Source organism: Stenotrophomonas sp. 28608_Sma, assembly GCF_056486185.1.
Genome location: NZ_CM151308.1, coordinates 582149 through 1040874, shown reverse-complemented (window position 1 = coordinate 1040874; position 458726 = coordinate 582149). Strand labels below are relative to the sequence as shown.

The following is a 458726-nucleotide window of genomic DNA, read 5'->3' as shown; positions in this document are numbered from 1 at the left end:
TGGAGCTATCTACTCCCTGATAGTGACACTGGAGGACTGGATTCTCTTTAGCCATAAGTCGGTGGATGCACTCACCAGCCTCGTGGAGAAAGAGCTGGAGGCACGAGGGATGGATACTGACCTCCAGGAGCGTTATCCCTTCTCCATCGTCAGCTACGCTGCACTGCCAGAAGTGGTTGACTCCATCAGTGAGCATGGCCTGCGCATCTTTACCGAAAAGTCCAGCCATCGATTCAAGGGCTACCTCTTTCCTCAGTTCTTAAAGGATGCCGATCTCGGTAAAGAGGGCACGGCAGCCTCCATGTTTGACCGTGAATGGGAGGATTTGATGGGACGACTCAGCTCTAGGCTCCCAACGGCTACCATCACGTAACTATGTCAAGGCTTCGCTTTGTGGCGAGCATGACCCGTGGCCGCACTCTTGGAGACCATCGGCCTGGCGCTTTGTTTAGCAATCGAAGCCGCACGATAGGCTGACCCTTCTGCTAGCCGCTCTTCGCCCAGCAACAACAAATGGATGGGCGGGTTCGGCTTCTGCCGCTGAACCGTCAGTCGGCCCAAGAGGTGCGCGATCCCGTCGTTGTCATCGAACTCTCCCCTCAAGAGCCTGCGCCATGCAGACGCCAATAGGTCCGCCACTTGAACGCCAGGAACATCATGCGAGCGCACAAACTTCGAATCCCGCAGGACTGCGCCCAAGTTGACCGCTGACTTGATGGTGTGGCCAACCGCTTCTTGAAGGTAGGTTGGAATGTCCTCAGGTGCGGTTCTAAATCGCTTCTCGAAGTGAGAGTAATCGAAACCCTCCACAAAGATCCCAGGGTCGCGCAGCGACTTGGCCTGGATAAGTCCAGGGGCCATATGGGTCAGCGTTTGCTCAAACAGCGGACGGGCTGAGTTCTTCTCATCCATGCGCCACTTGAAGCTGCTCAATGTAGCCGGTAGCCGTTGGACGTAGTAGAGCGTAGTCATCCGATAGACCTGGTCCAACAGGTCTATCTGCGCCACCATTTGGGTGTATAGCTGTGGAGACAGACGCTCCAACCTGCCCGACAGATCATCTATGGAAGCACGCCCCTCTTCGTAGAGCATTTTGGGCCGGTTGGCTCGAACACTCTCGACCTGCTTCTTTTGATGGGCCAAAACTACTTTTGGGTCTTGATGGCCAAGGTCAATCGCAGAGATGAAGAGCGTTGCTTGAAACTTGCCAAGCTCGCCTAGAAAACGCTTTAGCTGCGCTTCCGACAAGTCTTTCAGTTTGACCTCATCCTGAAATCCGCGCTCCAAGCCCCGTTTGAGCAGGCCTAGGGACTGCTCTACGCGCTTCCTGGCAACCTCTGGCACGACATACCCCGCAACGACGCACCAACTGTCGCTTTTCGCAGCAGGAACGAAGCTGCCGGACTCATCTACGTAGATGAACATGTCCCCTCCCGGCCAAATAAAGTAGTTATGGTTTTTACCCACGACTTTGGCTGGCTGCGCTGAGTCGCTGGAAGCACGCAACCTCTGGCCACTGCCCCCTTGTCAGAAGGGGACAGTGTTTGGCTTTAGCACCGGAGTGACCGAGCCACCGCTCTCAGGTGCGCCGCCTCCGAACTCCCCCGTCAGTCGATAGACGAAGCTTGGATGACCATTTCGGTTGCTCTCTGTGGGACGATGCCTAACCAGCCCCCACTCGACCAGCTGTGAGATCCCAGCACTGACATGTTCGGGTCGCACGCGTGAGTAGCGCTGGAGCGTCTCATGCATGGCCAGCGCATCACCTGTTTTGCCATCACGCAAGAAAAGCAGGACGGGCAGAAGCTTCCAAGCCGCCAAGACAGTCACTCCTCTGTTGAACTTGAACTTCAGTGCCTGACTAGTCACAAACCTTGGAACCTGCCTAAAGGCATTCGGCGCGTGCAGAAGCTGCGTATAGCGGTTCCGATAGCCGTCACGTTCTACCTGCAACACGCCAGCCTGCTCCAAGGCCGACAAGGCTCTGCCCAACATCGGCCTAGCAAGAGCGGTGCGATCCTGCAGGAATGACATCCCCATCTCGACCTGGCGAGTATGGAAGTTCACCTCTAGCGCGAGCGCCAAATAGACCTTATGGGCGGCGATGTGCGTGCCCACCTCCCCATTCGCCCCGGTGAGGGAAGCCAACTTTCCAGAGTCCACAGCCGCTTTCGGGAAGCTTCCCCACTTTGTGCTCATTCTTTCCGCTTCCTGATTGCGGCCAAGACTACGTAAAGGGACATTCCCACCAGAGAAAGAGCCATTACGACGAGGAGCAATGCCGCAGCAAAGACCGGATCCGTCTGGGATGCCATGCGTTCAAAGAAGTCGAGGATGGACTGGAGAAGTGCCATAACTTGCCGCTCGGAGTTCGATGCTGGAAGTTTTTCTTATCCTCAACGGCAGTATCTAGATAGAGCTACACCCTATCAAAGCTAAAATTTCGCCACAAGCTGTTGATATTAAAGGATGCAGAGTCGCGCCATTGCCCATTCATCATGGTTCATGAGAAGGCGCGTATTGATCGCTCCCGTGAACCATGTTGGCCGCGGCCAGGCAGCTTGTTGCGCCTCCAGGTCAGTCCTAGCTTGACGGATCGGGCGCTTCAATCAGTGCTCGCAGGGCACGCACTCGCTCCTTACGGCTCATCCGGGACAGAGCCAAAATGGCATCCGCAATGACCTCATCTTCGGCAACCAAATAAGCCATCGGCAAGCCCAGCACTTCGGCCAGCTTCCCCAGTCCATCCAGGTCAATACCACTGACCTCGGTCTCGTATCTGTTAACCCGGCTACTGGCCAGCTTCTTATCAAGCCCCATCAGCACCCCCAACGCTCGCTGGCTGGCAATGCCGCGCAGTTCCCTGGCCTGCTTGAGGCGGGCAGCGAACAAAGAGCGGGGAGATGGCTTGGGCACGTGAACGAATATTGAAAAGCTGGGCCGACAGCATGACTTGCTCCTCCTCTGCATGGCAGACTCTTCATGAAATGTAGCACCCTCCCGACCAACCACAGGGGTTTTCATGAAGAAGAACCAGACAAGGATGGCCTCCACCTTGGCGGCCGCGCTGCTGTTGAGTGCACATGTCGTTTCCGCCCAGGAAGCCAGCCAGTCCAACCCGGAGTCAGGAAAGCCGGGCTTTTTCCGCCAGCTTGGGACCAGCCTGAAGAACGCCGGTCAGGAAATGATTGGAGTGAAGCCCACTGGAACTACCCGGAGGCAGGCCTCCGGCCCCCAGCCCATCTATACCCCGATCAGCGGTGCCGGAAAGATCCAGGGGCTGTTTCAATCCGACAACCACCAGCTCGCCCAACAAGGCCGACTGGACTGGCCGAGGGTGGCGTTGACGTTCCAAGAGTGGAGCACAACGCTGCCGTGTTGGACGGTCGAGGCTCGGATTTGGACCAGCCCCTCCGCGTCCACCACGGAGACCTTCCGGACCTGCGCAGATGCACCGGTGACGGTGACCGACGATCTCGGCGACACGGCGGAGTTCAACACCGCAGCTCTCTGGAAGGGGCGCGACACTCTCAATGGCATCCGTGTGGCGTCGAACAAGGCCAACACGGGGGCCAGCCGCTCTACCGGCCCTAATCCGCCGGCACAGCCCTTCGTCGTCAATGTGTCCCGTCCCGGCGTATCCGACCGCGCCGTCGATGTCGCCCTGCGCGTCGCCTGGGTCTCTGGGTTCATCCAGACTTCGGACCTCCATCCCGGGCCAAGCGGCCTGCTGACGCCTTTCAAAGATCCGCGACTGTGGATCGCGGGGTTCAAGCCCGACGGCAACCGCGACCGCTAACCCTACTCCTTCTCTACACGTCCGGGGCGGCCTCCGGCCGCCCCCTCATCACCCTCAAGGATTGACCCATGAACGCAAGGTTTCCCCTGGCCGGCTTGGCCATTGCACTGACCCTCTCTGCTTGCGGTGGCCCTCCTTCCAACGCTGATGCCCAGAAGGCACTGGCTACCCTGTTGGAGCAAAGCGGGGCCGGGCAGATCTCCGATGTCGCCGAGTTCGAGCTCAACGGATGCGTTGAAGCGAAAGACATGGCCGGATACCGCTGCGACACCAGCGGCAAGGTGGCTATCGACATTGGCGGCCGCCGGGTTCCGGTTCCTATCGGCAAGAACCTGCGCTACGTCAAAGAGGATGGGACTTGGAGGGCATACGCCAAATGAGCGTGCCGCCTCCCCCTCTGCTTGACCAGTCGGGGCCCGCCCGGCGCAAGTTGATCACACCCCGCGACAGGTTTTTCTGGTGGTATGCGCTTTCCCTGCTCTTCTTGGGACCTTTTGGGTTCATTGTCGGGCCGCTTATGGCCCGGCGAGGAACACGGAAGGTAGGACGCCTCTACCCGGCAGAAGCCCGGGTGGCCCAGGCGAGGGATTCGGGTTTCTCATGGTGGCAGTGGTGGGTCATGACCGTCCTGACCCTGATGGGCGCTGTCGGGGCCTTCGCTGTCCTGAGCGGGCTGCCGATGTTCCTGTTTGTAATCTGGGCACAACTGACTCAAATCTAAGCATCATCTCCAAAGAAGGCTTCCTCATGGGAGCCTTCTCGTTTCTGACGCTCAAACCGCTAGGGCTAGGCAGCGTCCTGTCTGCTACAACACTAGACTGAGAGTGCAAGGCGACGCTTCCACAGTCCCCGAGCCCTATAACAATCAGAACTCCACTGCCCCACCCCACTAACACCACCCCTAAGCGTGAAGCGCACTCTTTGATGTTCAGAATGGTGGTGTCCCCGGCGATGCTGCCTTGGTTTTCTCACCAATCCGCGTGACCAAAACCCAGACCTCGACGCCTTCCGCAAAGTCCTCACCGCTCACTACACCTACCGGATTCAATCAGGCCGAGAGTGAAGCCTTCTCGCAGAAACGAAAATGCCAGGCATCTACGCTTGACAAGCCCAGGTTGAGAGCTAGGGTGACTCTTGATTGGGCGAGCTAGTAAAAAATGGACGCGACAAAATATAAAACCCGCAGAGAGTCATTGCTTGCATGGATGGAACATCGCTCAGAGGCAGACATCTTGAGCGTAGTCGGAAGCATCGCTATGATGGCATTGCTTTTTCGTCCAGGCACTTTACTGGGCGCGATTGCCTGCTCTGCCGGAGGACTCATACTGGGCCTTCACCTACGCGGACTGAGATTACGGAGAATCTTCAGACATGCTAAAAGCGATACTAGAAAAGGAAGGCCCCGCATTGGCGGCTAGCGTGGCATTTGCTGTGCTTGTAACTATAATATACGCGCTTTGGATGCAGAGGAAGCAGCGCAATTTTATGGCAAATGGTGCGGCAGCAAACGTTCTCATGCACGCATTTGTGTTAATTGGCTCGTCAATACTCGGGATTCGAGTCATGTTAAAGCTGTCAAATAGTGAAACGATAACGCTAGGCTATTCCGACGTTTTGTTTTTGATTGTTGGCATTGTCGTGGCAGCATGGGGATCTCTTAGATCCATCATTATGCACTTCCTTAGCGCCACGAAGAAAAAACCTCCCGGCTGGGAGCCGAATACGGGAAATGCTACGGACTATTGAAGCCGTCCAAGGAATATCTTCCGCAGCAGAAGTAAAACATCACATTTCACTCCCAGCTTCTGTGCGGATGCGGCTATAATCAGGGTCACAACACAGGACACATGTCCGGTTTGCGATCTGTTGCATGGTCAAGGGGTTAGGGTCGGGTCGATCCGATCCCCCTCTCTCCGCCAGACAAACGCAAAAAGGCCGCCCACAGGGTGGCCCTTTTGCGTTTGTCTGGCGGATGGGATGGGTGGTGAGAAGCCACGCCGGGGTTCGACGGTTCTGCAGGAGCAGAACCGGACCGCCGCAGGCGGGTCCCGAGGTGCAACGCGCATCGGGATCGGGGCATGGATGCACCCGACAACCCCACTCTCTCCGCCAGATTACGCAAACCCCTGTTAACGCGGGGGTTTTGCCTTTCTGGAGGAGCGTCAGACGGGACACAAATCGGGACACAATCCAATGTGAATTTCCCATCACCTCTTCCGCTCTCCCACCGGCTATTGGCACTTCCGCCGGCGAGTCTCCTCCGATTTCCATGCCAAGCTGGACCAGATGGGCATCAAACGAAGTCTGTAAACCACGCATCTGTGCCAAGCCCATTTGCAGGCATCATCTTGGCATCGCGCTATGCTGAGATCTTGAACGCAGTTCGGGGCTGCCAATGAACGAGATCACCACTAAGGTAAGGATGTGGACGCGCTCATCGAACCTTTGGCCAAGGGAACAGGTCGGCACGACCTGACGCTTCATCGCACCCATGAACCGGATGGCACTCTCAGCGGACGTACTACCATCCAATACTAGAAGGAAAGCACTCCATGGACTGGATTAGTTTTTTGACCCGCGATGTTGCGATTGGGTCCATCCTAGGCATCTCGGCAGCGGCACTTATAATCTGCTGGCGTGTCGGCTCGTTCCATCCGGTCAACGTTCGCCTACTGCGATTCTTTATCGCAAAGGATGAGATCGAAGATCCCATCATCAAGAAGAGCATTGCAGATCAAACGGCGCTGGTCAGCTTTAGAATGACACACGGCGTGAAAGCAAGGACGATTCGCGACGCGCAAAACCTGTCGCAATTCTCTGACAGAACCAACATTCCGCTCGATCTGATAGGAAGATCTGGCTGGGCATTCAATTTAAAAACTCTCTCCCTAAATCCCAGCCGGGTGCCTCACGGAGCATGGCTCGCTCTTCCAGGGATACTCTTGTTTGTTCTGATACTCTCGACCGCTGGCTTCTCGGCAGTGGCAGCGAGCAGCAAGCTGCTCGTCTCGTTGAAAGCCACTGACACTTGGCTGTGGCTCTCCCAAGAGGACGCTCGCGCAGTTCGACCTTTCGGCGACAGAGCCGTAATCAACAAAGCCTCTTGCGATAAAGAGCAAGACGCTGCCGAGCCTCCAGTTGGCTTTCATAAAGATGACCGCAAAATTCTTTGCGAACTTTGGTCTGATCCAGCGCTTGAAAAGCACTTCTCCAAAGAACTACCTGAGCAACGAATCACATTTCTTGTAGCAGCAGCCATCTTTGCGTGGTACGCATTTATGAGCTTTTCACTTCTTCGTGAGTGGCTTGCCCAGAGAGAACTTCGAGACCTCTTGGAAGAAGTCAAAAAAGACACGATAGAGTCCGACCCAAAGCCTATTGAAAAGAACAAGTGATAAACAACTTCTGTTATGACCAGGCAATAGCACCAATCCCCGGCGCCATCACTGGATATTATTCAGGTCTACTCATGGCAAAAGTATCAAGTCGAAGGATGAGTTCACAGGGGAATGCTGTTGGACGTCGGAGGCAAAAGGCAAGCCAGTGAATCTGACCGGTATTTCGGCGTAAGGTATACACGCACGACATCGGGCCCATGAATCCACGTGTAGCGTGGATCTACTGACGATCGTCTATCGTGGGCCCATGAACCTCCGCCTCTACCGACCCGCAGATGCCAGCGCCTGCCTGTCGATTTTCGACAGCAACGTGCCCACCTACTTCGCGCCCGAAGAGCGCAGCGACTTTGAACGCTTCCTGCGTGAGCAGGCCATGGACTGCGCCTTCCAGGTGATCGAGCGCGACCACCGCATCGTGGCCTGTGGCGGCCTGTCGCGACGCGGCGATGGTAGTGCCGGTTTCTGCTGGGGCATGGTGCAGCGCGCGCTGCACCGGCATGGACTGGGCCGCGAACTGGCGCTGGCGCGCCTGCGCCAGGCCGAAGTGGATCCCTCGATCAATCGCGTCACGCTCAGTACCAGCCAACACACCCAAGGCTTCTATTCCGGTCTCGGCTTCCAGGTGACACGTGTGGTGCGCGATGGCCACGGTGCCGGGATCGACGCCGTGGAAATGGAGCGGGAGCTCTAGCGCTCCCGCCCCGGTCCCATCCACGCCCGCCGTGGTTCTACCGCTGGCCCGCTCCCCTCAGAAGCCCACTCGCAGGTTGATCTGCCCGCCGACGTCGCGGCGACCGTCGCCGTGCTGGCCCTGCACGAACATCGACAGCTGGCTGTTTCGGCCGAGCCCAACCGCCACGCCCAGCTGGCTGACCAGCGCGTTGCGTGCCATCACCGCGCTGTACACATCGAACGCATTGCCGCCGACCGCGAAGCGGTTGCGGCTGGCCACGTCGGTGTCACCCGAAGCATGCTGCCAGCCGAGGCCGACCGTCAGCTGTGCCGGGAAGCGCTCGCCGCTGCCCACGTCCCAGCGGCCCCGCACGCCCACGGTGCTGACATTGAGCGTGTCCTTGCCGCCTTCCAGCGCCAGCGCAGCAGTGCCGCCCTGCTCCACCGCGCGATCACTGTCGACCCAGTGCTTGGTGAACTGCACATACGGCTGCAGCTGGGTCCTGCCGTGGGTCCAGGTCCAGCTGCCTTCCACCTGGGCGATGGTCACATCCGAGTCCTGGCGGCTGTACAGGGTCTGGCCCAGCAGCGGCACCTCACGCGTGGTGCGCGTGCGGTAGTCGCCGCGCGACACGCTGCCACCGACCGCAAAGCCGTTGTTCCATTGACCCTGCGCATACAGGCCGAAGGTGTTGCCACGCAGGCGGGCGCGCGAGCTGCGATCGTACAGGCGCGTATCCAGCCGTTCGTTGCCGGCCGCTGCACCCAGCACCACGTGCTCGCCCAGCTGCCAGTCCACGCCGGCCATCAGCGCATTGCGGTTGGAGCGGATGTCGTCGCCGTTGCCATCACCATCCTGCCTGAACACCTTGCCGCTGCCGGCCAGCCAGGCCGAGGCACGCTCACCGCGCACGGTCGGCAGCTCACTGCCCAGACGCTGGCGGATACCCTCTTCCAGGTAATTGTCGTACAACAGCACCGCACGGCTGGCCGCATGCACTTCACCGGACAGCTGGTCGAAGGCCGCGCGCGCGGTACCCGCGTCATACATCAGCAGCGTGTTGTACAGGCCCAGCGCCGGACCACTCTGCGGCAGGCTGTCCAGCGCTGCGGCGGTGTTGTACTGGTTGCGCGTCTTCGCCGCCGTGGTGAAGGCTGCGGTCTGCGCCACATCGATCTGCAGATTGGCCGTGTTCGCCGTGTAGACCGGGGTGATGGTCAGGAAGGCCGACGGCGTCTTCGCCGAAGCGAACTGCCCGCTCACGCCACCGCCCGCATTGACCACGGTGTACTGCTGGCCCTGCTGGTAGCTGGTGCTCGGCGAGATGGTATTCACCTGCACGCTGCTGCCACCCACGTTGGCACTGCCACCCACCTGCACCGTGTCGCTGCCGGTGGCACCCAGATCGATGCCCAGCGTGCTGCCCGGCGACAAGGTCAGGTTGCCACCCACCGTGATCGTGCCGGTGCCATTGCCCGCACCGCTGCCATTGCCTGGGCCATTACCCGGCGACAGCACGCCGCCACTGGATACCGTCACGCCACCACCGGTACCCCCGATGGTGCCGGTGCCGGACAGCGTGGTACCGCTGCCGATGGTCCACTGGCCGCCGATGTTGCCGGTGACATTCAGGCCACCGCCGGTGACCTGGCCGGTGCCGCTGAAACCACCGCTGTTGCCGCCAAGGTTCAGGCCCCCCGGACCGGCCTGCACGATGCTGCCGTCACCGCTGATGCTGCCGCCCAGCGTGGTGCTGCCACCGGTGTTGATGATCAGCCCACCGTTGTTGGTGATGTTGCCGGTGATCGAGCCACTGGCGCCGCCATTGCCAACCTGCACCGTGCCACCGGCGTTGATGGTGGTGCCGCCGGTGTAGGTGTTGTTGCCGGTCAGGGTGATGGTGCCAGCGCCGGCCTGGGTCAGGCCACCGCTGCCGCTGATGGTGCCGCCAACGGTGGTATTGCCACCGACGTTGAACACCAGGCTGCCGTTGTTGCTGACGTTGCCGGCAATCGATCCGCTCGCGCCGCCGTTGCCGACCTGCAGCGTGCCGCCGGTGTTGATGGTGGTGCCGCCGGTGTAGGTGTTGTTGCCGCCCAGGATCAGCGTGCCGCTGCCGGCCTGGGTCAGGCCACCGCTGCCGCTGATGGCGCCGCCGACGGTGGTGTTGCCACCCACGTTGAAGATCAGGCTGCCGTTGTTGGTGACGCTGCCGCCAATCGCACCGGTCGCGCCGCCATTGCCCACCTGCAGGGTGCCACCGGCAGTGATGGTGGTCGGGCCGGTGTAGGTGTTGTTGCCGGTCACGGTCAGTGTGCCGCTGCCGGCCTGGGTCAGGCCACCGCTGCCGCTGATGGTGCCGCCCAGCGTGGTGTTGCCCGCGACGTTGGACACAAGCGTGCCGTTGTTGGTGATGTCGCCGACGATCGAGCCGGTCGCACCACCATTGCCCAGCTGCAGCGTGCCGCCGGCATTGATGGTGGTACCGCCGGTGTAGGTGTTGGTGCCGGTCAGCACCAGCGAGCCACTGCCCGCCTGGGTCAAGCCACCCGTACCACTGATGGTGCCGCCCAGCAGGGTGTTGCCCGCGACGTTGGAGATCAGCGAACCATTGTTGGTGATGTCGCCAGCGATCGAACCGGTCGCTCCACCATTGCCCACCTGCAGCGTGCCACCGGCAGTGATGATGGTGCCGCCGGTGTAGGTGTTGTTGCCGACCAGCGTCAGCACGCCGGCACCGGCCTGGGTCAGGCCACCACTGCCACTGATCGCGCCGCCGACCGTGGTGTTGCCCGCCACGTCGAACACCAGGCTGCCGTTGTTGGCGACGTTGCCGGTGATCGCACCGGTCGCACCGCCATTGCCGACCTGCAGCGTGCCACCGGCATTGATGGTGGTGCCGCCGGTATAGGTGTTGTTGCCGGTCAGAGTCAGCGTGCCAGCGCCGGCCTGGGTCAGGCCACCGCTGCCGCTGATGGTGCCGCCCAGCGTGGTGTTGCCCGCCACGTTGGACACCAGCGCGCCGTTGTTGGTGATGTCGCCGACGATCGCGCCAGTCGCACCACCGTTGCCCACCTGCAACGTGCCGCCGGCATTGATGGTGGTACCGCCGGTATAGGTGTTGTTGCCGGTCAGCACCAGCGTTCCGCTGCCAGCCTGGGTCAGGCCACCGCTACCGCTGACCACACCGCCCACGGTTGCGGTGCTGCCCAGGTTGTAGACCAGGCTGCCGTTGTTGGTGATGTCGCCCAGCACCGAACCGGAGCTGCCACCGTTGCCGAGCTGCAGCGTGCTGCCACCGTTGATGGTGGTGCCACCGGTATAGACGTTGTCGCCGCTCAGGGTCAGCGTGCCGGTGCCGCTCTGCACCAGGCCACCGGTGCCACTGAGCACACCGCCGAAGGTGGTGCTGCCGTTGTTGCCGCCGGTGGTCAGGGTCGCACCGCCCAGCACCACGCTGGATCCGGTTACGCCGGCCAGGCCTCCGATGCTCTGGTTGCCACCGGCACTGATGTCCAGCGTACCGGCACCGGCCAGGTTCACCGTGCTCGCACCCGACAGGCTGCCACCGGCCGCCACCGCCAGCGTGCCGCTGTTGATGGTGGTGTTACCGGTGTAGGTGCTGGCACCGCCCAGGGTGACCGTTGCTGCGCCATCCTTGAGCAGGCCGCCAGCGCCGCTGATCGGGCCGTTCAAGGTCAGCGCGTTGCTGCCGGCAAGGGTCAGCGTGCCACTGGCCAGCTGCACGGTATTGGCCAGCGTCAGCGCGCTGGTGCCGTCCAGGCTGGCATTGCCGCCCACGGTCAGCGTGCCGGTTCCCAGTGCATTGTTGTTACCCAAGGCAAGGCCACCGGCGTTGAGTGCCACGCCACCGCTGAAGGTATTGCTGCCGGTCAGGCCCTGGATGCCTGCACCATTCTTCACCAGGCCACCGGTACCGGTAATGTCACCAGCGAAGGTCGTGTTTCCTACGCCATTGAGGGTCAGCGTGCTGCCGCCGAGCGCAACCGTACTGCCGGTAACACCCGCCAGTGATCCGATGCTCTGCGCACCACCGGCAGAAATATCGAACGCTGTTCCGGCGTTGGCCAGTGTCACCGCGCCATTCGCTGCCAGACTTCCTCCGGCGCCAATCGCCAGCGTGCCCGCATTGATGGTGGTGCCACCAGTGAAGGTATTGGCACCGGTCAGGGTCTGGGTGCCGGTGCCTTCCTTGATCAGCCCACCGGTACCCCCCACCGAACCACTGAACGTGCCATTGACGGGACCACCAATGGTCAAGGTGTTGCCGCCCAGGTTCACCGTGCCGTTGCCGATCAGGGTACCGAACTGCTGCGTGCCGCTGCCCGCCGACAGATCGAAGGTCGCACCACTGGCCAGGTTGACGATGCCACTGGCATTCAAGCTCGCGCCGGCGCCCAATGCCAACGTACCGGCATTGATGAAGGTGCCACCGGTATAGGTATTGGCACCGTTCAAGGTCAGCGTTGCCGCGCCCTCCTTGGTCAGCGAGCCGGTGCCACTCAGGCTGCCGTTGAGGGTGAGGTTGTTGCTGCCGAGCACGGTCAGCCCGGCGTTGAGGACGAAGTTGTTGGCCAACGTCACCGCAGTGTTCGAATCGAGCGTACCGTTGCCACCCACCGTTACCGCCCCGGTGCCCAGCGCAGCATTGTTCCCGACCACCAGGCCACCGGCATTGAGCGTTACACCGCCACTGAAGGTGCTGGCGCCGTTGAGGGTCTGCACGCCTGCGCCGTTCTTGACGAGGCCACCATTGCCGGTGATCGCACCGTTGAACGTGCTGTCTACCGTGCCACCCAGGGTCAGCGCGCTGCCACCGAGTGCCACCGTGCTGCCGGCCACGCCGGCCAGCGAACCGATGCTCTGGTTGCCCGCAGAGATATCGAGGGTACCGGTACCTGCCAGGTTCACCGCGCCGGTCGACGCCAGGCTACCGCCGGCGCCGATCGCCAGCGTGCCGCTGTTGATGGTGGTGCCTCCGGTGTAGGTGTTCGCACCGGTCAGGGTCACGGTGGCCGCACCATTCTTGATCAGCCCACCGGTACCGGAAACCATGCCGCCCAGGGTCAGTGCATTGCTGCCCAGCAGGTTGAGGTTGGCACCTGATGCCAGCGTGATGTTGTTGGCCAGGTTGGCCGCGGTCGAAGCATCCAGCGTAGCGCTGGCCCCCACCGTCAGCGCACCGCTGCCGAGCGCGGCGCTGTTGCCGACCACCAGGCCACCGCCGTTGAGCGCCAGGCCGCCGTTGAACAGGTTGGCGCCGCCCAGCGTGAGGATGCCGGTGCCGTTCTTGACCAGGCCACCGGTGCCGGAAATCGCGCCGTCGAACACGCTGTTGCCGTTGCCGCCGAGGATCAGCGACTGCGCGCCCAGAGTGACCGTGGAGCCGGTCACCCCGGCCAACGAACCAATGGTCTGGCTGGCACCGGACGTCGAGATGTCGAAGCCGGTTCCCGCTGCGGTAAGTGTCACTGCACCGGTGGCCGCCAGGCTGCCGCCCGGACCGATCGCCAGTGTGCCGGCATTGATGAAGGTGCCGCCGGTGTAGGTGTTGGCACCGGTCAACGTCTCGATGCCCGCACCGACCTTGGTCAGGCTACCCGTACCTGCGATCGAGCCACTGAAGGTGCCATTGGTCGCCCCGCCGACTTCGATCGAATTGGCGCCCAGGTTGACCGTACCGTTGCCGACCAGGGTGCCGAACACCTGCGTGCCACTGCCGGCCGACAGATCCAGCGTCGCGCCGGTGGCGAGGTTCACGGTACCGCTCGCCGCCAGGCTGGCACCGGCACCCAGCGCCAGTGTGCCGGCGTTGATGTTGGTACCACCGGTATAGGAGTTGATACCGTTCAAGGTCAGCGTTGCGCCACCATCCTTGGTCAGGCTGCCGGTACCGGAAATCACCCCGTTGAGCGTCAGCGCATTGGTGCCCAGTACGGTCAGGCCTGCGTTAAGCGCGATGTTGTTGGTCAGTGCTGCCAGACCGGTGGTGTCCAGCGTGGCGGCCCCGCCGACGGTGAGCGCGCCAGAGCCCAGCGCCACGTCATTGCCGAGCACCAGCCCGCCTGCGTTGAGCGTCACGCCGCCGCCAAACGTGTTGGCACCGGACAACGTCTGCACGCCTGCACCCACTTTCACCAGGCCGCCGCCGCCACTGATCACGCCATCGAACGCAGCGTTCGTCGCTGTGCCGAAGGTCAGCGAGTTTCCGCCCAGGGCCAGTGTGCTTCCGCCCGCACCGTTGAGCGCGCCGATGGTCTGGCTGCTGCCGGCACCGGAGATATCGAAGCCAGCGCCTGCGCCCAGCATGACATCACCCGCCGCGGCAAGGCTGCCACCTGTTCCCAGTGCCAGCGTACCGGCGTTGATGGTGGTACCACCGGTATAGGTGTTGGCACCGGACAGCGTCAGCGTGGTGGCACCGTTCTTGATCAGGCTGCCGTTGCCATCGATCACACCCGACAGCGTCAGCGCATTGCTACCCGGCAATGTCAGTGCGACACCCGAGCCCAGCGTGACCGCATTGCCGAGCGTCGCTGCAGCACCCGCATCCAGCGTGGTGCTGGCATTCACCGCCAGCGTGCCGGAACCGAGTGCGCCGTTCGCGCCGACCACCAGGCCACCACCGTTCAAGGTCAGACCGCCACCGAAGGTGTTGGTGTTGTTGAGCGTCAGCAGGCCTGCACCGTTCTTGATCAGGCTGCCGCTGCCGGCCACCACGCCTGCAAGGGTGAGATCGCTGCTGCCGCCCAGCGTCAGCTGCGTACCCCCACCGAAGTTCACGGCGTTGGCCAGGTTCAGTGCCGTCGTTCCGTCCAGGCTGACGTTGCCGCCGATGCCCAGCGTGCCCGTGCCCAGCGCCCCCGAATTCCCGAGGATCAGGCCACCTGCATCAAGCGCGACACCGCCACTGAAGGTATTGGCACCGGACAGCGTCTGCACGCCAGCACCGACCTTGATCAGCCCACCGCTGCCATCGATGACACCGGCAAAGCTGCCATTGCTGGCGCCACCGAAAGTAAGGGTCTGCGTGCCCAATGCCACATTGCCGCCTGCCACGCCGTTCAACGCGCCAATGGTCTGCCCGGCACCCGCTGCGGAGATGTCCAGCGTCGCGCCGGCACCGGCAAGATTCACTGCCCCGCCCGCCGCAAGACTGCCACCGGCACCCAGCGCGAGGGTGCCGGCGTTGACCGTGGCTCCTCCCAGGAAAGTATTGGTACCGGACAGCGTCAACGTCGAGGCGCCGTCCTTGATCAGGCCACCGGTACCACTCACCACACCGCTCAGAGTGAGATTGCTGCTGCCCGGCAGGGTCAGCGTATTGGCGCCCAGGTTCACTGCATTGACCAGCGAAACCGGGGCACTCGCATCCAGAGAAACATTGCCGCCGATGTTCAGTGCACCGGTACCCAACGCACCGTTGGCGCCGACCGACAGACCGCCCGCGTTCAGCGCCAGACCACCACTGAAGGTGTTGCTGTTGTTCAACGACAGCACGCCAGTGCCGGTCTTGATCAGGCCACCGGTGCCAGTGATCAGTCCGCCCAGAGCAACATTCTCATTGCTGGTCAGGCTCAGCTGCGCACCGGCATTGAGATCGATGGCATTGCCCAGGTTCAATGCCACCGTACTGCCCAGGGTCGCGTTCGCGCCCACGGCAAGCAGCCCGGTTCCCAGCGCGCCAGCGTTGCCCAGCATCAGGCCACCGCCGTTGAGCGTCAGCCCACCGGCGAAGTTGTTGGCGCCGTTGAGCGTGAGCGTGCTGGCGCCGTTCTTGACCAGGCCACCGGCTCCGGAAACCACCCCGCCAAGCGTGATCGCCTGCGAACCCGGCAGCGACAACACGGCCCCACTGCCCAGAGTGACATTGTTGACCAGGTTCAACGCCGTGCTGCCATCGAGCGATGCATTGCCACCCACGCTCAATGCGCCCGTCCCGAGTGCACCGCTGTTGCCCAGCAGCAGGCTGCCGGCATTGAGGTTCAGGCCGCCGCTGAAGGCATTGGTGCCGTTCAAGGTCAGCAGCGAGGCACCGTTCTTGGTCAGGCTGCCGGTGCCGGTGATGTTGCCGCCCAGGGTGAGGCTCTGGCTACCCGGCAGCGTCAGCACCGCGCCAAGGTTGATGGCATTGCCCAGATTCAGTGCTGCGGTTGCGTCGAGCGAGCCATTGCCGCTGACCGTCAACGCGCCGGTACCGAGTGCACTGCCGTTGCCCAGCAACAGGCCACCGGCCGCCAGGTTCAGGCCACCACTGAAGGTATTGGCGCCGCTGAGCGTCTGCGTGCCCGTTCCCTGCTTGACCAGGCCACCGGTACCGCCGATCACGCCGCCGAATGCCTGGTTGGTGGCATCACCGAAGGTGAGCGTGCTGCCGCCCAGCGAGAGGATGCTGCCTGCCGCACCGGACAGCGCACCGATGGTCTGGTTGCCGCCGAGCGAGATGTCCAGTTCGGCGCCGGCCCCCGCCAGGCTCACCGCCCCGGTGGCCGCCAGACTGCCGCCACTGGCCAGTGCCACCTTTCCTGCGTTTACGTTCAGACCGCCGGTGAATGCGTTGGCCCCACCCAGCGTGAGCGTGGAGGCGCCGTTCTTGACCAGGCTGCCGGTACCACCGATCACGCCGCCCAGCGTCAGCGCGTTGGAGCCCAGCACGTTGAGCGAACCACCCACCCCCAGGTTGATGCCGTTGCCCACGGTCAGTGCCGAGCTGGCATCAAGCGTCACCGCGCCACCGACATTCAATGCGCCAGTTCCCAGCGCACCGCCGTTGCCGAGCACCAGTCCTCCAGCCGTGAGCGACAGCCCTCCACCAAACGTGTTGGCGTTGTTGAGGGTCAGGGTGGCCGCGCCGTTCTTGACCAGGCTGCCGGAGCCACCGATCACGCCATTGAAGGTCAATGCCTGGTTGCCGGACAGATTGAGAATGCTGCCCGCGCCCAGATTGACCGCGTTGGCGAGAGCGAGCGCCCCGGTGCCATCGAGAGACACGTTGCCGCCAACACTAAGTGTTCCAGTACCCAGCGCGCCTGCATTGCCCAGCAGCAGGCCACCGCCGTTGAGCGTGACGCCACCTGTGAAGGTATTGGCGCCCGACAGGGTCTGGGTACCCGTACCGACCTTGACCAGCGCGCCGCCGACACCGCCGATGACGCCGGAGAAGCTCGTGCTGGTGTTCAGGCCACCCAACGTGAGGCTGCGCGCGCCAAGGTTGAGCGCACCGGATCCGGCGAGTGAGCCGATGGTCTGGCTGGCCGCAACCGAGAGATCGAGGTTGGTACCTGCGCTCAGCGAGATCGCACTTGTCGGCGACAGGCTGCCACCGGCGCCCAATGCCAGCGCACCACCGGTGACCGCGAAGGAGCCCGTAAGCAGGTTGGCACCATTCAAGGTGAGGGTACCCGGACCCGCCTTGATCAGGTTGCCAGCGCCGGAGATCGAACCATTCAGGCCCAGCGCGTTGCTGCCCAGCAGGTTGAGCGTGCCGCCACCGTTGATGACGAGGTTGTTGCCCAGATTGAAGTTGGCCGAGGTATCCAGCGAAGCGTTGCCACCGACGGTCAGACTGCCGCTGCCGAGCGCACCGGCATTGCCGAGCACCAGGCCGCCAGCATTGAGGTTGACGCCACCGCTGAACAGGTTCGCACCGCCCAGGGTGACAATGCCGGTGTTGTTGACCGTCAGCCCACCGGTACCGGATAGCACGCCACTCAAACCGAAGCCTTGGGCACCGCCCAGGTTCAACCCGCCATTGAGGGTGAAATTGTTGCCCAGCGACAGGCCTGCACCACTGGCCGCGATCGAGCCGCCAGTGACGGTAAACAGGCCGGAACCGAATGCGGCGTTGTTGTTGAAGTTCACCACGCCACCACCGAGGGTGATCGCGCCCGTGCCCGACCACGGCCCCTGCAGGTTCCAGGTGCCACTGTTGACGGTGAGCTTCTGGAAGCCGATGTAGTTGGTCCAGCCGATGCTCGACGCAGGCCCGTTGTTACTGGCGTTGTCCTGCAGCACCAGGGTGTTGTTGGCGGCACCGGTGCCGATGCCTGCATCAACCGTGCCCGCCGCTGCGACCTTGACCCCGGTTACGCCGGCGAGCAGGCCTGCAGGTGCGCTACCGCCACCGGTAACCACGGTGGACCCTGCCACGGCAGTGAAGGTATTGCCGCCGGTGGAATCACCCAGATGCACACTGCCCGTGATCGTGCCCGCATTGGTGAACGTATTGCCTGTCGAAGCACCCAGGCCGACACGACCGGTGATGCTGCCACGGTTGGTCACGTTGGCCTGTGCTCCGCCATAGGTCACCACCGACGTCGCATCCGCAAGCTGCCCTATCCCCAGCAGCGACATTCCAATCGAACCATCATTGACCAGCGTGGTGGTCCCACCTGCGGCATTCTGCGCGGTGACCGCCTGGCCGCCGAAACCCAGCAAAGTGCCGATGTTGAAGATGCCCTTGATCTGGCCGCCAGTCTGGTTGTTGACCGTGATCGCGCTGCCACCGGCGGTGTTGTTGCCGACCACCAGGCCGGCCGCGGCCAGGCTGAGACCACCGGTCAGGAACGGATCGATCGTGCCGGCGTTGTTGACCGTGGTGTTGCTGCCGCTCAACGTCACCGCATTGCCGCCCAACAGCAGAGGCACGCTGAACACCGCGCCATTGGCGATGTTCAACGTCAGGCCGCTGGTCGGGTTGACGTAGTTGTTGATGTTGGTGGAGCTGTCGCAGTTGACGGTCGTGGTGCCAGTGCACGCTGCGAAGGCCGAACCACTGGCCAGCGTGGCAGCCAATGCCACCACCAACTGGTGCGCCCGCAATCGCGGCACCCGCCCTGCGCAGACCGCGCTTCCGCCGGGATTCTGGGTGACCTCCGAAGCAACCTGCATTACGCCGAGGGCGCGATTGAAAACCAGACGGTAAATGCGGTTCATCGGTAAATCTCCATGAAAAGACCGGATGGCACTGCAGGCAGGTTTTTTGAAGACAATGCGGCCCACCCCGGCTCCCGACACGGGAACAAGGCCTGGCGTCATTAACTTCTGAAAATCTTCACATCTTCACGCGACCGCACCTGGAAAAGGCAGGTCAACGTGTCCGTCAAGGCGAAAACTCCCCGATTTCGCATGACGAATGGCGGCACTGTGCGGCCGATGGCGCCAGCGGCATGTGAATCACGCTCGTTATTTTCATGACGCACGTCAAATAAAACGGGAGGACAAAATGGTTTTGCCGAAAATGCATATACCTGCAGCAGGCGGAGATTCCTTTCTCCGCCCAACTAAATGCATTCAGCTGCTCGAGAGTTTCATCAGCACCAGGCCGGAAACGATCAGCACCGCCGCACCGATCCGCATCGGGCTGACCTGCTCACCGAGGAAGACGATGCCGACCACGAACGCACCGACCGCGCCGATGCCGGTCCAGATCGTGTAGGCGGTGCCCAGCGGCAGGCTGCGCATGGCCACCGCCAGCAGCCAGAAGCTGGCGATCATGCCGATGATGGTGACCACGGTAGGGGTGAGCTTGGTGAAGCCTTCGGACTGCTTCATGGACACGGCCCAGACGATTTCCAGCAGGCCGGCGAACAACAGATAGATCCAGGCCATGACAGCCCTCCTCTTGGTAGGGCCAGGCCGTCCTGGTCATTGATTCCCGATGCGGGGGAGGTCGTTCCTCCTGGCCGGCATTCTAGCAACGCCGGTCGGCGCGGGGCGTTGCCGGCAGACGCGGGTTACAGCCGATTCAGTGCACGAAGCTGGCGTCGATGTACCTGCCTGCGCTATAGTTGCCGTCTGCCATCGGCCAGCCGATGTGCAGTCCGGCTGTGGTCTCCGGCGCATCGCGCGCTGCTTCCCCTGATCCGTGAACCGGCCGCCCACTGGGCGGCCAACGTCTCTATGGTGGCCCCGTCGGCCCCTCGCGACGCTAGGTCGAAAATCCCGCCAGGGCCGGAAGGCAGCAACGGTATCGATCGACGCGGGCGCCGAGGTCAGCCGGCGGGGCCATCGCCTTTTCGGGCGTGGCCCCACTTCTGGTAGCTGCCAATCTTGGTTGGCGCTTTTCGCCGGGCATGGCCCGGCGCTACCGCGCCTCAGGCGTGCCCTGGTGAAACACCACCCTCCATTCCTGCGCATGCCGTCGCCACAGCGAACTGCGCAACACCCAGCCCTGGGCCTGGCCATCAACGTGATAGCGGCTGCGGTAGCGCACCTGGGCCAGATCCTCGGCCAACAGCCACACCGCGTACTGTTCCGATTCGATCAGCACCTGAGCGCGCTCCAGCGGGATCTCCTGCAACGCCGCATCACGGCCGTAGCATCGCCCGGAACTGCCGATCTCGCTGAAATCCTCGTCCAGAAGTGCCGCCAGTTGCTCGCGATCGGCCCGCACCTGCGGCGCATGCAGCGCGCGTTCCAGCGCCTCCAGCTCGGCAGCCAGCGCCGTGTCGGCGGGCTGGCCAGCACCGCTCACGGCGGATCCTGCACCAGCACGTGCGCTGCAGTGGGGTTGGCCAGCGGCACGCACTGCCCCGGCTGCGCCACACGGTGCCCCCGCGCGGCCAGCGCCTGGCCGTCGGCCGCGCTCGCATAGTGGTAGAGCATCATCCGCGCCTGCAGTTCGGCGCTGTACTCGCGCTCCAGGTCGTCCACGCCGGTGTGCGACGGGTTGCCGTGCAGGCCGCAGTCGTGCGCGATCAGTTCATTGTCGTTGGCGAAGCGGGCCAGCATCTCCGGAATCGGCCGGGTATCGCCGCTCCAGGTCAGCGCGCCCTGCAGACGCAGGCCATAGGCCGTCTCCGGCCAGTGGTGGCGCACCGGGAACACTTCCAGGCGCACGCCCTCGTGCCAGAACGCCTCGCCCACCACGACCAGCTGGAACGCATCCCAGAAGTTGGCACCGCCCTCGGCCAGCACATTCGGATAATCACCGATGCGCTTGTGCAGCAGCGGCACCACCGTGGCGGGCACGTACAGGCGCACCTTGCCGCGCCGGTGCACGTTGAAGAAGGTATCGACGAACAGGCGCTCGAAGCCCGCTACGTGGTCCAGGTGCACATGGGTGACGAACAACGCCTGCGGCATGTGGCCGTAGTGCGCCTTGAACGCGGTCAGGCCTTCGCCGCCACAGTCGATGGTCAGCCACGGCCGACCGTCCCGTTCGATCACCGACATCGGCGACCCCAGCTCGACCGCCGACGCATTGCCGACGCCGAGGAAACGCAACGACCAGTCCATCAGGTGCCCCGGTTCCAGGCCATGTCGTAGGCGCGGCGCAGCCGCGCGTAATCCTTCTGCACGTCTTCCATGCTGCGCTCGCCGCGCAGCTTGATCAGCGAGCGCAGCAGGCGCTTGAGATTGCGTTCGCGCCAGGCGGTCGCCGGGATGCGGATCACCCCGCGGTCGAAGTCGATCAACCAGCCGTGGCCATTGCCGTCGAACAGGATGTTGTGCGCATTGAGGTCGGCATGGTCCAGGCCGGCACGATGGAAGCGGGCAATCAGCCGCCCGGTCTCCTCCCACGGTGCGCCCCGCCCCGCGACCAGCGCGCGGTCGGCCAGCGAACGGACACCCTCGATCCGCTCCATCAGGATCGCAGCCCGGTAGCGCAGGCCCTCGCGCATGTAGAACGCCGCCAGTGGCCGGGGCACCGGCAGCTTTTTCTCGCGCAGCGCGCGCATCAGCCGGAATTCGGCGAAGCTGCGCGTCCGGTCCGCGCCGCGCCAGAGGTACTGATCATGGCTGATCTTCGCCGCCAGGCCACCGCGCAGGTAGTGGCGCAGCACGCTGGCGCCGAACGGCGCATCGACGAACCAGGCGCTGCCACGACCGCCCTCGCCCACCGGCCGAGCCCTGCTGCCCCAGTGCTGGGGCGAGAACAGGCCGATCTCGGCTTGCCGCAGCCGCTCGCGGTCGAACAGAATGGCCCCGATGCCGCGACCCTCGCGGCATGGCGTCAGCGCTTCATTGGCGTCGAATGCGACCATTTCATTGAGTCTAACAACACATGGCATCAGCGTCCTCCTCCTTGTGCCTCCTGCGCCTGTCCGCACTTGGCGATGTCACCCACGTGGTGCCCCTGGTGCGCACCCTGCAGGCTGCGCGCCCGGATACGCCGATCCACTGGATCATCGACAAGGCCGGCCACAAGCTGCTCGACGGCCTGCCCGGTGTCACCTTCCATGCCTACGACAAGAAGAGCGGCATGGCCGGGGTCAAGGAACTGCGCAGGCAGCTGCCGCCGGGGCGCTTCGAAGCGCTGTTGCAGATGCAGGTGGCGTTCCGCGCCAACCTGCTGTCGGCCTTCATTCCCGCAGAGCGTCGCATCGGCTATGACCGCAGCCGCTCGAAGGACCTGCATGGTCTCTTCATCAACGAACGCATCCCCGACCGCCCCGGCATCCATGTGCTGGATGCCATCGGCAGTTTCTGTGAACCCCTTGGCCTGCGCCAGACCGAGGTCAGCTGGAACCTGGCGGTGCCACAGTCCGCGTATGAGTGGGCTGCCGCGCAATGGCAGGACGATGGCCGCCCGGTGTTGATGATCTCGCCCTGTTCCAGCCACGTGCGCCGCAACTGGTATGCAGACCGCTACGCCGCCGTGGCCAACCACGCCGCACAGCGCGGTTGGCAGGTGGTGCTGTGCGGAGGCCGCAGCGAACTGGAGCGCAGCATGGCCGATGCCATCCAGGCGCAGCTGCACACACCGGCGCTTGACCTGGTCGGCAAGGACACCTTGAAGCAGCTGCCGGCGCTGCTGGCCCGCGCCAATCTGGTGATGACCCCGGACTCGGGCCCGATGCACATCGCCAACGCGATGGGCGCCAAGGTACTGGGCCTGCACGCGGCCAGCAACCCGAACCGCAGCGGTCCCTATTCCGACCGCCGCTACTGCGTGGACCGCTACGACGATGCCGCGCGCAAGTACCTGGCCAAGCAGGCCTCGGATCTGAAGTGGGGCACCAAGATCGAGTTCGACGATGTGATGGAACTGATCACCGTGGAAGACGGTATCGCTGCGTTCGAACGCTACGTCGCCGACCACCTGGGGTGAGCAGCAGGCTGCCCCGGATTACGCGCGCTGCGCGTAATCCTGGTAGGACTTCTCTTCCACGTACGCCGAACCCAGCGCCAGGTTGATCGCCTTCTTGATGCGCGCGCGTTCGTCATTGCGCAGGTAGACGCTGCGCGCCAGGTCGATGAAACCCTGGTCGAACGCCTGCGCCTTCTCTTTCAGGCGGATGTCGTCCTCGATGTCCCACAGCTGCTCGTTGACCGCCTTCAGCTCGGCACGCAGCTTGGCGATGTCCTTCACCGCCGCCGGGTGTGCCATCCAGGTCTGCTCCAGCGCCGACAGTTCTTTGCGCACATTGGCCAGCTTGCCCTCGTCACTGATGCGCTCGGACTTGATCTGCAGGATCGAGATCTTGTCCAGCAGCTCGCCGAAAGAAACGGGGACGAGGATTTCAGCGGTCATGGGAAAAAGCTCCAACAGGTGAGGCAGGCAGTTTAACCCGCAGCTCGCGATGGAATGGGCAGATCCACGCCATGCGTGGATGAGCCTGCCAGCAGGAACAGCATCCACGCATGGCGTGGATCTACTGATGCACCTGCCCCGACAGGGGCGGGGAGAGGCCGGCAAAGGAAGGGGCCCACAGGTTGCGCAGCAACGTGTGGGGCGACGCGCAGAGCGCGGCGCGTCCCGCGCCAGATTAAAGAAAAAGGGCTGCCTTTCGGCAGCCCTTTTTCTTTAATCTGGCGGAGAGGGGGGGATTCGAACCCCCGAGGCGCTATAAACGCCTGCCTGATTTCGAGTCAGGTACATTCAACCACTCTGCCACCTCTCCGGGTGGTCCCCGGCGGACCGGGGACGCGCATCATACGAGGAAGTGAGGCCAACGACAAGTCATTCCGGCCAACGAAGTGAAAATTTCCTGAGCGCACGCCTTGCCGGATGCGCGCAGCCACCCGATGATGCCTGTCTCCCCAGCAACACCCCGCCCCAGCGCCCATGATCGAATTCGGACACCTCACCCACCCCGGCATGCGCCGCGAGCTCAACGAGGACACCTACTACGGTGACAGTGAGCTGGCCCTGTGGCTGGTGGCCGACGGCATGGGCGGGCACGCCTGCGGTGAAGTGGCCAGCGCGCTGGCGCGCGAGACCATCGTGCGCGAGATCCGCCGCGGCGCACCGCTGGCGCAGGCCATCCGCACCGCCGACGAAGAGATCATCCGCGCCTCGCGCCGGCGCAACGACACGTTGCCGATGGGCACTACCGTGGTCGCCGCACGGGTACAGGGCAACCGCTATGAAGTGGCGTGGGTCGGCGACAGCCGTGCCTACCTGTGGCGCGACGGACAGCTGGCCCAGCTCAGCCAGGACCACAGCGTGGTGCAGGAGCTGGTCGCGCAGGGCAACCTGACCGCCGAACAGGCGCGTGCGCATCCGCACCGCAACGTGGTCACCCAGGCGCTGGGCGTGACCGATCCGGCGCATCTGAACGTGGCCACCACCAGCGGCGAACTGCGTCCGGGCATGCAGCTGCTGCTGTGCAGTGACGGCCTGACCGAAGAAGTGGACGACCGCAGCATCGCGCGCACCCTCGCCTTCGAGGATGCCAGCGCACAGGAATGCGTGGACACGCTGGTCGCCGCCGCGCTCGATGGCGGCGGCCGCGACAACATCAGCGTGATCCTGGTGCGCTGCCACTAACCGGTAGATCCACGCCATGCGTGGATGCGACGCTGCCGGCCAGCGGCCGGCACTACTCCACTCCAGGCATTACGCGCTGGCGGGCTCTTCCACCTTCGGGCCATCCCACAGCGCGTGGCCAGCCTTCTTGCGCAGCCGCTCCAGTCGCGCCGCATGCGCTTCCAGCTCCGACGGCGTGGCCACCACGCGCGGGCGCGGCAGCAGCTTGCTGGTATCGAAGGCCTGCAGCGCCGCACCGGCAGCGCCGCCATCGTCATCGCCCAGACCGAAGCCGATTTCTTCCTGGCCCGAGGTCAGCGCGATATAGACGTCGCCCAGGATCTGCGCATCGAGCAGGCCGCCATGCAGCGCACGGTGCGAGTTGTCCACGCCCAGCCGCTTGCACAGCGCATCCAGCGAATTGCGCTGGCCCGGGAAGCGCTCGCGCGCCATCACCAGGGTATCGATCACGGTGCAGCGGTCGGTGATCTTCCCGTACTGTGGCCCCAGCAGCGACAGCTCGTTGTCGAGGAAGCCGAGGTCGAACGCCGCGTTGTGGATGATCAGCTCGGCGCCATCGATGAAGGCCAGGAACTCGTCGGCGATCTGCGCGAAGTCCGGCTTGTCATCGAGGAACTCCAGGGTCAGGCCGGTGACTTCCTGCGCGCCCTGTTCGAACTCGCAGTCCGGCTTGATGTACTGGTGATAGTTGTTGCCGGTCGGGCGGCGCTTGAACAGCTCCACGCAGCCGATTTCGACGATGCGGTTGCCCTTCTTCCACTCCAGGCCGGTGGTTTCGGTATCGAGGATGATCTGACGCATGGGCTCAGTTTACCGGGCTGGCGTCGCGGATCTGGATCGCCGCGTTGCGGGCCAGCGTATCCACCCGCTCATTGTCCGGGTCGCCGGAGTGACCCTTCACCCAGCGCCAATCGATCTGATGCCGCAGCGTGGCCGCCTGCAGGCGCTCCCACAGCTCGCGGTTCTTTACCGGATCGCCGCCAGCGGTCTTCCAGTTCTTGCGGATCCAGCCCGGCATCCACTGGGTCAGACCCTGCCGCACATACTGCGAATCGGTATAGAGCACGATGTTGCACGGCTCGGTCAGCGACTCCAGCCCGGAAATGGCCGCCATCAGCTCCATCCGGTTGTTGGTGGTGTGCGCCTCGCCACCGCTCAGTTCGCGCTCGTGGCCCTTGTAGCGCAGCAGCGCAGCCCAGCCGCCGGGGCCGGGATTGCCAAGGCAGGAACCGTCGGTGTGGATTTCGATGGTTTTCAATACAACTCCAGAATCAGGTAGCTACGGTGCCGTGCCAGCGCACCGGCAGCGGTTTCGGCCCAGGCAGGGCCAGCGTGCGTTTTTCCGCATGGAACAGGCAGGCCGCGCGCAGCGGTGCCCAACCTCCGGGACGACGGCTGCCCGCACCGCGCCAGAGCGGGCCCAGGTAACGCATATCGTTGCATTCCAGCCCATGACGGCCGAGCAGCAGGCGGATCCGCTGCGGCGTGCGCACCACCAGCCCATGCTGGCGCCAGCGCGTGCGATACGGACTGAACGGATTGAGGCTGCTCAGCCACAAATGGCCGCCCGGCATCAATACGCGCTCGCACTCGTCGAGCAGCAGGTCGGCATCGCCGGTGGTGACATGCTGCAGCACGATCGCATTGACGCTTTCATTGGCCAGCGGCAGCGGCAGCGCACAACGGGTGTCGCCGGCATAGCCCTGCCCCTGCCGGAACAGGCGCAGACCGCGTCCGCCCAACTGTGCATCGTCCAGCCAGGCCGCACTTGGTGCGATCCACAGCCAGGGCTGCGCCGGCAGCACCGACAGCTGCGGCAGCAGCAATTGCCGCTCCAGCACACGCAAGGCCTCCGCCGGTTCGCTGTCGAACCACGGGGTCTGGCTCGCTTGACGGGTGCTCTGCAGCGCGGGCATGGTCCAATTCTATGCGACTGACTGCCCTGCCCGCATTTGCGGATAACTACATCTGGACGCTGATCGACAACGAGGGCGCTGCCGTGGTCGTCGACCCCGGCGATGCCGCGCCAGTGCTCGCACTGGCCGATCAGGGCATGCGCGTGGACACGATCCTGCTCACCCATCACCACGACGACCACATCGGTGGCGTGCCGGCATTGCAGGCGCGTTTCCCCGGCGTACGGGTCATCGCGCCGGTCGAGGAACGCATTCCCACGGCCACCGAGCGGGTCGGCGAAGGTGAACGCGTTCAGGCACTGGGCCGGACGTTCCACGTACTATCCGTGCCCGGGCATACCCGCAGCCACATCGCGTTTCACACTGCTGAACATCTTTTCAGCGGAGATTCGTTGTTCAGCCTGGGCTGTGGACGCCTGTTCGAAGGTACGCCGTCCCAGCTGCTGGCGTCGATGCGCAAGCTGGGTGCCCTGCCCGCGCAACTGCTGCTTTGTTGCGCTCATGAGTACACCGTGTCAAATGCCGTCTTCGCGCGGCATGTCGACCCCGCCAACGCTGCCTTGTGGCAGCGCCAAGAGGAGGCTTTGGCCATGCGCCGCGATGACCGTTCCACCCTGCCGGTAACCCTGGCCAACGAATTCGACTGCAATCCCTTCCTGCGTGTGCACGCTGCACCGATCCGTGCGTCGGTGTCGGCACACCTGGGCCGTGACGTCGTGGACGACGTCGACGTGATGGCCGGTCTCCGGCATTGGAAAGACGGCTTCCGCGCATGATGCGCCGAAGTCTGCCGCTGGCCCTGGGCCTTGCCCTGGGGCTGGCCGGAACCGCGGGCGCACAGTCGCTGGGCGCCGGCATCAGCCAGAACCTGACCGCCGCTGCGGCGCTGCCGCTGGATCCGTCCGCGCTGCCTGCGCCCTCGGTGCGCAATGGCCAGGAGATCTTCACCAGCTTCCGCGACGGCCTGGCCGAGCCCAGCTGCGATGCCGAGGCTACCAGCCCGCGCTGGCAGAAGCAGTTCGCCCACGCCCCCTCGCGCCTGGCCAACCAGGATGACGATGCGCTGGTGCTGTTCGGCTATGTGGTCGAAGAGCTGCGCAAGGCGAACCTGCCCACCGAATTCGCGCTGATCCCATTCGTGGAAAGCGGCTATCGGCCCAATGCCCGCAACGGCAGCGGCCCGACCGGCCTGTGGCAGTTCATCGCCACCACGGCGCGCAACCACCGCGTACCCATGGCCAACGGCTACGACGGCCGCCTGTCGGCGGTTGATTCCACCCAGGCCGCGGTGCGCTACCTGAAAACCCTGCACGGCATGTTCGGCGGCGACTGGCGACTGGCCACCATGGCCTACAACGCCGGCGAGTACCGGGTGCTGCAGTCCATGCGCAAGGCCGGCATGAACGCGCAGAATGCCAAGCCGGCAGCCCTGCCGGGGCTGTCGCCGGTTACCCATGCCTATGTCGAGAAGCTGCATGCCCTGGCCTGCGTGCTGGAAGACGTGGAGGACCAGCCTCGCGTGATGGCCTCGCTGGACCGCACCGTGCCGGTGTTGAAGGACCACACCCTGCCGGCCGGCACCAGCGTCCAGCAGTGGGCCGCACAGCGCGCCCTGGACCCCGCCAGGATCGCCCGCCTCAACCCGGCCCTGGCCGCCGGCAACCGCGCCTCCGGAACCACTCGGGTCCTGGCCCCGGTCTCGGCCGCCAATGCGACGGTGACGGAAGCCGCGACCACGCTGGTGGCCAGCACCGCACCGGTTGCCACGACCACACCGACGCCGCAGATGGCCAAGACCGTGGCCGCGATCGCCGACCGCCCGCGCAGCCGCCGCCACACCGTGCGTGATGGCGAGTCGGCCTGGACCATCGCCCGCCGCTACGGCATGCCGGTAAAGGCCCTGCTGTCGCTGAACGGCCTGAGTGGCAGCAGCGTGCTGAAGCCCGGCGCAGTGCTGCGCGTCGAGGACTGACGCGCTCCAACCCCGCTGTATCTGCTCTTTGTAGAGTCGAGCGATGCTCGACTGCATCTGCACGACTCTACAAAAGGCGGTCGAGCAAGCTCGACCACTACCAAAGCTCAAGCGCGCCACAGACGACGCGAAGGTGACTCGTCCTGCCATAGGTTGACACCGATGGGTGGATGGTCCGGCCGCCGTCAGGCGGCCAAAGACGCCCGATGCATCGCATCGGGCGTCTGCATTTTAAGGGACAGGTGGGGGCGCTCAGCGTTGTAGATGTCTACGGCCTCAGCCACCATCTGGCGGGCTTGCCCCAGGTCCCGTGGGCGATGAAGCAGGAACTCGCACTTGAGGATCCCGTTGACTCGCTCTGCCAGAGCGTTCTGATAGCAGTCGTAGCCGTCGGTCATCGAGCAGGTCAGGCCGTGCCGCGCATGGATCTTCTGGTAGTAATCCGAGCAGTACTGGATTCCACGATCAGAGTGATGGATCAGCTTCTGCGGTGTCTTTCTCCCTTTCAGCGCCATCTCCAGCGCCTGAGCTACCTGCTCTGTCTGTAGCGTTTCATGCACGCTCCAGCCCACGATCTTGCGCGACCAGGCATCGGTGACCAGGCTCAGATACACGAACTTCCCCTGCGTCGGCAGATAGGTGATGTCCGCCACCCACACCTGCTCGCTACCGGTTGGTATTACGCATCCTTGGCCAGGTTTGAGCAGATTCGGATGCCTGCGAAAGCGATGATGGCTGTCGGTAGTCTTGTGATAAGCCCGACGTTTCGGTACCAGCAGGCGCGCTTCCCGAAGTACGTCAAACAACCGGTCACGCCCCATGGTGATTCCCGCCGCCTGCAGCTTCGGTCCGATCAAATGGTGCAACTTGCGCGTCCCGATCCGTGGCTGCCGCACGCGGCAATCGCTCACCAGCGCCAGTGCTTTGGTCTCGCTGGCGCGTCGTCGTTGATGCCGGCACCCCGCTTGATAGAACGCCTGTCGACTGATGCCGAAATGGCGGCAAGCCCTTGCCACGCTTACGCCTTTGAGGCGCCCTTGCGTGAGGACTTGCCTGAAGGCTTTTTTACGATGCGCACCCCGTAATCCTCTTTGAGGACATCCACGATGGCTTCGAAAAGCTGTGCTTTCTCGTTGGCCTCCCGCAACTGGACCTGCAGGGCCTTGATCTGTTGTTCCGGCGTCAGCGGCGTGGCCGGTCCACTTTTGGGAGAAGTCGTCATGGGGGCAGATGATGCACCACCTGACCAATCTTGCCGACCATGGCGGCGAAGCCACTTCAGAACCGTGCTGCTACCTTGGATACCGTATCGCTCCTGAGCCTTCTTATAGGTCAGTTCTCCACGCTCGACCTGATCGACCACGGACAACTTGAAGGCCAGCGAGTAATCCCGCTGACTGCGCCTGATTGTTGATTTCATTGAACATTCCTTTTCCAGAGGGAAAAGGTGTCAACCCAATTCAGGACGGGTCAAGGCATAAAAAAAGGCCCGGCATTGCCGGGCCTTCTTCGATCCTGCCCCGCCGCGAGGCTTACAGGTTCTCTTCGGTGGTCTGGATCACGAACTTCCTGCGCATCGCCTCGACGTAGGCCTTGGCTGCGGCCATGCCGTCGATCTGGCTCAGCTGATCCTTGAGCTGCTTCTGCTGCTCGGCGGTCACTTCCTTGATGTCGCCCGGGTTGACCTTGTTCACGGCGAACAGCAGCGCGTGGCCGTTGACGTCGACCTTGCCGTAGCTCGGCTTGCCTTCCGCCGGCACCGGCGCACTGAAGATCGCGCGGTTGATTTCCGGGGTCGGCACCGGCTGGCTGCGCGGCAGGCCCGGCATCGGGCTCAGCTGCAGCTTCTCGCTGGCGGCCAGCGACTGCAGGGTGGCGCCCGCCTTCAGCTTGGCCAGCACGGCGTCGGCGGCCTTGTCGCTGGCCTGGCGCTGGCGGTCGGCGCGGATCGCGGCGATCACCTGTTCACGCGCCTTGTCCAGCGGCGTTGCCTGTTCCGGGGTATGCGCGGCAACGCGGATGACCACGCTGTGGTTGGTGGCACCGCCCAGGGCGATCGGGTCGCTGGCAGTACCATCCTGCACCAGCACTTCGGAGAAGGCGGCGCGCAGCACGGCCGGATCAGTGGCAATACCGCTGGCGGTGGCACGGGTGATCGGGCCCAGGGTCTGCAGCGGCAGGTTCACTTCCTTGGCCGCAGCAGCCAGATCACTCGGGCTCTTGTTGATGGCATCGACCAGGTGGCCGGCCAGCTCGTTGAAGCCGCGCTCGCCGTCGGCCTTCAGCTGCTCGGCGGCCAGCGTGTCACGCACTTCCTCGAACGACTTGCCTTCGCCGCCACGCACCGCGGCGACCTTGATGACGTGGTAGCCGAAGTCGGTCTTGACCGGGCCGATCACGTCACCCGCCTTGGCGGCGAACAGGGCGTCTTCGAACGGCTTGACCATCGCGCCACGCTCGACCCAGCCCAGATCACCGCCCTGGTCCTTCGAACCCGGGTCTTCCGAATTGGCCTTGGCCAGTGCAGCGAAGTCGGCACCCGCCGCCTTGGCTTCGGTGGCGATCTTGTTCGCCTTGGCTTCGGCACCGTCACCGGTGATCAGGATGTGCGCGGCCTGGCGCTGTTCCGGCGAAGTGAACTTCGCCTTCTCGTCCTCAAAGCGCTTGCGCAGGGTCGCTTCGTCGGCCGCGGTCGGTGCCGGCAGGTTGGCGCCATTGATCTCGACGTATTCCAGCGACACGCTTTCGGCCTGGCGGAAATCCTTGCCGTGGCTGTCGTACCACTGCTTGATCTGCTCATCGGTGACCGGCGCGGTATCGGCCGGAACCTCCGGCAGCGCGGCCAGTTCGACGTCGCGGGTCTCACCCAGCAGCTTCAGCAGGCGCTCGGTCTCGGACTGGGTAACGAAGCCCGAGTTCTGCAGGCCCGACGGAATCACCGACTGCTGCAGGCTCTCACGCACCAGTTCCTGGAACTGGGTCGGCGTGCGCGGCGGATTGCCACCGGCCAGAGCCAGGCGGTAGTTGTTCTCGTTGAACTTGCCGTTCGAATCGAGGAAGGCCGGGATGGTGGCGATGTACTCGCGCACCGCGCCATCGCCGATCACGACACCGGCCTGCTCGCCGACCAGGCGCACGACCTGTTCGTCGATCAGCTGATCGAGCACGGCCAGCTTGTTTTCGGTGCTTTCAAACGCGCGCGGGTCGAAATTCTCGCCCTGCTGCTGGCGCTCACGCATGCGCTCCTGCTCGAAGCGGGTGCGGAAATCCTGCGCGCTGATCTCATGATGCTGCCACAGCATGCGCACCGGCCACCACGACGGTGCCGAACGCCACCAAGTCGGCGGCGCGGAAACCTTGGCCACGTTCTGTGCGCCAACGCCACCGAGGTAGCTGTTGTCGATCACGAACAGGAACGGAATCATCAGCAGCCCCAGGATCACGGTGACGATCCAGCCTGAGGTCTTGTCGCGGAGTTTCTGCAGCATGGTGAGGAATCACAAGGCCTGATTGGCGAGCCCGGCAGTGTAACCCGCTTCGTCGCAGGGACCAAAAGCAGCGCCGGCGCGGCCTGCGCCGATCTCCGCGGACCTGTGCCGTCAGCACCTCGGCAGGCCTGCTGCCGCAGGGCACAAAGAAAAAGCCCCCGGCTTGCGCCGAGGGCTTTTAAAGTTGGCGGAGCGGACGGGACTCGAACCCGCGACCTCCGGCGTGACAGGCCAGCATTCTAACCAGCTGAACTACCGCTCCGCGCTGAAACTTTGCAGGCGCCCAGTATATCCGAAGACTCCCTGGAAACCCAGCCCGATGAACACTTTTTTCAAAGTTTTTTCACAGGGACTTAAGAATTCTGCAATGGCGGAGCGGACGGGACTCGAACCCGCGACCTCCGGCGTGACAGGCCAGCATTCTAACCAGCTGAACTACCGCTCCGTTCTTGCAAAAACCTTTTCGCCTTCCTTCCGAACCTGTCGGTGAGAAGACAAGGCCCCCAGCTTTAGGCCGGGGGCCTCGATGTAGTGGCGGAGCGGACGGGACTCGAACCCGCGACCTCCGGCGTGACAGGCCAGCATTCTAACCAGCTGAACTACCGCTCCGCATTGTTGCTATTTCCTGTTTTCCCACCGGCCTGGACCGGGGAGAAAACAAAGCCTCCAGCTTTTGGCCGGAGGCCTCGTTGAATGGCGGAGCGGACGGGACTCGAACCCGCGACCTCCGGCGTGACAGGCCAGCATTCTAACCAGCTGAACTACCGCTCCACACTCAAACTTTTACCGCGGTGCTGTGGTGGGTGCTGAGGGTTTCGAACCCCCGACCCTCTCCGTGTAAAGGAGACGCTCTACCGCTGAGCTAAGCACCCCAGCGAGCCGCTTAGTTTACAGCATCCTTCAGGGCCTTGCCAGCCTTGAACGACGGATTCTTCGAAGCAGCGATCTTGATGGTGTCGCCGGTCTTCGGGTTGCGGCCGGTGCGCGCAGCACGGTCGCGGACCTGGAAGGTACCGAAGCCAACCAGGGTGACCGCATCGCCGTCCTTCAGCGCCTTGGTGACGGCAGCAACGACGGCATCGACAGCGCGGCTGGACTCGGCCTTGGTCAGGTCGGCAGCTTCAGCAACGGCATCGATCAATTCGGTCTTGTTCATTCTCTACAACTCCTTTGGCGGTGGGTTCCGCTTATTCGACAGGGAAGCAACCGCACGCCTTCTGCATGCGGCCGCCATGTGGAAACGGTTCGCCGATTCAGTCATCGCTGACAGCGATCACTCATTCGCGAGTGCTGCTTTTATACCAGTGGCCCTACCCCCACGCAAGCTGGAAAGCCAGCAACGACGCGGGTTTCGGGCCATCGGACAGCGCGCGTCAATGCTTGACGCGCGCGCTTCCACTCGGTTTGGCCTTGCTGCGCACCGTGACACGCTGCGCACTCTTGCGCGCCTTCTTCGGTGCCAGCGGGCGCTCCAGCGCCAGGTCCAGGACTTCTTCGATGTACTTCACCGGCACGATCTCCAGATCGCGGGTGACGTTGGCCGGAATATCTGCAAGGTCCTTGCGGTTCTCTTCCGGAATGATGACCGTGCGGATACCACCGCGCAGTGCGGCCAGCAGTTTCTCCTTCAAGCCACCGATGGCGGTGACACGACCACGCAGGGTGATCTCACCGGTCATCGCCACGTCGGCACGCACCGGCACCTTGGTCAGCATCGACACCAGCGAGGTGACCATTGCCGCACCGGCACTCGGTCCGTCCTTCGGCGTGGCACCATCGGGCACGTGCAGGTGCACGTCGTGCTTCTGCAGGAAGTCGCTGTCGATGCCAAAGCCCACGGCGCGCGAACGCACCACCGACAACGCCGCCGACGCCGATTCCTTCATCACGTTGCCGAGCTGGCCGGTCAGGATCAGCTGGCCCTTGCCCGGCACCAGCGTCGATTCGATCTGCAGCAGATCGCCACCGACTTCGGTCCACGCCAGGCCGGTGACCAGGCCGATCTCGTTCTCTTCCTCGGCGCGGCCGAAATCGAAGCGACGCACACCCAGGTACTTGTCCAGGTTCTTGCTGGACACGCTCACCAGCGCCTTGGACTTCTTCGCGCCCTTCTTCGCCTTCACCGGCTGCGGACCGGCCAGCGCGATCTCCTTCACCACCTTGCGGCAGATCTTGGCGATCTCGCGTTCCAGGTTGCGCACGCCCGATTCGCGCGTGTAGTAGCGCACGATGTCCTGGATCGCATCGCTGCCGATCTCCAGCTCTTCCGGCTGCAGGCCGTTGGCCTTGATCTGCTTCGGCACCAGGTAGCGGGTGGCGATGTTGAGCTTCTCGTCCTCGGTGTAGCCGGGGATGCGGATCACTTCCATGCGGTCCAGCAGCGGGCCGGGAATATTGAGCGAGTTCGAGGTGGCCACGAACATCACTTCGGACAGGTCCAGGTCCACTTCCAGGTAGTGGTCGTTGAACGCGTTGTTCTGCTCCGGGTCGAGCACTTCCAGCAGCGCCGACGACGGATCGCCACGGAAGTCCATCGACATCTTGTCGATCTCGTCGAGCACGAACAGCGGGTTCTTGCTGCCGACCTTGTTGAGGTTCTGCACGATGCGGCCCGGCATCGAACCAACGTAGGTACGACGGTGGCCACGGATCTCGGCTTCATCGCGAACGCCGCCCAGCGACATGCGCACGAACTTGCGGTTGGTAGCCTTGGCGATGGACTGGCCGAGCGAGGTCTTGCCCACGCCCGGCGGCCCGACCAGGCACAGGATCGGGCCCTTCATCTGCTTCACGCGCGACTGCACCGCCAGGTATTCAAGGATGCGCTCCTTGACCTTCTCCAGGCCGTAGTGGTCGGCGTCGAGGGTGTCCTGTGCGGCCTTCAGGTCCTTGCGCACCTTGCTGCGCTTCTTCCACGGCACGCCCAGCAACCACTCCAGGTAGTTGCGCACGACGGCCGCTTCAGCCGACATCGGCGACATCTGCTTGAGCTTGTTCAGTTCATTGCGTGCCTTGGCTTCAACCGCCTTCGGCATGCCGGCTTCGGCGATCTTGCGGGCCAGCTCTTCCAGCTCGCCCGGTGCATCGTCCAGGTCACCCAGTTCCTTCTGGATGGCCTTCATCTGCTCGTTGAGGTAGTACTCGCGCTGGCTCTTCTCCATCTGCGACTTCACGCGGCCGCGGATGCGCTTTTCCATCTGCTGCACGTCGATCTCGCCATCGACCAGGCCGACCAGCATCTCCAGGCGGTCACCGACGGCCAGCGTTTCCAGCAGGCGCTGCTTGTCGGCCAGGCGCACGCTGATGTGCGCAGCGATGGTGTCGGCCAGGCGGGCCGGCTCATCGATGCCCGACAACGTCTGCAGCAGCTCCGGCGGCAGCTTGCGATTGGTCTTCACGTACTGCTCGAACAGCGACATCAGCGAGCGGGCGATCGCCTCCACCTCGCGTGCTTCGCGCTCGTCGGTGGCGTCGATCTCCACGGCCTGGCCGTGCAGCGAACCGTTACGCTCGTCGACGTGGGTGACCTGCACGCGCGACAGGCCTTCGACCAGCACCTTGATGGTGCCGTCGGGCAGCTTCAGCAACTGCAGCACCTGCGCCAGCGTACCGACCTGATAGAGGTCGGCCGCATGCGGGTCGTCGGTCTCGGCCGACTTCTGCGCCAGCAGCAGGATGCGCTTGTCCGCCTCCATTGCCTGTTCGAGCGCGTGCATGGACTTGTCACGGCCGACGAACAGCGGGATGACCATGTGCGGGAACACCACTACGTCGCGCAGCGGCAGGACCGGCAGGTCGAGGGTTTCACTTGGGGAACGGGCCATGGGGGCTCCAGGGAAGGGGGAAAACCGCCTCCGGGAGGGCATCTTCCGGAGACAAAAAAAGCCGATGGCCCCGTTATGGGGCCATCGGCTTTCAGATGCAAGGCATTCCTTGAAAATCCTTTCCAATCAACAACCTGGAAGGATCACTCGGCGCCTGCGGCCTTCTGTTCAGGGGCCGCTGGGGACTGGTAGATCAGGTACGGCTCGGACTTGTGCTCGATCACCGACTCGTCCACCACCACCTTGCTGACGTTTTCCTGCGACGGCAGGTCGTACATGGTGTCCAGCAGGACCGATTCGACGATGGTACGCAGGCCGCGGGCACCGGTCTTGCGCTTGAGCGCCTTGCGGGCAATGGCCGACAACGCGTCCGGGCGGAACTCCAGCTCGACGTTCTCCATCTCGAACAGCTTCTTGAACTGCTTGGTGATGGCGTTCTTCGGCTCGGTCAGGATCTTGATCAGGGCCGGCTCATCCAGCTCCTCCAGGGTCGCCACCACCGGCAGGCGGCCGACGAACTCGGGAATCAGGCCGAACTTGATCAGGTCTTCCGGCTCGACTTCGGCCAGCACCTTGCCCACTTCCTGCTTGCGCTCGCTGCTCTTCACCTTGGCGCCGAAGCCGATGCTGCCGACGTCGGTGGAACGGGCCTGGATCACCTTGTCCAGCCCGGCGAACGCGCCGCCGCAGATGAACAGGATGTTCTTGGTGTCCACCTGCAGGAATTCCTGCTGCGGGTGCTTGCGGCCGCCCTGCGGCGGAACGCTGGCCACGGTGCCTTCGATCAGCTTCAGCAGGGCCTGCTGCACGCCTTCGCCGGACACATCGCGGGTGATCGACGGGTTCTCGCTCTTGCGCGAGATCTTGTCGATTTCATCGATGTAGACGATGCCCTGCTGCGCCTTCTCGACGTCGTAGTCGCACTTCTGCAGCAGCTTCTGGATGATGTTCTCCACGTCCTCGCCCACGTAACCGGCTTCGGTCAGCGTGGTGGCGTCGGCCATGGTGAACGGCACGTTGAGAAGGCGGGCCAGGGTCTCGGCCAGCAGGGTCTTGCCCGAACCGGTCGGGCCGACCAGCAGGATGTTCGACTTCGCCAGTTCGACGTCGTCGTTCTTCTGCCGGCTCTCGATGCGCTTGTAGTGGTTGTACACGGCCACGGCCAGCGTGCGCTTGGCGCGGTTCTGGCCGATCACGTACTGGTCGAGGACCTCGAGGATCTCGCGCGGCTTGGGCAGCGAACTGCGCGCCGACTGCGCCTTTTCCTCAAGTTCCTCACGGATGATGTCGTTGCACAGCTCCACGCACTCATCGCAGATGAATACGCTCGGACCCGCAATCAGCTTGCGCACTTCATGCTGGCTCTTGCCGCAGAAAGAGCAGTAGAGGATCTTGCCGGTGTCCGTGGAACGACCTTGGCGGTCTTCGCTCATGCTTCGCTTACCCAGTTACCCCACCCGCTGAACGGGGGTTCGATTCGAGAATAGCACAGGGCCGAGGGGACACCAGTCCCGCCCGACCCTGCAGGAACGGGGCCTCCCTGGCCCCGTGATGGCCGGTCAGCCGGCCTGGATCGACTCGTCCGGACGACGCTCCAGGACCTGGTCGACCAGACCATAGGCCTGCGCCTCGAAGGCGCTCTTGAAGTTGTCGCGCTCGGTGTCGCGGGCGATCGTCTCCAGCGACTGGCCGGTGTGCTTGGCCAGCACCTCGTTCAGGCGCGAACGCAGGGTCAGGATCTCACGCGCGTGGATGTCGATGTCGGTGGCCTGGCCCTGGTAGCCACCCAGCGGCTGGTGGATCATCACGCGCGAGTTCGGCAGCGCATAGCGCTTGCCAGCTTCGCCCGCGGCCAGCAGCAGGGCGCCCATCGAGGCGGCCTGGCCGATGCAGGTGGTGCTCACATTCGGCTTGATGTACTGCATGGTGTCGTAGATCGCCATGCCGGCGGTGACCACGCCACCCGGCGAGTTGATGTAGATGTTGATGTCCTTTTCCGGGTTCTCCGACTCCAGGAACAGCAACTGCGCCACCACCACGTTGGCCATGTGATCGTCGATCGGGCCCACGAGGAAGATCAGGCGCTCCTTCAACAGGCGCGAATAGATGTCGTAGGCACGCTCGCCGCGGCTGGTCTGCTCGACCACCATCGGAACCAGGTTCAGGGCTTTGGTTCGGTTGTCCATTACGTGAGGTACCTATCTTGGGGGGCAACAACCCCGCGCCGGCAAAGGCGCGGGGCATCCGGTGATCCGCCCGGGCTTACTGGCGGATCGCGTCCTGGAACGACAGCTTCTCTTCGGTGTGCTGGGCACGCTCGGCGATCCAGTCGATCACCTGCTCTTCCATCACACGGTTCTGCAGGCCAGACATCAGCTGGGGGTCGTTGCGGTACATCTCAATGACCTGTTCCGGCTCTTCGTAGGTCGAAGCGATCAGACGCATCGTTTCGTTCAGGCGCTTGGCTTCCAGGCGCAGGTCGTTGATGCGGGCCACTTCACCGACCAGCAGGCCGACCAGCACGCGCTTGGCGGCCGCTTCCTTGAAGCCTTCGTGGGCATCGGCCGGGATCTCGCCGACGTTCTGGCCGTTGCGGCGGATCTGCTCGACCTGCTGGGCCAGCATGGCGCGGGCTTCGTTCTCGACCAGGCGCGGCGGCATTTCCACCGACGAGTAGGCGGCGATCAGCTGCTCGCCCACTTCGCGGCGCAGGCGGTTCATCAGAGCGCCCTTCAGCTCGCGCTCCAGGTTGGCGCGGATGTCGCTGCGGAACTGCTCGACGTCGCCGCCCTTCACGCCGAAGCTCTTGATGAAGGCTTCGTCGACCGCCGGCACGACCGGCTCGGACACTTCGGCGACCTTGACGGTCACCTGCACGGTCTTGCCGGCCAGCACCGGCACGCGCCAGTCAGCCGGGAACTCGACGTCCAGGGTCTTTTCTTCGCCCTTGGCCAGGCCGACCAGGCCCTTTTCGATGGTGTCGAACATCATGCCCTGGCCGAGCACGATCGAACCCTTCTCGGTGCCCTCGGCCGGCAGGCGCTCTTCGCCGGCCTGCGACCAGGTTTCCACCGCGACCAGGTCACCGTCCTGCGCGCCACGGCTGACCGGGGCCCAGGTACGACGCTGGTTCTGCAGGTTCTCGATCATCTGATCGATGTCGGCGTCGGTGATCTCGGCGCTGTGGCGCACGACGGTCAGCTTGCTGACGTCGATGTCGCCGAAGTCCGGCACCACTTCCACGGTGGCCACGAAGGAGAATTCACCCTCGTCGCCCTTGTCGATGCGCGGGCTGCCGACGATGCGCAGGTCGTGCTCACGCACGGCGGCATCGAAGGTTTCGCGCAGCAGGCCGTCCAGCGCCTCGCCACGGACCTGCGCGCCGAAGCGCTGCTCGATCACCTTGGCCGGCACCTTGCCCGGACGGAAACCCTTGATGCGGGTGGTACGGGCGATTTCGCCCAGGCGGCCGACGATGTGGCTCTGCAGACGCTCTTCCGGCAGCGAGAAGCTCAGGCGGCGTTCCAGGTTGCCGGTGGATTCGATCGAAGCTTGCATGTTGACTCCTGCCACCGGTGGCCCACGCCCCCGGCTCGATGATTGGGATGAAACGGTTGTAAGGACACGACGTCTGGGACGCGCCTGCTTGCCGCAGCCCTTTAGTTTCGCCCAATTCGGCCTGCACTGCCAGCGCGTGCCGGTCAAGGGGGCGCAGATGGCCCGATCAGGGCGGGGACAGGCCGGCACTGGTGCGAAAGGGGGGACTCGAACCCCCACGCCTTGCGGCACTGGAACCTAAATCCAGGGCGTCTACCAATTCCGCCACTTTCGCGTGGCCGGCTCAGGCGTTCATTGTCGCAGGCGGGGGCTGGAAGCGGAAGGCCTGCACAAAACTGAATCTGCAGCGATGCGCGCGGCCCCTGCATCGCTGCCGTCCCGGCGGGCGCACCACCCGCCAGGACGACTGCGGCTTACTGCTGCGGTACAGCGCGGGCCGGTGCCATGCCTGCATGTTCGGCGGGCGCCTCCCCCTTGCGGATCTCCACGCCCCCGTCATCGGTACGGCGCAGAGCCACCGACTCCGGCATGGCCTTGCGCACATCCACCGAACCGTCCGCATTGCGCTGCACATCCACCGCGTCAGGCAGGACCTCCGCTTCCGCAGGCTGAGCTGGCTGCATCTGCATGGCGTCACCCACCGGGCGCGCCGGAGTGCTCTCCGTGCCCGCATCGCGTTCAACGGTCTTCGCGGGACCATTGGCTGGTGCGCAGGCCGCCAGCGCCATCAACGCGAAGGGAACCCACAGCGTGCGGTGCAATCGATTGATATCAGCCATCAACATCTTCCTTCGTGCATGCGCCATCGGCGCGGAAGATCCATTGGGTGCGATGCGGGACGCGATGCGGTGAGAAGCAGCGCACAGCATTGAAAACACTGATGACGCGTATGTCCCTGATTTCAGCATCGCTTCAGTAGATTCACGCCATGCGCCGTTTCAGTCGATGAAATGCCACCCGGCGCGCAGACAAGAAAAAAGCCACTTGGCGAACCAAGTGGCTTTCGTCTGGTGGGCTGTCAAGGATTCGAACCTTGGACCTATTGATTAAGAGTCAACTGCTCTACCAACTGAGCTAACAGCCCGAAATCGGGGCGCGAATTATGACCCGATCCGCTCGGTGGGTGCAAGCACTTTTTTCAACATCGTTGAAACCAGCACTGCGGTCCCGCTGCATTGCAGATCCACGGCCAAGCGGGGCTCTGCAACCCGTCATCCATCGAAACGATGGGAGTCACACTTATAAGAAAAAAGCCACCTGGGATACCAGGTGGCTTCTGTCTTGGTGGGCCGTCAAGGATTCGAACCTTGGACCTATTGATTAAGAGTCAACTGCTCTACCAACTGAGCTAACGGCCCGTAAAACTCAGACGCACATTGTAGCGTGCTTTCTGTTTATTGCAATACCGTTTCGGCTGCGCCGATGCGGTTGAATCAGTGGGGTGGCTGAGGGGATTCGAACCCCCGACCACCGGAATCACAATCCGGTACTCTAACCAACTGAGCTACAGCCACCACTGAAACTTTCGCTCCACCGCCGATGAGGCTGACGCTGGACCTTGATGCTTTGCTAGCGGGTGGAACCAGAAGTCCGTCCCCCGAAGCGAGTCCGGCATTTTCCGGGAGTCGCGAAGGAATTGCAAGCACTTCTTCACATTGATGTGCAGGGGCCGGAACAGGAGATCAGGGCTGCTCCGCCTGGATCACGCGCACGGTGTCCCCATGCTCATCCAGGAATGACAGCGTGGCCTCCCCCTTCGGCGTGACCTGCAACTGCAGGCGCGGCCGGCCCGCTCCGTCGAGCAACTGAAGCATCGCATTGCGCGACTGCGTCCTGCCAGGAAACACACGACGGGTAATCGCTTGCACACCCTGCGCGTGCAAGCACTCATCTTCGGCCGAGAACATCGGCCGCAGCTGTCCATCGGCGACATCGTTTCGATCACGTCGAACGACACACTGCGTTGGGCCGTCGCCCCCATCAGCAGGCCAATCAACGCCAGCCGGGTGACACCGCCGCAGTACAGGGTAGGTCGCCGTTGGTGCCTGCGCAGTTGATGCACTTCGGCCAGCACCTGCTCCACATCTCCCGCGTCTTTCGAAACCGCATTTCATGCCGAGCACCAGAAGGTGCGTGCCGCACGCACCGAAGGTCAGGCGCTGGCAAACAGCTCATCCGTCGTCGGACGCGCTGCCGAGATCGTGAACTTTAAGTGAATGGATCATGAATGGATCTGGAACGGCAATGGGGGAGATCCATTCATACAACGTTAGCTGCAGGACATGGAACGCAGGGCGCGCGTTTGCAACCATGCCGGTTCCTGCAATGAAGGTGAGATCAATAGATGAGCAAGCGGCTAATCGGATTCGTCGCGCTGGCAGCCGTGCTGGCAGTGGCAGCCGTTGCAATGTCCGGCTACCGGCAGCAGGCAACTGCGGATGCCACGGCAGAGGAATCCGGGAAGAGTGGCAGCCTCGATGAACGGCCTGACCAGGGAAGGCAGCTTCCGGCGTCAGGTGCGGCGGCCGCGCAAAGGCTTGAGCGGGACAACAAGATCCCGCCGGGCTCGTACAAGGCCGTGGGCCCCAAGGCCTACGAAATCGTAAGAGGCAATGAGTTCCGGCCTCCCGGTGACGCGCTTGCCCACGTCAAGCAACTGATGCTGCGCTCCGAATCCGGAGATGCCACGGCAACCTACGAAATCTATCGAACCATCGAGCAATGCCAGACCTTCATCTCGGATCGCGCTGACAAGCTGGCGGATTCGGCCACCACGGTCGGGGCCGGCAACTGGTTCCTGGAGCGGTCGGAACGAATCCTCAAAGAGTGTGAGTCGCTGGCTCTGGATCAGGACATCTATCACGCCGATTGGCTTTCGAAGGCCGCCGCCATGGGCTCGCAGGAAGCGATGCGCGCCTACTCGCGATCGCCGGAGAAAGTCATCGGTTCGCTTGATGACGCAATCCGTGATCCCGCGGCGCTCGAGGCGTGGAAGGACACCGCCACCGGATATCTGCGCGAACTGGAATCACAAGGGAACGTCAATGTCATCAGCGACATGGCGATGGCCTACACCTATGGCGGCATCGTTCCTGCGGATCCCGTTGCGGCCCTGGCGTACACCCGCGTCCTCAACCGGCTGGACCCACGTTTTGCCACCACCAATGACATTGCCAACCATGAGAAAAACCTGAGCAGCCAAGAGAAAGAGAAAGCCCGCATTTCATCGAACGAAATCTTCAAGAACTGTTGCATCCCACGATAAGGACCTATTGTGAAAGCTAGACTGATTGGGATTATCCCTTCGCTTGGTAGAAACTCCATTCCCGCCATTGCAGGCGTGCTGCTGTTCATGGCGGCCGGGAGCCTTCAAGCGAAAAAGCTTCCTGGCGTCATCAACTGCACCGCCGGATGCACGCTGACAACCCCGTATCCCGATCCGGTGACCAACCAGCAGCTTTCCCAAGAGGTCCAGAAGCTCAATGACGGCCGGACCACGGTCTGGACTGCCCAGACGCGCGTCCAGACCGGCGATGTCCTGACCGTCTGTAACGGTATTTCCTGCGTCAACTACACGTGGCGAGGTGCAGGTTTCGACTCCGGCGAAGTGATTTCGACCGTCCTCCCGCCCAACTCCCGCGGCGGTGGTGGTGGCGGCGGCGGTGGCGGCGGTGGTGGCGGCGGCAGCGGCCCGATCAGCGGCGGCTGCCACGGCAACTGCGGCGGTGGCGGCAAGGTGCGGGTGGGCGAACTGGAACAGATGTGATCCATCCGGGGTGCACTCGACCAGAGTGCACCCATCGCGACCATCGCGACATGGAAAAGGCCAGCGCATAGCGCTGGCCTTTTTTCGTTGCCGGGCGCATTGCCCCATCCCAGGCGGCGCTGCTCAAGCACCTGCGGAGTGAGCCGATCGTCGCCAGATGCCGGTCAACCGCAACCTGCATGACATCACGCCGTGCGACTGCACCCCATACAAAGGGTATCTTTCATCGAAAAATAGGAAGGTGGAATGCTCGCCACCCAGGATTGCGCAACCATCGAATGGGAACCGGTGTTCACGGGCGTGAGCGCATAAATCATTGATTCCAATGGCGCGCCCGACAGGAATCGAACCTGTAACCGCCGGCTTAGAAGGCCGGTGCTCTATCCAGTTGAGCTACGGGCGCCCGAACCGGAACGGTGTCCAATCCGACGTGATGTGGGATTGGTCGGGGTAGAGGGATTCGAACCCCCGACATCCTGCTCCCAAAGCAGGCGCGCTACCAGACTGCGCTATACCCCGGTCTTGCAATCCCCTCGGGCCATGCCCGGGGAGCTGGTCATTGTCGCCAAGCGCATTGGGAACTGTCAACGCAGGATGCGTAGATCCGGCACCTGCCACAACGCCGAAAGCAGTCATCGGCTATGCTCACGCCCATCGGCCGGATGGCCGTCCTGACCCTCATTCGCACGGAGAACGCGTATGCGCAGCGGCAACCCGGCTCTTTCCGAGTCCACCTTCCTCGACCTCGCCAGTGGCTCGGTGGTGACCAGCCCCGACCAGGCCATGACCCTCAACGGCACCGTCAACAAGACCGGTTTCCTGCTGCTGTTGACCGTACTGACGGCCGCTTTCGCCTGGAACCAGACCATCGATGACTACGGCCAGGTCATGGCTGGAGCCAAGCTGTATGCCATGGGCGGCGCCATCGGCGGCCTGGTGCTGGCGCTGATCACCGTGTTCAAGAAGGAGTGGTCGCCGGTCACCGCACCGATGTACGCGCTGGTGGAAGGCCTGTTCCTGGGCGCCATCTCGGCCGTGTTCAACGCCAAGTTCCCGGGCATCGTGTTCCAGGCGGTGCTGCTGACCTTTGGCACCCTGTTCGCGCTGCTGTTCGCGTACCGCAGCGGCCTGATCAAGGCCACCGAGAACTTCAAGATGGGCGTGGTCGCCGCCACTGGCGGCATCGCCCTGCTCTACCTCGCCTCGTTCGTGCTGGGCTTCTTCAACATCGACGTGCCGGTGATCCACGACTCCGGCTGGCTGGGCATTGCTTTCAGCCTGTTCGTGGTGGTCGTGGCCGCGCTGAACCTGGTGCTGGATTTCGACTTCATCGAAACCGGTGTCGCCCAGCGTGCACCGAAGTACATGGAGTGGTATGGCGCATTCGGCCTGATGGTGACCCTGGTCTGGCTGTATGTTGAATTCCTGCGCCTGCTGTCGAAGATCCAGCAGCGCTGAGCCGAAACATGCCGTAGACGACAAAGGGCGCCCTTCGTGGCGCCCTTTTTCGTTCTTCTGACCCGTCCTGAATTGGGTTGACACCTTTTCCCTCTGGAAAAGGAATGTTCAATGAAATCAACAATCAGGCGCAGTCAGCGGGATTACTCGCTGGCCTTCAAGTTGTCCGTGGTCGATCAGGTCGAGCGTGGAGAACTGACCTATAAGAAGGCTCAGGAGCGATACGGTATCCAAGGTAGCAGCACGGTTCTGAAGTGGCTTCGCCGCCATGGTCGGCAAGATTGGTCAGGTGGTGCATCATCTGCCCCCATGACGACTTCTCCCAAAAGTGGACCGGCCACGCCGCTGACGCCGGAACAACAGATCAAGGCCCTGCAGGTCCAGTTGCGGGAGGCCAACGAGAAAGCACAGCTTTTCGAAGCCATCGTGGATGTCCTCAAAGAGGATTACGGGGTGCGCATCGTAAAAAAGCCTTCAGGCAAGTCCTCACGCAAGGGCGCCTCAAAGGCGTAAGCGTGGCAAGGGCTTGCCGCCATTTCGGCATCAGTCGACAGGCGTTCTATCAAGCGGGGTGCCGGCATCAACGACGACGCGCCAGCGAGACCAAAGCACTGGCGCTGGTGAGCGATTGCCGCGTGCGGCAGCCACGGATCGGGACGCGCAAGTTGCACCATTTGATCGGACCGAAGCTGCAGGCGGCGGGAATCACCATGGGGCGTGACCGGTTGTTTGACGTACTTCGGGAAGCGCGCCTGCTGGTACCGAAACGTCGGGCTTATCACAAGACTACCGACAGCCATCATCGCTTTCGCAGGCATCCGAATCTGCTCAAACCTGGCCAAGGATGCGTAATACCAACCGGTAGCGAGCAGGTGTGGGTGGCGGACATCACCTATCTGCCGACGCAGGGGAAGTTCGTGTATCTGAGCCTGGTCACCGATGCCTGGTCGCGCAAGATCGTGGGCTGGAGCGTGCATGAAACGCTACAGACAGAGCAGGTAGCTCAGGCGCTGGAGATGGCGCTGAAAGGGAGAAAGACACCGCAGAAGCTGATCCATCACTCTGATCGTGGAATCCAGTACTGCTCGGATTACTACCAGAAGATCCATGCGCGGCACGGCCTGACCTGCTCGATGACCGACGGCTACGACTGCTATCAGAACGCTCTGGCAGAGCGAGTCAACGGGATCCTCAAGTGCGAGTTCCTGCTTCATCGCCCACGGGACCTGGGGCAAGCCCGCCAGATGGTGGCTGAGGCCGTAGACATCTACAACGCTGAGCGCCCCCACCTGTCCCTTAAAATGCAGACGCCCGATGCGATGCATCGGGCGTCTTTGGCCGCCTGACGGCGGCCGGACCATCCACCCATCGGTGTCAACCTATGGCAGGACGAGTCATTCCCTCAGCGCGCCAGCAGTACCGGCAGCGACGACGCCAGCAACGCGATGCCTGACGCGGTCAGCAGGCCCAGCACGACCTGCCGGAAGCGTGCCTCGCTGATGCCGATGTAGACCCGCGCGCCCAGCAGGGTCGGCACCAGCATGGCCGGTGCCACGATGGCGAAGTACGGCAACATCTGCCGGCTCACCAGGCCGCTGCCGACATAGGTGGCCATTGTCACCGCCAGCATCGCCAGGTTGAAGTTCTGGATGACCGCGCGCTGCTCGTCCTTGCCGAAGCCTCGCAGGGTGCTCCACAACGTCGGCACCGGCCCGGCAAAGCCGCCGATGCCACTGAGCACGCCACCGGCCATGCCAGCAATCGCATCACCGATACGGCCGCCGACTCGGACCGGAGGCAACGAGCGCGCCATCAGCATCACCGGGCACCACAGCGCCAGGAAGCCACCCAGCAGCGCCTTGAACCAGTCCATGTCCAGCCGTGGCAGCACCGTCACGCCCAGCGGAATGCCGGCCAGCCCACCCAGCACGAACGGCAGCAGCAGGCGCAGGTTGAAACCGCGGCGCACGGTGAACACTGCGACCAGCTGCCCGACCAGCGCACCAAACACCGAAAGCGTCGCCGCCAGCCGCGGCTCCAGTCCCCACGCCCAGAACGACATCGCCACCATGCCGAAGGCGAAGCCGGACAGACCCTGCACGAATCCGGCGACGATCGCGCCCAGCGCGACCAGCAGATACACCGACTCCATCACCACCTCGGTTGCTGCCGCGCGACTACCCCGCCGCGCCCACCTGTGCAGCGTAGTGCGCCGCAAGGTGCTCGACCAGCGCACGCACCTTCGGCGCCAGCGCCCGCGCGTGCGGATACAGCGCGAAGTAGCGCCGCTGTCCGGCGTGCCAGGCGGGCAGCACACGGATCAGGCGGCCGGCACGCAGGTCCTCCTGCACGGTCAGCGCAGTGAACAGGCTGATGCCCATGCCAGCCAACGCAGCGGCATACAACGCTGGCGTCGCATCCACCCGCAGGCGCTGCCCCGACTCGATGCTCGCGGCGGCACCGCGTGGTCCCTGCAGCTGCCAGGGCGACATCGCCGCTGTGGGACTGAAACCCAGCAGCGTGTGCTGTGCGAGGTCCGAAGCCTGCCGGGGCAGACCGTGCCGCGCCAGATAGGCCGGTGCGGCGACCAGGATGCGTGGGCAGCTGGCCAGCTCGCGCGCGACCAGCTGGCTGTCCGGCAAGGAAGGCGCGATGCGCAGCGCCAGGTCGAAGCCGCCCCCGACCACATCAACCAGCTGGTCGTCGGCGGAAAGATCCAGCGTGACCTGTGGATAGCGCTGCAGGAACGACGGCAACCAATGCGGCAGCTCCTGGCTGGCGACCACCTGCGGCACGCTGATCCGCACGGTGCCGCTGGGCTGTGCCTGCCCTGCGCGTGCGCGGTCATCCGCCTCCTGCAGGCGATCCAGCAGCGCTGCCGCCTCGCGGTAGTAGTCGCGACCGGCTTCGGTCAGTGACAGCCGGCGGCTGTTGCGATCGAGCAGTCGAACCTGCAGATGTTCTTCCAGCTGCCGCAGTTGCCGTGACATCGCCGAATGGGTGGTACCCAGTCGTTCGGCGGCGGCGGTGAAACTGCCTGCATCGACGATGGCGCGCAGCGCACGCAGGGCGGCGAAATGGTCCATCGGCGGGCGGCTCCAGGTGGCGGGGCCCGCGGCGTGCGGGCCCCGTCAGCTTATCAAGCGCCGTCGCCGGCCTTGCGCACCGGCAGTGCCAGGATCGCGTCAGTCGCCATGACATCGCCGAAGGTGTCCTCAATCTGCGCCAGCGAGGCGTCATGCAGCGCGCGATGACCGATGCGCTGGCCTCCGGCAAGATCCAGATCACGGCTGGCAGTTGCATCGGACGACACGATGACGCGGTAGCCACGCGGTGCCGCTGCGGCATCGCGGGCGGCACCTGCCACGCAGGCATGGGTCTGCAGGCCGGTGACGATCAGGGTGTCGATGCCGGCATCCTTCAGCACCTGGTCGAGCACTGCGGCCGAGTCACCGGCGAACACGCTGACGTTGTCCTTCTGCACCACGGTCTCGCCCTTGCGCGGCTGCAGGTCGCGATGGAAGGCGGCATTGACGCTGCCTTGCGCGAACAGCGGCGCACCCGCCGGCAACACGTGCTGTACATGGATCACGCGGATGCCGTGGGCATCGGCGAACTCGACCATCCGCTTCGCCTGCCGCAGTGCGGCCACGCCATCGGGGATGACCATTCGGCCACCGGCGAAGCCCGGCGCAGCGCTGCCGTCGAAGTATTCGTTCTGGAAGTCGATCACCAGCACGGCGGTCTTCGCCGCATCCAGCGAAGCCACAACGGGTGCGCCAGCCATGTGGCGGATGGTGGGATGGGCCGGTTCGGCAGCGGTGACGGGGGTAACGGTGGCCATGCCGATCAGGCTGGCCAGACCAAAGGCGGTGAGGTTCATGTTCAAGCTCCTGTGCGGTGAAAAGTGGGCACATGATGCGGAGCGGACGGCGCACGAACCAGCCATGTAAAAGCACATGATCTGTGCGAATTTCGCACAGACAATCCCCTGTAGAGCCGCCCCATGGGTGGCTGCGGACCAAAGCCCCGCCATCCACGCATGGCGTGGATCTACCGAGCCGACCCACAACGCAACGAGGCGCCCGAAGGCGCCCCGCTGCGGTTCCGTCAAGGAACGCCGGCCGCTTACAGGCGGCTGGCGATGGCCTGGGCAAAGCTCATGGTGGTGCCGGTGCCGCCCAGGTCGCCGGTCAGCGAATCCTTGGCTTCCATGGTCGCCACGATGGCCTTGCGCAGGCGCTCGGCATTTTCCGGCTGGCCGACATGGTCCAGCATCTGCGCCGCTGCCAGCAGCAGCGCGCACGGATTGGCCTTGCCCTGGCCAGCGATGTCCGGCGCAGTGCCGTGCACGGCTTCGAAGATCGCCGCGTCCTTGCCGATGTTGGCACCCGGGGCCAGGCCCAGGCCGCCGACGAGGCCGGCGCACAGGTCGGAGATGATGTCGCCGAACAGGTTGGTGGTGACGATCACGTCGAACTGTTCCGGACGCATCACCAGCTGCATGCAGCAGTTGTCGACGATCATTTCCTGGAATTCGATGTCCGGGTACTGCGCAGCCACTTCACGGGCGACATTCAGGAACAGGCCCGAGGTCGACTTGATGATGTTGGCCTTGTGTACGGCGGTGACCTTCTTGCGGCCGGTGCTCTTGGCCAGCTCGAAGGCGTAGCGCACGATGCGCTCGGAGCCCTTGCGGGTGATGCGGGTGCCGGAGAAGGCGGTCTCGCCGTCGGCCGACACTTCCTGGCCTTCGGCCAGGTAGGCGCCTTCGGTGTTCTCACGCACGGTGATCAGGTCGACGTTGTCGAAACGCGACTTGGTGTTCGGGAAGGTGTGGGCCGGACGCACATTGGCGTACAGGTCGAAGTGACGGCGCAGGCTGACGTTGATCGAGGTGAAGCCACCACCGACCGGGGTGGTCAGCGGGCTCTTCAGCGCGACCTTGTTGCGCGCGATCGATTCCAGGGTCACCGCCGGCATCAGGTCGCCGTGCTTTTCCAGGGCCACCAGGCCGGCGTCGGCGTCTTCGTACTCCAGGCCAGTCTTGAGCTGGTCGAGTACGAACAGGGTGGCGTCCATGATTTCCGGGCCAATGCCGTCGCCGCGGATGACCGTAATTTTCTGCGTCATTGATCGATGTTCCGAACAGGGGGAAAAACGCCGTCCGGACGTGCCCGGAAACGCCGGCGCAAAGGAAGTTTCACCGGCAATTATGCCTGAGCCGGGGCCGAGGTCCCAAATAGACCATGGTCCCAGTGCCCGGCTCAGGCAGAATTGCCCGCGCACCCCACCTTATCCCCGCGCCTGTCGGCGCGCCCCCTTGAACAACAAGGGGGCTGCTGGGCTGTGGGATCACGGGGAAGGCGCCCCGCACGTCCGGTAGTGCCGGCCGCTGGCCGGCAACCTCGGCCATGTGGGGTTCACGGGATGCCGGCCAGCGGCCGGCACTACCGGGAGGGCCACAGGGCCCGGTTCCCGGCGCCCGTCAGGTTCAGTGCGCGTGCGCTTCCGGGGCGGCGGCGCCGCCTTCGAGCTGGTCGAGGAAGTCGACCGCGCGGCGCAGGTGCGGGATCACGATGGAACCGCCCACCACCAGGCCGACCGAGAAGGTCTCGAAGAACTCTTCTCGGGTCACCCCGGCGTCCTTGCACTGGGCCACGTGATAGCTGATGCAGTCGTCGCAGCGCAGCACCATCGAGGCCACCAGGCCCAGCAGTTCCTTGGTCTTCACGTCCAGCGCGCCGGCCTGGTAGGTCTGCGTGTCCAGCGCGAAGAAGCGGCGCACCACCTGGTTCGGCTCGCCCAGGATCCGCTCGTTCATGCGCTTGCGGAAGTCGGTGAACTCGGCGATGCGGTCCTTGCTGCCGTCGTCGGCCGCGCTCATGCCTGGCCCTGCCCGGCCAGCAGCGGCTCGAGCTTGCCTTCACGGTGCAGGGCCATCATGTCGTCGTAGCCGCCTACGTGGACGTCGCCGACGAAGATCTGCGGCACGCTGGTACGGCGGGTCAGTGCCATCATCTTCTCGCGCTCGACCGGGTCCAGGTCGATGCGGACCTCGGTCCACTGCTGTCCCTTGCTCTTCAGGAAGTTCTTGGCGGCCACGCAGTACGGGCAGACGGCGGTGGAATAGATGGTGATGGCGGGGGCACCGCCGGCGGTCTGGGCTGTCACGGGAAACTCCACGATGGATCGACGGTCTACATATGGTACCGGTGCGCTGGAATTTCCACGCCACGGCCGCAACACTGTGGATTAACGAATGGTTGCCCCCCACCCTGCCACGCTTGGCGCGCCCTGCCCGAGGACCCACTGCTTGCGAGCCCTGCTACTGACTACCGCCGTCACCCTGGCCCTGGCCATGCCGCTCGCCCAGGCCCAGGAGAAGCTGCCCGACATCGGCTCCTCGGCCGGCGAGCTGCTGACCCCGGCCCGCCAGGCCGAGTACGGCGCGATGATGCTGCGCGAGCTGCGCAACTACGGCTACCTGCTGGATGACCCGCTGGTCAACGACTGGCTGCAGACCATGGGTACCCGGCTCGGCTCCAACAGCGACCAGCCTCGCCAGCCCTACACGTTCTTCGTGATGAAGGACCGCCAGATCAACGCCTTCGCCACGCTGGGCGGCTACATCGGGGTCAATGCTGGCCTGGTGCTGACCGCCGAGCGCGAGGACGAGGTCGCGGCGGTGCTGTCGCACGAAATCGCCCACGTCACCCAGCAGCACGTGCTGCGCGGGGTCGAGCGTGCCCAGCGCGACCAGATCCCGATCCTGCTCGGCATGCTGGCGGCGGTGGTGGCCGCACAGGCCAGCAACAGCACGTCGTCCGGCAACGCGACCATGGCCGCGATCAGCTCGGGCATGGGCCTGATGCAGCAGCGCCAGATCAACTACACCCGCTCCAACGAGTCCGAGGCCGATCGCCTCGGCATCCGCACCCTGTCGCGCAGCGGTTACGACGTGGACGCCATGGCCGGCTTCTTCGAGCGGATGGCATCGGCGATGCGCGGCAACGAGGGTGGCTACAGCGTGCCCGAGTTCCTGCGCACCCATCCGGTCAACATCACCCGCATCAGCGAGGCCAAGGCCCGCGCCGACCAGATGAAGAAGGACACGGTGCTGCTGACCACCAGCACCCCCAGCGGCGAGCGCAGGGAGCGCGTGGACCCGGCCGATCCCAGCCTGGCCGAACCCCTGTTGCGCGGAACCAACCCGCTGCTGCCCAGCAGCGTGCTGCGCATCCCGATGGGCCAGCTCAGCCGCGGCGCCAGTGGCGACTTCGACTGGGCCCGCGAGCGCCTGCGCGTGCTCAGCGCGGATTCCACCCCCGAGCTGGAACGCGAGTATGCCGATCTGGCCAAGCGTCAGAAGGACGGCCTCAACGATGCCCAGCGCTATGGCCAGGCGCTGGCGGTGATGCGCAGCGGTCGCGCCGGCGCCACCCAGGCCCGGCAGACCCTGGCAGGCCTGCTGCAGACCCGCCCGGACAACCTGTGGCTGGCTCTGGGGCTGGGCGAGGCCGAATCGCGTGCAGGCCAGACCGCCCAGGCCAACAGCCGCTTCGAGCAGTTGCTACGTCAGCACCCCAACAGCCGTCCGGTGGCGCTGACCTATGCCGAGATCCTGAACGAACAGGGCAGCCGCGAGGCGGGCCAACGCGCGCAGGCCATGCTGCGGCCCCTGCTGTCACAAAGCGGTAACGATCCGGTCTTCCAGCAGCGGTACGCCCGCGCCAGCGAGTTGGCCGGCGACAGCGTGCGTGCCAGCGAGGCCTACGCCGAGGCGGCCTTCCTCAGCGGCCGGCCGGAACAGTCGCTGATGCAGCTGCAGGCGCTCAAGCGCAATCCGGCGCTGGACTACGTAGGCCGGGCACGGGTGGATGCGCGCATCGAGGCGATCACCCCCACCGTGCTGGAGCTGCGCCGGCAGGGCGTGCAGGACCCGGACCTGGACCGCCGCTGAGCGCTGCATGACCGGCCGATGGCAATCCCGACCGGTTCCGGCCAGGTAGTCACAAACATGTCATCAAACCGTAGTCTACTGGCACCACTCCAGTAATCGAGCCCTACGGTGTCCTCGTGCAGAAACGCATCCTGATCGTCGATGACGAGCCCGCGATCCGTGAAATGGTCGCCTTCGCCCTGCGCAAGGGCGATTACGAACCGGTCCACGCCGGCGACGCCCGTGAGGCCCAGACCGCCATCGCCGACCGCGTCCCCGACCTGATCCTGCTGGACTGGATGCTGCCCGGCACCAGCGGCCTGGACCTGGCCCGCCGCTGGCGCAAGGAAACCCTGACCCGCGAAGTGCCGATCATCATGCTGACCGCCCGCGGCGAAGAAAACGACCGCGTGGGTGGCCTTGAAGCCGGCGTCGACGACTATGTGGTCAAACCGTTCTCGGCGCGCGAACTGCTGGCCCGCATCCGTGCGGTGATGCGCCGCGCCCGCGAGGACGACGAGGACGGCAGCGTGGCGGTCGGCCCGATCCGAATCGACGGCGCCGCCCATCGCGTGTTCGCCAACGACCAGCCGGTGCCGATCGGCCCGACCGAATACCGCCTGCTGCACTTCTTCATGACCCACCCGGAGCGCGTCTATACCCGCGCCCAGCTGCTGGACCATGTGTGGGGCGGCAGCGTCTACGTGGAGGAGCGCACCATCGACGTGCACATCCGCCGCCTGCGCAAGACGCTGGAACCGTTCAACGCCGAAAACATGGTGCAGACCGTGCGCGGCGCCGGCTACCGCTTCTCCACTGCTACCTGAGTCTCGTCGTGCCGGCGCCACGCACCTGCGGGTGCCGGCGCCGGCAACTCTGCTATAACCCTCGGTTCACCCCAGTGAACCGCCGCACCTCAACGACGAGATCGCAATGCCCCGCCACATCCGCTCTGCCTGGTTGAAGACCCTGGCCACCGTTGCCGCGGTACTGCTGTTCGCCGGACTGGTGGGGTGGTTCACGGGCCATCTGTGGTTGTGCATCGCGTTGGGCGCGCTGGCCACGCTGGCATGGCATTACTGGCGCCTGCGCAGCGTGCTGCGGCGCCTGACCGCGCGCCAGCGCTGGGATACCGCCGAAGAAGGCACCGGCGTCTGGAACGAGCTGGACCGCCTGCTGTACCGCAACCAGGTGGAAATGCGCGTGCGTAAGCGCCGCCTGCTGGACATGCTGCGCAGCTATCGCGCTGCGGCCGCCGCACTTCCCGATGCGGTGGTGGTGCTGGACCGCAACAGCCAGCGCGTGCAGTGGTTCAACGAAGCGGCCACCGCCCTGCTCGGCCTGCATCACCCCGGCGACCTCGGCGAAGCCCTGGTCGAACGCCTGCAGCCGATGCCGCTGGCGCACTGGCTGGCCGGCGGCCGCAATGCCGAGCCGATCCTCGACGTGCCTTCGCCGGTCGATCCGGCGATCCGCCTGAACCTGCGCCTGATTCCCTATTCGTCGGATTACTGGCTGCTGATCGCCCGCGACGTCAGCAAGCTGCTGCGCCTGGAACAGGTGCGCCGCGATTTCGTGGCCAACGTTTCACACGAACTGCGCACGCCGCTCACCGTGGTGCACGGCTATCTGGACATGATGGACCCGGAGGATTTCCCGGGAACCGGACCGATGCTGGAAGAAATGCGCAAGCAGAGCCAGCGCATGGCCCAGCTGGTGGAAGACCTGCTGACCCTGTCGCGCCTCGAATCGCAGGAACACAGCGAGGAAGAGACCGTGGCCATGCAGCCGATGCTGGCGACGCTGCGCCGCGAAGCCGAAGCGCACAGCCAGGGCCGCCACCAGATCAGCATCGACGACCTGGCCGGCGTCGACCTGCAGGGTTCCACCAAGGAGCTGCATAGCGCCTTCTCCAACCTGGTCACCAATGCGGTGCGCTATACGCCAGCCGGTGGCCGCATCGCCGTGGAGTTCCGCCGCGAAGGCGATGGTGCCGTGCTGGCGGTGCGCGATTCCGGCTATGGCATCCCGGCCTCCCACCTGCCGCGCCTGACCGAACGTTTCTACCGTGTCTCCAGCAGCCGCTCCCGCGAAAGCGGCGGTACCGGCCTGGGCCTGTCCATCGTCAAGCACATCCTCGGCCTGCACCACGCACGGCTGGAGATTGAAAGCGAGGTCGGCAAGGGCTCGGTGTTCTCCTGCCATTTCGATGCCGACCACGTGCGCCCGCGCGAGTCCGCCCCCCTGACCTCCATCGAAGAATGACTCCATGAGCAGCCTCGGATCCCTCCCCCTCCCCGTGAGCCCGGACAACGATCCGTTGCGCGACCCGGCGCTGTACATCAACCGCGAGCTGTCGCAGCTGGATTTCAACTTCCGCGTGCTGGCCCAGGCGATGGACCCGCAGGTGCCGCTGCTGGAGCGCCTGCGCTTCATGTGCATCTCCTGCACCAACCTCGACGAGTTCTTCGAGATCCGCGCCGCTGCCGTACGCCACGCACAGGAATTCGGCCTGCCGCCGGCGCCGGACGGGATGAGCCCGCAGGCCATCCTCAACGCCATCCATGACCGCGCCGCGGAACTGGTGGACCAGCAGTACCGCTGCTGGAACGAGACGCTGCGCCCGGCGCTGATGGAGGCCGGCATCGGCGTGCTCGGCCGCCATTCCTGGACCGATCGCCAGAAGCGCTGGCTGCGTGCGTACTTCCGCAACGAGATCATGCCGGTGCTGTCGCCGCTGGGCCTGGACCCGGTGCACCCGTTCCCGAAGATCCTCAACAAGTCGCTGAACATCGTGGTGGTGCTGAAGGGCACCGACGCGTTCGGCCGCGCCGGCCACCTGGCCATCGTGCGTGCGCCACGCTCGCTGCCGCGCATCATCCAGCTGCCGGAGAAGCTCGGCGGGTCGCAGAATTTCGTGTTCCTGTCCTCGGTGCTGTCCACCTTCGTCGATGAGCTGTTCCCGGGCATGGAAGTCCAGGGGGCCTACCAGTTCCGCGTCACCCGCAACTCCGAGCTGGTGGTGGACGAGGAGGAGGTGGAGAACCTGGCGCTGGCACTGCGCGACGAACTGGTCGATCGCGGCTACCGGCCGGCGGTGCGGCTGGAAATCGCGCAGGACATGCCGCGCGAGATCGTGCGCACCCTGCTGCAGAACTTCGGCCTGACCGAGAACGCGGTGTACCGCATCGACGGCCCGGTCAACCTCAACCGCATCATCCAGTTGTACGACCTGATCGCACAGCCGGACCTGAAGTACCCGCCAATGACCCCGCGCACGCTGCGCGACAGCGACGGCATCTTCGAGACCGCGGCGCGCCAGGACCTGCTGCTGCACCACCCGTTCGATGCTTTCACCGCGGTGCTGGACCTGATCCGGCAGGCGGCGATCGACCCCAACGTGCTGGCGATCAAGCAGACCCTGTACCGCACCGGCAAGGATTCGCTGATTGTCGATGCGCTGATCCAGGCTGCGCGCAACGGCAAGGACGTGACCGTGGTCGTTGAACTGCGCGCACGCTTCGACGAAGAGGCAAACCTGGGCCTGGCCGATCGCCTGCAGGAAGCCGGCGTGCAGGTGGTGTACGGCGTGGTCGGCTACAAGACCCACGCCAAGATGCTGCTGATCGTGCGCCGCGAGGGCCGCAAGCTGCGCCGCTATGTACACCTGGGCACAGGCAACTACCACAGCGGCACCGCCCGCGCGTACACCGACATCAGCCTGATCACCGCCGATGCGGACATCGGTAACGACGTGCACCTGCTGTTCCAGCAGCTGTCCGGGCTGGCCTCGAAGATGAAGCTCAAGCGCCTGCTGCAGTCGCCCTTCACCCTGCACACCGGCATCCTCGGCCGCATCGAGCGCGAAACGCGCATCGCCGCCGCCGGTCGCCCGGCGCGGATCATCGCCAAGATGAACGCCCTGAACGAACCGCAGGTGGTGCGCGCGCTGTACGCCGCCTCGCAGGCCGGCGTGCAGATCGACCTGATCATCCGCGGCGCCTGCACTCTGCGCCCGGGCGTGCCGGGCATCTCGGACAACATCCGCGTGCGCTCGATCGTCGGCCGCTTCCTGGAGCACAGCCGCGTCTACTGGTTCGGCAACGACGGCGCACCGGAGATGTACTGCGCCAGCGCCGACTGGCTGGAGCGCAACCTGCTGCGCCGGGTCGAGACCTGCTTCCCGATCCTCGATCCGGAGCTGGCCAAGCGGGTCTACCGCGAGGTCCTGCAGAACTACCTGGACGACAACCTCAACGCCTGGGAACTGGATGCCGACGGCATCTACCACAAGCGTGCGCCCGCCCACGACGAGGCACCGCATTCTGCGCAGATGGCACTGATGCAGGGTCTGTAACCCGGTGTGTCGACCAAGGTCGACACCTACCAGGAGCGGTAGGCACCGATTTTGGTCGGGATTGGATCAGTGCCGACCAACGGTCGGCACCCACCATCAGATCGCAGAAATCTGTCGAAGGCGGGGTGGGTCCGGTGGCAGGGGTGTGAGCCGCATGGATGCGGCGACCAAGCCCCATGGACGGGTTCACGGCGTCCCCTGCCATCGGACCCGCCCCGCCATCCCACGGATAGCCCGCTGTTGCTGTTGCTGTTGCTGTTGCTGTTGCTCTGGCCTCTGCGGGTGCAGGGCGCAGCCCTGCCGCACTCCCCTCTTCCAAAATGTGAAGGTCGCGCGGTGACGAGCACACCGCCCCTTCGGCTAACATTCGTCCATGCCGCACACCACCACGACTCCGCCCGCATTGCAGGATGGCGACCTGCTGGCCGCCATCGACCTTGGCTCCAATAGTTTCCACATGGTCATCGCGCGCTACACGCTCGGCCAGCTGCGGGTGATCGACCGCCTGCGCGAGACGGTGCGCATGGCCGATGGGCTGGATGGCAAGGGTGGGCTCTCCTCCGCTGCCCGGCAGCGCGCGCTGGAATGCCTGGCCCGCTTCGGCCAGCGCATCCGCAATGTACCGCCGCACCGGGTGCGCGCACTGGCCACCAACACCGTGCGCCAGCTGCGTTCACCGCAGTCGTTCCTGGTTCCCGCCGAAACCGCGCTCGGGCACGCCATCGAAGTGGTCAGCGGCCGCGAAGAAGCGCGCCTGATCTACCTGGGCGTGGCCCATGCACAACCGCCCAAGCCCGGCCAGCGCCGGCTGGTCATCGACATCGGCGGCGGCTCCACCGAGTTCATCATCGGCATGGGCATGCAGACCCTGGAGCGCGAAAGCCTGCAGGCCGGCTGCATTGCCAGCACCCGGCGTTTCTTCCCCGGCGGCAAGCTGAGCAAGAAGCGCTGGAAGGACGCGCTGGCCGAGATCGGTCGCGAGTTCCAGCCCTTCGCCAGCAAGTACCGCGCGCTGGGCTGGCAGGAAGCGCTGGGTTCTTCGGGCACGCACAAGGCGATCAGCGAGATCTGCGCGACGATGAAGCTGAGCAAGGGCGCGATTACCGCCGAGGCCCTGCCGCAACTGCGCGACGAACTGCTGAAGGCCAAGAAGATCGACGACATCCAGTTGCCGGGACTGTCCAGCGACCGCCGCCCGATCATTGCCGGCGGCATCCTGGTGCTGGAGGCCGCCTTCCAGGCACTGGGCCTGCAGAAGCTGCTGGTCAGCAAGGCCGCGATGCGCGAAGGCATCCTCTACGACATCGTCGGCCGCGCTGGCGAGAACGACCTGCGCGATGAATCGGTGTCCGCGCTCAGCCAGCGCTACGGCATCGATACCGTGCAGGCCGACCGTGTGCAGGACACCGCGCTGTCACTGCTGGAACAGGTGCAGGAACGCTGGCGGCTCGATGCCGACGACGCGCGCATGCTCGGCTGGGCCGCGCGCCTGCACGAGCTGGGTCTGATGATCGCGCACAGCGGCTACCACGTGCATGGCAGCTACGTGCTGGAACACTCGGATATCGCCGGCTTCTCGCGGCAGGAACAGCAGATGCTGGCCGCGCTGGTGCGCAGCCATCGCCGCAGCGTGACCAAGACCGCCTTCGACGCCCTGCCCGAGCGCCTGCTGCTGACCGCTCGCCGGCTGGCCGCCCTGCTGCGCCTGGCGGTGCTGCTCAATCGTGCCCATGAGGACGATCCACTGCCGGCGTTGGAACTGACCGCCGACGACAACCGCCTGTCGTTGATCGTGCCGCAGGCCTTCATTGATGCCCGGCCACTGCTGCGCGCCGATCTGATCGGCGAGACCGACGGCATCGCCGGGCTGGGCATCCAGTTCCGGCCCTTCGTAGCCTGAGGCTCACGCTTTCCCGCGAGGGGAAAAAGGTCACACACCGTTACGGTTCGCGCATGCGCCCCCGGTTGACCTGCTGCGACGCAGCAGATCAAGTCGGCGGAGCGCATTCAGCGTTACAGCTAAGCGACTGCTTTTGTTGAGCTTTCGTGAAATCTGACGATGAAGCCTGGTACAAATCGACACGACCTCTTTACAGAGCATTAACCAACGAGACTACTATCGGGTCATCGGTCCGCTTGTGGGCGGCCGATTTCTTCGACGCCCCTTTTGGCGTCCCTGCACGACCTGAGAGAGAGAGAGCTCGTCATGACTTCACGTACCACCCCCCTGGGGCAGGCCATCCGCTACGCCCTGGCAACCACTGCGACGCTGGCCGCCCTGCCTGCGTTCGCCCAGAGTGGCAGCACCGCCGCGCCGACCACCCTGGATCGCATCGAGATCACTGGCTCGCGCATCCGCCAGGTGGACGTGGAGACCGCTCAGCCGGTCCTGGCACTGAGCCGGTTGGACATCGAGCGCCAGGGCTTCAGCTCGGTGGCCGACATCCTGCAGAACGTGACCGCCATGGGCAGCCCGGCGATCAGCCGTGCAAACGCACTGAGCTCGGGCGAAAACACCGGCGGCACCTACATCGACATGCGCAACCTGGGCGCGCAGCGCACCCTGGTGCTGGTCAACGGCAAGCGCCTGGGCATCAGTACCTCTGGCCTGCAGGACGTGTCCTCGCTGCCGGTGTCGGCGGTGGAGCGCATCGAAGTGCTGAAGGATGGCGCGTCGGCCATCTACGGTTCCGATGCGATGGCCGGCGTGGTCAACATCATCACCCGTTCCAACGTCAACGGTGTGACCGCCAACGTCTACCACGGCCAGTACAGCGAAGGTGACGGCGCGCGCGATCGCTTCGACGTGGTGGGTGGCTGGAGCAATGACCGCGTGTCGCTGACCCTGGCACTGGAACACTCCGAAGAAAAGAGCGTCTGGGCCAAGGACCGCTGGTTCAGCAAGTACGGCGTGAGCGACCGCCACCCGAACGATGCCTCCAACTGGACCACGCTGAGCCAGTGGGGCCAGGTCACCGGCCTGAAGGGCGGCCCGGGCTGCACCAACACCAAGGACGGCTGCGGCTACTCGCTCAACCGTGGTGCTGACCCGACCAACCCGGCCAACTACCACCTGACCGATGCGACCCCGTTCACCGGCGACGTCAGCAACGCCAACGAACAGATGCACGTCATGTATCCGCTCAAGCGTGATTCGGTGTACTTCGACGGTCGCTTCAAGATCACCGACCAGGTCAACCTGCGCACCGAATTCGGCTACAACAAGCGTTCGGCCGAGCGCCAGATTGCAGGCTACCCCCTGCAGTCCAGCTCGGTGTCCATCTCGGGCGACCCGACCGCCACCGGCCTGATGTCCAAGGACAGCTACTTCAATCCGTTCGGCAACCAGCACGGCTATGCCAAGCCAACCGACGTGGCCTGGAACCGCCGCACCTGGGAAATCCCGCGTGTGAGCACCAGCGAACTGAAGACCTACCGTGCGGTAGTGTCGCTGGATGGCAGCTTCGAGATCGGCCAGCGCTACTTCGACTGGGACGTGGGCTACCAGTACAACCGCAACGAGCTGACCGCTACCGCCACCGGCAACCTGCACAAGAAGCGCGTGCGTGACGCCGTGGGTCCGTCGTTCCTGGATCCGGCCACCGGCAAGGTGATGTGTGGCCGTCCGGGCGCGGTGATCAGCGGCTGCACGCCGTGGAACCCGCTGGTGCCCTACGGCAAGAACGATCCGAACGGACTGACCGGCAATGAAGAACTGATGGCCTGGCTGTTCCCGGCGGAGCACACCACCGGCCGGACCACCACCAAGAACGCGTTCGCCAACCTGTCCGGCAGCATCATGACCCTGCCGGCCGGCGACCTCGGCTTCGCTTTCGGCGTGGAAAGCCGCAAGGAAGATGGCCGCTACACCCCCGATGCCCTGGCCCAGACCGGCGCTACCACCAACCTGGCCGCAGGCCCGACCGGTGGCAGCTACAACGTGAAGGAAGCCTACCTGGAGCTCAGCGTGCCGGTGCTGGCCGACCTGCCCGGTGCGCGTGAGCTGAGCTTCAGTGCCGCCACCCGCTACTCCAAGTACAACACCTTCGGCAACACGCTCAACAGCAAGTTCGGCTTCAAGTGGAAGCCGATCGACCAGCTGCTGGTCCGTGGTACCTGGGCCGAAGGATTCCGCGCACCGACCATCAACGATCTGTACGGTGGCGGTTCGGAAACCTTCGCGCAGTTCAGCGACCCGTGCGACACCGTATTCGGCTCGGCCAAGGGCAGTGCTGAAGTCCGCGCGCGCTGCGCACGTGACATCGCCGATGCTGCCAACTTCCGCCAGCTGAAGCAGGGCAACGCCCCGGTGACCACGGCACAGGATGCAACCCCGACGCCGTTCGTGTCCGGTTCGAACCCGCTGCTGGTTCCGGAAACCTCGACCAGCAAGACGCTGGGCCTGGTGTGGAGCCCGACCTTCCTCAGCAACCTCAACGTGGCGCTGGACTGGTGGAAGATCCGCATCGACAACACCATCGTCGGTGACAGCCCGAACCAGATCCTGAAGGACTGCTACGAGCAGGGCATCGAATCGCGCTGCAGCCGCTTCACCCGCGACCCGTCCAACGGCATCGTCACCGGCCTGAAGTTCGGCAACCGCAATGCCGGTTTCGCGGAGACCGAAGGTTATGACCTGGATGTCAGCTATCGCGTCGACACCAGCTACGGCAAGCTGAGCGCAGGCTGGACCAGCACCTATGTGAGCAAGAACGTCTACCGCTCCACCAACGATGTCCGTGATGCGATCACGCCGATCAACGGCGTTGCCAACACCATCGGCACCGCCACCAGCCTTGCGTTCCGCGTGCGCTCGAACCTGGTGCTGGGCTGGGATGTGGGTGACTTCGGCGTCAGCTGGACGGCACGCTACTACTCCGGTGTGAAGGAGCGCTGCCTCAACGCCTCGCGTTATGCGGACGAATGCTCCGATCCGACCTTCCTGGCTCCGTGGCTGAAGTCGCCGACCGCGTACAACGAGCGCGGTGCGGTGACCTTCCACGACGTGCAGTTCCGCTACAACCTGCCGTGGGATGCCACCGTTTCGGTGGGCGCGAACAATGTGTTCGGCAAGGAAGCGCCGGTGATGTACAGCAAGCCGAACTCGTCGTTCTCCTACTACGGTGGCTACGACATCGGTCGTTTCATGTACATGAAGTACCAGCAGCGCTTCTGATCCATCCGCGCTGTTGAAGCTCGACGACCACGGCCCTTCGGGGCCGTGGTTTTTTTCTGCCTCCGCGCAGACTGTCGCTTTCCACATTGACCGTGATGCGTTCAATCAGGGACACGGTCCTCTGCGCTGCGTCCGCCGCGATGCCACAGGTTGGAGCAATCGATTGATTTGCTTCCGCTTTGTGCAGAAGCGTCACGGCCGTCTGCAGCGCTTTCGTCGCTTGCCCATACGTCTCCCCATCCATCTTCACTAGGTTCGAACATCCACCGCCGCGGTGGAGTTGACGCAGCCCCGCTTGGCTGTGTTCCGAAGACTTCGAAGACTGAGAGAGAGACCCATGACCATCCGTATTCCCGAGCTCGGGTTGGCGATCCGTCGTGCACTGGCGATGACGGCCACCACCGCACTGGCCGCCCCCGCATTCGCCCAGCACGCACCGGAAGCCACCACGCTGGACCGTATCGAGATCACCGGTTCGCGCATCCGCCAGGTCGACCTGGAAACCGCGCAGCCGGTGCTGACCATCAGCCGCGCCGACATCGAGCGGCAGGGCTTCAATTCCGTTGCCGACATCCTGCAGAACCTGACCGCAACCGGCAGCCCGGCCTTGAGCCGTGCCAGCCCGCTCAGTGCGGGCGAGGCCGCAGGCGGCAGCTACGTGGACATGCGCGGCCTCGGCGCACAGCGCACCCTGGTGCTGGTCAACGGCAAGCGCCTGGGCATGACCACTTCGGGTTACCAGGATATATCCAGCATTCCCGCCGCTGCCGTGGAACGCATGGAAGTGCTGAAGGACGGCGCCTCGGCCATCTACGGTTCCGACGCGATGGCCGGCGTGGTCAACATCATCACCCGGCGCAACGTCCAGGGCGTGACCGCCAACGTCTACCACGGGCAGTTCAGCGAAGGCGATGGTGCCCGCACCCAGTACGACGTGGTTGCCGGCTGGTCGAATGACCGCGCTTCGATCAGTGTCGCCGCCGAGCATGTCGAAGAAAAGGGCGTTTGGGCGAAGGACCGCGGCTTCAGCGCCTACACCTATACCGATCGTCATCCGGACGATGGCTGGACCACGGTCGGGCAGTGGGGGCGCATCGTCGGCTTCAAGGGCCCGGGCTGCAGCAGCGCCCGTGGCTGCAGCTATTCGCTCGATCGCGGCAGCCAGCCGGGCGGGCCGGACAGCTTCCACCTCAGTGACAACACGCCGTTCACCGGTGATGTCAGCAACAGCAATGAACAGATGCACGTGCAGACGCCGATCAAGCGCGATTCGCTCTTCGTCGATGCACGCATGGATCTGAACGACCAGATCCGCTTCAACACCCAGCTGGCCTACAACCGACGCACCACCACGCGCCAGATTGCCGGCTATCCGTTCCAGTCCGGTGCGGCCGGCATCACGCCGATGTCCGCCGACAGCTGGTTCAATCCGTTCGGCAGCCACCACGGCTATGAACGCCCAAGCGACGTGCACTGGAACCGCCGAACCTGGGAGATTCCACGCGTCAGCACCAGTGAACTGACCACCTGGCAGGGTGTCGCAGCGTTTGAAGGCAGCTTCCAGTTCGCCGGTCGCGACTTCGATTGGGAAGCCGGCTACCAGTACAACCGCAGCGAGCTGGAGCAGCGTGCCACCGGCGACCTGCACAAGCAGCGCGTTGCCGATTCCACCGGTCCTTCGTTCTACAACCCGGCCACCGGCAAGGTGGAATGCGGTACACCGGATGCACCGATTGCCGGCTGCAAGCCCTGGAATCCACTGGTGCCCTATGGCCAGGATGACCCGTACGGCCTGACCGGCAATGGCGAACTGCAGGACTGGCTGTTCCCCGAGGAACTCACCCGTGGCCGCAACACCACCCGCAACCTGTTCGCCAGCCTCAGTGGCGGCCTTGCCACGCTGCCCGCCGGGGAACTGGGCTTCGCCCTGGGTGTGGAGAGCCGCCGCGAGGAGGGTCGCTTCATTCCCGATGCGCTGGCCCAGACCGGCGCCACCACCAATCTGGCGGCGGGCCCCACCGGCGGTGGCTACCGTGTCGACGAGGCCTATCTGGAGCTGAGCGTGCCGGTGCTGAGCGACCTCCCTGGTGCACGCCAGCTGACCCTGGACATGGCAACGCGCTACTCGGACTACACCACCTTCGGCGGAACCCTCAACAGCAAGTTCGGCATCTCGTGGAAGCCGATCGACCAGCTGCTGGTCCGTGGCACGTGGGCACAGGGTTTCCGTGCACCGACCATCTCGAATCTGTACGGTGGCGGCTCGCAGACCTTCACCACCGGCTTCCGTGACCCCTGCGATACGGTCTATGGCGCCGCCGCCAGCAGCCCGGAGGTACGTGCACGCTGCGCCGCCGACATCGCCAACGCGGACAGCTACCGCCAGCTCGGCCAGGGCAACGAGCCGATCACCGGCAGCAGTGGACAGACGCCCCTGCCCTTCACCAACGGCTCCAATCCCGACCTGAAGCCGGAAACCTCGACCAGCCGCACGCTGGGCCTGGTCTGGAGCCCGACGTTTGCCGAAGGACTGAACATTGCGTTGGACTGGTGGAAGATCCGCATCGACAACACCATCGTCGCCGACCATCCCAACGACATCCTCCGCGACTGCTACGAACTGGGCATCGCCGAGCGCTGCGGCAGTTTCACCCGCGACCCGGAACTGGGCATCGTCAACACGCTCAACTATGGCAGCCGCAACAGCGGGTTCCGCCAGGCCGAAGGCTATGACCTGGAGATCGGCCACAAGATCGAAACGTCCTGGGGCACGCTGAGCGCCGACTGGAAGACCACCTATGTGGTCGCCGCGGAAGAACGGACCACCAACGAGGCGGATGCCCCGCCCATTCCCAGCAATGGCATCGCCAGCAACGGCGGCATCGGCTTCCGTGTGCGCTCCAACGCATCGTTGGGCTGGGAGCGTGGCAACTTCGGCCTTAACTGGGGCCTGCGCTATTTCTCCGCGGTCAAGGAGCGTTGCCTGGATGCAGCCACGTATCCGGGTGAGTGCTCGCACCCGGGCCAGCGCGCGCCGTGGTTCAGTGGCAGCCGTGACTACAACCGTCGCGGATCGGTCACCTTCCACGACGTGCAGGCGCGCTACAACCTGCCATGGGATGCGACCGTCTCGATCGGTGCCAACAATGTGTTCGGCCGCCAGGGACCGGCCATGTACAGCCAGCCGAGCGCCAACTTCTCCTACTACGGTGGCTTCGACATCGGTCGTTTCATCTACATGAAATACCAGCAGCGCTTCTGATCCACCGCGCCCCCTGCACGACCGCCACGGCCCTTCGGGGCCGTGGCTTCGTACAGGGACCTGACCACCGTCATCCCGTGGTCGCAAAGCGGTCATATCGGCTACATCGCCAGGCCCGAGCATGCCGGAAACCCGGAGGCCCGCCATGCGCTATGCCATCGTCACCGAGACCTACCCACCGGAAGTGAACGGCGTTGCCCTCACCGTGCAGGGCCTGGAGCAGGGACTGCGCAATTCCGGCCATGACATCGACCTGATCCGACCACGCCAGACCAGCGAAGCACTGGACTCGGCACCGGGCACGCTGCTGGTGCCGGGCGCCGCACTGCCGCGCTACCCCGGCCTGCGCTTTGGCCTGCCTGCACCGATCAGGCTCAACCGCCACTGGCAGCAGCAGCGTCCCGATGCGGTCTACATCGCCACCGAAGGGCCGCTGGGCTGGTCGGCGCTGCGCACCGCGCGCCGCCTTGGCATTCCGGTCGCCAGTGGTTTCCATACCCGCTTCGACGAGTACCTGCCCGACTACGGCGTGGCGTGGCTGCAGGCTGCCGCGATGCGCTGGATGCGCCGGTTCCACAACCAGGCCGATGCAACCCTGGTGCCCACCCGCGAGCTGCAGCAGTTCCTCGGTGAACAGGGCTTCGAACGCGTGCGCCTGCTGGCACGCGCGGTCGACAGCCAGCAGTTCGATCCGGGCCGGCGCGACCCGGCGCTGCGCGAGGAATGGGGCGTGGACGGCAACGGCCTGGTCGCGATCCATGTCGGCCGCATCGCTGCGGAAAAAAACCTTGGCCTGGCGGTGAAAGCCTTCCGCCGCCTGCAGCAGGTCCGGCCCAAAGCCCGCTTCGTCTGGGTGGGTGATGGTCCGGCCCGCGAAAAACTGGCACATGAAAACCCCGATTTCATTTTCTGCGGCATCCAGCGCGGCGAAGCCCTGGCACGGCATTTCGCCAGCGGTGACCTGTTCCTGTTCCCCAGCCGCAGCGAGACCTTTGGCAACGTGACCCTGGAAAGCATGGCCAGCGGCCTGGCCACCGTCGCTTTCGACTACGGTGCGGCCCGCGAATACCTGCGTGATGGCGAGAACGGTGCGGCCGTGGAAAACGATGAGCAGTTCATCGAGGCAGCGGTGCAGCTGGCCGCCGATGATGCACGGCGCCGCGAATTCGGCAGCAGCGCCGCGCGTGCGATGAAGCGCCTGCATCCACAGCAGGTGGTTGCCGAATTCGATGCCCTGCTGGCCGAGCTGGCCCAGTCGCGGAGGAGCGGCCATGCGCACCACGCCGCTTGAGCTGCTGGCTGGCCGCGAGGCGCGGCTCTGCCGCCGGGCCAACCACTACTGCCGGCGTCGCCGCGTGCGTCGCCTGTTCTCGGTCATCAGCCGGCTCGGCGATGGCGTGTTCTGGTACGTGCTGATGGGCGCGCTGGTGGCGCTGGACGGCTTCGACGGACTGCGTGCATCGGTGCACATGGCCGCCACCGGCCTGGCCGCCCTGCTGCTCTACAAAGGCCTCAAGCGGTGGACCCGGCGTCCTCGCCCGTATGCGGCCGATCTGCGCATCCGCGCCTGGGTGGCGCCGCTGGACGAGTTCAGCTTCCCCTCCGGGCACACCCTGCACGCGGTGTCGTTCACCATCGTCGCGCTGGCCTACTACCCGTGGCTGGCGCCGCTACTGGTGCCGTTCACCTTCGGCGTCGCGCTGTCGCGGGTGGTGCTGGGCCTGCACTACCCGTCCGATGTACTGGCCGCCACCGGCATTGCCATCCTGCTGGCATCGGCCAGCCTGGCCTGGTTGCCGCTGCCGGTGTAGCCCCCGGGGCCAGATCCCTTCGGTAGCGCCGGGCCATGCCCGGCGGTGGATGCCCTAGAATGCCTGCATGACCACGTTGTTCATTTCCGACCTGCACCTGGACCCCAGCCGTCCGGAGATCACCGACCTGTTCCTGCGCTTCCTGCGCGAGCAGGCGCCCGGCGCCGATGCGCTGTACATCCTCGGCGACCTGTTCGAAGCCTGGATCGGCGACGACACGCCCTCGCCTGCTGCCGATGCGGTGGCCGACGCGCTGAAGGTACTTTCCGACAGCGGCGTACCGGTGTACTTCATCCGCGGCAACCGCGACTTCCTGCTCGGCGAAGACTATGCGCGCCGTGCCGGCCTGCGCATCCTGCCCGACCCGTGCGTGATCGAGCTGTACGGCCGCCCGGTGCTGCTGCAGCACGGCGACCTGCTGTGCACGGACGACATCCCCTACCAGCAGTTCCGTGCACAGACGCGCGACCCGGTCTTCCAGGCGCAGTTCCTGTCGCAGCCGCTGGCCGCACGCATCGCCTTCGCGCAGAAGGCACGCGACGCCAGCCAGGCCCGCCAGACGGAAATGAAGCAGGATGATCGTGCGCAGTTCGAGTCGGTAACCGACGTGTCACCCGCCGAAGTCGATGCCACCTTCGTGCGCCATGGCGTGGACACCATGATCCACGGCCACACCCATCGCCCGGCGGTGCACACGCTGCAGGCCGGTGGCCGCGCCTGCAACCGCATCGTGCTGGGTGACTGGTACGAACAGGGATCGGTGCTGCGCGTGGATGCCGGCGGCTGGTCGCTGGATACGCTCGCGCGCGAATGATGGATCGCGGGGTGCCAACCAAGGTTGGCATCTACCAGGGCAGGTGAACGCACCCGGGTAGACGCCGACCTCGGTCGGCGGTTGGCCTCAGCGGAAGGCCGCGATGGTGGCCTTGGTATTGACCAGCACGCGCTGGTTGTCGGCGGTGCTGGCATTGCCCATCGGGATGCCGTTGTAGTTGATGTTCGGGTTGGACCAGTAGTTCAGGCGCGGGCAGCCGGCCGAGCAGTCATAAGCCATGATCGTGCGCCAGCGCGAACCGGAGGACGGCTCGTAGCGATAACCGTGCCCATAGGCATAGGGCGACGTGCTGGGATCACTGGCGATATCGTGCCGCGCACTCTGCAGGTGGCCGATCTCATGCGCGAAGGAGTAATAGCCGGTCGCGCAATCCCAGTACACCGCCGCGAACGCCGTCGATGCCGTCGAACCGATGCCCGAGGCCAACCCGCAGTAGCTCGTGTTGTTGATCAGCAGCACGCCGACATCGGCCGCAGTGTTGTTGCGGCTGGTGTGGATGCTGTCCATGTAGCCGTCGCTGGTGTTGCGGAAGCGGGTCAGGTCGGTGGTGAAGTTGCCGGATTCGGTGTAGCTGGTGGTTTCATAGCCGGCCAGCTGCAGGGTGATGCCCACGTTGCTGTTGACGTAGCCCTGGTTGGATTCGGCTACCGCCAGCTGCACCAGCGACTGCATGTTGCCGCCATAGGCCGTTACCGCTGCATTGGTTGCCACCACCAGCACGCGGATGGTGGCCGGGGTACCGGACGAGGCCTGCGCGATGCCGATGCGGTCATTGTTGCCCATCGGGATTTTCGGCAGCTGGTTGTAGTCGGCCGGATGGTCGGCCGGCATCCGCGACTCATCCACTTCCACCAGTACATGGCGGTTGCCCAGTGGGCGCAGGCGATACAGCTTGCCGTCCTTGCGGATCGAACCGGTGAGGGTGTTGCCCGAACGCACCAGGATCACTGAATTACCAGGATCATCCTGGCCATTCGAAGTGGCGGCAGTCAGCCGATCGGACGGCGAGCGCAACTGGCCGTACCAGATGCTGCCGCCATCGGGCAGGGCTTCCACCTTGCTGCGCACCGCCTGCACACGCTGGCCAAGCAGTTCGAACTCCAGCTGCGGCTGCGCAGTGGCAGCAGCGTCGACACGCACTTCCTGTACCGTCGCGGTGGACGGGGTGGCCAGCAGCTTGCCCAGCGCGGGCTCACTGTTTGCCGATGCGCGGCTGATGACCGTCACCGGCTCGAACAACGGTGCCGCATGCGCGGCCGCTGCCACCGACAAACCCAACACCAGGCCACCTGCCGCTTTGCCAATCGATCTGGACAACATTGCGTCGCTCCTTGAATGATGTGAACAGCGTTGATGCAGCACGCCCGGGTCTACCGGGTCTGGCCATCTGGCCTGCGCGGGTCGTGTGAATTCAATAGAAGATGGGAATGAAAATCAGGAACTGTGATCGACCGCATCTGCGTTAAGTAAGGTCAAAAGCGTCACTACACTTCGCCAATACACCGCTTTCGCGCTACCGTGACGCAGCCACGACGGGGAATGCACATGGCACCATCGCAGGACACGGACGAAGATGTCGGCTTGCTGCGGATCGGCCTGTTCTTCGATGGCACCCGCAACAACGCACACAACCTGGCACGCGGTCGCCCACAGGTTCCGCAGCCACGCCCGGCGCAGCTGCGCGCGGATGATGATTCGACCTACCAGAGCCGGCTGACCAGCAGCTACGACAACGGCCTGACCAACATCGCGCGCCTGCAGCAGCTGTATCCGGACAGCCGCCGCGATGCGATGGCCGCGCCTTGGCTGTCGATCTATGTCGAGGGCGTGGGGACCCGCGATGAAGCCGATGACGACCTGATCGGACTGGCCTTCGGCATCGGTGCCAGTGGCGTTCGCGCGAAAGTGCAGCGCGCGCTGCAGGTGCTGCTGCCGGCGGCACTGGCCGAGCTGTCCGCGCGCTGGCAGCGACCGCTGCGTGGCGTGCAGCTGGATCTGTTCGGCTATTCGCGCGGTGCTGCCGCGGCACGTGATATCGCAAACCAGCTGCAGGCCTGGGACAGCGCGCGCTGGCGCCAGCTGCTGCAGGGCGCCGGCCTGCCCTGCACTGCGGACTTCGCCGCCGTCACGCCGGTGCTGCGCTTCATCGGACTGTTCGACACCGTGGTTGCAGTCAATGGTGGCCGCGCCGATGAACACCCGCAGCTCGCCCTGCGCAGTGGCATCGCGGCACACGTCGTGCAACTGGCCGCGCGTGACGAGCATCGCCAACACTATCCATTGACCAGCGTCGCGCCAACGTTCACCGAGATCGCCCTGCCCGGCGTGCACGCCAACATCGGCGGTGGCTACAACCAGTTGGAAGAAGGGCCCAAGCTGCTCAGCCGTCCACGCCGGCAGCAGCTGCGTCGCCCGCCGGTTTCCGACTACCAGGTCCCCCCACTGGCGTTGCTGCAGGCCACCACGGCCTACGCCGAAACGCAGGCCGACGCCGAACGCTGGCGGCAGCAGCTGGGCGTGGGTGAAAAGGAGATCTGGGTGGATGTCTGGCACCAGTGGCAGCAGCAGCGTCGCGCCGGCAGCCGCAGCGTGCTGTTGTCGCCGGTGCTGTATGTGACCGCCGCGGTGGTGCTGCGTCGGCGCATCGACTGGCGTTACCAGCTGATCGCACTGCAGGTGATGCAGCAGCAGGCCATCGATGCTGGCGTGCAATGGACCGCCAATGCCGCTGGAGTTCCCGGCTGGGAGCTGCCGTCCGCCCTGCAGCCGATCGCACGCCGACTGGTTGCCGGACAGCCGCTGACGCAGACACAGGAGGCGCTGCTGCGACGGCGTTACCTGATGCAGTCGGCGCACTGGAACTTCGATGCACTGGGCGACACCGCACTGACCTACGCCGCCGATGCCGGCGTCAGCGAACTGCCGTACCGGCCGGGTCCCGGCCTGTTCTACATCAACCGGCCAACGGTGGATGGCAAGCGCGTGGTGTTGCCAAACGCATGAAAAAAGGGACGGAGGGGATTAAGTCGTTTGTGCCACAAACGACTTAATCCCCTCCGTCCCCTTTTCTTCAACCGGCCTGTTCAATCAGGTTGGCCAACTCATCCGCATCGAACCCGGCCAGCAGGCGCGCTTCGATGTTGAATGGCCCATGCAGGTAGCCGCCGGCGTACTCCACCAGCAGTTCCTTGAAGCGCGCACGCGGCTCGACAGCGGCGCGGTCGCAGTACCAGCGATACCAGCGCGAACCGGCAGCGACGTGCGCCACTTCCTCGCGCAGGATCACTTCCAGCACATCGGCGGTTTCGCCATCGCCGACATTGCGCAGCTTCCCGATCATGCCGGGCGTTACGTCCAGGCCGCGCGCTTCCAGCACGCGCGGCACCAGCGCCATGCGTGCCAGGCCGTCATGGGCGGTCTTTTCGCACATTTCCCACAGGCCGTTGTGCGCTGGGAAATCGGCATAGTCGTGACCATGCACCTGCAGGCGTTCGCGCAGCAGCATGAAGTGCCGCGATTCGTCGTCGGCACAGCTGACCCAGTCGGCATGGAACGCCGGCGGCAGGCCACGGAAGCGGTATACCGCATCCCAGGCCAGGTCGATCGCGTTGAGTTCGATATGGGCGATGGCGTGGATGAAGGCGGCACGCCCTTCCACACCGCCCAGTCCACGCCGCGGCACTTCACGCGGATGCACCAGCACCAGCTGCGCCGGCCGGCCGGGCATGCGGATCGGCTCCGGCGGCGGTGCATCGGCCTCCACCTTCAGGCGGCCAGCACGGAACGCGGCGGCATAGGCCTGGGTCAGCGCCACCTTGCGCAGCGGGTCGGCTTCGGCCAGGCACTGCTGCGCAGCGCGCAGCAGGTCGCCACCAACGTCGGGTACATCGACCACGCCTGGACCTCAGGCGCGGCGCTTGTGCTTGGCGTCGTCCGAACGCAGCTGCTGGATGCGCTCGAAGTAGCCCGGCTCGATACCCGTCGGGTAGTGGCCGTTGAAGCAGGACGAATCGAAGTTGCGCAGCGCCGGGTTGCCCTCGCTCACCGCCGCTTCCATGTCTTCCAGGTCCTGGTAGATCAGCCAGTCGCAGCCCAGGTGGGCTTCGATCTCTTCCACGGTGCGGTTGTGCGCGACCAGCTCTTCGGCCGCCGGCATGTCGATGCCGTAGATGTTCGGGTAGCGCACCGGCGGTGCCGCGCTGGCCAGGTAGACCTTGCGCGCGCCCGCATCACGGGCCATCTGCACGATCTGCTGGCTGGTGGTGCCGCGCACGATCGAATCGTCCACCAGCAGCACCACGCGGTTGCGGAACTCCAGGTGGATCGGGTTGAGCTTGCGGCGCACCGACTTCACGCGTTCGCCCTGGCCCGGCATGATGAAGGTGCGGCCGATGTAGCGGTTCTTGATGAAGCCTTCGCGGTACTTCACCCCGAGCACGTTGGAGATCTCCAGCGCGGCATCGCGCGAGGTATCCGGGATCGGGATGATGGTGTCGATGTCGTGGTCCGGGCGCAGGCGCAGGATCTTCTCGCCCAGCTTGATGCCCATGCGCATGCGCGCCTTGTGTACCGAGACGTTGTCGATCATCGAATCCGGGCGCGCGAAGTACACGTATTCGAAGATGCACGGGGTGTGCTCGGCCGGCTCGGCGCAGATCTCCGAGAACAGCTCGCCACGCGCGGTGATCACCAGCGCTTCGCCCGGCTGCACGTCGCGCACGCGCTGGAAGCCCAGCACGTCCAGCGCGGCCGACTCGGAGGCGACGATGTACTCGTCACCTTCGGCGTGGCTGCGCTTGCCCAGTACCAGCGGCCGGATGCCATGCGGGTCGCGGAAGGCGACCAGGCCCAGGCCCAGCACCACGCTGACCACCGCATAGCCACCCTTGCAGCGGCGGTGCACGCCGGCCACCGCGCGGATGGCCGCTTCCGGGCTGAGCTGGCGCTGCTGCTCCAGTTCATAGGCGAACACGTTCAGCAGCACTTCGCTGTCCGAATCGGTGTTGACGTTGCGGCGGTCCTGCTCGAACACCTGCTGGCGCAGCGCTTCGGTGTTGATCAGGTTGCCGTTGTGGGCCAGCGCGATGCCGTACGGCGAATTGACGTAGAACGGCTGTGCCTCGTCCATGCCTTCCGAACCGGCGGTCGGGTAGCGCACATGGGCGATGCCGACGCTGCCTTCCAGGGTGGACATGGTGCGGGCATCGAACACATCGCGGACCAGGCCGGTGGCCTTCTGCACGCGCAGGCGGCTGCCGCTGGCGGTGGCGATGCCCGCCGCATCCTGGCCACGGTGCTGGAGAACGGTCAAGCCGTCATACAACTGCCCGGCGACGTTCTGGTTGCCGACGATTCCGACGATGCCACACATGGTGCGAGGTCTCCGCTGGGCTGTGCCCAGTTACAAGGAAGGTGGCCGTACCTGGCCGCGGTGGTCGCCGCGCGCGCGGTCGACGTTGGCCGGATCGCCCGGCTCGATACTGTCCGGCAGTGCAGGAGCGTCCGGGCGCACTTCGGCCGGATCGTAGGAATCGCCCTGTTCCGCTTTCGCAGGCCGCAGCCATCCGCTGCCTGCCACTACCTGGTTGAGGATGCCATTATCGCCTGCCGCGCCCGGCTTTCCCAACCCGGCGCCTGCGTTCTTGCCCAACTCCATCAATGCAGATGGGGACAGCGCGTCGGTCGGCAAGGCCTTGGGCAGCAGATCGCCCCCGGGAACCTCCCAGTGCGGCAGTTTGCGGTTCATCCAGGCCACGGTCGGGTTCAGCAACGGACGCACCGCCGAGCGCTGCCACGAGGGTTCGGCGGTCAGCGGGGTGAAGCTGCCCAGCAGCAGCAGGACCGCGGCGATCAGGCCGCCTCGCACCGCGCCCAGCACCCCGCCCAGCAGGCGGTCCAGGCTGGTCAGCATGCTGCGGTGGACCAGGGCCTTGATGACCATGCCGATCACCGCGACCACGATCATCACGCCGATGCCGACCCCCAGGTAGCCACCGACGAAGTGCTCGCCTCCGGGGGCCGCCGGCGCGGCCCACCAGTGGGCCGCGTCATTACCGAAGGCGAAGGCCGCCCACGCGGCCAGCAGCCACGACAGGGTGCCGATGACGATTCCGACGAAGCCGCGCAGCATCCCCAGCAGGGTCGAGGCGGCGATCACGATCAGCAGCACCACGTCGATCATGGCGCCCCTCTCCTTCGGCGGCGCTGGCAACGGGGCTGCGCGTGGGTCATGGGTGCGGTCGGACCATGCCGGCCACGCCGACCTTGGCGGCGACCTGCGCCTTCAGCTGCTCGGCGTCAGCGCGGTTGGCCACCGGCCCGACGCGGACGCGATGCAGGGTTCCCTTGTCCGTGCGCACCTGCTCGACGAAAGCGCTGAAACCAGCGGCACGAACCTTGTCGCGCAGGGCATTGGCATCGTTGGCCTGACCGAACGCGCCCAGCTGCACGGCAAAGCCGACGCCGCTGGCAGCCGGTGCTGCCGGTGTGGTCGGCACCGTCGCCGGCTTGCTGGCGGTGGCCTCCGGCTTCGGTTCGGGCTTCGGCGCCGGCTTCGGCGGTTCCGGCTTGGCGGCCGGCGGCGCGGTCGCCGTTGGCGTGCTCGGCGGCAGGCTTTCGCTGCGGACCGGGTTGCCGCTGGCCGAGGGCGCAACAGCTGCGGACGGGGTGCTGGCGCTCGGCGCAGCCGGTGCCGGGGTGGCCGCAACCGGGGCACTGCTGCCGGCCGCCGCGTCCAGGGTGATCACTTCGGCCTTCACATCCGCACGGATCTTCACCGCCTGCAGGCGGGCCGCTTCGGCCTGGGCACGGTCGGCGTAAGGTCCAACGCGCACGCGCCATGCCTGGCGGCCGTTGATGGTGGCCGCTTCAGCGAAGCCCGGCAGCTGCGAGCGCTTCAGGTAGGCGATCACCGCATCGGCGTCGGCCTTGCTGCCGTAGGCACCGAAGGTGACCGCATAGTTGCCGGCGGCGACTGCCGGCGAGGTGTCCACGGTCGGCGGCGTAGCCGGCGTGGCAGCCTCCTGCAGCGGCTTGGCCTGCCCGGTCTGCAGGCCGGTGGCACCACCGGCCGGGGCGACCAGAGGCAGCTCACGGGTTTCGAACTGGCCATCGGCCGGCGCATCCGGCGCGGCGATCGGCACATTGGCGACACCGCTGTCAGGTGCGGGTCCCTTGACCAGCATCGGCAGGAAAATCACGGCCAGTGCCACCAGCACGATGGCACCAATCAGACGCTGTTTCAGAGGCGTATCCACGTGAGGCAGGCAACTGTCCGGAGATTGCCGTCGATTATACGGGTGCCGGACCGGCCGGCGTCGGCGTTGGCTGAACGCGGATCAGGCGTCGCCCTGCAGCCACTGCAGGGCCGCAGCGGCGGTATGGAAGGAGCCGAACACCAGCACCCGGTCACCCCGCTCAGCCTGGGCCAGCACCTGCGCCAGGGCCTGTTCGACGCTATCGGCCAGCGGTGCCTTGGCCGCCACCGTACCGCTCAGGCGTGCCTGCAGCTGAGCGGCGCTCTGTCCACGCGGACCGTCCAGCCCGGCCAGGGTCCACTCGCCCACCACGTCCTGCAGGGCCTGCACCACACCCGCCGCGTCCTTGTCCTGCAACGCGGCGTACACCGCCAGGGTGCGGCCGGCTGACACTTCGGCCTTCAGCGCACGCGCCAGCTGGCCCGCCGCCTGTGGGTTGTGGCCCACGTCCACGCGGATCTGCACGCCGTCGCGCTCGAATGCCTGCATGCGGCCGGAGATACGCGCTGCTGCGATGCCCGCGGTCCACGCAGCACGCGGCACCGGCTTGTCCAGCGCGCGCAGGGCGGCGATGGCAGCACCGGCATTGGCCAGCTGGATCGGGCCGGCCAGCGCCGGGGTCGGCAGCTCCATGCGCAGGCCGACGTCGCGCCAGCGCCAGCGCTGGGCGTCGATCGGCTCGTAGAAGTAATCGCTGCCGCCGCGGATCGCGTTGGCACCGACCAGATAGGCACGCGCCAGCACGCTGGACGGCGGATCGGTCTCGCCCAGGATCACCGGCTTCCAGCCACGGATGATGCCGGCCTTCTCGGCGCCGATCGCTTCGCGGTCCTCGCCCAGCCACTCGGCATGGTCGATGTCCACGGTGGTGATCACCGATACATCGGCGTCGACGATGTTGACCGCATCCAGGCGGCCGCCCAAGCCCACTTCCAGCACCGCCAGGTCCAGCCCGGCGTCGGCGAACAGCTGCAAAGCAGCGAGCGTGCCGTACTCGAAATAGGTCAGCGTGGTGTCGCCGCGTGCCGCTTCGACGGCATTGAACGCAGCAACCAGCGCCGCATCGTCCACGTCCTGCCCGTCGATGCGCACGCGCTCGTTGTAGCGCAGCAGGTGCGGCGAGGTGTAGGCACCCACCTTCCAACCGGCAGCACGGCCGATGGCCTCGATGAAGGCCACGGTGGAGCCTTTGCCGTTGGTGCCACCGACCACGATGGTGCGCCCGGCCGGCGCGCCAAGACCCATCGCCGTGGCCACAGCGCGCACGCGTTCCAGGCCCATGTCGATGGTCGCCGGGTGCTGGCGTTCAATGTAATCCAGCCAATCGGCCAGGGTGGTCGGGGTGTTCGTCACGGCAGTGCTTCCAGCAGGTACAGGTGGTTCGGTGTGGCGGGTCAGAGTGCGCGGTGCTTGGCTTCGCCGAAGAACGGCGTGTGGTGGGCGCAGTCGTTCAGGCGCACCACTTCCAGGCTGTCCAGGTCGGCGCCTTCGAGCAGGTTGAGCGTGGTCGGTGCCTGGCGGAAGGTCCACAGGCGGGAAATCGGCAGGCCCAGCACCTTGCACAGGATCACGCGGTTGACCGCATCGTGCGCAACCACCAGCAGGGTGTCGTGCTCGCCGAGGCCTTCGGTGGCACGGGCCAGACCACGCCAGCTGCGTTCCAGCACCAGCCGCAGCGATTCGCCACCGGGCATCAGCACGGTATCGGGCTCCTCGCGCCAGGCCTGCAGGCGCGACGGATCCTTTTCGTTGATCTCGCTGGCGAGCAGGCCTTCCCACTCACCGTGGGCGATTTCCTGCAGCTCCGGCTCGGTCAGCAGCATGTCGGCACGCGCGGCGCCAAGCGCCAGCTGCGCGGTGCGCTGCGCGCGCGACAGCGGCGAGGCGACGGCACGGGTGATGTCCACCGAGGCCAGGCGGGCACCCAGTGCCTGGGCCTGGGCTTCACCGATCGGCGAAAGCGGAATATCGATCTGGCCCTGGTAGCGGCCTTCGGCGTTCCATGGCGTTTCGCCGTGGCGGGCAAGCAGGATGCGCATGCGTGCAAGGGGTCCTGGGGGGAGGAGGTTTCCGCGTTTCGTTCACATCCTGTGAAGTACGCGGAACAGGGATGATACCTGTTCGGCGCACCGGGCCGGGCCGGGCATGAAAAAACCCCGCGACCTGCGTCGCGGGGTTTCGGAAACTCCGGCTATCTGGTCGAGGTTGCCGGCCAGCGGCCGGCACTACCCTCGGTACAGGCAGTAGATCCACGCCATGCGTGGATGGACCGCCCGGAACCGCGAACCTTACTTGACCAGGTTCAGTTCCTTCAGCAGCTGCGGCGCCGGCGCCACTTCCTGCATGATCCACTGCATGTAGCGGCTGTCGACGGCGATCATGCGGGTCATCACCGGGTCGAACACCCAGTTGGAGCTGACCGATTCCCAGTTGCCATCGAAGGCCAGGCCGACCAGCTTGCCGTTGGCGTCCAGCACCGGCGAACCCGAGTTGCCACCGGTGATGTCCAGGTTGGACAGGAAGTTCACCGGCACCGAACCAATGCGCTTGTCTTCCAGGCCGCCGTAACGCTTGGCCTTGACTGCATCAAGCAGCGCCTTCGGCGAATCGAACGGATCCTCACCGGTTTCCTTCGCCGCCACGCCTTCCAGGGTGGTGAACGGGGTGTACTTTACGCCGTCCTTGCCATAGCCCATGACGTTGCCGAAGGTGATGCGCAGCGACAGGTTGGCGTCCGGGTAGACGAACTCACCCTGGCTCTTCTTGTAGTCGGCCACGGCCTGCAGGTACAGCGGGCGCGCGGTCAGCGATTCGCCTTCGCGGATCTTCTTCTGCTCTTCCTGCTTCAGCAGCGCCGGCATGACGGCCACGGCGTACTGGATGGCCGGATCGTTGCTGGCCTCAAACGCGGCGCGGTCGGCCTTGAACCATTTCAGGCGTGCGTCCAGGCTGCCCAGCTCGGTGCCCGACAGCTTGCCCACCAGCGACTTCACCGCAGCGGCATCGCTGCCGGCCAGCCACTTGTTCAGCACTTCGTTGTCGCGCTGTGCGGCCGGCAGGGCCACGTACTGGTCCAGCCAGTAGGCCTGCAGCTGCTGATCCATCTTCGCCACGTAGCGGCGGTCCATCTGCTTCAGGCCACCTTCGATGGTGGTCAGGTCGCGTTCCTGGTAACCGGCTTCGCGTTCGGCATCCGGTTTGCTGCGCTCGATCGACAGGCGGTACAGGGTGATCGCCGCGCCAACGGCCGAGGTGTTGTTGAACTGACCGACGAACAGGTCGCGTTCGCGGGTCGACTTGCTGGTATCCAGATGCTTGAGCAGCTGCGCGTGGGCGGCCAGGGCCGGCTTGCCGGCAGCACCCTGCTTCTTCAGCCAGGCCAGCACGGCGGCTTCTTCAGCCTGCTTCTGGCCGGCGGCGTCGATGCGCTTGAAGCCTTCCAGCTGGCCCAGGTAGTTCTTGGCCACGTTGTTCATGCTGGCGGCGGTCGCTGCGTACTTCACCTTGACGTCGGCGTCGGCCTTGCCGGCATCGGCGATCATCTTCAGCACCGCGTTGTAGTGCTTGGCGATGGACGGGTAGGTGAAGCTGGCGGTTTCGTTGAACTCACCGGCCAGTGCATAGCGGTTGGTGCGGCCGGGGTAGCCGGCCACCATCACGAAGTCGTCGGCGCCCAGCGGCTGGTCGGCGAACTTCAGGAAGTGCTTGGGCTGGTACGGCACGTTGTCGGCGGCGAAGGCGGCCGGCTTGCCGTCCTTGCCCACATAGGCGCGGTAGAACGAGAAGTCGCCGGTGTGGCGCGGCCACATCCAGTTGTCGACGTCGCCGCCGAACTTGCCGACGCTGCCCGGGGGCGCGTAGACCAGGCGCACGTCCTTGATTTCCATGTTGCGGAACAGGCGGTAGGTGTTGCCGCCGGAGAAGCTGTACAGGCGGCAGCGGAAGCCGGCATCGGCTTCACAGGCGGCGACCTGGGCCTTGTCGAAGGCGTCCAGCGCGCGGCTGCGGGCCAGCGGATCGTTGCCGGCGCCAGCAATGGCGGCCTTGGCCTGGGCGGTGACGTCGGTGATCTGGTCGAGCACGAACACGCGGGCGTTCGGGCCGGCGCTCAGTTCGTCCTTCAGGGTCGGCGCGTTGAAGCCGTCCTTGATCAGGTTCTTCTGCGCGGTCGAATTCAGCTGGATGGCGCCATAAGCGCAGTGGTGGTTGGTGACTACCAGGCCCTGCGGCGAGACGAAGCTGGCGGTGCAGCCGCCGAGGGCGACGACGGCGCCCATCGGGTCGCCGGTCAGGTTGGCCAGCTGTTCCGGGGACAGCTTGAGGCCGGCCTTCTGCAGCGGGCCGGCGATTTCCGGCAGCTGCTGCGGCACCCACATGCCTTCAGCGGCATGGGCGACCTGGGCCAGCCCAAGGCTGGCGACGATGGAGAATGCAAGCAGGTTCGAGCGCATGGAGCGGCCCCTGGTAGTGGAACCTTCGATTGTAGCCCGCCGCCCTGCCCCGGCCCGAACCCCGGAAGTCATGGGCCTGCTTCTTGCTCTGCCACGCGCACGTGGGCCGCGCACACGGAAATCGTCCAGAGGGGGCGTGGTCACCCTCCCCCGAACCAGGGAGACGCTGCTGTTCGCAGCACGTTCGAAACGCCCGCCGGCGCACGCCTTTCGTTCCGCCACTGCACCCGCAGCGCAACATGGGAAATCCGCGCGGCACCCTATAATCCGCGCTTTCCCCCTGATGAGTTCCACCCCGATGGCGCAGCAAACGATGAAGGCCCTGGTCAAGCGCGAAGCGGCCAAGGGCATCTGGCTGGAAGAAGTTCCGGTTCCGACCCCGGGCCCGAACGAGGTCCTGATCAAGCTCGAGAAGACCGCGATCTGCGGCACCGACCTGCACATCTACCTGTGGGACGAGTGGAGCCAGCGCACCATCAAGCCGGGCCTGACCATCGGCCACGAATTCGTCGGTCGCGTCGCCGCACTCGGCTCGGCCGTGACCGGCTATGAAATCGGCCAGCGCGTCTCGGCCGAAGGCCACATCGTCTGCGGCCACTGCCGCAACTGCCGTGGCGGCCGCCCGCACCTGTGCCCGAACACCGTCGGCATCGGCGTCAACGTCAACGGCGCCTTCGCCGAGTACATGGTGATGCCGGCCAGCAACCTGTGGCCGATCCCGGACCAGATTCCGTCCGAGCTGGCCGCGTTCTTCGATCCGTACGGCAACGCCGCGCACTGTGCGCTGGAGTTCAACGTGATCGGTGAAGACGTGCTGATCACCGGCGCGGGCCCGATCGGCATCATCGCCGCCGGCATCTGCAAGCACATCGGTGCGCGCAACGTGGTGGTGACCGACGTCAACGACTTCCGTCTGAAGCTGGCCGCCGACATGGGTGCCACCCGCGTCGTCAACGTGGCCAACCAGTCGCTGAAGGACGTGATGAAGGAGCTGCACATGGAGGGCTTCGACGTCGGCCTGGAAATGAGCGGCAACCCGCGCGCGTTCAACGACATGCTCGACTGCATGTACCACGGCGGCAAGATCGCCATGCTCGGCATCATGCCCAAGGGCGCCGGCTGCGACTGGGACAAGATCATCTTCAAGGGCCTGACCGTGCAGGGCATCTACGGCCGCAAGATGTACGAGACCTGGTACAAGATGACCCAGCTGGTGCTGTCCGGCTTCCCGCTCGGCAAGGTGATGACCCACCAGCTGCCGATCGACGACTTCCAGAAGGGCTTCGACCTGATGGAAGAAGGCAAGGCCGGCAAGGTCGTGCTCAGCTGGAATTGACCCTTCGGGTCAATTCCCCCGCAGGTCTCCTTATCCCCGCGCCGTCGGCGCGCCCCCTTGAACAACAAGGGGGCTCTCCCCCAGCCGGGGTAAGGCATGCTGCTGGAATTGAAAAAGGCGCCCATTGGGCGCCTTTTTCGTAAAGCGTGCCAGGCAAGCCTGGCACCTACCGTAACGCCTGCGGCGTTACTTGCCGACGGCGACGCTCAGCATCACGCGGCTGTGGGCCAGCTTGCCGGAGTTGTCGCGGCCGTTGCCGTCGGTGCCGTAGTAACCCAGGCCGACCTTGGCCATCCCGAACTGGCGCTCAACGCCGACATTCCAGTCGGTGTAATCCTTGGCGATGCCGTCTTCAAACGTGCTGCGACCGACGTTGGCATTCAGGGTGAAGTCCTTCGGCAGGCCCCAGCTGCCGCCCAGGCCGAAGTACCAGCCATCGGTGCTGCTGTTCCATACATCGTTGGTGTAGGCCACCGTCAGCTTGTAGGTGTCATCCAGCGTGGTGGTGGTGATCAGCTCGTTGTAGTTCTGGTGGCTGGACTTCAGGTAGGTGTAGCGGTTCAGCAGCACGTCGACGTTGACGCGCTCGGTGACGTCCACGCCGTAGCCGATCAGGTAGTCGACCTCGGTCTTCGGATCACCTGCACCGAAGTCCACGCCCGAACCCCACACGCCGGCATACAGGCCAACCGGGCTGGTGTAGGTGAAACCGGCCTGCAGGGTCGGATCCTCGTCGGTCTGCGACACACCACGGAACAGGTAATCGGAAACAGCGGTGACGTTCCAGCTGTACGGCGATTCGTTTTCCTGTGCGCAGGCGGCGAACGGGGCGGCCAGGGTCAGGGCAGCGGCAATGGCGAGGCAGGCACGGGCGTGCTTCATGGGCGTCTCCGAGGGTGGCGGGGGCGGGAAGGGGGAGCGGGCAACCGGCGCCAGACAGGCACGGTTCACGAATTTTTAACCCGTTTGCTATTGCGATGCAACATGTGCCACCCGTGGCGGTGCCCTGCCCGGCCCGGTCGAAGGCCGTCGTAGCCCGGTAGAATCAACGGTTTCCCCGTTCAGAGCCGTGCCCACGCCATGACCGACGCCTCCTCCGCCCTGACCCGCCACTACGCCGAGGAACTGGACGCCATCCGCGCCCAGGGCCTGTTCAAGTCCGAGCGGATCATCACCAGCCCGCAGTCGGCCGAGATCACCCTCGAGGATGGCCGCAAGGTGCTGAACTTCTGTGCCAACAACTACCTGGGCCTGGCCGACCATCCGGACCTGATCCAGGCCGCCAAGGATGCGCTGGATACCCACGGCTTCGGCATGGCCTCGGTGCGCTTCATCTGCGGCACCCAGGACCTGCACAAGCAGCTGGAGAAGCAGATTGCCGACTTCTTCGGCAAGCAGGACACCATTCTGTACGCGGCCTGTTTCGACGCCAACGGCGGCCTGTTCGAACCGCTGCTCGGTGAGAACGACGCGATCATTTCCGATGCACTGAACCACGCCTCGATCATCGACGGCGTGCGCCTGTGCAAGGCCAAGCGCTTCCGCTACGCCAACTGCGACATGGCCGACCTGGAAGCCCAGCTGCAGGCCGCCGATGCCGCCGGCTGCAAGACCAAGCTGATCACCACCGACGGCGTGTTCTCGATGGACGGCTTCATTGCGCCGCTGGACGAGATCACCGCGCTGGCGAAGAAGTACAACGCGCTGGTGCACATCGACGAATGCCACGCTACCGGCTTCCTCGGTGCCACCGGCCGCGGCTCGGCCGAAGTGAAGGGCGTGCTGGAAAAGATCGACATCATCACCGGCACCCTGGGCAAGGCCATGGGCGGCGCAATGGGCGGCTTCACCTGCGCCAGCGCCGAGGTGATCGAGCTGCTGCGCCAGCGTTCGCGGCCGTACCTGTTCTCCAACTCGCTGCCGCCGCATGTGGTGGCCGCCGGCATCAAGGCGTTCGAGATGCTGGCCGCCGCTGACGACCTGCGCGACACCCTGGTGGAGAACACCCGCTACTTCCGCGAAAAGATGGTCGCCGCCGGTTTCGACGTGAAGCCGGGCGTGCACCCGATCAGCCCGGTGATGCTGTACGACGCGCCGCTGGCGCAGAAGTTCGCCGAGCGCCTGCTCGAAGAAGGCATCTACGCGATCGGCTTCTTCTTCCCGGTGGTGCCCAAGGGCCAGGCGCGCATCCGCACCCAGATCAGCGCTGCGCACAGCCGCGAGCACCTGGACCGCGCGATCGATGCGTTCACCCGCATCGGTGTCGAGCTGGGCGTGATCAAGGGTTGATCCCCACCGGCCAAAGCGTGCCGACCAAGGTCGGCACCTACCAGGCGTGAGGGCGTGCCGACCGAGGTCGGCACCTTCCCGGCATCACTTCTTTTTCTTCTTGCCCTTCGGCTCGTCCTTGCTGGCCACCACCACCGGCTTGGCGGCAGCATCCTGGCCGTTGCCCTTGGCAACGCGGATGCCGTTGGCCTTCATCCAGGCGTCGAACTCGTCGGCGGTCATCTTCTTGTCGCCGTTGCTCATCAGGAAGCGGTAGCTGCCGCGACCATCCAGCTCCGGGGTCTTCACTTCCACCACCGGGGTCTCGGCCGGCATTTCCGCCTTGGCCACCTTCTTGTGGCCACCACAGGCGGTCAGCAGCACCATCGGCAGCAGCAGGCCTGCGCAGCGCAGGGTTTGGTTGAGGGTCGGGTGGTACATGGCAGGCTCCGTTCGGGAAATTCAGCAGCCAGACGCCCCCTACGCCTGGAACGGTGGCCGGCAACCGCCGGCCGCGGGCGATGATCAGCCCGGTGCAGCGGCCCCCAGCCGCGGCTGGTCACTGACCTCCAGCACCCGCCACTGGCCCTTGCCGAGATCGCCGAGCTGCAGCCCGCCGATCGCAACCCGGACCAGGCGCAGCACCTGCAGGTCGAAGGCCGCCAACAGGCGGCGGATGTGGCGGTTGCGGCCCTCGTCGAGGACCACCTCCAGCCACGCGGTCTTATCGCCGCTGCGCAGCACGCGCACAGCCTGGGCGACGAGGAACTCGCCCTCGTCTTCGACACCGGCGCGCAGCGCGGCCAGGGTGTCCTCATCGGGCAGACGATCCACCTGCACGTGATAGGTCTTCTGCGGGCCGGTCTCTGGATCGGTCAGGCGCGCGGCCCACTGCGGATCGTTGCTGAACAGCAACAACCCTTCACTGGCCTTGTCCAGGCGCCCGACCGGCGCGATCCACGGCAGGCCGGCACCATCGAAGCAGCGGTACACGGTGTCGCGGCCACGTTCGTCCTGCGCGGTGGTCACCACCCCACGCGGTTTGTTGAGCATCAGGTACAGGCGCTGCGGCGCGCCCATCGGCTGGCCATCGACCTCGATCGGCGGCGCCGGCTGCCCAATCGGGAATTCGGGATCCCGCACGATGCGGCCGGAGACGCGCACGCGGCCATCGGCGATCCAGCGCGCGGCCTCGCTGCGCGAACACACGCCGGCCTTGGACAGCACGCGCGCCAGACCATGACGGACACCGGCGGCTGTGGCAGCGGGAGTCGCACGCCCACGCGGTGCGTGGGAGCGGGCGGCGGGGGCGGCAGGTGGGCGGCGCGTGCGCAAGCCTCTGCTCCCCGCGGTGCTTACTTCTTGTCGACCGGCTTGGTCTCAGCCGGTGCTTCGGCCGGGGCCGGAATGGCGGCCGGAGCCGGACGCGCCTTGACCACACGCACGCCACGCGCCTTCATCCAGGCGTCGAACTCTTCGGCGGTCATGCGCTTGCCGTTCTGGCTCATGTCGAAGCGCCAGGGCGTGTTGTCGAATTCGGTCTGCGGCTTGTAGGCCGCCGGATCATTCGGCTTCACTGCAGGGGCGCTCGGAATGGCCTTGGCGATGTTCTGGCAGCCATCGATGCGCAGGCGCTGCAGCACCTGGTCCAGCGACTGCGACGGATCGTAGTTGCTGCTCAGCACGCCGGCCGGCATGCCCAGCTGGTTGCCACGGATGTAGAGCTCGTCGGCCACCGGCGCGATGGTCGTGGCCGGCAACGGCAGCGGCGAGGCGCTGGTGTTGACCGAGCAATCGACCGCAGCGTGGGCGGCGGGAACCAGGGCCAGCGCCAGGACGGCGGCCGATGCAGAGCGCAGCATGAAGGGCATCCAGAAAAGGAAGTGACGCGGCGAGTTTAGCAATGCCGCGACAGCTTTCAAGCGCCACTTTCAATGAATACGGCAACCCATTGGTTTTACGGACAAAAACCCGACGAACGGTTACCCCGGACCGGCAGGCACCGGATTCCGGGCCGCAGAAACAACAAGACCCGGCCGAAGCCGGGTCCTGCTGTGTCCTACTGGCAGAGCGTCAGAACTTAGTTCTGGACGTTCAGCTCGGTACGACGGTTCTTGGCGCGACCTTCCGGGTTGTCCGAACCATCCGGGTTGGTGTTCGGAGCAATCGGACGGCTCTCGCCGTAGCCGATCGGGCCGACCAGGCGACCGGCGTCAACGCCGTTCTTGGTCAGGTAGTTGTACACGGCGGTAGCGCGACGCTCCGACAGCTTCTGGTTGTAAGCGTCGGTACCCTTCGAGTCGGTGTGACCGGCAACTTCAACGCGCAGATCCGGGTAACGCTTCAGGATCTCGGTGGCTTCGCTCAGGATCGCCACGGCGTCCGGACGCAGGTTCGACTTGTCGAAGTCGAAGTTGACGCCCTTCAGGTCGATGGAGACCGGAACCGGGCAACCGTCCGGACCGATGGTCTGACCCGGCTGCGAGTTCGGGCACTTGTCGTCGCAGTTGTTGACGCCGTCACCGTCGTCATCCAGGTCGGCGCAGCTCGGGGCAACCGGAGCCGGAGCCGGAGCAGCCGCGACCGGAGCCGGGCCCAGCGGGATCACGACGCCGACCGAAGCCAGCACGTCACCGAACCAGTCTTCCTTCGGAGCGGCAACGCTCTGGTCGTCGAAGTCAGCGCGGTAAGCCACTTCGGCGCGGACAGCAACGCGCTTTTCGAAGGTGGTCTGCAGGCCGACGCCCAGCTTGGCGGCAACGTTGCCGTCCTTACGCTGGCGCGGACCGTTGGCATTCAGCGCCGGGTACTCTTCTTCCGACTTCTGGTAGCCCAGGCCACCGACGATGTACGGGTTCCAGCCGCGGCCTTCCTTGATGAAGTGGCGACGCAGGTCCAGCGAGACGCCGTACTGCGACCAGTTCAGGTCCTTGTTCGAATCGAAGTTCGGGTTCTGATAGTTCAGCTCACCGTCCAGCGACCAGTTCGGGCTGATGAACTTGCCCAGGCCCAGGGTCACGAACGGAGCGTCATTGGTCAGACGGTCGCTGTCCTGGAAGTTGAAGCCGGCCGAACCGGTCAGGTACCAGCGGTCATCGAACTCCTGCGCCGAAGCTGCCTGGGCAAAAGCCAGGCCGCCCAGCAGCGCGGCAGTAAGGATCTTCTTGTTCATTGAGTACAGCTCCTATTTCGGGGGTATGAAACCGGTAGAGGCATGGGCCAGCACAAGTGCGTCGATGTACGACAGCCGATTCAGCACGCCACCGCCGCGAACATTATGCTCAGGCGGGTGAAGGCCATGTTAACAGTCCCGTAACATGTGAAGTGTTGCGCCCGACCGTCCGCCGGTCCGACGTTGAAACCCTATACAGGATGATGAAAATCCGCAAGACCCTCACGCTGCAAGGGTTTGACGGGGTTTAGGCGGGGAAAACGACATATTGCGCGGCGCGCTGCATCAAACGGTTCAGCGCGCCTGCGGAAACGTGAGGAACCTTATGATGGAGCCACGAACCCAGCCGGAGCCGTGATGAAAGCCGTCGCCCTGAGTCGTGAATCCGCCACTGCCCTGTGCGATATCCACCTGCCTCCGCCGCTGCCTCCCCGGGGCCGTGACCTGCTGGTCCGGGTCGAGGCGGTTTCAGTCAACCCCGTCGATGGCAAGCAGCGCGCCAGCACGGATCCGGCCACGCTCCAGGCACCCCGCGTGCTGGGTTGGGACGCTGCCGGCGTGGTCGAGGCAATCGGCGACGAGGCGAGCCTGTTTGCCTCCGGTGACGAGGTTTATTACGCAGGCGATGTCACCCGCCCCGGCTGCAATGCGCAGTACCACTGGGTGGATGAACGCCTGGTCGCGCGCAAGCCAACCACGCTGGATTTCGCTGAAGCCGCAGCGCTGCCGCTGACCACGCTCACCGCCTGGGAGCTGCTGTTCGAGCGCATGCCGCTGCGGCTGGACGATCGCCGCCACGCCGGCCAGCACCTGCTGGTGATCGGCGGTGCGGGCGGGGTCGGCTCGATGGCAATCCAGCTGGCCCGCCATGCGGGTTTCGAGGTGATCGCCACGGCGTCGCGCGAGGCCTCGGCCGACTGGTGCCGGCAGATGGGTGCCCGGCACGTGATCGACCACCGGCAACCACTTCAGGCCCAACTGCAGGCGCTGGGCATCGACACGGTGCAGGTCGCACTCAACCTGGCCGACACCGATCACTACTGGGACGAACTGGGCCTGCTGCTGGCGCCGCAGGGACATGTGGGCCTGATCGTCGAGCCGCGTGGGCCGCTGCGCATCGGCGATCCCTACAAAGCCAAGTGCATCGGCATCCACTGGGAGTTCATGTTCGCGCGCTCGCGCTTTGCCACTGCCGACTGCATCGAGCAGCACCGCATCCTCAGCCGCACGGCCAGCATGATCGATGCCGGCCAGCTGCGCGGCACCCTCAGTGAAAGCCTGGGCCCGATCAATGCGGCAAATCTGGACATCGCGCATCAGCGCCTGGCCAGCGGACGCACGGTGGGCAAGCTGGCGCTGGCAGGCTGGGGCGACTGAGCCAGGCTGGAGCGCCGCTGTAAAGCCGAGCCCATGCCCGGCCGTGCGGTCTGATCGTAGCGTCGAGCGTGCTCGACTGATTCATCAGGAGCAGTCGAGCATGCTCGACGACACTGTAGCGGCGGATTGGTCGGCATCTGTATCTATGGAAGTGACTGGATCGGAATTACGGTGGAAACAGATTCCTCTCCCCCGAGACCGTCATGCCCACCGCCCTGCCCTTGCGCCTGCTGCAACTGATCACCGGCCTGTTCCTGTACGGCTTCGGCGCCTCGCTGATGATCCGTGCGGCCATCGGCGTGGCGCCCTGGGACGTGCTGTCGCAGGGCATCGCCGCGCAGACGCCGCTGTCGTTCGGCCTGGCGACCAATGTCATCGGCGCACTGGTGTTGCTGCTGTGGTGGCCGCTGCGGCAGAAGCCGGGTGTAGGGACCGTTCTCAACGTGATGCTGATCGGCCCCTCCGCGCAGTTCGGGCTATGGCTGCTGCCGCCGGCCGTCGGCCTTGGCTGGCAGCTGGCGATGTTCTGCGCGGGCATGCTGCTGGTCGCGCTGGCCACCGGCCTGTACATCGGCGCCAGGCTTGGCCCTGGCCCGCGCGACGGCCTGATGACCGGCCTGCATGCCCGCACCGGCTGGCCGATCTGGAAAGTGCGCAGCCTGATCGAAGGCAGCGTATTGCTGCTGGGCTGGTGGCTGGGCGGCAATGTTGGGCTCGGCACCCTCGCCTTCGCCCTGCTGATCGGTCCGCTGTGTGGTGTCACGCTGGGCTGGTTCGGGATCGGTCGCACCCCGGTAGTGCCGGCCGCTGGCCGGCAGCCGCAGTCCCCCTGAGCTGATCGGGATGCCGGCCAGCGGCCGGCACTACCGCCCCCGGAGTTCGGGGGCAGCGCCGCAGGCGCGGGGGCGTGGAGGCCGGTAAGTGGGGCCCGCGGTTCGCGCAGCGAATTGCGGGAGCGACAGCACGCATGTGCCGAGCGTACCCGGCCAGCGGCCGGCACTACCCCCCGGAGTTCGGGGGCAGCGCCGCAGGCGCGGGGGCGTGGAGGCCGGTAAGTGGGGCCCGCGGTTCGCGCAGCGAATTGCGGGAGCGACAGCACGCATGTGCCGAGCGTACCCGGCCAGCGGCCGGCACTACCCAAAGGCCGGCCCTTGCCCCGGCCGCCGTTTCGCGGCACGCTTCGCGCTTCCGTACGCAAGCGTATCGACAATGTCGCCAGCCAACGAAAGCGCCTACCCCCATCTGTTCGCCCCGCTGGACCTGGGCTTCACCCAGCTGCGCAACCGCGTATTGATGGGCTCGATGCACACCGGCCTGGAGGATCGCGCCCGCGACTTCCCGCGGCTGGCGGCCTACTTCGCCGAACGCGCCGAGGGCGGTGTCGGCCTGATCGTCACCGGCGGCTTCGCGCCGAACGTGGTCGGCTGGCTGAAGCCGTTCGGCGGCAAGCTGTCCTGGCCCTGGGAAGTACGCCCGCACCGTCAGCTCACCGCCGCCGCGCACCAGCACGGCGCGAAGATATGCCTGCAGCTGCTGCATGCCGGCCGCTATGCCTACCACCCTCTGTCGGTGGCGCCGTCGAAGCTGAAGGCACCCATCAACCCGTTCACCCCGCGTGCGTTGTCGGCCAGCGGCGTCGAGCGCCATATCGCCGACTACGCACGCAGCGCGAAGCTGGCCCGCGAGGCTGGCTACGACGGTGTGGAAGTGATGGGCTCGGAGGGCTACCTCATCAACGAGTTCATCGCCCCGCGCACCAACAAGCGCACCGACCGCTGGGGCGGCGATGCCAACCAGCGCATGCGCTTCGCGGTCGAGATCGTGCGCCGCATCCGCGAGGCCTGTGGCCCGGACTTCATCATCATCTACCGCCTGTCGCTGGTGGACCTGGTGGAGGACGGCAGCAACTGGGAGGAAATCGTGCAGCAGGCGCAGGCCATCGAGGCCGCCGGCGCGACGATCATCAATTCCGGCATCGGCTGGCACGAAGCCCGTATTCCGACCATTGCCACCTCGGTGCCGCGCGCCGCCTTCGCCGGGGTCACCGCCAAGCTCAAGCCGCATGTGAAGGTGCCGCTGGTGGCGACCAACCGCATCAACATGCCCGACGTCGCCGAGCGCATCCTCGCCAGCGGCGGTGCCGACATGGTGTCGCTGGCGCGTCCGCTGCTGGCCGACCCGCAATGGCCGAACAAGGCCCGTGCCGGCCGCGCCGAGGCGATCAACACCTGCATCGCCTGCAACCAGGCCTGCCTGGACCACGTGTTCGAGAACAAGCTGGCCAGCTGCCTGGTCAATCCGCGCGCCGCCCACGAGACCGAGCTGGTCTATCGCCCCACCGCCACGCCGAAGAAAGTTGCCGTGGTCGGTGCTGGCCCGGCAGGCCTGGCGTGTGCCACCGTCGCTGCCCAGCGCGGCCACCAGGTCACCCTGTTCGATGCCAACGAGGAGATCGGCGGCCAGTTCAACGTGGCCAAGCGCATCCCCGGCAAGGAAGAGTTCCACGAGACCCTGCGCTACTTCCGCCACACGCTGGCCGAAACCGGCGTGCAGCTGCGCCTCGGCACCCGCGCCGATGCCGCCACCCTGACCGGCTTCGACGAGGTGGTGCTGGCCACCGGCATCACCCCGCGCAAGGTCGACTTCCCCGGCGCCGACCACGCCAAGGTGGTCAGCTACCTGGACGTGCTGCTGGGCCGGGTTGAAGTGGGCACCAATGCGGCGATCATCGGCGCCGGCGGCATCGGCTTCGATGTCGGCGAGTTCCTCAGCCACGCAGGTGAGTCCCCCTCCCTCGACCCGCAACGCTGGATGGCCGAATGGGGCGTGGACAGCGCGTTCGAGGCCCGCGGCTCGCTGGGCCGGCCCGAGGTCGAGGCGTCACCGCGTCGGCTCTGGCTGCTGCAGCGCAGCCCGGGCAAGCCCGGCGCGCGACTGGGCAAGACCACTGGCTGGATTCACCGCGCCACACTGAAGGCCAAGGGCGTGCGCATGCTCGGTGGCGTCGAGTACCTGGGCGTGGACGACGAGGGCCTGCGCATCCGCGTGGAAGGCAGCGAACAGCTGCTGCCGGTCGACCATGTGGTGATCTGCGCCGGGCAGGAACCGAACCGTGCATTGCAGGCCGAACTGCAGGCCGCCGGCATCAACGCGCAGCTGATCGGGGGTGCCGATGTGGCCGCCGAACTGGATGCGAAGCGCGCCATCGACCAGGGCAGCCGGGTGGCCGCCGCGCTCTGATGAGCGCCTGAATGGGGGGCGGAATGTGATTTCCGTCACCCCTGCCGAACCTGAATGTCAAGCCGGGCGGTTCACGATGCGTTCGGCTATCCCCCCCTACCTTGCGCCATCTTTCCGCTCACCAGCCAGTTTCCGGTGAGCCGGCGCAGCCCCTCGATCGGTACTGATCGTTTCTTTTGGGGCTGCCCACGGGGCGGCCCCGATGGCCGCCTCCCCATGACGCCAAGTCGTACCCCGCCTCCTGTCGCCCCCGCGGCCGGAACCGGAGCGTGCGGCCCATACGGAGCAAGGAGTTATATGAAACTGGCCTGGATTCTCTGGCTGTCGCAGTTGTTGCCTCAGCCGGCCGCTGATTCATTGTGTTTGAGCACCACCGTTTACCTGGAAGCCCGCGACCAGACCCTGCGTGGCCAGCAGGCCGTCGCCGAGGTCGCCCTGCGCCGCCTCGACAGTGGCCTGTGGGGCGACTCCATGTGCCAGGTGGTCACCGCGCGCAAGCAGTTCGCACCGACCATCGTCTCGCCCGGCACCCAGCTGGGCAATGATGCGGCCTGGAGCGAGGCGATGAACGTGGCCTTCGACGCCGAGCGCAACTGGGCGCTGCCGGCCGGCGAGCGCCGCGAGATCGTGCCCGGTGCCAGCCACTTCGCCGCGCTGTCCATTGCCAGCCCGAACTGGCGCAATGCCTACCAGGTGGCCACCATCGGCGATCACACCTTCTATAAGGTGCAGAACCTCAAGCCGCGGCAGTCGTAACGATCCGTGCTGGCGGCAGCGTTGCCGCCCGCTGGCAAGCTCTGGGATAGTGGGCGTTTCCCGCCCGCATCACCTGGAGTTCCCATGAAGCTGTACAGCAAGCCCGGTGCCTGTTCCACCGCCGACCACATCGCCCTGCAGTGGACCGGCCAGCCGTTCGAGGTTGAACTGCTGAACAAGGACACCCTGAAGGGCCCGGAATTCCTCAAGATCAATCCGGCCGGTGCCGTCCCCGCACTGGTCGACGGCGACTTCGTGCTGCTGCAGAACGCCGCGATCATGGGCTATATCGCCGACAGCTTCCCGCAGGCCGGCCTCGGCGGCGACGGCAGCCCGCGCCAGCGCGCCGAAGCCACCCGCTGGCTGGCCTTCGTCAATTCGGACGTGCATCCGGCTTTCTCGCCGCTGTTCGCCCCGGGCAAGTTCATCGCCGACGAGAGCCAGTTCGATGCGATCCGCGCCGCCGCACACAAGCGCCTGCGTGGCCTGTTCGAGACCGCTGACAAGCAGCTGGCCGACAAGCCCTGGCTGGCCGGTTTCCGCAGCTTCGCCGACCCGTACTTCTACATCACCCTGCGCTGGGCCGCCGGCACCAGGGTCGACCTGTCCGGCCTGGACAACCTGGCCGCCTACAAGGCACGCATGGACGCCGATGCCGGCGTGCAGGCCGCGCTGAAGGCCGAGGGCCTGGCCTGATCCAGACCATGGGTCGGAGCCGTCTGCGCAGCAGACGGCTCTGCCCCCATCGGTGCAATCGCCACACTCAGCCGATCTGGCGGATCACTTCGCCCTTGGCATCGCGCAGGTAGGTCGGCACCACTTCGATGCGCAGCGCCGCCGCCACCGGGTAGATGCCGCGCTCGGCCCGCACGCCTGCCAGGGCTTCCAGACCCGTCTCGTCCAACGCCCAGCGCGCGCTGTCGGCCGATACCTCGCCGGTTTGACCGCGCGCGGCCGGAATGAATTCCCACTGCCGCTCGCGGCTGACCAGTTCCAGTGATTTGCCGTGGCGCAGGCGCAATGGCAGCAGCTCGCACACGCTGGCCACCTGGCCCGCACCGAGCACCAGGGTGGTGACGCCCGCCTCCTGGCGCCAGTCCAGCGTCTCGATGAACAGCATGCCGGTGCTGGAGCCCTCGCGCTCGCTGCCGGTCTGCACCTGTGCAGCCAGTGCCGGACCCTCCAGCAGGTTGCCGCGATGCAGGTCGCTGATCCACAGCGGCATCGCCGGTTGCAGCGCCTGCAGCACGCCGCGCGTCGACCAGCGCTTGACCGCTTCCATCTCCTCATCGGTCAACCCGACCAGCTGCAGGAACTGCAGGTGGCCATTGGCGGTGTCGCGTGCGGGCAACTGCGGATCTGCGACGAAGGCCAGATGGCACAAGCGCGTGTTGGTCTCCAACGCGATCGGGCCGTTGGCGTTGAGGTGGTGGCCATCCTCGAACACGTTGCCACTGCCGAACACATAGCGCGCCAGGTTCTGCAGCAGGTTCATCGGCCACACCGGTGGCGTGCTGCCGGCGTTCTCACCGGCGTCGGCAGCGAGGCGGAAGGTCAGCTCGAAACCATAGCCACTGGCGGTGGCATCACTGCTCTCCTTTGCGTACAGCTCGGAGAAGCCGTAGGTGATGTAATGCCAATGCGGTACCGGCGCATCCGCCCAGTACACGCTGATGCCATCGAGCGGATCCTGGCCACCGAGCGTGTACGGAAGCGCGGTGCCGAAGTGACGCGGTTCCTGCCCGGCATACAGCGGCGCCAGCGCCGCATTGATCGCGTCCCAGCCGGGGGTATCGGTATCGTCGTGGTCGTCCTGCACGCGGGACTCCTTGTGGGGAAGTGAACCGATCACTTTACGCGGTGGCTCAGGCCTGCACGACCTCGCCGCCACCATTGACCACGGCCGCCTGGGTCTCCTGCCACCAGCGCTGCGCCAATGCCGGGCTACGCGCCTTGCCCACCGCCGCCAGCAGTTCCGGGCACAGGCGCTCCAGTGCCAGCGCATCGGTGCAGCGTTCGATCTTCAACTGCATGAAATAGCCCTTCAGGCCCAGATGCCGACGCACGGCCTCACTCATCGCGTCGTACAGCTGCTGGTACAGCGCCGGGTCCTGTTCACGGCCGGTGCTGATGCTGCGCGTCGGTGCGGTTTCGACACTTCCGCCGATCACTTCAATCAGGCCCAGCGCGGCCAACTGCTCCAGTGCATCCGGCGGTGCCCGCAGGCCTTCGAACAGGCCGCGCAATTCAGTGTCATCGCGATGGCCGTCGACCATCAGCAGGATCGAACGCAGTGCCGCCGGCAGACGCCGACCACGGTCTTCGATTTCCTGACGGCCTGCAGCCGTCTTGGCGTGCAGCAAAGCCATTGCCTCCCCCTCCCTCGATGCGCAATGCCGGCGCGCCCTGGCGGGCACGCTCCCCTGTGTGCCATCCCCGGACGGCACGCGCCTTCCCCGGCGCGCACCGTGTATTGCAGGTCGATGACAGGCCGAGCTTAGCGCAAGTGCTGCGGGTAGTGCCGGCCGCTGGCCGGCAACCTCGGGATTGATGGGGGGTGCCGGCCAGCGGCCGGCACTACCGGGTCAGCGTCCCAGCGCGCGGCGGATCTCCTCCAGCGCGCTGGGGTCGTCCAGCGTCGACAGGTCACCCGGGTCGCGCTGCTCGGCCAACGCCTGCAGCGAGCGCCGCAGCAGCTTGCCAGAGCGGGTCTTGGGCAAGGCATTGACCACGTGCACATGCGCAGGGCGTGCGACCGCGCCGAGCGAGGTGGTCACCGTAGCCATCATCTCGGCCACCACCGGCGCCGGATCCTCGCCATCCAGCCCCTGCTTGAGGGTGACGAACACCAGCGGCACCTGCCCCTTCAGTTCGTCCTTGACCCCGATCACCGCCGCCTCGGCCACGCGCGGATGGCTGGAGATAGCCTCCTCGATCTCGCGCGTGCCCAGACGATGGCCGGCCACGTTGATCACATCGTCGGTACGGCCGAGGATGAAGGTGTAGCCATCGTCGTCACGGATCGCCCAGTCCAGCGAGCTGTACAGCAGCTCCTTGAAGTGGCTGAAGTAGCTCTGCAGGAAACGGCTGTCGTCGTTCCACACCGTGCTCATGCAGCCCGGCGGCAGCGGCGGCGACACCACCAGCACGCCCTTCTGCCCCGGTGCCACTTCCTCGCCGGTGTTCTCGTCGATCACCTTCATCCGGTAGCCGAGATTGGGGAACCCGGGCGAGCCGAAACGCACCGGCTTCATCTCCAGGCCCGGCAGCAGGGTCAGTGCCGGCCAGCCGGTTTCGGTCTGCCAGTAATTGTCGATGATCGGCTTGCCGAGCGCTTCGCTGATCCAGTGCGCGGTCGGTTCGTCCAGCGGCTCGCCGGCCAGGAACAGGTACTTCAGCGCGCCCAGGTCGTGGCGATGGATGAAATCCGCGTCGTGCTTCTTCAGCACGCGGATGGCGGTGGGCGACGAGAACATCGTGCGCACGTTGTACTGCTCGCACAGCGCCCACCAGATGCCCGGATCCGGGTTGGTCGGCAGCCCTTCGTAGAGCAGCGAGGTGCAGCCGCCGATCAGCGGGCCGTACACGTTGTAGGAATGGCCGACCGCCCAGCCGACGTCGGAGGTGGAGAACATCACCTGTCCCGGCCTGCAGTCGAACACCGTTTCCATCGACTGCGCCATCGCCACCGCATAGCCCCCCACATCGCGCTGCACGCCCTTCGGCTTGCCGGTGGTGCCGGAGGTATACAGCAGATAGCTCGGCTCGCTCGCTTCCAGCCACTGCACCGGCACGTCGACTTCACCGATCTGCGCACGCAGCTCGGCGTAGTCCACATCGCGGCCCGGCACGCGTGGTTCGGCGGCATCCAGCCCACGCGACACGATCAGCACGTGCGGCGGTGGCGACGTGGCTTCGGCGCAGGCTGCATCGACCATCGGCTTGTACGGAATCAGCTTGCCACCGCGCATGCCGGCATCTGCCGCGATCAGCAGCTTGGGCTTGGCGTCGTCGATGCGCAGCGCCAGGTTGTGCGCGGCGAAGCCACCGAACACCACCGAGTGCACCGCACCGATGCGCGCGCAGGCCAGCATCGCGAACACGGCTTCGGCCATGTTCGGCATGTAGATCACCACGCGGTCACCGTGACCGACGCCGAGGTGCTTGAGTGCGGCGGCGAAGTCGTTCACTTCGCGATACAGCTGGCGATAGGTGATTTCGCGGGTGCTGTTGGTTTCGGTGGAGATGGCGACCAGCGCGAGCTGGTCGGCGCGCTCGGCCAGGTGGCGGTCGACGGCGTTGTAGCAGAGATTGGTTTCACCACCGACGAACCAGCGCCGGAACGGCGGGTTGCTGTAGTCGAGCACCTGCTGCGGCGGTTTGTGCCAATGGATGCGCTTGGCTTCCTCGCCCCAGAAGGCCTCCGGCTCGTCGATCGAGCGACGGTAGGTTTCCTCGTAGTTCATGACGCAGCCCTCCCAGACAAAGTCATGGGTTCGAGGATAGTCCGGCGCTGGCGCGCGGGCCGCCCTACCTTGGTAGGGGGTGGGGTTTTGTTCTGCAGGGCTTGCAGCCCTGCACCTGCAGAGGCCGAAGCAACAGCAGAAGCTGGTTTCCTGGGGGATGGCGGGGTGGGTCCGGTTGCGGGAGACGCCGTAAACCCGTCCTTGGGGGCTTGGCCGCGGCATCCATGCCGCGGACACTCCCGCAACCGGACCCACCCCGCCTTCGACAGTTTCCTGCGATCTGTCGGAAAGGCGTATTGCTCTGGTAGATGTCGACCTTGGTCGACTGCTCTGGTGGGTGTCGACCTTGGTCGACACGGTAGATCCACGCCATGCGTGGATGATTCATTCGATATCTGAAAGGAAAATCGTGTCGACCAAGGTCGACACCTACCAACAGCCGCGCGGAACAAAGCCGCAGTTACCAACAGCCGCGGGAACCTGTCGAAGGTGGGACGGTGTCGGAGTGCGGGGTGTCAGCCGCATGGATGCGGCTGCCAAGCCTACAGGGACGTACTTGCGGCGTCCCCGCACTCCGACACCGTCCCGCCAACCCACGGATAGCCCGCTTCTGACGTTGACGTTGATTCTGCAGGTGCAGGGCTGCAAGCCCTGCCGAACCCCTAGAACGGAGTCGCGGACTCGAACGCGAGCGGCTCGCCCGTCACTGGATGGGTGAACCGCAGGCTGCGCGCATGCAGATGCACACGCTGCGCCGGCGCGGCGTCATACAGCACATCGCCAACGATGGGATGGCCGAGACTGGCCATGTGCAGGCGCAGCTGATGGCTGCGGCCAGTGATCGGTTCCAACGCCACGCGGGTGCGCTGCGCTTCAACATCACGTGCCATTACGTGCCAACGTGTCAGCGCCGGTTTGCCGCGTTCGTGATCGACCATCTGCTTCGGCCGGTTCGGCCAGTCCACGATCAACGGCAGGTCTACTTCGCCGGCATCGCCTTCAAGCAGCCCCTCCACGATCGCTTCGTAACGCTTGCCAACCTGGCGCTGCTCGAACTGCATCGACAACGCCACCTGCATGTCCTTGCCGCGCGCATGCAGCAGCAGGCCGGAGGTCACCTGGTCCAGGCGATGCACGGTCAATGCATCCGGGTACAGCGCCTGCAGGCGCGCGACCACGCAGTCCTGGTTCTCGGCGCTGCGGCCAGGCACGGACAGCAGGCCTGCCGGCTTCTCGGCCACCAGCAGCGCGTCGTCGATGTAATGCAGGTGGATCATCAGTTCCTGTATTCCTCAAACAGCAACGGGGAAGCCTGAGCTTCCCCGTTGCTGCGTACCGACCAACGGTCGGTACCTACCTTCTGGATCACGTACCGGCCAACGGCCGGCACCTACCTCGATGGAAGACGTACCGGCCGGAGCCGGTACCGCCTGCATCAGCCCAGCAGGTGGGCGACGCCGGCGCGCTCTTCTTCCAGCTCGGCCAGGGTCTTGTCGATGTACTTCTGGCTGAAGTCGTCGATCGGCAGATCCTTGACCAGGGTGTACTTGCCGTTCTCGGTGGTCACCGCGAAACCGAAGATCACGCCTTCCGGAATGCCATAGGAACCGTCGGACGGCACGCCCATGGTGACCCACTTGCCGTTGCTGCCCAGCACCCAGTCACGCACGTGGTCGATGGCTGCGTTGGCGGCCGAAGCAGCCGAGGACGAGCCACGGGCTTCGATGATCGCCGCGCCGCGCTTGCCGACGGTCGGGATGAAGGTGTTGGCGTTCCACTCCTGGTCGTTGATCGCATCGGCGATCGACGCACCATCGGCGGTGGCGAAACGGTAGTCCGGGTACATGGTCGGGCTGTGGTTGCCCCACACGACCAGCTTCTCCATGCCACCGACCGGCTTGCCGAGCTTGGTCGACAGCTGGCTCAGCGCGCGGTTGTGGTCCAGGCGCAGCATGGCGGTGAAGTTCTCCGGCTTCAGGTCCGGGGCCGACTTCATCGCGATGTAGGCGTTGGTGTTGGCCGGGTTACCGACCACCAGCACCTTCACGTCACGGCTGGCGACCTTGTTCAGCGCCGCGCCCTGGGCGGTGAAGATCTTGGCGTTTTCCAGCAGCAGGTCCTTGCGCTCCATGCCCGGGCCACGCGGACGCGCGCCAACCAGCAGGGCGATGTCGGCGTCCTTGAACGCGACTTCGGCATCATCGGTGCCGACCATGCCGGCCAGCAGCGGGAAGGCGCAGTCTTCCAGCTCCATCATCACGCCCTTCAGGGCGGCCTGGGCCTTGTCGACCGGCAGTTCCAGCAGCTGCAGGATGACCGGCTGGTCCTTGCCCAGCATTTCGCCGGAGGCGATGCGGAACAGCAGGGCATAACCGATCTGGCCGGCGGCGCCGGTCACGGCAACACGAACGGGTGCTTTCATGGGGGTTTCCTCTTGCTTGCAAGCGTTTGATGGGACGCCGCGGGCGTGGCCACGCAGGCCTGGCGGGCGGCGGGGAACAGGGAAACGGCCACCCGAGGGTGGCCGTTTCGAAGGGGGATCAGGCGGCGAGGTGCTTGTTCCACTCCGCGACGCGCTCGGCCTGGGCGGCCAGCACGGCGTCGACGTCGCCTTCCAGGGTGATCGAATGGATCACGTCGCCCTGCTTGACCGAATCGACGATGGCCTGGCCTTCCAGGACCTTGCCGAAGACGGTGTGGCGGCCGTCCAGCCAGTCGGTCTTGATGTGGGTGATGAAGAACTGGCTGCCGTTGGTGTTCGGGCCGGCGTTGGCCATCGACAGCGAGCCGACCTCGTGCTTCACGCCATTCTTCTCGTCTTCGAACTTGTAGCCCGGGCCGCCGGTGCCACGACCCTGCGGGCAGCCGCCCTGGATCATGAAGTCGGCGATCACGCGGTGGAAGATCAGGCCGTCATAGAAACCGTGCTTGACCAGGTTCACGAAGTTGGCCACGGTCAGCGGCGCCTTGTCGGCGAACAGCTCGACCTTGATCGGGCCCTGGGTGGTGTCGAAAGTGGCGATGAGGGACATGAAGATCCTTGATGCAGATGGGGAACGCGTCTAGCCACCTAGTTTACACCTGCCTCGTGGCGGCGGCGGCTTCGACCATGGGCGCAGATCCGGGCTTCAGCCACGGGACGGGGTGCCCCGCGGTGTAGGCCAGGCGGCCTCGACCGGCGCCACGGCCCCCCAGCTGAATGGGCCCCATGACGGGTGTGAAATCCACCTTTTCGCGAATCGTCAAGTTCGACGTATAATGTTGGACTTCTTTTTCCAAATCCGGCGCCGACTGGCCCCCTTTCGTATGTCCATCGAAAATCTTCGCAACATCGCCATCGTCGCCCACGTCGACCATGGCAAGACCACCCTGGTCGACCAGCTGCTGAAGCAGTCCGGCACCCTGTCCGAGCGCACCGTCCTCGCCGAGCGCGTGATGGACAGCAACGACCAGGAAAAGGAACGCGGCATCACCATCCTGGCCAAGAACACCGCCATCACCTGGGAAGACAAGAAGACCGGCATCAAGAACCGGATCAACATCGTCGACACCCCCGGCCACGCCGACTTCGGTGGTGAGGTCGAGCGCGTGCTGTCGATGGTCGACACCGTGCTGATCCTGGTCGATGCGATGGACGGCCCGATGCCGCAGACCCGCTTCGTGACCCAGAAGGCCTTCGCGATGGGCTTCAAGCCGATCGTCGTGGTCAACAAGGTCGACCGTCCGGGCGCCCGTCCGGAATGGGTGATCGACCAGGTCTTCGACCTGTTCGACAAGCTCGGCGCCACCAACGAGCAGCTGGACTTCCCGATCGTCTACGCCTCGGGCCTGAACGGCTACGCCGGCCTGGAAGACACCGTGCGCGATGGCGACATGACCCCGCTGTACGAAGCGATCATGCAGCACGCGCCGCGTCCGGAAGTGGACCCGGAAGGCCCGTTCCAGATGCGCATCAGCCAGCTGGACTACAACAACTTCGTGGGCGTGATCGGCATCGGCCGCATCCAGCGCGGCACCCTGAAGAAGAACATGCAGGTCGCGGTCATCGACCGTGAAGGCAAGAAGCGCAACGGCAAGGTGCTGCAGGTGCTGGGCTTCATGGGCCTGGAGCGCATCGAGCAGGATTCGGCCGAGGCCGGCGACATCGTGGCCATCTCCGGCATCCAGGAGCTGACCATCTCCGACACCATCTGCGCACCGGACTTCCCGGAAGCGCTGCCGGCGCTGACCGTCGACGAGCCGACCATCTCGATGACCTTCCAGGTCAACAACTCGCCGTTCGCCGGCAACAAGGACCTGTCCGGTGGCAAGTTCCTGACCAGCCGCCAGATCAAGGACCGCCTGGACCGTGAAAAGGTCCACAACGTGGCCCTGAAGGTCGAGCAGCTGGAAGACGCCGACAAGTTCCTGGTCTCCGGCCGTGGCGAACTGCACCTGTCGGTGCTGATCGAGAACATGCGCCGCGAAGGCTACGAGCTGGCCGTGTCGCGCCCGGAAGTGATCATCAAGGAAATCGACGGCCAGCTGATGGAGCCGATCGAGCAGCTGGTGGTGGACATCGAAGAAATCCACCAGGGCGGCGTGATGGAAAAGCTGGGCACCCGCAAGGGCCAGCTGAAGAACATGGAATCGGACGGCAAGGGCCGTGTGCGCCTGGAATACTCGATCCCGGCCCGTGGCCTGATCGGTTTCCAGAACGAGTTCAAGACCCTGACCCAGGGTTCGGGCCTGCTGTTCCACGTGTTCGACCACTACGGCCCGAAGGAACAGGGCGCGATCGCCAAGCGCATCAACGGCGTGATGATCGCCAATGCGCCGGGCACCACGCCGGCCTACTCGCTGGGCCCGCTGCAGGAGCGCGGCAAGCTCTTCGCTGCTGAAGGCGACAACGTGTATGAAGGTCAGCTGGTCGGCATCCACTCCAAGGACAACGACCTGACCGTCAACGCGATCAAGACCAAGCCGCTGACCAACATGCGCGCTTCGGGCAAGGACGATGCGATCCAGCTGACCCCGGCGATCAAGTACTCGCTGGAACAGGCCCTGGACTTCATCGAAGACGACGAGCTGGTCGAGATCACCCCGAAGGAGATCCGTCTGCGCAAGAAGTTCCTGACCGAAAGCGACCGCAAGAAGGCTTCGCGCGGCGGCTGAGCCAGCACCCCGTGAACCTGAGCGGCTACAACCCGGATCCACACCGGCATCCGGGTCTCCATGTCATCGCCCTGCTCGAAGCGAGCAAGGCGATGCTGGCGCTGTTGGCCGCCACCGGGCTGGAAGTGCTCGGACCGCAGCCGCTACGGCACGGCATCATGGCCCTGATCCGGCGTTTCAGCCTGGATCCGGACCATGGCACCCTGCCCTCGCTGCTGCACATGATCAGCCCCGACGCGGTCCACCTGGCCGCGGCGGGGATGATCGGCTACGGCCTGCTGCACCTGGTCGAAGCCTGGGGCCTGTGGCGGGCCAAGGCCTGGGCCTCCTGGCTGGGCTGCCTGACCGCCGCCCTGTACCTGCCTTTCGACATCTTCGCGATCATCCGCCACCCCGGCTGGCCGTCGTGGACGATCCTGGCGATCAACCTGATCGTGGTCTACGTGCTCGCCCGCGACCTGCGCAAGCGCCACCGCTGAGCACCGGCTACACTGGGGATTGGAGCCGACCAAGCCGCCCCATGCGCCCGTCCTTGCCGCCTCTGCTGACCTGCCTGCTCGCCGCGCTGCCGGCGCTGCTTTCGGCTGGCTGCAGCCCGGCCACGCCCAGCGCGCATGCGGCCGAACCTGCGAGCCGCAACGTGCCGTTCCCGTACGCCGAAACCGATGTCGCCGACCTGCAGGCGCGGATGACCGCCGGGGAACTGGACAGCACCACCCTGACCCAGGCCTACCTGCAGCGCATCGCCGCGCTGGACCGCACCGGGCCGCGCCTGCGCGCGGTGATCGAGCTCAACCCCGATGCCCTGAAGGAAGCCGCCGCGCGCGACCGCGAACGCCGTGACGGCCGCCTGCGCGGCCCGCTGCATGGCATTCCCCTGCTGTTGAAGGACAACATCAACGCCGCGCCGATGGCCACCAGTGCGGGTTCGCTGGCCCTGCAGGGCTTCCGTCCGGACGATGCCTACCTGGTGCGCCGGCTGCGCGACGCCGGTGCGGTGGTGCTGGGCAAGACCAACCTCAGCGAATGGGCCAACTTCCGCGGCAATGATTCGATCTCCGGCTGGAGCGCGCGTGGCGGCCAGACCCGCAACCCCTATCGCATCAGCCATTCGCCGTGTGGTTCCAGCAGCGGCAGCGCGGTGGCCGTGGCCGCCAACCTGGCCAGCGTGGCGATCGGCACCGAAACCGACGGCAGCATCGTCTGCCCGGCGGCGATCAACGGCGTGGTCGGCCTGAAGCCGACGGTCGGCCTGGTCAGCCGCGAGGGCATCATCCCGATTTCCTTCAGCCAGGACACTGCCGGGCCGATGGCACGCAGCGTCGCCGACGCTGCCGCCGTGCTGACCGCGATCGCCGGCCGCGACGATGCCGATCCGGCCACCGCGACCATGCCCGGCCGCGCGGTCTACGACTACACCGCGCGACTGGACCCGCAGGGCCTGCGCGGCAAGCGCATCGGCCTGCTGCAGACGCCCCTGCTGAAGTACCGTGGCATGCCGCCACTGATCGAACAGGCGGCAACCGAGCTGCGCCGCGCCGGCGCCGTGGTGGTGCCGGTGGAGCTGCCCAACCAGGGCGCCTGGGCCGAGGCCGAGCGCACGCTGCTGCTGTACGAATTCAAGGCCGGGCTGGAGCGCTATTTCAGCACCCACCGCGCACCATTGCGCAGCCTGGCCGAACTGATCGCCTTCAACCAGGCGCACAGCAAGCAGGAACTGGGCCTGTTCGGCCAGGAGCTGCTGGTGGAGGCCGATGCCACCGCCGGCCTGGCCGACCCCGCCTATATCCGCGCCCGCAGCGATGCGCGCCGGCTGGCCGGCCCGGAAGGCATCGATGCTGCCCTCGCCGCCCACCAGCTCGATGCGCTGGTGGCGCCGACCACCGGCGTGGCATGGCCGATCCGCAGCGAAGGCGACGACTTCCCCGGTGAAAGCTACAGCGCCGCCGCCGTGGCCGGCTATCCCAGCCTCACCGTGCCGATGGGGCAGATCGATGGTCTGCCGGTCGGTCTGCTGTTCATGGGCACCGCCTGGAGCGAGCCGAAGCTGATCGAGATGGCCTACGCCTATGAGCAGCGCACGCGCGCGCGGCGACCACCGCACTTCGATACCGACGCACTGATCGACGCTGGCGAGCCGTGATCCGGTAGTGCCGGCCGCTGGCCGGCAGATCCCAGGTCGCCGGCCAGCGACCGGCGCTACCGCTCGGGTTCCGGCTCCACCGGCACGATCGCCGCCTCACCATCTTCAGCACCCGGCGAACGCACATCCGCGGTGCGTGCACGTGGACCGCGCGGCATATCCAGCTCATCTTCGTGTTGCAGCCGCGCACGCACCTGCGGCAGCGACTGCGGATGCTCGCTCGCGAGGAAATCGAGCATGCGCTCGCGCACCAGGCAACGCAGATCGAAGGCATCGCCCGAGCTTCGCGCGCTGACCAGCAGGCGCACCTGGATCGCACGCTCGCTGGTCTCGGTCACCTGGGTCACGCAGACCCGGCCATCCCACAGCGCTTCGCCACGGCAGATGCGTTCCAGCTCAGCGCGGATCGCGGCAATCGGCGCACGGTAGTCCAACCACAGGAACGCGGTACCGAGCAGGTCGGCGCTACGCCGCGTCCAGTTCTGGAACGGGTTTTCGATGAACCAGGTCAGCGGCACCACCATCCGTCGCTCATCCCAGATACGGACCACGACGTAGCTGCTGCCGATCTCCTCGATACGGCCCCACTCGCCCTCGACGATCACCACGTCATCCAGCCGGATCGGCTGCGTCACCGCAATCTGCAGGCCAGCGATCAGGTTGCCGAACACCGGCTTGGCCGCGATACCCGCCACCAGGCCGATCAGGCCTGCCGATGCCAGCAGCGCGGTGCCGATCTTCTGCACCATCGGGAAGGTCAACAGCACCAGCGATGCGCCGAGCACGATGATGCCGCCCATCAGCACGCGGCTGAGCACCCGCGTCTGGGTCTGGATGCGGCGCGCTTCCAGATTGTCGGCGACATCGATGGGATGACTGCGCAGGATCGCGCGCTCGCCCGCCGCCACCGCGCGTACCAGCAACCAGATGAAGCACGCGGTCAGCGCGATGTGCAGCACATGCTGCAGGTTGCCCAGCACCGGATCCTGCAGTGGCGTGGCCTGCAATGCGGGAATCAACAACAGCAGCGGCCATGCGGTGGCCAGTGGCAACCCGAGCACGCGACCGATGCGTGCGCGCCGGCGATCACGCCCTTTCAATCGATGGTAGATCCAGAGGATCAGCCACGCGCCGATACCGCCCACTACTGCTGCCAATCCCAACGGCCATGCGTAGGCCTGTGCGCTTTGCCAGTGCACCGTTGCCACCTCCACTCGAACAGCCAAGCGGACAGCCTCGCGCATGACGCATGAGTGTCACGTCAGTCGTTCGTAAGAAGGGTGTTGGTCGGCAGGGCTTGCAGCCCTGCACCTGCTGCGAGCCGAAGCAACAGCAACAGCCGAAGCACAAGCAACAGCAGAGGCTGGCATTCCGTGGGATGGCGGGGTGGGTCCGGTTGCGGGAGACGCCGTAAACCCGTCCATGAAGTGACCCCCGGGAGTTGGACGCTAGATCCAACCCCGAGGGATACATGAACAAATACGACGCGCGTTTCAAACTGCAGGTCGCCAAAGAGGCCTGCAAGACCTCCACATCGGTCAAAGCCATTGCCCGTCGCCACGGCCTGGAGTTCTCCATGGTCAGGCGCTGGGTGGCGACCTATCGGCTGCATGGTTGGCGGGGATTTCATCGCCAGGCCCGGTCCTATGACCTCCCGTTCAAGCTGGCTGTCCTGGAGAAGATGAGCCAGGACGGCCTGTCCGGGCGCGAGGCCACCACCTACTTTCAAATTGGCGATGCTGGCGCGGTGGGGCGATGGCGGCGCCTGTATGCTCAAGGCGGTGCCCAAGCGTTGGCACCCCCCTCCGCCGCCGCCCCGAAAGCCGATGAAGAAGACCCGTTCGTCCAAGCCACCTGAAGATATGAGCCGCGATGAGCTACTCAAGGAAGTCGCCTATCTGCGTGCGGAGACCGACTACCTAAAAAAACTCGATGCCTTGATCCGGGAAGAGCAGGCGGCGCAGGACGCAAAGCGCAAGCCGTCCAAGGATTGAGGCAGGTTCATACGCTGTCGCTTCTGCTCGAAGCAGCTGAGCTGTCACGCAGTACGTTCTATTACCAGAACCATGTCCTGGCCCATCCGGATCAGGATGAGGCAGCCCTGTGCGAGCGCATCCGTGCAATCTACGATCAAAGCCAAGGGCGCTATGGCTATCGCACGGTGACGCTGGAATTAGCCAATCAGGGCCATCGGACCAATCACAAGCGGGTTCAGCGCCTGATGGGGGAGATGGGGCTGAAATCGCGGGTGCGTGTGAAGCGCTACCAGGCCTTCAAGGGGGCGGCCAATGTTGTGGTTGGCAATGACCTCAATCGCCAGTTCCATGCAGAGCGGCCCAACCAGAAGTGGGTGACTGACGTGACCGAGTTCAAGGTGCAGGGTATGAAGCTGTACCTGTCGCCGATCATGGACCTCTACAACGGCGAAATCGTGGCTTATCAGATCAAGCGTCGGCCCGTATTTGATCTGGTGGGTCAAATGCTGGAGGAGGCCATCAAGAAGCTTTCCCCGGATGAGCGCCCCATGATCCACTCCGACCAGGGCTGGCAGTACCAGCATGAAAACTACCGGCACATGCTGGAAAAGCACTCGTTGAAGCAAAGCATGTCCCGGCGCGGCAACTGCCTGGACAATGCGGCGATGGAGAGCTTCTTTGGAACGCTGAAGTCGGAGTTCTTCTACCTGAACAGCTTTGACAGCCTCGAGAGTCTGGAGGCTGGGCTGGTGGAATACATCCAGTACTACAACGAAGAACGCATCAAACTGAAACTGAAAGGTCTGAGCCCGGTAAAGTACCGGGAGCAGGCCCAATCGGCCGCCTGACCCCGTCCAAGTCTCGGGGGTCACTTCACCATGGGGGCTTGGCCGCGGCATCCATGCCGCGGACACTCCCGCAACCGGACCCACCCCGCCTTCGACAGATCTCTGCGATCTGCAGTAGATCCACGCCATGCGTGGATGAATCTCCATCGGAATCGAATATTTCGAATTGGAATCGAAATGCATCCACGCATGGCGTGGATCTACCGTGTCGACCAAGGTCGACACCTACCAACAGCCGCCGGAATCTGTCAGAGGCGGGGCGGTGTCGGAGTGCGGGGTGTCAGCCGCATGGATGCGGCTGCCAAGCCTACAAGGACGTACTTGCGGCGCCCCCGCACTCCGATACCACCCCGCCATCCCACGGAATGCATGCCGTTGTCGTTGCTTCGGCCGTTGCCGTTGCGTCAGCAGGTGCAGGGCTGCAAGCCCTGCCGAAGCCCCCTTACCGCACTTGCTCCTGCTTGCGCACGATCGCCATCGCGATCTCCAGCGACTGCTCGTAGTTCAACCGCGGGTCCACGGTCGAACGGTATGCACGCTCGAGGTCACGCTCGGTCAGTTCGCGCGCGCCACCGGTGCATTCGGTCACGTCTTCGCCGGTCAGCTCCAGGTGCACACCGCCCAGTCGCGTGCCTGCGGCCGCATGCAGATCGAATGACATCTCCACTTCGCCACGCACGTTGTCGAAGCGGCGCGTCTTGAAGCCATTGGCGGTGCTTTCGGTATTGCCATGCATCGCGTCGCACACCCACAGCACGCGACGGCCATCGCGCTTGACCGCGTCCAGCAGCGGCGGCAGCTTCTCGGCAATCTGCGCCGCACCCATGCGGTGGATGAAGCTCAGTCGACCGGGCTCGTCATGCGGGTTGAGCACATCGATCAGGCGCAGCAGCTGGTCCGGCGTCACCGACGGGCCCACCTTGATCGCAATCGGGTTGCGCACGCCACGCAGGTATTCCACGTGCGCGCCATCGAGCGCGGCCGTGCGCATGCCAATCCACGGGTAATGCGTGCTCAGGTTCAACCAGCCCTGCTGGCGCGGCACCTGCCGGGTCAGCGCCTGCTCGTAGGGCAGCAGCAGCGCTTCATGCGAGGTGTAGAAGTCGATGCGGTTGAGGTTGTGCACGCGGGCCCCGGCCAGGGTTTCCATGAAGTGCACCGCATCGCCGATCGACGCCACCATCTTCTGGTACTCGGCGGCCAGCGGCGAATGCCGCACCCACTCCAGGTTCCAGTACTCCGGATGATGCAGGTCGGCGAAGCCGCCATCGATCAGCGCACGCACGAAGTTCATGGTCATCGCCGAATGTGCGTGGGCCTGCAGCATCCGCTTCGGATCCGGCAGGCGCGCCGCCTCGGTGAACGCCGGCGCATTGATCACATCGCCGCGATAGCTGGGCAGGGTCACGCCGTCGCGGGTCTCGGTATCGGCCGAACGCGGCTTGGCGTACTGGCCGGCAAAGCGCCCAACACGGATCACCGGCTGGCGCAGGCCATGCACCAGCACCAGGCTCATCTGCAGCAGAACTTTCAACCGGTTGGAAATGGTGCCCGATTCGCAGTCGCTGAAGTTCTCCGCGCAGTCGCCGCCCTGCAGCAGGAAGCGCTTGCCTTCCTGCGCCTCGGCCAGCTGCTGCTTCAGCGCCAGGATTTCCCAGGAGGTGACCAGCGGCGGCAGCCGCTTCAGTTCGTGCAGAGCGGCGTCCAGCGCCACCGGGTCCGGGTAGGTCGGCATCTGCAGCGCGGTCTTGCCACGCCAGCTCTCCGGCGACCAGGCGGCGCCAGTGGCCGCTGCGGCGGGATCGGGCACGGGCGGAACGGCGGACAGGCTCATTGCAGACTTCCGGGATGGGGGGCGGTCATGGTCGCAGAGCCGGCCGCTGACGCAAAGGGCCGGTCCGGCCGACCTGCTCGCCTGAACGGCAGAGAAAGGCCGACGCCAGCGGCCAGATCCTGCATGGTCAGCCGCCCGGGACAGGCGCATGCTTTGTTATGGAGTAACACTTCCATGTCATGGACCGGCCCCTTCCACATCCAGCCGCCACCTCTCCCACCATGAAGCCCTCGCCCCTCGCTACCGGCATCACCTTCGCCCTGGCCCTGGCCAGCCTGCCCGCCCTCGCCTCGGCAGCCGACGACACCTCTTCGTCCGTCAAGGATCTGGATGCGGTCACCGTCCACGCCCAGCTCGACCAGGCCCGCAACACGCTGTCGCCGGACATCGGCAGCAGCCAGTACCAGATCACCGCCGAGGACATCCAGAAGCAGCCGCTGGGTGCCTCCGCACCACTCAGCCAGGTACTGCTGCAGGCCCCCGGCGTGGTCCAGGATTCCTATGGCGGCGTGCACGTGCGCGGCGACCACGCCAACCTGCAGTACCGCATCAACGGCGTATTGCTGCCCGAATCGATCTCCGGCTTCGGCCAGACCCTGGATGCGCGCACCATCAAGAGCATCCGTCTGATGGACGGCGCGTTGCCGGCGCAGTTCGGCGAGCGCACCGCGGCGGTGGTCGACATCACCACCCGCAATGGCGCCGAGCTGGGCAACGGTGGCAGCGCCGGACTGACCACCGGCTCGTTCGGCAAGGTGAACCCGAATGCCTCCTGGTGGGGCAACCAGGGACGCTGGAGCTGGTTCCTGACCGGCAACTACGACCAGAACGAAGTCGGCCTGGAGAATCCGACCAACTCGCGCAAGCCGCTGCACGACGATACCCACCAGGGCAAGGCCTTCGCCGACCTGACCTACCTGGTCAACGACAACACCCGCCTGAGTGTGTTCGCCGGTTTCGCCAACAACCGTTTCCAGATTCCGGTCAATCCAGGGCAGACGCCGCAGTTCGGTTACCTGGACACCACCACCTTCGATTCCAGCCAGCTGGATGAGACCCAGCGCGAGACCACCCGCTTCGGCATGCTGGTACTGCAGGGCACGCTGGGCAGCACCGCGTACCAGCTATCGGCCGGGCAGCGCTACAGCGATGCAGCGTTCAACCCGGACGTCGTCGGCGATCTGGTGTTCAGTGGCGTCGCCTCGAAGGTGCAGCGCAGCAACCGTGCCAACACCCTGCAGGCCGACTTCTCCACACCACTGGGCAACGACCACACGCTGCGCTACGGCTTGTACGGCAACTACGAGAACGCACGGGCCAGCAGCAACAGCTGGGTGTTCCCGGTTGATGACGGCGGCCAGCAGTCCAGCACCACGCCGCTGCTGATTCCTGACCACAGCGCCTTCCATGCCAGCACGCTGGCGTTGTACGTGCAGGATGAATGGAAGATCGGCGACGACTGGACCGTCAACTACGGTCTGCGCGGTGACCGCTACAAGGCCTTCGGCCGCACCGAGGGCCAGCTCAGCCCGCGCGTGGGCGTGGTCTGGAATGCCAGCGATAGCACCACCGTGCACGCCGGCTACTCGCGTTACTTCACGCCACCGGCCAGTGAGCTGATCGCCAGCAGCGATATCGCCCTGTATGACGGCACCACCAACCAGCAACCCAGTGGCGGCAACAACACGCCACTGGCCGAGCGCAGCGACTACTACGACATCGGCGTCTCGCAGCAGCTGGGTGAACACCTGACCCTGGGCCTGGACGCTTACGACCGCCGCGTCGCCCGCCTGCAGGACGAAGGCCAGTTCGGCGCCGCCTACATCTACTCGACCTTCAACTACCGCCGCGGACACATCCGTGGTCTGGAGTTCAGTGCCGACTACAGCAACGGTCCGTTCAGTGCCTACTTCAATGCCGCGCTGAACAAAGCCATCGGTACGGATGTCATCACCAGCCAGTACAACCTCGATCCCGAGGCGCTGGCCTATGTGGCCAACCACTGGATCCACCCCGACCACGACCAGAAGCTGACATCATCGGGTGGTCTCAGCTACGCCTTCGCCGGACACAACCGGATCGGTGCAAACTACGTGTTCGGCAGCGGCCTGCGTTCGGACATCGAAGGCGTACCCAACGGCGGCGAGCTGCCGTCGTACCTGCAGGTGAACCTCAGCGCCGGGCACGATTTCAATGCCGACAGCGGCCATCCATTGCACGTGCAGCTGGCGGTGATCAACGCTTTGGACCGCAGCTACCAGCTGCGCGATGGCGGTGGCGTCGGCGTGTTCGCTCCGCAATGGGGACCGCGCCGCGGCGCCTACCTGAGCCTGCAGCAGGATTTCTGAGAACGGACCGTGGTAGTGCCGGCCGCTGGCCGGCATCTACGGGAAAGCTGCCGTCGTTCACGAGGTTGCCGGCCAGCGGCCGGCACTACCTTGCCTCAGCGCTTGACCTTGCGCAGCGGCACCACCAGCGCCCACAGCGCCAGCAGCACGAACCACACGCCCGACCACATCGGCATGGTCAGACCCAGGAAGGTCCAGTCGATGTTGCCGCAGTTGCCAGTGCCGGTCAGCACCGTGCGGAACACTTCCAGCGGCCCCATGGTCTCGCTCAGGAAGGCCAGCGGCGGGCCACAGGTGGACCCCATTTCCGGCGGCAGCATCTGCACGTAGACGTGGCGCGCGGCGATGCCGACACCCACTGCGGCGGCAATGAACGCCAGCACGCCATAGGTCGCGCGTCCCGGGCGGTTGGACGGACCATGCAGTGCACCGATCAGGAACAGCAGGCCAAGCGCGGCGAACGCCAGGCGCTGGAAGATGCACAGCGGACACGGCTCCAGGCCCATCTTCAGCTGCAGGAAGATCGCGTAGCCAAGCAGGCCCGCGCAGATCAGGAAGCCCAGGAAGAACTGGGCGCGGAAGGGCCAGCGCAGTGGATTCATCGTCAACGCTCGAATGGATCAGGCGCCAAGCGTAACCGAGAGTGCGCGCCATTCGAACCGCCACAGGTGACGCCTGTCGGAACGGTGTGGGTCAGAGCCCTGTCCTGCGGAAAGGGATCCGCCCCCGGAAACGCAAAAGCCCGGCAGAGGCCGGGCTTTCGCTGTGTCGCATTTGGAGCGGTCCGATTACTCGGCCACTTCCTCGGCCACGACCGGACGGTCAACCAGCTCGACGTAGGCCATCGGCGCGTTGTCGCCAGCGCGGAAGCCGCACTTCAGCAGACGCAGGTAGCCGCCCGGACGGTTCGCGTAGCGCGGGCCCAGGATGGTGAACAGGTTGCCCACGGCTTCGTTGTCGCGCAGGCGGGCGAAGGCCAGACGGCGGTTGGCGACGGAGTCGACCTTGGCCAGGGTGATCAGCGGCTCGGCAACGCGGCGCAGTTCCTTGGCCTTCGGCAGGGTGGTCTTGATCAGCTCGTGCTTGAACAGCGAGGCGGCCATGTTCTTGAACATCGCTTCGCGGTGGGCGCTGGTACGGCTGAACTTACGGCCAGACTTCTGGTGACGCATGGTGATATTCCTTGGTTAATGATGAGACTGTGCGGATCGTTGTCGCCATCCTGGCGTTGCTGCGCGGACTGCGGTTGGTCCTGGCCACCCGTCCTGGGCGACCTGCCGCGCGAACCTGGGGTTCGTCATGGCATGGTGTGTTGCGTTGAAGGCCCCACCGCGAACGGTGGAGCCTTCAGGCATTACCGATATCAGCCCAGCATGCCGTGGCTGGCGACACCGGCCGGCGGCCAGTTCTCCAGCTTCATGCCGAGCGACAGGCCGCGCTGAGCCAGCACTTCCTTGATCTCGGTGAGCGACTTCTTGCCCAGGTTCGGGGTCTTCAGCAGCTCCACTTCGGTCTTCTGGATCAGATCGCCGATGTAGTAGATGCTTTCAGCCTTCAGGCAGTTGGCCGAACGCACGGTCAGCTCCAGATCGTCGATCGGGCGCAGCAGCACCGGATCCACGCCATTGTTGGCCGGCTTGGCTGCACCGCGGTCGCGGTGGGTGAAGTCACCGAACACCGACAGCTGGTCGCTGAGGATGTCGGCGGCGGTGCGCACGGCTTCCTCGGCGTCGATGGTGCCGTTGGTCTCGATATCGATGACCAGCTTGTCCAGGTCGGTACGCTGTTCGACGCGGGCCGCTTCCACGGCATAGGCGACGCGGCGGACCGGCGAGAACGAGGCATCCAGGACCAGACGGCCGATGGCACGGGTTTCTTCGTCCGGACGACGACGCGCGGCAGCCGGCTGGTAGCCGAAACCACGTTCGATCTTCAGACGCATGTTGATCGCCGTATCCTTGGTCAGGTGGCAGATCACGTGTTCGCCGTTCAGGATCTCCACATTGTGGTCGACCTTGATGTCGGCAGCGGTGACAACGCCCGGGCCCTGCTTGGACAGGGACAGGGTGGCGCTGTCGCCGGAGTGCATACGGATGGCCACGTCCTTGAGGTTCAGCAGGACTTCGAGCACGTCCTCCTGCAGACCTTCGACCGTGGTGTACTCATGCAACACGCCGTCGATTTCGACTTCCGTGATGGCGAAGCCCGGGATGGACGACAGCAGCACGCGACGCAGGGCATTACCCAGCGTATGCCCGTAACCCCGCTCCAAAGGTTCGATAACGACCTTTGCACGGGTGTCGGTAAGGCGTTCGATCTGCGGACCGCGAGGACGCAGAACCTGGTTGGCGGTAACCGTCATGTTGCGGGTTCTCCTAGTGAACCCCCGGCCGTCGCCGGGGGCTCTCCAATGTGAATTACTTCGAATACAGCTCGACGATCAGCGCTTCGTTGATGTCCGCAGGCAGATCCGAACGATCCGGAACAGCCTTGAAGATGCCGGTGAACTTGCCGGAATCCACTTCAACCCACGACGGGCTCAGGTCATGCTGGGCGGCGACGGTCAGGGCTTCCTGGACGCGCAGCTGCTTGGCAGCCTTTTCAGACAGAGCGATGGCGTCGCCAGCCTTGACCTGGTACGAAGCCAGGTTGACCGACTTGCCATTCACGGTGACGCCGCGGTGCGACACCAGCTGACGGGCAGCCGGACGGGTCACGGCGAAGCCCATGCGGTAGACGACGTTGTCCAGGCGGGTTTCCAGCAGCTGCAGCAGGTTCTCGCCGGTGTTGCCCTTCTTGGTCGAGGCCTTCTTGTAGTAGTTGCGGAACTGACGCTCCAGCAGGCCGTAGATACGCTTGACCTTCTGCTTTTCACGCAGCTGGGTGGCGTAGTCGGACAGCTTGCCCTTGCGGGCAGTGGCGCCGTGCTGGCCGGGCTTCTGCTCCAGCTTGCACTTCGAGTCCAGCGCACGCGCCGGGCTCTTCAGGGACAGGTCGGCGCCTTCGCGACGGGCGAGCTTACAGGTAGGACCGATATAACGAGCCATTTCTTATCGCTCCCTTTAGACGCGACGCTTCTTCGGCGGACGGCACCCGTTGTGCGGGATAGGCGTCACGTCGATGATGTTGGTGATCTTGTAGCCGACGTTGTTCAACGAACGCACGGCCGACTCACGGCCCGGACCCGGGCCCTTGATGCGGACTTCCAGCGACTTCACGCCGTAGTCCAGCGCAGCACGACCGGCCTTTTCAGCGGCCACCTGGGCAGCGAACGGGGTCGACTTGCGCGAACCGCGGAAGCCAGCGCCACCGGAGGTCGCCCACGACAGAGCGTTGCCCTGGCGGTCGGTGATGGTGACGATGGTGTTGTTGAACGAAGCGTGGACGTGGGCAACGCCGTCGGTGACGACGCGCTTGATCTTCTTCTTGGTCTTAGCAGCGGGCTTAGCCATTTCTCAGTCCCTTACTTCTTGATCGCCTTGCGCGGACCCTTGCGGGTGCGGGCGTTGGTACGGGTGCGCTGGCCACGCAGCGGGAGGCCACGACGGTGACGCAGGCCGCGGTAGCAGCCCAGGTCCATCAGGCGCTTGATCGCGATGCCGATCTCACGGCGCAGATCGCCTTCCACGATGTACTTGCCGACTTCGGCGCGCAGGCGCTCGATTTCCGGCTCCGACAGATCGCGGATCTTGGTGGTCGAAGCAACGCCTGCGACTTCGCAGACCTTCTTCGAACGGGTACGGCCGATGCCGTAAATGCTTTGCAACCCGACCCAGACATGCTTCTGGGCTGGCAGGTTGACGCCTGCAATACGCGCCATGACGCGGTTCTCCAGCTGAGTGATGGCCGACAGCGCGCCTCGGGCACGCCAATCCGGCAGGATGGATCAAAAAAGTGAACTAGCGATACTAACAAGGTTCCGGTTTACATGGAAGCCCGTGAAACCATTGGTTTCATGAACCCGGCCTGGGGAGTGTGCCCAGGCTCCGGCGCCGGATGGGGTTGGACCTGGGGTTTCCCCCGGGGCCGCCCGCGCTACTCCAGCGCGGGACCACCTCATCACACCCCCACCCGGAACCGCTGCGGGGACCGCCCTTCGTTTGTGTGGCCGGAGTCCGCGAAGCGGAGGGACCATCACGTCAGGAAGACGAAAGTATAACAGGCCAATCAGCCGCGGGCAAAACCGCCGCGGTTGCCGCCCTTCAGGTTGGCCTTCTTCAGCAGGCTCTCGTACTGGTGGGACATCAGGTGCGCCTGCACCTGGGCGATGAAGTCCATCACCACCACCACCACGATCAGCAGCGAAGTACCACCGAAGTAGAACGAGGCGTTCAGCTGCGTGCGCATCAGTTCCGGCAGCAGGCAGACGATCACCAGGTAGGCCGAGCCGGCTGCGGTCAGGCGGGTCAGCACGCCATCGATGTAATCGGCGGTGGCCTTGCCCGGACGGATGCCCGGAATCAGCGCGCCCGACTTCTTCAGGTTGTCGGCGGTTTCCTGCGAGTTGAACACCAGCGCGGTATAGAAGAACGCGAAACCGGTGATCAGCGCAGCGAACACGATCATGTGCAGCGGCTCGCCCGGGCCGAGAGCATTGGCCACCTTCTGCAGGACCTGGCCGAAGCTGCTCTGGTTGGCAGCCTGGCCGGACCACATGGCCAGGGTGGCCGGGAACGCCAGCAGGCTCGAGGCGAAGATCGCCGGGATGACGCCGGCCATGTTGAGCTTCAGCGGCAGGAACGAGGTCTGGTTCATGTACGCGTTACGACCGCCCTGGCGGCGCGCGTAGTTGACCGTGATCCGGCGCTGGCCACGCTCGACGAACACCACGAAGAAGGTGAAGGCGAGCACGACGATGGCGATCAGCAGCAGCTGGATGAACTGGATGTTGCCGTCGCGGTAGGCGTCGAAGGTGTGGATGATCGCACCCGGCAGGCCAGCGACGATACCGGCGAAGATGATCAGCGACACGCCGTTGCCGATGCCGCGTTCGGTGACCTGCTCACCGACCCACATCAGGAACATGGTGCCGGCGGTCAGCGCGACCACGGCGGTGAGCACGAAGCCCATGCCCGGCGCGTACACGACCGGAGCGCCCGACGGCGAGACCTGGCCCTGCAGGGCCAGTGCGATCGAGCCGCCCTGCACCACTGCCAGCAGCACGGCGCCGATGCGCGAATACTGGGTGATCTTGCGGCGGCCGGACTCACCTTCCTTCTGCATCGCCTTCAGGGCGGGGAAGATGTGCACGGCCAGCTGCATCACGATCGATGCCGAAATGTACGGCATCACGTTCAGCGCGAAGATGCTGAAACGGTGCAGGGCGCCGCCCGAGAACATGTTGAACATGTCCACGATGCCGCCGCCCTGCTGTTGCATCATGGCAAGCATGGCATCGGGATTGACGCCTGGCACCGGCACGTAGCAGCCGATGCGATAGACGATCAAAGCCCCGACGACGAACAGCAAACGTTGGCGAAGTTCAGTGAACTTGCCCATTCCGCCCGCGAGGTTACCGATGCCAGCTTGCGCCATGATTTTCTTACTCCGTTACGCTGCCGCCGGCAGCTTCGATCGCAGCCTTGGCACCCGCCGTGGCAGCGATACCCTTCAGGGTGAACGCCTTGGTCACTTCGCCCTTGACGACGACCTTGGCCTTCTTTGCAGTGCTCGGGACCAGCTTGGCAGCACGCAGGGCGGCGAAGTCGATCTCACCGGCCGGCAGCTTGTCCAGCGCGTACAGCAGCACTTCAGCGGTGTCCTTGGCGATCGGCGAACGGAAGCCGATCTTCGGCAGACGACGCTGCATGGGGGTCTGGCCGCCTTCGAAGCCAGCCTTGATCTTGCCGCCACCCTTGCGGGCGAACGAACCCTTGTGGCCGCGGCCGGCAGTCTTGCCCAGGCCCGAGCCGATACCGCGACCGACGCGGGTACGCTCGGTGCGGGCGCCCGGTGCCGGGCTCAGTTCATTGAGACGCAGAGTCATGGTCGATTACTCCTCAACCTGGACGAGGTACTGAACCTTGTTGATCAGGCCGCGCACCTGCGGGCTGTCCTTCAGTTCACGCACATCGTTGAGCTTGTTCAGGCCCAGGGCACGCACCGACAGGCGGTGACGCGACTGGGTGCCACGCAGGCCACGCACCAGGCGGACCTTGACAGTCTTGTTGGACTCATTAGCCATGGTTGAGTTCCTCCACCTTCTTGCCGCGCTTGGCCGCGATGCGGGCCGGCGACTGCGCAGCAGACAGGCCCTTCACGGTGGCACGCACCAGATTGATCGGGTTGCGCGAACCGGTGGCCTTGGCCAGCACGTTCTTCACGCCAACCGCTTCCAGCACGGCGCGCATGGCACCGCCGGCGATGACGCCGGTACCTTCCGAAGCCGGCTGCATGAACACGCGGGCTGCGCCGTGACCATCCTTGATGGTGTGCCACAGGGTGCCGTTGTTCAGGTCAACACTGACCAGGTTCTTGCGGGCCTGTTCCATCGACTTCTGGATGGCGACCGGCACTTCGCGGGCCTTGCCATAACCGAAACCGACCTTGCCTTCGCCGTCGCCGACAACGGTCAGGGCGGTGAAGGTGAACTGGCGGCCACCCTTGACGGTCTTGCTGACGCGGTTGACCGCGACCAGCTTTTCGATCATGCCGTCGTCGATCTTCTCTTCGCGGTTACGGTCGCGATCGCGACCCCGCTGCTGACGCTCTTCTGCCATGTTGATTCCTTGGTTGTTTGGGTATGTACGGCTCGAAGCCGCTTATGGTTGTGGCGTGACGCGGCGTTCCGGTGGGCCGCTGCAGAAGAGCGGCGCCGTCCAGCCTCACTCAGGCTGGCGAGCAGGCAGGCAGGAGGCCAATGGCCCCCTGCCCTTGTCCCTTAGAACTGCAGGCCGGCTTCGCGGGCGGCTTCTGCCAGGGCCTTGATGCGGCCGTGGTAGCGGTAGCCCGAACGATCGAAGGCAACCTTCTCGACGCCGGCGGCCTTGGCGCGCTCAGCGACGATACGGCCGACCTTGGCGGCGGCGTCGGCGTTCTTGCCGTTCTTCAGGCCTTCCATGACGTCGGTCTGGGTGGTGTTGGCAGCAGCCAGCACCTTGGAACCGTCGGCGGTGAAGACCTGGGCGTACAGGTGCTGGCCGGTGCGCAGCACCGACAGGCGGGCGACGCCGAGCTCACGGATGTGGGCGCGGGTCGACTTGGCGCGACGCAGGCGGGCGATGTTCTTGTTCATTTTGATTATTCCTTGAAAGCTGAAGGTTGGGCTTTTCCCTGAGGAGTCCGCACAAGGATGTGCGGGCTCTTGCGAGGGACTCGCACTTACGCCTTCTTGGCTTCCTTACGGATGATGACTTCGTCGGAGTACTTCACGCCCTTGCCCTTGTACGGCTCCGGCTTGCGGAACGCACGGATCTTGGCGGCAACTTCACCGACGACCTGCTTGTCAGCGCCCTGGACCAGGATCTCGGTCTGGGTCGGGGTCGACAGGGTGATGCCTTCCGGCGCCACGAACACGACCGGATGCGAGAAGCCCAGCGACAGGCTCAGGTCCTTGCCCTGCATGGCAGCGCGGTAACCCACGCCGACCAGCTCCAGCTTGCGCTCGAAGCCTTCGGACACGCCCTTGACCATGTTGGACAGGATCGCACGCACGGTACCGGTCAGTGCGACCAGGTCGGCGTTCTCGGTGCTCAGGGTGGCAACGCCGTTGTCGACGTTGATGGCAATACCGGCCGGCTTGGCCAGCGACAGGGTGCCCTTCGGGCCCTTGGCGGTGACGCTGTCCGACTGGACGTTCAGTTCAACCTTACCCAGGTCGATCGGCTTCTTGGCTACGCGGGACATAGTTCTACTCCTTTCGCCTTAGGCCACGAAGCACAGGACTTCGCCGCCGACGCCCAGCTGGCGCGCCTGCGCATCAGTCATGATGCCCTTGGAGGTGGAAATGATGGAGATACCCAGGCCGTTCATGACCTTCGGCAGTTCGCTCTTGCCGCGGTACTGGCGCAGGCCCGAACGCGAGAAGCGCTTCAGGGTCGCGATGACCGGCTTGCCTTCGAAATACTTCAGCACGATTTCCAGCTCGGACTTGTTGTTTTCCAGCTGGGTCACGCGCAGGTCGGTGATGTAACCCTCGTCCTTCAGGACCTGGGCAATCGCAACCTTGATCTTGGACGACGGGGCTTTCACCGTCTGCTTGCCAACCGCGGCCGCATTCTTGATGCGGACCAGCAGGTCGGCGATGGGATCAGTCATGCTCATATGAGTACCTTTGAGTGCACCGATATCCGCTTTCGCGAAAATCTGTTGTCTCCTGGAAACGGGCCAGGTCCCTTGTTGCAGCGGGCCGAAAGCCCACTCCTACAACCCCGTCTGCACAGGGCAAGACGCGGGAGTATACGCCAAAAGAGCCCGGCTTGCGCCGGGCTCTTCGGTTTTTTTTGCGTCGGGAAAGCTGAATGCCTCCCCTGCCCGGTTCAGGCACCCCCGAAGGGGCGCCTGATCGCAGGGCCGGCTGGGATTACCAGCTGGCCTTGCGCAGACCCGGGACGTCGCCACGCATGGTGGCTTCACGCAGCTTGTTACGGCCCAGGCCGAACTTGCTGTAGACGCCACGCGGACGACCCGACAGCTCGCAACGGTTGCGCTGGCGGCTCGGCGACGAATCGCGCGGCAGCTTGGCCAGCTTGGTTGCGGCGTCGATCTTCTCTTCGTAGGTCGCGTCCACGGAGGACACGATCTTCTTCAGAGCTGCACGCTTTTCAGCGTACTTCTTTGCCAGCTTTTCCCGCTTGATGTCGCGGTTGACCATGGAGGTCTTTGCCATTTCGGTTTCCTCGACAGATCAGTTACGGAACGGGAACTTGAACGCTGCCAGCAGCGCCTTCGCTTCCGCGTCGGTCTTCGCAGTGGTGGTGATGGCGATATCCATACCGCGGATCGCGTCGACAGCGTCGAAGTCGATTTCCGGGAAGATGATCTGCTCCTTCACACCCATGTTGAAGTTGCCGCGGCCGTCGAAGGAACGACCGGAAACACCACGGAAGTCGCGCACGCGCGGCAGCGAGATGTTGATCAGGCGATCCAGGAACTCGTACATCTTGTGGCGACGCAGCGTGGTCTTGCAGCCGATCGGCCAACCATCGCGGATCTTGAACGACGCAACCGACACACGCGACTTGGTGACAACCGGCTTCTGGCCGGAAATCTTGGTCATGTCGCCGACGGCGTTTTCCAGGATCTTCTTGTTGGTGGCCGCTTCGCCGACACCCATGTTCAGGGTGACCTTGACCAGCTTCGGCACTTCCATCGGATTGGTGTAGCCGAACTGCTTCATCAGCGCCGGCACCACTTCGTCCTTGTAGAACTTTTCGAGACGGGAACTCATCTTCTCATTCCTCAGGCGTCGAGCGCCTCACCGCTGGAGCGGAACACACGCAGTTTGCGTCCATCCTCCAGCACCTTGAAGCCAACGCGTTCGCCCTTGCCCGAAGCCGGGTTCAGAACATTCACGTTGGAGATATGGATCGAAGCTTCGCGCTCGACCACGCCGCCGGCAACACCTGCCTGCGGGTTCGGCTTGGTGTGGCGCTTGACGATGTTCACGTTGGCGACGACCACACGGTCGCCGTCGACGCGGACGACTTCGCCCTGCTTGCCCTTGTCCTTGCCAGCGTTGACGACAACCTGGTCGCCCTTCTTGATACGGTTAGCCATGATTATCTCCTGTCGCTCACAGCACTTCGGGAGCGAGCGAGACGATCTTCATGAACTTCTCCGAACGAAGTTCACGGGTCACCGGCCCGAAGATACGGGTACCGATCGGCTCCTGCTTGCTGTTCAGCAGAACGGCAGCGTTGCCGTCGAAGCGGATCAGCGAGCCGTCGGCGCGACGCACACCCTTGCGGGTACGCACCACGACGGCGTCATACACTTCACCCTTCTTGACCTTGCCGCGCGGAATCGCATCCTTCACGGTGACCTTGATGATGTCGCCGATGCCGGCGTAACGGCGCTTGGAACCACCCAGCACCTTGAAGCACATCACCTGCTTGGCACCCGAATTGTCCGCGACGTCAAGGTAGCTCTGCATCTGGATCATGATTCAGCTCCTTATTCAGCCGCGCGCGTGATGACTTCCACCACGCGCCAGTTCTTGGTCTTGGACATCGGAGCAATCTCGGTCACGCGGACGACATCGCCTTCCTTGCAGGCGTTGTCGGCATCGTGGGCGTGCAGCTTCGTCGAGCGCTTGATGTACTTGCCGTACAGCGCGTGCTTGACCTGACGCTCAACCAGGACGGTAACCGTCTTGTCCATCTTGTTGCTGACGACACGGCCTTCGACCGTGCGCAGCGTCTTCTTTTCAGTATTGTCGCTCATAGCGGCCATCCTTACTTCGTGCTGCCGAGCAGGGTCTTGACGCGAGCAATCTCGCGGCGGACCCGGCGAATGTCGTGGGTCTTCGGCAGCTGGCCGGTGACCTGCTGCATACGGACAGAGAACTGTTCCTTACGCAGGTCGATCAGGTGGGCCTTGAGTTCGTCAGCCGACTTTTCACGGAGAGTTTTGATATCCATCAGCGCACCGTACGGGTCACGAAAGTGGTGGTGACCGAGAGCTTGGCGGCGGCCAGGCGGAACGCCTCGCGAGCCACTTCCTCGGAAACACCCTCGATTTCATAGATCATGCGGCCGGGCTGGATCTGGGCCACCCAGTATTCCACGTTGCCCTTACCAGAACCCATTCGGACTTCGATGGGCTTCTTGGTGATGGGCTTGTCGGGGAACACGCGGATCCACATCTTGCCGCCGCGCTTGACGTAGCGGCTGATCGAGCGGCGGGCCGCTTCGATCTGACGCGCGGTCAGCTGACCGTGTGCGGTTGCCTTCAGGCCGTATTCGCCGAAGCTGACAGCGTTGGCGCTCCAGCTCAGGCCATCGTTACGGCCCTTGTGTACCTTGCGGTACTTGGTTCGCTTGGGTTGCAACATTGTCGTTACCTCGCTTCACGGGCCGGGCGCTGACGGTCACCACGGTCGCCGCGATCGTGACGATCGTTGCGCGACGGGGTGTCGTCCTGCTTTTCCTGGCCAACCTGGGAGAAATCGAAGACCTCGCCCTTGTAGATCCAGACCTTGATGCCGATGATGCCGTAGGTCGTCTTGGCTTCAGCGAAGCCATAGTCGATGTCGGCACGCAGGGTGTGCAGCGGCACGCGGCCTTCGCGGTACCACTCCGAACGGGCGATTTCTGCACCGTTGAGGCGGCCACCGACGTTGACCTTGATGCCCAGGGCACCCAGGCGCATCGCGTTGCCGACCGAGCGCTTCATTGCACGGCGGAACATGATGCGACGCTCCAGCTGCTGGGCGATCGACTCGGCAACGAGCTGCGCGTCCAGTTCCGGCTTGCGCACTTCGGTGACGTTGATGTGCGCCGGGACGCCCATCATCTCGCTCACTTCCTTGCGCAGCTTCTCGATGTCCTCACCGCGCTTGCCGATCACCACGCCCGGACGGGCGGTGTGGATCGTCACGCGAGCGGTCTTGGCCGGACGCTCGATCAGGATCTTGCTGATGCCGGCCTGAGCCAGCTTCTTGCGCAGCATTTCGCGCACTTTCAGGTCGGCTGCCAGGTAACCAGCGAACTCGGCCTTGTTGGCGTACCACTTGGAGTTCCAGTCCTTGGAAATGCCGAGGCGGATACCAATCGGATGAACTTTATGACCCATGGTCTTTTCCTTATCCGCTTACTTGGCGGCGCCCACAACCACAGTGATGTGGCTGGTGCGCTTGAGGATGCGGGTACCGCGGCCTTTCGCCCGCGCCATGAAACGCTTCAGGGTCGGACCTTCATCAACCATGATGGTCTGAACCTTCAGCTCGTCGACGTCGGCGCCCTGGTTGTTCTCGGCGTTGGCAATTGCCGACTCCACCACCTTCTTGATCAGGTGGGCAGCCTTCTTGTCCGAGAACTTCAGCAGGTTGACCGCACGCTCGGCCGGCAGACCGCGCACCTGGTCAGCGACCAGACGAGCCTTCTGCGGGGAGATGCGCGCAGTGCGCAGGATGGCTTTCGCTTCCATTGTCATCTCTCCTTACTTGCCCGACTTCTTGTCACCACCGTGACCCTTGAAGGTCCGGGTGATGGCAAATTCGCCGAGCTTGTGGCCGACCATGTTCTCGTTGACGAGAACCGGGATGTGGTTCTTGCCGTTATGCACGGCAATGGTGACGCCTACCATGTCAGGCAGGATCATCGAACGGCGCGACCAGGTCTTGATCGGCTTCTTGCTGCCCGCAGCGGCCTCCACCTTCTTGACGAGGTGGTGATCGACGAACGGGCCCTTCTTGAGTGAACGTGCCATGGTCGATTAGCCCCTACGATCGCGGACGATGAACTGCTGAGTGCGCTTGTTATGGCGCGTCTTGTAACCCTTGGTCGGGACACCCCACGGGGTGACCGGATGCGGGTTACCCTGGCCGGCCTTCGCCTCACCACCACCGTGCGGGTGGTCAACCGGGTTCATGGCAGCACCACGAACGGTCGGGCGGACGCCGCGCCAACGCTTGGCACCGGCCTTGCCCAGCTTTTCCAGGCTGTGCTCGTCGTTGCCGACTTCGCCGATGGTGGCGCAGCACTCGACCGGAACCTTACGCATTTCACCCGAGCGCAGGCGCAGGGTGGCGTAGATGCCTTCGCGAGCCACCAGCTGCACGGCCGCACCAGCGGCGCGAGCGATCTGAGCGCCCTTGCCCGGCTTCAGTTCGATGCAGTGGATGGTGGTGCCGACCGGAATGTTGCGCAGCGGCAGGGTGTTGCCAGCCTTGATCGGGGCATCCGAACCAGCGATCACCTGATCACCAGCCTTCAGGCCCTTCGGGGCGATGATGTAGCGACGCTCACCGTCGACGTAGCACAGCAGAGCGATGTGCGCGGTGCGGTTCGGATCGTATTCGATGCGTTCCACGCGCGCCGGGATGCCCAGCTTGTTGCGCTTGAAGTCGATGATGCGGTAGTGCTGCTTGGCACCACCACCGACGTGACGCACGGTGATGCGGCCATGGTGGTTACGACCACCCGAGCGGCTCTGCGACTCGACCAGCGCAGCGTGCGGAGCACCCTTGTGCAGGTCGGGAGTGACCACGCGCACGGCCGAACGGCGGCCGGGGGAAGTGGGCTTGAATTTCATCAATGGCATGGGATGTACCTCAGGCCTTGGCCGTTACATCGATCGACTGGCCATCGGCCAGGCGAACGTACGCCTTGCGCCAATCGCCGCGGCGGCCAGCACGGTTACGGAAGGACTTGTTCTTGCCCTTGACGTTGACCACGTTGACGGCTTCGACCTTGACGTCGAACAGCTGCTCAACCGCGGCCTTTACATCGGCCTTGGTGGCTTCGTTCGAAACTTCGAAGACATACTGGTTGGAGAGTTCCTGCAGGCGCGCGGTCTTTTCGGAGACACGCGGGGCACGCAGCACGCTGAAGATTTTTTCGTTGCTGTTCATGCCAGCCACTCCTCGACCTTCTTGACCGCGTCAGCGGTGATGACGACCGTGTCGGCACCCACCAGCGAGACCGGATCCAGACCCTGGACGTCACGCACCTGCACGTACGGCAGATTGCGGGCGGACAGGTACAGGTGCTCGGACGCTTCTTCGGTGACGATCAGCGGGCGCTTGCCCACTTCCAGGCCGGCCAGCTTGGCGATCAGACCCTTCGTGTTGGTCACTTCGACGTCGAAGGACTCCACGATGGTCAGACGGCCCTGACGGTTCAGCTCGGACAGGATCGCGCACATGGCGGCACGGTACTGCTTGCGATTGACCTTCTGCTCGAAGCTGCGCGGCTTGGCCGCGAAGGTGACACCGCCGCCGACGAAGATCGGAGCCGTCAGTGCGCCATGACGCGCGCCGCCGCCCTTCTGCTTCTTCGACTTCTTGGTGGTACCAGCCACTTCGGAGCGAGTCTTCTGTGCCTTGGTGCCGGCGCGACCGGCGTTGCGGTAGGCAACGACGACCTGGTGGACCAGATCTTCGCTGAAATCGCGACCGAACACGGCGTCGGAGACCGAGACCTTGTTGTTGCTACCCGTGATAACGAGTTCCATCGTCATCTCTCCTTATGCCTTGCTCGCCGGACGGACGATCACGTCGCCACCCGCCGCGCCCGGAACGGCGCCGCGAACGGCGATCAGACCGCGCTCGACGTCGACCTTGACCACTTCCAGGTTCTGGGTGCTCTGCTGCACCGCGCCCATGTGGCCCGACATCTTCTTGCCCGGGAAAACGCGACCCGGGGTCTGGCGCTGACCCAGCGAACCCGGCGCGCGATGCGACAGCGAGTTACCGTGGGTTGCATCGCCCATACGGAAGTTGTGGCGCTTGATGGTGCCCTGGAAGCCCTTACCCTTGGTGACACCCTGGACGTCGACGATCTGGCCGACTTCGAAGATGTCCGCCTTGACTTCGCCGCCAACGGCGAAATCGCCGAGCTGCGCGTCTTCAACGCGGAATTCCCACAGGCCACGACCCGCTTCCACCTTCGCCTTGGCGAAGTGGCCGGCTTCCGGCTTGTTGACCAGGGCAGCGCGACGCGCGCCGACGGTCACCTGCACGGCGCTGTAGCCGTCGGTTTCGACGGTCTTGATCTGCGCGATGCGGTTCGGGGTTGCTTCGATCAGGGTCACCGGGATGGAGCGGCCATCTTCAGTGAACACGCGGCTCATGCCAGCCTTGCGGCCCACGAAGCCCAACGAATACTTCTTCGTCATGGTCGTAGTCCTCAGGTCAGCTTGATCTGAACGTCGACGCCGGCAGCCAGTTCGAGCTTCATCAGCGCGTCCACGGTCTTGTCATTCGGGTCAACGATATCGAGCACGCGCTTGTGCGTGCGGGTCTCGTACTGGTCACGCGCGTCCTTGTCGACGTGCGGGGAAACGAGAACGGTGTAACGCTCGATCTTGGTCGGCAGCGGGATCGGGCCACGCACTTGCGCGCCGGTCCGCTTTGCCGTTTCAACGATCTCGCTGGCCGAACGGTCGATCAGACGATGATCGAACGCTTTCAGCCGGATCCGGATCTTTTGGTCCGCCATGGCGGTAGGTTCCTTCGTTAAAAGAGCGACAGACAAAGCCTCTGGGTTGCTTTGTCCCATGAAATTCCTGAATACGGACAGCCCGCAGTCCTGCAGGCCGCCAAGGTCAATCCATCGACCTCAAAAACGTAGGCAGACCAGTTACCCGGCCTGCCCAGACGTAGAAGCATAATGGCACGCAAGGCAGCTGTCAACAGTCGCCTGTTGACGCCGCCTGAATGGCATTGACCCTTCCTGGTCCGGGGAACACAAGGCACATCCTGTGCCTGCTTTCCCATTTGATACGCCCCGATGCCCTACCCAGGCAACATCGGGGCGCTGATACTACCAGATTACTCGATGATCTTCGAGACCACGCCGGCGCCGACGGTACGGCCGCCTTCGCGGATGGCGAAGCGCAGACCTTCGTCCATGGCCACCGGGTTGATCAGGGTGACTTCCATCTTGACGTTGTCACCCGGCATCACCATTTCGACGCCTTCCGGCAGCTTGGCGGCGCCGGTGATGTCGGTGGTGCGGAAGTAGAACTGCGGACGGTAGCCGTTGAAGAACGGGGTGTGGCGGCCGCCCTCGTCCTTCGACAGGACGTACACTTCGCCTTCGAACTTGGTGTGCGGCTTGATCGTGCCCGGCTTGGCCAGCACCTGGCCACGCTCGACGTCGTCACGCTTGGTGCCGCGCAGCAGCAGGCCAGCGTTGTCGCCTGCCTGACCCTGGTCCAGCAGCTTGCGGAACATTTCAACGCCGGTCACGGTGGTCTTCTGCACCGGACGGATGCCGACGATTTCGATTTCGTCGCCAACCTTGATCACGCCGCGCTCGATACGACCGGTCACCACGGTGCCGCGGCCCGAGATCGAGAACACGTCTTCCACCGGCATCAGGAACGGCTTGTCGATCGCACGCTCCGGCTCCGGAATCCAGCTGTCCAGCGCGTCGACCAGCTTCAGGATGGCCGGCACGCCGATGTCGCTCTGGTCGCCTTCCAGCGCCAGACGGGCCGAACCGGCGATGATCGGGGTGTCGTCGCCCGGGAACTCGTACTTGCTCAGCAGCTCGCGCACTTCCATCTCGACCAGCTCGAGCAGCTCGGCGTCGTCCACCATGTCGGCCTTGTTCAGGAACACGACGATGTACGGCACGCCGACCTGGCGCGACAGCAGGATGTGCTCACGGGTCTGCGGCATCGGGCCGTCAGCGGCCGAGCACACCAGGATCGCGCCGTCCATCTGGGCGGCACCGGTGATCATGTTCTTGACGTAGTCAGCGTGGCCCGGGCAGTCAACGTGGGCGTAGTGACGGATCGGGGATTCGTATTCGACGTGCGCGGTCGAGATCGTGATGCCACGCGCCTTTTCTTCCGGCGCGGCGTCGATCGAGGAGTAGTCCTTGAACTCGCCACCGAAGCGCTCGGCACCGATCTTGGTCAGTGCGGCGGTCAGCGTGGTCTTGCCGTGGTCGACGTGACCGATGGTGCCGACGTTGACGTGCGGCTTGGTGCGTTCGAACTTACCCTTTGCCATTGTTCTATACCTTGATTGTTCGTAAGTGGTTTCAAGAGAGGCTGAGCGAGGCTCAGCCCTTCTTCATGACGGCTTCGGCGATGTTGGTCGGAGCCGGCTCGTAGTGATCGAATTCCATGGTGAAGGTGGCGCGGCCCTGGGTCTGCGAACGCAGTGCAGTGGCGTAGCCGAACATTTCACCCAGCGGGATCATCGCGTTGATGATGCTGGCCGAACCGTCACCGGTGGTGTCGGAACCCTGCAGCACGCCGCGACGACGGCTGACGTCGCCCATCACGTCACCCTGGTAATCCTCCGGGGTCACGATCTCGACCTTCATGATCGGCTCCAGCAGCACCGGCTTGGCCTTGGCGAAGCCCTGCTTGAAGGCCATCGACGAAGCCAGCTTGAACGCCATTTCCGAGGAGTCGACGTCGTGATACGAACCGAACACCAGCTTCACCTTGACGTCCACGACCGGGAAGCCAGCCAGCGGGCCGCTGGTGATGGTTTCGCGCAGGCCCTTCTCGACCGACGGGATGAATTCCTTCGGGATCACGCCGCCGGTGATGTCGTTGATGAACAGGAAGTCGTCCTTGATCATCGGAGCGATCTTCGGATCGGCACGGTCGGCAGCAGTGATCGGCGACAGTTCGATCACGACGTGACCGTACTGACCCTTACCACCGGACTGCTTGGCGTGCTTGTAGTCCGACTTGACGTCAGCCAGGGTGATGGTTTCGCGGTAGGCCACCTGCGGCGCGCCAACGTTGGCTTCAACGTTGAACTCGCGCTTCAGGCGGTCAACGATGATGTCCAGGTGCAGCTCGCCCATGCCCGAGATGATGGTCTGGCCGGATTCTTCGTCGGTCTTGACGCGGAACGACGGATCTTCCTGTGCCAGACGGCCCAGGGCCAGGCCCATCTTTTCCTGGTCCGACTTGGTCTTCGGCTCGACGGCCATCGAGATCACCGGCTCCGGGAACGTCATGCGCTCCAGGATGATCGGGGCGTCCACGGCGCACAGGGTGTCACCGGTGGTGGTGTCCTTCAGGCCCACGGCAGCGGCGATGTCACCGGCCAGAACTTCCTTGATTTCCTCGCGGTTGTTCGAGTGCATCTGCAGGATGCGGCCGATGCGCTCCTTCTTGCCCTTCACCGAGTTCAGCACGGTGTCGCCACCGTTCAGGGTGCCCGAGTAGACACGGAAGAAGGTCAGCGCGCCGACGAACGGGTCGGTGATGATCTTGAAGGCCAGCGACGAGAACGGAGCCTTGTCGTCCGACTTGCGGGTCATTTCGACGGTGTCGTCGTCAACGTCCACGCCCTTCACGTCCGGCACGTCGACCGGCGACGGCAGCAGCTGGATCACGCCATCCAGCATGGCCTGCACGCCCTTGTTCTTGAAGGCCGAGCCGCAGTACATCGGCACGATCTCGGTGGCCAGGGTGCGGGTACGCAGGGCATTGATGATTTCAGCCTCGGCCAGCTCTTCGCCGCCCAGGTACTTTTCCATCAGCTCTTCGCTGGCTTCGGCAGCGGTCTCGACCATGAACTGGCGAGCCTCTTCAGCCGGGCCCTGCAGTTCGGCCGGGATGTCGCCGTATTCGAACTTCATGCCCTGCGAAGCTTCATCCCAGTGGATGGCCTTCATCTTCAGCAGGTCGACGACGCCCTTGAAGTTGTCTTCAGCGCCGATCGGCAGCTGCATCGGCACGGCAACCGCGCCCAGCTTGGCCTTCAGCTGGCCGACGACCTTCTGGAAGTTGGCACCGGTACGGTCCATCTTGTTGACGAACGCGATGCGCGGCACGTGGTACTTGTTGGCCTGGCGCCACACGGTTTCCGACTGCGGCTGCACGCCACCGACGGCGCACAGGACGAAGACGGCACCGTCGAGCACGCGCAGCGAGCGCTCCACTTCGATGGTGAAGTCGACGTGCCCGGGGGTGTCGATGATGTTGAAGCGGTGCTCCGGCAGGGACTTGTCCATGCCCTTCCAGAACGCGGTGGTGGCAGCGGACTGGATCGTGATGCCACGCTCCTGCTCCTGCTCCATCCAGTCCATGGTGGCGGCGCCGTCATGCACTTCACCGATCTTGTGGCTCTTGCCGGTGTAGAACAGGATGCGCTCGGACGTGGTGGTCTTGCCGGCATCGATGTGAGCCATGATGCCGAAGTTACGGTAACGCTCGATGGGAGTGGAACGGGCCACGGGAGCCTCTCAGATTTCTTGGATTTCGGATGGCCGAACGCCGCCTTTCGGCGGCCTTCGGATTGGCGCAGCCCTTCTGGGACCGCGAGGCAGCACGCACCGAAGTGGTGCTGCCCTGCCTGTTTTACAAGGCCGTCAAACTCACCAGCGGTAGTGGGCGAATGCCTTGTTGGCTTCGGCCATGCGGTGGGTTTCTTCGCGCTTCTTGATGGCGCCGCCACGGTTTTCCGAGGCGTCGATCAGTTCAGCAGCCAGCTTCTTCGGCATGGTGTTCTCGCCACGCTTGCGCGCGGAGTCGATCAGCCAGCGCATGGCCAGGGCCATCTTGCGCGACGAACGCACTTCGACCGGCACCTGGTAGGTGGCACCACCGACGCGGCGCGACTTGACTTCGACCGCCGGAGCGACGTTGTCCAGAGCCTTCTGCACCAGTTCAATGGCGTTGGCGCTGCTGTTCTTCTCGGTGATCACGTCCATGGCGCCGTACACGATCTTTTCGGCGACGGACTTCTTGCCGCTCTGCATGACCATGTTGATGAAGCGGGCGATGGTTTCGCTTCCGTGCTTCGGATCGGGCAGGACGGAACGCTGCGGAGTATTACCCTTACGCGACATAGTGCTCTCTCCTTATGCCTTCGGACGCTTGGCGCCGTACTTGGAACGGGCCTGGCGACGCTTGGCAACGCCGGCGGCGTCGAGCGAGCCACGAACGGTGTGGTAACGCACACCCGGCAGGTCCTTGACGCGACCGCCGCGGATCAGGACCACGGAGTGCTCCTGCAGGTTGTGGCCTTCACCACCGATGTAGGAAATCACTTCTTCCTGGTTGGTCAGGCGGACCTTGGCAACCTTGCGCAGAGCCGAGTTCGGCTTCTTCGGAGTGGTGGTGTAGACACGGGTGCAGACGCCACGGCGCTGCGGGCACTTGTCGAGCGCCGGCGAGGCACTCTTGTAGGTGGTCGCTTGCCGCGGCTTGCGGACCAGCTGGTTGATCGTCGCCATCAGTAGGTTCTTCTGATTGGTGGCCGGAAAATCCGACCAGAGATGCGGAAATGTTAAAGCAGGCCGAAATTCTGGCCTGCTGAGACAGACGATTGTAGCAACCTGCCAGGAAAGCAGTCAAACGCCTCCTGTCAAGCCCGTCCCTGATCCCGGGACGTTACTGGGGGGCCTCCATGTACCCCGTTCAGATTGACAGGGTCGATCGCGGACGATCTCCCTGCCCTTTCCCACTCCCATCGATGGACCGACGGGGTGGTCCGGCCTTGCAGCCGGACCGGATACCTCATTCTTCGCCCGACGCCTGTTCAGCTTCGGCTTCAACCACCGGTGCCTCGACCGCGGCCGGGGTGCCGGCAAGGGTCTGCATTTCCGACTCGGTGAGGCCGGAAGCGCCGCGACGGCGGTTGCTGTGGTACGCCAGGCCGGTACCGGCCGGAATCAGGCGACCCACGATGACGTTTTCCTTCAGGCCACGCAGGTTGTCCGAGGTGCCGCGGACGGCCGCTTCGGTCAGCACGCGGGTGGTTTCCTGGAACGAAGCGGCCGAGATGAACGATTCGGTCGCCAGCGACGCCTTGGTGATACCCAGCAGGACCGGATCGAAGTGCGCCGGCAGCTCATTGCGGGCTGCAAGGCGGGCATTCTCCTCGATAACGCGCTGGCGCTCCACCTGTTCGCCGTTCAGGAACTTGCTGCTGCCCTGGTCGGTGATCTCGACCTTGCGCAGCATCTGGCGGGTGATCACCTCGATGTGCTTGTCGTTGATCTTCACGCCCTGCAGGCGGTACACGTCCTGGATTTCCTTCACCAGGTAGGCGGCCAGCGGTTCGACACCCAGCAGGCGCAGGATGTCCTGCGGGCTCGGCTCGCCGTCCACGATGGTTTCACCCTTGGTGACATGCTCGCCTTCGAACACGATGACCTGGCGGTACTTCGGGATCAGCTCTTCGTGCTCCGAACCATCGGTGTCCTTGATGATCAGGCGCTGCTTGCCCTTGGTGTCCTTGCCGAAGCTGATGATGCCCGAACGCTCGGCCAGCACCGCCGGATCCTTCGGCTTGCGCGCTTCGAACAGATCGGCCACGCGCGGCAGACCACCGGTGATGTCGCGGGTCTTCGACGCTTCCTGCGGGATCTTGGCGACCACGTCACCCACACCGACGGCAGCGCCGTCCTGCAGGTTGACGATCGAGCGCGGCGGCAGCAGGTACTGCGCCGGCAGGTCGGTGCCCGGAATCGACAGGTCGTTGCCCTTGGCGTCGACGATGCGCACGATCGGGCGCAGGTCCTTGGCCTGGGTACCACGACGCTTCGGATCGGTGATTTCGCGCGACGCCAGGCCGGTCAGCTCGTCGGTCTTCTCGATGACGGTGATGCCGTCGACGAAGTCGATGAAGCGGATGAAACCGGCCACTTCCGACACGATCGGGTGGTTATGCGGATCCCAGTTGGCCACGGTCTGGCCAGCCTTGATCGCATCACCGTCCTTGGACGTGATGGTCGCACCGTACGGCAGCTTGTAACGTTCACGCTCACGGCCGTGGGCATCGAGCACCGAGATTTCGCCCGAGCGCGACACTGCCACCAGCGAGCCGTTGGCATGCTCGACCGACTTGAGGTTGCTGAACTTGACCGAGCCGGTGGTCTTGACGGTGATGTTGTCGACCGCAGCAGCTCGCGACGCCGCACCACCGATGTGGAACGTACGCATGGTCAGCTGGGTACCCGGCTCACCGATGGACTGGGCGGCGATGACGCCGACCGCTTCACCGATGTTGACCAGGTGGCCACGGGCCAGGTCGCGGCCGTAGCAGCGCGAGCAGACGCCGAAGGCCGATTCGCAGGAGATGGTCGAGCGGACCTTGATGGTCTGCACGCCGGCGTCTTCCAGCTTGGCAACCCAGGCTTCGTCCAGCAGGGTGTTGCGGGTGACGATCGGATCTTCGTCGTTGCCCGGCAGGAACACGTCCTCGGCAACCACGCGACCCAGCACACGGTCCTTCAGCGGTTCGACCACGTCGCCGCCTTCCACGATCGGGGTCATGATCAGGCCTTCGGTGGTACCGCAATCCACCTCGGTGATCACCACGTCCTGTGCCACGTCGACCAGACGACGGGTCAGGTAACCCGAGTTCGCGGTCTTCAGCGCGGTATCGGCCAGACCCTTACGGGCACCGTGGGTGGAGTTGAAGTACTCCTGCACGTTCAGGCCTTCGCGGAAGTTCGCCTTGATGGGCGTCTCGATGATCGAGCCGTCCGGGCGGGCCATCAGGCCACGCATGCCGGCCAGCTGACGGATCTGCGCCTGCGAACCACGCGCACCGGAGTCGGCCATGATGTACAGCGAGTTCATCGACTTCTGGTCGATGGTCTCACCCTTGGCATTGACCACCTTCTCGGTACCGATGGTGTCCATCATCGCCTTGGCGATGCGCTCGTTGGTGCGCGACCAGATGTCGACCACCTTGTTGTAGCGCTCGCCGGCGGTGACCAGGCCCGACTGGTACTGCTCCTGGATTTCCAGCACTTCGGCTTCGGCCTCGGTGAGGATGCCCTTCTTCTCGTCCGGGATCAGCATGTCGTCGATGCCGATCGAGACGCCGGCGCGGGTCGCGTACGCGAAGCCGGTGTACATCAGCTTGTCGGCGAACACGACCGTGTCCTTCAGGCCCAGCTGGCGGTAGCTGGAGTTGATCAGGCGGCTGATGTTCTTCTTGGTCAGCTCGGTGTTGGCCAGCGCGAACGGCAGGCCTTCCGGCAGGATTTCAGCCAGCAGGGCGCGACCGATCGTGGTGTCCACGATCGAGGTCTTGTTCTGCTTGTTGCCGTCTTCGTCGGTCACCACTTCGGTGATGCGGACCTTGACGCGCGCGTGCAGTTCCACCACGCGGTTGTCGTAGGCACGCTTCACTTCGGCGATGTTGGCGAAGGCCATGCCCTCGCCCTTCTTGTTTTCCAGCGAGCGGGTCATGTAGTACAGACCCAGCACGACGTCCTGCGACGGCACGATGATCGGCTCGCCGTTGGCCGGCGACAGGATGTTGTTGGTCGACATCATCAGCGCACGCGCTTCCAGCTGGGCTTCCAGCGAGAGCGGCACGTGGACGGCCATCTGGTCACCGTCGAAGTCGGCGTTGAACGCGGTGCAGACCAGCGGGTGCAGCTGGATGGCCTTGCCTTCGATCAGCACCGGCTCGAACGCCTGGATGCCCAGACGGTGCAGGGTCGGCGCACGGTTCAGCATCACCGGATGCTCGCGGATGACCTCTTCCAGGATGTCCCAGACTTCGGCTTCTTCGCGCTCGACCAGCTTCTTGGCGGCCTTGATGGTGGTGGCCAGGCCACGACGCTGCAGCTTGGCGAAGACGAACGGCTTGAACAGCTCAAGCGCCATCTTCTTCGGCAGGCCGCACTGGTGCAGGCGCAGGTACGGACCGACCACGATGACCGAACGGCCCGAGTAGTCGACGCGCTTGCCCAGCAGGTTCTGGCGGAAGCGGCCCTGCTTGCCCTTGATCATGTCGGCCAGCGACTTCAGCGGGCGCTTGTTGGTGCCGGTGATGGCACGGCCACGACGGCCGTTGTCCAGCAGCGCATCGACCGATTCCTGCAGCATGCGCTTTTCATTGCGCACGATGATATCCGGCGCGCTCAGTTCGAGCAGGCGGCGCAGGCGGTTGTTACGGTTGATGACGCGGCGGTACAGGTCGTTCAGGTCGGAGGTCGCGAAGCGGCCGCCATCCAGCGGGACCAGCGGACGCAGGTCCGGCGGCAGCACCGGCAGCACGGTCATGACCATCCACTCCGGACGGTTGCCCGATTCCAGGAAGGCTTCGATCAGCTTGATGCGCTTGGTGAGGCGCTTGAGCTTGGTTTCCGAACCGGTAGCGGCGATTTCCTCGCGCAGGCGGGTCATTTCCGACTGCAGGTCGATCGTGCGCAGCAGTTCGTACACGGCCTCGGCGCCCATCGCGGCGTCGAAGTCGTCACCGTGCTCCTGGCGGGCCTGCAGGTACTGTTCTTCGGTCAGCAGCTGGCGGCGCTCCAGGGCGGTCAGGCCCGGCTCGGTCACCACGTAGGCTTCGAAGTACAGCACGCGCTCGATGTCGCGCAGGGTCATGTCCAGCATCAGGCCGATGCGCGACGGCAGCGACTTCAGGAACCAGATGTGCGCGACCGGCGAAGCCAGGTCGATGTGGCCCATGCGCTCGCGACGCACCTTGGCCAGGGTCACTTCGGTGCCGCACTTTTCGCAGACCACGCCGCGGTGCTTCATGCGCTTGTACTTGCCGCACAGGCACTCGTAGTCCTTCACCGGGCCGAAGATGGCGGCGCAGAACAGGCCGTCGCGTTCCGGCTTGAAGGTACGGTAGTTGATGGTTTCCGGCTTCTTCACTTCGCCGAAGGACCACGAACGGATCAGGTCCGGCGAAGCCAGCGCGATCTTGATCGCGTCGAAGTCCAGCGTCTGGCGCTGCTGGTTGAAGAGGTTGAGCAGGTCTTTCATGGTGTTCTCCAGAAGGAGGAATGCTGTGTCGATGGGCTTTCAGTTCACTGCCAGCGGCGCGGCGGCGTTGACCGCCGCGCCGGCATGGATCAGTTGTCTTCCAGTTCCATGTTGATGGCCAGCGAGCGGATTTCCTTCACGAGCACGTTGAAGGATTCCGGCATGCCCGCGACCATCTCGTGCTCACCGTCGACGATGTTCTTGTACATCTGGTTGCGGCCCTGCACGTCATCGGACTTCACCGTCAGCATTTCCTGCAGGGTGTAGGCCGCGCCGTAGGCTTCCAGCGCCCAGACTTCCATTTCACCGAAGCGCTGGCCGCCGAACTGCGCCTTGCCGCCCAGCGGCTGCTGGGTGACGAGCGAGTACGGGCCGGTCGAACGGGCGTGCATCTTGTCGTCGACCAGGTGGTTCAGCTTCAGGTAGTGCATGTAACCCACGGTGGTGTGGCGATCGAACGCTTCACCGGTGCGGCCGTCGTACAGCTGGGTCTGGCCACTGCTCGGCAGGTCGGCCAGTTCCAGCATGCGCTTGATTTCCGCTTCGGTGGCGCCGTCGAACACCGGGGTGGCCATCGGCACGCCGTCGGTGAGGTTACGGGCCAGACGCAGCAGTTCCTCGTCGCTGAACTGCGACAGGTCGACACGGTTGGCCACGTTGGTGTCGTCGTGGTTGTAGATGTCGTCCAGGAACTTGCGCAGGTCGGCGACCGCCGCCTGGGCTTCCATCATCGCCTGGATCTTGCGGCCCAGGCCCTTGGCAGCCCAGCCCAGATGCACTTCCAGGATCTGGCCGATGTTCATACGCGACGGCACGCCCAGCGGGTTCAGCACGATGTCCACGGTTTCGCCCGAGGCCATGTACGGCATGTCCTCGACCGGCACCACGTTGGAGACCACACCCTTGTTACCGTGGCGGCCTGCCATCTTGTCGCCCGGCTGGATGCGGCGCTTCACGGCCAGGAACACCTTGACCATCTTCAGCACGCCCGGGGCGAGGTCGTCGCCGGCGGTGATCTTGCCGCGCTTGTCGGCGAAGCGACGCTCGAATTCCTTCTCGTGCGCCTGGATCTGCTTCTGGGCGCGCTCGATGGCTTCCGAAGCGTCCTCGTCCTTCATGCGCAGGGCGAACCAGTCAGCCTTCTTCAGGCCGTCCAGGAAGGCGTCGCTGATCACGTCGCCCTTCTTCAGGCCAGCGCCACCGTTGACCACCTTGCCCACGATCTGCGAACGCAGACGCATGTAGATGGCGGCTTCCAGGATGCGGAACTGGTCGTCGAAGTCCTTCTTGACGCGCTTGATTTCAGACTCTTCGATCTGGCGGGCGCGCTTGTCCTTCTCGATGCCGTCGCGGGTGAAGACCTGCACGTCGATGACGGTACCGTCCATGCCCGGCGGAACGCGCAGCGAGCTGTCCTTCACGTCCGAAGCCTTCTCGCCGAAGATCGCGCGCAGCAGCTTTTCTTCCGGGGTCAGCTGGCTTTCGCCCTTCGGCGTGACCTTGCCGACCAGGATGTCGCCGGCACGGACTTCCGCACCGATGTACACCACGCCGCTCTCGTCCAGGCGGTTCAGCGCCTGCTCGGAGACGTTCGGGATGTCGGCGGAGATTTCCTCCGGCCCCAGCTTGGTGTCACGCGCGACGCAGGTCAGCTCTTCGATGTGGATCGTGGTGTAACGATCCTCTTCCACCACACGCTCGGAGAGCAGGATGGAGTCTTCGAAGTTGTAGCCGTTCCACGGCATGAACGCGATCAGCATGTTCTGGCCCAGGGCCAGTTCGCCGATGTCGGTGGACGGACCGTCGGCCAGCACGTCGCCGCGGGCGATGACGTCACCCACCTGGACCAGCGGACGCTGGTTGATGCAGGTGTTCTGGTTCGAACGGGTGTACTTGACCAGGTTGTAGATGTCCACGCCTGCGTCGGTGGCGCCAACGATCTCTTCCTCGTTGACCTTGACCACGATACGGGCGGCATCGATCTGCACGATCTCGCCACCACGACGGGCATTCACGGTCACACCGGAGTCACGCGCCACGGCGCGCTCGATGCCGGTACCGACCAGCGGCTTCTGCGCACGCAGGGTCGGCACGGCCTGACGCTGCATGTTGGCGCCCATCAGTGCGCGGTTGGCGTCATCGTGCTCCAGGAACGGAACCAGCGCGGCCGCGATCGACACGGTCTGCATCGGCGAGACGTCCATGAAGTGGACTTCCGCCGGCGGCTTCAGCAGCGACTCACCCTGGAAGCGGCACGGAACGAACTGCTCGGTCAGCACGCTGTCGGCATTGGTCAGCGCGTTGGCCTGCGCAATGACGTACTCGTTTTCTTCGATGGCCGACAGGAACTCGACTTCGTCATAGACCTTGCCGTCCACGACCTTGCGGTACGGAGTCTCGAGGAAACCGTACTGGTTGGTGCGGGCGTACACGGCCAGCGAGTTGATCAGGCCGATGTTCGGGCCTTCCGGGGTTTCGATGGTGCAGACGCGGCCGTAATGGGTCGGGTGCACGTCGCGCACTTCGAAGCCGGCGCGCTCACGGGTCAGGCCGCCCGGGCCCAGGGCCGAGACGCGACGCTTGTGGGTCACTTCCGACAGCGGGTTGTTCTGGTCCATGAACTGCGACAGCTGCGAGGAGCCGAAGAACTCCTTGATGGCAGCGGCGACCGGCTTGGCGTTGATCAGCTCCTGCGGGGTCAGGCCTTCCGACTCGGCCATCGACAGGCGCTCTTTGACCGCGCGCTCGACGCGGACCAGGCCCACGCGGAACACGTTCTCGGCCATTTCGCCGACCGAACGCACGCGACGGTTGCCCAGGTGATCGATGTCATCGACCACGCCACGACCGTTGCGGATCTCGGTCAGGACCTTGATCACGTCCAGGATGTCGGAGCTGTCGCCATGGGCGGCAACCAGGCGCTTGGACTCTTCGTCGTTGCGCTCACCGTAGTACTTGCGGTCGTACAGCACGGCTTCGCCGGTGGTTTCCTTGCGGCCCACGCGACGGTTGAACTTCATGCGGCCGACCGCGGACAGGTCGTAGCGCTCGAAGGTGAAGAACAGGTTGTGGAACAGGTTCTGCGCGGCGTCCTTGGTCGGCGGCTCGCCCGGACGCATCATGCGGTAGATCTCGACCAGGGCTTCCAGCTGGGTCTTGGTCGGGTCGATGCGCAGGGTGTTGGACAGGTACGGGCCACGATCCAGATCGTTCACCCACAGGGTGCCCACGGCATCCACACCGGCCTTGCGGAAGGCCTGCAGCTGCTCGTCGGTGATCTCGTCATTGGCCTGGGCCAGCAGTTCGCCGGTCGAAGCATCGACCACGTCGTGCGACAGGATGCGGCCGACGATGTAGTCGTCCGGCACGGCCAGAGCGGCGATGCCCGAGGCTTCCAGCTGCTTGATGTGGCGCGCGGTGATGCGCTTGCCGGCTTCCACGATGACCTTGTCGCCGTCGGCGAGGTCGAAGCCCAGGGTTTCGCCGCGCAGGCGCTCCGGCACCAGCTCCAGCTGGACGCCTTCATCCGGGTTGATGTGGAAGGTGTTGATCTCGAAGAACTCGGCCAGCATCTCTTCGTTGCTGTAGCCGAGCGCGCGCAGCAGGATCGACACCGGCAGCTTGCGGCGGCGGTCGATACGGGTGAACAGCGCGTCCTTCGGGTCGAACTCGAAGTCCAGCCAGGAGCCGCGGTAAGGAATGATGCGGGCGCTGTACAGCAGCTTGCCCGAGCTGTGGGTCTTGCCACGGTCGTGGTCGAAGAACACGCCCGGCGAACGGTGCAGCTGCGAGACGATGACGCGCTCGGTGCCGTTGACGATGAAGGTGCCGTTCTCGGTCATCAGCGGGATTTCGCCCAGATAGACCTCCTGCTCCTTCACGTACTTGATGGCCTTGGTCGACGACTCACGGTCGTAGATCACCAGGCGCACGGTCACGCGCAGCGGCGCGCCGTAGCTCATGCCACGCTGGCGGCACTCACGCTCGTCGAAGACCGGTTCGCCCAGCTTGTAGCCGACGTATTCCAGGGCAGCATTGCCGCTGTAGCTGGCGATCGGGAAGACCGACTTCAGCGCAGCGTGCAGGCCGTGGTCCGTGCGCTTGGCCGGATCGACGTTTTCCTGCAGGAATTCACGATAGGAATCCACCTGGATGGCGAGCAGGAACGGCACTTCGAGAATCGAGCGCTGCTTGCCGAAATCCTTGCGGATACGCTTTTTTTCGGTGAACGAATAGGACGTCATGAGGTCTTCCACCTTGTTGTGCGGATCGTGCGCCCACGATCCGAAGGGAACTTGAAATTGTCAGTTGGAAGTCGCTGGTATTGCCGGCACCAGCACGCCTTCTCCCGCTACTTCCAACTGCCAACTCGTCTGCATCCACTCCCCCGCTGCCGCGCTCTGCGCTGGCCTGCCGGGGTCTGACCGCAGCCCGTGTTGGGCTTTTTCTGCTTTTGAAACAGTCGACCAACAGTCGACCCTACCGGTACTGCAACAACGACCAAAGGCCGGGGGCTTACGCCCCCAGCCTTGGCTGCATCGCCGTGAATCGGTGACGATGCAAGGTAACTGTTTACTTGACTTCGACAGTCGCGCCAGCAGCTTCCAGGTCCTTCTTCATCTTCTCGGCGTCGTCCTTCGAAGCGCCTTCCTTCAGGACGCCACCGGCTTCGGCCAGGTCCTTCGCTTCCTTCAGGCCCAGGCCGGTGATGGCGCGGACGGCCTTGATGACTTCGACCTTCTTGTCGCCGGCCGACTTCAGGGTGACGGTGAACTCGGTCTGCTCTTCAACAGCAGCGGCCGGGCCAGCGGCAGCAGCCACGGCAACCGGAGCAGCGGCGGAGACGCCGAACTTCTCTTCGATGGCCTTGACCAGCTCCATCACTTCCATCAGGGACTTCTCGGCGATGGCGTCGACGATCTGTTCGTTGGTAAGGGACATGATTAATACCTTTGGATGATTTTCTGGGTTGAGGTTCCGTCAGGAACCACGGTAAGTCGAAACTCAGGCGGTCTCGGCGGCCGGCTCGGCAGCGTCGGCGGCGACGTCGCCACCACCCTGCTTCTCGCCAACGGCCTTGATGGCGCGGGCAAACATCGTGACCGGCTCGGTCAGGACGCGGGCCAGCATGGCCAGGGCCTGGTCGCGGGTCGGCAGCGAGGCCAGCACTTCGACGTGGCTTGCCGGGAACACTTCGCCACCGATGGCGACGACCTTAGCCTTCAGCTTGTCGTTGCCCTTGGCGGCTTCCTTGATCAGGCGACCGGCAGCGCCGGGCTCCTCGAGCGAGAACGCGTACAGCAGCGGACCAACCATCTGGTCCTGGGCGACTGCGAACTCGGTGCCTTCAACGGCGCGCGAAGCCAGGGTGTTCTTGACAACCTTCAAGAAAACACCGGTTTCACGAGCCTGCTTGCGCATCGCGGTCATCTGGGCGACCGTGGTGCCAGCGTATTCGGCTGCGATCAAGGAGTGGGCCTTGGCGGCGACGTCTGCCAGCTCGGCGACTACTTCTTGCTTCTGGGACAGATTGAGAGCCATTGCACTCCTCCTATTGAACTCCGCTTACGGCTCCTGCCGTGTGCGGTCCTGTGCGGCATCCGTCCTGGACGCCGGGAACATCGGGATGATGTTCCGGGGGTGGGCCGTTCTAGACCTGGAGTGGGCCAACCTGGGAAACCCAGACGTGCGTGAACCAGAAAAACTCCAGAAGGGCACCATCTACGCAGGGTGATTCCGGGGAATCGATTAAGCGCTCATGACTGCTCCGGCGGCGACTCCTTGCCAGATCGAGCTTCCGTGCCCGTCGCCGGTATTGCCACGACCGCGCCTGCGGTCTTTGACGGCTACCGCGGGCGATGTAAGGCCAGCGATGCCTTCAAATGTCACGGTCACGGCACCGAAGGTACCGTGACCGCTTGAAACAATTACTTCAGGGTCAGCGACGACTGGTCGACGGTGACGCCCGGGCCCATCGTCGAGCTGACCGAAACCTTCTGCAGGTAGGTGCCCTTCGAGGTGGCCGGCTTGGCCTTGATCAGGTCCAGCAGCAGCGCGGTCAGGTTCGACTTCAGCGCGTCTTCGGCGAAGTCGGCCTTGCCGATGGTGCAGTGGATGATGCCGGCCTTGTCGGTGCGGTAACGGACCTGACCCGACTTGGCGTTCTTCACGGCTTCACCCGGGTTCGGGGAAACGGTGCCGACCTTCGGGTTCGGCATCAGGCCGCGCGGGCCCAGCACGGTGCCCAGCTTACCGACGACGCGCATGGCGTCCGGGGTCGCGATGACGACGTCGTAGTTCAGATCGCCGGCCTGCATCTTCTCGGCCAGATCATCCATACCGACGGCTTCGGCGCCAGCGGCCAGGGCTTCGTCAGCCTTGGCACCGGCCGGAGCGAACACGGCGACGCGGACCGACTTGCCGGTACCGGCCGGCAGCACGGTGGAGCCACGGACCTGCTGGTCGGACTTCTTCGCATCGACGCCCAGGCGCACAGCGACGTCGATCGACTCGACGAACTTGGCCTTGGTGGCGCTCTTCAGGATGTTGATCGCGTCCTCGAAGGCGTATGCCTTGCCCGGAACGACGGCGGCCTTGATGGCCTTCTCACGCTTGGTCTGTGCCATCTTATTAACCCTCCACCACGAGGCCCATGGAACGGGCAGAGCCAGCGATGGTACGCACGGCGGCGTCCAGGTCGGCGGCAGTCAGATCCGGTTCCTTCGCCTTGGCGATCTCTTCCAGCTGCTTACGGGTGACCTTGCCGACCTTCTCGGTGTTCGGGCGCTTGGAGCCCGACGAGATGCCAGCGGCCTTCTTCAGCAGGGTGGTGGCCGGGGTGCTCTTGGTGATGAAGGTGAACGTACGGTCCGAGTAGGCCGTGATGATCACCGGAACCGGCAGGCCCGGCTCGAGCTTCTGCGTGGCAGCGTTGAACGCCTTGCAGAATTCCATGATGTTCAGACCGCGCTGACCCAGCGCAGGACCGACCGGCGGCGAGGGGTTGGCCTGACCGGCCTTCACCTGCAGCTTGATGTAACCGACAACTTTCTTTGCCATGTGAGTACTCTCCGGGTGCTAGCGCCTTTCGACAACAGGCTCCCCATCGGACCGGGAATCACGCGTCCCGGCATCGCGTTTTGAAATCATGCTGAAGGCCACCTTGCGGCGGCCTCGTCCTGCTGGCTTCCCAGCGGGGAGCCGCGCACTATATCAGGTTTTTTCTTCACATGCCTGAAGCGGCACGTAAACGAGAGAAACCGGGCAGCGCCCGGTTTCTGGTCCCGTAGCGGTCGAGCTTGCTCGACCCACGGCCGGATCAGACGGCCTTTTCGACCTGGCCGAACTCGAGTTCGACCGGAGTGGCACGACCGAAGATCAGCACCGAGACGCGCAGACGGCTCTTCTCGTAGTTGACTTCTTCGACGACGCCATTGAAATCGTTGAACGGGCCGTCGGTAACGCGGACCATCTGGCCCGGCTCGAACAGCACCTTCGGACGCGGCTTCTCGACACCTTCCTGAACGCGATTCAGGATGGCTTCGGCCTCGGAATCGGCGATCGGCAGCGGACGGTCGGCGGTGCCGCCGATGAAGCCCATCACGCGCGGGGTTTCCTTGACCAGGTGCCAGCTTTCGTTGTCGATGCGCGGAATACCGGCTTCTTCGTGGGTCTCGATCTGGACCAGCACGTAACCCGGGAAGAACTTGCGCTCGGAGCGGCGCTTCTGGCCAGCGCGCATCTCGACCACTTCTTCGGTCGGGACCAGGACATCGCCGAAGCGCTCTTCCATGCCGTCACGGACGATGCGATCGCGCAGAGCCTGCGCCACCGACTTCTCGAAGCCCGAATAGGCGTGAACGACGTACCAACGCTTCATGCAATTCTCCTTAGCGGCTCAGGAACAACTGAACCAGCCACTGAATGACGTAATCGAACCCACCCAGCAACAGACTGAGAATGGTCACCACCACCATCACGACCCAGGTCATGCGGATGGCTTCCTGGCGCGTCGGCCAGACCACCTTGCGCAGTTCGAAGCGCGACTCGGAGAGGAATTCGCGGGTGTCGCGCCCCTTGCCGGTCAGCATGAACACGCCGATACCGCCAACCAGACCGACCACGACCGCCAACGCACGCAGCTGACCCGCCCACGCACCCAGCTGGGTGGCGCGACCGGAGTCGGCGGAGAACCAGAACCAGACGAACAGACCGGCCAGCACCAGCAGCGATGCGGCGACGTACTTGACGATATCCCCGCCGTTGGCGGAGCTGTCCTTGGAGTGTTCGATCTTGCTATTCATCCGACTGTGTCTGCTTTAGCGGCCCAGGCCGCTGGATAAGGTGGGCAGATGGCACGCCAGGAGGGACTCGAACCCCCAACCTGCGGTTTTGGAGACCGCTGCTCTGCCAATTGAGCTACTGGCGTACGTATTGAAACTTGCCTTCCCTTAGACGGCGAAGGCGGACCGAGGTTCCCGGCCCGCCATTCGCGTAACCGGCGGCGCTATGCAACCACCGGTACTGCAGGCTTACTCGATGATCTTCGAGACCACGCCGGCGCCGACGGTACGGCCGCCTTCGCGGATGGCGAAGCGCAGACCTTCGTCCATTGCCACCGGATTGATCAGGGTGACTTCCATCTTGACGTTGTCACCCGGCATCACCATTTCGACGCCTTCCGGCAGCTTGGCGGCGCCGGTGATGTCGGTGGTGCGGAAGTAGAACTGCGGACGGTAGCCGTTGAAGAACGGGGTGTGGCGGCCGCCCTCGTCCTTCGACAGGACGTACACTTCGCCTTCGAACTTGGTGTGCGGCTTGATCGTGCCCGGCTTGGCCAGTACCTGGCCACGCTCGACGTCGTCACGCTTGGTGCCGCGCAGCAGCAGGCCAGCGTTGTCGCCTGCCTGACCCTGGTCCAGCAGCTTGCGGAACATTTCAACGCCGGTCACGGTGGTCTTCTGCACCGGACGGATGCCGACGATTTCGATTTCGTCGCCAACCTTGATCACGCCGCGCTCGATACGACCGGTCACCACGGTGCCGCGGCCCGAGATCGAGAACACGTCTTCCACCGGCATCAGGAACGGCTTGTCGATCGCACGCTCCGGCTCCGGAATCCAGCTGTCCAGCGCGTCGACCAGCTTCAGGATGGCCGGCACGCCGATGTCGCTCTGGTCGCCTTCCAGCGCCAGACGGGCCGAACCGGCGATGATCGGGGTGTCGTCGCCCGGGAACTCGTACTTGCTCAGCAGCTCGCGCACTTCCATCTCGACCAGCTCGAGCAGCTCGGCGTCGTCCACCATGTCGGCCTTGTTCAGGAACACGACGATGTACGGCACGCCGACCTGGCGCGACAGCAGGATGTGCTCACGGGTCTGCGGCATCGGGCCGTCAGCGGCCGAGCACACCAGGATCGCGCCGTCCATCTGGGCGGCACCGGTGATCATGTTCTTGACGTAGTCAGCGTGGCCCGGGCAGTCAACGTGGGCGTAGTGACGGATCGGGGATTCGTATTCGACGTGCGCGGTCGAGATCGTGATGCCACGCGCCTTTTCTTCCGGCGCGGCGTCGATCGAGGAGTAGTCCTTGAACTCGCCACCGAAGCGCTCGGCACCGATCTTGGTCAGTGCGGCGGTCAGCGTGGTCTTGCCGTGGTCGACGTGACCGATGGTGCCGACGTTGACGTGCGGCTTGGTGCGCTCGAACTTACCCTTGGCCATGGCTGCTTATCTCGAATTCGTCTGAGAGGTGATGCTTAAGATGGTGCTCACGAAAGGAATCGAACCTTCGACCTCTTCCTTACCAAGGAAGTGCTCTACCGACTGAGCTACGTGAGCCGAGTTTTGCATTATGACATGAACTCGATAATATTCAAAGTTCATTCAATGGAGCGGGAGACGGGAATCGAACCCGCACCATCAGCTTGGAAGGCTGAGGTTCTACCATTGAACTACTCCCGCGCCGGGAATGTCACAACGTGAAACTGGTGGAGGGAGGTGGATTCGAACCACCGAAGGCGTAAGCCAGCAGATTTACAGTCTGCCCCCGTTGGCCGCTTGGGTATCCCTCCTTACCACCCCATTCCGTTGCCGCCGAAGCGTTGCGGTGTGTGGTGGTGAGCCGCTTATTCTGCTGATGGGACGGGGGGCTGTCAACGCTTTTTTCCATTTTTTTCACACGCTGTCGCAAACCCATTGATACGCAAGGTTATTGCCCGGGAACCGGCAGGGTCTCGTTGGCGAAAATTGCGACATGAGGGACGCCGTCGCCGCCGATCCAGCCCCGATACATGCCCTGGGTGTTGAATGGCGTGGCCATTTTTCCGTCTGCAGCGAGCACGATCGCACCGCCGTCACCCCCCATCTGCGGAATCGTCTCGTTGATCACGCCCTTGCCGGCCTGTTCCGGCGTCTGCCCCTGGTAGCGCATGCGTGCGCAGATCTCGTGCGCGGCCGCGGTGCGGATGTAGTACTCGCCCCAGCCGGTGCCGGACACCGCACAGCGCGCATCGGCCCAGGTGCCTGCACCGATGATCGGCGAGTCACCCACCCGGCCATAGCGCTTGTTGGTCATGCCACCAGTGGAGGTACCGGCGGCCAGGTGCCCCTGCGCATCCAATGCGACCGCACCGACGGTCCCGAAGTGCTTTGCAGTCTCCAGGTCGGCATGCGCCTGGCCACTGGCCTCTTCTTTCAGTGCACGCTGCAGCTGCTGCCAACGCTTCTCCGTACGGAAGTAGGAGGGATCGACCAGAGACATCCCCTGCTCGACCGCGAAGGCTTCGGCGCCCTGCCCGACCATCATCACGTGCCTGGATTTCTGCATCACGGTCTGCGCCAGCAGGATCGGGTTGCGCACCCGCTGCACGCCGGCCACCGCGCCTGCAGCCTGGGTGGCCCCGTCCATCACTGCGGCATCCAGCTCGTTGTGGCCGTCATGGGTGAACACCGCGCCCTTGCCGGCGTTGAAGGTGGGATCGTCCTCCAGGACGGTGATCGCAGCGGTGACTGCAGCCAACGCGGGGCGACCCGCCGCCAGCTCCGCATGCCCCTTCAACAGGGCCGCCCGCAGCGCGTCACGTGCGGCCTTTTCCTCGGCCGGCGACAGGTCCTTGCGCTCGACGCCGGCGCCGCCGTGGATGACCAGCAGCGGTGAAGCCGCCGGTGCGGCCTGGGCAAGCATGGGCAGGGACAACAGTGCGGACAGCGCCAGGCGCAGTTTCATCGGTTACGTCTCCAGCAGAACGAGGGAATGGATTGCGGGGTAGTGCCGGCCGCTGGCCGGCAGGGGCGCATCAGGGAAGGTGAGTTGCCGGCCAGCGGCAGGCACTACCGAAGCGTGAACTCAATCTCGCCGTCGCTGACGTCGGCCACGGCCTGGTAGTCGGCGTCGGCCTGGAAGTCATCCAGGCGCATGCGGCTGCCGCTGGCGACCACCGTTACCGGTACCGCGTGGAAGCGCAGCGGCTCGCCCTCGACCAGACGGTCGGCATCGCGGCCGGGGCTGACCACCCAGACCTTGCCTTCGCCGTCGGCGCTGTAGACCTGCGCCTGGCCATCGGGCTCCACGCACAGGGCGGTGTCCTCGTCGACGCCGATGCCGACGATGTCGGGGTCGCCACTGTCCTGCGCGGCGCGCGCCACGAACACGATCAGGCGGCCGAGCCGATCGCGCTTGTCGAAGTGGGTGTCGGTGACCACGCGCTGCAGGTAGGGCATCTGCAGGAAGCCACTGTCCATGGTCACCGCACTGCCCATCGGGTCGGCCAGCGCACCGGCGGAGGTGATGCTGCCGCCGTCCATCGCGCCGTAGGCGTAGCCACCGAGGATGGCCAGCCCGGCGCTGGTACCGGCAATCGGCTTGCCGGCGCGCACATGGGCATTGAGCGCGCGGTTGAGCGCGGTGCCCTTCCAGAAGCGGATGTAGCGCGACTGGTCACCACCGGCAATGAAGATGGCATCGGCCGCAGCCACCACGCGCAGCACGGCCGGATCGTCGGCGCCGCGGCGGCTGTCGAAGACCAGCGTCTGCACTGCGGTGGTCCCGCCAATCTCGCGATACAGGCGGTCCTGCAGTTCATCACTGCCAGAAGCGCGCAGGATCAGCACGCGGCCGTTGCCGGCCTGCTTCAGCCACCAGTGAAAGGCCTCCGGCACCCATTCGCCACCGCCCATCAGCATCATGGCCGGCGCGCGCGGGCCGGGCCGGGGTGCGTCGAGATCCCCGGCTTCGTAGTAGGCGAAGCCCGGGCCCTGCAGGTCCTGCGCAAGGGCGGCCAACGGCACGGCCAACACCAGCAGCGCCAGCCAGGCGAAGGGGGCACGCAGGGTGCAATGGAGGCGTCGCATCTTGATCTCCCTGAACAAAATCGACTTGCAAGCGTTTTCACTCTTTGCCAGATAGGGACCCAGTAGTCAAGGGCATGAAAAAGGCGTTAAATGCGCGCGCCCATTCCGGAAATCTGAATGGGGGACAGGGCCCCTCCTCTGCGGGCCGGCTTCATTTTCGAGAATTCCTCATGCGTAGAAAGGCGATGGCGTGGTCGATCCAGCTGGCGTTGATGGGCGTGGCTGCTTCCGCGGCGGCCCAGGCACCGGCTTCCTCTTCGGTTCAACAACTGGATGCGGTGCAGGTCACCGGTTCGCGCATTCCGCGCGCCCAGGTGGAAGGCCCCGCCCCGATCACGGTGATCAGCGCCGAGCAGATCCGCTCCAGCGGCTTCACCAGCGTGCCCGACGTGCTGCGCTCGATGACCCAGAACGGCGGTGAGACGCAGAGCCAGCAGTCGTCCAGCGGCGCCGACTTCTCGCCGGGCGCCCAGCAGGTGGACCTGCGCGGGCTGGGCCCGAATCACACGCTGGTGCTGGTCAATGGCCGCCGCATCGCCGACTTCCCGATGCCGTTCAAGGGCCGCAGCAACTTCACCGACGTCTCCAACATCCCGCTGGGCATGATCGAGCGCATCGAAGTGCTGACCGGCAGTGCCTCGGCCATCTACGGTTCGGACGCGATCGCCGGCGTGGTCAACTTCATCCTGAAGAAGAAGGCCGACGGCACCACCGTCGACATGCGCATGGGCACCACCAGCGAAGGCGGTGGCGAGTCGTTCGACATGAGCCTGGCCAGTGGCTTCAGCCGTGGCAACTTCAACGCCGTGTACAGCGTTGAACTGCAGTCGCAGACCCCGCTGTGGGCGTACGAGCGCGATATCCAGGATTCGACCCAGGACGGCCCCACCGAGGGCTCACGCATCGCACGCCGCGCTTACCTGCGCACGGACTACAACGACGACTACCTGGATCCGGGCGCGGCCACCTGCGAAGCGCTGGCCGGGCAGAACCAGGGCAGCACCTACCGCGCCTACCGCCCGCGCTACGGTTACTACTGCGGCAGCGACAGTTCGATCGGCTACGGCACCATCCTCAGCAAGCGCCGCGGCGCCAATGGCTACGCCTCGCTGAGCTACGACTTCGACAACGGCCAGCAGTGGTTCGCCGATGTGCAGCTGGGCTACCACACGATGTCGCTGATGCGCGACGTCACCAAGTGGGGCCGCATGGACGCCAACGGCGATGAGTCGGGCTATTTCAACAACCAGGCCACCGGCGAGATCGAGTTCTGGCAGCGCCAGTTCTCGCCCGAGGAGATGGGTGGCCTGCGCAATGCAATGGTGCGCAGCACGCAGAAGACCTTCAGCGTGACCACCGGCTTCAAGGGCAACCTGGCCGGCAACTGGGACTACGAAGCGGCCCTGAGCCATTCGCAGTACCAGTCGCGGATCAGCTGGGCACAGATCATCGCCGCCAAAGCCAATGACCTGTTCCTGGGCCCACAGCTGGGCGTGGACGACGACGGCTTCCCGATCTACAACGCCGACCCGTCGCGCCTGTACCGGCCGCTGACCCGCGCCGAGTACGATTCGATCGCGGCGCGCACCACCTACACCCCGAAGTCGCGCACCGAGACGGCTGCGTTCACGCTGACCAATTCCGCGCTGTTCGGCCTGCCGGGCGGTGATGCTGGCTTCGCCGCGACCGTGGAAGTGGGCCAGCAGGCGTACTCGCTCAATCCCGATCCGCTGGCGACCCAGTACTACTACTACAGCTGGAAGGATTCGGACGGCAACGGTTCGCGCAACCGCTGGGCGACCGCTGCGGAGCTGCGCATGCCGCTGCACGAGACGGTCAACCTGAGCGTGGCCGGCCGCTACGACCAGTACCGCTATTCCGGCCACACCATCGGCAAGGCGACCTGGAGCGGTGGCCTGGAATGGCGCCCGATCGACACCCTGCTGGTGCGTGGTTCGTACGGCACCGCGTTCCGTGCGCCGGACCTGCACTACGTGTTCGCCGGCCCGGGCAACGACGAGACTGACGTAGTGGATCTGTACGACTGTCGCGTCAATGGCACCGAATGCGACGAAGACGTCAGCATCATCCGCAGCCGCACCGGCAACCGCCAGCTCGACCCGGAAACCAGCACCTCGTGGAGTGCCGGCTTCGTCTGGTCGCCGGCAATCGGCCTGGACCTGTCGGTGGACTGGTTCGACATCGACATGCGCAAGCAGGTGCAGGACATGGACGTGCGCACGATCCTGGCCAGCGAAGCGAACTGCCGCCTCGGCAGTGCCGACATCAACTCGCCGACCTGCGTGGACGCGCTCGACCGCATCACCCGCACCAGTGATGGCCGCCTGTACGGCGTGCGTGTCGCCCCGATCAACGTCGCCCGCGAATCCACCTCCGGCATCGACATTGGCCTGCGCTACCGCCTGCAGACCGGCATCGGCGACTTCATCCTCAACGGCACCCACACCTGGGTGAAGAAGCACGATTTCCAGCGCTACCCCGGTGATCCGATCCAGGACCAGTTCGCGGTCAACAGCAACTTCGACATCCCGCGTACCAAGACCAGCCTGAGCGTGACCTGGGAGAAGGACGCGTGGTCGGCCACGGTCTATGGTTCGCGCCTGGGCAAGCTGCCGACCTCGGACAGCTACGACCAGGTATTCAAGTGGGACAGCGGTGACAGCCCGTACATCAAGGCAACCTACCGCTACAACGCGTCGCTGCAGTACCGCTTCGACGACCACTCGCGCCTGTCGCTGTCGGTGGTCAACGTGTTCAACAAGATGCCGCCGAAGGACGCCACGTACACCGCGTATCCGTACTACGACGTGTCCTGGTTCGACAGCGTCGGCCGCACCATCAACCTGCAGTACACCCACAAGTTCGGTGGCAGCGCGCTGTAAGGCACGCCGCATTGCAGAACGTGGACGACAAGGCCCGCCATTGGCGGGCCTTGTTGTTCATGCACACCGCACCCGGTAGATGCCCACCTTGGTGGGCATTCGTTGCCGCGCACTCGCCCTGGGTTTTCCACACCGCACGTGGAAAGCGATGGGGGTTTGGTGTGGACAAGTCCCTGCGAGCCACGCATTGCAATGGTTTCGAAGGGTGGCAATTTTTTGTCCAGACAGAATCCGGGTTTTCCACATGCGCCGTGGAAAGCGATGGGAACTAGGTGTGGACAAGTAAGTGGGAGTGTTGCCACGCAAGCGTTTCGAAGCATGGCGAAAATTTATCCACACTGCCCGGGCAATCCCTGTAGAACCGCCCCCATGCTCGGCTCCGGCTGGCATCAGCCGAGCATGGGCTCGGCCCTGCAGCGATACGCAGGGTTTTCCACACCGTGCGTGGAAAGCGGTGGGGGTTTGGTGTGGACAAGTACTTGCGAGCCCTGTGCCGCAGGCGCTTCAGAGCATGATCAATTTTTGTCCACGCATGCAACCGACGCCGGAAACGCGAACGCCCCGCACAAGGCGGGGCGTCCTGGGTCGATCCGCTGCTGCTGGATCAGACGTTGAAGCGGAAGTGCAGGATGTCGCCTTCCTGCACGCGGTATTCCTTGCCCTCCAGGCGCAGGCGACCGGCTTCCTTGGCGCCGGCTTCGCCCTTGTACTTGATGAAGTCGTCATACGCGATGGTTTCGGCGCGGATGAAGCCCTTCTCGAAGTCGGTGTGGATGACCGCGGCAGCCTGCGGGGCGGTGGCGCCCTTGCGCACGGTCCACGCGCGGACTTCCTTCACGCCGGCGGTGAAGTAGGTCTGCAGGCCGAGCAGGCTGTAGGCCGCGTTGATCACGCGGTTCAGGCCCGGCTCGCTCAGGCCCAGGTCGGCGAGGAAGGTATCGCGGTCTTCGTCGTCGAGCTGGGACAGCTCTTCTTCGATCGCGGCCGACACCGGCACCACCTGCGCGCCTTCAGCGGCGGCATGCGCGCGCACGGCTTCCAGGTGCGGGTTGTTGTCGAAACCGTCTTCCAGCACGTTGGCGATGTACATCACCGGCTTCAGGGTCAGCAGGAACAGATCGCGCACCAGCGCCTTCTCTTCCTCGTCCAGGCCCACCGAACGGCCGGACTTGCCGTCGGACAGCGCCGCCTGCAGCTTGGCCAGCACCGGCTTGCGCGCCGCGGCGTCCTTGTCGCCGCCCTTGGCCGCACGCTCGGCACGGTTCAGCGCCTTCTCGACGCTGTCCAGGTCGGCCAGCGCCAGCTCGGTATCGATGGTTTCGATGTCCGAGATCGGGTCGACCTTGTTGTTGACGTGGATGACATCGGCGTTCTCGAAGCAGCGCACCACGTGGGTGATCGCATCGACTTCGCGGATGTGCGCCAGGAACTTGTTGCCCAGGCCTTCACCGCTGGCGGCACCGGCCACCAGGCCGGCGATGTCGACGAACTCGACCGCGGTCGGGATGACCTTCTGCGGGTTGATGATCGCTGCCAGCTCGTTCAGGCGCGGATCCGGCACCGGCACGATGCCGACGTTCGGCTCGATGGTGCAGAACGGGAAGTTCGCTGCGGCGATACCCGCCTTGGTCAGCGCATTGAACAGGGTCGACTTGCCGACGTTGGGCAGGCCGACGATGCCGCATTTGATACCCATGGGTGACAGCTCTCTGGGGTGAAAGTGATTGGTGAAACAGCGCGCGCGCTGCTTGGCCAATCCATCTCGGTGTCGATCATTGTGTGCCAACCAAGGTTGGCACCTACCGAAAGCGGGCTATTTCGGGGTATGAAGCCGCTTCATCGCTTCGCTGAAGTCGCCCTGCACTGCCAGCGGCAGCACGTCGATGGCATCGTCGATGGCGCGCGAAATCAGTACGTCATCATCCTTGGAAGGGCGTCCCAGCACCCAACCCACCACGCGGTCCTTGTGGCCAGGATGGCCGATACCCACGCGCAGGCGATGGAACTTGCCGTGGCCGAGCAGGCGGATGGTGTCGCGCAGGCCGTTCTGGCCACCGTGGCCACCGTCGAACTTCAGCCGCGCCACGCCGGGCGCCAGGTCCAGTTCGTCGTGGGCCAGCAGGGTTTCTTCCGGCTCGATCTTCCAGAACCGCTGTGCGGCGGTGACCGACTTGCCGCTGAGGTTCATGAAGGTGGCGGGCTTGAGCAGCCACACCGTCTGCCCGGCGATCTCGACCTTGGCGGTCTCACCGAACAGCTTGCTGTCCACATTCCATCGTGCACCGGCTTTTTCCGCCAGGGCCTCAACGAAATGAAACCCGGCATTGTGCCGGGTCCGGGCGTGTTCCGATCCGGGGTTGCCCAGACCGACGATCAGTCGCAGTCCTGCCATGGTTCCTTCCAATACGGTGCCTGCCCGGAGGCAGGCACCGTAGCGGTATTACTCGGCGGCAGCCGCTTCTTCGTCAGCCGCGTCGGCCTTGCCGGCCTTAGCGGTGACGATGGCGTCGTCGTGGTCCTTGCCCAGCGCCAGGGCCGGGATTTCCACGCCCTTCGGCAGCTTGATGTCGGACAGGTACACCACGTCACCGGCCTTCAGCTCGCCCAGGTCGACTTCGATCGACTCCGGCAGGTCCTTCGGCAGGCAGGTGATGGTCACTTCCTTCAGTTCGTGGGTGACCACGACGTCGGCAGCCTTGCCGGCCGGCGAGGTGTCTTCGTTGACAAAGTGCAGCGGGACCGAAGCGGTCAGGGCTTCGTTCTCGTTCACGCGCTGGAAGTCCAGGTGCATGATCAGCTGCTTGTACGGGTGGCGCTGCATGTCACGCAGCAGGACCTTCTGCACCTGGCCATCCAGGTTCAGGTCCAGGATCGAGGCATAGAACCACTCGTTCTGCTGGGCCAGCCAGATTTCGTTGTGGTCCAGGCTGATGGCGACCGGCTCGGCGTTGCCGCCGTACACGATGGCCGGGATCACACCGGCGTGACGCAGGCGGCGGCTCGCACCCTTACGCTGCAGTTCACGCTTGGTGACCTTGATTTCATGGGTCTTCGACATTTTCGACTACTCAGGTTGTTGCCGCGCCCTGCGGCGTGGCGGTTGAAGATGCTTCCGCGACCAGAAGCATCCGGGTATGCCCCCGCCGTTGCCGGCAGGGGCGAAGAACTCAGTCGACGTACAGCGAGCTGACCGACTCGCCGAAGGCGATGCGGCGCATCGTTTCGGCCAGCATTTCCGCCACGCTCAGCTGGCGGATCTTGCTGCACACCCGCGCCGCGTCCTTCAGCGGGATGGTGTCGGTCACCACCAGCTCGTCGAGCTGGGAATTGGTGATGTTGTCCACCGCCGGGCCCGACAGCACCGCATGGGTGCAGTAGGCAGCGACCTTGAGCGCACCGCGCGCCTTCAGGGCAGCAGCAGCGGCGCACAGGGTGCCGGCGGTGTCGACGATGTCATCGACCATCACGCAGGTCTTGCCTTCGACGTCACCGATGATGTTCATCACGGTGGAGACGTTGGCGCGCGGGCGGCGCTTGTCGATGATCGCCAGGTCGGCGTCATCCAGGCGCTTGGCCACCGCACGGGCGCGGACCACGCCGCCCACGTCCGGCGAGACAACAATCAGGTTCTCGGTGCCGTAGGCGCGCCAGATGTCGGCCAGCAGCAGCGGGGACGCATACACGTTGTCCACCGGAATATCGAAGAAGCCCTGGATCTGGTCGGCGTGCAGGTCGACGGTCAGCACGCGATCAGCGCCAGCGGTGCTGAACATCTTCGCCGCCAGCTTGGCGGTGATCGGCACGCGCGAGGAACGCATGCGGCGATCCTGCCGCGAGTAACCGAAGTACGGCACCACGGCGGTCACGCTGGCCACCGATGCGCGCTTGAGCGCGTCGATCAGCACCAGCAGTTCCATCAGGTTTTCCGCGCTCGGCGCGCAGGTCGGCTGGATCACGAACACGTCCTGCTTGCGGACGTTCTCTTCGATCTCCACCTGCACTTCACCATCGGAGAAGTGCGAGACCAGCGCCTTGCCCGGGCGAACCCCCAGTTCCTTGCAGATGTTCTGCGCCAGACGTTTGTTGGCGTTGCCGGAAAAGACCAGCAGGTTCGGGGACTCTTGCATCATGATTGTCTCGGGCGGGGACGAGTGGCGGGGATCCGGAGTCGGCAAGGACCCCGATGGACCCTTGCTGCTGACAACACCGCGGTTGTTTCCACGTCCCGCGCGGGCGATGCGCTGGAAGGCGCGGACACAGCCGCTATTGGCAGGGGCGGTAGGATTCGAACCTACGAATGCCAGGATCAAAACCTGGTGCCTTGGGCCTCTTGGCGACGCCCCTGCATTGATAAATCAGTGTTGCTCGAGTGCATCCAGCAGTGGCGAACGCGCAACGCCCGCTGCCACCCTTGCCCGCAACTCCTTCGGCAACTTCGACCGTCCCTGCTCTGCGGCAGACTGCGATGCGAACTCGACGAAACAACCACTTCCCGAACCGGTCAGCCGCGCCGTGCCGATATCGCTCAACGCGGCGAACGCTGCCTCGACGGCAGGCTCACGGCGGCGCAGCACCGGTTCGAACGCGTTCCCGACCAGGGTTCCGGAAGCGAAGTCCTCTATTTTCGCCACTGGGCTGTCGCGCGTCAAATCCGGGTCTGCGAACAGGGCCGGGGTGGGAACATGAACGCCCGGTTCAACCACCACATACCAGGCCGGTTCCAGCGCGATCGGCTGCAGGCGCTCGCCCACCCCTTCGGCCCAGGCATTGCGCCCGCGCACGAACACCGGCACGTCCGCCCCCAGGCGCAGGCCCAGCGCGGCAAGCGCGTCCTCGTCCAGACCGGCCCGCCACAGGCGGTTCAGCACCACCAGCACGGTGGCGGCATCGGACGAACCGCCGCCGAAGCCACCACCGGCAGATACATGCTTTTCAACGACGATGTCAGCACCTTGCGCGACATTTGCCACTTCTTTGAGCAATCGCGCGGCACGCACCGCCAGATCATCGGCCTCGGCCACGCCAGCCAGCCCCTCGCCCTGCCGGCGCACCTGGCCGTCTTCACGCAGGCGCAGGCCGATGCGGTCGCCCCAGTCCAGCAGCCGGAACACGGTCTGCAGCTCGTGATAACCGTCGGCGCGGCGGCCGGTGATGTGCAGGAACAGGTTCAGCTTGGCCGGGGCCGGCCACCAGGACCAGCCCGCGTCGTCGACTGCCCCGCTCATGGCGCGCCCTGCCCCCACTGGTCCACCAGCAGGCGTACCTTGGCGTCGCCATTGCTGGCTTCGATCCGGCGCGGCAACGCCTGGTGCCCGGCCTCGGCCGGGTACCAGTCCAGGTACTGCACCTGCCAGCCCATCTGCTGCATGCGACGCGGCCGGCCTTCACCGTCGCGCTCGACCTTTTCCGGGCCAGCGGCGTCGCCGACCACCAGGCCACGGATCCACTCCGGCAGCTGGTTGACCGGAATGTCCCAGCCGGTCGCCTCCAGCAGCAGCTGCTGGGCGTCCTCGCCATCGCGCGGACCGCCGGCCAGCCCTTCCAGGCGGCCAGCTTCGGAATGGGTATCGCCGGTCAGCTTCCAGCTCTGCCGGGTCACCGGCGCGCTCAGCTCGACCACATAACGGCGCCCTTCCTGCTTCCAGTCGATGCGACCGCTGCCACCGTCCTTGCCCTTGCTGACCGCGACCCGGCCCTGGAAGGCCCAGTCCGGCTGTGCCTGCAGCGCGGCCACGCGTGCGGCCTCGGCCTGCGCCGCTTCGGCCGAAACGATCTCGACCACCGCCGGCGCCGGGATCTTCTGCGTGCCCACGCTGGTGCAGGCGCTGACCGCCAGGGTCGCGGCCGCCAACAGCAGCGGCCGGATCAGGGAAACACTCATGGATTGAATTTCTCGCGGGCGCGCAGCAGCGCGCGGTTTTCAGGGTCGAGCCTGGCCGCTTCCTCGAAGAAATGACGGGCCTCATCGTGCTTGCCCAGCACCCATAGCACTTCGCCAACGTGCGAAGCGATCTCCGGGTCCTTGGCCAGGGTCCAGGCCCGGCGCAGCTGCACCAGTGCCTCTTCCTTGCGGCCCAGGCGATACAGCACCCAGCCGTAGCTGTCGACGATGGCGGCGTTGTCCGGTTCGGCCACGCGGGCGCGGTCGATCAGCTCCAGTGCTTCCTGCAGGCGGCCGGTGCGATCGGCCAGGGTGTAACCCAGCGCGTTCAAAGCCGGCACGTTCTCCGGCTCGGTCACCAGGATCTTGCGCAGATCCGCCTCGGCGCGCGGGATGTCGTCGCGGCGTTCCCAGGTGAGCGCACGGGCGTACAGCAGGCCGTTGTCATCCGGGTAAGCGGCCAGGCCGCGGGCCAGCGCATCCAGTTCACCGGCGCTGTCGTCGGCGCGCTGGCGCAGTTCGGCTTCCAGCAGGTAGGCGTCGCGGCGCACATCGTCGTCGACCACAGCATCGGACTGGATCGCATGCACTTCTTCCAGCGCCAGCGGCAGGCGCCCGGCCAGGGCCTGGGCATTGGCTGCGCGCAGGCGCGCTTCGCTCAGCTCATCGCCACCGGGCACGCTGTGGTACCACTGCACCGCCTCGGGATAACGCTTCAGGTACTCGGCGATCTTGCCCAGCAGCAGGCGCTGCGCCGGGTCCGGCTTGGCCGCCTGCCGCGACAGTTCGTTGTAGAGATTGGAAAGCGCGGCCTTGTCGCCCTGCTTGGCCAGCAGCGAGGCGCGCATGCCCCAGGTCTGCACGTCCTGCGGGCCGAACGCCAGCACGCGCTCGGCGGCGGACGGCTGGCCGAGACTGTCATAGGCAATGGCCACCGCATTGCGCAGCTCCGGGTCCTGGCGGGTCTTCGGCTCCACATCGTGCAGCAGCGACAACGCCTTGCCGGTCTCGCCCGCCTGTTGCAGCTGGCTGGCACGCAGCAGCGCCACACGTGGCTCTTCCGGGAAGCGCTTGACCACTTCATCGATCATGCGCCGGGCCAGCTCGGGCTTTTCCATGCGCAGGGCAAGGCGGCCAAACTCCTGCCAGGCTTCGATCTTCGGCGGAATGGCATTGGCGTCGACCAGCTCACCCAGCACCTGCGCGGGCACCGCCGGATCACGGCCGCCACCGATCAGTGCGGCCAGGGCGAACTTCCAGCCGCGCTCGTCGGGGTCGGCCAGCAGGCCCTGCAGTTCGGTGCGGGCCGCCTTCACATCGCCCTGGCGCATGGCCAGTGCACCGGCCGCACTGCGCATGGTCAACGAACGCGGGGCGCGCTGCTGCCACAGGGCCAGGCCCTTGGCGGCGCTGGCATCATCGTTGGCGAGCATGGAAATGCGGGTCGCGCGCTCGGCCAGGCCGGCGTCGCCGTCGGTCTGCTGGGCCGCCTGCAGGTACCAGCGCGCGGCCTCGGCCAGCTTGCCGGCCTGCAGGGCGAACTCACCGGCCATCACCGGTTCCAGCGCCAGTTCCTCAGTGGCCGCAGCCCGCACGGGGGCCTTGGCCGGCACCGCCGCCAGGGCCTGGCTGCAGGCCAGGGACAGCAGCAGAACACTGGGGATGCGAATCAATGCGGGCATCGTCGGCATCGGGGCCTTAAAATGTCGTCCAATGGCCAGCAGCTTATCGCAAGCAACTGAACAATGACCCTGTGGGTGCTCGGACTGAATCACCAGACCGCACCGGTGGAGCTGCGCGAGCGCGCGGCCTTCGCCGGTGAGGCGTTGCCGCGCGCGCTCGGTTCGCTGCGCGATACTCCGCAGATCGCCGAGGCGGTGCTGCTGTCCACCTGCAACCGCACCGAGCTGTACGCCGTGGCCGATTCGGCACAGGCGCTGGACCAGTGGCTGCACACCCAGGCCGGCGACCTGCAGGGCTACCTGTACCAGCACGCTGACGCCGAGGCCGTGCGCCACCTGTTCCGGGTCGCCACCGGGCTGGACTCGATGGTGCTGGGTGAACCGCAGATCCTCGGCCAGGTGAAGGATGCCTGGTCGACCGCGCGCGACCATGGCCTGCTCGGCCAACGCCTGGACCGCCTGTTCCAGCAGACCTTCTCGGTGGCCAAGCGTGCGCGCACCGATACCCAGGTCGGCGCCAACCCGGTATCGGTGGCGTCGGCTGCGGTGCGCCTGGCGCAGAACGCGTTCGCGCGGCTGGACGATTCCACCGTACTGCTGGTCGGTGCCGGCGAGACCATCGAACTGGCTGCACGGCACCTGAGCGAAGGCAAGGTACGCCGGCTGCTGATCGCCAACCGCACCCTCGCCCACGCGCAGGAACTGGCCAGCCGACATGGTGGCGTGGCGCTGCCGCTGACCGAACTGGACCGCCACCTGGGTGAGGCCGACGTGGTGTTCTCGGCCACCGCTGCGCGCGAACCGGTGATCCATCGCGAAATGGTGGCCAAGGCCCTGCGCGCGCGCCGGCACAAGCCGATGCTGCTGTTCGACCTGGCCGTACCGCGCGACATCGAGGCCGAGGTCGGCACGCTCAACGACGCCTTCCTCTACACCGTGGACGATCTCGAACGCGCGGTGGAAGACAACCGCCGTGGTCGCCGCGAAGCGGCCGCCGAGGCCGAAGCGATCATCGACCTTCAGGTGTCGCGCTTCGTCGAGACCCAGCAGGCCAGTGCCCACCAGGCGCCGCTGCGACAGCTGCGCGCGTTCGGCGAAGCCACCCGTGCCGAGCTGCTGGAGCGCGCACGCCAGCAACTGGCCAACGGCAAGCCGGCCGACGAAGTGCTGGAGCTGCTTGCCCACGGCCTGACCAACCGCCTGCTGCATCCGCCGACCGCCGCCCTGCGTGCGGCCGCGCTGAGTGGCGATGCCGACCTGACCCGCGCCGCCGAGCGCCTGTTCCCGGCCACGCCGGGTTACCGCCACCCACCCGTGAGACCCGATGACGCCGACCCTGCGCCGTAAGCTGGAAGCGCTGGCCGAGCGCCGCGAAGAACTGGAACGCCTGCTCGCCGAACCCGATGTGGTCGCCGACAACACTCGTTTCCGCGACCTTTCGCGCGAATTCGCCCAACTTGAACCGATCGCCATCGCCCTGGCCGATGAAGCCCGTGCCAAGGCCGATCTGGCCGCCGCCGAAGGCATGCGCGCCGACCCGGACCTGCGCGAGCTGGCCGATGAGGAAATCGCTGCTGCACAGGCGCGCCTGCAGGAACTGGAGCAGGAGCTGGCGCTGCTGCTGGTGCCGCGCGACCCGCGTGACGAAGGCAACCTGTTCCTGGAAGTGCGCGCCGGTACCGGCGGCGACGAGGCCGCGATCTTTGCTGGCGACCTGTTCCGCATGTACGCCCGCTACGCCGAGCGCCAGGGCTGGAAGGTCGAGATCGAATCGGACAGCCCGGGCGAGCATGGCGGCTTCAAGGAAGTGGTGGCGCGCGTGGTCGGGCGTGGCGCGTTCTCGCGCCTGAAGTTCGAATCGGGCACGCACCGCGTGCAGCGCGTGCCGGCCACCGAATCGCAGGGCCGCATCCATACCTCGGCGGCCACCGTGGCGATCATTCCCGAGGCCGATGAGGTTGATGACATCGTCATCAACCCGGCCGACCTGAAGGTGGATACGTTTCGTTCGTCCGGTGCCGGCGGCCAGCACGTCAACAAGACCGAATCGGCCATCCGCATCACCCACGTGCCGACCGGCGTGGTGGTGGAATGCCAGACCGAGCGCAGCCAGCACGCCAACCGCGACAAGGCGATGAAGCGCCTGAAGGCACAGCTGCTCGATGCCGAGCGCCAGCGCCAGGACGCGGCGCAGGCCGAGTCGCGGCGCCTGCAGGTGGGCAGCGGTGACCGCAGCCAACGCATCCGCACCTACAACTTCCCGCAGGGCCGGATCACCGACCACCGCGTGGAAGGCCTGACCCTGTACGACCTGCCCAACGTGCTGGCCGGCGACCTCGACCCGCTGCTGCAGCGGCTCAGCCACGAGCACCAGGTCGACGCCCTGGCCCAGTTGTCGGCGGGCTGAGTCGCATGTCGGCCTGGCAGCAGCGGCAGCACCTGCAACAGGCGATTGCACGCCAGCCGGGCGACTTCGTCGCCTGGGTGATGCTGGCGGACCTGGAACTGGAAGCCGGCGACATAGCCGCCGGCGAGCAGGCCGCGCGCCGTGCACTGCAGCTGCGCCCGAACCACCCTGAAGCGCTGGCGCGGCTGGGCCGCGTGGCCTGGATGGCCGGCGCGCATGCCGATGCGGCGAAACTGCTCGGCCAGGCCTCGGCGTTGGCCCCGCAGCACCCGGGCATTGCCCTGTGGCTGGGCCATGCGCTGGAAGATGCCGATGATGCCGAAGGCGCGGCGGCAGCCTATCGCCGTGCGCATGCACTGATGCCGGGCGAACCCTATATCGCCGCCCAGCGCCTGGCCTGGCAGCGTCGCCTGTGCGACTGGCAGGACGTGGACGTGCTGGCGGCACAGGTACGTGGTGCACTTGCCTCTGGGCAGGGCGTGGTCGAACCGTTCGCGTTCCTCAGCGAAGATGCCAGCGCAGCCGAGCAGTTGGCCTGCGCGCGTGCCCGTGCATCCGCCGTTGCCGCTTCTGTGCGGCCGTTGCCGCCAGTGAAGGTGCGTTCCCAGGGCCCGCTGCGGGTCGGCTTCCTTTCCAATGGTTTCGGCGCCCATCCCACCGGATTGTTGACCGTGGCCCTGTTCGAGCAGTTGCGTCATGACCCGGCGTTGCAGCTGCACCTGTTCGCGTTGAACCACGATGACGGCAGCCGCATCCGCCAGCGCCTGCAGGTGGCCACGCAGCTGCATGATGTGGCCGCGCTGCGCCATGCAGACACTGCTGCACGCATCCGCGCACAGGGCATCGACCTGCTGTTCGACCTGCGCGGCTGGGGCGGCGGCGGTACGCCGGAAGTGCTGGCGATGCGCCCTGCCCCGCTGCAGTTGAACTGGCTGGCCTATCCCGGCACGTCCGGTGCGCCGTGGATGGATGCGGTGATCGGCGACAGCTTCGTTCTGCCGCCGTCACTGGAACCCCACTACAGCGAGCGCGTACTGCGCCTGCCGCGTGCGTTCCAGCCCTCGGACAACACCCGCTTGCTGGAACTGGCACCGTCCCGGGCCGAGTGCGGCCTGCCCGAACAGGGCGTGGTGTTCTGCTGCTTCAACAACAGCTACAAGCTCAATCCACGCAGCATGGGCCGCGCCTTCGCGGTGCTGCAGGCGGTGCCCGGCAGCGTGCTGTGGCTGCTGTCCGGTCCCGGCCAGGCCGACGCGCGCCTGCGCAGCGCCGCACAGGCCGCTGGCCTGGATCCGGCACGCCTGGTGTTCATGGCCAAGCTGCCACATCCGCAGTACCTGGCTCGCTATCCGCTGGCCGACCTGTTCCTCGACACGCATCCGTACAACGCGCACACCACCGCGTCCGACGCACTATGGGCCGGCTGCCCGGTGCTGACCTGCCCCGGCGACACCTTCGCCGCGCGCGTGGCCGGCAGCCTCAATCACCATCTGGGGCTGGCACGGATGAATGTCGCCGACGATGCGGCATTCATCGCCACCGCCAGCGCGCTGGGCAACGACCCGGCAGCACTGGCAGCGTTGCACGCCGAGCTGGCGCAGGCACGCGAGCGCAGTGGATTGTTCGACATGGCCAGCTTCGCCCGCGACCTGTCGGCGCTGCTGCAGCGACTGGCCGGCGAGCATGGCTGGCAGGGCCTCGACATCGCCTGAGCGATCCCTGCGCTACGCTCGGGCTCCCTCCCCGCGTGGTGTGATGATGGCCAAGCTCAAGCGCAAGGACTACGACGAACTGCTGCTGCCGCTGCAGCTGGAACTGACCGCGATGGCGCGCTGGGTGCAGCACAGCGGGCAACGCCTGCTGGTGCTGTTCGAAGGCCGTGATACCGCAGGCAAAGGCGGCGCGATCCAGGCCATCAGCCAGCACCTCAACCCGCGTCAATGCCGGGTGGTGGCACTGCCCAGGCCCACCGACCGCGAAGCCACCCAGTGGTATTTCCAGCGCTATGCCTCGCATCTTCCGGCCGCCGGCGAGATCGTGCTGATGGACCGCAGCTGGTACAACCGTGCCGGCGTGGAGCGGGTGATGGGCTACTGCAGCGAAACCGAGTACCAGCAGTTCCTGCATCAGGCGCCGGTATTCGAGCAACTGCTGGTGGACGACGGCATCCTGCTGTTCAAGTACTGGCTGTGCGTGGATCAGGAACAGCAGGAAAAACGCTTCGCCGAGCGCCACCTCGATCCGCTGAAGGGCTGGAAGCTCTCCCCGGTGGACCTGAAATCCCGCAGCAAGTACAGCGCCTACACCGAGGCCCGCGAGGCGATGCTGCGCGCGACGCATCGCGAGGCGGCGCCGTGGACGCTGGTGGATTTCAACGACCAGCGGTTGGGTCGGCTGACGCTGGTGCGCAACCTGCTGGACCGGTTGCCGGACACGCGGGTGGATGCACCGTTGCCGGAGCTGCCGAAGCTGAAGGGCAAGCTGCATCGCGAGCACTATGATGTGCTGAAGCCGATCGAGGACTTCCCGGTCGAGGATTAGGGTGGGTCGGCAGGGCCTGCGGCCCTGCACCTGCAGAGGCAACGACAACAGCCGGCTCTGGGAGTTTTGCTTGTTGGCTGGGGTGGTGTGGGTTGGCAGGACACGCCGTAAACCCATCCATGGGGGCTCGATGGCGCCATCCATGGCGCCAACGGTCCTGCCAACCCACACCGCCCCATTCCCGACGGATTTCCGGTGACGGAGGTAGATCCACGCCATGCGTGGATGAATCTCCATTGAAATCGATTATTTCGACAATTGAACGAAGAGCATCCACGCATGGCGTGGATCTACGTGTCGACCAAGGTCGACACCCACCAAGAGCAGGCCATGCATTCCGACAGATCGCGGAGAACTGTCGAAGGCGGGGTGGGTCCGGTGGCGGGGGCGTGAGCCGCATGGATGCGGCGACCGAGCTTACATGGACGTACTTGCAGCGCCCCCCGCCACCGGACCCACCCCGCCTACCCACAGGAAACCCCGCTTGGGCTGTTGCTTTTGCTGTTGCTGGGGTTGCCGGCCAGCGGCCGGCACTACCGCGGGTGCAGGGCCGCAGGCCCTGCCGCCCAACCCCATTACTTGGCAGCAGCGATCTGCTTTTCGATGTCGGCGGCCGTCACCGGGCCGAGGAAGGTGTGCGCCAGCTTGCCCTGCGGATCCAGCAGATGCGTCAACGGCAGGCCTCGCGGCGTGGCGAAGTCCGCCGGCGGATCGAACGGGTCCACGATCACGATCGGATAGGTCACCGGATGCTTGGTCAGGAACGACTGCATCTCCGGCACCTCAATATCCTCATAGGCCAGGCCAACCACCTCGATGTTGCTGCGCATCGCATGCAGCGCCGACAGCTCCGGCATCTCCTTGCGGCACGGGGCACACCAGGTCGCCCAGAAATTCACGATCACCCACTTGCCGCGGTGCGCCGCCAGGTCGTAGTCGCTGCCATCCACCGCCTTCATCCTCAGCGTGGGGAACTCGGCAGTGGTGCGCTCGGCCGGGGTCTCTTCGACCGGTGCCGGTGTGGTCGGCGTCGGAGCCTGTGCCGGCGGCTGGCTGCTGGCGGGGGTCGGCTCCTGCGCCGGCTTGCAGGCCGACAGCGCCAGCAGCAGGGCCAGCGGAAGCAGCAGCAACGGGGTCTTGCGGGTCATGGCATGTCTCCGGAATCGGTGTAGATATCGCTGACCTTGCGCTTGAGGCGTTCGCGCAGGGGCAGCCGCAGATCGTCCAGTGCCGCCAGCGCAGCACGGCCCAGTGTGTCGTCGCGGTATGGCAGATGCTGCTCGGCTACCGGAATGCGCAACTGGGTACATTCGTACAGATCGGCCAAGCTGACCTGGTCCAGGTCGCGCGAGAGCAGCCATTCGCCACGTTCATCGCGGCGCAGCAGGCCGATCTCCTGCAGGTTACAGGCCAGGTCCTGCAGCAGCGAATCGGTCAGCATCGGCTCCAGCCGCAGGATTTCATCATCGGCCAGGCCCTTGCCCTTGGCTCGGGCATGGTGGAAGCGGCCGAGCAGGCGCAGCAGGCCATAGAACTCGTAGCCCTGCGGCAGGCGCAGTTCCACCGGCTGGTAGCGGAAGGCGGCCATCGACGAGGACAGCGACGCGCCCAGCAGCACCGCCACCCAGCATAGGTAGATCCACAGCAGCAGGATCGGCACGAAGGCGACCGTGCCGTAGAGCTTCTGGTAGGACTGGAAGCTGCCCAGGTAGGCGCCGATGCCCCATTTCACCAGTTCCAGGATGACCGCCGCGAGAATCGCGCCGGGCACCGCGTGCCGCCATTTCACGGTGTGGTGCGGCACCACCCGGAACATCAGCGTGATGCAGACGAACTCGATCAGGATCGGCGCCAGCCGCAGCGCGAACTCGGCCAGCCAGCGGCCCTCCTGGGTGCCGAACAGTGGCATCGCGAACACCCGCGCCGACACCGCCAGCGAAGCGGCAGCGAGCATTGCGCCCAGGGTCAGCACGGTCCAGTAGACCAGGAAGCGGGTCAGCTTGGGCCGGGTCGAGCCGACCCGCCAGATCTGGTTGAAGGTCTCTTCAACGCTGTTGAGGGTGATCAGCAACGAGACCACCAGTGCGATGAAGCCGGCAGCCGTGAGCTGCCCGGCACTGGCCGAGAACTGCCGCAGGTAGCCTTCGGCCGCACGCGCGGCGTTGGGCACGAAGTTGGAGAAGACGTAATCGCTGAGCTGGTCGCTCCAGCGGTCGAAGACAGGGAAGGCCGAGAGCACGCCGAACACCACGATGGCCAGCGGCACCAGCGCGAACACCGTGGTGTACGCGAGCGCCGCCGCCGCCTGGAACAGGCGGTCGTCGAGGAAGCGATGCCACAGGAAGCGGCCGAAACTGATGGCCCGTGCGCGATCCCGCGCGCGCTCCATCCACAGGTTGAGCGTATCCAAAGGTTCCATCGGCGAAAGGGTACCCGATGCGGAATGCTCGCAGGATAGCCATACTGGTGGCCACACGACGAGGAGAAGCGGGCACGATGGGCGAGATTCTGGTGCTGTACTACAGCCGGGGCGGTTCAGTGGCACGGCTGGCGCGCCAGATCGCGCGGGGCATCGGCGAAGTGCCGGGCATGACCGCGCGCCTGCGCACAGTGCCGCCGGTGGCCGCCGTGACCCAGACCGCACAGCCGCCGGTCCCCGACGATGGTGCCCCCTACGTGAGCGTGCAGGACCTGGTCGAATGCCAGGGTCTGCTGCTCGGCAGCCCGACCCGCTTCGGCAACATGGCGGCGCCGGTCAAGCACTTCCTGGACGGGCTGGGCGCCGAATGGGTCAACGGCACCCTCTCCGGCAAGCCGGCCGCCGTGTTCACCTCCACCGCCTCGATGCATGGCGGCCAGGAATCGACCCTGCTGTCGATGCAGGTGCCGCTGCTGCACCATGGCTGCGTGATCGTCGGCATCCCGTTCACCGAGCCGGCGCTGAGCCACACCACCAGTGGCGGCACGCCGTATGGCGCCAGCCATGTGGCCGGTGCAGCCGACGACCCGCAGCCGACCGACGATGAAGCCGTGCTGGCGCGCGCGCTGGGCCGCCGGGTGGCCGACATCGCACAGCGGTTGGCCCGATGAGCGCGGCGCCGCGCACGGTCCTGCTGCTGGCCCTGATGGGGCTGGCCGCGCTGTTCGCCGGCTGGTTCATCAATGACAAACACTGGCTGGCCACCCAGCTGGTGTTCACCGCGCCGCCGCTGGCGTTGGCCGTTGCCCTGCGACTGGGCTGGCGCAAGGCCGGTTTCTGGGCCTCGGTGCTGGCCCTGGGCTGGTTCAGCCACGGGGTGATGAGTGCCTGGAGCCACCCGGAAACACGCTGGCTGGCGCTGATCGAGATCGCGCTGGCCCTGCTGGTGATCTTCAGCGCCAGCCTCCCCGGGCTGCGCGCCCGCTTCGGCAAGCGACGCTGACGCTGCGGCCGCCGGGCCGTATCATCTGTGTTCCTGGCCCCGCGCCGCTGTACCTGTCCTGGTTTCGCGCATGCACATGATGGAAGAGCTCCTGGTCGTCACCACCGGTGGCACGATCGACAAGATCTACTTCGACGACAAGTCGGACTACCAGATCGGCGACCCCCAGATCGGCATGATCCTGCGCGAGCTGGGCGTGACGTTCCGCTTCAACGTGATTCCGATCCTGCGCAAGGATTCGCTGCACATCAACGATGAGGACCGCGAACTGATCCGCGCCACCATCGCCGCACAGCCGACCCGCCACGTGCTGGTGACCCACGGCACCGATTCGATGGTGCAGACCGGCAAGGTGCTGGCGACGATCGCGGACAAGACCATCGTGATGACCGGCGCGCTGAGCCCGGCGCGTTTCCGCGGCTCGGATGCGGAGTTCAACATCGGCTGCGCGATCGGTGCGGTGCAGTCGCTGCCGAGCGGCGTGTACATCGCGATGAACGGGCGGATTTTCGACCCGCAGCACGTGCGCAAGAACGTCGCCGCGAACCGCTTCGAATCGGTCTGAGGAACAGCGTGCCGACCAAGGTCGGCACCTACCACGACGCGGCGGCTCGCATCACCGCGCGTCCCCATGCAAAAACGCCCCGGCCGGAGCCGGGGCGTGCCCATGGAGAGGGGCTTGGGCTCAGTACTGGGCGTTGAGAGTCAGGCCCGAGAAGGTGCTGTAGGCCTTCACCCGCACATACCACGTGCCGGCAGCCGGACTGTTGATGGTGCAGGTCTCGCTGTTGCCGCTCAGGTACGGGCGGCAGGTGTAGGCGGTATCGGTCGGGGCACTGCCCTGGCGCACGTACAGGTCGGCATCACCGCTGCCGCCACTGATCGCCACGCGCAGCTGGGTGCTGCCGGCCGGAACGTTCACGGTGTAACTCAGCGAAGCGCCGCTGGCAGCGCCCAGGCCGGTCACCGGAACGTTGTTCTGCAGCACGTTGCCACCCGGGTTCGGGCCGCCACCGTTGATCGCCGCAGCCACGGCCGCGTCGGCGTCGATGATGCCTGCGCCGCAGCCGCCCGAGCAGGCGCCCGGCAGCGGACGTGCGGTGCTCTTGATGATGCTCTCCACCTGCGCCGGGCTCAGCGGGCTCGGGGCTACGGACTGCATCAGCGCGACCACGCCGGCCACGTGCGGTGCTGCCATCGAGGTGCCGTTGTACGAAGCGTAGCTGGCGCTGCCCGGGGTGGTGGTGCCGCTGTTGAGGGTGGACAGGATGCCCTGGCCCGGTGCCGAGATATCGATGCCGTTGCCATAGTTGGAGAAGCTGGCACGTGCACCGGCCGAGGTGGTGGCCGCCACTGCGATCACGTTCGGGCAGTTGGCCGGCACCGACGAGGACACGTTGGTGTTGCTGTTGCCGGCGGCGACCACCACGGTGGTGCCACGCCCGACAGCGCCATTGATCGCGTTCTGGTAGGTGGTCGAGCAGCTGCCGCCGCCGCCCAGCGAGAGGTTGATGACCTCGGCCGGATTGGCATTGGCCGGCACGCCGCTGACGCTGCCGCCGGACGCCCACACGATCGCGTCGGCAATGTCGGAGGTGTAACCGCCGCACTTGCCGAGCACGCGCACCGGCACGACCTTGGCGTTGAACGCAGTACCTGCCACGCCGGTGCTGTTGTTGGTCACCGCCGCTACCGTGCCGGCCACGTGGGTACCGTGCCAGCTGGAGTTCGAACCCGGGTAGCCCGCCTGGCACTCGTTGTCGCCGTACCAGTCGCCCTCATCGTTCGGGTTGTTGTCGCGGCCGTTGCCGTCGCGCGCCATCGCCGCATCACTGATGAAGTCGTAGCCCGGCAGGATGTTGGCATTGAGGTCGGCGTGGTTGGTGATGCCGGTGTCGATCACCGCCACGACCACACCGGTGCCGGTGGCCTTGTCCCAGGCCGGCCGGATGTTGATGCCGGCATTGGAGGTGCCGAAGCCCCATTGCTCGCTGAAGCGGGTGTCGTTCGGGGTCAGGGTGGCACGCATGATCTGGTCGACTTCAACGTATTCCACGTTCGGGTCGGCGGCCAGCTTGCGCATCAGCTGCTCGGATTCGGCCTGGTCGAGCGGACGATCGGTCTTGACCAGGGTCGGGCCGACGGCCAGCTTGCGGACCTGCTGCAGGCCCAGCGCGCGGCCCTGGCTGCTGGCCAGGCCGGCGGCGGCACTCTTCAGCGAAGAGGCCAGTGCGGTGGTGTTGGCCACCGGCGCGCTGCCGTCGCGGTACTTCACGATGAAACGCTGGTGGGTCTGTGCGGACTGCAGGCCGCTGAGCTGGACATCACCGGCCAGCGCAGGCGTGGCCAGCAGCAGCGATGACAGAACGGACGCACCAAGGACCACCCACACTCGACGCACACGCGGTTGCGTTACCTGGGACATCGTATTTCCCTTTCTTGTGGTGTGAATGCCGGAATCGGCAGAAGCACCGGCCCGAACCCTGGGCTGGCTTGCGTTGGCGAGGTTCGAAGTCCGGCGAGCCAGCGGATCCCCCTAACGATCCGCCGTGCAGATGACGCTAATGACCAAAACCGGACACCACAAGATTTTCAGCGTCTTTTCAGCAAGATGAAATGTTCGTTCTGAGACTTTTCGGGTCGAGGGTTTGTGAAGGTGAAGGAACTTTCTCCTGCCCTGCACGCACCTGACTGGGTCATCACGTGTCCTGCGATGACTTTGCCGACATCGGCGTCCACTGCTGACACCAACGACGGCGCAGCGTGCCCGCGGCGTGCCTGCCCATCGCGTCGGACGCGCTGACTACTTTGCCTGCGGGAGGCGCGCCGGCCGGATCCGCTGACCTTTGACCGGCTCGCCGCGTGCAACTGGCTGGTCATCGGCCACATAACCGGAGAACTGTGCCGGGAGCGCTTCGCCGACACCGAACACGGGCCCGGCCTGCAGCTGGTAGTGCAGGTGCGGCTCGGAGGAGTTGCCGCTGTTGCCACAGTCACCGAGGTGCGCGCCGCTGCGGACAGCCTGTCCCTGCGCCACACGCACACTGCCCTGGCGCAGGTGCGCCAGCACCGAGTATTCCTCGTTGCCGTGGTCGAGGATGACGCGGTTGCCGGTGAGCTGGGCGGCATTCATCTGGCCCGGCACGTTGTCGGCGACACCCTCGATCACCTCCACCACCGTGCCGTCGGCGGGCGCGAGGATCGGGCGACCGAAGCAGTAGTAATCATCGTTGCGCAGGCCATCGCCACGGTGCGACCGGCCATCGCGGACCACCAGCAGATCCAGCGCGAAGCGCTGGCCGGCATGGGCCGCATGGTAGTTCTGTTCGACGGTACGCCCGCCCCAGAACACGAAGTACTCATCGTCGAACGGCAGTTGCAGCCGTGTGCGGGTCTGGTAGTCGAGGAACCCGCTCGCTGCGGCCTGCGGCGGCGTGGTCTGTAGCGGGCGGATGTAGAAGCCGCCAATCCGCCCGTCGGCATCGATGGCCCACAGCACCTGGATCAGGTCCGGGCTCCTGGCGAAGCGCGCCTGCCGCAGATAGGTGTCGAATCCATCAACCTTCTCGACCTTCTCACTGACCAGCTCGGTTTCTGCGCCCCAGCCCGCCAGCACCTGCTCGCGCAGCGCCACCAGGTTCTGCGGGGACTGCAGCCCCGCCTGCATCTGCGGCGTCATCCGTTCCCACAGTGCGTCGATGTGCCCTTCGTAGAACTGCGTGGTCAGCGCAGCTCCCTGTTGGCGCGGATCTGCAGCCGCAGCCGCGCCGATGAGGGCAGAGAAGGAAACAACCAGAACTGCAAACAGGCGCGGGAGCAATGTCATGTCAGGCGTCCTTTCGATCCGGATCGGGAATGCCGGCAACGATCGCCGCCAGCTGTGTGCGGTACTCGGCCAGGGCAGTGCGGCCCATCGGCGTCAACTGCAGGGTGGTCAGCGGGCGCTTGCCGCGGAACGACTTGTCGATGGCGACCAGTCCAGCAGCCTCCAGCTTGCTCAGATGGCTGGACAGGTTGCCCTTGCTCAACCCGCTGAGATGTTCGACAAAACCGAACTCGGCGGATTCGGCACCTGCCAGGATCGACAGGATCAGCAGGCGTGCCGGCTCGTGGATCAAGCGGTCGAGCTGGAGCAGCGCTCTGGAGTCAGGCAGCTGGGTCATTCGGCGTTCGTCCGCGCCGCCATGAACGCGCGCATCTCTACCTGCAGCCGGTGGAAGCGCTGGTGGTCACGCCAGCCGACCACGATCAGTGCGATGGATGCCAGCGGGAACACCGCCGTGCTCGGGCCGAAGCCATACGTTTGCCCGGTGAAGGCCAGCGCGGCCTGGCACAACAGGAACACGCCCACGATGAACTCCAGCGGTGTACGCAGCCAGCGCCACACCACCCAGGGCAGCAGCGCTACCACGGCCAGGTAACCGATGGCGCGCAGGTCCCAGGGCAGCTCGCCCATCGGCGCCAGCCGGGTCAGCACGCTGCCGATCACCAGCACGCTTACCAGCGCGGTGAAGGCAATGAAGAAGCGCTGGAAATTGCGCTCGACCGGCGTGACCTGCTCCTCGACCTGTCCCAGCCGCTGGTAGTAACGGCGTGCCAGCCATTGCTTGCCGACGATCCACAGCACCGGCACGGCAATCAGCACGATGCGCAGCGCCAGGGTGGTCGGCAGCAGCGCGCCGGCAAGGAACGAGGCCAGGCAGGCAATGCCGCCTGCCATCGCCGACAGGCCCCCGGCACTTCGCGAGTACCGCGAATATTCACGGGTCAGCGCCTGCAGGCGCGAGGAAGGATCAATGACGGACGGCTGCTGCATGACACGCTCCATCGGGGTCGCTTGAATTTAGTTTGCAGTGCAAACCTATTTGCGTCAATCGCCCGTCTGCTGCCGTCGACGGGCGGGCCCACAACGCAGAAAGCCCGTCACTGGAACGGGCTTTCAAGAAGAGCCGCCGGGCATGGCCCGGCGCTACCGGTTCAACGCGGGCGATCAGCCCAGCTTGACCAGCCAGTTGTGGCGGTCCGGCAGGCGGCCGTACTGGATGTCGGTCAATTCCTTGCGCAGCGACATGGTCACTTCGCCGGCCGGTGCGTTGATGTCGCCCACCGAGAAGCCTTCGCCCTTCAGCTGGCCGATCGGGGTGACCACCGCCGCGGTGCCGCAGGCGAACACTTCGGTGATCTCGCCGGAGGCAACGCCGTCCTTCCACTCGTCGATGCTGACCTTGCGCTCTTCGACCTTCATGCCGCGGTCGCGGGCCAGCTGCAGGATGCTCTCGCGGGTGATGCCTTCGAGGATGCTGCCCGACAGCTGCGGGGTAACCAGCGTGCCGTCCTTGTAGACCAGGAACACGTTCATGCCACCCAGTTCTTCCAGGTACTTGCCCTCGACCGGGTCGAGGAACAGCACCTGCGAGCAGCCCTGTGCCTGTGCCTTCTGCTGCGGCAGCAGCGAGGCGGCGTAGTTGCCACCGCACTTGGCGGCACCGGTGCCACCCTTGGCCGCACGTGCGTACTCGGTCGACAGCCAGATCGACACCGGGGCGACGCCCTTGGCGAAGTACGGGCCGGCCGGGCTGGCGATCACGTAGTAGCCGGCCTTGTGCGCGCCGCGCACGCCGAGGAAAGCTTCGTCGCCGATCATGAACGGACGGAAGTACAGGCTCGACTCATCGGCCGACGGCACCCAGGCGCTGTCGACGGCGATCAGCTGCTTCAGCGATTCGACGAAGATCTCCACCGGCAGTTCCGGCAGCGCCAGGCGCTGCGCCGAACGCTGCAGGCGACGGCCGTTGGCATCCGGGCGGAAGGTCCAGATCGAACCGTCGGCATGGCGGTAGGCCTTGATGCCCTCGAAGATTTCCTGGCCGTAGTGCAGCACGGCCGCGGCCGGGTCCAGCTGCAGCGGGCCATAGGCGCGCACGTTGGCGTTGTGCCAGCCGGTGTCCTTGTCCCAGCGCACTTCCACCATGTGGTCGGTGAAGTGCAGGCCGAAACCCGGCTTCTCCAGGATCTGGGCGCGCTCTTCAGCGCTGCGCGGGTGGTCCGAACGGGTGACGGCGAAGCTGGGAATGGACTGGGACACCGGAGATTTCCTGTTCTGGTTGCGGGTAATGCCCGGCCCGCGCCACTGCGGGCCGTGGGTCAAAGCATGCCGGTCTCGAGCCGGGCCGCCTCGGACATCATGTGCTGGTTCCACGGCGGGTCGAACACCAGGTCGACGTCGGCCTCGGCCACCGTCGGAATCATTTCGAGCTTGCTGCGCACGTCGTCGACCAGGATCTCGCCCATGCCGCAGCCCGGTGCGGTCAGGGTCATCTTCACGTCGATCTCGCGCTTGCCTTCGTCCAGGTGCTTGATCTCGACCTCGTAGACCAGGCCCAGTTCGACGATGTTCACCGGAATTTCCGGATCAAAGCAGGTGCGCAGCTGCTGCCACACCAGCTGTTCCACCTGTTCATCGGTGGCGTCAGCCGGCAGCTCGAGCGGTGCCGGTGCCTCCTTGCCGATGGCGTCGCCGTCCTTGCCGGCGATGCGGAACAGGTTGCCCTCGACGAACACCGAATAACTGCCGCCCAGCGCCTGGGTGATGTACCCATAGCTGCCGGCGGGCAGGGTCACGGTGTCGCCCTGCGGGACCATCACGGCCTCGCAATCGCGTTCGAAGTGGACAGGTTCGCTGCTACGGGAATACATGGGGACCGATATGGGGCCGTGGCCAAGGCCACGCAAGACGGCATTCTAGCCCAGCCGCCCTGCCGCCGCCGGTGCACTGCGGCAAACCACAGTATCCTGTGGGTGATCTTCAGGGAGCTTCGATGTCCTCCAATGCCGCGCGTGCCAGGACCGTGACCTGGCTCTGGCCCATCATGCTGTTGCTGGGTCTGCTTGTTGCTCCCCTTGCCTGGATGGTGCTGGCGCTGATGACCGGCCGGCAGGTCGGCTGGATGGCGGTACTGACCGCCCTGGAACTGGTGTTCATGCTGCGCATGGGTACGCTCGGCCCGGGCCGGCTGCGCATCGTGCTGGTCGTGGTGGGCACCCTGCTGGTGGCGGCCGTGGCCAACTGGACCATCGCCAGCGCCTGGATGGGCGGCTCGATCGGGCTGGACCTGTGGGACGCCACGATGCGGATGGGCCCGCACCTGGCCTGGACCCTGATCACCCTGGCCAATGGCGCGGTGGAGTGGCTGTGGCTGGCCCTGGGCCTGGCCGTGGGCGCCTGGCTGGCGCGCTGACCCACCGGCAGGTAGTGCCGGCCACTGGCCGGCAAATGCGTGCGGACCAAGGTCCGCACCTACCGGGCGCAGCCGCCATGCGTGGATGGGGGTAGTGCCGGCCGCTGGCCGGCAGAACCGTGCGGACCATGGTCCGCACCTACCAGATGCAACCACCACGCAGGGATTCGGTAGTGCCGGCCGTTGGCCGGCAGAAACGTGCGGACCAAGGTCCGCACCTACCGGGCACAGCCGCCATGCGTGGATGGGGGTAGTGCCGGCCGCTGGCCGGCAAATGCGTGCGGGCCAAGGTCCGCACCTACCCGATGCAGCCGCCGCTCAATGCCCGCCGTCGAGCGCCTTCAGTTCGCTCACCAGCGAGGCCGCCGCTTCCGCACCATCGCCATACAGCATGCGGGTGTTGTCGGCGTAGAACAGCGCATTCTCGATGCCCGCGAAGCCCGTGCCCTTGCCGCGCTTGATCACCACCACGTTGCGCGCATTGACCACGTCCAGCACAGGCATGCCGTAGATCGGGCTGGCCGGATCGGTTCGTGCGACCGGATTGACCACGTCGTTGGCGCCGATCACCAGCACCACATCGGTGTTGGCAAATTCCGGGTTGATGTCGTCCATGTCCGCGATCAGGTCGTAGGGCACACCCGCCTCGGCCAGCAGCACGTTCATGTGCCCCGGCATGCGCCCCGCCACCGGGTGGATCGCGAACTTCACCTTCACCCCGCGCTGGCCCAGCCGCTGCGCCAGCTCCCAGATCTTGTGCTGCGCCTGCGCCACGGCCATGCCGTAGCCAGGCACGATCACCACGCGCTCGGCGAAGGCCATCATCGCGGCGACGTCAGCCGCTTCGATCGGCTTCTGCGAGCCGCTGATCGCCTGCGCTTCGCCACCAGCACCACCGCCGAAGTTGGAGAACAGCACGTTGCGGATCGGCCGGTTCATCGCCTTGGCCATCAGCCGGGTCAGCAGGATGCCCGCCGCGCCGACCATCATGCCGGCGATGATCAATGCTTCGTTGCCCAGCACGTAACCTTCGAACGACACCGCCAGGCCGGTGAACGCGTTGTACAGCGAGATCACCACCGGCATGTCGGCGCCACCGATCGGCAGCGTCATCAGCACGCCCAGCGCCAGCGCAAGTACGAAGAAGGCAACGATCGCCCAGGTGCTGAGCGTGCTGGCGGCGATGATCGCCAGTACCACCACCGCCAGCGCCACCAGCAGGTTCATCACCTGCTGGCCCGGCCAGGTCACGCGCTTGTCCAGGCGTCCATCCAGCTTGGCCCAGGCGATCACCGAGCCGGACAGCGACACCGCGCCGATCGCTGCGCCGACCACCGCCAGCAGCAGCACCGTGCCCGACGGCTGGCGCGCGGCGAGGTCGGCCAGCGCCTGCGCGCTCCAGTGGCTGGTATCGCGGTTGGCAAGAAAGGCGTAGCGCAGCAGCTCCACCGCGCCGATCGCCGCCGCCGATCCACCGCCCATGCCGTTGTACAGCGCCACCATCTGCGGCATGTCGGTGATGGCAACCTTGCCGGCCGACCACCAGGCCAGGCCCGCGCCGAGCAGCAGCGCCACCAGGATCAGCGGCACGTTGTGCAGTTCGGGAAGGAAGAAGGTCGCCGCCGTGGCCAGCAGCATGCCCAGCCCGGCCCAGCGGATGCCGCTGCGCGCGGTCAGTGGCGAGGCCATGCGCTGCAGGCCCAGCAGGAACAGCGTGGCGGCGACGAGGTAGCTGGCCTTGACCAGCCAATCGAGCAGTTCGACGGTGCTGATGTTCAAGCCTGCGGCTCCTTCGGCTCGTCCTTGCCGCCCTTGGGCGCGCTCGGCTTGAACATTTCCAGCATGCGCGCGGTGACCACGTAGCCACCGGCGGCGTTGCCGGCACCAAGCACCACGGCGAGGAAGCCCAGAGCTTTCTCCAGCGGTGTCTGCGCGTGCCCCAGCACCACCATTGCACCGATCAGCACGATGCCGTGGATGAAGTTGGAGCCCGACATCAGCGGGGTATGCAGGATCACCGGCACCCGCGAAATGATCACGTGGCCGGCGATGGCTGCCAGCATGAAGATGTACAGCGCTACGAACCCGTCACTCACCGGCAACGCTCCTGCTCTGTCTTCGTCGTCCCATCATAACCATGGGCTGAACCCGGTGCGCGCCCGGCGTCAACCGAAGCCGCGCTCACGCGTTGTCGATGGTGACCCCGAGCGAGGAACCGTACCCTGTGCTGGTGAGCAGCCCCGTCCCCCCGAGCGCCGAGACCGATGCCCTGCCGGCGTCGCTGGAGGCGTTCCTGGCCAGTGTTGGCCCGCGCGCGTTCCGCTTCGCCGAGGCCGGCCTGCGCCAGCGCGAAGACGCCATGGACGCGGTGCAGGACGCGCTGCTGCGCATGCTGGACTACGCCGACAAGCCGGCTGCCGAATGGGCCCCGCTGTTCTGGAGCATCCTGCGCCGGCGCGTGATCGACGTGCAGCGCCGGCGCCGCTTCCGACTGCCGTTCTGGCGCGACAACCAGGACGCCGACGGCGGCGAGATCGACTGGGCCGACCCCGGCCCGGACCCGGCACAGGCGCACGAACAGCGCCAGCAGTACCAACAGCTGGTGGACGCGTTGCGCCGCCTGCCCGCCCGCCAGCGCGAGGCCTTCACCCTGCGCGTGCTGCAGGACCTGGACGGGGCCACCACCGCCCGCGCCATGGGCTGCAGCGAAGGCGCGGTAAAAACCCATCTGGCACGCGCCCGCCAGGCGCTGCAGGATTATCTGGAGACCCACCCGTGAACCGCTCCCTGCCTTCCGATGACACCCTGCGCAGCCTGCACGCGCAGTCGCTGCACGCGCTGTCGCCGGCAACGCTGGCCCGGCTGCGCCAGGCTCGCCACGGCGCCACGGCCGCCCATCGCGGGCGCTGGCGCTGGTGGCTGGCCAGTGCCTGTTCACTGGTGGTGGCACTGGGTATCGGCCTGCAGTTCACCGGCCACGGCACCCTGACGGGCCCTGCGCCGGCACCTGTGCTTGCCTCGGCGGAAGACAACAGCGCGCTCTACGACGAAAATCCCGATCTGTACCTGTGGCTGGGCGATACCGACCTGGCGATGGAGTGAATCATGTCCCGACTGCACACCCTGCCCCTGCTGATGACCCTGTTGCTGCTGCCGGCCTTCCCGGCCCTGGCGCAGAGCGCCGCGCCCGCCCCTGCCGCACGCCCTGCGCCGGCCGCACCGCTGCCGGCGTGGGAACACCTCAGCGAAGCGCAGCGCGAATCCCTGCTGGCGCCGCTGCGCGACCGCTGGAACAGCGCCGATGCCGGCCAGCGCCAGCGCATGCTTTCGCATGGCCAGCGCTGGCAATCGATGAGCCCGGAGGAGCGCGACAAGGCCCGCCGTGGCCTGCGCCGCTTCGAGCACATGAACCCGGAACAGCGTGAGCAGGCCCGGGCCCTGTTCGGTCAGATGCGGAACATGCCGCCGGAACAGCGCGACGCCCTGCGCGAGCGCTGGTCGCAGATGACGCCGGAACAACGCAAGGACTGGGTGCGCGACAACCCGCCGCCGGCGAAGCCGCGGTAACGCCGGCATCCGCAGGGTGGGTGCGGACCCTGGTCCGCACGCTGGGCCGTTCCTCCACGCATGGCGTGGATCTACCGGGAAGGCAACCGGCGCTACCGGCTCACGCCTGCCAGCGTGTCTTCGCCAGCAACTCGTCGTCCCAGTCGAAACTGAGCTCCCCTTCGCGCACGAACAAGGCGACGAAGTTGAGCAGGTTGCGCGCGTACATCTCGCTGGCCTGGGTCGCGCCGCGGCTGGCCAGGCCAAGCGGGCCATCGATGGTCACGCCCTGATGTTCGATGCACTGCCCCGGCTGGGTCAGTGCGCAGTTGCCGCCGCTCTCTGCCGCCAGATCGACAATGACGCTGCCGGTGGCCATGCCTTCCACCATCGCGGCAGTCACGATCGTCGGCGCCGGTCGCCCCGGTACCGCTGCCGTGCAGATCACCACATCCACGCTGCGCAGGTGGTCGGCCAGCCGGCGCTGCTGCTCGGCGCGTTCCTCATCGGTCAACGCACGCGCATAGCCGCCTTCACCGGCTGCACTCACACCAAGATCAAGGAAGCGCGCGCCCAGCGACTGGATCTGCTCGCGGGTTTCCGGGCGCACGTCGAAACCTTCCACCTGTGCACCGAGACGACGCGCGGTGGCGATGGCCTGCAGACCGGCCACACCGGCACCGATCACCAGCACCTTGGCCGGGCGCACGGTACCGGCGGCGGTGGTCAGCATCGGGAAGAAACGCGGCGCACGCTCGGCCGCGATCAGTGCCGCCTTGTAACCGGCCATGCCGGCCTGCGAGCTGAGTACATCCATCGCCTGCGCGCGGGTGGTGCGCGGCAGCTGCTGCAGTGGGAACAGGTGCAGGCGGTCGCCAGCGGCCAATGCCGCAAGCGCCGGATCGCTGGCCGGGGTCAGCAGGCCGACCACGCTGGCAGTGGGCTTGAGCTGCTCCAGCACCGCCACCGGCGGTGCCTGCACGCACAGCAGGATATCGATCTCGGCCCAGCGACCTACATCGAACACACGTGCACCGGCGTCGTCATAGGCAGCATCGGTAAATCCCGCCGCCAGACCGGCGCCGGCCTCATACCAGACAGTGATGCCCAAGGCACCGAGCTTGCGCGCGGTTTCCGGCGTCAACGCCACGCGCCGTTCGCCCGGCGCGGTCTCCTTGATCCCCAGCAACGCCACGGCCATGCAGGTCCCCGCTGATCGGTGAGTTTTCCCGATCCTAGCAGGCGGCCACGGCTCAGTGCAGTGTTGCGCTGCCCGGGTCCAGCCGATCGATCACACCCTGCATCGCGCTGTCGAAGGCGCCATCGTCGACGTGGGCGCGCAGGCGGCCCAGCCGCACCATCACTGCCAGTTCTTCCGGCGAGGCCACGCAGAAGCGCACGCCGCGGCGGTTGACGAACAGCAGGCGCGAGGAAATCGGGCTGACCCAGGACAGCTTGCCGGCCTGCACCTTGCCGTCCTTGTCGACGAAGTCCAGCCAGTTGCCGATTTCCATGCGGCGGAAGCGGTCGGCGTCGGCGTTGTCGAAATCGTCGGCGTCGATCTGCCCGCCGAGCTCCACCGCTGGCGACTCAGCCACCGGCGGCGCCGGCAAGGCAACCTGCGGCAGCTCCGGCAGCGCGCGCTGCAGTTCCGGTCGCGATTCCGCAATGCCCTGCAGGGTGTCGTGCAGGGCGTCGATGGCACCGGTGGCGGCATCGCCGTGCACGCCGACGCTGGCAAATACCTTGGCCAGCACCGGCTGCCAGGCCTGCAGCCACGGCTTGCCGACGATCTGGCGGCGGGCCTCGGCCACTTCCTCCAGCAGGCCGTCAGCCAGGCTCAGTGCCTCGGCCACCGACGCGCCCTCCTCGCCCTCGCGCAGCAGCGCCAGGGTCAGGTGGTGCTGCCATGGCTGGCGCAGGAACTCAGCGATGGCCGGCGGCAGGGTGGCATCGCCGATGCGGCGATCCAGTTCGGCACCCGCCCGGCTGCGGGCCATTTCCAGCTTCTCCTGGCCGCGCTGCGTTTCGGCGGCGCGGCGCTCGGCGATCTCCACGCGGCGGCGATGCTGCACCAGGAACTCGCGGAATTCTTCTTCCAGGGTCAGGAAGATCGCCAGGTTCTCGTTGAACTCGGCCACCAGGCGCTCGATGATTTCCTCGACCTTGGCCATCAGCATGCGCTCGGCCTGGCTTTCGCCGGTATTGCCCTCGCAGGCTTCGGCCAGCGAGTTGAGCAGCTTGCGGGCCGGGTGGGTCTTCTGCACGAACATGCGGCGGTCGAGCATCGCCACCTTGACGAAGGGCACCACCAGGCGGCCGATCAGCTCGCGCGAGCGACCTTCCAGTTCGCGTTCGTCCAGCATCACGTCGAACAGCATGCCGACCAGATCGATCGCATCTTCGTCCTGCGGGTCCAGCCGGGTCTGGCCAGGATCGACGCCGAGACGGGTGGCGCTGGACAGCACTTCACTCTTCAGCCGCTGCGCCAGTGATTCGCCGTCCTCGCCGATGGCCGCACGCAGGGTGGCGCTGGGCGTGGCCTGCAGCAGCGACAGCACCGACATCATCTCGCGCTGGCTCAACGGGCGGTGCTGGCCGACCGCGACCTGCGCTGCCGAGGTGGCGTCCTCGCGAACGTGACGGGTCTGCTGCAGCAGCTCATGCAGGGCCTCCAGCAGCATTCCCTGCTGGCCGGCATACGCCTCGCCGTTGCCGGCATCCTCGCTCCCGAGGTGCTGCTGCATGTGGCCACGGCGCTCGGACCAGCGCGCAGCGAAGCGCTGTGCCCAGGCCGGCGCGGCCTGTTCATCATCGCTGAATTCGGATTCGAAGCCCGCCGCGTGGCGCGGCTCGACCAGATCGTCCGACCCGGGCGCCATGCGCGGGTCGGGCGCGGCAGACATTGGACGCCGCGGCGCCCCCATCTGCGACATCACGCCAGCGGCGGCCAGCTGCTCGTCCAGCTTCTCGTAGATGCGGCCCACCGGCGCGCGCAGGTCACGCTCGCACAGCTTGATCAGCACCAGGTGCACTTCCGGCGCCAGTTCGCAGCCGGCAAAGGCCTCATGGATGGCCACGCCCAGATGTTCGGGGCTGACCGGGTTGTGATCGGCATCCAGCTCGGCGCCGCCGATCAGGCGGCCGAGGCGGCGGTCCAGCCGCGCCAGCACCGGCTTGAAGTCACGCAGCAGCACGGTGGCGAAATTGCGCACCGCCAGCCGCGATTCCAGTACATGTTCAGCCAGCAGGCTCAGGCCATCCTCGGCCGGCCCGGACAGGGTGGCTTCGGCCGACAACGGCTCGCCACTGGCCAGTGCATCCCAGGCCCGCTGCAGGTGGCCGGCGAAGGCGGCGGCGATGTCCTCACGGCGACGGCGCAGCTCGCGCATCGCATCCAGGAACAGCAGCTGCGACGAGCCAGCATTGCCGGCGCGGTCGAACAGTGCATCGTCGAAACGCGCCAGTGCGGCCCCGAACGCCTGGCACAGCGCCGGCAGGACCATGTCCCGGGCACGCTGAAGCTGGACCGGGTCACGGCCCGGCGATCCCATCGGTGTGGGCGCGCTCATCATTCGGGAAGGCTCCCCACCTTCTCTGGTACGACAGACAGCATGGACATCGCGACGGCCGGCACACCCCATGTGCCGGTACGTCGATGGTAGGCCGGCCAGCCCGTCACGGACAGTGAAACAGTCCTCACTTCAAACCTCATGACCGGCGGCCCGGCAAGATAGATATCGTAAGCCGTGCGAGGCCCACGAGGCGAGAGGAAGCGGTCGTCCCTTTCCCGCCAGTGGCATGATGTTCATCACAGTTTGATATTCAGGGGCGGGACGCGACACAGACGGCGTCATTGACCACCCCGACTATAATCAAACACCCGTGATGACCGGTTCAGACTCCATGCCCGACCCCGCTGCCCTGCTTGCCCTGGATGCCCGCCGCTCGGTGCCCTCGCGGCAACTGGGCGAGCCCGGACCGGATCCAGCCACCCTGCAGCGCATGCTGGCCTCGGCCGTGCGCGTGCCCGACCACGGCAAGCGCGTACCGTTCCGCTTCCTGAAGATCGCCGGCGATGCACGTCACACTCTGGGCGACTTCCTGGCCGAGCGCAGCCGCCAGCGCGACCCGCATGCGGGCGAGGCGGTATTCGAGAAGGACCGCCAGCGTTTCAGCCATGCGCCGCTGGTGATCGTGGTGGTGGCCAGCCCGCGGCCGGACCCGAAGGTGCCCGAGCAGGAACAGCTGATGACCGCCGGCTGCGTCTGCTTCGCCCTGCTGCAGGCCGCGCAGGCGCTGGGCTTCGGCGCGCAGTGGCTGACCGCCTGGATGGCCTTCGATCCGGCGGTACAGGCCCACTTGGGCCTGGTCGAAGGCGAACGCATCGCCGGCTTCATCCACATCGGTACACCCAAGGCTGATGTACCTGAGCGCGAGCGCCCCGATCCGGCGGCCCTGCTGCGCGACTGGACGCCGCCGGCATGAGCCTGCCGGCTCCGCCGCCGTCGCTGTATCTGGTCGACGCCAGCATCTACGTGTTCCGCGCCTGGCACTCGCTGCCGGACCAGTTCCAGGACGCGCAGGGCTGGCCGACCAACGCCGTGCACGGCTTCGCCCGCTTCCTGCTGGACCTGCTGGAGCGCGAGCGCCCCCGGCACATCGCCATCGCCTTCGACGAAGCGCTCGACAGCGGCTTCCGCCATCGCCTGTACCCGGCCTACAAGGCCAACCGCGACCCGGCACCGGAGGCGCTCAAGCGCCAGTTCGTACACTGCAAGGCGCTGTGCGCGGCATTGGGCCTTGCGGTGCTGGCCCACCACGAATTCGAAGCCGATGACCTGATCGGCAGCGCCCTGCACGTGCACCGTGGCAGCCACCGCGGGGTGATCATCTCCGCCGACAAGGACCTGTCGCAGCTGCTGCTGGATCACGACGAGCAGTGGGACTACGCACGCAACCAGCGTTGGGACGTAGCCGGAGTGAAGGCGCGGCACGGCGTGCACGCGCACCAGATCGCCGATTACCTGGCACTGTGCGGCGATGCGGTGGACAACATTCCCGGTGTCAGTGGTGTCGGCAGCAAGTCCGCCGCCGTGCTGCTGGCCCACTTCGGCAGCATGGATGCGCTGTACGAACGCCTGGACGAAGTGCCGTTCCTGCGCCTGCGCGGCGCGGCACAGATGGCGGTGCGCCTGCGCGAACAGCGCGAGCACGCCCAGCTCTGGCGCCAGCTGACCACCATCGCGCTGGACGCGCCGCTGGAAGGCAGCCAACCCGGTCTGCTGCGCCAGGCGGCCGACCCGGAGCTGCTCGGTGGCCTGTGCCAGACCCTGCGCTTCGGCCCGATGACCCGCCGCCGGCTGTTCGATGCCGCCGGTGTGGCCGACCCCGTTCCCACTCCATCCTTTTCCAATTCCAGCGAGCCCGCATGAGCCAGCGCAACACCGAAGCCCCGCGTGTCGTCTATGAAGGCAAGTACCAGCGCATGCTGGTGCGCGGCACCTGGGAATACAGCGAACGTACCCACGCCGGTGGCCTGGCCGCGATCATCATCGCCGTCACCCCTGAGGACAAGGTGCTGTTCGTCGAGCAGTTCCGCGTGCCGCTGCAGGCACCCACCATCGAGATGCCGGCCGGCCTGGTCGGCGACATCCACGCCGGCGAATCGATTGAAGTCTCGGCCGTGCGCGAACTGGAAGAAGAAACCGGCTGGACCGCCGATCACGCCGAAGTGCTGATGATCGGCCCGACGTCGTCCGGCGCCAGCAGCGAGAAGATCGCCTTCGTCCGCGCTACCGGCCTGCGCCGGATCGGCGAAGGTGGCGGTGATGACAGCGAGGACATCACCGTGCACGAGATTCCACGCAGTGAGGCCGCGGCCTGGCTGGTGCAGAAGATGGGCGAAGGCTACGAGCTGGACGCCAAGCTCTGGGCCGGCCTGTGGATGATCGAGCACCACCTGGACGGGCGCCCGCGTGGCTGACGCCGACCTGCATGCGCTGCCGGCGCTGCTCGGCGCCGATGATCCGGCAATCTACGCGATTCACCGGCCGCAGGGCGCTTCGCCGTACCTGCTGCTGGCCGACCATGCCGGCCAACAGGTGCCGGGTGCCCTCGCCGGCCTGGGCTTGCCACAGGTCGAACTGGACCGCCACATCGGCTGGGACATCGGCATTGCCGGCACCACCCGCGCGCTGGCCGAACGGCTGGATGCCTGGGCGATCGAACAGACCTATTCGCGGCTGCTGATCGACTGCAACCGCCCACTGGCCTCGCCCACGCTGATTCCGGAAGTGAGCGACCACACCGTGGTCCCGGGCAATGCCGGTCTGTCAGTGGCACAGCGGCAACAGCGCATCGATGCGATCCACGCGCCGTACCACGCACGCATCGACGCCGAACTGGACGCACGCCGCGATGCCGGTCGCCCCACCCTGCTGGTGATGATGCACAGCTTCACCCCGGCGATGAACGGCGCGCAGCGGCCGTGGCATGCCGGCGTGCTGTACCACCAGGACACGCGCTTTGCGCATGCACTGCTGCAGGCACTGCGCGACGAAGGCGACCTGGTGGTGGGCGACAACGAACCGTATTCGGTCAGCAGTACCAGCGACTACGCGGTGCCGGTGCATGGCGAAGGCCGCGGGCTGGTGCACGTGGAACTGGAGATCCGCCAGGACCTGATCGCCGATGCCGCCGGGCAGCTGGCATGGGCGCAGCGGCTGGCGCGGATCTTCAGCGCGCTGCAACCGCAGTTGCTGGCCGCCGGGTGATTTACCCAGGCTTGGTAGTGCCGGCCGCTGGCCGGCAACTGCAATGATCCAACGAACCTGAGGTTGCCGGCCAGCGGCCGGCACTACCGCAATACGGGCGCATCCATCCACGGGAACGGCTTGACCCCGTGCACCTGCACGGTCGCACCGGTGGCGTCGAAGTCATCCTTGGGAGCGGCTGGCGCGGATCTTCAGCGCGTTGCAACCGCAGTTGCTGGCCGCCGGGTGATTTACCCAGGCTTGGTAGTGCCGGCCGCTGGCCGGCAACTGCAATGATCCAACGAACCTGAGGTTGCCGGCCAGCGGCCGGCACTACCGCAATACGGGCGCATCCATCCACGGGAACGGCTTGACCCCGTGCACCTGCACGGTCGCACCGATCGCTTCGAGATCATCCTTGATCGCCTGCGCGCGGCGACGATCCAGCGCCTCACCCAGCACCAGCGGCAACGCACGGCAGCGCGCCAACGCCTCGCCCACCGGCATCTCCAGCAGGCGCGCCACGCGCTGCGCTGCGGCTTTGATCTGCCCCTCCGAGCACGCCTTCAGCGTCAGATCGAAGGAAGCGAAGATGCCTGCGCCCAGCCCTGCCTCGCGCGCCTCCGCTTGTTCCTCAGCACCCGCTTCGCCCAGGGCCTCGTCGATACCTTCGACCTGCTGGAATGCGTCGTACTCGGTGTAGTACGCCAGCGCCTGCGCGTAGTCCTGCAGCGACGACAGCGGGCGTTGCCGCTTCTGCACATCCAGCACGTCGGCAAACATGGCCGGTTCCAGATACGGGAACAGCCCCATCGCTGCCGAAGCGGCCGATCGCTCGCCGTCGTCATCCAGCGCTTCATCACTGGATGACGGCAACCACAACCGCGCAGCCAGCAGGTCCTCGTCGCTGGCCATCACCCAGCCGAAGGCGTTCCACACCTCATCGTCATCGTTGCAGGCAGCGAAGGCATGCAGGGTCTGTTGCAGATCCAGCAGTTCGATCATGCGTCGGTGCTCAGGCAGGCAGTCGCTGCCGAGTCTACCGGCGCCGGGCGCAGGCCCAGCGCGATCACCACGCCGAGCGCGGCGAACAGCGCGGCGCCGTACTGTGCATTGACCATGCCCTGCAACGCATCAGGGCTGGTTGCCGCCTGCGTGCCGCGCGCAGCGTTGGCGACCATCACCAGTACCGCCAATCCCAAGGCGCCGCCGATCTGCTGGGCGGTGGCCGCCATGCCGGACGCGACGCCTTGCTGCGGACCCGGCACGCCCTGCCCGGCCACGATCCACATCGCCGTCCAGCTCATGCCCTGGCCGATGCTGAGCACCACGATGCCCGGCAACAGCGGCCAGTAGCTGGCGCCATGCGGCATCGCCAACGCAACCGCGGCGATGCCGACGGCACCTGCGGCGAAGCCCCAGGCCAGCACCTGCCGTGGCGAACGGCGCCGCAGCATGCGTTCGGCAATCCGGATGCCGAAGGTGCACACCAATGTCGGCAGCAGGAAGGCCATACCGGCCTGCAGCGGGCTCCAGCCATAGCCATCCTGGAAGTAAAGCGCCAGGAAGTAGTACTGCACGCCATAGCTGCTCATGAAAGCGAAGGTCAGACCCAGCGCGGCGCGGAGGCCGGGCAGGCGCAACAGCGAAAACTGCATCAGCGGGTCACGGCTGCGCTTTTCGATCTGTACGAACACCGTCAACAATACGGCTGAAAGCAGCAGGCAGATGAGCGTAGCCGGCGCCGTCCAGCCCCACTCCGGCCCTTGCACCAGGGTGGTGACCAGCAGGCTGCCGCCAGCGGTGACAGTGAGACAACCGGCCAGATCGAAGGAACGGCCCTGCACGCGTGGACCATCGGCCGGCAGCCATGTACCGGCCGCGACCGCGCACGCCGTGGCCAGCGGCACGATCACCGCGAGCACCGCCGGCCAGCCGAACGCCTGGGTCAGCACGCCACCGAGCAGCGTGCCCAGCGCCAGGCCGACCGCGCTGGCCATGCTCCAGATCGCCAGCGCACGATTGCGTACCGGGCCTTCGGCGTACAGCGTGTTGATCAGCGCCAGCGTGGCCGGGAACAGCAGCGCCGCCCCGACGCCTTGTGCGGCGCGCGCGATGATCAACAGCGTGGCGTTCGGCGCCAGCGCACCGAGCAGCGAGACCAGCGCGAACAGCAGCATGCCCAGCCGGTAGAAGCGGCGGCGGCCGATCAGGTCGGCGGCGCGCCCGCCGAGCAGCAGGCTGCCGCCGAAGGCCACGGTGTAGGCACTGACCACCCATTGCAGCTGCTGCGCGTTGATCTGCAGCGCGCGGCCCATGTCATGCAGGGCAACGAAGATGATGGTGGCATCCAGGGCGATGATCAGCTGGGCGGTGGCCAGCAGGGTCAGCGCCCAGCGCGGGTATTTGAGGGGAGGCATCGGCGGTCTGGCGCGGTGGGGGAGCGCAGTCTCATTGATGCGAGCCAATCAATAAACCCCTCCCCGACCATATCTGTCATGATTTTCGGCATGAATGGAGCCTCGATGGACCTCAATGCGGTGCGCATGCTGGTGCAGGTGGCCGAAGCCCGCAGTTTCACCGTGGCCGCCGGCCAGCTCGGCCTGAGCCAATCCGGCCTGTCGCGCGCGATCGGGCGGCTGGAAGTGTCGCTGGGGGTGAAGCTGCTGCAGCGGAACACCCGCAACGTGGCGCTGACCCCGGATGGCCGCCAGTTCGTGGAACAGGTGGCACCACTGCTGGCCGGCCTGGACGATGCCGAACGGCAACTGGCCGACCGCCCGTGCACGCCCTCGGGCACGTTGAAGATCAGTGCGCCGTCGATGTTCGGGCGCAAGGTGCTGGTGCCGATGCTGGCGCCGTTGCTGCAACAGCATCCGCAGCTGCAGGTGGAAGCGGTGCTCAGCGACCGTCTGGTCGATCTGGTCGAGGAAGGCTTCGATGCCGCGCTGCGCACCGGCGTCATCGCCGACCAGCGCATCGTCGCGCGGCCATTGCGGCCGCTGCGCTGGGTGACGGTGGCCAGCCCCGCCTATCTGGCCCGCTGTGGCGCACCGGACGATGTGGCCGCGCTGCAGGACCATGCCTGCCTGGCGGTGCGCAACCTGCGCAGTGGCCGGCTGGTGGACTGGCAGTTCCTGCAGGACGGGCAACTGCGCGAGTTCACGCCGCCGACGCGGATGGTGTTCGACAGCGGCGATCCGCTGGTGGAAGCGGCCATCGCCGGTATCGGCATCGTGCAGGTGATGGATTTCGCCGTGGCCGATGCGTTGGCCGATGGCCGCCTGCAGCGCGTGCTGCAGCCGTTTGAAGGCCGCAGCCGTGCACTGTCACTGATCTATCCGCCCTCGCGGCAATGCTCGCCGAAGCTGCAGGTACTGGCCGACGCGTTGCTGGCTGGGGAGTGGTAGCGCCGGCCGCTGGCCGGCGCCTCCAGGAATCCAACCGTCTCAGGTTTGCCGGCCAGCGGCCGGCACTACCGCAGCCAGGCGTGGCCTGGCTCTACTGATCAGTGCACCGAACCCGGTCTGGAGCAGAGCCCCCTTGTTGTTCAAGGGGGCGCGCCGACAGGCGCGGGGATAAGGTGGAATGCGTGGATAGTTTTGCCTCAAGCAAAACTGTCGGTGGCGCGCACCAGCGCGTCCACGTTCTCGGCTTCGAACGCCGAGTGACCCGACGCCGGCGTGATTTCCAGCTTCGCCTTCGGCCACACCTTGGTCAGGTCCCAGGCGTTGGCCAGCGGGCAGACCACGTCGTAGCGGCCGTGCACGATCACGCCGGGAATGTCAGCGATGCGGTGTGCGTCGCGCAGCAGCTGGTCTTCCACTTCGAAGAAGCCGCCGTTGACGAAGTAGTGGTTCTCGATGCGGGCAAAGGCCAGCGCGAAGTGCGGGTCTTCGTGGCTGTTGATGAAGTCATCATCGACGTGCAGGAAGCTGGTCGCGCCTTCCCACACCGCCCACGCCTTGGCCGCTTCCAGGCGGGTGGTTTCGTCGTCGCTGGTCAGGCGGCGGTGGAAGGCCGAGATCAGGTCATGACGCTCCACCGAAGGAATCGGCTTGAGGTAATGCTCCCACGCATCCGGGAACAGGCGGTTGGCGCCTTCCTGGTAGAACCATTCCAGCTCCCAGCGACGCAGCATGAAGATGCCGCGCAGGACCAGTTCGGTCACGCGCTGCGGGTGGGTCTCGGCATAGGCCAGCGCCAGGGTCGACCCCCAGCTGCCGCCGAACACCTGCCAGCGATCCACCTTCAGGTGCTCGCGCAGCTTCTCGATATCGGCGACGAGGTCCCAGGTGGTGTTGTCCACCAGGTCCGCGTGCGGGGTGGAACGGCCGGCACCGCGCTGGTCGAACAGGATGATGCGGTACTTGGACGGGTCGTGGAACTGGCGCATCTTGTCGCTGCAGCCGCCGCCCGGGCCACCGTGCAGCATCACCACCGGCTTGCCGTCCGGGTTGCCGCACTGTTCGAAGTACAGCGTGTGGCGGTCGTCGACCTTCAGGGTGCCGACGTCGTAGGGGGTGATGGCGGGGTACAGCGTACGCATGCTTGCAGCTCCAGGGTGATGCCCTGCCGGGGCAGGAGAACCTCCATTCTAGGCCGGACGCCGGCCCAGGGTGATGCGGTCGCGCTGCTCCAGATCCTGCACGGTCTGCACTTCCGCAAAACCCGCCGCGTCGAATAGCGCGCGGATCGCCACGCCCTGGTCCCAACCGTGCTCGATCAGCAGCCAACCGCCGGGCAGCAGGTGGGCCTGGCCACCGTCGACGATGCGGCGGATGTCATCCAGCCCGTCCACGCCGGAGGCCAGCGCGGTGGCCGGTTCGAAGCGCAGGTCGCCCTGGGCCAGGTGCGGATCGTCGCTGGCGATGTACGGCGGGTTGCTGGCGATCAGGTCGAACCGCGCGCCCTGCAGCGGCGCATACCAGTCCTGCCCGCCCTCGGCGAAGCGGACGTTGCGCAGTTCATGGCGCGCAGCATTGCGCGCGGCCACGGCCAGCGCGCCCGGGCTGGCATCGGTGGCCAGCACCTGCGCTTGGGGCCGTTCGCTGGCCAGCGCCAAGGCGATCGCGCCGGTGCCAGTGCCGAGGTCGGCCAGCTGCAGCGATTGGTCTGGCGGCAGCCGCTCCAGCGCCAGCTCGACCAGCAGCTCGGTTTCCGGACGCGGGATCAGCGTGGCCGGGTCGACCTCCAGGTCCAGCGTCCAGAAACCGCGGCGGCCGGTCAGGTAGGCCACCGGCTCACCGGCCACGCGGCGGGCCAGCAACGCTTCGAAGGCGGCCAGGTCGGCGGCGGCCAGCGGATCGGTGGCATGCGCGAACAGCCAGCTGCGCGGGCGCTCCAGCACATGCAGCAGCAGCAGTTCGGCCTCGTGGCGGGCCTCGACGCCGCCGAGGCGGGCACTGGCCTCGGCCACGATCTGGCGCAGGGAGGGTTCGGTTTGGGAAAACATGCCGCAATTGTAGAGCGGAGCCCATGCTCGGCTGCTTCTGGCGCAGTCGAGCTACACATCCACAGGTCCGCAGTCGAGCATGGCTCGACTCTACAAAAGGCTGCAATCCGTTCAGGTTCTGCCCGAGGGGATAAGGAGGGACTATTGGCCCTATTCAGCCGTTCCGGAAGATTTCCCTTGTCACACAGCCAGTTGCAGGATGGGAGCGGCAAGGTTCAGTGCCTGCTCATGACCAAATGATAGATTCCATCTATCAAATAGATGCAATCAATGGATTGTTCTTATCGCCAGCGAGTCGGTAACCTAGCTCCTGTCGATTCACCCACTCCCCTTCACCAGAGGAAAAACGATGTCCCTGATCAACACCCAGATCCAGCCGTTCGAAGCCAACGCTTACCACAATGGCGAGTTCATCAAGGTTTCCGACGCCAGCCTGAAGGGCCAGTGGTCCGTCCTGATCTTCATGCCGGCCGCCTTCACCTTCAACTGCCCGACCGAGATCGAAGACGCCGCTGACCATTACGCCGAGTTCAAGAAGGCCGGCGCCGAGGTCTATATTGTCACCACCGACACCCACTTCTCGCACAAGGTGTGGCACGAAACCTCGCCGGCCGTCGGCAAGGCCCAGTTCCCGCTGGTCGGCGACCCGACCCACCAGCTGACCAACGCCTTCGGCGTGCACATTCCGGAAGAAGGCCTGGCCCTGCGCGGCACCTTCATCATCAACCCGGAAGGCGTGATCAAGACCCTGGAGATCCACTCCAACGAGATCGCCCGTGACGTCTCCGAAACCCTGCGCAAGCTGAAGGCTGCCCAGTTCACCGCCGCCAACCCGAACCAGGTGTGCCCGGCCAAGTGGAAGGAAGGCGAGAAGACCCTGACCCCGTCGCTGGACCTGGTCGGCAAGATCTAAAGCAGTACCGGCCTGCCGTGGCCCCACGCCACGGCGCGCCTTTCATCCCCGTGCCGGTCCCCCCGCCGGCGTGGGGGTGAACCCAAGACAGCCAACGCTCGCCCGCCTTGGCCAGCCAGCCCCTTCCACGGTCGCTGTCTTGGGTTCACCCCTACCCCCTGCTGGTCCGCTACCTTCTACAGCGGTGCCACGCCCCCTGTTTGCCTGAAGCCAGGAGATGACCCGATGTTGGACGCCAACCTGCAGTCGCAGCTGAAGACCTATCTGGAGCGCGTGACCCGCCCGATCCAGATCACCGCGCACGCCGACGACGGCGCCAAGTCGCAGGAAATGCTGGAACTGCTGCAGACCCTGGACAGCCTGTCGGACAAGATCTCGCTGCAGGTGCTGCGCGATGGCCAGGGCCGTGTGCCGTCCTTCGACCTGGGCACCCCGGGCCAGGATATCCACCTGACCTTCGCCGGCCTGCCGATGGGCCACGAGTTCACCTCGCTGGTGCTGGCGCTGCTGCAGGTCGGCGGCCACCCGTCCAAGGCCACCGCCGAGCTGATCGAGCAGGTGCAGAACCTGGAAGGTGAATACAGGTTCGAAACCTACTTCTCGCTGTCCTGCCAGAACTGCCCGGACGTGGTGCAGGCGCTGAACCTGGCCGCGGTACTCAACCCGCGCATCCAGCACGTGGCCATCGACGGTGCCCTGTTCCAGGACGAAGTCGAGAAGCGCGAGATCATGTCGGTGCCGACCGTGTACCTCAACGGTGAAGTCTTCGACCAGGGTCGCATGACCCTCGAGCAGATCGTCGCCAAGCTGGACACCAATGCCAGCAAGCGCGATGCCGAGAAGATCGCCGCCAAGGACGCCTTCGACGTGCTGGTGGTGGGCGGTGGCCCGGCCGGCGCAGCAGCGGCGATCTACGCCGCGCGCAAGGGCATCCGCACCGGCATCGCCGCCGAGCGTTTCGGTGGCCAGGTGCTGGACACCATGGCGATCGAGAACTTCATCTCGGTGAAGGAGACCGAGGGCCCGAAGCTGGCCACGGCGCTGGAACAGCACGTGCGCGAGTACGAGGTGGACATCATGAACCTGCAGCGCGCCAGTGCGCTGGTGCCGGCCGGTGAAGACGGCCTGGTGCAGGTGCAGCTGGAGAACGGCGCGGTGCTGAAGTCGCGTTCGGTGATCCTGTCCACCGGCGCACGCTGGCGCCAGATGAACGTGCCGGGCGAAGACCAGTACCGCAACAAGGGCGTGGCCTACTGCCCGCACTGCGATGGTCCGCTGTTCAAGGGCAAGCGCGTGGCGGTGATCGGCGGCGGCAACTCCGGCGTGGAAGCGGCCATCGATCTGGCCGGCATCGTGTCGCATGTAACCCTGCTGGAGTTCGATTCCAGCCTGCGCGCCGACGAAGTGCTGCAGAAGAAACTGCGCAGCCTGGCCAACGTCACCGTGCTGACCAGCGCACAGACCACCGAAGTGCTGGGCGACGGCAGCCGTGTCACCGGCCTGGTCTACAAGGACCGTGTCGGCGGCGACGCCCACCGCGTCGAGCTGGAAGGCATCTTCGTGCAGATCGGCCTGCTGCCCAACACCGAGTGGCTGAAGGACACCGTGGCGCTGTCGCCGCGTGGCGAGGTCGTCATCGATGACCGCGGCCAGACCAACCTGCCGGGCGTGTTCGCTGCTGGCGATTGCACGACGGTACCCTACAAGCAGATCATCATCGCCATGGGCGCCGGTTCGACCGCCGCACTGAGCGCGTTCGACCACCTGATCCGCTCGTCGGTGAGCAGCAGCAGTGGTGCTGTTGCTGAAGCTGCCTGATCCATCGTTCCCAGATCACCGGGAACATTGTCTGCCTGTCGGGTAACCATGCCGTCAGCCGGTCCGTTACCCCTGGGGTGTAAGGATGAACCTACGTGATCTGAAGTACCTGGTAGCCCTGGCCGACCACAAGCATTTCGGCCGGGCTGCCGCCTCCTGCTTCGTCAGCCAGCCGACGCTGTCCACGCAGATCCGCAAGCTGGAAGAAGAGCTGGGCCTGCCGCTGGTGGAACGTGCACCGCGCAAGGTGATGCTGACCCCGGCCGGCCAGGAAGCAGCAGCACGGGCACGGGTGATCGTGTCCGAAGTGGAACAGCTGAAGGAAGCGGCACGTCGCAGTCGCGATCCGGAAGCCGGTACGGTGCGCCTGGGGATCTTCCCGACCCTGGGCCCGTACCTGCTGCCGCATGTGATTCCGCGCATCCGCGATCGCTTCCCGGAGCTGGAACTGCTGCTGGTCGAGGAAAAGAGCGATGTGCTGCTGGACCGCCTGCGCGAAGGCAAGCTCGACGCTGCACTGCTGGCCCTGCCGGTGATCGACGACCAGCTGCATGCCGAGTTCCTGTTCGAGGAACCCTTCCTGCTGGCCGTATCCGGGCGCCACCCGCTGGCCCGTCGCGAACACCTGGACGTGCAGGAGCTGGCCACGCAGAAGCTGCTGCTGCTGGAAGATGGCCATTGCCTGCGCGACCAGGCACTGGAAGTCTGCCGCCTGTTCGGTGCCAACGAGAAGTCCGAGTTCCGCGCCACCAGCCTGGAAACCCTGCGGCAGATGGTCGCCGCCGACGTCGGCATCACCCTGCTGCCAAGCCTGTCGGTGCAGCCGCCGGTGCCGCGCTCGAACAACATCCGCCTGCTCGACTTCACCGGCGAAGGACGCCCCAGCCGCCGCATCGCGATGATCTGGCGCCGCAGCTCGGCCATGAACGACTTCCTGATGGAGCTGGCCGATCAGTTCAAGCGCCTGCCGCAGGCGCTGTTCACCCTGGAAGCGGTCAACGCCGCCGGCGACACGACCGCCCTGCCCGGCCCCGCGCTGAACGGCTGAACCCCCGCAGCACCGGCCTGGAATCGGCAGGAGTCGATTCCGGTCGCATTTGTCCCCACAATACAGACAGGCGGCGCCAGCAGGTGCCGCCTTTTGCATGGCTTTCAACCAAGGAGCTTCACCATGAGTACCGCCAGCGGCCTGCCGCCGTCGATCACCGTTTCCACCTTCGACATGGACCGCCTGGACGCCATGCTCGAATCCCCTGCGCTGAGCCAGACGCCTGCCGCGCTCGCGCTTGCTGAAGAACTCAACCGTGCCACCGTGCTGGCACCGGACCAGATTCCCGAAGGCATCGTCATGATGCATTCGCGCGTGGAGTGCGAAGATGAAGTGTCGGGCGAGAAGCACGTCCTGACCCTGGTCTTCCCCCGCGAAGCCAACGTCGATGAAGGCAAGGTTTCCGTGCTGGCCCCGGTCGGCAGTGCCCTGCTCGGCCTTTCGATCGGCCAGAGCATCGACTGGAACGCGCCCGGCGGCCGCAAGCTGCGCCTGCGCGTGACCGCGGTCCACAACGACCGCCCCTGATTACCGCTGCGCACCGCGCGCGATTCGATCCCCCTGCACCAGGAGCCGTAATGAGTACCCCGTCCAAACTGTCCCAGCTGCGCGAACTGTCCGTGGTCGTTGCCGATACCGGTGACTACGAGGCGATCAAGCGCCTGCAGCCGGTGGACTGCACCACCAACCCGACCCTGGTGAAGAAGGCGCTGGACCTGCCGGTCTACGCCGAGCTGATCGAACGCGAACTGGCCTGGGGCCGCCAGCAGAGTGGCGACCGCGAAGCCGTGGTGCACGCCGTGGCCGACCGCCTGACCATCGGCGTCGGCGCGCTGCTGAGCACGCTGGTGCCGGGCCGCGTGTCCACCGAAGTGGATGCCGACCAGGCCCACGACACCGCTGCCACCGTAGCCAAGGCCCGCCAGTTCATCCAGATGTACGCCGATGCCGGCGTGCCGCGCGAGAAGATCCTGATCAAGATCGCCGCGACCTGGGAAGGCGTGGAAGCCGCGCGCATCCTGCAGGCCGAAGGCATCGACTGCAACCTGACCCTGATCTTCAACCCGACCCAGGCGCTGGCCTGCAGCGAAGCCGGCGCGTTCCTGATCTCGCCGTTCGTCGGCCGCATCCTGGACTGGTACGTGGCCAACGGCCAGACCCCGGCCAACATCGATGAAGACCCGGGCGTGAAGTTCGTGCGCGGCGTGTATGCCGAATTCAAGCGCCGCGGTTCGCCGACGGTGGTGATGGGCGCCTCGTTCCGTTCGACCGCGCAGATCGAAGCGCTGGCCGGCTGCGACCGCCTGACGATTTCGCCGGACCTGCTGGAGAAGCTGGACGCCGACCACGGCGAGCTGCCGCGCAAGCTGGTGGCCGGTGCGGCGGATGGCGTGGCGGTGACGCCGATCGATGCGGCGAAGTTCGCATCGGATCTGGCGGCCGATCCGATGGCGACCGAGAAGCTGGCGACCGGTATCGATGCGTTTGCCAAGGATCTGCAGGCGCTGCGCGAGCGCATTCGTTCGGAACTGTGAGGATTTCGGCCAACGGCTGAGCCCCTCGTGGCGGATCGATTTGTAGAGTCGAGCTTGCTCGACTGACTGCTAAAGCAAAAGCCGCGCTGGGTCGGGCGGGTTGGGTTCGCGGGAGACGCCGTGAATCCGTCCCTGGAGGCTTGGCCGCGGCATCCATGCCGCGGACACTCCCGCGAACCCAACCCGCCCGCCCTCTGACAGTTTCCGGTGGCCGCGCGCCACGGATGAAAGAAAGAAGAGCAAAGCGGGTCGCGCGCTTCGCTTGCTCGGAGCGGAGCATGGCTCCGCTCTACAGAAAGCACTGCAGGATCAAACAAAAAGGACGCGGCGAACGCCGCGTCCTTTTTGTTTTCCTTCAGTTCGTCAGTAACCCAATGCTCTTGCCCCCCGTCACCGGGAAACTGTCGAAGGCGGGACGGGTGCAGATGGCGGGACCGTCCACGGCATGGATGCCGTGGCCGAGCCCCCATGGACGGGTTTACGGCGTGTCCCGCCATCTGTACCCGTCCCGCCAAACTCACAACAACCCAGAGCCGCTTTGGCTGTTGACGTTGATTTTGACGTTGCCCGCCGCAGGCGGACCACCGCGCGTCAGCGCGGCGCCTCCACATCCAATCCGATCGGGCAGCTCACCCCGGTGCCGCCGATGCCGCAGTAACCGTTCGGGTTCTTCGCCAGGTACTGCTGGTGATAGTCCTCGGCGTAGTAGTACGCCGGTGCCGGGTACACGATCTCGGTGGTGATCGGCCCGTAGCCGGCTGCGGCCAGCTGCGCCTGGTAGGCCTCGCGGCTGGCCAGCGCGGCGGCGTACTGCGCCTCGTCGGTGGCGTGGATCGCCGAACGGTACTGGGTGCCGGTGTCGTTGCCCTGGCGCATGCCCTGGGTCGGGTCGTGGCTTTCCCAGAACAGCTGCAGCAGCCGCTCCAGGCTCACCACCGCCGGGTCGAACACCACCTGCACCACTTCGGTGTGGCCGGTCAGGCCCGAGCACACCTCTTCATAGGTCGGGTTCGGGGTGATGCCGCCGGCGTAGCCCACCGAGGTGCTGTACACGCCCGGTTCGGTCCAGAACTTGCGCTCGGCGCCCCAGAAGCAGCCCAGCGCGAAGCGGATCTGCTGCAGGCCGGCGAAACGGTCCTTCAGCGGATGGCTGTTCACGAAGTGCTGGTTGCTGTGCAGCGGCAGCGGTTGGTCACGCCCCGGCAGTGCTTCTTCCGGGCGCGGCAGGCGCTGCTTGAAGGCGCCGATGCCGAGGATGCCCTGGCCAATTCCCAACATGATGCGCTCCTACGCCGGAAGGCCGGCTATGTCGTCTGCATCGGAAATGGGGGCGTCCGGCGCGTGGCCCAAGTCCAGCGCCGCCACGATGTCCTCGGCCTGCGGCCGTGCCGCACCAGGGATGCCCACCCGCAGCACGCCGAACAGTGGCAGCTCGCCCATGCCGCCCAGCAACGACTCGCCGAACACGAAGGCCGGGATGCCGGCATCCTCCAGCGCGTGCTTGACCAGGTGGGCGTCGAACAGGTTGTCGGCCTTGTACACGATGTGCATGCGGCAGCTCCGTGGGACAGGGTTCCAGCATACGCCCGGGGGCTGAATGGTGGTGGTGACGGCGCATGACCGTTCTGCCGGCCAGCGGCCGGCACTACCCATCCACTTTCCGGTAGCGCCGGCAGCGGGCCGGCGGAATGTGGATCGCCGTGCAGTTGGGTAGTGCCGGCCGCTGGCCGGCATCCCCACACCCTACCGGGCAGCCCTGCCCCGTACGCGTTAGACTGGCGATCTTTCTGCCTTTCTTTTCGCCGACTCATGTCCGAGCACACCCCCGCCAGCCCCGAGACCCCCGCCGACAGCCACGAAAAGCGCGATTTCATCCGCCAGATCGTGCGCGAGGACCTGGCCAGCGGAAAGCACCAGGCGATCAAGACCCGTTTCCCGCCGGAACCGAACGGCTACCTGCACATCGGCCATGCCAAGTCGATCTGCCTGAACTTCGGCATCGCCGGCGAGTTCAGCGGCGTGTGCAACCTGCGCTTCGATGACACCAACCCGGCCAAGGAAGACCCGGAATACGTGGCCGCGATCCAGGACGACGTGCGCTGGCTGGGCTTCAGCTGGAACGAACTGCGCCATGCTTCTGACTACTTCCAGACCTATTACCTGGCCGCCGAAAAGCTGATCGAACAGGGCAAGGCCTATGTCTGCGACCTGTCGGCCGAGGAAGTGCGCGCCTACCGCGGCACCCTGACCGAGCCGGGCCGCCCGTCGCCGTGGCGCGACCGCAGCGTCGAGGAAAACCTCGACCTGTTCCGCCGCATGCGCGCCGGTGAATTCCCGGATGGCGCGCGCACCCTGCGCGCCAAGATCGACATGGCCAGCGGCAACATCAACCTGCGCGATCCGGCGCTGTACCGCATCAAGCACGTCGAGCACCAGAACACCGGCAACGCGTGGCCGATCTACCCGATGTACGACTTCGCGCACGCGCTGGGCGACTCGATCGAGGGCATCACCCACTCGCTGTGCACGCTGGAATTCGAAGACCACCGCCCGCTGTACGACTGGTGCGTGGACAACGTCGATTTCGCCCATGACGACACGCTGACCCAGCCGCTGGTCGACGCCGGCCTGCCGCGCGAAGCCGCCAAGCCGCGCCAGATCGAGTTCTCGCGCCTGAACATCAATTACACGGTGATGAGCAAGCGCAAGCTGATGGCGCTGGTTACCGAGCAGCTGGTGGACGGCTGGGAAGACCCGCGCATGCCGACCCTGCAGGGCCTGCGTCGCCGTGGCTACACCCCGGCCGCGATGCGCCTGTTCGCCGAGCGCGTGGGCATCAGCAAGCAGAATTCGCTGATCGACTTCAGCGTGCTGGAAGGCGCGCTGCGCGAAGACCTGGACAGCGCCGCGCCGCGCCGCATGGCGGTGGTCGACCCGGTCAAGCTGGTGCTGACCAACCTGCCGGAAGGCCACGTAGAGCAGCTCACCTTCAGCAACCACCCGAAGGACGAGAGCTTCGGCAGCCGCGAAGTGCCGTTCGCACGCGAAGTGTGGATCGACCGCGAGGACTTCGCCGAAGTGCCGCCGAAGGGCTGGAAGCGCTTGGTCCCGGGTGGCGAAGTGCGCCTGCGCGGTGCCGGCATCATCCGCTGCGATGAAGTGATCAAGGATGCCGACGGCACCATCACCGAGCTGCGTGGCTGGCTGGATCCGGAATCGCGTCCGGGCATGGAAGGCGCCAACCGCAAGGTCAAGGGCACCATCCACTGGGTCAGCGCCGTACATGGCGTGCCGGCCGAGATCCGCCTGTACGACCGCCTGTTCTCGGTGCCGAACCCCGACGACGAATCGGAAGGCAAGACCTATCGTGATTACCTCAATCCGGAATCGCGCCGCACCGTCACCGGCTATGTCGAGCCGGCCGCGGCCAGCGCTGCCCCGGAGCAGTCGTTCCAGTTCGAACGCACCGGCTACTTCGTGGCCGACCGCCGCGACCACACCGAAGCCAAGCCGGTGTTCAACCGCAGCGTGACCCTGCGCGACACCTGGTCGGCCTGAGGACCTGCGCGGGCGCCAGCACGGCGCCCGCATGACTCCGACGATGATCACCGCCCTTTCCGTCCTGTTCTGGTTCATCTCGCAGCATCCGCTGCTGACGTTCTTTTCGGCGATGGTGCTGGCCGGGCTGGTCTCGTGGTGGCGGCGTTTTCCGGGCTACGCCATCGTGGTGTTCCCGCTGGCGATGCTCAACATCTTCCTCGGCCACTTCCTCAACGCCGCCTTCCTCAACGTGGTGGGCGAGCGTGGTGAAGCGGTGATCGTGAAGTCCGAGCGCACCAGTTCGACGATGAACGAGCAGTACATCTGGCGCTACGAAGGGGTGCTGCGCACCGCCGAGGGCCGCGACGTGGAGGTGGTGTTCCACACCAACACCGCCTCGCTGTGGCCGCTGGAGAACGCGATCCGCATCCCGGCGCCCGACCAGCCGTTCGTGGTCAAGTACACGCCGGGTTTCCCGCGCAACTTCGTCATCCTCACCAACGAATCCCCGCACGGCATCGCCCAGGCCCGTGCCAGCGCGCGCGAGCGGGTGGAAGTGGCGGCACGCAAGCTGCATTTCAGCCCCGGCAACGCCGATTTCCGCGCGGACTATCGCCGCGAGTTGGAAACCTGGCTGCGCGACCACGGCAACGATCCGCAGCAGCAGTCCGACGCGCAGCGATATCGCGCCGAACTTGACGCGCTCGACCGCTAGATCCCCAGGCCTTGCCTGGATGTTCCACCCCATCCACAGGCCTGACATGACCACGACCTCCACCGCCCTCCTCCCGCTGCTGCAGCAGGTCCTGCAGGAGGCCGGCATCGCCAGCCACGTCGACGGCGACGCGCTGCTGCTGGACAGCGGCCTGCACCTGACCCCGCATGCGATGGCCGCGCACGCGCGCGACAACGGCGGCTGGCAGACCTCCACCGTCATCGAGAGCCAGCATCCGGTGCTGTTCGCCGATGGCCTGTTCGAGTACCAGCACGCCAACGGTGCCGATGAGCAGGCATCGCTGCTGTCCGGCTTCCAGGCCTGGGTGCGGGTGGACCTGGCCACGCTGCAGACCGCGATCGGCGCCGAAGACGCGCAGGGCCTGCCGATGATGGGCCTGACCTATCCGGCCGGCGATGACGGCGAGGAACACCAGCGCACCGTAGTGCTGGGGCCGCTGGCGCACTACCGCGCACAGGAGGTGGATGCCTCCACCTGCAGCGAGGACGACCACGGTTCCTGCCCCTGCTGCCTGTTCACCCGCAGCATGGAGGCCTTCGATGAGCTGCTGAAAGCCCGCCAGTTCCTCGCCATCCGCCTGTTCGCCTCGCGCGATGCCGACGGCCTGTGCGAAGCCGACTGCCGGGTCAACGGCCACGACTTCGCCGCCGCCCTGCCCCTGCTGCGCGCCTACGCGGCCAGCTGGCCGCAGGCCGGGCTGGAGTTCCGCAAGCAGTACGTAGTGATCCGCACCGGCTCGCCGGGCTGACCCACCGCCACACCCGATACAGGCCGGTGCGGCTACACTGCGCGCCGGTTTCCCAAGCAACCGCACCTTCTTCCATCCCATTACGAGGCACCCCCGCGATGCTGTACGCGCAAGTCCACCTGACCCTTCCCGCCTGGATCCACGACCAGATCGACCTGGATCGTCGATATCCGGGCGATGAGGCCAAGGTCGCGCTGGCGATCGAGCTGTCGCGGCTGAACGTCGAGCACGCCAGTGGCGGCCCGTTCGGTGCAGTGGTGTTCGGCCCGGATGACAAGGTCATCGCCGCCGGCGTGAACCGGGTGATGCCGCACGCGACCTCGCTGGCGCACGCCGAGAACATGGCCTACATGCTGGCCCAGCAGCGCCTGCAGACCCCGCGCCTGAACGCAGTGCTGTCGCCGGTCACCCTGGCCACCAGTTCGCAGCCGTGCTGCCAGTGCTACGGCGCCACCGTGTGGGCCGGCATCGACCGCCTGCTGATCGGTGCCAACTCGGCCGACGTCGAAGAGCTGACCCCGTTCGATGAAGGCCCGCTGCCGGCCGACTGGGTGGGTGAACTCAACAAGCGCGGCATCGAAGTGGTGCAGGGCCTGAACCGCGACGCCGCGCGCAGCGTGCTGCGTGCCTATGGGGAAAGCGATGGCGCCCGTTACTGAGGCCGGCATCGGCCTGCTGTGCCTGTGCCGGCAGGGCTTCGAGCCCGAGCTGGCCGGCGAACTGCAGTTCCGCGCCGGTGAAGCCGGTTTCGCCGGTTATGCGCGCACCCAGCGCAATGATGGCTACGTGCTGTTCATGTGCGACGAAGCCGCCGCCCTGGCACCGCGCCTGCGCTGGCGCGAGCTGATCTTCGCGCGGCAGAAGCTGGTGGTGCTGGCCGAGCTGCCGCAGCTGGACCCAGCCGACCGCATCACCCCGATGCTGGAGGTGCTGGCCGATGCGCCGCGCTTCGGCGACCTGTGGGTGGAACATCCCGATTCGGACGCCGGCAAGCCGCTGTCCGGGCTGGCCCGTGCCTTCGGCAATGCGCTGCGCCCGGCGCTGCGCAAGGCCGGCAAGCTCACCGACAAGCCGAACGACCGTCTGCCGCGCCTGCACGTGGTGTTCGTCGACGGCACCCACGCCTTCGTCTGCGTAGCCGACCCGGCCGACAGCGCACCGTGGGCACTGGGCATTCCGCGCCTGAAGCTGCTGCCCGAAGCGCCGTCGCGTTCGGCACTGAAGCTGGACGAAGCCCTGCTGACCCTGCTGGCGCCGGAAGAACGCGAAGCGCTGGCCAGGCCCGGCATGCGCGCGGCTGACCTGGGTGCCGCACCCGGCGGCTGGACCTGGGTGCTGACCCGCCAGCACATGCACGTGCTGAGCATCGACAACGGCCCACTGCGCCAGCACGTGCTGGACACCGGCCTGGTCGAGCACCTGCGTGCCGATGGCTTCCACTGGCTCCCGGAACAGCCGCTGGACTGGATGGTCTGCGACATGGTCGAGCAGCCGCGGCGCGTGGCCGAACGCATGGCCACCTGGTTCCGCGAAGGCTGGTGCAGGCACGCGATCTTCAACCTGAAACTGCCGATGAAGAAGCGCTGGGACGAAACCCGCTTGTGCCTGGACCTGTTCCAGGAGCAGGCCTGCAAGCCGCTGGTGGTCCGCGCCAAGCAGCTCTATCACGATCGTGAAGAGATCACCGTGCTGGCGTCGCCGCTGCGCTGAGGCCGTCGTGCCCGCCGGGCGTGGCCCGGCGCTACCGAGGAATGGGACCATGCGATACCGCTCGATTCCGATACTGATCGCCCTGCTGGCAACTGCAACGGCCCTTGCACAGCAGCTGCCGTCCATGCCGGCGCAGGTCCAGCCGCTGGGCCCGACCGGCGGCGCCATCCGCCAGCAGCCACTGGGCGCCGGCCAGGTCACCGGCAGCGTCGAGATTGCACGGCCGGCCGGCGAGGCACAGGTGACCGTGCGTTCGCTGGAACCGAGCAGCGTGGTCGGCCAGTACCGCATCCACTTCGCCGCGCTGGATGTGAACGGTGATGGCTTCATCAGCCGCGAGGAAGCGCAGGCCAATCCGGCGCTGGCCGATGAGTTCAATGCGTTGGACGTGAAGCGTCGCGGCAAGCTGGATCGTGCCGACCTGGCTGGTTGGCTGGTTGATTGATCCACCGGCGCGATCTTCATCCACGCATGGCGTGGATCTACTGGATCAACGGCGGTAGCGGAGCCCGCTTCTGGTAGGTGCCAACCTTGGTTGGCACATCCATCAGGCATCCTGGGCCCAGATGAGGCGAGGGTATTTCCAGCCTTGTGCCAACCAAGGTTGGCACCTACCAGAGCGGCGTTGGCACCTGCCAGAGCGACCTGTATTCCGGTCAGACCCCGGCGGCGCGCTTCCAGAACGCCTGCACCAGCGGCGGCCATTTGCCGACGCAGCCCAGCGCGCGTCCACGGGCCAGGGTCAGGTGCATTTCGTCGTTGGAGAACAGGCGGTTGATCGCATCGAAACTGTAGGCGGCGATGTGGTTGTCGCTGCGCCGTTCGCGTGCCCAGCGCTGCAGGCGCTGCGGCGACAGCCGCGGCTGGCCGCGGCGTTCGGCCGACGGCGCCAGCCACTGCTGCAGGGCGGCGACATCGCGCAGGCCCAGGTTCACGCCCTGCCCGGCCAGCGGATGCACCACATGCGCAGCATCACCCAGCGCCAGCACGCGGCCAGCCACGTAGTGACGGGCCAGCTGGCGACGCAGCGGGAAGGCCGCACGCGGTGACGCCAATCGCAGTTCGCCCAGGCGCGCAGCGAAGGCACGGGTCAGTTCGCGGTTGAAGGCGTCCTCGTCCAGGGCCAGCACGCGAGCCGCTTCATCCTCGGGCAGGGTCCAGACGATCGAACTGCGACGCTCGGCCACCGGCAGCAGCGCCAGCGGCCCGGTCGGCAGGAAGCGCTGCCAGGCCGTGGCCTGGTTGGGAAGATCGCTGTCCACATAGGCCACCACGCCACGCTGGTGGTAGTCATGCTTTTCAACCTCGATCCCGGCCAGCTGGCGCAGGGTTGACTCGGCACCGTCGGCGGCCACCGCCAGTGCCGCTTCCAGGCGGCGCCCGTCATCCAGCCGCAGGCGCACGCCGTCTTCATCCTGTTCCAGCGCTTCCACCCGTGCTGGGCAGTGCAGCTGCACGCCCGCCGCCGGCAGCGCCGCCCACAGACGATCCTGCAGCAGGCCGTTCTCGACGATGTAGCCCAGCTCACGACGGCCGAAGCGATCGGCGTCGAACAGCAGATCCTCGCCACCGGCCGCATCCCACACCTGCATGCGCCGGTAAGGCCAGGCGCGGGCCTGCGCGATCGCCGGCCACACACCCAGGCGGTTCAACAGCTGCACGTTGTCAGCGGCGAAGGCGAACACGCGCAGGTCCGGCTGTGCGGCCTGCCACGGTGCCGGTTCGCGGCCTTCCACCAGCGCAACCGACAGGCCGGCATCGGCCAGCGCCAGCGCACACGCGGCACCGACCACGCCACCACCAACGATGGCCACATCAAGACGCGTGCGCCGGCTCATGCGGCTTCTCCGCGGCACAGGCGCGGCACGTCACCACGGAAGCCCATCGCACCACCGACCAGCATCGACTGCACCGACTCGCGCTGTGCGGCCACCAGGCCGAGGCTGCGCAGCGGCCGCATCAGCGGTGCCGGGTTGCTGGTCAATCGTGCCAGCCCACCGGAGAACGCCACCGTCTGCCGGCGATCTTCCTCGCGCCGCGCGACGTAGGCCTTCAGCAGCGCATCGCTGCCGGCATCCTCATGCGCATCCTCCAGCAGTTCGGCCAGGGTCAGCGCATCGCGAAGGCCCAGGTTGAAGCCCTGTGCGCCCAGCGGATGGATGGTCTGCGCGGCATTGCCGAGCAGCACCGTGCGCTCACCGGCCAGCGCGCGCGCCAGCACCTGGATGAGCGGGTAGGCGCTGCGCGGGCCGGACTCGAGCAGGCGGCCGGCACGCCAGCCGATCGCGCTCTGCAGGCGTTGCAGCCAGGCCGCATCGTCCAACGCCATCACCGCATCGGCCTGGTCGCGCGCTACCCCGTGCACGGTGCCGAAGTGACGATCGCCACGCGGCAGCAGGGCGGTTGGGCCGGTATCGGTGAAGCGTTCCCAGGCGGTGCCATCCGGCGCGCGCTGGCTGCGCACGCGGGCCACGAACAGGGTCTGCTGGAAATCATGGCGGTCGACTTCGATGCCCAGCGCGCCACGCACGCCGCTGGTGGTGCCATCGGCCCCCACCACCAACCGTGCCAGCAGCACGCGTTCGCCAGCCTCGTCAGCCACCCGTACCTGGCGGTAACCATCGACCACCTCACCCAGCCCCAGGAACCGCATCGGCCGGTAACGGCGCAGGCGCGGCAGTTCCTGCAGGCGCGCTTCCAGCGCCTGGCCGAAATCGCGCGCGACCACCACCTGGCCGAACCACGGCCGGTCGTAATCGGCCGCTTCGAGCTGCACACGGCCGAAATCGCCGGCACGACTGACATGGATGCGCCGGATCGGGCCCGGTGCCATCGCCAGCTTCTGCATCACCCCCAGCGCGGTCAGCGCATTGACGGTGGCAGCGGCGAAACTGAGATTGCGCTGGTCGAACACCGCAGGCAGCTCGCCGGCCGGGCTGGCCTCAAGCAGGCCCACGTCGCGGCCCAGCCGGTCCAGGGCGATGGCCAGGCTGGCACCGACCAGGCCACCACCGACAATCAGCACGTCATGTCGTTCACTCATGTGTTCATGATACGCGCTCGCCCCGACTGTACGCCGAACGGGCGGCACCTGCGCCAACCTGCGCGGCGGGCTAGAATGAAACCTGAATCCGCTCCGGGCCCCACCATGTCCGATACCGCCAACCGCGCCTTCGTCCTGTCCGTACTCGTACTGCTGCTGGCGGCGACCCGGGTCAATCACTTCGCGGCCATTCCGGATGCCTCCTGGGCCGTGTTCTTCATCGGTGGCTTCTACCTGGCGCGCTGGACGCGCTGGGCGTTCCCGCTGCTGATGGTGTTCGCGGTGCTGGTGGACTGGATCGTGATCCGCAGCAGCGGTCTGGATTTCTGGCAGCACTACTGCGTGTCGCCGGGCTACTGGCTGCTGCTGCCGGCCTACTTCTCTTTGTGGGCCGGCGGCATGCTGCTGGGCCGCAACTACCAGAGCGCGCGCTGGCCGGTACTGGCCAAGGGCGCACTGCTGCTGGTCGCTTCGGTGGCGGTCTGCCACCTGCTGGCACAGGGCGGTTTCTACTGGAGCAGCCGCAACGTGGCCGAGCCGACCCTGGCCGGCTGGGCACAGAACTACGCGCAGTGGTTCGGGCCCTACCTTCGCACCACGGCGATCTATGTGGCGCTGGCCGCCGCCCTGCAGCTGGCCGTGGAGCAGGTGCTGAAGCTCCAGCAGGCCCGCCGCGACATCCGCCACTGAGCCGCGCCATGGGTCATCGCCTCTCGCGCATCTACACCCGCACCGGCGACGACGGCAGTACCGGCCTTGGCGACGGCCAGCGCGTAGCCAAGGATGACGCCCGCGTGGCGTCCTACGGCACCGTCGACGAGGCCAATGCCGCGCTCGGCCTGCTGTTGGCCGCGCCCCTGCCCGAGGATGTGCGCGCGCTGGTGGTGCATCTGCAGCACCAGTTGTTCGACCTGGGCGCCGAGCTGTGCATTCCCGGCCATGCCGCGATCCACGCCGCCGACGTCTCGGCCCTGGAACAGCAGCTGGACCATTACAACGCCGACCTGCCGATGCTGAAGGAATTCATCCTGCCGGCCGGCGGCGAAGCCGCCGCGCGCTGCCATCTGGCCCGCACCATTGTCCGCCGCGCCGAGCGCGAAACGGTCACCCTGGCCCGCCACGAGGCTGTGCGCAGCGAGGCGCTGCAGTACCTCAACCGGCTGTCGGACCTGCTGTTCGTGCTGGCCCGGGTGCTGGCCCGAGCCGATGGCCACGGCGAAGCGCTGTGGCAGCCACAGCAGCGCCAGCGCTGAGTCGGCACGATGCTGGTCTATACCCACCCGTCCTGCCTGCTGCATGACCCCGGCCCCGGCCATCCGGAGTGCCCGCAGCGCCTGCAGTACGTACTCGACGCACTGCACGCCGCCTTCCCTGATCAGCTGGACTGGCGCGAGGCGCCGCCGGCCAAGTTCGGCGAACTGACCCGGGTCCACGACAGCGCCCTGCTCGACTTCGTGCTGCAGCCGCAGACCGCGCCGCTGCGCCAGCTGGACATGGACACCTGGACCTCGCCAGGTTCGGCCAGCGCCGCCGTGCACGCCGCCGGTGCCGGTGTGGCCGCGGTCGATGCGGTAATGCTGGGCGAGGACCCGCTGGCCTTCTGCGCGGTACGCCCGCCGGGCCACCACGCCACCAGCAGCACGGCGATGGGCTTCTGCCTGCTGAACAACATCGCCATCGCTGCCGCCTATGCCCGTGACCGCCATGGCCTGGAGCGGATCGCGGTGGTCGATTTCGACGTCCACCACGGCAATGGCACCCAGGACATCTTCCAGCACGATGCCCGGGTCTCCTACTACAGCACCCACCAGGCCGGGCTGTTCCCCAATTCCGGCCTGCGCCGCGACCGCGGTGCCGGCAACCTGATGAACATCCTGTTGCCACCGGGCAGCGGCGGCTTCCGCTTCCGCAACGTCTGGGCCGACGAGATGCTGCCAGCCATCGACGACTTCCGTCCGCAGCTGCTGCTGATCTCCGCCGGCTTCGACGCCCACCTGCGCGACCCGCAGGCCGATCTGATGCTGGAGACCGACGATTTCGCCTGGATCACCCGTGAACTGCATGCGCTGGCACGCCGTCACGCCGCCGGCCGGGTGGTCTCGATGCTGGAGGGCGGCTACGACCTGCAGGCCCTGGCCGAGTGCAGCATGGCCCATGTCCAGGCCCTGATCACCCCCTCTGCGGGTGCCTCCGCCGGATGAACCCGAACCGGCAGGCTCCGGCGCCCTTCATTGCCCCTATGCAAGGGATGGGGCAAGCTACCGTCCGTTTTCGCCCGAATCCGAACCGCGTGCGCCGAGCCCTCCGCCTGCTTCCCCTGCCTCTGAGCATCGCCATCAGCCTGCCGGCGATGGCCGATGATAAGCCGCTCAACTGGGGCCTGTGCCCGGCCACCGACGTCATTCCCGCGTTCACCGACGCCCCCACCCCGGTCCCGGCCCAGGACAAGGCTGCTGCCGCAGCCGCCCGCGAGAACCAGCCGACCGACATCGAAGGCGACCAGCTGCTGGGCACCACCACGGTGCCGCAGTACGAGGGCAACGTGGCGCTGCGCCGGGGTGACCAGTTCGTCGGTACCGACAAGCTCAGCTTCGACACCGAGACCGGCAACTACATCGCCGACGGCAATGTCCGCTACCAGGACGGGTCGATCCGGATGGTCGCCAAGCGCGCCGAAGGCAACCAGGAAAGCGACACCCACAAGATCTCCGACATCAAGTACCAGCTGGTATCGCGCCGGGGCAACGGTGATGCCGAGTCGGTCGACCTGCAGGGCGCGGTCGGCCAGATGCACCGCTCCACCTACACCACCTGCGACCCGTCGCAGCCGGTGTGGAAGCTGTCGGCGCCGCAGATCGAAGTGGACAACGACGAAGGCTTCGGCACGGCCCGCAACGCCGTGCTGCGGATCGGCAAGGTGCCGGTGCTGTGGGCGCCCTACTTCAAGTTCCCGATCGATGACCGCCGCAAGACCGGCCTGCTGTTCCCGCAGCTGGGCATGTCCGGGCGCAATGGCTTCGATTATGCGCAGCCGATCTATTTCAACCTGGCGCCGAACTACGACGATACCCTGACCCCGCGCTACATGAGCCGGCGCGGCCTGCTGCTCGACAACGAGTTCCGCTACCTCTACAACGGCGGCCGTGGCGAGGTGCTGACCAGCTACATGCCCAACGACAAGCTGCGCGACCGCGACCGCGGCCGGGTGATGTTCGACGGCTACCACAACGTGAACAGCCACTGGCAGGCCCGCGCCAACCTGGCCTGGGTGAGCGACGAACGCTATGTCGAGGACTTCGCCAACCGCCTGGTGGGGGTGACCGCCTCCAACCTGCAGAGCACCATCGGCCTGTACGGCACCGGCCAGAACTGGACGGCCGGCATCATGGCCGACCGCTGGCAGCTGACCGACTACACCCTCGACGAGCGCGCCCTGCCCTACAACCGCGAGCCACGCCTGTTCTTCAACTGGAACAAGCCGGTGCTGCCGTGGCTGGAAACCGGCATCTACACCGAAGCGGTGCGCTTCACGCATGACGACATCAACTTCAAGAATGCCGTCGGCGCCGGCGAGGATCTGCAGTACACCCGTAATGGAGTGCAGTGGACCGACGGCGTCGGTGTCAGCGGCGGTTCGCGACTGGACGTGAAGCCGTATGTGTCGTTCCCGATCAGTGGCGCAGCTTGGTATGTGACCCCTACCCTGGCCTACCGCTACACCGCCTATCAACTGGACCGTGGTCTAGTGGATGGGGTAAGGGGCATCCAGGCCCAGATCCTGCGCTCGCAGGGCATCGACCCGGCCACGGCCACTCCGGAACAGCTGCGCGGCAATACCTCGCCCAGCCGCAGCCTGCCGATCGGCAGCCTTGATGCCGGCCTGTTCTTCGATCGCGAGACGTCGATCGGAGGCAAGTCATTCCTGCAGACCCTGGAGCCGCGCCTGTTCTACCTGCGCACCCCCTACCGCAACCAGGACGAGCTGCCGATCTTCGACACCCGTGACTTCACCTTCAGCTGGGGCCAGCTGTTCCGCGACTCGCGCTATACCGGCGCCGACCGCCAGAACGATGCCAACCAGCTGACCCTGGCACTGGGCACCCGCTTCATCGACCAGACCACCGGCAAGGAACGCTTCTCGGCCGCGATCGGCCAGATCCAGTACTTCGACGAATCGCGGGTGAGCACCACGCCGGGCGGCGCGCCGGTGGAGAAGGGCAAGTCGGCGTGGATCGCCGACGGCAACTACATGATCAACGACCGCTGGACCCTGGGCGCCACCTACCAGTGGGACCCGAAGTACAAGCGCGAGGATCTGGCCAGCGTCCGCGCCCGTTATCTGATGCCCAACGATGGCGTGATCAACCTCAGCTACCGCTACCGCATCAATGCCGGCGCCCCGGCAACCGCCAACAAGCATGACCGGACCCTGCTGGAGCAGGCCGACCTGTCGTTCCTGTACCCGCTGAATGCGCGCTGGAGCCTGGTGGGCCGGTATTACTACTCGCTGCAGGACAAGGAACCGCTGGAGATCATCGCCGGCGTGCAGTGGGACAGCTGCTGCCTGGCCGTGCGTGCAGTGGCCCGCCGCTACGTGCGCAACCGCGAAGGCGACATGAACAATTCCATCCAGCTGGAGTTCGTCCTCAAGGGCCTCAGCTCCATCGGCCAGGACACGGACCGTACGCTGCGCCGTGCTATCCTCGGCTACAACCGCGACGACCTCTATCTCGTGCCGCCCAGCAACACCGGGGCGACCCGGGATGACTACGATCCGAATCAGATCCCATGACCAAGCGCTTCCCCGTTCTTCTCGCCTCCCTGCTGGCGGTGTCCAGCGTGTCCGCCCCCCTGCAGGTGCTCGCGCAGGAGGCGCAGCCGTTGGACCGCATCGCCGCCGTCGTCGACGAGGACGTGATCCTGCAGAGCGAGCTCCAGCGTGCGATCGCCAACATCAAGGCGCAGTACGCCGGCCGTGAAAACCAGCTGCCGCCGGAAGACGTACTCAGCCGCCAGGTGCTCGAGCGCCTGGTGCTGGTCAAGCTGCAGGTGGCCCGCGCACAGGGCAGCGGCATCCGCGTCAGCGACCAGGAGCTGAACCAGGCGATGAATGCCATCGCTCAGCAGAACGGCTCGAACCTGGATGCACTGCGCCAGCGCCTGGCCCACGACGGCATCGACTTCAACGATTTCCGCGCTTCAGTGCGCGATGAAATCACCGTGCAGCGCCTGCGCCAGAGCTTCGCGCAGAGCCGCATCAGCGTCAGCGAGGGCGAAGTCGACGCCGCCCTGAAGCAGCAGGCCACGGTTGGCAACCAGTACCACCTGGCGCACATCCTGATCGCCCTGCCCGACGGCTCCAACGCCGACCAGATCGCCACCGGCCAGAAGAAGGCCGAAGGCGTGAAGGCCCTGCTGGACAAGGGTGAGCTGGACTTCAACGCCGCCGCCGTGCGTTATTCGGACAGCCCCAACGCGCTGGAAGGCGGCGACCTGGGCTGGCGCAGCCTGGACGAAATCCCGCAGGCCTTCGCGCAGATGATGGAAAAGATGAAGCCCGGCGAAGTGGTCGGCCCGATCCGCGGCCCCAGCGGCTTCCAGCTGCTGAAGCTGGTGGAAGTGCGTGATGCCAGCGCCGCCAGCGGTGGCGAGCACACGGTCACCGAGTACCACGGCCGCCACATCCTGGTGCGCGTGGACGATCACCAGACCGACGCTGCCGCCAAGGCCAAGATCGATACCCTGCGTGCCCGCATCGCCGGTGGCGCGGACTTCGAGACCGTGGCCAAGGAGTCCTCCGAGGACAACAACAGCAAGGGCCAGGGCGGCGATCTGGGCTGGTTCCCGGCCGACGCGTTCGGTCCGGCGTTCGGCCAGCAGGTGTCCGGCATCCAGGACGGTGGCGTCAGCCAGCCGTTCCGCACCGATGCCGGCTGGCACATCGTGCAGCGCGTGGGCACCCGCCAGACCGACGTGACCACTGACAACCAGCGTGCCCAGGTCCGCGAGACCATCGGCCGCCGCAAGCTGGAAGACGAGTACAACCGCTTCCTGCAGGAACTGCGTGGCGAAGCCTACGTCAGCTTCCGCAGCGGCGACCGCGCGGAAAACACCGCCACGCCGCCGCAGTCCTGACCGATGCGCCCCGAGCTCGCTCTGGTACCGGGCGAGCCCGCCGGGATCGGCCCGGAGCTGTGTGTCCGCCTCGTCCAGCAGCCGCGTGAAGATTGCCGGCTGCTGGCCTTCGCCGACCCGGATACCCTGCGCGCGGCCGCGGCCGCGCTGAACCTGCCCCTGCAGCTGTTGCCCGAGGACGCCGAAGCACGCGTCCCCGGCGATCTGCGTGTGCGCGTGGTAGCCAATACCGTGCCCAGCCACTTCGGCCAGGCCAATCCGGCCAACGCCGGCGCCGTCATCGGCGCCCTGCTCGGTGCCGGCCAGGCGTGCCTGTCCGGCGAACTGCACGGCGTAGTCACCGGCCCGGTGCACAAGGCGGTCATCAACGAAGGCGGCATCGCCTACAGCGGCACCACCGAACTGCTGGCCGACCAGGCCGGGGTGAAGGTGGTGATGATGCTGGCCAACCACATCGTGCGCGTGGCCCTGGCCACCACCCACCTGCCACTGCGCGAGGTGGCCGACGCGATCACCGCGCCCGGCCTGGAACACACCCTGCGCACCGTGCACGCTGCGCTGCGCCGCGAATTCGGCCTGCCCGCGCCACGCATCGCCGTGCTCGGCCTGAACCCGCATGCCGGTGAAGACGGTCATCTGGGCCGCGAGGAACTGGACCTGGTCATCCCGCTGCTGCAGCGCCTGCGCGCGGAGGGCATGGACCTGATCGGGCCGCTGCCGGCCGATACCGCCTTCCTGCCGGCCAAGCTGGCAGGCTTCGACAGCGTGCTGGCGATGTACCACGACCAGGGCCTGCCGGTGCTGAAGTATTCGGGCTTCGAGCAGGCGGTGAACCTGACCCTGGGCCTGCCCTACCCGCGCGTGGCGGTGGACCATGGCACCGCGCTGGACCTTGCCGGCCTCGGCATTGCCGATCCTTCCAGCCTGCAGGCGGCAACGACGTTGTGTGCGCAGCTTGCGCGGCAACGTACACTGAGCGCATGAATTCCCCGCATTCCCCCTCCGGCCCGGTGTTCACCGCCCCGGCCAAGAAGCAGCTTGGCCAGCATTTCCTGGCCGACCGCCACTACATCGACAAGATCGTGATGGCGGTCAACCCGAAAGACGGTGACCGCCTGGTCGAGATCGGCCCGGGCCAGGGCGCGATCACCCTGCCGCTGCTGCGCGTGCATCCGAAACTGACGGTGATCGAGTTCGACCGCGACCTGATCGCGCCACTGACCGCCGCCGCCGAGCCGCTGGGCGAGCTGACCATCGTCCACCGCGACGTGCTGCGCGTGGACTTCACCGAGCTGGCTGCCGGCCAGTCGATCCGCCTGGTCGGCAACCTGCCCTACAACATCTCCTCGCCGATCCTGTTCCATGCACTGGAACATGCGGCGGTGATCCGCGACATGCACTTCATGCTGCAGAAGGAAGTGGTCGACCGCATGGCCGCCGGCCCCGGCAGCAAGGTGTACGGCCGGCTCAGCGTGATGCTGCAGGCCTACTGCCAGGTGACCTCGCTGTTCGTGGTGCCGCCGGGCGCGTTCCGGCCGCCGCCGAAGGTCGATTCGGCCGTGGTGCGGCTGGTGCCGCGTGACCCGGCCACGATCAACATCCACGACCACAAGCGTTTCGCCGAGGTGGTCAAGGCCGCCTTCGGGCAGCGCCGCAAGACCCTGCGCAACGCCCTGAACAACGTGGTGTCCGCCGAACAGTTCGTTGCCGCCGGCGTGCGTCCCGATGCCCGCGCCGAACAGCTGGACGTGGCCGAATTCATCGCTTTGGCCAATGCCTCCTGATTACACTGCCGGTATGGAAGACGCTGACGTTTATGCCATCTCCGTCGAAGTCGCACCGCGCTTCCTCGACGATCAATCCGCGCCGGAAGACGGGCGCTATGCGTTCGCCTACACGATCCGCATCCACAACCAGGGGCGTGTTGCCGCGCGCCTGGTCGCACGCCACTGGCGCATCACCGATGCCAACGGCCGCGTCGAGCACGTCGATGGTGACGGGGTGATCGGCGAGCAGCCGCGCCTGCGTCCCGGTGAAGACTTCCATTACACGTCCGGTGTCATGCTGGGGACCGATCACGGGACCATGCAGGGCCACTACGACATGGTCGCCGACGACGGCACCGAATTTGCCGCGCCGGTCGCACCTTTCGTGCTGGCCATCCCGCGTACCCTGCACTGACACGGAGGCCGAACGATGAGTGTGTGGGCGATCGGCGACCTGCAGGGCTGCTATGACGTCACCCAGCGACTGCTGGAGAAGATCCGTTTCGACCCGGCGCAGGACACCCTGTGGTTCTGCGGCGACCTGGTCAACCGCGGTGGCCAGTCACTGGAAACGCTGCGGCTGGTGCATTCGCTGCGCGAGCACAGCGTGGTGGTGCTGGGCAACCATGACCTTTCGCTGCTGGCCGTCGGTGCGCGCACCGAAGAGGAACAGCGCAAGGTCAACCCGGACCTGCTGCGCATCGTGCAGGCCGAGGACCGCGACGAACTGCTGGACTGGCTGCGCCTGCAGAAGCTGGTGCACGTGGACCGCGAGCTGGGCTGGATGATGGTGCACGCCGGCCTGGCGCCGAAGTGGACCACGCAGATGGCCGAGAAGCATGCGGCCGAAGTCGAGGTGCAGCTGCACGGCGCCGGCTACCGCAAGCTGTTCCGCAACATGTACGGCGACAAGCCGAGCTGGGCACCGAACCTGTCCGGCTACGACCGCTCGCGCGCGATCATCAACGTGCTCACCCGCATGCGCTACTGCACCCCGCGCGGGCGCATCGGCATCGAGGACAAGGGCACGCCGGGCACCCAGGAACAGGGGCTGTATCCCTGGTTCGAAGTGCCGGGCCGGGTCGAGCGTGACCTCAAGGTGGTCTGCGGCCACTGGTCGGCGCTGGGCCTGACCATCACCCAGGGCGTGCACGCCATCGACACCGGCGCGGTCTGGGGCGGCAAGCTGACCGCGATCCAGCTCGATACCGATGAACTGCGCGTGGTGCAGGTGCCAGGCCGCGATGTACCGGCACCCGTGCCCAACGCCCGCCCGCCAGCGCGCCCGGCGCGCGAGCGCCCGGCTGCACCGGCGCAGGGCAAGGAACAGGGCGGCGGCAATGCTCCGGCCGCCAACCCGGGCAACCGCGGCCCGCGCCGTCGTCGTCGCCGTGGTGGTGGTGGTGGCTCCGGCGGTCCCAACAACAACAGCACCCCGCCGCAGGCATGACGCGGCACGGCTGGGCACCATGGACGGTGCTGCTGCTGACGCTGGCCCTGGCCAGCGGCTGCCAGCCCGGCTCGCCGACTGCTCCCACGGCTGCGGACAGCGCTGAACGCACACCGACGCCACCACAGGCGCCTTCGCCGCCACTGGTGGCTGCGGCGCGCGCGCAGATCGGCGTCACCACCCGCTACGACCCTGCCTATCAAGTGCTGGCCTATCCCGGCGGCGACGTGCCACTGGATCGCGGCGTGTGCACCGATGTGGTGGTGCGCGCCCTGCGCAGCCAGGGCCTGGACCTGCAGGCACGCGTGCATGAAGACATGCGCGGCAACTTCAGTGCCTATCCGGCGATCTGGGGCCTGTCACGGCCGGACCGCAACATCGATCATCGTCGTGTACCGAACCTGATGCGCTGGTTCGAACGGCAGGGCTGGCAGCAACCGATCACCGCCCTCGCCACCGACTATGCGGCCGGTGACATCGTTGCCTGGAAGCTCAACGGCAACGGCCTGCTGCACGTGGGCATCGTCTCCGACCGGCAGCTGGCCGATGGCACGCCGCTGGTGCTGCACAACATCGCGCGCGGCACCCGCGAAGAGAACCTGCTGTTCCGGCACGCCATCATCGGGCATTACCGGATGCCGTAGGCAATCCTGTAGAGCCGAGCCATGCTCGGCTACGGGATGTGTCCGGCAACAGCAGCCGAGCATGGCTCGGCTCTACAGATGGGCGGCGGTCAACGGCGCACGTAGTGCACGAAGCGGAACGCGTACGCGTGACGTTCGTCGGCCGGATGCGGCTCGCTGCTCACTTCCCGCCAGTCCTGCACGTCCACTTCGGGGAAATGGGTATCGGCGGGGACTTCGGCATCCACCCAGGTCAGGTACAGGTCACTGACCTGGTCCAGCAGCTGGTGGAAGATCTCGCCGCCGCCGATGATGCATAGCTCGCTGGCGCCCTCGCCTTCGGCAATCGCCTTCGCCTCGTCCAGCGACGCCACCGCGCGCATGCCCTCGAACGGCACCTGGCCGCTGCGGGTCAGCACTAGGTTGGTCCGCCCCGGCAGCACGCGGCCGATCGACTCGGCCGTCTTGCGCCCCATCAGGATCGGCTTGCCCAGGGTGAGCGCCTTGAAGTGCTTGAAATCATCCGGCAGGTGCCAGGGCATGGCATTGCCCTGGCCGATGCCACGGTTGCGGTCCAGTGCCACAATCATCGAGAGCTTCATTGCTGCCACCTCCTCAGCTGGCGTCGATCTGCAGGCGTTCGCAGGCAGCGTTCGCGGCACTGGCAGCCTGCAACGCCGCAGCCAGCGCAGGGTTGGACGTGGACCGCTCATCCAGGCCACCGAGGATCTTCTGCTTCTGCGCCTTTTCGATATCCTTCAGGCCCGGTCCTGACAGGATGTCTGCCGACAGCGCAGCGGTGTCGGTGCTGGCACGACGTGCCAGAAATGCCTTCAACTGGTCGCTGGAATAGACGTTGGCCAGCTGCTGCTCGAGCGTGCGCTGATAGACCGGATCCTCGATACCGGCCTTCAGATGCTCGGTCATCGCCGTGTACATCCCGGTTACCGCCTCATGCATCTGCGCCCGGCACCCTTCCGGAACATCCTGGGGCATCATCGTGCTGCCGTTGAATGCCCCGGCGAACGCCTGCACTTCCTCGCGCATGTGCTTGTGCACGATCTGCTCGTTGACCTGCCTGGCCAACGACAGCGCATCGGCCGGTCCGGCCTGCACCATGGCCAGCGGCAGCATGCCGCACAGCGCCAGCAGGCCGCTGGAAATCAGGCGGGTACTCATACCGCCACCGGCGCCTTGATGACCGGGTGCGGATCGTAGCCGTCGATGCGGATGTCGTCGAACTGGAAGCCGAACAGGTCGGTCACCTCCGGGTTCAACCACAGCGTCGGCAGCGCGCGCGGTTCACGCGACAGCTGCTCGCGCGCCTGCTCGAAGTGGTTCGAATACAGGTGCGCATCGCCCAACGTGTGCACGAAGTCACCCACGCCCAGGCCGGTGGCCTGCGCCACCATGTGGGTCAGCAACGCGTAGCTGGCAATGTTGAACGGCACGCCGAGGAAGATGTCGCCGCTGCGCTGGTACAGCTGGCAGCTGAGCTTGCCGTCCACCACGTAGAACTGGAACAGGTTGTGGCACGGCATCAGCGCCATCTGCGAGAGCTCGCCCACGTTCCAGGCGCTGACCACCAGCCGGCGCGAGTCGGGGTTGCGCTTGATCTCGTCCACCAGCCATTGCATCTGGTCGATCTCACCGCCATCGGCGGTAGCCCAGCTACGCCACTGCTTGCCGTAGACCGGGCCGAGGTCGCCGTTCTCGTCGGCCCACTCGTCCCAGATCCGCACCTGGTTGTCCTTCAGGTAGCCGATGTTGGTGTCGCCCTTCAGGAACCACAGCAGCTCGTGGATGATCGAGCGCAGGTGCAGTTTCTTGGTGGTGACCAGCGGGAAGCCTTCGTTGAGGTCGAAGCGCATCTGCCAGCCGAACACGCTGCGGGTGCCGGTGCCGGTGCGATCGCTCTTCTCGGCGCCGTGTTCGAGCACGTGCGAGAGCAGGTCCAGGTAAGCCTTCATGCCTTGCCCTCGGCAGCTACCAGCGGCTGCGGCTGCAGTACCGGCGCGCGGCGCGACATCACCAGCAGCACCAGGCCGAAGGCGATCAGCGGCAGGCTGAGGATCTGGCCACGGGTCAGCCAGTCGAAGGCCACGTAGACGCCGTTGTCGGGCATGCGCACAAACTCCACCGCGAAGCGGAACAGGCCGTACATCAGCGCGAACAGGCCACCGACCAGGTAGCGATGACGCGGCTTGGCCGACACCGTCCACAGCACCACGAACATCACCAGCCCTTCCAGCAACGCTTCATATAGCTGGGAGGGATGGCGTGCGAACTGATTCAGCGCGCCGGTGGCGAACTGCGCCTGCAGCGTCGCATGGTCCAGCTGGTTCAGCGGGGCCGGCAAGCCGGACGGGAACACCACGCCCCAGCTACCGTCGGTGTACTTGCCCCACAGCTCGGCACCGATGAAATTGCCGATACGGCCGAAGCCCAGGCCCAGCGGCACCAGCGGCGCCATGAAGTCCATGGTGTCGAAGAAGTGCAGCTTGTGCTTGCGCGACCACCACCAGCAGGCGGCAATCACGCCCAGCAGGCCGCCGTGGAAACTCATGCCGCCATCCCACACCTTGAACAGCAGCAGCGGGTTGTGCAGGAAATCGCCCAGCGCGTAGAACAGCATGTAGCCGATGCGCCCGCCCAGCACCACGCCGAGCATGGCGTAGAACAGCAGGTCGGAGAAGCCGTTGGCATCGACACCCGGCAGGCGCCCGTCAGCGATGCGCTTGCGGCCCAGCAGCCAGGCCGCAGTGAAGCCGAGCAGGTACATGATGCCGTACCAGTGCACCTTGATCGGCCCCAGCGAGAGGGCGATGGGGTCGATGTCGTGGAAATAGATCATGGAAGGTGCCTTGCGGTTGAACGCCTATTCTCGGGCCAGTGCCGCCCCGGCTCAACCAAGGAACTGGGGCGAGTTCGGCAACGCGTCATCGTTCGACCGCGTCGAGGCCGGAAAGTGCCCTTCGATCAGGCTGGAGACCTCGTCGATGGCATCCTGCAGCGCTTCCACCGGATGGGAACCACGCAGGCCCTCGCGCAGGTGGGTGCAGACCCGCTGCCACTGCGCCGGACTGACCCGGCCCTGCAGACCCCGGTCGGCGACGATCTCGATGGCGTGGTCAGCCAGCAGCAGGTAGATCAGTACACCGTTGTTGTGGGTGGTATCCCAGGTGCGCAGGCGGGCAAAGGCATGCTCGGCGGCCTGGCGCGGGGTCACCCTGTGCCACAGCGCCCCCAGCGGCAGGTCCGCTTCCACCGCGAACATCACCTGCCCACCGTGGCGCTGCTCACCGGCCGCGATGGCCTCGGTGATCGCCTGCAATGTGGCGGGCGGGAACGCGCGCCGTACCGACGGCGAAAACACGTGCCGACATAGACGTTGGATCATCACCAGCCCCCCGAAGCACCGCCACCACCGGAGCGGCCACCACCGCCACCCCAGCCGCCACCACCACCAAATCCACCGCCCCCACCGAAGCCGCCTCCGCCGCCCCAGCTGCCACCGCCCCAGCCGCCGCCACCGGCAAAGCGGCCCGGATGGCCGGAGAGCATGGCCACGATCAGCCCTACGACGCCTGCCAGGCCACTGGCCAGCAGCGTGGACGTGAACAGGAACGCCGCCAGCGCCGCACCGGCACCGCCGAGCAGGCCGCGCAGCGGGCGCGGCACGCGCGAGAACACGCCGCGCAGGATGCTGCCGGCGAACACACCGATGAACAGCGCTAGGAACCAGGTATCGCCACCACTGCTGGGCTCACGCCCGCGATGGCCGCTGACCGGTGCCGGCAGCGTTTCGCCGTCGATCAGCTTGACCAGCACCGCCGTGGCGTCGGTGATGCCACCGGCGTAGTCGCCGCTGCGGAAGCGCGGCACCAGGTATTCCTGGATGACCCGGTTGGCGATGGCATCGGGAATGGCGCCTTCCAGACCGTAGCCCGGCTCGATGCGCACGCGCCGGTCGTCCTTGGCCACCACCAGCAGCACCCCGTCATCCACGCCCTTGCGGCCGATCTGCCACTGGTCGAAGACCCGCGTGGTGTACTGCGCGATGTCCTCCGGCTGGGTGCTGGGCACCACCAGCACCTGCAGCTGGCTGCCCTTGCGCTGCTGCAGGTCAGCCGCCTGCTGCACCAGTGCCTGTTTCTGCGTGGTGTCCAGCGTGCCGGTGGTATCGACCACCGGCGAATCCAGCGCCGGAATCGGCGCCAGCTGCTGCGCCTGCGACGCCAGCGGCAGCCACAGCAGCAGGGCCAGCAGCGCAGTGGCCAGGCGCATGGGTCAGTGACCCGGCTGCGGTGCCGGCTGCTGCTGCGGCGCGTTGCCGAAATCGACCGCCGGCGCGTTGGAGATCTGCGCTTCGTTGTCCACCGTGAAGTTCGGCTTGGTCTTGTAACCGAAGATCTTGGCGGTGATCACCTGCGGGAACGAGCGGATGTAGGTGTTGTAGTCCTGCACCTGCTGGATGTAGCGGCCGCGGGCGACGGTGACCCGGTTCTCGGTACCTTCCAGCTGCGCCTGCAGGTCGCGGAAGTTCTGGTTGGACTTCAGTTCCGGATAGTTCTCGGTGACCACCAGCAGCCGCGACAGCGCGCTGCCAAGTTCGCCCTGGGCCTGCTGGAACTGCTTGAGCGAGGCTTCGTCGTCGGCGTTGACGTTGATCTGGCCGACGCGCGAACGGGCGTTGGTGACTTCGGTCAGCACGCGCTCTTCCTGGCTGGCGAAGCCCTTCACGGTCTGCACCAGGTTGGGCACCAGGTCGGCGCGGCGCTTGTACTGGTTGATGACCTCCGACCAGCTGGCCTTGACCGCTTCATCCTTCTGCTGGATGGCGTTGTAGCCGCAGCCGGAGAGCAGGGAGGCCAACAGCATCAGGGGCAGGACACGGGTGAACAGGCGCATGGCGGAGGTTCCGGGTGGGCTTGGCGCCGAGCATGCCATGGTTCGGGTGAAAGACCGGCCATCGGGCGCCGCCCCCTCCGCGGTGGTTGGCGGGCTCTCTGTGGTTGGCCGGGAGGGTGGGTTGGCTGGGGGGCGCTGCAAGTACGTCCATGTAAGCTCGATCGCCGCATCCATGCGGCTCACGCCCCCAGCCAACCCACCCTCCCGACCAGGGACAATTTCCTGCCACCGCGGGAAAGATCAGAAAAAAGCAAAAGCAAAAGCAAAAGCCGGTTCTTCAGGCATTCGTGTCGACCAAGGTCGACACCTGCCAAAGCAGAACGACGTTCCGACAGACCGCGGGAATCTGTCGAAGGCGGGGTGGGTCCGGTTGAGGGGGCGTGAGCCGCATGGATGCGGCGACCGAGCTTACATGGACGTACTTGCAGCGTCCCCCTCAACCGGACCCACCCCGCCAACCCACGGAATGCAGGCTTTTGCCGTTGACGTTGACGTTGATTCGGCGGGTGCAGGGCTGCAAGCCCTGCCGGAATCCAACACTCCTCAGCAAGCCTCGGCCACCGCAGTGCGCGGACGCCCCAGCCATGCCAGCAGCAACCCCGAGGCCGCCAGCAGGCCACCGGCCACCGGAATCGCGGCGTAGCCCAGGCCCGAACTGATCACCGCACCGCCCAGCGCCGCACCCACGGCATTGCCCAGGTTGAACGCACCGACGTTGATCGACGACGCCAGTCCCGGCGCCTCGCTGGCCGCCTGCATCACTCGGATCTGCAACGGCGGCACGATGGCGAAAGTCGCCGCGCCGAACAGCAGCACGCCCAGCGCCGCCGTGGCGTGATTCATGAAGGCCAGCGGCAGCACGAACATCAACACGGCCAGGACCGCCAGCAGGATGCGGGTGGCGCCATCCAGCGACCAGTCGGCCATGCGCCCGCCGATGCCGTTGCCGAAGGTGAAGCCGATGCCGATCAGCGCCAGCGACATCGCGATGAAGGCGTTGGAGGCACCGGTCAGCTCGGTCAGCACCGGCGCCACGTAGGTGTAGAGGGTGAACATCGCGCCGGCGCCAAGCACGGTGGTAGCCATCGCCAGCAGCACCTGCGGCTGCAGGATCGCTCTCAGTTCGCGGCGCACGTCCGGGCGCGGCCCCGGCGCGGATGCCGGCAGTGCGAGGCCGAGCGCGGTGATCGCGACCAGGCCCAGCACCGCAGTACCGGCGAAGGACAGGCGCCAGCCGAGCTGCTGGCCCACCCAGGTGGCCAACGGCACACCGCCGATGTTGGCGATGGTCAGGCCCATGAACATGGTGGCCACGGCGGCAGCCTGCTTGTCCTTCGGCACCAGGCTGGCGGCAACCACCGCACCGATGCCGAAGAAGGCACCGTGATTGAGGCTGGTGACCAGACGCGACAGCAACAGCAGGCCGTAGTTCGGGGCCAGTGCCGAGAGCAGGTTGCCGACCACGAAGATCGACATCAGCAGCATCAGCGCGGTGCGCTTGCCAAACCGTCCCATCAGCAGGGTCATCACCGGCGCGCCCAGCATCACGCCCACGGCATAGGCGGTGATCAGCATGCCGGCGGTTGGAATGTTCACGCCGACGCCGTCGGCAATGACAGGCAGCAGGCCCATCGGCGCGAATTCAGTGGTGCCGATGGCGAAGGCGCCGACGGCAAGGGCCAACAAGGCGGCTCTGGAGTTCATGGGGTCATCCTGCGTGGGGCAGGTCCTGGAAAAGAGCGCGTAGCCTGCGCGCTTTGTCGGCCCGGATTAAGCCTCGCCCCGGGAAAACACTGTTGACCCCAATTCACAGCTGGCGGGAACCTCCCCGCCGGGCATGGCCCGGCGAGCCCAATGGGTCCCATAACGCAGAACCCCCGGCGCTGGCCGGGGGTTCTGGGACACACATTTGCCTGTGATCTGCTTACCAGTCGCCAGCACCCGGCACGTGGTGATCGCGTGCGCGGCGGCGCATCAGCAGGTTCAGCCATTCCACCAGCACCGAGAAACCCATGGCCGCATAGATGTAGGGCTTGGGCACGTGCACGTCCAGGCCATCCAGGATCAGCACCGCACCGATCAGCAGGATGAAGGCCAGTGCCAGCATCTTCACGGTCGGGTTTGCGTCGATGAAGCGGCCCAGCGGGTTGGCGGCCAGCAGCATCACCAGCACCGACAGCAGGATGGCGGCGACCATCACCGGGATGTGATCGGCGATGCCGACGGCGGTGATCACCGAGTCCAGCGAGAACACGATGTCGATGATGGCGATCTGCAGGATGACCATGCCGAATACACCCGAGGCCTTGCTGGTGGCCGGGTTCTCGTCTTCGCCACCGGTGATCAGCTCCTTGATCTCCATGTAGCCCTTGATGATCAGGAACAGGCCACCGACGATCAGCACCAGGTCGCGGATGGAGATGCCCATACCAGCCACGGTGAACAGGTTGGCGGACATGTGCGCCAGATAGGCCAGCGACACCAGCAGGGCGATGCGGGTGATGCAGGCCACGGCGATGCCGAGCTTGCGCGCGAACGGGCGACGCTCTTCCGGCAGCTTGCTGACCGCGATGGAAATGAACACCAGGTTGTCGATGCCGAGCACGATTTCCAGTGCGCTCAGGGTGAACAGGGTCACCCAGGCATTGGGGTCGGCGAGGAACTCAAAGGACATGGAAACTCTTCAGGGCAGTGGGGGAATGGGGATCAGCCGTAATTGCCGGCCATTGCATGCGGGACCACGACCAGCGCCCAGCACAGAAGCACGTTCATCATCAGCACGAACACTGCCGCCGAACCCATGTCCTTGGCGCGGCCGGCCAGCTCGTGGATCTCGCTGCCGTAACGTTCGATCACCGCCTCGATGGCCGAGTTGGCCAGTTCCATCGCCAGCACCAGCAGCATCGAGCCGATCAGCAGCGCACGCTCGACCGGGGTCTGGCCCAACCAGACCGCGACCGGGGTCAGCAGGATCAGCAGGTAGACCTCCAGCCGGAACGAGGACTCATGCAGCCAGGCGGCGCGCAGGCCCTGCCAGGACCAGCGCGCGGCCTGGAAGATGCGGCGCGGGCCGCGGGGCAGATGGCCGAACTGATCAGCCACGGGTGGAACATCCAGCAACAGGGGCGCGGCGCAGCGACCGCTCAGACGCACGGCAGGGAATCATGGGTGCACAGGGATAGGCAGATGGCCGCCATTTTGCCACAAGGCCGCCAGCCGCATCCCGGCACCGGCCCGGTGAATGGACTGCCAGGGGCAAGCCCCGGCCCGCCCCAGCTTCTATGATGGCTTTCCCCTTCCCTGCTGGAGCGCCTGATGTCCCGTCGCCGTACCTGCCTGCTGATGCTGGGCCTGCTGACCGCCGCCCCCCTGGCCCAGGCGCTGAGCCCGGCCAAGCCGCCGCGCGTGCCCGAGCAGGTCTCCAACGTGGCCTGGGCCGGCGACATGGCCCACTTCGCCAGCGCCGACCAGGCCAGCCCGCCGCCGCGTGGTGGCATCGAGTTCATCGGCAGCTCCTCGATTCGCTTCTGGGAGAGCCTGGCCACCGACTTCCCCGGCCAGCCGGTGTTCAACCGCGGCTTCGGCGGCTCGGAAGTCCGCGACAGCACCTGGTACGCCGGCCGCATCGTGGTGCCGTATGCGCCATGCAAGGTGTTCTTCTACGCCGGCGACAACGACCTCAACAGCGGCCGCAGCGCCGTGCAGGTGCGCGACGATGTGGTTGCCTTCGTGCAGCGCGTGCATCGCGACCTGCCGAAGACGAAGGTGGAGTACCTGTCGATCAAGCCAAGCCCGTCGCGCGCGCACCTGCTGCCGGCGATCAACGAGGCCAACACGCTGATCAAGGCCGCGCTGGCCAAGCTGCCCAATACCGGCTTCACCGACGTCTACACGCCGATGCTGGGCGCCGACGGCCAGCCGGATGCGTCGCTGTTCCGCGAGGACATGCTGCACATGACCCCGGCCGGCTATGCGATCTGGACCAAGGCGCTGGCGCCGAAGGTGAAGTGCAACTGAGCAACCCCATCCACGCATGGCGTGGATCTACTGCGGATCGCGGGAAACTGTCGAAGGCGGGGCGGTGTGGGTTTGCAGGACCGTTGGCGCCATGGATGGCGCCATCGAGCCCCCATGGACGGGTTTACGGCGTGTCCTGCAAACCCACACCGCCCCGCCATTTCACGGAATGCCCGCTTTTGATGTTGATGTCGCCTCGGCGGGTGCCGGGCGCAGCCCGGCAAAAGCCCTCTACCGGAAGATCACCGTGGCCTCGGTGCCCTGACCCGGCTCGCTGGCCAGGCTGACCTTCCAGCCAAAGCGATCGCACAGCCGGCGCACGATCGACAGGCCCAGGCCGGTGCCCTGCGGGCGGCTCGGCTCGGCGCGGTAGAACGGCTCGAAGGCCCGCGACAGTGCGTCGGCCGACATGCCGATACCGGTATCGCGCACCACAACCCGATCGTTGTGCACATGCACGTCGATGCGCCCCTCATCGGTGTAACTGCACGCGTTGCGCACCAGGTTGCTGACCACCACCTGCAGCACCCGCGGCGGCGCATGCAGCTGCACCGGGCCATCGCTGTGCAGATGCACCGACACCGGGCGCGTACCCAGCAGTTCGTTGGCGTTGTCCACTTCGTAGCGGACGATGTCATTGACGTCGAACAGCTCGACCTGGGGTTCGACGTCGGCCTCGCGGGCCAGGATCAGGAAGGCATCGATCACCGCCTCCATGTCACGGCCGGCACGCTGGATGCGCTGCAGGCTGCGGCGCAGGCGCGGCTCCAGGCTGTCATCGCCCAGCGCCATGTCGCTGGCCACGCGGATGACGGTCAGCGGTGTGCGCAGTTCATGGCTGGCATCGCGGGTGAAATTGCGCTCGCGCGCCACGTGCGCGCTGACCCGGTTGGCCAGCGAATGCAGTGCGGCCGCCAGCTGGCGGGTCTCGCCCTGCATGTCCGCCGGCAGCTTGTTCGGCTCCAGGTCGGCCGCCTCCGGGTGGCCCGGGTCCCAGCGCGAGACGCGCCGCGCCAGCCAGTTCACCGGCGATACCAGGCGCTTGGACGCACGATAGGTGACCCAACTGGCGCCATACACCGCCAGCAGGGTCAGCAGCACCGGCACGATGCCGAACCAGAACGCCAGCATCTCCGCACGCGAACGCAGGAATACCAGGTAGAGGCGGCCGGCCGGGCGCACATCGACCAGCACCAGCTGGTCGTCCTTGGGCAGTTCGTGGAAGCCGGGCTCCAGGTTGCGCAGATTGGCCGGCAACGACAGGGCCGACTGCCCGCTTTCCAGCAGGTAGCCACGGATGTTCTGGGTGTTGGGTGGCGGCTGCACCGGCGAGGCCTCGTGCAGCGTCCAGAAGTACGCCGCCTCCTCGCGCAGGGCGGCGCCGACCAGGCTGTGCTTGATCACCAGCGAAACCAGCCACGCACCGAGCAGGATGCCCAGGCTGGCCAGCACTGCCTGCAGGATGAAAGCGATACGGATCTTGCGCGGCAGGCCGTGCGGCATTGCGGGGTCCCGGTCAGAGCGCTGCGATTATAGGCAGCGCACCGCGCCGTTGGGATGCACGGGCGATGACCGGCGGCACTGCCGGACGGTCATCCCCTGCCCTTGTGCCTGGCCGCAGCCCGGCCCGGCCTGCGGCTGCACCGGCGCGGGCCTGCTCAGGCCATCGGCTGGGCGATGTCGGCAATGCGGTAGCCGGCACTCTGCACGGTATGCAGCAGCGGACGGTCGAACGGCTTGTCGATGATCTTGCGCAGGTTGTACAGGTGGCTGCGCAGGGTGTCCGAATCCGGCAGGCCGTTGCCCCAGATCTCGCGTTCGATCTCCTGGCGGGTGACCACGCGCGGCGATTCGCGCATCAGGATGGTCAGCAGGCGCAGGCCGATCGGCGACAGCTGCAGCTCGGTACCGGCACGGGTGGCACGCATGCTGACCGGATCGAGCACCAGGTCGGCGACCTTCAGCACTTCCGAACCGACCTGGCGACGCTCGCGGCGGATCAGCGCGCGCAGGCGGGCTTCCAGCTCCTGGATCGCGAACGGCTTGGTCAGGTAGTCATCGGCGCCGAAACCGAGGCCGGTGAGCTTGTCGTCCAGCGTGTCGCGTGCCGTGAGCATCAGCACCGGGGTGGACTTGCGCGCATCGTTGCGCAGGCGACGGCACACTTCGATGCCATCCAGGCGCGGCAACATCAAGTCGAGCACCACGACGTCATAGCTGTTCTCCGCCGCAAGGCGGTAGCCATCCAGGCCGTCCTGTGCATAGTCGACTTCGAAGCCGCGACCTTCCAGGTATTCCCCGATCATCTCGGAGATGTTGCGGTTGTCTTCGACCACCAGCACCAAGCCGGAGGTCTCCTTCGTCTGACGCATGTGATTCCCTCTAACTTCAGCTTTGTGAAACATGCCGGATCGACGGTGGACGCGATGTGAAGTTCCGTCAAGAGGTAAACAAACGGTTCAGAGCAGCGGTCTGAGCAGCGGCCAGACGTTGTCCAGCACCTTCGGCTGCGCCTGTGCGGTCGGGTGCAGGCCGTCGGCCTGCATCATGCCCGGCTGCAGGGCCACGCCCTCCAGCAGGAAGGGCAGCAGCGGCAACTTGTACTGCGTGGCCAGCGCCTTGTAGGCCGCCGCAAGGCGCTGGCGATAGGCTGGCCCGTAATTGGGCGGCACGTCGATGCCCAGCAGCAGCACCTTGGCACCGGCCTTCTGGCTGGCCTGCACCATCTTTTCCAGGTTGCCCTGCACCTGCGCCGGGGTCAGCCCGCGCAGTGCGTCATTGCCGCCGAGGGCAATCACCACCACGGTCGGCTTTTCCTTCGCCAGCAGGCCGGGCAGGCGGGTCAGCGCGCCAGCGGTGGTCTCCCCGCTCATGCTGGCGTTGACGATGCGCGCCGGCGTTTTCGACTGCTGCGTGACCCGCTGCTGCAGCAGGCTCACCCAGCCGGCGTCGGCAGGGATATTGTGGGCAGCACTGAGGCTGTCGCCGAGCACCAGCACGGTGCCAGCCGGACCTTTGGCACACGCCAGCCCGGGCAGCAGCAGGAACCCTAGCAGCAGCACCATCATCACGCCGGCTCGCCGGCTCCATCCCGTCTTGCGCATTGGAGTCTCCTCATCGACAGCCTGTCCCCCCGCAGCGCGTCCGTTGCCATCGCCGTCGACCGGGTCGGCAAATCCGTGCAGGGCCCGGAGGGTGAAGTCCACATACTGGACAACATCACCCTGACCGTCCATGAAGGGACCAGCGCGGCCATCGTCGGCGCCTCCGGTTCCGGCAAGACCACCCTGCTCGGCCTGCTGGCCGGGCTGGACCTGCCCAGCCGCGGCCGCATCGCGCTGGCCGGCCAGGACCTGGCGGCGCTGGACGAGGAGGCCCGCGCCCAGCTGCGCGCGCGTGAAGTCGGCTTCGTGTTCCAGAGCTTCCATCTGCTGCCGGCACTGACCGCCGCCGAGAATGTCGCGCTGCCGCTGGAACTGGCCGGGCGCGAAGACCGGGCGCGGGTCGAAGAAGTGCTGGCCCAGGTCGGCCTGGCCCATCGCGCCCGCCACTATCCGCGCCAGTTGTCGGGCGGCGAGCAGCAGCGCGTGGCACTGGCACGTGCCTTCGTCACCCGCCCGCGCATTCTGTTCGCCGACGAACCGACCGGCTCGCTGGACCACGCCACCGGCCAGCACATCAGCGACCTGCTGTTCGAACTCAACGCCGGCAGCGGCACCACCCTGGTGCTGGTCACTCACGACCTGCGCCTGGCCCAGCGTTGCCAGTACATCCACCGCATCGACGACGGCCGCCTGCTGCCGGTCGAGCGTGGGGCGCAGGCATGAACCTGCTGCAACACGCGTGGCGCGCGCTGCGCCGCGAGGCGCTGGCCGGCGACCTGCTGACCGTGTTCGCCGCGCTGGTGCTGGGCGTGGCGGTGATGACCGCAGTCGGCACGCTGGTGAACCGGGTCAACCTGGCACTGACCGGCAGCGCAGCGGAAATGCTAGGCGGCGACCTCGGCATCGCCGGGCGCGATGACCCGCCGCAGGCGTTCGCCGACGAGGCGCAGCGGCGCGGACTGGCCTACACCCGTATCGCCAGCTTCGGCAGCGTGCTCTTCAACGGTGATGCCAGCCAGATGGCCAGCATCAAGGCGGTGCAGGCGGGCTATCCGCTGCGTGGCACGCTGCGGGTGCGGGCCACGCCCGGGGGCGCCCTGATCGACAACGCCGGCATGCCGGCCAAAGGCCAGGCCTATGCCGACCCACGCCTTCTCCAGGGGCTGGGACTGAAGGCCGGTGACGACCTTGAATTCGGCGCTGGCACGCTGCGCATCGCCGGCATCATCGAGGCCGAGCCGGATACCGGCGGCGACCTGCTTACGCTTTCCCCCACCCTGCTGGTCAACCGCGCCGATGTGGAAGGCACCGGCCTGCTCGGTCCGGGTAGCCGCATCAACTACCGGCTGATGTTCGCCGGAGCAGCAGAACCGATCGCGGCACTTCGGCAATGGCTGCTGCCGCAGGTGAAGGGCCTGCGCCTGCTGAGTGTGGACGACACCCAGCGTGGCGTGCGCCAGGCGTTCGACCTGGCCGGGCGCTTCCTCGGCCTCAGCGCGCTGCTGGCGGTATTGCTGGCCGGTGTTGCCACGGCGCTGGCGGCGAACCGCTTCGCCCTGCGCCGCATCGACCAGGTGGCGATCCTGCGCTGCCTGGGCGCGCGCCAGCGCGACATCCTGTCCGGTCTGGCACTGCAGCTGCTGATGCTGGCGGTGCCGGCCTGCGCACTCGGCATCGGCCTGGGCATGGCGGCGCAGGAAGGCCTGGTGCAGGTGCTGGGCAGCCTGGTGCCGCAGCGCCTGCCGCTGCCCGAGGCAATGCCTGCGCTGACCGGTGCCGGCATCGGGCTGTTGCTGCTGTTCGGCTTCGGCCTGCCGCCGCTGCTGCGCCTGCGCGGGGTGCCGCCGATGCGGGTGCTCAACCGTTCCTTCGCCGCCCTGCCGCCGGCCTCGCTGCTGGCCTACGTGGCTGCCCTGGCGGCCAGCCTGCTGCTGGCGGTGCAGGTCACCGGTGATCTCAAGCTGGCGCTGTGGGTGCTGGGCGGGTTGGCCGCGCTGGCGGTGGCGGCCGGCGTGGTCGGCTTCGTGCTGCTGCAGCTGCTGCGCGGCCTGCAGCACCGCCTGCATGGCCACTGGCGGCTGGGACTGGCCGCGCTGACCCGGCGCCGGATGCTGGCGGTGATGCAGCTGGTGGGGCTGTCGCTGTCGCTGTGCGCGCTGTTGCTGCTGGCGGTGACCGGCCCCGGCCTGCTGCAGCAGTGGCGCGAGCGACTGCCCGCGGATACGCCGAACTACTTCCTGATCAACATCCAGCCCGAACAGCGCGACAGCGTGCTGGCCGCACTGCGTGGACTGGGCGCCAACGACGCCAGCATCGAACCGATGGCCACTGGCCGCCTGATCGCGATCAACGGCAAGCCGCCGCTGCGCGTGGACCGCTCGCCTGAGCAGAACGGGCAGCCGGCACAGGGCGAAGGCCAGCGCGATGACGACGACGAGAACCGGCCGTTGAACTTCAGCTGGCGCAGCAGCTTCCCGCCGGCCAACACACTGGTCAACGGCACCTTCTGGAAGGCAGACAGCACCGCCGCCGAAGCCTCGGTGGAAATCGGCTGGGCCAAGCGCTACGGCGTGCATCCCGGCGACCGCATCACCATTGCGGTGGGCGAGCAGGAACGCGAGTTCACTGTCACCAGCGTGCGCAAGGCCGACTGGAACACTTTCCGTCCGAACTTCTTCGTGCTGCTGAACCCGAATGCGGTGGGCGATACGCCACACAACCTGCTGTCGGCATTCCATCTACCGGCCGGCAAGGCCGCCGGACTGGGCGAGCTGGTACGCGCGCAGCCGAACCTGTCGTTGCTGGACGTGGATGCGGTGATCTCGCAGGTGCGCGATGTGATGGAACGGGTGGCACAGGCGGTGCAGCTGGTGATGGTGTTCAGTCTGCTGGCCGGCGTGCTGGTACTGCTGGCCGCGCTGCAGGCCACGGCGGGCGAACGGCGCTACGACAGCGCGGTGCTGCGCACGCTGGGCGCGACCCGTCGCCAGCTGCGTGGCGCGGTGCTGGTGGAATTCGGTACGCTGGGCACGCTGGCCGCGTTGCTGGCGGTGGGCGCGGCCGCTGCGATCGGCGTGGCGGTCTCGCAGAAGGTGTTCGAACTGCCGTTGCTGCCGCCGTGGCCGGGCCTGCTGATCGGCGGCGTGGTCGGCATCGGCTTGAGCCTGCTGGCAGGCTGGTGGGGTACGCGCGCGATCCTGCATACGCCACCGGCACTGGCCCTGCGCGAAGCCTGACGCGATCGTGACACGCTCGGGGGGGCGCTATGCTGCGCGCCCCACCCGATCAGATCGTCCGGAAGCGCGGAACGTTGCTCCCGCGCTCCCGAGGTTCAAGGAATGAAGATGAAATACAGCCTCTGTCTGCGCATCCTTCTGGCCAGTTCCCCGCTGCTCACCGCGGTGCTACCCGCAGGCGCCCGCGCGGCGGAGGGCTATGTTCCTGACGCGGTGCAGGCCTTCGTGCTGGAAACGGTGCTGGCTGATGAAGCGCAAGCCTTCCTCGAGGGCCACCCGACCTATCTGGTTCCGGCCAGCGTGTCACGCACGCGCAGCGATGCCGGCGTGGTGGCCGACCTGCGTGCTGAGTTCGACCGGTTCTACCGGGGCCAACCGAAGCCGAGAAAGGAAGTGGCGCACATGGCGATCCTCGTCGCACAGACCGCGCTGCTGCTGCCGGACCGTAGCGCCTGCAGCACGGATCGAGTGCGTTGCCACCAAGCTGTCATGGGCGTCCGCACCCGCGATGACGAGGCCAGCCTGCAGGCCACCTTGCGTGCGTTCCAGGACGCCGGGCTGGACCTGACCACCTTGGGCGAGAAGGCGTCTTGAGTGCACCGCATCCACGCATGGCGTGGATGCAGCGTGCGATCACCGATGGAGAGCGTGCCGAGCAAGCTCGGCACCTACCAGGAGCAGATATCCGGCACGGCACATCCACATCACGCGTGGATGCGGTGTGCGATCACCGGCGAAGAGCCTACCAAGCAAGCTCGGCACCTACCGGAAGCAGGGGTTGGTAGATCCACGCCATGCGTGGATGCGGCTCACAACGCCTGCTGCTTTGCCCAAGCCACGGTCGTATCCATCGCACGCTGCATTCCCGAAAGCGCTGTGAACACGCAGAGCTCGTCCTTGGCATTGTCATCCCCTACCCGGTTGTGGACTTCGGTGTAGTCCGGAGGGCTTTCGAAAATGACGATACGGACGATGTTGCCGCTGATCAGATGCTTGGCGGAGAAAATGGGGTTGGCTTCGCGGTCTTTCGTACCATCGACGAAGAACACGTTGTAATGCGGGCTGCGGAAGTCTTCAGCACGCAGATTGGCCGTCTGGATGCCGGCCGTGAACGCGTCGAGGAAATGCTGTTCGAGACGATCATGAACTGCGGATCGGACAGGTACGTTTCGAACAACTGGCGCTCTTCCACGAGCATCAGCGAACCTCATTTTCGAGCAATGGAATCGCAAGGACACGAACCACGTCGTGACCTGGAGGACCATCAGTGCGGCTCTCGCAGAAGCGAAATCCAGCGAGCATGCCAGCATCTTCGAACACGGAGCGCACGATGTCGATTTCAGCCGAAGCCGCCCTGTCGGATTCGTGCCGACGGTGGCTCCCGAACGCAACCCCTTCGGGGCCTGGATAATAGAAGACGCTTGGAAGCAGGATGCCCTCTTGCGCGTGCAGCTCGAAGTCGGTGAAGCTCAATGCGAGGAACATCTTCGCATCGGCTGAATCACGTGCACGACCGGAAATGCGGACTGTTGAAAGCACGTGACTGCAGAGACTGAGCAGATAGGCCGAGGTCCATCGAGGCCCAAGGCGCTCCAGCACTCCATCAATCCGACTCAAGCGCGAGACAAGTTCCACCTCCTCGAAGTCGTCGATTTCGAGATGGAAACTGTCGATGTCGTCACAGGCTTCGCCGGACAACAGTTGACTACAGAGGTCGGAGAGCTTCATCGGTGGGATGATCAAGGGCGGCGTGGGCAGCCACCCTATCGCACACCCAACCTCCGAGCGGAGGTTTCGAGAGAATGTGGCGAATTACGTCAAAGCGATACGCATCAGGCGCCATGTAACGCGACCCCGAGCATGGATGCCACGTGCAATCGCCGGCGAAGAGCGTGCCGAGCAAGCTCGGCACCTACCAGAAGCGGATACGCGGCGCTGCACCTGACCAGAGGATCTGCGCCATGAGTCGAGCAGGGCTCGACTTACTGGGCCTTTTCCACGTACTTGGCGAACACGTCGTCGATCTGCTTGTCCTTCACCTTCTTGCCGGCCTGGATCTCTTCGGCCTGGGTGAACATCGGGATGATCATCGCCATGCCGTCGATCTTGGTCTTCAGGTGCACCCCCGGGGCCTGGCCGAGGAAGCCATCCCAGCGCTGGCGCACCTTGGCCCAGTATCCGGCGGTGGCCTTCCAGTAGTTGCGCGCCGGGGTGAAGTCGACCTCGGTGGTCTTCACGTAGTCGTTGAAGCCGAACTCGCGGGCGGTCTCCACCTGGCTGCCATCGGCGTTGCGCTGCACCTTGGTGTTGAACTGCTCGTGGGTCCAGCCGTTCGGGGTCAGCGTGTGGCGGTTGATCACGGCCAGCGCGTTGTAGTCACTGCGCTTGGTGTACTCGCGGCGCGGCAGCGGACGCCAGCTCAGGTCGCTGGTCCAGCTCGGCACGTTGTTGGTGTAGGTCCAGGTGCCGGTGCCGCAATAGCGCGGTGCGTCGCTCACTTCGTATACGCACTGGGTCCAGGCGCCCTGGTTCACCGCCGCCGGAATGCTGCGCACCTTCCAGGTCTGGTCGGCACTGAACTCGAAACGGTTCGGTGCTTCGTACACCCAGTCCTGGCGCCAGTGCTTGGTGATGTGGCCGCTCTTCTCGTCCAGCAGCAGGTGCTGCAGCACGATGCGCTTCGGCGTGTCTTCGACCACGATGACCACTTCGCTGCCGCCGCTGCGCATCGCCGGCGCGCGCTCGTAGCCCGGCTTCAGCAGCACGGTCTCGTCGAAGGCGAAGTCCACGGTGTACTCACCCTGCATGGCAAGGATGCTGTCGTGGTCACGGGCGATATCGGAGGGCTGCGCGCTGGCCACGCCGCTGGCGGCGAGCACAAGCAGGGCGCTGGCTGTCTGGAGCTTCATCGGGGTCTTCCTTCGGGGTTGCAGATGCGTTGAGAGGCCGTCCGTGGCCGACAGGCGTTCCATCAGGAGTGGGTCACAGGCGGATCAGCGGCAGGTCGCCGGGAATTCGCGGCGCCGGACGCCGCGCGGCATCGGCACAGCAGCAATCGTCGATTGCCAGCTCGCCTTCGGCACCTTCCAGCCGTGCAATGCGGCGCGCGGTGGCTGCGCCCAGCGAGGACAGGGTCGACAGACTGGCGGCCAGCGTGCGGCCATCGTCGGCGGCATGCAGGCGCAGCGCGCACAGGCGCCAGCGCTGGCCACCCAGATGACCGGCCAGGCGCCGCCACAGGCGTTCGCCGACGCTGCCATCGCTGTCGTGCTCGGGCCCCGGCGGCAGCGCAGCCACCAGCCGGTCCCAGGCCAGGAAGTCGCTGTCCGGCAGCAGGTACAGGCGCCACACGCAGCGGCCGCGGCCATCGAGGAAGCACAGGCTTTCGCGCAGGCCTTCGCTGTCCACGCCCTGGCAGGCATGCACGCGTACGGCCTGGCGCCAGCCGCCCAGCTCGTTGCCGTCGGCGTGGTACAGGCACAGCACGGTGCCGAGCGTGGCCAGCTGTGCCGGGGTCGGCCAGGCCGCGCTGTGCGGCGCGGCGATGGAGTCATTCCTGCGTGCGGACAGTGCTCGGCTCATGAGGTCACCAGGAAACGGCAAGGCTGGCGGAGAAGGTGCGGCCCGGGCTGCTGAAACGATCGCTCAGTGCGCGATTGGTGATCAGGCTCGGCGTGATGGACGACCATTCGATGTAGCGCTTGTCGGCCAGGTTGAACACGCCGACATTGAAGGTCGCACCCGGTGCGAAGTTCCAGTGCGCCATCAGGTCCAGCACGCCGTAGCCGGCCGGCTGGTAGACGAACGGCGCCGGTGCGTTCGGATTGGTCTGCGCAGCAGGCGGCGGCAGGCGCTTCTTGCGCTGCACGAAGGTGCCGGCCAGTTCGACTCCCCATGTATCGGTGTCGTACATCAGGCCCAGCGTGCCACGCAACGGATCGACCGAGGCCAGCGGTTCGTCATCGGTCCGGTTGTCACCACGCGACCAGGCCAACGCACTGCGCAGCGCCCAGCCCTTCAGCGCCGGACTGAGCTCACCGAATTCGATGCCGGCCTTCATTTCCGCACCATAGATGCGCGCGTCGGCGATGTTCTGCGACTGGAACACGGTCAAACCCTGTGCGTTGCGGCCGGTATCGACGTTGGACTCGATGAAATCCTTGTAGTCGTTGTAGTAGCCACTGACGCTGACGTACGCCGCCGGCGCGATGAAGCGCAGGCCAAGCTCGTAGCCGTCGCTGGTTTCCGGCTTCAGGTCCGGGTTGGCGATGGCGGTGTAGCCGAAGGCCACGTTGGTCAGGCCGATGTTGACGTCGTTGTACGGCGGCGAACGGAAGCCACGCGCATAGCCGGCGAACAGCGACCACTGGTCGGTGAAGCGCCAGACCATGCCCAGCTTCGGCGACACGCTGGTCTTCTTCAGCTGCGCCACGGCCGTGGTCGGGTTGTCTTCGGCGAAGATGCTGTCCACTTCCGGCTTCAGCTCGTAACGGTCCACGCGCACGCCCGGCACCAGCGACAGCTTGCCGTCGGCCAGGCGCATTTCATCCTGCGCGTACAGGCCCAACTCGGTGGTCTTGCTGATCGGGAAGTCACGCACCGGGAAGGTGTCGGGGGTAACGGTGTTGCTGACCACACCGGCACGGTTGACCTGGTAGCCGTCGCGCTTCTGGCGGATCTCGGTACGGGTGCCTTCGAAGCCGTAGGTCAATGCGTGCTCGACGCTGCCGGTGCTGAACGCCTTGTTGAACTGCGCCTGCAGGCCAAAGGCATGCTGGTCGAAGGAGAACACGCGGTGACGGCGGCTGCCGTCGGTGCGGGTCTCGTCGGTCTGCTGCCGCGTTTCGCTGTTCTGCGCATACACCTGCCAATGCAGGCTGTCGGCGAACGGCTGGTCCAGCGCATCCATTTCGTGGGCAAAGGACACGCGGGTACGCTTCTGCGTGTCGTGGGACTTCATGCCAGTAGCCGCAGCCATCGCGCCGGGGCGCGGTGCAACGCTGGCAATCGCCGACAACACATTGGTATCGGTGGTGTCTTCGTTGCCTTCCACGGTCAGGCGGAAGCGCTGGTCTTCGCTCGGTGCGTAGACCAGCTTGCTGAGCAGGCTGCGGCCGTCGCGGTCCTGCGGATTGGACGCCGTACGGGTGTCGTTGTCGCTGCGCACCGTGCCCTTGCTGTCCGTTTCCTGGCCTTGGTGGTGGTTGACGTTGACCAGGCCGCTCCAGTGGTCGCCACCAAAGGCGGCGGTGGCACCGCCGAGCAGGCCCTTCCACTCACCGTCGTAGCCGAACTTCAGGCCGAAGTAGCTGTTCTTGCCGTCCTTGAGGTAGTCGGCCGGGTCCTTGGTGACGAACGCCACCACGCCGCCCAGTGCATCGGAGCCGTACAGCGAGCTGGCCGGGCCGCGCACGATCTCCACGCGCTTGAGCGTATCGAGGTCGGTGAAGTTGCGGTTGGAACTGGCGAACGAACCGATGTCGAACCGGGTCGGCATGACGATGCCATCGGTCTGGATGCGCACACGGTTGCCGTCCAGGCCACGGATGCGGAAACCATCCAGGCCGAAGCGGGTCGCGCTGCGGGTGACCGACAGGCCCGGCTCGTAGCGCACCAGATCCTTGATGTCCTGCACCAGGTGCCGGTCCATCTGCTCGCGGTCGATGACGTCCACGGTGGCCGCCACGTCACTCACGGCCCGCTCGGTGCGGGTGGCGGTGACCTGCACCCGATCGAATTCGCGCGCATCAGGGGCGGCGGTGGCAGCAGCGTGGGCGGACAGCGGCAACGCCATCCAGACAGCAAGACACAGGGCGGTATGGCGGGTCATCGGGTTCGTTCGGTCAGGCAGGGGAACCCCCGGTTACCGGCACACCCGGAAGGTGCACGCGGTAGACCGAGGGGGAGAGAGCGGGAGCGGACGGGTCGCCCACCCTGTCGGCGCTGCCGGCAGGAGGGAGGGAGGCGGGCGACCAGGCCGCGATTACTTGGTCAGGATCAGCTTGTCGTTGCTGGTGTGCCGCAGGCGATAGAAGCGGTCGCCGTGCTGGATCAGGATTTCACGACGGCCCTTGAGCAGGGCTTCGCTGTCGATGACCTCTTCCGGCGGAACGACGCGGACCGGTCGATCGCGGAGGGTCAGCGTTTCGGGGCGCAGCAGTACAGGTTGAGCATTCATGAGCATCTGGACTCGTGCGAGGGACGAGTTAAATGATAATGATTCTCAGTTGACAATCAACAACCATTCTCAATTTGATTGATGAGATTAATGATCGAATTCTGAAATTCGATAGATTTCATATATTGAAAGGTGGGGGCACACGGCTTTTGTAGAGTCGAGCCACGCTCGACTGCTCTCGCGCCGTCGCCTGGAAATGCCCGCGCTACGTGCGGAGTCGAGCATGGCTCGACTCTACAAAGGCCCGACCAACCTGGAGTCGAGCGTGGCTCGACTCTCCAAAGGGTTGTCAGGCGAAGACGGCTTCGACCTGGGCCCAGCCGGCCGCGTCGACCTGCTCCAGCACGTCCAGTGCCTGCAGGTTCTGCAGCAGCTGGCTGACCCGGCTTGCGCCGAGGATCACGCTGGAAACGTTCGGGTTGCGCAGGCACCAGGCGATGGCCAGCGTGGCCGGGGCATGGCCGAGCGCGCGTGCCACCTCGCTGAAGCGCCGCACCTGGCCCAGGCGGGCCCCGGCGTCGGCCCCCAGCACCAGGCCCTGCAACCACTCCATGCCTTCCCGCCCCAGCCGCGCATCGGCCGGGATGCCCTGGTCGTACTTGCCAGTGAGCAGGCCCGAGGCGAGCGGCGAGAAGATGGTGGTGCCCAGGCCGGCACCCGCATACAGCGGCGCGTACTCGACCTCGACCCGCTCGCGGTGTAACAGGTTGTACTGCGGCTGCTCCATCGACGGGCCCTGCAGGTTGCGCGCCTCGGCGATGTCCAGCGCCTGCTGGATCTGCGCCGCCGACCACTCCGAGGTGCCCCAGTAGAGGATCTTGCCCTGCCGTACCAGGGTATCCATGGCGTGCACGGTCTCGGCGATCGGCGCGTCCGGATCCGGGCGGTGGCAGTAATAAAGGTCCAGGTAGTCCACCCTCAGGCGCTTGAGCGCGGCATGGCAGGCGTCGGTCACGTGCTTGCGCGACAAGCCGCGCTGGGTCGGCCGCGGGTCCTTGGCACTGCCGAAGAACACCTTGCTGGACACGCAGAAACCGTCGCGCGGCAGGCGCAGGTCGGTGATCACGTCGCCCATGACCTGTTCGGCACGGCCGTTGGCATAACCCTCGGCGTTGTCGAAGAAGTTGACGCCATGATCCCAGGCGGCGGCCACCAGGTTGCGGGCCTCATCGCGCGGGACCTGGTCGCCGAAGGTCACCCAGGCGCCGAAGGACAAGGCGGAAATCGGCAGGCCGGTGGAGCCCAGGCGACGGTATTGCATGCGAATCTCCTGCTGCGGGCCCGCATCCGGGCCGGGATCGAACCCCATTCTACCCGCCGCCGCCAGCCGCAAGCCCTTGCCGTTGCTGGCCTGATCGGTACCGTTGGCCGCGCGCACGCTGCTTTTTCTTGCCCCGGCCCCTGCCCTGCACTAGGCTTCCCGTTTTTCGCGACGCCCTAGGGGAGTCACTCACATGGTCGAAGGTTTGGGCAGGATCGGCTTCGGCCTGTTCGGGTTGGCGGTGCTGATCGGCATCACCTGGTTGTTTTCCAATAACAAGCGCGCGGTTGACTGGAAGCTGGTTGCCACCGGTATCACCCTGCAGATCGCCTTTGCGGCGCTGGTGATCCTGGTGCCGGGCGGGCGCGACGTGTTCGACGCGCTGGGCAAGGGCTTCGTCAAGATCCTCAGCTACGTCAACGAGGGCTCGGGCTTCATCTTCGGCTCGTTGATGGACACCAAGAACTACGGCTTCATCTTCGCCTTCCAGGTGTTGCCGACCATCATCTTCTTCTCTGCGCTGATGGGGGTGATGTACCACCTCAACATCATGCAGGGCATCGTGCGCGTGATGGCCTGGTCGATCACCAAGGTGATGCGCGTGTCGGGTGCGGAAACCACCAGCGTCTGCGCCAGCGTCTTCATCGGCCAGACCGAGGCGCCGCTGACCGTGCGCCCGTACATCGCCAGGATGACCCAGTCCGAGCTGCTGACCATGATGATCGGCGGCATGGCGCACATCGCCGGCGGCGTGCTGGCGGCCTACGTGGGCATGCTCGGCGGTGGCGATCCGGCGCAGCAGGCCTTCTACGCCAAGCACTTGCTGGCGGCCAGCATCATGGCCGCGCCGGCCACGCTGGTCGTGGCCAAGCTGCTGATTCCGGAAACCGGCACCCCGCTGACCCGCGGCACGGTGAAGATGGAAGTCGAGAAGACCTCCAGCAACATCATCGACGCGGCCGCAGCCGGCGCCGGTGACGGCCTGAAGCTGGCGCTGAACATCGGTGCGATGCTGCTGGCCTTCATCGCCCTGATCGCGCTGCTGAACGCCCCGCTGACCTGGATCGGCGATGTGACCGGCCTGGCCGCTGCCATCGGCAAGCCGACCAACCTGTCGACCATCTTCGGTTACGTGCTGGCCCCGATCGCCTGGGTGATCGGCACCCCGTGGGCCGATGCCACCACCGTCGGTTCGCTGATCGGCCAGAAGGTCGTGATCAACGAGTTCGTGGCCTACACCGAGCTGTCGCAGATCGTGAACGGTCAGATCGCCGGCGTGAGCCTGTCCGAGGAAGGTCGCCTGATCGCCACCTACGCGCTGTGCGGCTTCGCCAACTTCAGCTCGATCGCGATCCAGATCGGCGGCATCGGCGGCCTGGCCCCGGAACGTCGCCACGATCTGGCCAAGTTCGGCCTGCGCGCGGTGTTGGGCGGTACCATTGCCACCTTCATGACGGCGACCATCGCCGGCGTGCTGACGCACTTCAGTTGAACCCTTGGTTGAGAAAAGATTCCCTATGAGCAGCAGTGTCGTTGTCGTCGGTTCCTTCAATGTCGATCACGTGTGGCGGTGCGAGTCGCTGCCGGCACCGGGTGCGACCATTGCCGGCCGTTACAGCACCGGCCCCGGTGGCAAGGGCTTCAACCAGGCCGTGGCGGCCTGCCGCGCCGGTGCCGACACGCACTTCGTATGCGCGCTGGGCGACGACGCCGGTGGTGCCACCGCCCGTGAGCTGGCCGCGCAGGATGGATTCGCGCTGATCGCCGAGGCCAGCAGCGAGCCGACCGGCACCGCCGGCATCTACGTCGATGCCCGTGGCCGCAACACCATCGTGATCGGACCGGGTGCCAACGCCGCGCTGAGCACCGACTTCCTGCAACAGCAGCAGGCCCTGCTGACCGGCGCCAAGGTGGTGCTGGTGCAGCTGGAATCGCCGGTGCAGACCATCGAAGCGGCGCTGGCCACGGCCCGCGAGGCCGGCGTCACCACCGTGCTCAACACCGCACCGGCCGACGCCCCTTCGACCATCGGCCTGCTCAAGCTGGCCGATGTGATCACCCCGAACGAGACCGAGTTCGCAGCCCTGCTCGGCCGCCATGTCGGTGAGCGCGTGGATGCCAACGACGTCGCCGCGCTGGATGGTGCCAGCCTGCATGCGCTGTGCCGCAAGCTGGTCGGCAACGGTACCGTGGTGGTGACCCTGGGTTCGGTGGGTGTATTCGTGTCGCATGCCGACGAGAACCTGCGCGGCGATACCCAGCCGTACTACCGCGTGGGTGCCGAACAGGTGCAGGCGATCGACACCACCGGTGCCGGTGACGCCTTCAACGGTGCGCTGGCCGCGTCGCTGGCGCAGGTGGCCGACGCCCCGTTCGCCCGCCACGTGCGCTTCGCCAACCAGTTCGCCGGTCGTTCGACCGAGAAGGAAGGCGCTGCTGCGGCAATGCCGCGCTTCACCCCGGCCGACGTGGAAGTGAAGTAGATCCACGCCATGCGTGGATGGGAAGGCCCGGGTGCGCTGGCATCCGGGCCTTTCTTTTGCCCATTGTCCAGCTCTGCGACCGCCTGCCGCATTGCCCTCACCCCGCCCCTCGCCGAACATCCGCGCAGCTTCTCTGCACGGGCAGGACATGGACGGATTCCCCTGGTTGCTGGTTGCCGCCGCCGGCAGTGCCATCGCAGCCTTGCTGCATATCGGCTGCATTGCCTTTGGGGCACCCTGGTACCGGTGGTTCGGCGCTGGCCAGCGCATGGTCCGGCTGGCACAGGCGGGGCATTGGTGGCCACCACTGATGACCGCCGGCATTACTGCCGTGCTGGTGGCCTGGACGCTGTACGCGCTGGCAGCCGCAGGCTGGCATTCGCCGCTGCCGGCCAGCCGTCCGGTGCTGTCGGGCATCGCCCTGCTGTTGCTGGTGCGCGCGGCGATGGGCTTCGGGCTGGCGCTGCTCCGGCCCGGCTACAACGGCCGGCACTTCTGGGTACTCAGTTCACTGGCCTGCCTCAGCCTGGGGCTGGCCTTCGCGCTGGGGACCCGCCAGGCCTGGCAGAGCCTGGGGTAGCCGCCTACCATCGCCCGCCCTTGGGGGCGGCGGAAGCAACCGTCAAGCATCTGTTGATGCCGGTACGGCATGAGCTGGGTGCGGATCGGCCTGAACCGGACCGCGCCCGACACGGCCGTACCGCCGCCCGCGCCCTACAATGGGCGCATGCAGATCGGCCCGTACACCATTGCCCCCAACGTCGTGCTGGCGCCCATGGCCGGCGTCACCGACAAGCCTTTCCGCCTGCTGTGCAAACGGCTGGGCGCGGGACTGGCCGCCTCGGAAATGACCATCAGCGACCCGCGCTTCTGGACCACGCGCAAGTCGATCCATCGCATGGACCATGACGGCGAGCCGGCACCGATCAGCGTGCAGATCGCCGGCACCGAGCCGCAGCAGTTGGCCGAAGCCGCCCGCTACAACGTGGACCACGGCGCGCAGATCATCGACATCAACATGGGCTGCCCGGCCAAGAAGGTGTGCAACGCCTGGGCCGGTTCGGCACTGATGCGCGACGAACAGCTGGTGGCGCGCATCCTCGAAGCCGTGGTCAACGCGGTGGACGTGCCGGTCACGCTGAAGATCCGTACCGGTTGGGACTGCGACCATCGCAATGGTCCGGTGATCGCGCGCATCGCAGAGAACAGCGGTATCGCCGCACTGGCGGTGCACGGCCGCACCCGCGACCAGCACTACACCGGCCAGGCCGAGTACGCCACGATCGGCGAGATCAAGGCCGCACTGCGCATTCCGGTGATCGCCAACGGCGATATCGATTCGCCGCAGAAGGCCGCCTACGTCCTGAAGGAAACCGGCGTGGATGCAGTGATGATCGGCCGCTCGGCACAGGGCCGGCCATGGATCTTCCGCGAGGTGGCGCATTACCTGGCCACCGGCGAGGAACTGCCGCCGCCGTCACTGGCAGAAGTGCGCGACATCCTGCTCGGCCACCTGCATGCACTGCATGCGTTTTATGGCGAGCCGCAGGGCGTGCGCATCGCGCGCAAGCACCTGGGCTGGTACGCCAAGGATCGACCGGAGAATGCCGCCTTCCGCGCGGTGGTCAACCGTGCCGAAGATCCGGCCAGCCAGATCGCATTGACGACCGAGTACTTCGACCGCCTGATTGCCGGGGAACCGGCGTTGTCTTCGGCAGCCTGAGCGCGCCAGCCCCTCGTAACCCGCCCGACTGCCTTGATCCGTAGAGTCGAGCTTGCTCGACTGCTCCACACCGTAGAGTCGAGCGTGCTCGACTGGCTTTCTGAACAGTCGAGCACGCTCGACTCTACGCGCCCCTTCCATTGATCACGCTCGACGCTACAAGAGCCCGCCCCCATGACCCCGCCGATTTCCTCCCCGACCTACCTGCACGGATTCTCCGGCACCGAGCAGCAGCGCCTGATGACCCAGGCACGGCTGCTGGAATCGAGCATCTTCGGCCAGATCGACTACAGCGGCGCGCGTCGCCTGCTGGAAGTCGGCAGCGGCGTCGGCGCGCAGACCGAAATCCTGCTGCGCCGCTTCCCCGATCTGCACGTGACCGGCGTGGACCTGAGCGAAACACAGCTGGCCACCGCGCGCGAGAACCTGGCGCGCACACCGTGGTGCAGCGACCGCTACACCCTGCAGCAGGCCGACGCCGGCGAGCTGCCGTTCGAAGCACGCAGCTTCGACGCGGCGTTCCTGTGCTGGGTGCTGGAGCACGTGCCGTCACCAGCACGCGTATTGAGCGAAGTGCGCCGCGTGCTGGCCCCGGGTTCGCCGGTCTACATCACCGAGGTGATGAATGCCTCGTTCCTGCTCGACCCGTATTCGCCGCATATCTGGCGCTACTGGATGGCCTTCAACGATTTCCAGTACGACCACGGGGGAGATCCGTTCGTCGGCGCCAAGCTGGGCAACCTGCTGCTAGCCGGCGGCTTCCGCGACGTGCACACCGAGATCAAGACCATCCACCTGGACAACCGCGAACCGGCCCGTCGCAAGACGATGATCGCGTTCTGGGAACAACTGCTGCTGTCGGCTGCCGACCAGCTGTTGCAGGCCGGATCGGTGGACGAGGAAACCGTGGAAGGCATGCGTCGCGAGTTCCGCCTGGTGCAGAACGATCCGAACGCGGTGTTCTTCTATTCGTTCGTGCAGGGCCGCGCCACGGTGTATTGATTCGGTGGAGCCACGTCATGCGTGGCTGCCTTGGCCGATGCACCCCGCCATCCACGCATGGCGTGGATCTACGGATGCGACACTGCACCGCCGATGGAGGCAGTAGAGCCACGCCATGCGTGGCTGCCATCGCCGATGTCCGCGCCATCCACGCATGGCGTGGATCTACGGATCAATGCACGGCGCTGTGGTCGACCGCACCCGGCTGTGCTGCCGGCTGATGCCAGATCCGCTGCCACATCGCGGCCAACCGGCGTCCGACGTCGGCGCGTGCAGCCGGGCTGCTGTAATCCACCCGCACCTGCTCGGGCGTGATCGCCCGCCACTGCCCATCAGCCTGCTCGGCCACCGCGAAGTTGAAGGTGTAGTCCGGTTCCAGCCCCATACGCAGGTCGCTCAGCACCAGCCGGCCGTCCACCACCTGCGCACGCATGAAGCCACGATTGAACCACGTCAGCTGCTGCACCGCCGGGATGGCCTGCGCTTCGCGCAAGGCCTGCACGTTGGATGCGTGGCCTTCGAACCGCATCGGCCCGTGGTCGGCCACCAGCGAGCGGTCGCCCACCACGTAGCCGTTCGGCGTCATTGCCACCACGCGCCACAGCAGGGTGTTGAACGGCATCGGCACCGAGAAGCGCGGCGCATCGCCCAGGCCCATCGCCGCCAGGCTCTGCTGGGCAGCACGGTCGACCTGCGCCTTGGCGATCAGGCCCCAACCCAGGTAGGCACTGCTGACCAGCAACGCCACACCCAGCACCTTGCCAGCCCAGGGGCGGGCGCGACCAAACCAGGCCAGCACGCAGCCCAGCAGCAGCCATACCGTGTAGCCGAGATCGATGATGAAGACACTGGAACCCATGGTCGGGTGTGGGCGCAGCGGCCACCACAGCTGGGTGCCGTAGACGGTGAACGCATCCAGCATGGGATGGGTGACCAGCGCCAGCTGGATCGCCCAGAACCAGCGCACCGGTGACTGGGCGACGCGGCCATTGCCGAAGCGCTTGAACAACCACCAGATCAGTGCCGCCACCCAAGGCAGCACCAGCAGCGAGTGGCTGAAGCTGCGGTGCTCGATCATGTTCGCCACCGGGTCGGCGGCAGTGAAGCCGAGCCACAGGGCGTCGAGGTCCGGCAGGGTGCCGAGCGCGGCACCGGCCAGCAGGGCCGCACGGCGATGTCCGGGCGGGGCGATGGCAGCAGCGACGGCGCCGCCGAGCACGATCTGGGTCAGGGAATCCATGGGCCGATGCTAGCGGCTTGCGGGCGTGCCGTCTTGATGGCACAGCCGCTCGCGCTCTTTTGTAGAGTCGAGATCCTATGTTCGTGGTCAAGCCTGCTGGAAGCAGGCTTGACCCACCTTCAGCATGGCCGGATCGAAGTCCCGGCCGCTTTTGAAGACACCCCAGGCGATCCTGGCCAGCTTTCTGGCCAGGATGTTGAAGACGGCGGTGCTGGGGTGACCGCGTTTTGACAGCTCGTCGTAGAGCGGTTGCCCCTGGCGACACCGCTTGAGCCCCATTGCGGCCATGTAGAGCATCTGGCGCAGCACTGGCGCGCCCTGTTTGGACAGCCGACGCCGTCCCGTTCTGCCGCCAGACTCGTTAGGCCGGGGATCCAGGCCCGTGCAGGCGATCCACGCGTTGGCGTTGGCCAACGGCCAGCGCGTCATGTAGTAAATCAGGTGAGCGGCGACGGCAGGGCCGATACCAGGGATGGTCAACAGGCGCTTGTAGAGCGCGCCATGCTCTCCATCGCGACCCAAGCGCTGCAGTTCGCTTTCCAGCTCGGACAGCGTCCCAGCCAGAGCGCAGAACAGATCTGACAGCTCCCCGGGGGCACTTTTGCTTACCCCGAAGGATTGCTCCAGGCGCGCGCGTGTCTTTACCAGCGTCTGCCGCTTGCGCAGCAAATCGTGCATCTGCTGCTGCTCATCGGTACGCGGTACGTATTCACGCAGGCGATCGTTCTCCTTCTTCACGTACCGGGCGATCGCTTCGGCGTCCATGGCGTCCGTCTTGCCACGCGAGCCCGTCGCCCGGCCGTAGTGCTTGATCAGACGTGGATTGATCACATAGACAACGTGGCCTGCCTGGCCAGCCATCCGAGCCAACAACTCGTAGTACCGCCCCGTCGCCTCCATGCCAATCCGGCATCGCTGGGGCAAGGTGTTGAGCCACTGGGCTATGCCGGCCCGGGTGTTGGCGATCCTGTCGCCGGCCTTGCGGTCGGCCACTGCCGGTACGAACTCCTTGGAGTCCACGTCCACGCCAATATCGAGAGAATCAGACATTTGTACGGCTCCCAGCTATCTTTAAGGGGCTGGGGTGGTACCGCACCGACGTTAGCTTGCCTACATCGACGATCCCCTTTGGGGGCCGTACGATCCTTTATCGACGTTCGTGTGCGGGATGGGGATCGCTCGACTCGTCTGTCGGCTAGTATCCGCAGATGCATGCTTGACGGTCCCTCCACCCTGGCTCCTACATACCGCGTAGGAGCCGGGAGGAACATACAAGCCATGCTCGACTGCTGTACGCGGGGCAGTCTGAGAAGAGCAGTCGAGCATGGCTCGACTCTACAAGAGTGGGTCAAGCCGCTTGCTTGATGCGCGCGCCCGGCAGTTCCACCAGGGTCTGGCCATTGTGGTCAAGCAGGCGCAGCGCGCCATCATGGTCTTCGGCCAGCGCGGTCAGGCTCTCCACCCAGTCGCCGTCGTTGGCATAGACCAGGCCATCGCGCTCGATCAGCGCGGCGCGGTGGATGTGGCCACAGACGATGCCATCCAGTCCGCGCCGCCGCACGTCGTCCAGCCCGGCCTGCACGAAGCGTTCGATGTAGCGTTCGGCCGCACCGCTGCGCTTCTTCAGGAACTCCGACAGCGACCAGTAGCGCATCCCCAGCAGCCGCCGCACCGCATTCAACGCCTGGTTGCCGGTCAGGATGCGGTAGTACAGCCAGTCACCGAACTTTTCCTGCAGGCCACCGAAGTGGGTCACGCCGTCGTACTCGTCCCCATGCGCAACGAGCAGGCGACGGCCATCGGCGGTCACATGGATGGCGCGGCGGCGCACCTGCATCGCTGGGAGCATCAGCCCGCACACGTGGCGCAGTGACGCGTCATGGTTGCCGGGGATGTAGACGATCTCGGTCCCGGCACGGCGCAGCGCGTGCAGGGCCTGGATGACTTCGCTATGCGACTGGCGCCAGTTGGCGCGGCGATGCGCCATCCACCACAGGTCGATGATGTCGCCCACCAGGTACAACCGTTCGCAGCGCAGCTGCGAGAGGAACCGCGCCAGCTCGGTGGCATGGCAATGACGTGACCCCAGGTGCACGTCGGAGACGAACACTGCGCGCCGGTGCGGCGACAGGTTCGCCAGCGCGCTCATGCCGGCGCCCCCGCGTCGCGCAGGTAGCGTTTGCGCTTGTTCGGCCTGATCGCGCACAGGTCCACTTCAATCAGGCCGTCGATCGAATCACTGAAGTCCGGGTCGACACCGAAGGCAAGGAAACGGGCGCCACCGGGTTCGCACAGATCGGTGTACTGGCGATACAGCGTCGGCACGCCGGTGCCGAGTGCGGCCAGGTTGGCCTTGAGCACATCGAACGCGGCACCTGCATCCAGCTCGCCGAAACTTGGCGGCGCGGCGAAGTACTGGAACGGGCGGTTCGATTCGGCCAGGCCGGCGGTACCGCTGTAGTAGCGCTGGTAGTACGCCACCAGCTGCTCGCGTGCATCGCGTGGCAGCGCTGCGCTGATCGACACGGCGCCGAACAGGTAGCGGATGCCGGGCCGGCACTGCAGGTAGGCACCGATGCCCTGCCACAGGTAGTCCAGGCTGCGGCTGCCCCAGTAATCAGGCACCACGAAGCTGCGGCCCAGTTCCAGGCCTTCGGCGATGTGGGTGATGGCGTCGTCGGAATAGCGGAACAGCGACGCGCTGTAGAGCCCGGACAGGCCGTGCCGGGCCAGCGCGTGGGCACCACGCATGATCCGGTAGGCGCCGGCGATGCGCTGCGCGGCCGCGTCCCAGATCACGATGTGTTCGTACCGCGGATCGTAATCGTCCAGATCGCGGCTGCGCCCGGTGCCCTCGCCTACCTGGCGGAAGGTCAGCTCGCGCAGACGCCCCAGCTCCAGCAGCAGCGGCGAATCGGCGGTACAGGTCGCCAGCAGGATCTGCTTGCCGTCGGCGGTCTGGCCCAGCTGGGTCGCCGCGGCGATGCCTGCGGCCACCTGTGAAGGCGGCACCGGGGACGCCAGCGGCTCGGGGCCTGCTACAGCAGCTGCATCGCCCGCGGCCCCATTACGGCCCAGCGCATACAGCGCGCGGCGCACCGCCAGCAGCTGTGCGCCCGGGTCGCCGCCCTTGCCCAGCTGCATCGGCTCACCGATGCGCAGCCGCAGCGGACGGCCACGACGGGTGAACATCTCGCGCGCCAGCAGCGCGGTGCCCGCCGGCTTGAACAGGGTCGAGGCGCCGTAGAACAGCGCCGAGTTGCGCGCCTCCACACGCACCGGCAGCACCGGCGCGCCAGCGGCACGGGCAAAGCGGACGAAACCGCGCTGCCAGCGACCATCACGGATGCCGCGCAGCGACAGCCGCGAGACCTCGCCGGCCGGGAACACGATCACGCACTGCTCGGCGGCCAGCGCCTCTTCGACGGCATGCAGGCTGCCACGCTGGGCCTTGCCACCGAGGATGCGTACCGGCAGCAGCAGGTCCTGCAGTGGCGCGATTGCCCCCAACAGGTCGTTGGCCACGATCCGCACGTCACGGCGGATGCGGCCGACCGCGTCCAGCAGAGCGAGGGCATCCAGTGCCCCGGAGGGATGGTTGGCGACGATCAGCAGGCGGCCGGTGGCCGGGATCCTGGCCAGCGCGGCCGGATCCACCTGGTACTGGCCGTCGATGAACTCCAGGCCGGCGGCGACGAAGCCGAAGCCACGCAGGCCTGAGCTGCGCTGCAGGAAGGCTTCGATCTGGTCCAGCCGCGACCAGCGACCGACGCTGCGCAGCAGTGGTCGCGCCAGTTGGCCCCGGCGGCCATGGAACCAATCGGGGAAGCGTTGCTGGAGACGCTGTTCAAGTTCCTGCATGGCGGATCCACTCATGCCCGGCGGCCGGATTGGCCGACAGCCTGCGCCCGGCAGGCGGCAGCCAGATGGCGGTTTTTGGGCAGAACGATGACGGCCGCACAGCCGCTGCCGGGCGTTGTGGCCCGCGCAGTCGGGGCCGGTAGCCGCCCGCTGCGTTGTCACGCTGGTGGAACACTGGACCTCGAGGCTGAGCCCCAATCCCGGCCGGACGGCCCCTGCCGGGGCTACGCGGGCTTAACCACCGGCAACCGGTACAGGTTCACAATGCACAGGCGGCGCACCCCGTGTATCATTCGCGCCCATCTTTCCATCCGAATCAAGGGATATTACGCCTGATGTCCAGCTATCTCTTCACCTCCGAGTCGGTCTCCGAAGGCCATCCGGACAAGGTTGCCGACCAGATCTCCGATGCGGTGCTGGACGCGATCCTGACCCAGGACCAGCGCGCCCGCGTGGCCTGCGAGACCATGGTCAAGACCGGTGTTGCCATTGTGGCCGGTGAGATCACCACCAGCGCCTGGATCGACCTGGAAGCGCTGACCCGCAAGGTCATCACGGACATCGGCTATGACAGCTCCGACGTCGGCTTCGACGGCGCCACCTGTGGCGTGCTGAACCTGATCGGCAAGCAGTCGCCGCACATCGCCCAGGGCGTGGATCGCAAGAAGCCGGAAGAAATGGGCGCTGGCGACCAGGGCCTGATGTTCGGCTATGCCACCAACGAGACCGACAGCTACATGCCGGCCGCGATCCACCTGTCGCACCGCCTGGTCGAGCAGCAGGCCAAGATCCGCAAGAAGAAGAACTCGCCGCTGTCGTGGCTGCGCCCGGACGCCAAGAGCCAGGTCACCCTGCGCTATGAAAACGGCGTGGTCTCGGCCATCGACGCCGTGGTCCTGTCGACCCAGCACGCCCCGGGCATCAAGCAGAAGGACCTCATCGAGGCCGTCCGCGAAGAGATCATCAAGCCGGTGCTGCCGGCCAAGTGGCTGCACAAGGGCACCAAGTTCCACATCAACCCGACCGGCAAGTTCGAGATCGGCGGCCCGGTGGGCGACTGCGGCCTGACTGGCCGCAAGATCATCGTCGATACCTACGGCGGCTGGGCCCGTCACGGTGGTGGCGCCTTCTCCGGCAAGGACCCGTCCAAGGTCGACCGTTCGGCAGCCTACGCGGCCCGCTACGTGGCCAAGAACGTGGTTGCCGCCGGCCTGGCCGACCGTTGCGAAGTGCAGGTCTCCTACGCCATCGGCGTGGCTGAGCCGACCTCGATCTCGGTCACCACCTTCGGCACCGGCAAGATCAGCGACGACAAGATCGAGAAGCTGATCCGCAAGCACTTCGACCTGCGCCCGTACGGCATCATCAAGATGCTGGACCTGGTGCACCCGATGTACCAGCAGACTGCGGCCTATGGCCACTTCGGCCGCAAGCCGAAGGAGTTCAGCTACCTCAACGGCGAAGGCGAGACCGTCAACGCCACGGCCTTCTCCTGGGAGAAGACCGACCGCGCTGCCGCCCTGCGCGCCGATGCGAAGCTGAAGTAAGAAACACGAAGGGCCGCTCACGCGGCCCTTCTGCTTCTGGTAGAGCCGGCCGCTGGCCGGCTTTTTCATGGCCTCCGGAAACAATCGCGTGGTTGCCGGCCAGCGGCCGGCACTACCGGTTGCCGATACAATCGCCCCATGTCGACCGAACTCAAAACCCACCAGCTGTCCATGACCGTGCTGATGTCGCCGGAGATGGCCAATTTCTCCGGCAAGGTCCACGGCGGCGCCATCCTGCGCCTGCTCGACCAGGTCGCCTACGCCTGCGCCAGCCGTTACGCCGGCAGCTACGTGGTCACCCTGTCGGTGGACCAGGTGATGTTCCGCCAGCCCATCGCGGTGGGCGAGCTGGTCACCTTCCTGGCCTCGGTGAATTACACCGGCACCTCGTCGATGGAGATCGGCATCAAGGTGGTGGCCGAGGACATCCTCAAGCGCAGCGTGCGCCACGCCAACAGCTGTTTCTTCACCATGGTGGCCGTGGACGAGGAAGGCCGGCCGACGCCGGTGCCGTCGTTGCAGCCGGTCACGTCGGACGAGAAGCGCCGCCAGGCAGCCGCATTGATCCGCCGCCAACTGCGCCAGGAAATGGAGCAGCGCCATCTGGAACTGCTGGCGTCGAACCCGCCGTCGCCGGAAGAGTGAGGTAGCGCCGGCCGCTGGCCGGCAACCTCGCGCGTGCTGCCAGACATCATGAGGTTGCCGGCCAGCGGCCGGCACTACCATTTCGAATTCGCCGGGCCACGCCCGGCGGATGCATTTCACCCGGTGTTCTGCACACCCTGCGAAACACCGTTCACGCAGGCCACCAGCGCGCGCAGCAGCTCGTCATCCTCGCGCCCGCTTTCGCGCCAACGCTGCAGCAGATCCACCTGCAGCACGCTGATCGGATCGACATAGGGATTGCGCAGACGGATCGACAGCGACAGCCGCGCATCGTGGTCGAGCAGCGTCTGCTGGTCCATCAGCGCCAGCAGCCAGTGCCGGGTCAGTTCCAGTTCGCGCTGTACCTGCGGGAAGAAGCGCCCGTGCAGGTCGCCCGACAACAGCGAGAACTGCTCGGCAATGGTGATATCCCCCTTGGACAGCACCATCGCGATGTCGTCCAGGAAGGTACGGAAGAACGGCCAGTCACGTGCCATCTCGCGCAGGGTCTGCTCGTGACCAGCATCGACCGCCGCCTGCAGTCCGCTGCCCACGCCATACCAGCCGGGAATGACGGCACGCGCCTGGCTCCAGGCGAACACCCACGGAATCGCACGCAGGTTGCCCAGTGCTGCGTCCTGACCGAGCCGGCGCGACGGACGCGAACCCAGCGTCATCCGCTCGATCACGTCGATCGGCGTGGCCGTGCGGAAGTAGTCCATGAAGCCAGACTGGCCGACGAAGGTGCGGTAGACCTCGCTGCTGGAGCCGGCGACCACATCCATCACCGGCCGCCAGTCATCCTCGCGCGGCTCCGCTGCACGCGGGCGCAGGCTGGCGCGCAGCACCGCACCCGTGGCCTGTTCCAGCGAGCGCAGGGCCAATGCACGGATGCCGTACTTGCGGTGGATCACCTCGCCCTGCTCGGTCACCCGCAGGCGGCCATCGATGCTCCCGCGCGGCGAGGCGTCGACCGCATGCGTGGTCTTGCCACCACCACGGCTGATCGAACCGCCACGGCCATGGAAGAAGGTCAGGCGGATGCCCGCCTCGGCCGCCACTTCCATCAGTTCCACCTGTGCACGTTGCAGGCCCCAGCGTGAGGCAGCGATGCCTCCGTCCTTGCTGCTGTCCGAGTACCCCAGCATCACCATCTGCACGTCATCGCGTGCACGCAGATGCGCACGGTACACCGGGTCGGCCAGCAGGTCGCGCAGGGTCGCGGTGCCACGCTTGAGGTCGTCCACGGTTTCGAACAATGGCGCAATATCCAGCGGCACCGCCCCGCCCGCTTCCACCAGGCCGCCACGGCGTGCCAGCGCAAGCACGGCCAGCACGTCACTGCGGTCGTGTGCCATCGAGATGATGTAGCTGCCCAGCGCATCGCCACCATGGCGCACACGCGCATCGGCCAACGCCGCAAATACCGCATCCAGACGCTGGTTGCCTTCGTCGTCGCCCTTCGGCAACGGCGCGTCACCACTGGCATGCGGCGCCAGCAGACGCGCACGCCCCACGGTATCGAGACTGTCCCACGCTGCGTCGCCGCCCAGCACGGTGGCCAGCGCGCGCGCATGCACGCTCGATTCCTGGCGCACGTCCAACCGTGCCAGGTGGAAGCCGAAGGTCTTCACCCGCCACAGCAGGCGCTGTACGGCGAAGCCACCGGCATGTTCGCCGCGGTTGGCGCGCAGGCTGTCGAGGATCAACTGCAGGTCCTCGATCAGTTCATCAGGGCCGGCGTAGGCGCCTTCGCCGTCATCCAGCGTGGCCTGCAGGCGTGCACGCATGCGGTCATTGAGCAGGCGGTAGGGCATGTCGGCATGGCGCGGGCGCGACTGCACCTGCGGCAGCAACTGGTGGTACTGCGCCACGCGCGCCTGCAGTGCATCGCTTACGCCCACCCGCTCGGTGGACTGGCTGAGCAGGCTGGCCAGCTGCAGCAGTTCCTTCTGGTAACGGCCCAGTACCGCCTGCCGCTGCGCATCCAGCGTATTGCGGATGGTATGGGCATCCACGTTCGGGTTGCCGTCCATGTCGCCGCCCACCCAGGTACCGAAACGCAGCAGGCGCGGCAGCGGCAGTTCTTCGCCATAGGTATCGCGCAACGCCTGCTGCAGCGATTCGTACAGCACCGGAATCACCCGGTACAGCACCTGCACCAGATAGAAGCCGACGTGCTCGCGCTCGTCATCCACGGTGGGCCGCACCGGTGAGGAATCGGTGGTCTGCCACGACGCGGTGAGCGCCATGCGGAAGCGCGCGGCATCGGCGGCGGCCTCACCCGGGGTGCGCTGGCCGTCGAGGTTGTCGACCAGGCTGGCCACCATCAACTGCTCTTTTTCCAGCAGCGCGCGGCGTACCGCTTCGGTCGGGTGTGCGGTGAACACCGGTTCAATGTCGATGCGTGGCAGCCACTGCGCCAGCTCGTCCAGGCCCACACCCTGCGCCTTCAGGTGCTGCAGTGCATCCTGCAGGCCATCGGGCTGCGCCCCTGCGGTACCGGCGCGCTGGTAGTCACGGCGACGGCGGATGCGATGCACGCGCTCGGCGATGTTGACCACCTGGAAGTAGGTGCTGAAGGCCCGCACCATGGTTTCGGCCTGCTGCGGCGTGCGCCCGGCCAGGCCATCGGCCAGCTCCGACAACGGCGCCTGGTTCTCGCGGCGGGCGATGGCGCGGGTGCGCACGTCTTCCACATCGTCGAGGAAGGCGGCGGAGACCTGTTCAACCAGCAGGTCGCCAACCAGCGCGCCGAGCCGGCGCACATCATCGCGAAGCGGAAGATCGGGGGAAGCAAACTCGATGCTGCTGCGGTACTCGTTCATCGGCGACGCACAGGCCTCGGTCATCGGATCCAGACCCCAAGCCTATCCCAGAACGGGCATCGTGCTGCGTTGCAAAAATGGTTTCATCTGGTAGTGCCGGCCGCTGGCCGGCAACCTCAGGTCGCGTAGGTCCATGAGGTTGCCGGCCAGCGGCCGGCACTACCGGGTCACGTCAGCGCTTCTTCTTCGCCTTGCCCTGCTCGGCCGGGCCGATGGTCTGTTCCAGCCAGCGCTCGCTTTCGGCCAGCATGGTCATGATCGACTCGCGTGCACGGTAGGCATGCGATTCGTTCGGCAGCATCACCAGGCGCGCGGTACCACCCAGGCCCTTCACTGCGGCGAACATGCGCTCGCTCTGCATCGGGAACGTGCCGGAGTTGTTGTCGTCCACGCCGTGGATGAAGAGGATCGGATCCTTGATCCTGTCGGCGTAGTTGAACGGCGCCATCTTCTGGTAGACGTCCTGCGCCTGCCAGTAGTTGCGCTCCTCGGCCTGGAAGCCGAACGGCGTAAGCGTGCGGTTGTAGGCGCCGCTGCGCGCGATGCCCGCCTTGAACAGGCGCGTATGCGCCAGCAGGTTGGCGGTCATGAACGCACCGTAGGAATGGCCACCAATGGCGATGTGATCGCGATCGGTCACGCCACGGCGCACCACTTCATCCACGGCTGCCTGCGCGTTGGCCACCAACTGTTCGATGTAGGTGTCGTTCGGCTCCTTGTCGCCCTCGCCGATGATCGGCATCGACGGGCTGGCCAGCACCACATACCCCTTGGCCAGGAACGCCTGCGGGCCCCAGTAGCTGACCGAATTGAAGCGGTACGGCGAATCGGTCACCTGGCTGGCCGCAGCCGCACTCTTGAACTCGCCCGGGTAGGCCCACATCAGCAGCGGCCGCGGGCCGTCGCGCTTCGGGTCGTAGCCCGGCGGCAGCAGCAGGGTCGCGGTCAGGTCGACGCCATCCTTGCGCTTGTAGCGGATCTGCTCCTTCTGCACGCCCTTCAACTGCGGCAGCGGATGCGCGAAGTGAGTCAGCGCACGCGGTGCAGCACCGGCATCGGCCAGCGACTGCACGTAGAAGTTGGCCGGCTCATCCGGGCTCTCGCGGCTCAGCAGCAGCGAGCTGGCCTGGTTGTCCAGCAACGCCACCGGCAGCGCATAGCTCGGCGCCTGCGAGTGGAACAGGCGGGTGGCCTTGCCCGTGGCAACGTCGAAGCGGTCCACGAACGGACGATCGCCTTCCGGCGATGCACCGGCACCGGCCAGATACAGGCTGCTGCCATCGGCGCTGGTCTGCAGCAGCGAGCGCCCGCGGTCGTCGCTGGACAACAGCGGCCGGCCCGGATCGGAATAGCGGTCCTGCCCGTCGCGATCCCACAGCAGGCGCGGCTCGGCTCCGGCATTGTCCGGGGCGATCAGCCAGGTCCTGGTCTTGCGCGTCTTCCACCACGACTCGGTCAGCAGGGCCAGGTCGCCACGGCCCCAGTTGATGCCCACCAGACGGCTGCCGAGCTGGGCCAACGTGACCGGCGGCTTGTCGAACGGCGCAGCCTGCATCAGCACCGCATCGCGCACCTTGGCCTCCCTGTTCGGGTCGCCGCCGTCCTGGGCTTCGGCCCAGACCAGCGTGGCATCGGCATCACCACGCCAGCTGATATCGCGCACGCCGGTCACTTCAGCGTCGTTGCCGGTCGGCAAACCTTCCACCAGCGGACGCACGGCCACGGTGTGCACCAGCTTGCCGCTGGCACGGTCGATCACTTCAATGCGGCGCGGGAAACTGCTCACCGGCACCACGTAGGAATACGGCCGCTGCACCGGCTGGCGCAGCACGAAGCGGCCATCCGGCGACACCGCAAAGCCCATGAAGATGCCAGCTGCGCCGATCGCGCGGGTGTTGCCATCCAGGCTGACTTCCATCGGCTGGGTGGTGGCGTAGTAATCGAACTGGCGCGCGTCGGCCTCGTTCTTCAGCAGGTCCTGGTAGGTACGGATCGACACCACGCCGCCGCCCTGGCTGGTCTGCTGCACGGCCGGGCCGGTCGGAATGCCGTCGGCGGCCGGGGCCGCACCAAGGTTGGCCGGACGGGTGAACACCACCAGGCCGCGGCTGTCCGGCAGCCACTGGTAGCCACTGCCGATCACCGTGTTCAGGCCGGCGACCAGACGACGGGCGCTGCCGCCGGCCACATCCACCAGCCACAGTTCATTGGCGCCGCTGGCGGCGTCGACCTGGTTGAAGGCCAGCCACTTCTGGTCCGGCGACCACATCACGCTGGCGATCGACAGCGTGGCCGGCAGGCCGCTGATCTGCCGTTCCTTGCCGTCGGCCACGTTCATCAGCCACAGCTTCTCGCCGAAGCTGAAGCGGCTGTCGGAGAAGGTGCGCGGGTTGATGCGCAGGCCGGCCAGCTTCAGTTCCGGCTGCGCCACCACCTGGATCGACGGCAGCGACGGCATCTGCATCATCGCGGCGACATCGCGGCGTGGCGACAGGTACAGCGAGGGCGCGCGCGGCGCGTCCACCACCGCCTGCAGCGCCGCCGACGGCAGTTCGTAGCCGTTGACGCCCTGGGCCTGTACCTGGGCGGGCTGCGGGGACGCGGCCCAGGCCAGCGGAGCCACCGCCAGCAGTCCCATCGACAGGACCAGGCCGGTCCAGCGCCGTGTGCGGCGCGCGTGCATGCTCATCGTTCCACCTGTGTGATGCGTGAAAACACCGACCTTAACAGGCCGTGCACGTGATCCCACCTGCCGATGGTTGGGTCATCCGGATGTCACGCCGGGGCCGCGATATAATGGGGGTTCTCCCCTGCCGAGGGGCGCTGCGACCGGATCCCATGAGGCCCGGCCAGGCTCGGTAAGGTGGCTTTGTAACAACGGCGCCCGGCTAGATGCGAGCACCCGCTCGCCCACAACCGGAGCACACGAATGAACGCTGTTGCCAAGACCTTCTCCACCGAAGGTGATTACAAGATCCGCGACATCACGCTGGCCGACTGGGGCCGCAAGGAACTGGACATCGCCGAGCACGAAATGCCGGGCCTGATGTCGATCCGCCGCAAGTACCAGGCCGAGCTGCCGCTGAAGGGCGTGCGCGTGACCGGCTCGCTGCACATGACCATCCAGACCGCGGTGCTGATCGAGACCCTGAAGGACATCGGTGCCGACGTGCGCTGGGCCTCGTGCAACATCTTCTCGACCCAGGACCACGCCGCTGCCGCCATTGCCGCCACCGGCACCCCGGTGTTCGCCTGGAAGGGCGAGACCCTGGAAGAGTACTGGGACTGCACCCTGGACGCGCTGACCTTCACCCTGGCCGACGGCACCCTGACCGGCCCGGAGCTGGTGGTCGACGACGGCGGTGACGTGACCCTGCTGATCCACAAGGGCTACGAGCTGGAAAACGGCAGCGACTGGGTCAACACCGCCTCTGCCTCGCACGAAGAACAGGTCATCAAGAACCTGCTCAAGCGCGTCGCCAAGGAGCGCCCGGGTTACTGGGGCCGCGTGGTCAAGGACTGGAAGGGCGTCTCCGAAGAGACCACCACCGGCGTGCACCGCCTGTACCAGCTGGCCCAGGCCGGCACCCTGCTGATCCCGGCGATCAACGTCAACGACTCGGTCACCAAGAGCAAGTTCGACAACCTGTACGGCTGCCGCGAGTCGCTGGCCGATGGCCTGAAGCGCGCGATGGACGTGATGCTGGCCGGCAAGGTGGCCGTGGTCTGCGGCTACGGCGACGTCGGCAAGGGCTGCGCGGCCTCGCTGCGTGCCTACGGCGCGCGCGTCATCGTCACCGAGATCGACCCGATCTGCGCCCTGCAGGCGGCGATGGAAGGCTATGAAGTCAACACCATCGAATCGACCCTGGGCCGTGCCGACCTGTACGTTACCACCACCGGCAACAAGGACATCATCCGCATCGAGCACCTGAGCGCGATGAAGGACCAGGCCATCGTCTGCAACATCGGCCACTTCGACAACGAGATCCAGGTCGATGCGCTGGTGTCGTTCGCCGGCATCAAGCACGTCAACATCAAGCCGCAGGTGGACAAGTACATCTTCCCGAACGGCAACGCGATCTTCCTGCTGGCCGAAGGCCGCCTGGTGAACCTGGGCTGCGCCACCGGCCACCCGAGCTTCGTGATGTCCAACAGCTTCGCCAACCAGACCCTGGCACAGATCGACCTGTGGGCGAACAAGGACAGCTACGAGAAGAAGGTCTACCTGCTGCCGAAGAAGCTGGACGAAGAAGTGGCCCGCCTGCACCTGGAAAAGATCGGCGTGAAGCTGACCACCCTGAGCCAGGAACAGGCCGACTACATCGGCGTGCCGGTGGAAGGCCCGTTCAAGCCGGACCACTACCGCTACTGATCGTTTTTATCTATCCGACGGGGCCTTACCGCCCCGTCGGTTTGAGGGACACAACATTGTTGAGCAACAGCAGTGTTACACGACTCGGCGAGCAGCTGAAGAATGGTAATGACGATGCCAATACGCTCACCGAGCTAGAAGCATATCGTTCAGAATTCGTACCCGCATACAACCACGTAGTTCGAATCCTGAAAGATAAGCTGCTTCTTTCGGTCACCGGGCGCTTCAAATCAACAATTTCGATCATTGAAAAATTGAGACGAAGCAGCAGCAGACTTGCTCAAATTCAAGATATTGCGGGTTGCCGCGTCGTCGCCACTACGACAATGGAGCAGAGGGAGATTGCCGACTCTCTCAGACAGTGGTTTCCTGACATTAAATTCATTGATCGCACTACACGCCCAAGTAACGGTTACAGAGCTATACACGCACTTGTTCGACATGATGGCCGCGTTGTCGAAATTCAAATCAGAACGCTCATTCAGAATTTCTGGGCAAGCATCTCAGAGAAGGTCGCCGATCTCCATGGTCAGGAAGTCAAATACGGAGGGGGGCCTCCGGAATTGCAGCGCCACCTCATTGATCTCTCAGAAGCATTCAGAGTGGCCGAGGATCGCAACGAGCAGTATGCACTGACGCACGTTAGCGTGGTGCAAGCGAAGCGTTCTGGCGTCTCCAAAGACACTTGGAAGAAGCTTCGCGACGATAAATCTAGCGCCAAGAAGAGATATGAAAGCGCCATGAGCCACGTTAGCAAGCTACTTGCTAGCAAGCTGCTTAAGGGAATCTAAATATGTATTACCTTGTTCACTACAATCGGCGCTCCAGATCAGTCCTCAGGCTAAGTGAGTTTGTGGACAGACCTTCTGCATCACGCGAAAAGCTCGCAATTGAGATCAGCCTAATTGGGCACGACGACGGACACGAGGTCGTCATACTGGAAGCTAAGGACATGACAGACCTTCAGCGCAGTCATAGCAGATACTTCGCTGATTTGACGAAGCTAAATCCTTTTGGCCGCAGGACCGAATAGGTCTGATGGTGCAGTAGCCTCGGTCAAGGCAACACCCCTGCCCCGCGCTACGATGCCCCCATGACCCCGGCCATCAACCTGCTCAAGCGCGAGAAGATCGCCCACACCGTGCGCAGCTACGTGCACGACGCCCACGCCGAATCGTATGGGGGCGAAGCCGTCGACAAGCTCGGCCTCGACCCGGCCCAGGTGTTCAAGACCCTGCTGGCCAGCACCGAAACCCACGAGCTGCTGGTGGCGATCGTGCCGGTGGCCGGCCAGCTGGACCTGAAGGCGCTGGCCGAAGCAGCCGGCTGCAAGAAGTGCGAAATGGCCGCGGCCGATGCCGCGCAGCGCGCGACCGGTTACCTGGTCGGTGGCATCAGCCCACTCGGGCAGAAGAAGCGCCTGCGCACCTTCCTGGACGCCAGCGCGCAGGCATTGCCCGCGCTGCATGTCAGCGCCGGTCGCCGCGGCCTCGAGGTGGAACTGGCGCCGACCGACCTGCTGCGATTGACGGCCGGCCACTACGCCGCCATCGGCAAGTCACGCTGATGCGCTGGCCGTGGTCTGCAGCACCGATACCCCGGCTCGACGAAGCACAGGCCGACGTGCTGCTGCAGGACCTGTTGTCGCGCGATGCAACGCGCATCACCGATGCCGCGCGTACGGTCGCTCGGCTGTTCAGCGCCTCATCGTTGGACGCGCTGGTCGCGCATGTGGATACGATCGAACGCAGCTGCCAAGGCATCGCCCTTGGCGGCATGCTGATCAGCAACCAGGCGCACCTCAAGGCGGCCCTGCAACGGCTGCGCTACTGGCAGGCACGCGAAGGCTGCCTGTGCGCGCTCTACCCATCCTATGTGTTCTTCAGTCCCGAGCCGCTGCTGGAACAAGGTCACGTGCAGCTGCGTGCACGGGGCGAAGCGGAGGACGGCTGGGGCGAATGCTACCGGCTGACGTGCACCTGCTGCGCGCAGCAATGGAGCGCGACCGAGCGCGAATACCACTACACCTGGTGGGAGTGGAAGCCCGAGCCCGCCCTGCAGACGCCTTAGTTGAGCTTGAACGTGACCGTGCCGCGTATCAGGCTCATGCTTGGTGCCTTGCCTGCCGCTTCACGCTCGTAGCGCCAGTCACGCGCGTGCTTGAGCGCCGCCGCATCGAGCAGCGGGTAGCCGCTGGATCGGGACAGGATGATCGCCTGGGTCTTGCCCTGCGCATCCAGCAGCAGCATCAGCTCGACACCTCCCTGCTGGGCCTCGCGCATGGCGGCCGCAGGATACGTCGGGACCGACGAAAGTCGCCGCTGGTGCCAGCCTCCTTCCCGGGCAATCAACGGCGTGCTGGAAGAGAGTGGGCAACGTGCAGGCATCTGCAGGTCGAAGCCTGCAGCCCCTTGCGAAGGCCGGGTGGTGGCTGGCGCACCACAGGCGATCGCAGACACGCTCTGCAGCAACGACTGCTGACGCGAAAGCGCTGCAGCGTCATCCGCTTCCACATGGAACGTGCAGCGCCCCAACGTTGCCTGCGCCTGCAGTGAACCCACGCCGGCATCACGGATCGGCGTCACGTCGGACAGGGCACCACAGGCGGCGCCTGCATCGTACTTTGCTGCCGAGCCTTCACTTGCGGCCAGCAGACCTGCGGCGACCCATGCAAACGGCATCCAACTGCGAACATCCATCCCTGTGCTCCCTGCGTTGATTCACTGCCATGGTAGCGCCCCGCTGCAATCCTCCCTGTTCACATGCCGACTGTCCGGCCGCAGCGTGGGCTCACGGCCGCCAGTTGGCGTTGTTCTCCCAGAACGCGACGGAGCGCTGGTAAGCCTCGCGATCCAGCGGCACACCGGAACCGCCCTCCTCCACGCCCAGTGCATTGCGCATCATGGTGATTGGTGCCATCGGCACTTCCTCGGGCTCGGAGGTATAGATGCAACCGACGATGCCCCAGTCGGCTTCGATCGGTGAACCCTCCTTCGCCAGCTGCCCGGCGCTGTACAGGATTACCACCAGGTAGTTCGCGCGCGGTGATTCCACGCCCTCGAACCAGCGCACCAGCACCGGCAGTTCCTCACGGTTGCGCGCCTCATAGCCGCTGCGCAGCTGGTGGCGGTTGGCGTCGGTGACCGGCACCGTCAGGCAACGCGTGCTGGTCCAGTTCTCGTAGACGAACAGCTTGCAGAACGGGGCGTAGCCATCGAGCACCTTCAACGGCGCGTGCGCATTGAGGTGTGCCTCGAACTGCTCGGCAGTACAGTCCTGGATGGTGTTGCCGCGCGGCACGCGCGGGAACAGGCGGGGACGGGCGAAATCGGTGAGGACGATGGACATAGCAGGGCGTGGTCAGGAGTTCCACCGCACAGGGTAACCGCCCCGGAGGCAGGCAGGGCCGGATGCCGATGGTCACTGGCGCCCGCGTCCGGCTTGCAGCACTCTGCGGGCGACCCAATGCAAGGATCGCCGGCTCATGGATGCAGCACACGCCTTGCCCCGTTCCGCCCGCCGTCGGCGATGGCCGATCGCCCTGGCCGTCCTCCTGCTGGCGCCGCCATTGCTGTTCACCGCCGCCCTGCTCTGGCCGCTGTCGGCACCGCCGTTGCCCGAGCCGGGCAACAGCCGCATGATCGTCAACGCGCGGGTGGTGGACGTCGCGCGCGGCCAGGTCAGCGAACCCACCACAGTGACAGTGCGCAACGGCACGATCACTTCCATTGGCGAAGCTCCACGGGACACCGCGTTGCCGGTGCTCGATGCCGGTGGCCGCTGGCTGCTGCCCGGTTTCTGGGACATGCACACCCATGCACTGCAGTTGTCGCCGCAGCTGCAGTTCCCGCTGATGCTGGCCAACGGCATCACCGGCACCCGCGACATGATGGACTGCCCGCAGGCCACCGATCCGCTGATCGCCTGCGTGGCCGACAAGCGCCGCTGGACCGCACAGGCCATTGCCGGGCAGCAGGTTGCACCGCGCTTCGTGCAGATCGCCAGTTTCTACTTCGAGGATCCATCACTCGCGCCGGAGGCCGCCGCCGAGCGTGCACGCACGTACAGCGCGCGCGGTGTCGACGCGTTGAAGGTCTACAACCAGCTGCGTGCGGACACCTACCAGCGGCTGGCCACCGAGGCGCAGCAGCTGCGCCGTCCGTTGATCGGCCACCTGCCCAAGGCCGTGCCTCTGGACGCCGCGGTGCGGGCGGGCCAGCGCAGCTTCGAGCATGCCCATCTGTTCGTACGCCACTGCTTCGACAACGCGGCGGCGTGGCGCGGTGGCACGCTCGACAGTGAGGATCCAACCGCGCTGGCCGAACGCATGGTCGGCGGCTACCAGCCCGCGCTCTGCAACGAGGCGTTCGGTGTGATGCAGGCCAGCGGTGCCGCGTTCGTACCCACCCATGTCACCCGCGAAGAGGATGCGCGTGCGCGCGACCCCGCCTTCATCAACGATCCACGTCTGGCCTATCTCGATCCACTTTCGCGCTGGGCATGGCGCGATGATCTGACGGCCACCACCGAACGCTATCCTGGCCTGCGCGGCGAAGACGCGTTGAAGGCGTACTTCGAGCATGGACTGGCCCTCACCGGTGCCGCGCATCGTGCCGGCGTCACCGTGCTGGTCGGCACCGATACCGGGCTGGGTGGCTTCCGCTATCACGAGGAACTGCAGTGGCTGCGCCAGGCAGGCCTGAGCCAGGCCGACGTGCTGCGCGCGGCAACGCTGCACGCGGCGCGTCATCTGGAGCTGCAGGCATCGCATGGCAGTGTCGAGGTCGGCAAAGCCGCCGACCTGGTATTGCTCGACGGCAACCCGCTGCAGGACACCGCCAACACCCGTCGTGTGCACGCGGTGCTGCTGGCCGGGCACCTCTACGACCGCTCGCGGCTGGATGCACTGCTCGCCTACACCCGCGCGCAGGCACGTTCACCGGCGGTGATGGCGCGCCTGCTGTGGGGCTTCATCACCAGCCCGGTCAGTGCCGAGCTGTAGCGGCAACTACAACGCCATCCGCTCGCGCAGTTCACGCGCCTGCCGGCGCGACACCTCCACCTCGCTGCCGTCGTCCAGTGCCAGGTCATAACCATCAGCGATGCTGGGCGTCACGCCTCGGATACGGCGCAGGTTGACCAGCGTGTTGCGGTTGGCACGGAAGAACAGATCCGGCGGCAGGCGTGCCTCCAGCGCACTCAGGCTGCGGGTCAGCAACGCGTTCTGGTCGCGGAACCACAGCCGCGTGTAGTTGCCATCCACCACCAGCCGGCGGATCTCCGAGACCGCGACGAACCAGCAGCGTTCGCCCTCGCGCACGAACACCTGGTCCTGAGCGCCCAGCGTGCTGCGCGGCTCCGGCGTTTCGCCCGCCACCACCTCGCGCTGGCGCGCCCGCTGCAACGCTTCCAGCAAGCGCGGTGCCTCGACCGGCTTCACCAGATAGTCCAGCGCGTTGGCCTGGAACGCGCGCACCGCGTAGGTGTCATAGGCGGTAACGAACACCACCGCCGGCACCGCCTCCAGCCCGTCCAGCACATCGAAGCCACTGCCGGACGGCATCTGCACATCCAGCAGCACCAGGTCCGGCGCCAGTGTGGCGATCGCCTCGCGTGCGGCAGGCACATCGTCGGCTTCGCCCACGCACTGCACCCACGGCAGCGCCGACAACAGCGTGCGCAGCTCCTGCCGCGCCAGCCGCGCATCATCAACGATCAATACGCGCAGCACGCCACTCATTGCGGAATCTCCAGCAGGGCCTGCATGCGGTCGCCGACCGGCTGCAGGGTGAAACGACCTTGCGTACCGAGCTGCGCACGCAGGTAGGCCAGGCCGACGCCATGCCCAGGGGTGGGCTCGTTGGCGCTGCCCAGCGGATTGTCCACCTGCAGGCGCAGCACGTCATTGTCCAGCGTGGCACGGATCTGCACCTCGCCGCCGCCGGGGCGGCTGGCGATGCCGTGCTTGATCGCGTTCTCCACCAGCAGCTGCAAAGCCATCGCAGGCAGCTGCGCCTGCATGGCATCGGCATCGATCTGCTGCCGCACCTGCAGGCGCTGCTCGAAGTGGATGGCCTCGATGGCCAGATAGTCGTCGACCACCGCCAGTTCCTCGGCCAGCGTGACCTGCTCGCTGCGGTTGTGCGCCAGCGCCTGGCGCAGCGTGCGCGACAGGCGGGTGACCATGTCGCGCGCACGCTCAGGATCTTCCAGGATCAGCGCACGCAGGTTGTTCAGCGCATTGAACATGAAGTGCGGGTTGAGCCGCGCACGCAGCGCATCGCGTTCCAGCGCACTGCGCTCGGCTTCGGCGCGCAGGCGGGCCAGTTCCGCCCCGCGTATCCGGCGCAGGCTGTGCAGGCTTGCCCAAAGCGCTGCCCACAGGGCCAGCATCACCGCAGTGGTGTACCAGTAGAGCAGCAGCGCCTTGGGGCTGAAGTCGGCCGTCTGCCGCCCCAGGCTCACCCAGTTCCAGGCCAGCGCCGAGTGCAGCGCGATGTTCACCAGCAGCTGCGCCACTGCCGCGCCCAATGCCACCGACAGCGCCAGCCGCAGCAACAGCCCGGCCGTACCGCGCGCCCACCAGTCGGCGCGCAGCGCCAGCGCACGGATGGCACCGCTGCACCCGAACAGGGCCAACGCCAGGCCCAGCGTGATCAACACGCCCGCGCTTCCGGCATCGCTGAAATAGGTCTGGCGCAGGCCGATTCCGGCAACGCCATAGAGCGCCCACACCAGCGCATTGAGCAGCCAGAAGCGTACCGTCGAGGAGGAATCCGGCATGTCCATTTCCAGGCGTGTTGAAACTCAGTGGTGGTGGTCGAGGAAGGCCTGCACCTGACCGCGCAGCCAGCGCGGATCATCCCACATCAGGAAGTGGAAACCCTGCGCGCTCATCGCGATCTGCACGCCCCGCAGTTTCGCGTACTGCGCCTGGAACACCGCGCGCGTGCTGTCCTCGGTGCCGCCCATCGGCTGGTAGCCGGCCCAGCTGCCCAGCACCAGCGTCGGTGCGGTGATCGAGGCGATGCTGTCACGCAGGTCGGTGGTCATCACCGCATGCATGGCGTCAGCGGTGGTCTGGCGGTCGCTGGCTTCGCCCCAGCGCCCCAGCTCGGCCTGCCGCTGCGGATCGCGGGTCATGCCCGGCAGGCCGGCCTTCAGCTGCGCCTGCCACTGCGCGGCATCGGCGGCGAGCATGCCCTTGCGCAGCTGGTCAGCCATTGGCCGCACGCTGTCTGCGGTGGCGTTCGGGTCACGCGCCGCCGGCAGGAACGGCAATGCGTCGACCACCGCCAGCGCACTGACTGCCTTCGGCTCGGCCTGCGCCACCTGCAGCCCCAGCAGGCCGCCAAGACTGTGGCCGATCACCACCACCGGGCCCAGCTGTTGGTCATGCAGGTAGGCAAGCAGCTGCCCGCGCATGGCCGGCAGGAATTCGGCCGGGCGCGGGTCGGCTGGCGCAGCGCCGGCAAAGCCCGGCAGCTGCACCAGATGGCACTGCACGTCCTTCAGCGCCAGGCAGGTCTCGCGCCAGACCTCGGCGCTGCTGTTCAGGCCGGGGATCATCAGCAGCGGACGGCCCTTGCCGACCACCTCGACCTGCACCTTGCCCGCCGCCGGGGCGCTGGCGGCGTGCGCCGAGCCGGAGCCGAGCACGGCCATCGCCATGCCGATCATCGCCAGCCGGGCCAGGGCCTTCATTGCATACCAGAGTGCCAGGAAGATCTTCATCGTCTGCTCCTTCGTCAGGTGGGTGGTCCCGGAATGGGCTCAGCGTGCCGCCGGCCACGGCACCCGGAGGGCGATTTCGGAGCAGCGGCCGATCGCCGGGGCGAACGGTCGCAGGCGGCTGACGATGTACGTCCGCATAAATTGACAACATCCATCTTGATGAAGCGATATACTAATCCGCACCCGCCGCTGCCGCCCGTGCCATGACCGCCATCAGCTTCGAGTTCTATCCGCCCAAGACCGACGAACAGCGCAGCCAGCTGGACCGCGCCGCGGCCAGGCTGAAGGACTACGGTCCCGAGTACGTGTCGTGTACCTTCGGCGCCGGTGGCTCGACCCTGAGCTATACCTCCGAGACCGTGCGCCATCTCAACCAGCACCATGGCTTCGATGCCGCACCGCATCTGTCCTGCGTCGGCGGCACCCGTCAGGAAATCCGCGAGCTGCTCAAGCTGTATCGCGCCATCGGCTGCCGCCGCCTGGTCGCGCTGCGCGGCGATCTGCCGTCGGGCATGGGTTTCCCCGGTGACATGCGCTATGCCGCCGAACTGATCGACTTCATCCGCGCCGAGCACGGCGATGCGTTCCATATCGAAGTGGGCGCGTACCCCGAAACGCACCCGCAGGCTTCCGACGCACTGGCCGACCTGAAGCATTTCAAGGCCAAGATCGACGCCGGTGCCGATGCGGCGATCACCCAGTACTTCTTCAACCCTGATGCCTACTTCCATTTCGTCGACGAAGTGCGGCGGCTGGGCGTGCAGGTACCGATCACGCCCGGCATCATGCCGATCGCCAACTTCAGCCAGCTGCGCCGCTTCTCCGAACAGTGCGGTGCGGAGATCCCGCGCTGGATCAGCCGCAAGATGCAGGCTTATGGCGATGATGCAGAGTCGGTGCGTGCATTCGGCACTGAAGTGGTGGCCAAGCTGTGCCAGCGCCTGATCGAAGGCGGCGCACCCGGCCTGCACTTCTACACCTTGAACCTGGCCAAGCCGACCACTTCGGTGCTGAAGCTGCTGCAGGGCTGAAAGCACGGCGCGCAAGCGTGATCGGCGCTACCCTGCGAGGATGATCCGGCTTTCCTTCCTGCTGTTGCTGTTGCTGCTGCCGCTGTGCGTGCTGTCGAGCGTCGCCCACGCACAGTCCACGCGCCTGAACCGCTGCACCGATGCCCAGGGCCAAAGTGTCTACACCGACCGGCCCTGCGACAGCCTGGGCGCGCGGTCGCGGTTGCCACCGCCTGCGCCCGCCGGCAATACCCTGCAGCGCGACACCTTGGGGGCACGCTGCCCGCGGCGGCTGAGTGAACTGGTGGACGCGCTGCGCATCGGCATCGTCAGCAACGATGTGAATCGGCTGTCCTCACTGTATCTGTGGGGCGCGGTTTCCGATGCGGGCGCGCAGCGCATCCTCGGCCAGCTGGAATCCTTGGCGCGGCGGCCCCTGGTGGACGTGGTGCCGGTGTATCCGTCACAGGCGCTGCAGCAATCGCAGGATGAGGATCAGAGCCCTGCCGTGTTGGGATCCGACCCTGTGGCCTCTGTGGCGCGGCAACCCATCGGCCTGCGCCTGGAGCAGACGTTGCCCGGCAGCGCGTCGCGCGCGTCGACGGTGCTGGGGTTGCGGCGCCAGTACGGGTGTTTCTGGATCACGTTGTGATCGGGCGGGGTCAGAGCCCTGCTGCGCAGGGATCTGACCCCGCATGCCGGCTCACTCCGGCCACAGCGCGCGGATGGCGGCGATGCCCTGCCCACCATGGCGACGCGCTTCGGCGATGTGACCGCGGCCCATGCCGCCCAGCGCATAGATCGGCAGTGACACCTGCGCGCGCAGCTCGGCGAACGCGTTCCAGCCCAGCGGCACGGCATCGGGATGGCTGGCCGTGGCCTGCACCGGGCCCAGCACGGCGAAGTCGCAGCCCAACCGCTGTGCGGCCTGCAGCTGCTGCAGGTCATGGCAGGACGCGGCCACCAGCTGGCCTTCGGGCAGCGGACGCTGCGACAGCTCCAGCAGCTGCTCGCTGCCCAGGTGCACCCCAACGCCCAGTACGCGCGCGCGTTCGATATCGCGGTTGAGCAGCCACTGCACCCCGCTGCGACGATGTGCGCGCACGGCCTGTTCGACCATCGCCTGGCGCTCCGGATGTGCCGTCGGCAACCGCAGCTGGATGCGCTGCTGGCCCGCCGCCACCACACGCTGCAGCTGCTCATGCCAGTGCTGCACGCCGTCGGCGTCATCGGCCGGCGCCGGGGTGATCAGGTAGCTGTCGGGTTGGCGCAGCGCGGCCACCACCGGCAGATCGGCCGGTGGCATCGAATAGCGACCAAGTTTATCCGGCGCCACCCAGGTAATGGCCTGGCCCTCGCGGCCACGTGGCGTCCCCTTCCAGCTGCGCACGTGGCGCACTTCCAGGGTCAGGTGCTTGTCCGGGTAGCGCTGCGGCACATCCATCAGCCATTCGCCGACATCGGCTTCGATGCCCAGTTCCTCGCGCAGCTCGCGAACCAACGCCTGCTCGGAGGTCTCGCCGGATTCGCGCTTGCCGCCGGGGAACTCCCACAGGCCGGCCATGTCGCGGTTCTCGGTACGACGGTTGAGCAGCACGCGGCCACGGGCGTCGGTGATGACGGCGGCCACGACGTGGATCGATCGGGTGGGGGGAGCCATGGGGGAAGCATGCCCAGAACAGGGCGGCCCGCGCAATCTCGGATCGGGCCGGATCAGCCCCACGAAACAGCCGCCATGAAAAAAGAGCCCCGCTTTCGCGGGGCTCTTCGGGGTCAGCTCAGCTGGCCGTGGCAGTGCTTGTACTTCTTGCCACTGCCGCACGGGCATGGATCGTTGCGGCCGATCTTCGGCTCATCGCGCTGCGCCTGTGCAATGCCCTGCTGGGCAGCCTGCACCTGCGCGGCTTCCTCGTCGGCACTGTAGCCGCCCACGTCCTGGTGCTGGAACTGCGACTGGCTCAGGCGCGCTTCGGCCTGCTGGCGTTCGGCTGCTTCCAGCGCCTGCACTTCCTCGTCGCTGCGGATGCGCACGCGCGACAGCAGGGTCACCACTTCGCGCTTGACGTTCTCCAGCATGTCCGAGAACAGCTCGAAGGCTTCCTTCTTGTACTCCTGCTTCGGCTGCTTCTGCGCGTAACCACGCAGGTAGATGCCCTGGCGCAGGTAGTCCATGCGCGCCAGGTGCTCCTTCCAGCTCTGGTCCAGCACGGTCAGCATCACGTGCTTCTCCAGCGCACGCATGGTTTCCTCACCGACACCGGCTTCCTTCTCGGCGAAGTGCTGGTTGACGCGCTCCTGCACCTTGGCGGCGATGGCTTCGGCGTCCAGCTCTTCGTGCGACTTGACCAGATCGGTCAGCGACATCTGCAGGCCGAAGTCCGACTCCAGGGTTGCTTCCAGGCCACGCAGGTCCCACTGCTCGTCGATCGAGTTCGGCGGCACGAAGCGGGCCACCACGTCGAAGATCACGTCGTCGCGGATGCCGTCGACGTTGTCCTTCACCGACTCGGCGTCCAGCAGCTCGTCGCGCTGGGCGTAGATCACCTTGCGCTGGTCGTTGTTGACGTCATCGAAGTCCAGCAGGTTCTTGCGGATGTCGAAGTTGTGGGCCTCGACCTTGCGCTGCGCCTTCTCGATCTGGCGGCTGACCAGGCGGTCCTCGATGACGTCGTCTTCCTTCATGCCCATCATGCGCATGGCCTTCTGCACCCAGTCGGAGGCGAAGATGCGCATCAGGTTGTCTTCCAGCGACAGGTAGAAGCGGGACGAACCCGGGTCACCCTGGCGGCCCGAACGGCCGCGCAGCTGGTTGTCGATACGGCGCGATTCATGGCGCTCGGTACCGACGATGTGCAGGCCGCCGGCAGCCTTGACGGCCTCGTGGCGCTTCTGCCAATCGGCCTTGACCGCGGCCTTCTGTTCGTCGGTCGCGCCTTCGCCCAGCTCGTGGATCTCCGCTTCCAGCGAACCGCCCAGCACGATGTCGGTACCGCGGCCGGCCATGTTGGTGGCGATGGTCACGGCCGCCGGACGGCCGGCATTGGCGACGATGGTCGCTTCGCGGTCATGCTGCTTGGCGTTGAGCACTTCGTGCTTCACGCCCGCCTTGCGCAGGTGCTCGGACAGCATTTCCGAGGTTTCGATCGAGGTGGTACCCACCAGCACCGGCTGGCCGCGCTTGGCGCACTCTTCGATGTCGGCCAGCACCGCATTGAACTTGCCCTTGCGGTTCAGGAATACCTGGTCCGGGCTGTCCTTGCGGATGGTCGGGCGGTTGGTCGGGATCACCACCACTTCGAGGCCGTAGATGCTCTGGAACTCGAAGGCTTCGGTATCAGCCGTACCGGTCATGCCGGACAGCTTCTTGTACATGCGGAACAGGTTCTGGAAGGTGATGCTCGCCAGCGTCTGGTTCTCGCGCTGGACCGGCACGCCTTCCTTCGCTTCCACCGCCTGGTGCAGGCCATCGGACCAGCGGCGGCCGGACAGGGTGCGGCCGGTGAACTCATCGACGATGACCACTTCGCCATCGCGCACGATGTAATCCACGTCACGCTGGTAGATCGCGTGCGCGCGCAGCGCGGCGTTCAGGTGGTGGACCACGGTCAGGTTCTGCGGCGCGTACAGGCCTTCGGTCTCGCCGTCGAGGATGCCGGCCTCGACCAGCAGCTGCTCGGCGTGCTCCATGCCCGCTTCGGACAGGTGCACCTGCTTGCCCTTCTCATCGACCCAGAAGTCGCCTTCGCCGTCTTCCGCTTCCTGCTTGACCAGGTTCGGCACGACGCGGTTGACGCGGATGTACAGCTCCGGGGAATCGTCGGCCGGGCCGGAGATGATCAGCGGGGTACGCGCTTCGTCGATCAGGATGGAGTCGACTTCGTCGACGATGGCGTAGTGCAGGCCGCGCTGGTAGCGGTCGGCCTTGGACAGCGCCATGTTGTCGCGCAGGTAGTCGAAGCCGAATTCGTTGTTGGTGCCGTAGGTGATGTCCGAGGCGTAGGCTTCGCGCTTGTCGCTGTGCGGCATGCCCGGGTACACCACGCCCACGCTCAGGCCCAGCCAGTTGTACAGCTTGCCCATCTGCGCGGCGTCGCGGCGGGCCAGGTAGTCGTTCACGGTGACCACGTGCACGCCCTTGCCTTCCAGCGCGTTGAGGTACACCGGCAGGGTCGCCACCAGGGTCTTGCCTTCACCGGTGCGCATTTCTGCGATCTTGCCCAGGTGAAGCACCATGCCGCCGATCAGCTGCACGTCGTAGTGGCGCATGCCCAGCACGCGGCGACCGGCTTCGCGGCAGACCGCGAACGCTTCCGGCAGCACCTTGTCCAAGGCTTCACCGTCGGCGATGCGCTGCTTGAACTCCGGCGTCTTGGCCTGAAGCTGCTCGTCGGAAAGCTTCTCGATCTCCGGCTCCAGCGCATTGATCTTGGCGACGATGCGGTTGAGCTGGCGCAGCTGTCGTTCGTTACGACTGCCAAATACGCGGGTAAGCAGGCTGTTGATCATTGAAGGAACCGGGTTGGATGGACACGACGCCCGGCCTCCCCCTTGGGATCCGTCCGCCGCAAACGAAACAGGGCGCCTGGCGCCCTGTCGATGGCAACACCCATTGTAGCTTGGGACGGCCGCAAGGGGTTTCAACCCTTTGGCGGCAATGGCATCCGAACACTCCCGGTAGTGCCGGCCGCTGGCCGGGTACGCGTCAGCGCATGCGCGCTGGCGCTCCCACGCTTCGCTGCGCGAACCGTGGGCCCCACTTACCTCGCCTCCACACCCCCGCGCCTACGGCGCTGCCCCCGTACTCCGGGGGCGGTAGTGCCGACGGCAGCCGGCACCCCAATGGGGCATCAGCCGCGGCTGACGCGGCCGACCGGCGTGTTGCCGCCGTCGCCGAGGAACTTGCGCGGGTTGACCACGTTGCCGTTTTCCCACACTTCGAAGTGCACGTGGGCGCCGGTCGAACGACCGGTGGAACCGGCCTTGGCCACTTCCTGCCCGGCACGGACCAGGTCGCCGACCTTCACCACCAGGCGCGAATTGTGCGCGTAGCGGGTGACGTAGCCGTTACCGTGGTCGACGTCGACCACGTTGCCGTAGCCGCCCTTCACGCCGGAGAAGCTGACCACGCCTTCGGCCACGGCCATCACCGGGTCACCGACCCTGGCGTGGAAGTCCATGCCCTTGTGGGTGGCGGCACCGCGGCCGAACGGGTCGGCACGGGTGCCGAAACCGGAGGTCACGTAGCTGTTGCGGATCGGCATGCGCGACGGCACGGCGTTCTGCTGCAGCTGGTGGTCGAACATCAGCGATTCCATCACCGACAGCTGGCGGCCTGAAGCAGCGAAGCGCTGCTCCAGCACCTGTAAGTCGGCGTTGACGTCCTTGACCGGGATGTCGCTGGTCGGGCCGCCGGCGTCGCCGTCACCGAGACCGGGGGTCTCGTTGAAGTCGAACTCGCCGTCTTCCAGCTTGCCCATCTGGGTCAGCCGTTCGCCGAGGGCGTTGAGGCGGGTGGCCTGGGCCTGCAGCTCGCCGAGGCGGGCCGCCAGCGCGTTGACCTGGGTCTGCGCATCGCGCTTGATCTTGGCCAGCTCTGCATCCTGGCGCTCGACCTTGGCCTGCAGGCGGGAATCATTCAGCGCGCTGGCGCCAATGCCGCCGGCAAGGCCGATAATGCAGCCTACCCCGAGCACGCTGCCCAGCAGGGCGCGGGGGCGGTCCTCGAAATAGAACCGCAAACGCGCGATCGGCGACGCTTTGGCCTGTCCTTCACGCGTTTTGATTACGATCTTTTTGAATGCCATCAGTGAGTTTTCATGTCTGAGCCGAAATCCAGCGTTCGCCCCGCGTCAGTGCCGAAGCCGGCGCTGGATGCGGTGATGGCGGACAAAAGCGGGAACCCGCTGCGGCGTGCCTTGTGGCTTGACGCGCTGGACCGTCAGTTGCGCCCCCAGTTGCCGCCACCTCTGCGCAGCCGTTGCCGGCTGGCCAATGTGGACGGGGAACACCTCGTTTTTCTCGTCGAGTCCCCGGTCTGGCATGCCAAGTTGCGGCTTGCCGAAGCCCAGTTGCTCGACGCGGCCCGTTCCATCGGGCTGAAGGCCACCAGGGTGACCATCAAGACTGCGTCTCCCACTCCCACGCGCTCCCCAGCGCTCGACAACCGGAATGGACCCCACGCAGTTTCAGCCGCCACGCACAAAGGGCTACGCGACGCCTTGGCTTGCCTGCAGGACGTTCCTTCGAAGCCGAAGAAGCGGTCCTGACGACAACGGAGCATCCGGCTCCGCTCCCCGTCGCGCGTGTCACCACGGCGTGAAACATTTCGGGGGCCGGGTCGCATCCTAGCTGCCATCCGGGGGCCTGTCGTTAGATTGTTGTTAAAACTACGTTAAATTCAGGCTTCCGATCCAACAGGTTCACAAAACCGTGACCTCGAACCGGCCTTGACGCGCGTCAAGCATGCTGAATGCGCCGGACACGCCTGAAACGACAACGCCGCCCTGGAAGGCGGCGCTTTTGTCTTTCAATTCAACGATCTACAGGAATCAGGCGTAGGCCGGAGTGGCATATTCCACCGGGTCCGGGGTGGCCGGCGAGTCGAAGCTGACCCATTCCCAGGCGGTGGCGTCGGCCATCAGCGCCCGCACCAGCTTGTTGTTGAGGGCGTGACCGGACTTGAAGCCTTCGTAGGCACCCAGCACCTGGCCACCGGCCAGATAGAGGTCGCCGATCGCGTCGAGGATCTTGTGGCGCACGAATTCGTCGGCGTAGCGCAGGCCGTCTTCGTTGAGCACGCGGAACTCGTCCAGCACGATGGCGTTGTCCATCGAACCGCCCAGGCCCAGGTTGCGCTCGCGCATGTATTCCAGGTCGCGCATGAAACCGAAGGTGCGCGCGCGGGAGATTTCCTTGGTGTAGGCCAGCGTCGAGAACTCGATTTCCTGGCGCGACTGCTTGGCCGGGATCATCGGGTGATCGAACTGGATGGTGAAGCCCAGCTTGTAGCCCTCGTACGGGCTGAAGCGGGCCACCTTGTCGCCCTCGGTCACTTCCACGGTCTTCAGCACGCGGATGAAGCGCTTGGGCGCATCCTGTTCCACGATGCCTGCCGACTGCAGCAGGAACACGAACGGGCCGGCCGAACCGTCCATGATCGGCAGCTCGGCCGAGGACAGTTCGACGATGATGTTGTCCACACCCAGGCCGGCCAGCGCCGACATCAGGTGTTCGACGGTCTGGATCTTGGCGTCGTTGCAGGTCAGGCCGGTGCACAGGGTCACTTCGGTGACCAGTTCGGCCTTGGCCGGCACTTCCACCACCGGGTCCAGGTCCACGCGACGGAACACGATCCCATGGTTGACCGGTGCCGGGCGCAGGGTCATGTAGACCTTGTCACCGCTGTGCAGGCCAACGCCGGTGGCGCGGATCGTGTTCTTGAGGGTGCGTTGCTGGATCATGGGGGATGGGCCGGAAGTGACACATTAGATTAACACGCGCCCTCCCCTACCCTGGCTGAAACGCCAGTGAAGGCTGCAGGCAGGACGCACCGGCACGCCGTGGGGACGCGCGTGAAGCAGGGCAGCCGGACCCATCCTGGCCCGGCGCCCGCGTTTTCAGGACATGGTGGCGCAACCCGGGGAGGACAAGCCCCGGGTGCCCCGCTTAGTCCGCCTGGCGGCGCAGGAACGCCGGGATGTCCAGGTAGTCGTTCGGCAGTTCCGCCGCCGCCGGGGCCGAAGCGGCCGGGGCCGAGGGAGCGGAGGCTGCCGCGGTATCGCTGCTGGCGCGACGCAGGCCCAGACCCATGCCGCCCACGGCCTTGGACACGGCGTCGCCGCCGTTGTCGAAGTCACCGAATTCCGGCTGGCCGGTGGTGGCATTGCGGACCAGCTTGATCGGCGCACGCTCGCCCGGACGCTGGGTCTTGCTGGCCGACACGCGGTTCAGGCCGGTAGCGACCACGGTCACGCGCACTTCGTCCTGCATGTCCGGATCCAGCACGGTACCGACCACCACGGTGGCGTCTTCGGAAGCGAAGCCATCGATGGTGCGGCCGATTTCGTCGAACTCGGCCATGGTGAAGTCGGCGCCGGCGGTGATGTTGACCAGGATGCCGTTGGCACCGGCCAGGTTCACATCGTCCAGCAGCGGGTTCTGGATCGCGGCTTCGGCGGCGGCCTGGGCGCGGTCATCGCCACGGGCGGTGCCGGTACCCATCATCGCCAGGCCCATTTCGGACATGACGGTGCGCACGTCGGCGAAGTCGACGTTGATCAGGCCCGGACGCACGATCAGGTCGGCGATGCCCTGCACGGCGCCCTGCAGCACGTCGTTGGCGGCACGGAAGGCCTGGATCATGGTCGCGTTGCGACCCAGCACGGTGATCAGCTTCTCGTTCGGGATGGTGATCAGCGAGTCGCAGTGCTGGCTCAGTTCCTCGATGCCCTTCAGCGCCACCTGCATGCGGCGACGGCCTTCGAACGGGAACGGCTTGGTGACCACGGCCACGGTCAGGATGCCCATTTCCTTGGCCAGCTGTGCCACCACCGGCGCAGCGCCGGTGCCGGTACCACCGCCCATGCCGGCGGTGATGAACACCATGTCCGCACCCTGCAGGGCGTCCATGATGCGCTCACGGTCTTCCAGCGCGGCCTGACGGCCGACTTCCGGGTTCGCGCCTGCGCCCAGGCCCTTGGTCACGTTGGTACCCAGCTGCAGCTGCAGCTTGGCACCGCAATTCTTGATGGCCTGCGAGTCGGTGTTGGCGGTGATGAATTCCACGCCGTCCACCGCCGAGTTGACCATGTGCGCCACGGCATTGCCGCCGCCGCCGCCCACGCCAACCACCTTGATCACCGCATTGGGTGCCATCTTTTCGATCAGTTCAAAATGCGCCATGTCCGTGTCCTCGTTGTATCCGCTTTGGCTGGCATGGGCATTCGGGCGTCCTGCCGTCCTGCTGCATGCCGACGTTGCGGCTGTGTGGGTTGTGTGTTGCCGGTGTTGCGTTGTGCTACGGGTACTGCGGGTGCTGCGCCCGGGCGATGCCCGGTGTTACGGGTTCCGCGTCAGAACTCGCCGCGGAACCAGGTCTTGAGTTTCTTGAACATGCTTCCAGCGCGCCCGGTCGGCAGCGACGGCCGCCGCGGGTGCTCGATCTGGCTGCCCATCAGCAGCAGGCCCACGCCGGTGGCATGCACCGGGTTGCCCACCACTTCGCCCAGGCCGGTGACGTGCTGCGGGATGCCCACGCGAACCGGCATCTGCAGCATTTCCTCGGCCAGTTCGACCACGCCTTCCATCTTCGAAGCGCCACCGGTCAGCACCATGCCGGCGCGTACCAGTTCCTCGAAGCCGGAGCGGCGCAGTTCGGCCTGCACCATCTCGAAGATTTCCTCGTAGCGGCCCTGCACGGCCTGCGCCAGCGAATGGCGCGGCATGCGGCGCGGCGGGCGGTCGCCCACCGACGGCACCTGGATGCTTTCCTCGGCGGTGGCCAGCTGGGCCAGGGCGCAGGCATAGCGCACCTTGATCTGCTCGGCTTCCGGGGTCGGCGTGCGCAGCATGTGCGCGATGTCATTGGTGACGTGGTCGCCGGCGATCGGCAGCGAAGCCGTGTGGCAGATCGCGCCCTGCACGAACACCGCGATATCGGTGGTGCCGGCGCCCATGTCGACCAGCACCACGCCCAGCTCGCGCTCGTCAGCGGTCAGCACCGCCACGCTGGAGGCCAGCGAGGACAGCACCAGGTCGTCCACCTGCAGGCCGCAGCGCTGGACGCACTTGCTGATGTTGGCCGCAGCCGACTGCGCGCACACCACCAGGTGGGCATGCACTTCCAGGCGCACGCCGGTCATGCCGACCGGGTTGCGGATGCCTTCCTGCGAATCGTCCAGGACGTACTCGCGCGGGATCGCGTGCAGGATCTTCTGGTCGGCCGGAATCGCCACGGCCTTGGCCGCATCGAGCACGCGATCCAGGTCGCCCCAGGTCACTTCGCCGTCGCGGATCGGCACGATGCCGGGCGAATTCTTGCACTGCACGTGGTTGCCGGAGATCGAGGCATACACCGAGCGGATCTCGCAGCCGGCCATCAGCTCGGCTTCTTCCACCGCGCGCTGGATCGACTGCACGGTCGATTCGATGTCCACCACCACGCCACGCTTGAGCCCGCGCGACTCGTGCGAGCCGATGCCGATCACTTCGATCGGGTTGCCCGGCGAGTACTCGCCCACCAGCGCCACCACCTTGGAGGTGCCGATGTCCAGCCCAACGATCAGCGATTTGTCACCCTTGCGATTCATGTCCTTTCCTGCGTCCTGCTGGCTGGGGTCGCCGGCGTTTTCGCCGGCGTGGCCGGGGTACCCCAGCTCAGCGTGAAACCATTGGTGTAACGGAGATCGGCGCGCTCGATCGGCGCGTCCTGACGGTTGAGCTGCGGCAGCACCTTGACGAAGCGCTGCATGCGCGAGCGCGCGTCGTCGCGGCCGACCACCACTTCGGTACCGTTGCTCAGCACCAGCGACCAGCTGCCGCGCGCATCCATCGTCACCCGGCGCACGTCGACGCCGGCCGGTGCGAACAATGCACGCGAGTCGCTGTACAGCTTCATCACTTCTTCGGTCTGGCTGTCGGGGCCGTCCAGTTCGGGCAGCGCCAGATCGGCCAGCTTCTTCGGCGTGGGGAACAACTTGCCCTGCTCGGAAACCAGGCGGTCGTTGCCCCAGCGCGCGAACGGCTTGTGCTCGACCAGGGTCACTTCCAGCACGTCCGGCCACTGCTTGCGCACCTGCGCGCTTTCCACCCACGGCAGCTGCTCCAGGGCGTCCTGCGCGTCCTGCAGCTTGACCGCGAAGAAGCCCGCATGCGCGTACGGCAGCAGCACCTGCTGCAACTGCTCGGCCGGCACCCGCTTGAACTCACCATGCACGCGCAGCTTCGCCAGCGGCCAGCGCTCGGCGCCGACCCAGCCATTGACCACGGCCACCACCGGCAGTGCAACCACCGACAGCGCCAACAGCCAGACGAAGATGCGCAGCACCGCGTTCATGCGTGCGAGGCCTCCAGGGTCTGTTCCAGCACGCGCCACACCAGCTCTTCGAAGCTGATGCCGGCCTGGCCTGCGGCCTTGGGCACCAGCGAATGGCTGGTCATGCCCGGCGCGGTATTCACTTCCAGCAGGAAGAAGCGACCGCTGCTGCGGTCACGCATCACGTCCACGCGGCCCCAGCCACGGCAGCCGGCGGCACGGAACGCGGCCAGCGCGATGCGGCGGATTTCCTCTTCGTCGTCACCATCCAGGCCTGGGCACAGGTACTGGGTGTCCTCGGCGATGTACTTGGCGTTGTAGTCGTACCACTGGCCCTTGGGCACGATGCGGATCGACGGCAGTGCGACATCGCCGAGGATGGCCACGGTCAGCTCGTCGCCCACCACCATCTGTTCCATCAGCAGCTGGCCGTCGTAGCGCGCGGCCAGCGCCACGGCTTCATCGAGGCCCGCGTCATCGGTGACCCGGCTGATACCCACGCTGGAGCCTTCATTGGCCGGCTTCACCACTACCGGCAGGCCCAGTTCGGCTGCCAGTGCATGCACCGTGGTCGCGTCCACCTTCCGGTACTGCGGGGTGGGCAGGCCCAGCGACAGCCACACCTGCTTGGTGCGGATCTTGTCCATGCTCAGCGCCGAGCCCAGCACGTTCGAGCCGGTGTACGGCACGCCGAAGGCGTCCATCAGGCCCTGCACGATGCCGTCCTCACCGCCACCGTTGTGGCCATGCAGGATGTTGAACACGCGATCGATGCCACCGGCGGCGAGCGCCTTGGCCAGCGCCGGAATGCCATCCACCGCGAACGCATCGACGCCGCGCGACTGCAGCGCTTCCAGTACGTTGCGGCCGGAGTCCAGCGACACCTCGCGTTCGCTGGAGCTGCCGCCGAGCAGCACGGCGACGCGGCCGAACACGGCCGGGTCGGTCACGCGCAGCGGCGGGAAGGTCAGCGCGCTCACGCCTCGCCCTCCCCCTTGAAGCCTTCCACCGCAATATGGGTGGCCACGGCACCGATGTCGCCGGCACCCATCATCAGCAGCAGGTCACCGTCCTGCAGCACGTCCGGCAGCACGCTGGCCAGCTCGGCGGCCTTGCCCACCACCACCGGCTCGCTGCGGCCACGCGCACGGATGGCGCGGGCCAACGCATGCGAATCGGCACCAGCAATCGGTTCCTCGCCGGCCGGGTAGACCTCGCTCAGCACCAGTGCATCGACGCTGGACAGCACCGCGGCGAACTTGTCGAACTGGTCGCGGGTACGGCTGTAGCGGTGCGGCTGGAAGGCCACCACCAGGCGCTTGTCGGCCCAGCCACCACGGGCGGCGGCAAACACCGCTTCCAGCTCGCTCGGGTGATGACCGTAGTCGTCGATGATGCGGACCTTGGCGCCGCTGGCGGTGGTCACTTCGCCCAGATCGTTGAAGCGACGGCCGACACCGGCGAAGCCTTCCAGTGCGCGCGCGATCGCGTCCGGTGCCACGCCCAGCTGCCAGCCCACCGCAGCGGCGGCCAGCGCGTTGAGTACGTTGTGCTTGCCCGGCAGCGCCAGCACCACTTCCTGGCTGGTGCCCTGCGGCAGGCGCAGGGTGAAGCGCATGCGCGAGCCTTCCTGCACCACGTTCTCGGCGCGCACGTCGGCCTGCGGGCTCATGCCGTAGCTCATCACGTGGCGCGGGGTCTTGGCAGCCAGAGCCGCGACTTCTGGATCGTCGATGCACAGCACCGCCAGGCCGTAGAACGGCAGGCGCTGCAGGAACTCGGCGAACGCCGCCTGCACGCGGGCAAAGTCGTTGCCGTAGTTCTCCAGGTGATCGGCGTCAATGTTGGTGATGATCGACATCAGCGGGTTCAGGCGCAGGAAGCTGCCATCGCTTTCGTCGGCCTCGGCCACCAGCCACTGTCCACCGCCCAGCTTGGCGTTGGCGCCGGCAGCCAGCAGCTGGCCACCGATCACGAACGTCGGGTCGAGCCCGCCTTCGCTCAGCACTGCAGCGGTGAGGCTGGTGGTGGTGGTCTTGCCATGGGTACCGGCCACAGCGATGCCGCGGCGGAAGCGCATCAGCTCGGCCAGCATCGCCGCACGCGGCATGATCGGAATACGCTGGCTGCGCGCTTCCATCAGTTCCGGGTTGTCTTCGCGGATGGCGCTGGAGACCACCACGCAGTCGGTGCCCAGCACGTTGGCTGCGGAGTGGCCGCGCATGATGCGCGCACCCAGGCTGGCCAGGCGACGGGTCGCCACGTTGTCGGCGTTGTCCGAGCCGGACACCTCATAGCCCAGCGTCAGCATCACTTCGGCGATACCGCTCATGCCGGTGCCGCCGATGCCGACGAAATGCACGCGCGGGAACGCGCGCACCAGGTCGTTGGTGTCGTGCAGGCGACGGATCATGCGCGGCCTCGCGCAGGGCAGGCGCGGTGGCATGCCTTCTTCATACAGCTTCCTCAAGAATGATATCGGCGATGCGCTCGGCGGCATCGACCTTGGCCAGGGCACGCGCGGCTTGCGCCATCTGCATGCGGCGGGCGGGATTTTCGGACAGATCGCGCAGCAGTGCGGCAATGCCGTCGGCCAGCGTTCCGTCCTGCTTCAGCAAAACCGCCGCGCCGCGTTCGACCAGGTACTCCGCATTGCGGGTCTGGTGATCGTCGACGGCAGCGGGGAAAGGCACCAGCACGCTGCCGACACCCACCGCACACAGCTCGGCCAGCGTCGAAGCGCCCGCACGGCACACCACCAGATCGGCCCAGGCAAAGGCCTCGGCCATGTCGGCGATGAACGGCGTGATTTCAGCCTGCACGCCGGCCTTGGCATATGCCTCGACCGCTTCGGCATGCAGCTTTTCGCCGCTCTGGTGGCGAACCTGCACCGGCACACTCGTGCCCAGCGCAGCAATCGCCTGCGGCACGCCGGTGTTGAGCGCACGCGCGCCCTGGCTGCCACCGACCACCAGCACGCGCAGCGGACCCTGGCGGTCAGCGAAACGCTGTTCCGGCGGTGCGATGGCGGCGATCTCCGCACGTACCGGGTTGCCGACGAACTCTTCGCCCTTGGCGAAGGTGCCCGGGAAGCCGGTCAGCAGCCGGCGCGCATAGCGCGACAGGATGCGATTGGTCATGCCGGGAGCGCGATTCTGTTCGTGCACCAGCAGCGGCAGGCCGTGCAGGCGTGTGGCCATGCCCCCCGGGCCGGACGCGAAACCACCGAAGGCGACCACCGCACGCGGCTGGCGCTTGCGGATGATCATGCCGGCGGCACGCAGCGCGCGCATCAGCCGCCACGGCGCGCCCAGCAGGGCCAGCTTGCCTTTGCCGCGCAGGCCGGTGATGGCCAGCGTGTCGATCGGAATGTCGTGCTGCGGCACCAGGCGGGTTTCCATCGCACCATCGGCGCCCATCCAGGTGACCGGTACGCCGCGCGCGCGCAGCACGCGGGCCACGGCCAGGCCGGGGAAGATGTGACCGCCGGTGCCACCGGCCAGGATCATCACCGGGCGCACGTTATCGGTGGCTGCGCTCATGACAGCCTCCCGAAGGTCGGTTCGATGCGCGACTGCAGGCGGCTGGTACCGCGTGCGGCGTTCGCTGCAGCGGCAGCCGTCGGCTCGGCGCTCATCGGCACGCTGGCCGCAGCCGGTGCGGCCGGCGCGTCCACGGGTGCATCGGCCACGGCCTCGTCGCCACCGCCGATGCGCACGGCCTGGCGACGCTCGGCGCGCTTGAGCTCATAGGAGACGCGCAACAGCAGGCCCATCGCCACGCAGGTCATCAGCACCGACGAACCGCCGGAGGAGATCAGCGGCAGGGTCAGACCCTTGGTCGGCAGGATACCCAGATTCACGCCGATCGAAACGAAGGTCTGCATGCTGATCCACAGGCCGATGCCGAAGGCGATGTAGCCGGAGAAGTGGCGCTTCATTTCCACGCAGCGCATGCCCAGCCAGAACGTGCGGCCGACCAGCAGCGCGTACAGGGCCACGATCACGCAGGTGCCGAGGAAGCCGAACTCCTCCGCGGTGACCGAGAAGATGAAGTCGGTATGTGCTTCCGGCAGGTAGTACAGCTTCTGCACCGAGTTGCCCAGGCCAACGCCGGTCCACTCGCCGCGGCCCACGGCCATCAGCGCGTTGGACAGCTGGTAGCCGTCGCCCTGCTGGTCGGCCCACGGGTCGAGGAAGGAGGTAATGCGGCGCATGCGGTACGGCTCGATGATCGCCAGCGCGCTCATGCCGACCAGGCCGATGATCACCGGCATCGACATGCGCGGCATGTTCACACCGCCCAGCACCAGCATGCCGGCGGTGATCGCCAGCAGCAGGGTCGAGGAACCGAAGTCCGGCTGCAGCAGCAGCAACAGCACCAGCGCACCGGCCACGCCCAGTGGCTTGAGCATCGCCGGCCAGGTCGCGTTGACCTCGTCGCGGAAGCGCACCAGGTAGCTGGACAGCCAGACGATATAGAGCACCTTCACCGCTTCCACCGTCTGGAACTTGGAGATGCCCAGATTGATCCAGCGGCGTGCGCCGTTGACCGTGCTGCCCAGGCCCGGTGCGAACACCGCCAGCAGCAGCACGAAGCAGCCCAGCAGCAGCATCTGGTTGTACTGCTCGATGGACTTCAGTTCAGTGCGGGCGGCTACGACCGCCAGCACGATACCCACCGCCAGGAAGATCAGGTGGCGGTTGAGGTAGTAGAACGGGCTGCTCATCAGAGCGATCGAGCTGGACGCCACCATCACCACGCCGATGCCCGTGAGCGCGATGATCGCGCCCAGCAGCCACTTGTCGTAGCTGCCTTCGATGGCCTCAAGGCGTGTTGCCTGGCGGGACAGGTCGTTCATCTCAGCGCACCTTCAACGTGGCCAGGCCGATCAGCACGAGCACGACCGAGATGATCCAGAAGCGCACGATCACGCGCGGCTCCGGCCAGCCCTTCAGTTCGAAGTGATGGTGGATCGGTGCCATGCGGAACACGCGCTTGCCGGTCAGCTTGAACGAGGCGACCTGGATCATCACCGACAGCGTTTCGATGACGAACACGCCGCCCATGATCACCAGCACCAGCTCCTGGCGGGTGATCACTGCGATCGTACCCAGCACCGCACCCAGCGCCAGCGCGCCGATGTCGCCCATGAACACCATGGCCGGATAGGTGTTGAACCACAGGAACCCCAGGCCCGCACCGGCGATGGCCGCGCAGATGATGACCAGCTCGCCGGCGCCCGGGATCTGCGGGATCTGCAGGTAGTTGGCAAACACCACGTTGCCCGAGGCGTAGGCGAACACGCCCAGTGCGCAGGCCACCAGCACGGTCGGCATGATCGCCAGGCCGTCCAGGCCGTCGGTGAGGTTCACCGCGTTGGAGAAGCCGACGATCCAGAAGTAGGCGATGGCCACGAATCCGATGCCGGCCAGCGGCAGCGCGATCGACTTGAACATCGGGATGTAGAAGGTCAGCGCCGCCGGCACGTCGGCCGTGTAGAACAGGAACAGGCCCGCGGCCAGGCCGAAGATCGACTGCAGCAGGTACTTCCAGCGCGACTTCAGGCCGTTCGGGTCGCGGCGGACGATCTTGATCCAGTCGTCATACCAGCCGATGGCGCCGAAGCACAGCATCACCGCCAGCACCAGCCACACGTAGCGGTTGCGCAGGTCGGCCCACATCAGCACCGACAGGGTGATGGTGAGCAGGATCAGCGAACCGCCCATGGTCGGCGTACCGGCCTTGGAGAAATGGGTCTGCGGACCGTCCTTGCGGATCGGCTGGCCGCCCTTGAACTGGGCAAGCTTGCGGATCATCGCCGGGCCGAGCCACAGCGACAGGAACAGGGCCGTCAGCGCGGCAAGGATGGCGCGGAACGTCTGGTAGTTGAACAGCCCGAACAGGCTCTCCAACTGCTGCAACCATCGAGCCAGTTCATACAACATGCGGGGATTCCTCTCCTTGCGCCAGCAGCGCTTTGACAATCGTGTCCATGGCGCTGCCACGGGAACCCTTGACCAGGCAGCGCACGCCGGCGTGCAGCTCGTCCTTCAGCGCCTGCGACAGCGCGTCATGGGTGGCGAAATGACGGCCGCCTTCACCGAAGGCGGTGGCGGCAGCGGCGCTGAGCGGGCCCAGCGCATACAGGCGCTTGAGGCCAGCAGCGCGCGCGCGGAGCCCTGCCTGCGCGTGCAGCGCTTCGGCGTCCGGACCCAGCTCGCGCATGTCGCCCAGCACCAGCCAACCCTCTTCCGGCGCGGCGGCCAGGGCGTCGATGGCCGCGGCCAGCGAACCGGGGTTGGCGTTGTAGCTGTCGTCCACCAGCACCGCGCCGTTGCGCAGCTGATGGGCGATCTGGCGGCCCGGTACCGGCTGTGCTTCGGCCAGGCCGGCCGCGATCAGCGCCAGATCGACACCGGCGGCCAGCGCCAGGCTGGCAGCGGCCAGCGCATTGCTGACGTTGTGGCGACCCGGCAGGCCCAGCACCACGCGGGCTTCGCCGCCCGGTGCGACCAGGGTGAACTGGCTGCCCTGCGCGCCGGCGCGGATGTCGCGCGCGGTGATGTCCGCGGTGTGCTCCAGGCCATAGCGCAGTACGCGGCAGCGCGGCGGGGTGCCGACGAAGTGCTGTTCGAACCAGCGGCCGTAGGCATCGTCGACGTTGATCACCGCCACGCCATCGGCCGGCAGCGCGGCATAGATCGCGCCCTTGGTCACTGCCACGCCGAGCAGGCTGCCCATGCGTTCCAGGTGCGCCGGGGCGATGTTGTTGACCAGCGCATAGCGCGGGCGGGCGATGTCGGTCAGGTAGGCGATGTCACCCGGCTTGCCCGCGCCCATCTCGTAGACAGCGTAGTCGGCATCTTCCGGGGCATCGATCACTGCCAGCGGCAGGCCGATCTCGTTGTTGCGGTTGCCCGGGTTGGCGTAGACCACCTTGTGCGCATGACGGGCCACCTGCTGCAGGATCGACAGCAGCAGGCTCTTCACGCTGGTCTTGCCGTTGCTGCCGGTGATCGCGAACACCTCGGTATCGCGGTCGCGCTGCATGCCGGTGGCGATCTTCGCCAGCGCCAGTTCGCTGTCGGCCACCAGCACCTGCGGCAGTTCGATCGGCAGCAGGCGCTCGACCAGCAGCGCGCTGGCACCGCGCGCCTGCGCGTCGGCGGCAAAGTCATGGCCATCGAAACGCTCGCCGCGCAGCGCCACATACAGGCTGCCCGGGCCGAGGCTGCGGGTGTCATTGCTGACCGCATCGATGGCCACGTCGTCGCCGTGGATCTCGCCGCCGGCCCAGTGTGCGATCAGCGAAAGCAGAGTGCGCTTCATGCGATGCCCTCCCCGGCCTGCGCGCTGAGCACACCGGCCTTGGCTGCCAACGCAGCGGCGGCCACTTCGGTGTCGTCGAAGTCATGGCGCACGCCATTCACCTCCTGGTACGGCTCGTGGCCCTTGCCAGCGATCAGGATGATGTCGCCGGCACCGGCACGCTTCACCGCCAGGCCGATCGCACGCGCGCGGCTGCGCTGCACGGTCACGGCATCGGCGTTCTGGAAGCCGGCCAGGATGTCGGCCACGATCACGTCGCCGTCTTCGCCACGCGGGTTGTCGTCGGTAACGATGACCTGGTTGGCCAGGCGCTCGGCGATCGCAGCCATCTGCGGGCGCTTGCCGGTATCACGCTCGCCACCGCAGCCGAACACGCAGAACAGCGTGCCCTGCAGGTGGCCGTGCAGGCTGTCCAGCGCCTGTTCCAGTGCGTCCGGGGTATGTGCGTAATCGACCACCACGGTCGGCAGGCCGTCTTCGCCGCCCAGGCGGTTCATGCGGCCACGGATCGGCTGCAGCGCCGACAACACCTCGGCAATGCGCGGCAGCGGCTGACCCTGCGCGTGCAGGGTGCCGGCCACGGCCAGCAGGTTGTCCACGTTGAAGCGGCCCAGCAGCGGCGACTGCACCGCCGCGCGCTGGCCGTCGATGACCAGTTCGAAGGCAATGCCACGGCCGTCCAGCTGCAGCGCCTCGGCGCGCACGCTGGCATCGGTGGCACCGCGCGAGCTCAGGCCGATCGGTTGCACGCCCGCCGGGAGGCCGGCGAACAGCTGGCGACCGAACGCGTCGTCAAGATTGATCACCGCGGCCTTCAGTCCCGGGCGATGGAACAGCCGTGCCTTGGCCGCGCCGTAGCTGGCCATGTCGCCGTGGTAGTCCAGATGATCGCGGGTGAGGTTGGTGAATACCGCCACGTCGTAGTGCACCGCATCCACGCGGCCCTGGTCCAGCGCATGCGAGCTGACTTCCATCGCCACCGCGCGCGCACCGGCATCACGCAGCTGCGCCAGCAACGCATGCATCTGCAGCACCAGCGGCGTAGTGAAGCCGGTCGGCTCAACTGCACCGTAAAGTCCGGCGCCCAACGTGCCGATACTGCCACTGGGCGTTCCGAGCAGGTGCCAGGCCTGGGCCAGCAGCTGCACGGTGGAGGTCTTGCCGTTGGTGCCGGTCACGCCCACCATCGCCATCGCCCGCGACGGTGCGCCATGGAACTGGTCGGCCATCGCACCCATGCGCGCGCGCAGGCCCGGCACCGCAATCGCATCGGCCGGTGCCGGCAGTTCGACCGGTGCCGGCGGTTCGAACAGGATGGCGCCAGCGCCGGCCGCACGGGCCTGCTCGACAAAGCCCAGGCCATGCGCGCCGAAACCGGCGATGGCGACGAAGGCATTGCCGGGGCGCACGGCGCGGCTGTCCAGCACCAGGCCGGTCAAAACGGGATCGTGGCCCGCCAGGGCCACATCCGGAAGCAACTGCGAAAGCAACATCGAAGGACTCATTGCGTGCCTCCCGTAGCGGGCGGCGTCTGGGCTTGCGCGCTGGGCAGCGCAGCGTCGAATTCAGCGGCGGCATCCACCGGCAGCGCGGCCTCGGCCGGCGGCGCGGGCAGGATCGAGGCCGAATGGCCGACCTTGCCGGACTGCTGTGCGGCCAGCCACGACTGCAGGTCGTCCAGCGGCACGTCCATCAGGCGCAGGGTGCCTTCCATCACGTTGTGGTAGACCGGCGCCGACACCAGGCCGCCATAGAACTTGCCGGCCTGCGGGTCGTTGATGACGATGACGGTGGCGAAGCGCGGATTGGTGGCCGGCACCACGCCAGCGAACAGCGCGTTGTAATGGCCGCGCTCGTAACCGCCGGGGCCGGCCTTGCGCGCGGTACCGGTCTTGCCGGCCACGCGGTAGCCCAGCACCGCCGCCTGCTTGGCGCCGCCCTGGGTGACCACGGTTTCCATCATCGCCACCACCTGCTTGGCGACGTTCTCGTCGATGATCTGCTGGCCTTCGTTGCGCTGGCCCTTGACGAAGGTCGGCGCGATCAACCTGCCACCATTGGCCAACGCCGAATAGGCAGTAGCGATCTGCAGAGGGGTGACGTTCAGGCCGTAGCCGTAGGACATGGTGGTCTTGGTGGTGCCTGACCAGCGCGCCGGGCGCAGCACGACGCCGCCGGATTCACCCGGGAAACCGCTGTGCGGCACCGAGCCGTAGCCGAAGCGGCGCACGCCGTCGTAGAACACCTGGTCCGGCATCTTTGCCGCGACCTTGGCCGCGCCCACGTTCGAACTGCGGGTGATCACGCCGGTCACGTTCAGCACGCCGTTGTTGCGCGGCACGTCGCGGATGGTGAAGCGGCCCAGGGTCATGTAACCCGGGTTGGTATCGATGATGGTGTCCTTGGTCACCGCACCGGCCTGCAGCGCAGTGGCAATGGTCAACGGCTTCATCGTCGAACCCGGCTCGACCAGGTCGGTCACTGCACGGTTACGGCGCGCATCGGGCAGCGCGCCGGTCAGCGAATTCGGGTTGTAGGTCGGCAGGTTGACCATGGCCAGGATCTCGCCGGTGGTCACGTCCATGATCACCATCGAACCGCCGGCCGCCTTGTTGGCCACCAGCGCGTTGCGCAGTTCCTTGAACGCCAGGTACTGGATGCGGCGGTCGATGCTGAGGGTCAGGTCCTTGCCCGGTTCGGCGGCGCGCAGCAGATCGCTTTCGACGGTCTCGCCCTTGCGGTTGCGGATCACCCGCTTGGCACCGGCCTTGCCGCGCAGCCATTCGTCGAACGCCAGCTCCAGGCCTTCCTGGCCGCGGTCGTCGATGTTGGTGAAGCCCAGCACGTGCGCCATCGCCTCACCCTGCGGGTAGAAGCGGCGGAACTCGCGCTGCGCGGCCACGCCCGGAATCTTCAGCGCGACCACCTTCTCTGCCTCGTCCGGATTGATCCGGCGGCGCAGGTACATGAATTCCTTGTCCGACTTCTGCGACAGGCGGCTGCTCAGCTCATCCACCGACATGCCGACCGCCTGAGCCAGCTCAGGAATCCGCTCGGGCGAACGCAGCAGGTCCTGCGGGTTGACCCAGATCGAAGCGACCGGGGTCGACACCGCCAGCGGCTCGCCGTTGCGGTCGGTGATCATGCCGCGCGAGGTCTTGATCGGCAGCTCGCGCAGGTAGCGGGCTTCGCCCTGGCGCTGGTAGAAATCGCTGTTGATGATCTGCACGTAGGCCGCGCGGCCGACCAGCGACACCGAGCACAGGCCGAGCGCCAGGGCAACCCAACGCAGGCGCTGGCGCAGGTTGAAGGCGTTGCGCGGGCGGTTGCGGCCGGTCTTGCTCATGGGCGCACCACCACGATGTCGGCGGCCTCGGGGAACTTCATGCCGAGCTTCTCGCGGGCGATGCGATCCACACGGTTGGCTTCGGCCAGGGTGGCCTGTTCCAGCTGCAGGCGGCCGAATTCCAGATTGATGTCATCGCGCTTGCGCTCAGCGCGCGACAGCTCGATGAACGTCTGCCGGTGACGGTGACGCACGAACACGACGCCGATCGCCGAGGCCACGGTCGAGGCCAACAGGATGATCAGCAGCAGCCGGCTCATGCATCGGCCTCCCGCTTCTGGGCCACGCGCAGCACGGCGCTGCGGGCACGCGGGTTGGCCGCCAGTTCTTCGTCGGTGGCCTTGATGGCGCCACCGATCAGATCCAGGGTCGGCACGAACACCTCCGCCTCGGGCAGGCGGCGGTTGGCCGGCGGCGCCTTGGCCAGGCGGTTCATGTACTGCTTGACGATTCGATCTTCCAGCGAGTGGAAGCTGATGATCGCCAGGCGGCCGCCGGGCTTGAGCCGTTCCACGGCCGCATCGAGCCCGGCTTCCAGATCGGCCAGCTCGCGGTTGATGTGGATGCGGATGGCCTGGAAGCTGCGCGTGGCCGGGTGGATCTTGTCCTTGCCGCGCGGCATCACCGAGGCGATCAGCTCAGCCAGTTCGGCGGTGCGGGAGAACGGCTGTTTCTCGCGGCGGGCCACGATGGCACGGGCGATACGGCGGCTCTGACGCTCTTCGCCGTAGGTCCACAGCACGTCGGCAATCTCGCGATCTTCGACGCGGTTGATCCACTGCGCGGCGCTTTCACCGCTGTCCGGGTCCATGCGCATGTCCAGCGGGCCGTCCTTGCCGAAGCTGAAGCCACGCTCGGCCACGTCCAGCTGCGGCGACGACACGCCCAGGTCGAACAGCACGCCGTCCAGGCCTTCAGCCGTCGCATCCCACTGCAGCAGCTGGGCGAAGCTGCCACGGAAGATGGACACGCGCGGGTCCGGCGCGAAATCGCGCTCGGCTACGGCGATGGCTTCCGGATCCTTGTCCATGACCAGCAGGCGCCCCTCGGGACCGAGCTGGGTGAGCACGCCACGTGCATGACCGCCACGACCGAACGTGCCATCCAGATAACGTCCGTTTTCGATCACCCTCAGGCCTTCAAGGACCTGGGTGTACAGGACCGGCAGGTGCACCGCCGGCGACTGCGACACCGGAAGGTGACCGGCCTGCGCTTCTGGGCGCATCCGGGCACCCCGGCTCACAACTTCAGGTCGAGCAACCCATCACCCAGATCCTCGTCAGACAATGTCTGCTGGATCAGGGCCCGATGCGCCTGCTCGCTCCACAATTCGAACTTGTCGCCCATACCGAGCAATACCGCCTTCTTCTCAATGCCCACCGCACCGCGGTGGCTGGCGGGGATGCTGATGCGACCGTTGCCGTCCAGCTCAAGATGGGCGGCCGAGCCGACCAGCTTCTGCTGCAACAGGCGCACGACGCGCTGGGTGTTGGGCTTGGACATCACGTCGTCGCGGACCCGCTCCCATTCCGACTCTGCATACAGCCACAGGCAGCCGGCTTCGAACGGGTTGTAGGTCAGCACGAGACGGTTGTTGCTGGCGCGCGCGACGAGGTCGCGGTAAGCGGTGGGAACCGCCATGCGCCCTTTATCGTCAACTGTGATGGCCGTCTCGCCCTGGAACACGACGCGTGCACCTATCCTTCGCCCGGTGAAACATTGAACCACGAAAACCCACAAAACACCCGGATTTCCCTCTGATGCCCACCTTAGCAGCGGCCGAAGGGTTGTCAACAACTTTTCAGCGGGGAAATCGCCAGCCACATCAATGGCTTGCAACAACCTTTAGAGAATTGTTCAAGGCTTATCCACAAGTTGCTGATCCGTCTCAATTTTTGAGATTGAACGGAAGTTCAGGGCTGTGGACAGCGCGTGAAACATCGGCCGCGCATTCATCCAAAACGGGCCGGAAGCGGCGCCAGACTGCGCAAACCGTGCACAATGAGGCCATGTGCCTGCTCGCTCTTGGCTGGATGCACCACCCGCGCTGGCGGCTGGTGATGACCGGCAACCGTGATGAGTTCCACGCCCGCCCGACGGCGGCGCTGGCCGCCTGGCAAGATGAGACCTCCGTCATCGGGGGGCGCGACCTGCGCTCCGGCGGCGGCTGGGCGGGCGTCGGTGCCGTAGGCCGGATGGCAGTGGTCACCAATGTGCGTGATCCGCTGGCCGCCCAGACCGGCCCTTCACGGGGCGCGCTGGTGGCCGACTTCCTGCGCGGCCGCGACCCGGCCGCCGTGCATATCGACCGGTTGGCAACGGTGGCCGGCGCCTACGCGCCGTTCAACCTGTTGCTGGCCGACGGCCACAGCCTGGAGTTCCTGGGCAACCACCCCGCCGAGCGGCAGAGCCTGGGCCCGGGCGTGCATGGCATGTCCAACGGTGCGCTGGACGCGCCCTGGCCGAAGACCCGGCGGCTGATGGCGGCCCTTGAAGCCTGGCTGCAGGAAGACCGGGTCAGATCCCTTTCGCAAAGCGAAAAGGATCTGACCCCGGACCTGACCCCGCTCTGGGCCGCCCTGGCCGACGAACATCGCCCCGCCGACAGCGACCTGCCCGACACCGGCATCGGCCTGGAACGCGAGCGCTGGCTGAGCCCCGCCTTCATCCGCGGCGACGACTACGGCACCCGCGCCAGCACCGTGCTGCTGATCGACGCCGACGGCCACGGCCAGATCCACGAGCGCCGCTTTGGCCCACAGGGCGCAGCCAACGGACAGAGTCACGTCATTTTCTGACCGGGTCGTGCCGGCCGCTGGCCGGAATCTCTCTCCAGCAGGGGTATTGCCTACCGTTGGCCGGAATCTCTTTCCAGCAGGGTAGTGCCGGCCGCTGGCCGGCAACCTCCGGATCTTCGGGCAGGCCACGCCGCTGCCGGCCAGCGGCCGGCACTACCCGTCACTGCGATCCAAGGCTGCCAACGTCATTCAGCTTCCGGACGCAGCGCCTTTCCGCCCGCGCCACAGGGCCTGCGTTGCCGCAGCCACCCCACTGTGCCCTTTTTGCGCTTGGCACTGTGTCTATAAATGCCGCCCGCAACCTCCCAAGGTGGTCATGCCCGGCACCATGCCGCGCGATCCACATCCACATGGAGGCCCCATGCGCCGCACCCTCATCCTGCTCGCCACCCATCTGCTCACTCTCGGCCTCGGCTTCGGCCTGGGCGTCTACTTCCTGCCGATCCTGATCGCTCCTGATGATCCGCCCGCAGCACAGGTGCAGGCCGCCATGAACGACGCCACCCATCACACCACGTTCCGCCGCGACCTCAAGGGCAGCGACGCGGTGCACTGGGCGGAAGGCAAGGTCAGCGTCAGCGCACGCCAGGTGGCCTTCGACGGGAAGATGGGACCGGGACCGGACTACAAGGTCTACCTGGTCCGCGATTTCGTCGACAACAAAGCGGACTTCCTGAAGATCAAGGCGCAGGCCCGGCGCATCGGCGAGGTGAAGACCTTCAACCGTTTCCTGGTCGATGTACCCGATGACGTCAACGTCGACGACTACACCACGGTGGTGGTGTGGTGCGAGCGCTTCTCGCAGTTCATTTCCGCAGGGCAGTACCGTACGCCGGGCTGACGAACGCGCGACGTCGAGGTAGTGCCGGCCGCTGGCCGGCACTCTGTCCGCCCTGCAGGCATCGTGAAGCGGCCGGCCAGCGGCCGGCACTACCGATGCGCGGTTCACGCATATGGAAGAAAGAGGCGGAGCCGGCCGATAAGCCGGGTTCTGTCGTGGACAGTCATTCCTCTAGGCGTTACGTCACCGCAACGCTCAAGCAACCTACCCGGATCCAACGCGGGCCGCGCCAAAGGATCCCTATTTGGTCTTGCTCCAGGTGGGGTTTGCCGTGCCGGTCTGTTGCCAGACTCGCGGTGCGCTCTTACCGCACCATTTCACCCTTACCGGCCTTCCGAAGAAGACGTAGGCGGTATCTTTCTGTTGCACTTTCCGTCGGCTTGCGCCGCCCAGGCGTTACCTGGCACCTTGCCCTATGGAGCCCGGACTTTCCTCGGCATCCCCGAAGGGATGACGCGACTGTCTGGCCGGCTCCGCCAACGCACATTCTAGCCTACGAACGCCCTTCCTGCCGTGCTGATCGCGGCATCCGGTTCATCCATCCACGCATGGCGTGGATCTACCGATTCCGCTGCTCTGGTGGGTGCGGATTCCGCTCTGGTGGGTGCGGACCTTGGTCCGCACCATTTACTCGTCACTCGCCGCAGCCAACGATGTTCCTTTTTGTCGGTCGATATTCAAAACACCCGACGTTATGGAACAATGCCGTCATGGGAAACGCCGAGGCCAAGGCACGAAAGCTATTGCGACGCGCAGGCACCCTGCGCGCCCGCGAACTGGTGACTGCCGGGATCGCCCGCGCCCAACTGACCCGCCTGGTCGAGGCAGGCGCACTCATCCGGCTGTCCCGTGGCGTCTACGCGTTGGCGGAAAGAAAGAGCGACGACACCGATGATGGACTGCGGATCATTGCAGAACGCCTGCCACACCCCCGTCTATGCCTGTTGAGTGCCCTGCGCCTGCATGGCCTGACCACTCAGGCACCATTCGAACGCTGGGTCTCCATCGGCAACAGCGACCGCGTTCCGCGGATCGACTGGCCGCCCCTCCGTGTGGTCCGCATGTCGGCAACGACCCTCAATGCGGGGCTGGAAGAACGTCGCGTAGGCGGACGTCTCATATACGTCAGCAACGTAGCCAAAACCGTCGTCGATTGCTTCAAGTTCCGCAATCTCGTAGGGCTTGATGTCGCACTTGAAGCCCTGCGTGACGCGCTTCACAGCCGTGCAACCACGCCGGATGCGTTGATGGAGTATGCGCGGATCTGCCGCGTTGCCAGACTGATGAGACCGTACCTCGATGCCCTGGCTTGATCCCCTCTCCAACACCTCCCCACCGCGTTGCTTCCATCCGGCAACGGCTGCTCGATCTCGCACGCAAGCAGGGTGAGGACTTTCAGTTCGTGCTGGACAGGTTCGCCGTTGAGCGCCTGCTCTACCGGCTCTCCGCTTCTCGATACCGCAACCAGTTCCTGCTGAAGGGTGCCATGCTGTTCGCAGTGTGGTTCGACGCGCCGCACCGCCCTACACGGGATGCCGATTTCCTGGGATCCGGCAGCGCTGAGCCCGATCGCCTGCTACATATCGCACTTTCGCTCTGTGGAATGCCCGGGGACGACGGCCTGCGCTTCGATCCAGGCAGCATCGTCATCGAGGCCATACGTGAAGAAGCCACGTACGAGGGGCTGCGCATGCGCCTGATCGCACATCTGGGCCGGGCACGCTGCCATGTGCAGTGGGACGTCGGGTTTGGCGACGCGGTGATCACCCCGCCGCCGGAAATCACCTATCCGGTGATTCTGGAAGGATTCCCTCCAGCCTGCCTGCGCGTCTATCCACGCGAAACCGTGTTTGCCGAAAAGCTCGAGGCTATAGCGGCACTGGGCATCGCTAACAGCAGGATGAAGGACTTCTTCGACTTGCTGGCACTGATCCGCGAAGACGCCATGGATCGCCCGCACCTTGTTGCGGCCATTGGCGCGACGTTTGATCGACGAAGGACCCCGGCGCCAACGCCCCTGCCCTACGGACTGACTCAGTCATTCGCCGCAGATACCCAGAAGCAGACCCAGTGGCGCGCCTTCCTGCGCAGGAATCGCCTGATCGCGCCGGACCTCTCTTCGGTGATTGCCGAGATTGCCAACTATCTGGACACCCTCGACACACCCGTACAGTCCTGACGTCGCAAGGCCTGGCGCTATCGGTCCGCCCGGGTGGGTGCAGACCCCGGCGCGGCCCGTTCATCCACGCATGGCGTGGATCTACCGATTCCGCTGCTCTGGTGGGTGCGGATTCCGCTCTGGTGGGTGCGGACCTTGGTCCGCACGATCCATCAACTCCCGTACAACGCCTTGCGCGGTGCGCCGGTCAGCTCGGCAGCCAGCTTGGCGGCGGTCGACGGCGGCAGATGCTCGCTCAATTTGGCGTAGACACGGCGGCCATGCGCCAGCTGCGCTTCCTCATCGTCGCCAGCACCCTGCACCATCACCACGAACTCGCCCTTGCGCTGGTTCTCGTCAGCTTCCACCTTCGCCAGCAGGCCGGCCAGGTCACCATCAAGCACGGTCTCGAACAGCTTGGTCAGCTCGCGGGCCAACACCGCCGGGCGCTCACCGCCGAAGATCGCCGCCATGTCGGCCAGCGATTCGGCGATGCGGTGCGAGGATTCGTAGAACACCATGGTGCGTACTTCACCGGCCAGCGCCTGCAGGCGGTCGCGGCGGCCGCTGGCCTTGGCCGGCAGGAAACCCTCGAAACTGAAACGGTCGCTGGGCAGGCCGGCCACGCTCAGCGCAGCGATGGCGGCACAGGCGCCGGGAATCGGGCTGACCTTGATGCCCGCCGCGCGCGCAGCACGCACCAGGCGGAAACCGGGGTCACTGACCAGCGGGGTGCCGGCATCACTGACCAGCGCCAGCGATTCACCGGCCTGCAGGCGCGAGACCAGGCGCTGGGCCAGGGCCTCTTCATTGTGTTCGTGCAGGGCCACCAACGGCTGCTGGATGCCGAAATGGGACAGCAGCTGGCCACTGCGGCGGGTGTCTTCAGCACAGATGGCCGCCACCGACCGCAGCACCTCCTGCGCGCGCGGGCTCAGATCGGCCAGGTTGCCGATCGGGGTGGCGACGACGTACAGGGTTGGCACACTCATTTCAGCGGTACTCACGGGGCAAGGGTAGAATCGTAGCGTGTACCCGGCCAAGGCCGCTGCCCTCATCGCATGGACCCGATCATGAACAAGCCCGCCGCACGGATCTCCGCCCTGTCGCTGTCGCTGATGCTGCTGGCCGGTTGCGCCACCACCAGCCTGACCAGCACGCCCGATTCGCCGGCCCAGAGCCAGGCGCTGGCGCTGATCGAACAGGGCAAGCCCCGCGACGCCGCGCTGCAGCTGGAAGGCCTGGCCGCCACCCTGCGCGGCGGCGCTCGCAGCAATGCGCTGGCCGACGCGGCCTGGGCCTGGCACCTGGCCGGTGACAGTGCGCGCGCGCGCAGCCTGCTGGGCCAGCTCACCGCCCGCCAGCTGTCCGGCGCCAGCCTGCAGCGCTACCAGCTGACCGGCGCCGAGCTGGCACTGGCCGACAAGCAGCCGGCGCAGGCCCTGGCCCTGCTGAAGGACCACGGCGACAACGTGCTGCCGGCGCTGCGTACGCGCTGGTATCTGGCCCGCGCCAACGCGCTGCAGGGCACCGGCGATGCCTTCGGCGCCGCCACCGAACGTGCACGCGCCCATGCCAGCCTGACCGGCAGTGCGCGCAGCGAGAACCAGGCCGCCATCTCCGGCCTGCTCGGTACCCTCGACGACGCCACTTTGCGCAGCCGTGCCGCTGCCCTGCCGGCCAACGATCCTCTGTACAACTTCGCCGGCCGTGCGCTGATCGCGCGCGGCCTGCCGCTGCCGCGCCCGTTCGACCGCGATGGCGCGGCCCAGTTTGATACCAGCAAGCGTCCGCCGGCGATGAGCGACGGCTACCGACCGCCGGCCAAGCTGGCCGTGCTGCTGCCGCTCAGCGGCCGCCTGGCCACCGCCGCGCAGCCGGTGCGCGACGGCCTGTTGAGCGCCTACTACGGTGAAAGCCGTCGCCGCCCGGACATCAATTTCTTCGACACCGCTGGCACCCCGGCTGGTGCCCTCGCCGCCTACGACAAGGCCGTCGCCTCCGGTGCCGACTTCGTGGTCGGCCCGCTGGGCCGCGACGGAGTGGACGCCGTGTACGGCCGCCAGCAGCTACAGGTACCGGTGCTGGCCCTGAACCGCGGCAAGGATGCACCGCCGGCCGGCAGCGCTGGTTTCTCGCTGGCACCGGAAGACGACGGCATCGTCGCCGCCGAGTACCTGCGTGGCCGCGAGCGCAACCGCGCGCTGGTGATCAGCAGCAACGACGACACCGGCCGCCGTTCCGCCGCCGCCTTTGCCCAGCGCTTCGCACAGCGCGGCGGCCAGGTGGTGGCCACGGTCAATGTCAGCGAAGCCGTCGGCGATGTCGGCGCGCAGGTGCGCAATGCCGGTCAGGTCGATGCCGTGTTCCTCGCCGTGCGCGCCCCGCAGGCCCGACTGCTGGCGCCGCAGCTTGCGCTGGCCGGTGCCGGTGGCGCGACCCGCGTCGGCACCTCGCAGCTGACCGTCGGCAGCGGCAAGGTGGAAGAAGACGTGGCGCTGGACGGCATCGTCTACCCGAACGAAGCCTGGAATGTGCGCAGCGTGTCCGGCCTGCCGTCGGCCAGCCAGGTGGCCAGCGCGCTGCCCAGCGCTCGCGGCGCCGCTGGCCGCCTGTTCGCTTTCGGTGCCGATGCCTGGAAGATCACCGCCTATCTGGACAAGCTGTCCAACGAGGGCGGCCTGGACGGTGCCACCGGCACCCTGTTCCTGGACAGCAACGGCAACATCCTGCGCCAGCCGGCATGGTCCACCTTCAATGGCGGCCGGCCGATGCCGATCGTCGGTGGTCGCTGAGCGCAGCCAACGTGGCTCGGCGGTGGAAGCCGCCGCCGAGCAGCACCTGCAACAGGCCGGGCTGCTGCCGCGTGCGCGCAACGTGCGTTATCGCGGCGGTGAACTGGACCTGGTGATGGATGACGCCGGTACCGTGGTGTTCGTGGAAGTGCGCTATCGCGCGCGCTCCGATTTCGGTGGCGGCGCCGCTTCGGTGGATGCGCGCAAATGCCGGCGCCTGGCGCATGCCGCGCAGCTGTACCTGCAGGACAACCCGGCACTGGCCAATGCGCCCTGCCGTTTCGATGTGGTTGAAGCCAGTGGTGAACCGCCGCAGCTGCGGTGGCTGCGTGATGCGTTCCGGCTGGATGACTGCTGATGGTTAACGTCCGCTCTGGTAGAGGCCGAACTTGGTCGGCGCCTCTGTGCCAACCATGGTTGGCACCTACCAGAGCGCAGCCTGGCCGGCACGACCACGGTGCGTGACTGATGCCTTCGATCATCACCCATGCCGCTGTGCCGTTGGCGCTCTGGTGCGCCGCTGACCGTGGCCGCATCCCACCGCGCCTGCTGGCGGCCGGTGTGATCGCTGCGATGCTGCCCGATGCCGACGTGCTGGCCTTTGCACTGCATATTCCCTACGCCGATGCGTTCGGACATCGTGGTGCCAGCCATTCGTTGCTGTTTGCGTTCGTGCTGGCGGCGTTGGCCGCGGTGTTGGCGTTCTTCGGTAGCCGCCGGCCTTGGTCGGCGCCCCGCAACTCCGGTAGTCGCCGACCTTGGTCGGCGCTTCGGTGCCAACCAAGGTTGGCACCTACCGAAGAGGCAATGGCACGCTCTGGTAGTGGCCGACCTTGGTCGGCGGTTTCGTGCCAACCAAGGTTGGCACCTGCCAAGGCAGGGCCAACGATGGCATCGACCCTACAAGCGGCGGTGTTCGTCTTCGTCTGCGCCGCCAGCCACCCGCTGCTGGATGCGATGACCTCCGGCGGCCTCGGTGTCGCCCTGGCCTGGCCATGGAGTGAGCAGCGCTTCTTCGCGCCGTGGCGACCCATCCGCGTTTCTCCGTTCGCGCCACAGTTCTTCAGCGCGCGTGGCCTCGCCACCGTAATGTCGGAACTGCGCTGGGTGTGGCTGCCACTAGCCGGCGCCGTTGTTGCCTGGAAACTGATCCAACCCGCTCCCGTTGCCCCACGAGATCCGTCATGAGTCCTGCCCTGCCTGCTGCCCTGGTTGCCGAACTGTCCGCCCTGCTGGGCGCGGAGGGCTGGCGCATGGATGACGGCGCGCTGGAGGCGAACGCGCAGGACAACTCATGGCGTCACCAGCGCCCGGCGGCGGTGGCGCTGCCAGCCGACATCGAACAGGTGCAGGCTTTGGTGCGGGCCTGCCGTGCGCATGGCGTGGCCCTGGTCGCACGTGGCGCTGGTACCGGCACCACCGGCGCGGCGGTGCCGCTGCCCGGCAGTATCGTGCTGTCGTTCACCCGCATGGACCGCATCGTCGAGATCCGCGCCGGTGACCGTTGCGCGGTGGTGCAACCGGGCGTACTCAACGGCGCCCTGCAGCAGGCGCTGGCCCCGCATGGCCTGTTCTGGGCGCCGGATCCATCCAGCGCCGAGATCTGCAGCATCGGCGGCAACCTGGCCTGCAACGCCGGTGGCCCGCGCGCGGTGAAGTACGGCACCAGCCGCGACAACGTGCTGGGCCTGGTTGCCGTTACCGGCACCGGCGACGTGATCCGCTGCGGCGGTGCCTACACCAAGGACGCCACCGGCTATGACCTCACGCATCTGCTGGTAGGCAGCGAAGGCACGCTGGCATTGATCGTGGAAGCCACGCTGAAACTGACCCCGCTGCCGGTCAGCCAGGCCGGCCTGCGCGTGCTGTACCGCGATGCCGATGCCGCCGCGGCCGCCGTATCGCGATTGATGTCGCAACCGGTGGTGCCCACGCGCCTGGAATTCATGGACGCACGCAGCCTGGAGCTGCTGCGGCTGAATGGTGCCGACGTGCCGGAGGCCGGTGCGATGCTGCTGGTCGAAGCCGATGGTGACCACGACACCCTGCCCTACCTGCTGCAGGCACTGGCCAGCGCTGCCGAAGGCGACGGCATGATCGAGCTGGACGTCGCGATGGAAGGCCGCGCGCGTGACCAGCTATGGGCCGCACGCAAGGCGCTGTCGCCGGCGCTGCGCAGCGTTGCCCCGGGCAAGATCAACGAAGACGTGGTGGTACCGGTATCGCGCATTCCGGAACTGGTGGCCGGCGTGCAGGCATTGGCACGCGACTACGCGCTGACCATCGTCACCTTTGGCCATGCCGGCAACGGCAACCTGCACGTCAACATCCTGTACCACCCGGACGATGCCGACGAGAACGCGCGCGCCCATGCCGCGCTGCCAAAGATCTTCGAGCTGACGCTGGCGTTGGGCGGCACGCTGTCGGGAGAACACGGCATTGGCCTGGCCAAGCGAGATTTCATGGCGAAGGCCTTCACCGCAGAAACGCTGACGACGATGCGAGCGATCAAGGCCGCGCTGGACCCGGACGGCATCCTCAACCCCGGCAAGGTGCTGCCGCCGGTGTAGTGCCACTGCCAATGTGTTGACGACGACCCGCAGGAGCCCTCCCCAGCTGGAGGCGTCGCACTGTACCCGCTACGGACCTTCACGCTGCCAGCCGTCAACTGAAGCTCCATCCGGTGTCCAGTGTGCTTTGCAACTTGTTGCATGGGAAAACTGCTCCTTTGCCAGGAACATATCGCCAACAGCACCACACAGCTCTGACCCACACCCGTCGTGAGCGCCAGCTGCCTGGTCCAGCGAGCCTGCAGTGACAGCACCATCGGCATCTCTGTGAGCCGTTGGCAACCGCCGAACGGGTTGGGTCGAAGCAACAGCGCCCACGCCCTGCGAACAAGGATGCCGAGATGTACAAGCCTCTCTATCCCCATGTCATCACCACTCTTGGCGAAGCCGCTGCGCGCCTGCCACATGACCTCGCGCCGATCCTGGAGCAGGCCCTGGCCGCGGTCAACGATGCGCGGTCGCTGGCAACGGTCACGTGTGAGTCCTGCCTGCAGCAGCGTCGCGGCAGGCAGCCGCAGGCTGACTGAGTACTGGATGTGCAGTTGCAGGCAGCTTAGCGACATCTGCAGAGCCGAGCCCATGCTCGGCTGCCATGGGGCACATCGCGATGAAAGCCGCGCTTCGCGCGTGAGCCGAGCGTAGGCTCGGCTCTGCAGCGTCGATGTCATCCAGCAACCGCGCACCGATACGGCAGCACCCGGTCATGCCCGGCGGTTTCAGTCGCGTGGCAGCGCCGGGCCATGCCCGGCGTCATCAATCAGACGAAGTGCTGGTATCCGCCGTCGGCGGCTTCGCCATCCACGTGCACGCCCTGCCCTTCGGCAATGCGACCGATGCGGGTGAGCGGCACGTCCAGCGATTCGGCCAGGTAGTGCAGCGCGTCGCGCTGGTCGGCGGCGGCGGTGAAGCACAGTTCGTAGTCGTCGCCACCGCGCAGAGCGCAGTCGCGCGCGCCATCGCGGCCGAGCAGCTCACGCAGCGCGTGGGAGATCGGCAACGAATCGGCATCGACATGTGCGGCCACGTTGCTGCGCGTGGTGATGTGACCCAGATCGGCCAGCAGGCCATCGGACACATCCACCGCCGCGTGTGCGAACGCACGCAGGCGCAGGCCCAGGGTCACACGCGGAGTCGGCCGCAGCAGACGCAGGCGCAGGCTTTCGTAGTCGGCCAGCAGCGTGGCGGTGGCGATGCTCAGCGCAGCTTGCTGCCACAGGCGCAGCGCACCGGCGGCATCGCCGAGCGTGCCGCTCACCCAGATGTCATCGCCCACCTGCGCGCGGTCGCGACGCAGCGCCTGGCCACGTCCCACCTGGCCCATCGCGGTCACCGACAGCGACAACGGACCACGCGTGGTGTCACCGCCGATCAACGCGATGTCGTGCTGATCGGCCAGGGCGAAAAAGCCATCGGCGAACGCATCGATCCAGTCTTCGGAGGCTTCCGGCAGCGACAACGCCAGCGTGCACCACGCCGGGCGCGCGCCCATCGCGGCCAGGTCCGACAGGTTGACCGCCAGGGTCTTCCAGCCGATATCGAAGGCCGGGGTTTCCACCGGGAAGTGCACGCCGCTGTTGAGCGTGTCGGCAGTGACCACCAGTTGCTCATTGGCACGCGGCTGCAGCAGCGCAGCGTCGTCGCCGATGCCGAGCAGGATGTCGTCGCGCTCGAGGGTACGGGCGCGGATGCGGTCAATGAGGGCGAATTCGGCCAGGGACATGGGGCGTTCCCGCTGTTGTACGTGCCGCGCGGTGCGCGGTGGGCGGTAGTGCCGGCCGCTGGCCGGCAACCTCAGGATCCCTGCAGCTGCCGGCCAGCGGCCGGCACTACCACAGGTGGGTCAGTGACCCGATTCGACCTTGCGCCATTCCACGGCGGCACGATCCAGCACGCCGTTGACGTAGGTATGGCCATGCTCGGAACCGAAGCGCTTGGCCGATTCGATGGCTTCGTTGATCACCACGCGGTACGGCACGTCCAAGCGGTAGCGCAGCTCGTACGCCGCCAGGCGCAGCACCGCGCGTTCGATCGCGTCCACTTCTTCGATGCCACGGTCCAGGTACGGGCCGAGCGCTTCGTCGATGTCGCGGCGGTTGTCGAGCACGCCGTGCAGCAGTGCTTCGAAGTACGCCAGGTCGGCGATTTCGCGGGCCTGCTCGTGGGCGAACTGGGCGATCAGCGACTGGGCGTTGCCGCCGGAGATCTGCCAGGCGTAGACGGCCTGCACAGCACGACGGCGCGCGCGCGAGCGCAGCACCGGATCGACGCCATCACGGCGGACGGGTTTACCGGAGGGCTTGCCCTGGGTGTTCTTGTTCATGGCAGCTGCTCCAGAAGATTGACCATTTCCAATGCGGCGAGTGCGACTTCCTCGCCCTTGTTGCCGTGGCTGCCGCCTGCGCGGGCCTCGGCGTCTTCAACGCGTTCCACCGCCAGCACGCCGTTCAGCACCGGCACGCCGAAGTCCAGCTGCACGCGCATCAGGCCTTCGGCGCAGCGATCGGCCACGTGCTCGTAGTGGCGGGTATCGCCACGGATCACGCAGCCCAGGGTAAGGATGGCGGCGTGTTCGTGGGCGGCGGCCAGGCGCGCGGCCACCAGCGGCAGTTCCCAGGCACCCGGCACGCGGATCACGTCGATGTTGGCTTCGGTGATGCCGTTGCCAGCCAGGCTCTGGCGGGCGCCAGCGACCAGCGTGTCGGTGATGCGGGCGTTCCAGCGGCTGGCCAGGATGGCGAAGCGCGCCGATTCGGGAGTGCGAAGATCGCCTTCGAAGTGGCTCATATGCGGCTTGGGGGACTCGATAAGGGGGTAATTCTAGCGTGGATGGGCCCCGGCCGTGGCCGATGGGGGCCCGGGGCGTGCCGACCAACGGTCGCCACCCACCGGTAGTGCCGGCCGCTGGCCGGCAATCACGGGGACTGCGGTTGCCGGCCAGCGGCCGGCACTACCCATTACAGGGTCACCGTCTCCACCACTTCCAGGCCGTAGCCGGCCAGGCCGATCTGGCGGCGCGGGGTGCCCAGTACGCGCAGCTTGCCCAGGCCCAGGTCGGACAGGATCTGTGCGCCAGCACCATTGCGGCGCCACTGGCTCACGTCCTTGTCCTTGCCCGGTACCACCGGCGCCGGCTGCTGCCGCAGGCGGGCCAGCAGGGCCTCGCCGTCGCGCGGGGCCGACAGCACCACCATCACGCCGGCGCCTTCGGCATCGATCGCGCGCAGGGCATCGGTGGCAGCCACGCCGAAGTCATCACGGCGCCAGTGCAGCAGGTCGGCCAGCGGGTTTTCCACCTGCACGCGCACCAGGGTCGGCGTTTCGGCATCCGGGGTGCCGCGCACCAGGGCGAAATGCACGTCGTGGGCGATGCGATCGCGGTAGGTGACCAGCTTGAACGGGCCGAACTCGGTCTCGATCTCGCGCTCGTCCACACGCTCGACGGTCTTTTCGGTGGCCAGGCGGTAGGCGATCAGGTCGGCGATGGAGCCCATCTTCAGACCGTGCTCGCGGGCGAACACTTCCAGTTCCGGGCGGCGTGCCATGCTGCCATCCGGGTTCAGGATCTCCACCAGCACGCCGGCCGGTTCCAGCCCGGCCAGCATGGCCATGTCCACGGCCGCCTCGGTGTGGCCGGCGCGGGTCAGCACGCCGCCCGGCTGAGCGATCAGCGGGAAGATGTGGCCCGGCTGGTGCAGGTCCGACGGCTTGGCGTTGGGCTTCACCGCGGTACGGATGGTGTGCGCGCGGTCATGCGCCGAGATGCCGGTGGTGACGCCCTCGGCGGCCTCGATGCTGACCGTGAAATTGGTCTGGAACTGCGCGGTATTGGCCTGCACCATCGGCGCCAGGCCGAGATCGGCGGCGCGGGTGCGGTTCAGCGGCAGGCACACCAGGCCACGGCCATGGGTGACCATGAAGTTGATGTCGCTGGCCTTGACCAGCTCGGCGGCCATGATCAGGTCGCCTTCGTTCTCGCGGTCTTCGTCATCGACGATGACGACCATGCGGCCCAGGCGGATGTCTTCCAGGATTTCCGGAATCGGGGCGAAATTCATGCTGCATCTCCATGCGGGTGCTGGCCGTTGGCCGGCACGCTGATCAGGCGTTCGACGTAGCGGGCGACCAGATCGATTTCAAGATTGACCGCGCTGCCCACGCCTGCGGCGGAGAAGGCGGTGTTGGCCACCGTGTGCGGGATCAGGGCGACTTCAAAACCTTCATCGTCCACTTCGTTGACGGTGAGGCTGACGCCGTCCACGCAGATCGAGCCCTTCTTGGCGATGTAGCGGCGCAGCGAGGCCGGCGCTGCGAAACGCCAACGCTGGGCACGCGCGTCTTCGTGGATGGACAGCACCCGGCCGAGGCCGTCGACGTGGCCGCTGACCAGATGGCCGCCGAGGCGGTCGGTCGGGCGCATGGCGCGTTCCAGGTTGATGACCGCACCCTCGCCCAGCTGGCCCAGCGTGGTCAGGCCCAGGGTCTCGGTGGAGGCATCGGCCTGGAAGCTGCTGGCGTCGAATGCGATGACGGTGAGGCAGACGCCGTTGATGGCAATGCTCTCGCCCATCTGCACGTTGTCGAACGGCAGAGTCCCGACATTGAAGGTGAAGCGGACATCGCCGCCGATGGATTCGCGTGCGGCCAGACGGCCGACGCCTTCGATGATTCCAGTAAACAAGTAACGTTCTCCGCGAAAAGTGAGCGAAAAACGCCGCAAGGCAAACAGGCGCACGCAGGGCATGAGCCCTGTGGCACCGTCTTCTTTCATCCGGACTATGACCGTCGGCTCCGGCATTGGACCGGATCTGCTGACCCCCGGCCGTGGGCCGGGGCGCTCGCGGGCTCGTGCTTGCGCACCTACCGCCGGTGGGGAATTGCACCCCGCCCTGAAGACGTTTGTGTACCGGCGAACCGGCGTGGCTAGTGTACCAGCCCGTGCTGAACGGGGTCGGATGCCACAGCTGTGACGGCCGTCGCTCGCAATTTGTAAAACTTTCATTAAAATTCTGCCCCGGACGACATGAGGTCGCCACGGGCAGCCCGCTGGGCATGCCCGCCAAAGGACTGAAATTCACAGGAATTCCCATGCGCAAGATGCTGATCGTGGCCGCCCTGCTGGCCGCCGCCCCGCTCTCGGCTTCGGCCGACGCCCTGAGCTACACCTACGTTGAAGGCGGTTGGACGCAGGTCAAGGTTGACGACAACGCACTGGACGACCCGAAGGTCGACGGCGGCTACCTGCGTGGCTCCGTGGCCATCGCCGAACAGGTCTACGTGTTCGGTGGCTGGTCGCGCACCAGCAAGACCTATCACTACAGCGACGGTTCGCTGAAGGTTGAACTGAATCAGCCGGAGCTGGGCATCGGCTACCACATGCCGTGGACCGACCGCGTCGACTTCACCGCCGACATCGCCTGGGTGCGCCAGAACGCCGAGCTGACCGATCGTTATGACGGCTACAGCGACCGCTACAAGGACCACACCAACCTGGCCCGCGCCACCATGGGCATCCGCGGCAAGCCGTCGCGCATGACCGAAGCCTGGGCCAAGGCCGGTTACATGGACGGCGGCAACAACTACAAGGGCACCTGGGTCGGCACCATCGGTGGCCAGATCAACTTCACCAGGACCTGGGGTCTGGTGGGCGAGATCTCCGGCTACCGCGACGTCACCCAGTACTCGGCCGGCGTCCGCGCCAGCTTCTGATCCAGCGATCGCTTCTCGTGGTGCGATCGAACGGGCCCCGCAAGGGGCCCGTTTTTTTGGCCGGCATACACGACCACGTGACCCCATAGCGCCATCGAAAGCCCACGCAGATGCGCTAGGCTTGCGCGCCTCTGGAACAGGAAAACACCGTCATGAAGACCCCCACCCGTACTCTGCTGGCCAGCATGCTGCTGTGCGCCCCGCTGATCGCCACGGCCGCCCCGGCCACGCTGTCGCCCGAACAGGCGTTCGACCTGTATGCACGCACCCTGCTGGAAGACGACGCGGCCGCCACGCGCACGCTCAACGACGCACTGAAACCGGCATTCGAAGGCCAGGACGCCGTGACCCCGAACCCGGGTGCGCTGGCCAAGGCGCTGGCCGAACCCTGGCAGACCGTCCTCGCCAGCACCGGCGCCAAGGTCGACGCTGCGGCCACCGAAGCGCTGTATGCCAAGGCGCTGCGTGATTCGAAGTGCCGCGCGACCAAGAGCGTGATCGAAGACAACGAATACGTTGAAGACCAGAAGCTGGCACGGATCACCTTCAGCTGCCAGCTGCCCGACCTGGGCAAGGTGCGCCCGCTGTTCGCCGCCAGCCTCGCATCCGATGCCAGCCCGGCCTCGCGCAAGCAGTTCACCGATGCCTACACCCAAGCGCTGCAGAGTGGCGCGCGCGTGCCGGTCATCGGCACCTTCACCCTGTACCCGGCCAAGGACAACGGCTACTGGTACAGCGGCAACTTCGATGACCTGGTGGGCACCGTGGCCGGTGCGCTGGCACCGTTCGAGGACTGGATGCAGGACGCGCAGGCGGCCAACGCGCCGAAGGTGACCGGCGTACCGGGCTGCGACCTGTTGCTGCAGCAGCATCGTGCCTGCGTGGCGAAGGTCGCACCGGACCAGATCAGCGGCGTGGACGCCATGGCCGAGGAGCTGAAGGCCAAGGCACAGGTGCAGTCGGCCGATGAGATGACGCAGGAGTGCAAGGCACTGCGCCCGATCGCCGAGATGATGTGGACCGACGAGTGCGCGTGAGCCTCGTGTAGAGCCGAGCCCACGCTCGGCTCATTGTCGCCGACGACGAGGGCGGCCGCACTTTCAGAACCGTTGCATGGCCCTGCGTGGCCTGCATGGTCAATGCTGTTGCCCTCTTCCATCGGGGCAACCGCATGAAACACCGCACGACGTCGACCATGGTCATGTTGCTGACGCTGCTGGCGCTTGTGGCGTGCGGGCAAGCCAAAGCTCCCAAGTCCAGGATTACGACCTTCTCGGTCATCCCAGCGGTTGCCTTCGAGTCAACCCTGCTGAGCGACAGGCAGCTGGATGCGTGGATGAGCGAAGACGACGACTGCCACGCGTTCCTGATGTATCACGATCAGTGCGCAGTGCTGGTATTGCCGCATGAGTACGACGACGGTTTTACCCGTCACCAGCTGCGATTGAAGGCGAGGAAACTGCCGGGCGAGGCACTGGGCGCGTACTGCCGCAACCTGCATGGGCTGTGGAAGCAGCAGTGGAAGGGCCAGTGCCCCGTCGGCGAAGAAGACGACGAGGAAGCCTGACGACAAGGGCATCGCCCCTGCTTCGCGTCATTCCCTCACGGGCGCAGCAGCAGCCTGATGTCCTCACCGACCTGACGCTGGTCAACCACGCGCAGGCGGCGCTGCTGGTCCATGGCATCGATGCCGAGGCCAGCCAGCAGCGGGCGACCGGTATCGCCCAGCAGCGTGGGCGCCTGATACAGCAGCAGTTCGTCCACCCAGCCGCCGTGCAGCAAGGCACCGGCCAGCGTCGCGCCGGCTTCGGTATGCACCTCGTTGATGCCGCGTTCGGCCAGCAGTGCCAACACCGCGCCAAGATCGAGACGGCCGTCAACACTGGGCACGCTGGCGAATTCGGCATCGGCCGCATCCGGTGCACTCACTGCAGCATCGTGCAGGTACAGCGTCGGTGCCCCGCCCTCGCGCACGCGGCTGCATTCGAGCGAACGCAGGCGCGAATCGAGCACCACGCGCAGTGGCGGCATCACTTCGGTGTCCGCCAGGCGCACGGTCAGCATCGGATCGTCGGCCAGCACGGTTTCGGCGCCGGTCAGGATCGCACCTGCGCGCGCGCGCCAGTGCTGCACGTCTTCGCGCGCGGCCGGGCCGGTGATCCACTTGGAGCTACCATCGGCCATCGCGGTGCGACCGTCGAGGCTGACCGCCAGCTTCACCCGCAGCCACGGCCGGTTGCGCTCCACACGCGACAGGAAGCCCTTGTTGAGCTCACGTGCCTGCGTCGCCATCAGCCCTTCAGCGACTTCGATGCCGGCATTGCGCAGCAGATCGAAGCCACCCCCATCGACCTTCGGGAACGGATCGCGCATCGCGGCAACGACGCGCGACACACCCGCTTCGATCAAGGCCAGCGCACACGGCGGTGTGCGCCCGTAGTGCGCACAAGGCTCCAGGGTGACGTAGGCGGTGGCACCGCGCGCCTCGCTTCCTGCCTCGCGCAGCGCGAACACTTCGGCGTGCGGTCCACCGGCACGCTGGTGCCAGCCCTGCCCGACCACGCGTTCGCCGTGGGCGATCACGCAGCCGACCATCGGGTTGGGGCGGGTGGTGTAGGCGGCACGCTCGGCCAGACGCAGTGCGTTGGCCATGTGCAGGTGGTCGAGAACGGAGAACGGGGCGGTCATGCGGCCATGGTAGCGCCGTTGGTGGCGGTGTAGATCCACGCCATGCGTGGATGGGCGCCACTGTGCCAACCAAGGTTGGCACCCACCGAAGCAGATATCTGTGCCAACCAAGGTTGGCATCTACCGGGGCGTCAGCCCTTCTTCTTCTTGGTCAGGGCGATCACGTCGCCCAGCAGCTGCAGCTGTTCGGTACTGGATGGCAGGTCGCGCTCCAGCTTCTCGATCTCCTCGCGGAAATCGGCCACGTCCTCGAAGCTGCGGTAGACCGACGCGAAGCGCACATAGCCGACATGGTCGAGCTTGCGCAGTTCGTTCATGACGAACTCGCCGACCTTGATCGAGGGTACTTCGCGCTCACCGCTGATGCGCAGCTGATGGACCACGGCGCGTACCGCCGCTTCGATCTTGTCTTCGGCCACCGCACGCTTCTGCAGCGCGCGGTCGAAGCCAGCGCGGACCTTCCGCTGGTCGAATGCTTCACGGGTGCCATCGCTCTTGACGATGGCGGGCAGTTTCAACTCCACCGTTTCCATGGTGCTGAAGCGCTCGCCACAGGCTTCGCATTCACGCCGACGACGGATCGTCGCGCCGTCTTCGGAGACGCGCGAGTCGATGACCCGGGTATCGGCATGTTGGCAGAAGGGGCAGTGCATGGAACGCCTGGCTCAGGAAAGTACCTATTGCCACGGTCATGGCAGCGTCGCAAAGGTACCTGAGAAAGGGCCCCGCAGCAAATGCTGTCTGCGCGGAAGTGCCTGCATTTCGGCCGAACAGAACCGCCAGCGCGGTCAGCGCTGCGCGTTCAACCGGGTGCCGGCGGCGCCGAGGCCGCGCGCGCCCAACGCAGCCACGCCAGATGCCCTGCCATCACCAACAGCGGCGGGCCGAACCCGAAGAAGGCCAGGGTCGAGATCTCCCCGCGCTTGAAGGTGAAGTACAGCGTGGCGGCGACCACGCCCAGCGCGGCCAGGCTTCCCAGCGCCAGGCCTATCCAGGCGACAACCGGCGATTGGCGCAGGCCGGTAACACCGCGCCACAGGAACAGGCCGCTCAGCCACAACCACGACAGCAGGCCGATGATCCCGGCCGACGACCACAGCAGCAGGATCCTGTACTCGTCACCGGTCAGGTACTTGCCATCCCATACGACCATCAGACCCAGCACGGCACCCGTGCCTCCGGCGGCCACCGTGGGCAGGCCCACCAATAGGCCGGCAATGGCCATCCAGCGTTTGTGCAGACGCTCATCCATGCGTTCGGTTTCCTTCCCTGGGCCGCATCATCCGCAGCGTTTGATCCACACCAGCATCGCAGCCGGCACCAGCATCGACGGGCCCAGCAGCAACAAGCCGAGGCCTTCGCCGTGCACGGCGATGCCCCACCACAGCGCCAGCCCCAGCGGGGGCAAGGCGGCGAGACCGCCCGCCAGCAGCATCCACCACCAGAGGCGGTGCACGTGCAGCCCGGCACGCCCCTGCAACAGAAAACCCGCGCTCAGCCACAACCAGGCCAGGCAGCCGGCAATGCCGGCCAGGCCCCACAGCGGCATCACCGTTACCGAGACCAGCGTGCCATGACCAAACTGGCCCAGCCCCATCAGCAACAGCATCGTCGCCGCCGCGCCGCCCATCGCCAGGCTGGGCAGGCCGAACAGCACCGCCAGCGCGGCGTAGAGGTACTTGAGGTGGCGCTCATCCATGCGCGGTTGCTCCGATACCGGGGTCAGAGCCCTTCCCTGCGGGAAGGGATCCGACCCCTGCTTCGATCCGGGCTTCGGGGTCGGAGCCCTTCCCGGCGGGAAGGGATCCGACCCCTGCTGCGATCAGCCGTAGACCGGGTACTTGCGGCACTGCGCGCTGACGGCGTCGCGCACGCGGGCGATGACGGCGTCATCGTTCGGTGCGTCGAGCACGTCGGCGATCCAGTTGGCCAGGTCCACGCAATCCTGTTCGACGTAACCACGGGTGGTCACCGCCGGGGTGCCCAGGCGCAGGCCCGAGGTCACGAACGGCGAACGCGGATCGTTCGGCACCGAGTTCTTGTTGACGGTGATGTGGGCCTTGCCCAGCGCGGCTTCCGCGTCCTTGCCGGACACGTCCTTGCCGATCATGTCGACCAGCATCAGGTGGTTCTGGGTGCCGCCGGAGACGATCTTGTAGCCGCGCGCGATCAGCGTGTTGGCCATCGCCTGGGCGTTCTTCACCACCTGCTGCTGGTAGGCCTTGAAGCCCGGTTCCAGCGCTTCCTTGAAGGCCACGGCCTTGCCGGCGATGACGTGCATCAGCGGACCGCCCTGGATGCCCGGGAACACGATCGACTGCAGCTTCTTGACCAGGTCTTCGTCGGCGCCCTTGGCGACGATGATGCCGCCACGCGGGCCGCGCAGGGTCTTGTGGGTGGTCGAGGTGACCACGTGCGCGTGTTCCAGCGGGCTGGGATAGACGCCAGCAGCAACCAGGCCGGCGACGTGGGCCATGTCGACGAACAGGTAGGCACCGACCTTGTCGGCGATGGCGCGGAAGCGCGCCCAGTCGATCACCTGCGAGTAGGCCGAGAAGCCGGCCACGACCATCTTCGGCTTGTGCTCCAGGGCCAGGCGCTCGACTTCGTCGTAATCGATCAGGCCCTGGTCGTTCACACCATACTGCACGGCGTTGAACAGCTTGCCCGAGGCGTTGACCTTGGCACCGTGGGTGAGGTGGCCGCCGTGGGCCAGGCTCATGCCGAGGATGGTGTCACCCGGCTGCAGCAGGGCGAAGTACACGGCCTGGTTGGCCTGCGAGCCGCTGTGCGGCTGCACGTTGGCGTAGTCGGCGCCGAACAGCTGCTTCAAGCGGTCGATCGCCAGCTGCTCGGCGATGTCCACGTATTCGCAGCCACCGTAGTAGCGCTTGCCCGGGTAGCCTTCGGCGTACTTGTTGGTCAGCTGGCTGCCCTGCGCTTCCATCACCGCCGGGCTGGTGTAGTTCTCGCTGGCGATCAGCTCGACGTGGTCTTCCTGGCGCTGGGTTTCAGCGGCGATGGCCTTGGCCAGTTCGGGATCGTAGGATTCGATGCGGACGTCACGCGGGAACATCGGGTACTCCAGCAGGCAGGGAAAAGGGGGTACGGCTCAGCCCCCGATTGTAGCCCCGCACCGGGCCTGCCGGGGCCGAAACGGACGGGGCCGGCATCCCCGAAGGAATCCGGCCCCGTATGGTTTCGAGTGGCGTTGCGGGGGCAGAGCCCTTTGCGCTGCAAAGGGATCCGACCCCGACTGCGATCCTCAGCGGCTGCTGAGCACGTACTGGGCGATCACACCGGTGGCGATGGCCACCAGCAGCATGTTGCCGCGGTCATCGCGGATCCAGTGGTGGCCATATGGCGGGCGACGCAGGTGATAGCGCGGGTAGTCGTTCACCACATAGACCGGGCCACGGTAGTAGTCGCGGTAGCGATGGCCGACCTTCCAGCCGTAGCCCGGGCCATAGGCCGGGCGGTACACCACACGCGGCGGTGCCGGGCGGTAGTAGCGGTCATGGTCGCGGTGCCACTCGCGGCGATCCTGGCGGTAGTCGCGCCGGGCCTCGCGGCGGTCGCGTTCCCAGTCACGACGGTCCTGGCGCCATTCGCGGCGGTCCTCGCGCCACTCGCGGCGGTCGTGGTCGCGGCGGTGGTCGTTGTCGGCGAAGGCCGGGGCCACGGCGCCGGCCATTACTCGATTGATGCGCATGTCAGACCTCTGCTCGGGTGGGTGGTGAGCCCATATTGCGCACCCGATCTGAACCGTTTCCGGCTGGAAACGCTTCCCGCTACAGGACTGTGACCGGGTATTCAGGCCGCGGCCAGCCCGGCGCCCCTGCCCGGGCGCGGCCCGGAACCGGTTCCGGCTATAATTGGCGGTATTCCATTTCAGTCTGTGCCCGCTGCCGCAACGGGATGTTCCCGTGACGGGTCGGGCGCAGGGCCGCGCCTACGGAGACCGCATGTCCTCGCAATACATCTACACCATGAACCGCGTGTCCAAGGTGGTCCCGCCCAAGCGGCAGATCATCAAGGACATCTCGCTGTCCTTCTTCCCGGGCGCGAAGATCGGCCTGCTGGGCCTGAACGGCGCCGGCAAGTCCACCGTGCTGAAGATCATGGCCGGCGTGGACACCGATTTCGAGGGCGAAGCCCGCCCGCAGCCGGGCATCAAGGTCGGCTACCTGGCGCAGGAACCGGAACTGGACCCGACCAAGACCGTGCGTGAAGCGGTCGAGGAAGGCGTGGGCGAAGTGCTGCAGGCCCAGGCCGCGCTGGACGCGGTGTACCTGGCCTACGCCGAGGAAGGCGCCGACTTCGACGCGCTGGCCAAGGAACAGGAGCGCCTGGAGGCGATCCTGGCCGCTGGCGACGCGCACACCCTGGAGAACCAGCTGGACGTGGCCGCCGATGCGCTGCGCCTGCCGCCGTGGGATGCCGTGGTCGGCAAGCTGTCCGGTGGTGAAAAGCGCCGCGTGGCGCTGTGCCGCCTGCTGCTGCAGAAGCCGGACATGCTACTGCTCGACGAACCGACCAACCACCTCGACGCCGAGTCGGTGGAATGGCTGGAACAGTTCCTGGCGCGCTACACCGGCACCGTGGTGGCGGTCACCCACGATCGCTACTTCCTGGACAACGCCGCCGAGTGGATCCTGGAACTGGACCGCGGCCGCGGCATTCCGTGGAAGGGCAACTACACCGACTGGCTGACCCAGAAGGATGAGCGCCTGAAGCAGGAAGACAACCAGGAAAAGGCTCGCCAGAAGGCGATCCAGAAGGAACTGGAGTGGTCGCGCCAGAACGCCAAGGGCGGCCGCACCAAGGGCAAGGCCCGTCTGGCCCGCCTGGAAGAGCTGCAGTCGGTCGATTACCAGAAGCGCAACGAGACCAATGAAATCTTCATTCCGCCGGGCGAGCGCCTGGGCAATGCGGTGATGGAGTTCAAGAACGTCTCCAAGAAGTTCGGCGACCGCCTGCTGTTCGACAACCTGAGCTTCCTGGTGCCGGCCGGCGCCATCGTCGGCATCATCGGCCCGAACGGTGCCGGTAAGTCGACCCTGTTCAAGATGATCACCGGCCAGGAAAAGCCGGATACCGGCGAGATCGTGGTCGGCCCGACCGTGAAGCTGTCCTACGTGGACCAGAGCCGCGACGCGCTGGAAGGCAACCACAACGTCTTCCAGGAAATCGCTGGCGGCCTGGACATCCTCAACATCAACGGCATCGAGATCCAGTCGCGCGCCTACATCGGCCGCTTCAACTTCAAGGGCCAGGACCAGCAGAAGATGGTTGGTTCGCTGTCCGGTGGTGAGCGTGGCCGCCTGCACATGGCCAAGACCCTGCTGCAGGGTGGCAACGTGCTGCTGCTCGACGAACCGTCCAACGATCTGGACATCGAAACCCTGCGTGCGCTGGAAGATGCGCTGCTGGAGTTCCCGGGCAACACCTTCGTCATTTCGCATGACCGCTGGTTCCTGGATCGCATCGCGACCCACATCCTGGCGTTCGAAGGCGACTCGCACGTGGAGTTCTTCCAGGGCAACTACCGCGAGTACGAAGAAGACAAGCGCCGCCGCATGGGCGACGACGCTGCGCCGAAGCGCCTGCGCTTCAAGGCGCTGAAGTAAGGCAACAGGAAAGGCCGCGCTCGCGCGGCCTTTCTCCTTCTGTGGGTCGCCCGCTTGCTGGCGACACCTTCGCGAGAAGCCCCATGTCCCTGTTCGAGCGCCTGTTCCAGCTGCAGCAGCACGGCACCACCGTGCGCACCGAGCTGCTGGCCGGTGTCACCACCTTCCTGACGATGTCCTACATCGTCTTCGTCAATCCCGAGATCCTTGGCACCACCGGCATGGATGCGGGCGCGGTGTTCGTGGCCACCTGCCTGGCTGCTGCACTGGGTTCGGCGGTGATGGCGCTGGCCGCCAACTTCCCGGTCGGCATGGCGCCCGGCATGGGCCTGAACGCGTTCTTCGCCTTCACCGTGGTCGGCGCTGCCGGCCTGCCGTGGCAGCAGGCACTGGGCGCGGTGTTCATCTCCGGCCTGGTGTTCCTGGTGCTGTCGCTGACCGGTGTGCGTGCATGGCTGGTGTCGGGCATTCCTTCGTCGCTGCGCTCGGCCATCGTGGCCGGCATCGGCCTGTTCCTGGCGATCATCGCGCTGCAGAAGTCCGGCGTGATCGTCGGCAATGAAGACACGCTGGTGGCGCTGGGCCCGTTGAACACGGCGCCGCCGCTGCTGGCGCTGGCCGGCTTTCTGCTGATCGCGGTACTGGAAGCGCGCCGCATCCGTGGCGCGATCCTGATCGGCATCCTGGCCGTGACCGGCGCTGGTTGGGCATTGGGCGACGTGCAGTACCAGGGTCTGGTCTCGCTGCCGCCGAGCCTGGCACCCACCTTCCTGCAGCTGGACCTGCCGGGCCTGCTGCACCATGACGGCGGTGCGCCGATCGCGGTGCTGCTGCAGGTGGTGCTGGTGTTCGTGCTGGTGGAAGTGTTCGATGCCACCGGCACGCTGTACGGCGTGGTCGGTCGCGCCGGCCTGCTGAAACTTCCAGGCGCGCAGAAGCGCTTCGGCCGTGCGCTGCTGGCCGACAGCACCGCGATCGTGGCCGGCTCGATGCTCGGTACCAGCAGTACCACCGCGTTTGCCGAAAGCGCCTCGGGCGTGCAGGTAGGTGGCCGTACCGGCCTGACAGCACTGGTGGTATCGGCACTGTTCCTGGCCGCGCTGCTGTTCTCGCCGCTGGCGGCGATGGTGCCCAGCTATGCCACCGCACCGGCGTTGCTGTTCGTGGCCGGGCTGATGCTGCGTGAGCTGGTGGAAGTGGACTGGAGCGACCTGACCGAATCGGTGCCGGCGGCACTGTGTGCGCTGGCGATGCCGTTCACCTACTCCATCGCCAATGGCCTGGCGTTCGGCTTCATCGCCTATGCCGCGCTGAAGGCCGGTACCGGCCGCTGGCGCGAAGTGCATCCGGCGGTGTGGCTGGTGGCGGTGCTGTTCACCCTGCGCTACGCGTTGGAATAAGCGGTAGGTGATGCCGGCCAGCGGCCGGCACTACCGGAGCACGCTTCGGCCAGCGGCCGGCGCTACCGGGCGCTGGTTCACCTGCCGCGCACGGTGCTTTGGGATGATGCGGGCATGCCACCGCCAGTCCTTCCTGCTGATCCGTCCTCGCCGTTGCGCCGCCGGCTGCTGCGTGCGGCAGTGCTGGCGCCATTGGCCGGTACGCTCGCCACCCTGCCCGGCTGCTCGCTGCCGGTGCAGGTGGATGGCACCTTCCTGCAGCCCTGGCGCAGCCACCTGCAGTGGGGCCTGGCCGACTGGCAGCGATCCTTGAAGCTTGCACGTACGCTGGGCTGCAGGCAGCTGGTGCTGCAATGGACCGGCATCGTCGGTGGCAGTGACGGCGACTGGTCATTGCCCGACGGCAGCCTGCAGCAGCTGTTCACCGCTGCCAGCGAGAACGACATCCGCATCCGCGTCGGCCTGCCCTTCCAGCAGCGCTGGTGGCAGGCCATCGGCGCAGACGACGCAACGCTGCAGGCCTTCCTGGCCGAGAGCCTGGCGCACGCACGCAGCTGGTTGGCACAGGCACCCTGGGCGCAGCAGCCGGCCTTCGGGGGCTGGTACCTGCCCTACGAGCTGGAGCAGTACCACTGGGCCGATCCGGCCCGCCAGCAATGGCTGGCGCAGTGGCTGCACGGGCTGGTGCAGGCCGCCAGCGCACGCGGTGGCGACTGCGCGATGTCCTGCTACTTCAGCCGCCTGCAGACCGATGGCAACTTGGTCACGCTGTGGCAGGCGGTGTTGGCACAGACCGCGCTGCGGCCAATGGTGCAGGACGGCGTGGGGGTGGCCGGCGCCGGCAACGTGCAGCAGCTGCAACCGCTGCTCGATCATCTCCATGCCAACGGCATCGGTTTCGATGCGATCGTTGAACTGTTCCGCGAACTGCCCGGCGGCCCCGCCGACGGCAGCGGATTCAAGGGCGAAACGGCCGATGCCGCACGCATCCAGCGGCAGTTGGCATGGGCACGCGACAGCGGCGCACAGCACGTGCTGGTCTATGCATTGGAGCCATGGCTGACCCAGGACACACCGCAGGCCGCAGCGCTGCGGCGACGCTGGGGCCTTCCTCAGTAGTAGAGGATGGCGGTGGCGAACAGGCCCTTGGCACGCTGCGTATCACCACCGCCGATCGCGATGCGGTACTGCACGGTCAGGTCCAGGTAGGAACGCGGCGTGTTGTAGTGGTCCTCCCGGAACCAGTAACGCACGCCCACGCCTGGCCCTGCGCCAAGTGACCAGCTGCGCTGCGTATCGTTGAGCGCGAACGACTGCGCCGGGAACGGCGGATAACGGATGTCACGCACGCGCGAGCGCTGGTCCAGCCAATCGGCGCCAACCACGACATAGGGTGTCACCACCCAGTGCGTCTGCCCGGCACCGAAACGGAAGCTGCGCCCGGCACGCAGTTCACCGGCAGCGAACCACTGTTCGCGATGCAGGCGGCCATTGGCCTCGCCAAGGCGCCGCACCGGCGTGCCGTTGGCATCGAGCGCGTCGAGGGTGAAGGTGGCACCGTTGTCGTCCCAGGTATATCCCCCCTGCGCATAGCCACTGACCATCCACCACTGGTTCACATCGGTGCGCAGATCAGTGCCGTGGTAATAGCCGTAGGTCAGGTAGGACATCCATCCACCGGAACCGCTGGCCAAGCGGTAGCGCGCCAGCGTGCTGGCTTCCAGTGGCCGGTTCAGGGCCAGCTGCAGGCGGCACTGCACCGCTGCCGATGCGGGGTAGACCTCGCCCTGGCGGGTGGCACTGCCCAGGAACTGGCGGCGCTCGATGCCGGCGCTCAAACCGGTCTGGCCAAAGGCGTAGCGCAGGCCGAAAGAGGCGATGGTGGACGGCCAGCCGGTGGTCGAGCGCGAATGACTGAGGCGCTCGGCGCGTGCACGCGCATCCGGCGTTGATTCGCCGGTGCACGGATCCACCGCACGGATCGATTCATAGGTGCCGCCTTCGTCGTACAGCGTATTGAGCAGGCGTGCGTAGAGCTCCAGCGTGCCATGCTGGTCATTGAACGCTGGTGGCCGCCAGAACGCCTCCAGCGTGCTGAACACCGAATCGCCCGGCGTGCTGATCGCCGCACCGCCGACATTGGTTGCGGCCTGGCGCGCACCCCGGAAACCCGCCGAGGCGACCACGCCCCACTCGCGTGAATAGTTGGCGATGGCATTGCGCACGTTGTAGCGCTGATGCTCATCCAGCGGCAGCTCACCGACGTCGGCGCGATCAATGGCGCTACGCAGCAGCGTCACCGCCTGTGGATGATCGCCGTTGGCCGCACTCGCGTACGCCTGGTCCAGCACCACGCTCTTCGGCGCCTTGCCGGTGGCCTCGGCGGCACGGAAGTCGGCCAGTGCCTGTGCCGGATCCCTGGCCTTCTGGTTGAGGTAGCCGCGCTGCATCAGTGCTCCTGCGTCATCAGGGTGCTGTGCCAGCGCCGTATCCAGCCGCCGCCGCGCTTCGTCCTGCTGGGCACGGTTGCCCGCTGCCAGCGTGGTGGTCAGCAGGCCTTGCAGGTTCGCGTCGTCCGGTGCGTGCTGCACGGCCTGCCGTGCCTCATCGATGGCGTCAGCGTAGTCCCGCCGCGCATAGGCAGCGTAGGCGCGCTGTGCGGCACCGCCATCCCCCTGCAGGTCGGCCGGCATCAGCTCGCAGACATTGCCTGTGTCGCCGGACTGGCAGTGCTGGACCGGTGCCGGGTAGGCCTCGGCGCTGATGCGGGGAAGCGCGCGACTGGAGCGAATCGCCTTGGCGCGCTGCTCGATGCCCTGCTGCAACAGCAGCTGTGCCCGTGCGTCTCTCTCATCTGCTGGCACTGGCGCCTGCAACGGTGCCAGCAGTGCAGCCGCACGCACCCGATCGCCGGCAGCCAGTGCCGCATCCACCGCGAGCAGGCGCACGTTGCGCTGCTGCGCGGTTGATCCCGGCGTGGCAAGCGCGGCGTCGAAATCTTCATTGGCCCGCAACGTGCTGCCCTGGCGCTGGCGCAGGTAACCGCGCATGACCCGTGCATTGAGGTCGTTGGCATCTACCTGCAATGCCTGATCAGCACTGTGCTCAGCGTCGGCCAGCTGATCGCCCTGCAGCTGCGCGGTGATCAATAGCAGCCGGTATGAAGCCACGTCGGGGGCCAGTTCCACGGCAGCGTGTGCCTGCTCAATGGCGGCGGCATCCTCGCCTGCGGACAGCGATTGATAGGCCTGCTGGGCCTGCAGCAGGGCGCGTTGGCGACCCAGTGCCACGCGGCGCGCGCGCAGTTCCTCGACGTTGGGTGCCCCCAGCTGCAGCGCGGTGCCGATGGCGGCGTCGGCCTGTTCGGGCTGTTGCTGTGCCTCCAGTGCCGCCACCCACAGCAGGGCCCATGCGCTCTGTTTCGGCTGCTGCCGGAACGCCTGCTCGGCCTTGCTGGCCGCCTCTCCCATCCGCCCGGCGTCATAGGCCGCGTACGCCTCGGTGGCCAGCGCGTAGGCCTGCTGCCTGCTGCGGTCTGCGGCGCTGCCGACCGGACGCGATGGGGATGTCGTGCGCGCACCTTCGCCTCCGGTTGCCGCGCTACGTGCAGCGGTGGCAGCCGCCAGCGCCGGCAAGGCGGGATCCTTCAACCCCGCATCCAGCGCACGCCGCGCCTGCTGCTGCGCTTCTGCGCCACGCCCGAGCTTCTGCAGCGCATAGATCTGCAGCAGGCGCAGCCGCACCACATCCGGGCGCAGCCGGATCGCTTCAGTGGACTGCTGGTACGCCGCTCGGTAGTCACCACGCTCATAGGCGGCAAACGCCTGTTCGGCGATACGGTAGGCAGCTCCAGACAATGGCAGCTGCGCATCGGCCTGGGCCTGTACCGATACGCTGGCCGTGGCCAACGCGACGGCAATGACGGTGGACAGCAGCGTGGTCTTCATGCCGGCAAGGCTCCGGGAGGCGGTGACTGCAGCGCGGCCGCACGTCGACGCTGCTCCTGCATGGCCTGGGCCACGGCCTCCTCGGTGGTGATGCCCTGCTTGACCAGGTAATCGCCGATGCGGCCGTCGCGCTGCGGCATGTAGTCATCCAGTGCGATCTCGAAGCGCGCGTGGTCGATCAGGCGCATCTCCACCAGCAGGTCGCCCAGCAGCGGCACGTTGTCCAGGTGCCACTGCCGGTCGCCACCGATCAGGCGCAGGCCCGCGTTGATTTCGCTTTCGCGGGCGATGCTCTGTTCGACGTGCTCACTGCGGGTTTCCTGCTTCAGCAGTGCCAACGCCTCTTCGGGCAATGGGCTGGCCACGGCCAGCCGCAGGGTGCCTTGCTGGCGCGGTGGCAGCGGCAGCATGCGCCATTGCACACATGCATCGGCACTGACCGGGAACTGGCAGGCGCGCAGGTAGTCCACGTCGATGACCGCGCGTGGCAGGTCGCCCTGGAAGGCGATCGCCTCGGCCAGCGTTTCATCATCCAGCCAGCCCTGGGTGAGCAGGATGCGACCCAGCGGCTGCTGGCGCCCTGCCTGCTGCTGATCCAGCGCCTGCTGCAGGCGTTCGGGTTCCACCGCCTGCCAGGTGGTCAACAGCTCACCGAGCTGCTTGCGGGTCTGCACCAGCTGCGCCGCATCCGGGAAGTCGTGCATGGTCTTGTCCCAGACCATGCGCTTGCCGAACAGCAGGTAGGCCAGGAACACCTTCCACGCGCGTGCGGTGGCCATGAAATTGATCATGTTGCCGACCACCATGCGCGGGATCGACATCAGCGCGTGTTCCCAGCCATACAGCCGGTTGACGAAGTAGAAGCGCTGCACGACGCGGGTCGCCAGCGCCGCCGTGGTCAGCAGCGCCACGTTCATCTGCCAGGTACCGGCCTGGAACACGCTGGGAAACTGCATCGTCCACAGCCCGGTCATTTTCAGCAGCCAGAACAGCAGCAGCTGCAGGAAGATGAGGTAGGCGATGATGCTGACGAACGAGGTGATGATGCCCTTGCGGTCGCGCGCCAGCAGGTACTTGGTGGCCAGCGAGCCGCGCCAGCCCAGCGACTCCCAGCTCTGCAGCCCGATGCCCAGCACCCACCGCGCCTTCTGCCGGTACGACGCGCGGAAGTTGTCGGGGAAGTACTCGCGCACGCACAGCGCCATCTGCTGGGTGCGCTCGCGCACCGGTCCCCAACCGAACCAGGACGGGCGGCGCACGCGGAACTGCACCGGGAAGCGCGCGAAGATCGACTGCATGCCCATCGCCGCCAGCCGCGCACCGACGTCGTAGTCCTCGGTGAGGCTGTCGGTGTTGAAGGGCTGGTTGTCGGTCTGCGCGCTCAGCGCCAGCAGCGCGCGCCGCGAGAAGCAGGTACCGACGCCCGCCGACGGCACCATGCCGGAAACACTTTCGCGCACCACCAGATCCTTGGCATGCCATTCGGCGAACTCGTCCATGTAGACGCCGGCCACCAGTTCGTACCACTCGCGGTCCAGCGAGGTGACCGGCAACTGGATCATGTCCTTGCGCGGCAGCAGGTAGTTGTAGAAGCGCAGTTCCATCGGGTGCAGCACGTCCTCGCTGTCGTGCAGGATCACCCCGGCGAACTCGATGTCGTGGCGTTTCTCGTAATCGAAGATGGCCAGGATCAGCCAGTTCAGGCAGTCGGCCTTGCTGGTCGGCCCGTCATGCGGCACTTCCACGCGGCGCAGGCGCTTGTAGCGGCGGCGCATGCGCTCCACTTCGTCGATGGTCTGCTGGTCGTTGGGATAGGTGCCGACGAACACCACGTACTCGCGGTAGTCGAGCACGTTGATCATGTTCTCCACCATCTGCGCGATGACGTCGTAATCCATCCACGCCGGCACCATGATCGCCAGCGGCTGTTGCGGCCGCTGCAGCAGGTCTTCCTGGCTCAGTGGCCGGTACGCCGCGCGACGCTTGATGGTGAGCGCCCGCCAGCTCTCGCGCACCCAGTACCAGACATCGATGAACAGGTCATCGAGGCTGGAGATCAGGATCAGCACGGCCACCGCCGCCGCCGTGGTTTCCAGGGCAGCGTAGTAGTTGGCCAGCTGGATGTTCCAGAACAGACCGTCCACGGTGGATCAGTGCCCTGTGTTGGCGGACTTGCGGCGGCGCACCTGGGTGACGCGGGCGGCCAGCAGCGCGAACACGATCACGCCGACCAGCAGCAGCAACCAGATCATGTGCCGTTCCCACTTCGATTGCGGATTGCCATCCTGGGCAACGCGACTCCCGTAAGGATCCTGGCGGTCGAACTCGCGCACGGCATCACTGCCGTCGAGCACGGCGAGATCACCGCGCAGCAGCCGGAACGGTGCGCCGAATGACGGTGCCTGTGCGCCCAGGTCGCTGTACAGCACGCCGAGCTGGCCGCCGGAGGTGCCGACCTGCACCACCGCGGCGCGGTCCAGGCCGCTGACATCCAGCAGCGGCTGCGGCTTCCCGCCGATCAGCAGATGACCGTCCTTCAGGCCGGCCACATCGACACCCGATGGCGCCACACCGAATGCCAGCCACGGTACGCCCGGGCTGACCGCCGCACCGGCATCGACCACCTTCAGTTCCGACGCCTCCGGCGAGGCACCCACTGCACTGGCCACCGCAATCACCTTGCGCAGCGATGCCGGTGCATCCTGCAGCCACGTGGCCGGCACGAACACCTGGTTGCCGCGCGACAGCTGACTGCTGGCGCCGACGAAATCACTGCCCAGCGACCGCTTGGCCAGGGTCAGGTGGCTGCTGGGCAGGATCGAGACCGGATAGGCGGTGGCCGGATCGTGGCAATAAGGTCGTGCCGGCTGGCGCAGGAAGCTGACGCGGATCTCGTTGCGCGCCGACAGCGCGTAGGCCGGCACCTTGGCCACCAGCCGTTGCGGCTGGCCATTGGCCGACAGCACCTTGCCGCCCAGCAGGTAATCGTTGAAATGGATCGTGGCCACCGCGCCCTGCCCGGCGGCGTTGGGCGCCGCCGAGACATCGATCACCACTTCCTCGGGCAGGCGCCCATCGGCCGACAGCACGCCGAGGTCGAAGGTGGCACTGCGGTCCGCGCGGGTGACCACATCCATCGTGCCGGCGATGTTGCCGAGCCGGCTCAGCAGCACCTGGTCTCCGTCCAGCTTCGGTGTTCCCGCCGCGCTGACCTGCAGGCTGCGGCCCAACGCGTAGCTGCGCCACTGTTCGGCGAACAACCCGGCGACCTTGCCCGCCGCCGCCGGGTCGACCACCAGCGTCGGACGGCCAGCAACGGCGACCACGCTGACCGATGCGTTGGCCGTGGGCTTTTCCAGGCCACCCATATCGGTACCGCGCCACGCGGCGAAGGCAGCGCCCGCATCGGCACCCGTAGCCGCAACCTGTACGGCCAGCGCGTCCAGTGCCGCGCGTACGCCGGCCCGCAGCGCATCACTGCCGATCATCACGTCAGCGGCCAAGGGCCCGCTGTCACGCAGCGACAGCAGCGCGCCAACTTCGGCCAGATCCTTGATCACATGCGCACGCTCGCCCGTCGCCAGCGCAGCGTAGGCCGGCACGCCCTGCAGGCTGGCCGGGATGCTGATGCCGGTCAGGTCGACACTGTCACCGACCTTGGGTAGCGCCACCACCTGCACCTGCTTGCCACCGCCCTGCAACGCGGTACCGACGCGCCAGGCGGCGTCGTAGGCGGGCGCCTGCAGCGCCTTGCCATCCACCAGCAGGCGCACCTGCGGTGGCAGCGCGCCCCAGGCCTTGGCCACGGTGTCCACGGCCCGGCCATCGAAGCGGTAGCTGAAACGCGAGTCCGGCGACAGCCGCAACACGTTGGCCGGCGCGCTCTGGTCGGCACATTGGTAGTCGGAGACGATCGACCACCAGCCGACGCCGACCCGCACGAAGCCGTTCTGGCGAGGTTCGCCATCGATGGCCAGCAGCTGGCTGGCGTCGCCCTGCGCGTCGGTAATCGAGCGCGCGGCGATCGGATCGCCATCGACCGACCACAGGCCCGAGGTGCGCCCGGCGTGACCGCGCACATAACGCCCATCCAGCTGCAGCTGCGCATCGCGGGTGGCGACGCCGGCCGGCACCGGCAGGTAGACCTCGCGCTGGCTCTCCTGCCCGCTCAGCACCAGCGGTTGGCGGAAACCAAGTTCGCGCAGGGTCATCTGCCGGTTCACCGTGCTGTCGCCGCTCCATTCGGCGAACTGGCCGGCGACGTTGTCGGCGGCATGGGCAGTGCCGACCACGCCCGACAGGACGAACGCGGCGGCGGAAACAAACAGGGCAGAGCGGCCGGTCTGGGTCATGGCGTCACTTCATGCGGATGGGGGTGGGCGGCACCGCCGCTGCGGAGACCGGGCGAGAATTCGGGAAGCGGCGTGCCGCGCAGGGCAGCGACGATGCGGGCGCTGGCGCGGCCGTCCCCGTAGGGGCTGGCATCAGGATCGAAGCGGGTCGGCTGCGGTGGCTGGGCCAGTGCCGCATTGACCCCCTCGACGATGCGCGAGGGCGTGGTGCCGACCAGCGTCACCACTCCGGCCTCGACCGCCTCCGGGCGTTCGGTGACGTCGCGCATGACCAGCACTGGCTTGGCCAGCGCAGGCGCTTCTTCCTGCACGCCACCGGAGTCGGTGAGGATGACGTCCGCACGCTGCATCAGGCGCACGAAGCGCAGGTAATCCTGCGGTGGCACCAGGTGCACGTTGTCGAGATGGCCGAGGTGGGCGTTGACCGGTCCCTGCACGTTCGGGTTGAGGTGCACCGGGTACAGCACCTGCAGGTCCGGCCGCCGCGCCAGCTCAGCCAGCGCACGGCAGATGTCCTCGAAGCCCTGGCCGAAGCTCTCGCGGCGATGGCCGGTGACCAGCAGCAGGCGACGATCGGGGTCAAGCATGTGGAAGGGTTCGTCAGCCCGCGCACGCAGCGCCGGGTCGGCATCCAGCCGCTCTACGGTCTGCTGCAGGGCATCGATGACGGTATTGCCGGTGACCAGGATCTGCCCGCCCAGGTGTTCACCGGCCAGGTTGGCGCGCGAGCTGGGCGTGGGCGCGTACAGCTGGTGGCCGACCACATCGATCACCCGCCGGTTCATTTCCTCCGGCCACGGCCGGTTGATGTCGCCGGTGCGCAGGCCGGCCTCGACGTGACCGATCGGAATGCGGTGGTGGAACGCGGCCAGTGCGGCGGTCATCGCCGTGGTGGTATCGCCGTGCACCAGTACCCGGTCCGGGCGAACCTGCGTGTAGAGCGCGTCAAGCCGTTCGAACAGCTTGGAACACAGGCCATTGAGGGTCTGGTTAGGCACCATGACATCGAGGTCATGGTCGGCGGTGATCGCGAACAGCGACATCACCTGGTCCAGCATCGCCCGGTGCTGGCCGGTGATGCAGACCACCGATTCGATGTCCGCAGCCTCCGCCAAGGCCCTTACCAGCGGCCCCATCTTGATCGCTTCCGGTCGCGTGCCGAACACCGACAGGACCTTCATCGCAGCGCTCCGAAAGGCCGGCGCGAGGGAATGCCAGGAGCTGTAGCCACGTCTGGATCCTTTCGGCGTTCCCGTCCAACACCCGCAGGCAGGAGACGGTCACCTCATGAGGAAACTCCAAAATCGCGACGTACATCACATTCGAATGATGGTACGCGCGTCGTGGCATTGATCTTCATCGTTGGAAGATCAAGACGCAGTCAACGCCGCCCGTGGAACGGGCGACGTTGCGGTGGAACGCAGCAGTGGCGCGGCCTGCGGCCGCCTTACTCGTACTGGATGGTGAAGGTGGCCTGGCCGTTTGCGACACCTGCACCCACAGTGCCGGCCTGGGTCTGCACATAGCGGGCACGCAGCGGCAGCGCCATGACACTGGTACCCGGCACGGTGGTACCGACGTTGACGGTCTGGCCGAAACGCACTTCGCGCTCGGTGCTGCCATCACGCTGGACCATCTGGATGCCGATGCGGGTGGCACTGTTGGTGGCCGCGCTGAGCTTCAGCACGCCCGGCATGTTCGAGCTGTCCTGGTCGGCGTCGAGGCGGATGCCGATCTTGCTCTGGTAGGCAGCAACGTTGCTGCCCTGGCAGTTCAGGCGGATCTCGAAATCGCGATCTACAGCCTTGGAACCGACACCGGTGAACGTGGTGTTGGGCACGCTGCCGAAATCGACGGCAATGTTGCGACTGCCCGCCTGCACTTCGCAGGTCGGGCTGACCACGGTGGTGCCCGAGCCCTTGAAGGTGGAGGTCAACACCGGGCGACGGCTGCCATCACCATCAAAATAGTATGTAGTGAAACGACCGTTCGGCGCGATCACGCCGGAACCGGTCTGCGCGGCTGTCTTGATCAGCTGGATACGGAATCGACCGCCATTGAGATTGATCCTCGCCCCACCGTTGAATGGAATGCTGTGCGGATAGTAGGCCTGGATCGCCCCTGAATCGCGGAATAGCTTGATGCCAACGCCAGGGACATCGGTTTCATAGGTATTGGCAAAACCGGGCACCGGGCGCTGCTGCGCCGCGTTGACATACTCGCCGCGCGAGTAGCCGCCACTCCAATCACAGCTGGCCACGCTATCACGCTGAGTGATCGATTCACTGATCTCCTTGATCACGCCGCCGACCGGCGTGCTGGGCAGGATCACGATCTGGCCCATGTCCATGGTGACGTCCTGTGCGGTGAACCACGAAGAGTTCAGGCTGCACGCGGCGCTGGCTTGCTGGGCCAGCAGCACGCCGCCCAGCAATGCAAGGGCACTCAGCGCCTTGCGGCCACGGGAAGAAATCATCGGCATGCTGCCTCCAGCGGGATGAAGCCGGTCTTGGACGCATCGGCGCCCGCCGGAACCTGGTAATCGACCGTGCAGCGCTGGTCGGCGCCGGCGCCCCACTCCACCAGCAGGCTGCCCTGGTTCTTGTCACTGCGCACGTACAGGCGGCCGCCCTGGCTGACCATGCCCACCGGCTGGCCCTGCTCGTCCTTGACCTGCGCACCGAACGGCATGGTGCGGCCATCGGTGTTGCGCACCTGGATCAGCAGCGCGTTGCCCTTGCGGGTATCGAAGCGCAGGTAGCTGATGGCACCGGCGAACGGCGCGATCGACTGGCTGGTGCTTTCCAGCTCGACGTCGTGAGCCATGCCCTGCGGGTCGAGGGTGACGGTGTTGAGGCGGTACGGCGACACGTACGGGACCACCGCGTAGCCGCGGCCGTCGACGCGCAGGCCCGGGGCGTTGCTGACGATCGCATCGCGCGCGCCCGGTGCTTCGACCAGCACCATGGTGTCGCCACGCTGCGGGGTGAAGGTGAAACCGCCCGGATGCACGACCACGCTGCCATTGGCACCCACCGACGCCTGGCGGAAGTCACGCGAGTGGCTGTAGCTGGCGTTCAATGCGGAATAACGGCTGCGGTATTCGACGTTGCCGATCGCGGTGGTGCTGCCCTCGCGGGAATCGGACAGGGCCGCGCCATAGCTGAAGTTGTTGTCGACACCGGCCGAACCGGTGATGCCAACGCGGCTGTTGTCGTAGCCCCCGCGGTCGCGCACGCCAAGATCAGCACTGAATGACACAGGGTGGGTACCACGGCCCAGCGGCACACTCATCGACAGCAGGTACTGGGTATCCGAGCGACCGAGTACGCCCTCTTCGGTGCGCAGCGCCGAGAAACCGTAGTTCACCGAACGCCAGGCGTTGTTGTAGCCGACCTGGTACTGCTTGGAGGTGCCGGAACGGTCGTAGAAGTCACGCACCGAACCGGTCACGTACAGCGCGCCGCCACGACGGCCCAGCGGCTGGTTCAGCGTTACCTGGAACTGGCTGCGCTGACGGCCACGTGTGGTCGGATCGATGCCGCGCTTGTCCGAATCACGGCCATACAGCGCGTCCTGCAGGCTGTAGAAGCCTTCGGTCGAATAGCGGTAGGCGGCCAGGGTCAGATTGGTCCCGGTCTCGCCGATCATGTTGCTGTAGCTCAAGCGCACGCTGGCACCGGTGTGGTTGCCGTAGTGGTCGAACGTCGTACGTGCATGGGTGACGTCGGCGGCGAACGCGCCAACCGGCGTGGACAGGCCGACGCCGTACAGCAGCGACAGGTAGCCGTCGCTCAGTGCACTGCCGCCATACAGCGTCAGCTGGTTGCCGATACCGCGCTGGTAGGTGCCCTGCACCAGCCACGGCTCATCGGCCAGCAGCTTGTTGCGCACCTGGCCGGCGGTCAGCGAGTAACGCGACACGCCTTCGCGCAGCATCTGCGGCACCGAACCGAACGGCACCTTGAATTCGCGGCGGCGGCCATCGGCCTCGATCACGCTCACTTCCAGGTCGCCGCCGTAGCCGGTCGGGTACAGGTCGTCGATGACGAAGCTGCCCGGCGACACGGTGGAGGAGTAGATCAGCTGCTCGTTCTGGCGCACTTCGATGCGTGCGTTGGTCTCGGCGATGCCGCGCACGACCGGCGCGTAACCGCGCAGCGAATCGGGCAGCATGCGGTCGTCGCTGGCCAGGCTGGCACCGCGGTAACCGATCGAGTCGAACAGTTCACCGGTGGTGTAGGCCTCACCGATGGTAAGCATGCCGCGCACCTGCGGGATGCCGCGCTGCGCATAGGTGGCGATGCTCTGCCAATGGCGGCCATCGCCCTCGGACCAGGTCAGGTTCGAATCGTGGCGGAACTGCCAGCCACCCAGGTTCATGCCGGCGTTGAGGCCGAGGTAGGCACTGCGGTTGCGCTGGCCACCTTCGACACGGCTGTCGCTGTCGATGGCATTGAAGCTGTAGCCGACGAAGCCGGCATTGATGCCGCGGTCCCACAGCGCCGGGTTGACGTAGCCGCGTGCCTCACGACGCAGGAACACCTGCGGGATGCTCAGGTCGTAGCGCAGGTTGCCGCTGTCATAGACACCATAGGCATTGGCCATGCGCTGCTGAACCGGCACGCAGCTGGTCTTGTCGGTCGGCACGGACGGATCCTGCTGCAGCAGCACGGCTTCGCTGTCCACGCCCATTTCTTCCAGCATCGGCAGCGGCAGGCAGGCGTCGACACGGCCCTGCGCATCGGCCTTGAACTGCAGATCGCGACGGCCCTGCCAGGCACCGTTGACGTAGACGTCGACACGGTAGTTGCCGGCCACCATCGGGTTGCCGTTGCTGAAGGCCGCCAGATCGACCTGCTTGGCCTGGCCAGACAGGAAGCTGGAGTTGAACTGGGCCGATTCCGGTGCACGCGCATTGGCCGCACCACTCTGCGCCATCAGCGCCTGTTCGCCGAGATTGGCCGGGGCAGCCAGCGCCCATCCTGGGCAGGCCACGCCAGCAACCAACAGGCAAAGCGCCTGATGGATCGACAATGTCAATCTGTTTCCGATCACACTGACATTCCTTCAATTCGCCGCACAGCGGCGGTGGCGGGATGCGCAGGCCCAAGGCCGGCGCGGCGCGTTCAGCCCCCGGTGCTGCCGAGGCGGATGGTGTGTTCCACCCGGCCGCCGTAGTCGTTGATGGTGATGAAGCGGACCTGGTCGGTGCCCGCCGGTGCGGCGAACTCCAGGCTCTGCTTGGGCGCGACCATCGCGCCCTTGTCCTCGACGGCCTTTTCACTGCTGCCGGTCACGGCATGTACTTCGGCCAGAGTGACGTGGAAGGGGCTCGGGTTTTCCACCCGCAGACGGTCGCCCGTGCGGGTCCAGCGCAGCGCTGCGGGCGCGTCGTTGGCGACGCCCTTCAGGCCCTGCGGCCGGTAGAAAAGCTTCAGGCGCGAACGGAACGCGACCTGCAGGTAATTCTGTTCGCCGCTGTCGGCGTTGTCCGGGGACGGCGGAACATCCAGCACATTGAGCCAGAACACCGACTCACGGTCGGTCGGCAGCTGCGCGCCGGAGAAGATCAGTCGCAGCGCCTGGCTGCGGCCCGGCTCGACGCGCGCGATCGGCGGCGTCAGCACGAACGGGGCATCGCTGGTATCAGCGGTCTGGTTGGCGTCGCCGCTGTCGATCCAGGCCTGCACCAGCGCCGGCGAATCGCCCACGTTGTCGACCTGCACGGTGACTTCGCGCGCCTGCGCCGGATAGATCACTCGCGTGCCATTGACCACCACGCCGGCCAGAGCGTTCTGGCAGAAGGGCAGCGTGAACGCTGCCAGCAGCAGCGCCCGGGGAAAGAATGCTTTCATCGGAAGTACTACGCTCGAGGTATGTGGCCAGGGGCCGCGATGCACTGGCCGGCGCGTACGCCGGCCAGCGCGGGTACGACTACGATCAGTTGTAGATGATCGTGTACTTGACGCTGCTGGTGACGTCGCCCGGGGTGGCGGCGTTAGTGGCGTAGTACTCAGCGTAATAGTTCAGATTGGCCGAGCCGTCGGTGCCGACGGTGACCCACTGCGAGTTCTCCTGGGCCAGACCGAGGCCAGCCGCCTTGATCGGCAGGAACGTGTTGTTCGAGCCCAGCAGCTGCAGCTGCACGTTGGTGGCAGCGTTGGCCGAAGCCTGATTGACCAGGCGGCCGCTGTTGAAGTCAACAGTGGAACCCGGCTCGAAGTAGGTGGCGACGTTGCCGGCGCTGCACTTGCTCAGGTTGATGGCGAACGGGGTACGGCCCGCAACGGCACCGGCGGTGGCCAGGGTGTTCTTGGACACGGTCGGCAGGTTGACGGCGAAGTCCTTGCCGCCCGGGGTCGAGATGGTGCAGGTCTTGTCGGTCACCTTGCCGTTGAAGGTGATGGTGCCGTCGGCGGCGTTGGCGGCCAGCGGAGCGGCGGCCAGCATCAGAGCGGCGATGATATTGATCTTGTGCATTCGCTTTTACCTAACCCTACTGAAGAGATGAGAAGTAGAGGAGGAAGCAAGGAGCACTGCCGGGCTATCAAGACCCATCCTTGCGTCTCACCTGTGGCCGGACTCGGACATACCTTCCCCTGAATCCGTGACGCAAGTATAGGCACAACTGTGATGAAAGTCTCATTATTTTTCTGAACGCCAATTCATTGACGCCTCAAATGTGACGTGGTAGGCGGAATGAGAGCCCGGCGGGCGTAGGGGATTTGACGGCAAGGCGATCAGGTCACAAACGACCCTGCATGACGCTTCCCGTGGCGCGTTCGGCATGCGCGAAAACAGGCTTTTTTCAGGTGGAAATCGCCTTATTTGATGCGCATCACTCTTTCTTGGTGATGGCCCTAGCAGATTCGGATTTGTCCTATTAAAGACGGATCGAACCTGTCGCTAACTAGGACACACCGAACCAGAGAACGTGTCATGAGGAACTCCATTCTGCTGTGTGTGGCCCTGATGTCCGTCAGTGCGCTGGCCCAGGCCAGCAGCGGCAGCATCCGTTTCAGCGGCCGTATCGCCGAGCCGGGCTGCACGACGAACCTGTCCCAGGGTGAGCTGAGCCTGGCCGCCTGCCCGCCCTCGGCCAAGGGCTCGACGGTGGCCGTGACGGCGCTGGCCGATGGCCAGGCCGCGACGCTGCGCGACGGCAAGCGCCAGGGCCAGAAGCTGTCGGTGTCGGCCAGCGCGATGCGCGCCGGCGATATCGCCTTCTCCGAGCGTTACAGCGTGCAGGCTTCGAAGCAGCAGCCGCTGCAGGGCGCCTACCTGGTGGTGGTCGACTACCTGTAAGCCGGCGTGTTTACGCCGGCGGCAGCTCGAAGACCTGGCGCAGATAGGCCAGGTAGCCCGGGTCGTCGCACATGCTCTTGCCCGGCGAATCGCTGAGCTTGGCCACCGGCTGGCCGTTGCAGCGGACCATCTTGATGACGATGTTGAGCGGCGTTGGCCCCAGATCATTGGTCAGGTGGGTGCCGACGCCGAAGGCGACCTGGCAGCGACCACGGAAGTAGTCGTACAGGCGCATCACCTTGGCGATGTCGAGCCCATCGCTGAACACCAGCACCTTGCTGCGTGCATCCACCCGGCGCTGCTGGAAGTGCGCCAGCATGCGGTCGCCCCAGTCGAACGGATCGCCGGAGTCATGGCGGACGCCGTCGAACAGCTTGCAGAAGTACATGTCGAAGTCGCGCAGGAACGCATCCAGGCCGACCACGTCGGACAGCGCGATGCCGAGGTCGCCGCGATACTCGCGTGCCCACGACTCCAGTGCCGCCACCTGCGAATCGCGCAGGCGCGGGCCCAGCGCCTGGAACGCCTGCAGGTACTCATGGGCCATGGTGCCGTGCGGGGTCATGCCGTACAGGCGGGCGAAATGCACGTTGCTGGTGCCGACCAGCTGCGGCCCGAGGGCGTCGCGCAGCAACGGCAGCAGGCGGGCATGCCAGTCGCGCGAGTAGCGGCGGCGGCTGCCGTAGTCGGCGATGCGGCACTGCTCGAAGCCGGGGGTATCACGCAGCAGCGCGGCCTTGGCCTGCAGGCGGCGCTCGCCCTCGGCGAAGTCGGCGGTGGTGGTGTTGCGGAACCAGACTTCGTTGATGATCGCCAGCAGCGGCACTTCGAACAGAATGGTGTGCAGCCAGGGCCCGGTGATGTCCAGTTCGATCTCGCCGGGCACGGTCTTCGACGCGCGCAGCTGGATGTACTTGCGGTCGAGGTGGAACAGGCCGAGGAAATCGGCGAAGTCCGGCTTCACGAAGCGCAGGCCACGCATGTAGTCCAGCTCCGCGTCGCTGAAACGCAGGCTGCACAGGTGGTCGATCTCTTCGTCGATCTGGTCGATGTAATGGGCCAGGTCGATGCCGGGCGTGCGGCACTTGAACCGGTACTGCACCTGGGCGCCGGGGTGCTGGTGGAGCACCGCCTGCATCATGGTGAACTTGTACAGGTCGGTGTCGAGCAGGGACTGGATGATAGGCATGGGGCGGATTATGCGCCCGGCAGGGTGAACCGGGGTGCCTGCGGCCACACTCAGCTCACGGGAAACAACATTGGTAGATCCACGCCATGCGTGGATGCTCTTGCGGCGCTACAGCGCCTTGCGCAGCAGCTTCGGCACCAGCATCAGCGCGTGCGCCCAGATCGCGCCCCACACCGCTACCCGCACCGGCAGCGAACGCTGCCTGGCCTCGAACTTCTGGAAATAGCGCCACAGGCCCTTGTGCTTGTGCCATTCAACGAAGAACGGCCGCGAGCGGCTGGAGACGCCACGAACGTGGGTGACCTGCAGGTCATTGGCGATCGCCACCACTGCTCCGGCTTCGCGTGCACGCCGGCACAGGTCCAGGTCTTCGGCATGCAGACGATAGCCGGCGTCCCAACCTCCGATGCAGTTGAACAATGCACGCGGCATCATCAGCAGCGCACCGGACAGCGCCGGCACCCGCTGCAGCGCCTGCTGCGGGTCACGCGGCACCGCCAGCTTCGAGCCCTTGCCCGGCGAGCGCAGCATCATCAGGAAATCCGGGTCGCGGCGGCGCACGGCTTCGTCGGCATGGCCCTGCTCGTCCACCTGCTCGACACCGAGCAGGCAGTCGCCCAGTCCTTCCGCGCGGCTGCGCAGTGCGGCCAACGTCTCCGGTTCAACCATCAGGTCCGGGTTGATGAAGGCCAGCCATGGACTGTGCGAATCGGCCACGCCCTGGTTGTTGGCGGCGGCAAAGCCGGGATTGTCCGGATTGCCGACGAGACGCACGCGCGGGTCGTGGCTGGCATGGCGCTGCACGATATCCAGCGTGCCATCCATCGAGCCATTGTCGATCACCCGGATCTCGGCCACGTCCTGCGCCTGGCGCAGACGCGAGAGGCAGGCGTCGATGGTGCTGCCGCTCTGGTAGGTGACGACGATGGCGGCAATGGCAACATTCAAGCAGGAGGCTCCGGCGCGGAAGACGAGACGAACAGGTCACCCTGTTCCTTCGGCATTATCGCCTGCCGCATGCGCTGCTGCAGATCGGCACGCAGGCCATGCAGCGGATCGTGCATGAGGAAGTCAGCCAACCGTGGCACCCACCCCGGCCAGCGCGCGGCCAGGGCCTCGAGATCGCCATCACGGCTGACCGCCTCCCCTTCCCGGCTGACGAAGGCGGTCTCGCACAGCACGTTGCGCCATCCCAGGCCAGCCATGCGCAGGCTCAGGTCCACCAGTGCCGCGTTCCAGCCGGCGTAGCTGTCCACGTCCAGGCCGCCGGCGCGGCGACGCGCGTTGCCGCGCACCAGTACCGCGTGGGTGACCGCCGAGGGCAGCTCCGGATGCAGCACCGGCAGCGTGGCACAGGTGTGTGCCAGCAGCGCCGGGTCCTCCGGTTCCGGATTGATCTCGCCCAGCCGCGGCCATGCAGCGGTTTCGCCGGCATTGCACCACGGGGTTGCGGTGGCGATGGCGGCGTCGCGGGCGAAGGCATCCTGCAGCTGCTGCAGCCAGCCCGGCGCGGGCACGCTGTCCGGCGCCAGCACCGCCACGTCCATGCCCTCGCAGGCGCGCAGCATCTCATCCAGATGGGCGACCTCGCCCAACGGCCGCGCGCGGCGGGTGTATTCGGCCTGCAACGGCGTATGCGCCAACCAATGCTCCACCACCGCCTGCGCACGCGGGCCGGTCTGCGCGTCATCGGCCAGCCAGACCGCGGTTCCCGGCGCGGTGCCGGCATCCAGCGCGGCCAGGCAGCGGTCGAGCGCGGCATCGTCCACGCACAGCGGCAACAACACGATCGCCCCCATCCCGCCTCCGTGGTTGTCGGTAGCCACAGCCTAGCACTGGGAGGGTATCGGCCGGGTTGCACCCGGCGCCTGCAGAGGCCAGAGCCAGAGCCGAAGCAACAGCCGGAGCAAAAGCTGGGTTCCTGGGGGATGGCGGGGTGGGTCCGGTTGCGGGGGCCGCTGCAAGTCCCCCTCCGGGGCCCGGCCCAGCCGCTGGCGGCTGTGCGTTCGGGCGCTTGCGAAGCAATGCTTCGCAAGCAAAGCGCCCTCACCCATGTAAGCTCGGTCGCCGCTTGCTCGTGTGCGCAGTCCTGCGCACACGGCAAGACCGGGGTTGGGCGTCCTGCTCAACCCGCCCGAGGCATGCCTCGGGCCCATGCGGCTCACGCCCCCACAACCGGACCCACCCCGCCTTCGACAGATCTCTGCGATCTGCAGTAGATCCACGCCATGCGTGGATGAATCTCCATCGGAATCGAATATTTCGAATTGGAATCGAAAAGCATCCACGCATGGCGTGGATCCAGCGTGTCGACCAAGGTCGACACCTACCAACAGCCGCGGGAATCTGTCAGAGGCGGGGCGGTGTGGGTTGGCAGGACCGTTGGCGCCATGGATGGCGCCATCGAGCCCCCATGGAAGGGTTTACGGCGTGTCCTGACAACCCACACCGCCCCGCCATCCCCCAGAAACCCGCTGTTGCTGTTGCTGTTGCTGTTGCTGTTGCTGTTGCTCCAGCTCTGGCCTCTGCGGGTGCCGGGCGCAGCCCGGCCGTAACCCCTTACTTCTTTGCGCGCGGCTGGTTCAGCGGTTCCATCGCGCGGAAGCGCTGGCTGTACTCGTCGGTCAGGGTGCGTGCCTCCTGCCCGTTGCGCACGATGCTCGGCGTCAGCAGCACGATCACCTCCGAACGGCGGCTGGTGCGGCTCTTCTGCCCGAACAGTGCGCCCACCACCGGAATCCGGCTCAGGCCGGGGATGCCGCTGCTGCCATCGGTGCCCGTGTCGGTGATCAGGCCGGCCAGCATGATGGTGTCCCCGCTCTGCACCGCCGCTTCGGTCGACAGCTTCTTGGTGGAAATACGCGGGTTGCAGTTGCGCTCCGTCGGATTGCAATTGTCCGGCACGTTGGAGGCACTGCTCACTTCCTGCACGATGTCGAGGAACACGGTGCCATCACGGGTCACGCGCGGCCGCACCTTCAGGATCACGCCGGTGTCGATGTACTGCACCGAACTGTAGGTGCCGGCGCCGATACCGGTGTTCACCGTGGTGGTGTTGATCGGCACCTTGTCACCCACGTTGAGCGTGGCCTCGGCGTTGTTGCGCACGAACACCGAGGGGGTCTGCAGCAGGCGCACATCGGTGACCTTGTCCAGCGCGCTGACCACCGCCGCGCCATTGTGGCCGGTGAACGCCCAGCCAAGGCCTTCGCCACCGGTCGCGGCACCGGCAAAGCTGCTCCAGGAGCCGCCGGCGGCGGCCGGCAGGGTCACGCCGGCCAATGCGCCGGTCAGCGCGCGCCCGGCCACCGCGTTGTCGAAGAACCAGTTCACGCCGTACTTCAGGTCACCCTCCAGTGCGACCTCGGCCACCTGCGCTTCGATATGCACCTGCAGCGGCATCACGTCCAGCTTCTCGATCACTTCGCGGATCGAGCGCCAGGCCTGCGGGGTCGAGCGCACCAGCAGGGTGTTGGTTTCCTCCACCGCCGACACGCCCACGCGATCGCCTTCCACTTCCAGGCTGACGCTGACGTTGCCGGACTGGCGCTGCGGCAGGTTCATGCTGCCGTTGCCGGTGCCACTGGAGCCACTGCCCGGCGTCGAACCGAAATTGCTGCTGTTGTTGCTGTCCATGCCACGCTCACCGTCGCTGCCCAGCTGCGACGGCATTGCACCCGGTGCCAGCGAGGCCGGGCTGGAGCCGCCGCGATTGCCGCTGCTGGCGAAGGCTTCACTGAGGCGTTCGGCCAGATCCCGCGCCTTGATGTAGCGCAGCTCATAGGAGAACAGGCGGGCGCTGCCACCGGCGGTATCGATGCGGTCCAGCCACTGCTGGATCTGGTCCAGGTAACGCACCTGCGGGGTGATCACCAGCACCGCGTTGGCGTTTTCCAGCGGCAGGAAGCGGAACATGCCGGCGCTGGGCGTCTTGCTCTCCTCGCCGAACACCTTCTCCAGATCGGCGGCCACCTGCTCGGCCTTCCCCGACTGGATCGGGAACACGCCCACCGACATGCCCGACAGCCAGTCGACGTCGAAGATCTCGACAGTGCGCATGTAGTTTTCCAGCTCGGCGCGGGTACCGCCCAGGGTGATCACGTTGCGGCCGCTGTCGACGTTGACGATGGCGTTGGGGCGCGCGTACGGCTCCAGCACCTTCTTCATTTCAGTTGCGGAGATGAACTGCAGCGGGATCACCCGCACCTCGAAACCGCGTGCGCTGGCCGCCGGCGCCGTACTCGGTGCGACGGTGCCGGCCAATGCCTGATCGGCGGCGACGATGTTGTAGCGGCCGCCGCTGTAGACCATGCGGGCATTGTTCCAGCCCAGCACCATCTCCAGCAGGTTCAACGCCTGCGCCGGCGACACCGGCTTGGGCGTGGCCAGGGTGACTGTGCCCTGCACCCCCGGTGCGATCACGTAGTTCTGGCCCAGCATGTCACCGAGGATGGCCTTGACCACCGCATGCACCGATTCGCCTTCGAAATTGAAGGTTGCTTCACCGGTGCTGGCGCCATGCAGTGCCGGAGCCGGTGCGCGTGCTGCTTCGCGGTTGATCATGGTGCCGGTGCCACGGCGGATCACCGCCTGCGGAGCGCCCTGGGCGTCACGGGCAGCATCAGCGGCGACTTCGGCCGCCTGGCCGGCCTCGGCAGTGGGCGACAGATTGCCCTTGCGCTGCACATGCGGTGCGGACACGGTGCTGCAGCCGACCAGCAGCGCGAGGGCAAAGGACCAGGGAAGGAAACGCAGGCTCATGCATTCACTCTATCGGTTGGTGCCATCGCCCGGGGGCGGCGACGGTTGTTGCTGCTGTTGTTGTTGCTGCAGCTGGCGGCGACGGGCCTGGATGCGTTCGCGAATGGCCTGCATCTGCGCTTCGCTGGGGCCGTTGTTGTTGGCAGGCGGTGTGGCGGCCGCCGCAGCCGAGGATGCCGGCGCACTGCCAGCAGGCGACGGCGATGCGGTTGCCGCAGCCGGCGGCGGTGCCGGCGGAGCGCCTGCCGGGGGCGGCACAACGATCGCACCGGCCGGTGGCGCACCGTTGGCGCCGCGCAGCACGGTCGGCGGTTCCCCCCCCTGCCCGTTGAATACCGCCAGTTCCAGCACCTGGTTGCCACCGGGGCCGATCACGGTGGCCTGGCGCGGCTGCAGTGCGACCAGCTGCCAGCCGTCGACGGCTTCACCGTTGAGGCGCAGGCGCAGCGAGCGGTTCTGTTCGGTGGTGAAGGTGGCCATGCCGAAGTCGCCGGTCAGCAGCACGCCGGTCAGGCGCAGCGCGGCGCTGGCGGCGGGCTCGCTGCCGCCGAGCAGGTAGGGCTTCGGCCTGCGGTCCTCGGCGAACAGCGGTCGCTCGCCGATCGCGCTGTAGCTGTCGGCACTGGCCATGCGTTCTGCAACCAACGGCGGCAGCACCGGCAACGAAGGCACCGCATCGGCATCACCGTCCGCACCTGGCAGCTGGCTGCCCAGACCGAAGCCGGTGGCCAGCCAGACCGCTGCCGCCCAGCCGGCCAGTGCCAGCAGGAAGCCGGTGCGAAGGCTGATCTGCTCAAGCTTCATCGGCCACCTCCTGCCCTTCTTCCGGCGCAGCCGGTGCGGCGGCCGGTGCAGGTGTGGCCGAAGGCGGTTGCGGCGCCGCGCCCGGTTCGGCTGCAGGTGCCGGCGCAGCGCCATCGGCCGCAGCACCGGGCAGCAGGTAACCGGCCAGTTCGAACGACACGTCCAGGCCGAGCCCGGACTCGTTGGGCGACTGCTGGAAGCGCTGCGCGATCAGGTTGAGGTTGTCGACGAACAGGCGCGGGCTGCCGGTTTCCAGGCTGTGCAGCACCGTGGCCAGTTCGGCCACACCGCAACGCAGGCGCACCTGCATGGCCACGCGCACGAATTCGGCGTCACGGCGGTTGTCGGTCAGTGGCGTGCGGTTGCTGATGGTGCAGCTGCGGTTGCCCGGGCTGGCCATCGCCACCGCATCCTGCAGCTTCGCGCCCAGCGCAGCGGCCGCAGCTTCGGCGGTGGCTTCGCGCAGGAAGCCCGGCCGCTGCTGCAGTGCCTCGCGGGTGGCGCGCAGGCGCTGTTCGATCTGCGGCTGCTGCTGCAGCTGCGCCTGCACGCGCTGCTCGCGCTCGCGCAGGGCAGCCACGTCGGCGTCGATTTCGCGCAGTGGCTGGGTGAACCAGGGGTGCACCAGCAGCAGGTACGCCAGACCCAGCACTGCCAGCAGCAGCGCCAGTGCCAGCCAGCGGTCACGGCGTGCGCTTGGCATCGGCATCGGCCGCCTCCCGTGTCGGGGCCGCAGCCGGCAACGGCTGCAGTTCGGCGGTCATGGTGAAGCGGTCACGGCCACTGGCTGCGCCATCGGCCTGCAGTACGCCGGTCAGGTTGACCTTGCGCCACTGCGGTGCGTCCTGCAGCAGCTGCACCAGCTGCGAGGCCTCGCGGCTCAGGCCGATCAGCTGCAGGTTGTTGTTCTCGATGGCCAGCTTTTCCAGGTAAGTGCCCTCCGGCAGGCGCCGGGTCAGTTCATTCCAGATTTCCACCGTTCCGGCGCGCTGGCTGCGCTGCTTTTCCAGGAATGCGGCACCATCGATCAGCGCCTGCAGCTGCGCGCGTTCGCTGGCGACACCACGCGCACTGCGTGCACTGCGCTCGACCTGCGCACGCAGTTCGTCGGCGGCGGCGCGGCGGTTGTCGAGCAGCTGCAGGGCCGCCAGCACCAGCATCACCAGCGCGGCCACGGCCAGCAGCACATTCCAGCGCCGCGTCGGGTCTGCCCGCAGCTGGCGCTGCCCCGGTGGCAGCAGATTCACCTGCAGGGATTCACCCTCGGTGTCGATGGCATCGACACCGGCCAGTGCATCGGCCCATTCGCCTACGCTGGCCCGCCACGCCTCAAGCTGGCGCAGTGGCCAGGCGATCAGTTCGACCTGCAGCTGGCCCTCGGCGGCGCCCCCGAGTTCACGCACGTCATAGCTGACCTGGCTGGATTCGAACGGCGTCTGGCGGTCGATCTCGAAACCGACCACGGCGCGCAGCCGGTCGGCCGCAGCCGCAGGTAGGCGCAGATGACGACGCAGTACCTCGCTGGCCGGCAGCAGCCACACCCGCGGCAGGCTGCGCAGTCGCGGTTCCAGCACGCGGTCCAGTTCGGCCGGCGACAGCGGCCATGGCACGCTGGCAACTGCTTCGCGGCGTTCTCCGGCCTCTCGCCAGACCTGCAGCTGCTCACCCTGGCGCTGCAGCAGCAGGCGCGCCTGTGCCCAGCCCAGTGCCCACTGCCAACGTGCCGGCACCCAGGCCAGCAGCGATTGCCGCCACCAGCGCAGGAAACGGCCGGCGCCAGGGCCGATCCGGCCCTGCACCTGCCGCACACTGTCCTGCCATGCCGTCATCTTGCTGTCATTCCCTGCTCCCAGCGAAGCACTGTGTAGGACCGCCCGGGAACCCCGCCCGAGCCATTGCGTACCACTGCCTGCAACACCGACCGGCGTCCACTGCCGTCGGTTGCACGAGACTCGATACTATAGGTGCCGCTGCTGCTGGCAAGCGTTGTCGCACCGCCAGCGGTATCTGCGTCACGCTCCTGCTGTGCGCGCTGCGCCAGCACGGTATCCGCATCCAGGCCCAGTGCGGTCAGCACCGGCGCGCTGGCGAACTGGGGATCCGGGCGTGCCTGGCGGCTGTACAGGGTCAGGTGCGGCAGCATGGCCTTGTACAGCGGGCCGCGCATGCCCAGTACCCGCTGCAGTTCACCGAGCGTCTCGAAACGCTTGTTGCGTGGGCCATACGGCAACCCCGCCGCCGCATAGTCCGGGGCTTCGGCACCGCCGCCCGGCTGCAGCAGGCTGTCTTCATCACGCCAGTCGACAATGGCACCGGCCAGCTGCCGGGCTGCCCCTTCGTCTTCGCCGAGCGCCTTGAGGAACGCGGTCAGCAAGGTCACGTCGACCAGGTTCAGGTTGATCTTGCCGTTCTCGTCCAGCACCTTGATCTCGATGCTGGCGTCATCGAACTGCCAGCGGTAGGTTCGGCCATCAGCGCGCCAGGGCGCCCGCAGCGGATCGGCGGACAGGCGCAGCAGCGCGTACTCCAGGCCGGCGCGCGCCCGTTCCTGGCCGCGTGCATCGTCATCCAGCACCCGCTGCTGCAGATGCTCGACCCGTGCGCTCAGCGCGAACGCACCGACCAGCGCGGTCATCAATGCGATCAACCACAGCACCAGTACCAGTGCCGCACCGTGTTGCCGGTTCATCGCGCGCCTCCGCTGCCACCGTTGCGCGGCGCCACCACCAGCGTCGGCCAGGGCGCGCCCCTGGCCGGGACGATCTTGATCTCCACCAGCATCGGCAGGCGGCGGGTATCGTCCCAGCGCGGCATCCAGTCGCTCACCTGGCCGGTACTGGCATCGATGCCGCGATAGCGAAGTTGTACCGACTTCAGGTTTTCCACCAGCACTTCCGGCGGGCGCGGCGGGTTCTCGGCGATGCGCTCGCCTTCCTGCAGCAGCACCAGGTCCAGCAGCAAGCGCTGCTGGCCATCGCGGCCGTCCACCTGCAGCGCGTGCAGGTAGGGTCCGCCGCGGCCGAGGTAGCCCGGCAGATCGGCGGCGAACAACATGCGCTGCTCTTCGCCCTGGAAGAAGATCGGTTCGCGGGTGGGATCGGGTACTTCCAGCGGCGCGCGCAGCGCACCGGCCAGCTGCCGCCGCAACAGCGCCTGCACCGCGCGCATGCGCTCACTCTCGGCCGCGATCTGCTCGCCACGCTGACTGACCGCCATTGCCGAGCGGACGCTGGCGAACGCCAGCGCCAGGCCACCGGCCAGCAGCACCGTGGCCAGCATCACTTCAACCAGCGTGAAACCCGCGGCGCGGCGCTTCATCGCGCGCTCTCCAGGTCCGGCGGCAGCAGGCGCAGGCTGCGCCAGCGCAGCTGCTCGCGTTCGCTGTCGCCCCAACGCACCTGCAGCTGCAGTTCGGCCAGCCAGGGGGCACCGGCCGACTGTGACTGCACGGCGTTGCCGGCACGTGGCTCCACCCACGGCTGCACCTGCAGCTCCCAGTGGTAGCGTCCCTGTTCCCAGTCGCCCTGCTGGCTACCCACCTGCAGTGGCGTGGCGACACCGGTTTCGGCCAGCAGCGACTGCGCATGCAGTATCGCGCGCGTGCGCAGCTCGGCCTCGCGCACCTGCCTGGCACCACCGGACAGACTGCCCAGCAGCAGGGTCAGCGCCAGCCCGAGCAGGGCAAAGGCGATGATCACTTCCAGCAAGGTAAAGCCGCGAATGTGCCGCTTCATTGTGCCCGCCAGGGGCCGGAGCGGACCTCACCGGTCAGCCAGCCCACGTCGATGCGCCATTCGGCATCGTCACGCTGCAGCCGGATGCGGCCACCGCTGGAGCCACCATCGGGATGGAACTCGATCACGCCCTGCCCTGGCGCGGTGGCCAGCTGCGCGGCGCCTTCGAACTGCACCTGCAGCTGTGCCGGCACGTCACCATGGCGCTGGTTGGCGCCTTCCCAGCGCCGCTTTGCCGGTTCGATGACAAAGCGCTGCGGCTCGCCGCGGGCGATCGCCTGCGCGCGTACTACCCGCAGCTGGTTGGCGATGTCCTTGCCGGCGCTGCGCAGCTGCATGCCGGCGAAGCCGCGCGACAGGCCGGCGGCGGTAATCAGGCCGATCGCTGCGATCAGCGCGATCACCAGCAGCATTTCCAGCAGCGACAGGCCTGCTGCGCGCCTGCCGTGCAGGCGCGGGCGAGGCAGCCGGCGCGGCAGGAAATACGTCATGCAGGATTACGGCTGGTAGCGGATGTCGGCATCGACGCTGCTGCCGCCGGCCTTGCCATCCTTGCCGAGGCTGATCAGCTCGTACGGCTGGCCTTCGCCCGGCGCACGGTACTCCAGCGCGTGGCCCCACGGGTCGTTCAGGTCAGCCGGCTTGGCATACGGCCCCAGCCAGCCACCGACACCCGCCGGTGCGGTCACCAGATCGTTGAGCGAGCCGGGCAGCTTGCCGGTATCGATCTGGTAATTGTCGACCTTGGACGCAACGGTCTGCACCTGCGCCTTGGCGATGTTGGCCTTGCCGCGATCGGCGCCGCCCAGCACGCGGCTGGCGACCAGGGTCAGCACCGCACCGATCAGCACGATGACGATGATGATTTCCAGCAGGCTCATGCCCGACTGGTTGCGCGCGGCGGTGAAGGAAAGGCGGATCGGTCGACGGGAAGCAATCATGGTCGGTCCTTTCAGTTGCGGAGTGTCGGGGTTGCGTAGGGATCCATCGTCAACCGATGGCATTGGTCAGGTCGTACAGCGGTACCAGCACGGCAACGATCACCGCACCGACCACCGAGGCCAGCACCAGGGTGATCGCCGGCACCATCGCCGCCAGCAGGCGGTCGATGCGCCGGGCGCTGTCCTGTTCGAAGGTATCGGCGGCTTTCAGCAGCATGGTATCGAGTGCACCGGATTCCTCGCCGACCTGGATCATCTGCAGCGCCAGGCGCGGGAAACGCTTGCCGCGCGACAGCGCCAGCGACAGGCCGGTACCGTTCTTCACTTCATCCGCGGCGGCTTCCACATCGGCGGCCAGCGCGCGGTTGCCCAGCACGTTGCGGGCGATGCCCAAGGCACCCAGCAACGGCACGCCATTGCGCAGCAGGGTGCCCAGCGTGCGGGCCAGCCGCGCGGTTTCCAGTTCGCCGAGCAGGCGGCCGATGCCGCGACGCTGCAGCAGCCAGCCATCCAGCGCCAGCCGGAAGGCCGGTTGCCGCGCCTTGCGTTCGAAGAACAGCGCAAGTATCCCTGGCACCACCAGCAGCAACACCCACCAGTCGCGCACGAACAGGCCCAGCTGCAGCACCGCGTTGGTGAACCACGGCAGCGCCACATCCAGGCTTTCGTACATCTGCGCGAACTGCGGCACCACGTAGCCGAGCAGGAACAGCAGCGCGCCACCCACCACCACCAGCAGGATGGCCGGGTACACCAGCGCGTTGATCACCTTGCCCTGCAACGCGCGGCTGCGTTCGAGGTAGTCGGCCAGGCGCTGCAGGGTTTCGTGCAGGCTGCCGCCGGCTTCACCGGCCCGCACCATGTTCACGTACAGGCGCGAGAACAACCCATGCTGGCGCTCCAGTGCGGTCGACAGCGGCGCGCCACCGCGCACCACATCGCGGATGTCGGTGATCGCGCGGCGCGAGCGTTCGTCTTCGGGCAACCCGAGCAGGATCGACAGCGCGCGATCCAGCGGCTGGCCTGCACCGAGCAGTGTCGCCAGCTGCTGGGTGAACTGCAGCAATGCCGCACCCTGCAGCGGCCGTTGGCGGAACAGGTTGCGCCAGGTACTGCCACCGATCGCACCGCCATCGGCCAGCTGGGTCTCCATCGGCAGATGGCCCTGGTCCTGCAGGCGCGCGACCAGCTCGGCCTCGCTTGCCGCTTCCATCTGCCCGTCGAAGATCTCGCCGTGCGGATTCAGTGCCTTGTAACGGTAGGTCGGCATGTCAGCCCCGGCGTCCTGCGCGCATCAGCTTTCCTCGGTGACACGCAGCACTTCCTCGATGGTCGTCTGACCACTGAGGGCCTTGGACAGACCATCTTCGTACATCGTGCGCATACCGGCTTCGCGGGCAATGCGTTCGATCTCGCCCATGCCGTCGCGGCGCATCACCGCGCGCCGCAGCGCGTCGTTCATCACCAGGAATTCCATGATGGTGGTCCGGCCGAGGTAACCGGTCGGCGCCAGCGCGGAGGGCTTCGGGCGGTACAGGTGGATCGGTCCTTCCGGCTGCAGGCGGCGCAGCTCGAAGCGTTCGATCTCCTCCGGCGAGGCTTCATAGCGCTCGGCATGGGTCGGCTCCAGCCGACGCACCAGGCGCTGGGCCAGGATGCCGTTGATGGTGGAGGTAAGCAGGTAGTCTTCCACGCCCATGTCGAGCAGGCGGGTGATGCCGCCGGCTGCGTTGTTGGTATGCAGGGTGGACAGCACCAGGTGGCCGGTCAGCGCCGACTGGATCGCGATGCGCGCGGTTTCCAGGTCGCGCATTTCGCCGATCATGATGATGTCCGGGTCCTGGCGCACGATGCTGCGCAGGGCGTTGGCGAAGTCCAGGCCGATCTGCGGCTTGGCCTGGATCTGGTTGATGCCTTCGATCTGGTATTCCACCGGGTCTTCGACCGTGATGATCTTGACGTCGGCAGTGTTCAGCTGGCTCAGCGCGGTGTACAGCGTGGTGGTCTTGCCTGAACCGGTCGGGCCGGTCACCAGCAGGATGCCGTGCGGCTGTTCCAGCACCTTGCGGAACTGCGGCAGGAAGGCGTCAGTGAAACCGAGACGATGGAAATCGAACACCACCGTTTCGCGGTCCAGCAATCGCATCACCACGCTTTCGCCGTGCGCGGTCGGCACCGTGCTCACGCGCAGGTCCAGCTCCTTGCCCTGCACGCGCAGCATGATGCGGCCGTCCTGCGGCAGGCGGCGCTCGGCGATGTTGAGCCGGGCCATGATCTTGATGCGGCTGATCACCGCAGCAGTGAGGTTGGCCGGCGGGCTTTCGCCTTCCACCAGCACGCCATCGACGCGGTAACGCACCTTCAACCGGCTTTCGAACGGTTCGACATGGATGTCCGAAGCGCGCAGCTCCACTGCACGCTGGATCACCAGGTTGACCAGGCGGATCACCGGCGCTTCCGAGGCGAGGTCACGCAGATGCTCGATGTCATCGACCGCACCGCCCTCGCCATCGGCGGTTTCGACGATCGCGCCCATCGCGCTGCGGCCCTGGCCGAACCAGCGTTCGACCAGGTCATCAATTTCTGCGCGCATGCCCAGCACCGGTGTCACCGGTACACCCAGTGCCAGCTGCACGGCCTGCTGCGGATAAGGATCATGGGCATCGGCCAGCCACAGCCGGACCCCCTGTTCATCCAGCGCCAGCGGGCAGACATGGAACTGCTTGAGGAAGCGCAGCGACAACGGCAAGCCTTCCGCCAGCCCTTGTGGCGGTGCTTCCGGCAGCTGTTTGCCTTCCAGCAGCGGCAGCCCCAGCACTTCGGCGCTGGCCTGGGCCTGGTCACGCTCGGAGACCAGCCCCAGCCGCACCAGCAGGCCCAGCAGGCTGCCGCCGGCCTCTGCGTGCAGCGGCCGCGCACGTGCCAGATCGCCTTCCTTCAGCCGGCCGCGCGCCAGCAGCGCATCCAGGATGCGGCCTTCAGCGTCGTCGGCAGCGGCGGTAGCAGCAAGCGCGTTCACATGACTCTCCTGTCAATCGGCTCGACTTTAACAGTTAAGCCATGATTTCCGCCGCCCCTGCGCCACCTTTCGTAAAAAGACGAAGCCCGTCACATGGGATGACGGGCTTCGGCCATTCAACTACGACAGTTCAAGCTTACTGCGTGGCGAGAATGCTCACCCCGTTGTAGGCCGCTTCACCCACCACCTTGATGTAGTAGGTGGCCGCCACCGGCTTGGTCACCCGCACCGTCTCGGAGGTGCCCGGACGGGTCGACTTGGCGTCGTTGTCGCTGGCACTGGGCTCACGGCCTTCAGCCACGTAGACCGAAACGTTGCCGGTGCCACCGTAGGTGATCACGCTGAACTGCTTGCCGGCAGCCGCTTCGAAGCTGTAGAGCTTGCTGCTGCCGGCCGCACCGGACAGGCCACCGACGGCGGCCTTGTTGGTCAGCGGCGTGGCCACCGGCCCGCAGTTCTCGGTGCACGGTTCTTCCAGTGCCTTGGCCAGCGCGGCCTTGGCATCGAGGATGCCGGTACCGATCGGCGTGGCTGCCGGGATGGCGACCGGGAACGGACGTGCGGTTTCCTTCAGCAGGGTACGCATCGCGGCCGGGGTCAGCGGATCCTTGCCCTTGGCGATCAGTGCGCTCTGCACCAGTGCAGCAACGGCGGCCACATGCGGCGAGGCCATCGAGGTACCGCCCATGCCCATGTAGCCCGGCGTGCCCGATTCCGGCGTGGTCGCCGCATTGGAGCCGGTCTGCCAGATGTAGCCACCCGGGTTGCCGTCGACACTGCCGCCGCCACCCGGACCGGACAGGTCCACGCGGGTGCCGTAGTTGGAGTAGTAGGTGATGCCGCCGGTGATGCGCGTGGCACCCACGGTCACCACGCCTTCGCAGCTGGCCGGACGGTACTTGGATGCGTTGTCGGCTTCATTGCCCGCCGCGACCACCACCGTGGTGCCACGCGAGATCGCGCCGTTGATGGCGTCCTGGTAGGTGCTGCCGCAGGTACCGCTGCCGCCCAGGCTCATGTTGATGATCTCGGCCGGGTTGGTGTTGGCCGGGATGCCGGTCACCGTGCCACCCGATGCCCAGACCACCGCGTCGGCGATGTCGGACAGGTAGCCGCCGCACTTGCCCAGCACACGTACCGGCAGCACCTTGGCCTTGTAGGCGACACCGGCCATGCCGACGCCGTTGTTGGTCTGCTCGGCCACGGTGCCAGCGACGTGGGTGCCGTGCCAGGAACTGTCCTCGGCCAGCGAGCCGTCATAGCACTCGTTGTCGTTCTCGACCCAGTCACCGTAGTCCTGCGCACCCGGCACACGATCGTTGGTCGGGCGCCGCGAGGTCTCCGCATCGCTGATGAAGTCGTAACCCTCCAGCAGGTTGCCGACCAGGTCCGGATGCTGCGGCAGGATGCCGGTATCGATCACCGCCACCACGATGCCCTCACCCTGCGAGACATCCCATGCCGCCGGTGCGTTGATGCCGCCGACCGCATTGTGCAGATGCCACTGGTTCTGCTGGTAGAAGGGATCGTTCGGCACCAGCGCCGGCTGTACGTTGCCGGCACGCAGTTCGGTGCGGCGCAGCTTCACGTCGGCTTCGGCGTACTGCACCGACGGGTCGGCCTGCAGTTCCTTCAGCACACGCTGCAGTTCGGCCGGGGCCAGGCGGCCCTGCACGCGGATCAGGTCCGCACCGGTAGCGAGCTTGCGTACCACCTGCGGGCCGAGGGTACTGGCACGTGAGGTACCGCCGGACAGGCTGGCCCGGGTCAGCGCCGACTGCACGGTGGACAGCTTCGCCGAGCGGTCGGTGGCGGCGGCAGCGCCGGCCCGGTACTTGACGATGATGCGCTCGGTGCCCGGCTGGGCGGTGCTGGCCTGGCGCACCGGTTCGCGGGTCGGCAGGCCGGCGGCGTGGACGGCACCGACGGCCGTCATCGACAGCACGGCGGCGGCAAGCACATTGATGCGAAGGTTCTGCTTCTTGATCACGTCGAATTCCTCTTCTGGGTCATGGATCGAACCAACACTGCGGCCATCATTCCTTGACGACTCCCGGCCGGCCCAGCCGGGATTGCCGTGACCTCCCCCCAGGCCCTCACTGCAGGTGCTGCGCCGGCGTGGGTGGCCGCCGGCGCGATGGAGTGGCTTACCAGCCGAAGCCGGCACCGACGCCAACCGAGCTGTCGTCGCTGCTGAAAGCACCGCCGAAGGTCACCGTGGCGCGATCGCTGATCGCACGCTGGTAGCCCAGCGACAACGCCGACTCGCCGCCCTGGAAACCAATGCCGACGCCGACCCGGTTCTGGGTGCGGATACCGGCGGCACTGGTGGCCATGTTGAGCATCGCCGCGCTCATCGCACCCTGGCGGTCGATGCGGCGATCCATGTGGCGCAGGCGTCCGTCGATCTCGCCCTTGAACACATCGAAGCTGTCGGCGACGGCCTGGACGCGGCTGTCGGTGTAGCTGTTGGCCGTGGCCATGCCACGGTCGAGCTGGCCCTTGTTGACCGCATCGGTGGCCGTGGTACCCGCCGCCACATTGGTGACCTGGCGCTCGTTGCCTTCACTGCCCACCGAGACCGTGTTGGCACGATCGGCAACCGAGCCCTGGCCCAGCGCCACGGCATTTGCCGCAGTGGCATTGGCGCCCTGGCCGATGGCCGTGGACGAAGCGCCACTGGCGACGGCGCCCTCGCCCATGGCGACGGCATTGAAGCCCGTCGCGGGAGTGCCAACCGGAATCCCGGCACCGGCGGCAGCAGCGGTCGGCGTGCCCTGCACACGCGCGGTGCTGGCCGGTGCCGCGTCGGCCGTTGCAGGTGCATCAGCGGTGCTTGCCAGCGGGCTCTCATCCAGCGAGGCACTCATCGCGCGCAGGTTGGCAGTCCCGGCACGCGAGCCACCGGCGGTTCTGCGGTCGATCTCGCTGACCTTGCGGTCCAGCGCGCCGAGCGCATCGCCGACGTTGCTGTAGGTGGCGCCCTGGATCACGTAGTTCGGGGCCACGAACACCCCCTGCATGCCGACGCTGGCACCACCGCCGAGGAAGCTGGCGGCATCGCTGAGCGACTGGAACAGCTGGCCGCCGTTGATCGCCTGGCGACTGCCCGCAGCGATGCTGCCGGCACCGACGTTGTCGATGGTGGTGCCCTGGAAGCCGGACAGGGTCAGGCGGTCACGGCTGGCGTCGTCGTAGCCGACCGCGCTGGCCGCGGTGGTTTCCACGGTGGCGATGCGCGAATCGAAATCGCCCACGCGCGTTTCCACCGCACCCACCCGCTGGTTGGTGACGTTGAGCTGGGAGCCGGTGATGGCATCGCTGCTGCCGGCGGCGATGCGGCCATCGGCCACATTGACGATGCGGCGCGTGGCCGGACCCTCGGTGCCGTTGCCACCGCCGACCGACACCACGTTGGCATCGAGCGCACGCGAACCTGCGCCCAGTGCCACCGAGTTGGCACCGGATGCGCCGGCGCTGGTACCCAGCGCAAGTGCACCATTGCCGATCGCCATCGCATTGGCACCCAGTGCATTGCTGCGTGCGCCGCTGGCGCTGGCCGCCGAACCGATCGCGGCGGCATCACTGCCGCTGGCGCTGGCGATACCTGCGCCGGTGGCCTTGACGTAACGCGCCGTGCCATCAGCGGTTGCGGCGACCGCATCAAGCTGGCCGCGATTGACCGCATCGGTGCGCTCGGTACCGGCGGCGACGCGGGTGATCTGACGATCACTGGTGCTGCTGCCCACCGACACGGTGTTGGCACGGTCGGCCACCGAGCCTGCGCCCAGTGCGATGCTGCCGGCCGCCGACGCGTTGGCACTGACACCCACCGCAGTGGCATTGGCGCCGGTGGCCTTGCTGCCGTAACCCACTGCAGTGCCAAGGCGACCACTGGCTTCGGCATAGCTGCCCAGCGCCGAAGCGCCGTCGGCCGAAGCATTGGCGCGGAAACCACTGGCCTGCGACTGGGTGCCGCTGGCCGTGGCCTGCGCGCCGCTGGCAGTGCTGTAAGCGCCCTTGGCCTGGGCGCCGGCGCCGGTAGCACTGGCGCCGAGTTCGCTGGCGCTGGCGCCACTGCCCACGGCTACGCTGTCGACACCAGCAGCCTGCGCCGCGTTGCCGAGCGCCGCCGCATTGTTGCCGGTGGCGAGCGCATCGAAGCCCACGGCCGTGGCATTGCCGGCCATGGCATTGGCACCACTGCCCAGCGCGGTGGCGCCGTTGCCGATGGCGTTGGCCGCGTTGCCGGCGGCCAGTGCGTTGTCACCGTCCACCAGGGCACCGGCCTCGCCATCGGCATTGCCGCTGGCCTGGAACTGCCGGCTGGTCTTGTCGGCGACGCTGGCGACTGCATCCAACTGGCCTTTGTTCACCGCATCGGTGGCTTCGGTACCGCCTGCGACATGGGTGACCTGGCGCTCACCGCCCGCCTTGCCGACGGCCACAGTGTTGTCACGGTCGGCCTTGGATCCGGCGCCGAGCGCGACGCTGTTGTTGCCATTGGCGGTGGCGTTGGCACCCAGCGCGGTGGCGCTGCTGCCCGCCGCCCACGAATTCCAGCCGATCGCCGTGGCGTAGTCTTCGGTGGCCCACGCGCCCGCACCGAATGCCGCGGCACCGGTGCCACTGGCACGCGACGGGATCAGGCCGAAGAAGGTGCTGCCACCGATCGCCACGCTTTCTTCGCCACTGGCTTCGCTGGACTGACCGACCGCTACTGCACCGGTACCGGCGGCGGCGGCACCGAAGCCGACCGCCGTGGTGTTGGCGCCACTGGCCGCCGAACCGTAGCCCAGTGCCGTGCCGAGCCGACCGCTGGCTTCGGCATAACCGCCGACAGCGGTAGTGCCATCGGCGGACGCGGCGCTGCGGAAGCCGCTGGCCAATGCCTGGGTGCCGCTGGCATTGGCTTCGGCGCCGCTGGCGGTGCTGTACGCACCACTGGCCTGCGCACGCGCACCGGTGGCTGTGGCGCCCAGTTCACTGGCGCTGGCGCCGGTACCGAGCGCCAGGCTGTCTTCGCCGGTGGCCTGTGCCGTGCTGCCCAGGGCAGCCGCGTTGCTACCGGTGGCCAGCGCATCGATGCCCACGGCGGTGGCGTTGGCGGCCAGCGCATTGGCACCACTGCCAAGCGCGGTGGCACCGTTGCCGATCGCATTGGCCGCGTCACCGGCCGCCAGCGCGTTGTCACCCTCGACCAGCGCCCCGGTTTCGCCATCGGCATTGCCACTGGCCTGGAACTGCCGGCTGGTCTTTTCCGCTGCCGCGGCTACGGCATCGAGCTGATTCCTGTTGACCGCATCATTGCCCTGGATGCCGTCGGCCACATTGGTGATCTGGCGGGTATTGCCACCGCCGCCCACCGATACGGTGTTGTCACGGTCGGCAATCGAGTCCGCACCCAGCGCCACGCTGTTGGCACCACGCGATTCGGCGGCGTTGCCCAGTGCGGTGCTGTTGATGCCCCCCGACCAGGCGCCACCACCCACCGCAGTGGAGTAGTTGCCCGATGCCTCGGTGGCCAGCAGACCGAACAGCGAGCCGCCAACGGCGACACTGTTGGTGCCGGTGGCCAGGCTGCCCTGGCCGGTGGCGGTGCTGTAGGCGCCGGACGCTTCCGAGTCGCCACCCACTGCCACGCTGTTGGAGCCGGAGGCGTTGGCGAAGTTGCCGAACGCGGTGGCATTGAACGCCGAGGCCTGCGCGTAGCCACCGATGGCGGTGCTGTAACCGCCGCTGGCTTCGGCACCGATACCGAAGGCCGCCGACGCCGTACCACTGGCTACGCTCTCGCTACCGACAGCGGTGGCCGCGTCACCACTGGCATTGCTGAAGTAGCCCACGGCCACGGCCTCTTCGCCGGACGCTTCGGACAGCACGCCATTGGCAGTGCTACCGGCGCCGCTGGCGATGCTGGCCGCACCGAACGCCGCGCTCTGCTCGCCGCTGGCTTCGCTTTCCGCGCCATGCGCGGTGGCGTACTCGCCCGTGGCCTGTGCGTTGGCACCAACAGCGCTGGCGTTGGCTGCGGTCGCCAACGCATTGAAGCCCAGCGCCTGTGCGTTGCTGGCCAGCGCGTTGGCGCCGCTACCCAGTGCGGTGGCGCCATTGCCGATGGCGTTGGCGGCATCACCGGCCGCCAGTGCGTTGTCACCTTCCACCAGCGCACCGGCTACGTCATCACCGTTGCCGCTGGCCTGGAAGAAGCGGCTGGTGGTGGTGGCCGTGGTCGCCACCGCATCCAGCTGCGCCTTGTTCACCGCATCGGTGGCCTGGGTGCCGGCGGCGACGTTGGTGACCTGGCGTTCGTTGCCGGCGCTGCCCACCGACACCGTGCGCGCTCGGTTGGCGACCGAACCGGCACCCAGCGCGACCGTATTGCTGGCGCTGGCATTGCTGCCCGCACCCAGCGCGATCGCGCTTTCACCACCGGCTACCGTGTTGGTGCCGATGGCGATGCTGTTGATGCTGTTGCCCAGCGCCTGGAAGCCCAGCGCCACGCTGTTGTCGCCATAGCCGAAGGCACCACGGCCGACCGCTGTGGAGCTGGCGCCGTTGGCCCAGCTGTTGTAACCGATGGACGTTGCGCCGCTGCCACTGGCCCAGGCCGCGTTGCCGAACGCCGAGGCATTGGTGGCAGTGGCCCATGCACCCGAACCGAATGCTGCTGCGCCACTGGCAGTCGCCCAGCTGTAACCGCCTACTGCAGTGCTGTCATCGCTGCTGGCGAATGCGCTGTCGCCGACCGCAACCGCATAGCTGCCGGTGGCGCGCGACTTGCCGCCTGCGGCGAAGCTGTTGTCACCACTGGCCTTGGCCGCGTTGCCGAAGGCGCTGCTGGCAGCCCCGGTGGCCTGCGCGCCGCTGCCGACTGCGGTGGCATCGGCAACAGCGGTGGTGCCCACCTGCTGCGCCGTGCCATCGGCACCGATGATCGGCTGGTTGAACTCGTCGTAGGCCTGGCCGAGGCCACCGATGGCGACACCGCCATTACCGGTGGCCGCGCTGTTGCGGCCCACGGCCACGCTGTCATCGCCGATGGCCGACGCGGCAGCACCATGTGCAATGGCACCTGCGCCGATCGCATTGCTCGACGAACCCACAGCGATGGAGCCTTCGCCATCAGCCAGTGCGCCAGCATCACTGCCCGCCTCCGGCTGTGCCTGGAAGAAACGCGCGGTGGTGTCGGCAGTGCTGGCCACGGCGTCGAGCTGGGCTTTGTTCACCGCATCGGTGGCTTCGCTGCCTGCAGCAACACTGGTGATCTGCCGCTCGTTGCCGGCGCTGCCGACGGCCACGCTGTTGGCGCGCACCGCTTCGGAATTCGCGCCGAGTGCCACACTGTTCGCGCCGCGTGCGGTGGCGTAGTAACCCACGGCCGTGCTCTGCGCACCGCTCGCCCAGGTCTGCGCGCCGAGGGCACTGGCGTTCTCGCCCGGTGCATAGGCGAAGTAGCCGACCGCGGTCGCTTCGGCGCCGGAGGCTTCGCTGAGGCTGCCGTTGGCCACGGCACGGTCGCCACTGGCGATGGCACCGGCACCGACGGCGGTGGCGGCTTCGCCACTGGCCTGGGTCTGCACGAAGAAGCCCAGGCCGGGGATCAGGTCAGCCGGACCACCGATGGCGACGCTGCTGGTGCCCGTCGCGTTGCTCTGCGTACCCAGCGCGGTGGAATAATCGCCGATGGCATTGGCCACGGCGCCGAAGGCCGACGCCTGCGCACCGGCCGCATAGGCGCCGACGCCGTAGGACGACGCCGCAAAACCACTGGCTTCGGCACTGGCGCCGACCGCAGTGCCGCCGACGCCTGCGCTGGTTGCGCCGGTTTCCACCGGCACGCCGCCGCTGGTGATCAGCGGGTTGCCGTCGGCATCCACCGCAGCGCCACCCACGGCAACGCTGCCCGGACCGTTGGCCTGCGCGTTGTTGCCGAACGCGGCACTGTTCTGGCCCGAGGCCAGCGCGTTGTTGCCAACGGCAGTGGCGTTCTGCGCGACGGCGGTGGCGCCGGCACCGACTGCAGTGGTGCCGTTGCCGATGGCATTGGCGGCCTCGCCGGCCGCCAGCGCCTCGTCGCCCTCGGCCAGTGCACCGGCATCGCTGTTGCTGCTGCCATTGGCCTGGAAGCGCTTGGCGGTGGAATCGGCCACGGCGGCGACGTCCTTCAGCTGACCGACATTGACTGCATCGTTGTCTTCGGTGCCTGCGGCCACGCTGGTGATCTGCCGGGTCAGCCCGTATTCGGCGGCACCAACGGACACGGTATCGACGCGGTCGGCCAGCGAGCCCGCGCCGAGCGCCACGCTGCCGGTGGCAACCGCAGCGGAATTCGAGCCCAGCGCGGTGCTGTATTCACCAACGGCGGTGCTGAATGCACCCACCGCAATCGACGCTTCGTTGGCGGCGGTAGCGCCGCGGCCCAATGCGGTGCTGCCCGGGCCCATCGCCACGGCACCGCCGCCCACAGCCGTGGCGCCATCGGCAGTCGCTTCGGACAGCGCACCCAGTGCGGTGGCCGCGCCGTTCTCGCTGGCGGCGGTCGCGCTTGCGCCAACCGCGGTGTCGCCAAGACCGAAGGCCGCAGCGCTCTGCCCGACCACCACGCTGGCATCGCCGATTGCCAAGGCGCCCTGGCCGAACGCGCTTGCGCCCAGGCCCGCGGCAATGGCCTGGGTACCGATGGCAGTGGTGGCATTGGCCAGCGACTGCGCGCCGGCACCGGCCGCGACTGCGCCCTGCCCGTCGATCTTCGCCGCGTCGCTGTCATCGCCTGCGCCATCGGCCTTGAAATAGCGGTTGCCATCTGCGGCAACGTCGGCCAGCGCAGCCTGGGTGGCGCGCGCCTGCGCGTCCAACTGCGCCTTGTTCACCGCATCGGTCGCCTGGGTGCCCGCCGCAACGTTGGCGATCTGCCGTTCCTTGCCGGCATCGCCGACGGACACGGTGTTGGCCCGCGTGGCCTTGGAGCCAGCGCCCAGCGCAACGCTGTTGGCGGCACTGGCATTGCTGTTGCTGCCGATCGCCACCGCGTTGCTGCCCTTGGCCGTGGCCGAGCCTTCGATCAGGCACTTTTCGAGCAGCTTGCCGCTGAATGCAACGCAGGTGGCGCTGCCGCCGATCTGCACCGACTGTGCTGCGGCGCTGCCGCTCATGCCCAACCCCATTGCCAGGCCCAGTGCCACTGCCAACAGTGCGGGCGTGGCCTGTGTCGCATCGCGGCGCTGGTCGACGACCCCGCCGCCGCTGTCGGAGGAGGCCAGTTCCGAGGCCACCACCAACTGACCCAATGCTTTGTTCCAGACCTTGCGATAAATCCGATTCATCGGTACGGCTCCTGATTGGACTGGTTTTGGGCAAAGCAACGCCACCGCTGGGCTTTCCGGCCCAACGTCCCCTGGGGGCGTTTATTCGCGTGATTTACTGCGGGGTATTGCCGAACGGCGCGCAGCGACAGAAAACCGAGCGCGTGCGCCAAGCGGTTACTGCGAAATGAATGATTCTGAAACGGGGCTCAAGTGTTAACGGCAACTTTGCAGATCGTCAAGACTTTGACACAGCAAATCCTATTGCCGTGAAGCACATCACTATTTCACGTGTTTATGAAAGTATTTTGTTATACATGCGTGACGATTCCTCGACGCATGAAAATGCATGTAACTAGCGGTCGCGACTGGAGTTTCAAGCGCGCAAAGAAAAACCCGCCGATCAACGGCGGGTTTTTCCATACGCGATGGCATTGAGGCCTGCGCGATGCAGTGCGATCAGCCGCACCACACCCGCGCGTTGCGGAACATGCGCATCCACGGCGAGTCACCCTGCCACTCGGTCGGAGCCCAGCTCAGGTTGAGCGCGCGCGGGGTGCGTTCCGGGTGCGGCATCATGATGGTGACGCGGCCGTCACTGCTGGTCAGGCCGGTGATGCCGTCCGGCGAACCGTTCGGGTTCAGCGGGTACTGGCTGGCGACGTTGCCATTGCCGTCGATGTAGCGCAGCGAGACGCGTGCGGCGGCCTGGTCAACGGCGTTGTCGAACACCGCCTGGCCTTCACCATGCGCCACCGCCACCTGCAGGCGTGATCCGGCCATGCCACGCAGCAGGATCGACGGCGATTCCACCACCTCCAGCAGCGCGGTACGGGCTTCGAACTGCTCGCTGGCGTTGCGGCGGAACTGCGGCCAGTGCTCGGCCCCCGGAATGATGCCCTTCAGCTGGCTCATCATCTGGCAGCCATTGCACACGCCCAGCGCGAAGCTGTCCTCGCGCGCGAAGAATGCGGCGAAGGCATCACGCAGCGCACTGCGCTCCAGGATCGAGGTGGCCCAGCCACGGCCGGCACCGAGCACGTCGCCGTAGCTGAAGCCACCACAGGCGACCAGGCCGGTGAAGTCCTGCAGGGCCACGCGGCCTTCGATCAGGTCGCTCATATGCACGTCGAACGCGCGGAAGCCGGCACGTTCGAAGGCGTTGGCCATTTCAATCTGGCCGTTCACGCCCTGCTCGCGCAGCACGGCCACGCGCGGGCGCGCACCGGTGCTGATGAACGGCGCCGCCACGTCTTCGTTGAGGTCGAAGCTGAGCTTGGGCTTCAGGCCCGGCGCCGTGAAGGAACGCGCAATCTCGCGCTCGGCGTCGGCGTTGGCCGGGTTGTCGCGGCGCTTCTGCATCGCGTGGGTGACCGACCACCAGGCGTCGAACAGCGCGTCCCAGCGCCACTCGGCCAGGTTCTCGCCGCCCAGCGACACGCGCACCACCGGCGCGGTGGTCGGCTTGGCGATGCGCTGTGCGCATTCGGTCAGTGCGTGGCGTTCGACCAGATCGGCGAACGCAGCACGGTCTTCGCGCGCGATCTGCACCACCGCACCCAGTTCTTCATTGAACAGGCTGCGGAACGGATCATCGCCCCAGGCATCGAGGGTGATGTCCAGGCCCAGGCGCGAGGTGAAGGCCATTTCGCACAGCGCAGCGAAGGCACCGCCGTCGCTGCGGTCGTGGTAGGCCAGCAGCAGCCCGGACTGGCGCGCATCGCGGATCAGTTCGAAGAAGCCACGCAGGCGCTGCGGGTCGTCCAGGTCCGGAGCGGCACCGGCGAAAGCCGGCAGTTCGCCGTGGTCGGCATGCACCTGGGCCAGGATCGAACCGCCCAGGCGCTGCTTGCCGGCGCCCAGGCCGATCAGCCACAGCTCGCTTTCCACGTCGCGGTCGAGCAGCGGCGTCAGCTGCTGGCGCACGTCGGCCACCGGCGCAAACGCCGAGATCACCAGTGACACCGGCGACACGCTCTTGTGCGCTTCGCCCTGGTCGTGCCACTGCGCCTGCATCGACAGCGAGTCCTTGCCCACCGGGATGCTGATGTCCAGCTGCGGGCACAGTTCCATGCCCACCGCCTTCACTGCGTCGTACAGCAGCGCGTCTTCGCCCGGGTGGCCGGCCGCGGCCATCCAGTTCGCCGACAGCTTGATCTCATCCAGCGCATCGACCGGGGCCGCGCACAGGTTGGTCAACGCTTCGCCCACCGCCATGCGTGCCGAAGCAGCGGCGTCGAGCAGGGCCAGCGGGGTGCGCTCGCCGATCGACATCGCTTCACCGGACACGCCTTCGAAGTCGGCCAGGGTGATCGCCACGTCGGCCACCGGCAGCTGCCACGGGCCGACCATCTGTTCGCGTGCGGTCAGGCCACCGACGCTGCGGTCACCGATGGTGACCAGGAAATTCTTTGACGCCACCGTCGGGTGCGCGAGCACGCGAAGGCCGGCTTCCTGCAGGTCCAGGCCGCCGGTCTTCAGCGCCGGCCAGCGCGGGGCCGACGGATGCGCGGTGTCGCGGTGCATCTTCGGCGGCTTGCCGAACAGCACATCCATCGGCAGGTCGATCGGCGCATCGGCCGGGGTGTGGCCCGGCACCGCACCGTAGGCCACCACCAGGTGTTCCTCGGCAGTCGCCACGCCAACCGCGGCGAACGGGCAGCGCTCGCGGGCACACAGTGCGGCGAACTCGGCCAGGCGCTCCTGGGCCACGCCCAGCACGTAGCGTTCCTGCGACTCGTTGCACCACAGCTGCATCGGCGACAGCGACGGATCATCGGTGGGCACCTTGCCCAGGTCGATGACACCGCCGACCTTGGAGTCGTGCAGCAGTTCGGGGATGGCATTGGACAGGCCACCGGCACCAACGTCGTGGAAGAATTTGATCGGGTTGTTGGCGCCCATCGCCACGCAGCGGTCGATGACCTCCTGGCAGCGGCGTTCCATTTCCGGGTTGTCGCGCTGCACGCTGGCGAAGTCCAGGTCCTCGGCGCTCTCGCCGGAGGCCACCGAACTGGCGGCACCGCCGCCCAGGCCGATCAGCATCGCCGGACCGCCGAGCACAATGACCGCATCACCGGCCTGCAGCTGGATCTTGTCGACCTGCACGCGGTCGATCGCGCCGAGGCCACCGGCCAGCATGATCGGCTTGTCGTACGCGCGCACCAGATCGGCGCCTTCCGGCAGCTCGAAGCTGCGGAAGTAGCCGAGCAGGTTCGGGCGGCCGAACTCGTTGTTGAACGCAGCGCCGCCAAGCGGGCCGTCGGTCATGATTTCCAGCGCCGGTGCCATGCGCGGGTTCAGCGCGCGCGGCGCTTCCCACGGCTGCGGCAGCTCCGGAATGCGCAGGTGCGAGACCGAGAACCCGGACAGGCCCGCCTTCGGCTTGCCGCCGCGGCCGGTCGCGCCTTCGTCGCGGATCTCGCCACCGTTGCCGGTCGAGGCACCCGGGAACGGCGCGATCGCGGTCGGATGGTTATGCGTTTCCACCTTGATCTGGAACGCGCTGGGCACCTGCGGCTCGCGGCGGTATTCGCCGCTGGCCGGATCCGGGCGGTAACGCGACGCCGGATGGCCTTCGATCACCGCGGCGTTGTCGCTGTACGCGCTGAGCGTGTGCTGCGGGGTCTGCTGGTGGGTGTTCTTGATCATCCGGAACAGCGAGCGGTCCTGCTCCTGGCCGTCGATGGTCCAGCTGGCGTTGAAGATCTTGTGCCGGCAGTGCTCGGAGTTGGCCTGCGCGAACATCATCAGCTCGACGTCGGACGGCGCGCGGCCGAGCGCGGTGAAGCGTTCGCGCAGGTAGTCGATCTCGTCCTGGGCCATGGCCAGGCCGAGGCGCTGGTTGGCAGCCTCCAGCTGGTCCACCGGCACGCGTTCCAGTTCACCGCGGGCCGGCGCCGAGAACAGCGCCTGGCCCTGTTCCACGGTCTCCAGCACCGACTGCGTCATCGGGTCGTGCAGCGCCTTGACCAGCGCCTGCTGGGCGGCGGCATCGGCCGGCCACCCCTGCACGTCGATGCGCAGGCCACGCTCGACCCGGCTGACCGGCTGCCCGGCACCACGGACCAGTTCGGTGGCCTTGCTCGACCACGGCGACAGCGTGCCCAGGCGCGGCACCACGATGCGGCTGACCGCGCCGTCGGCCACGGCCTCGGCCTGCGGCGCGGCTTCGAGGATGCGGCACAGGGTGGTCAGGTCGGGGGCGGCGCTGCCTTCGGGCTGCACGAAGTAGACGTGCCAGGCACCGCTGATACGCAGGGAGGGAGCGATGGACTGCAGGCGGGATTCAAGACGTTCGCGGCGGAACGGCGACAGGGCGGGCGCGCCCTCGAGGACCATCATGTCCGGGGAACCGTAGTTGGGAAACGGGCCCGACATTGTACCGGAAGCGGGGGAAGGGCTTTGGCCGGGCGGCGCCCGGCACCCGCCGAGGCCAAGGCAACGGCAACTGCCAAAGCAAAAGCGGGGTTCCCGTGGGATGGCGGGGTGGGTCCGGTTGCGGGGGACGCCGTGAATCCGTCCATGGAGGCTCGATCGCCGCATCCATGCGGCTCACGCCCCCGCAACCGGACCCACCCCGCCTTCGACAGATTTCCGAGATCTGCAGTAGATCCACGCCATGCGTGGATGCTCCCCGGTAATGCCGGCCGCTGGCCGGCAACCAGGGAAATCTCAGAAGTCAGGCATTGAAGAGCGAAGCGATCGGCTTCTGCTTTTGATTTTTTGTTCTGTCTTCCGTGGCTGGCCGCGCAGGAACCTGTCCGTGGCCGGGCGGGTGGGCTGCGCAGGGGCGTAAGCGCCATGGATGGCGCGCCCGAGCCTCCAGGGATGGATTCACGGCGTCCCCTGCGCAGCCCACCCGCACGGCCACCCCCCAGAAATCCGCTGTTCGCGGAAAGCCCCAGCCACGAGGGGGCTCCGCCGATGGCCGCCGACCGCGCACCAGCGCCGCTCTCCGCCAAATCCCCGAACCATGCACTCGCTCACGGATTGACCACACGATTGATGACAACGTTGTCCCTACCTGGTGCCGGACTCTCTCCCCGGCCTCCCAGGTACCTCCGTCCGCCCCCTCCGTCGCCTTCCCGGGCGACGCCCGGACCTGCGTCACGCGCGGCGCCATCGGGGCCCGCGCGCCCTTTGATCGGAGACTTACCCATGTACGACCCGATTGTGCGCAGTGCCGAACGTTCGACCCGAAGCTGTCGTCCCCGCCGCCTGGCCTGGCTGCTTGCCCTGGCCGCCGGTACCGCCGCCCTGCCCGGCCTGGCGCAGGCCGCCAGCTGTGCCGGCGTGGCCCAGTGGGACCAGGCCAAGATCTACCGGGCCGGCGATACCCTGCAGAAAGGAGGCGTCCTCTATCGGGCGAACCAGGACATCTGGAACGCGCCGCCGGACCATCCGGCCGGTGCGCCCTACTACACCAACCTCGGTGCCTGCGATGGCAGCGGCAGCAACCAGCCGCCGGTGGTCAGCCTGACCTCGCCGGCCAACGGCGCCACCTTCAGCGCCGGCAGCACGGTCAACGTGACCGCCAACGCCAGTGATCCGGACGGCAGCGTCGCCAAGGTCGAGTTCTTCCGCGATGGCAGCACGCTGGGCGTGGCCACCAGTGCGCCGTACGCGGCCAGCTGGGCCAATGCCAGCGCCGGCAGCCACACCCTGCGTGCAGTCGCGACCGACAACAACAACGCCACCACCAGCACCGCGACCATCACCATCACCGTCAATGCCGCCGGTGGCGATACCACCGCACCGAGCGTGCCGGGCGGGCTGGCGGTCGGCACCCGCACCGCCAACAGCATCGCGCTCAGCTGGAGCCCGTCCACCGACAACACCGGTGGCAGCGGCGTGGCCGGCTACGACGTGTACCGCAACGGCAGCCTGGTCGGTTCACCGTCCAGCGCCAGCTACATCGATGGCGGGCTGACTGCCTCCACCACCTACCGCTACCGGGTTCGTGCCCGCGACAACGCCGGCAACGCCTCGGCCCAGGGCACCGAGATCAGCGCCACTACGCTGGCCGGCGACGGCGGCACCACCGGCAAGCGGGTGATCGGTTACTTCACCCAGTGGGGCATCTACGGCCGCAATTACCGGGTCAAGAACATCGACAGCAGTGGCTCGGCCGCACGCCTGACCCACATCAACTACGCGTTCGGCAACGTGCGCAACAACCGTTGCGAAGTGGGCATCACCCAGCCGTCGGATCCGAACAGCGGTGCCGGTGGCGATGCCTTCGCCGACTACACCAAGGCCTTCAGTGCCGCCGAGAGCGTCAGCGGCAGTGCCGATACTTGGGACCAGCCGTTGCGTGGCAACTGGAACCAGCTCAAGCAGCTCAAGGCCAAGTACCCGGGCATGAAGGTGCTGATCTCGCTGGGTGGCTGGACCTGGTCGCGTGGTTTCTCCAGCGCGGCGCGCCCGGAAAACCGCCAGGCCTTCGTCGCCTCGTGCATCGACGCCTACATCAAGGGCAACCTGCCGGTGACCGACGGTGCCGGTGGCGCCGGTGCCGCACTGGGTGTGTTCGACGGCATCGACGTCGACTGGGAATACCCGGTGGCGTGTGGCATCGAATGCGGCAAGCCGGAGGACAACGCCAACTTCACCGCGCTGATGGCCGAGTTCCGCCGCCAGCTCGATGCGGTGCGTCCGGGCCTGCTGCTGACGGTGGCGGTGGGTGCCGGCATCGACAAGATCCGCGTCACCGATCCGGCCGCGTACCACCCGTACCTGGACTACATCAACGTGATGACCTACGACTTCCACGGCGCGTGGGATGCGAAGACCAATCACCAGTCGGCGCTGTTCGATTCGCCGAATGATCCGTCCACCGGCGACCAGAAGCTCTACAACAGCAACGACGCCATCGAGGCCTTCATCAGCCGTGGCGTGCCTGCCGCCAAGCTCAACCTGGGCATCGGCTACTACGGGCGTGGCTGGACCGGTGTGGCCAACGCCAACAACGGCCTGTACCAGACCGCGACCGGCGCTGCCCCGGGCACGTATGAAGCCGGCATCGAGGACTGGAAGGTGCTGAAGAACCTGGCGTGGCCGAGCTACACCGACAACACCGCCGGTGCCACCTGGATCTACAACGGCAGCACGCTGTGGAGCTTCGACACCCCGGCCAACATCACCCGCAAGATGGGTTACGTGAAGACCCAGGGCCTGGGCGGCGCGTTCGTCTGGGAGTTCAGTGGTGACGATGCACAGGGCACGCTGACCAAGGCGGTCAGTGATGGCCTGAAGTAAGAAAAAAGCCGGGGATGCGGCACGCATCCCCGGCCTCCCACCTGTAGAGGTCGGCGGCGATCAGCGCTTGGCCGACAGCTTTTCCAGCGCCGCACGCAGCTGCGCCGGCGGCAGGTAACCGCCCAGCTGGGTGCCATCCGGCGCGAAGATCGCCGGCGTGCCGTTCACGCCCAACTGCTGGCCCAGCGCGTACTGCATCGCCACCGGGTTGGTGCAGTTCTTGGCCGGCACACTGCCACCGCGCTTGGCGTTGGTCAGGGCCTGGCGGCGATCCGCTGCACACCAGACCGAAATCATGTCGGTGTAGTCCTTGCTGCCCAGGCCCATGCGCGGGAATGCCAGGTACTCGACCGAGATGCCGTTGCGGTTGAGCTCCGCGATGTCCTGATGCAGCTTGCGGCAGTAGCCGCACTCGATGTCGGTGAACACGCTGATGGTGTACTTGGCGTTGGGCGCAGCGAATACGATGCGGTCGCCGTGGTTGGCCTTGGCCAGCAGATCGCGGCGGTAGCCGAGCAGGCCTTCGCTGTTGGCCGGGCCCTTGGCACGCGTGTCGTAGGGCTGCGACTGGAACAGGTAGCGGCCATCGTCGGACACGTACAGCAACTGGCCGGAGACCACGACCTCGCGGAAGCCGGGGAACGGCGCAGCGCCGATGTAGTCCACCTGGAAGCCGGGATTCAGGGCGGTCAGCACGGCGCGTACGGCCTGGTCGGCCGAAGCGTTGGCGGCCGGGACGGCCTTGGCCGCGGCCGCGGCGGGTGCCTTGGCGGCCGGCGGAGCCGGCTGGGCGCAGGCGGTCAGGCTGAGCGCACCGAACACGGCGGCGATGGCAAATCGGAGCATGGAGCGGTCCGCGACAGAAGAAGACCCCGGATTCTGACACAGCCGCCGCTACCGGGCCGCGACACCGCCCACCGTCCGAGGCCGGGGTTCAGGCCGCTGCTCAGCCGCGCGGATGGTGGCGCGCGTGCAGCTTCTGCAGGTGTTCGCGGGCCACCAGGGTGTAGATCTGGGTGGTCGACAGCGAGCTGTGGCCGAGCAGCATCTGCAGCGCGCGCAGGTCGGCGCCGCGGTTGAGCAGATGCGTGGCGAAGCTGTGGCGCAGGCCATGCGGGCTGATCCGCACCGGATCGATACCGGCCACCTGCGCGTGGCGCTTGACCAGATGCCAGAACGCCTGGCGGGTCAGCGCATGCAGCGTCGGCTCGACAAACAATGGGGTCTGCCCATCGGCCAGCGCCTGCACCTTGCCCTTGCCGACCAGCTGCGGGCGCGACGCCTGCAGATAGCGCTCCAGCCAGTGCTGCGATTCCTCGCCCAGCGGCACCAGCCGCTCCTTGCTGCCCTTGCCCGTGACCCTCAGCACGCCCTGGCGCAGGTTGACTGCCGTGGCCGGTAGCAGCACCAGCTCGCTCACGCGCAGGCCGGCCGCATACATCAGCTCCAGCATGGCACGGTCGCGCAGGCCCAGCGGACTGTCGATGTCCGGCGCCGCCAGCAGTGCGTCGATCTGGCTTTCGGCCAACGCCTTCGGCAACAGCCGCGGCAGCTTCGGCGGGTCCAGCAGGGCACTGGGGTCCTCGCTGCGTTCACCACGGCGCACGCCATCGGCGAAGAACGCGCGCAGCGCCGACAGCAGGCGCGCATTGCTGCGCGGTGACCAGCCATGCCGGGTGCGCCAGGCCAGGTAATCGAACAACCCCGGGCGCTCGATGCCGGCCAGGCCACCGTCGCGTCCATCCATCCAGCGCGCCAGCCCTTCCAGGTCGCGCCGGTAGCTGTCGAGGGTGGCGCGGGCCAGGCCGTTCTCGGCCCAGATCGCATCGAGGAAGCGCTGGATGCGCGCGCTGTCGTCGGCGCGCAGCTCGGGCAGTTGCTGCACCAGCTGGCGGCGTTCGGCGGGGGTGGAAACAAGGGCCATGGGTGCAGGATACGAGGGCCACTGCGGACGCGGCCAGCTTTGCGTATGCTCGGCGCATGTCCCGCCCCGCCACCGACACGGCCCCTGCGGCCGCTACCGAAATGCCCCGCCCACGTGCCTTGTTGGCCTGGCGCGTGCTGGCGATGGTCTACGACGCACTGCCGGTGCTGGCGCTGTGGATGCTGGCCGGCACGCTGTTCACCCTCGCCTACACCTTCAGCGGCCACGCGCAGCGCGAGAACATCGCACCGTTCAGTGCCTGGCAATGGCTGCTGTGGGCGGTGTGCTGGGGAATCACGGGGTGGTACGCCACGGCCAGCTGGCGCCGTGGCGGACAGACGCTGGGCATGCGACCGTGGCGGCTGAAACTGCAATCGAGCGATGGCACGCCGCTGCGGCGCGGCCAACTGTGGCTGCGCTTCGCGGTGGGCTCACTGTCGCTGCTGCTGGGTGGACTGGGGTTCTGGTGGGCATGGGTCGACCGCGACCGCCTGACCTGGCACGACCGCGCCAGCGGCACCCGCCTGATGCGCATGCCGAAGCGGTGATGCACCACGTGTAGAGCCGAGCATGGGCTCGGCTCCACACGATCAACGCAGCGATCAGCCAGCAGGTGCCGGATCCGGCAGGATCACCGCCGGCTGCGTCCAGAGGTCGAAAAAGGCGGACGCAAACGCATTGGCCTGCACATCGTCAGCCGCCGGCGACTGTCCGCTCAACTGCGCACGGGTCTTCACGAACTCCTGCCACAGTTTCAGGCTGGCCTTCTTCAGGCGCTTCTGCTCGCCTGCATCGGTTGCGGCAAGGTACTGCGCGTACAGCTCGCGCATCGGTTTGCCCTGGGCCTCATAGGCCGCCGGAAGCGGCGGCAGCTGGGCGGCAGTGAAAGCCACCGATGCTGCCGGCGGCCGGTAGCCATCCGGCCCGAAAGCCTCCTTCAGCTCGTCCCCGGCATCCAGGTATTCGAAGAAGCCAGGCACGTTGTAGAGCTTGGTCCGGTAGTCGGACGAGGTATCCGGGCTGCTGGAGACCACCGTGTCAGGCAGTTCGCCCTTCAGTCCTGCGTCCCAACGGCGCGGAATGAAGAAGCCGGTCGCCTTCACGTAGGGACCCTCGATCTCCACATCGTTCAGTTCGATCTTCGACGCCAGGTTGCCGGTATTGGTTTTGCTGGTGACGTACTGCTCGGTGACGATCACGTACTCGGCCATGGCCGGGTTGATCAGCCCGCCGATCCCGTCGGCGTAGACAACCATGCGTACGCTGCCGATCTTCTCGCTCTGCAGCCGGTACTGGCCCGGCTCCAGGACCAGGGGCATGGAGGTGTGCGGCGGCAGGGTATGCACCTGCTGGTCGACCGACAAGGTCAGCGGTGCATCCGTCGGGTTGTCGATCTCGAAGTCGACGGTGGACCGGCTGCAGCCGGCAGAAAGCAGCACGGCCGCGATGTACGGCAGAAAGCGTTGGAAGCTCATGTTCGTCCTTGAAGTGAAACGGAAACAGCCGGGCCTTGCCCGGCTCCCTGGGAATCAACCTGATTTGCGCCGGAACAGCAATCCGGACACTGCCAGCATCACGATCGGTGGCAGCGCATAGGCAATGCGGTAATCGAACTTCAGCGCGCCGGCCATGCGCCCGAAGAACAGCTGCAGCAGCCAGAAGCCCAGCGCGAACAGGATGCCCAGGAACAGGCGCTTGCCCATGCCGCCGCTGCGCAGCGAGCCGAACGCGAACGGCACCGCCGCCAGGCACAGCGCCAGCACGTTCAACGGGTAGAACCAGCGGCTCCAGTACACGTCCTCGAAGTCACGCGCGTCCAGCCCGTTGCGCTGCCGGTAGGTGATGCTGGTGCTCAGTTCGGCGAGGCTGAGGTTGCGCGGCTTGGCGATGCCGGTGGCCAATGCGGCCGCATCCAGCTTCGAATTCCACGGTTCGCGCGCGATTTCCTGGCGGGTCGCCGAGCGCTCGCCGAAGGTATCGCGACGTACCCCTGTCAGCACCCAGCCATCCTTGTCATGCTCGGCGGTGTCGGCATGGGTCAATGAGGCGATGCCCCCGTTCTCGGCGATGCGGTACAGGCGCACGTCTCGCAGGATCAGGCGCGTGCCCTTGTCGCCGACCAGCTGCTCCTCGCCGCTCTGCGCGTTGAGGAAGGTATCGCCCTCGCGTGCCCACAGGCCCGAGTAGCGGCTGGTGGCGATATCCCGCCCCCACTTGGCGCTGGACTTCAACGCATCGGCGCGGTCCTGGCCCCAGGGGCCCAGGGTCTCCGCGCTGAACACCATCACCGCGGTCAGCAGCGACAGCGCGATCGCCACCGAAACGCTCAGGCGCTTGCGCGACAGGCCCAGCGCTCGCAGCGCGGTCAGCTCCGAGGTCGCCGCCAGCTGGCCCAGGCCCATCAGTGCACCGATCACCGCGGCGGTGGGGAACATGGTGTAGGCGCGGCGTGGCACCGTGTACAGCACCCAGGCGGCGGCATGGCCCAGCGTGTAGCCATTCTTGCCGATGTCCTTGAACTCGCCGGAGAACGCCATCACCACGTCCAGGCCGACCAGCACGGCCCAGGTCAGCAGCACCGTGGTGAACACCGACCGGCCCAGGTACAGGTCGAAACGCATCGGGCGCAGCCTCATGCGCGGGCTCCCTTCGGGCGGCCCAGGCGGCCATCACGTGCATACATCCAGATTGCCAGCGCCAGCAACGGCAGGGTCAACCACCACAGGCCGAGCGCTGGGGGGATCTTGCCGTTGGCGATCCAGCCGCTGCCGATGAACATCAGATTGGTACCGACCATGTAGGCCATCAGCGCCAGCATCATGCGGCCGTAGCGCTGCTGGCGCGGCGAGCTGCGGCCCAGCGGCACGGTCAGCAGGGCGAACGCCAGCGCGATCAGCGGCGGCGCCAGGCGGCGGTGCAGCTGCGCCTGCGCCTGCGGACGCTCATCGCCGATCAGCTGCAGGGTCGGCATCAGTTCCGGGTCATCCTCGGTGCGGGTCTGCGCGCCATCGGGCAGGGCCACGTCATTGCGGGCGAAGGTCGCCAGGCGGTAGTCCAGGCCACCGGCCACCGGCCCTTCCACCTGGTGGCCGTCATCCAGCTCCAGGAAGCGCTGGCGGGTACCTTCGAAGAACATGCGGCCGCCATTGGCCGACACCACCTCCAGGCGGTCATCCTTCTGGCGCTGCAGGAACACCTTGCCCAGCTGGGTGCCATCGGGCGAGATCGAGGACAGGTAGACCACGCCGCCGTTGGGCAGGGGGGTGAAGCGGCCCGGCTCCAGACCGGCCATCAGCACGCTGCGGTTGGCCTCGATGATCATCTGCTCGGCCACCCGGCCGGCCCACGGGCCCAGCCACAGCGAGCAGGCGCCCACCAGGGCCACCACCGGCACCACCAGCATCAGCAGTGGCCGCAGCAGTCGCTTGGGGCCGACACCAATGGCGGTGATCACTGCCATTTCCGAGTCGCGGTACAGGCGCGCGATGGCCAGCAGCAGGCCCAGCATCAGCGCCAGCGGCAGGATCAGCGGCAGGTAGGCGATGAACTGCAGGCCCAGCTGCGAGAACAGCAGCTTGGCCGGCAGGCGCCCGTCGGCGATGTTGCCGAGGATGTCCACCAGCACGCCGCCCACGCTGACCACCAGCAGGACGATCAGGGTAGCCAGGAAACTCTGGACGAAATCGCCCAGCAGGTATCGGTCGAGCTTCAGCATGGGGCGGTGGTTTAAACTCTGGGGTTCGTTCGCGGTGCCGCCCAGTCTACTGTCTGGGCGTAAACGGCCTGCGATTGTACGGACTCGCCAATGGAATCTGCTCAATGGCCCTCGAATTCACCCTGAACCACGTTGCTCCGGCCGCCGCCACCGTCGATTGCCTGGTGGTTGGCGCGTATGCCGACCATACCCTGACCCCGGCCGCACAGACCCTGGACGCCGCCAGCGGTGGCCGCCTGGCCGCCCTGGCCCAGCGCGGCGACCTGTCCGGCAAGACCGGCGCCACCACCCTGCTGCATGACCTGCCGGGCGTGACCGCCCCGCGCGTGCTGGTGGTCGGCCTCGGCGAAGTCGCCCGTTTCGGCGTGCCGCAGTACCTGAAGGCCGTCGGCGACGCCGTGCGCGCGCTGAAGGCCGGTGCTGCCCGCAGCGCACTGTTCACCCTGTCCGAAGTGGCGGTGAAGGACCGCGACGCGGCTTGGGCGATCCGCCAGGCGGTGATCGCCGCCGATCATGCCGCGTACCGCTACACCGCCACCCTGGGCAAGAAGAAGGCCGACGACGCCGGCCTGGCCCAGCTGGCCATCGCCGGTGACGACGCGCAGGCCCTGGCCCAGGGCCAGGCCATCGCCGCCGGTGTCGAGTTCGCCCGCGAGCTGGGCAACCTGCCGCCGAACTACTGCACCCCGGCCCATCTGGCCGAGGTCGGCGTGAAGTTCGCCGGCGAGCACGACGGTGCCGAAGCCGAGATCCTCGACGAGCACCAGATGGAAGCGCTGGGCATGGGCTCGCTGCTGGCCGTGGCCCGTGGTTCGGCCAACCGCCCGCGCCTGGTCGTACTGAAGTGGAACAATGGCGGCGACGCCAAGCCGTACGTGCTGGTCGGCAAGGGCATCACCTTCGATACCGGTGGCGTCAACCTGAAGACCCAGGGCGGCATCGAAGAGATGAAGTACGACATGTGCGGTGGCGCCAACGTCATCGGCACCTTCGTCGCTGCGGTCAAGGCCAAGCTGCCGCTGAACCTGGTGGTGGTGGTGCCGGCGGTGGAAAACGCCATCGATGGCAACGCCTACCGCCCGTCCGACGTGATCACCTCGATGTCGGGCAAGACCATCGAAGTGGGCAACACCGACGCCGAAGGCCGCCTGATCCTGTGCGACGCGCTGACCTACGCGCAGCGCTTCGAGCCGGCCGCGCTGGTCGACGTCGCCACCCTGACCGGTGCCTGCATGGTCGCCCTCGGCCACCAGACCGCCGGCCTGATGAGCAAGCACGACGACCTGGCCAACGAGCTGCTGGCCGCCGGCGAGCAGGTGTTCGACCGCGCCTGGCGCCTGCCGCTGTGGGACGAGTACCAGCCGATGCTGGATTCGACCTTCGCCGACGTCTACAACATCGGCGGCCGCTGGGCCGGCGCGATCACCGCTGGCTGCTTCCTGTCGCGCTTCGCCGAAGGCCAGCGCTGGGCCCACCTGGACATCGCCGGCGTGGCCAGCGATGAAGGCAAGCGTGGCATGGCCACCGGCCGCCCGGTCGGCCTGCTGAGCCAGTGGCTGCTGGACCAGGCCGCCCGCGCCTGATGCCGTACCCGACCCTGGCCGGCGCCCGCCGGCCAGGGCCTCGCCCGGCACTGCCGGGCCCCTGCCTGACCCGGACCCTGCCATGCCCCGCGCCGACTTCTACCTGATCGCCAAGCCCCGCTTCCTGACCGAGCCGTTGCGCCTGGTCTGCGAGCTGGCGCGCAAGGCCAACGACGCCGGGTTGTTCACCCTGGTGCTGGCCCGCGACCAGGCCCAGGCCGAGGAGCTGGACGAACTGCTGTGGGCGTTCGACAACGATGCCTACATCCCGCACCAGATCGCCGGCGAGGACATGGACGAGGAAGAAGCCCTGGTGCTGATCGCCGTGCCGGGCACCGAGGCACCGGCGCGCCCGCTGGTGATCAACCTGCGCGATGAACCCTGGCTGGGCGAGTGCGAGCGCGTGCTGGAAGTGGTTCCGGCCGACCCGGAAGCGCGCGAACCGCTGCGCGAACGCTGGCGCCAGTACAAGACCGCCGGTTACGACCTGAACAAGCACGACATGTAAGTCCAGCGAGGACCCCTTGATGCGCCTGTTGATCGCCCTGATTCTTCCCTGGCTGTCCTTCTTCACCATCGGCCGGCCGTTTGCCGGCATTGTCTGCCTGATCCTGCAGATCACCCTGATCGGCTGGCTGCCCGCCGCCATCTGGGCCGCCTACGCGGTCAGCCAGTACCACACCGACCAGAAGATCCGGCGCGCCCTCGGGCCGCGCTGATCTCCCTTCCGCCTTGATTACCGGTTCCCCCGCATGACCCAACTCGCCTCCAGTTACGACCCGAAGTCCTTCGAGACCGACCTCTACGAGGCCTGGGAGAAGGCCGGCCACTTCAAGCCGTCCGGCACGGGCGAGCCTTACACCATCCTGCTGCCGCCGCCGAACGTGACCGGCACCCTGCACATGGGCCACGCCTTCCAGCAGACCCTGATGGACGCGCTGGTGCGCTACCACCGCATGCGTGGCTACGACACGCTGTGGCAGGTCGGTACCGATCATGCCGGCATCGCCACCGAAATGGTGGTCAGCCGCAACCTGGCGCTGGAAGGCAAGGGCGAGACCCGCGATTCGCTGGGCCGCGAAGGCTTCATCGGCAAGGTCTGGGAGTGGAAGCAGCAGTCCGGCGACACCATCGAACGCCAGATGCGCCGCCTCGGCACCTCCGCCGACTGGTCGCGCAGCACCTTCACCATGGACCCGCAGCCGTCGGCGGCGGTCAACGAGGCCTTCGTGCGCTGGTACGAGCAGGGCCTGATCTACCGCGGCCAGCGCCTGGTCAACTGGGACCCGGTGCTGAAGACCGCCATTTCCGACCTGGAGGTGGAGAGCGCCGAGGAAGACGGCTTCCTGTGGTCGATCGCCTACACGCTGGATGAGGGCCTGAGCTACGAACACGTCGAGCGCGATGCCGACGGCGTGGAAACCCTGCGCGAAACCCGCGACTACCTGGTCGTCGCCACCACCCGCCCGGAAACCCTGCTGGGCGATACCGCGGTGATGGTGCACCCGGAAGACGAGCGCTATGCACATCTGATCGGCAAGAGCGTGGTGCTGCCGCTGACCGGCCGCCGCGTCCCGGTGATCGCCGACGACTACGTGGACCGTGCCTTCGGCACCGGCGTGGTCAAGGTCACCCCGGCGCACGATTTCAACGACTATGAAGTGGGCGTGCGCCACAGCCTGCCGATGATCAACCTGTTCACCCCGGTGGCGGCGCTGAACGAGAACGCGCCGGAGCGTTTCCAGGGTCTGGACCGCTACGCCGCGCGCAAGGCCGTGCTGGCCGAGCTGGAAGACCTGGGCATCCTGGTCGAGACCAAGGCGCACAAGCTGCAGGTGCCGCGCGGCGACCGTACCGGCCAGGTGATCGAGCCGTACCTGACCGACCAGTGGTTCGTGAAGATGGACGACCTGGCCAAGCGCGGCCTGGAACTGGTCGAGGATGGAAGCATTTCCTTCGTGCCGCCGAACTGGATCAACACCTACCGCCACTGGATGAACAACATCCAGGACTGGTGCATCAGCCGCCAGCTGTGGTGGGGCCACCGCATTCCGGCGTGGTTCGACGAAGCCACCGGCAGCTGCTACGTCGGTCGCAGCGAAGAGGAAGTGCGGGCGAAGCACAACCTGGGCAGCGACGTGGTGCTGAACCAGGAAAGCGACGTGCTGGAGACCTGGTTCTCCTCGCAGCTATGGCCGTTCTCCACCCTGGGCTGGCCCAACGAGCAGGCCATGGCCGAGCGCGGCTTCGACCGCTACCTGCCGTCGTCGGTGCTGATCACTGGCTTCGACATCATCTTCTTCTGGGTGGCGCGCATGATCATGGCCACCGACAACCTGGTCGGGAAGATCCCGTTCAAGGACGTCTACTTCACCGGCCTGATCCGCGACGGCCAGGGCCAGAAGATGTCCAAGAGCAAGGGCAACGTGCTCGATCCGCTGGACATCATCGACGGCATCACCATCGACGATCTGGTCGCCAAGCGCACCGGCGGCCTGATGCAGCCGAAGATGGTGGAGAAGATCGAGAAGGCCACCCGCAAGGAATTCCCGGACGGCATTGCTGCCCACGGTGCCGATGCGCTGCGCTTCACCATCGCCGCGCTGGCCACCCACGGCCGCGACATCAAGTTCGACATGAACCGCGCCGAGGGCTACAAGAACTTCTGCAACAAGCTGTGGAACGCCAGCCGCTTCACCCTGATGAACACCGAGGGTGCAACGTTCACCGGCGTGCCGACGCCGCGCACCGATGCCGAGCGCTGGATCCTTGCGCGCCTGGCGGCGGTGTCCACCGAGGCGCAGGGCCACTACGCCAACTACCGCTTCGACCTGCTGGCGCAGTGCCTGTACGAGTTCGCCTGGAACGAGTTCTGCGACTGGTTCCTGGAGCTGAGCAAGCCGGCACTGAATGGTGCCGATGCCGCCGACGCCGAAAGCACCCGCCACACTCTGCTGTACGTGCTGGAAGCGCTGCTGCGCCTGCTGCACCCGCTCACGCCGTTCATCACCGAACAGCTGTGGCAGCAACTGGCCCCGCGCCTGGGCTTGGCCGAAACCACGCTGTCGCTGCGTCCGTACCCGACCGCCGCCGAGTTCGAAGGCGATTTCGCCCAGGCCGAGGCCGACGTGGAATGGCTGAAGGCCGTGATCAGTGCCGTGCGCCGCGTGCGCAGTGAGCTGAACGTGGCCCCGTCCAAGCTGGTGCCGCTGCGCCTGCAGGCCGGTCTGGAGCAGGACCGCGTGCGCATCGAACGTTTCAGCGCCTCGCTGTCGTTCCTGCTCAAGCTGGACAGCATCCAGTGGCTGGCTGAAGGCGAAAGTGCACCGCCGGCTGCCGCCGCGATTGTCGGTGAGCTGAAGCTGCTGGTGCCGCTGGAAGGCCTGGTTGATCTCGACGCCGAGCGTGCGCGCCTGGACAAGGAGATCAAGCGCGTGGAAGGCGAGCAGGAGAAGAGCGAAACCAAGCTCGCCAAGTTCACCGACAAGGTGCCCCCGGCGGTGGTCGAGCAGGAACGCGTGCGCTTGGTCGACTGGAACACCCAGCTGGCCGGCCTGCGCGAGCAGCGCGCGAAGCTGTAAGTGCAGGGAAACGCCGGGTACTGCCCGGCGTTTCCTTTTGTAGAGTCGAGCCGTGCTCGACTCATGACAGCAGTCGAGCATGGCTCGACTCTACATTTCCCGCGCATGGCATCATCGCTGGATGCCGCTTTCCATCTTCCTGCTGGTTCTCGCCGCTGCCGCGCTGCATGCCAGCTGGAACGCAATCGTCAAGCGCGGGCCGGACAAGTTCCTCGGCACCGTACTGGTGACCGGCAGTGCCGCGCTGCTGTCGGCTGCCGGCCTGCCCTTCCTGCCATTTCCCGCCGCGCACAGCTGGCCGTGGCTGGGCGCGTCGGTGCTGCTGCAGGTGACCTACTACGGCCTGGTCGCACGCTGTTACCAGCAGGTCGACATGAGCCTGGCCTACCCGCTGATGCGTGGCAGCGCGCCGATCCTGGTCGCGCTGGCGGGCACTCTGCTCGGTGAGCAGCTGCCGCCTGCGGCGTGGCTGGGCGTGGTGCTGGTCAGCACCGGCATCCTGTGCATGGCGCTGGGCGCGCGTGGCGGTCAGCTGCGCCTGCCGCTGCTGACCGCGGCGATGATCGCCACCTACACGCTGGTCGATGCGCAGGGCGCGCGTCAGTCCGGCAGCGCACTCAGCTATACGTTGTGGCTGTTCCTGCTGTCGGGCATTCCACTGCCACTGTGGGCGCTGTACACGCGCCGCGGCGCGGTGCTGGACTATGCGCGGCAGCACTGGCCGCTGGGGCTGGCCGGTGGCGTCGGCACCACCACCTCGTATGCGATGGCGTTGTGGGCAATGACCCAGGCGCCGGTGGCGATGGTCTCGGCGTTGCGCGAATCGTCGATCCTGTTCGCGTTGCTGATCTCGGTGTTCCTGCTGCGCGAACGGATTCCGCGCGCGCGCTGGCTGGCGGCGGCGTTGATCGTCGGGGGTGTGTTGGCACTGCGGCTGGCGTGAGGAAAGCGTGCCAACCAAGGCTGGCACCTACCACGGTAGGTGATGTGTCGATGACAGCGGAGATCCATCGGTAGTGCCGGCCGCTGGCCGGCCCCCCTTCTCCGTTACAGCGGCGGCATCGCCTGCAGGTCGCCGTCGACCAGTTCGATCGCCATCACCACCGCGTCTTCGCGGCCCTGTGCGGCCGGGTAGTAACGCGGGCGGCGACCGATCTCGTTGAAGCCTTCTCTGTGGTACAAGGCCAGCGCGGGTGTGTTGGACGGACGCACTTCCAGGAACACACGCTGCGCACCCCGGTCGCCGGCCAGCTGTACCAGCGCGCGCAGCAGCTGGCGCCCGAGCCCACGCGACTGCGTCAGCGGGTCGATGCAGACGTTCAGCACATGGGCTTCGTCGGCCGCGATGCTGAGTACGCCATAGCCGATCAACTGGCCATCGCGCTCCATGGCCAGGCCCGGATAGCCCGCACGCAGGCAGTCGACGAAGATGCCGCGGGTCCAGGGAAACGGATAGCCGCGTACTTCAATCGCCATCACCGCGTTGAGGTCGCTCTCGCGCAGCGCGCGCAGGCTGACCGGACCGGGCTGGCTGACCGCACTCATGGCGCGCCCCGCTTGCGCAGGGCGCGCAGCTGCGGCCACAGCGCGCGCTTGGCGGCCGGGTCCTGACGCAGCTGGTCCAGCGGCCAGCTGTCCATCAGCGCCTGCGTGGCCGGATCATTGGGATTGCAGCCGGACGCGCGCAGCAAGGCGATCTGCAGGCGATCCGGCAGGCGCACCACCGGCTGCCGGGCATTGCCGCCAGGCAGCGGCCGGGCAGCCGCGGGCGCGGTGTCCGGTGCGCTGATCGGGGTCTCGCGACGCGCTGGCGCCGGGCGTTCCTGGCGGGAAACCGGTGCGGCCGCAGCCAGAGGTTCGCGCGCGGGTGCGGTCGACGCCCGCGCCTGCTCCGCCGCTGGTGTGGCAGCCGCCTCGGCTTCGGCCACGCTCAGCTGCAGCGCGGCATCCAGCTCGGCGGCCAGCTGGCCGTCGTGATAGACGGTGTAGCCCATGGCCTGCAGCCAGGCCTGCTGGGCCGGTGACCACAGCACGGGCAGGTCCTCGCTCACGCGGCCTCGGGCTTCTTGCTCAGGCGCTGCACGGCCCACATCACCGGGCCCGACAAGGCGTACAGGATGCCCACCGCGAACAGCACGCGCGGCAGGTCGATGACCGCAATGGCGATCGCCACTGGCACCAGGGCCAGTACCAGGAACGGCACGCGGTCGGAGCGGGTGCCCTTGGCGCCGCCGCCCTTGAAGCTCCAGAAGCGGATGCGGCTGACCATCAGCAGCGCCGCGATGATCGTCACCGCCAGCGCCACGTAGCGCAGCTGGTTGCCGTCCCAGCCCAGGTTGCCATCGGCGAACGCCCAGACGAAGGACATCATCAGGCCGGCCGCGGCCGGGCTGGCAAGGCCGACGAACCAGCGCTTGTCGACCACCGCTACCTGGGTATTGAAGCGGGCCAGGCGCAGCGCCGCGCAGGCGGCATACAGGAAGGCCACGGCCCAGCCGACGCGACCCAGCAGCGGGTCGTCGAACTTCAGCCACGACAGCGACCAGTGGTACATCACCAGCGCCGGGGCCATGCCGAAGCTGACCAGGTCGGCCAGCGAGTCGTACTGCACGCCGAATTCGCTGCTGGTGCCGGTCAGGCGCGCCACGCGCCCATCCAGGCCATCCATCACCGCCGCCACGAACACGGCGATGCTGGCGTTGACGAAGTCCCCGTTGGCCGCGGCGATGATCGCGTAGAAGCCGGCAAACAGGCCGGCGGTGGTGAACAGGTTGGGCAGCAGGTAAATCGTGCGCGAACGCGGCGGCGGTGTGATCGGGTCCATGGAATCCAGTTTAATCGACTTGCCAGTGCTCGGCGCCAATGCTGCAATCGGCGTTCTACGCCCATTCCGTGGAGTTTGCCATGCGTGCCCTGTCCTGCCTTGGATGCCTGCTGTTGTTGGCCAGTGCCAACGCCGTGGCCGGCCCGGTCTATAAATGGAAGGACGCCAATGGCGTGACCCAGTATTCGGAGACCCCGCCGGCGGGCAGGAAGTTCGAGACCCGGGCGCAGGCGCGCAGTCCCCAGGCGGCGGCCAGCGCCGAGACCCCGGCCGCGCCGGTGCCCGAGCAGTGCAGCACCGCCCGCGCCAACCTGGCCCTGCTGGAGGGCGGCGGCCAGGTGATGCAGGACACCGATGGTGATGGCAAGGCCGATACCCCGTTGGCTCCGGAGCAGCGCAGCGCGCAGAAGGGATTGGCTGAAGCCGCCATCAAGGCCTACTGCCCGGCGGAGTGAGGGTTATCGGCAGGGCTTGCAGCCCTGCACCGACAGAGGCGGTAGCAAGGGCAACGTCAAAAGCGGGCATTCCGTGGAATGGCGGGGCGGTGTCGGAGTGCGGGGACGCCGCAAGTACGTCCCTGTAGGCTTGGCAGCCGCATCCATGCGGCTGACACCCCGCAATCCGACACCGCCCCACCCCCGACAGATTCCCGGTGGTCAGTAGATCCACGCCATGCGTGGATGAATCTCCATGGAAATCGAATAGTTCGAGAATTGATCGAACAGCAGCCGAGCATGGCTCGGCCCTACAAAAGGGCGACAGATCGCGGAAAACTGTCGAAGGCGGGGTGGGTCCGGTTGCGAGGGCGTGAGCGCCATGGATGGCGCGACCGAGCCACAGGGACGTATTTACGGCGTCCCCCGCAACCGCCCCCCCCCGCCATCCCACGGGAAGCCCGCTGTTGCAGTTGCAGTTGCAGTTGACGTTGCTTGAGGCGGGTGCAGGGCGCAGCCCTGCCGATACCCCTCCCCCCGGCCGGGCTGGCAGAATAGGCGTCTCTGCCGTTATCCGAAGCCGACGATGCGCCTCTCCCAGTTCCACCTGCACACCACCAAGGAAACCCCCAGCGACGCCGAGCTGACCAGCCACCGGCTGATGCTGCGCGCGGGCATGATCCGCAAGCTGGCATCGGGCCTGTACACCTGGTCGCCGCTGGGCCTGCGCGTGCTGCGCAAGGTCGAGCGCATCGTGCGCGAGGAAATGGACCGCGCCGGTGCCGTGGAATTCCAGATCCCGACCATCCAGCCGAAGGAACTGTGGGAGCAGACCGGGCGCTGGCAGAAGTTCGGCCCGCAGCTGCTGAAGATCAAGGACCGCAAGGACCAGGTGTTCTGCTACAGCCCGACCGCCGAAGAAGCCGCCTGCGACTTCGCGCGCAGCGAGCTGTCCAGCTACAAGCAGCTGCCGGTCAACTTCTACCAGGTGCAGACCAAGTTCCGCGACGAGATCCGTCCGCGCTTCGGCGTGATGCGTTCGCGCGAGTTCCTGATGAAGGACGCCTATTCGTTCCACCTGCACGATGAGTGCCTGGTGCGCGAGTACGAGAACATGAAGTCGGCCTACAGCCGTATCTTCACCCGCCTCGGCCTGGATTTCCGCATGGTGCAGGCCGACTCCGGCGCGATCGGCGGTGATGCCTCTCAGGAATTCCACGTCATCGCCGATTCCGGCGAAGACGCGCTGGTGTTCTCCACCGGTTCGGACTACGCGGCCAACATGGAAGCGGCGATCGCTGCCGATCCGGCACCGCGTGCGGCCGCCAGCGAAGCCATGCGCAAGGTCGATACCCCCACCCAGAAGACCTGCGAGGATGTCGCGGCGCTGCTCGGCATCGACCTGCAGCGCACGGTGAAATCGGTGGCGCTGATCGCCGGCGAAGGCAAGGCACAGCAGTTCGTGCTGCTGCTGGTACGCGGCGACCATGAGGTCAACGAGATCAAGCTGGCCAAGGTTGCCGGCCTGGACGAACAGCGCTTCGCCAGTGAGGCGGAAATCGCCGAGCACCTGGGCAGCGTGCCGGGCTTCCTCGGCCCGGTCGCCCCGGCCAAGGCCATCCGCGTGGTGGCCGATCGCGAAGTGGCGGCGATGTCCGACTTCGTCGTCGGCGCCAACGAAGCCGGTTTCCACCTGGCTGGCGTCAACTGGGGCCGCGACCTGCCGGAACCGGAAGTGGCCGACATCCGCAACGTGCGTGCCGGTGACCGCGCGCTGGACGGTGGTGAACTGAAGATCGCCCGTGGCATCGAAGTCGGCCACGTGTTCCAGCTCGGCCGCAAGTATGCCGAAGCGCTGGATGCCACCGTTCTGGACGAGAACGGCAAGGCCGCGGTGATGGCGATGGGCTGCTATGGCATCGGTATCTCGCGCGTGGTGGCTGCCGCGATCGAACAGAACCATGACGATGCCGGCATCATCTGGCCGGACGCGATGGCGCCGTGGCAGGTGGTGGTATGCGTGATCAATCCGAAGGGCGACGCCGCCGTGGCCGACGCCGCGGCCAACCTGCTGCAGGAGCTGCGCGATGCGGGCCTGGACGCGGCACTCGACGACCGTGGCCTGCGCCCGGGCGCGATGTTCGCCGACATGGAACTGATCGGCATCCCGCACCGCGTGGTGGTCAGCGAACGTGGCCTGGCCGCCGGCACCTACGAGTACCGTTCGCGCCGCGCCAGCGAAGCGGAAAGCCTGGACAAGGCCACCCTGCTTCAGCGCCTGCAGGGTTGATCAGGAAAAGACCGGGGCATGCCCCGGTCTTTTTTTGCCTGACGCCCATTTGAGCAATATTGCAGCGGACATAATCCGGTCAAAATCGACGCAATGCAGCCGGGATGCTGCCAGGCCATGACCGGTCTGCATTTGTGCTGCGATTAATTCATCTTTATTCTGTCCCGCGACGCCAGGGACTGGCTCGTCCCGTCCACTTATTAGTTTCCGGAGTAACCGTAAATGAGCATTGACCTGACCGGCCTGTCGGCACGCGAGCTGGGCGCCCTGATCCGCACCGCCAAGAAACAGCAGACCATCGTCGCCAAGCGCCGGCCGATCACCAAGGTCCGGGCACAGCTGACCAAGCTGGCCAAGACCGAGGGTTACACCATCGAGGAACTGTTCGGCGACGCCCCGGCCCCGCGCGCGCGCAAGGTGGCCAAGGTTGCCAAGGCACCGTCGAAGACCGCTGGCCGCAAGCTGGGCAAGGTTGCGCCGAAGTACCGCAACCCGGCCAATCCGAAGGAAACCTGGACCGGCCGTGGCAAGCAGCCGCGCTGGATGGCCGAGCTGACCGCCAAGGGCAACAAGAAGCCGGAAGATTTCCTGATCAAGAAGGCCTGAGGCCGGATCGGGATGCAATGAAAAACGCCGGCGAAAGCCGGCGTTTTTTCATTCCCCGGAAAGGAAAGGTGTGTGGACCAACGGTCCACACCCACAGGAAGCAGCCCAGAGGGCGATTACAGGGTTTTGCGGGCCGGCATCAGCAGGTTGCCGAACAGCAGGCCAGCGACCAGCGCCATCACCACGTTGAGCACGGTGAGGAACACGCTCTGGCCGGCGCCCACGTCCTGCTGCTGGACCAGGGTCAGCACGCCGCGCAGGCTGGTGCTGCCGGGCACCATCATGATGATGCCGGGCAGGCGGATGATTGCGCCCGGGCGGCCGACGAGGCGGCCGAACAGATTGCCACCGGCGGTCAGCAGCATCGCCGACAGGAAGATGCCAGCCGGCGCTCCCCAGGCGTGGCCACCGAACTTGGAGATCGCATAACCAGCGACCGAGGCCGCGATCACCCACGGATAATCGCGGCGGTTGGCCTTGAACAGCATCGCGAAGGCAAACGCCGCGGTCAGCAGTGAGCCCCACTCCACCCACGGCCCCTGCGGCCGCGTGGCGCGGATCACCGGATCGAGGCCGAGCACATCGGCCAGGGTCACCGCGATCATCGCGCCGACGCTGAGCTTCATGATGGTGGTCAGCGCACCGGCAAAGCGCGCGGTACCCGACACCCAGTGCTGGCTGGCCAGCTCATTGACCGCATTCGTCAGCGACATGCCGGGCAGCAGCACCACCAGCGAGGCGATGATCACCGTGTTGAGGTTGAGCGCGCCGATGAAGGACGCCACCAGGGTGGCGACCAGGCCGGCCAGCAGCGCAGCCAGTGCCTCGGCGGCTTCGCGGGTGGCCGGGCGACGGTCGGTGACCATGCCGAGCAGGCCGATCATCAGGCCGATGACACCGGCGGTGGCAATGTCCAGCCACGGCAGCTTCCACATGCCGGCCACGCCGGCCGCGCCGAGGGTGAACGAAAGGATGGTGCGCAGCTTGCCGCGCCGGCCCGGATCCTTGTCCAGCTGGCGCAGCGCGGTGTGGCCCTGGGCGATGCTCATCCGCCCGTTGGCCACTTCCTCGGCGATATGATCGGCCACGCTGAGCTTGTGCAGGTCGTTCTCGCCGGGGGCCAGGCGGATCACGCGGGTGATGTCACTGGAGCCGATCGCCTGCGCAGGGTCGCTGAAGCTGAGGATGATACCGGTGGGATTCGACCACGGTTCACAATCCAGATCGAGCTGGCGGGCCAGTGCCACCACTGCCGTTTCCAGGCGCTGGGCCGTTGTGCCGTAGCTGTGCAGGCGTCCGGCGATCTCGGAAACGAAGGCCACGCGCTGCGCGTAGGTGGCCTGGGGCGTGGGGATCGTGTGAGCGTCTGCGGACATGCGCCGTAGTATTACCTAGGCTGGGCCTTACCGGAGAAATTCATCCGAGTTCGACGCGATGCCCAATACAGAACGGTTATGCTGCGACCCGAATGGCCCAAGTGACCCCGAACCACGCCCCCCAGCTCGAACAGGATGCCCATGACCCGGGCGTGATCCGCCTGTCCGGCACCTGGACCTTGAAGACCGCGCTGGCCGCGGCCGAAGTCCTGCGCGGCGTTCCCGACACGCTGACCGGCATCGATGCCACCGCCATCGAGAAGATGGATTCGGCCGGCGTGCTGCAGGTGCTGCGCGTAGCCCACCGTGCCGACCTCGGCGAGGACGCACTGAAGTTCCGCCCGGACCACCAGGCGCTGGTGTGCACCATCGAGGAAGTGGCCGACGACCGGCCCAAGCCCAAGCGCGACTTCGGCGTGCTGGCTGCACTGGAACGGCTGGGTGTCAGCGTCCATGCCACCGGCCACAACATCAAGGCGCTGTGTAGTTTCCTCGGCGAGAACCTGGTCAAGGCCGCGCGCCTGGTCAAGGAACCCCGCCGTTTCCGCCTGACCGCCACCGTGCACCAGATGGAGCAGGTCGGGCTGGATGCGGTACCGCTGGTGGCACTGCTGTCCTACCTGGTTGGCGCGGTGATCGCCTTCCTCGGCTCGACCATCCTGCGCGACTTCGGCGCCGAGATCTATGTGGTCGAACTGGTCAACATTGCCTTCCTGCGCGAATTCGCGGTACTGCTGACCGCGATCGTGCTGGCCGGCCGCACCGCCAGCGCCTTCACCGCGCAGATCGGTGCGATGAAGGCGCGCGAGGAAATCGATGCGATGCGCACTCTGGGCCTGGACCCGATCGACCTGCTGGTGCTGCCACGGCTGCTGGCCCTGCTGGTCACCCTGCCCCTGCTGACCTTCATCGCCATGGTCGCCGGCCTGGCCGGCGGCATCACGGTGGGTGCGTTCGACCTGGATATTCCGCCGCAGATGTACATCGCACGCATGCACGAGACGATGGAAGTGCGCCACATGCTGGTCGGCCTGTCGAAGGCGCCGGTGTTCGCGCTGGTGATCGGCCTGATCGGCTGCCTGGAAGGCCTGAAGGTCGAAGGCACGGCGCAGTCGGTCGGCGAACGCACCACCTCCAGCGTGGTGCAGACCATCTCGCTGGTGATCATCATCGACGCCTTCGCGGCGTTGTGGTTCATGCACATGGACTGGTGACATGAGCACGCATCCGACCCCCGAAGAAGTTCCCATGCAGGACGACAACGGCCACGAGCTGGCCATCCGCGTGCGCGGGCTGGTCAACCGTTTCGGCAGCCAGACCGTGCATGAGGACCTGGACCTGGACGTGCGCCGCGGCGAGATCCTGGGCGTGGTGGGTGGTTCGGGTACCGGCAAATCGGTGCTGATGCGTTCGATCCTCGGCCTGCGCGTGCCCGATGCCGGGCAGATCCAAGTGCTCGGCCGCGACGCGCGTGCCGACGATGCTGAGAGCCGCCTGCACATCGAGCGCAACACCGGCGTGCTGTTCCAGGACGGCGCCCTGTTCTCCTCGCTGACCGTGGGCGAGAACGTGCAGGTGCCACTGAAGGAGCACCATCGCGAACTGCCCGAGCGCTGGCACTACGAGCTGGCGCTGCTGAAGGTGAAGCTGGCCGGCCTGCCCGCCGATGCGATCAACAAGCTGCCCTCGCAGTTGTCCGGTGGCATGCGCAAGCGCGCCGGCCTGGCCCGAGCGCTGGCGCTGGATCCGCCGCTGCTGTTCCTGGACGAACCGACCGCAGGCCTCGACCCGATCGGTGCGGCTGCATTCGACCGCCTGATCAAGACCCTGCAGGAAGCGCTGGGGCTGACCGTGTTCCTGATCACCCACGACCTGGACACGCTGTACGCGATCTGCGACCGGGTCGCGGTGATCGCCGACCGCAGGGTGGTGGCCAACGCACCCTTGCCTGACATCGAGAAACTGGATCATCCGTGGATCCAGGAATACTTCCACGGACCCCGCGCGCGCGCCGCGCGTGGCGAACAGATCGAGAGTGCCTGAGCCATGGAAACCAAAGCCAACTACGTGCTGATCGGCGCGTTCACCCTGATCACCGGCCTGGCCCTGCTGGCCTTCGGCCTGTGGGCCGCCAAGTACTCTTCCGACCGCACCTGGCAGGAATACCGCGTGGTGTTCCGCGAAGCGGTGACCGGGCTGTCGGTGGGCAGCCCGGTGCAGTACAACGGCATCGCGGTGGGCTCGATCACCGAACTGAACCTGGTACCGGACGACCCGCGCCAGGTGGTCGCGCGCATCCGCCTGAACTCCAACACGCCGGTCAAGACCGATACCCGCGCCAAGCTGGCGATCACCAGCCTGACCGGCCCGTCGATCATCCAGCTCAGCGGTGGCACGCCGCAGTCGCCGGCGCTGACCACGGTCAACAAGGACCCGGCGCCGATCATCCCGACCACGCCCTCCGCGCTGCAGAACATCACCGACGTCGCCAACCGCATCGTCGAGCGCATGGACCAGATTCTCAGCGACCGCAACGTGGCTTCGATCAACGCGACACTGGCCAACCTGGAAACCATCAGCGGTGGTCTGGCCGACCGTGACCAGGGCACGCAGGCGCTGCTGCTCAGCGCGCGCGACGCCGCCCGCAGCCTGGACACCACGCTGAAGACCACCAACGGCACCATCGAGCGCCTGGACAAGAACCTGGTGCAGCAGCTGCCGGGCATCATCGACAAGCTCGACGGCACTCTGGCCAAGCTTGATTCGGCCGCAGGCAACGCCGATTCGATCCTTGGCGAGAACCGCGCTGCCATCAACAGCTTCGCCAACGATGGCCTCGGCCAGCTCGGCCCGACGCTGACCGAACTGCGCGGCCTGATCCGCGACCTGCGCCGGGTCAGCGACCGCCTCGAGAACAACCCCGCGCGCTACCTGCTGGGCCGCGACGCACCGAAGGAGTTCGAACCCAAATGAGCCCGACCACCCTTCCGCGCCTGCTGCTGGCCGCTTCGATGGTCACCCTGCTGGGCGGCTGCTCCATCCTTGGCAGCAGCGAGAAAACCGCAGTGACGCTGTACTCGCCGTCCGTGCAGGTCAAGGCGGACCCGGCGTGGCCACAGGCCAGCTGGCAGCTGGTACTGGCCAAACCCAGCGCCGCGCGCATGGTCGACAGCCCGCGCATCAACGTGCGGCCGACGCCGTCGCAGCTGGAGATCTACAAGGGCGCCAGCTGGGCGCAGCCGGCCACCGACATGATCGAGGACACCCTGCTGCGCGGCTTCGAGGATTCCGGCCGCATCCGCGGCGTGGCGCGCAGCACCGCCGGCATCCGCGCCGACTACAAGCTGTCCACCGACGTGCGCCGCTTCGAATCGGACTACCAGGGACAGGCCACGCCGACGGTGGTGATCGAGGTCAACGCCAAGCTGATCCACGTCGCCGACCAGCGCGTGGTCGCCGACCGCACCTTCCGCCAGGCGCAGCCGGTCGGCAGCACCGATGTTCCTGCCGTCACCGCCGCCTTCGAACGTGGCCTGCAGCAGCTGGCGCAGGACGTGGTGGGCTGGACGCTGACCAGCGGACAGGCCGACCAGCCGACCGTCGCGCGCTGATCGATCAGCGCGGCGTGATCCAGCGGAACGTCAGGTTGATCCGCTCCCCCTGCACGCGTGCCATCTTCGGCAGCGCGTGCTGATAGAACTGTTGGGTCTGACCGGCCATCACCAGCAGATCGCCATGGCCGAGCAGATACTCGGCCTTCCGCGCCGGGTCATCGCGCCGGCGCAGCAGGAAGCGCCGCGCCGCGCCCAGGCTCAGCGAAGCAATCACCGGGGCCGGCCCCAGTTCCGGCTCGTCATCGCTGTGCCAGCCCATGTAATCACCGCCGCCGCGATAGCGGTTCAGCAGCACGCTGTTGAAGCGGCCGAGGCCCTCCACCTGCAGGCGATCACGCATGGCCTGCAACGCGGGTGGCCAGGGGTGCGGCACGAATTCAGCCCCGGAATAGCGGTAGCGCGCCTGCGGATCGCCGATCCAGCAGCTCAGCCGCGGCGAATCCACCCAGTTGCCGAACATGCGGATGCGGTGGACTTCCCAGAGGACTTCGGCCTGCAGCACGGACAGGAGCCGGTCTGCATCGGTCGCGGCCAGCCAGCCCGGCAGGTGCTGGACATCGGCATCGGGCAGGTCGTGAGGGAAAAGCATGGCGCTACCTGAGAATGGGGCGTCCCTGAGCCGGGCCGCCCCAGACCTTCAACCGCGAACGAACGCCACGCCCGTCTTTTCCTTCAACTCGTCATCGCTGACACCCGGCGCGGCTTCCACCAGCAGCAGGCCCTTGTCAGTCACGTCGAACACGGCCAGATCGGTGATGATGCGGTCGACCACGCCCACACCGGTCAGCGGCAACGTGCATTCGGGCAGGATCTTCTGCTCGCCGTTCTTGGCGGTGTGCTCCATCAGCACCACCACGCGCTGCACGCCGGCCACCAGGTCCATCGCGCCGCCCATGCCCTTGACCATCTTGCCGGGCACCATCCAGTTGGCCAGGTCACCCTTGTCGGTGACCTGCATGGCGCCGAGGATGGCCAGGTTGACATGGCCGCCGCGGATCATCGCAAAGCTGTCGTGGCTGCCGAAGTAGCTGGCACCGGCACGTGCGGTCACGGTCTGCTTGCCGGCGTTGATCAGGTCGGCATCGACTTCGGCATCGGTCGGGAACGGGCCGATACCGAGCAGGCCGTTTTCCGACTGCAGCCACACATCCACGCCTTCGGGGATGTGGTTGGCAACCAGGGTCGGCAGGCCGATGCCCAGGTTCACGTAGGCACCATCGGTCAGTTCGCGGGCGGCGCGTGCCGCCATCTCATCGCGGGTCCACGCCATGTCAGTTGCCCTCCGCGCGGATGGTGCGCTGTTCGATACGCTTTTCAGGATGCGGGTTGTGCACGATACGGTGCACGTAGATGCCCGGCAGGTGCACCTGGTCGGGATCGATCGTGCCGACCGGCACCACCTCTTCAACTTCCACGATGCAGACCTTGCCGGCCATCGCGCAGGCCGGGTTGAAGTTGCGTGCGGTCTTGCGGAACACCAGATTGCCAGCCTCGTCGGCCTTCCACGCCTTGACCAGCGCCACGTCGGCACGCAGCGCGGTCTCCATCACGTAGTGCTTGCCGTCGAACTCGCGGGTTTCCTTGCCCTCGGCCACCACCGTGCCGTAGCCAGTGGCAGTGAAGAACGCCGGGATGCCCGCGCCACCGGCACGCAGGCGCTCGGCCAGGGTGCCCTGCGGGTTGAATTCCAGCTCCAGCTCGCCGGCCAGAAACTGGCGCTCGAATTCCTTGTTCTCGCCCACGTAGGACGAAATCATCTTCTTGATCTGGCGGGTTTCCAGCAGCTGGCCCAGGCCGAAACCATCGACGCCGGCATTGTTGGAGATCACGGTCAGGCCCTTGGCGCCACTGTCACGCAGCGCGGCGATCAGGGCCTCGGGAATGCCACACAGGCCGAAGCCGCCCACGGCCAGCGTCTGGCCATCGGCGACCACCCCTTGCAGGGCCTCCGCCGCACTGGCGAAGCGCTTGCCGCGCTTGCCGGTGGAAGTCGATTGCTGCATTGCTGTACTACCCTGCACGTTGAGGATGACCGCATTCTAGCTGGAGGGCGGCGAAGGGCCTGGATGCGCCGCAGCATTGACGGAGGACCAGGCGGGCATTGGGTAGAATGGGCGATTCCACGCAGAAGGGTGCTTCAGCGCCTACGCCCCTCGATCTACGATGACGCCGACCTTCACAGACGAAGACCTGTTCCGCTGGATCGACGAATGGACACTGCAGAAAAGCGAGCAGTGCCTGGGTGGCGTGCGCAACCGGCAACTCCGCGATGGCCTGCTGACGGCCGAGGTACAGGGTTCGGCCAGGCATCCCTACTACGTGGAGATCGATCTGACGGCCAGTACGCGCACCGCGCGCAGCCGCCTGCAGAGTGCCTGTTCCTGCCCCGTCGGCCGCACCTGCAAGCATGTGGCGGCGGTGCTGGTCTCGTACATGCTGGATTCGCTTGCCATGGACGACGAGAGCCCCCTGACCGAACAGGACCTGACGCAACCGCCGCGTCCTGAACTGCTGGCAGAGCTTTCGCGTTGGCAGAGCGCGCGGATCCGGCCGGCCCAGCCACGCCGAAACGGTGTCATCTTCGAACTGTCCACCTACAACCACCACCCCGCCGTGCTGGTCCGGCGCGTCAAGTACGGGACCGATGGTGCGATCAGCACGGGCAAGTGGATGGATATCACTGCGGACCTGCTGCTGGATCCTCCGGCCTATCTCACGCCGACTGATCTGGCGGTGATGATCCAGCTACGCACCCAGCGGCAGCCCGCGACGAAGGACGAATGGATCGACTTCGCGGCCACCCTGCAGTTGATCGTCTCCAGCGGCCATGGCTGGGTCTCCTGCGGTACGCACGGCGACGTGCCGGCCCGGTCAGGAGCTCCACGCCGCGGCGAACTGGGCTGGACCGTTGGCATGACGCAGGGCGCAACGCTGCTGGAACCCGCGTTGAGCGTGGAGGGCGGCGCCAGAGGCGTGGTCCTGGGCCGGAGTGCGTGCTATCTGGACCCGGTCACCGGCGAGGTCGGTCCGCTGCTGCTGGATGTCAGGGCCGAGGACGCCGACGCCTTCCTGAGCCTGCCCAATCTGTTACCCAACGAAGAAGCGGTGGTCGCACAGATGCTGCAACAGATCGACCCTGCCCTGCCGCGCCCCGGTGCAAGCGACACGCTGCCTACCCTGCAGATCAGCGCGATGATCCCCGTGCTGCGCCTGCATACGATTGAGTTCCGGCCGGCATGGCTCGGTCGCCGCGACCCGTCGCAATGGGCCGATATCGCGACCGTGGCCTTCGAGTACGACGAGCACGTGCGGTTCCTGGATGATCCGAGCCTGTTCGCACTCGATCCGGAGGGCCAGCTCGCCCTGCTGCCCCGTGACCTGGCTGAGGAATCACGGCGCGAGGCCCAGCTGCGCACGGTGGGACTGTATCGCGACACGGACCCGCGGGCGCCATTGGACGGCGCTGGCCCGCAGTTCCAGCTGCGCACCCATGACTGGACACGGTTCCTGCTGGATGACGTGCCGCGCCTGGAAGCCTTGGGCTGGAAGGTGGAGACGGACGACGATTTCCGCCATCGCATCACCCGGGTGGATGAGATCGACCTGGACATCCAGGCGGACCCGACGGATGCGGGCTGGTTCAACCTGGGTCTGGACATCCAGGTGGAAGGCCGCAACGTATCGATGGTTCCGCTGCTGCAGCAGGTGCTGCAGTCCGATCCCCGCTGGATGCGTGGCCAGCTGGACGCCATCGGCGACGACGAGAACGTCCTGTTGATGGCAGGCGACAACACCCGCCTGGCACTGCGGGCCGCGCGACTGAAGCCGATCATGGCCCTGTTGGCGGACCTGTTCGCCCAGCGTGGCGCGCCGCTGCGCTTGTCAGCGCTTGACCGTGGCCGCCTGCAGGCACTGCAGGACACGGCGCGCCTGCAGTTCCGGGGCCGCAAGGATACCCAGGCGCTGGTGCAGCGGCTGATGCAGGCACCCGCACTGGGCGAAGTGCCGCCACCGGCGGGGCTGGTGGCAACGCTGCGTCCCTACCAGCTGGAGGGCCTGTCGTGGCTGCAGTACCTGCGCCAGCAGGGGCTGGGCGGGGTGCTGGCCGATGACATGGGGCTGGGCAAGACCCTGCAGACACTGGCGCATCTGCTGGTCGAAAAGGAAAGTGGCCGCCTGGACCAGCCGGCGCTGCTGGTGGTGCCGACCTCGCTGCTGCACAACTGGCAGAGCGAAGCGGCACGCTTCACTCCGGGCCTGCGCGTACTGACCCTGCACGGACCGGCACGTGAAGCACTGTTCGAGGCGATCCCCGAGCACGATCTTGTACTGACCACGTATCCCCTGCTGTGGCGTGACGAGCAGGCGCTGCAGGCACATGCCTACCATCTGCTGATCCTCGACGAGGCCCAGCAGGTGAAGAATCCGAAATCGCGTGCGGCCGTCACGCTGCGCACGCTGCAGGCGCGTCATCGCCTGTGCCTGACCGGTACGCCGCTGGAAAACCATCTGGGCGAACTGTGGACGCAGTTCGATTTCCTGCTGCCCGGCCTGCTCGGCAGCGAGAAACAGTTCAACCAGCATTGGCGCCATCCGATCGAACGCGGCAGCGACCACCGCCGCGCCACGTTGCTGGCGCAGCGTCTGCGTCCCTTCATCCTGCGCCGTCGCAAGGACCAGGTCGCGTCAGAGCTTCCGCCCAAGACCCTCATTACCCGCGCGGTGGAGATGGAGGGTGGCCAGCGTGATCTCTATGAAACCGTGCGTGCTGCGATGGAAAAGCAGGTGCGCGAGGCCATCAGCGGCAGCGGGTTGGCGCGCAGCCATATCGTGGTGCTGGATGCCTTGCTGAAGCTGCGCCAGGTCTGCTGCGATCCGCGCCTGCTGCCGGGCGACGCCCCTGCACGCAATGCCGGCTCGGCCAAACTGGAGCTGCTGCGCGACATGCTGCCGTCGATGGTCGAGGAAGGCCGGCGGATCCTGGTGTTCTCACAGTTCACCGGCATGCTGGCGCGGATCGGGCAGGCGCTGGAGGAGCTCGGGCTGGCCTATGTGACGCTGACCGGCGACACCCAGGACCGGGCCACGCCGGTGCAGCGTTTCATGCAGGGCGAGGTACCCGTGTTCCTGATCAGCCTGAAGGCCGGTGGCGTCGGGTTGAACCTGACTGCTGCAGACACCGTCATCCACTTCGATCCCTGGTGGAACCCGGCGGCCGAAAACCAGGCCAGTGACCGCGCCCATCGCATCGGCCAGCAGCAGCCGGTGTTCGTCTACCGGCTGATCGCCGCAGGCAGCATCGAAGAACGGATTGCCGAGCTGCAGGAACGCAAGGCCCTTCTGGCGGAATCGATTCTGGAAGGCGGCGGCAGCACGGGTCCACGCTTCAGTGAGGAAGACGTCCAGGCGCTGCTGGCGCCGTTGCCGGGCCTGCCGGCCAAGCGCACCGGCCGGCCAGGCCGACGATCGCCGCAGGCCTGATCCGTGGCGCCAGTCAGGTGGCGTTCTCCGATGGAAACGATTCCCATACGGGACTGGGGCTACAATTGAGCGCTGAGCTCACAAAGGATCTGATCGATGCCCCTGCCCGCCTTCAAGGCCTACGATATCCGCGGCCGCGTGCCGGAAGAACTGAACGAAGACCTGGCGCGCCGCATCGGCGTCGCCCTGGCTGCGCAGCTCGCTCCCGGCCCGGTGGTCCTCGGCCACGATGTGCGCCTGACCAGCCCGGCGCTGCAGGATGCACTGGCCGCAGGCCTGGGTGGTACCGGTCGTGAGGTGATCGACATCGGTCTGTGCGGTACCGAAGAGGTCTACTTCCAGACCGATCACCTCGGCGCAGCCGGCGGTGTGATGGTGACCGCCAGCCACAACCCGATGGACTACAACGGGATGAAGCTGGTCAAGGAGAACGCCCGCCCGATCAGCTCCGATACCGGCCTGTTCGCGATCTCCGATGCGGTCGCCGTCGATACGTCCGAGGCCCAGCCGCCACGCGCCGGGCAGACCGCCCAGCATGACAAGAGCGCCTATATCCAGCATCTGCTGAGCTACGTCGACGCCGCCAAGCTCAAGCCGCTGAAGCTGGTGGTCAATGCCGGCAACGGTGGTGCGGGCGCCATCGTCGACCTGCTGGCACCGCACCTGCCGTTCGAGTTCATCCGCATCTGTCACGAACCCGATGGCAACTTCCCCAACGGCATTCCCAACCCGCTGCTGCCGGAAAACCGCGCCGCCACCGCCAATGCGGTGCGCGAACACGGCGCCGACTTCGGCATTGCCTGGGACGGTGACTTTGACCGCTGCTTCTTCTTCGACCATACCGGCCGCTTCATCGAGGGCTACTATCTGGTCGGCCTGCTGGCCAAGGCCATCCTGGCACGCAATCCCGGTGGCAAGATCGTGCATGACCCGCGGCTGGTCTGGAACACCGTGGAAATGGTTGAACAGGCAGGTGGCGTGCCGGTGCTGTGCAAGAGCGGCCACGCTTTCATCAAGGAAAAGATGCGCGCCGAAGATGCGGTGTACGGCGGCGAGATGAGCGCACACCACTACTTCCGCGAATTCGCCTATGCCGACTCCGGCATGATCCCGTGGCTGCTGATCGCGCAGCTGATCTCCGAGAGCGGCCGCTCGCTGGCCGACTGGGTCGAAGACCGCATGGCGGCCTATCCCTGCAGCGGCGAGATCAACTTCAAGGTGGCCGATGCCAAGGCCGCCGTGGCCCGCGTGATGGAGCACTTCGCCGCGCGGTCGCCCGCGCTGGACCATACCGATGGCATCAGCGCCGATTTCGGCGACTGGCGCTTCAACCTGCGCAGTTCCAACACCGAGCCGCTGCTGCGCCTGAACGTTGAAGCCCGCGGCGACGCAGCGCTGATGCAGGCGCGCACCGACGAAATCTCCCATCTCCTCCAGCAGTAATCAAGGAAGACCATGAGCAACATCCAGCCCGTCATCCTGTCCGGTGGTTCCGGCACCCGCCTGTGGCCACTGTCGCGCGAGGCGTATCCGAAGCAGTTCCTGCCGCTGGCAGGCGAACTGACGATGCTGCAGGCCACCTGGCAGCGCGTCGCGCCCATCGCCACCCACGGCCCGTTGGTGATCGCCAACGAAGAGCACCGCTTCGTCGCTGCCGAGCAACTGCAGCAGGTCGGCGCCGAGCCGGCTGCCATCATCCTGGAACCGGTTGGCCGCAATACGGCGCCGGCGATTGCGGTCGCAGCCCTGGAGGCCACCCGCGACGGCGCCGATGCGCTGCTGCTGGTGCTGCCCTCGGACCATGTAATCACCGATGAGGCTGCATTCCGTGCAGTCGTGCAGGCTGCAGCCAGCGCTGCCGAGTCCGGCAAGCTGGTGACCTTCGGTATCGTGCCGACCGGTCCGGAAACCGGCTACGGCTATATCAAGGCCGCCACTGGGCAGGGCCTGCGTGCGGTCGAGCGCTTTGTCGAAAAGCCCGACCTTGAGACCGCCACCGGTTACGTCAGCAGCGGTCAGTATTACTGGAACAGCGGCATGTTCCTGATCAAGGCCTCGCGCTACCTGCAGGAACTGGAGCGCTTCCAGCCCGACATGATGGCCGGCAGCCGCCAGGCCTGGCAGCAGGCCCGTCGCGATTCGGATTTCACCCGTCTCGACAAGGAGGCGTTCGCAACCGTTCCCTCCGATTCCATCGACTATGCCGTGATGGAAAAAACCGCAGACGCCGTGGTGATTCCGCTGGACGCCGGCTGGAACGATGTCGGCTCGTGGACAGCCCTGCGCGATGTCTCGCATCAGGATGGCGATGGCAATGCGCATCAGGGTGACGTGATCGCGATCGACTGCCGCAACACCTATGCCTATGCACAGCGCCTGGTGGCACTGGTCGGTCTGGATGACGTGATCGTGGTCGAGACCGACGACGCGGTGCTGGTCGGCAAGGCCGACCGCATGCAGGAGGTCAAGACCGTGGTGGCGCAGCTGAAGGCCGACGGTCGCAGCGAGGCCACCTGGCATCGCAAGGTCTACCGCCCGTGGGGCGCCTACGATTCGATCGACAACGGCGAGCGTTTCCAGGTCAAGCGCATCACCGTCAAGCCCGGCGGTACGCTCAGCCTGCAGATGCATCACCATCGCGCCGAGCACTGGATCGTGGTCAGCGGCACCGCCGAGGTGACCCGCGGCGACGAGGTGATCCTGCTCAGCGAGAACCAGAGCACGTACATCCCGCTGGGCGTGACCCATCGCCTGCGCAACCCGGGCAAGCTGCCGCTGGAGCTGATCGAGGTGCAGTCCGGCAGTTACCTCGGTGAAGACGACATCGTGCGTTTCGAGGACACGTACGGGCGTAGTTGATCCGACGACCTGCGGCGGGTGCCGACCGTTGGTCGGCACTTCGCCTGCCGGGTCAGGCAATCTCCGCCATCACCCGCTTCAGGCCGTCCTGCCAGTTCGGCAGCACGATGCCGAAATCCTGCTGCAGCTTGCGGTTGTCCAGCACCGACCAGGCCGGGCGCTTGGCCGGGGTCGGGTATTCGGAACTGGGGATGGCTTCAACCGACGGCACCTTGGCCAGCACGCCCGTCGCCAGCGCTTCAGCGAAAATCGCTTCGGCAAAGCCATGCCAGCTGGTCTGCCCCGACGCCGTCAGGTGCCACGTTCCCGACAGCGCGCGCGGATGCTGCAGCGCCTGCACGGTGACATCGGCAATCAACGCGGCCGGTGTCGGCGTGCCGATCTGATCGGCCACCACACGCAACTGGTCGCGCTCGGCGCCCACCCGCAGCATCGTGCGCAGGAAATTGGCGCCATGCGAGGCATACACCCACGCCGTGCGGAAGATCAGATGACGACCGCCGGCCGCGCGAACCGCATCCTCGCCATCGCGCTTGCTGGTGCCGTACACGCCCAATGGCGCGGTCGGCTCGTCTTCGCGGTAGGGCGCGCTGCCCTGTCCATCGAACACGTAGTCGGTGGAGTAATGCACGAACGGCACGCCGTGCGCCGCACACCAGCGCGCGATCATGCCCGGCGTCTGCGCATTGGCGACGAAGGCGGCCTCGGCATCCTGCTCGGCACGATCAACCGCCGTATAGGCGGCCGCGTTGACCACCACCGATGGCTGCAGGCGATCCAGCAATGCCGGCAGGCTGTCGGGCTGGCCGAAATCGGCGGTTTCGCAGCCACTTCCGTCGGGCAGTTGCCCGCTGCGGGTCGTTGCGACCACCTTGCCCAGCGGCGCCAGCGCGCGCAGCAGCTCCTGGCCGACCTGGCCATTGCCGCCGAACACCAGCACCGTCACGGGATGTAGACCGGCAGGCGGTCTTCGGCAATGTCCTTCAGGAACGGCGCGTTCTCGTCCTTGGCCGACAAGGTCGGTGCGCTGACCGGCCAGTCCACCGCGATATCAGCATCGTTCCAGCGGATACCCGCATCCGCCTCCTTGACGTAGACATCGGTGCACAGGTAGCTGAACAGCGCACGTTCGGACAGCACGGCAAACCCGTGCGCGAAGCCTTCCGGAATCCAGAACTGCTTCCTGTTTTCCGCACTCAGCACCACCGCTTCCCACTGGCCGAAGGTCGGCGAGCCACGACGGATGTCCACGGCCACGTCATAGACCTCGCCCTCCAGCACGCTGACCAGCTTGCCCTGTGGGCGCGGCCACTGGTAATGCAGGCCACGCAGCACGCCCTGTGCGGACGTCGATACGTTGCTCTGCACGAAACGGTCCGGCAGGCCCAGTGCAGCGAAGCGCTCGGCATTCCAGGTTTCGAAAAAATAGCCACGCGCATCGCCAAACACGGCCGGCTCGATGATCTTGCAGCCGGGAAGCTTGGTTTCAATCACTTTCACGGAACGACTCCACGCAGCGCGAGTTTATGCAGGTACTGGCCGTAGCCATTCTTGATCAGCGGCGCAGCCAGCGCCTCCAGCTGCTCGGCATTGATCCAGCCCTGACCGAACGCGATTTCTTCCGGGCAGCACACCTGCAGGCCCTGGCGGGTCTGGATGGTCTCGATGAAGTTGGATGCCTCCAGCAGCGACTGATGGGTGCCGGTATCCAGCCAGGCATAGCCACGGCCGAGCGCTTCCAGGTGAAGATTGCCTTCCTCCAGGTAGCGCTTGTTGAGATCCGTGATCTCCAGCTCGCCGCGCGGCGACGGCTTCAGTTCCTCCGCGTAATCGCTGGCCTTGCCGTCATAGAAGTACAGGCCAGTCACCGCATAGTTCGAGCGGGGATTTTCCGGCTTCTCCACCAGATCGATGACCTTGCCGCTCGTGTCGAACTCGGCCACGCCGTAGCGCTCCGGATCATTTACCCAGTAGCCGAACACGGTCGAACCATCCACGCGCTCATCGGCGCGCTTCAATACTTCGCGCAAACCGTGACCGTGGAAGATGTTGTCACCCAGCACCAGGCAGCTCGGCTTGCCGGCCACGAAGTCGCGGCCGATCAGGTAGGCCTGGGCCAGGCCATCCGGACTCGGCTGCACCGCATACTGGATGTCCATGCCCCACTGAGAGCCGTCGCCCAGCAACTGCTGGAACAGCGCCTGTTCGTGCGGGGTATTGATGATCAACACTTCGCGGATGCCCGCCAGCATCAACACGCTGAGCGGGTAGTAGATCATCGGCTTGTCGTACACCGGCAACAGCTGCTTGCTGACGCCCTTGGTGATCGGATAAAGGCGGGTGCCGGAACCACCGGCGAGGATGATGCCCTTGCGCTGGGTCATGGTGTCTCCTGGGTTCAGGCTGCAGTGCCGATGCGCTGCAGGCGGTAGCTGCCGTCGAGCACGCCGTTGACCCAGTTCTGGTTGTCCAGGTACCAGTCGACGGTGAAGGCGATGCCCTGCTCGAAGGTGTAGGCCGGTTCCCAGCCCAGGTCGTTCTTCAGCTTCGACGCATCGATTGCGTAACGGCGGTCATGGCCCGGGCGGTCGGTGACGTAGGTGATCTGGCTGCTGCGCGGCAGGCCATCCTCACGCGGGCGGCGCGCATCGAGCAGCGCGCAGATGGCCTGCACCACTTCGATGTTCTGCTTTTCCGAGTTGCCGCCGACGTTGTAGGTCTCGCCGACCTGGCCTTTGGCCAGCACGGTGCGGATCGCCTCGCAGTGGTCGGACACGAACAGCCAGTCGCGCACCTGCTTGCCATCGCCGTACACCGGCAGCGGCTCGCCGGCCAGCGCCTTGGCGATCACCAGCGGGATCAGCTTCTCGGGGAAGTGGTAGGGGCCGTAATTGTTCGAACAATTGGTGGTCAGCACCGGCAGCCCATAGGTGTGGTGGAACGCACGTACCAAGTGATCCGACGCAGCCTTGGACGCCGAGTACGGCGAATTGGGCGCGTACTGGGTCGTTTCACTGAATTTGCCGGTCTCACCCAGCGTGCCGTACACCTCGTCGGTGGACACGTGCAGGAAACGGAACGCCGCGCCCTGTTCGGCCGGCAGCGCCTTCCAGTAGTCGCGGACCGCTTCCAGCAGGCCCAGGGTGCCCACAACATTGGTCTGGATGAAGGCGCTGGGACCATCGATGGAGCGGTCAACGTGGCTTTCAGCTGCAAAGTTCACGACCGCGTCCGGCTGATGCTCGGCCAGCAGGCGGGCGACCAGATCACGGTCGCCGATGTCGCCCTGCACGAACAGGTGGTTCGGGTTGCCATCAAGGCTGGACAGGGTCTTCAGGTTGCCGGCGTAGGTCAGCACATCGAGGTTGATGACCTTGACGCCGCGCGCGACGGCCTCGAGAACGAAGTTACCGCCAATGAATCCGGCGCCGCCGGTGACAAGCCATGTGGGCACTACCTGTTCTCCTGATCGAGATTCGTGGGACGGGGCCTTCATGGCCACGACAATGCAACGTTGAAGGATACAACGGGCCTCCGGTAACACGCGATCACACAAGTGAACTCAGGCCGACTGCATTGCTGCATCGCAACAGCCGGAGCTCCCACCATACGCATTCGCATGGTCACCCCAAGCCAGCTAGAATCGGGGTCCCACCCCCGAACCGGTTGCTGCTCCAGGACCGGACGTTCTCTCCGTTATTGAAGGACCCCGTACCAGATGAAAATCCTCGTCGCGTACAAGCGCGTGGTGGACTACAACGTCCGCATTCAGGTCAAGCCGGACGGTTCCGGCGTGGTCACCGACGGCGTCAAGCTGTCCCCCAACCCCTTCGATGAAATCGCTCTGGAAGAAGCCCTGCGCCTGCGCGACAAGGGCATCGCCAGCGAAGTCGTGGTTGCCACCATCGCCCCGGCCGACGCCCAGGCGCACCTGCGCAACGGCCTGGCCATGGGCGCCAACCGTGCCATCCACGTCGTCACCGACCAGGCGATCCAGCCGCTGACCGCGTCGCGCACCCTGCTCAAGCTGATCGAAAAGGAGCAGCCAGATCTGGTGATCCTCGGCAAGCAGGCCATCGACGACGACGCCAACCAGACCGGCCAGATGCTGGCCACGCTGTGGGGCCGCCCGCAGGCGACCTTCGCCAGCAAGCTCGAAATTGCCGATGGCAAGGCCACGGTGACCCGTGAAGTCGACGCCGGCCTGGAAACGCTGGAAGTGGATCTGCCGGCCGTGGTCACCACCGATCTGCGCCTGAACGAGCCGCGCTTCATCAAGCTGCCGGACATCATGAAGGCCAAGGCCAAGCCGCTGGAGACCCTGCAGCTGGCCGACCTCGGCGTTGAAGCCGCCGACACCTTCAAGACCACCCAGTACGCCGCGCCGTCCAAGCGCAGCAAGGGTGTGATGGTCAAGGACGCGGCCGAACTGGTTGCCGCACTCAAGCAGAAGGGGTTGCTGTAATGAGCAGGATTCTCGTCATCGCCGAGCACCACGACGGCAAGCTCAATGCCGCCACCGCCAAGACCGTCAGCGCCGCCGCCGCCATCAGCGGTGCCAGCATCGACGTGCTGGTGCTGGCCGCCGATCCGGCCGCTGTCGCCGCTGAAGCCGCGAAGATCGCTGGGGTCGCCAAGGTCCTGACCGTCGCCAACGCGGCCAACGCGCAGGCCATCGCCCAGGTGCTGGCGCCGCAGATCGCACAGCTGGCCAAGGGCTACACCCACGTATTCGGCCCGTCGACCACCTTCGGCAAGGACCTGATGCCGTGCGTGGCCGCCCTGCTCGGCGTCAACCAGGTCTCCGACCTGATGAGCGTTGAAGGCAGCCACACCTTCAAGCGCCCGATCTACGCCGGCAACGCGATCATCACCGTGGAAGCCCCGGCCGACCAGATCGTGGTCGCCACCGTGCGTGCCGCCTCGTGGCCGGAAGCCGCCCAAGGTGGCAATGCCGCCGTTGAAGCAGCCAGCGTCGACGCTGCCCTGCCGACCCATACCCGCTTCGTCGGCCTGGCCGCCGGTGCCAGCGACCGTCCGGACCTGCAGAGCGCCAAGCGCGTGGTTTCGGGTGGCCGTGGCGTCGGTTCGGAAGAGAACTTCAAGGTCATCTTCCAGCTGGCCGACAAGCTCGGTGCTGCCGTCGGTGCCTCGCGTGCGGCGGTCGATGCCGGCTACGTGCCCAGCGACCTGCAGGTCGGCCAGACCGGCAAGATCATCGCGCCGGAACTGTACGTGGCCGTTGGCATCAGTGGTGCGATCCAGCACCTGACCGGCATCAAGGATGCCGGCACCATTGTCGCGATCAACAAGGACGGCGACGCGCCGATCTTCGAGATTGCCGATATCGGCCTTGTGGGGGATCTGTTTGCGATCCTGCCGGAGCTGGAAGAGGCGCTGGCCTGAAGCAACAAGGCAGGCCGGTCTGTCACCGGCCTGCCTTGTTCGATCATTTTTCAGTTGTCGCCGAAAAGATCGCGGGTATACACCTTGTCCTTCACATCCAGCAGGGCGTCGGCCATCCGGTTGCTGATGATCAGGTCCGCTTGCTGCTTGAAGGATTCCAGGTCGTTTACCACCCGCGAGCGGAAGAACGCGTCTTCATGAAGTTCCGGCTCGTGCACGATCACCTCAACGCCCTTAGCCTTCAAGCGCTTCATGATCCCTTGAATGCTGGATGAGCGGAAGTTGTCCGAACCGGCCTTCATGATCAGGCGATAGATACCCACCACCTGGGGATTGCGCCGCAGGATATCGGCCGCGATGAAGTCCTTCCGCGTAGTGTTCGAATCGACGATGGCCCGGATCAACGTCTGAGGGACGCTCTGGTAGTTGGCCAAAAGCTGCCGGGTGTCCTTGGGCAGGCAATAGCCACCGTATCCGAAGGATGGATTATTGTAGTGCCCGCCGATGCGTGGATCGAAGCTGATGCCTTCGATGATCTGCCGCGAGTCCAGCCCATGCGTCAACGCGTAGCTATCCAGCTCGTTGAAGTAGGACACGCGCATGGCAAGGTAAGTATTGGCGAAGAGCTTGATGGCCTCGGCTTCGGTCGGTTCAGTAAACAGGACGGGCACGTCCTGCTTGATGGCGCCCTCTTGGAGCAGGCGTGCAAACGCCTCGGCCCGGGGCGAACGCTCGCCCACGATGATGCGGGACGGGTGCAGGTTGTCGTACAGCGCGCGGCCCTCGCGCAGAAACTCCGGCGAGAAGATGATGTTGTCCACGCCGAACTTCTCACGTGCCTTGAGCACGTAGCCGACCGGGATAGTGGACTTGATCACCATCGTGGCCGATGGATTAATGGCCAGCACGTCAGCGATGACCGACTCGATCGAACGGGTATTGAAGTAATTGGTGTCGGGGTCGTAGTCGGTGGGCGTGGCGATGATGACGAACGACGCGCCTTCGTAAGCCTCCCGGGGCTCGAGCGTCGCGCGGAAATCCAGCGCGTCGTGTGCCAATGCCTGTTCCAGCTCGGCGTCCGCGATGGGAGACCTGCGCGCATTGAGCGCTTCTACCTTAGCGGGCATGATGTCGACAGCGACAACCTCATGTTTCCGCGCAAGCAACACGCCGTTGGATAGGCCTACGTACCCGGTACCTGCAATTGCGATCTTCATCCGTGTGTCTTCTGTGGGGAGAATGGATTCAAGGAACTTCGACGTGGACTGACGGGATCCGCATGCCTTCATCGTGGAACCAGAACATCGTCTCTTGGACCAGCGACGCCTCCAGGGTGTAGCTCCCCGATGCGACGGGCGCCTTGACGTGCAGCTCCGCCTGGTCACCGGGCGCCAACTCCAACACCAGCGCTTGGCGTGCATCCCAGTCGACGGCTCGTTCGTCGCGACCGTCGGGGATGAACCGCCACGACAGCAGCACGTCGCGCCCCAGGACCTCGCGGGTCGAGAGGACGCCATCCGAGCCATTGGCCAACGTGAGCGTGAACGCAACCTGACCCGGCTGGATCGTGGTGCCAGTGATGTCCAAGCGCAGGTGTTCTGCAACACCGGACGCCACTCGCCCGGACATCCTGCTCATGCGGCCACCGGAGCAGTCCCCGAGCGGCACTAGTACTAGGCGGTGGCTAAGCGCTTCGATGGCAGGAGCAGCGAGGCCGTTGACGGCGCCGAACGCGCGCGCAAACCCTTCGGGCGACTCACAGGGGCCCGACACGCCCGCGCCCTTCGGCACGTAACCCGAATAGCCGTTCACGGAGAACATCCCGTGGTCCTGCGCGTAAATCATGGCATCTAGGTCGTCAAGATACGGGGCCTCGGCCGACCTGTCGGCGAATAGGACGTCACCCTGCCGTGCAGAAGCGGGAACGCGGGCAGCGAACGCTACCTGCCGTTGTTGCCATTGGGCAAAGGTCGCATGGCCAGCCTGGAAGGTCACGGACTCGGCAGTCAGCAACACAAAGGCAACCACACAGGCCAGGGCGCCCGTCCAGGTACCGCGACGCGAGGCCAGCAGCAGGACACGCTGGAATCCGATGCCGGCAAGCAGGCCTATCGGCATCACCATGACGAGCATCACGCGTGTAACGGCACGGATGGAATCAATGCCGGGAAGATGCAGGAAGACACGATAGAGCGACACATTGCTGACGTTGAGCGTGCAGATCACCAGCACCAGCGTGGCCAAGCCGGCCAGCATGCCCAGTTCTGCATCGGCGATGCGCCGCAGGGCGAGGAGCAGCCCCACGACGGCGAACAGCAGGACGCCCAGGCCCAGGAAGAGCTGGTGCTCGTGGCGCATCGAGATGTCACCAATCGAGCCGCCGATGAACCGCGTCAGCGGTGAGAAGTCCGCGATCAGGTAGCTCCACACCCGCGGCAACATCCCCAGGATTTCGTCGCGCGGCCTGACGAACCCCTGTACCTCAGTTACCGCGTGATAGCTGCGCAGCAGGGCGAGTACTGCGATGGCAGACGCGAGCACGACGGCAAGGCTGGCCAACGTGCGCCCCAACTCGTTCCTGCCGAAACTGGCCCGGACTTGCGCTGCTAGGGTTCGGCCACGCCCCAACAGCAACCAAGCGGCCGTCATCGCCAGCAGTAGGTAGGCCGCGAAGACACCCGTGTAAATGGCACAGTAGACTTGGGCAGCGAACAGCAGGGAGCTCCAGGCCAGGGATGAGGGGCGGCCGTGCTGCAGCCATCGGGAGAAGGTTAGGAACAGCAGAGGGACGAACATCCGGAATGCGAACTGCGCATGCGCCTGCTGTGCCAGAACGGGAAGGGAAAACGCAAATACGAATGCCGCCGCTCCCGCGCCGGAAGGACGCAGCCCCAAACTACGGGCGGCGACGTAGGCGCATGCGTAGTTGAGTACGCCCCCCAGCATTAGCCAGGCCGACAATGCCTCCGAGCGATCCAGCCCCCACCAGCGGAAGGCCGCATAAGGAAGGATTGAGCCGAAATGGTTGTCGCTCAGGGCCAGTACGTTGGCCACCGGGTAGAAGAAGCCCGGGCTCCACACATCGGGCGTGGCGCCGGTCAACCAAAGGTAGACATGCTCAAGGACCACCGAGTTGAAACGGGCGTCGATAAGATCGCCGGGGACCGCCGTGAAATATGCGTTCGCCTTGAGTTGGTAGAACACGACCCCGACGAGCAGGAAGACCGAGGCAGCGAACAGGTCGTTGCGCCAGCGGCCTGCGCTCTTACTGGCACTCATAGTCGGTCACCTGCTTGCTGGAGCGGAACGGATCGGTCAGTGCATCCGTGTACTGGCCCATCAGCAGACGTTGGCGTGGAAGGAAGTTCTGTCGATAGAAACGGCTGGCGGTTGCCAAAGCCTGGCCACGGGGCGTGAGCCGCACGCAACCATCGTGGATGGCGATGGTGCCCGACTGTTCCTGCTCCGTCAGCCGCACCTCCACCAAATGGTGCTCCGGGAGGTACTCATCAGTGAACACGCGTGCGAAACCATCCTCACGGATACCGCCTCCGCGTTGTTGGATCTTCTCCAGAATATAGAAGGACAATGATCGATCAATCACAGTCGGGACGGATATGGCGAACAGGTAGCCGCCCAACAGCCAGATCGTGATCAGCTGGACTTTCTCCAGCACCGAGAACCCGGAAAGCGCGCCCACCCCTCGTGCCGCCACGCCGACGATGAGAGCCGCCAGGAAGCCGTCGAAAATACTGGCGTACAGGACGACATCGACCTTGAACCAGCGCATGTGCACGATGTAGACGACAATCAGTGTAACGACGTACGCCAACGTCAGGAGCAACGCTTTGACCAGCTTGTTCATTTGAAGACCACCAACTTGTTTGCAAGAAAACTACAGGCCACCTGCACGCAAGTCGCCACGAGGAAGCCCAGACGGTAATCCCAGCCCGCTCGATCGGACCACAGGTAGAGCACGAGTGCATGGAGGAGCGCGATGACGGCGTAAAGCGCTACGAACCGGACACCCTGGCCGACGAAACTGCCCGAGGAGGCGCGGAAGACGAAGTAACGGCTGCCCAGGAACGACGCGGCAATGCCCACGCAGGCTGCGGCGCCATTGGCAAGTCCCGCTGATCGAAAGCCCCATACTTCCAGCGCGCAGTAGAGGACCATGAAGTGCAGCGCGGTCGCCAGCAAACCGTTGATCCCATAGCGGACGACCTCGCTGGCCAGCATGCGCTCACTCAGTGCGCGCATGCAGGATCTCGGCGATGAACGCCCTGTAGCCACCGACTTCAAGAATGCCGCCATTGCGCAGCGTTCCGGAGAGCATCAGGATGATCAGCGTCAGCGCACCGGTCTGCAGGAACACCAGCAACAGGATGCCGGTCACCAGCGAGAACCAACCCGGTGTAGCGAATCCGACCGCCTTGAGCCCGAGTGCAAGGACAGTGCCAAGCACTGACAATCCGGCGATCGCGGTGCAGGCGATGCCCACGCGTACCAGCACATCCTCGGCAAACACCATCAGCGCGCGAAAACCGTGCAGTGCCAGCCCAACGAAGTTCATCTTGCTCTTGCCGGCGTAGCGCGGGCCACGGTCGACAGCTACCGATGCCACCCGCAACTTGGATGTCAGCACGCAGGCCGCAACGTGCACCCAAAGCTCCTGCATCACCGCCAGGCGCTTGATCGCATGCAGCTTGGCCGCCATGAAGTTGCCGAAGCTGATGCGCCGGCCGCTGAGCATCGCGAACAACCACTTGTACACGACGTAGAACGCACGGAACTTCAAGGTTTCCACCCGGCTCTTGCGCGAGGCCACGACGATATCGACGTCGGGGGACTCCAACGCCTCCAGGAGCTCGCTGATGCTGCGCGGCGTATCTTCGCCGTCCGAGTCCATGACGACCACGCGCTGCCTATCGACGAAGTGTTCGGATACGTAGCCGATCCCGATCGCGATGGCTTTCTGATGCCCGACATTACGCCGCAGCTTCAGGACCACGCCATCGAGACCCGCAGCGGCGATCGCGGCGGCGTCCACCGGCTGCCGCACGGAGCCATCGTCGACTGCGACGATGTAGACATCATTGCCCTGGTCCCGTGCCAAAGCCCTGAACAACATGGACGAAGCCTCGACATCTTCGTAAACAGGCATCACGACGACCAGCGACGAGCTTTTCATATCCGTCATTCCTGCAAGCGCTTGCGGAAGTAGGCGATGGTCTCCTTCAGGCCGTCCTCCAGGCTCACGCGAGGCTCCCAGCCAAGCGCCGCCCGTGCCATCGAGATGTCCGGCTGGCGCTGGCGGGGATCGTCCGAGGGCAGGGGCTTGAACACGAGCTTGGAGTGGCCGCCCACCAGCCGGATGACCGTTTCGGCCAGTTCCAGCATGCTGTACTCGCCCGGATTGCCGATGTTGACCGGCCCGGTCAGCTCTGCGGGGCTGTCCATCAGGCTGATCATGCCGCTGATGAGATCGTCGACATAGCAGAAGCTGCGCGTCTGCTGCCCATCGCCATAGATCGTGATGTCATCCCCGCGCAGTGCCTGCACGATGAAGTTGCTGACCACCCGGCCATCTTCTGGATGCATGCGGGGGCCGTAGGTGTTGAAGATACGCATCACCTTGATTTCCAGCTGGTGCTGGCGCCAGTAGTCGAAGAACAGAGTTTCGGCACAGCGCTTTCCTTCGTCGTAGCAGCTGCGTATGCCGATCGGATTCACCTTGCCCCAGTAATCCTCCACCTGCGGATGGATCTCCGGATCACCGTAGACCTCGCTGGTGCTGGCCTGCAGGATGCGTGCACGCGTCCGCTTGGCAAGCCCCAACATGTTGATCGCGCCGTGGACGCTGGTCTTCGTCGTCTGCACCGGATCGTGCTGGTAGTGCACGGGGCTTGCCGGGCATGCCAGGTTGTAGATCCGGTCCACCTCGACATACAACGGGAAGGTCACGTCGTGACGCATCATCTCGAAGCGCGAGTTCGAGAGCAGGGACTCGACGTTCCGCTTGGAGCCCGTGTAGAAATTATCGACGCACAGGACTTCGTCGCCCCGTTCGACCAATCGATCGCACAAGTGCGACCCAAGGAATCCCGCACCACCTGTAACCAGTACTCGTGCCATATGCCTGCCCTAAATCTGTGATCAAGCGATCGTGTTGAAGAATTTGATGAAGACGGCCCGGAAATTCGCCTGCGAATACTTCTGGACGCTGGCACGTGCGCGGGCGGCCCACTGCGCCAGTTCGGGCGTCCCATAGAGCTTCATCAAGGAAAGGGTGCGCTCCTGGAGTTCCCTGGCGTCACTGAAGTAATAGCCATCGACGCCGTCGGTGACGACCTCGCGTGGCCCGCCCAACGGCTGCACGATGGGTACGACGCCGGCGGCCATCGCTTCGCAGGCGGTCATTCCGAAGTGTTCCAGTTTCTCGGGCTCCTGGTCACCACGCTCCCCCCAGCCCGCACCATGCCAGAAGATAGATGCCTCCGCATACTCCTGCAGCAGCTCCCGTGATCCAAGGTTTCCGAGAATACGGATCGGATAGCCCTCCGCCAGTGCGTTGACCTTCTGGAAGTAGCGGCGATGCTCCTCGCTTTCCGCATGGACGCTGCCGGCGAGATGGTACTCCCAACCCTCCGGCACGAGGCCCTTGTCGTGCATTTGCCGGAAAGCAGTGATCATCTCGATATGCTTTTTGTTGTGGCCGCCGGAGAAGAAGCGGCCGACACTCAGAATGACCTTCTTCTTGTTCGACAGGTCCACCGAGCCGAAGCGCTCCACGTCGATTGGCGGAGGAAGCACCACGGCATCACGCGCCCAGCGCTTGCGAATCCACGCTGCCGTGAATTCAGAGTTCGCCATCGGATCTTCGTAACTGTCGATGAACGGGCGCCGACTGGACGCCACGCCACGACGCAGCGTGCGCTGCGCCAAACTCGACATACGCGAAAGCCAAGGGTGTCCGGTACGATCAAATCTTCCCGCCGCACGCTGAAAAAGCCTGGGAAGCGGCGCGGCCTCGATGAGTTCATGGGGAAAGAATGCCAGGTACAGCGATTTTCTGGCCTGCGGGACCATCGAAGAGCAGTAAGTGGAATTGATGAATACATCGTACCCGGCCGAGCGTGGCGCGAGCTCGCTGCAGGAGGAGCCGGGCCACTCGACCCAGTGTGCCCCCGCCAAGTTGAGGTTCATCCTGCTACTGAACTCTGCTTCGTCGACGGGGCCGACGCGGATCAGGTCCACCTGGTGGCCTTCGGCCAGCAGGATCTCCGCGATCGTGCCGACGTGTTTTTCACCGCCGCCCATCGTGGCCCAGTAACGATTATAGATGCCTACTTTCATGCGGGGACGGCCCCGATGCGATCCTTGCAGGACGGCAGGCCGCCCCAACGTTGCCGCAGTACGACTGGAAGCAGCTTGAACAGGTCACGCTGGATGCGCAGACGCAGCCCGAACTCCGCGTTCAGGCGCTTGTCAGTGAAGCCGCGACGCGCTGCCGCGACTGCAGAGCGCAGGCATCTCAGTACTTCCCTTCCGTAGGCCCGGCCCGCGACGGCGGCCGGGGCATGTTTGATCTTGATCAGCACATGATTCCTGGAGACGTGGAAAACAAAGACTGGCGACCATTCGACGCTGGATCCCGTATGCACATGGCGTACGACGCTGGCCGGCACGTAACGCAGGCGCCCCCCGCCCTTGCGCAGGCGCCAGCTCAGGTCGGTGTCCTCGTAGTACATGAAAAAGTTCGAATCAAAGAGCCCCGCCTGTACCAGAGCAGAGCGGCGCATGAGCATGGCGGCGCCACAAAGGGCCTGCATGTCCTCCGGCTCATCATACTGACCACGGTCGTCCTCGTAGATTCCACGGTCACCCGCCTCGCCATTGCCATCGAGCAGCGTGCCAGCGTTATTGATGACGTCACAGGCAGCGCCATCGAGCAGGGCGGCCGGGCAAGTAAACACATGCTTTGCATAATCCGCTGCAAGAACACCCGTGCCCAGCACCGTACCCGCGAGGCTCACCGTGAATTCACGGCCCGCTGCGGCATTCGTCCCGGAGACATCCAACTCAAGAACATACCGTCCATCAACCGGATCCGGCGGTAGCGGCAGGCGGATCGTGCCCCGCCCGCTCGTCCAGCGCACGCTCCGGTCTCCGTGCTGTTCCCTGCCCCAGAAGCCCTCCCCGTACAAAGGCTTCTTGTAGCCACTTTCGACAAAACCACTGGCTTCGTCAACAAGCATCCCAAGCTCGCGCGTATCGCTGGACTGGCCCCCCGCACTGGGCTGGAACGGCAGGCTTTCTATCGTCAGCTCGACGTATCGCCGGAAGAACAGGATCTTTGAACCCGCCGCCGTGACATCCGGCTCGTCCATCAGTGCCCGGACAAGCGCCGACAACCAATCGGGATCAACGACGGTGTCGTTGTTGATCAGGCCGATCAGGTCGCCACGAGCCACTTGCATCCCAAGGTTGTTGCCTCCTGCGAATCCAAGGTTGCCTCCCGACTCCACGATCCTTACCCACGGGAAGGCGGAGCGGACGAAGTCCACCGAGCCGTCAGACGAGGCATTGTCCACCATGACGACCTCATAGCGCGGATAGTTCAAGGCGCCAAGGCTCGCCAACAAGGGCTGGAGATAACGCATGCCGTTGTAGTTGACTACGATCAGACTGACCAAGGGCAACATGCCGGTCCAATCGCCCGCGCCTCCCGCGCCAGCACCATCGTCGGAATCGATCGCCAGCGACCCAGCACCATGCCCTGCCGGCACCGTCGCCGGCGCGGCTTCCATGCGGGCCGTCGGCCCCGCGCTGTCGCCGCCTGCGGTACCAGCACCACGGGCATCCTCATACTCCCGAGCGACTTTCCTGAGCTCTGCCTCCCAGGCAGCGTCCTTGTCGGCCAGCGCTTGGTCACGCTCGGCCGCTATGCGGCTTATCTCGGACCGGTAATCGGCAGCCACCTGCTCGACCCGCGCTTCCCACGCCACATCCTTGTCGCGCAGCATACCGTCGCGCTCTTGGCCAATACGTGATATCTCCCGCCGGTAATCGTCCGCGACCTGCTGCACGCGCGATTCAAAATAGCCGGGAACTTCAAACACGGAGTCCGGCAAGCTGGGCAAGGCTCCGGCGGACGCCAGTACGATGAAATAGACCGGCTCGCGCGGCATGCTGCCCGAGCGGACGCTCTCCAGCCCTTCGCTCTCGGTCCAGTAATGGATTCCTGGCGCTACCGGCTCGGCCGCGCCACCGCCATCGGCAACGCGGCCGATCATGGAGGCCATCGTGGTGCGCTGCCCGAGCAGTCGGTAGTTGGGGAAGTAATCCCCCACCAGCGCCTCCAGTTCCTGCCTGTAGAGCTCCTTGACGTGGAACTCATTGCGGAAACCAGGACGATCGGAGTACTCGTAGCGATCCGGGCTGGACATCATGAGCACGCCACCAGGACGCAGCACTCTCACGATCTCCGCCATCATCTCCTGGTGCTGGTTGTGGTGCTCGATGGTCTCGAAGCTGACCACCACATCCACGCTCGCATCGGGCACCGGGATGGCGGCGCACGAGCCGAGCTTGAACTCCAACCCCTCGCGCGGATAGGTCGCTGCCGCATGCGCCACCGCCACGGCATCGATGTCCACGCCGGTGACACGCGCCGCACCGATCGACAGGAGGGCAGATCCATATCCTTCGCCGCAGGCGATATCCAGAACATCCTTGCCGGCGACAATGCGCGATGCGAGCTGGTAGCGGTGGTAGTGCTCCATCTCGATTTCGCCGCTAACGCCCGGCAGAAACCGTTCGCCGGTGAAGCTCATCTCGCCGTCAGGCACCTGGGAACGATCATGGCTCACGACGTTGCCTCCAGTTCAATAGTTCGCATTGGCACACCAAATAGCCCCAGGCAGACGGCGCTGGACTGCACGTGGAGGATCAGCGCATCGTGCACCCACTCGTGCTGGACATGGTCGGCCTGGGTGCCCTCGGCGATGGCTGGGGAAATGCTGTATTCGCCCGCTGGAAGTACCGGAAATCTGAAATCAAACGTCGCCACGACCTCGCCGTTGCGCGGAACCACGATGGCACGGTCGCGGTGCGCCAGGTATGTGTTGTCGGCAAAGATTATCTGCCCCAGCTTGTCCTTCACGACGAACCCCACGATGGGCCGGCTGATCTGTTCGTTGGCGCGCGCGATGATCCGAAGCTTGACGTCCTGCCCGCCTATCGCCCAGTTCACCTTCTGGCCCTGCGCATCCAGTAGATGCACCGCGGTGATGCGCGCAGCGCCCGTCCCGAACGAAGCACGGTTCTCGTCGAACTGGAAGACCTCGATGTCGTTCCGGAGCATCGACGCATCGATGAGCGTCTGTCTCATATCCACATAGGCGGGTTCCGCGGTCAACTCCAACGGGGAAGGCTGGCCATCCGCGGACGTGTCTTCGACTTCGACTTCGCCTCCACCGCCTTCGACCAGAGCAGTCTCTGCCATGCTGCCATCCTCCGGTTCGAACAGCGACGCCAGGTACTCCTGCGACAGTTCCTTGGGCGCGCCGTTCATGCGCATGACACCCTTGTCGAGCCAGATTGCGCGCTCGCACAGGTTGATGATGGCCCCCATGTCGTGGCTGCAGAAGAGCAGCGTCCCTCGCTTCATGAAAGAGCGCAGGAAACGCATGCACTTCTGCGTGAAGTAGGCATCTCCCACCGAGAGCGCCTCATCCACGACCAGGATATCGGCGTCGACGTGGGCGATCACGGAAAACGCAAGCCGCACGACCATGCCGCTGGAGTAAGTTTTAACCGGTTGGTCGATGAAATCCGGGATGCCGGAGAAGGCCACGATGTCGTCGTAGCGTTCCTCCATCTGCTGGGCCGTCAGCCCGAACAGCGCTCCGCTCAACATGATGTTCTCGCGACCGGTGAACTCCGGATTGAAGCCCGAACCCAGCTCCAGCAACGCGGCGATGCGGCCCGTGGTGCTCACCTGTCCGCTGGACGGCGTCAGCGTGCCGCAGACAAGCTGCAGGAGCGTCGACTTTCCGGAGCCATTGCGTCCGATGATTCCAACGGTCTCGCCGCGACGGACCTTGAAGGAAACGTCCCTCAGTGCCCAGAACTCACGGTGGTACTGCTTCGGTTCGCCACCCAGCGCCCGATCAAGCACCGGCAGGACGAACTGCTTGAGCCGGTCCTTGGGATCGGCGTAGATCTCGTAATACTTGCCCAACCCGGTCACTTCGATGGCGAGTTCGGGCTGGCCCGGATTTTCACATGACATCGGCAAACCCCTTGCGCATCTTCTGGAACACGGCGAACCCTGCGAAAGCAACGAGCAGCGCGATCGACAGGTATGCCGCCAGGCCGACGAAATCAGGGAGCTTGCCCCACACCAGCACTTGGCGCGATTGCTCCATGATGAAGGTAAGCGGGTTGAGCAGGAAGAGTTTCTGGTATTTCTCTGGCCACGCCGATTGCGGATAGAACACCGGCGACAGGAAGAGCATTGCAGTGGTGACGAACGTGGTGGTCTGCTTCAGGTCTCGGATGAACACGCCCAGCGCGGCGAGTATCCAAGTTATCCCCACAGCCATCACCAGCAATGGCGCCAACACCACGGGGAACAACAGCGCATGCCAATGGAGGCCGCCATTGCAGATCAACAGGCCCACCAGCAGCACCAAGGCGCTTGCCAGCGTATGGAACAGCGCGGAGCCGAGGCTGATCACCGGCAGCGCTTCAAGCGGGAAGACGACCTTCGTAACGTAATTCGTGTTCTCGAAGATCATGCCCGGCGCACGATTCACCATCTCGGCGAAGAAGCCATGGATGATGACGCCGACGAACATCACGAGCGCGAACTGGGCCCGACTGTCCCCTACCTGGCCATGCCAGCGGGCCTTGAAGATCACTGCAAAGACGAAGGTGTAGATGAGCAGCATCAACAGCGGATTGATCAGTGTCCATAACAAGCCGCCGAACGATCCCTTGTACTTGTTCTGGACGTCGCGTTTCCCGAGCAGCCAGATGATGCCGCGATTGCTCCAGAGTGACCGGAGCATGGCAGCAGGTGTTATCGCATTCATGACGCGTGTATTCCAGTTGGCAGTCTGATTCCCATGGGGTGGCGTAGGCAGGCTCAGGTCGCCGCGTTCCCGCCCAACGCCCGTTCCAGATCCACCTGCAGATCCCCCAACTCCTCCACACCCACGCTCAGCCTTACCAGCGCGTCGCTGATGCCCAGCTGCTCCCGCCGCGCGACCGGAATCGAGGCATGCGTCATCACCGCCGGGTGGTTGACCAGGCTTTCCACGCCGCCCAGCGACTCGGCCAGAGTGAACAGTTCGGTCTTCTCGCAGAAGCGCTTGGCCGCCTCGAAACCGCCCTTGAGCACGATCGAAACGATGCCGCCGTAACCGGCCATCTGCTTGCCGGCCAGCTCATGCTGCGGGTGCGAGGCCAGGCCCGGGTAGATCACTTTTTCCACGGCCGGGTGCTTCTCCAGCCACTGTGCCAGGGCCAGCGCATTGGCGCAGTGCGCCTTCATGCGCAGCGGCAGGGTCTTCAGGCCACGCAGGGCCAGGAAGCTGTCGAACGGGCCCTGCACGCCACCCACCGAGTTCTGCAGGAAGGCCATCTGCTCGGCCAGTTCGGCGTTGTCGCCGACCACGACCATGCCGCCGACCATGTCCGAGTGGCCATTGAGATACTTGGTGGCCGAATGCAGGACCAAGTCAGCGCCCAGCTCCAGCGGGCGCTGCAGCATCGGCGAGGCGAAGGTGTTGTCGACGACGACGATCAGGCCATGGCGCTTGACGATGGCAGCGACCGCGGCGATGTCGACGATCTTCAGCATCGGGTTGGTCGGGGTCTCGATCCACACCATCTTCGTCTTCGGCGTGATGGAGGCCTCGAACGCGGCCAGATCGGTCAGGTCGACGAAGCTGAAATCCAGCCCGGCGGTGCGGCGACGCACGCGCTCGAACAGACGGAAGCTGCCGCCGTAGATATCGTCCATTGCCACCACATGGCTGCCGGCGTCCAGCAGCTCGATCACGGTCGAGCTGGCCGCCATGCCCGAAGCGAAGGCGAAGCCACGGGTGCCGCCTTCCAGCGACGCCACGCAACGCTCATAGGCGAAGCGGGTCGGGTTGTGGGTACGCGAGTACTCGAAGCCCTGATGCTCGCCCGGGCTGGACTGGGCGTAGGTCGAGGTGGCGTAGATCGGCGGCATCACCGCGCCGGTGCTGGGGTCGGGCGACTGGCCACCGTGGATGGCCAGGGTAGCCAGGGCCAGGGCGCGATCCTGGGAAGTTGCGTTGGACATGTTCTTTCCTGAGGGGCGCCGACGCACGGCGCCATCGAAGGTGCGGAAGTCTACCAGCGCGGCCTTAACGACCTTTGACGCGGATAAACCAGGATTCAGCGGTGAACGTCGGCGATCAGCGGCTTACTGCACGCGACGGCGCAGATAGTTCAGCAGGTCGATACGGGTGATCAGGCCCAGGAAGGCGTCGCCGTCCATCACGATCGCCACCTGGCCGCGGTCGAACACCGGCAGCAGCGCCTCGATCGGCGACTTCACGTCCAGCCGGTCCAGCTTGCTGACCATCGCGGTGGCGACGGTGTCGCGGAAGCGTGCCTCATCGCCATACACGTGCAGCAGCACGTCGCTTTCGTCGACGATGCCGACCAGCTGCTCGCCGTCCATCACCGGCAGCTGCGACACGTCGTACAGCTTCATGCGCTGGTAGGCAGTGGTCAGCAGGTCGTTCGGACCGATCACCACGGTGTCGCGCTGGCCGTAAGGGCGCAGGATCAGGTCGCGCAGGTCGCCGTGCTGCGGGCGCTGCAGGAAACCGTTGTCCAGCATCCAGTAGTCGTTGTACATCTTCGACAGGTACTTGTTGCCGGTATCCGGCACCAGCACCAGCACCTTCTTCGGCGTGGTCTGCTCCTTGCAGTACTTCAGGCCGGCGGCCAGCAGGGTGCCGGTGGACGAACCACCCAGGATGCCTTCCTTGCCCAGCAGTTCGCGTGCGGTGTGGAAGCTCTCGGCATCGCTGATGGCATAAGCCTTCTTGACGCGGCTGAAATCGGAGATCGACGGCAGGAAGTCCTCGCCGATGCCTTCCACCAGCCAGCTGCCCGATTTGTCGTTCAGATTGCCGTCGTTGATGTACTCGGCCAGGATCGAACCGACCGGATCGGCCAGCACCAGTTCGGTCTTCGGCGACAGCTTGGCGAAGGCACGCGACAGGCCGGTCATGGTGCCGGAGCTGCCGCAGCCGAACACGATGGCGTCAAGGTCGCCGCCCATCTGCTCGAGGATTTCCGGGCCGGTACCGAATTCATGCGCGGCCGGATTGTCCGGGTTGCCGAACTGGTTGATGAAGTAGGCGCCCGGGGTCTGCTCGGCGATGGTCTTGGCCAGGTCCTGGTAGTACTCCGGATGGCCCTTGGCCACGTCAGAGCGGGTCAGGCGCACTTCGGCGCCCATCGCCTTCAGATTGAAGATCTTTTCCCGGCTCATCTTGTCGGGAACGACCAGAATGAGCTTATAGCCCTTCTGCTGGGCCACCAGCGCCAGGCCCAGGCCGGTGTTGCCAGCCGTGCCCTCGACCAGGGTGGCACCGGGCTTCAGGTCGCCGCGCTTTTCCGCCGCCTCGATCATCGACAGGCCGATGCGATCCTTGATCGATCCGCCCGGGTTGGCGCTCTCCAGCTTCAGGTAGAGCTCGCAGACGCCGGTGTCCAGGCGCTGGGCCTTGACGATCGGGGTCTGGCCGATGAGTTCGAGGACGGAAGAATGGATGGGCATTCGGAGGACTTTCGGTTCGCGCCGCACAGGGCCGGACCGATGATTATCCGACGGATGGCGATGAAAGTCAGGTCGGCAGGGCCGCAGCCCGTCCACCGTAAAAAGAGATGCGGACAGCCCCGGATCGACGAGGAGACCGGTACCGCCCGCATCGATGAGCTGTGCCTGCAGGCCAAGGCACCACGGCCTGTGGTGCCTTGGCGCGGCCGCCTCATCGGCGGTGCCGCGATGCCGGGGCAGGAGCGCCCGGCGGGGCCATCGATGGCCGGGTCACGCCGTTCCGGGCGTGACGGGGTGCGTCAAAGCGTGGGGGACGTCATTGGGAGCGGTGTTTCGTACATTCGCAGAAGTCGTTGCTTGGCCAGCAGCTTCTCGCGCTTCATGCGACCCAGGGTGACATCATCGATCGGGAGTACACCCAACTCCGCGTCCATGCACTTCTTGTTCAACTTGCGGTGCTGGTCATGGAGTGCCCTGAACTCCGGATCACGCGCGCGACGGGCGTCGATCTCGCTCTGGGGCTGATCTTCAAACATGATGGACCTCCTTCGACAGATACACGAACGCCCCGGCCGCAAGGCACGGGGCGTTGTTCATGGAGGAGCGCCGGTCGATGGCCACCTGGACGCCTGCAACGACCTGCGGCACTGGCCTGCGCACGTCGATCTGCTGCGGTTCGCGCCCTGTTTGCATCGGCCCGGCCCTCCCATCGTCCGGTCCGCGGCATTGCGTCCCGGACGATTGACCCTACGCCTGCTCAAGGCGGGGTACAAGACCCCTGCGGCAAAAAGACCGAACCCCGCCGGGGCGGGGTTCAGGCTGAATGCTCATTGCAACGAAAAACAAACAATATCAAGCAATTACGGGGCGATGATGACCTCGGCCGAGCGTGCCCGGGTGGACGCCGCCTTCTTGCCGCTGAGCTGGATCCGGTTGCTCGCGACACCCGCCGCGACCAGGGCATCGCGCAGGGCCTCGGCACGCTTCTGACCGACCCCGTTGGCGCTGTCATAGGCCTCGATGCGCAGGCGGCCCTTCTTGCCGATGTTCAGGTACTCGGCCAGTGCCTTGGTCTGGTTGCGGGCCCCACCGGACAGGCTGGCGGCGCCAGCGGCAAATGCGTCACCATTGAAGGTGAAGACTTCGCCACGGCCATCGAACTTCGAACCCGGCAGCTTCTGCCCGGATACCAGCTCGGCTTCCTCGCGGGCCAGCTTGGCGGCGTTCTGCTGGGCGGCGCTGAGGCGCTGCTGCTGCTTGCCGGCCACGCTGGTCAGGGCATTCTCGGCATCCTGGCGGGCCAGGGTCTCGGCCTCGGCGGCCTGGCGCAGGCGCTCAGCCTCCTCGGCCTGCATCTGCGCCTGCATGCGCAGCTGCTCGGCCTCCTGGCGGGCACGGGCGGCATCGCGGCGGCTGGCCTCGATCAGCAGATCACTGCGGGTGCGCTCGAGGCGATCGACCTCACGCGCGGCCAATGCGGCACGCACGGCAGTCTCGGCAATCTCCACCCGGCGCTCGGCCAGGTAGGTGGCCAGCTCCTGGTCGCGGCGCTTGGCCTTGTCCAGGGTGGCGATGGCCTGCTGGGCCTGCATGCGCTCGAAGGCGCCCAGCTCAGCCGTGTCGGGATTGGCCTGGATGGCCATCAGACGCTGGCTCAGCTGCGCCACCATCGGGTTGTCGGCGGCCAGGGCCAGGGTCGGCAGCGTCAGCAGGGCAGCCAGGGTTGCGGCAGTCATCGGCTTCACCGGCGGTCCTCCCCGGTCGACAGCTGGCGTTGCAGCTGGTTGACCTCGTTGCGGCGCAGTTGCAGCTGCGCGGTGACGGTGGCTTCCTCGCTGCGGGCGCGGGCCAGGTCGGCATCGGCAGCGGCGCGCAGGGCGATCGCCGGGGCGTTCTTGCGCTCACGGCGGTCGCCGGCAGCACGCTGGGCCTGTTCCAGCCCCTGCCGGGCCAGCCCGATCAGGTCCGGGGCGTACTGGTCGGCGTCGGCCTGGGTGGCCTTGTCGACCGCCTGCCGGGCCTGGGCCAGTTCCAGTGCGCCGTCCTGCGCCCAGGCGGGGGCAGACAGTGCGAATGCAAACGCCATCACATACAGGCCATGGCGCATTCGTGCGAAGCTAAGTCGTTTCATTGGGGAGGCCGTACCGGTTGTCGGTTCACGGCCATTGTCGTCAAGCCGACACCGTGCTTGCAACGGGCGTCGGCCGTTTCGTTGGGGAAAATTCGCAATGGATATCGGCTACTTCCTGAAGCTGATGACCGAAAAGAACGCTTCGGACATGTTCCTGACCACCGGAGCACCGGTCTACATCAAGATCGAGGGGAAGCTTTATCCGCTGGGCAACACCGGCCTGCCGCCGGGCATGGTCAAGAAGATCGCCTACTCGCTGATGGACGAAGGCCAGGTGCCGCAGTTCGAGCGCGAGCTGGAGCTCAACATGGCCATCGCCCTGCCCGATGCCGGGCGCTTCCGCGTCAACGTGTTCAAGCAGCGGGGCGAAGTGGGCATGGTCATCCGCGCCATCCGCAGCCGCATCCCGAGCATCGAGGAGCTGAACCTGCCGCAGGTACTGAAGGACGTCATCATGACCCCGCGCGGGCTGGTGCTGGTGGTGGGGTCCACCGGTTCCGGCAAGTCCACCTCGCTGGCGTCGATGATCGACCACCGCAACAGCACCACCACTGGTCACATCCTCACCATCGAGGACCCGATCGAGTACCTGCACAAGCACAAGATGTCGATCGTCAACCAGCGCGAGGTCGGGCTGGACACCCATGCCTTCCACAACGCGCTGAAGAACGCGATGCGTGAAGCGCCGGACGTGATCCTGATCGGCGAGATCCTGGATGCGGAAACGATGGAGGCAGCGATCGCCTTCGCCGAAACCGGCCACCTGTGCCTGGCCACCCTGCACTCCAACAACGCCGACCAGACCATCGAGCGCATCCTCAACTTCTTCCCGGAAAGCGCGCACAAGAACGTGCTGATGAACCTGGCGCTGAACCTGCGTGCGGTGATCAGCCAGCGCCTGGTGAAGAACAAGGAGGGCCGTCGCCTGCCGGCCACCGAGGTGCTGATCAACACGCCGATGATCCGTGACCTGCTGCGTCGCGGCCAGGTGCACGAGATCAAGGCGGCGATGGAAGGCTCGCTGGAGGAAGGCATGGAGAGTTTCGACCAGTGCCTGTTCCGTCTGGCCAAGGCCGGCATCATCGAGCAGGAGGAAGCGCTGCGCGCGGCCGACTCGCGCGATGGCCTGGCCCTGAAGTTCCGCCTGTCCGAAGGCAGCAGCGGCGAGCACGACCCGTATGCGGATTTCTCGGCCGGGCAGCCAAGCATCACTCACGGGTTCTGACCGCACGAAAAAGGGGACGGTGGGGATTAAGTCGTAAGTGCATTTACGACTTAATCCCCACCGTCCCCTTTTTCTGAAGAATTCAGGGGCGGTCTCATCCAATGAGACCCCTCATCCGTAGGTTTCCTCAATGGAAACCATCCGCAAGCTGGCCATCCTGGCCGATGCCGCCAAATACGACGCCTCCTGCGCCTCCAGCGGCTCGGGCAAGCGCGATTCGCGCGCCAGTGGCGGCATCGGCAGCACCGAGGGTATGGGCATCTGCCACAGCTATACACCCGATGGCCGCTGCGTTTCATTGCTGAAGATCCTGCTGACCAACTTCTGCGTCTACGACTGCGCCTACTGCGTGAACCGGGTCTCCAGCAACGTAGCCCGTGCACGTTTCAGCGTGGACGAGGTGGTCGCACTCACCCTGGACTTCTACAAGCGCAACTACATCGAGGGGCTGTTCCTGTCCAGCGGCATCATCCGCAATGCGGACTACACCATGGAACAGATGGTGGAAGTGGCCCGGCAGCTGCGCGAAGAACACCGCTACGCCGGCTACATCCACCTCAAGACCATTCCCGAGGCCTCGCCGGAACTGCTGGCCAGTGCCGGGCGCTATGCCGACCGCCTGTCCATCAACGTGGAACTGCCGACCGAAGCCGGCCTGAGCGCCTTGGCGCCGGAGAAGACGGTGCATTCGATACGCGGCGCGATGGGCGAACTACGCTGGCGCATCGAGGAAGCCAAGGAGGCGCGCAAAGCCCCCGCAGCGGTGGCGCCGAGGGCCAGCCGCAGTCCACACCCTCCCCGTTTCGCACCCGCCGGGCAGAGCACGCAGATGATCGTCGGCGCGGACGGGGCCAACGACCAACAGATCCTGGCCAGCGCCGATGCGCTGTACGGCAACTATCGGATGCGCCGGGTGTACTACTCCGCGTTCAGCCCGATTCCGGACGCCAGCCGGCAGCTGCCACTGCAACCGCCTCCGCTGCAGCGCGAACATCGCCTCTACCAGGCCGACTGGTTGCTGCGCTTCTACGGTTACGGCGTGGATGAGATTACCGATACCACCCAGGACGGCATGCTCGACCTGGACATCGACCCGAAAATGGCTTGGGCGATCCGTCACCCCGAGCGCTTTCCCGTGGATCTCAACCGCGCGCCGAAGGAAATGCTGCTTCGCGTACCCGGGCTGGGCGTGCGCAACGTGAAACGGGTGCTGATGGCACGCCGCCACGGTCGCCTGCGGGTTGCCGATGTAGCACGCCTGAAGGCACCGATGAGCAAACTGCTTCCGTTTGTGCAGCTGGCTGACCACCATCCACGCAAATCGCTGGACGATCCGGCGGCGCTGCGCGCGCAGTTGGCCCCACCGCCTCGTCAGGGATCGCTGTTTGATGCACCGCCCGCCGCCTGACGCGCAGCGCTGGTCGCTGCGGGTGGACCCGCAGTGGTCGCTGCAGGCCTGGCGCGACGCTGCGCGCGAAGCGTTGCTGCGAGGCGTGGCCCCGCCTCAGCTGGACTGGCTGGAAGGGAGCGAAACGTCGTTGCTGGATGCGCCGGCCGTGCAGCGGGCGCCGATGCTGGCTGATGCCAGTGCACCCAACGTGCCCCGCGATTTCCTGGAACTGGCGGCCACCTGCCTGTGCCATCGCGACCCCCAGCGACTGGCCTTGCTGTATCGCCTGCTGTGGCGCATCGTCCATGGCGAGCGTTCGGTGCTGAGCAACCCCGCCGACGCCGATGTCCTGCGCGCAACGGCGCTCGCCCAGGCCGTCCGCCGTGACACGCACAAGATGAAGGCATTCGTGCGCTTCCGCGAGGTGCCTGGCCAGCCTGATGCGTTCATCGCCTGGTTTGAGCCACAGCACCACATTGTCGACCGGGTCGCGCCCTTCTTCGCGCGCCGCTTCACCGGCATGCGCTGGGCGATCCTCACGCCTTCGCGCAGCGTCGCATGGGATGGGCAGGCGCTTGCCTTCGGCCCCGGCGCACGGCGCGAGGATGCCCCGGCCGAGGATGCGCGCGAATCACTGTGGCAGACCTACTACGCCAACATCTTCAATCCGGCGCGACTCAATACACGGATGATGATGCAGGAGATGCCGGCAAAGTACTGGCGCCACCTGCCGGAGGCCCAGCTGCTGCCACGCCTGGTGCGCGATGCGGCCGACCGCGTGCAGGAAATGCATGACCGTCCCGCGCAGGCGCCGCAGCGCAGGATCCCCCTGCGTGCAGGTGTTGCGATGCCAGCAGCGGATGCCAGCAGTCTGGAGAATCTGCGCGGACAGGCCAGCACCTGCCGCCAGTGCCCGCTGTGGGAGCAGTCCACGCAGACCGTGTTCGGGCAGGGGCCTGCAGACGCCCGCATGATGCTGATCGGGGAACAACCTGGCGACACCGAGGATCTGCGCGGACAGCCGTTCATGGGTCCTGCCGGTCAGCTACTGGACCGTGCGCTGACCGAACTGGGAATCGATCGCGCGACGCTGTACCTCACCAACGCGGTGAAGCACTTCCATCATGAACGGCGCGGCAAGGTACGGCTGCACAAACGACCGGAAAGCCGGCACATCCAGGCCTGCCGCCCCTGGCTGATGGGCGAGATCGCGCGCGTGCGGCCCCAGGTGATCGTGTGCCTCGGCGCAACCGCGGCAGCCTCGGTATTCGGCCGTGATTTCGACCTGTCACGTGACCGCGGACGCTGGCACACCCTCGAGGACGGCACCCGCGGCTATGCCACGGTGCACCCGGCATGGGTATTGCGGCAGACCGACGATGCGCGCCGCGAGGATGCCTATCGGCTGTTCCGCGATGATCTGGCCCGATTGCAACAAAAAGGGGACGGAGGGAATTAAGTCGTAAGTGCACAAACGACTTAATCCCCTCCGTCCCCTCTACTTTCAGGCGGCGTCGGGCTGGTTTTCCGGGCGTGCGCGGTCGAAGGCGTCCACTGCCTGGCACGCCGCTTCGATGCGGCGCAGGGTCGGGTACGGCGTCAGGTCCAGGCCGAAGCGATGCGCGTTGTACAGCTGCGGCAGCAGGCAGATATCGGCCAGGCCGGGACGGTCACCGTGGCAGAAGGTGCCCGTCGCGCTGCTGTTGGCCAGCATCGCTTCCATCGCAGTGAAACTCTCGGCGATCCAGTGCAGGGTCCACTGCGTGCGGGCGTCGGCCGGCAGCTGCAGGGTGCGCTCCAGGTACTGCATCACCCGCAGGTTGTTGATCGGGTGGATATCGCAGGCCACCAGCTGGGCCAGCGCACGCACCCGCGCACGGCCGGCGGCATCGGCCGGCAGCAGCGGCACCTGCGGGAAGCGCTCGTCCAGATACTCCAGGATCGCCAGCGACTGGGTCAGTGCATGCCCGTCATGCAGCAGGGTTGGCACCAGCTGCTGCGGATTGAGCGCGCGATAGGCGTCAAGGTGCTGCTCGCCACCATCGCGTACCAGGTGCACCGGCCGGGCTTCCCAGGCCAGGCCCTTCAGCTCCAGACCGATGCGCACGCGGTAGGCGGCGCTGGATCGCCAGTAGGTGTACAGCACGATGCCGTCGTCGACCGGGATCTCCATCGCCGCCTCTCTGCTCAGGGCCTGGTCGCCTGTTCGATGCGCTGCTCGATCGCACCGAAGATGCTGTTGCCGGCGGCATCGAGCATCTCGATGCGGACCACGTCGCCGAAGGACATGAACGGCGTGCTCGGCTTGCCGTCGCGCAGGGTCTCCACCACGCGCTGCTCGGCGAAGCACGAGGCACCCTTGCTGGTGTCTTCGTTGGCGATGGTGCCCGAGCCAACAATGGTGCCGGCGCTGAGCGGACGGGTCTTGGCCGCATGCGCGACCAGCTGGGCGAAGTTGAACTGCATGTCCACGCCGGCTTCCGGCGCGCCGAACCACTGGCCGTTGATGTGGGTCAGCAGCGGCAGGTGCACCTTGCTGTCCTGCCACGCGGCGCCCAGCTCGTCGGGGGTGACGAACACCGGCGACAGCGCCGAGCGCGGCTTGGACTGCAGGAAGCCGAAGCCCTTGGCCAGCTCGCCCGGAATCAGGTTGCGCAGCGAGACATCGTTGACCAGGCCGACCAGCTGGATATGGCCTGCGGCCTGTTCCGGGGTGGCGGCCATCGGCACGTCGTCGGTGATCACCACGATCTCTGCTTCCAGGTCGATGCCATAGTCCTCGCTGACCACCTTGACCGCGTCGCGCGGACCGTAGAAACCGGCGCTGGTCGCCTGGTACATCAGCGGGTCGGTGTAGAAGCTCTCCGGCACCTCGGCGCCACGGGCGCGGCGCACGCGCTCGACATGCGGCAGGTAGGCGCTGCCATCGACGAACTCATAGGCACGCGGCATCGGCGCGGCCAGCGCCTGCGGGTCCAGGTCGAACACGCCATCGGCGTCGCCCGCGTTGAGCGATTCGTACAGGGCGTTCAGGCGCGGCGCGATGTGGCTCCAGTCCTCCAGGGCCTGCTGCAGGGTGGCGGCAATGCCGGTGGCGCGCACGCCGTGGCGCAGGTCACGCGAGACGACGATCAGGGTGCCGTCGCGGCCGCCTTCCTTCAAAGAACCAAGCTTCATGGGTGGGTGTCCGGAGTCGTGGGCAAACAAGTTTCAAGTGTAATCAAATCTGCGTCGACGCCAAGCTGCAGCGCGGCATCGGCCCACCCTACCGTAGTGGGGGGTTCGGCAGGGTTGCACCCTGCACCTGCTTCAAGCCAGGGCAACGTCAACAGCAACAGCCGGCTCTGGGTTGTCTGTGAGCTGGGCGGGACGGTGTGGGTGGGCAGGACACGCCGTAAACCCGTCCCTGGTGGCTCGATGGCGCCATCCATGGCGCCAACGGTCCTGCCCACCCACACCGTCCCACCCCTGACAATTTCCCGATGACGGATCGAACATCCACATCATTCATCGTCGAAATCCGTCAGATATCGAAATTGATCGAATGAGATTCGACAGATCGCGGAAAACTCTCGAAGGCGGGGTGGGTCCGGTTGCGGGGGCGTGAGCCGCATGGATGCGGCGACCGAGCTTACATGGGTGAGGGCGCTTTGCTTGCGAAGCATTGCTTCGCAAGCGCCCGAACGCACAGCCGCCAGCGGCTGGGCCGGGCCCCGGAGGGGGACTTGCAGCGCCCCCCGCAACCGGACCCACCCCGCATCCCTCAGGAAACCGGCTTTTGACGTTGACGTTGACGTTGCTTCGGCCTCTGCGGGTGCAGGGCGCAGCCCTGCAGAGAGCCCCCTACCTGAACAGGCCTTTTTGCGTGAAGTCTCAAACATCGTTTAGACTTGCAGGGTCTGCAGCGGCCGTCCGTTTCCCTCCGGGACCGCCGGCGACCAGGGTCCGCCCTCTTCGCCCGCCCCCACTCCGACGCCGTTCGTCACGCATTCCAGCCTGCGCTCCGTGCCGGCTGCACCCAATTCTCGCAGCGCGGTTCACGGGAACGCTCCGAGTCAGCCGATCAGTTTGATCTGCCCCCGTCTGTCCGTTCGGACAGGCGTTTCTTGTACTTGGAGCAATCTCAATGTCTTTTGAATCGCTGGGCCTGGCGCCCTTCCTGCTGCGTGCGCTCGCCGAGCAGGGCTACGAAAACCCGACCCCGATCCAGCAGCAGGCGATCCCGCTGGCGCTGGCCGGTCGCGACCTGCTGGCCGGCGCTCAGACCGGCACCGGCAAGACCGCCGCCTTCGGCCTGCCGCTGCTGCAGCACCTGGGCACCGCCTCGCAGGAAGTGCGCAGCGGCCCGCGCAAGCCGCGCGCGCTGATCCTGGCCCCGACCCGCGAGCTGGCCACCCAGGTGCATGACAGCCTGCGCGGCTACAGCAAGTACCTGCGCATCCCCAGCGCCTGCATCTACGGCGGCGTCGGCATGGGCAACCAGCTGGACATCCTGCGCCGTGGCGTGGACCTGCTGGTGGCCTGCCCGGGCCGCCTGATCGACCACCTCGAGCGTCGCAGCATCGACCTGTCCGGCATTGAACTGCTGGTGCTGGACGAAGCCGACCGCATGCTCGACATGGGCTTCCTGCCGTCGATCAAGCGCATCCTGGCCAAGCTGCCGAAGCAGAACCGCCAGACCCTGCTGTTCTCGGCCACCTTCGAGGACAACATCCGCCAGCTGGCGCTGGAGTTCATGCGCAACCCGGAACAGATCCAGGTCACGCCGAAGAACACCGTCGCCGAAACCATCACCCATCGCGTGCACCCGGTCGATGCCGGCCGCAAGCGCGACCTGCTGCTGCACCTGCTGGCGCAGGACAGCCGCGAGCAGACCCTGGTGTTCGCCCGCACCAAGCACGGCAGCGACAAGCTGGCCACGTTCCTGGAAAAGTCGGGCATCAAGACCGCGGCGATCCACGGCAACAAGAGCCAGGGCCAGCGCCTGCGTGCGCTGGGCGACTTCAAGGCCGGCCGCGTGACCGTGCTGGTGGCCACCGATATCGCCGCGCGCGGCATCGACATCAACGAGCTGCCGAAGGTGATCAACTTCGACCTGCCGATGGTGGCCGAAGATTACGTGCACCGCATCGGCCGCACCGGCCGCAACGGCGCGACCGGCCAGGCGATCTCGCTGGTGGCGCAGGATGAAGTGAAGCTGCTGCGCGCGATCGTGCGCCTGCTGGGCCGCGACATGGACATCCGCGATGTGCCGGGCTTCGAGCTGCAGACGCCGATCCGCTGGGGCAACAGTGCGCCGGGCAAGGCCGAGCACGATACCGGCGAGCGCGCACCGCGCAAGAGCCACGCACGCCGTCCGCACGGCGATGCGCCGCGCCATGCGCATGCGGGCCCGAAGAAGGCCGGTGGTGGCCGTCGCGAGGGCGGTGGCAATGGCCAGCAGCGTGCAGGCGCCGGTCAGGGCCAGCGTCGTGGCGGTGGCGGCAATGGTGGCGGCCGTGGCCGCGGCCAGGGTGGCAACGGCGGCGGTCGCGCCGGCTGATCGCAGCTGACATGGAGGGTGCTTCCCGCTGCGCGGGGGCTATCGAGGGACGGCGCTGACGCGCCGTCCTTTTTTTTGTTGCGGGCTACCGGGTGATAAAGCACGCGGTGGCAGTACCGAGGGCGGATGGGCATGGGGGCAGCGCAGAACACGCTGTAAATACGTCCATGTAAGCTCGATGGCGCCATCCATGGCGCCAACGGTTCTGCGCTGCCCCCATGCCCATCCGCTTCAAGCATTGCCTGCACCTTCTTCTCCCGCCGGGTAGCCGGGAGAAGAAAGATCAAATTCAAATTCAAATTCAAAGGCAAAAGCCGAAGTCGCAATTCCTGGTTCTGCTTTTGCTTTCGCCCTTGCTCCCGCCTTGGGGTTCGATGCGTCCGCGCCCGCAGGAAACTGTCGAGGGGAGGCCGGGCGGGCTGCGCAGGACCGTGAGGCGCATGGATGCGCCGATCGAGCTTACATGGACGTATTTACAGCGTGTCCTGCGCAGCCCGCCCGGCCTCCCCCCCACACGCATCAATCGAGGCGCGCAAAGCCTCAACCCCGCGCTTTACTCGGATTCACCAGATTCCCGAAGAAGATCGCGTTGATCAGCAGTCGATCCGTCCCGTGCCAGTACTTGCGATGCGCCGGATCATCGGCGAACAGCACCACGTTGCCCTGCCCCTGCGCCGACACCAGCAGCCACGCGCTGCCCGCCACCCGCGTGCGATTGCGCTCGGACAGATAGCCATTCACCCGCGGCGGCGTGTCGATGCGTACCACCGTCGAGAACGGGTTAGCGCTTGGCTGCAGCGTCACCGTGTTTTCCTTGTTGATCGCCAGCTGCCGGCGTGGCACGCCAAACGCCAGCGGATGGCTGGTATCCACGTCGGCACTGAGGATGTTGCCGCTGACCCGCTCGATCGCGGCGATGTCGCGCTGGTCGCCGAACGCACGGCGGCTCTCGTCCGCGGTCTCTTCTTCCTTGCCAAGCTTCTCGCCGTCGGCGAGCTTCTGTTCGATCGCCCACTTCGAGGCACTGCCATAGGTAACCAGTGAACCACCGGCCTGCACCCAGCGCTTCAGTGCAGCCACCGCCGTGGCATCGATGCCTGTGTAGGTTCCACCGGACAGCACGATGGTGGTGTAACGATCCAGCGGTGCTTTGCCCAGCTGCTGCGGATCCAGCTTGCTGGCGGGCAACCGCAGCTGCTGGTCCAACAGGAACCAGGCCGAGCCGATCTCGGTGGCGGCCACGCCCTCGCCCATCACCAGCGCAACCGCAGGTTTGCGCAGCGCTTTGACGCCATCACTGCCGAGGTCGATGCCCTTACGGCTGCGGCCGCTGGACAGCGCGTGCACCTGCACACCGGCAGCACGCGCGGCAGACGTCACGGCTTCAAGCAACGCCGTGCCCTGCAGTGATTGCCCGGCCACCGGAATCACCAGGCTGCCGGCGGCGAAGTTGACCTCGCCCTGCGTGGTCGCGGTGGTGAACGGCTGGAATGCCGCGCGTGCATTCACGCCCTTGCCCTGCAGCGCGGCCAGCGCGCGCCCGGCATTGTAGTCGCGCCAGTCGATCGCGTAGGCGAATCCTGCCTGGCCGCCCAGCAGGGTGCTCTGCTCCGCCGGCAGCGCCGCCACGCGTGCGCCGCCGTCGATGCGGCTGCGGCTACCGGCGAAGGCCACACCGTAGGCCGGTGCAATCGCGTAGCTGGTGCTGCCGTAGAACACATCGCCCTTGATCGGCGGCGTCTCGGCAAAGATCGAATGCACCAGGCGGAACTGCGCCTGCTGCACCGGCACCACGTAGGCGCTGCCGGCATCGAAGCGCTGGCCATCGACACTGACGTCACGTTCCAGCGCGCGCACCTCGATGCGATGCAGCAGCAACAGTTCCAGCAAACGACGGGTCAATGCGGGGTCATGCGCATCGCCGAATACGAAGCTCTTCACCGGCTGCTGTGCGGCCTGCTTCAACGCGCTCTGGAAGAACTGCTTCTGCAGGTCGAACAGGCCGCTGCGCTCGGCTACCGCGCCGCGCACCGTGCCCAGCCCGGTAGCCACCTGGTTGCGGATGGTGAACGGGAAGGTCAGCAGGCCGTTCACCGATTCCTGCACGCGGCCGCGCGAGCTGGCCTGCTCGACGGTAACGCCGACGGCACCGTGGAAATCAGGATAGGTCGAGCCGTACACCGGCGAGAAGTTGTCGAAGTTCTCGCCGGTGTAGTACAGCGAGCCCAGCGCATCCAACGCCTGCGCGTGGTACTTGGCCAGGGTCTTGTTGAATTCATACGACGCCGCTGGAATCAGCGGGCTGTGCATGCTCTTCGGCGACGGTTCGAAGTAATAGGTGCTGTCCTTGCCCATCTCGTGGAAATCAATCTGCACGTTCGGGTACCACTGGTGGAACACCTCCACCTTCGGCCGCGAGTCCTGCTGGGTCAGGGCCAGCCAGTCGCGGTTGAGATCGGTGAAGTAGTGGTTGGTGCGGCCCTGCGGGAACGGCTCAACGTGTTCCTTGTCGGCCGGGTCGGCCGAGGCCGGATCAGAGGCCCAGGCGTTGTGCCAGTTGGCGGCACGATCACGGCCATCCGGGTTCTGCGCCGGGTCGAACAGCACCACCGCCTGCTGCAGCCACTGCTGGGTTTCGGCGCTGCGGTTGGCCACCAGGTAGTACGCCGTCAGCATCGCCGCTTCGGCACTGGAGGTCTCGTTGCCATGCACGCTGTAGCCCAGCCACACCACCACCGGGCTGTCACCGGCGGCGCTGCGCGGCTGCGCCGGATCGGCCAGGGTCGCGTGCTGCTGGCGGATCTGTTCCAGCCGCGCGTGGTTGCCTGCAGCAGTGACGGTGGCGATCAGCAGCGGGCGACCTTCATAGCTGCGGCCGATCTCGCGCACGCTGATCTTGTCCGAGCGTTTCGCAAGTTCCTGGAAGTACGCCACCAGCTGGTCGTGCCGGGTGTAACGGCTGCCGATCGGGTAGCCGAGGAACTGCTCCGGCGTGGGCACCGCTGCATCGAACGCCGCTGCGTCGGTCACCTGCGGGAAGAAGTACGCGCTCTGTGCCTGCGCCGGCTGCGGCGAGGACAGTGCGGTGGCGGCGGCAAGCAGCAACGGAAGAACGGCACGGCGATGCAAGGACACGATGACTCCCCTGGAACACAACGGCAGACAGTCGCGCGGCCGGTCCCTTCAGGTGACCGGCCGCGGCGGATGGATCAGAAGCGGTAATCGAAGCCCAGCGTGAAGTAGCGGCCACGCAGGTCGTACTGGCTGAAGTCGTACGGCGCGCGGATGCCCGGGAACGAGGCGTCGTACGGCGGCGTCTTGTCGGCCAGGTTCTGCACCTTGGCGTACACGGTCAGCTTGTCGATGCCGGTGTAAGCCAGGTACAGGTCGTACTGGCTGTAGCTGCCGACACGCTGCTGCACGGCCTTGGCGGCGGTACTGGCTTCCTGGCGGTAGCTGCTGGTGTAGTACCAGGTCACGGCTGCGTTGAAGTCGCCGTACTTCCAGTCCAGCGTGGTGGTGGCCTTGTCCTTGGGCAGGGTTGCGCCCAGGTTGCTGCCGGCGTAGTCCACCAGTGGGCCGCCGACCACGGTCGGGCGACGGTAGTCGCGCACGTGGGTGTAGGCCGAGGACACGGTGAAGTCACCCAGCGCAGCGGTCGGGATGCGCTGGCGCAGCTCGACGTCGATGCCCGAGGTCTTCAGCTCGCTCAGGTTCTGGTAGCGGTTGTAGACCGCCTGCAGCTTGCCGCGCTCATCGCGCTGCACGGCGCCGGCCACGTTGTCGTTGACCAGGGTCTGGGTGTTGTTGGTGCCGACCAGGTTGTCCAGCTGGATGCGGTAGTAGTCCACGCTCAGGTTGGTGTTGGCCCACGGCGACAGCACCACGCCGAAGTTCACGCTCTTGGTGCGCTCGGGCTTCAGTTCGTTGTTGCCGACGGTGAAGAAGGTGGGGTTCTGACGCGAGCCCGGCACGTCCGGGTCACGCGGATCGACCACGCTGCCGTAGGCGATGCTGGTGCTGTTGGAGTTCTCCGACAGCGACGGCGCACGGAAGCCCTTCGAGGCCGAGGCACGCACCAGCAGGAAGTCGAGCGGCTGCCAGCGCAGGCCGATCTTCGGCGAGAACGCATCGCCGAAATCATCGTAGTGATCGGCGCGCGCGGCAGCGGACAGCTCCAGCGTCGATGCCAGCGGCACGTTCACTTCGGCGTAGGCCGCACTGACCTGGCGCTTGCCGTGCACTTCGGCGATGGCCGGGCGCACCTGCAGGCCTGCGTCGATCTGCCACGGGTTGTTGGAATCGAGCTTCTCGCGGCGCCACTCGGCACCGGCGGCGAAGCCGATCTCGCCGGCCCAGGTATGGCCCAGGCTGCCGGAAATCTTCGCATCGATGCCCTGCAGCTTGGACTCGGCCGGACGCAGCGTGGCGATGTTGATCGAGTCGCGCACCGACTGCGGGGTGGCGGCCGGGTTCAGCAGGTTGTAGCTGCCCGTTGCCAGCGCATCGGCCAGCGCCCAGCGGTTGGCGAAACCGCCAGAGACACTCTCACGCTCGCTGCTGCGCGCGCCGAACGCGGCCACTTCCCAGTCCCACTTCGCGGTGGTGCCACGCAGGCCGAACACGCCGCGGTAAGCGGTGGAGCGGTTGGTCTTGAGCGTGCCGCCCAGGTCGAAGAAGGTGTATTCGATCGGGATCGCACGGCCGTACGGGTTGTACGGATTGTTGGCCGGCAGCAGCGACGACACCGGCTCGGCCAGGCCACTGTCCGCGTTCAGTGCGAAGCGGCCGCTCTCCAGGGTGAAGAACGGGCTGCTGCCGAACCACGCGGTGCTCTTGATCTGGCTGTACAGCACTTCGCCGAAGGCTTCGACGTTGTCGTTCAGGCGGAAGGTACCGTTGGCATAGGCCTGGTAGCGCTTGGTCGAGGGAATCAGCGTGGTGAACGGCGCCTGGTTGAAGCCGCAGGTATCACCGGCCAGGCCGTCGATCGGTGCGCTGGCGACGCGGGTAGTACCGGCCGGGCAGTTGCCGCTGGCATCGAGCATCGGCACCGACACACCGTTGACCAGATAGCGCGCGCCCTTGGCCGACCAGCCGTTCCAGCGGCCACCGGGCTTGTCGGTGTAGATGCCGCTCTTGGTCAGGTTGCGTTCGTCCTGGTCCAGGCGCTCGCGGTTGTAGCCCTGCAGGCTGAAGAGGATGTTGTAGCCATCGGTATCGAGATCACCGAGGCCGCCGACGAACTTCAGGTTCTGCTCGTGCAGGCCGCCCTGGTCGGCGCCGCCGAAGCTGCCGCCGATCTCGGCGCCTTCGAAGTTCTGCCGGGTGATGATGTTGACCACACCGGCCACGGCGTCGGAGCCGTAGACCGCCGAGGCGCCATCCTTGAGCACTTCGATGCGTTCGACCGCGACCAGCGGAAGCGCGTTGAGATCGACAAAGGTGTCGGACAGGCCACCGGCCGGGAAGCCGTAGTTGGCCAGGCGACGGCCATTGAGCAGCACCAGCGTGTTCTTCTGCGACAGGCCACGCAGGCCGATGCCGGCCGAGCCGGAGGCCCAGCCGTTGTTGGTGGTTTCGTTGCTGGCGTTGCCGGTGTTCGCCGAGATCGAGCGCAGCACATCGGCCACGGTGGCCTTGCCGGTCTGTTCCAGCTGCTGGCGGCCGATCACCTGCACCGGGTTGGAGGCCTCGGTATCGGTGCGCTTGATGTTGGAACCGGTGACGCGCACGGCAGCCAGGGTGCTGGCTTCGCCACTGGCGTCGGCGGAGGTTTCGGCGGCGGCGGACAAAGGCGCGGCCAGAGCGACGGCCAGGGCCGCCACGAGCAGGGTGTGCTTGGGCATGACGATGTGGGGGAGGTGGTAAGGGCGACGAAGTTCCGCAGTAGTCCATGCTTGGCCGGGGTCCGGCCAATAACATCTCTTCATACGGATATAAGAGAAACTATCATCTCTTCATCCGGATGGAAAGAGTTGCTTCACGAAAGTCCAACATCCGCTCAGGCTGGCCGGCCATCTGCGGCGTACAATCGCGTCATGGAAATCTTCAAAGTCTTCATGCTCGAGGCGGCGCACCGCCTCCCCAACGTGCCGCCGGGGCACAAGTGCGCGCGCCTGCACGGCCACTCGTTCCGGGTGGAACTGAAGGTCGAGGGCGAGCCTGGCGCGCAGACCGGCTGGATCATGGATTTCGGCGACGTGAAGGCGGCCTTCCAGCCGATCTACGACCGCCTGGACCATCACTACCTCAATGACATCCCCGGCCTGGAGAACCCGACCAGCGAGAACCTGGCGGTGTGGATCTGGAACGAGCTCAAGCCGAGCCTGCCGGCGCTGAGCGAGATCACCGTGCACGAAACCTGCACGTCGGGGTGCCGCTACCGTGGCCCCACTGCCTGATCAACCCATTGATCTGAAAGGTGTTTCAAAGGCGCCTCGGGCGCCTTTGTTATTTTTGTTGCATTGCCGCATCAAGGGCGTATGCTGCATTGCATCAAGCCACTCCCTGATGCCCCATGGCCGCCGCCTTCAGCGATCGCTTCAGTGATGCCACCCGCCAGCTCGCCGCCGCGGCAACGCGTGCGAACCGGTTGGCGTTGGAGAACGCGGAAAGCATGTTCGGCGTGCAGCTGAAGGTGATGGAGCGCAACCTGACCGCGACCGGCGGCTGGCTGGGTGAACTGGCCCGCGGCGAGGATGCGGCCGGGACGCTCTCCAAGGGTGCGCAGCTGTGGCAGGACAACCTGCAGCGGCTGGGCCAGGCCCAGCAGGACGTGGTTGGTCTCGGCCTGCAGGCCAGCAAGGCCTGGTCCGAACTGGTGCAGGGCTACAACGAATCAACGGCGGACGCGAACAACCACTGACGCGACGCAACGCTCATTGCGTGGGTCCCTCCCCCCACGCAATCCGGACCCGGCAGATCCCTCCCTCTGCCGGGTCTTTTTTTACCTGGCGTTTGGATTGAAGAGCGCTTCTTCGCCTGGATTCCCTGCGAGCTGAGGGGCCCCGCCGGGGCAGGCAGGGGCCTGGGCAAATGTCCCCCGGCGCCGGCCGTTGGCCGTCACCTCCTCCTTTACTTTGCCCAGACCCCTGCCCGCCCCGACGAGGCTCGGCTTACGGCAGGTAAAGCGCAGCGCTCGTGGCGCCTTTCAACTAGGCGCCGGAGGACATTCGTACGCAAGGGCCTCCGCCCCGCGCCACGCTGATTCAATCCGCTGCACGCAATGCAGAAACGGCTCAGCGCCCGCGACCACCGTGCCAATGCTGGTGCCACGCCTGGAACATCAGCACGTTCCACAGGTGCGTGTGCCACTTGCGCTCGCCACGCAGGAACGCCTCCCAGATACCGCGCACGCGTGCCACATCGAAGCAGCCCTGGTTGCGCAGCAGCTGCGGATCCAGCAGCGCCTCCGCCCAATCGCGCAGCGGGCCCGCCAGCCAACGCGCCATCGGCGGGCCGAAGCCGCGCTTGGGACGGTACACCAGCGGTTCCGGCAGGTAGCGCGCCAGCAGGTGCTTGAGGATCCGCTTGTGCTCACCATCGTGGTACTTCAGGTGCTGCGGCAGGCGCCAGGCCAGACGCACCACCTCCATGTCCAGCAGCGGCGCACGCGTCTCCACGCCCGCCGCCATGCCGGCACGGTCGACCTTGGCGAGGATGCCCTCGGCCAGATCCATGCGGAAATCCAACAGCTGGATGCGCGCCTCGGCCGGCAGCGCAGAGTCCTGCTGCTGGAAGATCGTCATCGGCTCACGTGCGCCCAGCACCACCTGCGCCGGCTGCCGCCAGCGGGTGACACGTTGCAGGTAATGCCCTTCCACATCGTTGGCGGCAACCTCGGCCACCAGCGCACGCCAGCCGCCGAGGCGGCCACGCTCGACGTTCATGCGGTTGCCACTGCGCCGCGCCAGATCACGCACCCAGTCCGGCAAGCCACCACAGAGGCGTGCATTGCGCAGCGCCCGGCCATAGCTGGGATGACCGAAGAACAGTTCATCGCCACCGTCGCCGGTCAGCGCCACCGGCTTGCGCGCGCCCAGCAGTTCACTGGCCAGCAGGGTCGGCAGCTGCGAGGCATCGGCGAACGGTTCGCACCAGACCTGCGGCAGGCGCTGCAGCAGGTCCAGGCCCTGGCGCGCATCCATCCGGTGCAGATGGTGCTGCACACCCAGGTGGCGAGCGACCTGCGAGGCCCAATCGCTTTCGTCGTGGCCGGGATCGTCGAAGCCGACCGTCCAGGCCTCGATCGGCAGCGTCGACTGCGCCTGCATCATCGCGGTCACCAGCGACGAGTCGGTGCCGCCGGACAGGAACGCACCGCAGGCCAGCGGCGAATGCATGCGTGCCGCGATCGCCTTCTGCAACACCACTTCCAGCTGGTCGGTGGCCTGTTCCAGGCTCGGCGCCGGCTGCAGGGGTTCCTGCAGCGCACTCTGCATCGCATCGCGTGCGCACCAGTAGCGCGCGCCCCCTTCCGCCGCCTGGCTGGAACCGCCGGCAGCGTGGTCATCCAGATCGACGCGCAGCACCGCGCCGGCCACCAGCTTGTGGATGCCCCGGTAGATGGTGTGCGGCGCCGGCACATAGTCGTGGCGCAGCAGCAGGCTCAGCGCATCCTGGTCGATGCTCGGCGCGAAACCGGCGAAGGCCTGCAGCGCCTTCATTTCCGAGGCGAACAGGAACTGGCCCTGGAACCAGCCGTAATACAGCGGCCGCTCGCCAACCGGATCACGCGCCAGCCACAACTCACGCGATTCGCGGTCCCAAACACTGAAACCGAACGCGCCTTCGATACGCGACAGCGCCCGCTCTACGCCCCATTCAACGATCGCCTGCAGCAGCAGCCGGGCGTCACTGCAGCTGCGTGGCAGCTCGCGCAGCTGCGCCTGCAGGTCGGCGCGGTTGTACAGGCGGCCGTCCAGGCACAGCACGTAACGGCCACAGTCCGAGCTCAGTGGCTGCAGCGGAGTGTCGGTCGGCGCCCGGCAGTGACCCAGCGCCAGACCGGCCTCGGCGTCGGTCCAGTAACCGATGCGGCCCCGGCCACGCTGCTGCAGGGCGCGCAGCATCGGCGCCAGCTGCTGCAGCAGGTGTTCGTCCTCGGCGGGCGGCAACCAGGCCCCGACCACGCCGCTCATCGGGCACCTCCGTAGCGGCAGCGGCGGGACGGGTTCAGCAGGCAGGGGGCGGCGAGCGACATGGGAACGGCACGCGGAGCGGAGGAGACTCCATGCTCGGCGCCCCACCTGCCCCGCGTCAGTCGCTTTGCTGTCAGCGATGGTCACCAGACGTATCACGAAGGTAACGTTTTGTAACGGCAACAAGCTATGCTGGGCGCCAAGTTGTTGCCAGGCCTGAGGCCCGGCCCGAGCGCCAGCAACCCCGGCTGAATGGCGCCCGCCCCCGGGACCCGGGCGGCCCGCAGGCTGGGATAGCATCGCCGCGCTCGTGCCGTGGCGGTACGTTTGCGCCCACGGAGGCCTTGAAAATGCTGGATATCGTACTGGTTGAAGACGATGCCCGCCTGGGTACGATGGTCAGCGACTATCTGCGGCGGCATGGCTACCAGGTGGCCCATGAGCGCAGTGGCGAGCGCGCGGTGGCCCGGATCCTGGCCGAGAAGCCGGCCCTGGTCCTGCTCGATGTCGGCCTGCCCGACCAGGATGGTTTCGAAGTGTGTCGGCAGATCCGGCCCCACTATGACGGCATCATCTGTGTGCTGACCGCCCGCACCGACAACATTGACCAGGTGCTGGGACTGGAGCTGGGGGCCGACGATTACATCGGTAAACCCATCGAACCGCGGGTGCTGCTCGCCCGCCTGCGTGCCCATCTGCGCCGCCACCGCCGGGTCGAACCGCGCGACGGCAGCCTGCGCTTCGGCGAGCTGAACATCGACCCGTCCACCCGCAACGTGCACCTGCAGGGCGGCCTGCTGGAGCTGACCACGGCCGAGTTCGACCTGCTGTTCCTGCTGGCCAGCAACGCCGGCCAGATCCTGGACCGCGATGCGCTGCTGCGCGGCCTGCGTGGCATCGCCTTTGACGGCCTGGACCGTTCGATCGATGCGCGCATCTCGCGCCTGCGCCGCAAGCTGGGCGACAACCCTGAACAACCGGAGCGGATCAAGACCGTCCGTGGACGCGGCTACCTGTTCAGCCGCTCGGCATGGGGATGAAGCGCACGCACTCGGCGATGCGCGGCCACGCCTTCCACTTCCTGCGCTACGGCATCGGCTTCCTGGTCGCCCACCTGCTGCTGATCGTGCTGGGCCTGTGGGCCTGGGATGCGCTGCTGGAAGACCGCACCGAAGCCAGCCTGCTGGCCGAGATGCGTGGCACCCATGCGCTGCTGCAGCAACGCTTCGCGGAAACACCACGTGACCAGTGGCCGGCGCTGGCACGAGGGCTCGACGCCGACTTCGCCTATGCCCTGCGAATGGTGCCGCTGGCCGAGGCGGAGAAGGCGCTGTCGGCCAGCCAGCGACCGCCGTTCAACAACGGCCGTGTGCAGATCGACCTGGAACACATGCGCAGCCTGCAGCGGATCGGCGACAGCAACTATGCCGTGATGCTGGGGCCACTGGATGAAGCGTTGCCTGAGGAAGGCTGGCAGGACAGCGAAGTGTCCGGCGTGGCGATCCTGCTGCTGATCCTGATGGTGGCCGTGGCGCTGCCGATGTACGTGATGGTCTACCGCCTGTGGCGCGACGTCTCGCAGCTGGCCCAGGCCGCCCGGCAGATGCGCGATGGTCAGCTGGACACGCGTGCGCCGCGCGCCGGCACCGCGCTGGTGCGGCCGCTGGCCAATGCCTTCAACCACATGGCCGAGCAGCTGCAGCAGCTGCTGGAAAGCCAGCGCGTGCTGGCGCAGGCGGTGGCGCACGAAGTCCGCACGCCGTTGGCGCGGATGCGCTTCGGCCTGGCCGACCTGGAGGACACCGCGCTGGACGAGATACAACGCGATGCGCTGGGTGGCCTGCGCACCGACGTCGATCGCCTGCAGCACCTCACCGATGCCGGCGTCGAGTACGCCGCGCTGGGCCGCTGCCATCAGCTGACCCGCCAGCGCCTGCAGCTGGCCGCGCTGGTCCGTGGCGTGGTGGCCCAGTTCGCACCGCTGCCGCTGCCGGTACAGCAGGCGCTGTCGCCAGCAGGCCTGGTCAACGTCAACCGGCATATGCTGGAACTGGCGCTGCGCAATCTGCTCGGCAATGCCTTGCGCTATGCGCGGCGGCAGATCCGCATCGCCAGCACGGTCAACGATGGCTGGCTGTGCCTGCAGGTGGAGGACGACGGCCCCGGCATTGCGCCCGAACTGCGCGGCCAGGTGCTGCAACCCTATGTGCGGCTGGACCCGGGCAGCCCCGGTTTCGGTCTCGGCCTGGCACTGGTGCAGGTGGTGGCCGACAAGCATGGCGGCCACGTTGAAGTGACCGACTCCGAACTGGGCGGTGCCTGCATCCGCCTGCACCTGCCTCTGGAAAGCGGCGGTGCCGTGGTGAGCGAGGCGGCCTGCTAGGCCGCCGGCTCCGCGCGCGGCAACGCGAACACGAACAGCGCGCCACGCTCACTGTCGCGCAGTTCGATGCGGCGGCCATGCAGCTGCACGATACGCTGCACGATCAACAGGCCGAGGCCACCGTTCTCGCCACGCCGTGCGCCCAGTGCGGCCGGCGCCTGGAACAACTGTGCGCGCAGCGCCGCTGCCACACCGGGACCATCATCGGCCACGCTCACCTCGATGCTGTCCGCGGTCGCACGCAGGCACACTTCGATCCGCCCACCTTCCGGCGCGTGCCGCAATGCATTGTCGAGCAGGTTGGTCAGCACCCGCTCGACCAGGCCCAGGTCGGCACGTACCAGCGGCAGGCCGGGCGGAAATTCCGCGTGCAGGCGCTGGTTGCGCGCCTGCGCGGCCAGCTCGAACTTCTGCAGTACGTCCTGCAGCAGCTCCGGCAGCGCGAACACTTCCCACTCCAGACGCACTTCACCGTGCTCCAGCCGCGCCAGCTCGAACAGCGCGCGCGCCAGCCGGCCAACCTTGGCGCTCTGTGCCAGCGCGATACCGAGGTAGCGGCGGCGCTCGTCCGGTGACAGCGTGGCGTCCTTCAGCGCCAGCGTTTCCAGGTAGCCATGCAGCGACGACAACGGCGTACGCAGGTCGTGCGAGATGTTGGCAACCAGCTCGCGCCGCTGCAGGTCCTGCTGGCGCAGCTGCTGCCACTGCTCCCCCAGCCGCTGCGCCATCTGCGCATGTGCATGTTCGAGAATTACCAGCTCGTCGCGCTCGCCCGGGCGCAGCGGTTCGGGCGGCGGCAACGGTGTCGGCGCATCGATATCGAAGGCTTGGATGCGCCGGGTCAGCCGCCGCAGCGGACGCGTCACCCAGTAGAACGCCACCAGCCCGGCCAGCAGGCCGAGGCTTCCGACCAGCATCACCGACCACCATGTGGTGTTCCACTGGCTGCCGGCCGCGAGGTCGTCGGCCAGCATCTGCCGGTGTTCGCCCACCAGCACCACGTACACATAACCGGCCTGGCGGCCCTGCACGATCAACGGTGCAGCACTGAACACCTTGCGGCCATCGGCGCTGCGCGGGTCATCGCCGAGGATCGGCAGTGGCGCACCCGACAGCAGGCGGCGTAGCGGTGCCACGTCCACCTTGTTGCGCACCAGATGGCCGCTGGGCGCGTCGTGGCCGAGAATGCGGCCTTGGTCGTCCAGCAGGTAGACCTCGACGCTGGGATTGACCGCCATCAGCTGGCCGAACAGCGCACGCACCGCAGCATCGCGCATGCCGCTGGTGTCCATCAGTTCGCTGCGTTGGGCGATGTGTTCGGCCAGGCCCAGCGACAGCCGCTGCACCACTTCCTGCTCATGGCGGGTGTTGGCGCGCATCTGCAGTGCCAGCAACGCCATGCAGCACATCAGCATCAGCGCGGCGATCACCGCCGCCAGCTTCTGCCACAGATTGGGCTTGATCATGCCGCCGCCCCGGCCGGGTCGACCAGCTTGTAGCCGCGGCCCCACACCGTCAGCAGCCGCCGCGGGTTGGCCGGGTCCGGCTCGATCTTGCTGCGCAGGCGGTTGATGTGGGTATTGACCGTATGCTCGTAACCATCGTGCTGGTAACCCCAGACCTGGTTGAGCAGTTCCATGCGTGCGAACACCTGGTCCGGGTGGCGGGCGAAGAACAGCAGCAGGTCGAACTCGCGCGGGGTCAGTTCCAGCGCATTGCCATCCACCGAAGCGGTGCGCGCGACCGGATCCAGCTGCAGCCCGCCCAGCTCGATCGCGCCCGCATCGATGCGTGCGCTCTGTGCCATCGCCTCGGCGCGGCGCAGCAGGGCGCGCACCCGTGCCACCAGTTCCGGCATCGAGAAGGGTTTTGCCAGGTAGTCGTCCGCGCCCAGCTCCAGGCCGACAATGCGCTGGGTCTCACTGCCGCGCGCGCTGATGATAATGATCGGCACGTAGCGCGCCATCGCGCGTGCACGCTGGCACACCTGCAGGCCGTCGACACCGGGCAGCATCACGTCCAGCACCAGCGCATCCCATGGGCCGTCCTGTTCCAGCAGGCGCAGGCCACCGTCACCGCTGGCGGCGTGGGCCACGTCATAGCCTTCATCGCCCAGGTGCATGCGCAGCAGGTCAGCGATGTGGGCATCGTCTTCGACGATCAGCACGCGTTTGGTCGACATCGGCAGCTCGGAGCCAGTGGGGAAGCTGGCTGCATTGTGGCGCGGGACGGCCGCCGATACCTCACGAAAAATTGAATCCTGCGTGAGGATTCGTTGACCCGGGCGGGCGCAGCATGGCCCCGTCGCCCCTTCCCGGAGTCCGCCATGTCCCTCTCCCGCCGCCATCTACTCGGCCTGGGCGGTGTTGCCACCGCCGCCGGCCTGCTCGGCCTGGGGGCCTGCAGCCGCGCCGCCCCGGCCGCCGCCGAAGCGCGTCCGTCGCGACAGTTCGAGGTCATGCGCAGCGATGCTCAGTGGCGCCAGCAGCTGACCCCGGCGCAGTACGCGGTGCTGCGCCAGCAGGCCACCGAGCGCCCGTACAGCAGCCCGCTCAACAAGGAACATCGGCAGGGCACCTTCGCCTGCGCCGGCTGTGCACTGCCGCTGTTCTCCTCGTCCACCAAGTTCGAGAGCGGCACCGGCTGGCCCAGCTTCTGGGCACCGCTGCACAACGCCATCGGCGAAGACCGCGACGTCACCTTCGGGATGCTGCGGGTGGAGGTGCATTGCCGCCGCTGCGGCGGCCATCTCGGCCATGTGTTCAACGATGGGCCACGCCCGACCGGGCTGCGCTACTGCATGAACGGTGCGGCGATGGTGTTCGTTCCCGGTGCCACTGATGGCACTGCCGACGGCTGGCGGGTGCCGGTCGGTTCTTCCCCTGCTTCCGGAGCCTGACGATGCTGCTGTTGCTGCTTGCCTATCTGGGGGGCGCGCTGACCCTGCTCAGTCCCTGCATCCTGCCGGTGCTGCCGTTCGTGTTCGCGCGTGCCGATCGCCCGTTCCTGCGCAGCACGCTGCCGTTGCTGCTGGGCATGGCGCTCACCTTCACCGTGGTCGCCAGCCTGGCTGCGGTGGGCAGCCAATGGGTGGCGCAGGCCAACCAGGTTGGACGCTGGATCGCCCTGCTGCTGATGGCGTTGTTCGCGGTCGCCCTGCTCTGGCCGCGGCTGGCCGACCATCTGCTGGCGCCGTTCCAGCGTGTGGGTGCACGCCTGAGCGCGCGTGCCGATGCCGCTGATGCTGCTGGGCATGGCGGCGCATGGACCTCGCTGTTGATCGGCATCGCCACCGGCCTGCTGTGGGCACCGTGCGCCGGGCCGATCCTCGGCCTGGTGCTGACCGGTGCTGCCCTGCATGGCGCCAGCGTCGGTACCAGCACCCTGCTGCTTGCCTATGCATCGGGTGCGATCACCGCGCTGGCGCTGGCGGTGTGGGTCGGCGGCCGCGTGTTCCGTGCGCTGCAGGCGCGGCTCGGCCTCGGCGATGTCCTGCGCAAGGTGCTGGGTGTAGCCGCGCTGCTGGCCGTCGTGGCGATCGGCCTCGGCTGGGATACCGGCCTGCTGACCCGCCTGTCCACGGTCAGCACCGCGCGCATCGAGCAAAGCCTGCTGGACGCAGTGCCCGGCGCGCAGCCGGCGGCACCGCCGATGATGATGATGGCCGGCGCCAATGCAGGTGCCGATGCACCGCTGCCGGTGGAAGGCGCCCTGCCCGCGCTGGATGGTGCCACCGGCTGGCTCAACAGCCCGCCGCTGAGTGCACAGCAGCTGCGCGGCAAGGTGGTGCTGGTCGATTTCTGGACGTACTCCTGCATCAACTGCCTGCGCGCGATGCCGTTCGTGCACGAATGGGAGCGCCGCTACCGCGACCACGGTCTGGTGGTGGTCGGCGTACACACGCCGGAGTTCGCGTTCGAGCGTGACCCACGCAACGTGATGAAGGCGGTGCAGCAGCTGAAGGTCGAGTACCCGGTGGCGCTCGACAACCAGTACACGATCTGGCGCGCCTTCAACAACCGCTACTGGCCGGCACAGTACTTCGTCGACGCGCAGGGCAACATCCGCGGCCATCAGTTCGGCGAGGGCAAGTATGCGCGCTCGGAACAGATGATCCGTCGCCTGCTGACCGAAGCCGGGCAGACCAACCTGCCACCACCGGCCGATCCCGCTGCCGCCGACCTGAAGGGCGTGGCCGTGCAGGCCGACATGGGCAACCTGCGTTCGCCGGAAACCTACCTGGGCCACGCCCGCGCCGAGCAGTTCGCCTCGCCCGGCGGGCAGCGCAGCGACACCGCGTTCGACTACAACCTGCCGGCCACCCTGGCGTTGAACCGGTGGGGACTGTCGGGGCGCTGGACCGTTACCGACGAAGCTGCGCAGCTGCAGCAGGCCGGTGGCCGCATTGCATTCCAGTTCCATGCGCGCGACCTGCACTTGGTGCTGGCACCGAGCGAGGACGGCAAGCCAGTGCGCTTCCGCGTCTGGCTGGATGGCAAGCCGCTGCCCATCGCCGATGCCGGCAGCGATGTCGGCGCCGATGGCAGCGGCGTGGTCAACGAACACCGCTTGTACCAGCTGGTGCGCCAGCGCGGCGCGGTCGGCCCGCATCGCTTCGAGATCGAATTCCTCGATGCGGGCGTGCAGGCCTATGCCTTCACCTTCGGTTGAAACGGGAGCACACGATGAAACTCTCTTTTGAACAAGGTATCGCCGCCGGTGTCGCCGGCTTGGTAGCTACTGCATTGATCGCTGGCGTGCTGCTGGTCGACCACGGCGCAGTCGCGGCACCGCTGGAAGCCAGCGCGCAGGCCAAGGCACTACCGGCGCCCAGCGGCGACGCCGCGTTCCGCGATGACGCCACCCATGCCAGCGTGGTGTTCGCCGGCGGTTGCTTCTGGGGCGTGCAGGGCGTGTTCCAGCACGTCAAAGGCGTGAGCAATGCGGTGTCCGGCTACATCGGTGGCAGCGCGGCCAATGCGCGCTATGAGCGCGTCAGCGGTGGCCAGACCGGTCATGCCGAGGCGGTGAAGATCGACTACGACCCGCGCCAGGTCAGCTATGGCCAGCTGATGCAGGTGTTCTTCTCGGTGGTGCACGATCCGACCCAGCTCAATCGACAGGGGCCGGACCACGGCAGCCAGTACCGCTCGGCGATCTTCAGTGATGACGCACGCCAGCAGGCGGCCAGCCGCGCCTACATCGCCCAGCTCGGCCAGGCCGGCAGCTACCGCGCACCGATCGTCACCCAGCTGGTCAGCGGCCAGCACTTCTACCCGGCCGAGAGCTACCACCAGAACTACATGACCAACTACCCGCAGGCGGCCTACATCCGCTACTACGACGCACCGAAGCTGGCTGCACTGGGCAAGCAGTTCCCGGCGCTGTACCGGCGCGACGCGGCACTGGTGCCGATGCGGTAACGACCCGGGTAGTGCCGACCGCTGGCCGGCTCCTGCGGATCTGGGGATCGCCGGCCAGCGGCCGGTACCACCTCCAAAAAAAGACGCACGGCCATCCAGCCGTGCGCTTGGGAAGTATCGGCCGTGCCCCGATCAGGCCCGTCCGACAACGACATGCTAGGCTCGCCATCATCATGGGTACAGAACCAGATGGCGGGAAGTTCGATGGATACAGATAACCAGAGCGCGATGATCCCACCCCGCTACCAACGGCTGTCCGATGAACTGGCCGAAGCCATCCACGGCGGACGTCTCCCGGTCGGCAGCCGCCTGCCTTCACTGCGGCAGATGGCCCTGCAGCGAAGGCTCAGCCTGAACACGGTGATCGCGGCCTATCGCCAGCTGGAGGACGCCGGCCTGGTCATTCCGCGGCCAAAGGCCGGCTTCGAGGTGGCGCCGCGATTGTCGGTGCCAGAGCGTTCGCTGCGTGATACCCCGTCCGCACCCACCGCACCACTGCAGCAGGTGCTGATGGCGCGCGTGCTGGAGGCACAACGTCGCTCCGGAGTGATCGACCTGGCCTTCGCCGGTCCGCGCGGGCGCCAGTTCTATCCGGGCGCGCAGCTGGCCCGGCATACCGCGCAGGTGCTGCGGCACGGCCAGCAGACAGTGGAATCCTACGCGCGCCCGAACGGCTCCCCCAGGCTGCTGGCGCAGATCGTGCGTCGCGGTCCACGCATGGGCCTGCACACCCATAGCGAGCGGCTGCTGCTGACCCACGGCGCGATGGAGGCCCTGCAGCTGGCACTGCGCGCGGTCACCCAGCCCGGTGATGCGGTGGGCATCGAGGCGCCGTCCTACTTCAACCTGTACCCGTTGCTGGCCAACCTCGGCCTGCAGGCCATCGAGCTGCCCACCCACCCGCAGCACGGCCTGGATGTCGATGCACTGGAAGCGATGCTGGAGCACACGTCGCTGGCCGCACTGGTGGTGATGCCGACCGTACACAATCCGCTGGGCTGTACCATGCCGACACCCGCCAAGCAACGCCTGGCCGAACTGGTCAACGCGCGCCAGCTACCGCTGATCGAAGATGCGGTGTATGCCGAGCTGCAGTTCTGCGAACCGCCGGCGCCCTTGCTGAAGGCCTTCGATCGCGATGGCTGGGTGATGGTGGTCGGTGGGTTCTCCAAGACACTGGCACCGGATTACCGTATCGGCTGGCTGGATGGCGGCCGCTTCGCCGAGCGCATCGCGCTGCTGAAATTCCAGTCCACCGGTGGCGAGCCTCAACTGCTCGGCGATGCGGTGGCGGCGTATCTGGAAGCCGGAAGCTACGAGCATCACCTGCACCGCATGCGCCGGCTGTACCGCGAACAGGTGGGACGGCTGCGCCAGCTGGTGGCCGAACACTTCCCGGCCGGCACCCGTGCCACCGAGCCGCAAGGCGGCTTCCTGCTGTGGCTCGAACTGCCGGGCGTGGATACGCGTGAGCTGTTCGAACGTGCGCTGGTAGAGGACATCGTGTTCATGCCCGGCCAGGTGTATTCGCGTGGTGCGCGTTACCGCCACTGCCTGCGGCTGTCGTGCTGCCAGACCTTGGATGCGCGCTTCATCGGTGCGGTGGAGCGGCTGGGTGCGATCGCGCGGGAGCTGGCGGCTGCAGCACGGTAACGCCGGCCGCTGGCCGGCAACCTCGGGATCGCCAGGTGGATGCAGTTGCCGGCCAGCGGCCGGCACTACCTAGGATCACTCAAGCAGGTGCACGCCCAGCGCCGCGTGTACTCGCGCGGCGCGCGCTATCGCCACTGCCTGCGGCTGTCGTGCTGCCAGATGCTGGATGCGCGCTTCATCGGCGCGGTGGAGCGGCTCGGTGCGATCGCGAAGGAGCTGGCAGCTGCAACACGGTAGTGCCGGCCGCTGGCCGGCAACCTCGGGATCGCCGGGTGGATGCAGTTGCCGGCCAGCGGCCGGCACTACCCAGGATCACTCAAGCACGTGCGCGCCCAGCGCCGCGTGTACTCGCGCGGCGCACGCTACCGCCAATGCCTGCGGCTGTCGTGCTGCCAGACCTTGGATGCGCGCTTCATCGGTGCGGTGGAGCGGCTGGGTGCGATCGCGAAGGAGCTGGCGGCTGCGGCACGGTAACGCCGGTCGCTGGCCGGCAACCTCGGGATCGCCGGGTGGATGCAGTTGCCGGCCAGCGGCCGGCACTACCCAGGATCACTCGAGCAGGTACGCCGACAGCGCTTCGCCATCCTCTCCCGGCAGATACGGCAGCCGCCCCCAGCACGGCATCGGCAGGCGCTGCTGCAACGTCGCGATGTTCTCATCCTGGCGCTGCATCACCGGGTCGATGTGGTTGCCGATCCAGCCCAGGCACTCCACGCCGCTGGCCTGCAGCGACTGCGCAGTCAGCCGTGCGTGGTTGACGCAGCCCAGCCGCATGCCGACCACAAGTACTACCGGCAGATGCAATGCACGCACCAGGTCGAGCTGGTCGAGCGTGGCCGAGACCGGCGCCAGCCAACCGCCAACGCCCTCCACCACCACGACATCGGCCTGAGCACGCAGGCGCGCGAACGCTGCCACGATCGGCGCCAGTTCCACCTGCACGCCATCCTCGGCAGCGGCCAGCTCCGGCGCCAGCGGTTGCCGCAGCGCGTACGGATTCAGGTCGGCATAGACCGGCACCGGCCAACTGGCCGCCTGCAGCGCCAGCGCGTCCTCGTTGCGCAGGCCCTGCCCCAGGTCTTCGCTGCCGCTGGCCACCGGCTTCATGCCAACCGCGCGCAGGCCGCGCCGGCGCAGTGCATGCAGCAGCGCGGTGCTGGCCGCGGTCTTGCCGATCTCGGTATCGGTGCCGGTGACGAACAGGGCAGGCGGCAGCGTGGCGGGCAACGGCATCGATAAGCTCCAGCGGGGCAACAGAGCCTGCATTATCGCCGGCCCGGCGCGCTTGCTAGACTGCGGGCATGTTCGCCAATGCCTCGCTCACCGGCAGCAAGCCGGAACAATACGCCCAGCTGCTGGAACAGGCCCGCGGCCTGGTCTACGCCGAGTCCGACCGCATCGCCAACGCGGCCAACCTCTCCGCGCTGGTCTATCACGCTCTGCCCGACCTGAACTGGGTGGGCTTCTACCTGTACGACGGCAAGGAACTGGTGGTCGGGCCATTCCAGGGCCTGCCGGCCTGCGTGCGCATCCCGCTGGACAAGGGCGTGTGCGGTGCCGCCGCCAGCCAGCGCGTGACCCAGCGCGTGGAGGACGTCGATGCCTTCCCCGGCCACATCGCCTGCGATTCGGCCTCGCGCTCGGAACTGGTGGTGCCGTTGCTGCGCGGCGATGAACTGATCGGCGTGTTCGACATCGACAGCCCGAAAGTCGGCCGCTTCGATGCCGACGACCAGGCTGGCCTGGAAGCCATCGCCCGCGTGTTCGTCGAGGCGCTGGGATGAGCGCACCGAAGCTGCGCAACATCGGCCCGAAGAGTGCGGCGTGGCTGCGTCAGGTCGGCCTGCGCAGCCGCGAGGATCTGGTTGCGATCGGCGCGGTCGGCGCCTTCGTCAAGGTCAAGCGCGCCGGCTTCAAGCCCAGCCTGAACCTGCTCTATTCACTGGAAGGCGCGCTGCTGGACTGCCATTGGCAGGAACTGAGCGAGCCGCAGCGTGAGGCACTGGTGCAGGATTACGAAGCGCGCATCGCTGCGCATCCGCTGAAGGCGGCCGGCCCCGCTTCGGGCCCGGTGCATGAGCAGCGCTTCGATGCTGACGACGACGCTGAGGACAGCGTGGCCGAGCGCGCGGACGAGGATTGAGGCCTCCGCGTTCCTGGGGATGCCGGCCAGCGGCCGGCACCACCACTGCGATGCGGGATCGGTAGCGCCGGGTCATGCCCGGCGAGTGCGGTCAGGGCTGCTGCAGCTCCTGCAGTTCGCCCACCAGCCCGACCTCGCCGCGCTCCAGCCACACCCGCAGGCGTGTGCCGTGGTCAATACGCAGGGCCCAGCACAGCGACATCGGCAGGCCGCAGACCTGCGACAGCACCATGCGCAGCGGGCCGCCGTGGCTGACCACCAGCGTCGGCACCGGATCGTCATCATCAAGCAGGCGATCCAGCGCGCGCGCGATGCGCCGCTCGAAGTGGCCCCAGCTTTCGCCGTTCGGCGGCGGGAATGCATGCGGGTCGGCATGGAAGGCCGCCAATGCGTCCTCCGGCAGGTCGAACAGCGACTGCCCGTCCCAATCGCCGAAATCCAGCTCTTCCCATTCCTCGTCCGCTTCCACGTCCAGCCCGCGCGGCGTGGCCAGGGCCATCGCCGTGTGCAGCGAGCGCAGCCGCGGCGAACTGATCACCCGCTCCCAGGGCTGCGCAGCGTAGGCGTCGACCAGTTCCTGCGGCAGGCGGGCCAGCTGCGGTGGATCGCTGCGGCCATCGAGGAACTCATCGCGACCGTTGCCGGCATGGCGGACCAGGTCGAGGATCATGCGTGCGTCCTGTACAGGCAACGCGGGAACAGCGGAAAACGGGCGGACATCGGCAACGGCACCACGGGATCGAGGGACCATTCTAAGGGCACAGCAAAGGCAGTCGAGCACGCTCGACGCTACGGGCCGCCTGCGATGCCGTAGACTGCGCGCACTTCCAGGTGACCTGCGGCCACGGCCGGCAGGTTGAAACGGGAAGCCGGTGACGCGTGATTCCACGCCAGGCCGGCGCTGCCCCCGCAACGGTAAGCACGTCAGTTCCAGGCAACAACGCCACTGTGCCGCAGGCATGGGAAGGCGCCTGGACGGTGGCCTCGCGCCACCCGGCGGCAAGCCCGGAGACCGGCCAGGAAGCCTCAGGTCGCGATGCGGTGGGCATGGCGCTGGATGACCGCAGCCTGCGCTGCGGCGTCGGCGCATGCCTGCCTTCGCGGCTCCTCCCCTTCGCCACGCGGGCGTGCGTGGCACCTGGAGTCCCCCATGAAGCTGCAGTCCCGAATGCTGTCCCTGGCCGTGCTGGCCGCCCTGCCCGCGCTGGCCCAGGCCGCCGATGACACCACCGCGCTCGACCAGATCCTGGTCACCGCCACCCGCACCCCGATCGCCCTGCAGGACAGCATCGCGCCGGCCCAGGTGATCGACCGCGCGCAGATCGAATCCAGCCAGGCCACCTCGCTGCAGGAGCTGCTGCGCGGCCGCGCCGGCATCAACCTGACCAACTCCGGCGGCCTCGGCAAGCAGAGCTCGCTGTTCCTGCGCGGCACCAACTCGGGCCACACCGTGGTGCTGGTGGATGGTGTGCGCATCAACAGTGCCGACCTCGGCCTGGCCATGTACCAGGACCTGCCGCTGGCGCAGATCGAGCGCGTGGAAATCGTGCGCGGCCCGCAGTCCAGCCTGTACGGTGCCGACGCCATTGGTGGCGTGATCCAGATCTTCACCCGCCGCAACCAGGGCGATTTCGCTCCGCACTTCCAGCTCGGCGGTGGCAGCAACGGCCTGCGCGAAGCCAGCGGCGGCATCGGCGGTGGCACCGAACGCGGCTGGTTCGGCGCCGACATCGCCTACCAGCATTCCGACGGCATCGATGCCTGCCGCGGCTCCGCCTCGGTGTTCACCGCGGGCTGCTTTGCCGACGAGCACGACCGCGACGGCTACCGCAACCTGTCCAAGAGCCTGCGCGGCGGCTACAGCTTCAACGACCAGTGGACCGTGGAAGGCAGCGCACTGCGCGCCGACGGCAAGAACCACTACGACGGCTACTACAACTACTCGGAGACCCGCCAGCAGGTGCTGGCCGGCAAGGTGCGCTACACCCCGTCTGAACGCCTGGCTTTCACAGCCAACGTCGGCCGCAGTGACAACGAGTCGGACAACTTCGGCGACTTCGGCGCACGCGGCAGCGCGCAGACCCACCGCGACAGCGCCTCGCTGCAGGGTGACTTCACCTTGGCCGAAGGCCAGCTGTTGAGCACCGGCGTGGACTGGAGCGAAGACAACCTGGATGGCAGCAGCGCGGGCTACCTCGTCGACAGCCGTCGCAACACCGGCGTGTTCGTGCAGTATCAGGGCCGCTTCGGCCGCCACCAGCTGCAGGCCAGCGCACGCAACGACGACAACCAGCAGTTCGGCAACCATGCCACCGGCAGCGTGGGCTGGGCGATGGAACTGGAGCACGGCCTGCGCGTCAATGCCAGCTACGGCACTGCGTTCAAGGCGCCGACCTTCAGCGACCTGTACGACCCGTGGAGCGGGGTGCCGACGTTGAACCCGGAGAAGTCCAAGAGCGCCAATCTCGGTGTTTCGCAGCAGGGCCAGGGCTGGCATTGGGGCCTGGATGTGTACGAGACCCGCATCGATGACCTGATCACCTACGATGCGTCCACGATGAAGATGCAGCAGGTGGAGAAGGCGCGCATCCGCGGTGCCGAGCTGACCGGTGGCGTGCTGTTGGCCGGTTTCGACATCAACGCGCAGCTGAGCTACACCGACCCGCGCAACCGCACCCATGGCAGCACCCAGTTCGACAACTGGCTGCCGCGCCGTGCGCAGCAGACCGCGCGCCTGGACGTCGACCGCCGCTTCGGCGATTTCCGCGCCGGCCTGACCGTGCAGGGTGCGGGCAAGCGCTATGACGATGCGGCCAACGCGGTGAAGGTCGGTGGCTACGGCACGCTGGACCTGCGCGCCGAGTACGCGCTGACGCCGTCGTGGTCGCTGCTGGCGCGCGCCGCCAACGTATTCGACCGCACGTATGAAACCGTGGCGTGGTTCAACCAGCCGGGCCGCGAGTACCAGCTGAGCGTGCGTTACCAGCCGAAGTGACCGCGACGGTCATGGTAGTGCCGGCCGCCGGCCGGCAACATCATGACCTTCGACAGCGCATCGCGGGTTGCCGGCCAGCGGCCGGCACTACCCATTGCGTCGGCCCGGTTACCGCCCGGCGACCGGCGTTATCCGTTGCACCAGCCCTGCAACCCCGGCAGTTCACGCAGGTCGTCGATCACCGCCACCGCATGCGCGGTGGCCAGGTCCAGGCCGCGCGGATAGCCGTAACGCACCAGCGCGATCGGCATGCCTGCATCTTCGGCGGCACGGTAGTCGGTCAACGAATCACCGACCATCAGGCACGCCTCTACAGGCAGCCCGAAGTGCGCGGCGATATGCCGCAGCGGTTCACCACTGGGCTTGCGCTGCGGCAGGGAGTCGCCCCCCAGCACCAGCGCGAACGCATCACCGATGCCCAGATGCTGCAGCAGCGGTGGCACCAGCGCTTCGGGCTTGTTGGTGCAGATCGCCAGCGGCACGTTGCGCGCACGCAGTTGCGCCAGTGCTTCAGCCACGCCATCGAACAGACGCGGGCTGCGCAGCAGGCACTCACGGTAGTGCACCATGAACACCGGCATCACTTCGGCCAGGTCCACCTCGCGGCCGGCCGCATGCACGGCCTGTTCGACCAGGCGGCGCACACCGTCGCCGATCCAACCGAGCACCGTGGTTTCCGGCACGCGTGCCACACCGATGTCCTCCAGCGTGCGGTTCAGTGCTTCGGCGATATCAGCTGCGCTGTCGACCAGCGTGCCATCAAGGTCGAACACGACCAGCGGATAGGGATACGACAAGGGACGGCACCTGCATGACGTGGGGCCGTCCATTGTACGCCGCAGGTTTTTGCGCCGATCCGCCTCAGCCGATCCGGCGCGCGCGGGTCGCCAGGAAGGTGGGCAGATAGCGATCGATCAGGAATCGCGGCTGCGGCTGCCAGTCTTCCATGAAGCGATCGATGATGAAGCCGGCATCGAGCTGCCCACCGATCAGTTCGGTCAGGCTGTGGCCGAAGGTCAGCGCGTCACCCCGTGCCAGCTTCGCCTCGCGCTCGGCCGGCGCCAGGTCTTCCAGGTCCGAATAGGGAATGGCGTACTGTGGCCGGATCAGGCCCTGTGCATCCAGCTGCGGATCGCGCGCGCCGACGAACAGCACCGGGTTGTAGAAGCTGGCCATCAGCATGCCATCGCGTGCCAGCACGCGGCGGCATTCGGTCCACACCGGGCGCACATCAGGCACGTACAGGTTCGAGATCGGGTGGAACACCACATCGAAACTGTCGTTGGCAAACACGTGCAGATCGCGCATGTCGCCCTGCACGGTGCGCAGCTGCAGGCCATCGCGCGCGGCGACCCTGCGGTCCTGTTCCAGCTGCCCGTCGGAGAGATCGAACACGGTGACGTCAGCGCCCGCAGCGGCCAGCACCGGTGCCTGCTGGCCACCGCCTGAGGCCAGGCACAGGATGCGACGGCCGCGCACATCACCCATCCAGTCCAGTGGCAACGCGCGGGGCGTCAGGTGCACCTGCCAGCGGCCTTCGCGCGCGGCGGCAATCGTTGAACTTTCCACCGGGCGCGACCATTCGCGCACTTCGCTGGCCTGGCGGTCCCAGGCAGCACGGTTGTGGTCGATCAAGGCCTGTCCATGGTTCATGTGTTCTCCTTGCCCGGTGGGCGCCAATCCAGATCCTGGAAGGCCGGGCTGGCGAAACACTCGCCCAGGAAATCCAGGAATCGCCGCATGATAGCGGGCTGCTGGCGCCGTGACGCGTACACGGCATGAATGCCGAGTTCGTCCAGGCTGAATTCGGGCAGCAGTTCGATCAGCTCGCCACTGCGCAGCAGCGGCGCCACCTGGTAGGTCGGCAGCATGGCGATGCCGGCACCGGCGCGCACCGCCTCCAGCAGCAGCGAGGCCTCGTTGGCGCTGATGTTGCCACCCACCGCCACCGACAGCGAACGACCGTCGCGGTGCAGCTGCCACAGGCTCTTGCCGACGTAGTGGTGGGTCAGGCAGTTGTGCGCGGCCAGGTGCTCGGGAGCGGTCGGTGTGCCACGCGCCTGCAGGTAGGACGGCGTCGCGCACAGCACCGAACGGCAGGTGGCCAGCCGCCGCGCGATCAGGCTCGGGTCGATCTGGCGGGCGATGCGCACCGCCAGATCCACGCGCTCTTCCACCAGGTTCACCGTGCGGTCGACCAGCAGCAGCTCGATGCGCGCCGCCGGATGGCGCGCGACGAAGCCAGCCACCGCCCGTGCCAGATGGCTCTGCCCGAACGAGACGCTGGCGGTCACCCGCAACGTGCCATGCGGCTCGGGATCATCGCTGGCCAGTTCGCCCTGCAGTTCTTCACCGATCGCCAGCATCTGCCGGAAGCGCGCCAGTGCCGCCTCTCCAGGACCGGTCAGGCTGACCCGGCGCGTGGTCCGGTGCAGCAGCCGTGCGCCCAGCCAGCCCTCGACCTCGGCCAGGTAGCGGCTGACCATCGCCCGCGACATGTCCAGCACCTCGGCGGCGGCGGTGAGGCTGCCGCGCTCGGCCACCTCGACGAAGACGGTCATGGCGGTCAATCGGTCCATATGCTCGATCCATGCAACAAACAAGCGCGTTATACGCTGTTTTTCGATCAACTGCAGCAGCCTAGAGTGGCCCCATTCCCACCCCACACCGCCCCACGGAGTCCTGCCATGAAGATCGCCCTCGTTGGTTCCACCGGCAACATCGGCCGCCAGATCGCCCGCCACGCGCTGGCCCGCGGCCACGAACTCACTGTCATCGTACGCAGCGCGCAGGACCTCCCGGCCGAGCTGGCCGGTGCCCATCCGGTGATCGCCTCGCTGGATGACCAGGACGCGCTGGTTGCCGCCATCACCGGCCACGACGTGCTGGCCAGTGCCTACGGCCCGCGCCCGGGCGATGACATCGGCCGCGTCGGCGAGGTCGCCGCGCAGCTGGCCGCCGCCGCACGCAAGGCCGGCGTGCCCCGCCTGGTGGTGGTCGGTGGCGCCGGCAGCCTCGAAGTCGCACCCGGCGTGCAGCTGGTCGATACCCCCACCTTCCCGGAGGCCTACAAGCCGTACGCACTGGCCCACCGTGAGGCGTTCAACCGCCTGCAGGCGGTGGATGACCTGGACTGGACCTTCTTCTCGCCGGCCGCCGAAATCGGCCCGGGCGAAGAGCGCGGCCAGTACCGCGTACAGCCCAAGGCCTTCCTGGCTGATGCCAGCGGCCACAGCCGCATCAGCTACGCCGACTACGGCGCGGCGTTCGTCGCCGAGCTGGAAGCGCACCAGTACCCGAAGCAGATCATCACTGCGGCGTACTGATGCCAGGCCGCCGGGCATGGCCCGGCGCTACCCACCTGTGAGCCAGGCCCACGCCCGGCTCGCCGTCCGCCACAAGGAATGCCCCATGCGTACCGCTGCCCTGCTGCTCCCCCTCGCCCTGGCCGCCAGCTTCACCAGTGCGCCACTGCTCGCCGCGCCGGCCGCCGCGGCGCCGGCCACGGCCACGAAATCCCAGCTGCACCTGCAGACCTTCCATCCCGGCCCGCAGGCGATGTTCTCGGTGTCCTCGGTGCTGATCGAAGGCCGCCACGACGCGATCCTGGTCAATGCGCAGTTTGGTGCCAGCGACGCGCGCAAGCTGGTCGAGCTGATCCGCACCAGCGGCAAGCAGCTGACCACCATCTACATCAGCCACGGCGATCCGGACTACTACTTCGGCCTGGCCACGCTGCAGGACGCGTTCCCGCAGGCGCGCGTCGTCGCCACTGCGCAGACCGTCGCCCACATCCAGCAGACCCAGGCCGGCAAGCTGGCCTACTGGGGACCGAAGATGGGCGCCGACGTGCCGGCGCGCATCGTGGTGCCGCAGGTGCTGGACGGCGATGCCCTGCAACTGGAAGGCCAGCGCCTGCCGCTGATCGGCCTGGATGGACCCACGCCGGACCGCACGGTGCTGTGGGTGCCGTCGCTGCGCGCGATCGTCGGTGGCATTCCGGTGGTGGCCGGTGAACACGTGTGGATGGCCGACACGCAGACGCCGAAGTCGCACACCGACTGGCTGCAGACCCTGCAGCGGCTGCAGGCACTGAAGCCGAAGGTGGTGGTGCCGGGGCATTACGCGCCGGGTGCGGCGTTGGATGCCAGTGCGCTGCGCTTCACCTCGGACTACATCCGCGCGTTCGATGTTGAGGCGGCAAAGGCGAAGGACAGTGCGGCGCTGGTGAAAGCAATGCAGGCGCGGTACCCGAAGCTGGCGGGCGTGGAGTCGCTGGAGCTGAGTGCGAAGGTGGCCAAGGGCGAGATGCAGTGGCCATGAGGTAGGGAGTTTTCTTTTGCAGGGCTGCGCCCTGCACCTGCTCAATGCAACGGCAACAGCCGAAGCAACAGCTGGCTATCCGTGGGATGGCGAGGTGGGTCCGGTTGCGGGGGACGCCGTGAATCCGTCCATGGAGGCTCGGTCGCGCCATCCATGGCGCTCACGCCCCCGCAACCGGACCCACCCCGCCTTCGACAGTTCTCTGCGATCTGCCTGGATGGCATGTCTCCGCAACCTGTCTGGATGGCATGACCTGCTCTTGGTAGGTGTCGACCTTGGTCGACACGAAGATCAGCTACGTGGGGACTCGTTCGGCCCGTGCTCGAACAGTTCCCCCTGCACCACCGGCTCCTTTTCGCGGAAGCCACCGAGTCCGACACCCACCAGCCGGTAGCGGGTCTCCGCCGGCAGGTCGACGCGGGCGCGCAGGGCCAGGGCGATGTCGCGCAGTTCTTCCATCGATTCCGGCGGGCGCTCCGGGGTGAAGCTGCGGGTGAGGATGCGGAACTGCGCGGTCTTCAGTTTCAGCACCACGGTGTGGCCGACGCGTTCGGTCTTGCGCGTGGCATTCCAGGTTTTCTCTGCCAACTGCACGATCGCCTCCCCCAGGTCTTCCAACGGCAGGTCTTCGGCGAAGGTGTCTTCGGAGGAAATCGACTGCACCTGTTGGTCCGGCTCCACCGGCCGCTCGTCGATGCCGCGTGCGCGGTTGTACAGGCTGCGGCCGAAACTGCCGAACGCCTCTTCCAGGTCGATCAGTGCCCACTGCCGCAGGTCGCCGCAGGTGACGATGCCGCGCGCGGCCAGCTTGCCTTCCATCACCTTGCCGACGCCGGGCACGCGGTTCACCGGCAGTGGCAGCAGGAAGGCGTCCACCCGCTGCGGTGGAATCACGAACTGGCCGTCGGGCTTGCGCCAGTCCGAGGCGATCTTGGCCAGGAACTTGTTCGGCGCGATCCCGGCTGAAGCAGTCAGGTTCGTTTCCTCGCGGATCTGCGCGCGGATGGTGCGGGCGATGTCGGTGGCCAGTTCAATGCCACTCTTCGGCTCGGTCACGTCCAGATAGGCCTCGTCCAGCGACAGCGGCTCGACCAGGTCGGTATGGCGCAGGAAGATCGCGCGTACCTGCTGTGACACCGCCTTGTAACGCGCGAAGTCCGGCGGCACGAAGATCGCGTCCGGGCACAGGCGCTCGGCACGCACGGCGGGCATCGCCGAACGCACGCCGAACACGCGCGCCTCGTAGGACGCCGCACACACCACCGAGCGGGCACCCCGCCATGCCACGACCACCGGCTTGCCGCGCAGTGACGGATCGTCGCGCTGCTCCACCGACGCGTAGAACGCGTCCATGTCAACGTGGATGATCTTGCGCAGTCGGGTCATGTCAGGTGGGAAAGGCGGGGCCGGGCCGGGTGGGCCACACGCCGAAGTATGGTCGTTGCACATCAACAGGATGCGCGTATTCCCTTGAAAACACTACGGTTGCGTACGGTTGAAATGTTTGATCGGCGCAGTTTCCACGGGCATCCTCGAGCGCTTGTTTCCCTGTTTCCCCGCTTCCAGGATTGTGCTTCATGACCCGTCTCCACGCGTTCAACCGCGAACAGCTGCTGGCCAGCGCACGCGGTGAACTGTTCGGCACCGCCGCCGGCCGTTTGCCCAACGATCCGATGCTGATGTTCGACCGCATCACCGACATCCGCGAGGACGGCGGACCGCATGGCAAGGGCATGGTACGCGCCGAACTGGATATCCGCCCGGACCTGTGGTTCTTCGGCTGCCACTTCACCGGCGACCCGGTGATGCCCGGCTGCCTCGGCCTGGATGCCATGTGGCAGCTGACCGGCTTCTTCCTGACCTGGCTGGGCGCCCCCGGCAAGGGCCGCGCACTGGGCTGCGGCGAGGTGAAGTTCACCGGCCAGGTACTGCCGGAGGCCAAACTGGTGCGCTACGAGATCGACATCAGCCGTGTCATCAACCGCAAGCTGGTGATGGCCCAGTCGGACGCCCGCATGTACGTGGATGACCGCGAAATCTACAGCGCGCGCGACCTGCGCGTCGGCCTGTTCACTGAAACCGGGAGCTTCTGATGCGTCGCGTCGTCATCACCGGCATGGGCATCACGTCCTGCCTCGGCAATGATCTGGATACCGTTTCGGCTGCGCTGCGCGAAGGGCGCTCGGGCATCACCGCCCTGGCCGACCACGCCGAAGCGGGCCTGCGCAGCCAGGTAGGCGGTCGCGTCGACCTCGACCTGGAGGCGCTGATCGACCGCAAGCAGAAGCGCTTCATGAGCGATGCGGCGGCCTTCGCCTACCTGTCCATGCGCGATGCGATCGCCGATGCCGGGCTCAGCCCCGAGCAGGTCAGCAACCTGCGCACCGGCCTGATCGCCGGTTCCGGCGGCGGCTCCAGCGAATGGCAGATCGGCGCAGTCGACCTGCTGCGCGAACGCGGTGTGCGCAAGGTCGGCCCGTACATGGTGCCGCGCACGATGTGCTCGACGGTCTCGGCCTGCCTGGCCACGGCCTACCAGATCAAGGGTGTCAGCTACTCGCTGTCGGCCGCCTGCGCGACCTCGGCGCACTGCATCGGCGCCGCCGCGGACATGATCCGCCATGGCGCGCAGGACATCATGTTCGCCGGTGGCGGTGAAGACCTGCACTGGTCGATGAGCGTGATGTTCGATGCGATGGGTGCGCTGTCGACCAGCTTCAACGAGACCCCGGCCAGCGCCTCGCGTCCATACGACAAGGACCGCGACGGCTTCGTCATCGCCGGTGGCGGCGGCATGCTGGTGCTGGAGGACTACGACCACGCGGTTGCGCGCGGTGCGCACATCCATGCCGAGCTGATCGGCTATGGCGTGACGTCCGATGGCGCCGACATGGTCGCGCCGTCCGGTGAAGGCGCGGTGCGCTGCATGAAGATGGCGCTGCAGGACGTCGATCGTCCGCTGGACTATCTCAACACCCACGGCACTTCCACGCCGCTGGGCGACGTCACCGAGCTCAACGCGATCCGCGAAGTGTTCGGCGATGCGGTGCCACCGCTGTCCTCGACCAAGGCGCTGTCCGGCCATTCGCTGGGTGCGGCCAGCGTGCATGAGGCGATCTACTGCCTGCTGATGATGCGCGATGGCTTCGTTGCCGGTTCGGCCAACATCGGCGAACTGGACCCGAAGGTGGAAAGCTTCCCGATCCTGCGCGAGAGCCGCGAGCAGAAGCTGGATACGGTGATGTCCAACAGCTTTGGCTTCGGTGGCACCAACGCTGCACTGGTGTTCGGGCGGGTGTGATGGGGCAGGTGTGCCGACCAACGGTCGGCACCCGTAGAGTCGAGCTTGCTCGACTGCATTGAAAAGCGTGCCAACCAAGGTTGGCACCTACCGGGGCGTTTGGGCGTGCCAACCAAAGTCGGCACCTACCAGGGCGTTTGGGCGTGCCAACCAAGGTTGGCACCTGCCGGGGCATTGGGTGTGCCGACCCACGGTCGGCGCCCACCGTTACCTCGGCAGCAGCGGCAGCAGCAGCGCGTGCGCGTCCACCAGCGAGCCGACGATGCGGTGACCCAGTGCGCGCAGCTCTTCATCCGGATGCACCAGGTCCGGCACCTGGATCACGGTCATGCCGGCAGCCAGCGCTGCACGCGTGCCGGCCGGTGAGTCTTCCAGCGCCAGGCAGCGCTCGGGCACCTGGCCCAGCCGCTGCGCGGCCAGCAGGTAGATATCCGGCGCCGGCTTCGGCCGCGCCACATCACCACTGGTGATCACGGCATCGAAATACGGCAGCAGGCCGGCAGCGGCCAGCTTGCGGTTGGCCCGCGGCTGCCGCGTGGTGGTTGCCACCGCGCGCGGTACCGCGTGCGCTTTCAGCAGCTCCAGCAGCTCCAGAATGCCCGGACGCAGCGGCAGGCCGGTCTGTGTGCGTGCTTCGTACAGCTCATGGCAGCGTGCGGCCACCGCTTCGATCACGCTGTCCTCGATGCCCTGCGCACGCAGCAGCGCGTGCGTGTCACGGTCACCGAGGCCGACCATGCGCAGGAACACCGCCTCGTCCAGGCCCAGTCCGAACTCGTCGGCGGCCTCGCTCCAGCAGGCCAGCGAGACCCGCTCGCTGTCGATCATCAGGCCGTCCATGTCAAAGATGACGGCGTCGGGCAGGAACGGCAGCGCAGCGATGGTGGTCATGGAGCGAACAGCGTATCCAGATCGGTGGAGGTGAGCTGCCGCCATTGCCCCTCGTCCAGTCCCTGCAGGTCCAGCCCGCCGACGCGGCTGCGGTGCAGGGTCTGCACGTGGTTGCCGGTGGCGGCGAACATGCGGCGTACCTGATGGTAGCGGCCTTCATGCAGTACCAGGCGTGCGCGACGCGCATCCAGCACTTCCAGTTCAGCCGGCAGCAGGGGGGTCTTCTCGGACTCCAGCATCAGCGTACCGCTGGCGAACAACGCCACTTCGTCGCCGCGCAGGTCGTCGCTCAGTTCCACTTCGTAGACCTTGGGCAGCTTCGACTTCGGCGAGATGATCCGGTGCAGCAGGCCACCATCCTCGGTCAGCAGCAGCAGGCCGCTGGTCTCGCGGTCGAGGCGGCCCACGGTGGACAGCACCGGATCGCGGTCACGGAAGCGCGGCGGCAGCAGGTCGTAGATCAAGCGGCCGGTGTCCTTGGTCGAACAGGTGTAGCCGGCCGGCTTGTGCAGCGCGATCGACAGCCCCACCGGCGGGTCCAGCGGCTCGCCGTCGACCCGGATCGCCTCGTGCGGCACCTGGTCGTCGGCATACAGCACCTCGCCGTCGGCGTCGGTGACGCGGCCTTCGCGGAACATCCACTGCACCTGCTTGCGGCTGCCATAGCCCAGGTTGGCGATGAGCTTGACCAGCTTCACTTGCCCTTCCCCTTCACCGCTTCCACCAGCTTGAAGCCATCACGCTCGGCGATCACGCGCACCGCGCCAAAGCTCTCGTTGAGCGTGTACTCGTACGGCAGGTGGCGGTTGGCCACCACGTACAGGCGTCCGCCCGGGCGCAGCGCCTGCGCGGCCACGGCGATGAAGCGCTGGCCGATGTCCGGGCGATCGGCGCGCGACGGCGTGTGGAACGGCGGGTTGCTGATGATGACGTCGTAGCCCGGTTCGATACCCGCGGTGACGTCCTGCCACAGGAAGCGCAGCGGCAGCGCGCGCGGCGGCGGCGCCAGGTTCAGTTCGGCCAGGGCCAACGCACGCTGCTCGGCTTCGTACAGATCCAGCGCGGTGATCTTCGGGCAGCGTTCCAGCAGCTCGCGCGACAGGTAGCCATAGCCCGCGCCGAGGTCGGCGGCACGCCCGGCCAGGTCGGCCGGCAGATGCTCGGCCAACAGCGCCGACGCCGGGTCGATGCGATCCCAGGCGAACACGCCCGGGCGGCTGAGGAAACGGCCGCCGACGATCGGCCGCACCGCATCCAGTGCCGACCAGCGCTTGGCCAGGTCGGCGTCGTGCTGGCCCTGCATCGGGGCGGTCCAGTACACGCGACAGTGGTTCTTGGTCAGGCTGCCGCCGAGGCCGGTCAGTTGCTTGAGGTCACCCTCGCCCGAACGTGCACCTTCGTTGTTGGACTGGCAGGCGACGATGCGGCCGCCGTCGGCGACCAGCGCCAGCGCGCGCGCGAACAGGGCACGGGCCTCCTCGCGCTGGCGCGGCGGCAGCACCAGCACCAGCGGGTAGCGGCCCTTGCCGGCCACATCATCCAGCTGGCCGCTGACGGTCCAGCCGGCGGCCTGCTGCAGCGGCTGCGCGAACGGGGCAAAGCTCTGCTCGCAATGCACTTCGCGGTTGCCGGCCACTTCGCGCAGCGGCCAGCCGTCGCGGGCACGCAGGAAGGCCACCGGGCCCTCCGGCCAGCGCAGGGCGCCTTGGGAGAACGGCAGGAACAGGGTCTGCAGGGGGGCGTCGTCGCTGGAGGCCATCGGCGCGGGTACTTCAAGCGTGAGGGCCGTCCATTGTACCGGCTTGGCCGGGCCGGCCCCGGCGGCCGCTTTGCGAAACCCGAACGGGGCCTTGATCTGCCAGCAACATTGAAACGTTCAGGGTAGAGGCTCCCCCGGAAACCCAGGAGAACCTGCATGCGAGCCTTGTTCGTCGGTGGCGTGGTCGACAACAGTGAAATGGACCTGGAAGGCAGCCATCCGCCCGTGCATTACCCCGAGGACACCGGCGGTGGCCACTCGCGCTACCGGCTGCACCAGGTCGGCCATGGTGCCGACGGAAGCGTGGCCTATGCGGTGTACGGCGCACCGGACCTGGCCGACGACGAGGTGGCGAGGGTGGCGGAAGAACGCGCCTATGCGCGCCGGTTCGAGGCGACGCCTACGTTGTTCGAGCATTGATCCCAACAGCCACGCATGGCGTGGCTCTACTGCAACCTCTGGAAAATCCACGCTGTGCGTGGACGGCATGAGGCCTGGCCGATGACGAGGTCACGCACATCCATGCGTGGCCCTTTCCAGTAGATCCACGCCATGCGTGGATGGGGTTGGCAGGTTGCCGTCAGACCCTGGGCGGCAACCTGCGGATGCTGGCGATCTCATCCAGCCACACATGGTGCTGCTGCACCGGCGTGTCGTAGTCATCCAGGCGCAGCTGGCCGTTGCTGCCTTCGTCGCCGGCCTCGTTGCGGTATTGCTGCACCGTCGGTTTCACGGCGACGGTGCCGAGCAGTCGGCGACCATCGTGCAGGGTCAGTTCCACCTGCGTTTCGCCTTCCAGCTGCGGCAGCAGGGCTTCCAGGCGCGCGATCTGCGCCGGATCGGTGTGGATGCGGGGAGCTGTACGGGACATCGGCGACCTCCTGCGTGCAGGGTCGCCGATCGGCCGTGAATGCTCAGTGCAGCGCGCTGTCCGCGCGTGGCACCTGCACTTTGCGTACCGCAGCCACCAGCTGTGCCACCGAGTACGGCTTGGCCACGTGTTCCTGGAAGCCCGACGCCAGCGCTCGGCGCCGGTCATCGGCACGTGCCAGCGCGGTCACGGCAACCGCCGGCAGGGTCATCGCATCCACGCCCATGTCCTCGCGCAGCGTGCGCACCAGGCCATAGCCATCCATGCCCGGCATGCCGATGTCGGTCAGCATCACGTGGTACTGCAGGTGCCCGGTATCGGCCAGCAGCGCCAGCGCTTCACCGGCCGAGCTGGCTGCCGACACGCTTGCGCCCTGCTCTTCCAGCATGCGCCGCAGGTACTCCAGCACTTCCGGCTGGTCTTCCACCGCCAGCACGTGCATGCCACGCAGCGGATACGGCTCGACGATCACCGGCTCCAGGATCGGTCCGCTGATCACTTCGCGCAGCGGCCGCCGTTCGGCATCGGGAATGTGCTGCGGCAGGCGCACGGTGAAGGTGGCGCCGTGGCCATGGCCCTCGCTGGCGGCGGCGACGGTACCGCCATGCAGTTCGACCAGCTGCTGCACGATTGCCAGACCCAGGCCGAGGCCGCCATGCCGTCGGGTGGTGGTGCCATCGGCCTGGCGGAAGCGGCTGAACAGATGATTGAGGAATTCGGGCGCGATGCCGTCGCCGGTGTCGCGCACGGTGATCACCCAGTGGTTGCCGTCGGCCTGCAGCTGCAGATCGATGCGGCCTTCGGCCGGGGTGAACTTGATCGCATTCGACAGCAGGTTCCACAACACCTGCTGCAGGCGGGTGGCATCGCCCAGCACCAGGCTGGGCTGCTCCGGCAGCTGCAGGCTCACGTCCAGCGCCTTGCCTTCGGCGACCAGCTCCTGCGCGCCGATGGCTTCGCCCAGCAGGTCGCGCAGATCCAGTATCTCCACCTCCAGCTGCACCTTGCCCAGCAGCATGCTGCTGAGGTCGAGCATGTCCGAGATCAGCCGCTTCTGCGCACCGGCGCTGTTGGCGATCACGTTCAGGCCCTTGTACAGCGGGCTGGTGTTGTCCACGCGCTGCAGCAGCAGTTCGCTCCAACCGAGGATGGTGGTCAGTGGCGTACGCAGTTCATGCGACAGCGTGGCCAGGAACTCGTCCTTCAGCCGCGCCATGTTCTCGGCTGCGCTGCGCGCGGCACGCTCGGACTGCAGCAGCTCCTCGCGGGCCAGTTCGATCTCGCGGCGTTCGGTCACGTCCGGGCTGCTGCCGGCCAGGCCGATGAAGCGGCCCATCCGCGAGAAGCGCGGACGCGCGTTCATCTCCAACCAACGCCAGTCGCCATCGGCGCGTCGGGCCCGCACCAGCGCATGCATCGACCGCTGCGCCTTCAGCGCTTCCTGCAGTTCGTACTCGAACACCGACGCATCGTCCGGGTGCACCAGGCCACGCCAGACATCTTCCGGCACGCGCGTCTCGTCGCCGCCGAAGAACTCACTGAAAGCGCTGTTGACGAAACGGGCATGGCCGCGCTCGTCGAGCACCCACACCGGCATCGGCAGGCCATCGGCCAGCGCACTGAAGCGGGCTTCGCTTTCGCCCAGCTCCACTTCCATCTGCTTGCGCGCGGTGATGTCGAAGAACAGGATGCCGACCTTGTCCTCACCCGGGCGGCCCACGCGCACCGCATCCACCGCGAACGAGCGGCCCAGCGCACGCGCTTCCATCTCGAACTGTGCCGGCCGGCCACTGCGGGCAACTTCGCCGTAGATGCGGAACCAGTCTTCCTCGTGGCCCGGTTCCAGCGCCGTCATGCGCTGGCCACGCGCATCCTTCAGGCCGGTGTGGCGCTCGAATGCGTCGTTGACCTCGATGAAACGATAGTCGACCGCACGATCGCCCTCGAACAGCACCTGGATCACGCAGAAACCGGCGTTGATGCGCTCAAGCACGCCATGATGCAGGTCGGGTTCGGGCGCCGGCACCATCATCGGTGGGCGCTCCACGAGGGGCGGCAGTGTGGACAAGGGCGTCAGTGCAGGCCGGGTTGGAGGCACAGCATCTTCCAAAGGGCGTATTCACAGCGTCAAGCGCCGTCAGTCATGGTTGACGACGATGAATTGGCGGCAACCACTCTTGCGCATGACGCAATCTGCCATTGCGGCGCCCCGGCCGCAGGATCACACTCGATCTGTGATCAACATCGTCCCCATCGCGGGGACGCAGGAGACCGTCATGAAACGCTCACTCGCGATTGCCCTGCTGGCAGGCGCCCTGGTGGCGGGCGGCGCCGCCGCTGCACCGCGCACCGTGACCGATGCGGACGCGCCACGTGCGTTGCAGGCCGATGGCCCGGTCAGCGTGAAATGGGAGGACCCGGCCAAATTCACCGAGATCCGCCAGAGCACCAACCGCTTCGAGGCCGAGCGTGGCGACTGGGTACAGCAGCTGGCACGCTACCTGCAGACCACCGCCGCCAAGCCGCTGCAGCCTGGGCAGACCCTCGATGTGACCCTGGTCGACATCAAGCGCGCCGGTGACTACGAGCCGTGGCATGGCCCGCGTGGCCGCGACATCCGGATCATGCGTGACATCTACCCGCCGCGGATCAGCCTGCAGTACACGTTGAAGGACGCCAGCGGCCGTATCGTCAGCGAGGGCGATGTGCGCCTCAGCGATACCGGCTACCTGCACAACCTGGGGCTGAAGAGCGACAGTGATCCGCTGCGCTACGAGAAGCGC

The 458726-nt window shown here is 66.3% G+C and carries 404 protein-coding genes, 17 tRNA genes, 2 other RNA genes, 2 pseudogenes and 3 riboswitches (2 of these 428 running past the window's edge); of the genes and pseudogenes, 154 read left to right on the top strand and 271 right to left on the bottom strand.

The window, feature by feature from the left end:
* Positions 1 to 373, top strand: partial view of a hypothetical protein gene (locus ACZLHH_RS04720; RefSeq protein ID WP_239684307.1) — the end only. It extends 1118 nt beyond the left edge of the window; only the last 373 of its 1491 coding nucleotides appear in the window; its start codon lies beyond the left edge, outside the window; it ends in the stop codon at positions 371 to 373.
* Positions 374 to 378: 5 nt separating this feature from the next.
* Here the strand turns inward: ACZLHH_RS04720 and ACZLHH_RS04715 are convergent, their stop codons facing one another.
* From ACZLHH_RS04715 to ACZLHH_RS04705, 3 genes are all read right to left on the bottom strand, one after another.
* A complete protein-coding gene (locus ACZLHH_RS04715; RefSeq protein ID WP_049462951.1) occupies positions 379 to 1425 on the bottom strand; it encodes a DUF3800 domain-containing protein in 1047 nt (348 codons plus the stop codon).
* 102 nt (positions 1426 to 1527) lie between these two features.
* A complete protein-coding gene (locus ACZLHH_RS04710; RefSeq protein ID WP_239684306.1) occupies positions 1528 to 2199 on the bottom strand; it encodes a hypothetical protein in 672 nt (223 codons plus the stop codon).
* Positions 2200 to 2583: 384 nt separating this feature from the next.
* Positions 2584 to 2892, bottom strand: a complete 309-nt coding sequence (locus ACZLHH_RS04705; RefSeq protein WP_049462972.1) for a helix-turn-helix domain-containing protein — start codon at positions 2890 to 2892, stop codon at positions 2584 to 2586.
* A gap of 130 nt (positions 2893 to 3022) precedes the next feature.
* On the opposite strand from ACZLHH_RS04705, the gene ACZLHH_RS04700 reads away from it, so the two are divergent.
* The 6 genes from ACZLHH_RS04700 (at position 3023) to ACZLHH_RS04675 (ending at position 7888) form a co-directional block, all read left to right on the top strand.
* On the top strand, positions 3023 to 3799 hold the full coding sequence (locus ACZLHH_RS04700) for a hypothetical protein (RefSeq protein ID WP_049462950.1): 777 nt from the start codon (positions 3023 to 3025) through the stop codon (positions 3797 to 3799).
* A gap of 68 nt (positions 3800 to 3867) precedes the next feature.
* On the top strand, positions 3868 to 4179 hold the full coding sequence (locus tag ACZLHH_RS04695) for a hypothetical protein (RefSeq protein WP_049462949.1): 312 nt from the start codon (positions 3868 to 3870) through the stop codon (positions 4177 to 4179).
* Positions 4176 to 4520, top strand: coding sequence for a hypothetical protein (locus ACZLHH_RS04690; RefSeq protein ID WP_049462948.1), 345 nt, complete (start codon positions 4176 to 4178; stop codon positions 4518 to 4520). Before ACZLHH_RS04695 ends, ACZLHH_RS04690 begins: the two co-directional genes overlap by 4 nt.
* 650 nt (positions 4521 to 5170) lie before the next feature.
* Complete coding sequence (locus tag ACZLHH_RS04685; protein WP_152911156.1) at positions 5171 to 5545, top strand: hypothetical protein; 375 nt, start codon at positions 5171 to 5173, stop codon at positions 5543 to 5545.
* An 806-nt stretch (positions 5546 to 6351) separates the two neighbouring features.
* Entirely contained in the window at positions 6352 to 7194 is an 843-nt protein-coding gene (locus tag ACZLHH_RS04680) for a DUF6216 family protein (RefSeq protein ID WP_049462947.1), read from the top strand.
* 250 nt (positions 7195 to 7444) lie between these two features.
* Positions 7445 to 7888, top strand: coding sequence for a GNAT family N-acetyltransferase (locus ACZLHH_RS04675; protein WP_049462946.1), 444 nt, complete (start codon positions 7445 to 7447; stop codon positions 7886 to 7888).
* Between the two features lie 57 nt (positions 7889 to 7945).
* On the opposite strand, the gene ACZLHH_RS04670 is transcribed toward ACZLHH_RS04675, so the two are convergent.
* On the bottom strand, positions 7946 to 18826 hold the full coding sequence (locus tag ACZLHH_RS04670; protein ID WP_197573081.1) for an autotransporter-associated beta strand repeat-containing protein: 10881 nt from the start codon (positions 18824 to 18826) through the stop codon (positions 7946 to 7948).
* Between the two features lie 357 nt (positions 18827 to 19183).
* Positions 19184 to 19501 (bottom strand): DMT family transporter, encoded by a 318-nt coding sequence (locus tag ACZLHH_RS04665; RefSeq protein WP_010483859.1) that lies wholly within the window; start codon positions 19499 to 19501, stop codon positions 19184 to 19186.
* A gap of 300 nt (positions 19502 to 19801) precedes the next feature.
* Between ACZLHH_RS04665 and ffs the strand changes: the two genes are divergently transcribed.
* An RNA gene (gene ffs, locus ACZLHH_RS04660) (signal recognition particle sRNA small type) lies at positions 19802 to 19898 on the top strand.
* Between the two features lie 78 nt (positions 19899 to 19976).
* Here ffs and ACZLHH_RS04655 read toward each other — a convergent pair.
* The 3 genes from ACZLHH_RS04655 to ACZLHH_RS04645 are packed head-to-tail and all read right to left on the bottom strand — an operon-like array spanning position 19977 to position 21879.
* The gene (locus ACZLHH_RS04655; RefSeq protein WP_049463324.1) at positions 19977 to 20366 is read right to left on the bottom strand and encodes a nuclear transport factor 2 family protein; all 390 of its coding nucleotides are present in this window, start codon (positions 20364 to 20366) and stop codon (positions 19977 to 19979) included.
* Positions 20363 to 21130 carry an MBL fold metallo-hydrolase gene (locus ACZLHH_RS04650; RefSeq protein ID WP_049463323.1) on the bottom strand — a complete coding sequence of 256 codons (768 nt, stop codon included), beginning with the start codon at positions 21128 to 21130 and terminating at the stop codon, positions 20363 to 20365. Before ACZLHH_RS04650 ends, ACZLHH_RS04655 begins: the two co-directional genes overlap by 4 nt.
* Positions 21130 to 21879: a 3-deoxy-D-manno-octulosonic acid kinase gene (locus tag ACZLHH_RS04645; RefSeq protein WP_049400634.1), complete on the bottom strand. Its 750-nt coding sequence runs from the start codon at positions 21877 to 21879 to the stop codon at positions 21130 to 21132. The genes ACZLHH_RS04650 and ACZLHH_RS04645 overlap by 1 nt, the downstream gene beginning before the upstream one ends.
* A gap of 20 nt (positions 21880 to 21899) precedes the next feature.
* Here ACZLHH_RS04645 and ACZLHH_RS04640 point away from each other — a divergent pair, with 20 nt between their 5' ends.
* Positions 21900 to 22946 (top strand): glycosyltransferase family 9 protein, encoded by a 1047-nt coding sequence (locus ACZLHH_RS04640; RefSeq protein WP_049463322.1) that lies wholly within the window; start codon positions 21900 to 21902, stop codon positions 22944 to 22946.
* 18 nt (positions 22947 to 22964) lie between these two features.
* Here ACZLHH_RS04640 and ACZLHH_RS04635 read toward each other — a convergent pair whose 3' ends face one another.
* Both ACZLHH_RS04635 and ACZLHH_RS04630 read right to left on the bottom strand, forming a co-directional pair.
* On the bottom strand, positions 22965 to 23369 hold the full coding sequence (locus tag ACZLHH_RS04635) for a DUF6165 family protein (protein ID WP_046982834.1): 405 nt from the start codon (positions 23367 to 23369) through the stop codon (positions 22965 to 22967).
* Positions 23370 to 23648: 279 nt separating this feature from the next.
* A tRNA-Ser gene (locus tag ACZLHH_RS04630) sits at positions 23649 to 23739 on the bottom strand.
* Between the two features lie 164 nt (positions 23740 to 23903).
* Between ACZLHH_RS04630 and ACZLHH_RS04625 the strand changes: the two genes are divergently transcribed.
* Entirely contained in the window at positions 23904 to 24608 is a 705-nt protein-coding gene (locus ACZLHH_RS04625) for a PP2C family protein-serine/threonine phosphatase (protein ID WP_032129328.1), read from the top strand.
* A 69-nt stretch (positions 24609 to 24677) separates the two neighbouring features.
* Here the strand turns inward: ACZLHH_RS04625 and dnaQ are convergent, their stop codons facing one another.
* The 3 genes from dnaQ to ACZLHH_RS04610 are packed head-to-tail and all read right to left on the bottom strand — an operon-like array spanning position 24678 to position 26524.
* The gene (dnaQ, locus tag ACZLHH_RS04620) at positions 24678 to 25409 is read right to left on the bottom strand and encodes a DNA polymerase III subunit epsilon (RefSeq protein WP_032129327.1); all 732 of its coding nucleotides are present in this window, start codon (positions 25407 to 25409) and stop codon (positions 24678 to 24680) included.
* 4 nt (positions 25410 to 25413) lie between these two features.
* The gene (gene rnhA / locus ACZLHH_RS04615; protein ID WP_032129326.1) at positions 25414 to 25866 is read right to left on the bottom strand and encodes a ribonuclease HI; all 453 of its coding nucleotides are present in this window, start codon (positions 25864 to 25866) and stop codon (positions 25414 to 25416) included.
* Between the two features lie 13 nt (positions 25867 to 25879).
* On the bottom strand, positions 25880 to 26524 hold the full coding sequence (locus tag ACZLHH_RS04610; RefSeq protein ID WP_049463321.1) for a class I SAM-dependent methyltransferase: 645 nt from the start codon (positions 26522 to 26524) through the stop codon (positions 25880 to 25882).
* A gap of 11 nt (positions 26525 to 26535) precedes the next feature.
* Between ACZLHH_RS04610 and gloB the strand changes: the two genes are divergently transcribed.
* Together gloB and ACZLHH_RS04600 are read left to right on the top strand one after the other, a co-directional pair.
* Positions 26536 to 27300 carry a hydroxyacylglutathione hydrolase gene (gene gloB / locus ACZLHH_RS04605; RefSeq protein ID WP_049463320.1) on the top strand — a complete coding sequence of 255 codons (765 nt, stop codon included), beginning with the start codon at positions 26536 to 26538 and terminating at the stop codon, positions 27298 to 27300.
* Complete coding sequence (locus ACZLHH_RS04600; RefSeq protein WP_049463741.1) at positions 27297 to 28496, top strand: lytic transglycosylase domain-containing protein; 1200 nt, start codon at positions 27297 to 27299, stop codon at positions 28494 to 28496. Before gloB ends, ACZLHH_RS04600 begins: the two co-directional genes overlap by 4 nt.
* 185 nt (positions 28497 to 28681) lie before the next feature.
* On the opposite strand, the gene ACZLHH_RS04595 is transcribed toward ACZLHH_RS04600, so the two are convergent.
* The 18 genes from ACZLHH_RS04595 to ACZLHH_RS04510 form a co-directional block, all read right to left on the bottom strand.
* Positions 28682 to 29916, bottom strand: a protein-coding gene (locus ACZLHH_RS04595; RefSeq protein WP_223224739.1) for an IS3 family transposase whose coding sequence is annotated in 2 segments (ribosomal slippage) — positions 28682 to 29565 and positions 29565 to 29916 — 1236 coding nt in all. Because the reading frame shifts where the segments join, the coding sequence is not laid out codon by codon here.
* 112 nt (positions 29917 to 30028) lie between these two features.
* A complete protein-coding gene (locus tag ACZLHH_RS04590; protein WP_049461399.1) occupies positions 30029 to 31984 on the bottom strand; it encodes a peptidyl-prolyl cis-trans isomerase in 1956 nt (651 codons plus the stop codon).
* A 185-nt stretch (positions 31985 to 32169) separates the two neighbouring features.
* Positions 32170 to 32246: transfer RNA gene (locus ACZLHH_RS04585), tRNA-Asp, on the bottom strand.
* Between the two features lie 106 nt (positions 32247 to 32352).
* Positions 32353 to 32429 (bottom strand) — tRNA-Asp (locus tag ACZLHH_RS04580).
* A gap of 87 nt (positions 32430 to 32516) precedes the next feature.
* Positions 32517 to 32593, bottom strand: a tRNA-Asp gene (locus tag ACZLHH_RS04575).
* An 85-nt stretch (positions 32594 to 32678) separates the two neighbouring features.
* Positions 32679 to 32755: transfer RNA gene (locus ACZLHH_RS04570), tRNA-Asp, on the bottom strand.
* 26 nt (positions 32756 to 32781) lie between these two features.
* Positions 32782 to 32856, bottom strand: a tRNA-Val gene (locus ACZLHH_RS04565).
* Positions 32857 to 32867: 11 nt separating this feature from the next.
* A complete protein-coding gene (locus ACZLHH_RS04560; protein ID WP_004146343.1) occupies positions 32868 to 33140 on the bottom strand; it encodes an HU family DNA-binding protein in 273 nt (90 codons plus the stop codon).
* Positions 33141 to 33357: 217 nt separating this feature from the next.
* Positions 33358 to 35808 (bottom strand): endopeptidase La, encoded by a 2451-nt coding sequence (gene lon / locus ACZLHH_RS04555; protein WP_049422624.1) that lies wholly within the window; start codon positions 35806 to 35808, stop codon positions 33358 to 33360.
* A 143-nt stretch (positions 35809 to 35951) separates the two neighbouring features.
* Entirely contained in the window at positions 35952 to 37241 is a 1290-nt protein-coding gene (gene clpX / locus ACZLHH_RS04550) for an ATP-dependent Clp protease ATP-binding subunit ClpX (protein ID WP_049463494.1), read from the bottom strand.
* A gap of 126 nt (positions 37242 to 37367) precedes the next feature.
* Entirely contained in the window at positions 37368 to 37994 is a 627-nt protein-coding gene (gene clpP / locus ACZLHH_RS04545) for an ATP-dependent Clp endopeptidase proteolytic subunit ClpP (RefSeq protein ID WP_004146318.1), read from the bottom strand.
* A gap of 76 nt (positions 37995 to 38070) precedes the next feature.
* Positions 38071 to 39366, bottom strand: a complete 1296-nt coding sequence (tig, locus tag ACZLHH_RS04540; protein WP_049400909.1) for a trigger factor — start codon at positions 39364 to 39366, stop codon at positions 38071 to 38073.
* 189 nt (positions 39367 to 39555) lie between these two features.
* Positions 39556 to 39640: transfer RNA gene (locus ACZLHH_RS04535), tRNA-Leu, on the bottom strand.
* Between the two features lie 139 nt (positions 39641 to 39779).
* The gene (locus ACZLHH_RS04530) at positions 39780 to 40145 is read right to left on the bottom strand and encodes a hypothetical protein (RefSeq protein WP_049463492.1); all 366 of its coding nucleotides are present in this window, start codon (positions 40143 to 40145) and stop codon (positions 39780 to 39782) included.
* 229 nt (positions 40146 to 40374) lie between these two features.
* Positions 40375 to 40450, bottom strand: a tRNA-Lys gene (locus ACZLHH_RS04525).
* A gap of 198 nt (positions 40451 to 40648) precedes the next feature.
* Positions 40649 to 40724: transfer RNA gene (locus tag ACZLHH_RS04520), tRNA-Lys, on the bottom strand.
* A 79-nt stretch (positions 40725 to 40803) separates the two neighbouring features.
* A tRNA-His gene (locus tag ACZLHH_RS04515) sits at positions 40804 to 40880 on the bottom strand.
* Positions 40881 to 41048: 168 nt separating this feature from the next.
* Positions 41049 to 41273 (bottom strand): hypothetical protein, encoded by a 225-nt coding sequence (locus ACZLHH_RS04510; protein WP_049461432.1) that lies wholly within the window; start codon positions 41271 to 41273, stop codon positions 41049 to 41051.
* Positions 41274 to 41710: 437 nt separating this feature from the next.
* Between ACZLHH_RS04510 and ACZLHH_RS04505 the strand changes: the two genes are divergently transcribed.
* The gene (locus ACZLHH_RS04505) at positions 41711 to 42631 is read left to right on the top strand and encodes a hypothetical protein (RefSeq protein ID WP_032129316.1); all 921 of its coding nucleotides are present in this window, start codon (positions 41711 to 41713) and stop codon (positions 42629 to 42631) included.
* A gap of 75 nt (positions 42632 to 42706) precedes the next feature.
* Complete coding sequence (locus ACZLHH_RS04500) at positions 42707 to 43132, top strand: hypothetical protein (RefSeq protein ID WP_165929922.1); 426 nt, start codon at positions 42707 to 42709, stop codon at positions 43130 to 43132.
* A 326-nt stretch (positions 43133 to 43458) separates the two neighbouring features.
* Here ACZLHH_RS04500 and ACZLHH_RS04495 read toward each other — a convergent pair.
* Both ACZLHH_RS04495 and ACZLHH_RS04490 read right to left on the bottom strand, forming a co-directional pair.
* A tRNA-Arg gene (locus ACZLHH_RS04495) sits at positions 43459 to 43535 on the bottom strand.
* A gap of 39 nt (positions 43536 to 43574) precedes the next feature.
* Positions 43575 to 43651, bottom strand: a tRNA-Pro gene (locus ACZLHH_RS04490).
* Between the two features lie 180 nt (positions 43652 to 43831).
* On the opposite strand from ACZLHH_RS04490, the gene ACZLHH_RS04485 reads away from it, so the two are divergent.
* On the top strand, positions 43832 to 44590 hold the full coding sequence (locus tag ACZLHH_RS04485; protein ID WP_049461430.1) for a Bax inhibitor-1/YccA family protein: 759 nt from the start codon (positions 43832 to 43834) through the stop codon (positions 44588 to 44590).
* A gap of 111 nt (positions 44591 to 44701) precedes the next feature.
* Positions 44702 to 45936 (top strand): IS3 family transposase gene (locus ACZLHH_RS04480; RefSeq protein WP_223224739.1). Its coding sequence is split into 2 segments (ribosomal slippage): positions 44702 to 45053 and positions 45053 to 45936, totalling 1236 coding nucleotides; the frame shifts between segments, so codons are not numbered across the junction.
* A 56-nt stretch (positions 45937 to 45992) separates the two neighbouring features.
* Here the strand turns inward: ACZLHH_RS04480 and ACZLHH_RS04475 are convergent.
* The 6 genes from ACZLHH_RS04475 to grxC all read right to left on the bottom strand — a co-directional run bounded on the left by ACZLHH_RS04475 (position 45993) and on the right by grxC (position 50764).
* On the bottom strand, positions 45993 to 46742 hold the full coding sequence (locus tag ACZLHH_RS04475; RefSeq protein WP_032129085.1) for a sulfite exporter TauE/SafE family protein: 750 nt from the start codon (positions 46740 to 46742) through the stop codon (positions 45993 to 45995).
* Positions 46743 to 46767: 25 nt separating this feature from the next.
* Positions 46768 to 47676: a LysR family transcriptional regulator gene (locus ACZLHH_RS04470; protein WP_049462836.1), complete on the bottom strand. Its 909-nt coding sequence runs from the start codon at positions 47674 to 47676 to the stop codon at positions 46768 to 46770.
* 53 nt (positions 47677 to 47729) lie between these two features.
* Positions 47730 to 48473 carry a cysteine hydrolase family protein gene (locus ACZLHH_RS04465; RefSeq protein WP_049462835.1) on the bottom strand — a complete coding sequence of 248 codons (744 nt, stop codon included), beginning with the start codon at positions 48471 to 48473 and terminating at the stop codon, positions 47730 to 47732.
* A 245-nt stretch (positions 48474 to 48718) separates the two neighbouring features.
* Entirely contained in the window at positions 48719 to 49723 is a 1005-nt protein-coding gene (locus ACZLHH_RS04460) for an isocitrate dehydrogenase (protein ID WP_032129081.1), read from the bottom strand.
* A gap of 361 nt (positions 49724 to 50084) precedes the next feature.
* Positions 50085 to 50477: a carboxymuconolactone decarboxylase family protein gene (locus ACZLHH_RS04455; RefSeq protein WP_004146041.1), complete on the bottom strand. Its 393-nt coding sequence runs from the start codon at positions 50475 to 50477 to the stop codon at positions 50085 to 50087.
* Positions 50474 to 50764 (bottom strand): glutaredoxin 3, encoded by a 291-nt coding sequence (gene grxC / locus ACZLHH_RS04450; protein WP_049400919.1) that lies wholly within the window; start codon positions 50762 to 50764, stop codon positions 50474 to 50476. The genes ACZLHH_RS04455 and grxC overlap by 4 nt, the downstream gene beginning before the upstream one ends.
* 142 nt (positions 50765 to 50906) lie before the next feature.
* On the opposite strand from grxC, the gene ACZLHH_RS04445 reads away from it, so the two are divergent.
* The 10 genes from ACZLHH_RS04445 to lpxH all read left to right on the top strand — a co-directional run bounded on the left by ACZLHH_RS04445 (position 50907) and on the right by lpxH (position 67952).
* Entirely contained in the window at positions 50907 to 52553 is a 1647-nt protein-coding gene (locus ACZLHH_RS04445) for a M48 family metalloprotease (RefSeq protein ID WP_032129079.1), read from the top strand.
* A 116-nt stretch (positions 52554 to 52669) separates the two neighbouring features.
* Positions 52670 to 53359 (top strand): phosphate regulon transcriptional regulator PhoB, encoded by a 690-nt coding sequence (gene phoB, locus ACZLHH_RS04440; protein ID WP_005408258.1) that lies wholly within the window; start codon positions 52670 to 52672, stop codon positions 53357 to 53359.
* A gap of 106 nt (positions 53360 to 53465) precedes the next feature.
* Positions 53466 to 54797 (top strand): phosphate regulon sensor histidine kinase PhoR, encoded by a 1332-nt coding sequence (phoR, locus tag ACZLHH_RS04435; RefSeq protein ID WP_032129078.1) that lies wholly within the window; start codon positions 53466 to 53468, stop codon positions 54795 to 54797.
* 4 nt (positions 54798 to 54801) lie between these two features.
* The gene (gene ppk1, locus ACZLHH_RS04430) at positions 54802 to 56889 is read left to right on the top strand and encodes a polyphosphate kinase 1 (protein ID WP_049462834.1); all 2088 of its coding nucleotides are present in this window, start codon (positions 54802 to 54804) and stop codon (positions 56887 to 56889) included.
* 373 nt (positions 56890 to 57262) lie between these two features.
* The gene (ppx, locus tag ACZLHH_RS04425) at positions 57263 to 58789 is read left to right on the top strand and encodes an exopolyphosphatase (RefSeq protein WP_010483920.1); all 1527 of its coding nucleotides are present in this window, start codon (positions 57263 to 57265) and stop codon (positions 58787 to 58789) included.
* A 306-nt stretch (positions 58790 to 59095) separates the two neighbouring features.
* The gene (locus tag ACZLHH_RS04420) at positions 59096 to 62065 is read left to right on the top strand and encodes a TonB-dependent receptor domain-containing protein (RefSeq protein ID WP_049400921.1); all 2970 of its coding nucleotides are present in this window, start codon (positions 59096 to 59098) and stop codon (positions 62063 to 62065) included.
* Positions 62066 to 62402: 337 nt separating this feature from the next.
* Positions 62403 to 65327 carry a TonB-dependent receptor domain-containing protein gene (locus tag ACZLHH_RS04415; RefSeq protein ID WP_049462833.1) on the top strand — a complete coding sequence of 975 codons (2925 nt, stop codon included), beginning with the start codon at positions 62403 to 62405 and terminating at the stop codon, positions 65325 to 65327.
* Between the two features lie 145 nt (positions 65328 to 65472).
* On the top strand, positions 65473 to 66618 hold the full coding sequence (locus ACZLHH_RS04410; RefSeq protein ID WP_049462832.1) for a glycosyltransferase family 4 protein: 1146 nt from the start codon (positions 65473 to 65475) through the stop codon (positions 66616 to 66618).
* Positions 66599 to 67138, top strand: coding sequence for a phosphatase PAP2 family protein (locus ACZLHH_RS04405; protein WP_049400923.1), 540 nt, complete (start codon positions 66599 to 66601; stop codon positions 67136 to 67138). Before ACZLHH_RS04410 ends, ACZLHH_RS04405 begins: the two co-directional genes overlap by 20 nt.
* 67 nt (positions 67139 to 67205) lie before the next feature.
* Positions 67206 to 67952: a UDP-2,3-diacylglucosamine diphosphatase gene (gene lpxH, locus ACZLHH_RS04400; protein WP_049462831.1), complete on the top strand. Its 747-nt coding sequence runs from the start codon at positions 67206 to 67208 to the stop codon at positions 67950 to 67952.
* An 87-nt stretch (positions 67953 to 68039) separates the two neighbouring features.
* Here the strand turns inward: lpxH and ACZLHH_RS04395 are convergent, their stop codons facing one another.
* Positions 68040 to 69293 carry a zinc-dependent metalloprotease gene (locus tag ACZLHH_RS04395; protein ID WP_032129071.1) on the bottom strand — a complete coding sequence of 418 codons (1254 nt, stop codon included), beginning with the start codon at positions 69291 to 69293 and terminating at the stop codon, positions 68040 to 68042.
* Between the two features lie 225 nt (positions 69294 to 69518).
* Here ACZLHH_RS04395 and ACZLHH_RS04390 point away from each other — a divergent pair, with 225 nt between their 5' ends.
* Positions 69519 to 70976, top strand: coding sequence for a DUF2235 domain-containing protein (locus ACZLHH_RS04390; protein ID WP_049462830.1), 1458 nt, complete (start codon positions 69519 to 69521; stop codon positions 70974 to 70976).
* A 67-nt stretch (positions 70977 to 71043) separates the two neighbouring features.
* Here ACZLHH_RS04390 and ACZLHH_RS04385 read toward each other — a convergent pair whose 3' ends face one another.
* The 7 genes from ACZLHH_RS04385 to ACZLHH_RS04355 form a co-directional block, all read right to left on the bottom strand.
* Entirely contained in the window at positions 71044 to 71868 is an 825-nt protein-coding gene (locus ACZLHH_RS04385) for a ferritin-like domain-containing protein (RefSeq protein WP_049422611.1), read from the bottom strand.
* A gap of 9 nt (positions 71869 to 71877) precedes the next feature.
* Positions 71878 to 73344: an amidophosphoribosyltransferase gene (purF, locus tag ACZLHH_RS04380; RefSeq protein ID WP_032129068.1), complete on the bottom strand. Its 1467-nt coding sequence runs from the start codon at positions 73342 to 73344 to the stop codon at positions 71878 to 71880.
* Positions 73345 to 73374: 30 nt separating this feature from the next.
* Positions 73375 to 74154: a CvpA family protein gene (locus ACZLHH_RS04375; protein WP_049463446.1), complete on the bottom strand. Its 780-nt coding sequence runs from the start codon at positions 74152 to 74154 to the stop codon at positions 73375 to 73377.
* 46 nt (positions 74155 to 74200) lie between these two features.
* The gene (locus tag ACZLHH_RS04370; protein ID WP_049463442.1) at positions 74201 to 75229 is read right to left on the bottom strand and encodes an SPOR domain-containing protein; all 1029 of its coding nucleotides are present in this window, start codon (positions 75227 to 75229) and stop codon (positions 74201 to 74203) included.
* Between the two features lie 81 nt (positions 75230 to 75310).
* Positions 75311 to 76582 (bottom strand): bifunctional tetrahydrofolate synthase/dihydrofolate synthase, encoded by a 1272-nt coding sequence (gene folC, locus ACZLHH_RS04365; RefSeq protein WP_049463441.1) that lies wholly within the window; start codon positions 76580 to 76582, stop codon positions 75311 to 75313.
* Between the two features lie 41 nt (positions 76583 to 76623).
* Positions 76624 to 77268: a histidine phosphatase family protein gene (locus tag ACZLHH_RS04360; protein ID WP_010483945.1), complete on the bottom strand. Its 645-nt coding sequence runs from the start codon at positions 77266 to 77268 to the stop codon at positions 76624 to 76626.
* A 249-nt stretch (positions 77269 to 77517) separates the two neighbouring features.
* Entirely contained in the window at positions 77518 to 79680 is a 2163-nt protein-coding gene (locus ACZLHH_RS04355; RefSeq protein WP_049463439.1) for a S46 family peptidase, read from the bottom strand.
* 313 nt (positions 79681 to 79993) lie between these two features.
* Here ACZLHH_RS04355 and tdh point away from each other — a divergent pair, with 313 nt between their 5' ends.
* On the top strand, positions 79994 to 81016 hold the full coding sequence (gene tdh / locus ACZLHH_RS04350; RefSeq protein ID WP_010483949.1) for an L-threonine 3-dehydrogenase: 1023 nt from the start codon (positions 79994 to 79996) through the stop codon (positions 81014 to 81016).
* A gap of 186 nt (positions 81017 to 81202) precedes the next feature.
* Here the strand turns inward: tdh and ACZLHH_RS04345 are convergent, their stop codons facing one another.
* Positions 81203 to 81898, bottom strand: a complete 696-nt coding sequence (locus tag ACZLHH_RS04345; RefSeq protein WP_049463438.1) for a TorF family putative porin — start codon at positions 81896 to 81898, stop codon at positions 81203 to 81205.
* Between the two features lie 198 nt (positions 81899 to 82096).
* On the opposite strand from ACZLHH_RS04345, the gene kbl reads away from it, so the two are divergent.
* Positions 82097 to 83305, top strand: coding sequence for a glycine C-acetyltransferase (gene kbl, locus ACZLHH_RS04340; protein WP_049463435.1), 1209 nt, complete (start codon positions 82097 to 82099; stop codon positions 83303 to 83305).
* Positions 83306 to 83389: 84 nt separating this feature from the next.
* Here the strand turns inward: kbl and ACZLHH_RS04335 are convergent, their stop codons facing one another.
* From ACZLHH_RS04335 to ACZLHH_RS04320, 4 genes are all read right to left on the bottom strand, one after another.
* Positions 83390 to 83725 (bottom strand): hypothetical protein, encoded by a 336-nt coding sequence (locus ACZLHH_RS04335; protein WP_049463434.1) that lies wholly within the window; start codon positions 83723 to 83725, stop codon positions 83390 to 83392.
* Positions 83726 to 83809: 84 nt separating this feature from the next.
* Positions 83810 to 84619, bottom strand: coding sequence for a pseudouridine synthase (locus ACZLHH_RS04330; RefSeq protein WP_049463432.1), 810 nt, complete (start codon positions 84617 to 84619; stop codon positions 83810 to 83812).
* A gap of 20 nt (positions 84620 to 84639) precedes the next feature.
* Positions 84640 to 85146, bottom strand: coding sequence for a hypothetical protein (locus ACZLHH_RS04325; protein WP_049463430.1), 507 nt, complete (start codon positions 85144 to 85146; stop codon positions 84640 to 84642).
* 218 nt (positions 85147 to 85364) lie between these two features.
* Positions 85365 to 86456, bottom strand: coding sequence for an OmpA family protein (locus tag ACZLHH_RS04320; protein ID WP_010483958.1), 1092 nt, complete (start codon positions 86454 to 86456; stop codon positions 85365 to 85367).
* 357 nt (positions 86457 to 86813) lie between these two features.
* Here ACZLHH_RS04320 and ACZLHH_RS04315 point away from each other — a divergent pair, with 357 nt between their 5' ends.
* From ACZLHH_RS04315 to ACZLHH_RS04295, 5 genes are all read left to right on the top strand, one after another.
* Complete coding sequence (locus ACZLHH_RS04315) at positions 86814 to 87833, top strand: zinc-binding alcohol dehydrogenase family protein (protein WP_049463678.1); 1020 nt, start codon at positions 86814 to 86816, stop codon at positions 87831 to 87833.
* 203 nt (positions 87834 to 88036) lie between these two features.
* Positions 88037 to 88666, top strand: a complete 630-nt coding sequence (yczE, locus tag ACZLHH_RS04310; protein ID WP_049463677.1) for a membrane protein YczE — start codon at positions 88037 to 88039, stop codon at positions 88664 to 88666.
* A 376-nt stretch (positions 88667 to 89042) separates the two neighbouring features.
* Positions 89043 to 91073, top strand: coding sequence for an NADPH-dependent 2,4-dienoyl-CoA reductase (locus tag ACZLHH_RS04305; protein WP_049461271.1), 2031 nt, complete (start codon positions 89043 to 89045; stop codon positions 91071 to 91073).
* Positions 91074 to 91370: 297 nt separating this feature from the next.
* The gene (locus ACZLHH_RS04300) at positions 91371 to 91829 is read left to right on the top strand and encodes a cell wall hydrolase (protein WP_004154513.1); all 459 of its coding nucleotides are present in this window, start codon (positions 91371 to 91373) and stop codon (positions 91827 to 91829) included.
* Positions 91830 to 91913: 84 nt separating this feature from the next.
* Complete coding sequence (locus ACZLHH_RS04295; RefSeq protein ID WP_014036113.1) at positions 91914 to 92525, top strand: glutathione S-transferase N-terminal domain-containing protein; 612 nt, start codon at positions 91914 to 91916, stop codon at positions 92523 to 92525.
* A gap of 67 nt (positions 92526 to 92592) precedes the next feature.
* Here ACZLHH_RS04295 and ACZLHH_RS04290 read toward each other — a convergent pair whose 3' ends face one another.
* The 6 genes from ACZLHH_RS04290 to ACZLHH_RS04265 form a co-directional block, all read right to left on the bottom strand.
* The gene (locus tag ACZLHH_RS04290; protein ID WP_049461270.1) at positions 92593 to 93648 is read right to left on the bottom strand and encodes a suppressor of fused domain protein; all 1056 of its coding nucleotides are present in this window, start codon (positions 93646 to 93648) and stop codon (positions 92593 to 92595) included.
* 46 nt (positions 93649 to 93694) lie between these two features.
* Entirely contained in the window at positions 93695 to 94198 is a 504-nt protein-coding gene (locus ACZLHH_RS04285; protein WP_049461269.1) for a hypothetical protein, read from the bottom strand.
* Between the two features lie 216 nt (positions 94199 to 94414).
* Positions 94415 to 96295, bottom strand: a complete 1881-nt coding sequence (gene prpE / locus ACZLHH_RS04280) for a propionate--CoA ligase (protein ID WP_049461267.1) — start codon at positions 96293 to 96295, stop codon at positions 94415 to 94417.
* A gap of 662 nt (positions 96296 to 96957) precedes the next feature.
* Complete coding sequence (locus tag ACZLHH_RS04275) at positions 96958 to 97572, bottom strand: RluA family pseudouridine synthase (protein ID WP_049463326.1); 615 nt, start codon at positions 97570 to 97572, stop codon at positions 96958 to 96960.
* A gap of 158 nt (positions 97573 to 97730) precedes the next feature.
* Positions 97731 to 98717 carry a malate dehydrogenase gene (locus ACZLHH_RS04270; protein ID WP_004153634.1) on the bottom strand — a complete coding sequence of 329 codons (987 nt, stop codon included), beginning with the start codon at positions 98715 to 98717 and terminating at the stop codon, positions 97731 to 97733.
* A gap of 118 nt (positions 98718 to 98835) precedes the next feature.
* Positions 98836 to 99327, bottom strand: coding sequence for a peptidylprolyl isomerase (locus ACZLHH_RS04265; RefSeq protein WP_004153629.1), 492 nt, complete (start codon positions 99325 to 99327; stop codon positions 98836 to 98838).
* 274 nt (positions 99328 to 99601) lie between these two features.
* On the opposite strand from ACZLHH_RS04265, the gene typA reads away from it, so the two are divergent.
* Genes typA through ACZLHH_RS04250 form a run of 3 tightly spaced genes read left to right on the top strand, consistent with a single transcriptional unit; the run spans position 99602 to position 103592 of the window.
* Positions 99602 to 101449 (top strand): translational GTPase TypA, encoded by a 1848-nt coding sequence (gene typA, locus ACZLHH_RS04260; protein WP_049455386.1) that lies wholly within the window; start codon positions 99602 to 99604, stop codon positions 101447 to 101449.
* 11 nt (positions 101450 to 101460) lie between these two features.
* On the top strand, positions 101461 to 101928 hold the full coding sequence (locus ACZLHH_RS04255; protein ID WP_049422416.1) for a DUF2127 domain-containing protein: 468 nt from the start codon (positions 101461 to 101463) through the stop codon (positions 101926 to 101928).
* A 41-nt stretch (positions 101929 to 101969) separates the two neighbouring features.
* Positions 101970 to 103592: an amidase gene (locus ACZLHH_RS04250; RefSeq protein WP_049401441.1), complete on the top strand. Its 1623-nt coding sequence runs from the start codon at positions 101970 to 101972 to the stop codon at positions 103590 to 103592.
* Between the two features lie 56 nt (positions 103593 to 103648).
* Here the strand turns inward: ACZLHH_RS04250 and ACZLHH_RS04245 are convergent, their stop codons facing one another.
* The gene (locus ACZLHH_RS04245; RefSeq protein WP_219631326.1) at positions 103649 to 104836 is read right to left on the bottom strand and encodes a mechanosensitive ion channel family protein; all 1188 of its coding nucleotides are present in this window, start codon (positions 104834 to 104836) and stop codon (positions 103649 to 103651) included.
* A 227-nt stretch (positions 104837 to 105063) separates the two neighbouring features.
* Between ACZLHH_RS04245 and ACZLHH_RS04240 the strand changes: the two are divergent.
* Positions 105064 to 106416: pseudogene (locus ACZLHH_RS04240) on the top strand (IS3-like element ISStma2 family transposase).
* Positions 106417 to 106858: 442 nt separating this feature from the next.
* Here the strand turns inward: ACZLHH_RS04240 and ACZLHH_RS04235 are convergent.
* Entirely contained in the window at positions 106859 to 108250 is a 1392-nt protein-coding gene (locus ACZLHH_RS04235; RefSeq protein WP_049421673.1) for a class II 3-deoxy-7-phosphoheptulonate synthase, read from the bottom strand.
* A 221-nt stretch (positions 108251 to 108471) separates the two neighbouring features.
* Between ACZLHH_RS04235 and ACZLHH_RS04230 the strand changes: the two genes are divergently transcribed.
* Positions 108472 to 110598 (top strand): TonB-dependent receptor, encoded by a 2127-nt coding sequence (locus ACZLHH_RS04230; protein WP_049463316.1) that lies wholly within the window; start codon positions 108472 to 108474, stop codon positions 110596 to 110598.
* A 95-nt stretch (positions 110599 to 110693) separates the two neighbouring features.
* Here ACZLHH_RS04230 and ACZLHH_RS04225 read toward each other — a convergent pair whose 3' ends face one another.
* The 47 genes from ACZLHH_RS04225 to ACZLHH_RS03995 form a co-directional block, all read right to left on the bottom strand.
* A complete protein-coding gene (locus ACZLHH_RS04225) occupies positions 110694 to 111200 on the bottom strand; it encodes a disulfide bond formation protein B (RefSeq protein WP_049463317.1) in 507 nt (168 codons plus the stop codon).
* 186 nt (positions 111201 to 111386) lie between these two features.
* Positions 111387 to 111770 (bottom strand): 50S ribosomal protein L17, encoded by a 384-nt coding sequence (rplQ, locus tag ACZLHH_RS04220; protein WP_005408217.1) that lies wholly within the window; start codon positions 111768 to 111770, stop codon positions 111387 to 111389.
* A 191-nt stretch (positions 111771 to 111961) separates the two neighbouring features.
* Positions 111962 to 112960, bottom strand: coding sequence for a DNA-directed RNA polymerase subunit alpha (locus ACZLHH_RS04215; protein WP_010483975.1), 999 nt, complete (start codon positions 112958 to 112960; stop codon positions 111962 to 111964).
* Positions 112961 to 113015: 55 nt separating this feature from the next.
* Positions 113016 to 113645 (bottom strand): 30S ribosomal protein S4, encoded by a 630-nt coding sequence (gene rpsD, locus ACZLHH_RS04210; protein ID WP_004145446.1) that lies wholly within the window; start codon positions 113643 to 113645, stop codon positions 113016 to 113018.
* A 15-nt stretch (positions 113646 to 113660) separates the two neighbouring features.
* Positions 113661 to 114050 (bottom strand): 30S ribosomal protein S11, encoded by a 390-nt coding sequence (gene rpsK, locus ACZLHH_RS04205; RefSeq protein WP_004145443.1) that lies wholly within the window; start codon positions 114048 to 114050, stop codon positions 113661 to 113663.
* A gap of 11 nt (positions 114051 to 114061) precedes the next feature.
* Positions 114062 to 114418 carry a 30S ribosomal protein S13 gene (gene rpsM / locus ACZLHH_RS04200; RefSeq protein WP_004154500.1) on the bottom strand — a complete coding sequence of 119 codons (357 nt, stop codon included), beginning with the start codon at positions 114416 to 114418 and terminating at the stop codon, positions 114062 to 114064.
* A gap of 347 nt (positions 114419 to 114765) precedes the next feature.
* A complete protein-coding gene (secY, locus tag ACZLHH_RS04195; RefSeq protein ID WP_005408215.1) occupies positions 114766 to 116133 on the bottom strand; it encodes a preprotein translocase subunit SecY in 1368 nt (455 codons plus the stop codon).
* Between the two features lie 7 nt (positions 116134 to 116140).
* The gene (gene rplO / locus ACZLHH_RS04190) at positions 116141 to 116584 is read right to left on the bottom strand and encodes a 50S ribosomal protein L15 (protein ID WP_004154498.1); all 444 of its coding nucleotides are present in this window, start codon (positions 116582 to 116584) and stop codon (positions 116141 to 116143) included.
* Between the two features lie 6 nt (positions 116585 to 116590).
* The gene (rpmD, locus tag ACZLHH_RS04185; RefSeq protein ID WP_005408214.1) at positions 116591 to 116782 is read right to left on the bottom strand and encodes a 50S ribosomal protein L30; all 192 of its coding nucleotides are present in this window, start codon (positions 116780 to 116782) and stop codon (positions 116591 to 116593) included.
* Entirely contained in the window at positions 116775 to 117317 is a 543-nt protein-coding gene (gene rpsE, locus ACZLHH_RS04180; RefSeq protein ID WP_005408213.1) for a 30S ribosomal protein S5, read from the bottom strand. Before rpsE ends, rpmD begins: the two co-directional genes overlap by 8 nt.
* 161 nt (positions 117318 to 117478) lie before the next feature.
* Positions 117479 to 117838 carry a 50S ribosomal protein L18 gene (gene rplR / locus ACZLHH_RS04175; protein WP_024957318.1) on the bottom strand — a complete coding sequence of 120 codons (360 nt, stop codon included), beginning with the start codon at positions 117836 to 117838 and terminating at the stop codon, positions 117479 to 117481.
* Between the two features lie 80 nt (positions 117839 to 117918).
* Positions 117919 to 118443 (bottom strand): 50S ribosomal protein L6, encoded by a 525-nt coding sequence (gene rplF, locus ACZLHH_RS04170; RefSeq protein WP_005408211.1) that lies wholly within the window; start codon positions 118441 to 118443, stop codon positions 117919 to 117921.
* Positions 118444 to 118461: 18 nt separating this feature from the next.
* Positions 118462 to 118860: a 30S ribosomal protein S8 gene (rpsH, locus tag ACZLHH_RS04165; RefSeq protein ID WP_005408210.1), complete on the bottom strand. Its 399-nt coding sequence runs from the start codon at positions 118858 to 118860 to the stop codon at positions 118462 to 118464.
* 259 nt (positions 118861 to 119119) lie between these two features.
* Positions 119120 to 119425, bottom strand: a complete 306-nt coding sequence (gene rpsN, locus ACZLHH_RS04160) for a 30S ribosomal protein S14 (protein ID WP_005408209.1) — start codon at positions 119423 to 119425, stop codon at positions 119120 to 119122.
* A gap of 18 nt (positions 119426 to 119443) precedes the next feature.
* Positions 119444 to 119986 (bottom strand): 50S ribosomal protein L5, encoded by a 543-nt coding sequence (gene rplE, locus ACZLHH_RS04155; protein WP_004154491.1) that lies wholly within the window; start codon positions 119984 to 119986, stop codon positions 119444 to 119446.
* Positions 119987 to 119997: 11 nt separating this feature from the next.
* Positions 119998 to 120315: a 50S ribosomal protein L24 gene (gene rplX / locus ACZLHH_RS04150; protein WP_004154490.1), complete on the bottom strand. Its 318-nt coding sequence runs from the start codon at positions 120313 to 120315 to the stop codon at positions 119998 to 120000.
* A 16-nt stretch (positions 120316 to 120331) separates the two neighbouring features.
* Positions 120332 to 120700 carry a 50S ribosomal protein L14 gene (gene rplN / locus ACZLHH_RS04145; RefSeq protein ID WP_004145357.1) on the bottom strand — a complete coding sequence of 123 codons (369 nt, stop codon included), beginning with the start codon at positions 120698 to 120700 and terminating at the stop codon, positions 120332 to 120334.
* 11 nt (positions 120701 to 120711) lie between these two features.
* Positions 120712 to 120981: a 30S ribosomal protein S17 gene (gene rpsQ, locus ACZLHH_RS04140; RefSeq protein ID WP_004154489.1), complete on the bottom strand. Its 270-nt coding sequence runs from the start codon at positions 120979 to 120981 to the stop codon at positions 120712 to 120714.
* Between the two features lie 11 nt (positions 120982 to 120992).
* Entirely contained in the window at positions 120993 to 121178 is a 186-nt protein-coding gene (gene rpmC / locus ACZLHH_RS04135; RefSeq protein WP_004154487.1) for a 50S ribosomal protein L29, read from the bottom strand.
* Positions 121178 to 121591 (bottom strand): 50S ribosomal protein L16, encoded by a 414-nt coding sequence (gene rplP / locus ACZLHH_RS04130; protein ID WP_004154486.1) that lies wholly within the window; start codon positions 121589 to 121591, stop codon positions 121178 to 121180. The genes rpmC and rplP overlap by 1 nt, the downstream gene beginning before the upstream one ends.
* A 5-nt stretch (positions 121592 to 121596) precedes the next feature.
* Positions 121597 to 122331 (bottom strand): 30S ribosomal protein S3, encoded by a 735-nt coding sequence (gene rpsC, locus ACZLHH_RS04125; RefSeq protein WP_004145350.1) that lies wholly within the window; start codon positions 122329 to 122331, stop codon positions 121597 to 121599.
* Positions 122332 to 122349: 18 nt separating this feature from the next.
* Complete coding sequence (gene rplV / locus ACZLHH_RS04120) at positions 122350 to 122685, bottom strand: 50S ribosomal protein L22 (RefSeq protein ID WP_004145348.1); 336 nt, start codon at positions 122683 to 122685, stop codon at positions 122350 to 122352.
* Positions 122686 to 122697: 12 nt separating this feature from the next.
* Entirely contained in the window at positions 122698 to 122967 is a 270-nt protein-coding gene (gene rpsS / locus ACZLHH_RS04115; protein WP_004154485.1) for a 30S ribosomal protein S19, read from the bottom strand.
* A 6-nt stretch (positions 122968 to 122973) separates the two neighbouring features.
* Positions 122974 to 123801 (bottom strand): 50S ribosomal protein L2, encoded by an 828-nt coding sequence (gene rplB / locus ACZLHH_RS04110; protein ID WP_004145339.1) that lies wholly within the window; start codon positions 123799 to 123801, stop codon positions 122974 to 122976.
* A gap of 10 nt (positions 123802 to 123811) precedes the next feature.
* Positions 123812 to 124111: a 50S ribosomal protein L23 gene (gene rplW, locus ACZLHH_RS04105; protein ID WP_004145338.1), complete on the bottom strand. Its 300-nt coding sequence runs from the start codon at positions 124109 to 124111 to the stop codon at positions 123812 to 123814.
* Positions 124108 to 124713, bottom strand: coding sequence for a 50S ribosomal protein L4 (gene rplD / locus ACZLHH_RS04100; protein WP_004145337.1), 606 nt, complete (start codon positions 124711 to 124713; stop codon positions 124108 to 124110). The genes rplW and rplD overlap by 4 nt, the downstream gene beginning before the upstream one ends.
* A gap of 12 nt (positions 124714 to 124725) precedes the next feature.
* Positions 124726 to 125376, bottom strand: coding sequence for a 50S ribosomal protein L3 (gene rplC, locus ACZLHH_RS04095; protein WP_004145336.1), 651 nt, complete (start codon positions 125374 to 125376; stop codon positions 124726 to 124728).
* An 11-nt stretch (positions 125377 to 125387) separates the two neighbouring features.
* On the bottom strand, positions 125388 to 125699 hold the full coding sequence (rpsJ, locus tag ACZLHH_RS04090; protein ID WP_005408208.1) for a 30S ribosomal protein S10: 312 nt from the start codon (positions 125697 to 125699) through the stop codon (positions 125388 to 125390).
* A gap of 332 nt (positions 125700 to 126031) precedes the next feature.
* Positions 126032 to 127222 (bottom strand): elongation factor Tu, encoded by a 1191-nt coding sequence (gene tuf / locus ACZLHH_RS04085; RefSeq protein WP_049416993.1) that lies wholly within the window; start codon positions 127220 to 127222, stop codon positions 126032 to 126034.
* 52 nt (positions 127223 to 127274) lie between these two features.
* Positions 127275 to 129416, bottom strand: a complete 2142-nt coding sequence (gene fusA / locus ACZLHH_RS04080) for an elongation factor G (RefSeq protein ID WP_049422946.1) — start codon at positions 129414 to 129416, stop codon at positions 127275 to 127277.
* Positions 129417 to 129557: 141 nt separating this feature from the next.
* A complete protein-coding gene (gene rpsG / locus ACZLHH_RS04075; RefSeq protein WP_004145321.1) occupies positions 129558 to 130031 on the bottom strand; it encodes a 30S ribosomal protein S7 in 474 nt (157 codons plus the stop codon).
* Between the two features lie 12 nt (positions 130032 to 130043).
* Complete coding sequence (gene rpsL / locus ACZLHH_RS04070) at positions 130044 to 130418, bottom strand: 30S ribosomal protein S12 (RefSeq protein ID WP_004145320.1); 375 nt, start codon at positions 130416 to 130418, stop codon at positions 130044 to 130046.
* A gap of 283 nt (positions 130419 to 130701) precedes the next feature.
* A complete protein-coding gene (gene rpoC, locus ACZLHH_RS04065; protein WP_049462863.1) occupies positions 130702 to 134925 on the bottom strand; it encodes a DNA-directed RNA polymerase subunit beta' in 4224 nt (1407 codons plus the stop codon).
* A gap of 89 nt (positions 134926 to 135014) precedes the next feature.
* Complete coding sequence (gene rpoB / locus ACZLHH_RS04060; protein ID WP_049462864.1) at positions 135015 to 139169, bottom strand: DNA-directed RNA polymerase subunit beta; 4155 nt, start codon at positions 139167 to 139169, stop codon at positions 135015 to 135017.
* Between the two features lie 328 nt (positions 139170 to 139497).
* Positions 139498 to 139866, bottom strand: a complete 369-nt coding sequence (gene rplL, locus ACZLHH_RS04055; protein ID WP_010480374.1) for a 50S ribosomal protein L7/L12 — start codon at positions 139864 to 139866, stop codon at positions 139498 to 139500.
* Positions 139867 to 139929: 63 nt separating this feature from the next.
* Complete coding sequence (gene rplJ / locus ACZLHH_RS04050; protein ID WP_010480377.1) at positions 139930 to 140466, bottom strand: 50S ribosomal protein L10; 537 nt, start codon at positions 140464 to 140466, stop codon at positions 139930 to 139932.
* A gap of 386 nt (positions 140467 to 140852) precedes the next feature.
* Positions 140853 to 141551: a 50S ribosomal protein L1 gene (gene rplA / locus ACZLHH_RS04045; RefSeq protein WP_004154350.1), complete on the bottom strand. Its 699-nt coding sequence runs from the start codon at positions 141549 to 141551 to the stop codon at positions 140853 to 140855.
* 4 nt (positions 141552 to 141555) lie between these two features.
* On the bottom strand, positions 141556 to 141984 hold the full coding sequence (gene rplK / locus ACZLHH_RS04040) for a 50S ribosomal protein L11 (protein WP_004145248.1): 429 nt from the start codon (positions 141982 to 141984) through the stop codon (positions 141556 to 141558).
* A gap of 259 nt (positions 141985 to 142243) precedes the next feature.
* Positions 142244 to 142804 (bottom strand): transcription termination/antitermination protein NusG, encoded by a 561-nt coding sequence (gene nusG / locus ACZLHH_RS04035; RefSeq protein ID WP_004154362.1) that lies wholly within the window; start codon positions 142802 to 142804, stop codon positions 142244 to 142246.
* 10 nt (positions 142805 to 142814) lie between these two features.
* Entirely contained in the window at positions 142815 to 143228 is a 414-nt protein-coding gene (gene secE / locus ACZLHH_RS04030) for a preprotein translocase subunit SecE (RefSeq protein WP_049462865.1), read from the bottom strand.
* Positions 143229 to 143277: 49 nt separating this feature from the next.
* Positions 143278 to 143353: transfer RNA gene (locus tag ACZLHH_RS04025), tRNA-Trp, on the bottom strand.
* Positions 143354 to 143456: 103 nt separating this feature from the next.
* Positions 143457 to 144647 carry an elongation factor Tu gene (gene tuf / locus ACZLHH_RS04020; RefSeq protein WP_049416993.1) on the bottom strand — a complete coding sequence of 397 codons (1191 nt, stop codon included), beginning with the start codon at positions 144645 to 144647 and terminating at the stop codon, positions 143457 to 143459.
* Between the two features lie 41 nt (positions 144648 to 144688).
* Positions 144689 to 144764 (bottom strand) — tRNA-Thr (locus tag ACZLHH_RS04015).
* 49 nt (positions 144765 to 144813) lie between these two features.
* A tRNA-Gly gene (locus ACZLHH_RS04010) sits at positions 144814 to 144887 on the bottom strand.
* Positions 144888 to 144911: 24 nt separating this feature from the next.
* A tRNA-Tyr gene (locus tag ACZLHH_RS04005) sits at positions 144912 to 144997 on the bottom strand.
* Positions 144998 to 145134: 137 nt separating this feature from the next.
* Positions 145135 to 146151, bottom strand: a complete 1017-nt coding sequence (locus ACZLHH_RS04000; RefSeq protein ID WP_049462702.1) for an isoaspartyl peptidase/L-asparaginase family protein — start codon at positions 146149 to 146151, stop codon at positions 145135 to 145137.
* A 104-nt stretch (positions 146152 to 146255) separates the two neighbouring features.
* A complete protein-coding gene (locus tag ACZLHH_RS03995; RefSeq protein WP_049462704.1) occupies positions 146256 to 147275 on the bottom strand; it encodes a cyanophycinase in 1020 nt (339 codons plus the stop codon).
* Positions 147276 to 147445: 170 nt separating this feature from the next.
* Between ACZLHH_RS03995 and ACZLHH_RS03990 the strand changes: the two genes are divergently transcribed.
* A complete protein-coding gene (locus ACZLHH_RS03990) occupies positions 147446 to 150178 on the top strand; it encodes a TonB-dependent receptor plug domain-containing protein (protein ID WP_049462701.1) in 2733 nt (910 codons plus the stop codon).
* Between the two features lie 604 nt (positions 150179 to 150782).
* Here ACZLHH_RS03990 and ychF read toward each other — a convergent pair.
* From ychF to ACZLHH_RS03950, 8 genes are all read right to left on the bottom strand, one after another.
* A complete protein-coding gene (gene ychF / locus ACZLHH_RS03985) occupies positions 150783 to 151874 on the bottom strand; it encodes a redox-regulated ATPase YchF (RefSeq protein ID WP_049462700.1) in 1092 nt (363 codons plus the stop codon).
* Between the two features lie 117 nt (positions 151875 to 151991).
* Entirely contained in the window at positions 151992 to 152570 is a 579-nt protein-coding gene (gene pth / locus ACZLHH_RS03980; RefSeq protein WP_014036086.1) for an aminoacyl-tRNA hydrolase, read from the bottom strand.
* 48 nt (positions 152571 to 152618) lie between these two features.
* Positions 152619 to 153236 carry a 50S ribosomal protein L25/general stress protein Ctc gene (locus tag ACZLHH_RS03975; RefSeq protein WP_005415401.1) on the bottom strand — a complete coding sequence of 206 codons (618 nt, stop codon included), beginning with the start codon at positions 153234 to 153236 and terminating at the stop codon, positions 152619 to 152621.
* 109 nt (positions 153237 to 153345) lie between these two features.
* On the bottom strand, positions 153346 to 154305 hold the full coding sequence (locus ACZLHH_RS03970; protein WP_005415400.1) for a ribose-phosphate diphosphokinase: 960 nt from the start codon (positions 154303 to 154305) through the stop codon (positions 153346 to 153348).
* A 140-nt stretch (positions 154306 to 154445) separates the two neighbouring features.
* A tRNA-Gln gene (locus tag ACZLHH_RS03965) sits at positions 154446 to 154522 on the bottom strand.
* Positions 154523 to 154533: 11 nt separating this feature from the next.
* Positions 154534 to 155403, bottom strand: coding sequence for a 4-(cytidine 5'-diphospho)-2-C-methyl-D-erythritol kinase (ispE, locus tag ACZLHH_RS03960; protein ID WP_049462699.1), 870 nt, complete (start codon positions 155401 to 155403; stop codon positions 154534 to 154536).
* Positions 155400 to 156059, bottom strand: coding sequence for a lipoprotein insertase outer membrane protein LolB (gene lolB, locus ACZLHH_RS03955; RefSeq protein ID WP_049462698.1), 660 nt, complete (start codon positions 156057 to 156059; stop codon positions 155400 to 155402). Before lolB ends, ispE begins: the two co-directional genes overlap by 4 nt.
* Positions 156056 to 157741, bottom strand: a complete 1686-nt coding sequence (locus ACZLHH_RS03950; protein ID WP_177179528.1) for a tetratricopeptide repeat protein — start codon at positions 157739 to 157741, stop codon at positions 156056 to 156058. Before ACZLHH_RS03950 ends, lolB begins: the two co-directional genes overlap by 4 nt.
* A 63-nt stretch (positions 157742 to 157804) precedes the next feature.
* Between ACZLHH_RS03950 and hemA the strand changes: the two genes are divergently transcribed.
* Genes hemA through ppk2 form a run of 4 tightly spaced genes read left to right on the top strand, consistent with a single transcriptional unit; the run spans position 157805 to position 162689 of the window.
* Positions 157805 to 159088 carry a glutamyl-tRNA reductase gene (gene hemA, locus ACZLHH_RS03945; protein WP_010481752.1) on the top strand — a complete coding sequence of 428 codons (1284 nt, stop codon included), beginning with the start codon at positions 157805 to 157807 and terminating at the stop codon, positions 159086 to 159088.
* Positions 159066 to 160148: a peptide chain release factor 1 gene (gene prfA / locus ACZLHH_RS03940; RefSeq protein WP_049462696.1), complete on the top strand. Its 1083-nt coding sequence runs from the start codon at positions 159066 to 159068 to the stop codon at positions 160146 to 160148. The genes hemA and prfA overlap by 23 nt, the downstream gene beginning before the upstream one ends.
* Positions 160149 to 160153: 5 nt before the next feature.
* Positions 160154 to 161860 carry an O-linked N-acetylglucosamine transferase, SPINDLY family protein gene (locus ACZLHH_RS03935; protein WP_049462695.1) on the top strand — a complete coding sequence of 569 codons (1707 nt, stop codon included), beginning with the start codon at positions 160154 to 160156 and terminating at the stop codon, positions 161858 to 161860.
* 46 nt (positions 161861 to 161906) lie between these two features.
* Positions 161907 to 162689 (top strand): polyphosphate kinase 2, encoded by a 783-nt coding sequence (gene ppk2, locus ACZLHH_RS03930; protein WP_049462703.1) that lies wholly within the window; start codon positions 161907 to 161909, stop codon positions 162687 to 162689.
* Between the two features lie 575 nt (positions 162690 to 163264).
* On the opposite strand, the gene ACZLHH_RS03925 is transcribed toward ppk2, so the two are convergent.
* On the bottom strand, positions 163265 to 163837 hold the full coding sequence (locus ACZLHH_RS03925; RefSeq protein ID WP_049463525.1) for a TlpA family protein disulfide reductase: 573 nt from the start codon (positions 163835 to 163837) through the stop codon (positions 163265 to 163267).
* A complete protein-coding gene (locus ACZLHH_RS03920; RefSeq protein ID WP_032130426.1) occupies positions 163834 to 165108 on the bottom strand; it encodes a YihY family inner membrane protein in 1275 nt (424 codons plus the stop codon). The genes ACZLHH_RS03925 and ACZLHH_RS03920 overlap by 4 nt, the downstream gene beginning before the upstream one ends.
* Positions 165109 to 165185: 77 nt before the next feature.
* On the opposite strand from ACZLHH_RS03920, the gene wrbA reads away from it, so the two are divergent.
* The 3 genes from wrbA (at position 165186) to ACZLHH_RS03905 (ending at position 166676) form a co-directional block, all read left to right on the top strand.
* Entirely contained in the window at positions 165186 to 165779 is a 594-nt protein-coding gene (gene wrbA / locus ACZLHH_RS03915; protein WP_049463524.1) for an NAD(P)H:quinone oxidoreductase, read from the top strand.
* Positions 165776 to 166111 (top strand): DUF2069 domain-containing protein, encoded by a 336-nt coding sequence (locus ACZLHH_RS03910; RefSeq protein ID WP_032130425.1) that lies wholly within the window; start codon positions 165776 to 165778, stop codon positions 166109 to 166111. Before wrbA ends, ACZLHH_RS03910 begins: the two co-directional genes overlap by 4 nt.
* Positions 166112 to 166190: 79 nt before the next feature.
* A complete protein-coding gene (locus ACZLHH_RS03905; protein WP_049463528.1) occupies positions 166191 to 166676 on the top strand; it encodes an asparaginase domain-containing protein in 486 nt (161 codons plus the stop codon).
* A gap of 120 nt (positions 166677 to 166796) precedes the next feature.
* On the opposite strand, the gene ACZLHH_RS03900 is transcribed toward ACZLHH_RS03905, so the two are convergent.
* The 6 genes from ACZLHH_RS03900 to sufT form a co-directional block, all read right to left on the bottom strand.
* Entirely contained in the window at positions 166797 to 168536 is a 1740-nt protein-coding gene (locus tag ACZLHH_RS03900) for a S8 family peptidase (RefSeq protein ID WP_004144921.1), read from the bottom strand.
* Between the two features lie 378 nt (positions 168537 to 168914).
* Positions 168915 to 169937, bottom strand: a complete 1023-nt coding sequence (locus tag ACZLHH_RS03895) for a M23 family metallopeptidase (protein WP_049463523.1) — start codon at positions 169935 to 169937, stop codon at positions 168915 to 168917.
* A 1-nt stretch (position 169938) separates the two neighbouring features.
* A complete protein-coding gene (locus ACZLHH_RS03890; RefSeq protein WP_012510131.1) occupies positions 169939 to 170274 on the bottom strand; it encodes a transcriptional regulator in 336 nt (111 codons plus the stop codon).
* Entirely contained in the window at positions 170271 to 170927 is a 657-nt protein-coding gene (locus ACZLHH_RS03885) for a hypothetical protein (protein WP_049463522.1), read from the bottom strand. The genes ACZLHH_RS03890 and ACZLHH_RS03885 overlap by 4 nt, the downstream gene beginning before the upstream one ends.
* Positions 170928 to 171101: 174 nt before the next feature.
* Positions 171102 to 172196 (bottom strand): branched-chain amino acid aminotransferase, encoded by a 1095-nt coding sequence (locus tag ACZLHH_RS03880; RefSeq protein ID WP_049463521.1) that lies wholly within the window; start codon positions 172194 to 172196, stop codon positions 171102 to 171104.
* A 59-nt stretch (positions 172197 to 172255) separates the two neighbouring features.
* The gene (gene sufT, locus ACZLHH_RS03875; RefSeq protein ID WP_005415385.1) at positions 172256 to 172807 is read right to left on the bottom strand and encodes a putative Fe-S cluster assembly protein SufT; all 552 of its coding nucleotides are present in this window, start codon (positions 172805 to 172807) and stop codon (positions 172256 to 172258) included.
* Positions 172808 to 172929: 122 nt separating this feature from the next.
* On the opposite strand from sufT, the gene ACZLHH_RS03870 reads away from it, so the two are divergent.
* Entirely contained in the window at positions 172930 to 173349 is a 420-nt protein-coding gene (locus tag ACZLHH_RS03870; protein WP_049463520.1) for a hypothetical protein, read from the top strand.
* 318 nt (positions 173350 to 173667) lie between these two features.
* On the opposite strand, the gene ACZLHH_RS03865 is transcribed toward ACZLHH_RS03870, so the two are convergent.
* Both ACZLHH_RS03865 and ACZLHH_RS03860 read right to left on the bottom strand, forming a co-directional pair.
* On the bottom strand, positions 173668 to 175128 hold the full coding sequence (locus ACZLHH_RS03865) for an NAD(P)(+) transhydrogenase (Re/Si-specific) subunit beta (protein ID WP_005412324.1): 1461 nt from the start codon (positions 175126 to 175128) through the stop codon (positions 173668 to 173670).
* Positions 175125 to 175445, bottom strand: coding sequence for an NAD(P) transhydrogenase subunit alpha part 2 (locus ACZLHH_RS03860; protein ID WP_005408173.1), 321 nt, complete (start codon positions 175443 to 175445; stop codon positions 175125 to 175127). The genes ACZLHH_RS03865 and ACZLHH_RS03860 overlap by 4 nt, the downstream gene beginning before the upstream one ends.
* A 98-nt stretch (positions 175446 to 175543) precedes the next feature.
* Here ACZLHH_RS03860 and ACZLHH_RS03855 point away from each other — a divergent pair, with 98 nt between their 5' ends.
* The 3 genes from ACZLHH_RS03855 to ACZLHH_RS03845 are packed head-to-tail and all read left to right on the top strand — an operon-like array spanning position 175544 to position 176916.
* Positions 175544 to 176128: an RNA polymerase sigma factor gene (locus ACZLHH_RS03855; protein ID WP_080356593.1), complete on the top strand. Its 585-nt coding sequence runs from the start codon at positions 175544 to 175546 to the stop codon at positions 176126 to 176128.
* Positions 176125 to 176451 carry a hypothetical protein gene (locus tag ACZLHH_RS03850; RefSeq protein WP_032130086.1) on the top strand — a complete coding sequence of 109 codons (327 nt, stop codon included), beginning with the start codon at positions 176125 to 176127 and terminating at the stop codon, positions 176449 to 176451. Before ACZLHH_RS03855 ends, ACZLHH_RS03850 begins: the two co-directional genes overlap by 4 nt.
* 3 nt (positions 176452 to 176454) lie before the next feature.
* Positions 176455 to 176916 (top strand): DUF3106 domain-containing protein, encoded by a 462-nt coding sequence (locus tag ACZLHH_RS03845; RefSeq protein ID WP_049463518.1) that lies wholly within the window; start codon positions 176455 to 176457, stop codon positions 176914 to 176916.
* Positions 176917 to 177016: 100 nt separating this feature from the next.
* Here ACZLHH_RS03845 and ACZLHH_RS03840 read toward each other — a convergent pair whose 3' ends face one another.
* Together ACZLHH_RS03840 and ACZLHH_RS03835 are read right to left on the bottom strand one after the other, a co-directional pair.
* The gene (locus tag ACZLHH_RS03840) at positions 177017 to 178096 is read right to left on the bottom strand and encodes an NAD(P) transhydrogenase subunit alpha (RefSeq protein ID WP_032130088.1); all 1080 of its coding nucleotides are present in this window, start codon (positions 178094 to 178096) and stop codon (positions 177017 to 177019) included.
* Positions 178097 to 178148: 52 nt separating this feature from the next.
* Positions 178149 to 180470 (bottom strand): DUF1631 domain-containing protein, encoded by a 2322-nt coding sequence (locus ACZLHH_RS03835; RefSeq protein WP_049463516.1) that lies wholly within the window; start codon positions 180468 to 180470, stop codon positions 178149 to 178151.
* A 331-nt stretch (positions 180471 to 180801) separates the two neighbouring features.
* Here ACZLHH_RS03835 and ACZLHH_RS03830 point away from each other — a divergent pair, with 331 nt between their 5' ends.
* From ACZLHH_RS03830 to ACZLHH_RS03815, 4 genes are read left to right on the top strand one after another with little or no spacing between them, the layout of a single operon-like run.
* The gene (locus ACZLHH_RS03830) at positions 180802 to 181383 is read left to right on the top strand and encodes a nitroreductase family protein (protein ID WP_049399990.1); all 582 of its coding nucleotides are present in this window, start codon (positions 180802 to 180804) and stop codon (positions 181381 to 181383) included.
* Positions 181380 to 182330 (top strand): 5'-3' exonuclease, encoded by a 951-nt coding sequence (locus ACZLHH_RS03825; RefSeq protein WP_049463514.1) that lies wholly within the window; start codon positions 181380 to 181382, stop codon positions 182328 to 182330. The genes ACZLHH_RS03830 and ACZLHH_RS03825 overlap by 4 nt, the downstream gene beginning before the upstream one ends.
* Positions 182327 to 182881 carry an NUDIX hydrolase gene (locus ACZLHH_RS03820; RefSeq protein ID WP_010481791.1) on the top strand — a complete coding sequence of 185 codons (555 nt, stop codon included), beginning with the start codon at positions 182327 to 182329 and terminating at the stop codon, positions 182879 to 182881. The genes ACZLHH_RS03825 and ACZLHH_RS03820 overlap by 4 nt, the downstream gene beginning before the upstream one ends.
* Positions 182874 to 183671, top strand: a complete 798-nt coding sequence (locus ACZLHH_RS03815; RefSeq protein WP_049463512.1) for an N-formylglutamate amidohydrolase — start codon at positions 182874 to 182876, stop codon at positions 183669 to 183671. Before ACZLHH_RS03820 ends, ACZLHH_RS03815 begins: the two co-directional genes overlap by 8 nt.
* A gap of 312 nt (positions 183672 to 183983) precedes the next feature.
* Here the strand turns inward: ACZLHH_RS03815 and ACZLHH_RS03810 are convergent, their stop codons facing one another.
* Both ACZLHH_RS03810 and ACZLHH_RS03805 read right to left on the bottom strand, forming a co-directional pair.
* Positions 183984 to 184655, bottom strand: coding sequence for a hypothetical protein (locus tag ACZLHH_RS03810; RefSeq protein WP_071229183.1), 672 nt, complete (start codon positions 184653 to 184655; stop codon positions 183984 to 183986).
* The gene (locus tag ACZLHH_RS03805; RefSeq protein WP_478478755.1) at positions 184652 to 186070 is read right to left on the bottom strand and encodes an MFS transporter; all 1419 of its coding nucleotides are present in this window, start codon (positions 186068 to 186070) and stop codon (positions 184652 to 184654) included. The genes ACZLHH_RS03810 and ACZLHH_RS03805 overlap by 4 nt, the downstream gene beginning before the upstream one ends.
* Before the next feature lie 105 nt (positions 186071 to 186175).
* On the opposite strand from ACZLHH_RS03805, the gene ACZLHH_RS03800 reads away from it, so the two are divergent.
* On the top strand, positions 186176 to 187060 hold the full coding sequence (locus ACZLHH_RS03800) for a LysR family transcriptional regulator (RefSeq protein WP_049463645.1): 885 nt from the start codon (positions 186176 to 186178) through the stop codon (positions 187058 to 187060).
* A gap of 197 nt (positions 187061 to 187257) precedes the next feature.
* Here the strand turns inward: ACZLHH_RS03800 and pip are convergent, their stop codons facing one another.
* Both pip and prmC read right to left on the bottom strand, forming a co-directional pair.
* Positions 187258 to 188199: a prolyl aminopeptidase gene (gene pip, locus ACZLHH_RS03795; protein ID WP_014646006.1), complete on the bottom strand. Its 942-nt coding sequence runs from the start codon at positions 188197 to 188199 to the stop codon at positions 187258 to 187260.
* A 48-nt stretch (positions 188200 to 188247) separates the two neighbouring features.
* Complete coding sequence (prmC, locus tag ACZLHH_RS03790) at positions 188248 to 189105, bottom strand: peptide chain release factor N(5)-glutamine methyltransferase (protein ID WP_049463646.1); 858 nt, start codon at positions 189103 to 189105, stop codon at positions 188248 to 188250.
* Positions 189106 to 189454: 349 nt separating this feature from the next.
* On the opposite strand from prmC, the gene ahpC reads away from it, so the two are divergent.
* The 5 genes from ahpC to ACZLHH_RS03765 all read left to right on the top strand — a co-directional run bounded on the left by ahpC (position 189455) and on the right by ACZLHH_RS03765 (position 194419).
* Positions 189455 to 190018, top strand: coding sequence for an alkyl hydroperoxide reductase subunit C (gene ahpC, locus ACZLHH_RS03785; RefSeq protein ID WP_005408159.1), 564 nt, complete (start codon positions 189455 to 189457; stop codon positions 190016 to 190018).
* Between the two features lie 225 nt (positions 190019 to 190243).
* The gene (gene ahpF, locus ACZLHH_RS03780; protein ID WP_049463647.1) at positions 190244 to 191836 is read left to right on the top strand and encodes an alkyl hydroperoxide reductase subunit F; all 1593 of its coding nucleotides are present in this window, start codon (positions 190244 to 190246) and stop codon (positions 191834 to 191836) included.
* Positions 191837 to 191921: 85 nt separating this feature from the next.
* Positions 191922 to 192884: a LysR substrate-binding domain-containing protein gene (locus tag ACZLHH_RS03775; RefSeq protein ID WP_032129919.1), complete on the top strand. Its 963-nt coding sequence runs from the start codon at positions 191922 to 191924 to the stop codon at positions 192882 to 192884.
* A gap of 123 nt (positions 192885 to 193007) precedes the next feature.
* Positions 193008 to 193412: a nucleoside diphosphate kinase regulator gene (gene rnk, locus ACZLHH_RS03770; protein ID WP_005408156.1), complete on the top strand. Its 405-nt coding sequence runs from the start codon at positions 193008 to 193010 to the stop codon at positions 193410 to 193412.
* A gap of 50 nt (positions 193413 to 193462) precedes the next feature.
* Positions 193463 to 194419 (top strand): transaldolase, encoded by a 957-nt coding sequence (locus tag ACZLHH_RS03765; RefSeq protein ID WP_049463648.1) that lies wholly within the window; start codon positions 193463 to 193465, stop codon positions 194417 to 194419.
* A gap of 591 nt (positions 194420 to 195010) precedes the next feature.
* Here ACZLHH_RS03765 and msrA (ACZLHH_RS03760) read toward each other — a convergent pair.
* Together msrA (ACZLHH_RS03760) and ACZLHH_RS03755 are read right to left on the bottom strand one after the other, a co-directional pair.
* Entirely contained in the window at positions 195011 to 195676 is a 666-nt protein-coding gene (msrA, locus tag ACZLHH_RS03760; RefSeq protein WP_049460935.1) for a peptide-methionine (S)-S-oxide reductase MsrA, read from the bottom strand.
* A 30-nt stretch (positions 195677 to 195706) separates the two neighbouring features.
* Positions 195707 to 195970 (bottom strand): putative signal transducing protein, encoded by a 264-nt coding sequence (locus ACZLHH_RS03755; protein ID WP_049460931.1) that lies wholly within the window; start codon positions 195968 to 195970, stop codon positions 195707 to 195709.
* 258 nt (positions 195971 to 196228) lie between these two features.
* On the opposite strand from ACZLHH_RS03755, the gene ACZLHH_RS03750 reads away from it, so the two are divergent.
* The 6 genes from ACZLHH_RS03750 to ACZLHH_RS03725 all read left to right on the top strand — a co-directional run bounded on the left by ACZLHH_RS03750 (position 196229) and on the right by ACZLHH_RS03725 (position 201598).
* Positions 196229 to 197977, top strand: a complete 1749-nt coding sequence (locus ACZLHH_RS03750; RefSeq protein WP_049460929.1) for a glutamine--tRNA ligase/YqeY domain fusion protein — start codon at positions 196229 to 196231, stop codon at positions 197975 to 197977.
* Positions 197978 to 198020: 43 nt separating this feature from the next.
* Positions 198021 to 198674 carry a membrane protein gene (locus ACZLHH_RS03745; RefSeq protein WP_049460927.1) on the top strand — a complete coding sequence of 218 codons (654 nt, stop codon included), beginning with the start codon at positions 198021 to 198023 and terminating at the stop codon, positions 198672 to 198674.
* A gap of 46 nt (positions 198675 to 198720) precedes the next feature.
* Positions 198721 to 199443, top strand: a complete 723-nt coding sequence (locus ACZLHH_RS03740) for a DUF6348 family protein (RefSeq protein WP_049460925.1) — start codon at positions 198721 to 198723, stop codon at positions 199441 to 199443.
* A gap of 98 nt (positions 199444 to 199541) precedes the next feature.
* Entirely contained in the window at positions 199542 to 200102 is a 561-nt protein-coding gene (locus tag ACZLHH_RS03735) for a nucleoside deaminase (protein ID WP_004154307.1), read from the top strand.
* Positions 200086 to 201153 (top strand): 23S rRNA (cytidine(2498)-2'-O)-methyltransferase RlmM, encoded by a 1068-nt coding sequence (gene rlmM / locus ACZLHH_RS03730; protein WP_049460923.1) that lies wholly within the window; start codon positions 200086 to 200088, stop codon positions 201151 to 201153. The genes ACZLHH_RS03735 and rlmM overlap by 17 nt, the downstream gene beginning before the upstream one ends.
* 49 nt (positions 201154 to 201202) lie before the next feature.
* Positions 201203 to 201598 (top strand): EF-hand domain-containing protein, encoded by a 396-nt coding sequence (locus tag ACZLHH_RS03725; protein ID WP_049460920.1) that lies wholly within the window; start codon positions 201203 to 201205, stop codon positions 201596 to 201598.
* A gap of 211 nt (positions 201599 to 201809) precedes the next feature.
* On the opposite strand, the gene ACZLHH_RS03720 is transcribed toward ACZLHH_RS03725, so the two are convergent.
* A complete protein-coding gene (locus ACZLHH_RS03720; RefSeq protein WP_049398145.1) occupies positions 201810 to 202991 on the bottom strand; it encodes a UbiH/UbiF family hydroxylase in 1182 nt (393 codons plus the stop codon).
* The gene (ubiH, locus tag ACZLHH_RS03715) at positions 202988 to 204196 is read right to left on the bottom strand and encodes a 2-octaprenyl-6-methoxyphenyl hydroxylase (RefSeq protein WP_049460918.1); all 1209 of its coding nucleotides are present in this window, start codon (positions 204194 to 204196) and stop codon (positions 202988 to 202990) included. Before ubiH ends, ACZLHH_RS03720 begins: the two co-directional genes overlap by 4 nt.
* 105 nt (positions 204197 to 204301) lie before the next feature.
* On the opposite strand from ubiH, the gene ACZLHH_RS03710 reads away from it, so the two are divergent.
* The 10 genes from ACZLHH_RS03710 (at position 204302) to ACZLHH_RS03665 (ending at position 214191) form a co-directional block, all read left to right on the top strand.
* Positions 204302 to 204886, top strand: a complete 585-nt coding sequence (locus ACZLHH_RS03710; RefSeq protein WP_019338105.1) for a hypothetical protein — start codon at positions 204302 to 204304, stop codon at positions 204884 to 204886.
* Positions 204887 to 204894: 8 nt separating this feature from the next.
* The gene (locus tag ACZLHH_RS03705) at positions 204895 to 205449 is read left to right on the top strand and encodes a cob(I)yrinic acid a,c-diamide adenosyltransferase (RefSeq protein ID WP_049460916.1); all 555 of its coding nucleotides are present in this window, start codon (positions 204895 to 204897) and stop codon (positions 205447 to 205449) included.
* Positions 205450 to 205458: 9 nt separating this feature from the next.
* Complete coding sequence (locus ACZLHH_RS03700; RefSeq protein ID WP_049460914.1) at positions 205459 to 206397, top strand: histone deacetylase family protein; 939 nt, start codon at positions 205459 to 205461, stop codon at positions 206395 to 206397.
* 89 nt (positions 206398 to 206486) lie between these two features.
* A complete protein-coding gene (gene lptD / locus ACZLHH_RS03695) occupies positions 206487 to 208988 on the top strand; it encodes an LPS-assembly protein LptD (protein WP_080291831.1) in 2502 nt (833 codons plus the stop codon).
* Positions 208985 to 210331, top strand: a complete 1347-nt coding sequence (locus tag ACZLHH_RS03690) for a peptidylprolyl isomerase (RefSeq protein WP_032129906.1) — start codon at positions 208985 to 208987, stop codon at positions 210329 to 210331. The genes lptD and ACZLHH_RS03690 overlap by 4 nt, the downstream gene beginning before the upstream one ends.
* A 3-nt stretch (positions 210332 to 210334) precedes the next feature.
* Entirely contained in the window at positions 210335 to 211315 is a 981-nt protein-coding gene (pdxA, locus tag ACZLHH_RS03685) for a 4-hydroxythreonine-4-phosphate dehydrogenase PdxA (RefSeq protein WP_049460912.1), read from the top strand.
* Entirely contained in the window at positions 211312 to 212115 is an 804-nt protein-coding gene (rsmA, locus tag ACZLHH_RS03680) for a 16S rRNA (adenine(1518)-N(6)/adenine(1519)-N(6))-dimethyltransferase RsmA (protein ID WP_049460910.1), read from the top strand. Before pdxA ends, rsmA begins: the two co-directional genes overlap by 4 nt.
* Before the next feature lie 13 nt (positions 212116 to 212128).
* Positions 212129 to 212512: a Co2+/Mg2+ efflux protein ApaG gene (gene apaG, locus ACZLHH_RS03675; RefSeq protein WP_005412297.1), complete on the top strand. Its 384-nt coding sequence runs from the start codon at positions 212129 to 212131 to the stop codon at positions 212510 to 212512.
* A gap of 15 nt (positions 212513 to 212527) precedes the next feature.
* A complete protein-coding gene (locus ACZLHH_RS03670; RefSeq protein WP_049460908.1) occupies positions 212528 to 213547 on the top strand; it encodes a symmetrical bis(5'-nucleosyl)-tetraphosphatase in 1020 nt (339 codons plus the stop codon).
* Positions 213544 to 214191, top strand: coding sequence for a DUF1287 domain-containing protein (locus ACZLHH_RS03665; protein WP_032129902.1), 648 nt, complete (start codon positions 213544 to 213546; stop codon positions 214189 to 214191). The genes ACZLHH_RS03670 and ACZLHH_RS03665 overlap by 4 nt, the downstream gene beginning before the upstream one ends.
* An 89-nt stretch (positions 214192 to 214280) precedes the next feature.
* Here ACZLHH_RS03665 and ACZLHH_RS03660 read toward each other — a convergent pair whose 3' ends face one another.
* From ACZLHH_RS03660 to ACZLHH_RS03615, 10 genes are all read right to left on the bottom strand, one after another.
* Positions 214281 to 214772, bottom strand: a complete 492-nt coding sequence (locus ACZLHH_RS03660) for a dihydrofolate reductase (RefSeq protein ID WP_049460906.1) — start codon at positions 214770 to 214772, stop codon at positions 214281 to 214283.
* A 13-nt stretch (positions 214773 to 214785) separates the two neighbouring features.
* Positions 214786 to 215349 carry a hypothetical protein gene (locus ACZLHH_RS03655; protein ID WP_223224670.1) on the bottom strand — a complete coding sequence of 188 codons (564 nt, stop codon included), beginning with the start codon at positions 215347 to 215349 and terminating at the stop codon, positions 214786 to 214788.
* A complete protein-coding gene (locus ACZLHH_RS03650; RefSeq protein ID WP_049460905.1) occupies positions 215346 to 216140 on the bottom strand; it encodes a thymidylate synthase in 795 nt (264 codons plus the stop codon). Before ACZLHH_RS03650 ends, ACZLHH_RS03655 begins: the two co-directional genes overlap by 4 nt.
* A complete protein-coding gene (gene lgt / locus ACZLHH_RS03645; protein ID WP_049422854.1) occupies positions 216137 to 217024 on the bottom strand; it encodes a prolipoprotein diacylglyceryl transferase in 888 nt (295 codons plus the stop codon). Before lgt ends, ACZLHH_RS03650 begins: the two co-directional genes overlap by 4 nt.
* 51 nt (positions 217025 to 217075) lie before the next feature.
* Positions 217076 to 217570 (bottom strand): TPM domain-containing protein, encoded by a 495-nt coding sequence (locus ACZLHH_RS03640; protein ID WP_049460903.1) that lies wholly within the window; start codon positions 217568 to 217570, stop codon positions 217076 to 217078.
* On the bottom strand, positions 217570 to 218457 hold the full coding sequence (locus ACZLHH_RS03635) for a TPM domain-containing protein (protein ID WP_049460901.1): 888 nt from the start codon (positions 218455 to 218457) through the stop codon (positions 217570 to 217572). The genes ACZLHH_RS03640 and ACZLHH_RS03635 overlap by 1 nt, the downstream gene beginning before the upstream one ends.
* A gap of 3 nt (positions 218458 to 218460) precedes the next feature.
* A complete protein-coding gene (locus tag ACZLHH_RS03630) occupies positions 218461 to 219081 on the bottom strand; it encodes a LemA family protein (RefSeq protein ID WP_049460899.1) in 621 nt (206 codons plus the stop codon).
* A gap of 543 nt (positions 219082 to 219624) precedes the next feature.
* Positions 219625 to 220785 carry an MFS transporter gene (locus ACZLHH_RS03625; RefSeq protein WP_032129923.1) on the bottom strand — a complete coding sequence of 387 codons (1161 nt, stop codon included), beginning with the start codon at positions 220783 to 220785 and terminating at the stop codon, positions 219625 to 219627.
* Between the two features lie 220 nt (positions 220786 to 221005).
* Positions 221006 to 221755 (bottom strand): TerC family protein, encoded by a 750-nt coding sequence (locus ACZLHH_RS03620; RefSeq protein WP_004144462.1) that lies wholly within the window; start codon positions 221753 to 221755, stop codon positions 221006 to 221008.
* Between the two features lie 32 nt (positions 221756 to 221787).
* Complete coding sequence (locus ACZLHH_RS03615; protein WP_032129924.1) at positions 221788 to 222183, bottom strand: diacylglycerol kinase; 396 nt, start codon at positions 222181 to 222183, stop codon at positions 221788 to 221790.
* Between the two features lie 213 nt (positions 222184 to 222396).
* Here ACZLHH_RS03615 and ACZLHH_RS03610 point away from each other — a divergent pair, with 213 nt between their 5' ends.
* On the top strand, positions 222397 to 223098 hold the full coding sequence (locus ACZLHH_RS03610; protein WP_049461812.1) for an SGNH/GDSL hydrolase family protein: 702 nt from the start codon (positions 222397 to 222399) through the stop codon (positions 223096 to 223098).
* 231 nt (positions 223099 to 223329) lie between these two features.
* On the opposite strand, the gene ACZLHH_RS03605 is transcribed toward ACZLHH_RS03610, so the two are convergent.
* From ACZLHH_RS03605 to ACZLHH_RS03595, 3 genes are all read right to left on the bottom strand, one after another.
* Positions 223330 to 224601: a sensor histidine kinase gene (locus tag ACZLHH_RS03605; protein WP_032129926.1), complete on the bottom strand. Its 1272-nt coding sequence runs from the start codon at positions 224599 to 224601 to the stop codon at positions 223330 to 223332.
* 155 nt (positions 224602 to 224756) lie between these two features.
* Positions 224757 to 225470 (bottom strand): response regulator transcription factor, encoded by a 714-nt coding sequence (locus tag ACZLHH_RS03600; RefSeq protein WP_002811889.1) that lies wholly within the window; start codon positions 225468 to 225470, stop codon positions 224757 to 224759.
* An 87-nt stretch (positions 225471 to 225557) separates the two neighbouring features.
* Positions 225558 to 226202, bottom strand: coding sequence for an arylesterase (locus ACZLHH_RS03595; protein WP_049461574.1), 645 nt, complete (start codon positions 226200 to 226202; stop codon positions 225558 to 225560).
* 75 nt (positions 226203 to 226277) lie between these two features.
* Between ACZLHH_RS03595 and ACZLHH_RS03590 the strand changes: the two genes are divergently transcribed.
* The 3 genes from ACZLHH_RS03590 to ACZLHH_RS03580 all read left to right on the top strand — a co-directional run bounded on the left by ACZLHH_RS03590 (position 226278) and on the right by ACZLHH_RS03580 (position 230032).
* Positions 226278 to 226925: an ABC transporter ATP-binding protein gene (locus tag ACZLHH_RS03590; RefSeq protein WP_049461575.1), complete on the top strand. Its 648-nt coding sequence runs from the start codon at positions 226278 to 226280 to the stop codon at positions 226923 to 226925.
* A complete protein-coding gene (locus tag ACZLHH_RS03585; RefSeq protein ID WP_049461576.1) occupies positions 226922 to 229438 on the top strand; it encodes an ABC transporter permease in 2517 nt (838 codons plus the stop codon). Before ACZLHH_RS03590 ends, ACZLHH_RS03585 begins: the two co-directional genes overlap by 4 nt.
* A gap of 108 nt (positions 229439 to 229546) precedes the next feature.
* Positions 229547 to 230032, top strand: a complete 486-nt coding sequence (locus tag ACZLHH_RS03580) for a hypothetical protein (RefSeq protein ID WP_228355089.1) — start codon at positions 229547 to 229549, stop codon at positions 230030 to 230032.
* Between the two features lie 215 nt (positions 230033 to 230247).
* Here ACZLHH_RS03580 and ACZLHH_RS03575 read toward each other — a convergent pair whose 3' ends face one another.
* From ACZLHH_RS03575 to ACZLHH_RS03545, 7 genes are all read right to left on the bottom strand, one after another.
* Positions 230248 to 230649 carry a hypothetical protein gene (locus tag ACZLHH_RS03575; protein WP_143048246.1) on the bottom strand — a complete coding sequence of 134 codons (402 nt, stop codon included), beginning with the start codon at positions 230647 to 230649 and terminating at the stop codon, positions 230248 to 230250.
* On the bottom strand, positions 230636 to 231166 hold the full coding sequence (locus tag ACZLHH_RS03570; RefSeq protein WP_049461579.1) for a hypothetical protein: 531 nt from the start codon (positions 231164 to 231166) through the stop codon (positions 230636 to 230638). The genes ACZLHH_RS03575 and ACZLHH_RS03570 overlap by 14 nt, the downstream gene beginning before the upstream one ends.
* Positions 231167 to 231420: 254 nt before the next feature.
* A complete protein-coding gene (locus ACZLHH_RS03565; protein WP_049461580.1) occupies positions 231421 to 232347 on the bottom strand; it encodes a DUF6607 family protein in 927 nt (308 codons plus the stop codon).
* Between the two features lie 73 nt (positions 232348 to 232420).
* A complete protein-coding gene (locus tag ACZLHH_RS03560) occupies positions 232421 to 233020 on the bottom strand; it encodes a ChuX/HutX family heme-like substrate-binding protein (protein ID WP_032129934.1) in 600 nt (199 codons plus the stop codon).
* Positions 233021 to 233024: 4 nt separating this feature from the next.
* Entirely contained in the window at positions 233025 to 235268 is a 2244-nt protein-coding gene (locus tag ACZLHH_RS03555) for a TonB-dependent hemoglobin/transferrin/lactoferrin family receptor (protein WP_349675293.1), read from the bottom strand.
* A gap of 153 nt (positions 235269 to 235421) precedes the next feature.
* Entirely contained in the window at positions 235422 to 235616 is a 195-nt protein-coding gene (gene hemP / locus ACZLHH_RS03550) for a hemin uptake protein HemP (RefSeq protein ID WP_005412278.1), read from the bottom strand.
* Positions 235617 to 235905: 289 nt separating this feature from the next.
* On the bottom strand, positions 235906 to 236877 hold the full coding sequence (locus ACZLHH_RS03545) for an aldo/keto reductase (protein WP_049461583.1): 972 nt from the start codon (positions 236875 to 236877) through the stop codon (positions 235906 to 235908).
* 193 nt (positions 236878 to 237070) lie between these two features.
* On the opposite strand from ACZLHH_RS03545, the gene ACZLHH_RS03540 reads away from it, so the two are divergent.
* The 5 genes from ACZLHH_RS03540 (at position 237071) to ACZLHH_RS03520 (ending at position 242085) form a co-directional block, all read left to right on the top strand.
* Positions 237071 to 238369, top strand: a complete 1299-nt coding sequence (locus ACZLHH_RS03540; protein ID WP_010481870.1) for a NupC/NupG family nucleoside CNT transporter — start codon at positions 237071 to 237073, stop codon at positions 238367 to 238369.
* Positions 238370 to 238394: 25 nt separating this feature from the next.
* Positions 238395 to 239360 carry a ribokinase gene (locus ACZLHH_RS03535; RefSeq protein WP_032129936.1) on the top strand — a complete coding sequence of 322 codons (966 nt, stop codon included), beginning with the start codon at positions 238395 to 238397 and terminating at the stop codon, positions 239358 to 239360.
* A 148-nt stretch (positions 239361 to 239508) separates the two neighbouring features.
* A complete protein-coding gene (locus ACZLHH_RS03530) occupies positions 239509 to 239940 on the top strand; it encodes a hypothetical protein (protein WP_049425064.1) in 432 nt (143 codons plus the stop codon).
* A gap of 147 nt (positions 239941 to 240087) precedes the next feature.
* Positions 240088 to 241083, top strand: a complete 996-nt coding sequence (gene dusB, locus ACZLHH_RS03525) for a tRNA dihydrouridine synthase DusB (protein ID WP_049425080.1) — start codon at positions 240088 to 240090, stop codon at positions 241081 to 241083.
* A gap of 174 nt (positions 241084 to 241257) precedes the next feature.
* Positions 241258 to 242085 (top strand): class I SAM-dependent methyltransferase, encoded by an 828-nt coding sequence (locus tag ACZLHH_RS03520; protein WP_032129690.1) that lies wholly within the window; start codon positions 241258 to 241260, stop codon positions 242083 to 242085.
* A 172-nt stretch (positions 242086 to 242257) separates the two neighbouring features.
* On the opposite strand, the gene ACZLHH_RS03515 is transcribed toward ACZLHH_RS03520, so the two are convergent.
* From ACZLHH_RS03515 to olsF, 4 genes are all read right to left on the bottom strand, one after another.
* Positions 242258 to 243325: a metal-dependent hydrolase gene (locus tag ACZLHH_RS03515; protein WP_049461582.1), complete on the bottom strand. Its 1068-nt coding sequence runs from the start codon at positions 243323 to 243325 to the stop codon at positions 242258 to 242260.
* An 87-nt stretch (positions 243326 to 243412) separates the two neighbouring features.
* Entirely contained in the window at positions 243413 to 244375 is a 963-nt protein-coding gene (locus ACZLHH_RS03510; RefSeq protein ID WP_228355044.1) for an IS110 family transposase, read from the bottom strand.
* Between the two features lie 298 nt (positions 244376 to 244673).
* Positions 244674 to 245474: a UDP-2,3-diacylglucosamine diphosphatase gene (locus tag ACZLHH_RS03505; RefSeq protein WP_032129692.1), complete on the bottom strand. Its 801-nt coding sequence runs from the start codon at positions 245472 to 245474 to the stop codon at positions 244674 to 244676.
* The gene (gene olsF / locus ACZLHH_RS03500) at positions 245471 to 247186 is read right to left on the bottom strand and encodes a bifunctional ornithine lipid synthase OlsF (protein WP_049461607.1); all 1716 of its coding nucleotides are present in this window, start codon (positions 247184 to 247186) and stop codon (positions 245471 to 245473) included. The genes ACZLHH_RS03505 and olsF overlap by 4 nt, the downstream gene beginning before the upstream one ends.
* Before the next feature lie 335 nt (positions 247187 to 247521).
* Between olsF and metK the strand changes: the two genes are divergently transcribed.
* The gene (metK, locus tag ACZLHH_RS03495) at positions 247522 to 248733 is read left to right on the top strand and encodes a methionine adenosyltransferase (RefSeq protein WP_010481882.1); all 1212 of its coding nucleotides are present in this window, start codon (positions 247522 to 247524) and stop codon (positions 248731 to 248733) included.
* A 138-nt stretch (positions 248734 to 248871) separates the two neighbouring features.
* Entirely contained in the window at positions 248872 to 249378 is a 507-nt protein-coding gene (locus ACZLHH_RS03490; RefSeq protein WP_049399791.1) for an acyl-CoA thioesterase, read from the top strand.
* A 116-nt stretch (positions 249379 to 249494) separates the two neighbouring features.
* On the opposite strand, the gene ppc is transcribed toward ACZLHH_RS03490, so the two are convergent.
* Together ppc and ACZLHH_RS03480 are read right to left on the bottom strand one after the other, a co-directional pair.
* Positions 249495 to 252206 (bottom strand): phosphoenolpyruvate carboxylase, encoded by a 2712-nt coding sequence (gene ppc / locus ACZLHH_RS03485; RefSeq protein ID WP_049461628.1) that lies wholly within the window; start codon positions 252204 to 252206, stop codon positions 249495 to 249497.
* A 172-nt stretch (positions 252207 to 252378) separates the two neighbouring features.
* The gene (locus ACZLHH_RS03480; protein ID WP_049461608.1) at positions 252379 to 254895 is read right to left on the bottom strand and encodes a S9 family peptidase; all 2517 of its coding nucleotides are present in this window, start codon (positions 254893 to 254895) and stop codon (positions 252379 to 252381) included.
* Between the two features lie 120 nt (positions 254896 to 255015).
* A riboswitch (S-adenosyl-L-homocysteine riboswitch) is annotated at positions 255016 to 255099 on the top strand.
* Positions 255100 to 255135: 36 nt separating this feature from the next.
* Here ACZLHH_RS03480 and ahcY point away from each other — a divergent pair.
* From ahcY to ACZLHH_RS03460, 4 genes are all read left to right on the top strand, one after another.
* A complete protein-coding gene (ahcY, locus tag ACZLHH_RS03475; RefSeq protein ID WP_014036003.1) occupies positions 255136 to 256581 on the top strand; it encodes an adenosylhomocysteinase in 1446 nt (481 codons plus the stop codon).
* Positions 256582 to 256640: 59 nt separating this feature from the next.
* Positions 256641 to 257372 carry a GTP pyrophosphokinase gene (locus ACZLHH_RS03470; protein ID WP_161802495.1) on the top strand — a complete coding sequence of 244 codons (732 nt, stop codon included), beginning with the start codon at positions 256641 to 256643 and terminating at the stop codon, positions 257370 to 257372.
* 302 nt (positions 257373 to 257674) lie between these two features.
* Positions 257675 to 258148, top strand: coding sequence for a Cys-tRNA(Pro) deacylase (gene ybaK / locus ACZLHH_RS03465; RefSeq protein WP_049425053.1), 474 nt, complete (start codon positions 257675 to 257677; stop codon positions 258146 to 258148).
* Positions 258148 to 258651: a hypothetical protein gene (locus ACZLHH_RS03460; RefSeq protein ID WP_049461611.1), complete on the top strand. Its 504-nt coding sequence runs from the start codon at positions 258148 to 258150 to the stop codon at positions 258649 to 258651. Before ybaK ends, ACZLHH_RS03460 begins: the two co-directional genes overlap by 1 nt.
* On the opposite strand, the gene ACZLHH_RS03455 is transcribed toward ACZLHH_RS03460, so the two are convergent.
* Together ACZLHH_RS03455 and ACZLHH_RS03450 are read right to left on the bottom strand one after the other, a co-directional pair.
* On the bottom strand, positions 258648 to 259280 hold the full coding sequence (locus tag ACZLHH_RS03455) for an energy transducer TonB (RefSeq protein ID WP_080356504.1): 633 nt from the start codon (positions 259278 to 259280) through the stop codon (positions 258648 to 258650). The two genes, ACZLHH_RS03460 and ACZLHH_RS03455, sit on opposite strands and share 4 nt — an antisense overlap.
* A gap of 91 nt (positions 259281 to 259371) precedes the next feature.
* The gene (locus ACZLHH_RS03450) at positions 259372 to 259929 is read right to left on the bottom strand and encodes a DUF3228 family protein (protein WP_049461613.1); all 558 of its coding nucleotides are present in this window, start codon (positions 259927 to 259929) and stop codon (positions 259372 to 259374) included.
* Between the two features lie 136 nt (positions 259930 to 260065).
* On the opposite strand from ACZLHH_RS03450, the gene ACZLHH_RS03445 reads away from it, so the two are divergent.
* Positions 260066 to 261583 carry an amidohydrolase family protein gene (locus tag ACZLHH_RS03445; protein ID WP_049461614.1) on the top strand — a complete coding sequence of 506 codons (1518 nt, stop codon included), beginning with the start codon at positions 260066 to 260068 and terminating at the stop codon, positions 261581 to 261583.
* Positions 261584 to 261589: 6 nt separating this feature from the next.
* Here ACZLHH_RS03445 and ACZLHH_RS03440 read toward each other — a convergent pair whose 3' ends face one another.
* Genes ACZLHH_RS03440 through ACZLHH_RS03430 form a run of 3 tightly spaced genes read right to left on the bottom strand, consistent with a single transcriptional unit; the run spans position 261590 to position 264315 of the window.
* A complete protein-coding gene (locus tag ACZLHH_RS03440) occupies positions 261590 to 262321 on the bottom strand; it encodes a LytR/AlgR family response regulator transcription factor (RefSeq protein WP_049461615.1) in 732 nt (243 codons plus the stop codon).
* Positions 262318 to 263364: a sensor histidine kinase gene (locus tag ACZLHH_RS03435; protein WP_049461616.1), complete on the bottom strand. Its 1047-nt coding sequence runs from the start codon at positions 263362 to 263364 to the stop codon at positions 262318 to 262320. The genes ACZLHH_RS03440 and ACZLHH_RS03435 overlap by 4 nt, the downstream gene beginning before the upstream one ends.
* Before the next feature lie 24 nt (positions 263365 to 263388).
* Positions 263389 to 264315, bottom strand: coding sequence for an alpha/beta fold hydrolase (locus tag ACZLHH_RS03430; RefSeq protein ID WP_049461617.1), 927 nt, complete (start codon positions 264313 to 264315; stop codon positions 263389 to 263391).
* Positions 264316 to 264518: 203 nt separating this feature from the next.
* Here ACZLHH_RS03430 and metF point away from each other — a divergent pair, with 203 nt between their 5' ends.
* A complete protein-coding gene (gene metF, locus ACZLHH_RS03425) occupies positions 264519 to 265346 on the top strand; it encodes a methylenetetrahydrofolate reductase [NAD(P)H] (RefSeq protein WP_049399801.1) in 828 nt (275 codons plus the stop codon).
* 40 nt (positions 265347 to 265386) lie between these two features.
* The gene (locus ACZLHH_RS03420; protein WP_049461618.1) at positions 265387 to 265977 is read left to right on the top strand and encodes a DUF4124 domain-containing protein; all 591 of its coding nucleotides are present in this window, start codon (positions 265387 to 265389) and stop codon (positions 265975 to 265977) included.
* Positions 265978 to 266028: 51 nt separating this feature from the next.
* Here ACZLHH_RS03420 and ACZLHH_RS03415 read toward each other — a convergent pair whose 3' ends face one another.
* The 3 genes from ACZLHH_RS03415 to ACZLHH_RS03405 form a co-directional block, all read right to left on the bottom strand.
* The gene (locus tag ACZLHH_RS03415) at positions 266029 to 266985 is read right to left on the bottom strand and encodes a Nudix family hydrolase (RefSeq protein ID WP_049461619.1); all 957 of its coding nucleotides are present in this window, start codon (positions 266983 to 266985) and stop codon (positions 266029 to 266031) included.
* A 113-nt stretch (positions 266986 to 267098) separates the two neighbouring features.
* Positions 267099 to 269831 (bottom strand): preprotein translocase subunit SecA, encoded by a 2733-nt coding sequence (gene secA / locus ACZLHH_RS03410; RefSeq protein ID WP_032129708.1) that lies wholly within the window; start codon positions 269829 to 269831, stop codon positions 267099 to 267101.
* Between the two features lie 341 nt (positions 269832 to 270172).
* On the bottom strand, positions 270173 to 271129 hold the full coding sequence (locus ACZLHH_RS03405) for a M23 family metallopeptidase (RefSeq protein ID WP_049461620.1): 957 nt from the start codon (positions 271127 to 271129) through the stop codon (positions 270173 to 270175).
* A gap of 12 nt (positions 271130 to 271141) precedes the next feature.
* Here ACZLHH_RS03405 and ACZLHH_RS03400 point away from each other — a divergent pair, with 12 nt between their 5' ends.
* The gene (locus ACZLHH_RS03400) at positions 271142 to 271591 is read left to right on the top strand and encodes a DciA family protein (protein ID WP_005408086.1); all 450 of its coding nucleotides are present in this window, start codon (positions 271142 to 271144) and stop codon (positions 271589 to 271591) included.
* Between the two features lie 282 nt (positions 271592 to 271873).
* On the opposite strand, the gene lpxC is transcribed toward ACZLHH_RS03400, so the two are convergent.
* The 15 genes and pseudogenes from lpxC to ACZLHH_RS03325 all read right to left on the bottom strand — a co-directional run bounded on the left by lpxC (position 271874) and on the right by ACZLHH_RS03325 (position 288676).
* Entirely contained in the window at positions 271874 to 272785 is a 912-nt protein-coding gene (gene lpxC, locus ACZLHH_RS03395) for a UDP-3-O-acyl-N-acetylglucosamine deacetylase (protein ID WP_005408085.1), read from the bottom strand.
* Between the two features lie 205 nt (positions 272786 to 272990).
* Positions 272991 to 274226 carry a cell division protein FtsZ gene (gene ftsZ, locus ACZLHH_RS03390; protein WP_043397963.1) on the bottom strand — a complete coding sequence of 412 codons (1236 nt, stop codon included), beginning with the start codon at positions 274224 to 274226 and terminating at the stop codon, positions 272991 to 272993.
* A gap of 170 nt (positions 274227 to 274396) precedes the next feature.
* Complete coding sequence (ftsA, locus tag ACZLHH_RS03385) at positions 274397 to 275632, bottom strand: cell division protein FtsA (protein ID WP_005408083.1); 1236 nt, start codon at positions 275630 to 275632, stop codon at positions 274397 to 274399.
* A gap of 68 nt (positions 275633 to 275700) precedes the next feature.
* Positions 275701 to 276378: pseudogene (locus ACZLHH_RS03380) on the bottom strand (cell division protein FtsQ/DivIB); the annotation flags it as partial.
* Positions 276375 to 277337, bottom strand: a complete 963-nt coding sequence (locus ACZLHH_RS03375; RefSeq protein WP_049399805.1) for a D-alanine--D-alanine ligase — start codon at positions 277335 to 277337, stop codon at positions 276375 to 276377. The pseudogene ACZLHH_RS03380 and the gene ACZLHH_RS03375, both read right to left, overlap by 4 nt.
* Positions 277334 to 278770 carry a UDP-N-acetylmuramate--L-alanine ligase gene (murC, locus tag ACZLHH_RS03370; RefSeq protein WP_012510048.1) on the bottom strand — a complete coding sequence of 479 codons (1437 nt, stop codon included), beginning with the start codon at positions 278768 to 278770 and terminating at the stop codon, positions 277334 to 277336. The genes ACZLHH_RS03375 and murC overlap by 4 nt, the downstream gene beginning before the upstream one ends.
* A gap of 40 nt (positions 278771 to 278810) precedes the next feature.
* Positions 278811 to 279899: an undecaprenyldiphospho-muramoylpentapeptide beta-N-acetylglucosaminyltransferase gene (murG, locus tag ACZLHH_RS03365; RefSeq protein ID WP_049461621.1), complete on the bottom strand. Its 1089-nt coding sequence runs from the start codon at positions 279897 to 279899 to the stop codon at positions 278811 to 278813.
* On the bottom strand, positions 279896 to 281218 hold the full coding sequence (ftsW, locus tag ACZLHH_RS03360) for a putative lipid II flippase FtsW (protein ID WP_049399807.1): 1323 nt from the start codon (positions 281216 to 281218) through the stop codon (positions 279896 to 279898). The genes murG and ftsW overlap by 4 nt, the downstream gene beginning before the upstream one ends.
* 1 nt (position 281219) lies before the next feature.
* The gene (mraY, locus tag ACZLHH_RS03355) at positions 281220 to 282305 is read right to left on the bottom strand and encodes a phospho-N-acetylmuramoyl-pentapeptide-transferase (RefSeq protein WP_010481929.1); all 1086 of its coding nucleotides are present in this window, start codon (positions 282303 to 282305) and stop codon (positions 281220 to 281222) included.
* Positions 282295 to 283689, bottom strand: coding sequence for a UDP-N-acetylmuramoyl-tripeptide--D-alanyl-D-alanine ligase (locus ACZLHH_RS03350; protein ID WP_049461622.1), 1395 nt, complete (start codon positions 283687 to 283689; stop codon positions 282295 to 282297). The genes mraY and ACZLHH_RS03350 overlap by 11 nt, the downstream gene beginning before the upstream one ends.
* Complete coding sequence (locus ACZLHH_RS03345) at positions 283686 to 285194, bottom strand: UDP-N-acetylmuramoyl-L-alanyl-D-glutamate--2,6-diaminopimelate ligase (protein WP_049461623.1); 1509 nt, start codon at positions 285192 to 285194, stop codon at positions 283686 to 283688. Before ACZLHH_RS03345 ends, ACZLHH_RS03350 begins: the two co-directional genes overlap by 4 nt.
* Positions 285191 to 287035, bottom strand: a complete 1845-nt coding sequence (locus tag ACZLHH_RS03340; protein WP_049461624.1) for a peptidoglycan D,D-transpeptidase FtsI family protein — start codon at positions 287033 to 287035, stop codon at positions 285191 to 285193. Before ACZLHH_RS03340 ends, ACZLHH_RS03345 begins: the two co-directional genes overlap by 4 nt.
* Positions 287032 to 287295: a cell division protein FtsL gene (gene ftsL, locus ACZLHH_RS03335; RefSeq protein ID WP_005412242.1), complete on the bottom strand. Its 264-nt coding sequence runs from the start codon at positions 287293 to 287295 to the stop codon at positions 287032 to 287034. The genes ACZLHH_RS03340 and ftsL overlap by 4 nt, the downstream gene beginning before the upstream one ends.
* Positions 287292 to 288260, bottom strand: a complete 969-nt coding sequence (gene rsmH, locus ACZLHH_RS03330) for a 16S rRNA (cytosine(1402)-N(4))-methyltransferase RsmH (protein WP_012510046.1) — start codon at positions 288258 to 288260, stop codon at positions 287292 to 287294. Before rsmH ends, ftsL begins: the two co-directional genes overlap by 4 nt.
* Before the next feature lie 14 nt (positions 288261 to 288274).
* A complete protein-coding gene (locus ACZLHH_RS03325; RefSeq protein ID WP_008266948.1) occupies positions 288275 to 288676 on the bottom strand; it encodes a division/cell wall cluster transcriptional repressor MraZ in 402 nt (133 codons plus the stop codon).
* Between the two features lie 368 nt (positions 288677 to 289044).
* On the opposite strand from ACZLHH_RS03325, the gene ACZLHH_RS03320 reads away from it, so the two are divergent.
* On the top strand, positions 289045 to 289833 hold the full coding sequence (locus ACZLHH_RS03320) for an NRDE family protein (RefSeq protein ID WP_049461626.1): 789 nt from the start codon (positions 289045 to 289047) through the stop codon (positions 289831 to 289833).
* A gap of 361 nt (positions 289834 to 290194) precedes the next feature.
* Complete coding sequence (locus ACZLHH_RS03315; protein WP_049461627.1) at positions 290195 to 290674, top strand: DM13 domain-containing protein; 480 nt, start codon at positions 290195 to 290197, stop codon at positions 290672 to 290674.
* Positions 290675 to 290797: 123 nt separating this feature from the next.
* Here ACZLHH_RS03315 and rnpB read toward each other — a convergent pair.
* Positions 290798 to 291149, bottom strand: an RNA gene (gene rnpB, locus ACZLHH_RS03310) — RNase P RNA component class A.
* Between the two features lie 178 nt (positions 291150 to 291327).
* Between rnpB and ACZLHH_RS03305 the strand changes: the two genes are divergently transcribed.
* Both ACZLHH_RS03305 and ACZLHH_RS03300 read left to right on the top strand, forming a co-directional pair.
* On the top strand, positions 291328 to 291987 hold the full coding sequence (locus tag ACZLHH_RS03305; RefSeq protein WP_177179501.1) for a type IV toxin-antitoxin system AbiEi family antitoxin domain-containing protein: 660 nt from the start codon (positions 291328 to 291330) through the stop codon (positions 291985 to 291987).
* The gene (locus tag ACZLHH_RS03300) at positions 291984 to 292853 is read left to right on the top strand and encodes a nucleotidyl transferase AbiEii/AbiGii toxin family protein (protein WP_197573250.1); all 870 of its coding nucleotides are present in this window, start codon (positions 291984 to 291986) and stop codon (positions 292851 to 292853) included. Before ACZLHH_RS03305 ends, ACZLHH_RS03300 begins: the two co-directional genes overlap by 4 nt.
* A 152-nt stretch (positions 292854 to 293005) precedes the next feature.
* On the opposite strand, the gene rsmI is transcribed toward ACZLHH_RS03300, so the two are convergent.
* Positions 293006 to 293824: a 16S rRNA (cytidine(1402)-2'-O)-methyltransferase gene (gene rsmI / locus ACZLHH_RS03295; RefSeq protein ID WP_005412235.1), complete on the bottom strand. Its 819-nt coding sequence runs from the start codon at positions 293822 to 293824 to the stop codon at positions 293006 to 293008.
* Between the two features lie 81 nt (positions 293825 to 293905).
* Between rsmI and ACZLHH_RS03290 the strand changes: the two genes are divergently transcribed.
* The 5 genes from ACZLHH_RS03290 (at position 293906) to ACZLHH_RS03270 (ending at position 298724) form a co-directional block, all read left to right on the top strand.
* Positions 293906 to 295627, top strand: coding sequence for a penicillin-binding protein activator (locus ACZLHH_RS03290; protein ID WP_049462856.1), 1722 nt, complete (start codon positions 293906 to 293908; stop codon positions 295625 to 295627).
* Positions 295617 to 295985 carry a YraN family protein gene (locus tag ACZLHH_RS03285; RefSeq protein WP_177179500.1) on the top strand — a complete coding sequence of 123 codons (369 nt, stop codon included), beginning with the start codon at positions 295617 to 295619 and terminating at the stop codon, positions 295983 to 295985. The genes ACZLHH_RS03290 and ACZLHH_RS03285 overlap by 11 nt, the downstream gene beginning before the upstream one ends.
* Before the next feature lie 110 nt (positions 295986 to 296095).
* The gene (locus ACZLHH_RS03280; protein WP_049462854.1) at positions 296096 to 296815 is read left to right on the top strand and encodes a metal-dependent hydrolase; all 720 of its coding nucleotides are present in this window, start codon (positions 296096 to 296098) and stop codon (positions 296813 to 296815) included.
* Positions 296812 to 298197: an FAD-binding oxidoreductase gene (locus tag ACZLHH_RS03275; protein ID WP_049462853.1), complete on the top strand. Its 1386-nt coding sequence runs from the start codon at positions 296812 to 296814 to the stop codon at positions 298195 to 298197. The genes ACZLHH_RS03280 and ACZLHH_RS03275 overlap by 4 nt, the downstream gene beginning before the upstream one ends.
* Before the next feature lie 341 nt (positions 298198 to 298538).
* Positions 298539 to 298724, top strand: coding sequence for a hypothetical protein (locus tag ACZLHH_RS03270; protein WP_032128040.1), 186 nt, complete (start codon positions 298539 to 298541; stop codon positions 298722 to 298724).
* 230 nt (positions 298725 to 298954) lie between these two features.
* On the opposite strand, the gene thiL is transcribed toward ACZLHH_RS03270, so the two are convergent.
* The 5 genes from thiL to ACZLHH_RS03245 all read right to left on the bottom strand — a co-directional run bounded on the left by thiL (position 298955) and on the right by ACZLHH_RS03245 (position 302875).
* Positions 298955 to 299917 carry a thiamine-phosphate kinase gene (gene thiL / locus ACZLHH_RS03265; RefSeq protein ID WP_080355242.1) on the bottom strand — a complete coding sequence of 321 codons (963 nt, stop codon included), beginning with the start codon at positions 299915 to 299917 and terminating at the stop codon, positions 298955 to 298957.
* 120 nt (positions 299918 to 300037) lie between these two features.
* Positions 300038 to 300517, bottom strand: a complete 480-nt coding sequence (gene nusB, locus ACZLHH_RS03260) for a transcription antitermination factor NusB (RefSeq protein ID WP_049462852.1) — start codon at positions 300515 to 300517, stop codon at positions 300038 to 300040.
* A complete protein-coding gene (gene ribH / locus ACZLHH_RS03255) occupies positions 300514 to 300981 on the bottom strand; it encodes a 6,7-dimethyl-8-ribityllumazine synthase (protein ID WP_005408061.1) in 468 nt (155 codons plus the stop codon). The genes nusB and ribH overlap by 4 nt, the downstream gene beginning before the upstream one ends.
* Positions 300982 to 301151: 170 nt before the next feature.
* Positions 301152 to 302252, bottom strand: a complete 1101-nt coding sequence (gene ribB / locus ACZLHH_RS03250; protein ID WP_049425006.1) for a 3,4-dihydroxy-2-butanone-4-phosphate synthase — start codon at positions 302250 to 302252, stop codon at positions 301152 to 301154.
* On the bottom strand, positions 302249 to 302875 hold the full coding sequence (locus tag ACZLHH_RS03245; protein WP_049462851.1) for a riboflavin synthase: 627 nt from the start codon (positions 302873 to 302875) through the stop codon (positions 302249 to 302251). Before ACZLHH_RS03245 ends, ribB begins: the two co-directional genes overlap by 4 nt.
* Before the next feature lie 74 nt (positions 302876 to 302949).
* Positions 302950 to 303095, bottom strand: a riboswitch (FMN riboswitch).
* Between the two features lie 187 nt (positions 303096 to 303282).
* On the opposite strand from ACZLHH_RS03245, the gene ACZLHH_RS03240 reads away from it, so the two are divergent.
* The 3 genes from ACZLHH_RS03240 (at position 303283) to ACZLHH_RS03230 (ending at position 305470) form a co-directional block, all read left to right on the top strand.
* Entirely contained in the window at positions 303283 to 303903 is a 621-nt protein-coding gene (locus tag ACZLHH_RS03240; protein WP_032128042.1) for a hypothetical protein, read from the top strand.
* 152 nt (positions 303904 to 304055) lie between these two features.
* A complete protein-coding gene (locus ACZLHH_RS03235) occupies positions 304056 to 304940 on the top strand; it encodes a hypothetical protein (protein ID WP_049462850.1) in 885 nt (294 codons plus the stop codon).
* Positions 304941 to 305035: 95 nt separating this feature from the next.
* Positions 305036 to 305470 carry a hypothetical protein gene (locus ACZLHH_RS03230; RefSeq protein ID WP_223224668.1) on the top strand — a complete coding sequence of 145 codons (435 nt, stop codon included), beginning with the start codon at positions 305036 to 305038 and terminating at the stop codon, positions 305468 to 305470.
* Between the two features lie 35 nt (positions 305471 to 305505).
* Here the strand turns inward: ACZLHH_RS03230 and ribD are convergent, their stop codons facing one another.
* From ribD to ACZLHH_RS03200, 6 genes are all read right to left on the bottom strand, one after another.
* Entirely contained in the window at positions 305506 to 306591 is a 1086-nt protein-coding gene (gene ribD / locus ACZLHH_RS03225) for a bifunctional diaminohydroxyphosphoribosylaminopyrimidine deaminase/5-amino-6-(5-phosphoribosylamino)uracil reductase RibD (RefSeq protein WP_049462849.1), read from the bottom strand.
* Positions 306592 to 306722: 131 nt separating this feature from the next.
* The gene (gene nrdR / locus ACZLHH_RS03220) at positions 306723 to 307244 is read right to left on the bottom strand and encodes a transcriptional regulator NrdR (RefSeq protein WP_004143350.1); all 522 of its coding nucleotides are present in this window, start codon (positions 307242 to 307244) and stop codon (positions 306723 to 306725) included.
* Between the two features lie 149 nt (positions 307245 to 307393).
* The gene (locus tag ACZLHH_RS03215; RefSeq protein WP_049462848.1) at positions 307394 to 307843 is read right to left on the bottom strand and encodes a hypothetical protein; all 450 of its coding nucleotides are present in this window, start codon (positions 307841 to 307843) and stop codon (positions 307394 to 307396) included.
* 27 nt (positions 307844 to 307870) lie between these two features.
* Positions 307871 to 308290: a hypothetical protein gene (locus tag ACZLHH_RS03210; RefSeq protein WP_049462847.1), complete on the bottom strand. Its 420-nt coding sequence runs from the start codon at positions 308288 to 308290 to the stop codon at positions 307871 to 307873.
* A 123-nt stretch (positions 308291 to 308413) separates the two neighbouring features.
* A complete protein-coding gene (glyA, locus tag ACZLHH_RS03205; protein ID WP_010481990.1) occupies positions 308414 to 309667 on the bottom strand; it encodes a serine hydroxymethyltransferase in 1254 nt (417 codons plus the stop codon).
* A 189-nt stretch (positions 309668 to 309856) separates the two neighbouring features.
* On the bottom strand, positions 309857 to 310303 hold the full coding sequence (locus tag ACZLHH_RS03200; protein ID WP_049462846.1) for an RcnB family protein: 447 nt from the start codon (positions 310301 to 310303) through the stop codon (positions 309857 to 309859).
* Positions 310304 to 310556: 253 nt separating this feature from the next.
* Here ACZLHH_RS03200 and ettA point away from each other — a divergent pair, with 253 nt between their 5' ends.
* From ettA to ACZLHH_RS03185, 3 genes are all read left to right on the top strand, one after another.
* Complete coding sequence (gene ettA / locus ACZLHH_RS03195; RefSeq protein WP_005412220.1) at positions 310557 to 312221, top strand: energy-dependent translational throttle protein EttA; 1665 nt, start codon at positions 310557 to 310559, stop codon at positions 312219 to 312221.
* Positions 312222 to 312304: 83 nt separating this feature from the next.
* On the top strand, positions 312305 to 313621 hold the full coding sequence (locus ACZLHH_RS03190) for an NCS2 family permease (RefSeq protein WP_005408048.1): 1317 nt from the start codon (positions 312305 to 312307) through the stop codon (positions 313619 to 313621).
* Between the two features lie 114 nt (positions 313622 to 313735).
* A complete protein-coding gene (locus tag ACZLHH_RS03185; RefSeq protein ID WP_177179499.1) occupies positions 313736 to 314740 on the top strand; it encodes a DUF4434 domain-containing protein in 1005 nt (334 codons plus the stop codon).
* Here the strand turns inward: ACZLHH_RS03185 and ACZLHH_RS03180 are convergent.
* The 8 genes from ACZLHH_RS03180 to ACZLHH_RS03145 all read right to left on the bottom strand — a co-directional run bounded on the left by ACZLHH_RS03180 (position 314734) and on the right by ACZLHH_RS03145 (position 328403).
* Complete coding sequence (locus ACZLHH_RS03180) at positions 314734 to 317568, bottom strand: NfrA family protein (protein WP_049462845.1); 2835 nt, start codon at positions 317566 to 317568, stop codon at positions 314734 to 314736. The two genes, ACZLHH_RS03185 and ACZLHH_RS03180, sit on opposite strands and share 7 nt — an antisense overlap.
* Positions 317565 to 319712, bottom strand: a complete 2148-nt coding sequence (locus ACZLHH_RS03175) for a glycosyl transferase family protein (RefSeq protein WP_049462844.1) — start codon at positions 319710 to 319712, stop codon at positions 317565 to 317567. Before ACZLHH_RS03175 ends, ACZLHH_RS03180 begins: the two co-directional genes overlap by 4 nt.
* A gap of 6 nt (positions 319713 to 319718) precedes the next feature.
* Positions 319719 to 321920 (bottom strand): membrane protein, encoded by a 2202-nt coding sequence (locus ACZLHH_RS03170; protein ID WP_049462843.1) that lies wholly within the window; start codon positions 321918 to 321920, stop codon positions 319719 to 319721.
* The gene (gene wecB / locus ACZLHH_RS03165) at positions 321917 to 323101 is read right to left on the bottom strand and encodes a non-hydrolyzing UDP-N-acetylglucosamine 2-epimerase (RefSeq protein ID WP_049462842.1); all 1185 of its coding nucleotides are present in this window, start codon (positions 323099 to 323101) and stop codon (positions 321917 to 321919) included. Before wecB ends, ACZLHH_RS03170 begins: the two co-directional genes overlap by 4 nt.
* A gap of 266 nt (positions 323102 to 323367) precedes the next feature.
* Complete coding sequence (locus ACZLHH_RS03160; protein WP_049462841.1) at positions 323368 to 324402, bottom strand: fimbrial protein; 1035 nt, start codon at positions 324400 to 324402, stop codon at positions 323368 to 323370.
* A complete protein-coding gene (locus tag ACZLHH_RS03155; protein ID WP_049462840.1) occupies positions 324393 to 326957 on the bottom strand; it encodes a fimbria/pilus outer membrane usher protein in 2565 nt (854 codons plus the stop codon). Before ACZLHH_RS03155 ends, ACZLHH_RS03160 begins: the two co-directional genes overlap by 10 nt.
* A gap of 92 nt (positions 326958 to 327049) precedes the next feature.
* Positions 327050 to 327778, bottom strand: a complete 729-nt coding sequence (locus tag ACZLHH_RS03150; RefSeq protein ID WP_032128056.1) for a fimbrial biogenesis chaperone — start codon at positions 327776 to 327778, stop codon at positions 327050 to 327052.
* 85 nt (positions 327779 to 327863) lie between these two features.
* Positions 327864 to 328403 carry a fimbrial protein gene (locus ACZLHH_RS03145; RefSeq protein ID WP_049462839.1) on the bottom strand — a complete coding sequence of 180 codons (540 nt, stop codon included), beginning with the start codon at positions 328401 to 328403 and terminating at the stop codon, positions 327864 to 327866.
* A gap of 459 nt (positions 328404 to 328862) precedes the next feature.
* On the opposite strand from ACZLHH_RS03145, the gene ACZLHH_RS03140 reads away from it, so the two are divergent.
* Complete coding sequence (locus tag ACZLHH_RS03140; RefSeq protein WP_014645902.1) at positions 328863 to 329228, top strand: hypothetical protein; 366 nt, start codon at positions 328863 to 328865, stop codon at positions 329226 to 329228.
* A 10-nt stretch (positions 329229 to 329238) separates the two neighbouring features.
* Here ACZLHH_RS03140 and pncB read toward each other — a convergent pair whose 3' ends face one another.
* From pncB to purL, 17 genes are all read right to left on the bottom strand, one after another.
* Complete coding sequence (gene pncB, locus ACZLHH_RS03135) at positions 329239 to 330417, bottom strand: nicotinate phosphoribosyltransferase (RefSeq protein ID WP_010482009.1); 1179 nt, start codon at positions 330415 to 330417, stop codon at positions 329239 to 329241.
* A gap of 108 nt (positions 330418 to 330525) precedes the next feature.
* The gene (locus ACZLHH_RS03130; protein WP_049462838.1) at positions 330526 to 331365 is read right to left on the bottom strand and encodes a glycosyltransferase family 2 protein; all 840 of its coding nucleotides are present in this window, start codon (positions 331363 to 331365) and stop codon (positions 330526 to 330528) included.
* On the bottom strand, positions 331362 to 332216 hold the full coding sequence (locus ACZLHH_RS03125) for a glycosyltransferase family 2 protein (protein WP_049462837.1): 855 nt from the start codon (positions 332214 to 332216) through the stop codon (positions 331362 to 331364). The genes ACZLHH_RS03130 and ACZLHH_RS03125 overlap by 4 nt, the downstream gene beginning before the upstream one ends.
* A gap of 760 nt (positions 332217 to 332976) precedes the next feature.
* A complete protein-coding gene (gene gspD / locus ACZLHH_RS03120; protein ID WP_049461668.1) occupies positions 332977 to 335178 on the bottom strand; it encodes a type II secretion system secretin GspD in 2202 nt (733 codons plus the stop codon).
* Between the two features lie 9 nt (positions 335179 to 335187).
* The gene (locus ACZLHH_RS03115; protein WP_049461667.1) at positions 335188 to 335982 is read right to left on the bottom strand and encodes a hypothetical protein; all 795 of its coding nucleotides are present in this window, start codon (positions 335980 to 335982) and stop codon (positions 335188 to 335190) included.
* Entirely contained in the window at positions 335972 to 336691 is a 720-nt protein-coding gene (gspM, locus tag ACZLHH_RS03110) for a type II secretion system protein GspM (protein WP_032130127.1), read from the bottom strand. Before gspM ends, ACZLHH_RS03115 begins: the two co-directional genes overlap by 11 nt.
* Positions 336666 to 337811: a PilN domain-containing protein gene (locus ACZLHH_RS03105; RefSeq protein WP_049461666.1), complete on the bottom strand. Its 1146-nt coding sequence runs from the start codon at positions 337809 to 337811 to the stop codon at positions 336666 to 336668. The genes gspM and ACZLHH_RS03105 overlap by 26 nt, the downstream gene beginning before the upstream one ends.
* Entirely contained in the window at positions 337808 to 338671 is an 864-nt protein-coding gene (locus ACZLHH_RS03100; protein WP_049424963.1) for a type II secretion system minor pseudopilin, read from the bottom strand. Before ACZLHH_RS03100 ends, ACZLHH_RS03105 begins: the two co-directional genes overlap by 4 nt.
* On the bottom strand, positions 338668 to 339300 hold the full coding sequence (locus tag ACZLHH_RS03095) for a type II secretion system protein J (protein ID WP_071228220.1): 633 nt from the start codon (positions 339298 to 339300) through the stop codon (positions 338668 to 338670). Before ACZLHH_RS03095 ends, ACZLHH_RS03100 begins: the two co-directional genes overlap by 4 nt.
* Positions 339297 to 339716: a type II secretion system protein XpsI gene (gene xpsI / locus ACZLHH_RS03090; protein ID WP_049461664.1), complete on the bottom strand. Its 420-nt coding sequence runs from the start codon at positions 339714 to 339716 to the stop codon at positions 339297 to 339299. The genes ACZLHH_RS03095 and xpsI overlap by 4 nt, the downstream gene beginning before the upstream one ends.
* A complete protein-coding gene (gene xpsH / locus ACZLHH_RS03085; protein WP_032130132.1) occupies positions 339713 to 340207 on the bottom strand; it encodes a type II secretion system protein XpsH in 495 nt (164 codons plus the stop codon). The genes xpsI and xpsH overlap by 4 nt, the downstream gene beginning before the upstream one ends.
* 6 nt (positions 340208 to 340213) lie before the next feature.
* On the bottom strand, positions 340214 to 340657 hold the full coding sequence (gene gspG / locus ACZLHH_RS03080) for a type II secretion system major pseudopilin GspG (protein ID WP_004142831.1): 444 nt from the start codon (positions 340655 to 340657) through the stop codon (positions 340214 to 340216).
* Positions 340658 to 340706: 49 nt separating this feature from the next.
* On the bottom strand, positions 340707 to 341927 hold the full coding sequence (xpsF, locus tag ACZLHH_RS03075) for a type II secretion system protein XpsF (RefSeq protein WP_032130133.1): 1221 nt from the start codon (positions 341925 to 341927) through the stop codon (positions 340707 to 340709).
* A 24-nt stretch (positions 341928 to 341951) separates the two neighbouring features.
* A complete protein-coding gene (gene gspE / locus ACZLHH_RS03070; RefSeq protein WP_049424954.1) occupies positions 341952 to 343676 on the bottom strand; it encodes a type II secretion system ATPase GspE in 1725 nt (574 codons plus the stop codon).
* A 136-nt stretch (positions 343677 to 343812) separates the two neighbouring features.
* The gene (locus ACZLHH_RS03065; protein WP_049461663.1) at positions 343813 to 345666 is read right to left on the bottom strand and encodes a S8 family peptidase; all 1854 of its coding nucleotides are present in this window, start codon (positions 345664 to 345666) and stop codon (positions 343813 to 343815) included.
* Positions 345667 to 345823: 157 nt separating this feature from the next.
* Entirely contained in the window at positions 345824 to 353002 is a 7179-nt protein-coding gene (locus ACZLHH_RS03060) for an ESPR-type extended signal peptide-containing protein (protein WP_049461662.1), read from the bottom strand.
* A 438-nt stretch (positions 353003 to 353440) separates the two neighbouring features.
* On the bottom strand, positions 353441 to 357325 hold the full coding sequence (purL, locus tag ACZLHH_RS03055) for a phosphoribosylformylglycinamidine synthase (RefSeq protein ID WP_143048192.1): 3885 nt from the start codon (positions 357323 to 357325) through the stop codon (positions 353441 to 353443).
* An 816-nt stretch (positions 357326 to 358141) separates the two neighbouring features.
* On the opposite strand from purL, the gene ACZLHH_RS03050 reads away from it, so the two are divergent.
* Positions 358142 to 360241 carry a glycosyl hydrolase family 18 protein gene (locus ACZLHH_RS03050; RefSeq protein ID WP_049461831.1) on the top strand — a complete coding sequence of 700 codons (2100 nt, stop codon included), beginning with the start codon at positions 358142 to 358144 and terminating at the stop codon, positions 360239 to 360241.
* 60 nt (positions 360242 to 360301) lie between these two features.
* On the opposite strand, the gene ACZLHH_RS03045 is transcribed toward ACZLHH_RS03050, so the two are convergent.
* The gene (locus ACZLHH_RS03045; RefSeq protein ID WP_049461830.1) at positions 360302 to 361087 is read right to left on the bottom strand and encodes a DsbC family protein; all 786 of its coding nucleotides are present in this window, start codon (positions 361085 to 361087) and stop codon (positions 360302 to 360304) included.
* A 100-nt stretch (positions 361088 to 361187) separates the two neighbouring features.
* Positions 361188 to 362165, bottom strand: a complete 978-nt coding sequence (gene xerD, locus ACZLHH_RS03040; RefSeq protein WP_032128012.1) for a site-specific tyrosine recombinase XerD — start codon at positions 362163 to 362165, stop codon at positions 361188 to 361190.
* Between the two features lie 56 nt (positions 362166 to 362221).
* On the opposite strand from xerD, the gene ACZLHH_RS03035 reads away from it, so the two are divergent.
* Positions 362222 to 362713, top strand: a complete 492-nt coding sequence (locus ACZLHH_RS03035) for an RDD family protein (RefSeq protein WP_049461829.1) — start codon at positions 362222 to 362224, stop codon at positions 362711 to 362713.
* Positions 362714 to 362767: 54 nt separating this feature from the next.
* On the opposite strand, the gene ACZLHH_RS03030 is transcribed toward ACZLHH_RS03035, so the two are convergent.
* The 3 genes from ACZLHH_RS03030 to lptF are packed head-to-tail and all read right to left on the bottom strand — an operon-like array spanning position 362768 to position 365880.
* Complete coding sequence (locus ACZLHH_RS03030; RefSeq protein WP_049461828.1) at positions 362768 to 363640, bottom strand: hypothetical protein; 873 nt, start codon at positions 363638 to 363640, stop codon at positions 362768 to 362770.
* Positions 363641 to 363694: 54 nt separating this feature from the next.
* Complete coding sequence (gene lptG, locus ACZLHH_RS03025; RefSeq protein ID WP_032128009.1) at positions 363695 to 364801, bottom strand: LPS export ABC transporter permease LptG; 1107 nt, start codon at positions 364799 to 364801, stop codon at positions 363695 to 363697.
* Positions 364798 to 365880, bottom strand: coding sequence for an LPS export ABC transporter permease LptF (gene lptF / locus ACZLHH_RS03020; RefSeq protein WP_032128008.1), 1083 nt, complete (start codon positions 365878 to 365880; stop codon positions 364798 to 364800). The genes lptG and lptF overlap by 4 nt, the downstream gene beginning before the upstream one ends.
* A gap of 104 nt (positions 365881 to 365984) precedes the next feature.
* On the opposite strand from lptF, the gene ACZLHH_RS03015 reads away from it, so the two are divergent.
* The 5 genes from ACZLHH_RS03015 (at position 365985) to ACZLHH_RS02995 (ending at position 371987) form a co-directional block, all read left to right on the top strand.
* Positions 365985 to 367463, top strand: coding sequence for a leucyl aminopeptidase (locus tag ACZLHH_RS03015; RefSeq protein ID WP_049461827.1), 1479 nt, complete (start codon positions 365985 to 365987; stop codon positions 367461 to 367463).
* Positions 367464 to 367545: 82 nt separating this feature from the next.
* The gene (locus ACZLHH_RS03010) at positions 367546 to 367971 is read left to right on the top strand and encodes a DNA polymerase III subunit chi (RefSeq protein ID WP_032128006.1); all 426 of its coding nucleotides are present in this window, start codon (positions 367546 to 367548) and stop codon (positions 367969 to 367971) included.
* 19 nt (positions 367972 to 367990) lie between these two features.
* Positions 367991 to 368182: a YqaE/Pmp3 family membrane protein gene (locus ACZLHH_RS03005; RefSeq protein WP_012510005.1), complete on the top strand. Its 192-nt coding sequence runs from the start codon at positions 367991 to 367993 to the stop codon at positions 368180 to 368182.
* 33 nt (positions 368183 to 368215) lie between these two features.
* Positions 368216 to 371044 (top strand): valine--tRNA ligase, encoded by a 2829-nt coding sequence (locus ACZLHH_RS03000; protein ID WP_049461826.1) that lies wholly within the window; start codon positions 368216 to 368218, stop codon positions 371042 to 371044.
* Between the two features lie 121 nt (positions 371045 to 371165).
* The gene (locus ACZLHH_RS02995; RefSeq protein WP_049461825.1) at positions 371166 to 371987 is read left to right on the top strand and encodes an EamA family transporter; all 822 of its coding nucleotides are present in this window, start codon (positions 371166 to 371168) and stop codon (positions 371985 to 371987) included.
* Between the two features lie 104 nt (positions 371988 to 372091).
* Here the strand turns inward: ACZLHH_RS02995 and rimI are convergent, their stop codons facing one another.
* From rimI to pssA, 3 genes are read right to left on the bottom strand one after another with little or no spacing between them, the layout of a single operon-like run.
* Positions 372092 to 372589 carry a ribosomal protein S18-alanine N-acetyltransferase gene (rimI, locus tag ACZLHH_RS02990; RefSeq protein ID WP_049461824.1) on the bottom strand — a complete coding sequence of 166 codons (498 nt, stop codon included), beginning with the start codon at positions 372587 to 372589 and terminating at the stop codon, positions 372092 to 372094.
* Positions 372586 to 373095: a hypothetical protein gene (locus ACZLHH_RS02985; protein WP_049461823.1), complete on the bottom strand. Its 510-nt coding sequence runs from the start codon at positions 373093 to 373095 to the stop codon at positions 372586 to 372588. The genes rimI and ACZLHH_RS02985 overlap by 4 nt, the downstream gene beginning before the upstream one ends.
* Complete coding sequence (pssA, locus tag ACZLHH_RS02980; protein ID WP_049461822.1) at positions 373092 to 373868, bottom strand: CDP-diacylglycerol--serine O-phosphatidyltransferase; 777 nt, start codon at positions 373866 to 373868, stop codon at positions 373092 to 373094. The genes ACZLHH_RS02985 and pssA overlap by 4 nt, the downstream gene beginning before the upstream one ends.
* Positions 373869 to 373948: 80 nt before the next feature.
* Between pssA and ACZLHH_RS02975 the strand changes: the two genes are divergently transcribed.
* The 3 genes from ACZLHH_RS02975 (at position 373949) to ACZLHH_RS02965 (ending at position 377198) form a co-directional block, all read left to right on the top strand.
* Positions 373949 to 374323: a DUF4124 domain-containing protein gene (locus ACZLHH_RS02975; RefSeq protein ID WP_049461832.1), complete on the top strand. Its 375-nt coding sequence runs from the start codon at positions 373949 to 373951 to the stop codon at positions 374321 to 374323.
* A gap of 565 nt (positions 374324 to 374888) precedes the next feature.
* Positions 374889 to 376592 carry a proline--tRNA ligase gene (locus tag ACZLHH_RS02970; RefSeq protein WP_032128001.1) on the top strand — a complete coding sequence of 568 codons (1704 nt, stop codon included), beginning with the start codon at positions 374889 to 374891 and terminating at the stop codon, positions 376590 to 376592.
* Between the two features lie 222 nt (positions 376593 to 376814).
* Positions 376815 to 377198: an H-NS histone family protein gene (locus tag ACZLHH_RS02965; protein ID WP_005415203.1), complete on the top strand. Its 384-nt coding sequence runs from the start codon at positions 376815 to 376817 to the stop codon at positions 377196 to 377198.
* A gap of 116 nt (positions 377199 to 377314) precedes the next feature.
* On the opposite strand, the gene ACZLHH_RS02960 is transcribed toward ACZLHH_RS02965, so the two are convergent.
* Positions 377315 to 378574: a threonine/serine exporter family protein gene (locus ACZLHH_RS02960; RefSeq protein ID WP_049398420.1), complete on the bottom strand. Its 1260-nt coding sequence runs from the start codon at positions 378572 to 378574 to the stop codon at positions 377315 to 377317.
* 92 nt (positions 378575 to 378666) lie between these two features.
* Here ACZLHH_RS02960 and ACZLHH_RS02955 point away from each other — a divergent pair, with 92 nt between their 5' ends.
* From ACZLHH_RS02955 to ACZLHH_RS02940, 4 genes are read left to right on the top strand one after another with little or no spacing between them, the layout of a single operon-like run.
* Positions 378667 to 379788 (top strand): ABC transporter permease, encoded by a 1122-nt coding sequence (locus ACZLHH_RS02955; RefSeq protein ID WP_032127999.1) that lies wholly within the window; start codon positions 378667 to 378669, stop codon positions 379786 to 379788.
* 1 nt (position 379789) lies between these two features.
* Positions 379790 to 380617 carry an ABC transporter ATP-binding protein gene (locus ACZLHH_RS02950; RefSeq protein WP_049461378.1) on the top strand — a complete coding sequence of 276 codons (828 nt, stop codon included), beginning with the start codon at positions 379790 to 379792 and terminating at the stop codon, positions 380615 to 380617.
* 3 nt (positions 380618 to 380620) lie between these two features.
* Positions 380621 to 381547: an MlaD family protein gene (locus ACZLHH_RS02945; protein ID WP_014035909.1), complete on the top strand. Its 927-nt coding sequence runs from the start codon at positions 380621 to 380623 to the stop codon at positions 381545 to 381547.
* Entirely contained in the window at positions 381544 to 382185 is a 642-nt protein-coding gene (locus tag ACZLHH_RS02940; RefSeq protein ID WP_049424921.1) for an ABC-type transport auxiliary lipoprotein family protein, read from the top strand. The genes ACZLHH_RS02945 and ACZLHH_RS02940 overlap by 4 nt, the downstream gene beginning before the upstream one ends.
* 4 nt (positions 382186 to 382189) lie before the next feature.
* Here ACZLHH_RS02940 and ACZLHH_RS02935 read toward each other — a convergent pair whose 3' ends face one another.
* From ACZLHH_RS02935 to ACZLHH_RS02925, 3 genes are read right to left on the bottom strand one after another with little or no spacing between them, the layout of a single operon-like run.
* Complete coding sequence (locus tag ACZLHH_RS02935) at positions 382190 to 382777, bottom strand: alpha-ketoglutarate-dependent dioxygenase AlkB family protein (RefSeq protein ID WP_049461376.1); 588 nt, start codon at positions 382775 to 382777, stop codon at positions 382190 to 382192.
* 48 nt (positions 382778 to 382825) lie between these two features.
* Positions 382826 to 383458, bottom strand: a complete 633-nt coding sequence (locus tag ACZLHH_RS02930; protein WP_049461374.1) for a CoA transferase subunit B — start codon at positions 383456 to 383458, stop codon at positions 382826 to 382828.
* Position 383459: 1 nt separating this feature from the next.
* Entirely contained in the window at positions 383460 to 384191 is a 732-nt protein-coding gene (locus tag ACZLHH_RS02925) for a CoA transferase subunit A (protein WP_049461372.1), read from the bottom strand.
* A gap of 160 nt (positions 384192 to 384351) precedes the next feature.
* Here ACZLHH_RS02925 and ACZLHH_RS02920 point away from each other — a divergent pair, with 160 nt between their 5' ends.
* The 3 genes from ACZLHH_RS02920 to ACZLHH_RS02910 all read left to right on the top strand — a co-directional run bounded on the left by ACZLHH_RS02920 (position 384352) and on the right by ACZLHH_RS02910 (position 390528).
* A complete protein-coding gene (locus ACZLHH_RS02920) occupies positions 384352 to 387669 on the top strand; it encodes a DEAD/DEAH box helicase (protein ID WP_049461370.1) in 3318 nt (1105 codons plus the stop codon).
* 96 nt (positions 387670 to 387765) lie between these two features.
* Positions 387766 to 389112: a phosphohexomutase domain-containing protein gene (locus tag ACZLHH_RS02915; protein ID WP_049461368.1), complete on the top strand. Its 1347-nt coding sequence runs from the start codon at positions 387766 to 387768 to the stop codon at positions 389110 to 389112.
* A 12-nt stretch (positions 389113 to 389124) separates the two neighbouring features.
* Positions 389125 to 390528, top strand: a complete 1404-nt coding sequence (locus tag ACZLHH_RS02910; RefSeq protein ID WP_049461366.1) for a mannose-1-phosphate guanylyltransferase/mannose-6-phosphate isomerase — start codon at positions 389125 to 389127, stop codon at positions 390526 to 390528.
* 52 nt (positions 390529 to 390580) lie between these two features.
* On the opposite strand, the gene rfbD is transcribed toward ACZLHH_RS02910, so the two are convergent.
* From rfbD to rfbB, 4 genes are read right to left on the bottom strand one after another with little or no spacing between them, the layout of a single operon-like run.
* Positions 390581 to 391474 (bottom strand): dTDP-4-dehydrorhamnose reductase, encoded by an 894-nt coding sequence (gene rfbD / locus ACZLHH_RS02905; RefSeq protein WP_049461364.1) that lies wholly within the window; start codon positions 391472 to 391474, stop codon positions 390581 to 390583.
* The gene (rfbC, locus tag ACZLHH_RS02900) at positions 391471 to 392028 is read right to left on the bottom strand and encodes a dTDP-4-dehydrorhamnose 3,5-epimerase (RefSeq protein ID WP_049461362.1); all 558 of its coding nucleotides are present in this window, start codon (positions 392026 to 392028) and stop codon (positions 391471 to 391473) included. Before rfbC ends, rfbD begins: the two co-directional genes overlap by 4 nt.
* Positions 392025 to 392912 (bottom strand): glucose-1-phosphate thymidylyltransferase RfbA, encoded by an 888-nt coding sequence (gene rfbA, locus ACZLHH_RS02895; RefSeq protein WP_049461360.1) that lies wholly within the window; start codon positions 392910 to 392912, stop codon positions 392025 to 392027. Before rfbA ends, rfbC begins: the two co-directional genes overlap by 4 nt.
* A 14-nt stretch (positions 392913 to 392926) precedes the next feature.
* On the bottom strand, positions 392927 to 393982 hold the full coding sequence (gene rfbB, locus ACZLHH_RS02890) for a dTDP-glucose 4,6-dehydratase (protein WP_049461358.1): 1056 nt from the start codon (positions 393980 to 393982) through the stop codon (positions 392927 to 392929).
* Between the two features lie 264 nt (positions 393983 to 394246).
* Between rfbB and ACZLHH_RS02885 the strand changes: the two genes are divergently transcribed.
* Both ACZLHH_RS02885 and ACZLHH_RS02880 read left to right on the top strand, forming a co-directional pair.
* Positions 394247 to 394993, top strand: coding sequence for an electron transfer flavoprotein subunit beta/FixA family protein (locus tag ACZLHH_RS02885; RefSeq protein WP_012509979.1), 747 nt, complete (start codon positions 394247 to 394249; stop codon positions 394991 to 394993).
* On the top strand, positions 394993 to 395934 hold the full coding sequence (locus ACZLHH_RS02880; RefSeq protein ID WP_049461356.1) for an electron transfer flavoprotein subunit alpha/FixB family protein: 942 nt from the start codon (positions 394993 to 394995) through the stop codon (positions 395932 to 395934). Before ACZLHH_RS02885 ends, ACZLHH_RS02880 begins: the two co-directional genes overlap by 1 nt.
* A gap of 50 nt (positions 395935 to 395984) precedes the next feature.
* Here ACZLHH_RS02880 and ACZLHH_RS02875 read toward each other — a convergent pair whose 3' ends face one another.
* The 15 genes from ACZLHH_RS02875 to ACZLHH_RS02805 all read right to left on the bottom strand — a co-directional run bounded on the left by ACZLHH_RS02875 (position 395985) and on the right by ACZLHH_RS02805 (position 412877).
* Entirely contained in the window at positions 395985 to 397151 is a 1167-nt protein-coding gene (locus ACZLHH_RS02875) for a nucleotide sugar dehydrogenase (RefSeq protein ID WP_049461354.1), read from the bottom strand.
* A gap of 28 nt (positions 397152 to 397179) precedes the next feature.
* A complete protein-coding gene (locus tag ACZLHH_RS02870; RefSeq protein WP_049461352.1) occupies positions 397180 to 399213 on the bottom strand; it encodes a hypothetical protein in 2034 nt (677 codons plus the stop codon).
* Complete coding sequence (locus ACZLHH_RS02865) at positions 399200 to 399799, bottom strand: hypothetical protein (RefSeq protein ID WP_049461350.1); 600 nt, start codon at positions 399797 to 399799, stop codon at positions 399200 to 399202. Before ACZLHH_RS02865 ends, ACZLHH_RS02870 begins: the two co-directional genes overlap by 14 nt.
* On the bottom strand, positions 399796 to 400194 hold the full coding sequence (locus ACZLHH_RS02860; protein WP_049461348.1) for a GtrA family protein: 399 nt from the start codon (positions 400192 to 400194) through the stop codon (positions 399796 to 399798). Before ACZLHH_RS02860 ends, ACZLHH_RS02865 begins: the two co-directional genes overlap by 4 nt.
* The gene (locus ACZLHH_RS02855) at positions 400178 to 401125 is read right to left on the bottom strand and encodes a glycosyltransferase (RefSeq protein ID WP_049461346.1); all 948 of its coding nucleotides are present in this window, start codon (positions 401123 to 401125) and stop codon (positions 400178 to 400180) included. Before ACZLHH_RS02855 ends, ACZLHH_RS02860 begins: the two co-directional genes overlap by 17 nt.
* Positions 401126 to 401130: 5 nt before the next feature.
* Positions 401131 to 402069: a UDP-glucuronic acid decarboxylase family protein gene (locus ACZLHH_RS02850; RefSeq protein WP_049461344.1), complete on the bottom strand. Its 939-nt coding sequence runs from the start codon at positions 402067 to 402069 to the stop codon at positions 401131 to 401133.
* A gap of 21 nt (positions 402070 to 402090) precedes the next feature.
* Entirely contained in the window at positions 402091 to 403290 is a 1200-nt protein-coding gene (locus tag ACZLHH_RS02845; protein ID WP_049461342.1) for a glycosyltransferase family 4 protein, read from the bottom strand.
* The gene (locus tag ACZLHH_RS02840; protein WP_049461339.1) at positions 403287 to 405806 is read right to left on the bottom strand and encodes a glycosyltransferase; all 2520 of its coding nucleotides are present in this window, start codon (positions 405804 to 405806) and stop codon (positions 403287 to 403289) included. Before ACZLHH_RS02840 ends, ACZLHH_RS02845 begins: the two co-directional genes overlap by 4 nt.
* The gene (locus ACZLHH_RS02835) at positions 405803 to 407230 is read right to left on the bottom strand and encodes an ABC transporter ATP-binding protein (protein WP_049461337.1); all 1428 of its coding nucleotides are present in this window, start codon (positions 407228 to 407230) and stop codon (positions 405803 to 405805) included. Before ACZLHH_RS02835 ends, ACZLHH_RS02840 begins: the two co-directional genes overlap by 4 nt.
* The gene (locus tag ACZLHH_RS02830; RefSeq protein ID WP_049461335.1) at positions 407220 to 408035 is read right to left on the bottom strand and encodes an ABC transporter permease; all 816 of its coding nucleotides are present in this window, start codon (positions 408033 to 408035) and stop codon (positions 407220 to 407222) included. The genes ACZLHH_RS02835 and ACZLHH_RS02830 overlap by 11 nt, the downstream gene beginning before the upstream one ends.
* 53 nt (positions 408036 to 408088) lie before the next feature.
* Complete coding sequence (locus ACZLHH_RS02825; protein WP_049461333.1) at positions 408089 to 409276, bottom strand: cystathionine gamma-synthase; 1188 nt, start codon at positions 409274 to 409276, stop codon at positions 408089 to 408091.
* 123 nt (positions 409277 to 409399) lie between these two features.
* Positions 409400 to 410770, bottom strand: coding sequence for a pyridoxal-phosphate dependent enzyme (locus tag ACZLHH_RS02820; protein WP_049461332.1), 1371 nt, complete (start codon positions 410768 to 410770; stop codon positions 409400 to 409402).
* Positions 410771 to 411069: 299 nt separating this feature from the next.
* Positions 411070 to 411306 carry an HP1242/YdcH family protein gene (locus tag ACZLHH_RS02815; RefSeq protein ID WP_004154075.1) on the bottom strand — a complete coding sequence of 79 codons (237 nt, stop codon included), beginning with the start codon at positions 411304 to 411306 and terminating at the stop codon, positions 411070 to 411072.
* A 324-nt stretch (positions 411307 to 411630) separates the two neighbouring features.
* Positions 411631 to 412515, bottom strand: coding sequence for an OmpA family protein (locus ACZLHH_RS02810; protein WP_080356499.1), 885 nt, complete (start codon positions 412513 to 412515; stop codon positions 411631 to 411633).
* Positions 412512 to 412877: a DUF4398 domain-containing protein gene (locus ACZLHH_RS02805; protein WP_049398394.1), complete on the bottom strand. Its 366-nt coding sequence runs from the start codon at positions 412875 to 412877 to the stop codon at positions 412512 to 412514. Before ACZLHH_RS02805 ends, ACZLHH_RS02810 begins: the two co-directional genes overlap by 4 nt.
* A gap of 121 nt (positions 412878 to 412998) precedes the next feature.
* Between ACZLHH_RS02805 and ACZLHH_RS02800 the strand changes: the two genes are divergently transcribed.
* From ACZLHH_RS02800 to ACZLHH_RS02790, 3 genes are all read left to right on the top strand, one after another.
* Positions 412999 to 414126 carry a PilT/PilU family type 4a pilus ATPase gene (locus tag ACZLHH_RS02800; protein ID WP_032127971.1) on the top strand — a complete coding sequence of 376 codons (1128 nt, stop codon included), beginning with the start codon at positions 412999 to 413001 and terminating at the stop codon, positions 414124 to 414126.
* A gap of 130 nt (positions 414127 to 414256) precedes the next feature.
* A complete protein-coding gene (locus tag ACZLHH_RS02795) occupies positions 414257 to 415534 on the top strand; it encodes a putative DNA modification/repair radical SAM protein (protein WP_049461330.1) in 1278 nt (425 codons plus the stop codon).
* A complete protein-coding gene (locus ACZLHH_RS02790; RefSeq protein WP_071227723.1) occupies positions 415515 to 416975 on the top strand; it encodes a UdgX family uracil-DNA binding protein in 1461 nt (486 codons plus the stop codon). Before ACZLHH_RS02795 ends, ACZLHH_RS02790 begins: the two co-directional genes overlap by 20 nt.
* Before the next feature lie 45 nt (positions 416976 to 417020).
* Here the strand turns inward: ACZLHH_RS02790 and maiA are convergent, their stop codons facing one another.
* On the bottom strand, positions 417021 to 417689 hold the full coding sequence (maiA, locus tag ACZLHH_RS02785; protein WP_049461325.1) for a maleylacetoacetate isomerase: 669 nt from the start codon (positions 417687 to 417689) through the stop codon (positions 417021 to 417023).
* 14 nt (positions 417690 to 417703) lie between these two features.
* The gene (locus tag ACZLHH_RS02780; RefSeq protein ID WP_032127967.1) at positions 417704 to 418693 is read right to left on the bottom strand and encodes a fumarylacetoacetate hydrolase family protein; all 990 of its coding nucleotides are present in this window, start codon (positions 418691 to 418693) and stop codon (positions 417704 to 417706) included.
* Between the two features lie 949 nt (positions 418694 to 419642).
* Here ACZLHH_RS02780 and ACZLHH_RS02775 point away from each other — a divergent pair.
* On the top strand, positions 419643 to 421058 hold the full coding sequence (locus ACZLHH_RS02775; RefSeq protein ID WP_049461652.1) for a DEAD/DEAH box helicase: 1416 nt from the start codon (positions 419643 to 419645) through the stop codon (positions 421056 to 421058).
* Positions 421059 to 421598: 540 nt separating this feature from the next.
* Here ACZLHH_RS02775 and ACZLHH_RS02770 read toward each other — a convergent pair.
* Both ACZLHH_RS02770 and ACZLHH_RS02765 read right to left on the bottom strand, forming a co-directional pair.
* The gene (locus tag ACZLHH_RS02770) at positions 421599 to 424193 is read right to left on the bottom strand and encodes a M14 family zinc carboxypeptidase (RefSeq protein WP_049461653.1); all 2595 of its coding nucleotides are present in this window, start codon (positions 424191 to 424193) and stop codon (positions 421599 to 421601) included.
* 74 nt (positions 424194 to 424267) lie between these two features.
* A complete protein-coding gene (locus ACZLHH_RS02765; protein ID WP_049461654.1) occupies positions 424268 to 426907 on the bottom strand; it encodes a TonB-dependent receptor plug domain-containing protein in 2640 nt (879 codons plus the stop codon).
* 192 nt (positions 426908 to 427099) lie between these two features.
* Here ACZLHH_RS02765 and queD point away from each other — a divergent pair, with 192 nt between their 5' ends.
* Together queD and ACZLHH_RS02755 are read left to right on the top strand one after the other, a co-directional pair.
* Positions 427100 to 427462 (top strand): 6-carboxytetrahydropterin synthase QueD, encoded by a 363-nt coding sequence (gene queD / locus ACZLHH_RS02760; RefSeq protein ID WP_005407953.1) that lies wholly within the window; start codon positions 427100 to 427102, stop codon positions 427460 to 427462.
* A gap of 116 nt (positions 427463 to 427578) precedes the next feature.
* The gene (locus ACZLHH_RS02755; RefSeq protein ID WP_014035870.1) at positions 427579 to 427926 is read left to right on the top strand and encodes a phasin family protein; all 348 of its coding nucleotides are present in this window, start codon (positions 427579 to 427581) and stop codon (positions 427924 to 427926) included.
* Positions 427927 to 428299: 373 nt separating this feature from the next.
* Here the strand turns inward: ACZLHH_RS02755 and asnB are convergent, their stop codons facing one another.
* Positions 428300 to 430201 carry an asparagine synthase (glutamine-hydrolyzing) gene (gene asnB, locus ACZLHH_RS02750; RefSeq protein WP_049461655.1) on the bottom strand — a complete coding sequence of 634 codons (1902 nt, stop codon included), beginning with the start codon at positions 430199 to 430201 and terminating at the stop codon, positions 428300 to 428302.
* A 350-nt stretch (positions 430202 to 430551) separates the two neighbouring features.
* On the opposite strand from asnB, the gene ACZLHH_RS02745 reads away from it, so the two are divergent.
* Both ACZLHH_RS02745 and ACZLHH_RS02740 read left to right on the top strand, forming a co-directional pair.
* On the top strand, positions 430552 to 431241 hold the full coding sequence (locus tag ACZLHH_RS02745) for a winged helix-turn-helix domain-containing protein (protein WP_049461656.1): 690 nt from the start codon (positions 430552 to 430554) through the stop codon (positions 431239 to 431241).
* Complete coding sequence (locus ACZLHH_RS02740) at positions 431238 to 432584, top strand: ATP-binding protein (protein ID WP_049461657.1); 1347 nt, start codon at positions 431238 to 431240, stop codon at positions 432582 to 432584. Before ACZLHH_RS02745 ends, ACZLHH_RS02740 begins: the two co-directional genes overlap by 4 nt.
* Here ACZLHH_RS02740 and ACZLHH_RS02735 read toward each other — a convergent pair.
* Together ACZLHH_RS02735 and ACZLHH_RS02730 are read right to left on the bottom strand one after the other, a co-directional pair.
* The gene (locus ACZLHH_RS02735) at positions 432581 to 434050 is read right to left on the bottom strand and encodes a sensor histidine kinase (RefSeq protein WP_049461658.1); all 1470 of its coding nucleotides are present in this window, start codon (positions 434048 to 434050) and stop codon (positions 432581 to 432583) included. The genes ACZLHH_RS02740 and ACZLHH_RS02735 overlap by 4 nt on opposite strands.
* The gene (locus ACZLHH_RS02730; RefSeq protein WP_012509950.1) at positions 434047 to 434766 is read right to left on the bottom strand and encodes a response regulator transcription factor; all 720 of its coding nucleotides are present in this window, start codon (positions 434764 to 434766) and stop codon (positions 434047 to 434049) included. Before ACZLHH_RS02730 ends, ACZLHH_RS02735 begins: the two co-directional genes overlap by 4 nt.
* Positions 434767 to 434910: 144 nt before the next feature.
* On the opposite strand from ACZLHH_RS02730, the gene msrB reads away from it, so the two are divergent.
* The 6 genes from msrB (at position 434911) to ACZLHH_RS02700 (ending at position 440134) form a co-directional block, all read left to right on the top strand.
* Positions 434911 to 435483, top strand: a complete 573-nt coding sequence (gene msrB, locus ACZLHH_RS02725) for a peptide-methionine (R)-S-oxide reductase MsrB (RefSeq protein WP_049424854.1) — start codon at positions 434911 to 434913, stop codon at positions 435481 to 435483.
* A gap of 2 nt (positions 435484 to 435485) precedes the next feature.
* Entirely contained in the window at positions 435486 to 437255 is a 1770-nt protein-coding gene (locus ACZLHH_RS02720) for a cytochrome c biogenesis protein DipZ (protein ID WP_049461659.1), read from the top strand.
* A gap of 14 nt (positions 437256 to 437269) precedes the next feature.
* Positions 437270 to 438007 carry a peptide-methionine (S)-S-oxide reductase MsrA gene (msrA, locus tag ACZLHH_RS02715; protein WP_049424850.1) on the top strand — a complete coding sequence of 246 codons (738 nt, stop codon included), beginning with the start codon at positions 437270 to 437272 and terminating at the stop codon, positions 438005 to 438007.
* A gap of 204 nt (positions 438008 to 438211) precedes the next feature.
* Positions 438212 to 439660 carry an aminotransferase-like domain-containing protein gene (locus ACZLHH_RS02710; protein WP_071227724.1) on the top strand — a complete coding sequence of 483 codons (1449 nt, stop codon included), beginning with the start codon at positions 438212 to 438214 and terminating at the stop codon, positions 439658 to 439660.
* A 39-nt stretch (positions 439661 to 439699) separates the two neighbouring features.
* The gene (locus ACZLHH_RS02705) at positions 439700 to 439897 is read left to right on the top strand and encodes a hypothetical protein (protein WP_049461855.1); all 198 of its coding nucleotides are present in this window, start codon (positions 439700 to 439702) and stop codon (positions 439895 to 439897) included.
* A gap of 87 nt (positions 439898 to 439984) precedes the next feature.
* Positions 439985 to 440134 (top strand): hypothetical protein, encoded by a 150-nt coding sequence (locus tag ACZLHH_RS02700; RefSeq protein ID WP_177179489.1) that lies wholly within the window; start codon positions 439985 to 439987, stop codon positions 440132 to 440134.
* Positions 440135 to 440209: 75 nt separating this feature from the next.
* On the opposite strand, the gene bioD is transcribed toward ACZLHH_RS02700, so the two are convergent.
* Complete coding sequence (bioD, locus tag ACZLHH_RS02695) at positions 440210 to 440893, bottom strand: dethiobiotin synthase (RefSeq protein ID WP_049463380.1); 684 nt, start codon at positions 440891 to 440893, stop codon at positions 440210 to 440212.
* A gap of 68 nt (positions 440894 to 440961) precedes the next feature.
* Here bioD and ACZLHH_RS02690 point away from each other — a divergent pair, with 68 nt between their 5' ends.
* Both ACZLHH_RS02690 and ACZLHH_RS02685 read left to right on the top strand, forming a co-directional pair.
* Positions 440962 to 441444, top strand: coding sequence for a GAF domain-containing protein (locus tag ACZLHH_RS02690; RefSeq protein ID WP_005407940.1), 483 nt, complete (start codon positions 440962 to 440964; stop codon positions 441442 to 441444).
* Positions 441441 to 441803: a TfoX/Sxy family protein gene (locus ACZLHH_RS02685; protein ID WP_032128727.1), complete on the top strand. Its 363-nt coding sequence runs from the start codon at positions 441441 to 441443 to the stop codon at positions 441801 to 441803. Before ACZLHH_RS02690 ends, ACZLHH_RS02685 begins: the two co-directional genes overlap by 4 nt.
* 91 nt (positions 441804 to 441894) lie before the next feature.
* Here ACZLHH_RS02685 and ACZLHH_RS02680 read toward each other — a convergent pair whose 3' ends face one another.
* Positions 441895 to 442473 (bottom strand): histidine phosphatase family protein, encoded by a 579-nt coding sequence (locus ACZLHH_RS02680; protein WP_049462421.1) that lies wholly within the window; start codon positions 442471 to 442473, stop codon positions 441895 to 441897.
* A gap of 142 nt (positions 442474 to 442615) precedes the next feature.
* A riboswitch (cobalamin riboswitch) is annotated at positions 442616 to 442838 on the top strand.
* A gap of 115 nt (positions 442839 to 442953) precedes the next feature.
* On the opposite strand from ACZLHH_RS02680, the gene btuB reads away from it, so the two are divergent.
* On the top strand, positions 442954 to 444798 hold the full coding sequence (btuB, locus tag ACZLHH_RS02675; protein WP_049462423.1) for a TonB-dependent vitamin B12 receptor: 1845 nt from the start codon (positions 442954 to 442956) through the stop codon (positions 444796 to 444798).
* 128 nt (positions 444799 to 444926) lie between these two features.
* On the opposite strand, the gene gph is transcribed toward btuB, so the two are convergent.
* From gph to ACZLHH_RS02660, 3 genes are all read right to left on the bottom strand, one after another.
* Positions 444927 to 445595 carry a phosphoglycolate phosphatase gene (gph, locus tag ACZLHH_RS02670; RefSeq protein ID WP_049462426.1) on the bottom strand — a complete coding sequence of 223 codons (669 nt, stop codon included), beginning with the start codon at positions 445593 to 445595 and terminating at the stop codon, positions 444927 to 444929.
* A gap of 64 nt (positions 445596 to 445659) precedes the next feature.
* On the bottom strand, positions 445660 to 446451 hold the full coding sequence (locus ACZLHH_RS02665; protein WP_032128731.1) for a class I SAM-dependent methyltransferase: 792 nt from the start codon (positions 446449 to 446451) through the stop codon (positions 445660 to 445662).
* Complete coding sequence (locus ACZLHH_RS02660) at positions 446448 to 447377, bottom strand: LysR family transcriptional regulator (protein ID WP_032128732.1); 930 nt, start codon at positions 447375 to 447377, stop codon at positions 446448 to 446450. Before ACZLHH_RS02660 ends, ACZLHH_RS02665 begins: the two co-directional genes overlap by 4 nt.
* Before the next feature lie 108 nt (positions 447378 to 447485).
* On the opposite strand from ACZLHH_RS02660, the gene ACZLHH_RS02655 reads away from it, so the two are divergent.
* The gene (locus ACZLHH_RS02655; protein WP_049462428.1) at positions 447486 to 448124 is read left to right on the top strand and encodes an NAD(P)-dependent oxidoreductase; all 639 of its coding nucleotides are present in this window, start codon (positions 447486 to 447488) and stop codon (positions 448122 to 448124) included.
* 85 nt (positions 448125 to 448209) lie between these two features.
* The gene (locus ACZLHH_RS02650; RefSeq protein ID WP_049462430.1) at positions 448210 to 449121 is read left to right on the top strand and encodes an MBL fold metallo-hydrolase; all 912 of its coding nucleotides are present in this window, start codon (positions 448210 to 448212) and stop codon (positions 449119 to 449121) included.
* 291 nt (positions 449122 to 449412) lie between these two features.
* Here the strand turns inward: ACZLHH_RS02650 and dinB are convergent, their stop codons facing one another.
* Entirely contained in the window at positions 449413 to 450507 is a 1095-nt protein-coding gene (gene dinB, locus ACZLHH_RS02645; protein WP_049463455.1) for a DNA polymerase IV, read from the bottom strand.
* A 191-nt stretch (positions 450508 to 450698) separates the two neighbouring features.
* Here dinB and fabA point away from each other — a divergent pair, with 191 nt between their 5' ends.
* Both fabA and fabB read left to right on the top strand, forming a co-directional pair.
* The gene (fabA, locus tag ACZLHH_RS02640; RefSeq protein WP_049463456.1) at positions 450699 to 451214 is read left to right on the top strand and encodes a 3-hydroxyacyl-[acyl-carrier-protein] dehydratase FabA; all 516 of its coding nucleotides are present in this window, start codon (positions 450699 to 450701) and stop codon (positions 451212 to 451214) included.
* Entirely contained in the window at positions 451214 to 452422 is a 1209-nt protein-coding gene (gene fabB, locus ACZLHH_RS02635; RefSeq protein ID WP_049424825.1) for a beta-ketoacyl-ACP synthase I, read from the top strand. Before fabA ends, fabB begins: the two co-directional genes overlap by 1 nt.
* Positions 452423 to 452629: 207 nt before the next feature.
* Here fabB and ACZLHH_RS02630 read toward each other — a convergent pair whose 3' ends face one another.
* From ACZLHH_RS02630 to ACZLHH_RS02620, 3 genes are read right to left on the bottom strand one after another with little or no spacing between them, the layout of a single operon-like run.
* Positions 452630 to 453313: an HAD family hydrolase gene (locus ACZLHH_RS02630; protein WP_049463457.1), complete on the bottom strand. Its 684-nt coding sequence runs from the start codon at positions 453311 to 453313 to the stop codon at positions 452630 to 452632.
* Entirely contained in the window at positions 453310 to 454011 is a 702-nt protein-coding gene (locus ACZLHH_RS02625; protein WP_049463458.1) for a pseudouridine synthase, read from the bottom strand. Before ACZLHH_RS02625 ends, ACZLHH_RS02630 begins: the two co-directional genes overlap by 4 nt.
* Positions 454008 to 455072, bottom strand: coding sequence for a class I SAM-dependent methyltransferase (locus ACZLHH_RS02620; RefSeq protein ID WP_032128737.1), 1065 nt, complete (start codon positions 455070 to 455072; stop codon positions 454008 to 454010). The genes ACZLHH_RS02625 and ACZLHH_RS02620 overlap by 4 nt, the downstream gene beginning before the upstream one ends.
* Positions 455073 to 455228: 156 nt before the next feature.
* Here ACZLHH_RS02620 and ACZLHH_RS02615 point away from each other — a divergent pair, with 156 nt between their 5' ends.
* The gene (locus tag ACZLHH_RS02615) at positions 455229 to 455492 is read left to right on the top strand and encodes a hypothetical protein (protein ID WP_005407925.1); all 264 of its coding nucleotides are present in this window, start codon (positions 455229 to 455231) and stop codon (positions 455490 to 455492) included.
* Positions 455493 to 455652: 160 nt separating this feature from the next.
* Here ACZLHH_RS02615 and ACZLHH_RS02610 read toward each other — a convergent pair whose 3' ends face one another.
* Positions 455653 to 455943, bottom strand: a complete 291-nt coding sequence (locus ACZLHH_RS02610) for a DUF3247 family protein (RefSeq protein WP_049463459.1) — start codon at positions 455941 to 455943, stop codon at positions 455653 to 455655.
* Positions 455944 to 455986: 43 nt separating this feature from the next.
* A complete protein-coding gene (locus ACZLHH_RS02605) occupies positions 455987 to 457975 on the bottom strand; it encodes a hybrid sensor histidine kinase/response regulator (RefSeq protein WP_032128739.1) in 1989 nt (662 codons plus the stop codon).
* Positions 457976 to 458219: 244 nt separating this feature from the next.
* On the opposite strand from ACZLHH_RS02605, the gene ACZLHH_RS02600 reads away from it, so the two are divergent.
* On the top strand, positions 458220 to 458726 hold the 5' portion of the coding sequence (locus ACZLHH_RS02600; protein ID WP_049463461.1) for a DUF3016 domain-containing protein. Its footprint extends 57 nt past the window's final position; the window shows 507 of its 564 coding nt (coding positions 1-507); it begins with the start codon at positions 458220 to 458222; its stop codon lies beyond the right edge, outside the window.

Coding starts and splice junctions, on each gene's coding strand:
- ACZLHH_RS03520 (WP_032129690.1), top strand. CDS start 241,258: ATGACCCCGCCGATTTCCTCCCCGACCTACCTGCACGGATTCTCCGGC.
- rpmD (WP_005408214.1), bottom strand. CDS start 116,782: ATGGCTAATGAGTCCAACAAGACTGTCAAGGTCCGCCTGGTGCGTGGC.
- ACZLHH_RS04470 (WP_049462836.1), bottom strand. CDS start 47,676: ATGGACCATTTCGCCGCCCTGCGTGCGCTGCGCGCCATCGTCGATGCA.
- ACZLHH_RS04410 (WP_049462832.1), top strand. CDS start 65,473: ATGCGCTATGCCATCGTCACCGAGACCTACCCACCGGAAGTGAACGGC.
- yczE (WP_049463677.1), top strand. CDS start 88,037: ATGCCCACCGCCCTGCCCTTGCGCCTGCTGCAACTGATCACCGGCCTG.
- ACZLHH_RS03325 (WP_008266948.1), bottom strand. CDS start 288,676: ATGGCGGTTCCCACCGCTTACCGCGACCTCGTCGCGCGCGCCAGCAAC.
- ACZLHH_RS02995 (WP_049461825.1), top strand. CDS start 371,166: ATGCCGCTTTCCATCTTCCTGCTGGTTCTCGCCGCTGCCGCGCTGCAT.
- ACZLHH_RS03625 (WP_032129923.1), bottom strand. CDS start 220,785: ATGAACTCCAGAGCCGCCTTGTTGGCCCTTGCCGTCGGCGCCTTCGCC.
- ACZLHH_RS02815 (WP_004154075.1), bottom strand. CDS start 411,306: ATGTTTGAAGATCAGCCCCAGAGCGAGATCGACGCCCGTCGCGCGCGT.
- ACZLHH_RS04215 (WP_010483975.1), bottom strand. CDS start 112,960: ATGACGGTTACCGCCAACCAGGTTCTGCGTCCTCGCGGTCCGCAGATC.
- ACZLHH_RS04685 (WP_152911156.1), top strand. CDS start 5,171: ATGCTAAAAGCGATACTAGAAAAGGAAGGCCCCGCATTGGCGGCTAGC.
- murG (WP_049461621.1), bottom strand. CDS start 279,899: ATGAGCGCAGCCACCGATAACGTGCGCCCGGTGATGATCCTGGCCGGT.
- ACZLHH_RS04485 (WP_049461430.1), top strand. CDS start 43,832: ATGCGCAGCGGCAACCCGGCTCTTTCCGAGTCCACCTTCCTCGACCTC.
- ACZLHH_RS02745 (WP_049461656.1), top strand. CDS start 430,552: ATGCTGGATATCGTACTGGTTGAAGACGATGCCCGCCTGGGTACGATG.
- ACZLHH_RS02730 (WP_012509950.1), bottom strand. CDS start 434,766: ATGTCGACCAAACGCGTGCTGATCGTCGAAGACGATGCCCACATCGCT.
- ACZLHH_RS02630 (WP_049463457.1), bottom strand. CDS start 453,313: ATGACCACCATCGCTGCGCTGCCGTTCCTGCCCGACGCCGTCATCTTT.
- ACZLHH_RS04650 (WP_049463323.1), bottom strand. CDS start 21,130: ATGGACTGGTCGTTGCGTTTCCTCGGCGTCGGCAATGCGTCGGCGGTC.
- rpoB (WP_049462864.1), bottom strand. CDS start 139,169: ATGACGTCCTATTCGTTCACCGAAAAAAAGCGTATCCGCAAGGATTTC.
- ACZLHH_RS03565 (WP_049461580.1), bottom strand. CDS start 232,347: ATGAAGCTCCAGACAGCCAGCGCCCTGCTTGTGCTCGCCGCCAGCGGC.
- ACZLHH_RS03825 (WP_049463514.1), top strand. CDS start 181,380: ATGAGCCTGCCGGCTCCGCCGCCGTCGCTGTATCTGGTCGACGCCAGC.
- ACZLHH_RS03735 (WP_004154307.1), top strand. CDS start 199,542: ATGCTGTACGCGCAAGTCCACCTGACCCTTCCCGCCTGGATCCACGAC.
- rplC (WP_004145336.1), bottom strand. CDS start 125,376: ATGACGAAGAAGTATTCGTTGGGCTTCGTGGGCCGCAAGGCTGGCATG.
- ACZLHH_RS02955 (WP_032127999.1), top strand. CDS start 378,667: ATGGCCCAAGTGACCCCGAACCACGCCCCCCAGCTCGAACAGGATGCC.
- ACZLHH_RS02690 (WP_005407940.1), top strand. CDS start 440,962: ATGTTCGCCAATGCCTCGCTCACCGGCAGCAAGCCGGAACAATACGCC.
- pip (WP_014646006.1), bottom strand. CDS start 188,199: ATGCGTACGCTGTACCCCGCCATCACCCCCTACGACGTCGGCACCCTG.
- ACZLHH_RS03690 (WP_032129906.1), top strand. CDS start 208,985: ATGACCAAGCGCTTCCCCGTTCTTCTCGCCTCCCTGCTGGCGGTGTCC.
- ACZLHH_RS04700 (WP_049462950.1), top strand. CDS start 3,023: ATGAAGAAGAACCAGACAAGGATGGCCTCCACCTTGGCGGCCGCGCTG.
- rpsK (WP_004145443.1), bottom strand. CDS start 114,050: ATGGCTAAGCCCGCTGCTAAGACCAAGAAGAAGATCAAGCGCGTCGTC.
- ACZLHH_RS03630 (WP_049460899.1), bottom strand. CDS start 219,081: ATGCGCCTGTTCACCCGTGTCCTGCCCCTGATGCTGTTGGCCTCCCTG.
- ACZLHH_RS03345 (WP_049461623.1), bottom strand. CDS start 285,194: ATGAGTCCTTCGATGTTGCTTTCGCAGTTGCTTCCGGATGTGGCCCTG.
- gspG (WP_004142831.1), bottom strand. CDS start 340,657: ATGATTGCTTCCCGTCGACCGATCCGCCTTTCCTTCACCGCCGCGCGC.
- ACZLHH_RS02735 (WP_049461658.1), bottom strand. CDS start 434,050: ATGATCAAGCCCAATCTGTGGCAGAAGCTGGCGGCGGTGATCGCCGCG.
- lpxC (WP_005408085.1), bottom strand. CDS start 272,785: ATGATCCAGCAACGCACCCTCAAGAACACGATCCGCGCCACCGGCGTT.
- ACZLHH_RS04270 (WP_004153634.1), bottom strand. CDS start 98,717: ATGAAAGCACCCGTTCGTGTTGCCGTGACCGGCGCCGCCGGCCAGATC.
- ACZLHH_RS02680 (WP_049462421.1), bottom strand. CDS start 442,473: ATGATCCTCGACCTGGTCCGCCATGCCGGCAACGGTCGCGATGAGTTC.
- lgt (WP_049422854.1), bottom strand. CDS start 217,024: ATGATCTATTTCCACGACATCGACCCCATCGCCCTCTCGCTGGGGCCG.
- ACZLHH_RS03725 (WP_049460920.1), top strand. CDS start 201,203: ATGCGATACCGCTCGATTCCGATACTGATCGCCCTGCTGGCAACTGCA.
- rplJ (WP_010480377.1), bottom strand. CDS start 140,466: ATGGCTCTCAATCTGTCCCAGAAGCAAGAAGTAGTCGCCGAGCTGGCA.
- ACZLHH_RS03935 (WP_049462695.1), top strand. CDS start 160,154: ATGTCGGCCTGGCAGCAGCGGCAGCACCTGCAACAGGCGATTGCACGC.
- ACZLHH_RS04235 (WP_049421673.1), bottom strand. CDS start 108,250: ATGAGCCTGTCCGCCGTTCCGCCCGTGCCCGATCCCGCCGCAGCGGCC.
- ACZLHH_RS02855 (WP_049461346.1), bottom strand. CDS start 401,125: ATGAAAAGCTCGTCGCTGGTCGTCGTGATGCCTGTTTACGAAGATGTC.
- ahcY (WP_014036003.1), top strand. CDS start 255,136: ATGAACGCTGTTGCCAAGACCTTCTCCACCGAAGGTGATTACAAGATC.
- ACZLHH_RS03150 (WP_032128056.1), bottom strand. CDS start 327,778: ATGAAAGCATTCTTTCCCCGGGCGCTGCTGCTGGCAGCGTTCACGCTG.
- ACZLHH_RS03660 (WP_049460906.1), bottom strand. CDS start 214,772: ATGAAGCTCTCGATGATTGTGGCACTGGACCGCAACCGTGGCATCGGC.
- ACZLHH_RS02780 (WP_032127967.1), bottom strand. CDS start 418,693: ATGAAGCTTGGTTCTTTGAAGGAAGGCGGCCGCGACGGCACCCTGATC.
- ACZLHH_RS04345 (WP_049463438.1), bottom strand. CDS start 81,898: ATGAAGCACGCCCGTGCCTGCCTCGCCATTGCCGCTGCCCTGACCCTG.
- tuf (WP_049416993.1), bottom strand. CDS start 127,222: ATGGCAAAGGGTAAGTTCGAACGCACCAAGCCGCACGTCAACGTCGGC.
- ACZLHH_RS04530 (WP_049463492.1), bottom strand. CDS start 40,145: ATGGCTGATATCAATCGATTGCACCGCACGCTGTGGGTTCCCTTCGCG.
- ACZLHH_RS04275 (WP_049463326.1), bottom strand. CDS start 97,572: ATGATCCACCTGCATTACATCGACGACGCGCTGCTGGTGGCCGAGAAG.
- rplV (WP_004145348.1), bottom strand. CDS start 122,685: ATGGAAGCGAAAGCCATCCTGCGCACTGCGCGCATCTCCCCGCAGAAG.
- ychF (WP_049462700.1), bottom strand. CDS start 151,874: ATGGGTATCAAATGCGGCATCGTCGGCCTGCCCAACGTCGGCAAGTCG.
- rfbA (WP_049461360.1), bottom strand. CDS start 392,912: ATGACCCAGCGCAAGGGCATCATCCTCGCCGGTGGTTCCGGCACCCGC.
- wecB (WP_049462842.1), bottom strand. CDS start 323,101: ATGAAGGTCCTGTCGGTGTTCGGCACGCGACCGGAAGCGATCAAGATG.
- ACZLHH_RS03515 (WP_049461582.1), bottom strand. CDS start 243,325: ATGGATTCCCTGACCCAGATCGTGCTCGGCGGCGCCGTCGCTGCTGCC.
- ACZLHH_RS02605 (WP_032128739.1), bottom strand. CDS start 457,975: ATGATGGTGCCGGCGCCCGAACCCGACCTGCATCATGGCGTGCTTGAG.
- ahpC (WP_005408159.1), top strand. CDS start 189,455: ATGTCCCTGATCAACACCCAGATCCAGCCGTTCGAAGCCAACGCTTAC.
- bioD (WP_049463380.1), bottom strand. CDS start 440,893: ATGCCGTTGCCCGCCACGCTGCCGCCTGCCCTGTTCGTCACCGGCACC.
- ACZLHH_RS04455 (WP_004146041.1), bottom strand. CDS start 50,477: ATGAGCGCGGCCGACGACGGCAGCAAGGACCGCATCGCCGAGTTCACC.
- ACZLHH_RS02790 (WP_071227723.1), top strand. CDS start 415,515: ATGCACCGCCCGCCGCCTGACGCGCAGCGCTGGTCGCTGCGGGTGGAC.
- rpsS (WP_004154485.1), bottom strand. CDS start 122,967: ATGGCACGTTCACTCAAGAAGGGCCCGTTCGTCGATCACCACCTCGTC.
- ACZLHH_RS03765 (WP_049463648.1), top strand. CDS start 193,463: ATGAGTACCCCGTCCAAACTGTCCCAGCTGCGCGAACTGTCCGTGGTC.
- ACZLHH_RS02660 (WP_032128732.1), bottom strand. CDS start 447,377: ATGGACCGATTGACCGCCATGACCGTCTTCGTCGAGGTGGCCGAGCGC.
- ACZLHH_RS04225 (WP_049463317.1), bottom strand. CDS start 111,200: ATGAATCCACTGCGCTGGCCCTTCCGCGCCCAGTTCTTCCTGGGCTTC.
- ACZLHH_RS03775 (WP_032129919.1), top strand. CDS start 191,922: ATGAACCTACGTGATCTGAAGTACCTGGTAGCCCTGGCCGACCACAAG.
- gspD (WP_049461668.1), bottom strand. CDS start 335,178: ATGAGCCTGCGTTTCCTTCCCTGGTCCTTTGCCCTCGCGCTGCTGGTC.
- gloB (WP_049463320.1), top strand. CDS start 26,536: ATGCGACTGACTGCCCTGCCCGCATTTGCGGATAACTACATCTGGACG.
- rplK (WP_004145248.1), bottom strand. CDS start 141,984: ATGGCAAAGAAAGTTGTCGGTTACATCAAGCTGCAGGTGAAGGCCGGT.
- ppk2 (WP_049462703.1), top strand. CDS start 161,907: ATGGCCAAGCTCAAGCGCAAGGACTACGACGAACTGCTGCTGCCGCTG.
- secA (WP_032129708.1), bottom strand. CDS start 269,831: ATGATCAACAGCCTGCTTACCCGCGTATTTGGCAGTCGTAACGAACGA.
- rplW (WP_004145338.1), bottom strand. CDS start 124,111: ATGAACAGCAACGAAAAAATCTTCAGCGTGCTGCGTGCCCCGCGTGTC.
- ACZLHH_RS03595 (WP_049461574.1), bottom strand. CDS start 226,202: ATGCGCAAGACGGGATGGAGCCGGCGAGCCGGCGTGATGATGGTGCTG.
- ppk1 (WP_049462834.1), top strand. CDS start 54,802: ATGAGCAGCCTCGGATCCCTCCCCCTCCCCGTGAGCCCGGACAACGAT.
- ACZLHH_RS03740 (WP_049460925.1), top strand. CDS start 198,721: ATGACCACGACCTCCACCGCCCTCCTCCCGCTGCTGCAGCAGGTCCTG.
- ACZLHH_RS04635 (WP_046982834.1), bottom strand. CDS start 23,369: ATGACCGCTGAAATCCTCGTCCCCGTTTCTTTCGGCGAGCTGCTGGAC.
- ACZLHH_RS02970 (WP_032128001.1), top strand. CDS start 374,889: ATGCGCCTCTCCCAGTTCCACCTGCACACCACCAAGGAAACCCCCAGC.
- glyA (WP_010481990.1), bottom strand. CDS start 309,667: ATGTTCCCGCGTGACGTCCGCATCGAATCCTACGATCCCGAACTGGCC.
- queD (WP_005407953.1), top strand. CDS start 427,100: ATGGAAATCTTCAAAGTCTTCATGCTCGAGGCGGCGCACCGCCTCCCC.
- ACZLHH_RS03820 (WP_010481791.1), top strand. CDS start 182,327: ATGAGCCAGCGCAACACCGAAGCCCCGCGTGTCGTCTATGAAGGCAAG.
- rplX (WP_004154490.1), bottom strand. CDS start 120,315: ATGGCTAACCGTATCAAGAAGGGCGACCAGGTTGTCGTCAACGCTGGC.
- metK (WP_010481882.1), top strand. CDS start 247,522: ATGTCCAGCTATCTCTTCACCTCCGAGTCGGTCTCCGAAGGCCATCCG.
- rlmM (WP_049460923.1), top strand. CDS start 200,086: ATGGCGCCCGTTACTGAGGCCGGCATCGGCCTGCTGTGCCTGTGCCGG.
- ACZLHH_RS04625 (WP_032129328.1), top strand. CDS start 23,904: ATGATCGAATTCGGACACCTCACCCACCCCGGCATGCGCCGCGAGCTC.
- xpsF (WP_032130133.1), bottom strand. CDS start 341,927: ATGCCGACCTACCGTTACAAGGCACTGAATCCGCACGGCGAGATCTTC.
- ACZLHH_RS02685 (WP_032128727.1), top strand. CDS start 441,441: ATGAGCGCACCGAAGCTGCGCAACATCGGCCCGAAGAGTGCGGCGTGG.
- ACZLHH_RS04245 (WP_219631326.1), bottom strand. CDS start 104,836: ATGCGCGAGGCTGTCCGCTTGGCTGTTCGAGTGGAGGTGGCAACGGTG.
- ACZLHH_RS03010 (WP_032128006.1), top strand. CDS start 367,546: ATGCCCCGCGCCGACTTCTACCTGATCGCCAAGCCCCGCTTCCTGACC.
- ACZLHH_RS04475 (WP_032129085.1), bottom strand. CDS start 46,742: ATGGAGTCGGTGTATCTGCTGGTCGCGCTGGGCGCGATCGTCGCCGGA.
- ACZLHH_RS02710 (WP_071227724.1), top strand. CDS start 438,212: ATGGATACAGATAACCAGAGCGCGATGATCCCACCCCGCTACCAACGG.
- ACZLHH_RS04300 (WP_004154513.1), top strand. CDS start 91,371: ATGAAACTGGCCTGGATTCTCTGGCTGTCGCAGTTGTTGCCTCAGCCG.
- ACZLHH_RS03975 (WP_005415401.1), bottom strand. CDS start 153,236: ATGTCGAAGACCCATGAAATCAAGGTCACCAAGCGTGAACTGCAGCGT.
- ACZLHH_RS03855 (WP_080356593.1), top strand. CDS start 175,544: ATGGTGACCCCGAGCGAGGAACCGTACCCTGTGCTGGTGAGCAGCCCC.
- ACZLHH_RS03920 (WP_032130426.1), bottom strand. CDS start 165,108: ATGGAACCTTTGGATACGCTCAACCTGTGGATGGAGCGCGCGCGGGAT.
- ubiH (WP_049460918.1), bottom strand. CDS start 204,196: ATGAGTGAACGACATGACGTGCTGATTGTCGGTGGTGGCCTGGTCGGT.
- ACZLHH_RS04610 (WP_049463321.1), bottom strand. CDS start 26,524: ATGCCCGCGCTGCAGAGCACCCGTCAAGCGAGCCAGACCCCGTGGTTC.
- ACZLHH_RS02800 (WP_032127971.1), top strand. CDS start 412,999: ATGGATATCGGCTACTTCCTGAAGCTGATGACCGAAAAGAACGCTTCG.
- ACZLHH_RS03900 (WP_004144921.1), bottom strand. CDS start 168,536: ATGTCCCAGGTAACGCAACCGCGTGTGCGTCGAGTGTGGGTGGTCCTT.
- hemP (WP_005412278.1), bottom strand. CDS start 235,616: ATGAATGCTCAACCTGTACTGCTGCGCCCCGAAACGCTGACCCTCCGC.
- rplQ (WP_005408217.1), bottom strand. CDS start 111,770: ATGCGTCACCAGAAGTCTGGCCGTAAGTTCAGCCGTACCAGCGCCCAC.
- rpsJ (WP_005408208.1), bottom strand. CDS start 125,699: ATGGCGGACCAAAAGATCCGGATCCGGCTGAAAGCGTTCGATCATCGT.
- rplO (WP_004154498.1), bottom strand. CDS start 116,584: ATGACTCTGCGTCTCAATGAACTGAGCCCGGCACCGGGCGCCCGCACC.
- fabA (WP_049463456.1), top strand. CDS start 450,699: ATGACCCGTCTCCACGCGTTCAACCGCGAACAGCTGCTGGCCAGCGCA.
- ACZLHH_RS02860 (WP_049461348.1), bottom strand. CDS start 400,194: ATGCGCGCACTGAGTGAGCGCATGCTGGCCAGCGAGGTCGTCCGCTAT.
- ACZLHH_RS03510 (WP_228355044.1), bottom strand. CDS start 244,375: ATGTCTGATTCTCTCGATATTGGCGTGGACGTGGACTCCAAGGAGTTC.
- rsmH (WP_012510046.1), bottom strand. CDS start 288,260: ATGCGCCCAGAAGCGCAGGCCGGTCACCTTCCGGTGTCGCAGTCGCCG.
- ACZLHH_RS03420 (WP_049461618.1), top strand. CDS start 265,387: ATGATCCGGCTTTCCTTCCTGCTGTTGCTGTTGCTGCTGCCGCTGTGC.
- pssA (WP_049461822.1), bottom strand. CDS start 373,868: ATGGACCCGATCACACCGCCGCCGCGTTCGCGCACGATTTACCTGCTG.
- ppx (WP_010483920.1), top strand. CDS start 57,263: ATGCCGCACACCACCACGACTCCGCCCGCATTGCAGGATGGCGACCTG.
- sufT (WP_005415385.1), bottom strand. CDS start 172,807: ATGTATTCCCGTAGCAGCGAACCTGTCCACTTCGAACGCGATTGCGAG.
- ACZLHH_RS03705 (WP_049460916.1), top strand. CDS start 204,895: ATGGGTCATCGCCTCTCGCGCATCTACACCCGCACCGGCGACGACGGC.
- ACZLHH_RS03350 (WP_049461622.1), bottom strand. CDS start 283,689: ATGAAGCGCACTCTGCTTTCGCTGATCGCACACTGGGCCGGCGGCGAG.
- ACZLHH_RS04645 (WP_049400634.1), bottom strand. CDS start 21,879: ATGGTCGCATTCGACGCCAATGAAGCGCTGACGCCATGCCGCGAGGGT.
- ACZLHH_RS03415 (WP_049461619.1), bottom strand. CDS start 266,985: ATGGCTCCCCCCACCCGATCGATCCACGTCGTGGCCGCCGTCATCACC.
- ACZLHH_RS02615 (WP_005407925.1), top strand. CDS start 455,229: ATGCGAGCCTTGTTCGTCGGTGGCGTGGTCGACAACAGTGAAATGGAC.
- rpsE (WP_005408213.1), bottom strand. CDS start 117,317: ATGGCAGAAGAGCGTCAGCAGCGGGGTCGCGATCGCGACCGTAACCGC.
- pncB (WP_010482009.1), bottom strand. CDS start 330,417: ATGCCTATCATCCAGTCCCTGCTCGACACCGACCTGTACAAGTTCACC.
- ACZLHH_RS04295 (WP_014036113.1), top strand. CDS start 91,914: ATGAAGCTGTACAGCAAGCCCGGTGCCTGTTCCACCGCCGACCACATC.
- msrB (WP_049424854.1), top strand. CDS start 434,911: ATGTCCCTCTCCCGCCGCCATCTACTCGGCCTGGGCGGTGTTGCCACC.
- ACZLHH_RS03490 (WP_049399791.1), top strand. CDS start 248,872: ATGTCGACCGAACTCAAAACCCACCAGCTGTCCATGACCGTGCTGATG.
- ACZLHH_RS03240 (WP_032128042.1), top strand. CDS start 303,283: ATGCGCAAGATGCTGATCGTGGCCGCCCTGCTGGCCGCCGCCCCGCTC.
- ACZLHH_RS02945 (WP_014035909.1), top strand. CDS start 380,621: ATGGAAACCAAAGCCAACTACGTGCTGATCGGCGCGTTCACCCTGATC.
- ACZLHH_RS04360 (WP_010483945.1), bottom strand. CDS start 77,268: ATGCGCATCCTGCTTGCCCGCCACGGCGAAACGCCATGGAACGCCGAA.
- ispE (WP_049462699.1), bottom strand. CDS start 155,403: ATGAGCGGGGCAGTCGACGACGCGGGCTGGTCCTGGTGGCCGGCCCCG.
- ftsL (WP_005412242.1), bottom strand. CDS start 287,295: ATGAGCCGGCTGCTGCTGATCATCCTGTTGGCCTCGACCGTGGCCTCG.
- ACZLHH_RS03450 (WP_049461613.1), bottom strand. CDS start 259,929: ATGTCCATCGTCCTCACCGATTTCGCCCGTCCCCGCCTGTTCCCGCGC.
- ACZLHH_RS03545 (WP_049461583.1), bottom strand. CDS start 236,877: ATGCAATACCGTCGCCTGGGCTCCACCGGCCTGCCGATTTCCGCCTTG.
- ACZLHH_RS04000 (WP_049462702.1), bottom strand. CDS start 146,151: ATGAAACTGCGCCTGGCGCTGTCCGCACTGTTGTCCCTGCCCATGCTT.
- rplL (WP_010480374.1), bottom strand. CDS start 139,866: ATGTCCCTTACCAACGAACAGATCGTCGACGCCATCGCCGAGAAGTCC.
- ACZLHH_RS03210 (WP_049462847.1), bottom strand. CDS start 308,290: ATGGATGAGCGCCACCTCAAGTACCTCTACGCCGCGCTGGCGGTGCTG.
- thiL (WP_080355242.1), bottom strand. CDS start 299,917: ATGTCCCTGGCCGAATTCGCCCTCATTGACCGCATCCGCGCCCGTACC.
- ACZLHH_RS03050 (WP_049461831.1), top strand. CDS start 358,142: ATGTACGACCCGATTGTGCGCAGTGCCGAACGTTCGACCCGAAGCTGT.
- ACZLHH_RS02925 (WP_049461372.1), bottom strand. CDS start 384,191: ATGCAGCAATCGACTTCCACCGGCAAGCGCGGCAAGCGCTTCGCCAGT.
- ppc (WP_049461628.1), bottom strand. CDS start 252,206: ATGAACGAGTACCGCAGCAGCATCGAGTTTGCTTCCCCCGATCTTCCG.
- xpsI (WP_049461664.1), bottom strand. CDS start 339,716: ATGAAGCGGCACATTCGCGGCTTTACCTTGCTGGAAGTGATCATCGCC.
- rpsC (WP_004145350.1), bottom strand. CDS start 122,331: ATGGGTCATAAAGTTCATCCGATTGGTATCCGCCTCGGCATTTCCAAG.
- ACZLHH_RS03610 (WP_049461812.1), top strand. CDS start 222,397: ATGTCCCGTCGCCGTACCTGCCTGCTGATGCTGGGCCTGCTGACCGCC.
- ACZLHH_RS03320 (WP_049461626.1), top strand. CDS start 289,045: ATGTGCCTGCTCGCTCTTGGCTGGATGCACCACCCGCGCTGGCGGCTG.
- ahpF (WP_049463647.1), top strand. CDS start 190,244: ATGTTGGACGCCAACCTGCAGTCGCAGCTGAAGACCTATCTGGAGCGC.
- ACZLHH_RS03005 (WP_012510005.1), top strand. CDS start 367,991: ATGCGCCTGTTGATCGCCCTGATTCTTCCCTGGCTGTCCTTCTTCACC.
- nrdR (WP_004143350.1), bottom strand. CDS start 307,244: ATGCACTGCCCCTTCTGCCAACATGCCGATACCCGGGTCATCGACTCG.
- ACZLHH_RS03340 (WP_049461624.1), bottom strand. CDS start 287,035: ATGAGCAAGACCGGCCGCAACCGCCCGCGCAACGCCTTCAACCTGCGC.
- secE (WP_049462865.1), bottom strand. CDS start 143,228: ATGAATAGCAAGATCGAACACTCCAAGGACAGCTCCGCCAACGGCGGG.
- ACZLHH_RS03455 (WP_080356504.1), bottom strand. CDS start 259,280: ATGGATGTTCGCAGTTGGATGCCGTTTGCATGGGTCGCCGCAGGTCTG.
- ACZLHH_RS02870 (WP_049461352.1), bottom strand. CDS start 399,213: ATGAGTGCCAGTAAGAGCGCAGGCCGCTGGCGCAACGACCTGTTCGCT.
- ACZLHH_RS03290 (WP_049462856.1), top strand. CDS start 293,906: ATGAACAAGCCCGCCGCACGGATCTCCGCCCTGTCGCTGTCGCTGATG.
- ACZLHH_RS03870 (WP_049463520.1), top strand. CDS start 172,930: ATGTCCTCCAATGCCGCGCGTGCCAGGACCGTGACCTGGCTCTGGCCC.
- ACZLHH_RS04230 (WP_049463316.1), top strand. CDS start 108,472: ATGAAGCCCTCGCCCCTCGCTACCGGCATCACCTTCGCCCTGGCCCTG.
- ACZLHH_RS03570 (WP_049461579.1), bottom strand. CDS start 231,166: ATGAAGCTCTCCGACCTCTGTAGTCAACTGTTGTCCGGCGAAGCCTGT.
- ACZLHH_RS02930 (WP_049461374.1), bottom strand. CDS start 383,458: ATGGCGTGGACCCGCGATGAGATGGCGGCACGCGCCGCCCGCGAACTG.
- lolB (WP_049462698.1), bottom strand. CDS start 156,059: ATGAGTGTTTCCCTGATCCGGCCGCTGCTGTTGGCGGCCGCGACCCTG.
- lon (WP_049422624.1), bottom strand. CDS start 35,808: ATGGCCCGTTCCCCAAGTGAAACCCTCGACCTGCCGGTCCTGCCGCTG.
- ACZLHH_RS02845 (WP_049461342.1), bottom strand. CDS start 403,290: ATGAAAGTAGGCATCTATAATCGTTACTGGGCCACGATGGGCGGCGGT.
- ACZLHH_RS02885 (WP_012509979.1), top strand. CDS start 394,247: ATGAAAATCCTCGTCGCGTACAAGCGCGTGGTGGACTACAACGTCCGC.
- ribB (WP_049425006.1), bottom strand. CDS start 302,252: ATGAATTTCGCCCCGATTCCGGAAATCCTGGAAGACATCCGCCTGGGC.
- lptG (WP_032128009.1), bottom strand. CDS start 364,801: ATGAGGCTGCGCCCGATGCGTTTCGACCTGTACCTGGGCCGGTCGGTG.
- murC (WP_012510048.1), bottom strand. CDS start 278,770: ATGATCCGTCGCCTGCACGACACCAACGACCTGGTGCGCGCGTTCCCG.
- ACZLHH_RS03400 (WP_005408086.1), top strand. CDS start 271,142: ATGTCTGAGCCGAAATCCAGCGTTCGCCCCGCGTCAGTGCCGAAGCCG.
- ACZLHH_RS04680 (WP_049462947.1), top strand. CDS start 6,352: ATGGACTGGATTAGTTTTTTGACCCGCGATGTTGCGATTGGGTCCATC.
- ACZLHH_RS02610 (WP_049463459.1), bottom strand. CDS start 455,943: ATGTCCCGTACAGCTCCCCGCATCCACACCGATCCGGCGCAGATCGCG.
- ACZLHH_RS02965 (WP_005415203.1), top strand. CDS start 376,815: ATGAGCATTGACCTGACCGGCCTGTCGGCACGCGAGCTGGGCGCCCTG.
- ACZLHH_RS03700 (WP_049460914.1), top strand. CDS start 205,459: ATGCTGGTCTATACCCACCCGTCCTGCCTGCTGCATGACCCCGGCCCC.
- rplE (WP_004154491.1), bottom strand. CDS start 119,986: ATGAGTTCCCGTCTCGAAAAGTTCTACAAGGACGAAGTGGTGCCGGCG.
- pth (WP_014036086.1), bottom strand. CDS start 152,570: ATGGCAGGACTGCGACTGATCGTCGGTCTGGGCAACCCCGGATCGGAA.
- ACZLHH_RS03115 (WP_049461667.1), bottom strand. CDS start 335,982: ATGAAGCTTGAGCAGATCAGCCTTCGCACCGGCTTCCTGCTGGCACTG.
- rpoC (WP_049462863.1), bottom strand. CDS start 134,925: ATGAAAGACCTGCTCAACCTCTTCAACCAGCAGCGCCAGACGCTGGAC.
- ACZLHH_RS02650 (WP_049462430.1), top strand. CDS start 448,210: ATGCGTACCGCTGCCCTGCTGCTCCCCCTCGCCCTGGCCGCCAGCTTC.
- ACZLHH_RS02805 (WP_049398394.1), bottom strand. CDS start 412,877: ATGCGCCATGGCCTGTATGTGATGGCGTTTGCATTCGCACTGTCTGCC.
- ACZLHH_RS04390 (WP_049462830.1), top strand. CDS start 69,519: ATGGCACCATCGCAGGACACGGACGAAGATGTCGGCTTGCTGCGGATC.
- ACZLHH_RS04335 (WP_049463434.1), bottom strand. CDS start 83,725: ATGTACCACCCGACCCTCAACCAAACCCTGCGCTGCGCAGGCCTGCTG.
- ACZLHH_RS03045 (WP_049461830.1), bottom strand. CDS start 361,087: ATGCTCCGATTTGCCATCGCCGCCGTGTTCGGTGCGCTCAGCCTGACC.
- ACZLHH_RS04265 (WP_004153629.1), bottom strand. CDS start 99,327: ATGTCCCTCATCGCCACTTTCGACACCACCCAGGGCCCGATCAAGGTC.
- ACZLHH_RS02665 (WP_032128731.1), bottom strand. CDS start 446,451: ATGAACCATGGACAGGCCTTGATCGACCACAACCGTGCTGCCTGGGAC.
- ACZLHH_RS03835 (WP_049463516.1), bottom strand. CDS start 180,470: ATGATGAGCGCGCCCACACCGATGGGATCGCCGGGCCGTGACCCGGTC.
- ACZLHH_RS02850 (WP_049461344.1), bottom strand. CDS start 402,069: ATGGCACGAGTACTGGTTACAGGTGGTGCGGGATTCCTTGGGTCGCAC.
- ACZLHH_RS02765 (WP_049461654.1), bottom strand. CDS start 426,907: ATGCCCAAGCACACCCTGCTCGTGGCGGCCCTGGCCGTCGCTCTGGCC.
- rsmI (WP_005412235.1), bottom strand. CDS start 293,824: ATGAGTGTGCCAACCCTGTACGTCGTCGCCACCCCGATCGGCAACCTG.
- ACZLHH_RS03315 (WP_049461627.1), top strand. CDS start 290,195: ATGCGCCGCACCCTCATCCTGCTCGCCACCCATCTGCTCACTCTCGGC.
- ACZLHH_RS02655 (WP_049462428.1), top strand. CDS start 447,486: ATGAAGATCGCCCTCGTTGGTTCCACCGGCAACATCGGCCGCCAGATC.
- gspM (WP_032130127.1), bottom strand. CDS start 336,691: ATGCCGATGCCAAGCGCACGCCGTGACCGCTGGCTGGCACTGGCGCTG.
- ACZLHH_RS02940 (WP_049424921.1), top strand. CDS start 381,544: ATGAGCCCGACCACCCTTCCGCGCCTGCTGCTGGCCGCTTCGATGGTC.
- wrbA (WP_049463524.1), top strand. CDS start 165,186: ATGGGCGAGATTCTGGTGCTGTACTACAGCCGGGGCGGTTCAGTGGCA.
- ACZLHH_RS02820 (WP_049461332.1), bottom strand. CDS start 410,770: ATGCCCATCCATTCTTCCGTCCTCGAACTCATCGGCCAGACCCCGATC.
- ACZLHH_RS03800 (WP_049463645.1), top strand. CDS start 186,176: ATGGACCTCAATGCGGTGCGCATGCTGGTGCAGGTGGCCGAAGCCCGC.
- ACZLHH_RS02755 (WP_014035870.1), top strand. CDS start 427,579: ATGGCCGCCGCCTTCAGCGATCGCTTCAGTGATGCCACCCGCCAGCTC.
- ribD (WP_049462849.1), bottom strand. CDS start 306,591: ATGACCGCCCCGTTCTCCGTTCTCGACCACCTGCACATGGCCAACGCA.
- ACZLHH_RS03035 (WP_049461829.1), top strand. CDS start 362,222: ATGTCCCGCCCCGCCACCGACACGGCCCCTGCGGCCGCTACCGAAATG.
- ACZLHH_RS04305 (WP_049461271.1), top strand. CDS start 89,043: ATGTCGCCAGCCAACGAAAGCGCCTACCCCCATCTGTTCGCCCCGCTG.
- ACZLHH_RS03435 (WP_049461616.1), bottom strand. CDS start 263,364: ATGCCGGATTCCTCCTCGACGGTACGCTTCTGGCTGCTCAATGCGCTG.
- ACZLHH_RS03575 (WP_143048246.1), bottom strand. CDS start 230,649: ATGAGGTTCGCTGATGCTCGTGGAAGAGCGCCAGTTGTTCGAAACGTA.
- ACZLHH_RS02935 (WP_049461376.1), bottom strand. CDS start 382,777: ATGCTTTTCCCTCACGACCTGCCCGATGCCGATGTCCAGCACCTGCCG.
- rpmC (WP_004154487.1), bottom strand. CDS start 121,178: ATGGATATCAAAACTCTCCGTGAAAAGTCGGCTGACGAACTCAAGGCC.
- ACZLHH_RS03635 (WP_049460901.1), bottom strand. CDS start 218,457: ATGCGCCTGGCCACTGCGCTGCTGGCCCTGCTGCTGTGGCTGCCGCTG.
- ACZLHH_RS04670 (WP_197573081.1), bottom strand. CDS start 18,826: ATGAACCGCATTTACCGTCTGGTTTTCAATCGCGCCCTCGGCGTAATG.
- ACZLHH_RS04415 (WP_049462833.1), top strand. CDS start 62,403: ATGACCATCCGTATTCCCGAGCTCGGGTTGGCGATCCGTCGTGCACTG.
- rplB (WP_004145339.1), bottom strand. CDS start 123,801: ATGCCATTGATGAAATTCAAGCCCACTTCCCCCGGCCGCCGTTCGGCC.
- ACZLHH_RS03100 (WP_049424963.1), bottom strand. CDS start 338,671: ATGAACCGGCAACACGGTGCGGCACTGGTACTGGTGCTGTGGTTGATC.
- ACZLHH_RS03710 (WP_019338105.1), top strand. CDS start 204,302: ATGTCCGATACCGCCAACCGCGCCTTCGTCCTGTCCGTACTCGTACTG.
- ACZLHH_RS02865 (WP_049461350.1), bottom strand. CDS start 399,799: ATGAACAAGCTGGTCAAAGCGTTGCTCCTGACGTTGGCGTACGTCGTT.
- clpX (WP_049463494.1), bottom strand. CDS start 37,241: ATGAGCGAAGACCGCCAAGGTCGTTCCACGGACACCGGCAAGATCCTC.
- ACZLHH_RS03750 (WP_049460929.1), top strand. CDS start 196,229: ATGTCCGAGCACACCCCCGCCAGCCCCGAGACCCCCGCCGACAGCCAC.
- apaG (WP_005412297.1), top strand. CDS start 212,129: ATGGAAGACGCTGACGTTTATGCCATCTCCGTCGAAGTCGCACCGCGC.
- ACZLHH_RS02720 (WP_049461659.1), top strand. CDS start 435,486: ATGCTGCTGTTGCTGCTTGCCTATCTGGGGGGCGCGCTGACCCTGCTC.
- maiA (WP_049461325.1), bottom strand. CDS start 417,689: ATGGAGATCCCGGTCGACGACGGCATCGTGCTGTACACCTACTGGCGA.
- ACZLHH_RS02910 (WP_049461366.1), top strand. CDS start 389,125: ATGAGCAACATCCAGCCCGTCATCCTGTCCGGTGGTTCCGGCACCCGC.
- prfA (WP_049462696.1), top strand. CDS start 159,066: ATGACGCCGACCCTGCGCCGTAAGCTGGAAGCGCTGGCCGAGCGCCGC.
- ACZLHH_RS02875 (WP_049461354.1), bottom strand. CDS start 397,151: ATGAAGATCGCAATTGCAGGTACCGGGTACGTAGGCCTATCCAACGGC.
- ACZLHH_RS03910 (WP_032130425.1), top strand. CDS start 165,776: ATGAGCGCGGCGCCGCGCACGGTCCTGCTGCTGGCCCTGATGGGGCTG.
- ACZLHH_RS03140 (WP_014645902.1), top strand. CDS start 328,863: ATGAGGAACTCCATTCTGCTGTGTGTGGCCCTGATGTCCGTCAGTGCG.
- ACZLHH_RS04510 (WP_049461432.1), bottom strand. CDS start 41,273: ATGTTCTCGGCCGAAGATGAGTGCTTGCACGCGCAGGGTGTGCAAGCG.
- ACZLHH_RS04405 (WP_049400923.1), top strand. CDS start 66,599: ATGCGCACCACGCCGCTTGAGCTGCTGGCTGGCCGCGAGGCGCGGCTC.
- ACZLHH_RS03925 (WP_049463525.1), bottom strand. CDS start 163,837: ATGACCCGCAAGACCCCGTTGCTGCTGCTTCCGCTGGCCCTGCTGCTG.
- ACZLHH_RS03505 (WP_032129692.1), bottom strand. CDS start 245,474: ATGAGCGCGCTGGCGAACCTGTCGCCGCACCGGCGCGCAGTGTTCGTC.
- rpsL (WP_004145320.1), bottom strand. CDS start 130,418: ATGGCGACGATCAACCAGCTGGTCCGCAAGCCGCGGCAAGCGACCACC.
- ACZLHH_RS04460 (WP_032129081.1), bottom strand. CDS start 49,723: ATGACGCAGAAAATTACGGTCATCCGCGGCGACGGCATTGGCCCGGAA.
- ACZLHH_RS02775 (WP_049461652.1), top strand. CDS start 419,643: ATGTCTTTTGAATCGCTGGGCCTGGCGCCCTTCCTGCTGCGTGCGCTC.
- ACZLHH_RS03540 (WP_010481870.1), top strand. CDS start 237,071: ATGGTCGAAGGTTTGGGCAGGATCGGCTTCGGCCTGTTCGGGTTGGCG.
- xpsH (WP_032130132.1), bottom strand. CDS start 340,207: ATGACGTATTTCCTGCCGCGCCGGCTGCCTCGCCCGCGCCTGCACGGC.
- btuB (WP_049462423.1), top strand. CDS start 442,954: ATGAAGCTGCAGTCCCGAATGCTGTCCCTGGCCGTGCTGGCCGCCCTG.
- phoR (WP_032129078.1), top strand. CDS start 53,466: ATGCCCCGCCACATCCGCTCTGCCTGGTTGAAGACCCTGGCCACCGTT.
- dinB (WP_049463455.1), bottom strand. CDS start 450,507: ATGACCCGACTGCGCAAGATCATCCACGTTGACATGGACGCGTTCTAC.
- ACZLHH_RS03665 (WP_032129902.1), top strand. CDS start 213,544: ATGACGCGGCACGGCTGGGCACCATGGACGGTGCTGCTGCTGACGCTG.
- ACZLHH_RS02950 (WP_049461378.1), top strand. CDS start 379,790: ATGAGCACGCATCCGACCCCCGAAGAAGTTCCCATGCAGGACGACAAC.
- hemA (WP_010481752.1), top strand. CDS start 157,805: ATGACCCTGTGGGTGCTCGGACTGAATCACCAGACCGCACCGGTGGAG.
- ACZLHH_RS04325 (WP_049463430.1), bottom strand. CDS start 85,146: ATGCTGCGCTCTGCATCGGCCGCCGTCCTGGCGCTGGCCCTGGTTCCC.
- dnaQ (WP_032129327.1), bottom strand. CDS start 25,409: ATGCGTCAGATCATCCTCGATACCGAAACCACCGGCCTGGAGTGGAAG.
- ACZLHH_RS03480 (WP_049461608.1), bottom strand. CDS start 254,895: ATGAGCATGCACGCGCGCCGCACACGGCGCTGGACCGGCCTGGTCCTG.
- mraY (WP_010481929.1), bottom strand. CDS start 282,305: ATGTTGTATGAACTGGCTCGATGGTTGCAGCAGTTGGAGAGCCTGTTC.
- ybaK (WP_049425053.1), top strand. CDS start 257,675: ATGACCCCGGCCATCAACCTGCTCAAGCGCGAGAAGATCGCCCACACC.
- ACZLHH_RS03810 (WP_071229183.1), bottom strand. CDS start 184,655: ATGATCGAACTGCTGGATCTGCAACAGACCCTGCATGCCTTCGCTGCC.
- ACZLHH_RS03270 (WP_032128040.1), top strand. CDS start 298,539: ATGTACAAGCCTCTCTATCCCCATGTCATCACCACTCTTGGCGAAGCC.
- ACZLHH_RS03585 (WP_049461576.1), top strand. CDS start 226,922: ATGAACCTGCTGCAACACGCGTGGCGCGCGCTGCGCCGCGAGGCGCTG.
- ACZLHH_RS04250 (WP_049401441.1), top strand. CDS start 101,970: ATGCGCCCGTCCTTGCCGCCTCTGCTGACCTGCCTGCTCGCCGCGCTG.
- ACZLHH_RS04560 (WP_004146343.1), bottom strand. CDS start 33,140: ATGAACAAGACCGAATTGATCGATGCCGTTGCTGAAGCTGCCGACCTG.
- ACZLHH_RS04600 (WP_049463741.1), top strand. CDS start 27,297: ATGATGCGCCGAAGTCTGCCGCTGGCCCTGGGCCTTGCCCTGGGGCTG.
- metF (WP_049399801.1), top strand. CDS start 264,519: ATGACCGCCATCAGCTTCGAGTTCTATCCGCCCAAGACCGACGAACAG.
- ACZLHH_RS04640 (WP_049463322.1), top strand. CDS start 21,900: ATGGCATCAGCGTCCTCCTCCTTGTGCCTCCTGCGCCTGTCCGCACTT.
- ACZLHH_RS03235 (WP_049462850.1), top strand. CDS start 304,056: ATGAAGACCCCCACCCGTACTCTGCTGGCCAGCATGCTGCTGTGCGCC.
- ACZLHH_RS03885 (WP_049463522.1), bottom strand. CDS start 170,927: ATGCAGCAGCCGTCCGTCATTGATCCTTCCTCGCGCCTGCAGGCGCTG.
- rpsG (WP_004145321.1), bottom strand. CDS start 130,031: ATGTCGCGTAAGGGTAATACTCCGCAGCGTTCCGTCCTGCCCGATCCG.
- kbl (WP_049463435.1), top strand. CDS start 82,097: ATGACCGACGCCTCCTCCGCCCTGACCCGCCACTACGCCGAGGAACTG.
- ACZLHH_RS03755 (WP_049460931.1), bottom strand. CDS start 195,970: ATGCACATCGTGTACAAGGCCGACAACCTGTTCGACGCCCACCTGGTC.
- ACZLHH_RS03185 (WP_177179499.1), top strand. CDS start 313,736: ATGCCACCGCCAGTCCTTCCTGCTGATCCGTCCTCGCCGTTGCGCCGC.
- ACZLHH_RS03560 (WP_032129934.1), bottom strand. CDS start 233,020: ATGAGCCGAGCACTGTCCGCACGCAGGAATGACTCCATCGCCGCGCCG.
- ACZLHH_RS04285 (WP_049461269.1), bottom strand. CDS start 94,198: ATGGCTTTGCTGCACGCCAAGACGGCTGCAGGCCGTCAGGAAATCGAA.
- ACZLHH_RS03530 (WP_049425064.1), top strand. CDS start 239,509: ATGGACGGATTCCCCTGGTTGCTGGTTGCCGCCGCCGGCAGTGCCATC.
- ACZLHH_RS04315 (WP_049463678.1), top strand. CDS start 86,814: ATGAAAGCCGTCGCCCTGAGTCGTGAATCCGCCACTGCCCTGTGCGAT.
- ACZLHH_RS03405 (WP_049461620.1), bottom strand. CDS start 271,129: ATGGCATTCAAAAAGATCGTAATCAAAACGCGTGAAGGACAGGCCAAA.
- ACZLHH_RS04695 (WP_049462949.1), top strand. CDS start 3,868: ATGAACGCAAGGTTTCCCCTGGCCGGCTTGGCCATTGCACTGACCCTC.
- ACZLHH_RS03605 (WP_032129926.1), bottom strand. CDS start 224,601: ATGCCGCACGGCCTGCCGCGCAAGATCCGTATCGCTTTCATCCTGCAG.
- ACZLHH_RS03890 (WP_012510131.1), bottom strand. CDS start 170,274: ATGACCCAGCTGCCTGACTCCAGAGCGCTGCTCCAGCTCGACCGCTTG.
- ACZLHH_RS03145 (WP_049462839.1), bottom strand. CDS start 328,403: ATGCACAAGATCAATATCATCGCCGCTCTGATGCTGGCCGCCGCTCCG.
- ACZLHH_RS02620 (WP_032128737.1), bottom strand. CDS start 455,072: ATGGCCTCCAGCGACGACGCCCCCCTGCAGACCCTGTTCCTGCCGTTC.
- nusG (WP_004154362.1), bottom strand. CDS start 142,804: ATGAAGCGTTGGTACGTCGTTCACGCCTATTCGGGCTTCGAGAAGTCG.
- ACZLHH_RS03950 (WP_177179528.1), bottom strand. CDS start 157,741: ATGCCCGCATTGATTCGCATCCCCAGTGTTCTGCTGCTGTCCCTGGCC.
- ACZLHH_RS03105 (WP_049461666.1), bottom strand. CDS start 337,811: ATGACGGCATGGCAGGACAGTGTGCGGCAGGTGCAGGGCCGGATCGGC.
- prpE (WP_049461267.1), bottom strand. CDS start 96,295: ATGAACTACGAGGAAACCTACCGTCGCTCGATCGACGAGCCGGAGGCC.
- ACZLHH_RS03230 (WP_223224668.1), top strand. CDS start 305,036: ATGGTCAATGCTGTTGCCCTCTTCCATCGGGGCAACCGCATGAAACAC.
- ettA (WP_005412220.1), top strand. CDS start 310,557: ATGTCCTCGCAATACATCTACACCATGAACCGCGTGTCCAAGGTGGTC.
- ACZLHH_RS04375 (WP_049463446.1), bottom strand. CDS start 74,154: ATGATCGACGTGGTGCTGCTGATCGTGATCGCCGCCTCGACCCTGCTG.
- ACZLHH_RS02795 (WP_049461330.1), top strand. CDS start 414,257: ATGGAAACCATCCGCAAGCTGGCCATCCTGGCCGATGCCGCCAAATAC.
- rpsH (WP_005408210.1), bottom strand. CDS start 118,860: ATGAGCATGACTGATCCCATCGCCGACCTGCTGGTCCGCATCAAGAAT.
- fabB (WP_049424825.1), top strand. CDS start 451,214: ATGCGTCGCGTCGTCATCACCGGCATGGGCATCACGTCCTGCCTCGGC.
- ACZLHH_RS04465 (WP_049462835.1), bottom strand. CDS start 48,473: ATGAACCTCACCGCCTTTGGTCTGGCCAGCCTGATCGGCATGGCCACC.
- ACZLHH_RS03125 (WP_049462837.1), bottom strand. CDS start 332,216: ATGGGGGCGATCGTGTTGTTGCCGCTGTGCGTGGACGATGCCGCGCTC.
- lpxH (WP_049462831.1), top strand. CDS start 67,206: ATGACCACGTTGTTCATTTCCGACCTGCACCTGGACCCCAGCCGTCCG.
- typA (WP_049455386.1), top strand. CDS start 99,602: ATGTCCATCGAAAATCTTCGCAACATCGCCATCGTCGCCCACGTCGAC.
- nusB (WP_049462852.1), bottom strand. CDS start 300,517: ATGAACAAGAACACCCAGGGCAAGCCCTCCGGTAAACCCGTCCGCCGT.
- rplD (WP_004145337.1), bottom strand. CDS start 124,713: ATGGAACTCGTTATCACGGGTAGCAACAACAAGGTCTCGGTCTCCGAC.
- ACZLHH_RS03440 (WP_049461615.1), bottom strand. CDS start 262,321: ATGAGTGGCGTGCTGCGCGTATTGATCGTTGATGATGCGCGGCTGGCG.
- ACZLHH_RS03805 (WP_478478755.1), bottom strand. CDS start 186,070: ATGCCTCCCCTCAAATACCCGCGCTGGGCGCTGACCCTGCTGGCCACC.
- ACZLHH_RS03430 (WP_049461617.1), bottom strand. CDS start 264,315: ATGAAGATCTTCCTGGCACTCTGGTATGCAATGAAGGCCCTGGCCCGG.
- ACZLHH_RS02880 (WP_049461356.1), top strand. CDS start 394,993: ATGAGCAGGATTCTCGTCATCGCCGAGCACCACGACGGCAAGCTCAAT.
- ACZLHH_RS03580 (WP_228355089.1), top strand. CDS start 229,547: ATGAAATACAGCCTCTGTCTGCGCATCCTTCTGGCCAGTTCCCCGCTG.
- ftsA (WP_005408083.1), bottom strand. CDS start 275,632: ATGAATCGCAAGGGTGACAAATCGCTGATCGTTGGGCTGGACATCGGC.
- purF (WP_032129068.1), bottom strand. CDS start 73,344: ATGTGTGGCATCGTCGGAATCGTCGGCAACCAGAACGTCGCCGGGCAG.
- ACZLHH_RS04505 (WP_032129316.1), top strand. CDS start 41,711: ATGAGCAAGCGGCTAATCGGATTCGTCGCGCTGGCAGCCGTGCTGGCA.
- ACZLHH_RS03060 (WP_049461662.1), bottom strand. CDS start 353,002: ATGAATCGGATTTATCGCAAGGTCTGGAACAAAGCATTGGGTCAGTTG.
- ACZLHH_RS03535 (WP_032129936.1), top strand. CDS start 238,395: ATGAGCAGCAGTGTCGTTGTCGTCGGTTCCTTCAATGTCGATCACGTG.
- rpsM (WP_004154500.1), bottom strand. CDS start 114,418: ATGGCGCGTATTGCAGGCGTCAACCTGCCAGCCCAGAAGCATGTCTGG.
- ACZLHH_RS03200 (WP_049462846.1), bottom strand. CDS start 310,303: ATGCGCATCAATCGAGTAATGGCCGGCGCCGTGGCCCCGGCCTTCGCC.
- ACZLHH_RS04715 (WP_049462951.1), bottom strand. CDS start 1,425: ATGTTCATCTACGTAGATGAGTCCGGCAGCTTCGTTCCTGCTGCGAAA.
- ACZLHH_RS03655 (WP_223224670.1), bottom strand. CDS start 215,349: ATGAGTACCCGCCTGATTTCCAGCGGCCTGCTGGCGCTGTGCGGCATG.
- ACZLHH_RS03990 (WP_049462701.1), top strand. CDS start 147,446: ATGCGTAGAAAGGCGATGGCGTGGTCGATCCAGCTGGCGTTGATGGGC.
- ACZLHH_RS02830 (WP_049461335.1), bottom strand. CDS start 408,035: ATGAATGCGATAACACCTGCTGCCATGCTCCGGTCACTCTGGAGCAAT.
- ACZLHH_RS04395 (WP_032129071.1), bottom strand. CDS start 69,293: ATGTTGTCCAGATCGATTGGCAAAGCGGCAGGTGGCCTGGTGTTGGGT.
- ACZLHH_RS03095 (WP_071228220.1), bottom strand. CDS start 339,300: ATGAAGCGCCGCGCCGCGGGTTTCACGCTGGTTGAAGTGATGCTGGCC.
- ACZLHH_RS03160 (WP_049462841.1), bottom strand. CDS start 324,402: ATGCCGATGATTTCTTCCCGTGGCCGCAAGGCGCTGAGTGCCCTTGCA.
- prmC (WP_049463646.1), bottom strand. CDS start 189,105: ATGTTTTCCCAAACCGAACCCTCCCTGCGCCAGATCGTGGCCGAGGCC.
- rplA (WP_004154350.1), bottom strand. CDS start 141,551: ATGGCACAGACCAAGCGTGAGAAGGCCATCAAGGCCGCCGTCGTTCCG.
- rplN (WP_004145357.1), bottom strand. CDS start 120,700: ATGATCCAGATGCAGAGCTACCTTGACGTCGCGGACAATTCGGGTGCC.
- ACZLHH_RS04355 (WP_049463439.1), bottom strand. CDS start 79,680: ATGCGCTCGAACCTGCTTGCATTCTCCATCGTCGCCAGCCTTGGGCTG.
- rplF (WP_005408211.1), bottom strand. CDS start 118,443: ATGTCCCGCGTAGCCAAGAAGCCGATCGACCTGGGTAAGGTTGAACTG.
- ftsZ (WP_043397963.1), bottom strand. CDS start 274,226: ATGGCGCATTTTGAACTGATCGAAAAGATGGCACCCAATGCGGTGATC.
- ACZLHH_RS04665 (WP_010483859.1), bottom strand. CDS start 19,501: ATGGCCTGGATCTATCTGTTGTTCGCCGGCCTGCTGGAAATCGTCTGG.
- ftsW (WP_049399807.1), bottom strand. CDS start 281,218: ATGAACGACCTGTCCCGCCAGGCAACACGCCTTGAGGCCATCGAAGGC.
- ACZLHH_RS04590 (WP_049461399.1), bottom strand. CDS start 31,984: ATGCTGCAGAAACTCCGCGACAAGACCTCAGGCTGGATCGTCACCGTG.
- ACZLHH_RS03720 (WP_049398145.1), bottom strand. CDS start 202,991: ATGAGCCGGCGCACGCGTCTTGATGTGGCCATCGTTGGTGGTGGCGTG.
- ACZLHH_RS03895 (WP_049463523.1), bottom strand. CDS start 169,937: ATGACATTGCTCCCGCGCCTGTTTGCAGTTCTGGTTGTTTCCTTCTCT.
- ACZLHH_RS03555 (WP_349675293.1), bottom strand. CDS start 235,268: ATGACCCGCCATACCGCCCTGTGTCTTGCTGTCTGGATGGCGTTGCCG.
- ACZLHH_RS02740 (WP_049461657.1), top strand. CDS start 431,238: ATGAAGCGCACGCACTCGGCGATGCGCGGCCACGCCTTCCACTTCCTG.
- ACZLHH_RS02915 (WP_049461368.1), top strand. CDS start 387,766: ATGCCCCTGCCCGCCTTCAAGGCCTACGATATCCGCGGCCGCGTGCCG.
- ACZLHH_RS03670 (WP_049460908.1), top strand. CDS start 212,528: ATGAGTGTGTGGGCGATCGGCGACCTGCAGGGCTGCTATGACGTCACC.
- ACZLHH_RS02825 (WP_049461333.1), bottom strand. CDS start 409,276: ATGTCCAACGCAACTTCCCAGGATCGCGCCCTGGCCCTGGCTACCCTG.
- secY (WP_005408215.1), bottom strand. CDS start 116,133: ATGGCGCAAGCTGGCATCGGTAACCTCGCGGGCGGAATGGGCAAGTTC.
- ACZLHH_RS03280 (WP_049462854.1), top strand. CDS start 296,096: ATGCCTTCGATCATCACCCATGCCGCTGTGCCGTTGGCGCTCTGGTGC.
- ACZLHH_RS03745 (WP_049460927.1), top strand. CDS start 198,021: ATGATCACCGCCCTTTCCGTCCTGTTCTGGTTCATCTCGCAGCATCCG.
- ACZLHH_RS03180 (WP_049462845.1), bottom strand. CDS start 317,568: ATGAAGACCACGCTGCTGTCCACCGTCATTGCCGTCGCGTTGGCCACG.
- clpP (WP_004146318.1), bottom strand. CDS start 37,994: ATGGACAACCGAACCAAAGCCCTGAACCTGGTTCCGATGGTGGTCGAG.
- ribH (WP_005408061.1), bottom strand. CDS start 300,981: ATGAGCCACTTCGAAGGCGATCTTCGCACTCCCGAATCGGCGCGCTTC.
- ACZLHH_RS02835 (WP_049461337.1), bottom strand. CDS start 407,230: ATGTCATGTGAAAATCCGGGCCAGCCCGAACTCGCCATCGAAGTGACC.
- ACZLHH_RS03015 (WP_049461827.1), top strand. CDS start 365,985: ATGGCCCTCGAATTCACCCTGAACCACGTTGCTCCGGCCGCCGCCACC.
- dusB (WP_049425080.1), top strand. CDS start 240,088: ATGCAGATCGGCCCGTACACCATTGCCCCCAACGTCGTGCTGGCGCCC.
- ACZLHH_RS03600 (WP_002811889.1), bottom strand. CDS start 225,470: ATGCGTCAGACGAAGGAGACCTCCGGCTTGGTGCTGGTGGTCGAAGAC.
- lptF (WP_032128008.1), bottom strand. CDS start 365,880: ATGCTGAAGCTCGACCGATACCTGCTGGGCGATTTCGTCCAGAGTTTC.
- ACZLHH_RS03275 (WP_049462853.1), top strand. CDS start 296,812: ATGAGTCCTGCCCTGCCTGCTGCCCTGGTTGCCGAACTGTCCGCCCTG.
- ACZLHH_RS03995 (WP_049462704.1), bottom strand. CDS start 147,275: ATGCGACGCCTCCATTGCACCCTGCGTGCCCCCTTCGCCTGGCTGGCG.
- ACZLHH_RS03640 (WP_049460903.1), bottom strand. CDS start 217,570: ATGATCCAACGTCTATGTCGGCACGTGTTTTCGCCGTCGGTACGGCGC.
- pdxA (WP_049460912.1), top strand. CDS start 210,335: ATGCGCCCCGAGCTCGCTCTGGTACCGGGCGAGCCCGCCGGGATCGGC.
- ACZLHH_RS03650 (WP_049460905.1), bottom strand. CDS start 216,140: ATGAAGGCTTACCTGGACCTGCTCTCGCACGTGCTCGAACACGGCGCC.
- rimI (WP_049461824.1), bottom strand. CDS start 372,589: ATGAGTGCGGTCAGCCAGCCCGGTCCGGTCAGCCTGCGCGCGCTGCGC.
- rplP (WP_004154486.1), bottom strand. CDS start 121,591: ATGTTGCAACCCAAGCGAACCAAGTACCGCAAGGTACACAAGGGCCGT.
- tuf (WP_049416993.1), bottom strand. CDS start 144,647: ATGGCCAAGGGTAAGTTCGAGCGCACCAAGCCGCACGTCAACGTCGGC.
- ACZLHH_RS03030 (WP_049461828.1), bottom strand. CDS start 363,640: ATGAGCTTCCAACGCTTTCTGCCGTACATCGCGGCCGTGCTGCTTTCT.
- tdh (WP_010483949.1), top strand. CDS start 79,994: ATGAAGGCCCTGGTCAAGCGCGAAGCGGCCAAGGGCATCTGGCTGGAA.
- ACZLHH_RS04675 (WP_049462946.1), top strand. CDS start 7,445: ATGAACCTCCGCCTCTACCGACCCGCAGATGCCAGCGCCTGCCTGTCG.
- rpsQ (WP_004154489.1), bottom strand. CDS start 120,981: ATGAGCGACAATACTGAAAAGAAGACGCTGCGCACGGTCGAAGGCCGT.
- ACZLHH_RS03970 (WP_005415400.1), bottom strand. CDS start 154,305: ATGCAAGAGTCCCCGAACCTGCTGGTCTTTTCCGGCAACGCCAACAAA.
- purL (WP_143048192.1), bottom strand. CDS start 357,325: ATGATGGTCCTCGAGGGCGCGCCCGCCCTGTCGCCGTTCCGCCGCGAA.
- msrA (WP_049424850.1), top strand. CDS start 437,270: ATGAAACTCTCTTTTGAACAAGGTATCGCCGCCGGTGTCGCCGGCTTG.
- ACZLHH_RS04420 (WP_049400921.1), top strand. CDS start 59,096: ATGACTTCACGTACCACCCCCCTGGGGCAGGCCATCCGCTACGCCCTG.
- ACZLHH_RS03845 (WP_049463518.1), top strand. CDS start 176,455: ATGTCCCGACTGCACACCCTGCCCCTGCTGATGACCCTGTTGCTGCTG.
- ACZLHH_RS03905 (WP_049463528.1), top strand. CDS start 166,191: ATGGAAGAGCTCCTGGTCGTCACCACCGGTGGCACGATCGACAAGATC.
- rnk (WP_005408156.1), top strand. CDS start 193,008: ATGAGTACCGCCAGCGGCCTGCCGCCGTCGATCACCGTTTCCACCTTC.
- rpsN (WP_005408209.1), bottom strand. CDS start 119,425: ATGGCAAAGACCTCCATGGTCAACCGCGACATCAAGCGGGAAAAGCTG.
- ACZLHH_RS03000 (WP_049461826.1), top strand. CDS start 368,216: ATGACCCAACTCGCCTCCAGTTACGACCCGAAGTCCTTCGAGACCGAC.
- ACZLHH_RS02975 (WP_049461832.1), top strand. CDS start 373,949: ATGCGTGCCCTGTCCTGCCTTGGATGCCTGCTGTTGTTGGCCAGTGCC.
- rsmA (WP_049460910.1), top strand. CDS start 211,312: ATGAATTCCCCGCATTCCCCCTCCGGCCCGGTGTTCACCGCCCCGGCC.
- asnB (WP_049461655.1), bottom strand. CDS start 430,201: ATGAGCGGCGTGGTCGGGGCCTGGTTGCCGCCCGCCGAGGACGAACAC.
- ACZLHH_RS03460 (WP_049461611.1), top strand. CDS start 258,148: ATGCGCTGGCCGTGGTCTGCAGCACCGATACCCCGGCTCGACGAAGCA.
- ACZLHH_RS03305 (WP_177179501.1), top strand. CDS start 291,328: ATGTTCCTTTTTGTCGGTCGATATTCAAAACACCCGACGTTATGGAAC.
- ACZLHH_RS02960 (WP_049398420.1), bottom strand. CDS start 378,574: ATGTCCGCAGACGCTCACACGATCCCCACGCCCCAGGCCACCTACGCG.
- ACZLHH_RS03445 (WP_049461614.1), top strand. CDS start 260,066: ATGGATGCAGCACACGCCTTGCCCCGTTCCGCCCGCCGTCGGCGATGG.
- rpsD (WP_004145446.1), bottom strand. CDS start 113,645: ATGGCTCGTTATATCGGTCCTACCTGTAAGCTCGCCCGTCGCGAAGGC.
- olsF (WP_049461607.1), bottom strand. CDS start 247,186: ATGCAGGAACTTGAACAGCGTCTCCAGCAACGCTTCCCCGATTGGTTC.
- ACZLHH_RS03620 (WP_004144462.1), bottom strand. CDS start 221,755: ATGTCCTTTGAGTTCCTCGCCGACCCCAATGCCTGGGTGACCCTGTTC.
- ACZLHH_RS02920 (WP_049461370.1), top strand. CDS start 384,352: ATGACGCCGACCTTCACAGACGAAGACCTGTTCCGCTGGATCGACGAA.
- tig (WP_049400909.1), bottom strand. CDS start 39,366: ATGCAAGCTTCGATCGAATCCACCGGCAACCTGGAACGCCGCCTGAGC.
- ACZLHH_RS03840 (WP_032130088.1), bottom strand. CDS start 178,096: ATGGCCGTGGCGTTGCTGGGGATCAAGGAGACCGCGCCGGGCGAACGG.
- ACZLHH_RS04320 (WP_010483958.1), bottom strand. CDS start 86,456: ATGAACAAGAAGATCCTTACTGCCGCGCTGCTGGGCGGCCTGGCTTTT.
- ACZLHH_RS03215 (WP_049462848.1), bottom strand. CDS start 307,843: ATGGATGAGCGTCTGCACAAACGCTGGATGGCCATTGCCGGCCTATTG.
- ACZLHH_RS04710 (WP_239684306.1), bottom strand. CDS start 2,199: ATGAGCACAAAGTGGGGAAGCTTCCCGAAAGCGGCTGTGGACTCTGGA.
- ACZLHH_RS03190 (WP_005408048.1), top strand. CDS start 312,305: ATGTCCCTGTTCGAGCGCCTGTTCCAGCTGCAGCAGCACGGCACCACC.
- xerD (WP_032128012.1), bottom strand. CDS start 362,165: ATGGCCCTTGTTTCCACCCCCGCCGAACGCCGCCAGCTGGTGCAGCAA.
- ACZLHH_RS03170 (WP_049462843.1), bottom strand. CDS start 321,920: ATGACCCAGACCGGCCGCTCTGCCCTGTTTGTTTCCGCCGCCGCGTTC.
- ACZLHH_RS03830 (WP_049399990.1), top strand. CDS start 180,802: ATGCCCGACCCCGCTGCCCTGCTTGCCCTGGATGCCCGCCGCTCGGTG.
- ACZLHH_RS04690 (WP_049462948.1), top strand. CDS start 4,176: ATGAGCGTGCCGCCTCCCCCTCTGCTTGACCAGTCGGGGCCCGCCCGG.
- ACZLHH_RS02705 (WP_049461855.1), top strand. CDS start 439,700: ATGCAGTTGCCGGCCAGCGGCCGGCACTACCTAGGATCACTCAAGCAG.